We start from the raw sequence: 453,075 nt of genomic DNA, 5'->3' as shown, positions 1-453,075 counted from the left end.
ACGTGCCAGGCGCCAAGCTGTTGGTCGACCTGGTGGTGCTGGTTGCAGTGACCAGTTGCATGAACTCGGGCCTGTACACCGCGTCGCGCATGCTGTATTCGCTGGGCGCCCGTGGCCAGGCACTGAGCATGACCAAGCGTATCTCCGGCTCGGGCGTGCCGACCGTGGCGGTCATCTTCTCGACGCTGGCCGGTTTTGCCGGGTGCCTGGTCAACTATGTGTTCCCGGGTAAGGTGTTCGGCTTCTTGCTGTCCACCACCGGCGCCATCGCCTTGCTGGTGTACCTGGTGATTGCCGTGTCGCAGCTGCGCATGCGTGCGCGTGCGGACCGCGAAGGGCGCCCGCTGGAGCTGAAGATGTGGCTGTTCCCCTGGCTGACCTGGCTGGTGATCGGCACCATCGTCATGGTGCTGGGCTACATGCTGTTCAGCGATGCCTACCGCTATGAAACCCTGATGACCGCTGGGGTGACAGCATTCATCCTGCTGGTTTCGCTGACCCAACGGCGTGCCCAGGGGGTTGCCCAAGCCGCCTGATGTTTCTGCTTTAATGGGGGCGTTGCGCGCCCCCATTCCAACAAGCACAGGAAGCGTATGACTGACCACCCACTCTCCCTTCAGGCCCTTGCGGCGCCTGAAGGCACCTGCTACGGCTGCGGCTGCGCCCACCCCAGTGGGCTGCACCTGCAAAGCCACTGGGACACCGACGGCATCCACCTGGTATGCCGGCACGCACCCGACAGCACCTTTATCGGCTGGCCCGGCCTGGTTTACGGCGGCCTGCTGGCGATGCTGGTCGACTGCCATTCCAACTGGGCGGCCATGGCCTACCACTACCGCAACGAAGGCCGCGAGCCAGGCAGCCTGCCGCGTATCGATTGCGTGACTGGCACACTCAACCTGACTTACCTGAAACCTACCCCGATGGGTGTGGAGCTTTTGCTCAAAGCCCGAGTCGAAGGGGAGGTGGGGTGCAAAAGCCGGGTGATTTGCGAGGTCTGGGCCGAGGATGTGCTGACGGTGACGGCCGACTCGGTGTTTGTCCGTGTCGATACCGAAAAGCTCAAACTCAAGGCCCATGGCCAGGCTTGAGTTGCCGGCCCGGATGAGTGGTCGGTGATGGTCAGCGGCCGGGGATGTCTCTAGAGTGACAGGTTCATTCCCCAGGCAAGGTTGATCATGACCGATCTCAGTGCTTTCCCCATCACTCGCAAGTGGCCCGCCAAACACCCTGAACGCCTGCAGCTGTATTCGCTGCCGACGCCCAATGGCGTCAAGGTGTCGATCATGCTCGAAGAAATCGGCCTGGCCTACGAGGCGCACAAGGTCAGCTTCGATAACGATGACCAGTTGAGCCCCGAATTCATTTCGCTCAGCGCCAACAACAAGATCCCCGCCATCCTTGACCCGGACGGGCCTGGCGGCCAGCCATTGCCGCTGTTCGAATCCGGGGCGATCTTGCAGTACCTGGCGGAAAAAAGTGGACAACTGCTCAGCCAGGACCCTGCCCAGCGTTACCAGACGCTGCAGTGGCTGATGTTCCAGATGGGCGGCATCGGGCCGATGTTCGGCCAGGTCGGGTTCTTCCATTTCTTCGCTGGCAAGGAATATGAAGACAAGCGCCCGCGTGACCGCTACGTCAACGAGTCCAAGCGGCTGCTGGGTGTGCTGGATCGGCATTTGAAAGGTCGGGAGTGGATGGCTGACGAGTACAGCATCGCCGACATCGCCATCTTCCCTTGGGTGCGTAACCTGGTGGATCGCTACAACGCGCGTGAGTTGGTGGGCTTCGACCAGTTCAAGGAAGTGCAGCGGGTGCTGGCGAATTTCCTCGAACGGCCGGCGGTGCAACGCGGCCTGAAAATCCCGGGCTGATAACGCAGAACCCGTCACGTACACCGGTCCCTGCAGGAGCGGCACAAGGCCGCTCCTGCAAAGGGCGCAGTTCAGGTTTAGAAAATGTGGTTCAGCAGCCAGTACAGGCTGCCAGCCAACAGCATCGCCGCCGGCAAGGTCAGCACCCAGGCCATCAGCAAGTTGAACAGCGTGCGCTTCTGAATCCCCGACCCATTCGCCACCATGGTCCCCGCCACCCCCGAGCTCAGCACATGGGTGGTCGAAACCGGCAACCCGAACATGTCCGCTGCGCCAATGGTGCACATGGCAACCACCTCCGCCGAGGCACCTTGGGCATAGCTCAGGTGGGTCTTGCCGATCTTCTCGCCCACTGTCACCACGATGCGCCGCCAGCCAACCATCGTCCCCAGCCCCAGCGCGATGGCCACAGCCACCTTGACCCATAGCGGAATGTAGCGGGTGGCGTCGTCCAGTTGAGTCTTGAACAGTTGCACCTGGCTGCGGGTATCGGCATTGAATGCCACCAGGCGGTTTTTCTCGATCAGGCGGATGGCTTCGCTGGTCAGGTACATATCATTGCGCACATTGGCCATAGCCTCGGCAGGTATGCGCTTGAGCGAGCCGTAGCTTTTGACCTCTTCGCCGATCATCCCGGTCAACGCCGCCAGTGCCGGTACCAGTTCCGCGCTGGCCTTGGGCTCGCCAATGAACGCGGTCAGGGTCTGGCGCGGATCGGCCGGGGCCGCTTGTGGGGCGCTGCGCACCAGTGCCTGGCGGGTCACTTCGGCGACGGTGGAAAACTGCAAGGCCTGCTCATTGGGCATGGTTTTGTTCAGCGCATACGCCATTGGCAGGGTGCCGACCAGGATCAACATGATCAGGCCCATGCCTTTCTGGCCATCGTTGGAGCCGTGGGCGAAGGACACCCCGGTACACGTCAGGATCAGTACGCCACGAATCCACCAAGGCGGCGGTGTATGGCCTTGTGGCGCCTGATACAAAGCTTGACGCTTGACCAGTGCACGCAAGGCTAGCAACAACAGGGCGGCGCAGGCAAAGCCGATCAGGGGGGAGAACAGCAGGGCGTAACCCACCTTGCTGGCCTGGGCCCAGTCCACGCCGCTGGTGCCGTCACGCCCATGCATCAGCGCATTGGCCACCCCCACACCGATGATCGAGCCGATCAGGGTGTGCGAGGATGACGCCGGCAGCCCCAGCCACCAGGTGCCGAGGTTCCAGATGATCGCCGCCAACAGCAAGGCAAAAACCATCGCGAAGCCGGCCGAGGAGCCTACCTGTAGAATCAGTTCCACGGGCAGCAGGGCGATGATGCCGAATGCCACTGCGCCACTGGAAAGCAGCACGCCCAGAAAGTTGCACAGCCCGGACCATACCACAGCGACCGGTGCCGGCAGCGCATGGGTATAGATCACGGTGGCTACCGCGTTGGCGGTGTCGTGGAAGCCATTGACGAATTCGAAGCCCAGGGCAACCAGCAGTGCCAGGCCCAGCAGCAGAAACGGCGTGAACGTGGTGATGACCGTGCCGCTGGCGCTGACATCCTGTTTCAGGCTCCAGGCGGTGTAGGCGATACCCGCCAGCAGCAGGCCGAAGAACAACACGAGGGTGGCGCGCCCAGGCTTGTGGGCAAGTGGCGGGCGGGCGTCGCGTTGGGCCAGGTGCGGCTGGCTGGCCAGTAGCGGGGTTGCCATGATGGCTCCGGTTGGCATTGGGCAAGTTGCCGAAGGCCTTGAGCATAGAAACAATTCGCAACCCGGCCGTGACCTCGATCAATGAATTATCTAGGCTCAAGACGGACGGTAAATGCCGGAGACAGCCATGATCCGCTGCAAGCGTGTCTACGATGCGGTCGCGAGCGACGATGGCCAGCGAGTGCTGGTCGACCGCCTGTGGCCGCGCCACCTGCGCAAGGAAAACCTGCACGGGCAGTGGTTGCGCGAAGTGGCACCCTCCAATGAATTGCGCAAGGCGTTTCACCAGGGGGCGGTCGACTTTACCGGTTTTACCCAGCGCTACCAGGAAGAATTGGCTGCCCATCCAGAGCATTGGTACCCCCTGCTGGACCTGGCCGGAAAGGGGTTGCTAACCCTGCTTTATGCAGGCAAGGACACCGAGCACAATAACGCCCGGGTGCTGGCCGAATGGCTGGAAAGCGAACTGGACCGGCATGGGCCTGGCAGTTCACCCGTATGCTATGCCCAGTGAGTGATATTTGCTGCACCGGCCTCATCGCCGGCCCTGCCAATCTCCAGAGCCCATTGTGCGATGCCGCTACATTTGATTCCCGCCAACGACAGTCACCGTACGTTCGCCCGCGACCTCACGCGGCGCGCCATGCTGCGGTATTACCGTGAATTTGACCTGCTCTGGATCGAGGACGCGTTCGACCAGGCCTGGGGTTGGCGCGAGCAGTGGCTGATCAGCGAAGGCGACAGCCTGTTGGGTTTCTGCAGCCTCAGCCAGGACCGCCAGGCGCTGTTTATCCGCGAGTTGCACCTGTTGCCCGAACATCGCGGGCGCGGTGTCGGCAGCTGGGTATTGGAAGAGCTGGCGCTGTGGGCCGGGCAGCGGCGCCTGCCGTTGCTCAGGCTGATGGTGTTTCGCAGCAACCCGGCGCGCCTGTTGTACCAACGCCATGGCTTTGTCGAAATGGGTGAGGATGAGTGCTTTGTGCGCATGCAACGTACGATTGGCTAGTAGCGTAATGATGGCTTGTCGCGACCGAAGCGCAGCGGCATAGTGAGCCCAGGCGCTCACGGTCGCCCGTAGACGGGGCGGCAGAGGATGAGCGTGATCAGGGATAAGGAGAAGCCCACAATGAACGGGATTGGTCCGCGGCTGCGGGAAGAACGTGAGCGCTTGGGCATGACCCAGCGCGTGTTTGGCGATATCGGTGGGGTCGAACCCAATGCCCAGGGCAAGTACGAAAGTGGCGAGCGTACGCCGCGGGTCGATTACCTGGCAGCACTGGCGGCCAGGGGGGTGGATGCACTGTACGTGCTTAGTGGCATGCGCACGCCGGCCCCGCTAGAAGGGTTGAGTACGGATGAGTCAGGGCTGCTGGGCGCCTTCCGGCAATTGCCGATCGACGACCAGGCGGCCATCTGGCACCTGCTTGGCCGCTTGAGCAGCGATATCAAGCCCAGGCAAACGGTGAGGCCTGTCACTGTTGTGCGTCAGGCGTTTCTTACAGAAGCAATGCGTTAGACCCGCCTGGAAAAATTTTGTTAAGGTGGCGGGATCCAATCGCCCTGCTGACGAGGTGTGTGCTTGATTAGGGTCTTAGTGGTCGACGATCACGATCTGGTACGAACCGGTATTACCCGCATGCTGGCCGACATCGACGGCTTGCAGGTGGTGGGTGAGGGGGACTCGGGTGAATCCGCGCTCAAACTGGCCCGCGAGCTGAAGCCGGACGTGGTGCTGATGGACGTGAAAATGCCCGGCATCGGCGGCCTTGAGGCCACCCGCAAACTGCTGCGCAGCCACCCGGATATCAAGGTAGTGGCCGTGACCGTGTGCGAGGAAGACCCGTTCCCCACCCGCCTGTTGCAAGCCGGTGCCGCCGGCTACCTGACCAAGGGCGCAGGCCTTGACGAGATGGTTCAGGCCATCCGTCTGGCTTTTGCCGGCCAGCGCTACATCAGCCCGCAAATCGCCCAGCAGTTGGCGCTGAAACCTTTCCAGCCACAGGGCTCACCGTTCGATACACTGTCGGAGCGGGAAATCCAGATTGCCCTGATGATCGTTGGCTGCCAGAAAGTGCAGATCATCTCTGACAAGTTGTGCCTCTCGCCCAAGACCGTCAATACTTACCGTTATCGGATCTTTGAAAAACTCTCGGTCACCAGCGACGTCGAACTGACCTTGCTGGCCGTTCGCCACGGCATGGTCGACGCAAGCCTGTAGAACCTCATGTCCCAAGTGTTTGATGCCAGCGCATTCCTGGCCACCTGCAGTGGTCGCCCGGGCGTTTACCGGATGTTCGACGCCGAAGCCCGCCTGCTTTACGTGGGCAAAGCCAAGAACCTCAAGAAACGCCTGGCCAGCTATTTCCGCAAGACCGGCCTGGCGCCCAAGACCGCTGCGCTGGTCGCGCGCATCGCCCAGGTCGAAACCACCATCACCGCCAACGAAACCGAGGCGTTGCTGCTGGAGCAGAACCTGATCAAGGAATGGCGGCCGCCGTACAACATCCTGCTGCGCGACGACAAATCCTACCCCTACGTGTTCCTGTCCGACGGTGAGTTCCCGCGGCTGGGCATTCACCGTGGGGCGAAGAAGGCCAAGGGCCGCTACTTTGGCCCGTACCCCAGTGCTGGCGCCATCCGCGAAAGCCTAAGCTTGCTGCAAAAGGCTTTTTCGGTGCGCCAGTGTGAAGACAGTTACTACGCCAACCGCACCCGGCCGTGCCTGCAGTACCAGATCAAACGCTGCAAAGGGCCCTGCACCGACCTGGTCACCCCCGAAGAATACGCCGAGGATGTGCGCCACTCGGTGATGTTTCTGGAAGGCCGCAGCCAGCAACTGGGCAACGAGCTCAATGCCGAGATGGAGAAGGCCGCCATGGCCCTCGACTTCGAGAAGGCCGCTGAGTTGCGCGACCAGATCGCCTTGTTGCGCCGCGTGCAGGACCAGCAGTACATCGAAGGCGGCAGTGGCGACGTCGATGTCATCGCCGCTTTCGTCAACCCCGGTGGCGCCTGCGTGCACCTGATCAGCGTGCGCGGCGGCCGGGTGCTGGGCAGCAAGAACTTCTTCCCGCAGGTGGGCATCGAGGAGGAGGTGGCCGAGGTCATGGCCGCATTCCTTTCCCAGTACTACCTGGGCAACGCAGAACGGGAATTGCCCAGCGAGTTGATCGTCAACGTTGTTCACGAAGACTTCGATGCCATCACCGCAGCGCTGCACACGCTGCGTGGCCGCGAGCTGACCATCAGCCACCGGGTACGCGGCACGCGCGCCCGCTGGCAGCAGCTGGCAGTGACCAACGCCGAGCAGGCGCTGAACGCTCGCCTGGCCAACCGCCAGCACATGGCCGCACGTTTCGAGGCCTTGGCCGAAGTGCTGGGCCTGGACGAAGTACCGCAGCGGCTGGAATGCTACGACATCAGCCATTCCAGTGGTGAAGCCACCGTGGCCAGTTGCGTGGTGTTCGGCCCCGAAGGCGCGCTGAAGTCCGACTATCGCCGCTTCAACATCGAAGGCGTCACAGCCGGCGATGACTACGCCGCCATGCACCAGGCCCTGACCCGCCGTTACGGGCGTATCAAGGATGGTGAGGGCAAGCTGCCCGACGTGTTGCTGGTGGATGGCGGCAAGGGGCAGTTGAACATGGCCCGGGATGTGATGCAGGAATTGGGCTTCACCGACCTGACCCTGCTGGGTGTGGCCAAGGGCGTCACCCGCAAGGCCGGTTTCGAAACCCTGTACCTGAACGACGTGCACCACGAGTTCACCCTAAAGGGTGATTCGCCGGCCCTGCACCTGATCCAGCAGATCCGCGACGAAGCCCACCGTTTTGCCATTACCGGCCACCGCGCTCGCCGCGGCAAGGCCCGCCGGGTGTCGAGCCTGGAGGATGTGGCCGGGGTAGGGCCCAAGCGCCGGCGCGACCTGCTGAAACATTTCGGCGGCCTGCAGGAGCTCAACCGCGCCAGTATCGATGAAATCGCCAAAGCCCCCGGCATCAGTAAAAAGCTTGCCGAGTCGATTTATGCCAGCCTGCATAGCGAGTAGAATGCCGGGCTCAACTTGCAGCCAGTCGTACCGATGAATATTCCAAACCTGCTCACCGTTCTACGCGTCCTGCTCATTCCGTGCTTCATTCTGCTGTTCTATATGCCTTATCAGTGGAGCTACATGGCCGCCAGCAGCGTGTTTGCCGTTGCCGCCGCCACTGACTGGCTGGACGGCTACCTGGCGCGTCGCCTGCAGCAGAGCACGCCGTTCGGTGCCTTTCTGGACCCGGTGGCCGACAAGCTGATGGTGGCGGTGGCCCTGGTACTGCTGGTGCAGACCCACGCCAACTTCTGGCTGACCCTACCGGCGGCGGTCATCATCGGCCGCGAAATCGTGGTGTCGGCGCTGCGCGAGTGGATGGCTGAGCTGGGCGCGCGGGCGCACGTGGCGGTGTCCAACCTTGGCAAGTGGAAGACCGCCGCGCAGATGCTGGCGCTGGTGATCCTGCTGGGCAACCCGCCAGCGGTAACGTTCTGGGTGATCCTGGGCTACGGGCTGCTGCTGGTGGCGGCGGGGCTGACGCTGTGGTCGATGGTGCATTACCTGCTGGCCGCCTGGCCGCACCTGCGCGAAGGTTCTGAACAGAAATAAACTTTTTTTGAATCAAGGGGTTGACGCTGTTTTAGAAATCGCTAGAATGGCACCCATCACGACGCGGGAATAGCTCAGTTGGTAGAGCACGACCTTGCCAAGGTCGGGGTCGCGAGTTCGAGTCTCGTTTCCCGCTCCAAATAAAGATATACAGGTTTAATCAGAATCGGTATATCGTCGAAAAGGCCCTTAGGGGCCTTTTTTCGTTTCTACAGTCTTCACCGAAAATCAGCGTTATCCCGGCATTTCAAAGGCAGCAACTAGTCCAGAATTGAAATCGCCCAATTCGTTTCTGCGGGGAGAGCTGCTCATGAATCCTCACATTCGCTAAAAGCCGCGCCCCCGCATTCGTAAAATGCCCTTTGAGCCCGCCAGGCTGTGAGTCTGGCCTGAATCCATTCAACATGGAGCTCAATCTGCTGCCGTGGCTAGGATTTCGAGCTCGGTCGCCCCGGGATATGGCTAAGTATCGACTTGGAGAAGCCGCCATCGACACAAATATCCTGCCCGGTAACAAAGCCGGCTAGCGGGCTAACGAGAAACTCGATCACGTTCGCGATATCCATTGGCTCACCAATTCTCCCCAGCGGAATAATCCCTTCCCGTGCTCTCTTGATCTGTGGGTCTGCGTACATTTTTTCAGACATGGGTGTATGCGTCATACCTGGCGACACGACATTCACTCGGATGCCATCAGGTGCCCACTCCAGCGCCAGCGTTTGCGCCAACATGGTTAATGCTGCCTTGGTGGGGCTGTAGGCGCCAGAGCCGGCATGCGGAAGCTGGCCAGACATCGACGAGGTGAAGCACGCTGAGCCTCGGCTCTCGCGAAGGTGCGGGTAGGCCGCTTTGGCTAGCAGCCAGGCGCCGCGAAGATTCACGGCGAACATGTCGTCCCAATCCTTGATGGACAAGCTACAGATCGCGCCCGGGCTGGCGATGCCAGCATTCGCAACAAGCGCGTCAAGCCCCCCAAATTCGGCTGCTGCAGCTGCTACAAGTTGGTCAGGTACTGCAGGGTCGCCGAGATCACCCGACAGCGAGATCGCGATGCCACCCATCGACTCTATCGTTCGAACGACGTCGTCCTGCGTCGCGTTTGACGTCTGCCCGCACACGGCAATTTTCGGCTGCGAGCCCCGGGCAAGTGCAGCCTCCGCGATCCTCAGGCATGTAGAAGCACCGATGCCGCTACTACCGCCACTCACCAAAGCTCTCATTCAATTGCCCTCACACGTAGATTTTGTTTTAGGTGGAAGGCTCAAACTACAAAACTGGAAGGTACTTTGCAATCAAATTGACAATGGAATCCAGTTCCGTTATCGTTTTTTTCGTCATCAGGATGTCCTTGACAGCGCAGTGGCTGTCGCTCTCCAGGTGCATCCATCATCGCGTCTTCCTGCAGGCGATAGTGGTCACCCCACAAAATTCATAATATGAATGGCCCGTTTCACTTCGGTGAGTCCTCAACTGAAAGGATGTTTCGATATGATCATCAGCACGTTTTCTTATCTGTGGTCATCCACGGCAATCGATGCAATTGCGCAGTTGTCAGAGCATGGGCACCGCGTGTTCGAGGTGCCCGTAAGCTCGCCCCATTGCTGGCCGGTGGAAATGTCTATTGCAGAGCGTTCTGCTGCAAGCGTGCGTCTGCGTCAGTACGACGCAAAGATCAGGTCGCTCAATGCCGGCGGCTATGACGTCAACCTGGCCAGTCCCGCCGCCAATATGCGTCAGAAGAGCATCGATCACATCAAGGCAGTGATTGACCTGGCAGTCGCTTGGGATACCCAAGAGGTGGTGATATCCCCGGGTACCCGGCGCCCGATGATTTCTCCACCGCTTGAAAAGACTTATGACTGGATGTACGAGAGCCTGGCGGTTTTAACGCCGCTTGCGAAACAGGCGGGTGTTCGCTTGCTGCTGGAAAATACCCCGTATTGCTTCACGCCTACGATGGGGGAGCTGGCAGAGGTTGTTGCCACTATCAATGATGATGTCGTCAGGGTCGTATATGACATCGCCAACGCTGCTTACATAGGTGAGGATCCGGTAGCCAGTCTGCTGACCTATCGCAGCGCTATCGACTTTGTGCATGTGTCCGACACCGGCATGGATGTTTGGGGCCATGATCCAGTGGGCACCGGAGTCGTGGATTTCGTCGGACTGGGTGAGGCCGTTCAGGCGACCTGCGGTATTGAAAACTGCGTGCTCGAAATCATCCGCGAAGAAAACGCCTTGTACGAGCTGAACAAAGGTGTGCAGGATCTGCGGGAGAAGGGTTGGAACATTCCGTAATTGCGTTTCAATCGCTCGTCATCACAGTAGCCCTGAGGCCCGCAATGGGCCCAGGTCCAAGTCAGAGCGTCAGCGTGCAGGTAGCGGGCTTTCACCGTTGACCGAAGTCCACAGCGACCAGCACTCGCCAACCTTGATGGCGGACTGTTTCAGATGTTCGATATGAGCATTCAGGGTTTCCTCTCGCATGCGGGCGATAGGGCCGGCGATGCTGAGGGTTGCCACCGGGGCTGAGTTGGCCGGGCGTGTTTTATCGAATACAGGCACTGCCACAACGCACACACCCACTTCACCTTCTTCTCTGACTACAGCATGCCCCTCTTTGCGGATCAGGGCGATGTCATCGAAAATATCGCGTATCGAAACGCGAGCGTTGGGCCCTGCGTACTCTCGGCTTTTCTCGATATCCCAGGCGGCGAGAATGCGCATGGCGCGCTCATCAGGCATGGTGGAGAGCCATGCTTTACCAGCCGCGGTGGTATGGGGGATGATTTTTTCGTCCAGGGCGCGGCGGTATTGAAGGCCCCTGGTGTTATTCGTGGCCTGCAGCACCCAACTCAGATGATCCTCAGCAACTTCCGCCAGGCGAACATGCTCGCCGGTTTCGCTGGCGAGTTCGTCGAGCAAAGGTTGCATTATTCTGGCAAAGCCGGTTTCACTGATGTAGTTCACGCCCATGCTGGGAATTTTAAGCGTCAGGCAGTAGTGGTCCTGCTCGTCTTGGTAAACGTAGCCTCTTTCCCGCAGGGCGCTCAATATACGGTGAGCTGTGGCCATAGCCACTTGAGTCTGTTCACTGATGTCAGACAGGGCGAGGCCGCCTGGATGGGAAAGGAGCAGTTCCAAAGTATTGAAGTAGCGGCCTATATGTGACAATTTTCTAATCCTTAATTTCGTGCCAGCGTTTTAGACCTTGATGGGAACACCACCCAGGCGATCTGACTCATAGGCCGCCTCGATGATACGCATGACGCGGTGCATGGTGGCGAGCCCGGCACCTGCATAAGCAATATCACGGTCAGGCGCGAGTATGTCGATTACGAAGTTGTCGTAATACACGTCAGAGTTCAAGCTCATGTGCAGGTCACTTGCCTGCCCGGACGCGTCCACCAGCCGCATGCCATCTGCGGTGGAGCGTGCGTAGAACTGATCCGTTGACATTGAAAATGAATACTCCCGTTGCTCGGGCGTATTGGCGGGATAATTGTACCCCGTTTCGATAGTGCAGATGCACCCACTCTCGGTCACCAGGGTCATCAACGAGCCGATCTCTACGGCTGTCAGTAGCGGGTCGCGATACATCACGGCTGACACGCTTCGAATCGCCTCGCCGGAAATTTCCTGAACCAGATCGACGAAATGAGGGGCGAGATTGATCGTGCATCCGCCACCTGAGCGTTTCGGCTCAAGCATCCAGGAGCAACTGTTGGTCAGGTAGCGTCCAGGCGGGCCAGCGTTGAATCGAAACGCCAGGGTTCTCCACTTGGCATCACTCTGCCTGGCTTGCTGTTTCAGGCGGTTCAATAACTCGCTGTGCCTCCATATCAACGGCACCGCCACGAACAGGCCGCTGGCCTGTGTGCGTTGGTAAAGATCCAGCACTTCGTGTTGGGTTAGCCCGCAAGGCTTTTCCATCGCGAAGGGGACCTTTTGCTCAATCAATGCCTCGCCCATGGCATGCAGCTCATCGTGCGGGCCAAAGGCGAAGGCAAAATCAGCTTCCTCGTTTTCCAGCAGGGTTTCCCAGTGATCGTAAAGTTTTGCTCCGAAACGCTGGGCGAGAGCAGGCCCCCGCGACCCCGTTGCGTCGGATACCGCCGTGACCGTTACATCAGGCAGACGCTCCAGAGCATCAAGATAGAGCGGGGTGTGCCAGTGGCTGACTTCCAGGAGAACGACTTTCAAACATCCACCCTTTATTAATAAGTATGTTTGACAAACTTGGCGACGCTAACGGGGTTTCGGATCGGACCACCGACGAATAGCGCGCAAGCGACACTGCAGAGGTTGCCAGCAGGCTAGCATGACCCTGTTACGAACGGAAGTAAGTTACGTTCTATTGGGGTGCCAAACGCTGGCAAGGCATGGCGGCCAGCATCACGGAGGTGAGCGGGCCGAGAGCATGCGCATCGTGGAGGTTTTGATTGACGCAATGAAGAACCCTCGTGCTGGCTGCCGAGGGGAGGAGGGGTACTAAAGTCCCGTTGAGTAGCGACGCTCGATGTTTTTGAAGCCCAGAAAATCAAGTGCCAGCAAGGCCTGTCCTAAATGCATGGGCTCGCCATCAAGGGTTTTGCATCCGCGCGCTTGTGCCGTCAGTAACAACGCGGTTGGCTCGGATCGAGTGATGATGTCGACCACCACCATGGCGGGGGTTAAACGCTCTGCTTCTACTGGCATCGGATCATCGGGGTTCATGCCGAGAGGCGTCGCATTGATAACGATGTCATGACCTTCCGGGTCTGGTGGACCTGCATGCACATTGCACGAACCCTCTTTGCCAGCGCTTTGCGCCAGGTCAGCGGCGCGGTGCGGGTCCAGATCAGAAATGGTCAGTGAGTAGGCGCCAGCAGCGGCCACGGCAAAAGCGATAGCCCTTCCCGAGCCGCCGGCTCCGACCAGCAGGACAGATTTCCCAAGCACAGAAACACCCTGACGCTGCATCCCCAGTACGCAGCCGAGCCCGTCGAACACAGCGCCCTCCCAGCGACCGTCCTTATCGCAGCGAACCACATTTATTGCCCCTACCTGGCGCGCGGAGGGGTGAAGGATGTCCACGACTTCAAGCATGGTCTGCTTGTGCGGCATGGTGACCAGAAGCCCGTCTAGGTTGCGCAAAGCGCGCGCGCTTTTGACGAACTCGGCCAGGGCCTGCGTACCGACCTCCAATGGAATGCACACGGCGTCAGTCTGTGCTTCGGCGAATAGCCTGTTCAGCAGCATCGGCGACCTGGCGCTCTTGAGCGGGTCACCTATCAGTCCATAGATGCGTGTTTTGCCGGTGATGTGGGGATGCATGTGAACCTACTGTAGGTGGCGAGTGCACGCAATTGCCAGCTCGCGGGTTGGATGCTTGCTGGCGGCGCACACGTTCATCGCCTTGGGGCTCAACGTGCTGCGCAGGGCAATTGCGCAACACGTTGAGCGTGATGGGTCTGGTTGTCAGGTGTGCGTCACAGCAGTTGATTTTTCAGCGCTTGATTGGGGGCGCTACTGCTCGATCTGGGATTGGACTTTTCCTGCAGCAGTTCGTACTCCTCCTTCGACATCGGCACCGCGTTGGGGTCGCCAAGTTCGCTCAGACGAATACGGAACGTTTCGCGGGTCGTGAACGCCGCAATTGCGCAGATCGCACAGATACCAAACGTCAGGGCGCCAATTTTCAGCGGGATATTTTCGGTGCCAGGCGGCGCAACCGATACGAACAGCGCTGGCAGAAACGCTGTGCATGCCACGCCGATGTTTTGACCGATAGCCATACCGGTGACGCGTACCCGGGTGCGGAACAACTCTGGGAACATGCTTGGGAAAACACCATTGAAGCCTTGGTAGGCCACACCCCACATGAGAAGCGACAGGATCAGAGACAGCCAGAGATTGTGGATGCTGATGGCATAGAGGTACCCAAACGACAACAGGCCGCCGCAGAGCACGCCCACGATCACTGGGGGGCGACGCCCAATTCTGTCAGAGAGTCTACCGACGAATGGGATAAGTATCACCGCGCACAAATTGCCCAGGACAGGAATCCACATGAACAAGCCTGAGGGGAAGCCAATACCGTAAGCAGGCTGGACTGCATAGGTGGCGCCGAACACGGAGGCGAGGATTGCAAGGACTGCAGAGAGTGCCATGCAGACGACGCGCAACACATCCTTCCAGCTTTCGGTGAGCACTTCGACCACTGGCAATTTGCGAGGCTTGTACCCTGCTTGCGCCTCAGCGAAGACCGGGGCCTCATGGACTTCACGGCGGATGATCCAGCCGACCACAAGCACCACAGCGCTCAGCAGGAACGGAATTCGCCAGCCCCAGGACGCAAAAGCATCTGCGGGCATGAATTGGGCCAGTGGCAGGAACACCGCCGCCGCTAGCAGTTGCCCGGCTTGCACGCCTTGAAGGGTAAAGCTGGCGAAGTAACCACGGCGCCCGTCAGGTGCATGCTCCATGGTCATGGAGCTTGCACAAGACACCTCGCCGGCAACCGCGAACCCTTGGATCAGACGCAAGGTAATCAGTATCGCGGGAGCCCACACGCCGATCTGGTCGTAGGTCGGGAGCAAGCCAATGCACATGGTCGAAAAGCCCATCAAGAACATGCAGTAGACCAGGACTGTCTTGCGCCCATGGCGGTCACCCAGGTGCCCCAGCACCACCGCGCCTATAGGTCGTGCGATGTACCCAACCCCGAAGCTGGCAAGTGAAACGATGATGCCGACGGTGGGATTGTCCGTTGGAAAAAACAGCTGTGGGAAAAGCAAGGCTGCGGCAGTGGCATAAATGAAAAAGTCGTAGTACTCCAACGCCGAGCCGATCCAGCCGCTAGCGGCGGCCTTCCTCGACTGACGCTTGGAGTGTGGATCGCTCGGGATGCCATGGCTCATGAAGTGTCTCCGGTACCGTGATTTTGTTATTGTAACGTCGTTCCATTTGTAATGTTGTTCCGGAGCATTGCCTTTGTCAAGGCTGCTGGCAGGTCTCACGCCCCGGTCGTCGACCTGCAATAGGCTGGCAGCTCAAGCCCGGTTCGGTGTTGATGGCAGGCGTGCATTTGCGTTGACTTGACGAGGACACGGTGCTTACTATTGTAACTGTGTTCCAAATAGAACAGCGTGACATTTTGGTTGGCGCTGCTCATAACCAGCTGAGAAGAATTCCATGAGAGTCGTTAAAGGTGCTGTTGATCGCTGCCTTGAGGCTATCGAGCTGCTGGCTCGTGAGGCCCGCTGGATGCGAATGTCTGATATTGCAGGTGAACTGGGGATGGAAAAGGGGCCGGCCCACCGTGTGCTTGCGCAGTTGGTAGAACAAGGCTGGGCCGAGCAGGATGAGGCGACCTCCCAATACCGGCTGACACTCAAGCTGGCGCTTTTAGGGCAGCGTTACCTGAACGGCATCGGGCTGCCGGAGCTTGTGCAGCCGATTATCGAAAACGTAGCGTCTTTATCCCATGAGCTGGTACGCCTGACTGTCGTCTGCGAGGGCGGTTTGTCCTGGCTCGCCTCGGCTCAAGGCGCTGCACCTGGGTTGATGTACTCGCCAGCCATGGATCAGCCAATCAATCTGTACACCACTGCAAACGGCAAAGCCTGGCTTGCATCCATGCCTGACGAGCAAGCTGTCGAAATTGCTATCCGCGACGGTCTGGGCAAAGACCTGGGTGTAGGCAAAGGCCCTAAGGCTATCAATACCGTTGAACGCTTGCTTTCCGATTTGGCGGCGACCAGGTCACGGGGTTATGGCCTCGTTGTGGAAGAGGCTGAGGCCGGTGTGTGGGCTATCGCGGTGCCGGTGAAGATGATCCCGTCGGGAGTTGTGGTCGGGACCATGAGTATTGCCGGCCCGGTGTTACGGATGCATCCAGACCGCTATGACGAATTGCATGCACTGCTCGAGGATGCTGCGAACAAGCTCGGGACGGTATGGCCTCGGCAACCCAGCGTGCAGGGGTGAAGCTCATGGATCAGTGCAGTCAATCAGCTGATGCGCGTGAACCAACCCTTATGCAAGCCGCCGCGTACCTCGCGAAAGCACGCCAAACGGGTAATCGACTAGATGCTCTGCCCTGCAATGAGGCGTCACTGAGCCTGGAGCAAGGCTTCCAGATACAGCAGCATGTCGGTGTGCTGGCTGGGAAAAAAGTGGGCGGATGGAAATGCGCATTGCCCAAACCTGGCAAGTGGATAGTCGCGCCCATCTACACCGATAGCATCGTGAGTTGCGACCGATACCCCCTGGGCTTCGCAACTTCCACAGTGCGAATCGAACCCGAGCTTGCTTGCGTGTTGGGCGCCAGTCTTCCTGCCCGCGCGGCGCCGTACACGGCCGATGACATTGCGCGGGCCATCGGCCAGGTACACCTGGCACTCGAGGTAATCGACTGTCGGTACACCGATCCGCAGAAAGTCCCGTTCGAGCAGTTGCTGGCTGACGGGTTGTTCAACCATGGGTTAGTGCTGGGGCCACGTGCCATTTCGCTGAACGCGAACAATTTGCCCACTCACCTCGATGTAACCCTGAGTCATCCAGGTGTAGAGCCTGTGAGCATTGCCGGCACTCACCCGGATCAAGACCCCGTCTCACCGATTGTCTGGCTGGCAAATTTTCTCTCTGCACATGGCATCGATCTGCAAGCGGGTCAGGTCGTGATCACCGGGTCCTATGCAGGGCTGCTCGAAGTTCCCACCCACCAGCCGCTGGACATCCAGTTCGGCGAGGCAGGATCCCTGTCTGTCTTTTTTTCAACGCTTGAGGAGTAACGTATGCGCTTGGTTCGTTTCGGTTTGCCAGGACAAGAACTGCCTGGGATTTTGGATGCTCGAGGACAGGTCAGGGATCTTTCTGGCATCGTCGATGATATCGATGCCGCAGCGCTGGCACCGTCCAGTCTCGAAAAACTACGAGGCATCGACATTGAGCGCCTGCCACTGGTACCGGCCGGGACACGTTTGGGCCCGTGCGTGGGCAGCGTGCCGAACCTGATCTGTATCGGCCTCAATTATTCTGACCACGCCGCCGAAACCAACACGCCCATTCCGAGCCAACCTGTGGTGTTCAACAAGCACACCGGGGCCATCAGTGGTGCAAATGACCCTGTGATCCTGCCGGGTGATGCAAAGAAGCTCGACTGGGAGGTCGAACTGGCCATCGTGATTGGTTCACCTGCCTGGCACGTAGATGAAAGCAAGGCGCTGGATCATATCGCCGGTTACTGCCTGGCAAACGATGTCTCCGAGCGCGCCTATCAGCTTGAGTACGAAGGGCAATGGACAAAGGGCAAGAGCAGCTTTTCCTTCGCGCCACTTGGCCCTTGGCTGGTGACTCGTGATGAAATCGCCGACCCGCAGAACCTCGACCTCTGGCTGGAAGTGAACGGCAAGCGTTATCAGAACGGTAACACTCGGACGATGATTTTCAGCGTGGCTCACATCGTGTCCTACCTCAGTCGTTTCATGCCCCTGCTGCCGGGTGACGTCATCATCACCGGCACACCGCCCGGCGTAGGCCTGGGCCAGAAGCCGCATGTGTTTCTCAAGGCCGGGGACGTCATGCGTGTAGGTGGAACGGGGTTGGGCGAGCAGTGCCAGACTGTAGTTCCCTATGTTTCGGAGATGGGCGCAGCCTGGGTTGACGGTCGCTACCCTAACGTTGATTGACCCCGGAGTAAAAGATATGAGTTTTGCAGGAACAGGCGTAGTCGCAATTTGGCATGATCTTTTGCCCGAGGCGCGGGATGAGTTCTACGAGTGGCATAACCGTGAGCACATGCCAGAGCGCGCGGCGATCCCTGGTTTTCAGCGGGGACGGCGATACATCGCGCTCGATGCGGGGCCTCTCTATTTCAATCTGTACGAGGCCGATACCGTCGGGGTGTTAGGGGGGGCAGATTACCTGGCTCGCCTCAATGCGCCGACACCCTGGACACAGAAAGTCGTGCAGTCGTATCGCAATGTTGCTCGATCGATCTGTGACGTGCACTACACCGCCGGCGTAGGAAATGGCGCCTACCTGGTCACCCTGCGCTTCAATGTAACCGCCGAACGCCACGCAGACGTTCTCCAGGCGTTGCGTGATCAGGTGCTGCCTCCACTGGCCGATGCTCAGGGGATCACGGGGATCCACCTTTGCACCGCCGATGAGGCCGTCAGCAAGGTTGAGACTGCGGAGAAAAAGGCCCGATCGGAGGGTACTGAAATCCCATCCTGGATCATCATCATCGAAGGCTGTGCCGCAGACTATGTCGGGCATGCCAGAGCGCAACTGGTCGAGGCCGTTGGCAACGTGCTGGACGAACCTGAACCGCAACTTGCCACGACGCTTTATCAACTGGAATACACCCGCTGCAAGACCCCTTCCAGCGCCGGGTGATAATTGCCGAGCTGCACTAAGCAAACAACGTTCCGCGTTTTGCTCCTTTGGGTGCGCCGCGCGTGCAGATAAGCACGCTGCGGGCGCGCTCTTTTTCAGCCAGCGTCCCGGCGCTGCAGTGCGTGCGAAAAAAAAACGCTATTCAAGGGTGATGCGTCAAACGATAACAAGAATTAAAACCTCGTTGAATGAATGTTCGGCGTGAAGGGCTGCGTTTCAATTAACTATCTGTTGTGGAAAAATAAAAATGAAAATCCGCGCATCCGGCTCTATTTTCAGTCACGCAAACGTGTTTGTCGCCGTGCCGCTGCTGAGTACTGCAATCGGCGCGCAGGCAGTCGAAACCGGGTTTGTAGAGGATTCAACGGCAGGATTGAACCTGCGTAATTATTATATTAACCGCAACTATGTCAGCGACTCCGCGACTCAAAGTAAGGCCGAGGCGTGGAGCCAGGCGTTCATCTTGAACTACAAGTCCGGCTTCACCCAAGGCTTGGTAGGTTTTGGTCTGGACGCCATGGGTCTTTACGCTGTGAAACTGGACGGTGGCCGTGGCACGCCGGGGACCCAATTGCTGCCGATTCATGACGATGGCCAAGCGGCAGATGATTATGGGCGGCTGGCCATTGCAGGCAAAGTCAGGATCTCCGCTACGGAGCTCAAGGTCGGCGAATGGATGCCTACACTACCGATCTTGCGTTCCGATGACGGGCGTTCGTTGCCGCAGACGTTCAGAGGTGCGCAGGTCACTTCTCGAGAGATCGAAAATCTCACTTTGTATGGCGGCCAATTCCGAGCCAACAGCCCACGAAACGATGCCAGCATGGACGATATGTTCCTTGCCCAGAAGCCGGGCGTCTTTTCGGATCGGTTCAACTTTGTGGGTGGTGAGTACACGTTCAACGACAAGCGGACGTTGCTCGGTGGTTGGGGCGCTGAGTTGAAGGATATCTACCGCCAGCAGATGATCCAGATCACTCACAGCCAGCCCATTGGCACATGGACACTGGGTGCCAACGTCCAATGGTTCACGGGGAAGGATGACGGGCGATCATTGGCGGGTGGTCTCGACAACCGGACCTGGTCTGGATTGTTTTCCGCGATGCACGGTGCGAACACCTTTTACATAGGCCTGCAGAAGGTTTCCGGCCAGGACGGCTGGATGAAAGTCAACGGCACTTCAGGTGGCTCATTGGCCAACGACAGCTTCAGCTCCAGCTACGAAAATGCCAATGAGCGTTCCTGGCAGGTGCGCCACGATTATAATTTTGTGGCGTTGGGCGTTCCGGGTCTGGTGCTTATGAACCGCTATATCAAAGGTAGCGGTATTCATGTTGGGGGAGAGACTGGTGTCAAGGAGTGGGGGCGGGAGACCGAACTGGCCTATGTGTTCCAGGCTGGCGCGCTCAAAGACTTGAATATCAAATGGCGGAATTCGACGTTACGTCGGGGTTGGGGCACCCATACAAGCTTCAATGAAAACCGATTGGTCCTCAACTATCCGTTTTCGCTGTTTTGATGCGTAGGGATGGGCGGCAGTCTGTATCAGGCCACGCAGCGTCCAGCCCGTAGGCAGGTAGCCCTGAATTTTAGGTACAAAGACCGCGACGCGTTTCTCAGCGCCGTACCGAACGTGGCTTACCTGGGCATATCGCTTATCACGTCCGCAGGCATTTCGGAAAGTTCGGGTGCGCTCAACAGGTCCACTGCGGACAGCAGCGCATCGGGTTCGATGGGGCTTTCCAGGATCACGGTGTGTTGGGTGTGATTGTCGATCAGGCGCAGAGTCGGTGTGGCGTTCAATCCGTTCTGCGAGGCTTCCGTGTTTTGGCGGGCCGCGGTTTGAGCCACCGCTTCACCCGCCAGGCAGCGTTGCAGGCCTGGCGTCCCACCGGAAGAGGTGCTGACGGTGGCCAACCCCTGGCCGTTGCTTTGCGAGTGCAGGTAGACCCAGACACCTGCCCCCCACAGGCCCTCTGGGCCTTCGGGCTGGCCTACGCATTCGAGCAGCCGCGCTTCGCGACTGGATGCAGGCTCGTTTTGTGGCAACGGCAGATCGGGCCAGGCCAGGTTGACGTGATCGTTGGTGACGATCCAGCGCTGCAGTTGGGGCAGGTAGAACCGGCAATGGGGGCATTCAAGGTTGGTATAGAGCGTGACCGTAAAGCGTGCTTCGGGGTTGCCATAGATCCACGGTGGGCCGCTATCGGCAGCGGGGTGTAAGGGTAGCGGTAGCCACCAGCACAGAGCCAGACCCGCGACAGCGAGCCAACCGCAGGTCCATTTCAGGTTTTGCGCCGTTATCCGTTTGCGCATGGTGTCGCTCCTGACAGTTCCTGGTTAACCCGCTTTAAAGGCTCGTTGCCACGTGCACGGTCGATGTCATGAGCCGAGTTCGGTGATGCCGTGTCCCTGCATGAGGGTATGACGCGCGGTTTTTCCCCCCAGTTCCGTCATTGCCAACGGCAGGCACAGGCTGGCTCGCACGGCGCGAAACAGCAGGTCTATCGACTTGGACAGAATCCCACCCTCACAGGCTATTTCCCTCGGCCATTTAGCTATCCGACCGCCGAACGACCGGTTTCGGCCATATAAGCCAGTCTGGCTTCATCTCAAGGTACCGCCTAAAAAATATCAGATCTTTGCCTGATATTTTCGCCAGTAGTCAATTTGATGAAAGCGGATTCATATGATCAAGGGCAACGGGCTGGGTGAGTGTGATGAAGCCTATAGATAACGACGCCGGACCAAGGCTGCCAGATTTTGTCAGTACCAGAGTGAAGTCGTTTGTACAAGAGCGTTTGAATGCAGTGTGGGGCGGGCGCCATCTGTTGCCGCGTTGGTTCGGCTTTCGATGAATAGTAGTATTTCAGATGATCAAGCGGAACGTATTGTCAAAGGATGCATTGCTGCCATTAGAACAATCCGCGGCTGAACGCGCTATACAAGGTCGCCGCCGTGAAGACCGGAAAACCACTACCTGTCAAAATTGCCAGTTCTTCATAGGTCCAATTCTATGTATGTTGTTCCTTCACACGGAATGTCGCGTACAAGGAGTGGGACCTATGAACACACTTGTCAAATCACTCGCAGTCGCGGGCCTGATGCTTCACCTGCAGAGCCCAAGCGCTGCTCCAGTTGGTGTACCTGCTAAAGCTGTGCAGAATTACCTGGCCCCCTGTTTCACGGCCGGTAACGGTGTGAACTGTGAAGTTTCGGGTGTGGCGCGAGTCGGCGAAAATCTCATCCTTGCTAATGACAAGAAAATGCCTAGGCCTGGTGGTCCTGCAATTTTTACAATGGCACTTGATGATCATCGTATCGTCGGCACGCCCTCCTATCTAGAGGGAACGGTGCTGCTCAAGGCAGACAAGTTTGAAGGCCTTACAACCACGCTGGATGGGAAGTATGTCATCGCCATCACTGCGTTCAACAATCCTTCCAATGACGCCCTCAATACGTTGCTCTACTGGCCAGTGAGCGAACCAAAAAATGCTAAGGTCATCTCTGTATCAACGGGCACTCAGGTGACAAACTCGCAATCTTTGCGGGCGAAAATTAACGAAGCCGTAGGCTCGTCTTATTATCAGATTGAGGCGATTTCTACTTCGCCTGGCGACCGTTTGCTGATAGGTATTCGTAAGCATGGTAAAGAGAGCAAACAAGCAAAATTCTCGTTTTTATTGCTGTCAATTTCTTGCTCCATCAATGAGCAGGGCGTTCAGCTTGGCGACCAATTTGAGATTGTTTTGAGCCTGACGCCTGACGAACTGGTCGAAAAACTGGGTATGGAGGCAGGGGCGTATCCTGAGTTGGGGCTTTCTGGGCTCGAGTTTGACCGCTACAACCAAGACCGCCTTTACGCAGTTACCAGTTACGAGCGAGACGGTAAGGAGGTCGGCCAGAAAGAGATTGGCGGCTTCTTGTGGGTGTTGCCGTTTGAAGGCTCTAAGCTTGGTGAGCCTCAGCCTGTCAGGCTTGAAGAAGGGGCTGTGGTGGCCTTCAACCACAAGCCCGAGGGTGTGGAGGTACTTGACGACAGCCATGTGCTGATCGTGCATGACGACGACCGGGTAAGGGTGGAAGATCCCGAGACGCACAGCAGGCGTCAAGAGCACGAATTTGGCTACAGTGTCGTAACCTTCGGCGCAGAGTAAGTTGGAACCTAGGTGCTGATCGGTCTCATTCGGGTAGCCAGCGATCACCGGCCACGGAAATCATCGGGCTGATTTACACCAGCAGGCGGTAGTGAAGATCTATTTCTCCACTTTAAAGCCATGCAGTTGGACGGTTTCGGAGCTTGAAGCCGCTGGCGCTGGACTGACATTTTTACCAGTAGGCAGGCCTCGCCAAGCGATTTAGGGTCATGGTCAGCGAGGAGGCTGAGCTGCGCGAGTCACAAGAACAACCGTCGGGCACTTCCTCACAGCAACAGGGAAGTGGCAGAAATGAACGGACGAATGTTGTTAACGGCTTGGGCGGCGATCCTCCTGACCTGCGGCGCTGAAGCTTCCGACACGTTACGAATAGATGACCTCGCGCCTTATGGTCGTGGCGACACGGCCGGCTTTCAAAAATGGTGCGCGCAAGTGCGGGGTGTGAATCAGGCACCTCCAGCTGTGGTGGTCGATGGAGTTACTTTGCCCATATCGCGTGTCAAGCAGCAGCGGGATTCCCTGTGCTTCAACTTAGCTGAGGGGGTGAACAGTGGCCCGGTTTGGCTAAGTGCTGGCGGGTTTACGAGCAACGCGGTCTGGCTCAGCACAAGGCAAAGCTGGGTGCAATCTCCCAGCCAAGACCGTCTCGTGACTATCAATGACCGGGTGGTGACTGCTCTGGATTTGATCAGTTTGATCTTGCGTGAAAATACTAACGGCCTGCTGGAGACGCGAAGGATTGCGCTTCAGTACGACGTGGACATCGTTGGGGTGATACCGCCTTTGAATGTTGTTCAAGTGCGTCTGCGCGCTCGCACATTGGCAGCGCGTCACAGCATCGTGAGCAGCATGAAAAGCGACCCTGCCGTGCAGGGGATCGTAGTGGAGGATGACAACCCAGAGCGACCGGAAGATCCTGAACGAATCATCGAGCCGCCTGACCAGGCGGGGTGGATCGCCAACAAACTCGAGCAGGCAGTGGAGGCCTTCAAGCACAATGTTCGTGAGCAAGGGCGGAGTTTTCAGCCAACTAACGTGGTAGTCGGCGTGGTAGAGAAGGGTGTCAATTTTGAATCGACTGATTTCTCGGCGTTTGCAGCGCCGTGCAAAGGCGTCGGCACGTGCCTTTACGCCCGCCACAGTTCTGCGATAAACGGGCACGGCTCAGTGGTTGCCGGAATACTTGCGGCTCGCCTGTATCCGCGCGGCAATGTGGCTTTTCTAAGTCGGTTGGGTGCCGTGGGCGGGCGCTTCGACATCATTGTGGATCGCGGCGCAGCGTCAGGTGTTACGGCTCGCATCGCTGCTTCGGTGAACCTTGTTGAAGACGGTGCGCGGGTGCTCAATTGGAGCTGGGGGGTTCACCGGATAGGAACGCTCAACCTGAGGGGCGAACCTGTAGATATCAACGTCCGCACCGACGAGGCAATGGCCGGGTACGAATTGTTATTGAGGCGTTTCTTTGATTGGTTAGAACACCGGCATTCGAGCGTTGTGGTGGTCAATTCAGCGGGTAATAGCGCCTCCACTACCGATGATCATCTGCCTGCATCATTGTCATCAGCTCAGCTTGTAGTAGTGGGTGGGCATCAGCGAAGTCGCCAGGTTGTGGATGTGGCTGACCCTCGTTTCGCAGTGCCTCGTAGCAGTTCAAACGTTGGCCCTCGTATCGACATCAGTGCTGCCGCGTGTCCGAATCCCTCTCGATCGACTGCGGTGAGGGCCGGGCGGGGTGGAGGGTGTGGCACTTCGTATGCCGCAGCCCTGGTCACTGGCGTGGTCGCTGCGATGATTTCCATCAACCCTGATCTCACCCCACGACAAATCAAGCACTTGTTACGCGAGAGTGCATTGCCGATGATTGCCAGACCTGATCAGGCACGCCGCATTGGGCCGACGCGACCGATCAGAGCTGCCGCTTGCTCGAACAATGTTGCTTGCGCAGTTGAGCAGTTTGCACGGCTGGATATGCATCAAGCCTTGGCGCTTGCGGTCAAGACAAAGCGTCACCCGTCCATGGCTGAAGATGGTGGTGGTGAGTTACTTGAATAGCAGGAGTGGATGAGCACCAGCACGCGGGACGGCTGTTACATGTCGAGCCTCATCGAAACGCCGCTCATTGACACCTTCGCCCTTGTGGGGCCAGCGGGCGCTTCAACACGTTGTTCTGGCTATCCCAGTCCCAGGGAAACTGACTTTGACCTGACAGCTGCATCGCGTCCGGCGGCAAGGTGCAGTCGTTCGGTCAACCACATGACGCCGGCAGCTTTCTCATAAAGCTCTGTAATAGACATGCTGACGTGGGGGCGTAGCAGGGCCAGGCAGCTGCGGATAACCCCTTGATGCACAGGCTGTAACCACCCATGACAAAGGCCCAGTTCCCGAGCCTGCGACCACAGAGCCGGGCCCTTGGCGAATGTTTTGGGTTCCCATAACAATGGGATGTCCGAGCTTTGAAGATAAGGGGGTCGAAAATCCAATGCCGCCTGGACGATCCTGCGTCCGCCGGGTAAGAGGTTTTCTGAGTGGACCTCGTAGGGGGGGCTGGTGTATCTGAAGCTGTAGAAGGTAAATCCCAACCCTGCAGCGAGATGAGGGAGCTCCTTGAGCAATGCCGGTAACTCTCGCAATCGCTCCCAATCTTCTGTGGTCCTGTTGAGCATCTAACCTCCGTGTAGGAATACACGTAGCGGGACCTGCCACGTTCAACAAACTATAGGATTACAGTAAACCCCAGCTTGATAGTCAACTTTATCGTTGCGCCTGCTTGGCATAAATGAGCAAAATGTGTTGTCAGTCACTGCATATAGGGTAGGCAGTTCCCCGTCGAACACGCTGGACTACAGTGCCTGGCAATTAATTTTTTTCTTATCTACCCCCTCAGTCACCTTGCTTTGGTTTTACCTTGAGTGCGTCTCATCCTCGATCTCGATCGTGCTTATAAACACCAGCCGCGCTTCACGGCTGGGTCGTGCTTGCCAAGGTTCTGCCTTTTTCGTAAACCAAGCAGGTTGGCGCAATGCCAATGCTGCCCGGCACGAGTTTGAACTGACCTGTCATTTTTGCTAGTGGACACAAAGCGTCACGCGATTCAAAGTCATTGCTCGAGAGGCGCGTAAGCGAGCGAATGTTGATGAGTTAAAAAACGTCGTCAGGGCGTGCGCTGACCCGCAGAGGTAATGTGTGAACCTGATGTGCCTTCATCAGTAGCCTACCCCCTATGCGGATCTACGGAGGGATTCCATGAGGGTGTCCATCTATCAACCTATACTGCTGGCGCTGCTGATACTTGTACTGCCGGGTAATGTTTGGGCAGGGCTGCCCGAATCGTTGAAGGTCATGTCATTCAATGTGCGCACACCGGTCGACGCTGCGCCTGGTAAGCGGTGGGAAGACCGTCGGGCCGCGATGGTCACGATGATTCTGGATGTCCAGCCCGCTGTTATCGGTACTCAGGAGCTCGTGCAGGAGCAGGCTGATTATCTGGCAGCTCACCTTCCCGGCTACCGTTGGTTCGGGGAGGGGCGACGCGGCGGCGACGGCGATGAACATATGGGTGTGTTCTACGACAGCACGCAGATGACGGCGGAACAATGGGGTGACTTTTGGCTGTCGGACACGCCTGACGTTGCAGGGAGCGTCAGCTGGGGCAATCTCTTTCCTCGCATGGTCAGTTGGGCGTTATTCCGTCGGATCGAGGACGGCCGCCGTTTCTATTTCCTGAATACTCATCTGCCTTATCGCGCAGAGGATGAGACGGCGCGGGTCAAGGGGGCAGAGCTGATCGCCGCTCGCGTCGACAAATTACCCATTGGCGTGCCCGTGGTGCTAACAGGTGATTTCAATGCTGAACCCGGCAGTTCGGCTTACCTGGCGCTTTCCCGCGTATTGCAGGATACCCGTCCTGTAGTGAAAACCCCGCGGGGGCCAAGCAATACCTTCCATGGTTTCACCGGCAAGGCCACAGTGCGCGTGGACTGGGTGCTGGAGCGCGGCTTCCATGCGCGCAGCTTCGTTACCGACGATCGCCTCATCAACGGCGTGCTTCCCTCGGATCACTTCCCAGTGGTGGTTGAGCTGGAGTGGACCAGCCCGTAGTCGATTATTGCTGCACAAGCTCGCGTGTCGCTCAGGTTCGGCGCCGCACGGGTGTTGCCTTAGGCAGCCATCCCGGCAAAAAAGCGCGAGGCATTTTCATCGAGGGTCGCAATGTCGTAGCCACCCTCCTGGATCACCACGCAAGGCAGGCCCAGCGCCTTGATCCGCTGCCCCAGAAGGTAAAACCCTTCATGGCTGACGTGGACCTTGGATTGGGGGTCGTTTTCGTAGATATCAAAGCCCAGCGACAGCACCAGCACGTCGGGAGCGAAGGCGTGCAGCGCTGTTGCCGCCTGGTCCATGCAGGCTAAGAAATCCGCTTCGCTGGCGCCGTGTGCCATGGGCAGGTTCAGGTTGAAGCCTGCTCCTGCACCCGCTCCGGTCTCATCATCGAACCCGGCGACCACGGGGTAGAAGTTGGTCGGGTCGCCATGAATCGACACGTACAATACATCGTTGCGCTCGTAGAAAATTTCCTGGATGCCCTGGCCGTGGTGCATGTCGGTGTCGAGCATGGCCACTTTGTCGAACTTGCCACGCAGCACCTGGGCGGCGATTGCGGCATTGTTCAGATAGCAGAACCCACCCGCCGCTTCGGCGCGGGCATGGTGCCCTGGCGGCCGGCACAGCGCATAAGCGGCCTGGTCGCCTTCGATCACCGCATGTGCTGCGGCCACTGCGCTCTGCGCCGACCAGTAGGCGGCCTGCCAGGTGTGCTCGCCGATCGGGCAACTGCCATCGGCCAGGTAGCGGGCGGTCTTGCCGAGGATGCCGCGCAACGGGTTGCCTTCACGGATGTAGATGTTGGACATCACCTCATCGCCCCAGTCTTCCGGCACTTCATGCCACTGCTGGTAGGCGCTGCCCAGGTAGTCCAGATACGCCTGGCCATGCACCGCCGCCAGCGGCGCCAGGCCGTGGTCAGCGGGCTCGAACAGCGGGTAGCCTAGCTTATTGACCACTGCCAGCAGCGGTTCGATGCGTGCCGGCACTTCCTGTGGTTGGCGCATCTGCCCACGTGACAGATAGGAGCGGGGGTGGTGCAGGCGTTGAGCTGGATGGAAAAACGCTTTCATGGATCACCTCTTGGTAACGCGTGCGATCAATCGCCCAGTTCGGGGAGAACCCTCAGCACGGGTATGACAAAGGCACCTGGTGGTGCGTTGCCAGATATTGGGCCAGGTCCTATGCTAGGAAAAGCTTCTAATTCGAATACTCCAGTATAAGATCAACAAATAATGATGCCGACGACAACGCCCTTCACCAGGGACCCCGAAGCCAAGCGTTTCCTCAACGATCGCCTCGACTGGAACCTGTTGCGAACATTTCTGGTGATCGGCCAGGAGGGCAGTATCAGCCGCGCTGCGGCACGGCTGCACTTGAGCCAGCCGGCGGTAAGCCAGGCGCTGAGGCGTCTTGAGGAGCAGTTGGGCAGTGCCTTGGTGGTACGCCGCGGGCCACGCATCAACCTGTCGCAGGCGGGGGAGGAGGTAATGCAGATCGCTGCCGAGCTATACGGCACGGTCTCGCGGCTGGGGCCTGCGCTGGACCGCCCTGCCGAAACTGTGACGGGCAAGATCCGCCTGCTGAGCATCAGCCGTATCCAGTCCCGCGTGTATGATGAGTTTCTTGCACAATTCCACAGTGACTACCCCCAGGTGGAGGTGGAGATCGATGTGCTGCGTAGTTCGGATGTGGCCAGTGGCTTGTTGCAGAAGACCGCCTCGTTCGGCCTGAGCCTGTGCCGCACGCCCCAGCCCCGGCTTGAACAACGGGTGCTGTTAGAACAACGCTACGCGTTTTTCTGTGGCAAGCGCCATCGCTTGTTCGGTCGCAAGAACCTCACCCTGGCGGATCTGCAGGGCGAGAACTTTGTGAGCTTCACCAGTGACCAGATGGGCGGCAACCTGTCGCCGCTGACGGTGTTTCGTGATCAGCAGGGGTTTACCGGGCGTATTGTTGCATCGTCACCCAGCCTGGATGAAATTCTGCGGCTGGTGGGGGCCGGTTACGGCATCGGCTGCCTGCCGGAGCACATCGTCGCGGCGGATGTCCAGGCCAATGAGCTGTGGCGACTGCCGCCGTGGGACGGGGTGATCGATGTGAACGTGTACCTGCTGTGGAACCGGGAACAGAAGTTTACCCAAGCCGAGTCGATCTTTCTGGAGCGCTTCCAGCAGATGCTCATGACCACAGACCCGGCCGAGCGCTTTTGACCGACGTACGGGTGCGTAATCAGGCCCAGAGACCAAACACTACCAACGCCGCCACGCCAAGCCCGACCGCAATCGAGCACCCACCCAGCGACAGCGCCGCCCTGCCTTGCCGGTACCAGCCGTCATGGCCCAGTTGCCGTGCCGGGGCCAACAGGCTGCGCCAGCGCAGTTCGGTTTCGTGAAACGCTTGCAGGTTTGCCGTATCCGCATCCAGCCAGCGACGAAAGTCGATCCGTTCGCAAGCGGTCACCTGTGGGCTTTGCAAGCGCACATACCATTGCCCGGCAACACTCGACAGCACATCACGGCGTGAGCGCCCGGCCTGCAGCGCCTGGTCCATGTTTTGCTCGATGCTCGCCAGGGGCAAGTCGAGGCGGGCAGCGATGCTGGCGAAGTCCAGTTGGTCGAGGCGGTTGAGCAGGAACACTTGCTGCACACGCCGTGGCAGCCGCTTGAGCGCATGCAGCAAGGCGCGATCGGGATCGTGTTCGGTAACAGGCGTTGGGTGCTCAAGGGGCAGTAGCAGACGGGTCATGGACAGCTCCTTGCATGAAAGGGGGAGGGGTGGGGGCATCTTCCTTGATGCGGAACCAGCGTAGGCGAAACGAGATTGATTCTCAAGTGCTGATTCCGCAAAGTTTTGTAATGAGCGTTCACGCCCTGAAACACCTTTGCTATCATGCGCGCCATTACGATCTTCATTAGCCTGAAGAGCCAAAAAAAAGACCCGGCAAAAAGCCGGGTCAAAAACCGTGATTAGCCTGATGAGGAGATAATCTGAGAGCGACCTAAGCTCCAGGTTATCCAGCTGGTCTCGCGATCAGCTGAGTGCAATAATAATCGTTATCATTTGCCAGTCAAATGATTTTTATCCATTTCGGTAAAAAAGTTTTACCGATGCGCTTCCTTGTCCCGGCAATCGGGGCATTTGCCGTTCCAGGCCATCACGTTCTCTCCCTTTCTTTTTTACTTCAGAATTCCGGATCTGCGGCGCGATTGTGCTCCAGCAGGGCGCGGGCCATGTCCATCATGTGCATCAACGCGTAGGTCAGTTCGCGCTGGCTGCCATGCTGGTGGCTGGCAGTTTCCTGCGCGGTGGCGGCGGCGCAGCGCAGCAGGGCGATGGCATGTTCCTGGGCCTGGTCGCTCGTGACGCTCTCGTGCAGGGTCCAGATCTTGTTGTCCAGGGTAGGGCGCTGTGGCTTGGGATTGAGGTAGTAGTCGAGGGCGCGGCGGGCGGCTTCGCTGTCGAGATCTGTTTCGTCGTTTTTCGGTGGTTTCATCGCGATACCTTGTGATTTCCCTTTAAACACAATGGAATCAGAGGATAGGTCAATCTGTACTGATTATGATCAAATAAATAATTCAGATTGTGTATTGCTGCGGATAATACAGTCCGTATTGTTTCCGCTCATGGAAAACTGGAACGCATTTCTCAAGCGCTACAAGCGCGAACACAACCTCAGCCAGCTGAAGCTGGCCGAACGGCTGGGCATGACTCAGGGTGGCGTGGGTCATTGGCTACGTGGCACGCGGCGGCCGACGCTGGAAACCATAAACGAAAAGCTCGAGAAACTTGGCCTGGTGTTTCTGGAAGCACAAGTCATGGTGGTAGAGCGTGACATCTTGCGCGAAGCCCCTGGGCGCTATGCGGTCGAGCCCCCGGTATCAGCCCAAGCGCTGCTTTATGCAAGCTTCCGCTTCCCGGTTCTGACCTGGGCTGACTTGCAGGGGCCTTTGCCTGAAGCGGGCAAATGCCACGAACAGACGGATTACATGCCCGCAGGCAATGCGTTCTGGCTAGTGGTGGAAAACGACTCGATGAATGCAGCCAGTGGCAAGAGCGTGCCTGAGGGCATGCGAGTGCTGGTGGACACGGGCCTGCAGGCAGAGCCCGGCAGGTTGGTGATTGCGCGGCAGCCGGGGCGGCCTGCAGTGTTGCGGCAGTTGGTCGAGGAGGGTGGCGACAAGATGCTCAAACCGTTGAATACGCGCTATCCGACAATCCTGTGTGAAGAGGGCTGCGAGTTCCTGGGGGTGGTCGTGCGGGTGCATGGGGCCTTCTAGATAGCCGGCGCTGCTGCGCAGCCCATCGCCAAGCGGGGCTCCCACAAGTACGGTGCCGATCTCAAGCATTGCGCTGGCCCTGTGGGAGCGGGTTCACCCGCGAAGAATCCAACGCGGTTTATGGCACCGGCTTTGCCGGTGTTCGCGGGCATGCCCGCTCCCACAGTGATCGCGCAAACTTTCGCCGTCCGAGCTAGGCGGTGGACCCCGCTTACCTCACTCAGCCAGCTCGACCAGCACCGTCCCTTCGCTGACCATATCCCCTTCCTGGCAGAACAACGCCTTCACCGTCCCGCCATGCGGCGCACGAATGCTGTGTTCCATCTTCATGGCCTCCAGCACCACCAGTGCCGTACCGGCTTCAACTACCTGTCCCGGCTCGACGAGCACCCGCACGATGCTACCGTTCATGGGCGCACCCAGGCCGCCTTGATGGCCATGGCTGGCCTCGGCTTCGGCAATCGGGTCGAAGGCCTGAATGGCGTGCATCTCGCCATCCCAGTGCAGGTACAGCGTGCCGTCGCGGCGAATCGCCAAATGCTGGCGGCGCACACCTGCCTCATCGTGCACCAGTTGCTCGCCCACTAACTCCCAGGTGGACGTAGCGCTGCGTTCCAGTGCAACCGCCTGGTCCTGCCCGCCGCTCAACAGGTGCAGGCTGCTGCGTGCCGGCAGGCCCAGGCGCAGGCCGTTGTGCGCACCCCATGGCGAACTGCGGTCGTCATCGCGCTGATGCCCGGGCTGGCTTTGCAGCCAGGCTTCGGCTGCCGCCTCCCAGAAGCCCGCCGGCAGCGCACCTGGCGCTGGCAGCAGCACGTCCTGGTGGCGTGGAATGAATCCGGTGTCCAGCTCTGCCGCCGCAAACGCAGGGTGGGCCAAAATGCGGCGCAGGAAGGCAATGTTGGTCTTCAACCCGCCAATCGCAAACTCGTCTAGCATGGCCAGCAAGCGCAGGCGTGCCTGTTCGCGGTTTTCACCCCAGGCAATCAGCTTGCCCAGCATCGGGTCATAGAACGGCGACACCACGTCGCCTTCGCTGACCCCGCTGTCCACCCGCCGACCTTCGCCAGGCGCCGATTCCCGGTACAGCGCCAGTTTGCCGGTAGCCGGCAGGAACTCGTTGGCCGGGTCCTCGGCGTACAACCGCACTTCGATGGCATGGCCGATCAACGGCACCTGCTCCTGGGTGATCGGCAGGGGCTCGCCGCAGGCCACGCGGATCTGCCAGGCCACCAGGTCCAGGCCGGTAATGGCCTCGGTGACCGGGTGTTCCACCTGCAGGCGGGTGTTCATCTCCATGAAGAAGAACTCGCCACGGGCATCCAGCAGGAACTCCACGGTGCCGGCACCCACGTAACCGATCGCCTGAGCCGCACGCACCGCTGCTTCGCCCATGGCCCGGCGCAGTTCGGGAGACAGACCAGGGGCAGGGGCCTCTTCTACCACTTTCTGGTGGCGGCGCTGAATGGAGCAGTCGCGTTCGTTGAGGTACAGGCAGTTGCCGTGCTGGTCGGCAAACACCTGAATTTCCACATGGCGCGGCTTGAGCACGTATTTTTCCACCAGCATGCGCGCATCGCCGAACGATGACTGCGCTTCACGCTGGGCCGAGGCCAGGGCATCGGCCAGTTGGCTTTCTTCCTCAACCACTTTCATGCCCTTGCCGCCGCCGCCGGCGCTGGCCTTGAGCAGCACCGGGTAGCCGATGCGTTCGGCGGCGGCGCGGAAGGTGTCCAGGTCCTGGGCTTCGCCGTGGTAGCCCGGCACCAGCGGTACACCTGCGGCTTCCATCAGCGCTTTGGCCGCCGACTTGCTGCCCATGGCGTCGATGGCGCTGGCCGGTGGGCCGAGAAAGATCAGCCCGGCCTGTTCAATTGCCCGGGCGAAGCCTGCGTTCTCGGAAAGGAAACCATAGCCCGGGTGAATGGCCTGGGCACCGCTCGTCTTGGCAGCGGCCAGCAGCTTGTCGACCAGCAGGTAGCTTTCGGCGGCCTTGGTACCGCCCAGGTCAACGCGGATATCCGCTTCGCGGCTGTGCCGGGCGTCGCGGTCGGTTGCGCTGTGCACGGCGGCAGTGGTCAGGCCCATGGCCTTGGCGGTGCGCATGATGCGGCAGGCGATTTCGCCACGGTTGGCGACCAGCAGGGTGGTCAAAGCGGGGCGGCTCATGGGCGCGGTTCCTTCTTGTCATCGGTTTGCCAGGCGGGGCGGCGTTTTTCCAGGAAAGCGCGCAGGCCCTCCTGGCCTTCGGCGCTGACGCGGATGCGGGCAATGGTGTTTTCGCAGTAGCGACGCAGGGCTGGGCTGAGTTCGCCGTCGTCCACTTCGCGCAGCAAGTCCTTGGTGGCGCGCAAGGCTTGCGGGCTGTTCTGCAGCAGGTTGTTCACCCACGCTTCGACCTGGGCGTCCAGCTCACTGGCCGGATACACCTCGGCCAGCAGCCCCAGCTCGCGGGCCCGTACGCCACTGAAACGCTCGGCGGTAAGGGCGTAGCGGCGCGCGGCACGCTCGCCAATGGCCTTGACCACAAACGGGCTGATGACTGCCGGGGCCAAGCCGATGCGAACTTCCGACAGGCACAATTGGGCATCTTCGGCGCCGATGGCCATGTCGCAGCAGCTGATCAGGCCCAGCGCGCCGCCAAAGGCGGCACCTTGCACCACGGCAAGGGTAGGGGCCTTGAGGCGGTGCAGGGCGTACATCAGTTCGCCCAGTTCGTGGGCGTCATCCAGGTTGGTGTTGAAGTCCAGCTGCGCCGACTGCTGCATCCAGGCCAGGTCGGCACCGGCGCTGAAGTGCCGGCCACGGCCGCGCAGCAGCACAAAGCGCAGGCTTGCGTCTTCGGCCAGTCGGTCGATGGCGACGATCAGCTCGCGGATCATCTGCGCGTTGAAGGCGTTGTTCTTGTCCTCGCGGCTCAGCCACAGGGTGGCGAAGCCGCGTGGGTCGCGGGTTACTTCAAGGGTGCTGAAATCGCTCATGGGTCACATCCGGAAAATGCCGAAGCGGCTCTGTTCGATCGGAGCGTTCAGTGCGGCAGACAATGCCAGGCCGAGCACATCGCGCGTTTGTGCCGGGTCGATAACGCCGTCGTCCCACAGGCGGGCGCTGGAGTAGTAGGGGTGGCCCTGGTGCTCGTACTGGTCGAGGATCGGTTGCTTGAGCCTGGCTTCGTCTTCGGCACTGAAGGGCTGGCCGCTGCGCTCGCTTTGCTCGCGCTTGACCTGCGCCAGCACGCCAGCGGCCTGTTCGGCGCCCATCACGCCAATGCGCGCGTTGGGCCACATCCACAAAAAGCGCGGGTCATAGGCGCGGCCGCACATGCCGTAGTTACCGGCGCCAAAGCTGCCACCGATGATCACCGTGAACTTTGGCACCTGGGCGCAGGCCACGGCGGTGACCAGCTTGGCGCCGTGCTTGGCGATGCCGCCTTCTTCGTACTTCTTGCCTACCATGAAGCCGGTGATGTTCTGCAGGAACAGCAGCGGAATACCACGCTGGCAGGCCAGCTCGATGAAGTGCGCGCCTTTTTGCGCGGCTTCGGCAAAGAGGATGCCGTTGTTGGCCAGGATCGCCACCGGGTAGCCGTGCAGGTGGGCGAAGCCGCACACCAGGGTGGTGCCGAACAGTGCCTTGAACTCATCGAATACCGAGCCATCGACCAGCCGCGCGATCACCTCGCGCACGTCGAACGGTTGCTTGGCATCCGCCGGTACCACCCCATACAGCTCGTCGGCGGCGTACAGCGGCGCCACCGGTGCCAGGCGCTGCAGCTTGCCCAGCTTGTGCCAGTTGAGGTTGGCCACACTGCGCCGGGCGATGGCCAGGGCGTGCTCGTCGTTATCCGCATAGTGGTCGGCCACGCCGCTGGTGCGGCAATGTACATCGGCGCCACCCAGGTCTTCGGCGCTCACCACTTCACCAGTGGCGGCTTTTACCAGCGGCGGGCCGGCGAGGAAGATGGTTGCCTGCTGGCGTACCATGATCGCTTCGTCGGCCATGGCCGGTACGTAGGCGCCGCCAGCTGTGCACGAGCCCATCACCACGGCGATCTGGGGGATGCCCTGGGCGCTCATGTTGGCCTGGTTGAAGAAGATCCGCCCGAAATGCTCGCGGTCGGGGAACACTTCGTCCTGGCGCGGCAGGTTGGCGCCGCCCGAATCCACCAGGTAGATGCACGGCAGGCGGTTCTGCTGGGCGATGGTTTGCGCACGCAGGTGCTTCTTGACCGTCAGTGGGTAGTACGAACCGCCTTTGACCGTGGCGTCGTTGGCCACGATCATGCATTCCACGCCTTCGACGCGGCCGATGCCAGCGATCACGCCAGCGGCGGGCACGTCTTCGCCGTATACCTCATGGGCAGCCAGTTGGCCGATTTCGAGGAATGGCGAGCCCGGGTCCAGCAGCCGGTCGATGCGCTCGCGCGGCAGCAGCTTGCCCCGTGAGGTGTGCCGCTCCTGGGCTTTGGGCCCGCCGCCCTGGGCCACCTGGGCGAGCAGGCCACGCAGGGCCTGAACCTGTTCGAGCATGGCCGCGCTGTTGCCGGCGAATTCCGCCGAACGCGGGTTGATCTGGGTGTGCAAGGTAGCCATGTGCGCCCGTCCTTTATGCTCAGCGGGTTTCGTTGAACAGCTCGCGGCCAATCAGCATCCGGCGGATTTCGCTGGTGCCGGCACCGATTTCGTACAGCTTGGCATCGCGCAGCAGGCGGCCCGCCGGGAATTCATTGATATAGCCGTTGCCACCGAGAATCTGGATCGCCTCCAGGGCCATCTGCGTGGCGCGTTCGGCGGTGTACAAGATGACCCCGGCGGCGTCCTTGCGGGTGGTTTCGCCACGGTCGCAGGCTTGCGCAACGGCATACAGGTAGGCGCGGCTGGCGTTCAGTTGGGTGTACATGTCAGCGATCTTGCCCTGGATCAGCTGGAATTCGCCGATGCTCTGGCCGAACTGCTTGCGGTCGTGAATGTAGGGCACCACCAGGTCCATGCAGCTTTGCATGATGCCGGTCGGGCCACCGGACAGCACGACGCGCTCGTAATCCAGGCCGCTCATCAGCACGCGCACGCCGCCGTTGAGCTGGCCAAGGATGTTTTCTGCCGGCACGTGCACGTCATCGAAGAACAGTTCGCAGGTGTTGGACCCGCGCATGCCCAGCTTGTCGAATTTGTTGCTGCGGCTGAAACCTTTCCAGTCCCGTTCGACGATGAACGCGGTAATGCCGTGGGCGCCCTTGTCCAGGTCGGTCTTGGCGTAGATCACGTAGGTGTTGGCGTCGGGGCCGTTGGTGATCCAGGTCTTGCTGCCGTTGAGCACGTAGTGATCGCCGCGCTTTTCGGCGCGCAGCTTCATCGAGACCACGTCGGAGCCGGCGTTCGGCTCGCTCATGGCCAGCGCACCGATGTGCTCGCCGCTGATCAGCTTGGGCAGGTACTTGAGCTTCTGCTCATGGGTGCCGTTGCGGTTGATCTGGTTGACGCACAGGTTGGAGTGGGCGCCGTACGACAGTGCCACCGAGGCCGAGGCACGGCTGATTTCTTCCATCGACACTACATGGGCCAGGTAGCCCAGGCCGGCGCCGCCGTACTCTTCCGACACCGTGATGCCCAGCAGGCCCATGTCGCCAAACTTGCGCCACATATCGGCGGGGAACAGGTTGTCATGGTCGATTTGCGCAGCGCGTGGGGCCAGTTCGGCGGCGACGAAGGTGCGCACCTGGTCGCGGAGCATGTCGATGGTTTCGCCCAGGGCGAAGTTCAGGGAGGGGTAATGCATGCTGGGACACCTTCTTGTTCTTGAAATTGGGTTACATCGCGCTTATGGACTCACCGCCCGCTCCCACAAGGGTCGACGTCAAGCCATAGGTCAGATGTCGTTCATCACCTTTACGTTAACGTAAACCTGCCTGGTGTGACTGTCAATCTACTCATCACCTTTACGTAAACGTAAATCTGCGCCAGAGTATTCCCGCTTGCTTCAGTCGTGCCCAGAACAACCACAAGAAGGGACACCCATGAGTCAACCGAGCTATACCCGCGGTCGCCAGGACCAACCCTTGCTGACCCAGACCATCGGCCAGGCCTTCGATGCCACGGTGGCTCGCTGTGCCGATGGCGAGGCGCTGGTGTCGCGCCACCAGGGCTTGCGCTACAGCTGGCGGCAGTTGGCCGAACAGGTCGAAGTGCATGCCCGTGCGCTGATGGCCCTGGACGTGAACACCGGCGACCGTGTCGGCATCTGGTCGCCCAACTGCGCCCAGTGGTGCATTCTGCAGTTGGCCAGTGCCAAGGTCGGCGCCATCCTGGTCAATATCAACCCGGCCTATCGCGCGGGCGAACTGGACTATGTGTTGCGTCAGTCCGGCTGCCGCTGGCTGGTGTGCGCCGATGCCTTCAAGGCGTCTGATTATCACGCCATGGTCCAGGAGCTGGTGCCAGAATTGGCCAGTACCACGCCCGGTGAACTGGCCAGTCCGCGCCTGCCTGAGTTGCGCGGCGTGATCAGCCTGGCCGCCAACCCGCCTGCCGGCTTCCTGCCTTGGCACGCATTGGCCGAGCGGGCAGGGCAGACATCGACCGATGCCTGTACTGCCCGCCAGCAAAGCCTGCAATTCGACCAGCCGGTGAATATCCAGTACACCTCCGGCACCACCGGTGCGCCCAAGGGCGCCACGCTCAGCCACTACAACATCCTCAACAACGGCTTCATGGTCGGCGAGAGCCTGGGCCTGACGGCCTGCGATCGCATGGTAATCCCGGTGCCGCTTTACCACTGCTTCGGCATGGTCATGGCCAACCTCGGCTGCATCACCCACGGCAGCACCATGATCTACCCGAACGACGCCTTCGACGCCGAGCTCACCCTGCGCGCCGTGGCCGAGGAGCGTGCCAGCATCCTGTACGGCGTGCCGACCATGTTCATCGCGATGCTCGATCACCCCTCGCGTGCGCAGATGGACCTGTCAAGCCTGCGCAGCGGCATCATGGCCGGTGCCACCTGCCCGATCGAGGTGATGCGTAGGGTCATCGACCAGATGCACATGGCTGAAGTGCAGATCGCCTACGGCATGACCGAAACCAGCCCGGTGTCGCTGCAGACCGGCCCGGACGATGACCTGGAGCTGCGCGTGACCACCGTCGGCCGTACCCAGCCGCAGCTGGAAAACAAGCTGGTAGCCGCCGATGGCTGCATCGTCGCGCGCGGTGAGATCGGCGAGTTGTGCACCCGCGGCTACAGTGTGATGCTTGGTTACTGGGACAACCCCCAAGCCACGGCGGACGCCATCGACCCGGCCGGGTGGATGCACTCGGGCGACCTGGCGGTGATGGATGAGCACGGTTACGTGCGTATCGTCGGGCGCAACAAGGACATGATCATTCGCGGCGGCGAGAATATTTACCCGCGTGAGCTGGAGGAGTTCTTCTACACCCACCCGGCAGTGGCTGATGCGCAGGTGATCGGCATTCCGTGCAGCCGCTATGGCGAGGAGATTGTGGCCTGGATCAAGCTGCATCCCGGGCACCATGCCACGGTCGAGGAACTGCAGGGTTGGTGCAAGGGACGCATCGCACATTTCAAAGTGCCGCGGCATATCCGCTTTGTTGACGAATACCCGATGACGGTGACGGGCAAGGTGCAAAAATTCCGCATGCGGGAGATCAGCGTGGCGGAGATCTCGGCGCTATCTGCAGGTTGATGCGTTGGCTTGGCTGGCCTCTCGGCAGATTTACCCGCCCACAGACCAGCCAATGCTGCATAAAAACCTTGTCTATCCTTAAGCCTTCACCGGTGGCTCCTGGCTCGGCGGGTCACCCACCGTCGGCGGCATGGTTGGCTTGATCGGCAGCTCGTCCGGCTCTTTTTCCGGCACGGGCGGTGGCAAGCTGGGGTCGTCGATGTTGGGATCGGGGGTTTCCGGTGGAATGGGAATGTTCATGGCCTGACCTCGCGTGGGTGGAATGAAGAGGTGCTGCAGGCTCTGACCGCTGGCAGCTGCCGTTCGCTCAATTTTTTTGAACCCCACGCCTGTGCCCGGCTCTGAACCCTTACCGCCACCAGCCTGAGGGAGCAAGGTCGATGTCACGTAACGAGCCCTTTGAAAGCGTGCCCATGGCGAACGATCACCCCGAACAGGCCATCAGCCTGTCCCAGGCGCTGTTGGCGCCGCGTGTCGTGATCGAAGACACCCAACCGGTGCTCGACGCCGGCACCTTTGCCGCCAAGGCCATCAGCGGCCAGCCTGTGGCGGTCAGCACCAAGGTGTACAGCGACGGCCACGACCGCCTGGCCGTGATGCTCAACTGGCGTCAGGCCAACAGCCGCCGCGGGCATTGCGTGCCCATGCACTCGCCGGGCAACGACCTGTGGCTGGCAGAATTCACCCCCACCGAGCTTGGCCCACACCTGTTCAGCATCGAGGCCTGGGTCGACCCGTTCGCCACTTATAGCCACGATCTGGAGAAAAAGTACAACGCCGGCGTCGAGGTACAGCTCGAACTGGAAGAGGGCCGCTTGATGCTGGGCAAAGGCATCGAACTGTGCAGCGGCGCCGTGCGTGAGGAGCTCGAAGCGGTGCAGCAGCGCCTCGCGGAGCTGGATAGCGACGGGCAGGTGGCGCTGTTCCTGGCCCCTGATGTTGCACACCTGATGAGCGAAGCCGGGCACCGCAGCTACCTGGCCCGCAGCTGTGAATTCCCCATTGATGTCGACCGCCCGGCTGCGCAGTTCGCCAGTTGGTACGAGCTGTTCCCCCGCTCGATCACTGACGACCCACAGCGCCACGGCACCTTCAACGACGTGCACCAACGCCTGCCAATGATCCGTGACATGGGCTTCGACGTGCTGTACTTCCCGCCCATCCACCCCATCGGCATGCAGCACCGCAAGGGCCGCAACAACGCCCTCAAGGCCGAGCCCGGCGACCCAGGCAGCCCGTATGCGATTGGCAGTGCCGAAGGCGGCCATGACGCCATCCATCCGCAACTGGGCACCCGCGAAGACTTCCGTCGACTGGTGGCTGCCGCTGCCGAGCATGGCCTGGAAATCGCGCTGGATTTCGCCATTCAGTGCTCGCAGGACCACCCATGGCTCAAAGAGCACCCCGGCTGGTTCAGCTGGCGCCCCGACGGCACCATTCGCTACGCCGAGAACCCGCCGAAAAAGTACCAGGACATCGTCAACGTCGATTTCTACGCCCCGGACGCCGTCCCTTCGCTGTGGCTGGCGCTGCGCGACGTGGTGGTCGGCTGGGTAGAGGAGGGCGTGAAAACCTTCCGCGTCGACAACCCGCACACTAAACCACTGCCATTCTGGCAATGGCTGATTGCCAATGTGCGCAGCCAGCACCCCGACGTCATCTTCCTTGCCGAAGCGTTCACCCGGCCGGCGATGATGGCGCGCCTGGGCAAGGTTGGCTACGCGCAAAGCTATACCTACTTCACTTGGCGCAACCACAAGCAGGAACTGCGCGAGTATTTCGAGCAGCTAAACCAGCCGCCATGGAGCCAGTGCTACCGGCCGAACTTTTTCGTCAATACGCCGGATATCAACCCGTTCTTCCTGCACACTTCTGGTCGCGCCGGCTTCCTTATCCGCGCCGCGCTGGCAACCATGGGCTCGGGCCTGTGGGGCATGTACTCAGGCTTCGAACTGTGCGAAAGCGCGCCTTTGCCGGGCAAGGAGGAGTACCTGGATTCGGAGAAATACCAGATCCGCCCGCGCGATTTCACCCAGCCTGGCAACATCATTGCCGAGATCGCCCAGCTCAACCGTATTCGCCGGCAGAACCGCGCCTTGCAAACGCACCTGGGCGTGGCGTTTTTCAACTGCTGGAACGACAACATCCTGTATTTCGCCAAGCGTACGCCTGAGCGCGACAACTACATCCTGGTGGCTATCTGTCTCGACCCGCACAACGCCCAAGAGGCGCATTTCGAGCTGCCGCTTTGGGAGCTAGGCCTGGATGACGACGCCGACACCCAGGGCGAAGACCTGATGAACGGCCACCGCTGGACCTGGCATGGCAAGACCCAGTTCATGCGCATCGAACCCTGGCACCAGCCATTCGGGATCTGGCGCATCGAAAAAGCCCGTTAACAACGCTCAAACTGTGCCCCCTGTAGGAGCGGGTTTAGCCGCGAGCACCGGCGAAGCCGGTGCCATGCACCGCGGCGTCATCTTCGCGGGTAAACCCGCCACAGGGATCGAGCAAGCTCGGATGTCTGTGCATGCAATTGAAAGGAGTCACCCATGGCCAAGCGTTCACGCCCGGCAGCCTTCATCGATGACCCGCTGTGGTACAAGGACGCCGTCATCTACCAGTTGCACATCAAGTCGTTCTTCGACTCGAACAACGACGGCATCGGCGATTTTGCAGGCCTGATCAGCAAGCTGGACTACATCGCCGAGCTGGGCGTCAATACCCTGTGGCTGCTGCCGTTCTACCCTTCGCCGCGGCGTGACGACGGCTATGACATCGCCGGATACAAGGCCGTGCACCCCGACTACGGCAGCATGGCCGATGCCCGGCGCTTTATCAGCGAGGCACACAAGCGCGGCTTGCGGGTAATTACCGAACTGGTGATCAACCACACCAGCGATCAGCACCCCTGGTTCCAGCGTGCCCGCCACGCCAAGCGCGGTAGCAAGACGCGCGACTTCTACGTGTGGTCGGACGACGACCAGAAATACGACGGCACGCGGATCATCTTCCTCGACACCGAAAAGTCCAACTGGACCTGGGATCCGGTCGCCGGCCAGTATTTCTGGCACCGCTTCTACTCGCACCAGCCAGACCTCAACTTCGACAACCCGCTGGTGCTCAAGGCGGTGATCGGGGTGATGCGCTTCTGGCTGGACCTGGGTGTCGATGGCTTGCGCCTGGATGCCATCCCTTACCTGATCGAACGCGACGGCACCAACAACGAGAACCTCGCCGAAACCCACGCTGTGCTCAAGGCAATCCGCGCTGAAATCGACGCCAATTACCCCGACCGCATGTTGCTTGCCGAGGCCAACCAGTGGCCGGAAGATACCCGGCCTTACTTTGGCGAAGGTGATGGCGACGAGTGCCACATGGCCTTCCATTTTCCGCTGATGCCGCGCATGTACATGGCCCTGGCCATGGAAGACCGTTTCCCGATCACCGACATCCTGCGCCAGACGCCGGAGATCCCGGCCAACTGCCAATGGGCAATTTTTCTGCGCAACCACGATGAGCTGACCCTGGAAATGGTCACCGACCGAGAGCGCGACTACCTGTGGAACTACTACGCCGAAGACCGCCGCGCGCGCATCAACCTGGGCATTCGGCGGCGCCTGGCGCCGCTGCTGCAGCGTGACCGTCGGCGTATAGAGCTGCTCACCAGCCTGTTGCTGTCGATGCCGGGCACGCCAACCCTGTACTACGGTGACGAGCTGGGCATGGGCGACAACATCTACCTCGGTGACCGCGACGGCGTGCGTACGCCCATGCAGTGGTCGCCCGACCGCAACGGTGGTTTCTCCCGCGCCGACCCGCAGCGCCTGGTGCTGCCGCCGATCATGGACCCGCTGTACGGCTACCAGACGGTAAACGTCGAGGCCCAGAGCCATGACCCGCACTCGCTGCTGAACTGGACCCGGCGCATGCTGGCCGTGCGCAAGCAGCAGAAGGCCTTTGGCCGCGGCAGCCTGCGAACCCTTACCCCCAGCAATCGGCGCATTCTTGCGTACATCCGCGAGTACACCGATGCCGATGGCAACACCGAGGTCATCCTGTGCGTGGCCAACGTGTCCCGCGCCGCCCAGGCTGCCGAACTGGAATTGTCACAATACGCCGACAAAGTACCGGTGGAGATGCTCGGCGGCAGCGCCTTCCCGCCCATTGGGCAACTGCCGTTCCTGTTGACGCTGCCACCCTATGCCTTTTACTGGTTCCTGCTGGCCTCCCACGACCGCATGCCCAGTTGGCACATCCAGGCCACCGAGGGGTTACCCGAATTGACTACACTGGTATTGCGCAAGCGCATGGAAGAACTGCTGGAAGCACCCGCCCGCGAAACCCTGCAAACCACCATCCTGCCGCAATACCTGCCCAAGCGGCGCTGGTTCGCCGGCAAGGAAGGGCCCATCGACCAGGTGCGCCTGTGCTACGGCGTGCGCTTCGCTACCGCCACCACGCCCGTACTGCTCAGCGAAATCGAAGTGCTTGGCGGGGGGACGGCCAACCACTACCAGCTGCCGTTTGGCCTGCTGCCCGAAGACCAGATCAACACAGCGCTGCCGCAGCAGCTGGCCTTGTCGCGGGTGCGCCGTGCCCATCAGGTTGGCCTGATTACCGATGCCTTCGTGCTCGAACCGTTTATCCGCGCGGTGCTGCACGCCTGCCAGAATGGCCTGCGCCTGCCCTGTGGCAGCGGCGCGGGCGAACTGCGTTTCGAGTGCACCGACCTGCTGGCGGCCCTTGGGTTGAACGATGAAAGTGCAGTGCGCTACCTCAGCGCCGAGCAGTCCAACAGCTCGGTGGTGATCGGTGACAGCGTGGTGCTCAAGCTGATCCGCCGGGTCAACCCGGGCATTCACCCAGAACTGGAAATGAGTGCCTACCTGACCGCCGCCGGCTTTGCCAATATCTCGCCATTGCTTGCCTGGGTCAGCCGGGTGGACGAGCAGAATGCCCCCCACCTGCTGATGATCGCCCAGGGCTACCTGAGCAACCAGGGCGATGCCTGGGCCTGGACCCAGAACACCCTGGAGCGGGCCATCCGCGACCAGATGGCGCCGGCTGGCGGCGATGCCGAGGTACACACCGATGCGTTGGAGGAACTCACCGGCTTTGCCGCCTTGTTCGGCCAACGCCTGGGCGAGATGCACCTGTTGCTGGCCGCGCCGACCGACGATGAGGCCTTTCGCCCACGCCCCAGCGATGCTGACGACAGCCAGCGCTGGGGTGCGCAGATCAGCGCCGAACTGACCCACGCCCTCGACCTGTTGGCCCAGCACCGTGACGCTCTCGACAGCGACAGCCAGGCCCTGATCGACGACCTGCAGCAACAGCGCGATGGCCTGGCCCAGCACATCGCTAGCCTGGCGGACCAGGCTGAGGGCGGCCTGCTGATGCGGGTGCACGGCGACCTGCACCTGGGCCAGGTGCTGGTGGTGCAGGGTGACGCCTACCTCATCGATTTCGAGGGTGAACCGTCACGTCCACTGCAAGAGCGCCGGGCAAAACACAGCCCGTACAAGGATGTCAGCGGCGTGTTGCGTTCCTTCGACTATGCTGCTGCGATGATCCTGCGCAGCGCGTCTGCGGTCGACCTTTCCGGCCCAGCGCAGCAGGCGCGTCAGCGGGTCGCCCGGCAGTACCTGCACCAGTCGCGCCACGCCTTCGTCGAAGCCTACGGCCTGGCCACCGCCGCCATGCCCCATGCCTGGAAAATGGCCGACGGCGAGCGCGCGGCACTGGAATTGTTCTGCCTGGAAAAGGCCGCCTACGAGATCACATATGAAGCCGAAAACCGTCCGACCTGGCTGGCCGTGCCTTTGCATGGCCTGCATGGACTGATCAGTACCTGGGGAGAGTCATAGATGAATGCAACCACGCGTGAAAACGGCGGCCTTCGGCAACGGGACCTGGATGCCCTGGCCCGCGCCGAACACGCCGATCCTTTTGCAGTACTCGGCCCCCATGGCGATGGCAAGGGCGGTGTGTTTATCCGCGCCTTCCTGCCAAATGCCCTGAATGCACGGGTGCTGGCGCGCGATGATGGGCGCGTGCTGGCTGAAATGGTGCAAGGTGCAGTTCCGGGATTGTTCACGGCGCACCTGGATGATGCGCAGGCCTATCTGCTGCACATCGGCTGGGCCGGCGGCGAGCAAATCACCGAAGACCCTTACAGCTTTGGCCCGCAATTGGGCGACATGGACTTGCACCTGTTCGCCGAGGGCAACCACCGCGACTTGTCCGGGCGCTTTGGTGCCCAGCCGATCCAGGTCGATGGCATCGATGGCGTGTGTTTCTCGGTGTGGGCGCCGAATGCCCGGCGGGTATCGGTGGTGGGTGATTTCAACAACTGGGACGGCCGCCGCCACCCCATGCGCCTGCGCCACGGCGCGGGGGTGTGGGAGCTGTTCGTGCCGCGCCTGGGCGTGGGCGAAACCTACAAGTTCGAGGTGCTGGGCAAGGACGGGATACTGCCACTCAAAGCAGACCCGCTGGCCCGCGCTACCGAATTGCCGCCCAGCACCGCGTCCAAGGTGGCCGGTGAGCTCAGCCATGCGTGGCAGGACCACGACTGGATGGCACAACGCGCCCAGCGCCATGGTTACAATGCCCCCCTGTCGATTTACGAACTGCACCCGGGGTCATGGCGCTGCGAGCTGGACGAGGCAGGCGAAGTCGGGCGCTACTACAACTGGCGCGAGCTGGCCGAGCGGCTGGTGCCCTACGTGCAGGAGCTGGGCTTTACCCATATCGAGTTGCTACCGATCATGGAGCACCCGTTTGGCGGCTCGTGGGGCTATCAGCCACTGTCGATGTTCGCGCCCACCTCGCGCTACGGCAGTGCCGAGGACTTTGCCGCGTTCATCGATGCCTGCCACCAAGGCGGCATAGGCGTGCTCCTGGACTGGGTGCCGGCGCATTTCCCCACCGACGAACACGGCCTGGCCCGCTTCGACGGCACCGCGCTGTACGAATACGACAACCCCCTGGAGGGCTACCACCAGGACTGGAACACGTTGATCTACAACCTGGGCCGCAACGAAGTGCGCGGCTTCATGATGGCCTCGGCGCTGCACTGGTTGAAGCACTTCCACATTGACGGCCTGCGGGTCGATGCGGTGGCCTCGATGCTGTACCGCGACTACTCGCGCAAGGCTGGCGAATGGGTGCCTAACCGCTACGGCGGGCGCGAGAACCTGGAGGCTATCGACTTCATTCGCCACCTCAACGGCGTGGCTGCCGTCGAGGCCCCTGGTGCACTGATCATTGCCGAAGAATCCACCGCCTGGCCCGGCGTCAGTCAGCCGACCCAGCAGGGCGGCCTGGGCTTTGCCTACAAGTGGAACATGGGCTGGATGCACGACACCCTGCATTACATCCAGAACGACCCGGTGCATCGCGCCCACCACCACAACGAGATGAGTTTCGGGCTGATCTATGCCTATTCCGAGCATTTCATCCTGCCCATCTCCCATGACGAAGTGGTGCATGGCAAGCACTCGCTGATCGACAAGATGCCCGGCGACCGCTGGCAGAAATTTGCCAACTTGCGTGCCTACCTCACCTTCATGTGGGCGCACCCTGGCAAGAAGTTGCTGTTCATGGGTTGCGAGTTCGGCCAGTGGCGTGAGTGGGACCATGACAGCGAACTGGACTGGTACCTGTTGCAGTACCCCGAGCACCAAGGTGTGCAACGCCTGGTGGGCGACCTCAATCGCCTGTACCGTGAGGTGCCGGCGCTGCACGAGCAGGATTGCCAGCCGCAGGGCTTCCAGTGGCTGATCGGGGACGACGCGCAAAACAGCGTGTACGCCTGGCTGCGCTGGAGCAGCAGTGGCGAGCCGGTGCTGGTGGTGGCCAACTTCACCCCGGTGCCGCGTGAGGGCTACCGCATTGGCGTGCCGTTTGGCGAGCGCTGGCAGGAGCTGCTGAACAGCGATGCCGAGCTGTATGCAGGGTCCAACGTGGGCAACTTGGGGGCAGTGGCCAGTGAGGCAGTCGCCAGCCATGGGCAGCCGTTGTCGCTGGCCCTAAATTTGCCGCCGCTTGGCGTGTTGATAATGAAACCGGCCTGACGTTTTGCCTGCACTGGCCTCTTCGCGGGCATGCCCGCTCCCACAGGGATTGCACAATGTTCGTCCCTGTGCTGTCGCTGTGGGAGCGGGCGTGCCCGCGAAAGGGCCGGGCCTGGCTACCAGCGCATCCGCACCCCAAGGCTGCCAATCAGCCCGTTCAGGTCATTGTCATCCACATCACTGCTGTAATCGGCGCTGACAAACAGGGCCACAGAAGGCGTGACACGCGCCACCAGCCCCAAGCCCAGCTCTACCGTGGTCGAGTAGCGCGAGCTGGAGATCTTGTCGACCTGGTCCAGCTTCACTTCATCGGCATTGCTGAAGTCGTACCACACGTTCGTCCGCACATAGGGTTCGATGGGCATGCCGCGCACTTCGTAGCGCCCGGACAATTTTGCACCCACCCGGCCGCTCCAGCTCGGCTGGCTGTCGAAGGCTTGCAGGGTTTCTTCCTGCACCTGGTTGCCGGGGAAGAACTGCTGGTTGATCAACTGTGCCTGGGGTTCGATTACCCAGTTGCCACTCAGGCGGATCGGGTAGCCGCCTTCCACCGAAAAGGTCATCGCATGGCCGCTTTCGTCAAGGCGTTGGCCGTTTTCGCCCCGGCCCAGCACATCGATCCGCGAACCCATGGCCACGGCATCCAGGTGCCAGCCCTGTTCATGGGTCATGCTCCAGTACACGCCCAGGCTTTCCCCGCTCAGGTTCACCGCATTGCGCTGCTTGTCGCCCAGCAGTGGGCGTATGCCGTTGAAGCTGCTCTGCAGGTTGTTGTGCCCTACGAAAACCCCTGCGCGGTGCACATTGCCCGCTGCAGTTTCACGCACGAACAGGTCCGGGCCGATCACCAGTTGCTGGCTGGGTGCCTCCAGCTGGTCTGGGGGTTGTGTACTCATGCGGGCGTTGGTCGGGAAAAACTGCGCCCACTGGCTGGCGATCATGTCCGGCGCCGCCTGCCCGTGCCGCGCGCTCATCGTTTGCGAAAACGCATTCAGGGTACCGATACTCAAACCACTGGCGCTGGCCGGGTCTAGCGACAGCTGCGGCATCGCTGGCTGTTGCAGAAAACCGGGCGAGATGGGGTCACCCTGCAGTTCGTACGCGAAAGTTTCCACCGGGGTTGCCAGAAGCAGCGACGTGGAAACCGCGTAGAAAATGCTGTCGAAACGCACGGGGTTCGAGGTGCTTTTCATGGCGGATCTCCTTTGTTTTTGTGGTTTTACAGCCCAAGGACCTGGCCTGTTGTCACGAGCTGTACGGCAAAAACAGTGGGCGACCCAAACCAGCACGCCAGCCTTCTGAAGCGCGCACGAAGGCGCGAGCTAGAGGCCCGGCGCGAGATCTTTACTGCTAGATAATGTTCAGCTAAGGAGAGGACGCCGCTTGCGTCAAGAAAGCGTGAAAGATCTGTTCAGGTTGTGTAACTCACCTTAAGCACCTGATTTCCAGAGACAATCACCTGGGTATAGCGGGGTTCGCTATTTCCCCCTGCGTGGCTATGACGAATGATTGCTAGAGCCTGACCTGCACCGCCAATGGCAGGTGAGCAGCGCATTGCCGTGGTGGCCGTCGGGATACACCGCGTTGCGGCCGTAGTCAAAGTCGCTCCACGTGTTGGCGGCAAGGAATTCGTACTGCGAGGTCTGCGGCCAGCCGGGATAGCGCGCGGCGTGGCGGTCGTGGCTACCAACTACTTCCTGGAGGAAGACGATGTCGCCCTGGGTGCTGCGTACCGCCTCGCGCAGTTTCGGCAGAATGAAGCGCCGGTTGAAGGCGGTGAAGCCCTTGTGGGTTTTCACCGTCAGTACCCGCAGCCGCTTCACGGCCGGGGCCTGGTTGACGCTGGCGAAACCTGTGCTGCCGGCTTCGGGGTTCGCAATTCCTCCTCGATCGCAGGTGCCTGTGTGTTGCATCTACCGGCTCTATCGCCGGCAAGCCAGCTCCCACAGGTTGGTGCAGGCCTTCAGGCGGTGCAGAACGTGTGGGAGGTGGCTTGCTGGCGGTAGGACCACCCCGGGTTCACTCCTCCTCGTGCTGCAACACCATCAGCAGCATCGACCGCCCTTTGACCTCGAACGTGCTGTCGAACTGCAGATGTTGGCCCTTGCGCAACTCCGGCCGGTCGGTATCGATCAGGCAGCTCCAGTAATCGCCTTCGGGTACCGCTGGCAACTTGAATGGCACAACGTCATGGTGGGCATTGACGATCAATAGCACTGTGGCCTCGGACCCTGGCCGGGCGATGCCGCTGACCTGCGCGCGGCCGTCGATCAGCATGCCCAGGCAGCGCCCGTGCGGGTCTTCCCACTGCGCCACGCTCATTTCGTTGCCATCCGGTGCCAGCCAGGTCACGTCCTTGACCCCGATTGCTTCATTGTAATCACCCACCAGGAAGCGTGAGCGGCGCAGCACCGGGTAGGCCAGGCGCAGGCGGGTCAAGCGTTTGACGAAGGCCAGCAGCTCTTTGCCCTCCTGGTCCAGGTCCCAGTTCACCCAACCGATTTCGCTGTCCTGGCAGTAGGCGTTGTTGTTGCCATGCTGGGTGCGGCTGAACTCGTCGCCGGCGACGATCATCGGCGTGCCTTGGGCCAACAGCAGGGTGGCGAAGTAGTTGCGCATCTGGCGCATGCGCAGCGCATTGATGTCCGGATCGTCGGTTGGCCCTTCGGCACCGCAGTTCCATGACAGGTTGTTGTCAGTACCGTCCTGGTTGTTCTCGTCGTTGTCTTCGTTGTGCTTGTGGTTGTACGACACGAGGTCGCGCAGGGTGAAACCATCATGGGCGGTGATGAAGTTGACCGAGGAATACGGCCTGCGCCCGCGGTTGTTGAACATGTCGCCCGAGGCGGTCAAGCGTGCGGCGAAGTCGGCCAGCTGGCCCTCGTCACCTTTCCAGAAGGCGCGGGCGGTATCGCGGAAGCGGTCGTTCCACTCCGCCCAGCCCGGCGCGAAGTTGCCCACTTGATAGCCACCGGGGCCGCAGTCCCAGGGTTCGGCAATCAGCTTGACCTGGCTGAGCATCGGGTCCTGGCGGCAGGCGACGAGGAAGCCGTGGCGCTCGCTGTAGCCATCGTGGTAGCGGCCAAGGATGGTCGCCAGGTCGAAGCGGAAGCCGTCCACGTGCATCTCGCCGGCCCAGTAGCGCAGCGAGTCGGTGACCAGCTGCAGTACGCAGGGGTGGCTCAGGTCCAGGGTGTTGCCGGTGCCGGAATCGTTGATGTAGTAGCGTTTGTCATCCGGCATCAGGCGGTAGTACGAGGCGTTGTCGATGCCGCGCATGGACAGGGTCGGGCCGCGTTCGTTGCCTTCAGCGGTGTGGTTGTAGACCACGTCGAGGATCACCTCCAGCCCGGCGTCGTGCAGGTGCGCGACCATTTCCTTGAACTCGGCAATCTTGCCGCTGGCCAGGTAGCGCGGGTGCGGCGCAAAAAAAGCGATGCTGTTGTAGCCCCAGTAGTTGTTCAGCCCCTTGTCCAGCAGGTGCTGGTCGTTGACGAAGGCGTGAATGGGTAACAGCTCGATGCTGGAGACGCCCAGGTCTTTGATGTGCTTGAGCAGCTCGTCGTTGGCAAGGCCGGCAAAGGTGCCCCGCAGTTCTTCCGGTACTGCCGGGTGGCGCATGCTGATGCCGCGCGTGTGCGCTTCATAGATGATCGTACGTTCCCAAGGAACAGACACGCGCTGGTCACGGCCCCAGGTGAACGCCGGGTCGATCACCTTGCACTTGGGCACGAAGGGCGCACTGTCGCGCTCATCGAACGACAAGTCGCCGTCGGGGTGGCCAATGGTGTAGCCGAACAGTGCCTCGGACCACTCCAGGCTGCCGACCAGTTGCTTGGCATAGGGGTCGATCAGCAATTTGTTGGGGTTGAAACGGTGGCCGTTTTCCGGCTCGTAGGGACCGTATACACGGTAGCCATAAACCAGGCCAGGATGAGCGTCGGGCAGGTAGCCGTGGTAGATCTCATCGGTGTATTCGGGCAGCTCAATGCGCTCGAGCTCCTGCTCGCCGGTGGAGTCGAACAGGCACAGCTCGACTTTGGTTGCGTTGGCCGAGAAGAGCGCGAAGTTGACCCCAAGGCCATCCCAGGTGGCGCCGAGGGGGAAGGGCATGCCTTCGCGGATACGCGATGGTGCGACCGAGCGGGTTTTCTTAGGGGTGCGGGGGCTCATGACGATCCTCAAATGGCCGTGATAGAAGGGGAATTGTGCTGTCCTGCATTGGCCTCTTCGCGGGTAAACCCTCTCCCACAGGTTCATTACAGGTGCTCAACGCAGTGCAGAACCTGTGGGAGCGGGTTTACCCGCGAAGAGGCCGGGACAGGCTTAACCGGCAGTAGGCTTTTTCACCGCCCGAGGCTTTTTCGCCGCAGCGGGTTTGACGCCTGGCAGCGCAGCCGCCTTGGGCTCGGCAGGGGCCTTCGGCTCAGTGGCTGCCTTGGGCTTGGCCGGCGCGCGCTTGCGCGGTTGCGCCTTGGGGGCCAAAGCCTCGGCCTCGGCCAGCTTGCGGGCCATATCCCAGTGCCGTTCTTCCTCCCCTACAGGCTTACCTTCAGACTCCCAGATCTGATAGGCAAATTCGCGAATACGTTTTTCATCGACACTCATCATGACGCTCCTGATGCTCAAGATTGTTGTATCAACACGTTGACCGGGAACTCCGCGAGCACGGTGCTCAACATCAACTCCTTGGAAGAGCTGACCGCCGCGCCACGGAAAAGTCCCGTCGAGTTGGCAGGCGACAAGGCAAACGGCAGTACCACCCGGGTGTCGTCCCAGTTCTGTGCCGGGATCAACGGTGTAGCAGCGCCACCGAGCAAGCCGCTGGCCAGGCGCGGGGCGACGACGACGGCGTGTTCACCTTCACCCACGCGCGCAAAGGCAATCACCTTGTCCGCATGCCTGCCCTGTACGGTCAGTGGCAGGTAGGCGCCACGGCGAAACAGTTCGGCGTGGGCCTGGCGGCAGTCCAGCAGCCGTGCGATCAAGGCCTGCTTGATGCGGCCGTCGCGCCAGTGCGCCAGCAGCTCGGCTAGCGGCGTGGCGTCGTCTAGGGTGCGACGCCTCGAAGCGTAGTCCACGGGGCGGCGGTTGTCGGGGTCGACCAGGCTGAAGTCCCAGTATTCGTTACCCTGGTACAGGTCGGGCACACCGGGGGTAGTCATGCGCAGCAGGGCTTGGACCAAGCCATTGAGGGCGCCGGGGCAAGCCAGCAGTTGCGCGGCATCGGCCACGGATTTGCGCAGTTGCTGGTGTTCGCTGCCTAGCAGCAGGCTATCGATGTAGCGGGCACAGGCACTTTCGTAAGCCTCGTTCGGCGCGCTCCAGCTGCTGCGTAACTTGGCTTCGCGCAGTGCCTTCTGCTGCCACTGACGGATACGCTCGGCGTATTGGTGCAGGGCGGTTTCGTCGTGCAGGTCGAGCTCCAGCGGCCAACTGCCGAGCAGGGTTTGCAGCAGCATCAGCTCGTCGCCGGGGCTGGGTGCCAAGCCATCGTTCAGCTGCGCGCGCAGCGGTTCTGCCAGTTCACGCCAATGTTCCACTCGGCTGGCCAGCCACGGGGCGCGTTCGCTAAGCACGGCCAAGCGTGCGCGAGTGTCTTCGCCGCGCTTGTGATCATGGGTGGCGGTGGCCAGCAGGTTGTCGGGGAAGTCGCGCAGGCGCCGCTGGGCTTCGTTATGGAAGTGCATGGGCGGGGCGCTGAAGTGCTCGGCCTCGAAGCCTACGTCGTTGCGCGACAGCAGCCGGGCGCTGCGGTAGAAGGCAGTGTCTTCCACGGCTTTGGCCGCGCTCGGCGCGGTCAGCTGCTGGAAGCGCACGCAGGCGTGGCGCAGTTGCTTGCGGGCGCGGCCCGGTGGCAGCCGCTTCCAGGCTTGGCCCCCCAGCCATTGTTCAAGGTGGTCCAGTAGCGGCCAGTCGGCTTCGCCGAGGTCGTGCCGGGCGTTGGCCAGCGCCTGCTGGAAAAACCCTTCGTCTTCAGCGGGGCGCCCGCAGGCGTTGAAGTAGGTACGGTACACGGGGTAATGCGCTACCACTGCCTGCAAGGCCCGGCGAATGCCGCCCAAGGTCAGGTCGCGGGTCATCAGGTCGTTGCGCGCGACCTGCAGCAGCGCCTGGGCGACCGATTCGCAGTCACCGGCGAGGCTGGCATTGAGCACAAGGTAACGCGCCTGACGCACTTCTTCAGGGAAGTCGGGCCGTTCGGTGACGTTCGCCCATAGCTCGGTGAGTGGCGTTTCGCCGGCCGGGTCGTGCTGCAGCAGCGAGACCTGGTTCATGAATTCGTAGCCAGTGGTGCCGTCGGTGAGCCAGTCGCGGTGCAGGTGCTCGCCTGCACCGAGGATTTTTTCCACGTAGATCGGGAAGTGCTCCAACGCAGCCTGCAAAGGCCTTTGCGCCAACAGGCTATCGACCCGACGGCGCAGCTTGCGGCAATAGCCGCGCGGGTCGGCCAGGCCGTCGATATGGTCGATGCGCAGGCCATCCACCAGGCCGCGCTCGATCAGCTCGAACAGCTTGGCGTGGGTGGCCTCGAACACCACCGCGCGCTCCACGCGCAGGCCGCCCAGCTCGTTGATGTCGAAGAATCGCCGCCAGTTGATGTCATCGGCGGCGGTGCGCCAGCTGGCAAGGCGGTAGGTCTGGCGCTCCAGCAGCAGGTGCAAGCGTTTGAAGCCGGCCTCGCTGCGGCTGTCGAAGGCCACCAGGGCCGATTCAAGGTCAGCCCCTTCACGCACCAGGCGTGCCAGTTCGGTTTGTAGCGGGAGCGCTGCGGCCAGTGGGGTGGGTGACTCGTTCAACGCAGTGAAATGTTCGGCCAGGGCCTTGAGCGCAGGCTCCGGGCTGAGTGCGAGAATCCAGCCGTAATCGACTGGGCAGATCGGGAAACTATGCTCGTAATGGACCACGTGCAGCAGCCCCTGCTGCTGGTCGAACTGCAGTGGGATTTCGCCGTTCTTGAGTGCCACGCCATAGTCACTGCCAAGGAACGGCAACAACAGTTGCCCGGCCAGTAGCGGGTCGCTGGAGTGCCACTGGATATCGAAGAACTCGGCATACGGGCTACGCCGGCCCCAGGCCAGCAGGCTTTGCCACCAGGGGTTATCGGCACCGCCCACGGCCATGTGGTTGGATACGGTGTCGAGAATCAGCCCCATGCCATGCTGGCGCAGGGCCGCCACTAGCCGCTCCAGCGCCGCTTCGCCGCCCAGTTCGGGGTTGACGCAGGTCGGGTCGACCACATCGTAGCCGTGGCGGGAGCCGGCGCGGGCCTTGAGGATGGGCGAGGCATACAGGTGGCTGATACCCAGCTGGGCGAAGTACGGCACCAGCGGCACGGCGTGATCGAGGGTGAAATCACTGTGAAACTGTAGGCGCAGGGTCGCAGTCAGCGGCTTCATCGGTCACGCTCCCAGGCCTGTTCGCGGGCTTGGGCCAGCAGCTCCAGGCGCCGTGCGGCATCTTCGTCATCGAGCAGTTCTGCCACCGGTTGGGTGAAGCGCCGCCTCCAGTTAGGGTGCCCGGCTGTAGTGCCTGGCAGGTTCGGCTGCTCTTCGCAGCCCAACAGGTCTTCGAGCGGTACCAGCACCAGGGGCGCACGGGTGTGGCCAACGAAGCGGATGGCCGCGTCGATCACGGCGTCGTTGTCCTTCAGTTCGCCGTAGTTGGCCTCCAGGGTGCGGCGCAGGCCGTCGTGTTCTTTCTGGCGGTCTTGGCGCCAATGCAGTTCGGTGGCAGCGTCGATCAGTTGCAAGCGGTGGCTCCAGTCGATGTCGCGGTTTTCCAGCCAGCCGGCCAGCGGGGCCAGGTCGTGGGTGCCGGTTGTGGCAAGGGCGCTGTCTGGCCAGTCCAGAATGGGCTTGAACTGGCCTGGCTGGGTCTGTTCGAAGGGCAGCACGCGCATGCCCAACACTGCTTTTTCGGCAAGTGTTTCGCGCAGGCCGTCGGGCACGGTGCCCAGGTCTTCGCCAAGGATGACTGCCTGGTGGCGCACCGACTCCAGCGCCAGCAGGCGCAACAGGTCGTCCAGCGGGTAATTGAGGTAGGCGCCTTCGCTGGGCTTGGCCCCCTGCGGGATCAGCCACAGCCGGCGCAGGCCCATCACATGGTCGATGCGCAGGCCGCCGGCATGTGCCAGGTTCGCCCGCAGCATCTCGATAAAGGCGCGGTAGCCATTACGCTTGAGGCCCTCGGGCGAGAAGGCGCAGATGCCCCAATCCTGGCCGGCGCGGTTGAGGATGTCGGGCGGCGCACCCACGGTCAGGCCGGCCAGCAATTCATCCTGGCGGCTCCATGCCTGGCTGCCGGCACCGTCGGCACCCACCGCCAGGTCGGCGATCAAGCCCACAGCCATACCGTTGCCGCGGGCTGCCTCCTGAGCACGTTGCAGGCCGCGTTCGGTCAGCCATTGGCAAAAGGCATGGAACTCGACCTTGGCCGGGTAAGCATTGGCGAAGGCCGCCACTTCCGGGTGATAGGGGTCGTGCCAGGCCTTTGGCCAGTTGCGCCAGTCGGCGCCCAGGCCGTGCTCTACAGCCTGTGCCTGCAACACCTCGAAGCGGCAGTGGTGCTCCAGGGCCTGGCCACCGGCCTCGCGGAAGCTATCGAAATCCCTGCGCAGCGGATGGTCGCCATGGCTGAACCCGTGGTACAGCGCTTCAAGCAAGCGCAGGCGGGCACTGGCGGCGCGTGGCCAATCAACCAGTGGGCGTTGCTCCAGCTCTTCCAGTTGTTGCTCCAGCCCGCAGGCTTCAATGGCCATGCGCACCTCCCGCTCACCCAGCAGGGCTGCGGGGCTGGCATACAGGGTGTTGAGCAGCAGGCGGCTGGAGGGTGAGTAGGGGCTGTAGTGCTCTTGGTCGATGGCCGACAGTGCATGAATGGGGCTGATGGCCAAGGCATCGGCACCGCGCTCGGCGGCCAGGCGGGCCAGCTGCTCCAGCGCCAGGCAGTCGCCGTAACCGCCATCGCCGGGCCTGCGCAGGCTGTACAGCTGCACTGCCAGGCCCCAGCAGCGTGGGGGGGGCTGCACGTTGTCTGCAAGGCTGTAGCAGCGCGGCGGGGCCACGGCCACGGTGAAGCGGCGGCTGTCTATTTCCACTTGGTGGTAGCCAATGGGCAGGTCACCTGGCAGGCGTGCCTGCTCGTCCAGGCTGAGGGTAACCGAGGTTTGGTCTTCCAAGGTGCAGCGGGCGACGCTGGCAGCGCTGAAATAGCGTGACAGCGCCAATGGCTGGCCTTGGTCGGCGGTCAGCAAGGGCGGCAAGTGTTCGCTGTCTTCGGCGGCTTCTACCGCGCGCAGGCTGGCGGCAATGGCCGTGTCATCGCTGGCCGGGTGGCCAAGGCCTGCGAGTAGCTTGCACAGCACCTCGTCGCTGACGCGCTGGGGCCGGGCGTTGGCGTCGATCCAGTCGCGGCTTAACCCGACGCGGTTTGCCAAGCGGTGCAGGGCGGTTTCGCTCATGGGCGCTCCTGGTCAGGGGGAAGCAGGCTGACCACGCAACTGTACGGGGCCAGTTGGCTATCAGGGTGTTGGGTGTCGCTGGTGTCGAACAGCCGGGTGGCGGCAGCGGGCAGTTCGACGGCCTGCGCAGTTGCCGCCAGGTTCAGGTCGATGCGCAGGGTATTGCCATCGCCCAGCCGCCAGCGTGCGGTCAGCGCTTTGTCGCCATGCACCTCGGCCCCCAGTGAGCGGCTACCGGGCAGGTGCGGGATGACGTGGCGGCGGCGCAGGGCCAGCAGTTGCTGATAAAGGCCGTGCCAGCCGGCGACCACTTCCTTGTTTTGCGGGCGGGAAGACTCGAAGGTCTGTTCGGCGTTGGGGTCGGGAATGTGCTCTCGCTGCTCGGGGTCGGCGAACGCGGTGAAATGGGCGAACTCGCCACGGCGGCCTTCGCGCACAGCGTCTGCCAACGCGTCATGGAAGTCGGTAAAGAACAGGAACGGCCGGCAACTGCCCTCGTCGTCGCCCATGAACAGCAGCGGGATCATTGGCGCCAGCAGCAACAGGCCAGTGGCTGCGCGCAGGGCCGGTGGCGGGCACAGGCGGGTCAGGCGTTCGCCCAAGGCGCGGTTGCCGACCTGGTCATGGTTCTGCAAGAACAACACAAAAGCGCTGGGCGGCAGGTGCCCGCTGGGTTCGCCGCGTGGCGTGCCATGGCGGTTTGCCTGGCCCTGGAACACGAAGCCCTCGGCCAGGCAGCGCGCCAGCTGGTCGATGGGGCGTTGCTTGTAGTCGGCGTAGTAGCCTTCGGTTTCGCCGGTCAGCAGCACATGCAGGGCATTGTGGCCGTCGTCGTTCCATTGCGCATCGAAACCCTGTTCCAGCAGGGCGGCCTGGTTGTGCTCGTTTTCCAGCACCAGCCACACGTGCCGCCCCGGTTCTACGGCGGCGCGTACACGCTGGGCCAGCTCAATCAGGAAATCGGGCTGGTCGATGGCATGCACGGCATCCAGGCGCAGGCCGTCGCAGCGGTAGTCGCACAGCCACATGAGCGCGTTCTGGATGAAGTACTCGCGCACCTGCGGGCGGCGGAAGTCGATGGCCGCGCCCCAGGGTGTCTGCCGGTCTTCGCGGAAGAACGCGCTGGCGTACTGGTGCAGGTAATTGCCATCGGGGCCAAAGTGGTTGTACACCACATCCACCAGCACCATCAGCCCTTCGCCGTGGGCCTGATCGACCAGTGCGCATAACTGCTCGGGGCTGCCGTAGGTATTTTGAGGCGCGTAGGGCAGCACGCCGTCGTAGCCCCAGTTGCGCTCGCCTGGGAACTGCCCCAGCGGCATCAGCTCGACAGCACTGATGCCCACCTCGGCCAGGCGCTGCAGGTGCCGGGCAACCCCGGCGTAGCCGTCGAGCAAACCGACATGCAGTTCCTGAATCACCGCTTCGTGCCACGGCCGGCCTTGCCACGGGTGTTGCCAGGGGTAACCGGCCACATCCACCACCTGGCTTGGGCCTTGTACGCCTTGGGGCTGATAACGCGAAGCCGGGTCAGCCACCTGGAGTTCGCCGTCGATACGGTAATGATAAAGGTCGCCAGCCTTGCACGGGGCAACGCCGGTGAACCAGCCATCGTCATCGGCCAGCAGCGCCACGGGCGGCTGCTGCTCCAGTTCCACGCTCACGCTGCGCGCATCCGGCGCCCAGAGGGCGAAGCGCGCCGACGTGGCGTCCATTAAGTGTGCGCCATGCCTGTGCATCTTCTGACCCTCGCTCAGTAATGGCTCAGCTGTGCCTGCTTGACCAGGTCCTCGTAAAGGCGGGCGTAGGGCTCAACCGCCTGGCACCAGTTGAAGGGTTGGGTCATCGACAGGCAGCGCATGGCGTTCAGCAAGTCCTTCTTGCCGTACACATAGAAGGCGCGGCTGAGTGCCTCGCGGTAGCTCTCCACGGTCGACTCGTTGAACAGAAAGCCCGTGACGCCGCACTCGATGGTGTCGGCCAGGCCACCGGTATTGCGCGCCACCGGCAGCGAGCCGAAGCGTTGCGCGTACATCTGGCTGAGGCCACAAGGTTCATAGCGTGATGGCATCAGCAAGAAGTCGCTGCCGGCGAACATGCGCCGGGCGTCGGTCTCGTTGAAGCCAATACGCACGCCGATGCGGCCCGGGTGGCGCAGCGCCAGCTCGCGCATGGCCTGTTCTTCTTCCGGCTCGCCACGGCCGATGATCGCGATCTGCCCACCTTGTTCGACGATGTAGTCGGCCACACCCAAGGTCAGGTCCAGGCCTTTCTGATAGACCAGCCGTGACACCACGGCGAACAACGGGCCTTCGGATTCCTCCAGGCCGAACAGCTCGCGTACCTCATGAGTGTTGCGCGCCTTGCCTTCCCAGTCGTTGATGCTGAAGTTGTGTTGCAGGTGTTTGTCGGTGGCCGAGTCCCAGCTTTCGTCGATGCCGTTGGGGATGCCGCCAAGCAGGCCTTGCTGGGCTTTGCTGGCGAGAAAACCGTCCAGGCCGCAGCCGAATTCCGGCGTGGTGATTTCCCGGGCATAGGTGGCGCTGACGGTGGTGATGTGGCTGGAGTAAGCCAGGCCAGCCTTGAGGAACGACAGCTTGCCGTAGAACTCCATGCCTTCCTGCTGCATGGCGTGATCGGGAATCGCCAGCTCCGGGCTGCAACCTCGGCTGTACACACCCTGGTAGGCCAGGTTGTGGATGGTGAACAGGGTGGGCGTGTTCAGCCCGCGCCAATGCATGTAGGCCGGGGCCAGGCCCGCGGGCCAGTCATGCGCGTGCACCACTTCTGGCGTCCAGTGGATCTTGCCTTCGCCAGCTGCGATTTCGGCAGCAGCCAGGCCCAGGCGTGCGAAGCGGATGTGGTTGTCGGGCCAGTCGCGGCCATTGTTGGCACCATAGGGTGTGCCGTCGCGCTGGTACAGCTCGGGGCAGATCAGCACATAGATGACCAGGCCGTCGGCCATGTCCATACGCCCGATCTTGCACGGCGGCAGGGCCGCGTGGCCGCCTAGCTCACCCACGATGTGGATCGGGTTGTCACTTTCCATCACCTGCCGGTAGCCAGGGATCAGCACCCGCACATCGTGCAGGTGGGCCAGGGCGCGGGGCAGGGCGGAGGACACGTCGCCCAGGCCGCCGGTCTTCACCAGGTCTGCGATTTCCGAGGTCACGAACAGAATCTTGCGCATGTTCGGGTTGTGCTGGCGCTGGGCGCCGGGTGCCTTGCCTGTCGTGGCGAAATCCGGGGTGAGCGGCTCGCGGTTGTCCGGTTTGAATGAATCTACGTGAGGCTCGACAGCGGCACTGATCATACTTCTCTCCGTCCCTATGCTTGACCGGGTGCTGGCACCCGTGACGATATTGCGTGTTGGTTCTCTCTGTTTCTGAATTCTGCGTAGTGCGTTCCATGCCCCAGGTTCGTGCGCGCAGGCACAACGCGATCAGCACTCCGGCCGAAGGCGATTGGACTGGTTGGGATGGGTGGGCCGAGCCAGGGAATGTCCCTTGCGTTTGGCCTACTTAGTTCCTGACCTGCCGGCGTTTGCGAAAGTTCGACTTTTTTTCGTCGCTCTTCCGTTGAGCAAATGGCGGGCCGAAACCCGAGTGTAGGAGAGAAAAAGATAAAAAGGTGACCCATTGGTCACTATTGCCATGCGCGGAATAGACGCAAACGTTGGCGTATGTGACCGGATGTGAAAAGAGGTGGGCGAAGGCAGTGCGGGGTGTTTGGAGGATGCGCCAAATTGTGGCTAGGGTGGGGTAACGCACCATGATGGTGCTAGCAGCAAGTCACTTCTTCATCGTGGACAACCCGGTCATCATGGCATTGGATTCTCTACGCGCACTGAATCCCTTGGCTGGCATTTCTGACAGTTGTGTCATTCAGGGCTAGGGCACCACCATTGTGCCGGATCTCCCCTAGGACGAAGGTCATGGAAAAAATTGATCAGCTGACCTCAGTGCATAAGCACTCTTCAGGCATCCCTTATGCACCCTACGGATACTCTGTATGGCTCGACTCATCTCTGAGCTTCAACGCTCAACACAGGGACTTGCACTCAAAATTTTACCTGCTCGGTAACGGGTATCGGGGATATAAGCCCGAACTTATGCGGTTTAACTCACCCGATACGCTCAGTCCGTTCGGCAAAGGGGGGGCGAACGCATACGCCTACTGCGCTAACGACCCGGTGAATCGCCTGGACCCCTCAGGCCATTTCTTCAAATGGTTGAAACGGGGTGTAGCCAGCATTTTTGGCAACTCCGGCAGGTCGCCAGGACGCCGAACAGATTCAATCACCGCTATTACCCTAAGCGAACCCGGTTCAGTTAAGCGGAGTTCAGATCTCTCTTTTGGGGCGCCTTCGGGAGGTAGCGGTGCGAGTCACGTTCAAACAACGTTCGAGGAAATTCAGCGTCTTGAACGCGACATTATGGATGTGAGGGTTTTTTCGCCGCAAAATCCTCGTGAGGTCAATGCTCAGCTCGAAACCCTATCTGTTTTGCAGCATCGACTTGCTGATGCCCACAAGCGGATTAAACCGAGGGATCAGGTATGGCTAGCCTTGCATGTACGGGAAAGGATTCGTGAAACAAAAAATCACGGATTATCCGTCTCAGACTCAGCCAGCTGGCACAGCCATAGTGAGTTGCGATTGCGCATTACCAGAAGCCTGATTTGAAGAAATCGATCAGAGGCTTACAGCCTTTTCGCCATCACGTTGTTGCGCCAGCAGCAGGTTCAACTGGGCGACCTGTTGGCGCAACTGGTCACGTTCGTCTTTCAGTTTACGCAGCTCATCACGGCGCACGGAGACATAGAGGGTCTGGGTTGGGGTTGCAGGCATCAAGGTACCCATGAGCACACCTCGCGGTTTTGGCTGGTGACAAGTCAAAGCTTAGACGCTTCACGCGGGGCGCATTCTGAATTCTTTTGCAGTTGGTGGGAACTTTTTTGTTTATCGTGGTCTTGCCGTTCGTCGCTGAACCCTCGGGCGGCAGGCTGGACTAATCTGAAACGCTGGACTGTGTTGTCATCCATTTCGTAAGGGAGCATCGGCTCATGCAATTGGGAATCGTCGGGCTGGGCCGCATGGGCGGCAATATCGCAAGGCGCCTGATGCGCGCCGGCCACCGCACCGTGGTGCACGACCGCAACCGCGAGGCCATTACCGGGCTGGAGGGCGAGGGTGCCCAAGGCGCGCACGACCTTGGTGCGCTGGTACAAAAGCTGAAAGCCCCACGCGCAGTGTGGGTGATGCTGCCGGCCGGCGAGCCAACCGAGCAGACCATCGCGCAGTTGGCTGACCTGCTGGAACCGGGCGATGCGATCATCGACGGCGGCAATACCTTCTACAAGGACGACATGCGCCGTGCTGCCGAGCTGGCAAAACGCGGCCTGCATTACCTGGACGTCGGCACTTCTGGCGGCGTATGGGGCCTGGACCGTGGCTACTGCATGATGATCGGCGGCGAAAAGGACGTGTTCGAGCGCCTGGAGCCACTGTTCAAGGCGCTGGCCCCGGGCGTGGGTGACATCCCGCGTACTCATGGCCGCAGCGGCGAGCATCAGCGCGCCGAGCACGGCTATATCCACGCGGGCCCACCCGGCGCCGGGCACTACGTGAAAATGGTGCATAACGGTATCGAGTACGGCCTCATGCAGGCCTATGCCGAAGGCTTCGACCTGCTGCGCAGCAAAGGCGGCAACGAGCTGCCGCAAGACCAGCGCTTTGACCTGAACGTGGCCGAGATCGCCGAGGTGTGGCGGCGTGGCAGCGTGGTAACCTCATGGCTGCTCGACCTCACCGCCGATGCCTTGGTGGCCGACCCGCAGCTGTCGCAGTTCAGTGGCTCGGTATCCGACAGTGGCGAAGGCCGCTGGACCATCGATGCCGCCGTTGAGCAGGCGGTGCCGGTGCCGGTGCTGTCCAGCGCACTGTTTGCGCGCTTCCGCTCGCGCCAGCAGCAGGGCACGTATGGTGACAAGATCCTTTCGGCCATGCGCCTGGGCTTCGGTGGCCACGTCGAGAAGAAAGGCGAATGACCAAACAGACCATTCCAGCCGCACCTCCCTGTACCCTGTTCCTGTTTGGCGCCAATGGCGACCTGGTCAAGCGCCTGCTGATGCCGGCGCTGTACAACCTCAGCCGCGACGGTTTGCTGGACCGCAACTTGCGCATCGTTGGCGTGGACCACAACCCGGCCAGCGCCGAGGAATTTGCAGAGCGCCTGCATGCGTTCATGCTCGAGCGGGATAAAGGCGGCGAGGGCAGCGCCAAGTGCCTGGACGAAAAGCTCTGGGCACGCCTGGCCAAGCGCCTGGATTACCAGACGGGCGATTTCCTTGACCCGGCCACTTACCAGGCCCTCGCCAAGCGCATCGACAAAACCAGCCACGGCAATGCCATCTTCTACCTGGCCACCTCGCCGCGTTTCTTCCCCGAGGTGGCGCAGCGCCTGGGGCAGGCCGGCTTGCTCGACGAGTCTGGCGGCGGCTTTCGCCGCGTCGTGGTCGAGAAGCCATTCGGCACCGACCTGGCCAGCGCCGAGGCGCTCAACGCCTGCCTGTTGAAAGTGATGGGCGAACGGCAGATCTACCGTATCGACCATTACCTGGGCAAAGAGACGGTGCAGAACATTCTGGTCAGCCGCTTCTCCAACGGCCTGTTCGAATCCTTCTGGAACAACCACTACATCGACCACGTGCAGATCACCGCTGCGGAAACGGTCGGCGTCGAAACCCGTGGTGCGTTCTACGACAGCACCGGGGCCCTGCGCGACATGGTTCCCAACCACCTGTTCCAGTTGCTGGCGATGGTGGCCATGGAGCCGCCGGCTGCGTTCGGGGCTGACGCGGTGCGCGGCGAAAAGGCCAAGGTGGTCGGTGCTATTCGCCCATGGTCGGCGAAAATGGCCCTGAAGAACTCGGTACGCGGCCAGTACAGTGCCGGCAAGCAGGGGCGCAAGCCGCTGCCCGGTTATCGGCAGGAGCCCAATGTAGCGCCTGACAGCCAGACCGAAACCTACGTGGCGCTGAAGGTGATGATCGACAACTGGCGCTGGGCCGGCGTGCCGTTCTACTTGCGCACCGGCAAGCGCATGAGCGTGCGCGACACCGAAATTGCCATTTGCTTCAAGCCCGCGCCGTATGCGCAGTTCCGCGAGTCGGAGCTGGAGCGGCCCAAGCCCAACTACCTGAAAATCCAGATTCAGCCCAACGAAGGCATGTGGTTCGACCTGCAGGCCAAACGGCCAGGGCCGGAGCTGGTGATGGAGAATGTGGAGCTGGGCTTTGCCTATAAAGACTTCTTCAAGATGACCCCGGCGACCGGCTACGAGACGCTGATTTACGACTGCCTGACCGGTGACCAGACCCTGTTCCAGCGGGCTGACAACATCGAGAACGGCTGGCGAGCGGTGCAGCCGTTTCTCGATGCCTGGGCCCAGGATGGCGAGGTGCATCAGTACCCGGCCGGTGAAGACGGGCCTGACGCTGGCAATGAATTGCTGACCCGCGACAAGCGCGAGTGGCACCGCTTGGGCTGACCTGATCAAGCTGGGTTGCCTGTGCCGGCCGCTTCGCGGGGCAAGCCCGCTCCCACAGGGAACCCTACTGCACTTAAGCCGTGTGCAGTACCTGTGGGAGCGGGCTTGCCCCGCGAAGCGGCCGGCACAGGCAACAAACCGGTTCAACCGAAAGGAGACTCAATGCCTGCCCACATCGAAGACTATGCCCTGCTGGGCAATTGCCGCAGCGCCGCCCTGGTCAGCCGCGATGGCTCGCTCGACTGGCTCTGCCTGCCACGCTTCGACGCCCCCGCCGTGTTTGCGGCCCTGCTGGGCAACGAAGAAAACGGCCGCTGGCGCGTGGCCCCCTGCGACCCCGTCGAGCACAGCAGCCGCCAATACCTGGACGACACCCTCGTGCTGGAAACCACCTGGGTCACTGCCACCGGCCGTGCCCGGGTGCTCGACTTCATGCCGCTGGGCGACGTCAATTCGGTGGTGCGGATCGTCGAGGGTCTCAGTGGCGAAACCAATTTTGAAATGGACCTGGTCATGCGCTTCGACTACGGTCGCAGTGTGCCATGGGTGGAACGGCTCGCCCCACTGACCCTCAGCGCCGTTGCCGGCCCTGACCGGCTGATCCTGTGCAGCACCGTCCCCCCGCATGCACTCGACCACCATACCGTCGCGCGCTTTCGTGTTGGCACGGGCGAGCGCCAAATCTTCAGCCTGCGTCACCAACCCTCGCACCTGCCCGTGCAGCCCGACTGCGATATCGACCAGGCTTTTGCCCAAACCGTCGAGCAGTGGCAGGCCTTCGCCACCCGCTGCCCGCAGGTAGGGCCATACACCGCCCTGGTGCGCCGCTCGTTGCTCACCCTCAAGGCCATGACCTACGCCCCCACCGGCGGTATCGTCGCCGCCGTCACCACCTCGCTGCCCGAGCGTGTGGGTGGGGAGCGCAACTGGGACTACCGCTTCTGCTGGCTGCGCGATGCCACCATGACACTGCTGGCCTTCATGAACCTCGGCTACTTTGACGAAGCCCAGGCCTGGCGCGAATGGCTGCTGCGCTCGGTGGCCGGCAACCCTGAGCAGATGCAGATCATGTATGGCCTGGCCGGCGAGCGTGACCTGCAGGAATACACCTTGCCGTGGCTGGCCGGTTACGAGCATTCGCAACCCGTGCGGGTAGGCAATGCCGCGTCGCAGCAGATGCAGCTGGACATCTATGGCGAACTGGCCGATGCCATGTCCCAGGCGATCAAGGGCGGCTTGCCGCGCCATCCGCGCAGCGCCGCCATCTCCCGCCTGATCATGCCTTACGTCGAAGGCATCTGGCGCGAGCCGGACGAAGGCATCTGGGAAGTGCGCGGCGGCCGGCAACAGTTCGTGCACTCCAAGGTGATGGCCTGGGTCGCCTTCGACCGTGCCGCAGGGTTGGCCGACACCACTGAAGAAGGCCGCGAGCGCGGGGACCATTACCGCCAGGTGGCTGACGACATTCACCGCGAAGTTTGCGAGAAAGGCCTGGACCCCAGTGGCCGGTTTTTTGTTCAGGCGTACGGCTCGTCCGAGATGGATGCCAGCCTGTTGCAGATCGCCCTGACTGGCTTCTTGCCCGCAGATGACCCACGCTTTTTGCGCACGCTGGAGCAGGTCGAACAGCGCCTGCTGAAGAACGGCCTGCTGATGCGCTACGACAGTGACAGCTGCAGCGACGGCCTGACGCCGGGGGAAGGCACCTTCCTGGTGTGCTCGTTCTGGCTGGCAGACGTTTATGTATTGTTGGGGCGCCAGGCTGAAGCCGAAGCGCTGTACCAGCACCTCACCGGCTTGAGCAACGACCTTGGCTTGCTGGCGGAACAGTACGACCCGGCCGGCCAGCGCATGCTCGGCAACTTCCCCCAGGCGTTCAGCCATATCGGCATCATCAACACCGCACTTAATCTTCATCGCGCACAGTGCCCGGTGCGGGACCGGGCGAGTTGCGGATAGACGTGCCTCTGATCGCAACCAATGGGTGACGCATCGTGCCATCGCCATCAGCCTGTAATCACACGGATGTTTCAGGCCGCCTGATATAAAAGTGTGAAACGACCGGAGTAGACTAGGCCAAACCCCCTACGGCACGGAGCACACATGGGCATTAGCGGTACTGACCGGCAGATCGACAACATCGAGTTCAATGTCAGCGACATCGCAAGCAGCAAAGCCTTCTATGGCAGCGTGTTCGGCTGGGCGTTCACCGACTATGGGCCTGCCTATACCGAGTTCAGTGACGGCCGGCTGACCGGTGGCTTCACCACCGGCGAGCCAGTACGCCCGGGCGGGCCATTGGTCATCCTGTACGCCGACGACCTCGATGCCACACAGCAGCGGGTCGAGGCCGCCGGGGCGACAATCAGCCGGGCGACCTTTGCCTTTCCGGGCGGGCGTCGCTTCCATTTCATCGACCCGGACGGCTATGAACTGGCGGTGTGGACGGCCCAAGCCTGATGGCCAACCACAAGATCGAAATCCGCCGACGCAATATCGAGAAAATTTTGCAGGCGGCGGAAAAGGTGTTCGCCGACAAAGGTTATGGCGCCACGTCCATGGGCGATATCGCCGAGCAGGCCGAATTGCCGCGCTCCAACTTGCATTATTACTTCAGCACCAAGGACGAGCTGTTCCGCGCGGTGCTGCAGGACCTGCTGGATGTGTGGAAGCAGGACGCACTGTGCTTCGAGAACTTCGACGACCCGCGTGTGGTGCTGACCAGCTACATCAGGGCCAAGATGGGCCATTCGCGCTCGCGGCCACTGGGCTCGAAGATCTGGGCCGAAGAGATGCTGCACGGGGCGCCTGTGCTTGGGGTGAACCTGGATGACAGCCTGGTGCCCTGGGCGAAATTGAAAGAAGCCAAGATCCGCCGTTGGGTGGAGGAGGGGCGTATTCTGCCGGTTGAACCGTCGGCATTGCTGTACATGATCTGGGCGTCCACCCAGCACTATGCCGACTTCGGTTACCAGGTGCAGTTGCTCAATGGCGGCGAGATGCTGTCGGACATGGCGTTCGAGAGTGCGGTGCAAACGGTGACCAGCGTGATCTTGCGGGGGATCGGGCTGGAGCCTTGAACCGAGACTCCAGCCTGACGCGGTCCATTGTAGGAGCGGCCTTGTGCCGCGATGGGGCGCGAAGCGGCCCCGGCAATTTCGGCGGCGAAGCTCAAACCCCAGGGCCGCTTCGCGCCCCATCGCGGCACAAGGCCGCTCCTACACCGATCGCGTTGCGGGTTCAGGCAGTGATCTACCTCAACTGGCCTCGCGGTAGGGGTTACGCGGGTCCTGTGTCCAGTTCAGGTACGGTTTGCCGGTATCCTGCGCCTGCATCTCGATGCAGTTTTCAACCGGGCAGGTGATCTGGCACAGGTTGCAGCCCACGCATTCCTCCTCGATCACGCTGTAGGCATGGGTGCCATCTGCCTTCAGCGTGCTGGCAATGGCCTGGTGTGAGGTGTCCTCACAGGCAATGTGGCAGCGCCCACAGCCAATGCAGGCGTCCTGGTCGATGTGCGCCACCGATTTGTAGTTGATGTCCAGGTACTTCCAGTCGGTGGTGTGCCCTACCGCCTGGCCACGGAACGCCTCGAGGGTGCGATGCCCATGCTGGTCCATCCAGCGCGCCAGGCCGTCCTTCATGTCCTCGACAATGCGAAAGCCATGCAGCATCGCTGCCGTGCACACCTGGACGGCGCCACTGCCCAGGGCCATGAACTCCGCCGCATCACGCCAGTTGCCGATGCCGCCAATGCCGCAGATCGGTAGGCCACGCGTCTGCGGGTCGCGGGCAATTTCTGCCACCATGTTCAGGGCAATCGGCTTTACGGCCGAGCCGCAGTAACCGCCATGGGTGCTTTGGTCGCCGACGATGGGGTGGGCCACCATACGGTCCAGGTCGACGCTGGTGATGGAGTTGATGGTGTTGATCAACGACACCGCATCGGCCCCGCCACGGTGGGCGGCGCGGGCCGACTGACGGATGTCGGTGATGTTGGGCGTAAGCTTCACGATCACCGGCAGCGAGCAGTAGGTCTTGCACCAGCGGGTGACCAGCTCCACATACTCAGGCACCTGGCCGACCGCCGCACCCATGCCGCGCTCCGGCATGCCGTGCGGGCAGCCGAAGTTCAGCTCGATGCCATCGGCACCGGTGGCCTCTACCAGCGGCAGGATGAACTTCCACGAGTCCTCGACGCACGGCACCATCAGCGACACGATCAATGCCCGGTCGGGCCAGTCCTTCTTTACCTGGGTGATTTCACGCAGGTTGATTTCCAGCGAACGGTCGGTAATCAGCTCGATGTTGTTGATGCCCTGCACCAGGCGGTTGGCGCCGTAGTGCGCCGAGTAGCGCGACGACACGTTGACCGCTGCCGGGTCCTCGCCCAGGGTTTTCCAGACTACGCCGCCCCAGCCAGCCTCAAAGGCGCGGACCACGTTGTAGGCCTTGTCGGTTGGCGGTGCGGAAGCCAGCCAGAAAGGGTTGGGTGCCTTGATGCCGGCAAATACGATAGACAAGTCGGCCATTTACGCTGCCTCCACGTTGAGCATGAGTTGGGCATGGATGGCTTCGGCGGCCAGCTTGCCGTGCTGCACAGCCTGGACAGTGAGGTCCTGGCCCAGGGCCGTGCAGTCGCCGCCGGCATATACGCCCGGCAAGCTGGTCTGCAGGGTGTGGTCAACGCGGATGCGCTCACCGTCCCGGGCCAGTTGTGCAGCCACCGGGTCGACGAGGCAGGCATCGTCGAAGCGCTGGCCGATGGCCTTGAAGATGGCATCGGCCTGCAGCTCGAAGGTTTCGCCAGTGTCGCGCAGTCGGCCGTCCGTTAGTTCGGTGCGGGCAAAGCGCATGCCGCGCACCTTGCTGGCGTCATCCAGCAGCACGGCGTCGGGGCGCGCCCAGGTGTGCAGGCGCACCTGGTTAGCCTTGGCGATGTCCTGCTCGTGGCCGGTGGCGCCCATGTCGGCGTGGCCACGGCGGTACACCAGGTTGACGTCGCGGGCGCCCAGGCGGCTCATCTGCACCGCCATGTCGATGGCCGTGTTGCCGGCGCCGATGACCAGGCAGCGGTCGGCCAGCGGCAGCTGGCTCAGGTCGTCTGCCTGGCGCAGTTCACGGATGTACTCGGTGGCGGCGAGCAGGCCGGGTGCTTCCTCGTCTGGCAGGCCTAGCTGGCGCACGGCATTCAGGCCGAGGCCGAGGAACACCGCATCGTACTGGTCGCGCAGTTCGCCCAGGCTGAGGTTGCCGCCCAGGCGCTGGCCATGGCGTATTTCGATGCCGCCAATGCCCAGCAGGAACTCCACTTCCCGCTGGGCGTAGTCGTCGACCAGCTTGTAGCGGGCAATGCCGTACTCGTTGAGGCCGCCCGCCTTGTCGCTGGCCTCGAACACCACCACGTCATGCCCGTGCATGGCCAGGCGATGGGCGCAGGACAACCCGGCAGGCCCGGCGCCGACCACGGCGATGCGCTTGCCGGTAGCCGGTGAGCGCGTGAACGGGTGCTCGGTGAAATGCGCGTTGTCCAAGGCGTAGCGCTGCAACTGCCCGATCAATACGGGTGCACATTCCTGCGCGTTGTTGCGCACGCAGGCCTGCTGGCAGAGGATTTCGGTGGGGCACACGCGGGCGCAGCTGCCACCCAGGATGTTGGCCGAAAGGATGCGCTCGGCGGCACCTTGCAGGTTTTCATCGCTGATGCGGTGGATGAACGACGGGATGTCGATGTCGCTTGGGCACGCATTGACGCAGGGGGCGTCATAGCAGTACAGGCAGCGCGCGCTTTCGACGGCGGCCTGGCGAGCGGTGAGGGGTGGGGCCAGGTCGCTGAAGCGCTCGGCCAGCTGGTCGGCGCCGGCCCGGGGGCGCGGCAAGTGGTTCAGGGCGTCGATCACGGTTGTAGCCTCTCTCTTTATTATATTTGGCTTGCCGGCGATGGGCTGCGCAGCAGCCCCAATGGCCTCAGCGCTGAACGGGCGTCGGGCGCTGCTGTTCGGCGCGTCGCCCCAGCACCTCGTACACGGACGGATACGCCGGCCGTTCCACATACCGCCCCGCCCCGGCCTCGGCGCGCAGGTCACCATCGGCCCAGAGCACCTTGCCCTGGCTGATGGTGTGGCTGGGGACCCCGCGCACGGTGCGGCCTTCAAAGATATTGAAGTCCACCCGCTGGTGGTGGGTCTGGGCCGATAGAGTGCGAGTGCCCTGCGGGTCCCACAGCACCAGGTCGGCGTCGGCACCCACGCGGATGGCGCCCTTGCGTGGGAAAAGGTTGAAGATTTTTGCCGTGTTGGTGGAGGTCAGCGCAACGAACTCATGCATCGACAGGCGCCCGCTGTTGACACCGGCATCCCACAGCACTGCCATGCGGTCTTCGATGCCGGCGGTGCCGTTGGGGATGCGACTGAAGTCGTCGCGGCCCATGGCTTTCTGTTCGGCGCAGAAACAGCAGTGGTCGGTGGCCGTGGTGTGCAGGTTGCCCGACTGCAAGCCACGCCACAGCGCCTCCTGGTGCTCGCGCGGGCGGAACGGCGGGCTCATCACGTAGCCAGCGGCTGTGGCCCAGTCCGGGTCACGGTAGACGCTGTCGTCCAGCAGCAGGTGGCCGGGCAAGACTTCGCCGTAAACCGGCTGGCCCTTGGCGCGTGCATAGGTGATTTCATCCAGTGCTTCACGGCTGGAAATGTGCACCACATACAGCGGCGTACCGATGGTTTCGGCAATACGGATGGCGCGGCTGGCCGCTTCACCTTCCACTTGTGAAGGGCGCGAAAGGGGGTGGGCCTCTGGTCCGGTCAGGCCCTGGGCAAGCAGTTTTTTCTGCAGGTGGTACACCAGTTCGCCGTTCTCGGCATGCACGGTGGGCACCGCACCCAGTTGCAGGCAGCGCTCGAAGCTGGCCACCAGGGTGTCGTCGGCGGCCATGATTGCATTCTTGTAAGCCATGAAGTGCTTGAAGCTGTTCACCCCATGCTTGGCTACCAGTTCGCCCATTTCTTCAGCCACCTGTTCGCTCCACCAGGTGATGGCAACGTGGAAGCCGTAGTCGCTGGCGCTCTTCTGCGCCCAGCCGCGCCAGGTGTGGAAGGCCTCCAGCAATGACTGCTGCGGGTTGGGGATGACGAAGTCGATGATCGACGTGGTGCCGCCGGCAAGGCCCGCTGCGGTGCCGCTGAAGAAATCCTCGCTGGCCACGGTGCCCATGAATGGCAACTGCATGTGGGTATGCGGGTCGATGCCGCCGGGCATCAGGTACTGGCCGCTGCCGTCGAGGATTTCACAGTCGGTGGGCGGTTCGAGGTTTGGCCCGATGGCACGGATCAGGCCATCGACACACAGGACATCGGCGGGGTAACTCTCTTCGTGGGTGACCACGGTGGCGCCACGGATCAACAGGGACATGCCGTTTTTCCTCGCAGGCTGACCGGTCTGGGCCGGTTCTTGGAATTGTCTCGGGTGCAGGGCAGGCAGGGCGGTTAATCCTGTCAGACCTGACAAGATTCGAGGCTAGATGCTGATTTGGGAATCTTCAAGAAAATTTTCCTATTATTTTTGTGGTTTTTAACTGTTTGAAATTTAACACTTAATTTTTATTGACCTGCTGACTTCGGGGGTTTCAGGGGTTATTGACTGACTTGACAAGATGGAATTCTGGTCAAGATTTCTAAGCACCAATACGCGTGTGTACTCCGGCCATCGAATTAGCCCGATGAGCAAACAACTACAAGAAAATCTGGAGAAGGGCCCATGCAACAGAGCAGATCGGAAGTGGTCGAGCAGGATGGCCTGTTTGAGCTGTCCGAGGGCAGTGATGTCCTCGACAGCCCGCGCTACAACCACGACATCGCGCCGACCAAGGTGCACCAGCGCACCTGGAACAAATGGCACATCACTGCCCTGTGGGTGGGCATGTCCATTTGCGTACCCACCTACACCCTGGGTGGCGTGCTCACCGCCTACTTCGGCCTGAGCGTTGGCGAAGCGCTGCTGGCGATCCTGCTGGCCAACGTGATCGTGCTGATCCCGCTTACCCTCAACGCCTTCCCAGGCACCAAGTACGGCATCCCGTTCCCGGTGCTGCTGCGTTCGTCGTTCGGCATCCTGGGCTCCAACGTACCGTGCCTGATCCGCGCCGTGGTTGCCTGTGGCTGGTTTGGCATCCAGACCTTGTTCGGCGGCTTGGCCATTCACCTGTTCTTGGGTTCGGTGTTCGATGGCTGGAAGGCCTTGGCCGGTACTGGCGAGGTGATCGGCTTCATGATCTTCTGGTGCCTGAACCTGTGGGTGGTGCTGCGCGGCGCCGAGTCGATCAAGTGGCTGGAAACGCTCTCGGCACCGCTGCTGGTGGCGGTGGGTGTCGGGCTGCTGTTCTGGGCCCTGCCGCACATGTCGATGACCGAGCTGCTGGCGCAACCGCCCAAGCGGCCGGAAGGGGCGAGCGTGGTCAGTTACTTCTGCGCCGGGCTTACGGCCATGGTCGGCTTCTGGGCCACCTTGTCGCTGAATATTCCCGACTTCAGCCGTTACGCACGTAGCCAGAAAGACCAGATTCTTGGGCAGATCTTCGGCCTGCCGCTGACCATGTTCCTGTTCGCTTCGCTGGGTGTGGTGCTGACCGCCGCGTCGGCGTCTCTGGTGGGCGAGACGGTGTCCGACCCGGTCAGCCTGATCGGCAAAATCCACAGCCCGTTCTGGGTGGCCCTGGCCATGGCGCTGATCGTGATTGCCACACTGTCGACCAATACGGCGGCGAACATCGTGTCGCCGACCAACGACTTCCAGAACATTGCCCCACGCCTGATCGGGCGCAGCCGTGCGGTATGGCTGACCGGCTTTATCGGCCTGGCGCTGATGGGCCATGAACTGCTTAAGAAACTGGGCCTGATTGTCTCGGACCTGAGCCTGGAGAGCGTGTACTCCAACTGGCTGCTCGGTTACTCCAGCCTGCTCGGGCCGATTGCCGGGATCATGGTGGTGGACTACTTCCTGGTCCGTCGGCAGCAGCTGGACCTGGCCGGGTTGTACCGCGATGACGTCTACCCGGCGTGGAACTGGGCCGGGTTTGCCGCCTTTGCCTTGCCCGTGGGGCTGACGTTACTGGCGATTGGCAACAGCAGTTTCAGCTGGTTCTACGACTACGGCTGGTTTACCGGCTCGCTGCTGGGCGGCGCGCTGTACTACGTTCTCGCCGGTTTGGCTGTGGGAGCGGGTTCACCCGCGAAGAGGCCCGCACCGACCACAAAAAAAGCCTGAAGGAGAAACCCGTGACCCCAGTCAAAGAGATGCTTGAAACCACCGCCCGGCACGTCGACAGCAACCGCCTGTGGCAATCGCTGATGGACCTGGCCCGCCTCGGTGCCACCGCCAAGGGCGGTGTCTGCCGCCTGGCCCTGACCGACCTCGACCGCCAGGCCCGCGACCTGTTCGTGCAGTGGTGCGAGGCGGCCGGGTGTGAGGTCAGTGTCGACGGCGTCGGCAACATCTTCGCCCGCCGCCCGGGGCGTAACCCCAAGCTGCCCCCGGTGATGACCGGCAGCCATATCGACACCCAGCCCACGGGCGGCAAGTTCGATGGCTGCTTCGGTGTGATGGCCGGGCTGGAGGTGATCCGTACGCTGAACGACCTGGGCGTGGAAACCGAAGCACCGCTGGAAGTGGTGGTGTGGACCAACGAAGAGGGCTCGCGCTTTGCACCGTGCATGATGGGTTCAGGCGTGTTCGCCGGCAAGTTCAGCCTGGCGGAAACCCTGGCCAAGCGCGATGCCCAGGGTATCAGCGTGGGTGAAGCCTTGAACGCCATCGGCTACGCCGGTACGCGCGCGGTGCTGGGCCATCCGGTTGGGGCTTATTTCGAAGCCCATATCGAACAGGGCCCGATCCTTGAGGACCAGGCCAAGACCATCGGCGTGGTGCTCGGAGCGCTGGGGCAGAAGTGGTTCGACCTGACCCTGCGCGGCGTCGAAGCCCACGCGGGCCCGACACCCATGCACCTGCGCAAGGACGCCCTGGTCGGCGCTGCCGCCGTGGTGGAGGCGGTCAACCATACCGCCCTCGGCCACCAGCCCCATGCCTGTGGCACTGTGGGTTGCCTGCAGGCGTATCCAGGCTCGCGTAACGTGATCCCGGGTGAGGTGCGCATGACCCTGGACTTCCGCCACCTGGAGGGCGAGCAACTGAGTGCGATGATCGCCGAGGTGCGCGGGGTGATCGAGGCAACCTGTACCAAGCATGGCTTGAGCCACGAACTGGTGCCTACGGCCGACTTCCCGGCATTGTACTTCGACAAAGGCTGTGTCGATGCCGTGCGCGCCTCGGCGCAGGCGCTGGGGTTGCCGCACATGGACATTGTCAGTGGCGCGGGGCATGACGCGATCTTCCTGGCCGAACTAGGGCCAGCGGGGATGATTTTCGTGCCCTGCGAAAACGGCATCAGCCACAACGAAATCGAGAACGCCACGCCCGATGACCTGGCGGCGGGCTGCGCAGTGTTGCTGCGGGCGATGCTGGCGGCGTCGGAGGCGATTGCCAGCGGGCGCTTGGCGGCCTAGCACCTCGGGCATCAGGCGACCGCGCTTTTTGTGGGAGCGGCCTTGTGTCGCGATCGGGCTGCGCAGCAGCCCCAGGGTTTGGAAGTAAACGCTGATATCGCTGGGGCTGCTGTGCAGCCCGATCGCGACACAAGGCCGCTCCTACAGGGACCGCGCTGCTGGTGCTGGTTGTGTGAGGCCTTCCACAAACGCCGCAATCTGCCGGTCACCACGCAGATGCACAACCGGCACCTGCGGGCCGATTGCCTGGCGGTTGGCTTCGATACCTAGCCGATAGCCCCGGTCGAACGTCCACACAAACTTCAGGAAGGTCAGAAACGCCCGGTCCAGCCGCTCGGTACACCCAGCCGGCAGGTCTGGCCGTGGCTTGTTCAGCACACTGCGCAGGATGACCCGCTTCAGGCATGTCAACCGTGGTGTATCCAGCCAGATAACCAGGTCGGCCCGTGGCAAGCGCAGGTCGAAGGTGCGGCGGCTGTAGTTGCCCTCGCATACCCACGCTTGCCCGCTAACCGCATCGCGTACCCGGCTGCGAAAGGTCTCGGCATCCGGCTCTACCCAGCCGGCCTCCCAGAACAACGTGTCAAGGTGTACCACCGACGCCCCCAGGCGGGCGCCGATCTGCCGGGCCAGGGTCGATTTGCCACTGCCGGCGTTGCCCAGAATCACGATGCGTTGCATGACCAAGTCCTTTTGGAAAAACCGGCCATGTTAATTCATCCGGTCAGCTCAAGACAGCCATCCCGGCCAAGGTGATAGCGCTGCAGGTCCTGCGCCAGGGTCAGGTGCCCGCTGTAGTGGACGAGGGCTTCGTCACGCACGTTGTCGATATTCGGGCTGCGCCTTGGGTCGCTCTGGTAGCGGGCGCTGAAATGCGTCAGCACCAGGTTGCGCACGCCCGCCGCTTCGGCAAAGCGCGCCACCGCCGCTGCAGTACTATGGCCGAAGGTGACCCCGGTGCGTTCGACCACGGCCTGGGTGAACGTGGCTTCGTGCACCAGCACATCCGCGCCTTGGGCAGCGTCGGCCAGCAGCTCGGGGGTATCGTTGTCGCCGCACACGATCACCCGCCGCGGTGGCCGGGAAGGGCGCAGGTAGTCGTTGCCATTCAGCAACTGCTCGCCATGCTGCACCGTCAAACCCCTGGCCAGCTCGCCCCACAGCGGGCCACGCGGTATGCCTTCGGCTTCCAGGCGGGGGATGTCCAGGCGCGGTTCGGGGTTGAGTTCGGTGAATATGAACCCGACGCTCGGAACGCGGTGTGACAGCTGAACGGTGGTTACCTGCAGAGTATCGTTGCGCCATTCGACCAGATCTTCCACGGCCAGCAGGCGCAGTTCGAACGGCAGGAAGGTATCGCTGGCGGCCAGGCCCTGGCGTACCCAGTCATGCAGCGCGGCGGGCAGGATCAGTTCCAGCGGCTGCGTACGCCCGCTCATGCCGGCACTGGCCAGCAGGCCGGGCAGGCCGAAGCAATGATCGCCGTGCACGTGGGTGATGAAAATGGCGCGCAGGTCGCGGATCGACAGCGGGGTGCGCAGCAGCTGGTGCTGGGTGCCTTCGCCGCAGTCGACCAGGTACCAGCCGCTGCCACTGGCTTCGATCACCGCCGTGGCGCTGACATTGCGTGCCTTGGTGGGCACCCCGGCGCAGGTGCCGAGGAACAGCAGGTCCATGTGCAACCTCCTTGATTCAGCCCAGCAGCGGTTTCAGGAAGCTGCGCTCGTAGCTGAGGATGAAGCGTTGCTCTGTAGCTGTGGCTACTGCAGCGATGCATTCCGGGTCGGTTTCAGCCTGTCTGCGGTACTGCTCGTAGGCCGCCAGGCTGGGGAAGCTGAACAGGCAGTACGCGATGTTGTTAGCGCCCTCAGCAGGCAGGAAGTAGCCGTGATGCTGGCCGCCCATGCGCGTGACGAGGCCTATCCACTGGCGTGAATAGGCCTCGAACGCAGGCAGCTGGTAAGGGTCGACGATGTATTTGACGTGGCAGGTGATCAATGTGCTCGCTCCTTCGAGGTATGACGGGCGCACACCTTAGCCGCATTGCGGCCTGCCGTCGACGGCCTGCTAGTCTCCCTGCCGCCAAATGAGCTTGCTGGTGTCATAACCTTGCTCCCGGGCGATGGTCAGCAGTTGCTCGCGCTGCTGGTCGGTGACCGCAGGCGTGCGTGAAAGCAGCCACAGGTACTCGCGGTTGGGGTGGCCCACCAGCGCCACCCGGTAATCCTTGTCGTGATACAGCACCCAGTACTCGCCCTTGGTCAGGCCCGGTGCCAGGCGGCTGAACCAGTTGTCGAAGCGCACCCACAGCTTGTCGGTGCTGCCCGGCTGCTGGGCCTCGGCGATGCCCTTGGCTTCGTTCCACTGGCCGTCCTTTTCCTTGCAGCGGTTGGTCACGTCGATCCGGCCATCCGGGCGCAGGCCATAGTGCGCCTCGGACTGCACGCAGTTGCGCTGGAAGAACATCGGCAGCCGGCCCAGTTCATACCAGGTGCCCTGGTAGCGTTGCAGGTCGACCTGCTGGGTGCGCGGCGGTGCCGGTTGATCGTTGCCGGCGCAGCCGAGCAGCGCCAGGGTCATGCAGGAAAGCAGCAGCGTAGTGCGCAGCGCCATGGTTGACCTCCTTGGAGCGGATAGGGGCTTCCTGTGTTTCGATGCCTGCGCGGGGCAAAAGTTGTATGGGATTACACCGTGTCGAATGAACCGGTCTGCACCTGGCCTGCGCGCACGTAGCGGCTGATGATCACGCCCTTGGGCGAGACTTGCGACTGCTGCAAGGTAAAGGCCGCTGCTGCTGCGTCATGACCGAACAGGCGTTTGCCTTGGCCGAGCAGCAGCGGGTGGATCAGCAGTTGCAGTTCATCTACCAGGTCTGCCGCCAGCAGTTGCTGCACCAGTTCGGCGCTGCCCTGGGTCAGCAGGTTGGCGCCGTCCCGTTGCTTGAGCGAGCGTACTGCAGCGGCGATGTCCGCGCCGAGGGCGTGGCTGTTGTGCCAGTCGAGGGTGGCAGGGGTGTGGGTGGCCACATGTTTGGGCACGCTGTTGAACAGGTTGGCGATGGAGAAGTCTTCGGCGTTGTCTTTGATGTTTGGCCAATAGCCGGCAAAAATGTCGTAGGTGCGCCGGCCCAACAGCAGCTCAAAGGGCTGGCTGAACAATGCCTGCATGGCCTGGCCAAACACTTCCTCGGCGTAGGGCACGATCCAGCCGCCGTAGGCGAAACCGCCGCTGGTGTCTTCCTGCGGGCCGCCGGGAGCTTGCATCACGCCGTCGAGGCTGATGAAGGCGGCTACGATGAGTTTGCGCATGGGGACTCTCCTGTTGGCAGCCCGGTGGCTGCTTTCATGGGTAGTCGAATGGCACCAGGCAGAATCGACACAGGTCTCGAAAGCGATGCAGTTCCTGTGTAGGAGCGGCCTTGTGTCGCGAACGGGCTGCGAAGCAGCCCCGGCAATTTGTGCATTTGCGCTGAAATCCCGGGGCTGCTTCGCAGCCCGTTCGCGACACAAGGCCGCCCCTACAAGAGACTGCATTAGCCGATCAGGTGGGGCCAGTGCAGGTTTACGTCACAGCCAGTAGGTCACCGCCCACCAACCCAGCCCACCCATCACCACGGTATAGGGCAAGGCCATCCACACCATCCGCCCATACGACAGCCGGATCAGCGGCGCAATCGCCGAGGTCAGCAGGAACAGGAACGCTGCCTGCCCATTCGGCGTTGCCACGCTGGGCAGGTTGGTGCCGGTGTTGATCGCCACCGCCAGCGTTTCGAAATGCTCGCGGCTCATGCTGCCATTGAGAAACGCCTGCTTCACTTCGGTTATGTAGATGGTGGCGACAAACACGTTGTCGCTGATTGCCGACAGTAAACCGTTGGCCAGGTAGAGCATGCCCGGTTGCTGCTCGGCCGGCAGTGTCAGCACCCAGCTGATCAATGGGCTGAACAGCTGCTGCTGGTGAATCACCGCGACCACGGCGAAGAACACCACCAGCAACGAGGTAAATGGCATGGCGTCCTGGAAGGCGCGGCCCAGGCGGTGCTCGTCGGTGATGCCGGTAAAGGCGGTGATCAGCACGATCACCATCAGGCCGATCAGGCCAACCTCGGCCACATGCAGCCCCAGGCAGACGATCAATATCAGCGCCGCAAACCCTTGCACCCACAGCGCGATGCGCTGGGCCTGGGTACGTGCCGCATCGTCTTCGGCCGCATAGGCGGCCAGCACCTGGCGCACCGGCTCGGGCATCACGGTGCCGTAGCCGAACAGGCGCAGTTTTTCCAGCAGCACACAGGTCAGCAGGCCGGCACCCAGCACTGGCAGCGACACAGGTGCCACCTTGAAGAAGAAGTCGGCGAAGTGCCAACCCATCTCGTGGCCGATCAGCAGGTTCTGTGGCTCGCCCACCAACGTGCACACGCCACCCAGGGCGGTACCCACTGCGCCGTGCATCAGCAGGCTACGCAGGAAGTCGCGGAACTGGTCGAGGTCTTGGCGGTGCAGGTGGGCGATCTGCTGGTCGCTGTCCAGCGCGCTTTCCTCGCGTGGGTTGGCGCCAGACGCGACGCGGTGGTACACGGCGTAGAAGCCGACCGCAGCGCTGATGATCACCGCCGTCACGGTCAGCGCATCGAGAAACGCCGACAGAAACGCCGACAGCACGCAGAACAGCAACGCCAGAATTGCCTTCGAGCGCACCCCGAGCAAAATGCGCGAGAACAGGAACAGCAGCAGCTCCTTCATGAAATGGATGCCGGCGACCATGAACATCAGCAGCAGGATCACCGGGAAGTTGTGTTGCAGTTCCTCATACAGCGCCTGTGGCGTGGTCATCTGCAACAGCAAGGCTTCGATCAGCAGCAGGCCGCCCGGCATCAGCGGGTAACACTTCAGCGCCATGCCCAAAGTGAAAATGAACTCGAGCACCAGCGCCCAGCCGGCTGCAACCGGGCCAACGGTAACCAGCAGCAGCGGGTTGAGCACCAGGAACAGGCAGATGACCACCTTGTACCAAAGCGGCGACTGGCCCAGAAAACCATGGGCGAGGGCGCCGGACAGGGAGCGTGGCATGAATATGTATCCTTATGATTCGGCGATGGCGCACGGTGCCGGATTGGCGCGTCTTAGGCAAGGCGTGGAGTCCCGTTTTTGGCACAAGTACGGCCATCGGGCTGGGTTACCATCCACGCCATGAATCCTTCACCCGCAGGAGTGCCGCCCGTGACCGAGTACAGTGCGTTCAAGGTTGAACTGACCGACAACATCGCCCACGTTCAGATCAATCGCCCGGAAAAGGTCAACGCGATGAACGCGGCCTTCTGGGAAGAGATCATCGCTATCTTCCAGTGGATCGACGACACCGATGCCGTGCGGGCGGTAGTGATCAGTGGTGCCGGCAAGCATTTTTCCGCAGGCATCGACCTCATGATGCTGGCCTCGCTGGCTGGGCAAATGGGCAAGGACGTGGGGCGCAATGCGCGCTTTCTGCGTAGCACCATCCAGCGCCTGCAAGCCTCGTTCACCGCCGTCGACAAATGCCGCAAACCCGTATTGGCGGCCGTGCAGGGTTACTGTATCGGCGGCGCCATCGACCTCATCTCGGCGTGCGACATGCGTTACTGCAGCAGCGACGCGCAGTTCTCGATCAAGGAAATCGACATGGGCATGGCCGCCGACGTCGGCACACTGCAACGTTTGCCACGTATCATTGGCGACGGCATCATGCGTGAGCTGGCCTTCACCGGGCGCAACGTTGCGGCCGACGAGGCCCTGCGCATCGGCTTGGTCAACCGGGTCTATGATGATCAGGCCGCACTGATGGACGGTGTCTTTGCCATCGCCCGCGAGATTGCTGCAAAATCACCGATCGCCGTGGCCGGCACCAAGGAAATGCTCAGCTACATGCGTGACCATCGCATTGACGATGGCCTGGACTACATCGCCACCTGGAACGCCGCGATGCTGCAGTCCGAAGACCTGCGCGTGGCCGTGGCGGCGCACATGAGCAAACAGAAACCGACGTTCGCCGACTGATCGGGCCGGGGGACGCGCAGTCAAGGAATCTCCCGACATGTCAGCACGCTGGACTACTGCAGTACTCGACCCGCAGATCACCGGGGGTGTGGCCGTGGCCCGCAGCCCGGAAGGGTTTCTGGTGGACGACAACGGCGCGCTGTTCCCCCGCGACTGGCTGAAGCGCCAGGACCTCGATGTGCTGTGCGAGCATGGCATCGGCCACTTTGACGGCCAGCCGGTATTTTTGCTGGAACTGCGCAGCGCCACCGATGTGCCCGGCTGCAGCTGGCGTGGGCTGCGTGCGTTCATGCTCGAAGGCGACTTCGACACCTACAAAGTACTGGGTTACGCCGCGCAGATCGGCACCTGGGCCCGCGAGCACCGTTTCTGCGGCAGCTGTGGCCAGGCGATGACACAAATTCACTGGGAGCGGGCGATGTACTGCCAGCCGTGCGACCTGCGCAGCTACCCGCGTATTTCGCCGAGCATGATCGTGCTGGTGACCCGTGGTGATGAAATCTTGCTGGCGCGCTCGCCGCGCTTCGTCACCGGTGTGTACAGCACCCTGGCGGGTTTTGCCGAGCCGGGTGAGTCGGCCGAAGACTGCCTGGTGCGCGAAGTGCGCGAGGAAGTGGCCGTGGACGTGCAGAATATCCAGTACGTCGGCAGCCAGTGCTGGCCGTTCCCGCATTCCATGATGCTGGGTTTCCATGCCGAATATGCCGGGGGCGAGATAGTCATGCAGCCGGACGAGATCGAGGATGCCCAGTGGTTCAGCGTCCACGACCTGCCGCCGCTGCCGGCCGGGCGGTCCATTGCCCGGTACCTGATCGATCTGTATGTGGCCAGGCGTTTAGGCTTGCCCGAACCAGTGCTGCCACGCTAGGCGCACAGTCAGTGCCAGCACCACGGTGATGAACACCGGGCGGATGAATTTGCTGCCGCCGCTGATCGCCGTGCGTGCGCCGAAGAAGGCGCCCACCATGACCGACAGGCCCATGCACAGGCCGACGATGTAATCCACCTGCCCGGAAATGACGAACACCGTCAGCGCCGCGATGTTGCTGACGAAGTTCATGCTGCGCGCCACCCCGCTGGCGCGGACCAGGTCGATGGGGTACAGCAGCAGGGTGCTGACCGTCCAGAACGCTCCGGTGCCTGGCCCTGCGACGCCGTCGTAGAAGCCCAGGGTGAAGCCTTGCGGTACCTGCCACTTCTTCTTGATGGGTGCATCGGCATCCAGCGGGGCCTTGGGTGTGCCGCCGAACAGCAGGTAGATGCCACAGGCGAAGACGATTACCGGCAGCATCTTGTTCAGCCATTCGGCTGGCATGTAGTGGGCGATGACCGCGCCGAGCAACGCCCCGGTCAAGGTGGCGAACAACGCCGGGCGCCACTGCGCCGGGTGGAACAGTTTGCGCTTGTAGTAGGTGAAACCTGCGGTGGCCGAACCGAAGGTGGAACTGAGTTTGTTGGTGCCCAGCACCAGGTGCGGTGGCATGCCGGCGGTGAGCAGGGCCGGGGTGGTGAGCAGGCCCCCGCCACCGGCGATGGCATCGATGAAACCGGCGACGAAGGCGACCAGGGCCAGAATCAGCAGGGTTAAGGGTTCTACGGTGAGTTCGAAGGGCATGGGGGTCTTGGCAGGCAGGGAGGCAAGGTGCGGCAAAAGGCCGCGCTAGAAGGGTGACATGGTAATCCTGGGAGGGGTGTGTTGCCAGTGGCGGCCTCTTCGCGGGTAAACCCGCTCCCACAGGTTCAGCGTCGAACCTGTGGAAGCGCTGTACCTGTGGGAGCGGGTTTACCCGCGAAAGGGCCGTTACAGGTGATCACATCAGCTACGGATAAACGCCAGCAAATCCGCATTGATCACATCGGCATGGGTAGTCGGCATGCCATGCGGGTAACCTTCGTAGGTTTTCAACGTGCCATTGGGCAGCAGCTTCGCCGAAAGCACCCCAGAGTTTTCATACGGCACGATCTGGTCATCGTCCCCATGCATCACCAGTACCGGCTGGTTTATGCCTTTGAGGTCTTCGGTGAAATCGGTCTGGGAAAACGCCACGATGCCATCGTAATGGGCCTTGGCGCTGCCGATCATGCCCTGGCGCCACCAGTTGGCGATGATGCCCTCGCTGGCTTCGACACCGGGGCGGTTGTAGCCGTAGAACGGCCCGGCCGGTACATCCCGGTAAAACTGCGCACGGTTGTTGGCGACCTGGGCCTGGAAGTCATCGAACACCGACTTGGGCAGGCCGCCAGGGTTGTCGGGCGTTTGCACCATCAGTGGCGGCACGGCGGCGATCAGCACCGCTTTGGCCACCTTGTCCTGAGGGTAGCGGGCCATGTAACGCACCACCTCGCCACCGCCGGTGGAGTGGCCGACATGCACGGCGCCCTGGACACCCAGGTGGGCAACCACGGCTGCCACATCATCGGCGTAGTGGTCCATGTCGTGGCCGTCCCATACCTGGCTGGAACGGCCATGACCACGCCGGTCATGGGCTACAACGCGGTAGCCCTGGGCGAGAAAGAACAGCATCTGGGCATCCCAGTCATCTGCGCTCAGCGGCCAGCCGTGGTGGAAGTGAATGACCGGGGCGTCGCGTGGGCCCCAGTCCTTGTAGAAAATCTGCACGCCGTCCTTCGTGGTTACATGGCTCATGATCGTGTCTCCTGTCTGCAGGAACCGAAGGGAGCTATTGAGAATAGGAGAGATTCCGGCGCAGCAAGCGCCGGTCGTCTTCAGACAGTGTCGCGCAGTCTGTACCAGGCTTTGGCGGCGGCTTCCAGCGGTGCTGCGAGCAGGTCCCCGCCGGGGAACCGGCCATTGTCGATGCCTTGGTACAACGCCAACAGGTCGTCGTCACCGAGGATGGCATCGCTGACCGCCCGCGCCGCGGCCAGGGTAGGCAGTATGCCGTGGCCGGAGAAACCCTGCAGCCAATAGCGCTGGTCTTCGCGGCCGACGTCAGGGGTGCGCCGGGTGCTGCAATCGATATGGCCGCCCCAGGCATAGTCAATGGCTACCCCGGCCAGTTGCGGGAACACCCGCTCCAGGTAAGGGCGCGTGGCGCTGGCGACGTCCTTGGGAATGCCGCCCAGGTAAGTGCAGCCGCCACCGAACAGCAGGCGGTGGTCCGGGGTGAGGCGCAAGTAGTCGGGTACGAACTGGTTGTCGATCACGCAGCTGTTGCGCGGCAGCAGTGAGCGGGCGACGTCGGCGTCCAGTGGTGCGGTGGCGACCTGGTAGGAACCGACTGGCAACAGGCGCCGCGACAGGCCGGGGTCGAGGCGGTCGATGTAGGCGTTGCAGGCCAGCACCAACACCTGGCAGCGCACTTCGCCGTTGTCTGTGCGGGCAACATAGCCGTTGCCGGCTTTTTGATAACTGAGTACCCGGCTTTGTTCGTAGATGTGCCCACCACCCGCTTCGAGGGTGCTGGCCAGACCTTGGGCCAGCTTCAGCGGGTTGAGGTGGGCGCCTTTAGCGTCGTAGAGCGCAGCCTGGTAACGCGGGCTGTCGATCCATTGCGGCAGCTCGTCGCGGCTGATCAGGCGCAGGGCGTCGTAGCCCCATTTGCTTTCGGCATCGTGCAGGGCTTCTTCAAGCATTTTCACCCGGCGCGGCAGCACGGCGGTCCACAGGCTGCCCAGCCTGTAGTCGATATCGAAACCATGGCGCTGGGGCAGCTCGCGCAGTTCGTCGGCGGCCCAGCACATGCTCGCCCACAGGCGCTGGGTACGTTCCAGGCCCAGGGCTTTTTCCAGTGGCGGCATGTCGCAGGACCAGCCCAGCAGCGCCTGGCCGCCATTGCGCCCGGAGGCAGCCCAGGCCACGCGGCTGGCCTCCAGCAATGTGACGCGCTTGCCGGCCTGGGTCAGGCGCAGGGCGGTATGCAGGCCACTGAAGCCGGCGCCGATGATCAGCACATCAGTGTCGTGGAGGCCTTGCAGGGTAGGGCGCAGCGGAATGTTGGCGGGGTAGGTCTGGGCGTAGTAGCTGGCGACGTGCTGGGCGGATTGTTTGAACATGCAGAAGCCTCGTGAAAATTATTGTGATTATTTTCATGAAAACTTAGCAGGGAAATTTCATAGCGCCAATGTGTCAGGCAGCGTTTAGTCGTTTGCCTGTTATTAATGTGCTGCCTGAGCAGGCCCTATCGCCGGCAAGCCAGTGCAGAAGTTTCAGGTTGTCGCTTTTTTCCGGGGCTGGCGCGGCTTGCCCGCTGCCGACTTGCTTCCGGCCGCTTTGCTTTTTCCACTGCCACCGCGACGCTTCTTCTTCCAGGGCGGTGCTGCCCCGGCTGCCGGCCCGCTGATGGTCATGCGCATGCCGCTGCAACGTTCCACCAGTTTGCCCATCCACGCCGACTGCCGGGCCACGAATTCTTCCAGGCTCATCTCGCCGCTTTGCACCATGTCCAGCGCCTGCTCCCAGATCGCCGTGGTGCCAGGGTCGGCGATGGCGCGGGGTACGGCATCAATCAGGCTGAAGGCCGCGGGTGTGGCCGCGAGCGCCTTGCCGTTCTTCACCAGGTAGCCGCGGTCGAGCAGGCCCTGGATGATGCTGGCGCGGGTGGCCTCGGTGCCGATGCCGGTGGTTTCCTTGAGCTTCTGCTTAAGGCGTGGGTCGTCCACCAGCTTGGCCACGTTTTTCATGGCCTTGATCAGGTCGCCTTCAGTGAACGGCTTGGGCGGCTGGGTCCACAGGTCTTTCAGTTGCAGGCCTTGCACGGTGCAGTCCTGGCCTTCGCGCAGCACGGGCAGCACCTGGGCCGGCGGTGCTTCGCGGCCTTTTGCCGGGGTCAGCGCCTCGGGCAGGGCGCGGCGCCAACCCGGTTCGACGATCTGCTTGCCCACTGCGCGCAAGGCATGGCCGGCACAGTCGAAGTCGGCCTGGGTGCGGTCGTACTCATGATTGGGCAGGAACTGCGCCAGGTAGCGGGCGCGGATAAGCGTGTACACCGCCTTGTGCTTGGCCGGCAGGCGTGAGGGATCGCTGGCGGCGGCGGTGGGGATGATGCCGTGGTGGGCGCTGACCTTGGCGTCGTTCCATGCCCGCGAGCGGCGTTGGGGCTCCAGGTAGGGCTGTAGCGGCGTCAGGCTGGCATCGGCCCGTTGCAGGGCAGCCAGGATGGCGGGGGCCTCGGCGTGCTGGCTTTGTGGCAGGTAGCCGCAATCGCTGCGCGGGTAGGTGATCAGCTTGTGGGTCTCGTACAGGGCCTGAGCGATGTCGAGGGTTTCCTGGGCGCCCAGGCCGAACTTTTTCGAGCACAGCTCCTGCAAGGTGCCGAGGTCGAAGGGCAGGGGCGCGGCTTCACGCATGCGCTCGGTGGTCACCTTGACGGCCCGGGCCGTACCGGCATTACCGATGGCGGTGGCAGCCTGTTGCGCCAAACCCTGGTTCAGGCAGCGGCCCTGATCGTCGCAGGCATCTTCGGGTGCACGCCATTGGGCGTTGAAACGTTGGCCTGCGTGTTCAAGCTGTACGTCGATGGCCCAGAACGGCACCGGCACGAAGTCGGCAATGCTGCGGTCGCGGTCGACCACCAGGCGCAAGGTGGGTGTTTGCACCCGCCCCACCGGCAGCACGCCCTGGTAGCCGGATTGGCGGCCAAGCAGGGTGAACAGCCGGCTCATGTTCATGCCGATGAGCCAGTCGGCGCGGGAGCGGCCCAGCGCCGAGTGGTACAGGTTGAACGTTTCGTGGCCTGGCAGCAGGCGCGCCAGGGCCTTGCGGATGGAGGTGTCATCCAGCGCCGACAGCCAAAGGCGCTGCACCGGGCCGCGGTAGCGGCAATGCTCGACCAGCTCGCGGGCGATCATTTCGCCTTCGCGGTCGGCATCGGTGGCAATTATCAGCTCCCGGGCTTCGCCGAGCAGGCGCTTCACCGCCTTGAACTGGCTGGCGGTTTTGGGCTTGACCAGCATCTTCCACGTGTCCGGGATGATCGGCAGGTCTGCCAGGTTCCAGCGCTTGTAGCGTTCGTCGTAGCTGTCGGGCGGGGCGGTTTCCAGCAGATGGCCGATGCACCAGGTTACGCAGACATCGGTACCTTGCCAGCAGCCGTCGCCCTTGCGAGTGGCGCCAAGCACTTTGGCGATGTCTTTTGCCTGTGAGGGTTTTTCGCAGAGGAACAGGCGCATGGCCGGGAACGCTTCATCGGGGGTGATGGGTACTAGGATGCGCAAGCGGGGGCGCGGAGGCAAGTTTTATCTGGATGGATGTACAGGTTTTTGTGAGGGGAAGTATCTTGAGCCTGTTCCGGCCCTTTCCCGGTTGAACCCGCTGCCACAAGGGCCCCCACAATTTGCAGATGTATGGGGCCCCTGTGGGCTGGTCATGGATCAGGCGTGCGAGTCGCGCACCATGTCCACGTGCGGGATGCCGGCTTCGAGGAATTCCTCGCTGACCACGCGAAAGCCCAGCCGCTCGTAGAACGGGGTGGCGTGCACCTGGGCGCTGAGCGTCTGCTGCTTCAGGTCGCGGTTCTGTGCTTCGACGATGACCGCATTGACCAACGCATCGCCAACCTTCAGGCCCCGCCAGTCCTTGAGCACGGAGATGCGACCGATGGTGCCGTCAGCCAGCAGGCGCGCGGTACCAATCGGATAGTCGCCTTCCTGGGCCAGGAAGTGGACGGCGTCCTGATCTTCCGAATCGAACTCCAGCTCTGGTGGAATGTGCTGCTCGGCGACGAACACCGCTTCACGGATACGGCGGATGTCGGCGTTGTCTTTGTGCCAGTCGGCAAGGCGAACGCTGATCTTATTCATTGGCGAATCCCAGGCTTCCTTGTTTGACCAGCTGCTGTACAAGCATAAGGCCATCTTCATCCTGCAGCCACTCGGCGAGGTTGTCGACATGCAGGGCATCGGCCGCGCACACCAGCTTCAGCAGCTCGCGCAGTTTGCCTGGCAGTGGGCAGCTACGGCCGCTGGCGAACAGCAGCAAGTCGTCTTCGAACTCTGACCAGGCCATGCGGGCGCTCGGGTTGCGGATCAGGATGGCGCCTTGCTCGAGGGCGTCGACCAGCTCCTGCTCGCTCAGCTCTTCGCCAACGATCTGTTCGGGGTAACGCGGCTCGGTCATGAACTGGCCGAACCAGGTCAGCAGCAGGTCCTTGTCACCCATGTGCTTGTCGAGCAGGGCCTTGAGGCGGTCGAGGGCGTCGTGCTGGATCTGGTGTGGGTCGCTGACCGGCTGGGCGTCGGCGTCACTGTAGCGTTCTTCGTCCGGCAGGAACTGGCCCAGGAAATCGGTGAAGTGGGTCAGTACTTCGGCGGCGCTTGGCGCGCGGAAGCCGACCGAGTAGGTCAGGCAGTCGTCCACGGCTACACCGTAGTGGGCCAGGCGTGGCGGCAGGTAGAGCATGTCACCTGGTTCCAGGGTCCATTCGCCGCTCTGCTCGAAGTCGGCAAGGATACGCAGGTCGGCGTGCTCCAGCAGGGGGCTGTCGCTGCTGCACATCTGGCCGATCTTCCAGTTGCGCTGGCCGTGGCCCTGCAGCAGGAACACGTCGTAATTGTCGAAGTGCGGGCCAACGCTGCCACCGGGGGCGGCGAAGCTGATCATCACATCGTCGATACGCCAGCTGGGCAGGAAGCGGAAGTTTTCCAGCAGTTCGGCCACTTCCGGGACGAACTGGTCCACGGCCTGTACCAGCAGGGTCCAGTCCTTTTCCGGCAGCTCGGCGAAGGTGTCTTCGTTGAACGGACCGCGGCGCAGCTCCCACGGGTGTGCACCGTGTTCAAGCACGATACGCGACTCGACTTCCTCTTCCAGGGCCAGGCCAGCCAGTTCGTCGGGGTCGATCGGGCTGATGAAGTCCGGGAAGGCCTGGCGCACCAGCAGGGGCTTCTTCTGCCAGTAGTCGCGCATGAATTCGCGGGCCGAGATGCCGCCGAGCAGCTGCAGTGGAGTATCAGGATTCATGTTCAACCTATTGAAAAAACGTAGTTTTCGTCCGGGAATAAAAACGCCCGGCCAGGCCGGGCGTTGTATGCGACGGTCAGCTTAGATGCGTTTGGCCTGGGCTGCCGCGTTACCGATGTAGGTAGCGGGGGTCAGCTGCTTGAGCTCGGCCTTGGCTTCGGCTGGCATGTCGAGGCCGTCGATGAAGGTGAGCAGCGCGTCCGGGGTGATGCCCTTGCCACGGGTCAGCTCTTTGAGCTTCTCGTAGGGGTTTTCGATGTTGAAGCGGCGCATCACGGTCTGGATCGGCTCGGCCAGCACTTCCCAGCAGGCGTCCAGGTCGGCGGCGATGCGGGCTTCGTTGACTTCCAGCTTGCCGATGCCTTTCAGGCTGGCTTCGTAGGCAATGACGCTGTGGGCAAAGCCCACGCCCAGGTTGCGCAGCACGGTGGAGTCGGTCAGGTCGCGCTGCCAGCGCGAGATCGGCAGCTTGCTGGCCAGGTGCTGGAACAACGCATTGGCGATACCCAGGTTGCCTTCGGAGTTTTCGAAGTCGATCGGGTTGACCTTGTGCGGCATGGTCGAGGAGCCGATTTCGCCGGCAACGGTCTTCTGCTTGAAGTAGCCCAGCGAGATGTAGCCCCACACATCACGGTCGAAGTCGATCAGGATGGTGTTGAAGCGGGCGATGGCGTCGAACAGCTCGGCGATGTAGTCGTGCGGCTCGATCTGGGTGGTGTACGGGTTGAACTGCAGGCCCAGCTCGTCTTCGATGAAGGCGCGGGCGTTCTCTTCCCAGTCGATCTGCGAGTAGGCCGACAGGTGGGCGTTGTAGTTGCCCACTGCGCCGTTGATCTTGCCCAGCAGTGGTACGGCAGCGACCTGGGCGATCTGGCGCTCCAGGCGATACACGACGTTGGCCAGCTCTTTACCCAGGGTAGTCGGCGAAGCCGGCTGGCCGTGGGTGCGCGACAGCATAGGCACGGCGGCGTGTGTGTGGGCCAGGGTGCGGATGGCGTCGGCGATCTGGCGCATCAGTGGCAGCAGCACGTCGTCACGGCCGGCGCGCAGCATCAGCGCGTGGGACAGGTTGTTGATGTCTTCGCTGGTGCAGGCGAAGTGGATGAACTCGCTGACCTTGGCCAGCTCAGGCAGCTTGGCAGCCTGCTCCTTGAGGAGGTATTCGATCGCCTTGACGTCGTGGTTGGTGGTGCGCTCGATTTCCTTGACGCGCTCGGCGTGCTCAAGTTTGAAATCGGTGGCCAGGTTGTCCAGCAGGGCATTGGCTTCGGCGGTGAACGCCGGCACTTCGCCGATCTGCGGGTGGGCGGCCAGGCGCTGCAGCCAGCGCACTTCGACCAGGGCGCGGAAACGGATCAGGCCGAATTCGCTGAAAATGGGGCGCAAGGCCTGGGTTTTGCCGGCATAACGGCCGTCTACAGGGGAAACCGCAGTGAGCGAAGAGAGCTGCATGGGGTGTTCTCGGACAGTCAGGCTTTTGGAGGGCGCATATCATACATGAAAAATGCGCCGAGGTCGGGTGGCTGACCAAAGGTCGGGCCTATTTGATGCTGGTGGCAAACCCTGTGGGAGCGGGCTTGCCCGCGAACACCGGCGAAGCCGGTGCCATCCACCGAGTCGCCTGCTTCGCGGGCAAGCCCGCTCCCACAAGGATCAGCGCAGCCCCTCAGCTGGCGCTGCGCATCATGTCGTACAGTTCGTTCAGCAGCTTGCGCCGGCTGAACACCAGCTGCCAGCGGTGACCGCCCAGCTGGCGCCACAGGCGTGCGGCGCGGATACCGGCCAGCAGCAGGGCGCGGATTTTCGAGGCGTTGCTGGCCTGCTGCAGGAAGCGCATGTCGCCATGCACCTGAATACGCTGGCGCAGGGTGCTCAGGGTGTCCTGGTACAAGGCTCCACTGGAAGCAATGACGTTTTCGTGAACCAGGCCAAAATGGTCAGCCTGGGACTGGATTTGTGGCAGGCGGTTGCCAATGGTGTCGAGCAGGTCGCCACGTTTGTTCAGCTGGCGCTCCAGGCCCAGCATCGACAGGGCATAGCGCAGTGGCTCGCGCTGCAGGCTGCTGGGGTCGCGCTCCAGGGCACCGGCCAGCGCACGGTAGCCGTCACGCAGGTTCAGGTCGTCACCGCCGAACACCTCCAGGGTGTTCTTGGGGTCGCGGACCAGCAGGCTGCCGAGCATGCAGCCGATGTTGGCCTCACTGGCCTGGCCGGTGCGGGCGATGCGGTCTACCAATACGGCGGCCTGAAACACACCGCCCAATGCAATCAGCTGCTCCTGCAGGTTGCTCATGCGCGCGGGCTCCAGGGCTCGGCGGCTTCGATCACGCCGCCGCCCAGGCATACTTCACCGTCATAGAACACTACCGACTGGCCTGGGGTAACGGCGCGTTGCGGTTCGTCGAACACAGCGCGGTAGCCGCTGGCCGTAAGCGCCAGGGTGCACTGCTGGTCGCTCTGGCGGTAGCGGACCTTGGCGGTGAGCTGGCGCGGGCTGCTGAGGTCGATGGGGTTGACCCAGAAGATGTCCGAGGCGAGCAGGGCGCGGGAGAACAGCCAAGGGTGTTCGTTACCCTGGCCGACCACCAGCACGTTGCGGGCCAGGTCCTTGTGCAGCACGTACCACGGCTCGTCACCGGCATCCTTCAGGCCGCCGATGCCAAGGCCCTGGCGCTGGCCGATGGTGTGGTACATCAGGCCATGGTGGCGGCCGATCACTTCACCTTCGGTGGTTTCGATGTTGCCCGGCTGGGCTGGCAGGTACTGCTTGAGGAAGTCGCTGAAGCGGCGCTCGCCAATGAAGCAGATGCCGGTGGAATCTTTTTTCTTGGCGGTGGCCAGGCCGTGTTTCTCGGCGATGGCGCGCACTGCCGGTTTTTCCAGCTCACCGACCGGGAACAGGGTGCGGGCAATTTCCTTGCCGCCGACGGCGTGCAGGAAGTAGCTCTGGTCCTTGTTCGGGTCCAGGCCCTTGAGCAGTTCGGTGAGCGCGCCAGTGTCACGACGGCGCACGTAGTGGCCGGTGGCGATCAGGTCGGCACCCAGTGACAGGGCGTAGTCGAGGAACGCCTTGAACTTGATTTCGCGGTTGCAGAGGATGTCCGGGTTGGGCGTGCGGCCGGCCTTGTATTCTTCAAGGAAGTGCTCGAACACGTTGTCCCAGTATTCGGCGGCGAAGTTGGCGGTGTGCAGCTTGATGCCGATGCGGTCGCAGACGGCCTGGGCGTCGGCCAGGTCTTCACGGGCGGTGCAGTATTCGGTGCCGTCGTCTTCTTCCCAGTTCTTCATGAACAGCCCTTCCACCTGGTAGCCCTGCTCGATGAGCAGAAGGGCGGAGACGGAAGAGTCCACGCCGCCGGACATGCCGACGATGACGCGGGTCTTGGCGGGGTCTTTGAGTGCTGGGCTGGTCATGGTTACCGGTGTGTATCAAGGGAAAAACGTCGATTCTATCAAACCCGTGGCGACGCGTCAGTCGCGTAGCAGGGTAAGGCTGTGCAAGGGGCCTTTGAGGTAGTCGTCAAGGCAACGTGGCACCAGCTCGCTGCGCCAGCGGGCCGGGTCGGCCAGCAGCTCGTCGCGGGTCAGCCACACGGCGCGGACGATGTCGCTGTCCAGCGCCAGGTCGGCGTGATGGCACACCGGGCGGGCAGCAAAGCAGATGCGCTGGTAGGTCACGCCGTTGCTGGGGGCAGTGTAGAGATAGATACCGACCACGCCGGTGAGCTCGACTTCCCAGGCGGTTTCTTCCAGGGTTTCGCGCAGCGCGGCCTGGGGCAAGGTTTCGTTGGGCTCCAGGTGGCCGGCGGGCTGATTGAAGACGTGCAGGCCGGCTTTGAATTCTTCGACGAAGAGGAACTTGCCCTCGTGCTCGACGATGGTGGCGACGGTGATGTGGGGTTGCCAGGTCATGAGCATTTCCTATGGTTGGCACGGGCCCTGTAGGAGCGGCCTTGTGCCGCGAAAGGGCTGCGAAGCGGCCCCAGGTAATCAGCTTCGCAGCAAAAAACGCCGGGGCCGCTTCGCGGCCCTTTCGCGGCACAAGGCCGCTCCTACAGGGGCCGTGCAAGCTCTTTCAGAAAGCAAAAACCCCGGTGCGTGGCCGGGGTTTTTGCTGTTACTTCAAGCGAACCTTACAGGGCAGCAATGGCGCTGTTCAGGGTCTGGCTTGGGCGCATCACCTTGGCGGTCAGCTCGGCATCCGGGGCATAGTAGCCACCGATATCGGCCGGCTTGCCCTGAACGGCGTTGAGCTCGGCGACGATGGTCGCTTCGTTCTCGGCCAGGGTTTTTGCCAGCGGTGCGAAGCGCGCTTGCAGCGCAGCGTCGTCGGTTTGAGCGGCCAGGGCTTCAGCCCAGTACAGGGTCAGGTAGAAGTGGCTGCCGCGGTTGTCGATACCGCCAACTTTGCGCGAAGGCGACTTGTTGGTGTCGAGGAACTTGCCGGTGGCCTGGTCCAGGGTGCTGGCCAGAACCTTGGCGCGCGGGTTGTCGTAGGTGTTGCCCAGGTGCTCCAGGGAAGCGGCCAGGGCCAGGAATTCACCCAGCGAGTCCCAACGCAGGAAGTTCTCTTCAACCAGCTGCTGCACGTGCTTGGGCGCCGAACCGCCGGCGCCGGTCTCGAACAGGCCACCACCGTTCATCAGCGGCACGATCGACAGCATCTTGGCGCTGGTGCCCAGTTCCATGATCGGGAACAGGTCGGTCAGGTAGTCGCGCAGCACGTTGCCGGTCACCGAAATGGTGTCCTTGCCTTCGCGGATGCGGGCCAGGGAGAACTTGATGGCGTCGACCGGAGCCAGAACACGGATGTCCAGGCCAGTGGTGTCGTGATCCTTCAGGTACTGCTGCACCTTTTCGATCATCACGCCGTCGTGGGCGCGGGCCGGGTCCAGCCAGAACACCGCAGGGGTGTTGCTCAGGCGGGCACGGTTGACGGCCAGCTTGACCCAGTCCTGGATCGGCGCGTCTTTGGTCTGGCACATACGGAAGATGTCACCGGCTTCGACGTTCTGCTCCAGCACAACGTTGCCTTTGCCATCGACCACGCGCACGACGCCGTCGGCCTTGATCTGGAAGGTCTTGTCGTGGGAACCGTACTCTTCGGCTTTTTGCGCCATCAGGCCAACGTTCGGCACGCTGCCCATGGTGGTCGGGTCGAAGGCGCCGTGCTGCTTGCAGTCTTCGATGGTGGCCTGGTAGATACCGGCGTAGCAACGGTCCGGGATCACGGCCTTGGCGTCTTGCAGTTCACCGGCGGTGTTCCACATCTTGCCCGAGTCACGGATCATGGCCGGCATCGAGGCGTCGACGATCACGTCGCTCGGCACGTGCAGGTTGGTGATGCCTTTGTCGGAGTTGACCATGGCCAGGGCCGGGCGCTGGGCGTACAGGGCCTGGATGTCAGCCTCGATCTCGGCCTGCTTGTCGGCTGGCAGGTCCTTGATGCGGGCGTACAGGTCGCCGATACCGTTGTTGGCGTTGAAGCCTACTTCGGCCAGGGCTGCGGCGTGCTTGGTCAGCACGTCGTTGTAGAACTCTTCGACGATGACGCCGAACATGATCGGGTCGGAAACCTTCATCATGGTGGCTTTCAGGTGCACCGACAGCAGCACGCCGGCGGCCTTGGCATCGGCGATCTGCTCGGCGATGAAGGCTTTCAGGGCCTTGCGGCTCATGGTGGCGCAGTCGATGATTTCGGCGGCCTTGACGGCGGTTTTTTCTTTCAGGACGGTGGTGGTGCCGTCTTTGCCGACCAGCTCGATGCGCAGGCTGTCGTCAGCTTCGATCAGTGCGGCTTTTTCGCTGCCATAGAAGTCGCCCTGGGTCATGTGGGCAACGTGCGACTTGGAGTCGGCGGCCCAGGCGCCCATCTTGTGCGGGTGCTTGCGGGCGTAGTTCTTCACCGACAGCGGCGCGCGGCGGTCGGAGTTGCCTTCGCGCAGCACCGGGTTCACGGCGGAGCCCTTGATGCGGTCGTAGCGGGCACGGGACTCTTTCTCGTCCGCGGTGGCCGGCTCGTCGGCGTAGTCAGGGATGTTGAAGCCCTTGCCTTGCAGTTCCTTGATCGCGGCCTTGAGCTGCGGTACCGAGGCGCTGATGTTTGGCAGCTTGATGATGTTGGCTTCAGGGGTGGTAGCCAGCTGGCCCAGTTCCGCCAGGTGATCGCCTACTTGCTTCTCTGCGCCCAGTTGCTCCGGGAAGGCGGCAAGGATACGGCCGGCCAGGGAGATGTCGCGAGTTTCGACGGCGATGTCAGCCGAAGCGGTGAAGGCTTCGACGATCGGCAGCAGCGAGTAGGTGGCGAGGGCGGGGGCTTCGTCGGTGAAGGTATAGATGATCTTGGAACGGGTGGGCATGCGGGTTAACTCTCTGTGTGCTGAGCGTGCTCGAGTCTCGTGGTGCGCAGGGTAGGCGCATCGCCCTGGCAGCGCCATGAGCGGAAAGTCGAGAGGCTGCGAGCGGTGATGGTGGATGCATCAGTCGAGCGTCAATGCTGAGCTGCGGTAACAACCCAGGCTTTTCGGCCATTCATGGCCAAGGGCGGTCCGCATTTTCCTGGGATTCGCCCCGATGACCCTACGGTCGCGGCGGAGTATACCAAACCATTCGGGCTAATCAGCAAGGCCAAGTGATATCGGCCCATTTATAAGACCAAAGACGTAGCGGCAATGTGGCGGGTTGTCGCATGCCTTGCAGGTCGGCAGATGTGGTTTAGGCTCAGTGGATCGCACGATGTCCAATCACACCCGACAGCGGAGTAGTGCAAGCATGGGATACCAGAAAATCAAGGTTCCGACCGACGGCACCAAGATCACCGTCAATGCAGACCATTCGCTCAACGTTCCTGACAACCCCATCATTCCTTATATCGAAGGCGACGGGATTGGCGTCGATGTCTCGCCGGTAATGATCAAAGTAGTGGATGCGGCGGTGCAGAAGGCCTACGGCGGCAAGCGCAAGATCGCCTGGATGGAGGTGTATGCTGGCGAAAAAGCCACCCAGGTTTACGACCAGGACACCTGGTTGCCGCAGGAAACCCTCGATGCCGTACGTGATTACGTGGTGTCGATCAAGGGCCCGCTGACCACCCCGGTAGGGGGTGGCATCCGCTCGCTCAACGTGGCCCTGCGCCAGCAACTGGACCTGTACGTGTGCCTGCGCCCGGTGCTGTGGTTCCAGGGCGTGCCGAGCCCGGTGAAGAAGCCCGGTGATGTCGACATGGTGATCTTCCGCGAGAACTCCGAGGACATCTATGCCGGTATCGAGTGGAAGGCCGGTTCGCCTGAGGCGAACAAGGTGATCAAGTTCCTCAAGGAGGAAATGGGCGTCACCAAGATCCGCTTCGACCAGGACTGCGGCATCGGCGTCAAGCCGGTATCCCGCGAGGGCACCAAGCGCCTGGTGCGCAAGGCCCTGCAGTACGTGGTGGACAACGACCGCGAATCGCTGACCCTGGTGCACAAGGGCAACATCATGAAGTTCACCGAGGGGGCCTTCAAGGACTGGGGCTACGAGGTGGCCAGGGACGAGTTTGGTGCCGAATTGCTCGATGGCGGCCCTTGGATGAAGTTCAAGAACCCCAAGACCGGCCGCGAGGTCATCGTCAAGGACGCCATCGCCGACGCCATGCTGCAGCAGATCCTGCTGCGCCCGGCCGAGTACGACGTGATCGCCACCCTCAACCTCAACGGTGACTACCTGTCCGACGCCCTGGCGGCGGAAGTGGGCGGTATCGGCATCGCGCCGGGGGCCAACCTGTCCGACACCGTGGCCATGTTCGAGGCTACCCACGGCACCGCGCCCAAGTATGCCGGGCAGGACAAGGTGAACCCTGGCTCGGTGATTCTCTCGGCAGAGATGATGCTGCGGCACATGGGCTGGGCCGAGGCGGCCGACCTGATCATCAAAGGCACCAACGGTGCGATCGGTGCCAAGACCGTGACCTACGACTTTGAGCGCCTGATGGACGGCGCCACGCTGGTGAGCAGTTCAGGCTTTGGCGATGAAATGATCAAGCATATGTAGGCAATGCAAAACCGGCCGCTTCCAGGTAAAGAAGCGGCCGGTTGTTTCGTATACCGGCACAGCGCAGGCAGTCAGGCTTTGGCAGTTTCGCTCTGCGGCTCGCCCAGGGTTCTGGCACCCTCTGCCGCGGCCACCGCAGCGTCTTTGATGTCGACGGCGTGCAGCCCTTTGGGGCCCTGTACGATGTCGAACACTACGCACTGGCCTGCCTTGAGGGTCTTGTATCCGTCCATTCGGATGGCCGAATAATGGGCGAACAGGTCATCGGATTTACCTTCTTCATTGATGAACCCATAGCCCTTGGCATTGTTGAACCACTTGACTTTACCGCTTGCCATCCCTATGTCCCTCTGCAAAGGACTCCATCACTGGAGTATCATCCACTTCATCCGCATACGAACCTTGCGAAAAATCTGGTTGACTGCGCGGATCTTTATCGACCACGGTGGGTTCTTATTGGTTGTAACACCGTTTTGCCGATAGTCAAGGTCGCCCGGCGCCTGCGCTGGATGCGGCCTGTGCCGTCAACCCACAACCTTAACCTGACGCTCATGATGAAATTCTTTCCATGCATGCACCTAGTGAGATTCGACTAACATTCAATCAGGATCGCCCGCAATCGAATGAGGACGACGGCTCGGGTCTTGCAGTCCAGGAAGCCAAGCCGATCCTGCAGGCGCCACCGATGTACAAGGTGGTTTTGTTCAACGATGACTACACGCCAATGGATTTCGTCGTCGAAGTGCTCGAGACGTTCTTCAGTCTGAACCGCGAGCTGGCGACCAAGATCATGCTGACCGTCCATACAGAAGGGCGGGCAGTGTGCGGATTGTTTACCCGTGACATCGCCGAAACAAAGGCTATGCAGGTCAACCAATACGCCAGGGAAAGCCAGCATCCGCTACTCTGTGAAATCGAGAAGGACGGTTAATCGCCGACCACTTGGGTATGAGGTGAAGCTATGTTAAACCGCGAGCTCGAAGTCACCCTCAATCTTGCCTTCAAGGAGGCCCGTTCGAAACGTCATGAGTTCATGACCGTCGAACATCTGCTGCTGGCTCTCCTTGACAATGAGGCTGCCGCGACCGTTCTGCGCGCCTGTGGCGCCAATCTCGACAAGCTCAAGCACGATCTGCAAGAGTTCATCGATTCCACCACCCCGTTGATCCCTGTCAACGATGAAGACCGTGAAACCCAGCCGACCCTGGGCTTCCAGCGGGTGCTGCAGCGTGCCGTGTTCCACGTGCAAAGCTCTGGCAAGCGTGAAGTGACCGGCGCCAACGTGCTGGTGGCGATCTTCAGCGAACAGGAAAGCCAGGCCGTATTCCTGCTCAAGCAACAGAGCGTGGCCCGCATCGACGTCGTGAACTACATCGCCCATGGCATCTCCAAGGTGCCTGGCCATGGTTCGCACGCTGACAGCGATCAGGAAATGCAGGACGAAGAGGGCGGCGAAACGTCCTCGTCGAGCAACCCGCTGGACGCTTATGCCAGCAACCTGAACGAGCTGGCCCGTGCCGGCCGTATCGACCCGCTGGTAGGTCGCGAGCAGGAAGTTGAGCGCGTGGCGCAAATCCTTGCCCGCCGGCGCAAGAACAACCCGCTGCTGGTGGGTGAGGCGGGCGTGGGCAAAACCGCCATCGCCGAAGGCCTGGCCAAGCGCATTGTCGATGGCCAGGTGCCCGACCTGCTGGCGCAGAGCGTGGTGTACTCCCTCGACCTTGGCGCACTGCTGGCCGGTACCAAGTACCGCGGTGACTTCGAGAAACGCTTCAAGGCGCTGCTCGGCGAGCTGCGCAAGCGCCCGCAGGCGATCCTGTTCATCGACGAAATCCACACCATCATCGGTGCCGGTGCGGCGTCGGGCGGGGTGATGGATGCCTCCAACCTGCTCAAACCGTTGCTGTCGTCGGGTGAGATCCGTTGCATTGGCTCCACCACCTTCCAGGAGTTTCGCGGCATCTTCGAGAAGGATCGTGCCTTGGCACGGCGCTTCCAGAAGGTGGATGTCAGCGAGCCGTCGGTCGAAGACACCGTGGGCATTCTGCGCGGCCTTAAAGGGCGCTTCGAGAGCCACCACAACATCGAGTACAGCGACGAAGCCCTGCGCGCCGCCGCCGAACTGGCCTCGCGCTACATCAATGACCGGCACATGCCGGACAAGGCCATCGACGTGATCGACGAAGCGGGTGCCTACCAGCGCCTGCAGCCGGAAGCCAACCGCGTCAAACGCATCGACGTGCCGCAGGTCGAGGACATCGTTGCGAAGATTGCGCGCATTCCGCCGAAGCATGTCAGCAGTTCCGACAAAGAGCTGCTGCGTAATCTCGAGCGTGACCTGAAACTGACCGTGTTTGGCCAGGACCAGGCGATCGATTCGCTGTCGACTGCCATCAAGCTGTCCCGTGCCGGCCTCAAGGCGCCAGACAAGCCTGTCGGTTCGTTCCTGTTCGCCGGCCCAACCGGCGTCGGCAAGACCGAAGCGGCGCGGCAGCTGGCCAAGGCGCTGGGTGTGGAGCTGGTGCGTTTCGACATGTCCGAGTACATGGAGCGCCACACGGTGTCCCGCCTGATCGGTGCGCCTCCTGGTTACGTTGGCTTTGACCAGGGTGGCTTGTTGACCGAGGCGATCACCAAGCAACCGCACTGCGTCTTGCTGCTCGATGAAATCGAGAAGGCCCACCCGGAAGTCTTCAACCTGCTGCTGCAGGTGATGGACCACGGTACCCTGACCGACAACAACGGGCGCAAGGCCGACTTCCGTAACGTGATTTTGATCATGACCACCAACGCTGGCGCGGAAACCGCGGCACGGGCCTCGATCGGCTTCACCCATCAGGACCATGCGTCCGATGCCATGGAAGTCATCCGCAAGAGCTTCACGCCAGAGTTCCGCAACCGCCTGGACACCATCATCCAGTTCGGCCGCCTGAGCCACGAGACGATCAAGAGCATCGTCGACAAGTTCCTTATCGAACTGCAGGCGCAGCTGGAAGACAAGCGTGTGCTGCTGGAAGTCAGTGATGACGCCCGCGGCTGGCTGGCGGCGTCGGGCTACGATGTGCAGATGGGCGCGCGGCCGATGGCGCGGCTGATCCAGGACAAGATCAAACGGCCGTTGGCCGAGGAGATCCTGTTTGGCGAACTGGCCGAGCATGGCGGTGTGGTGCACATCGACCTGCGCGATGGCGAACTGGTGTTCGACTTCGAGACCACGGCTGAGGTTGCCTGACAAGCGAGGCCCTGTGGGAGCGGGCTTGCCCCGCGAACACCGGCGAAGCCGGTGCCATGCGCCGCGGGGCCTGCTTCGCGGGGCAAGCCCGCTCCCACAGAGAGGGTTGCAACCGTACAATTTCACAGGCACAAAAAAGCCCGGCACATGGCCGGGCTTTTTCATGGCTGGAGCTTAGCGCGCACGGTAGGTGATGCGGCCCTTGCTCAGGTCGTAGGGCGTCAGCTCGACGCGGACCTTGTCGCCAGTGAGAATACGGATGTAGTTTTTGCGCATCTTTCCGGAGATGTGCGCGGTTACGACGTGCCCGTTTTCCAACTCCACGCGGAACATGGTGTTGGGCAGGGTGTCGACGACAGTACCTTCCATTTCGAAGCTGTCTTCTTTCGACATGCAGTTGAGCCCTCGGATCCAGTGTTAGCCCGACGCATATCCGCACCGGGCAAAAAAGTGGCGCCGATTATGCCGGAAATCTGCGTGTCAAGCCAATGCTTTCAGTTAAGGGTGACCCAGCGCTGGTTTATCAGCAGCTCGATAGGCCGATACTGCGTCTTGTAGTTCATTTTCTTGCAGTTCTTGATCCAGTAGCCCAGGTAAACCGCCTCCAGGTCCTGGCGCACGGCTTCGGTGATCTGCCAGAGGATGGCGAAGCGGCCAAGGCTGCGTCGCTCCTCGTCCGGCTCGTAGAAGGTGTACACCGCCGACAGGCCGTTGGGCAGCAGGTCGCACACGGCCACCGCCATCAACCGGCCTTCCAGGCGGAACTCGTAGAACCAGCAGAACGGCAGGTCGCGTACCAGAAAGGTGGAAAACTGATCACGGCTGGGCGGGTACATGTCACCGTCGGCGTGGCGCGTTTCGATATAGCGCCGGTACAGCTCGAAGTACTCCTCCTTGAACGTGGGGCGCGCCGCGCTCACGGTCAGGTCGGCATTGCGCTTGAGAATGCGCCGTTGCTGGCGGTTGGGAATAAAGCGCGCCGCCGGGATGCGCGCCGGCACGCAGGCGTTGCAGTTCTGGCAGTGGGGGCGGTACAGGTGGTCGCCACTGCGCCGAAAGCCCATTTCCGACAGGTCGGCGTACACCTTTACGTCCATCGGCTGGCTGGGGTCGAGGAACAGTGTGGTCGCCTGCTCGTCAGGCAGGTAGCTGCAGGAGTGGGGCTGAGTGGCATAAAACTTCAACCGCGCCAACTCTGTCATGATCAACCCCTTCGGTGAGACTTTGTTTTAAGTGTAAGCCAGCTATGGCAACTCGCCTAGGCAACCCACGTTGCGCTGTTGGGCTGGTCGAGGTGGCGTGCCAGGTAGCCGGCGAACTCGGCGCGGCTGATGGCATGGGCGCCCAGGCTGTGCAGGTGGTTGGTGGGCATCTGGCAGTCGATCAGCACGAAGCCGGCTTCGCGCAGGTGGTTGACCAGGGTCACGAAGCCAACCTTGGAGGCGTTGTCGGCGCGGCTGAACATCGATTCGCCGAAGAACAGCTGGCCCATGGCCAGGCCGTACAGGCCGCCGACCAGCTCGCCGTCCTGGCGTACCTCCACCGAATGCGCGATGCCACGGCGGTACAGTTCGCAGTAGGCGTTGCGCATGGTGTCGGTGATCCAGGTGCCGTCGGCGTAGTCGCGTGGTGCGGCGCAGGCAGCGATGACGGCGGTAAAGTCGGTGTCGAAGCTGACCTGGTAGCGGCCTTGGCGTATCAGCTTGGCCAGCGAGCGGGAAACGTGCAGTTGGTCGGGCAGCAGCACCGTGCGCGGATCGGGTGACCACCACAGGATCGGCTGGCCGTCCTGGTACCACGGGAAGCAGCCATGGCGGTAGGCCTGCACCAGGCGCTCGGGGCTCAGGTCGCCGCCAGCGGCCAACAGGCCGTTGGGGTCGTGCAGGGCCTTTTCCAGGGGTGGGAAGGTCAGCGAGTCGCGGGTCAGCCAGGTGAGCATGGTCTATCGTGCGGTGGGGGAGGGGAGAGGGCAGCATGGCGCGGGTGAAAAGCAGGGTCAATCTCTTTGGCTGCTTCGCGGGCACGCCCGCTCCCACAGAAACCCCACGGTCTTCAGGCTTGCGCAGGCCTGTGGGAGCGGGCGAGCCCGCGAAGAGGCCGGCACAGGCCAGGAAATCAGGCAATTTCCTGCACATTTATCAAGCCGCAGGCACCATCCGCTATATTTGCGGTCACACCTGTGCAAAAACACAGCATAAGCCTTTGTCACAAAAGAAAATGCATGCTCAAATTGCAGCCATGTGAAAGTCGCCCCCGGGCAAACCCCCATGCGGCGTGCCGCCATGGCGGCTGGCGGGCAGTAATGTTAAAAGTAGTGGTTCATTGGCCGCACAGCCGGCCGATCACTATTGGACGCGCACCACGCGCAGGAATAGACGCGTTTTGAAGAAATCCACCGCAACCCCAGCTCCTTTGCCTGTGCCCCTGTGGCGGCAGCAGCTGCATTATCGCCTCAAGGAAGGTGCGTTGATCGCGATCGGCGCCTTGTGCCTGTACCTGTGGATGGCGCTGCTGACCTACGACACTTCCGACCCGGGCTTCAGCCACACCAGCAACGTCGAGCAGGTGCAGAACGCCGCCGGGCGCGCCGGCGCCTACTTCGCCGACATCCTGTTCATGGTGCTGGGTTACTTTGCCTACATCTTCCCGCTGTTGCTGGGGGTCAAGACCTGGCAGATCTTCCGTGAGCGCCATCAGCCCTGGGACTGGAGCGGCTGGCTGTTCTCCTGGCGGCTGATCGGCCTGGTGTTCCTGGTGCTATCCGGCGCAGCGCTGGCACATATCCACTTCCATCCGCCGGCGAGCATGCCGTTTTCCGCGGGCGGCGCGCTGGGCGAAAGCCTGGGCGAGCTGGCGCGCAACCTGCTGAACGTGCAGGGCAGCACGCTGATGTTCATAGCCCTGTTCCTGTTCGGCCTGACCGTGTTCACCGATTTGTCGTGGTTCAAGGTGATGGACCTGACCGGCAAGATCACCCTTGACCTGTTCGAGTTGGTGCAGGGTGCCGCCAACCGCTGGTGGGAAGCGCGTAATGAGCGTAAACGCCTGGAGGCCCAGCTGCGTGAGGACGAGCCGGTGTTCAAGGCGCCGCCGATGGCCGCCGACAAGCGCGAGCCTGCCAAGCCGGCGTTGCGCGAGCGTCTTTTCAAGCGCGAAGAAGCGCCTGCTCAACCTGCCGCGCCACGCGAACCGACCTTGGCCCGTGAGCCCGTTGTGCCGCGCGAGCCGGTTGTACCGCGTGAAACCGTGCTGCCCCGCGAGCAGCCTGCAGCCCCGACGATCGTGCCTCCGGCAGCGGCCAGGGCGCCGGAGCCGATCAAGCGGGTGATGAAGGAGAAGCAGGCGCCGCTGTTCGTCGACAGCGCCGTCGAAGGCACCCTGCCGTCGATTTCCATCCTCGACCCGGCCGAGCAGAAAAAGATCGAGTACTCGCCAGAGTCCCTGGCCAGTGTCGGCCAGTTGCTGGAAATCAAACTCAAGGAATTCGGCGTTGAAGTCTCGGTGGACTCGATCCACCCAGGCCCGGTGATTACCCGTTACGAAATCCAGCCGGCCGCTGGCGTGAAGGTCAGCCGTATCGCCAACCTGGCCAAGGACCTGGCGCGCTCGCTGGCCGTGACCAGCGTGCGGGTGGTCGAGGTCATCCCTGGCAAGACCACCGTGGGTATCGAGATCCCCAACGAAAACCGGCAGATGGTGCGGTTCTCCGAAGTGCTGGCCACGCCGCAGTTCGAGGAGCAGAAGTCCCCGGTCACCCTGGCCCTGGGCCACGACATCGGCGGCAAGCCGGTGATCACCGACCTGGCCAAGATGCCACACCTGCTGGTGGCCGGTACCACCGGCTCCGGTAAGTCGGTGGGTGTGAACGCGATGATCCTGTCGATCCTGTTCAAATCCGGCCCGGAAGACGCGCGGTTGATCATGATCGACCCGAAAATGCTCGAACTGTCGATCTACGAAGGCATCCCGCATTTGCTGTGCCCAGTGGTCACCGACATGAAGGATGCTGCCAACGCCCTGCGCTGGAGCGTGGCCGAGATGGAGCGCCGCTACAAGCTGATGGCGGCCATGGGCGTGCGTAACCTTGGCGGCTTCAACCGCAAGATCAAGGATGCTCAGGAGGCCGGCGAGATCATCCATGACCCGCTGTACCGCCGCGAGAGCATGGACGACGAGCCGCCTGCGCTGAAAACTCTGCCGACCATCGTGGTGGTGGTCGACGAATTCGCCGACATGATGATGATCGTCGGCAAGAAGGTCGAAGAGCTGATCGCCCGTATCGCCCAGAAGGCGCGGGCGGCCGGTATCCACCTGATTCTTGCCACCCAGCGCCCGTCGGTGGACGTGATCACCGGCCTGATCAAGGCCAACATCCCGACCCGCATGGCGTTCCAGGTATCGAGCAAGATCGACTCGCGCACCATCATCGACCAAGGTGGTGCCGAGCAGCTGCTGGGCCACGGTGACATGCTGTACATGCCGCCGGGTACCAGCCTGCCGATCCGGGTGCACGGTGCGTTCGTCTCCGACGACGAAGTGCACCGCGTGGTGGAAGCGTGGAAGCTGCGCGGCGCGCCGGACTACAACGACGACATCCTCAACGGCGTGGAAGAGGCCGGCAGCGGCTTCGAAGGCGGCGGTGGCGGTGGGGATGGCGAAGATTCGGAAAGCGACGCCCTGTATGATGAGGCCGTGCAGTTCGTGCTGGAAAGCCGCCGTGCGTCGATCTCGGCCGTGCAGCGCAAGCTGAAGATCGGCTACAACCGCGCCGCCCGCATGATCGAAGCCATGGAAATGGCTGGCGTGGTCACCCCGATGAACAGCAACGGCTCGCGGGAAGTGATTGCCCCGGGCGGCCCGCGCGACTGATGAACACCTTGCCGGGCGCCAACGGTGGCGCCCGGTCTTTTCAATGCTCAATGAGGATTACCATGCGCGCGATTCGCATGCTGTTGGTTTCTGCCCTTGCTCTGGGCAGCGTTTCGGCTTTTGCCGGTGAGCAAGATGTACAACGCCTGACCCAGCTGCTGGAAAAGTCGCAGACCATCGAGGCCAATTTCTCTCAATTGACCTTGGGTGCCGACGGCGCCAGCCTGCAGGAAACCGCTGGCCAGATGACAGTCAAGCGCCCGGGCCTGTTCTACTGGCACACCGATGCGCCGCAGGAGCAGGTGGTGGTGTCTGATGGCAAGATGGTTACCCTGTGGGACCCGGACCTGGAACAGGCCACCATCAAGAAGCTCGACGTGCGCCTAAACCAGACCCCGGCACTGCTGCTGTCCGGTGACGTGTCGAAGATCAGCCAGAGCTTCGATATCACCTCCAAGGAGCAGGGCGAAGTCATGGACTTCACCCTCAAGCCGAAGACCAAGGACACCCTGTTCGACTCGCTGCGCGTGTCGTTCCGCAAAGGCCTGATCAATGACATGCAGTTGGTCGACAGCGTCGGCCAACGCACCAACATCCTGTTCAATGGCGTCAAGGCCAACCAGGCGGTGCCGGACAGCAGGTTCAAGTTCGACATCCCCAAAGGTGCGGACGTGATCAAGGAGTAAGCGGAGCTCGTCATGGACCTGTTTCGAAGCGAACCCGTCGCCCAGCCCCTGGCTGCTCGCCTGCGCCCGTCCAACCTGGACGAGTACGTGGGCCAGGAGCACCTGCTGGCGCGCGGCAAACCGCTGCGTGAGGCGCTGGAGCAGGGGGCGCTGCACTCGATGATCTTCTGGGGGCCGCCTGGGGTGGGCAAGACCACTCTGGCGCGGCTGCTGGCGCAGTTCTGCGATGCGCACTTCGAAACCGTGTCGGCGGTGCTGGCCGGGGTGAAAGAGATTCGCCAGGCGGTCGAGGTGGCCAAGCAGCAGGCTGGGCAGTATGGCCGGCGCACCATCCTGTTCGTTGACGAGGTGCACCGCTTCAACAAGTCGCAGCAGGACGCCTTTTTGCCCTACGTCGAAGACGGCACCCTGCTGTTCATCGGCGCTACCACCGAAAACCCGTCGTTCGAGCTGAACAACGCGCTGTTGTCGCGGGCGCGGGTGTATGTGCTCAAGAGCCTGGACGAGGCGGCCCTGCGCAAGCTGGTCAACCGTGCGCTGACCGAAGAGCGTGGCCTGGGCAAGCGCAACCTGCAGGTGGGCGACGAGGCCTTCAAGATGCTCATGGCCGCTGCCGACGGGGATGGCCGGCGCATGCTCAACTTCCTCGAGAACGCCTCGGACCTGGCGGAAGACGGCAGCGAGATCGACGTCGAGATGCTGCAGAGCCTGCTGGGTGACAGCCGCCGCCGCTTCGACAAGGGCGGCGAGGCGTTCTACGACCAGATTTCCGCGCTGCACAAGTCGGTGCGCGGCTCCAACCCCGATGGCGCCCTGTACTGGTTTGCCCGCATGCTCGACGGCGGCTGCGACCCGCTGTACATAGCCCGCCGTGTGGTGCGCATGGCCAGCGAGGACATCGGCAACGCCGACCCGCGCGCGCTCAGCCTGTGCCTGGCAGCCTGGGACGTGCAGGAGCGCCTGGGCAGCCCCGAGGGCGAACTGGCGGTGGCACAGGCCATCACGTACCTGGCCTGTGCGCCGAAAAGCAACGCGGTATACATGGGCTTCAAGACTGCCCTGCGTGAAGCGGCCGAGCATGGCTCGCTGGAGGTGCCGTTGCACCTGCGCAACGCCCCGACCAAGCTGATGAAGCAACTGGGTTATGGCGACGAGTATCGCTATGCCCACGATGAACCTGATGCCTACGCCGCCGGTGAGGATTACTTCCCCGATGCGCTGGAGCCGCGCCAGTACTACCAGCCGGTGCCCCGTGGCCTGGAGCTGAAGATTGGCGAGAAGCTGCGCCACCTGGCCGACCTGGACCGTAACAGCCCCCGCCAGCGGAGAAAACCGTGATTGCACTCATTGCCGCGGTCAGCGCGGGCGGTGTTGCCGGCACCCTGTTGCGCTTCGCTACCGCCAACTGGGTAGCGGCCCACTGGCCACGGCACTTTTATGCCGGTACGCTGGCGGTCAACCTGGTTGGCTGCCTGCTGATCGGCTTGCTCTATGGCTTGTTCTTGCACAAGCCGCTGGCGCCGGTCGAATTACGCGCCGGCCTGATTGTCGGCTTCCTCGGTGGCCTGACGACCTTTTCCTCTTTCTCGCTCGATACCGTGCGCCTGATGGAAAGCGGGCAAGTGCCCCTTGCCTTGGGCTATACCAGTATCAGCGTGGTGGGCGGGCTGCTCGCAACCTGGGCCGGCCTGTCCCTGACCCGATTCTGAACCAACACCTACCTATAACGAGAGAACGATATGCTCGATTCCAAACTGTTACGCGGCCAACTTCAGGAAGTGGCGCAACGCCTGGCCTCCCGTGGCTTCAGCCTGGATGTCGCGCGCATCGAATCACTGGAAGAGCGCCGCAAGGCGGTGCAGACCCGCACCGAGCAATTGCAGGCCGAGCGTAACGCCCGTTCCAAGTCCATCGGCCAGGCCAAGGCCAAGGGCGAAGACATCGCGCCACTGATGGCCGACGTCGAGCGCATGGCCAACGAACTGGCTGCCGGCAAGACCGAGCTGGACGGCATTCAGGCCGAACTGGACGGTATCCTGCTGACCATCCCCAACCTGCCGGATGCCAGCGTACCGGTCGGTGCCAGCGAAGACGACAACGTCGAAGTGCGCCGTTGGGGTACGCCGACCGCCTTTGACTTCGAAATCAAGGACCACGTCGCCCTCGGCGAAGTCAGCGGGGGCCTGGACTTCGAGGCCGCAGCCAAGCTGTCTGGTGCCCGTTTTGCTGTACTGCGCGGCCCGATCGCCCGCCTGCACCGCGCCCTGGCGCAGTTCATGATCAACCTGCACACCGGCGAGCACGGCTACGAGGAGCACTACACCCCGTATCTGGTGCAGGCGCCTGCCTTGCAGGGCACTGGCCAGCTGCCAAAATTCGAGGAAGACCTGTTCAAGATCACCCGCGAAGGTGAAGCTGACTTCTACCTGATCCCGACTGCTGAAGTGTCCCTGACCAACCTGGTTGCCGGTGAAATCCTCGACGCCAAGCAGCTGCCGCTGAAACTGGTTGCCCACACCCCGTGCTTCCGCAGTGAAGCCGGTGCTTCCGGCCGTGACACCCGCGGCATGATCCGTCAGCACCAGTTCGACAAAGTCGAGATGGTGCAGGTGGTAGAGCCGGCCAAGTCGATGGAAGCCCTGGAAGGCCTGACCGCCAACGCCGAGCGCGTGCTGCAGCTGCTGGAGCTGCCGTACCGCGTGCTGGCCTTGTGCACCGGTGACATGGGCTTTGGTGCAGTGAAAACCTACGACCTGGAAGTGTGGGTGCCGAGCCAGGACAAGTACCGCGAAATCAGCTCGTGCTCCAACTGTGGCGACTTCCAGGCGCGCCGCATGCAGGCCCGCTGGCGCAACCCGGAAACCGGCAAGCCAGAGCTGGTGCACACCCTCAACGGCTCCGGCCTGGCCGTAGGCCGTACCCTGGTTGCCGTGCTGGAAAACTACCAGCAGGCCGACGGTTCCATCCGTGTACCGGACGTGCTCAAGCCGTACATGGGCGGCGTCGAGGTCATCCGCTAAATGGATTACCTGCCACTGTTCCACAAGCTGCAGGGCGGCCGCGTGCTGGTCGTCGGCGGTGGGGAGATCGCCTTGCGCAAGGCGCGCCTGCTGGCGGATGCCGGTAGCGTGCTGCGCGTGGTAGCGCCGGACGTCGACGGCCAGTTGGCCGCGTTGGCCCGCGAAGGTGGCGGTGAGGTGCTGGTGCGTGGCTATCAGGCAGCCGACCTGGTCGGTTGCCGGCTGGTGATCGCGGCTACCGACGACCCTGGGCTGAACGCTCAGGTGTCGGCCGATGCCCAGGCCCTCAGCCTGCCGGTCAACGTGGTGGATGCGCCGGCCCTGTGCACGGTGATCTTCCCGGCGATCGTCGACCGCTCACCGCTGGTGATTGCGGTATCCAGTGGCGGTGACGCCCCGGTCCTGGCGCGTCTGATTCGCGCCAAGCTGGAGGCGTGGATCCCCGCAGCCTATGGTGAGCTGGCCGGGCTGGCTGCGCGTTTCCGGCACAAGGTGAAAGCCTTGTACCCGGACGTCAACCAGCGTCGCGGCTTCTGGGAGACGGTGTTCCAGGGGCCGATTGCCGAGCGCCAGCTGGCCGGGCAGGGCGCTGAAGCCGAGCGCTTGTTGCAGGCGATGGTAGAAGGCGCGCCACTGCAGCAGGGCGGTGAGGTGTACCTGGTAGGGGCGGGCCCGGGTGATCCGGACCTGCTCACCTTCCGCGCTTTGCGCCTGATGCAGCAGGCCGACGTGGTGCTGTACGACCGCCTGGTGGCGCCTGCCATTATCGAGATGTGCCGGCGTGATGCCGAGCGGATCTACGTGGGCAAGCGCCGTGCTGACCACTCCGTGCCCCAGGACCAGATCAACCGCCTGCTGGTCGACCTGGCCCAGCAGGGCAAGCGCGTGTTGCGCCTGAAGGGTGGTGATCCGTTCATCTTCGGTCGGGGTGGCGAAGAGATCGAAGAGCTTGCCGAGCATGGCATTCCGTTCCAGGTGGTGCCGGGCATTACCGCGGCCAGTGGCTGCTCCGCGTATGGCGGGATTCCGCTGACTCACCGCGACTACGCCCAGTCGGTGCGCTTCGTCACCGGGCACCTGAAGGATGGCACCAGCAACCTGCCGTGGAATGACCTGGTGGCGCCGTCCCAGACCCTTGTGTTCTACATGGGATTGGTTGGTTTGCCGACCATCTGCGCCGAGCTGATTCGCCATGGGCGGGCGGCAAGTACCCCGGCGGCGTTGGTGCAGCAGGGGACTACGCGTAACCAGCGAGTGTTTACCGGTACCTTGGCGGACTTGCCAGACTTGGTGGCCCGGCATGAAGTGCATGCGCCGACCCTGGTGATTGTGGGGGAAGTGGTGCAGTTGCGTGACAAGCTGGCCTGGTTCGAAGGTTCGCAAAACAGCTGACATTGTTGGGGCCGCTTTGCGGCCCATTCGCAGCACAAGGCTGCTCCCACAGGGATCGCGTGAAGCCCGACGTGATTCCTGTAGGTGCAGCCTTGTGCTGCGAATGGGCTGCAAAGCAGCCCCGGCTATCTCAAGCCTGCCAGATCCCTTTCCCTACCAACTTCTCCCGATCATGCGGCAAGCCAAAGTCCTGCAAAGGCCCTTTAGGCACGATCCCGGTCGGGTTGATGGTCTTGTGGCTCATGTAATAGTGCTTCTGGATATGCTCCATATCCACCGTGCCCGCCACCCCTGGCCACTGGTACAGCTCACGCAGCCAGTTTGACAGGTTGTGGTAGTCGCTGAGGCGGCGCAGGTTGCACTTGAAGTGCCCGTGGTACACCGCGTCGAAGCGCACCAGCGTGGTAAACAGGCGTACATCGGCCTCGGTCAGGTACTCACCGGCCAGGTAACGGTTGCGGCTCAGCACGTCCTCCAGAGAATCCAGCTCGTTGAACACGTCGTCGAACGCAGCCTCGTAGGCGTCCTGCGTGGTGGCAAAGCCTGCGCGGTATACGCCGTTGTTCACCGCTGGGTAGATGCGCTCGTTCAGTGCTTCGATGGTCGGGCGCAGTGCCTCGGGGTAGAGGTCCAGGGTATTGCCGGTCAATTCGTTGAACGCGCTGTTGAAGATGCGGATGATCTCCGACGATTCATTGTTGACGATGCGTTTCTCTTTCTTGTCCCACAGTACCGGCACAGTCACGCGGCCGGTGTAGTGTGGGTCATCCTGGGTATAGCGCTGGTGCAGGTACTGCAGGCCATCGAGGTGGTCACCGCTGGAGCCTTGCTGCTGGTCAAAGGTCCAGCCATGGTCTTGCATCAGCCAGCTGACCACCGACACATCGATCAATGGCTCAAGGCCTTTGAGGGCGCGCAAGATCAGGGTGCGGTGGGCCCATGGGCAGGCCAGCGAGACGTACAGGTGGTAACGGCCGGCCTCGGGGGCGGGCAGCTGATTGCGGCGCTGGGCGTTTTCGCGTTTGAACGTGCCGTCCTTGCCGTTTTCATACCACTGGTCGTGCCAGCGGCCGTCGATCAAAAGGCCCATGGTGAGCTCCTGAAACAAAGTTGTTTGTCGTTGGAGCCCAGTCTAGGCCAAATCGTTCGAACAAATAGCGCAAAGATCGGGGTGCTATTATCGGCTAAATCGATCTATTGCGCGTATCCCAATAGCCTTGCGCTGTCGCGAACGCCTGCTCGCGGTCTTGCCCCAGGCCACGCAGGGCCAGGGCCATGGTCGCGATCAGGGCTTTTTCGCCATAACTGTCTTCCACTTCACCGCGCCAGAACGCCAGCAAGTGCTCGGCCTGCAGGCTGGCCGGTTTGACATGGCGGCGCTCGCTCAGCGCTGGCCATTCTTCGTCCCATGCTTCGCCCGCCGTCGTCCCGTAGAGGTGGCTGATGACATCGGGGTTGACTTCGATCTCACCGCCATCGCCCTTGATCACCACGGCATGGTCGCCCAGCAGGCGGCTGGCCTCACGGTGCACGGCCTGGTAACCCGGGTGGAAGATGCTTTGCAGGCCACAGCGTGCGCCCAGCGGGTTGAGCACCCGGGCCAGTGAGTGGATGGGCGAGCGCAGGCCCAAGGTGTTGCGCAGGTCGATCATGCGCTGCAACTGCGGCGCCCAGTCGTGCAGCGGGAAAAACGCCAGGTGATGCTGGTCCAGTGTATTGCCCACAGCAGCCCAGTCGCGGCACAGCGGGATCTGCAACAGGTCGAGCAGTTGCTCTGTATACATCCGCCCGGCGGTATGCGCGCCACCGCCGTGCATCAGGATGCGCACGCCATTGCCGGCCAGGCACTTGGCCGCCAGCAGGTACCAGGGCAGGTGGCGCTTCTTGCCGGCGTAAGTGGGCCAGTCCAGGTCCACCGCAATGCTCGGCGCCTGCAGGTGGGCGCGCAGGGCCTCGGTGAAGCCGGCCAGCTCTTCGGCGCTTTCTTCCTTGTGGCGCAGCAGCATGAGGAAGGCGCCCAGCTGGGTGTCCTCGACCTTGCCTTCCAGCAGCAGGGTCATGGCCGCGCGGGCCTCTTCACGGGTCAGGCCGCGCGCGCCGCGCTTGCCTTTGCCGAGAATGCGCACGAATTCGGCGAACGGGTGCTCGGCAGGGGTTTCAAGCGTGAGCGGGCGAACTTCTTTCAAGAGGGGCTGGGTCATATGCAGTTGGTCGGCTTGGGCAGGCCCGCCAGCTTGGCGGCAAGTTTGGCGGGGGTGCCATTGAACAGGCGGTTCAGGTGAGGGCTGTTGCCCTTTTCCGGGCCCAGCTTCAGGGCCGTGTACTTGATCAGTGGGCGCGTGGCCGGGGACAGCTGGTATTCCTGGTAGAACTGGCGCAGCAGTTCGAGGATTTCCCAATGGTCCGCCGTCAACGGGATACCCTCGCGCTCGGCCAAAGCCTCGGCGGCGGCGCGGGACCAGTCTTGCAGGTCGACCAGAAAGCCGTCCTTGTCCAGGGCGATCGCTTGATCGCCAACGTTGAGCGTACTCATAGCCAGCTGTTGACCTTGTCGTAATGCAGCGACAGTTCGACGAACCCGGCGTAGTCCACGGCTTTGGCCAAGTCGTTGCCGACCGCGCGAGCTTGCACATCCTCATCCAGGGCGAACAGGCGCCGGGCCAGGCTGGCAGCTTGCAGTTGGCGATGCGGCTCGCTGCCGCTGCGCAGGGCATACACCGCATCGCCGCACAGCAGCAACGCGTCGTCGGTGCCGAGCAGGCGCAGGCAGCTGGCCAAGCGCTCGTCGCCAAACGGGGAGTGGGCAATTACATGCAGGGTTGTCATCAGAGCGTTACCACCTGGTCGAAACGGGCGATCAGCGCGGCCAGTGCCGCGTCGTCGAGCACTTGCACCGGCAGTGCCAGGGCATCGGCTGCCAGGCCGCGGCGGTTGAGGCTGTGGCTGCAGGCAAACAGTTCTTCGACACCGAACATTGGCAGTGCCTGCAGGTTGGCGGCCAGGTTCTTCTGTTGCACAGCGGTAGGTTGCTGCGCCGGGGCGAGCTGGAACACGCCGTCGTCCAGGAACAGCATGCCCAGCGGCAGGTCGAACGCGCCGCCGGCCAGGGCAATGTCCAGTGCTTCGCGGGCTGATGGGCCGTTCCACGGGGCCTGACGGCTGATGATCAACAAGGATTTGGCCATTTCAGTCGCCTCCGAAGCAGACAAGGCGGTCGGCAACCTGCGCCGCTTCATGCAGCTGGCCAAGCCCCGACAGTTCCCACGGTTTGGGCAGGTTCACGGCCGGGCGCTGGTAACGGTTGGCTTCAGCCTCGTCGAGCACGCCACGGCGCAGGGCCGCGGCGATACACACCACCGCGTCCAGCTGGTGGGTCTGGATAAAGGTACGCCATTGGCCTGCCACGTCCAGTTCGTCCTGGGGCGCGACCACGTTGGCCGAGGCACTGTGCACCCCGTCCTGATAGAAAAACAGCCGGGCAATCTCATGCCCGCCGGCCAGTACCGCCTCGGCGTAGCGCAAGGCACGCCGCGAGGAGGGCGCATGGGCCGGGGAGAACACCGCGATAGCGAATTTCATGGCTAACTCATGCAAAGGAATGCTGCCATGATAAAGCAAAAAAGCCCGCGCCCGCTTGTGCAAGCGGCGCGGGCTTTCTATGTATCCGTGTGTCCTACGCGACCCCTGTAGGAGCGGCCTTGTGTCGCGATGGGCTGCAAATCAGCCTCATGGCCCTGTCAGAAGGACACAAGACTCAACCCTGCTCCTTGCTCTCCGGCAAGAACCAGTTCAGCACCAGCGCACAGATCCCCCCGGTAGCCACACCCGACTCCAGCACATTGCGAATCGCCGCCGGCATATGCGCCAGGAACTCCGGCACCTGCGCCACGCCCAGGCCCAGCGCCAACGACACGGCAATGATCAGCAGTGCACGACGGTCCAGCCGGGTGCTGGCCAGAATGTTGATACCCGAAGCCGCAACCGCCCCGAACATCACCATGGCCGCACCACCCAGCACCGGCTCCGGCACCGCCTGGATCACCCCGGCAACGCTTGGGAACAGCCCCAGCAGCACCAGCATCACGGCAATCCACATGCCGATGTGGCGGCTGGCAATACCGGTCAGCTGAATCACCCCGTTGTTCTGGGCAAAGATCGAGCTGGGGAAGGTGTTGAACACACCGGCCAGCAGCGAGTTGGCACCGTTGACCAGCACGCCACCTTTGATCCGCTGCATCCACACCGGCCCTTCGACCGGCTGGCGCGACACCTTGCTGGTGGCGGTAACGTCACCGATGGCTTCCAGCGAAGTCACCAGGTAAATCACCAGCATCGGAATGAACAGCGCCCACGAGAAGCCCAGGCCAAAGTGCAGCGGGGTCGGCACCTGGAACAGCGCGGCTTCATGCATGCCGGTGAAGTCCAGGCGGCCCATGTAGCCGGCCAGCGCGTAACCGACCGCCAGGGCGATGACGATGGCGCAACTGCGCATCCACACTACGGGTACGCGGTTGAGGATCACGATGATCGCCAGCACCACGCCCGACAGCAGCAGGTTATCGCCATTGGCAAAGGTGCCATTGGCCATGGCGCCAAAGCCACCGCCCATGCTGATCAGGCCGACCTTGATCAAGGTCAGGCCGATCATCAGCACCACGATACCGGTCACCAGCGGGGTGATCAGGCGTTTGACGAACGGCAGGATGCGCGACACGCCCATCTCCACGAACGAGCCCGCAATCACCACGCCGAAGATGGCTGCCATCACACCTTCTACCGGCGTGCCTTGCTTGACCATCAGCGCGCCGCCCGCAATCAGTGGGCCAACGAAGTTGAAGCTGGTGCCCTGCACGATCAGCAGCCCGGCGCCGAACGGGCCAAAGCGCTTGCACTGGACGAAGGTGGCGATACCCGAGATCACCAGCGACATGGAAACGATCAGGTTGGTATCACGCGCAGAAACGCCCAGCGCCTGGCAGATCAGCAGGCCAGGGGTGACGATCGGCACGATGATCGCCAGCAGGTGCTGCAGGGCAGCCAGCAGGCCGATCAGCAGCCGTGGCTTGTCCTCCAGGCCAAGCACCAGTTCATTGGCAGGCGCCGCTGCGCCTGGGCTGTGTTCTTGTGAGCTCATTGCTGAAAGCCGCCCCGGAAGAAAAAAGGAGCGCATTCTACGGGGTGATGAGCGATTGCGGTAGAGAAAAGCACGATGTCTGCATGATCGGCGAGCATCTGCCTGATTATCTGACTTTTTAGTCAGCAATTGCGGTTGGCAGGGTTTTGATTTGAGGGGCAGGTGTCCTCCCTGAGTTATAGGGAGGGGCAGAAATCGAGCGCCGCCCGCGCGGCGCTCGATTTATCAGGCGCTGAACCTCTATCGACGTACACCCCGGACCCCAGTCCCCTTTCGAAAACCCACAAAAAAGCCCGCCGAAGCGGGCTTTCTCACACAGCAATCAATCAGTCATCACGACCCATGATGCCAAACAGCTGCAGCAGGCTGACAAACAGGTTGTAGATCGACACATACAAGCTGATGGTCGCCATGATGTAGTTACGCTCGCCGCCATGAATGATCGCGCTGGTCTGGAACAGGATGCAGACCGACGAGAACAGCACGAAGCCAGCGCTGATCGCCAGTTGCAGGCCGCTGATCTGGAAGAAGAAGCTGGCAACGACAGCACCCAGCAACACGAAGAAGCCTGCGGTGATGAAACCGCTGAGGAAGCTCATGTCCTTGCGGGTGATCAGCACATAGGCCGACAGACCACCAAACACCAGCGCAGTCATGGCAAACGCAGAGCTCACCACTTCAGCGCCACCGGCCATGCCCAGGTAACGGTTCAGGATAGGGCCGAGGATGAAGCCCATGAAACCGGTGAGGGCGAAGGTAGACACCAGGCCCCAGGCTGAATCACGCAGCTTGTTGGTCAGGAAGAACAGCCCGTAGAAGCCGATCAGCACCACGAACACGTTCGGGTAGCCGACGCGCATCTGCTGGGCAACGAATGCCATGACACCGCTGAAGGCGAGGGTAAGCGCCAGCAGGCTGTACGTGTTGCGCAGGACCTTGCTGATCTCCTGCTGCTCGACCTGCTGGCCGTGGTGGACGGCGTAATCCTGTTCGCGCATGGCGACACTCCTTGGTAAAACCTGTGGTTTCAGACGTTCAGATGCTAGGAGTCTAACAGAGCTCCTGCAACCCGCGACACAGAGAGTTTGACAGCGTGTTTCATTACGGTATTATGGCGGCCGCAAAACGAGCTGGAAGCGTGGCCGAGTGGTTTAAGGCAACGGTCTTGAAAACCGTCGATGGGCAACTATCCTAGAGTTCGAATCTCTACGCTTCCGCCATATTCAAAGCCCTGATTATTCAGGGCTTTTTGCGTTTTTGGGGCCTGTAAAACGGGCTTCTGGAGCGGGTCCATTCAAAGGAGTGAGTGAATGCCCAGTGTGCCTTTTGCACGTCTGGTTGCAGCGCTTGGCGTTGCCGTGAGCCTTACAGCCATTGCCGAAGACAGGGTGCCTGAACCCAACGAAGCGAATTGCTCGGGTGAAACCTATGAGCAAATCCTGGCGAGCCTCTCCAGGGAGTGGGACCGCAATGAGTTCATCGCCAACTGCAAGAGCTTCCACGCTGCCAAAAAGATGACCAAGTGGAAGTTCGAAAAGAGCCCACCTGACAGCTTCTGAGCCCAGCCAAAGCCCCGGCAGAGATGCTGGGGCTTTTTGGACTGGGTTGGAGCAGTAGGTGCTTAACGAGCCAACGTGAGAGGCTTTTTGTACCCCGCCTGGCTGGCCAGGCAAGTCAGCGCATCATGCCCAGCTCGGCATCATCCATCAGTGCCTTGGCCAGCGCACTCAGATAATGAGCAGCCCAGATCATCATCGGTTTCTCATCCATCAACCCGATAATCGTCAGCTCCCGCACGTACCCCATCAACTCCGAAGATTGCTCCCGGGCGCTTTTGCAGGGAATTCCGGCTTCGATGCGAAACAGTGGGTGTGTCTGGTTTTCACCTTGGTAGAACGTGGTCTTGCCTACTGTGGTTTGTTCGGTCGATTCGTCTGTAGTCATGGGTCCATCTCCCTGATCGGCTCAGTGCTGCATTCGCAGCTCGTTCGGCACCTGTACCTGAATCAATGCGGACTCAAGTAACGAGCGCAGGGACTCAAGTTCATGGGTCGTCGCCATCATCAGTACCGCTGCAGGTGACTTGGGCTGCATCAGCATCGCTTGTTGCGAAATGGCTAGCGCGCAGACGGCATATTCCGCAGCTTGGATGAGGGTGTCTTCGAGGGAGTGGAGGGTGTGGGGTGGGTCGGGGACCATCTTTAACATTCCTATATCTCCAGATAGGCTGCGCCGATCCCGCTGTCAAACAGGTTAGGTGGCAGCTGTGCGTGGGTTGACAGACCGGCGGATATAGGAAGTTCCGGCGCACGCAAGCGTGCCCCACGCGCAGCCGCCATTGAGGGCGCCGCAGAACCTATATACCGTTACGGCCTGTCAAAGCCGTGTCGCTGATGAGCGGCGACCGGCCCAGACTAGAGCCCCAACAGGGCACCCGCAACGGAAAATAGGCGGCAACAGTATCTTTGGGAAATGCCCTACAAGAAAGCGAAAAATTCTGATTTTTCGACACAGATAGACATCATCTTGGGTGGGGATAGCAAGGAATCGTGCATTGTCCTATGGGAGCGCGGCCAAGGCTGTGATAATGGCGGCAATGACAAGGGCCATACCATGCTGACCATCTCCAATAACGTGCATCTGCCGGATGCCGAAATCGAACTGACCTACATCCGCGCGCAAGGCGCGGGTGGGCAGAATGTCAACAAGGTGTCCAGCGCCGTGCATCTGCGCTTCGACATCCCGGCCTCATCGTTGCCTGAGTATTACAAGGAGCGGCTGCTGGCGCTGCGTGACAGTCGCATCACCGGCGACGGTGTATTGATCTTCAAGGCCCAACAATACCGCACCCAGGAGCAGAACCGTGCTGACGCACTGGCGCGTCTTGGCGAGTTGATCATCGCTGCCGGCAAGACCGAAAAGAAACGCCGCCCCACCAAACCGACCCTCGGCTCGAAGACCCGCCGGCTTGAAGGGAAAGCCAGGCGGAGCACTGTCAAGGCGGGTCGGGGCAAGGTGGATTTCTAGGGCGGTGTCGGACCGTCGCTGGCAAGTCTGGGCTCTGCGATGCCAGCGTGGCTAGTCCGGCTGCAAAGCGGCCCCCGGGTTTTGGCGTAACATCAACTATTGCTGGGGCTGCTTTGCAGCCCCTTCGCGGCACAAGGCCGCTCCTACAAAGGTCCGCGTAAGCCAATACGCAAGATCACTTGATCAGCGGCACACCGCTCAGCTTCTGCAACTCGTCAAAGTCGATATCTGCACAAATCTCGACCACTTTCAGCCCTTCAGGCGTCACTTCCAGTACGGCCAGGTCGGTGTAGATGCGGCTGACGCACGCAATGCCGGTCAGCGGGTAGGTGCATTCGGGCACCAGCTTGCTTTCGCCGGTCTTGGTCAGGTGGTCCATCATCACGAACACCTGGCGGGCGCCGGTGGCCAGGTCCATCGCGCCGCCTACGGCCGGGATCGAACCTTCGGCGCCGGTGTGCCAGTTGGCCAGGTCGCCCTTGACCGACACCTGGAAGGCGCCCAGTACGGCGATGTCCAGGTGGCCGCCACGCATCATCGAGAACGAGTCGGCATGGTGGAAGAAGGCACCACCGGTCAGCAGAGTCACGTGCTGCTTGCCGGCGTTGATCAGGTCATCGTCTTCCTCGCCCGGCGCAGGGCTTGGGCCCATGCCCAGCAGGCCGTTCTCGCTGTGCAGGAAGACTTCCTTGTCGCCCAGGTAGTTGGCCACCAGGGTGGGGGCGCCGATACCCAGGTTTACGTACGCGCCTTCCTGGATGTCTGCGGCCACGCGCTGGGCCATCTCGGTGCGGGAGAGCTTTTTGGTGATGGTCATGGCAGGCCTCAGACAGCGTTGGCAATCGAAGAAGCGGCAGCACCGGAAACGGCAACCACGCGCTGGACGAAGATACCCGGGGTGATGATGTGTTCCGGGTCCAGTTCACCGAGTTCGACAACCTGGTCGACCTGGGCGATGGCGGTCTTGGCAGCCATGGCCATGATCGGGCCGAAGTTACGGGCGGCCTTGCGGTAGGTCAGGTTGCCCCAACGGTCACCCTTGTGCGCCTTGATCAGCGCAAAGTCGGCGTGCAGCGGCATTTCCAGCACGTACATGCGGCCGTCGATTTCACGGGTTTCCTTGCCTTCGGCCAGCAGGGTGCCGTAGCCGGTCGGCGAGAAAAACGCACCAATGCCCGAACCTGCTGCGCGGATGCGCTCGGCCAGGTTACCTTGTGGTACGACTTCCAGTTCGATCTTGCCGGCCCGGTACAGTTCGTCGAACACGTAGGAGTCGGACTGGCGCGGGAACGAGCAGACCACCTTGCGCACGCTGCCCGCCATGAGCAGGGCGGCCAGGCCGATCTCGCCGTTACCGGCGTTGTTGCTGATAATGGTCAGGTCGCGGGCACCGGTTGCGATCAGGCCATCGATCAGCTCGGACGGCATGCCGGCTGTGCCGAAGCCACCGACCATGATGGTCGAACCGTCGGTGATCCCTTCCACCGCGCTGGCGATGGACTCGTACGTTTTGTTGATCAAGGCGAGCTCCTGGTTGTTCCTGGAGTAGGGTTGTCGGGCTGGCCGGCGCGTTGAAGCGATCAGGCCTGTCAGCGCTTGAAATGGGTTGCTGACTTTCGCTATAGCGTGCCGCAAGATAGGGCAACAGTAGAGGGGGTTTAGCGGAATTTGTGCGATTATCGAACTGTTGTGCGATGTGCGAGCAGTTCTGGTGGCTATTTGTCACATTTCGGACAAGGGCCCGATTTCAGCGGGTTTGCGCCTCGTTGGTGCATGCAGGGCCTGGCATAACCTTTCTTGCACAAGTGCTGTGCATTCAATGACTTGAATTCCCCATTTATCACCGCTCCCGCCGTTGGCGTGCGAATTGCTATCAGATTGCCATCCGATGTCGCGTATGGTGAAGATAATGTCGCTTTCCAGTGGTTCGATGGCGTTGTCATCGAGTGAGAAGGGCTGGTTGCCCTGGTTCGGTAAAACCGGAAAGCTCAGCATGGGCTGGGCATGTCGCCTGAACCGGGCGAGCTACCCGCAGATCGAACAAACCTTCGAAGCCATTGCCCAGACCCGCATGCGTTTGTTGCATGACTGGGCGAACGAGCACTGGGAGCATTTGGCTGAACTTGCAGAACAACTCGCGCAAGGGTTCGCTCAACCCGATAGCACGCTGCTGCGGGACAAACTGGCGCAGGCCGAAGACTTTTCCGAGTTGTTTGTCGTCGATGCTGCGGGCAGCATCATCACCTCGACCTGGCCACAACGTGGTACGCCACGTATCGAGCAGACTGCAGCGCTGGCCCAAGGGCTGAAGGCGCCCTTTCTGCATGGCCCTTACAGCGACCCGCTGACCCTGCGCATCGGCCCGTCGTCGTCACGCTTCCACGACGAAGTGACGCTGATGTTCTACCAGCCGGTGAAGGCTGGCGGTAAAGTCCTTGGCTGCCTGTGCGGTCGGGTACCCAACGATGTTCTGGGTGACCTGATCCAGCGCGAGGCCGGGCATATTTTCGCCGAGTCGGGCGACAACTACCTGTTCATGGCGCAGTCGCGCTTCGACCCGGCGATCCAGCCCGGCACGGCCCTGTCGCGCTCGCGCTTCGAGGACGGCACCTTCACCCACGGCGAAAACCTCAAAAGTGGAGTGCACACGCCTTGGTCCACCGTACAGGTCCAGCGCCATACCGAACTGGAACTGCGCTTCACCGACCCCTCCACGCGCGAACTGCACCCTGGGGTAAGGGAAACCATCAGGCGTGGTGCCAACCTGTTCGTGACCTACCCGGGTTACTCGGATTACCGCCACGTACCAGTGGTCGGCAAGGGCGTAACGTTCCAGTTGCCGGGCTCGCCTGACCGCTGGGGCATGATGTGCGAAGCCGACCTGGAGGAGGTCTACCGCCGCCGCTCGCTGAGTCATGGGTTGATGAAACCCTATGTGGCGACCATGGCCGGGTTGTTCGGCTGCAACTACCTGGTGCAGCACTATGCCGGCCTGGCGCAAGGGCTGAACGATGTTGTTCTGGGCTTGAGCATGCTCGGCGCCACGCTGTTGTTCGGCGTATTTGGGCCCAAGCGCCTGGCTGCCAGGCTTAATGGCATGAGCGGCGTGCTGCGTACCATCGCCGAGGGTGAAGGCAACCTGCGTCAGCGCCTGGACACCAGCACCCTGGGCAATGACGAGAGCGGCGATATGGCGCGCTGGATCAACAGTTTCATCGACCGCCTGGACGCGGTGGTGGGCCAGGTGGTCAAGGCCAGCCGCACGGTCGGCAGTACCAACCAGATGATGCTCGGGCGCAGCCAGGCGGCCAGCGTGAGCTCCGCCGATGTGGCTGATGCGGTGCATCAGATGATGATCATCATGGAGGAGCAGCTTGGCGAACTGCAGCAGGCGTCGGTCAGCGCCGAACAGATGAAGCAGGCCATGGATGAGGTGGTCAGCCGTGCCCGCGAGCAGTTTCTGGCGGTGCAGGCAGGCACCCAGTCCATTCGCGATGTGGTGGCGCGCTCGTCATCCAGCGTGCAGCGGCTTGACAGCCGCATGGTCGAGATCGACAACATCACCGGGCTGATCAGCGACATCACCAACCAGACCAACCTGCTGGCGCTCAATGCCGCCATCGAGGCGGCGCGCGCCGGCGAGCATGGTCGTGGTTTTGCGGTGGTGGCCGACGAGGTGCGCAGCCTGGCCGCGCGAACCGCGCGCGCGGCCGAAGACATTCGCCACATGGTCGAGAGCCTACAGGGCGAAACCCGCCAGGCCGTCAGTTTCATGGAGCAGGGCGTACAGGACGTGGACAACAGCCTGCGCCTTGCCGAAGACGCTTCGTCCGAGAACGTCCAACTGCACCAGGCCGTGGAAAGCATGTTCGCCATCATCCAGCAGCTCAACCGGCGAAGCGTGGAATATGGCAAGACCATCGAGCAGGTCAACCAGTCCTCCAGCGAGATGCAGCAGACCGCGGTGGTGCTGCAGAGCAGCGCGCAGAAGGTGCGGGTGGATGCTGGCAAGCTGCAGAAACTGGTGGGGCAGTTCGAGGTCAGTGGCGAGGGGAAGGGGGCCGCTGCAGCTTGAGCACAAGATCGGGTGCGCGAAACGGTTCGTGCATGCGTACAAGGCATGCCGTGCCCTCGGGCAATGCATCATGCACTCCAGCTTCAGGCATCATGTACCCAGCCCCATCCAGAAAGCTGAACCCGTCAAATGCCAGACTCCATCAAACCCAACCGCGCCATCTATGACCTGGACATGCTCCGCACCGTGGTCATGGTGGCCGACTGCGGCAGTTTCACCACCGCTGCCGCGCGCCTGCACTCCACCCAGTCCACGGTCAGCCAGAAGGTGCGCCGGCTGGAGGAAATGGTCGGCCAGCAGCTGCTCGACCGCAGCAACCGCGAGGTGCACCCGACCGATGCGGGGGAAACCCTGCTGGGGTATGCGCGGCACCTGCTGGCGGTGAGCAGCCAGTTGACCGAAGCCATGTCGGGCGGGGTGACGGTGACCGTGCGCATCGGCCTGCCGGACGATTTTGTCGCGGGCAAGACGATGCAGGCGCTGGCGGCGTTCAACCGCCGCAACCCGACGGTAAAACTGGAAATTACCGGAGGGCTTAGCCGGGACTTGATGAGCACCTATGACCGTGGCGAGCTGGACCTGGTGCTGATCAAGCAGCGGCGCCACAGCCGTGAGGCCAATGCGTGCCAGCCGGAGCGCATCGAATGGATCGACAGTGCGCAGTACCCGTGTTTTGCCCAGGACCCGATTCCGCTGGTGACCTTTCCGCCACGCGGGTTGTACCGGGATGACATGATCGGTGCCGTCGAGGCAATGGGGCGCAGTTGGCGGATCGCTTTTACCAGTTCGAGCCTGGCGGGGATTCAGGAGGCGGTGGCTAACGGGTTAGGGGTTAGCCTCTTGCCGTCGCGGGTAGTGACGGGTGGGCATCGAGTGCTCGGGGCGGAGCAGGGGTTCAAGCCTATCAAGGTGTTCGAGGCGGCGATTTTTCATCGGCCTACCGCAGACCCTATGGTCGTGGCGCTGGCTGAAATCCTGATCGGGATCTTGCGGGCTGAGGCGGAGTAAGAATGCGCCTTCGCTCAGAGTGCAAAGTCTGAAACCGAGTCGCGTACTTTGTGGGAGCAACTGTCTTGCTCAAATCTGAAAGCTTTCGCGATCACTGTGGGAGCGGGCATGCCCGCGAACACGGGCGAAGCCCGTGCCATCCACCGCGCCGCCTGCTTCGCGGGCTTGCCCGCTCCCACAAGGGGGCGCGCAGGGCTTAAAATCTGTGCTCTGCCAGGGGTTTTAACGGTGGATTTCCGTGGCGAACTGCGCAGCCTTCAACTGCAACTGTGCAGGCCTGCCCCAGAACGCGCCGTGGCGCACGATCATCCGTTCATGAATGGCCGCTGCCACCGCCGCAGCAGCATTCGGTGCCCTGAACAGAACGAAGCTGGCCTCGTTACCAACCTTCAACCCATAGTCCTGCTTGCCCATCACCCCGGCACTGGCTTCGGTCGCCATTTCCAGCGCAACCCGCAGCTCCTCATCGGTATTGAAGCCCGAGCGGTAGCTGACCAGCATGGCCCTTTGCAGCATGTCGCCATTGCCGTAGGGCCACCAGGCGTCCTGGATGTTGTCGTTGCCGGTAAATACCCGCACGCCGCCGTCACGCAGGCGCAGTACGGGTGGAAACGCATGTTCGCCGGGGGCGTTGGTCATGATGGAGATGCCTGCGCCGGCCAGCACTTCGGCCGTGCGGTCGACAACAGCATCGGATACGTCGCCCAGGCCATAGGCGTGGCTGACCGCCACCAGGCCTTGCATGCCCAGTGCCTGGGTGCGCGCAGCGATGCGTTGGAGCTGAGCGATGCAGATGTCGCCGGGTTCGTGCAGGTGGATATCAACCTTCACGCCATGACGCTCGGCGATACCGAACACGATGTCCAGTTGGGCGTCGGCGTCGCCATCCAGTGTGGTGGGGTCGATGCCGCCGACCACCTGCACGCCTTCGCGGATGGCCGCTTCCATCACTTCAGCCGTACCGGGGCAGGTCACCACACCGGCCTGAGGGAAGGCCACCAGCTCGATGTCGAGCAGGTCTTTCCACTTGTCCCGGGCTTGGAGCATGGCGTGCAGGTTGGTCAGGCCGGTGGTGGCGTCTACGTCCACGTGGCAGCGCATCGCCAGGGTGCCGAACGAGGCAGCTTGGCACATCAGTGCATCGGCGCGCTCGACGATGGGTGGGGCACTGGCCAGTTCGCGTTTTTCCACGGCCAGGCGCTCGCGCAGGCTGGCCACGGGTTGGTGCGGTCGCCAGCGGTCGCCGACAAAGCTCTTGTCCAGGTGAATGTGGCCATCGACAAAGCCTGGCAGCACCAGCAGGCCTTCGAGGTCGATGGTTTCACGGGCTGGGGTGCTGGCGCGTTGCGGGCCGATGTGGGTGATGCGGCCGTTGGTTACGGCAATGTGCAGGGGTTTGCCATCGGCATCGATAGCGTTGATGAACTCACGGTCGTTCATGATCGGGCCTTTTTTACGGAGGCTTGGGTGACGTACCACGGTAGGGGGGATGCGGGCCTGTCTCCAATTAATTATCAGGATCGGGTGCAGTGCATTTCTGGATGCAGGCAGGGATGCTGACCTGTATTAAAAAGCCCACTGACGTGGATGCCGATAATTAACTTTCAAAGCCCGCAATGTCGGCCCACGATTGCCACCGAGACCCGCCTCGCCGCCAGCTACGGCGCCTTTCGGGCAGGTCGCCACACACAATAAAAACAAATGCCGTGTCGGGGTCCCCATGACGCAAGATGCCAAGCTGCTGCGTGCCGCGCTGATTTTCATCGCCTGTACTTCCTTCATCGTCTGTGGCGTACAACCCATCTTCATGGGTTTGGTCACAGAGCAGCTGAGCCTGTCACTCGATCAGCAGGGCTGGGTGGTGTCGGTCGAGATGATCGGCATGACCCTGGGCACCTTGCTTTGCCCGGTGCTGATGAAGCGCCATGGCGGGCGCAGCCTGTGCCTGTTCGTTGGCGCGCTGTGCGTGGCATTGAGCATCGCGACCGCCTTTGCCACCACCAACACCGTGCTGCTGATCGTGCGCCTGGCGGCCGGCACCTGTGCGGGGCTGGTGTATGCCTATGCGGTGTCCACGCTGGGCCGCTTGCCCAACCAGGACCGTTCGTTCGGGTTGATGCTGTTGCTGCAAACGCCCGAGTACTCGTTGTTTTCCGCAGGGTTGCCGCTGCTGGCCGCGCAGAGTGGCACGGTGACCGCCTTGTGCGCGTTCGGCCTGTGGTACTTGCTCATCTGCGGCGCCAGCCTGGTGCTACCGCGTCGCCCGGCGGCGTTGCTGGCCAGTGGCGAAGCCTCACCTGCCCAGAGTGGTTCGGCGCGCACGGGGCGCACTGCGCTGGTGGGCATGCTGTTCATGCAGATCGCCATCTACTGCGTATGGGGCTTCATCGACCAGTTGGCGCGAGACCAGGGCATCAGCGGCGTCGATATCGGCTGGGCATTCGGCCTGTCGGCCCTGGGTGGTTTGCCCGGGGCGGGGCTGCCTAGCCTGCTGGGGGCGCGGGTCAATCGCCAGTTGATGATCGCCGTAGGGCTGGTGGCGGTGTTCATTTCCATCGCCATGCTTACGGGGCATACCCGCACGCCAATGCAGCTGTTCGTTGCGTTGTTGCTGATCAACTTTGGTTGGGTGCTGTCGTTGTCGTACTACATGGCGCTGATTACCACCAACGACCCGACTGGCAAGCTCACACCGCTGGTCAGCATCACGTTGATGGGGGCGGCAGCGGTGACGCCGGCGCTGATCGCCATGCTGGTGGAGGGCTCCAACCAGCAGCTGATTTTCCTGTTGGGTACCGGGGCGTTGGCGATTGCCTTTGCGGTCACTTGCCTTGGGGCAGGTCGCAGGGGGATGTCCAGCAAGGCTGCTTACTGAGCATACCCCTGGTGGCAGCCAATACCGACCCAGGCTTCAGCCCCCGGCAATCGGCTCCGGCAAGCCCTTTACGCCGGGGTTGAGCGCGAACACGCCGCCGGCCAGGGGCTGGTCGCTCAGGTCGATGCCTTGTGGGCGAATCGACGTCACGAACAGCGTATCCAGCTGCGGGCCGCCGAATGCGCACATGGTCGGTTTCTTTACCGGTAGCGGCAGGGCGCGATCCAGCTTCCCTTCGGGGGTAAAGCGCAGTACCTGACCGGCATCGATCGCGCAAATCCAGTAGCAACCCTCGGCATCTACCGCAGCCCCGTCCGGTCGGCCGGGGTGCTGGTTCATGTCGACGAATATTCGGCGGTTGTGCGGTGTGCCGCTGTCGATGTCGTAGTCGAAGGCCCAGATCAGCTGAACGCTGGGGTGCGAGTCGGAGACATACAGTGTTTTGCCGTCCGGGCTGAACGCCATGCCGTTGGGCACGATCAGCTCGTCCAGTCGTGCTTGCATTGGCTTTACCGTTGCGTCCGCCGTTGCGTCATATCGGTAAAGCGCACCCACCGGCTCGGCGCCCATGTTTGTTTGCATCGTACCGGCCCAAAAGCGCCCCTGGCGGTCACAACGTCCGTCATTGAAACGCATGCCGGGCCTCGCGTGTTCGACGCTGGTGCGCTTGTCGACAACCAGGCGACCGTCAGCCTGGGGGGTGAGGTGAAAGATCCCGCTCTCCATGGCCCCAAGCCAGTGGCCTTGCTGGCTACGGACGATGCAGCCGAGCATTTCGTCTGCGGCCCAGTGATGTGTCTGGCCGTCTGGTTGCCAGCGGTGCAGGCGGCCTGCCGGTATATCTACCCAGTACAAGGCATTTTCCTGCGGGTGCCAGACCGGGCTTTCGCCTGTGGCATTGCGTGCATCGGTAATCAGTTCGGCTGTCATGGAAGAATTACGCGCTCCATCAGGGTTTAGTCGTCAAAAGGGCCGGCAGCGGTGAAGGCGCCACCTTGCAGGTGGGCCGTCGGGTCATCTGTAGCGGGCTTTGGCTGCTGCTCCAGGGCCGGGCGGAAGCGCTCGGCACTGTCCTTCGGATTGAAGTCCAGGTGTGCGGCGTGGCGGTTGCTCCACCAGAGGTCGCGGTTGGCTGAGACACCGTACACCACGGTATGGCCGACGTTTTCGGCGAGCAATGCGCGATCTACCAGATGCGCCAGGTCGCCGTAGCTCAGCCAGGTGGACAGCATGCGCACATTGCGTGGTTCGGGGAATGAAGAGCCGATGCGCAGGCTGACGGTTTCGATGCCGTAGCGGTGGAAGTAGAACGTGGCCAGGTCTTCGCCGTAGGCCTTCGACAACCCGTAGTAGCAGTCTGGTCGGCGCGGCGAATGCGCATCTACCTGTTCGCCTTGAGGGTAAAAGCCGGTGACATGGTTCGAGCTGGCGAACACCACGCGCTTGATGCCGTGCTTTCGGGCGGCCTCATAGATGTGGAAGGTGCCGACGATGTTGGCTTGCAGAATCTCTTCGAAGGCACGCTCGGTGGAGATGCCGCCCAGGTGCACGATGGCGTCCACATCCTCGGCCAGGGCCAATACGCCGGCCTTGTCGGCCAGGTCGCAGTTGATGACTTGCTCATGCTCGCCCGCAGCCGCTGCCATGGGGCTGATGTCTGATACGCGCACGAGGTTGGCGTGTGCTTGCAGTGCTTGGCGAAGCACTTGCCCGAGCCCGCCGGCGGCGCCGGTGAGCAGCAGGCGGTTGAAGGGTTTGCGGTTGGTCGTGGTCATTGTCGGATGCCTTTTGCTGAAACTGCATGAGGGTGCCGTGGTGCAACGACACCGGCATGGTCGGGCGGTTGCCCTTACAGGAAGTTGTACTGGATACCCAGGCGCCAACGGGCCTGGCGATCGTCCGTGTAGCTGTTGACCTTGATGTCACCCACTTCCATGAATGGCGCCCACTGTTTGTTGAGCTTGTACTTGATGATCAGGTTCTGCTCGTAGTCCTGCTTCTTGTTGTCGTAACGGATGTAGTCGGTGGTGAAGTGGATGTACTGGTATTCGAATGCCCACGGGCCGCTGGGGGTGTAGCCGAGCCAGCCTTCAAGGCGGGTGGTGTTCTGGTTGTCCTTGGCGCGGTCCGCTTTGCTGTGGTCGACCTGATCCCGGTCGAGGCTGCGTGCGTCGTGGCGTACGCGGGTGGCGACGTACCAGGTGTCGCTGAGCTTGTAGTTGTACTTCAAGCCGAACTTGTAGGTGGTTGCGTCCTTGGAACTGTCCATCTGGAAGGCGGGGGTCCAGGTCGACCGGGGGCTCATCTTGTAGTTGTAGTCCACGGTGAACTCATGGCCGTTGTTGACCATGTTGTCGTAGGCGACGTCTTCGCGGTCGCCGGCAGTTTTGTATTTGATTTCTGCGGCAAACCCCAGGCCGCTGTCCTTGCGGTAGCTCAGCTTTATCCGGTCGGAGTGAATGCTGTCGTCTTCGGTGTACCCATGCCGGTAGTTGATGCTGGCGGAGTCCGCGCAGGCGTAGAACGACAAGCCGAGGGTACTGGCGGCGATAAGGCGGCGAAGTGTGTTGTTCATGCGATCTCTTTTTTTGTTTTTGTTGAGGACGTGATGAGGCGTGTGATCGGGATGAGGTGGGTGGGGCGCTCCGTGATTTTTCAAATAAGTTATCGTACGACCAGGGGGCTGTCTACGAAATATTGAAATGTTGTCTGATCACCTTGATCGAAGGCTCTAAATCAGTAGTTATGGCTTTTTTTGTGCTTTGTGATGGGAATCACATGATGGGGTTTAGCAGGCTATTCACGACTATTTCGTCGGTTTGAAGTGGTGCTTTTCAAATGTTGTATGATGACGTAGGATTGCCCCCAGAGCGTGACTCACCCGCCACAAATCCAATAAGAAGGCTCAGACGTCCATGATCATTACTGCTGTAAACGTCCAGGTGTTTTCCTACCCCACGCGCCGCGCTGTAGACAGCGCCGGCCATGCCCATCCGGGCGACGTGACCCAGGCCAAGATGGCCTTGCTGCGAATCAAGACTGAGTGCGGCAACGAAGGCTTCGCCTTCGGCGCTCCCGAGCTGATCCGCCCGTACGTGCTGGATGGCTTCGTGCGCAAGGTGCTGGTCGGCGCCAATGCCTTCGACCGCGAAAAAATCTGGCACGACCTGGCGCACTGGCAACGCGGCAGCGCAAGCCAGCTCACCGACCGCGCCCTGGCACTGGTCGAACAGGCCCTGTGGGACTGGGCCGGGCGCAAGCTCAAGGTGCCGGTGCACAAGCTCATCGGTGGCTACCGCGACAAGGTCCCGGCTTACGGTTCGACCATGTGCGGTGACGAGCTGCCGGGCGGCCTGTCGACCCCTGAAGAATACGGCCGCTTCGCCGAGACCCTGGTCAAGCGCGGCTACAAGGCGATCAAGCTGCACACCTGGATGCCGCCGGTGTCGTTCGCCCCGAGCGTGAGCATGGACATCAAGGCCTGCGCCGCCGTACGTGAAGCGGTCGGCCCCGACATCGCGCTGATGATCGACGGCTATCACTGGTACAGCCGCACCGAAGCGCTGACCGTCGGCCGTGCGCTGGAGAAGCTGAATTTCGCCTGGTTCGAAGAGCCGATGATGGAAGACTCGGCCGAGTCCTACGCGTGGCTGGCCGCCCAGTTGGACATCCCCGTGCTGGGCCCGGAAAGCCTCGGTGGCAAACACCTGAGCCGCGCCAGTTGGGTCAAGAACGATGTCTGTGACATCCTGCGCGCCGGCGTTGCCGGGGTCGGCGGTATCGCCCCGTGCCTGAAGGTCGCGCACATGGCCGAAGCGTTTGGCATGGATTGCGAGATCCACGGCAACGGCGCGGCCAACCTGGCGGTGGTCGGCGCGATCAAGAACTGCACCTGGTACGAGCGCGGCCTGCTGCACCCGTTCCTCAACTATGACGAAGTACCGGCCTACCTCAAGCGCCTGGTCGACCCGATGGATGAAGACGGCTTCGTGCACCTCTCCGACCTGCCTGGCCTGGGGGAGGAGATCGACTTCGACTACGTCGAGACCAACACGCTGCAGAGCTTCTGATTCGTGCATGGCGGCACGCCTTGGTGCGTGCCGCCCGAGAGTCCAATAACTATAAAAAGGCTATCTCACATGAGCGTTCTCCCCAAATTCTGGGCGGGGGTCCTGGCCGCATCGCTGGCGATGACGTCGGTACCTGCCGCTTTCGCCAAGACCCCCGCCGACCAGTTGATCGTCGGCATGAGCATGATCAACCTGCTGTCGCTCGACCCGGCCGCCGCCACCGGCCTGGATGTCTCAGAGGTCAATGCCAACCTCTACGACATGCTGCTGGTGCAGGACGTCAAGCAGCCGGACCAGCTGGTACCGGCTCTGGCGCAAAGCTGGCAGGTTAGCGACGACCGCAAGACCCTGACCTTCACGCTGCGCCCCGGCGTGACCTTCCAGTCGGGCAACCCGCTGACTGCCGAAGACGTCGCCTGGTCGTTGCAGCGCGTGCTCAAGCTCAATCTGGCCCTGGCCTCGACATGGAAGGCTTACGGCTTCACCGCCGGCAACGCCGCCCAGTACCTGCGCGCCGCCGACGAGCACACCTTTGTCCTCGAGCTGCCGCGGCCAACCGACCCGATGTTGGTGCTCAACACCCTGGCGACCTCGCCCAGTGCCTTCATCCTCGACCGCAAAGTGGTTCAGCAACACCAGAAGGGCGACGACATGGGCGGCGCCTGGCTGACTACACACGCCGCCGGAAGCGGCCCGTTCATCCTCAATGACTGGCGCGCCAACGATGTGATCCTGATGAGCCGCTACGACGGTTACTGGGGTGGCCCGGCCAAGCTCAAGCGCATCGTCATGCGCAACATGACCGAGTCGCAGTCGCTGCGCCTGATGGTCGAGCGCGGTGACCTGGACCTGGCCAAGGGCATGTCCGCACCCGACATCGAAGCCCTGGAGAAGTCCGACAAGGTGCGCACCCAGACCGTGCAGCGCGGGACCCTCTACTACGTTGCCCTGAGCGTCAAGAACAAGCCCTACGATGACGCCCGTGTGCGCCGCGCGGTGCGTTCGCTGATCGACTATCAAGGCATCAACCAGACCGTCATGCCGCACTACGGCCAGCTCAACCAGCGCCCATTGCCGCTCGGCCTGCCGGCACGGCTGGACGATCCGGGCTACACCCTGAACGTCGCCGAGGCGAAAAAACTGCTGACTGAAGCCGGTTACCCGAATGGATTCAAAACCACCATCCGCGTGCTCACTGAGCCGCCATTCATCAACATCGCCTCCAGCCTGCAGGCGACCCTGGCTCAGGCCGGCATCCAGGCGACCATCGTCACCGGCACCGGCAACCAGATCTACGGCGCCATGCGCGAACGCAGCTTCGACATCCTGGTCGGCCGCGGCGGTGGCGGGGCCGAGCGTCATCCGCATTCGAGCCTGCGGACCCTGGTGTACAACCCGGACAACCGCGACGAAGCCAAGCTGAGCAACTTCCAGGGCTGGCGCACGTCGTTCTACAGCCCCGAATTGAACGCGCTGATCGAGCAGGCCGAAGTCGAGCCTGACAAGACCAGGCAACTGGCCCAGTACCAGCAGATCCAGAAGACCCTGGACGCGCAGGTCGGGGCGATCCTGCCGGTGTCGCAGATGACCGACACCGTGGTGGTCTACCACGATGTTCAGGATTACCAGACCCACAGTGCGGCCACCACCCGCTACAAAGACGTCTACAAGTCGCGATGAGCGGGAGCGGGGCGTGCGCGCCCCGAACGCCTCGGTGTTGGCTGAACGCATTTTCAGGAGCCTGTTATGTTAGTTTCGACTGCCTCTGTGCTGGGCACGCGCGTGTCTGGCACTGCCCGCCGGGCCAGCACGGTCCTGGTGACCCTGCTCGGTCTGTTGGCGCTGACCTTCTTCATTGGCCGGGTGATGCCGCTGGACCCGGTGCTGGCCGTGGTCGGTCCGGACGCCGACAGCTCCACCTACGACCAGGTGTACCGGGCGATGGGCCTGGACCAGCCGATCTGGGTGCAGTTCGGGCTGTACCTCAGCGACCTGCTCCACGGTGATTTCGGCAACGCCCTGCTGACCGGCCACCCGGTGCTGGACGACATCAAGCGGGTGTTCCCGGCGACCATCGAGTTGGCCACCCTGGCAATCCTCTTCGGCATCGTCATCGGCTTGCCACTGGGCGTGGTCGCGGCCAGTAACCAGGGCCGCCTTGGCGACCATGTGGCACGGGTGATCACCCTGTTCGGTTACTCCACGCCGATCTTCTGGGTCGGCATGATGGGGCTGCTGGTGTTCTACGCCTGGCTCGGCTGGGCCGGCGGGGCAGGGCGCATCGACCTCGCCTACGACGGCATGGTGCCGGACATCACCGGCCTGCTGCTGATCGACACGGCCCTGGCCGGCGACTGGGAAGCCTTCACCAGCGCGCTGCGGCACATCGTCCTGCCGGGGCTGATCCTGGGCCTCAACTCGGTCGCCTACATCAGCCGCATGACCCGCAGCTTCATGCTCGAACAGCTGTCCCAGGAATACATCATCACCGCCCGGGTCAAGGGCCTGTCGCGCCGCCAGGTGGTCTGGGGCCATGCGTTTCGCAACATCCTCGTGCAGCTGCTGACGGTGGTCGCTTTGGCCTACGGCTCGCTGCTCGAAGGCGCGGTACTGATCGAAACGGTGTTTGCCTGGCCCGGTTTTGGTCAGTACCTGACCAGCAGCCTGATGCTCGGTGACATGAACGCGGTGATGGGCTGTGTGCTGGTGATCGGGCTGATCTTCGTCGCCCTGAACCTGATCAGCGACGCCCTGTACAAGGTGTTCGACCCAAGGACCCGTTAAGCCCCGCGCGGCCAGCGCGAACACAGTGCATGACTATAAAAACAAGGACAGCCACATGAAAACTGTACTTCCGATCCTGCGCCTGAGCCTGCTGGGTGCGATGCTGGCACTGGGGCCGATGGCCGCCGTGCAGGCCAAGACCCCCGCCGACCAGTTGATCGTCGGCATGAGCATGGTCAACCTGTTTTCCATCGACCCGGCCAACGCCCCGGGCCTGGATGCCTCCGGGGTCAACGCCAACCTGTATGACACGCTGGTCAAGCGCGACCAGGGCAACCCGGAAAAACACCTGCCACAGTTGGCCGAACGCTGGGAGATCAGCGAAGACGGCAAGCAGGTCACCTTCCACCTGCGCAGCGACGTCAAGTTCCATTCCGGCAACCCGCTCACCGCCGAAGACGTGGCCTGGTCGCTGTACCGCGTGATGAAACTCAACTTCGGCCTGGCCACCACCTGGAAGGCCTACGGCTACAGCGTCGACAACATTCAGGGGCTGATCCGCGCCACTGACCCGCACACCCTGGTGGTCGAGCTGCCACAGCCCGCCGACCCGCTGCTGCTGATCGACTCGCTGGCAATCTCGCCCAGCGCGGTCATCGTCGACCGCCAGGAAGCCTTGAAGCACGAGAAGGACGGCGACCTGGGCGCCGCCTGGCTAGTCACCAACGAGGCCGGCAGCGGCCCGTTCACCCTGACCAAGTGGAGCGCCAACGACGCCTTGGTGATGACCCGCTTCGACGGCTACTGGGCGGGCCCTGCAAAAATGAAGCGGGTGCTGGTGCGGCACATGACCGAGTCGCAATCACTCAGGCTGATGCTCGAGCGCGGTGACCTCGACCTGGTCTACGGCATGGCCGCGCCAGACATCAAGGCCATCGAGCGCTCGCCCAAGCTGCAGGTGCAACCGCTGCAGCGCGGCACCATGTACTACGTGGCGATGAGCATGAAGCAGCCCGAATTCGCCAACCAGAAAGTCCGCGAAGCAGTGCGCAACCTGATCGACTACAAAGGCATCGACGAGCAAGTCATGCCGCACTACGGCATGCTCAACCAGCAGCCGATGCAGCTTGGCCTCGACGCCCGCCTGCCGGACCCAGGCTACAAGATGGATGTCGCCAAGGCCAAGGCGTTGCTGGCCGAAGCCGGCTACCCGCAAGGCTTCACCACCACCATCCGGACCTTGTCCGAGCCGCCGTTCATCGACATCGCCGCGCGCATGCAGTCGACGCTCGCCGAAGGCGGGATCAAGGCCAGCATCGTCACCGGCACCGGCAACCAGGTGTATGGCGCGATGCGCGCGCGCAACTTCGAGATGATCGTCGCGCGCGGTGCCGAGCGCTACCCGCACCCGTACTTCAGCCTGCGCACCTTTGTCTACAACCCGGACAACAGCGACAGTGCGGGCCTGCCCAACTTCCAGGGCTGGCGCGCGTCGTTCTTCGATCAACAGCTCAATGCGCTGATCGACCAGGCGGGCGTCGAGCGTGACGCTGCCAAGCGCGTGAGCCTTTACCACCAGGCCCAGCAGCGCTACGACCAGCAGGTCGGGCCGATCATGATGCTCTCGCAGATGACCGACACCGCGGTGAGCGCGGTGGACGTCAAGGGCTTTACCGGCGATGACGCCGAGGCGACCCGTTACCTGGGCGTCTACAAGCAACGCTGAACCTGTCCGGGGGCGCCAGCGGGCGCTCCGGGCGGCCATGATTTCACACCGAGAACATGCCGATGATTGTCAACATGTCTTCTACCCAAGCAAGCGCCAAGCCGCAGGCCGACACCACGCCGGCTTCCAGCCTCGACGCCTTTTACAAAAGCAGCCTGCGGGTGCTGCGCCACCTGTTGCGCAACCCCATGACCCTGGCCGGGCTGCTGGTGGCCGTGCTGCTGATCGTGGTCGCCACCTTTGCCCCGTGGATCGCCACCCATGACCCGGTGGTGCAGAACCTCGCCAATGCCCTGCAGGCCCCCGGTGCCGCGCACTGGTTCGGCACCGACGAATACGGCCGCGACATCTTCAGCCGGTTGGTCTACGGCTCACGCATCACCCTCTACATCATTACCCTGGTGACCGTTATCGTCGGACCGATCGGGCTGTTCATCGGCACTGTGTCGGGCTACTACGGCGGCATCGTCGACACGGTGTTCATGCGCATCACCGACATCTTCATCTCGTTCCCCAGCCTGGTCCTGGCACTGGCGTTCATCGCTGCTCTTGGCCCTGGCCTGGAGCATGCCGTGGTCGCTATCGCGCTGACCTCCTGGCCACCGATCGCACGGCTGGCAAGGGCTGAAACCCTGTCGCTGCGCAAGGCCGACTTCGTTGTCGCGGTCGAGCTGCAGGGCGCCTCGTCGACGCGCATCATCCTGCGTCACATTGTGCCGATGTGCCTGTCGTCGGTGATCATCCGCCTGACCATGAACATGGCCGGGATCATCCTCACCGCCGCGGCGCTGGGCTTCCTCGGCCTTGGCGCACAGGCGCCGCTGCCGGAGTGGGGCGCGATGATCTCCACCGGTCGACGCTACATGCTCGAATGTTGGTGGCTGGTGGCGGTACCGGGTGCGGCGATCATGCTGGTGAGCCTGGCGTTCAACCTGCTGGGCGATGGCCTGCGGGACATTCTCGACCCGCGTAGCGAGTAACTGGAGGCTTTATGTCGTCGCTCAAACTCAACGTCGAAGCGCTCAACGTACGCTTCGTCAACGGCAAGAAAGAAATGCACGCGGTGCGCGATGTGTCGTTCACCCTTGGCCGGGAAAAACTGGCCATCGTCGGCGAGTCCGGCTCGGGCAAGTCGACGGTCGGGCGCAGCTTGCTCAAGCTGCACCCCGGCAGCACGCAGATCACCGCCAAGGCCCTGCAGTTCGGCGATGTCGACCTGCTCAGCGCCAGCGAAAAGGCCATGCAGAAGATCCGTGGCCAGCGCATCTCGATGATCATGCAAGACCCCAAGTACTCGCTCAACCCGGTGGTCAAGGTTGGCGACCAGATCGCCGAGGCGTACCTGGCGCACCACAAGGCCAGCCGCAGCGAGGCACGCGAGCGGGTCATGCTGATGCTGGAAAAGGTCCATATCCGCGACCCGAAACGCGTCTACAACCTGTACCCGCATGAAGTCAGCGGCGGCATGGGCCAGCGCATCATGATCGCCATGATGGTCATCACCAACCCGGAGGTGATCATCGCCGACGAGCCGACCTCGGCACTCGACGTGTCGGTGCGCCAGCAGGTGCTCAACGTGCTCGAAGCGCTGGTGGTCGAGCAGCAGATGGGGCTGATCTTCGTCAGCCACGACCTCAACCTGGTGCGCAACTACTGTGACCGGGTGTTGGTGATGTACGCCGGGCGGGTGGTCGAGTCGCTCGCCGCGTGCGACCTGCAATATGCCGAACACCCGTATACCCGTGGCCTGCTGGCGGCCTTGCCGAGCATGGACAACCGCCGCCCGCGCTTGCCGGTGCTGCAACGCGACCCGCTCTGGCTCACCTGCTGAGGTAACTGACATGTCCATGATCCAAGCACAATCGCTGAACCTGAGCTTCGGCGTTGGCGCCACCCTCAACCAGGTGCTGCACGACGTCGACCTGACCGTCGAGGACGGCGAGTCGTTCGGCCTGGTCGGCGAGTCGGGCTCCGGCAAGACCACCGTGCTGCGCTGCCTGGCCGGCCAGTACCGGCACTGGAGCGGGGCGCTGAGCATTGCTGGCGGTGCGTTGCAGCACAAGCTGCCCAAGGAGCATTTTCGCAAGGTGCAGATGGTCTTCCAGGACCCCTACGGCTCGTTGCACCCGCGGCACACCATCGACACAGCCTTGCGCGAGCCGCTGACCATTCACGGCATGGCTGATCGCGACGACCGGATCAACGACATCCTGGTCAAGGTCGGCCTCAATGACAGCTTCCGCTACCGCTATCCGCACCAGTTGTCGGGCGGGCAGCGCCAGCGTGTGGCGATTGCCCGCGCGCTGATCCTCGAGCCGCGTGTGTTACTGCTGGATGAGCCGACCTCGGCGCTGGATGTCTCGGTGCAGGCGGAAATCCTCAACCTGCTGGCAGATCTGCGCCAGCGCGAGAAGCTCACCTACCTGATGGTGACCCACGACCTGGGGGTGGTCAGCCACCTGTGCGACAAGGTCGCGGTGATGCAGCAAGGGCGCATCGTCGAGCGCCTCGACAGCCAAGCGTTGAGCCAGGACCTCGCCCGTCATGACTACACCCGCATGCTGGTCCAGGCCAGCCGCGACTTCAGCGCCGAATCGCCGCGCGCCGCCTCAGCCTGAACCCCTCCCAAGCCTTGCGCCTGAGCCTGCGGGGCAGGGCGCACAGGGCTGCCGATCAAGGAATCCACCATGCCTCATTGCATTATCGATTGCCCGGCCAGCTTGGCTGAGCGGGTTGGCGAGCAGACGCTGCTGGCCGCCGTGCACGACGCCATCGATGCCAGCGGGCTGTTCAAGCCCGGCGACATCAAGGCGCGGCTGAACACCTTCAGCCATTACCGCTGCGGCGCCGGGCAGGATGATTTCGTGCATGTTGCACTGTACCTGTTCGCCGGGCGCAGCGCCGAGCAGCGGCGCAGCCTCGCCTCGGCGGGGGTGGCGGCGCTGGTCGGCCTGCTGCCCGAGGTCGAGGCGCTATCAATGGATGTGAGGGAAATGACCCGGGAGACCTTCGTCAACCGCAGCCAGTACCTCGAGCAAGCCGCGTTGACGGCCTGAGCCACGCGGTTCGGCCGCTCAAGCGTGGCGTTATCAATGGCAAAAACAAGGAAGATAAAAACCATGCCGTATGCACACCCTGCTGTCGCTGCACGCAAACACCCACTGGCGCGTGCACTGCTGAGTGCCCTGGCCATGGGCTGCAGCCTGCCGCTCTTGGCGCTGGACGCGCCCGCCAAACTCCTGGTGCCGACGCTGGCCTACGATGAGCAACAGATCATCCTGGTCTGGGAGAAGCCGGCCGACCACGCCGAGATCGTCGATTACCATGTCTATGCCAATGGCAAGCTGCTCGGTGGCAGCAACGCCAACAATGACCAGGTCTCACCGGCCAAGCCTTACATCGACCACTTCTACCAGCAGGACACGCAGAACTTCCATCACCGCATCGCCATTCACAGCTTCACCGCCCAGGGGCTTGCGCCCGATACCGAGTATCGCTTCACCGTGCGCTCGGTCGATAGCAAAGGCAAGGAGTCTGCTGATAGCCCCGTAGTTGTGCAGCGAACCACGGCCGTACCGGCACTGTTCAATGTGCAGCGCTACGGTGCCAAGGGCGATGGCAAGGCGCTCGACACGGCCGCCATCCAGCGTGCCATCGACGCTTGCAGCAAGGACTGCAAGGTGCTGCTGCCTGCCGGCACGTACAGGAGCGGGGCGCTCTACCTCAAGAGCAACATGACCCTGGAAATCGCCGAGGGCGCTACCCTGCTGGGCTCCGAGCGTGCCGAGGACTACCCGCGCGAAGGCTATATCCAGTACCCGTATTCCACCACCGTGCGCCCGGCCTCGCTGATCAACGCGTTGCCGCGCGACCCGCAGGCGCATCAGGCCTTCGAGAACATCCGCATCGTTGGCAAGGGCACGATCGACGGCAATGGCTGGAAGCGTAACCCGGATGTGCTCGACGAGCGCGGGCGAGCCTTGCCCTTCTACCTGCCCAGCGACAACACCCGCTACATGCACGACGGCGTGCTGGCCAAGGCGCAAGTAGAGCGGGCGGTTGCCGAGGGCATGAATGTCAAGGACGCGTACGGCCAGATGCGCTCGTCGCTGATTACCCTGCGCAATGTGGAAAACGTGTTCTATGGAGGCTTCACGGTGGTCAACCCGGCCTATCACGGCATCATGAACCTGGAAACGCAGAATGTGGTGCTGGCCAACACCACGCACCGTACCTACGACGCCAACAACGGCGACGGTATCGAGTTTGCCAACAGCCGCGGCGCGCTGGTGTTCAACAACTTCTTCGACACCGGTGACGACTGCGTCAACTTCGCCGCTGGCACTGGTGCGGGTGCGGTCCACCAAAAGCCGCAGGAAGATGCCTGGATCTTCAACAACTATTTCCGCAAAGGCCATGGAATGATCGTGGCGGGCAGCCACACCGGCGCCTGGATCCAGAACATCCTGGCCGAAGACAACGTTTCGGACGGCACAGATACCGGCTTGCGCATGAAAAGCACCAACTTCATGGGCGGTGGCGCACGCCACGTGACCTTCCGTGATTCAGCCATTCGCAATACCGCAAAACAGGCCTTCATCTTCACCCTGGATTACAACGACCCGAATGCCAAGCTCGACTACAAGCGCTCGACGGTGGCGGGGCAGTTTCGTGACATCACGGTCAGCGATGTGAGCGTGGAAAACGCCAGCACCGCTGCCATCGAGGTGAAGGGCGATAGCAGCCATGACGCCTGGCATCAGGGGCTGGTGTTCGAGCGTGTACGTTTCAGCGGGCCGGCCCCGGTCAAGATCGATGGCCTGAAAGATTCGCGCTTCGTCGGGCTTCGCTTCACCCACACCGGGGGCGCCAACCCTTGGCAGGTACAGGGCAGCCAAGGGCTGGCCTTCACGGATGTGGAGCCTGCGCCTTAGCTTTCAGGCCTCGCTGTAAAAAGCCTGTAGCCGTTGCGCCTCACGCAGGCGCGTACGGCTGTTGCTCAGGTGCAGGTACATGGCAGCGCGCGCCGCATCGACCTGGCGGCTGGCGATGGCATCGTAGATCTGCTGATGTTCGGCGTTGATACCGGCCAGGTAGGTGCTGCGGTTGCTCTGGCCGGTGTAGGCAGAGTTCATGCGCGTGCGGGGGATCATCTTGGTGCCCAGATGCTTCATGATATCGATCAGGTACTGGTTGCCTGCGGCCTTGGCAATTTTCAGGTGGAACTGGAAATCAGCGTTGGTGGTGCTGCCGGATTTTTCCGGGCCCTGCATCAAGGCTTCAAGTGCTTGATGCAGTTCTTCCAGCGCTTGCGGCGTGGCCCGTTCGGCGGCCATGCCGGCGGCTTGCACTTCAAGGCTCAGGCGGTATTCCAGCAGATCGAGCACATCGGACAGCAGGCTGATGGTTGCCGGCCCCACGTTGAAGCTCTCCGGTGCCGGCATGTCCAGCACGAAGGTGCCCACACCGTGGCGGGTCTCGACCAGGCCCGCTGCCTGCATGCGTGATAAAGCCTCGCGTATCACCGAGCGGCTGACACCTTCGGTTGCGATTAGCGTGGCTTCGGTGGGCAGCTTGTCGCCACGCTTGAGTGTGCCTTCGCGCATGCGCTCGGCGAAGCGTTCGACCAGCGCTTCGGCCAGGCGGCGGGGCGGTTGAGAGGGGCTGGCGGTGTGGTCTGGCATTGCTGTGCTCGCGTCTGAACAGCGGCCAGTATAGTGCGTTTTGGCACCAGGCTGCGGGTATACTCCGGGGTCTTCCGCTTATCAAGGGTTCACACAATGGCATCCGCCACCCCGGAAAAACGCCTGAATCTCGCCCAGCAACTGGTGCATGACCTGTCGCAGCAGATTCGCTCGGGTGAATTGCCAGCGGGTAGCAAATTGCCCACCGAAGAAGCTGTGACCAAAGCGCGAGGTGTAAGCCGTACCGTGGTGCGTGAAGCCATTTCTCGGTTGCAGGCCGAAGGCCTGGTCGAAACCCGTCGTGGTATCGGTACCTTCGTTGTAGACGCCATCCCGGCAGGTGACTTCCAGAGTACCAGCCCTGGAATGGGCGATGCTTACAACGAGGTGGCGATCATCGAGCTGCGGCTTTGCCTGGAGGTCGAGGCGGCTGCCATTGCGGCCCAGCGTGCTACCGCAGGGCAACTGGCTGCCATGCGGGCGGCGCTGGATGAGGCTGTTGATACGCAGTCAGCGCCCTGCATGCGAACCGACTTCGAGTTTCACCTGCGCATAGCCCAATGCACGGGCAACAGTTTTTTCATCGACACCATGACCCACCTTGGGCATACCTTGTTGGCGGTGGCGCAGCAGGCCATGCCGGCGTGCGATGCCCAGCAGCGGGCACTGGAGGCGCTGGAGCGCGAGCAAGTGCATGCCGCGGTCGCCCGCAAGGATGCCGGTGCTGCCCGTGCTGCCATGCGGCTGCACCTGGTCAACTGCCTGACACGCGCCCAGCGAAGCATCACCCAAGAAGAACGGGGTGCCGAGCCGTAGGTGGCAGCACGGTGCACAGCCACACCGTATCCCCGGCCCTGGCCCGTTGTCGTGCCCTGTCGCATGTTCAGCTCCCCCGCGTTTATCGTGTCAGCCCAGCCGAAAAAGCCGCGCAATGGCCCAACGTCTGTGGCAGTGTTGGGTATCTGGCCAGCCCCCTCAGGGATCGACATGCAAACTCGCAAAACCGGTGTTCGCGCCCAACAGGCCGACCGCACCCGGGACAACATTCTCAAGGCTGCGGTGAAGGTCTTCAGCAAGGAAGGCTTCACCGGTGGGCGCATCGAGCAGATCTCCACACTGGCCAAGTCCAACGACCGGATGATCTATTACTACTTCGGCAGCAAGGAAAAGCTGTTCATCAGCGTGCTGGAGCACATCTATGCCAGCTTCAACCAGGCCGAAGCCAAGCTGCGCATCGACCTCGGCGACCCGGAACAGGCCCTGCGTGAGCTGGTGGCGTTCATCTGGGACTACTACGTGCGGCACCCCGAATTCGTCACCATTCTCGCCACCGAAAACCTGCATCAGGGTCAGCACGCGCGCAAGTCGCAGAACCTCAAGGCGCTGTCCGGCGAAGCGGTGGGCGTGCTGCGGCCGATCATTGAAGCAGGCCAGGCCAAGGGCCTGTTCCGCGACGACATCGACATCACCCACGCCTACCTGATGATTGCCTCGCTCTGCTATTTCTATAATTCCAACCGCCATACCCTCAGCTCGTTTCTGGCCGTGGACCTGGCCGACAAACAGGCCAAGGCCGACTGGCTGGTGTTTATCAGCGACCTTGCCCTGCGCGGCCTGCGCCGCTGACGCTCAGTGGCTGCCGGGGTTGGCGCGCACCTGCGCGGCCTTGGCCGCCAGCCCTTGCCAGGCCGGCTTGTCGGCAGCGAAGCGCTGGCGCAGGTAAGCTGCCAGGTCGGCGACCTGGCGGTCCGACAGGCTGTCCTTGAAGCCGGGCATGTAGCCCAGGTCACGGGTGGCCGGGGTGGCAATGCCGTGCAGCACCACGCGCAGCAGGTTGTCCGGCAGAGCGCTGTGGACGTTGCTGTTGACCGCCATCGAGGGGCTGACGCCAAACAGCTTCGGCCCCAGCCCATCGCTGTGGCAGGCCATGCACGCGCCTTTGAATACCCGCTCGCCGTTGCTCAGCGACACCTGCGTGTCCACCTGGGGCGCGGCCTTGGTGGCCACTGCCTGCGGCTCGCCGTCGAGTGAGCCGAGGTAGTGGGCAATGGCACGCACGTCACGCTTTGGCAGGGTGGCCAGTTCGCTGACCACCGGGCCCATGGGGCCGGCCGCCACACCGTGCTTTTCGGAGAAGCCGGTGCTCAGGTAGCTGAACAGCTCGTCTTCGCTCCACGGCGTGGATGATTTGCCCAGCGCATTCAGGGCCGGGGCTTCCCAGCCATCGACCATGCCGCCGGCCAGGTAGCTGCTGCCGCCTTTTTCCGCCCCCATCAGGTTGCGCGGCGAGTGGCAGGCTGTGCAGTGGCCCAGGCCGTCGACCAGGTAGGCGCCGCGGTTCCACTGCGCACTGCGCTGCGGGTCGGGCTGGTATTCGCCGCGTTGCAGAAACAGCGCATTCCAGCCGGCCATGAGCGGCCGCTGGTTGAACGGGAAGCGCATCTGGTTGGCGGGTGCTTCCTGGCGTACCGGGGTCTGCGACATCAGGTAGGCATACAGCGCCTGCATGTCGGCATCGTTGATGTTGCGAAACGAGGTGTAGGGAAAGGCCGGGTACAGGTGCCGACCGTCGCGGCTGATACCTTCGCGCATGGCCCGCTCGAAGGCGCCGAACGACCAGCGGCCGATGCCGGTTTGCGGGTCGGGCGTGATGTTGGTGCTGTACAGGGTGCCGAACGGCGTTTCCATCGCCAGCCCACCTGCATTGACGTTGCCACCGTTGACCGTATGGCACACGGCGCAGTCACCGGCCGCGGCCACCTGGCGCCCGCGCTCGAGCATCGCGGCGCTCCAGCTGCCAGCGCCTGGCGGGGTTACCGGGGCGATTTCGGCGCGCCAGGGCAAGGCGGTGGCGAGCACACCCAATGCAGCGCCGAATACCCCGGCCAGCGAGCCGAACCACCACTTTGAACGTTTGGGCGTGGGCTGCGCTGGTGCATCAGGGCCCTGACGTTGGCCATCGAGGGCGGCACGCACCCGTTCTGCCGTGATCGGCAGCTCGCGAAAGCGAATGCCGGTGGCGTCAAAAATGGCGTTGGCGATGGCCGCCGCGCTGGGTACCGAGGCCGACTCGCCACTGCCCATTGGCGGCTCGTGCTGACGGGGCAGCATCATCACGTCGATGGCCGGCAGTTCGGGGAAGGTCAGGATCGGGTAGCCGCCCCATTCCTTGCTGGCCACCGTCGACGCTTCGAAGCTGACCTGTTCCTTGAGCACCCGGCTGGTGGACTGGATGACGTTGCCGTGGATCTGATGCCGCACGCCTTCAGGGTTGACCATCATCCCGGCATCGTGGCCGATCACCACGCGGGTGACGGCCACTTCACCGGTGCGCCGGTCCACTGCGACATCGGCCACCCATGCCGCCCAGGCCGCGCCAAACCCTGGGAACTTGCTATGGATATAGCGCGCGTAGGCAAAGCCCCTGCCGCGCAGCACGTCACCTTCGGCCTGCGCCTGCATGGGGCGGGTATGCGGCTGCCATTCGGCGCGTTCGGCGGTGGCCTTGACCAGGTCGATGGCGCGCGGGTCGGACAGGTGCCTGAGGCGGTATTCGACCGGGTCGACGCCAGCGGCAAAGGCCAGCTCATCGATGTACGACTCGTGGGCGAAGCTGTTGGGCATGGCCGACACGCCACGCATCCACGAGGCACGTACCAGTGGCGTCATGTCGTTTATGGTGACGCGCATGTGTTCGTAGTCATAAGGCGGGATCGAGGTGCGGTCGCCCATTTCGAACAGGGCCGGCACCGGCTCCACGGCGCCGGTCAGCAGCAGGGCCAGGGTGGGGGCGCCATTGGACGGGTAGCTGGTCTGGAAGTCATAGGCGGCCACGCTGCCATCGGCGTTCAGGCCGCCGTCGATTTCCATCAACTGCGCAGTGCCCTTTGGCTCCCACACGTGCTCCTGCTCGCGGGTCAGCTGCACCCGCACCGGGCGCTGTACCGCCCGCGACAGCAGCACCGCATCGGCGCACACGTCATCGGCGCAGTTGCGACCATAGCAACCGGCGGCCTCCATGCGAATGATCTCGATGCGGGCTTCGTCGCACGCCAGCAGCCAGGCCAGGTCGGCGCGCAGCAGGTGCGGGTTCTGCGTGCCGGACCACACGCGGATCGGCCCGTCGGTGAAATCGGCCAGCGCGCACGACGGGCCGATCGATGCGTGCAACTGGTACGGCCATAGGTAGCTGCGGCTCAGGCGCTGGCTGGCATTGGCGAGGCCACCGTCAACATCGCCCTGGTCCAGCACGGTACGTTGTACGCGCGGGTTGTCGCGGATGGCCTGGGCGACATCGCTGAGGTCGGGCAGCTTGCCTGTGAATGGCTTCCAGCTGATTTTCAGCGCCTGGGCTGCGCGGATCGCTTGCTCTTCGCGCTCGGCCACCACGCCGACAAAGTCGCGGATGACGACCACGGCCACCACGCCGGGCAAATGGGCGATGGACGATTCATCCACCGCCAGCAGGCTGTTGCCGACAAAGTCGCCACTGTCGTGGCCGGCGTAGGGCGGGCGGATCACCCGGCCGTGAAGCATGCCGGGCAGGCGCATGTCATGCACATAGGTCAGCTCGCCGGTGGCCTTGCCGGGGATGTCTACCCGTGCGGTGCTACGCCCGACCAGGTGGTAGTCCTCGATGGCTTTTAGCGGGGCATCGTCGGCAATGGGCAACTGGTGGTTTTCGCCTTGCACCAGTTCGGCAAAGCTCAGGGTGCTGCCGTTGCTGGCAACGACTGCGCCGTTTTCAATGCGCAGCGCTTCGGCCGCGCAGCCAAGCCGTTGCGCGGCCTGTTGCAACAGAAAGCGCCGCGCCGTGGCGGCCGCCTTGCGCAGTGGCACGGCAGAAATCTGCAGGGTGGCGCTGGCAATGGTCGCGCCCTGGTTGGGGGCCCGCTCGGTGTCGCCCAGCACCATGTGCACCTGGTCCATGCGCAGGTCCAGCTCCTCGGCGACGATTTGCGCCAGCGAGGTACGGATGCCAGTGCCCAGGTCGACGTGGCCGTTGAAGGCGTAGACCATGCCGTCGTCGCTGACAGCGATAAACAACGCCAGCTCGCGCGCCTTGACCACAGGGGTAACACCCTTGGCCACGGGGCCCGAGGGAGGGGTGATCTGGTCGACGATCAGCAACACACCCGTCTTGGCCAGCAACTGGTCGCGGCTGGGCACCTGTTGTGAGTGGTTCATGCTTTCCTCCGGGTGTCGGCGGCGCGGCGCACGGCGCGCAGGATTTCGACGTGGGTGCCGCAGCGGCACAGGTTGCCGGACAGTTCGTTGCGAATCTGTTCGTCGCTGGGGGCGGGAATGCGGTCGAGCAGGGCCTTGGCGGTCATGATCATGCCGTTCATGCAGTAGCCACACTGGGCGGCCTGTTCGTCGATAAACGCCTGTTGCACCGGGTGTGGGGCGGCCTTGCTGCCCAGCCCTTCGAGGGTGGTGATATCGCGGCCCGCAGCACCGGCCAGGGGGATGACGCACGAGCGCGCGGCCACGCCGTCGATGATCACCGTGCACGCCCCGCATTCACCCAGGCCGCAGCCATATTTGGGCCCATTCAGGCACAGGTCGTTGCGCAGGATCAGCAGCAGCGGGGTGTCGGGCATGGCGCTGACTTCGACAGGCTGGCCGTTGATCCGCAGGGAGATGGTTGTTTGCATTGTTGGCTCATCTCTGGAGGTTGCTTGCGCTACCAAAGGACTCACATGGCGCGAGATTTTCGGTAAGTACTCACTACATGAAATGAGTGAGCAAGAAGCAGGCCAGAGAGGAATTTGCAGAGCGCTGTGATGGGGGGTATGGCGGAAGATCATCGGCGCCTGGGAAATCGAGCGCCGCGCGGGTGGCGCTCGATCTCGAAGGTCGCGTATCTGTGACGGCAAGCGCGGCAGTTACAACCAATTTCAGCCCAGGTTCTCGTCGCTGTCGATCATCTTGCGCAGCAGGTACAAAATGGCCACGCGTTCGCCGGCATTCAGGCTGCCCATGCTCAATTCGCTGATCTGCCGGGCGCAGGGGATCATTGCGTCGAGCAAGGCCGCGCCGCTGTCGGTGAGTTCGACAATGACCTTGCGCCGGTCGCCCGGGTCTGGCGACAGCTGCACCAGTTCGCGGGTTTTCAGGCGCTCGACGATGCCGCGGATGGTGGCCTGGTCCACTGCGGTGGCCTTGATCAGTTCGGCCTGGGAGCTGGGGCCGTGGTCACGCAGGGCGCACAGGGTGACGAACTGGATCGAGGTAAGCTGCGGGTCGCAGGCCTGCTGCTGGAAGATTGCCGTGTGCCGTTGGTAGGCCTTGCGGAGCAAATGGCCGACCTGTTCGGTGACGTCATAGGGGGTGGTGTCGAGCGGGGGGCTGCTGGGTGTGGTTTTCTTTGGCATAGGATGGCTTGGGCTGGTGGAAAGGTGCTGGCCGGCCGCCAATAGCGGAGCGCCCGGCCAGTATAACCACTATCGTGCCCGCGACTCCTCTGGTGCGACCACGTCGCCGGCCAGCACCACGGCCTTGTCATCCAGATAGATATCGCAGTTGCGCAGCGGGATATCCAGGTGGCATGGGGTCTTGCGCTTGCCGCCGACCTCGGTATTGGGGCCGGTGGAGAACAGGAAGTTGCCGTAGAACGCACGGGCGTCCATGCACATGCCGTCGTTGCGGTCGTGCAGGCCCATGGCCGTCCACTGCGCGCGCGGCTGCAGGCCCCAGCCGATGTGTGAGATGCCGTATACCTCGGGGTCGTTGAAGTACCTCATGTATTCGCGCAGGTATTCGGCCTCGAAGCCGCCGTGGATACCGGTGATAAAGCCTTTTTCGATCTCCAGGGTGATGCGCTCGCGGCAGTAGTTCTTGAATGGCAGGATGATGTCGCCCACGTCCAGCACCAGCGTGCCCTCGGCGCTGTCCTCGTTGGGCCAGGTGAACAGGAAGCCGCTGGGCCAGTGATCCCAGCGTCCCGGTTCGTCAGCATAGCCGTACTCGGTCACGGCCGGGTACTGGCCGAGCGGGGCGTGAAAGTCGCTGCCAGCCTTGGACCGCACATGCATGCTACGGGCCTGCTTTAGCAGGGTTTCGGCGGCCAGCACCCGGTGTTTGTCGGCTTCGGTTGGCAGCATGCGTGCCAGCACCTCGGGTGGCTCTACGGCCAGCAGGATGCGCGTGCCAGTCTTGAGGATCTGCTCCTGCTCGGGCGAGTGCAGCAGCATCATGGTGTCGACGACCAGGTCGGCCGCTTCCAGCGCCCGCTGCGCCGCCAGGTTGCCGGTCAGCGCGGTATCGCCACAGTAGGCCGTCATGTCGTTGCCCATGGCGGTGGGGTGGTTGAACGCTGGCAACTCTACGGCATACACCTTGGCCTTCAAGCGCTGGGCGGCTTCCATGGCGGCGTTGACCGTGCGCGGGTCTGAGTAGTGGCTCTTGAGCACGGCCACGCTCTGCGTTTCATCCACACGAGACAGCTTCAGTACGTGCTCGAACATCTGGGTCAGTTGTGCATTGCTCACCGGCATCGGGGTTCTCCTGGGTGACGTTGACAGGGGTGCACCATGGCAGTGCCAGGTGCGTCATCTCGGTGCAAAACAACAGTGTATACACCCTACTTTTGCAGATGTAAGCGCATCCGGTCAGCAAGCGCAAGTTATCTGTCACAACGTTACCTATCCACACAGTGCTCAATATTTTCGGTAACAAGGCGCCGAATGTACTTTCGCCTGGCTGTTTTAAAAATATTTTCACAGGCCTCTTTCCAAAAGTGATTTGTAGCGTATACGCTCTAAATCGTCAGGCGGTCGAACCGCTGGCCACACATCAGAACAAGAGGAGACATACCCATGCGGGGTAGGCAGAAAATCGCAATCGTCGGTGCAGGTCTGGGTGGGGCAGCCGCCGCCACGTTGCTGCAGCAGGCCGGGTTCGATGTCGAAGTGTTCGAGCAGGCGCCGGCGTTCACCCGCCTTGGGGCAGGCATTCATATCGGCCCTAATGTGATGAAGATCTTCCGCCGCATGGGGCTGGAGCAGAAGCTGGAGCTGATGGGCTCACACCCGGACTTCTGGTTCAGCCGCGATGGCAACAGCGGTGATTACCTGGCGCGTATCCCGCTGGGCGAGTTTGCCCGGCGCGAGTACGGCGCTGCCTATATCACCATCCACCGTGGCGACCTGCATGCCCTGCAGATCGAGGCAATCAAGCCGGGCACCGTGCACTTCGGCAAGCGCCTGGAAACGATTGTCGACGAAGGCGACCAGGTACGCCTGACCTTTGCTGACGGTACCCACACCGTGGCCGACATCGTCATTGGGGCCGACGGCATTCACTCGAAGATCCGTGAAGAGCTGCTGGGGGCTGAAGCGCCGATCTACAGCGGCTGGGTGGCGCACCGGGCGCTGATCCGTGGCGTGAACCTGGCGCAACATGCCGATGTGTTCGAGCCTTGCGTCAAATGGTGGTCCGAGGACCGCCACATGATGGTCTATTACACCACCGGCAAACGCGACGAGTACTACTTCGTCACCGGTGTGCCACATGAGGCGTGGGACTTCCAGGGTGCGTTCGTCGACAGCAGCCAGGAAGAAATGCGCGCGGCCTTCGAAGGCTACCACCCAACCGTGCAGAAGCTGATCGACGCTACCGAGTCGATTACCAAGTGGCCGCTGCGCAACCGCAACCCGTTGCCGTTGTGGAGCCGTGGCCGCCTGGTGTTGCTGGGCGATGCCTGCCACCCGATGAAGCCACACATGGCCCAGGGGGCGTGCATGGCCATCGAGGACGCGGCCATGCTGACTCGCTGCCTGCAAGAGACCGGGCTGTCCGACCACCGCACGGCGTTTGCGCTTTATGAGGCCAACCGCAAGGAGCGGGCATCGCAGGTGCAGGCAGTGTCGAACGCCAACACCTTCCTCTACAGCCAGGAAGACCCGGCCTGGGTCTACGGTTACGACCTGTACGGGCAGGCGCTGAAAAGCGGGGAGGCAGCATGAGCACCTTCGTCGCTGGCGGTAACGTCAGCGCCAATGGCATCCGCCAGCACTACCTGCGCTATGGCGGCAAGGGCCACGCGTTGATCCTGGTGCCGGGCATCACCAGCCCGGCGATTACCTGGGGCTTCGTCGCCCAGCGCCTTGGGTTGTACTTCGACACCTACGTGCTGGATGTGCGCGGGCGCGGCTTGTCTTCAAGCGGCCCCGAACTGGACTACGGCACCGACGCCTGTGCTGCGGACATTCCGGCTTTTGCCGCAGCGCTGGGCCTGGACAGTTACCACCTGGTCGGGCACTCGATGGGCGCGCGCTTTGCCATTCGCGCGGCGGCCCAGGGAGCACCGGGGCTGCAGCGGCTGGTGCTGGTAGACCCGCCAGTGTCCGGGCCGGGCCGGCGTGCCTACCCGAGCAAGCTGCCGTGGTATGTGGATTCGATCCGCCAGGCCACTGTGGGCATGAGCGGCGACGACATGCGCACCTTCTGCGCTACCTGGAGCGACGAGCAGCTGGCGCTGCGCGCCGAATGGCTGCACACCTGTTACGAGCCAGCGATCGTGCGGGCCTTCGATGATTTCCACGACGTGGATATCCACCAGTACTTGCCCGCAGTGCGCCAGCCGGCATTGCTGATGGTGGCCGGGCGGGGCGGGGTGATCGAGCCCCGTGACATCGCCGAAATTCGCGAGCTCAAGCCGGATATCCAGGTCGCGCACGTGGACAACGCCGGCCACATGATCCCCTGGGATGACCTGGACGGTTTCTTTGCCGCCTTTAGCGACTTCCTCGACCAACCCCTCGTCTGACGGAGCACGAGACATGACCAAGCTATACCGCATCGGCCAGATCGTGCCGAGCTCGAACACCACGATGGAAACCGAAATCCCGGCGATGCTCAATGCCCGCCAGGCGATCCGACCCGAGCGCTTCACCTTCCATTCCAGCCGCATGCGCATGAAGCAGGTGAAGAAGGAAGAGCTGGCCGCCATGGACGCCGAGTCCGACCGCTGCGCCGTGGAGCTGTCCGACGCCAAGGTCGATGTGCTGGGCTACGCGTGCCTGGTGGCGATCATGGCCATGGGCCTGGGCTATCACCGCCAATCGGAAAAGCGCTTGCGGCAGGCTACCGCCGACAATGACGCACTGGCACCGGTGATCACCAGCGCCGGGGCGCTGGTGGAGGCCTTGCATGTGATGAAGGCCAAGCGCATTGCCATCGTCGCGCCGTACATGAAGCCGTTGACCGAGCTGGTGGTGAACTATATCCGCGAGGAAGGCTTCGAGGTGCAGGACTGGCGCGCGCTGGAAATCCCCGACAACCTCGCCGTGGCCCGCCACGACCCGGCCAACCTGCCAGGCATCGTCGCCGGCATGAACCTTGAGGGCGTCGATGTGGTGGTGCTCTCGGCCTGCGTGCAGATGCAATCGCTGCCGGCCGTGGCCAAGGTTGAGGCGCAAACCGGCAAGCCGGTGGTGACCGCTGCCATCGCCACCACCTACGCCATGCTCAAGGCGCTGGACCTGGAGCCGGTCGTGCCGGGCGCCGGTGCCCTGCTGTCGGGCGCCTACTGAAATTGGGGACGGACATGAGCGACGCACAAAGCGCACGTGACAACTACCAGGGCGTGTGGGGCCAGCGCATCGGCTTTGGCCGCAAGCCGGCCCTGCTGATGATCGACTTCATGCAGGGCTACACCACCCCCGGCGCACCGCTGTACGCCCCGGGCGTGGTCGCGGCGGTCGAGCAGGCCGCCGGCCTGCTGGCGCTGGCCCGCGACTGCGGTACCCTGGTGGTGCATACCAACATCCGCTACCAGCCGCCGCATTTTGCTGACGGCGGCGTGTGGGTGCGCAAGGCGCCGGTGATGAAGGACATGGTCGAAGGCAACCCGCTGGCGGCGTTCTGCGAGGCCGTTGCGCCACAGGCAGGGGAGGTGGTGCTGAGCAAGCAGTACGCCAGTGCCTTCTTCGCCACCAGCCTGGCCCCGCTGCTGCATGCTCAAGGCGTGGATACCGTGGTGCTGGCCGGCTGCTCGACCAGCGGCTGCATCCGCGCAAGTGCGGTGGATGCCATGCAGCACGGGTTTCGAACCATCGTGGTGCGCGAGTGCGTCGGTGATCGCCACAACGACCCGCATGAAGCCAACCTGTTCGATATCGACAGCAAGTACGGCGATGTCGTCACCCGGCAGGACGCCATGCAGCAACTCAGGCACCTGGCCGGCTGAGTGCCGGGCAGCCCTTACCCATAACAATCAAGGAACGGTGCGGGAAGCCCGTCCATGACCGCCTGCTGTCCGGGCGGTCGCCCCGCAGGAGCACTCGGGGTCTTCAGGCGCTGCCCAGGCACGCCGCGTATAGTGCGCGGGGTGCCCGGCGCGTCGAACACTGCTGGCCTTAAAACAACCACAAAGTCGCCCGCCAGGAGACAGGAAATGCCAATTGCGAATGCAACCACGGTCCACAGTGACATCGACCATGGCACGAAAGCGCTGTACAGCAAGATCACCTGGAGGCTCATCCCCTTCCTGTGCTTCTGCTACCTCGCAGCTTATCTGGACCGCATCAATGTCGGCTTCGCCAAGCTGCAGATGCTCGAAGACCTGCAGTTCAGCACAGCGGCCTATGGCCTGGGTGCCGGGCTGTTCTTCGTCGGCTATATCATTTTCGAAGTGCCGAGCAACCTGATCCTGCAGCGCGTTGGCGCCAAGCTGTGGATCGCCCGCATCATGATCACCTGGGGCCTGCTGTCGGCGTGCACCATGTTCGTCAGCACCACCACGCAGTTCTACATCCTGCGTTTCCTGCTCGGCGCGGCTGAGGCCGGCTTCCTGCCGGGCGTGCTGTTCTACCTGACCATGTGGTACCCCACCTACCGGCGCGGGCGCATCATTGCCCTGTTCATGATCGGGCTGCCATTGTCGAGCGTGATCGGCGGGCCGATTTCTGGCTGGATCATGGGCAATTTCGACCAGGTGCATGGCCTGCACGGCTGGCAGTGGCTGTTTTTGCTGGAGGCGATCCCCAGCGTGCTGCTGGGCATCCTCACATTCTGGGCATTGCCCAACCACTTCCAGCAGGCCAAGTGGCTGTCGGCTGAAGACAAGGCCCAACTGGCGGCAGACCTGGCCGCCGACGATGCCGAGGGCAAGGACAGCAAGCACAGCTTCCGTGACGGCTTTTTCAACCTGAAGGTATGGATGCTGGGGGGCATCGACTTTTCGATTTTGCTCAGTGCCTACGCCATGGGGTTCTGGATGCCGACCTTCATCCGCGATGCGGGCGTCAGCGACACCTTCCACATCGGCTTGCTCACGGCCATTCCGAGCCTGGCCGCCCTGGCCGGCATGCTGATGATCGGGGCCAGCTCCGACCGCCACCGTGAGCGCCGTTGGCACATCATCGTGCCGTTCATCATTGGTGCAATTGCCATGGCCAGCAGCACCTTGTTCAGCCAGAACCTGGTGATGACTGTGGTGCTGTTCGCCATTGCCTCGGCAGCGATCATCGGCGCGGTGCCGGTGTTCTTCAGCCTGCCGGCCACCTTCCTTAAAGGTACTGCAGCCGCCACCGGCTTTGCCCTGGCCTGTTCGGTCGCCAACATCGCAGGCCTGGTGAGCAACTCACTGATGGGCGTGGTCACCGACCTTACCGGGACCTCGCACGCTGCCCTGTGGGTATTTGCCGGGTGCCTGATCCTCAGCTGCTTCCTGGTCATCGCCTTGCCGGCGAAGCTGGTCAACCGCTAGCGGCCCAGCGTTTCAAGCAACGGCAGGGCAGGCGGGCCGGGCGCCCGCCTGCCGACCCCCCTCTCGCTGCAACCCCACGTGGGTGGCCATACATGGCCGCCGCGCCGGGTTGCTGTTGCCCGAATCCAGGAGTAGCCCCATGCAAGGTTTCACTGCACCGCGTTTTTCTTCGTCTGCGCGTCTGGCCGGCGGTTGTATTGCCGCCGCATTGTGTGCAGAGGCCTCGGCAGAAGAGGCCGGTTTTATCGAAGGTGCTCGCGCCACGCTGCAGGCGCGCAATTATTTCTTCAGCCGCGACTATGCCGATATCAAGGGTGCCAGCACCCAGTCGCGTACTCAGGAATGGGCGCAGGGTTTCATCCTCAATGCCAGTTCCGGTTATACCCAGGGCACCGTTGGCATCGGTGTGGATGTTATCGGCCTGCTCGGTTTCAAGCTCGACAGCAGCCCGGCGCATGCCAGGTCCGGGTTGCTGCCCAGCCTGGACAGCGGCAAGTCGGCGGACGAATACAGCCGGCTTGGGGCGGCGATCAAGTTCAAGGTGTCGCAAACCGAGCTGAAAGTGGGCGAGTTGATGCCCAACCTGCCTGTGCTGCTGTTCAGCGACTTGCGTCTGCTGCCGCCCACCTACCAGGGCGCGATGCTGGAGTCGCGCGAGTTTGCCGGGTTGACACTGAGTGCCGGCCAGTTCCGCTCCACCAGCCTGCGCGACTCCTCCAACAGCCAGAAGATGTACGCGCTGGTCAACGACCCGATCAACCCGGCGCGGCTGGCGCGTTTTACCAGTGATCGCTTCAACTACGTTGGCGCCGACTATGCCTTCAACGATAACCGCACCAGCGTTGGCCTGTGGCAGGCGCAGTTGGAGGATGTCTACCAGCAGCGGTTTTATAGCTTCAAGCACGCCGAGCCGGTCGGGGACTGGACGCTGGGGGTGAACGCCGGCTACTTCGATGCCCGCGAGGACGGGCGCAAGATCGCCGGCGATTATGACAACCATGCGTTGTTCAGCCTGTTCTCGGCCAAGACCGGCGGGCATACCTTTTACGCGGGCTACCAGCAGATCGGCGGCGAGGACGGTTTTATCCAGGTGGGAGCCAACACCAACCCGATGGGTAATACGCTGCCGACTTATGAGTTTTCCGCGCCGGGCGAACGCTCGTGGCAGGTGCGGCATGATTACAACTTTGTCGCCTTGGGGCTTCCGGGCCTGACGTCCACCCTGCGTTATGTGAAGGGGCGGGATGTAGACACCGGGCTGGGCTATGAAGGGCGTGACCGCGAGCGCGATCTGGACTTGGCCTACGTGGTACAGAGTGGGCCGCTGGCCGGCCTTGGGGTACGGGTGCGCAACGTGATGGCGCGCTCCAATTACCGGACCGACATCGACGAGAACCGGTTGATCCTCAGTTACACAGTCAAACTGTTCTGAAGTGATTGCCCGAGCTGCGCGCTTTTGCAGGAGCCGCGTTGTATCGCGACAGGGCTGCTCCTGCAAGGCTGGGCATACTTTGTGGGAGCAGCAGCGGTCACTGCAAGGTCACGGGCCTCAAGCTATCCGGCAACTGCCTGATAGCCGCCTCAATCCGTGCAATAGAGCCAGCGAGGCGGTCCGCTTCCTGGTCTTTGCCCTCACTTCTCAGGCGGTCACACTCAAGACGCAGGTCGAGCAATTTTTTCTGTAGCTTCAGGGCCGAAGTGTTGAACGGGTCCATGCTTTTCTCACGCTGTAGGCTTCCGTGCCGTTGTAGGAAAAATAGACCGTAGCAGCTCGGATTTGCTGGAGAAACTGATGTTTCATACAGGTGATTCCCAGTGCCGCGATTCTTCCTACAGCGCAGAGTAAACAATCCTACAAACTACGTTTCAATTCATGTGCTCCCGATTGCGCTCAACTTCCCGCCCCAGCTGGGTGCATTCACCCTTCGAGGGGCAGGCCACCCGGCGTGGTTGCAATCGGGGCCTTTAGTCCTTTTTGAAATCTCATGTAGCAATTGTCGCCCTGCAGGTCAGTGACCATCGGCGCAAAAGCTTCAGCAACTGACCTGATAAGCGCTGCCCGCCCCGGACGTTGAAAGTTTAAGCAATAAGCACCATGAAGAATCTGCACAGCCCATCTGATCCGCTTTTTTTCCACAAACCTGAATCTGTAACCGTATCAGCCCAAGCCTGACAATAAGCCCATTCCCGCATCAAAACTGTAGAGGTTCCAATGGGCAAGCTGGCGCTGTTCCTGGGTGGTTTTCTGCTGCTGACCATTCTGATTGGTATTCTTGGCACCATTCCGCCAAGCTGACTGCAACTGCGTTTTCCCCCCGCGGCCCGTCTATTTCAAGTGGCGGGCCCAATCCCTGACCAATTGGCCAGTATTCTCCCTTCCTGCACTGCTGGACCAGCGGTAGGTGCAAGTCATTCTCAAGTGCAAAAGCCTCGTGTAGTCTCCCGCCGCCGCTCATTCGGGCCGGTCATTTTGCCTTGGAGTCGATACATCAATGGAATACAAGAAAGGCACTTCAGCCGTGCTGGAGTGGCGTAGCCGTTTTCTTGCTGAAGGTACACTTGATGAGCAGGTCTATGACCAGGCACTGCGCGATGCCTTGCTGTTGGAGCAGGCTGGAGTGATCAGTACGTCGGAGTGGATCGAGCTGGTCAAGCTGGCAAACACCGCGTTGCTGGTTGTGCGATAAGTCGTTCTTTGCGTTGGGAAATCTGTCCACAAAAAACGTGGGTAGGTCTGTGGATAAAGTGCTGAAAGCCAAGCCCGCTGCGGTCTCTGTTAAATTGAGCAGAAATTGAACAGTCATTTCAGGGGGCTGTTTCAGCAGGCGAGGCCGGCGCGGCGCAACGCCGTCAGCAAGTCGCGCACCCGCGCTGGCAGCTCGCCGGCAGGGTACACGGCATGCATTTGCGGGTCCTGGCCGCTGCTGGAAGTCAGGCGGTAGTGCGGGCACACGCGCACCAGCCGTCCGGCCCTGACCTGCGCTTCGCCAACCCAGGCAGCCAGGCGGGCGATGCCTGCGCCGGCCAGGGTGCTGTGGTACACCGCGTCACCTGAGTCCAGGCGCAACCTGGGCCTTGGGCGCAGGCTGGTGATCTGGCCGTCGCGGTAAAAATGCCAGGCCTTGAGGATGCGCGGGGCGGTGTGCAGGATCAATGCATGCCCTTCGAGGTCTTCCGGTTGCTGTGGCGTGCCGGCCACGGCCAGGTACGCCGGGCTGGCATACAGGTGGCGCTGGTAGGCCCACAGCGGGTAGCCGATCAGCTCGCTTGATTGCGGGAAGGCCCCACGCACCACGAAATCGAACTTGCCTTGCAGCGGGTCGAGGGTTTCGTCGCAGTACGTTATGTCCAGGGTCACCCCGGGGTGGCAGCGGGAGAACTCGGCAAGCACCTGTGGCAATACATGTTCACCCAGCAGTTGCGGTACGGCAAAGCGTATCCAGCCTTGGGCGCTGCCGCTGAGCGCGGCCAACGCGTCGGCAGCATCACGTTGCACATCCAGCAAACGTTCGGCATGGGGCAACAGGCGCTCGCCGGCTTCGGTGAGGGTTACGGCGTTGGCGTTGCGGTTGAGCAGCTTGCTGGCGGCGTTGTCTTCCAGGGTTTGTACCGCGCGGGTTACCGCACTGGGCGAGCGCCCCAGTGCACGTGCGGCGGCCACGAAGCTGCGCTTGTGGGCCACGCTGACGAACGCCTGGATTTCCCGCAACATGTCCAATGCCATTGCCTGCTCCTTGTTGCAGTTTTTGCAATATGGCATTTCAACACATGCGCGGCACTTTGATTAGCCTTGCAGGCGTCTTCACTGCCTGGAACCGCGTCATGATGGATATTGCTGTGCTTTCTGTGTTCGCCTTTGCCGCTGGGCTGATCGACGCCGCAGTGGGGGGCGGGGGGCTGATCCAGATCCCGGCCTTGTTCAACGTGCTGCCTACCGCGCAACCAGCGGCCTTGCTCGGCACCAACAAGCTGGCGTCGGTCTGTGGGACGGCCTTCGCGGCGCGCTCGTTCATTCGCAAGGTGACGCTGGACTGGGGGCTTATCGTGCCAGCGGCGCTCAGCGCCTTTGTCATGTCGTTCGCTGGGGCTGCCACGGTGTCACTGGTACCGCCCAGTGTGATGCGCCCGGCAGTGCTGGTGCTGATCGTGCTGATGGCCATCTATACCTTCTGCAAGAAGGATTTCGGCACCCTGCACAAGCCCGCGCAGATCGGCCGCAAGGAGCAATGCCTGGCGGTGCTGATCGGCGGTGCGATCGGCTTTTACGATGGCCTGTTCGGTCCAGGCACCGGCAGCTTCCTGATCTTTCTGTTCATCCGCTTCTTTGCGTTGGACTTCCTGCACGCTTCGGCCTCGGCCAAGGTGGTGAACATTGCCACCAACCTGGCGGCGCTGGTGTTCTTCGTGCCCTCGGGCAACGTGCTGTATGCCATTGCCCTGCCCATGGCTGCGTGCAATGTGCTGGGGGCTCTTACCGGCACCTGGCTGGCGGTACGCAAGGGCGCAGGCTTTGTGCGCGGGCTGTTCCTGATACTGCTGTGCGTGTTGATCGCCAAGCTATCGTGGGACTTGCTGGTTGCGTGACTCAGCCTCCTGGCGCTGTGCTTCGGCCTGCTCGACGCGGTTGCGGCCATGGGCCTTGGCCCGGTACAGCGCCTGGTCGGCACTTGCCAGCAACGCGTCCAGGCTGGGGGCCGGGATATTGGCGTCGCAGCCGGCCAGGCCGATACTCACGGTGATCTGCAGGCGCTGGTCGGCCTGCACCACGTGCAGGTCCTGTATGGCACGGCGCAGGCGTTCGGCGGTGAACTTGGCACGTTCAGGCGCAAGCCCCGGGAGGATGACGACGAACTCCTCGCCGCCCAGCCGCGCGAGCAGTTCATCGTTGTGCAACTGGTCCTGCAGGGTGCTGGCAAACTGGCGCAGCACCTGGTCACCGACCCCGTGGCCATGGGCATCGTTGATCGACTTGAAGTGGTCGATATCCAGCATCATCAGGGTTAGCGGCAGCGCCTGGGCATGCTGCTGGCGGCTGTCCAGCAATGCGTTGGCGCGGCGGGTGAAGGCACTGCGGGTGAGCACGCCGGTAAGGTGGTCGATGGTGGCCTGATGCGCCAGGCGCGCCATCAGGCTGCGGTTGGCCTGGCTGACACAGGCCACCACCAGCGGGCCGAGTACCAGCATCGCAATGCCCAGGCGCGCCGACATCAGCGTGGTCACACCGGGCTCGCTTTGCGGCACGCTGAAGTGCATGAGGTTTTGCGCCACCGCCACAATCAAGGTACTGCCAGCGGTAAGTGTCAGCAGCGAAACCATGAACGGCGAGTAGGTCCACGCACACCACAGCAAGGCGGCAATCGGGAAGGCAATGGCACCGGGGCCGCCAAAGGCAATGCTGACCGCCAGCGAGGCCAGCAGCATCAGCAGGGGCGCCAGGCGGATGGCTTGGGCGCCACCCCGCACCAAAGCCCGCGCCGAGGGTGCTGTAAGCAGCACCGGCAGTACCAGCACGCTGGTCGAAAACTGTTCGCTGAACCAGGCGAGCCAGGTGGCACGCAGGGATTGCTCGAACCACGGTGCGGCCATGACCGCTGCCATGCTGGCCGCCACCATGGCGGCGGCGGCACAGGCGGCAAACACGCTGAGTACGCCGTGCGGGGTGCGCATGCGCCGGTGCAGCCGCGGCAAACGCGATAGCAACTGCCAGAGGGTAACCACCACGCCAAGATTGCACAGGTTGAACCACAGGGCCGGCACCCAGGCACTGCCACACAGCAGGTCGGCACCGACCATGGCCAGCCAGACCAGGCTGAAGCCGGTCAGCGTGGCCTGGCGCGGGTAGCGCAGCAGCACGCCGGCCAACACAGCATTCACTGGCCAGAACAGCGACAGCGATTCGATCGGGCGTGCCAGGATACCGCCCAGGGTGAGGGCAAAGGTCAGGCAAAACAGAACGACATAAGGCAACAAGCGCGATTGGGCTGGAAAAACCATGAACTCGACCGGCAAGCGGAAACGAAATCCAGGACAACGCCTTGAAGCACCTGGGGCAATAGCCCGCAGTGTGTTTCGTCAGGCCACTTGATGTCAATCTGCCGCGATCGGTCGAGATAATGTCAAATTGCCTTTAGTCTATAGCGCTTTTCTCATAGCCCGAAGAACCACGGCACCATCACGACGGTGACCAACATCACCAGCACGGTGAAGGGCACGCCAATTTTGACGAAATCAGCGAAGCGGTATTGCCCCGGGCCCAGCACCAGTGTGTTGACCGGGGATGACACCGGTGTCATGAACGCCGCCGATGCGGCCAGCGCCACGGTCATGGCAAACGGGTAGGGCGACATGCCCAGCTGCGCTGCGGTGCTGACAGCCACGGGTGCCATCAGTACCGCAGTGGCCGTGTTGGAAATGAACAGGCCGATCACCGCTGTAACGGCGAACAGGCAGGCAAGAATGGCACTGGGGCCGGCACCACCCAGTACGCTTACCAGCCCACCCACCGCCAAATCGATGCCACCGGTTTTCTGCAGTGCCTGGGCGAATGGCAGCATGCCGACGATCAGCACCAGGCTTTGCCAATGAATGGCTTTATAAGCGCTGTTCATGTCGATACAGCGGCCGGCCCCCATCAGCAGGCAACCGATCAGCGCCGCGATGACATTGGGCACGGCACCGCTGACCATCAGCCCGACCATTACCGCCAGGCTAAGCAATGCCTGCGGCGCGCGGGTGCGGGCTGGCGCGACCTGATCGATCTCGGCGGGCAGGCTCAATACCAGAAAGTCTTTGGGCTGGCTTTGCAACTGGCGTACCGCCTTCCACGGGCCGACCACCAGCAGGGTATCGCCAAGGCGCAGTTTTTCGTCTACCAGTTGCTCTTCGATTGCCGCCTGTTCGCGGCGCAGGCCGACCACGTTGAGGCCGAAGCGGGTGCGGAAGGCCAGTTCGAGAACGCTCTTGCCGATCAACTGCGAGCCCGGCGGCAGCGAGACCTCGGCCATGCCCAGCTCCTGGGACTGGTCGATGAAATAGGCCGCCTTGAAGTGCAGGGGCTCCAGTTGCATGGTCTGGCACAGGCTGCGCAGGTTGTCGCGGTTGGCGAACAGGTCGAGCAGCAGCACATCGCCCTGGTGCAGTACGGTGTTGGAGTCGGCGCCGATCACCCGTGTGGTGAACTTGTGCTGGCGCTCGATGCCGATCACGTTGGCGCCGTGCCGGGTGCGCAACTCCAGCTCGCCGAGGGTATGGCCGATCAGCGGTGAATCAGGGCGTATGCGCAGGCGCCGTTCACGGCCGTTGAGCTTGTAGTCCAGCACCAGGTCCAGCAGTGTCCGGCGGGTTTCCACGCGGCCGTCCTTGCGCACTTCGCCGTTCAGCCAGTGCCGGGTCAGCAGCATGTAGCCGATCCCCAGCACCAGCACCACCAGGCCGAAAGGGGTAAAGCTGAAGAAACTGAAGCCCGCTTCGCCATTGCGCACCAGCTCGCTGTGCACCACCACGTTGGGCGGTGTGGCCACCAGGCTGAGCATGCCACTGATCAGCCCGGCAAATGCCAGTGGCATCATCAGACGGCTGGGCGACAGCTGCAGGCGCGCGGCAATGCTCAGCACTACCGGGATGAAAATGGCCACCACACCGGTGGAGCTCATCATCGACCCCAGCCCGGCCACGGCCACCATCAGCAGCACCAGCAGACGTGTTTCGCTATTGCCGGCCCGCTCGCTCATCCATTCGCCGATGCGGTAGGCAATGCCGGTGCGCACCAGGCCTTCGCCGATCACGAACAGGGCGGCGATCAGTACCACGTTGGGGTCGCTGAAGCCGGCCAGGGCCTGCTCAACGGTGAGGATGCCGAGTAGGGGCAGGGCGAGGATCACCATCAGCGCGACCACGTCCATGCGTGGGCGATTGATGATGAACAGGGTAACGACGATGGCCAGCAGGCCGAGGACCCAGAGCAGATCTTGGTTCATGGGGAGGGGGTGTTCCTTCACACGGGGCACGATAGACAGTAGCAGCCAGTGTGCCAGTTCGTGATGAAGGGGGTGTTGATGTGCTGCAACAAAAAGGGCCGCTATACGGCCCTTGAGTCAGGTAATCAGTGACGGTGACGGCGGTGCTTTTTGTTGCCGCGGTTGTCGTCACCCAGGTGGTTGCCGAGGGCCCCACCGGCTGCGCCGCCCAGGCCAGCACCGACCGTGGAGCCGGTCTTGCCGCCCACCGCGCCGCCTAGCAGCGAGCCGCCAGCCGAGCCCAGGCCACCGCCGATGGCGGCTTCGGTACGATTGCCCTTGCGTGCACCTACCGCGCTGCCGGCTGCGCCGCCCACGCCAGCACCGATGGCCGCGCCGGCCTTGCCGCCGAGTTGTTGACCAACAACGTTACCCAGCACACCACCCAGGCCACCGCCAATGGCGGCAGTACCGTCGCCGGCGAAAGCGCCCTGGCACAGCAGCAGGCCGAGGGCTAGGGAAGGCAGAGTCAGACGCATGATACGAACCTCAAAGGAATCATCAGGTTAAGGTGCCGCGCAACGGGCGGCAGGTCAGGGGTGCAAAGACGCTTCAGCGGTAGTCGCGGTCACCGCGGTACTGACGATTGTCATCGTCATCGCGGTCATGCCGATGGTGGTGGCGATGGCCACGGTCGCGGTCACGCCAGCCATCGTCGTCATCATGGTAGCGATGGCTGTGACAGCCTGCGGTCAGCAGGACTGCAGCAATCAGCGAAAGGCTTGCAAGGCGGGTCATCACGATATAGGTCCTTGATCCGCAAAGGTTTACGGGGCACTTGCTGAGACTGGGAATGATCCATTTGGTTTCCCGGGCAGGCAAAAATTTGTCGCGCCAGTGATGGGCGGCGTGCTTGCAGGCTGTTGTTCTGTCCCATTCGGTCATGGTCGAGTGCGCCATGGCCCTCTAGACTGTGGGGTAAGCCGCAGCGAAGACGGCAATCTGCCACTCGGTGAATCACGATGATCGCCCACACCCCCACGTTGTTTGCCGCCGTTGCCTTGGTCGCAACCATTCTGGCTTTCTGCCTGTTGCTGGTGGGGCGTAGCAACCGCCGTGACAACCTGCTGCTAACGGGTTGCGGGCTGCTGGTGCATGCCCTGGCTTATGTCTGCTACACCGTCTATGCCCAGGCCCCGCTGTGGGTCAGCTATGGTCTGGGCAACAGCTTGCTGTCGCTGGCCCTGGCGTTCTACACCGCCAGCTTGTTCCGGGTGCGTGAGCAGGTGGTGCCCTGGCGTGTCATCTTCGTCATTCCTGCCTGCATGCTGGGGGGGCTGGTGCTGCTGCTCGATACGCTGGAGCCGCGCATGCTGCTGGCGACGCTGGTATTGATGCTGCAGTGCTCGATGATCCTTTACTGGGCGTGGCGCCATGCCGAACGGCCGGGCAGGGCCCACCTGCTGCTGCAGATCGGTGCGCTGATCAGCCTGGTCGGCCTGGGTATGCGTGTGGTGGCGGTGGCCAATGGCACGGCAGTGGAAATGCGTTATGACACCAGCAACCTCAAGCAGAGCATTTCCGTGGCAATCGGCACGGCGACGGTAATGATGTATTCGATCGGGCTGGTGCTGATGGCCAAGGAGCGTAGCGAGTCCCGCTTGCAGCACCTGGCCCTGCACGATGTGCTGACCGGCACATTCAACCGCAGGGCGATCCTGGACCGGTTTGCGGTGGAACTGGACCGTGCTCGCCAGCAACAGGCCAGCCTGGCCGTGGCAATGATCGACATCGACCATTTCAAACGCATCAACGACCTGTATGGGCACCTGGCTGGCGACGAAGTGCTGTGCCATTGCGTGCGCCAGTTGCAGCAGCGGCTGCGTCAGGGTGACAGCCTGGGCCGTTATGGTGGTGAGGAATTCCTGCTGTTGTTGCCGGGCACTGACCGCAGCGGGGCGATGGCTGCGCTGCAAGGCCTGCGCGAGGCTATTGCGCGCAGCCCGGCCCGTTTTGCCGATGACCAGATCGAACTGCGCTTCAGCGTGGGCCTGTGGTGTGGCGTACCAGGTCCCAAAGATAGCACCGCCAACCTGCTGGCCCAGGCGGATGCCGCGCTGTACCAGGCCAAGGCCGCCGGGCGCAACACGGTGCACATGGCGGCATTGATCCAGGCGGGTTGAATCAGGACGCCGGCTGGATCGCCAGTACTACACCGTTGGTGATCTGCACCAGCACGTAGTGCTCGCCCATGCGTACCCAATGGCTTTCTTTCTCGGGGGCGGGCAGGCCTTTGGCTTTCCAGTCCTTGATGGCCTGCTCGTCACGTTTGTACTGGTCCGGTGCCTTGTCGCCCACTTCAAGCGTGCGGTTGTGGGTTTCCGGGGCGGTGATGCTTTCTTCGCTGGAGGGCGCGGCGCTGACGGCCAGGGGCAGGCAGGGCAGGGCGGCAAGTAGCAGATAGTGAAGCTTCATGTGGTGCTCCTTATGGCGGCGTACCTTATCTGCGACAGCGGCATGTGCGTGACAATTCACTCGCAATGCCCGCGAGTGCTAGAGTCGCATCTTTTTCGATACCCTGAGGATGGAACATGCGTGCGATTTTGCCGATGGCCGCGGCGCTGATGCTGGTCGGTTGTGCTTCTGCGACCATGGAGACGGCCCGCGGCGGCAAGCCGACTGCGCAGCTCGATTCAAGCAAGGCGCCGGAGCTGGTGGCGCAGTGTATCCAGTTCAGCTGGCAGGAAGAGAAGGTGTTCGGCGATGATGCCAGTGGCTACCTGCAACCGCGCAAGCAGGGCGGGTTCACCGTGTATACCCGTGAGGCAGAGGCGTTTGTGGATGTCTATCCACAGGCAGGCGGGGCTCGGGTGGATTACTACGCACAGAAAAACGACGGCGTGGCGCTGCAGCGCCGGGCAGCGGCGGCGACCTGTTTGTAAAGGCCGCAGCCTGTATTGGCTTCATCGCCGGCCTGTAGGGGCGGCCAGTGCAGTCCAGTTATTGCTCAGTGGGTGCTTTGCGGGCTTTACAATTTTTAGCAAGGCAGTGGTGTCTTAGAGGGGCAGGTGGCGGCTAGCATGAACCGTTACCACTCAAGGAAGGCACCATGGACCGTTCACTGCAACTCAACCGCAGCAGTTGGGACGAACGCGCCCCGCTGCACGCTGCCTCGAAGGACTACGAAGTCGAGACTCTCGTCCAGCGCCCTGGGCACCTGTCCGAAACCGTGCGCTTCGATTTGCCTTTGCTCGGCGACATCAATGGGCTGAGGACCGTCCACCTGCAGTGCCACATTGGCACCGACACCCTATCGCTGGCGCGCCTTGGCGCCAAGGTCTGCGGCCTGGACTATTCCGCGGCTTCGCTGGCCGAGGCACGGGTACTGGCCGAGCGTTGTGCGGTGGCCATCGAGTATGTCGAGTCTGACGTCTATGCCGCCGACACGGTACTGCCGGCAGGCACGTTCGACCTGGTCTACACCGGTATCGGCGCGCTGTGCTGGTTACCCCGCATCGAGCCGTGGGCGCGTGCGGTCGCGGCGCTGCTGAAACCGGGCGGGCGGTTATTCCTGCGCGATGGGCACCCGATGCTGATGGCCGTCAATGAAGACCACCAGGACCGCCTGCAGCTCGAATACCCGTACTTCGAGCACGAAGCCCCGACGGTGTGGCACAACGACCAGACCTATGTCGAGACTGAAGAGCGCCTTGCCCACACTGAAACCCACGAATGGAACCACGGCTTGGGTGAAGTGGTTACTGCCTTGCTGGCGCATGGGCTGCAACTGACGGTGCTGGTCGAGCACCAGAGCATCCCTTGGGAGGCCCTACCGGGGCAGATGGTCAAGGGCAGCGATGGCGAGTATCGCTTGCGCGAGCAGCCTGCACGCCTGCCCCTGAGCTACAGCTTGGTGGCGGTCAAGGCCTGATCAGGAAAGGAACCCGCCGTCGACGTTGAGTGCCGTGCCAGTGGTGTAGCTGGACGCATCGCTGGCCAGGTACAACACCGCGCCGGCCATTTCCTTGGGGTCGGCTACGCGCTTGAGTGGGATCTGCTGCAGTGCGGCGTTCAGGATGGCATCGTTTTTCACCAGTGCAGAGGCAAACTTGGTGTCGGTCAGGCCCGGCAGCAGGGCGTTGCAGCGAATGCCGAACTGGGCGCACTCCTTGGCGAAGACCTTGGTCATGTTGATGACTGCCGCCTTGGTCACCGAATAGATGCCCTGGAAGTGGCCGGGGGACACACCGTTGATGGATGCCACGTTGATGATGCTGCCACCGCCATGCTCGCGCATCAGCTTGCCGGCTTCTACCGACATGAAGAAGTAACCGCGGATGTTCACGTCCACGGTCTTCTGGAAGGCATGCGGATCGGTGTCCAGCACGTTGCAGAACTGCGGGTTGGTGGCGGCGTTGTTGACCAGGATGTCCAGGCGCCCGAATTGTTCGCGGATGCCGGCGAACACCTGCTGGATCTGTTCCAGCTCTCCAATGTGGCAGGCCACCGCCGTCGCCTTGCCACCTGCCGCGATGATCGCCTCGGCCACCTGCTGGCAACCGTCGAGCTTGCGGCTGGAAACGATCACATGTGCACCTTGCTGGGCCAACAGGTGGGCGATGGCTTCGCCAATGCCGCGGCTGGCGCCGGAAACGAAGGCAATCTTGCCGTCGAGGTCGAACAGGTGGGTCTTGGACATGCTGTTTTCCTTGTTATCCGTCGTCGTGGGCGTTGCTCAGAGGCTGGACCTGGCAATGACCTGCAAGGTCATCTGCTCGAGCAAGCGGTTCATGTGGATGAACTGGGCGAAACGCTTGTCCTGGGTCTGGCCGTGGTAGTAGCGGTAGTAGATCTGCTGGACGATGCCGGCCAGGCGGAACAGGCCATAGCAATAGTAGTAATCGAAGTTGTCCAGCGTGATGCCTGCGCGTGCCGCGTAGTAATCCACGAACTGGCGGCGGGTGAGCATGCCCGGCGCGTTGCTCGGCTGGCGGCGCATCAGTTGCACCGGCGCCGGGTCGTCGGCTTCGATCCAGTAGGCCAGGCTGTTGCCCAGGTCCATCAGCGGGTCGCCCAGGGTGGCCATTTCCCAGTCCAGCACACCGATGATGCGCATAGGGTTGTCGGCGTCGAGGATCACGTTGTCGAAGCGGTAATCGTTGTGCACGATGGCGGGCTTCGGGTGGTCGGCAGGCATTTTTTCGTGCAACCAGGTGGTCACCTTTTCCCAGCGCGGGGCATCCGGGGTCAGGGCTTTCTTGTAGCGGCTGGTCCAGCCCTCGATCTGGCGCTGTACATAGCCTTCCGGCTTGCCCAGGTCGGCCAGGCCACAGGCGTTGTAGTCCACCTGGTGCAACTCGACCAGGCGGTCGATAAAGCTTTTGCACAGGGCCTCGGTGCGGCTGGCGTCAAGGTTCAGCCCGGCAGGGATGTCCGAGCGCAGGATGATGCCCTTGACCCGTTCCATGACGTAGAACTCACCGCCAATCAGGCTGCTGTCGGTGCAGTGCACATACGCCTTGGGGCAGAAGGGGAAGCCGCTGTTCAACTGGTTGAGTATGCGGAACTCGCGGCCCATGTCGTGGGCCGACTTGGCCTTTTGCCCGAATGGCGGGCGGCGCAGCACAAAGTCCCGGCCCGGGTAGCTGACCAGGTAGGTGAGGTTGGAGGCCCCTCCTGGAAACTGGCTGATGCGCGGCAGGCCGTCCAGGTCGGGGATGTTGGCCTTGAGGTAAGGGTCGATGACGGCCGCGTCGAGTTCTTCGCCGGGGCGTACCTGGGTGGACTGGTCGGTGAGCGTCATGCGTTTTCCTTATTTTCGATCCCAAGGACTATTGGCTAATCTAATGGCCTGCCGGCGCTGGAACAAGCGTGCCAGGTGCCATATAGGTGAGGGTGTTGCTGGTTGATCAACTGCCCTTATGTCAACGACCAACGTGCCAGCGCAGGCTTTGGGGCAGGCAAAAAAAAACCGAAGCCGCCAAGGCTTCGGTCTTTCGATCATCCGGTGTACCCAGCCCTCAGGACGGGAACAGCTCGCTGAGCTTCATCGACAGCATCATGTCGCCTTCAACGCGCAGCTTGCCGCCCATGAAGGCCTGCATGCCATCGGTTTCACCGCTGACGATGCCCTTCAGGGTTTCGCTGTCCATCACCAGTGTGCAGTTGGCGTCCGGGTTTTCGCCTTCCTGCAGGTCGCAGGTGCCGTCTTTGACGATCAGCGCGTATTGCTTGCCTTCGTCGGTGATGTTGAAGCCGAACACCAGGTCCAGGCCGGCGGCAGCGGATGGGTTGAACTTCTCTTGCATCTTTTTGACGGCATCAGCTACGGAGGTCATGGCGCATTCCTTATAGAGTTATTTACACGTCCCCGCAGGGACACAACAAGCCGGGCTCATCGATAGGTGACAAGCTCCGGTACCTTCAACAGCTGCACATGGGCCTGGCTGTTGAAGGAGGCCAGTGCCACGTCGCGGCCGCGGAACTTCAGCTGGCTGAGCGACGTGTTGATGATTTGCCAGTTCAGCGCGAACGCCTGGCTGGGGGTAATACGGGTAACCAGGTGCAGCAGGGCGGCAATGGTGCCGCCCGAAGTGAAGATGGCGACATTGTCACCGCTGCCGGCGGTATCGAGCACGCGCTCCAGGCCACCTTGTACACGACGAGTGAAAGCCTGCCAGCTTTCCAGGCCATCGTCCGCCTGTTCGCCCGCGTGCCAGCGCTGCACCATCAATGCGAACAGGCGCTGGAATTCGCTGCGATGCTGCGCAGCATTGCGCAGTACATGCAGGGCATCGGGCTCTTCTGGCAGCAGCCCAGGCAACAGGGCGCGGATGACGCCATCGGCATCGAACTCATTGAACGCCGCGTCGGTCTCAACAGCCGGCACCGGGCAGCCGCTGGCATGCAAGGCCTGCAGGGCCAGGCGCGCGGTATCCTGCTGGCGGCGCAGGTCGCCTGCCACGCAACGGTCCAGCCGTACACCCAACTGGGCCAGGTGCTCACCCAGCGCGTGGCTCTGGCGCACGCCCACGGGCGAGAGGACGTCGTAGTCATCAGCACCGAAAGAGGCTTGGCCATGTCGGATCAGGTAGAGGTTGCCCACGAAAGGTTCCGGCCTGTTTGGAGGTTGCTGCGAGGTTAGGATGCAGCACACGGGCTGTCAACGAAAAAACATACAAGCGTTTGAAAAGGTTGTTTGAAAGGTGTTGCCAGCGTTTACACCGGCTGGCAGCACCTTTGGCGCAGCGGTATGCTTGCAACAGTTAACGCGCCGCCTTGGCGCAGGTATTTAAGGAGTCAACGTGGAGTTTCTTGCCGAATACGCAAGCTTTCTCGCCAAAACCGCCACCCTGGTCATCGCCATCCTCGTGGTGCTGTCGGCTATCGCCGGGTTGCGCAGCAAGGGGCGGCGCAAACCGGGTGGGCAACTGCAGGTCACCCGCCTGAACGAATTCTACAAGGACCTGCGCGAGCGCCTGGAGTCCGGCCTGCTCGACAAGGCTCAGCTCAAGGCTTTGCGCAAGCAGCAGGCCAAGGCGGAAAAACAGCAGAAGAAAGGCAAGGCCGAGGAAAAGGGCCGGGTTTTCGTGCTGGACTTCGATGGCGATATCAAAGCCTCTGCCACCGAAAGCCTGCGCAACGAAATCACCGCGCTGCTAACCCTCGCCACCCCGCGTGACGAAGTGGTGCTACGCCTGGAAAGCGGTGGTGGCCTGGTACACAGCTACGGCTTGGCGGCGTCGCAACTGGCGCGCATTCGTCAAGCGGGCATACCGCTGACCGTATGCATCGACAAAGTGGCCGCCAGCGGTGGTTACATGATGGCCTGTATCGGGGAGAAAATCATCAGTGCGCCATTTGCCGTACTGGGTTCGATCGGGGTGGTGGCGCAGCTGCCCAACGTCAACCGCCTGCTGAAAAAACACGATATCGACTTCGAAGTGCTGACCGCCGGCGAGTACAAGCGCACCCTGACCGTGTTTGGCGAGAACACTGACAAGGGCCGGGAGAAGTTCCAGGAAGACCTGGACGTTACCCACCAGTTGTTCAAGGACTTTGTTGCCCGCTATCGCCCGCAACTGCACATTGACGAAGTGGCCACAGGCGAAGTCTGGCTGGGCGTGGCAGCACTCAACCGCCAGCTGGTGGACGAACTGCAGACCAGCGACGAGTACCTCAGCGCCCGCGCGCGCAACGCCAACCTGTTCCACCTGCACTATGCCGAACGCAAGAGCCTGCAAGAGCGAATCGGCATGGCGGCGAGTGGTGCGGTGGAGAACACAGTGGTGGGCTTGTGGAGTAAACTCGGCCGCCTGCGCTAACACCTTGAACCCGTTGAAATTTTTTTTCGTTCAGGGGGTTGCAAGGTTAAAAGAATGAAGACATAATGGCGCCCATCGAAACGCAGCAAACTTTGAAAAAGGTTCAGCGTTTCAAGGAGATAGCAAAGCGCAAGCAGCTAGATCCGACCTTTGAGGCCGAGTAGCAAAGTGGTTATGCTCCGGATTGCAAATCCGTCTACGCCGGTTCGATTCCGACCTCGGCCTCCACCATTCGAAAGCCCCGCAGATTAACGTCTGCGGGGTTTTTATTTGCGCCTAAAAAAGCCGCACCGTTTCCGGATCCTGTGCCCGCTGCGCTGCGCGGTGATTGATCCGGGACTGACCCCCCCCGCTGAACATCTCCATCAATCCCGCGAGCGCGTCGAAAGGCTCGACCTCTGAGATCCGCGCGACCTTGGCGCTGTTCATCCAGTGCCCGCGCTTAATCCAGATGCCGCAATTCTGGATCGTCCCGGAGCGTCGTCGATGACTTGGCCAGCCCCAGTGATCGCCTTATAAATCTGTAAACACGCCTGCGGCATCCGCAACCGGAACCCTGGCAATACCGATTTCAGATCGCGTTGGCATGAAATCCTGAACCATAAGAGCGGTGCTGCTGCTGGAGGGGGCAGCGGAAAAAAATGAGCTTTTGTTCGCGGTCGGTGGTCAAGCTAGTTGGATAGGCCTAATTACAAATGAAGGGGTCTGCCAGTCCTAGTTACATCAACCACCCACCGGCGATGACGGAGAGCTATATGCGAATGAGGGGCCACGTGTACTGGGCTTGGGCTGAACCGGCGTTGCACCACCAAAGTCATGAAGAAACACTGAGTGACGGCACTCGCATTGACGTTCAGGTGAGGCGTTGCCGACCTGGCGGGACGCAGATTTTCTTGGGGGTTTATGCTTGGTCAGGGATGGCGTTGTACGAAGAGGCATTCAACTCTCGGCCTGGCGAGTCGATGACCAGGGCGCTGGCATGGGGCGTGGGCCTGGCTCGCCGCGTGGCGATTGAAGGGGTGGCAATGGGCGCCATCACCGGTTCAACCGAAAAGCAGTTGTAAAAAAATGTAACGCAGAGCTTCTGCAGTGGATTCGGTGGAACAGCTGTGTATGCTGTCCCGCCAGTCAAGAATTTGAGCTCAAGGTCCTTTCCATGCGCAATCGCGGCAAAGTCTACTGGGAGTGGGCCAATCCTGAGATGTATTTTCGGAACTACGATGAGCGCCTGACCTGCGGCACTTTAATCAACATCCAGGCGCGGCTCTCGCCTGAAAACGCTACTCAACTTTTCTTGGGTATCTATGGAGAAAAAGGCGTGCTCTTGCTTGAAGAGCTTCACCCAAACTGCTGTGGCCAAAAACCGTCTGTAGCGATTGCTTGGGCGATCGAGCGTGCTCACGGCTGGGTCGCACAGGCGTTTCCGGCGCCAAAAGCACCAGGGCCTGAACCCCTTCCCCGCAGAGGTTCGCGTCTTCACAGATAACGATGCCGGGAAAACGGAACGCTCCTCAGATCGCATCAGTCGTATCTCTATCAGACGCGCATCGAGGCGCCCAGTTGGAGAAAGTGATGAGCCTTCAGTCCACCAGTCATGACCTTTACGTGCATTCCTATCTCGGTTACCAGGCATCGATTTACGTGCTGTGGGAGTCGAGCGTTGAATTTCCAACCGGGATGTTGGTTGAAGTAGGGAAACCAGGTGCAACGGCGCGAACCCTGCGTGTGAGCCGCCCATTCTCCTCTTCGACAGAAGCCATTCTCGAAGGGAAGGTTATGGCGGAACAGTACGTGGAAAGTCAGAAAAGTTGAGTTTGGCCTGGCAGGCGCGTTCGCCGAGGTCGGTGATCGGGTGGCGCAGCGCGGTACATGCTGCACAACCCGGCTGTCCCCCAGCTAGCTGCGCCTGCGTCGCGCAGGCCCTGAGCGATTACAGCCCCGAGATCACTATCAGTTCGACGGCCCAGGCTGTTCCTATGGCTGACTCATCTGTGGGCTGAAGCTTGGTATCACCATATTGCCGAGCTTGTATTGCTGATAGCTGGTGTAGGGCAGAACAAGCGTATCAGCCACGCCCGACGCAGCCATATCTACCAGAATTTGATAGGGGTCTGAATGTACTCCCGTTCTTTCAGGTCCAGTCAAGTTGCAAAACTGGTAGGCGACCCCGCTATACATCCGGGGGATAGCGGGGCAATAAGAATTCCATTCAGCCAGGTCGCCCATGGCCTTTGATTCACTGGAAACGGTGCGTACCGTCCCACAACCGCCAAGCATCATGAGCAGCGCCAATCCCGTCCACAGCTGTTTCATCAGACCATCTCCTTGGTGATGGCCGGATAATAGCGCATTAATGAATGCCCCCGCGTCGTGCGGGTTTGGCCAAGACTCGCGGTAGCGATTGCCCCCTGCTTCACCGAATCGCACAGCTCACTCTGCAGGGGGCACAGGCTTGCGCCAGACAACCTTGGTGACGCCTAGAGCTTGTATTGAATGGTGTAGGACGCATCGGTTCTGGGCTCTATCAGAATAGGTATGCCGAAGAGCTTCCCTTGGCAATCACTGACAATACCGCGATACACCGCCCCCTGCCGGAGCTGGGCCCACAAGCCTTCGTCATGTATCGCGATACGCAATACATGATTGTTCGGGTCTTCTCTAACCTGAGCAACATGGTAATCCAGGTCGCATCCGAACTCAGCACTGGTAAATTCTGGATCGTAGCCGATCAGCACTCCGTGCCTTTTCAGATCGTCACGGATACGCTCAATCACGTCGTCTGCTTCTTGTTTTAGCATGATCGTTCTCTCGCGGTGTTTCACCTTGTCAAAACTCTAGCTGACCCTGATGGTTTTCGCTGTCTATTGCCGCAATCAACGATTCCCCCTCATTCCTGACATTGCCCACCGCCTTGCCTACCGGATACCAACGAAAATCCTCAGCCGGCCTGCAACCCGCTGTAACAATCGCTGCCGCGCGCGCCGGAGATGTTGCCGGGTCCAGCCATTCTTTGGCGGTCTCCGGTTTGAGTACCAAAGGCTTTCTGTCATGTATGTCGATGAGCCCCTGGTCCGCCGCTGCGGTTATGATGACAAAGCCATCGCTCTCATTGGGCTCCATGCCCTGGTGCACTTCAGCGAGCGCTGCGAAGTAGAGCGGCCCTCCATCAGCGCTTGTGATGTAGTAAGGCTGCTTGCGCTTCGGGTCCGCGGGGTCGGCTACCCACTCGAACCATCCGTTTGCCGGCGCCAGCGCTCTGCCACCTGGCCACAGGCCTTTGAAAAATTTCCCCGTTACCACCGTTTTCGCCCGAGCATTGATCGGGTCGGGCCTTTTTCCCTTTGCCCAGAATGGCGACCATCCCCACTTGACCCGATCCACGCTGAGCGCGCCTTCTATCTGACGTATCACCTCCACCCGGGTCGACGGCGCCACGTTGTAGCGACTGATGGACGCGTGGTCGTAGCCATTGATTACCACCAGATCCAGCGATAGCTGGCGCAGGTAGTGGTCCATCGACTCGTACATCGAATACCGTCCGCACATTTTCCACCTCTCGCCCGTCAGAAATTTCGCTGGCCAGGATTGACCGTGCACCTGATGCCAGATTTACTGTATATACATACAGTCTGTACTGGGCCTTTCATCATGACCATCACGTTATTGGGTGCGCCAGCCGGCGGCACCGAACCACTACCGCTCTATTCATTCCACGTTCCGGCCGGCTTCCCGTCGCCTGCTGCAGACCATCTGGAAGGCCATATTTCCCTCGATGAGTTATTCGACCTCCGTGCACCCCATGTGTATCTGGTGAAAGTGGAGGGGGACAGCATGCAAGGGGCGGGGATCTATTCAGGTGACATCGTCATCGTAGACCGCGGCCGTGAAGCCGGGCACGGCGATGTGGTGATTGCCGCCGTCAATAGTGAACCGGTCTGCAAGCGCCTTTACCGTCGCGACGGCGTGGTGATCCTGAAGTCAGAAAACCCCGCCTATCCGCCACGCTATGTCATGGAAGGCGACGAGCTCGTCATCTGGGGCGTGGTTCGATACAGCGTTCGCGATCATGCGCAGTGACCCGGTATTTGCACTGATCGATTGCAACTCGTTTTACGCGAGCTGCGAGCGGGTATTTCGGCCGGATCTGACCAAGACCCCTATCGTGGTGCTGAGCAACAACGATGGCTGCGTGATCGCCAGGTCATACGACGCCAAGCCATACGTGAAGATGGGTGAACCGTACTTCCAGGCGAGGGACAAGCTGCGTCGGCACGGCATCATGGCCTTCAGCAGTAATTACGCGCTGTACGGCGACATGAGCGAGCGTGTCATGTCCCTGATCGAATCGATGGTGCCTGACACTGAGGTCTACAGCATCGATGAATGCTTCGCCGATCTGTCGGGTATTCAGGAAAACCTGACCCAGTTCGGACGCAAGCTGCGGGCCAGGATCTTCCAGTGCACCAGTATCCCCGTGGGGGTCGGCATCGCTGGCACAAAGACGCTCGCCAAGCTGGCCAATCATACGGCGAAGCGCCTGCATGCGCAGACGGGCGGGGTGGTCGACATTACCGATCCGTTCAAGCGCGATTGGGTGCTGCGCAACACCGAAGTGAAGGAGGTGTGGGGCATTGGCCGGCGAATGACCGCCCACCTCGAGGCAATGGGCATTCATACGGCGATGGACCTGGCCAAGGCTGACGCCCGCACGCTTCGGCAGAAATTCAGTGTGATCGTGGAGAAGACTGCCCGCGAGCTGGCGGGCACGCCGTGCCTGGAGCTGGACGAGGCCGAACCCCCTAAACAGGAAATCTGCTGTAGCCGGATGTTCGGCAAGCGGCTGACAGAGCTTGCGCCCATCCAGCAGGCAGTGGCCACTTACGTTGGCCGAGCAGCGGAGAAGCTCCGGGTTCAGGGCTCAGTGTGCAAGCGCATGCGTGTGAGCATTCGCACCGGCATGTTCAACCCGGATGAGGCGCACCACGCACAAGGCGCGCTGGTGGAGCTGCCATACCCAACCTGCGACACGCTGCTGATGACCCGACTGGCTACCGACGCGGTCGGGCAGGTCTTCAGGCCAGGGTTTCGCTACAGCAAGGCAGAGGTGCTGCTGATGGACCTGCGGCAACCAGATGAATTTTCAGGGGACTTGTTTGCGCCCAGGCAATCGGTGGCATGTCACCGATTGATGCAGATGATGGATGACATCAACCAGCGCTGGGGGCGAGGGACAATGCGAGCCGCCAGCGTGCCGGCAACACCGGACTGGGGCATGAGGAGAGAGATGATGAGCCAATCCTATACCACGCGGATTGATCAGCTGTGGACGGTCAAATGTTGAACCTGTCATCGGCTTGGCCCCGTCTGCTTCCCCTTCCATAGGCGTGTGGTGTACAGAAGAGGGGGACCGGCGGAGGAGTCTCGCTCCAGGCCGCCGGCCATAAAGGTCATTGCTCTACGATGCAGATCCAGCGGTGGTTGTATCTGTAAGGCGCTCTGGTAAATGCAACCTCTGATACCAGGTTCATGCCGTGCTGCTTAAGCGCCTCGGTCAGTTGAGCGAGTGTCTCTGCGTGGATAGTCATTGCTGTCACCTCGTCAGATTTACTGCGTTCATTATTCTTGACCGAACAGGCAGCTACCGAATTCATTTTTTTGAGTGACGGTTTCGAGCCTTTACGCGCAGCCAGTGACCATGTCATGCGCAAGCGCTATCGCTTTCTGTGTATTGGGTTACATCGGTGGGGTAAGGGCGACGAGCCGCGAAAAGCAGTGAACTTCTGAGAGGGGTAATCGCTCTGAGGTTGGCCGTTACGTTAGATGCGTGGCGCCCCCCCTCTCTCAACGCTTATCTGCGGAATGACTGACATGTTTTCGGAAGACTTTTACGGCGTGTTTCTGGTAGCTGAGGCCGTGCTGGCATTCACTGTGCTGGCCGTTGCTTTTCACTGGAATCGAAGCGCATAACCCCTCAAGGATGGCGTTCTGCGTGCCCTCTCCCAGGCACTTATCTTGAACCTCTGCTCTGAAACGCTGGTCTTCAGCATGAGAGGCATCCTTCTTCGGCTTCCTCATCAAAGATTGAAATGTTCTGAAGCTAGGGTTGTACCGAAGCCAATTCCATTATTGACGGAGTCAGGAAATGGATTATTCCAGCATGGTTGAATCGTTGGACAAAATGCTGAAAGACGCGGCTGGCGCGCAGTCCGGGTTGCAGGGGGCAGGTGCCGGTTGTCATCGATGGAGTCGCTGCCATTCGTCCGCGACTTCGCCCATCGTCGACGGTGCCCCGGTTTTGATCCATGCCATAAAGGAGCGGTCGAACCGGAATGACGGGCCGCACTCACTGAGCAGAAACTGACGCACTTTGTGCGTGTTGCGGTAATGCTTGTCTAGCGCGGTGGTGCGGGTAATCGGCCCGGCGTGCCAGTCGACGCTCATGGTCTGCTCCTTGACTGCGAAAAGGCACAAAGCCCGTAGACCAAAAATCTACAGGCCTTGTCGGCGTGTGAAAATAGTCAGTCTTCGAACTGGATCACCATGCGGCCTTTGATCTTGCCCTCCAGCATCTCGTCAAAGATCTGGTTGATATCTTCGATCGGTCGCAGCGTCACCTTGGGCACGACTTTGCCTTCTGCGGCAAACTGGAAGGCTTCCTGCAGGTCCTGGCGTGTACCGACCAATGAGCCCACTACTTCAATCCCATCCAGCACCAGGCGGGGAATGTTCAGGTCCATGGACTCCGACGGAAGCCCGACAGCAACCAGTCGCCCGCCAGCGCGCAAGGCATCGACGGCCGAGTTGAATGCGCCTTTGGCGACGGCAGTCACTACGGCAGCGTGGGCGCCACCGGTCTTGGCCTGGATAACCTTCGCGGCGTCTTCGTTGAGCGGGTTGACCACCAAATCTGCGCCCATTTCGCTGGCGAAGCGCAGTTGCTGTTCATTGACGTCGATGGCGATCACTTTCGCGTTGAAGACGTTCTTGGCGTATTGCAGGGCCAGGTTGCCCAGCCCGCCGAGGCCGTAGATGGCGATCCACTGGCCGGGGCGGATGTTGGAGATTTTCACCGCCTTGTAGGTCGTGACGCCAGCGCAGGTAATGCTGCTGGCGGCAGCGGAATCGAGGCCGTCGGGTACTTTGACCGAGTAATCGGCGTTGACGATGCAGGCCTCTGCCATGCCGCCGTCCACGGTGTACCCGGAGTTCTTCACCTCGCGGCACAGGGTTTCGTTGCCGCTGTTGCAGTACTCGCAATGCCCGCAACCCTGATAGAACCAGGCAACACTGGCACGGTCGCCCGGTTTGAGCGAGGTAACCCCCGGCCCGACTGCCTGGACCACGCCGATACCTTCATGGCCCAGCACGACGCCGGTCTTGTCACCGAAGTCGCCATTCTTTACGTGCAGGTCGGTGTGGCACACACCGCAGCATTGCATCTTCAGCAGCGCTTCGCCGTGTTCGAGGGGGCGCAGGGCTTTCTCTACTATGTCCACGCGACGGCCTGGTGCAACGACAGCAGCTTTCATAAGAGCCTCCGTGTCTATCTGAGTGAGCTTGGGTTATCGCCGGGTTAGCATAGCCCTTGGCGGGCCGGGCAAAACTGCTACAGGTCATGCGCGGCTGGATTAGCAGGTGTAGCAGCGGCCCTGCGTATGCTTCATGAACACGTCGCAAAAAGAAAAGCCCGCGGCAATGATGCGGCGGGCTTCAAGAACGTACGGAGCAGGGTCAGTGTGCCGGTCTGGTTGTGAGTATTTCGTGAAGCTCAGGTCATGAGGCTGTCATGTTCCCTGGGCCATAAAAAAGCCCGCCATGAAAGGCGGGCAAAAGACGTTTGAAGGGAGAGCCTGCAGGCTGCACCCGGCCGGTTAACCCAGGATTAAGCGGAACACATTGACCTTGGCACCTGATCAGCCTATACAGGCCTGCCATCACCCCAGGAGCCAGCATGCACGACCAAGACGACCTGCACGAACCCGAGCATGATCACTTGCTTGACCATGAATTTCTCTACGAAGACATGGAGCCCGAGGCGGATGCCCAAGGCGCCGAGGATGAAGTGGAAGAAGATGAGGAAACGCTGGATGACCTTGATGATGAAGAGCGTGATCACCCAGCCTGGTTCGATGACTGCGAAGACGACTGACTCAGCGCCCGTCCACCGAGAAACGCCCAGGGCCGCTCACTGCCAGCAACAGCAAGCCACCCATGATGGCAAGGTTTTTCAGGAACTGGGTCATGTTGGCGCTGCGTTCGGGGTCGACCATGTTCCAGAACGGGTGGCCCAGCAGTGCCGTACCCAGCACGAACAGTGCGAATAGAAATGCCAGCGGGCGGGTGTAAAAGCCCAGGATGAGCAGGATGCCGACGACGAACTCCATGAGCACGGCAATCGCTGCCGCCAGCATGGGGGCAGGGGCGCCGAGCGACGTCATGTAGCCAACCGTGCCATCAAAGCCGGTCAGCTTGGCCCAGCCAGACAAGACAAACAAAATCATCAGCAGTACGCGGGCAATCAGGATAATGATGTCGCGTTGGCCATCGAGCAGCGAGTAGCGCATGGCGGCGTTCCAGTGGAAGAGGACACGCTCCACTTTAGCAGCTGCGCCAAGGATTGCTGGCAGGCAGCAAAAAGGCGCCGCAAGGGCGCCTTTTCGAGGAAGTTTGGTGCGAGTGGCGGGACTCGAACCCGCAAGGCTCACGCCGACAGATTTTAAGTCTGCTGTGTATACCAATTCCACCACACTCGCACGCTTGAAAGGGTCGTGACGACCAGCCCACTTCTAGGCAGAAGGGCTTTGCAATCAAGCGCGCTTTATAACCCATTGTTATATTTGAGTCAACTGCAGCACCTATGATCAACAGAAGGGTTGGACCACCGGGCAATTGACACCTTGGTGTCATTACGCCACTGTTGCCGCCTTTATTGGATCCAAGAGTATGCCGCGATGACTCGGTCTGACCCTTGCACGCAAGTGGCGCGCCCACGGCTGTTCTGGCGGCTGCTATTTGCCCAGGTGATGGTGTTGGGCGCGTTTCTGTTCCTCAGCCTGATAAGCCTGGGTGGCTACCTGTTGATGCTCGGTTTCGATGCTGAGCACCCACAGCCGCAGCGGTGGATGGCTTTGGTGGGCGGAGGGGTTATCATGCTGGTTGGCCTGTGGCTGTTGAGGGTGGCGATGCCACGGCGCATCAGCCCCGTGCTGGTCGAGCCTGAACGCTGACCATCGCTAGCCGCTGGCGGGCACCCTCGGCTAACGTTTATGTCCCTTGCGCTGTGCCAGTGGAGTCTTCATGGTTTCAGCTGACTGCCTCGACAACCCCGTCATGCCTGAACACCGCTATGAGCGGCTGGTTCAGTCTGTGGTGGATTACGCCATCTACATGCTGAATACGTCTGGCCATGTGGTGTCGTGGAATGCCGGGGCGCAACGGATCAAAGGCTACCGCGCCGATGAAGTGATCGGCCAGCATTTCTCGCTGTTTTTCACCCCCCAGGACTGCGCCGACGGCCGCCCTGAGCGCTTGCTGCGCCAGGCGCTGGAGGAAGGAGTGGCGCAGGATGAGGGCTGGCGCGTGCGCAAGGATGGCACACAGTTCTGGGCCCTGGCGGCGCTGGATGTGATCCGCGATGACCAAGGGCAGATCATCGGCCTGGCCAAGGTCACGCGGGACATCACCGACCGCCGCGAGTCGGCGATGCAACTGGATGCAGTGCGCGCCCAGTTGTTCCAGGCGCAGAAGCTGGAAGCTCTCGGCCAGTTGACCGGGGGGCTGGCGCATGATTTCAACAACATGCTCACCATCATCATCAGTTCCGCGCGACTGGCGCTCGCCAGCAAAGACCCGGCGCGCATCGAGCGCATGTTGCAGCACATTCTCGTCGCCGGGCAGCGGGGCACTGAACTGACCCAGCAGCTGCTCAGCTTTGCTCGCCACCGTCAGCTCGATGTAGCGCGTGTCGCACCGGCAGACCTGGTCGCTGCTACCCGCGGCCTGTTGGAGCACGCACTGCCCAGCTCGATAGAGCTACAGGTGCAGTTGGAAGCGGACTTGCCGTTGATTGAAGTGGATGCCGGGCAGTTGCAGATGGTGCTGCTGAACCTGCTGTTCAACGCCCGCGATGCTATCGCAGAGGAGGGCCGGATAGGTCTGACAGTCGATGTGGTTGAGCTGGCTGGCGAGGTGGGAGGGCTGCACGGCAGCTTTGTGCGCTTCGTGGTGGAAGACAGTGGTGGAGGGATTGCACCAGAAATTCTGCCGCGCATCTTCGAGCCATTCTTCACGACCAAGGCGTTCGGCAAGGGTACTGGCCTGGGCCTTAGCCAGGTATATGGCTTTGCCAGGCAGAGCGGTGGCGCCATCCACGTCGACAGTGAGCCCGGCCATGGAACTTTCATGCAGCTTTACTTGCCAACGTATCAGGACAAGACCAACAGCCCACTCGACAGGTAAGCATCATGGCGCAGGCACTCAGGCGGTTGGTGACAGGTATCGAAGGGCTCGATGCGCTGCTCAAGGGGGGGCTGGTAGCCGGAGCCTCCTACATCATTCAAGGCCCGCCGGGTGCCGGCAAGACTATCCTGGCCAATCAGCTGGCCTACGGGCACGTGCGCTCGGGTGGCCGCGTGCTGGTCGCCACCTTGTTGAGCGAGTCGCATGAGCGGCTGTTCCAGTACCTGTCCACCCTGGACTTTTTTGACCCGACGCTAGTTGGCGATCAGATACAGTTTGTCAGTGCCTTCGATACCCTTGAGCAGGAAGGTCTGGATGCTGTGGTGCGGCTGCTGCGCCAGGAAATCGCCCGGCAGCAGGCCAGCCTGCTGATTGTCGACGGTGTGCTCAATGCCCGGGTGCGTGCCGAAACCACGCTGGACACCAAGAAATTCGTCTCCGAGCTGCAGGGCCATGCGGCCTTTGCCGGCTGCACCGTCCTGCTGCTCACCAGTGCGCGGCTGGACGAGGGCAGCCCGGAGCACACCATGGTCGACGGGGTAATCGAGTTGGGTGAGCAACTGGTGGGCAGCCGCGCCGTGCGCCATATCCAGTTGCGCAAGACCCGCGGCAGTGCGGCGTTGTCGGGGCGCCATGAATGCCTTATCAATGAAAGCGGCATGCAGGTCTATCCGCGCCTGGAAGCGTTGTTCAGCCACCCGAGCCAGATGGGCAGCGCCACCCCGGCGCGCATCAGCAGTGGTGTGTCATCCCTGGATGAGATGCTCGAAGGCGGCCTGGCGATGGGTTCGGTCAGCCTGTTGATCGGGCCCTCTGGTATTGGCAAGACATCATTGGGGCTGGCCTTTCTTGGCGCCAGCACCGTGCAGGCGCCGGGGCTGCATTTCGGCTTTTATGAAACGCCCGAACGCCTGCGCAACAAGGCTGCGTCGCTGGGTTATGACTTTGCAGCGATGGAGCAGGACGGTAGCCTGCAGTTGTGTTGGCAGCCGACTACCGAGGGCCTGCTAGACCAGATCGGCGCGCGCCTGCTCGAACGTGTCGAGGCGCAGGGCAGCAAGCGCGTGCTGATTGACAGCCTTGGGGCATTCAGTCGCCTGGCCGTCGATCCGGCGCGGCTCAATGGGTTTTTCCGCGCCATCGCCGGCGAGCTGCGTGCGCGTGATGTGAGCGTGATGTTGACTTGGGAAATGCGCGACATCTTCGGCGCGGAAATCAGCGCTCCGGCCCCGGACCTGTCGAGCATTGTCGACAACCTGATGCTGATGCGCTTCGTCGAGCTGGATTCTCAACTACGGCGCATGCTGTCGATCCTCAAGGTGCGTGACAGTCACCATGACCCGGCCTTGCACGAACTGTTGATCGGGCCGCAGGGCATTAGCTTGCGCAAGGCGTTCGAAGGCGCCAGTGGTGTGCTCTCGGGAACGCCCGTGCCGCAGGGGAGCGGGTGACGGAGCAAACCGATGAACACCATCCTGATCGTCGATGACGAATACCTGATTGCCGATATCCTTGGTTTTGCCCTGGAGGACGAAGGCTATCTGGTAGAAAAGGCGAGCAACGGCTGCAAGGCACTGGAGGCCTTGAAGGAAAAGCGTGTTGAGCTGGTGATCACCGACTACATGATGCCGCTGCTCAATGGTGAGGAGCTGGTTCGTGCCATGCGCCAAGACCCATTGCTGTGCGAATTGCCGGTCATTCTGATGAGCGGCGCACAGGCCAGCCAAGGATGCCCGGCCCTGTTCGCCGCCATATTCGACAAGCCTTTCGACATGGACGAGATGATCGCCAAGGTGCGCCAGTTGTTGGGCACCTGAGCCTGGCGATCAAGCGCAGCCATGTTCCCTGGGGGCTCAGTGTGAGTCTTCGTGTTTCTCCGGGGCCGGGCTGCCAGCCTGAATACGCTTGAAGATCTCTTCGCGATGGACCTGAACATCTTTCGGTGCATCGATACCGATCCTCACCTGCATCCCTTTGACGCCCAGAATGGTGACTTTGATGTCATCGTTGATGACGATGCTTTCGCCAACCTTACGGGTGAGTATCAGCATGTAGTTCTCCTTGGTAATGTAAGAGTCCGCCGGCCTATTTGCCGCAGCGGTGGGAGCTTGTCCCTCTTCCTTCTCATTAAAGACGCTTTCGGCGGATAAGAATTCCCAGACAGACAAATTCTGTTGCGTGTCTTCACTTGCAGGGGCCGGTGCAAACCGTCAACGGTTTGTCGGCCAAGGTGCTCGATGGCAAGGATAGGGGGCTTGGACGCTAATGGGAAATTTCTTCGCATCATGGGCTAGATAGACAGGCTTAATGGTCATCCTGTTCCTCAAGCGCCTGAAGAAACAGCAATAATGCCACTTCTTCGGGGTCCAGGCCTTTGCGTACACGGTTTTTTGGCAAACTGGCCAAACGCCCCAGTGCATAGTGCTCCAGTACTGCCGGGTGGATATAGCAGCGCCTGCAGACTGCCGGCGTATTACCCAAGCGCGTTGCGACCTGGCGGACTATCGCCGCGACCTGGCGTTTGGCTTCGCTTTCCGGCTCCCAGGCCAGCGGTTTAAGTAAGTCCAGCGCCAAGCTGCTGCCGGCCCAGGTGCGGTAATCCTTGGCGGTAAAGTCCGCGCCGGTCAGTTGCTGCAGAAACTGGTTCACCTCACCCGAGCCTACGCTGTGGCGCTGGCCGTCTTCATCCAGGTACTGGAACAGCGCTTGCCCAGGTAACTCCATGCAGCGTTTGAGCAGGCTGGCCAGGCGCCGGTCGTTGAGGGTGACATTGTGTTCGACGCCGCGCTTGCCGCGAAACTGGAAGCGGATGGTGCCGCCTTTCACTTGTACGTGGCGGTTGCGCAGGGTGGTCAGGCCGTACGACTGGTTATCGCGCAGGTAGCGCTGGTTGCCGATGCGGATCAGGGTGTGGTCCAGCAGGCTCACCACCAGCGCCATGACTTTTTCCCGGTCCAGCCCTGGGCGAGCCAAGTGGGCCTCCAGTTGCGCGCGCAGCTTGGGCAGCGCTTTGGCGAAGGCCAGCATGCGCCCGTACTTGTGCTGGTCGCGCAGTTCGCGCCACTGCGCGTGATAACGGTACTGCTTGCGGCCACGGGCATCACGGCCGGTTGCCTGCAGGTGGCCCTGCGGGTCGGTGCAGATCCACACATCGGTATAGGCCGGGGGGATTACCAGGGCGGCGATGCGCGCAAGGGTTTCGCTGTCGCGTACCCGTTGGCCATCCGGATCCAGGTAAATGAAACGGTCACGCCAGCGTCGCCGGGTCAGGCCCGGCTGGCTGTCGTCAACGTAATGCAGCGTGCGCGGCAGGGGGCAGTCGAGCATAGGGTGCGGGCCTTGATCGGGTCACTGATCAATGGACAACACCTGAGCGCAGGATGCTCAGCCTAAAAGGGCCACCGACTTGATCTGGGCGAACAGTACCTGGCCCGGGTGCAAGCCGAGCTGGTCTGCCGAGAAGCGGGTGATGCGCGCAAGCAGGGCATTGCCACCGGCATCCAGGCTGACCAGCACATGCGCCGGGTTGTCCGCCGGGCGGCTATCACGCACACGCACTGGCAGGCGGTTGAGGATGCTTGACGTACTGTCTGCCGCCAGTGCCAGGCTTACGTCCCGGGCCTGCACCTTGACCCGCAGCGTACTGCCCATCGTATGCGCCGGGTGGGCGATGCGCAGCAGCGGCCCGCTACTGCCGGGCAGGCGCAAGTCGAGCAGGTCGTAGTGCGGATCGTGCCCCACCACCATGCCCTCGAACACCACGCCAGCATCGTCGCCCTGGGCCAGCGACAGGTCCAGGCGGGCCAGGGTTTCGCCGATCGGGCCGCTGGCGACCGCCCTGCCTTGTTCAAGCAAGACCAGATGGTCGGCCAGTCGCGCCACTTCATCCTGGGCATGGCTGACGTACACCAACGGGATGTCCAGTTCGTCGTGCAGGCGCTCCAGGTAGGGCAGGATCTCGCGCTTGCGAGGCCCGTCCAGCGCCGCCAGCGGTTCATCCATCAACAACAGCCGTGGGCTGCTGAGCAAGGCGCGGGCAATGCCCACCCGCTGCGCCTCGCCGCCAGACAAGGTTGCCGGGCGGCGCTCCAGCAAGTGGCCGATACCCAATAGCTGGCAAGCCTGGTCGAGGCTGACCTTGCGTTCAGCAGCCGCTACCCGGCGCCAGCCGAATTCCAGGTTACCGCGTACCGACAGGTGCGGGAACAGGCTGGCCTCCTGGAACACGTAGCCCACCGGGCGCAGGTGCGGCGCCTGGAAGTAGCCGCGGGCGCTGTCTTCCCAGACTTCGCCATTAACCTCGATGTAGGCACTGGCGGCCCGTTCCAGGCCGGCCAGGCAGCGAAGGCAGCTGGTCTTGCCGGAGCCCGAGTGGCCGAACAGCGCGCTGATGCCGCGCCCGGGCAGGTGCAGGTCAACGTCCAGGGTGAAGTCGTCGCGCGCCAGGTTCAGGCGCGCCACTATCGATGCGGTCATGTCAGCTCCAGCCAGCTTTGCCGCGGCGTCCGGCGTACAGCAAGAGCAGCACCAGGAAAGAGAACACCAGCATGGCACCGGCCAGCCAGTGGGCTTGCGAATACTCCATGGCCTCGACGTGATCGAAGATTTGCACCGACACCACTCGGGTCTTGTCGGGAATGTTGCCGCCGATCATCAGCACCACGCCAAATTCGCCCACGGTATGGGCGAAGCCGAGGATGCTGGCCGTGACGAAGCCGGGGCGGGCGAGCGGCAGCACCACATGAACGAAGGTGTCCCATGGGCTGGCGCGCAGGGTAGCGGCGACTTCCAGCGGTCGCTGGCCGATGGCGCCAAAGGCATTCTGCAGCGGTTGCACGACGAACGGCATGGAGTACACCGTCGAACCGATCACCAAGCCTGTGAAGCTGAACACCACGCTGCCCAGGCCCAGTGCCTGGGTAGCCTGGCCTAGCCAGCCGTGTGGCCCCAGGGCGATCAGCAGGTAAAAGCCGATCACCGTCGGAGGCAGTACCAGCGGCAGTGCCACTACCGCACCCACCGGGCCGCGTAGCCATGAGCGCGTGCGCGCCAGCCACCAGGCGATGGGGGTGCCGATGACCAGCAGGATCAGCGTGGTCAGGCTGGCCAGCTTGACGGTCAGCCAGATGGCACCCAGGTCACTGGCGTCCAGGGGCATCAGCGTTCATAGCCGTAGGACTTGATCACCGCTGCGGCTTTCGGACCTTTCAGGTAGTCGACCAGCGCCTTGGCGGCAGCATTGTCCTTGCCTTTGTTAAGGATCACGGCGTCCTGGCGGATCGGGTCGTGCAGGTTGGCCGGTACGATCCAGGCCGAGCCGTTGGTTACCTTGCCGTCCTTGTAGATCTGCGACAGCGCAACGAAGCCCAGCTCGGCATTGCCGGTGGAGACGAACTGGAAGGCCTGGGTGATGTTCTGGCCTTCGACAATCTTGCCCTTGGTGGCTTCGGTGAGCTCCAGCTTGTCCAGCACCTGGGTGGCGGCCAGGCCGTAAGGTGCCGCTTTCGGGTTGGCGATGGACAGGTGTTTGTAGTCGTTCTTCTTCAGCACGTCACCCTTGGCGTCTACGTAGCCTTCTTTCGCCGACCACAGGGCCAGGGTGCCGATGGCGTAGGTGAAGCGCGACCCGGGGACAATTTCCTTTTCTTCTTCAAGCTTCTTCGGGGTGCTGTCGTCAGCGGCGAGGAACACTTCGAACGGTGCGCCGTTCTTGATCTGTGCGTAGAACTGCCCAGTGGCGCCGTAGGCCGCGACCAGTTTGTGGCCAGTGTCTTTTTCGAAGTCCTTGGCGATGGCCTGGATGGGGGCAGTGAAGTTGGCTGCGACCGCGACCTGGACTTCGTCGGCCCAGGCAGTGTTGAAGGCGAACAGGGTGGCCAGGGCGGTGGCGGCCAGGTGGGAGGGGCGGATACGCATCAAGACAGCTCCTTGGGGTTATCGTTATGTCCTGAACTATATAGCGATAGGCCATTTGCCGGGAAGGGGCTGGGTGATGCATTTGCAGGCTCGGCCTCTTCGCAGCACAAGGCTGCTCCTACAGGCGCCGCACCTTTTTAGGAGCAGCCTTGTGCTGCGAAGAGGCCGAGCCTGTATATGAAGATGCCTAACGATTAACCAAGGCCAGTGCCTTTTCGGCAATCTCCCGGGTCAGCTCCCCCGCAGGCATGTGCCTACCCAACCTCAGAGCCTGCCCTGCCCAGAGGTTGCTGAAGTCACTGTTACCCTGCGGATCGGTGATCGCCCGCAAAGGCATCAGTGCCCCACCCGCCAGCGGGAAGCGCGGTGCCAGGTCGCTCATCGGCCCTAGCTCGCGCATGATGCGGTTGTTGATGCCACGCGCCGGTCGGCCGGTAAACAGGTTGGTCAACGCCGTGTCGCTGGCGGGCGCGCTGTCCAGCGCCTGGCGGTGCGCCGGCGAAACCTTGGCCTCGGGGCAGAACAGGTAAGCCGTGCCGATCTGCACTGCCGAAGCGCCCAAGGCCAGTGCCGCCACCAGGCCGCGGTGGTCACCGATACCGCCTGCGGCAATCACCGGCACGCTGACCGCGTCCACCACCTGCGGCACCAGGGCAAAGGTGCCGATCTGGCTGGTAATGTCGTTGCTGAGGAACATGCCCCGATGGCCACCGGCTTCATAACCCATGGCGATGATCGCGTCACAGCCATTGCGTTCCAGCCAGACTGCTTCTTCCACCGTCGTCGCGCTGGACAGGACCTTGGCACCACTGGCCTTCACCCGATGCAGCAGGTCAGCCTGGGGCAGGCCGAAGTGGAAGCTCACCACCTCCGGGCGCAGTTGCTCGATCAGCTGGCAGCTTTGTTCGTCGAACGGCGCACGGTTGGACACTGGCGTGGGGGCCGTGAAATCGGCACCCGTTTCGCTGTAATAAGGCTCAAGCGCCTGCTTCCAGCGTGCATCACGCTCGGCATCGGGCGCTGGCGGCTGATGGCAGAAGAAGTTCAGGTTCAGCGGGCGGCCCGGGCAAGCCTTTCGAAAGGCTGCGATCTCGCCACGCACCTGTTCGCCTGTGAGCATGGCGCAGGGCAGGGCGCCAAGCCCCCCGGCGTCGGCCACGGCAATGGCCATGGCCGAACCGCTGGCACCGGCCATGGGCGCCTGCAGAATGGGCAACTCGATGCCCAGCAGATCGAGGATACGACGGTCGGGCCAGTTGCTCATGCAGTTCTCCTTGGCGCGCAGCCTTACAGTGCCTTGCTCACCTGAATGTCGCTGATCTTGTCGGCGTCGTCGCCGTGGATCTTGCGCAGGGCATCGAGGGCCTGCTCCTGCGAGGCGTCGGGCATGACGGCGAAATCCCAGCGGCGCTCGCCGTCGAGCTTGTATTTGATGACGTATTTGATGTTCTGGGTCATGGCAGTCTTATCTGAGTTTCGACGAAGAGCGACGGATGATCTTGATCTTGTGGCTCAAGGTTGGCTTGCGGGTCACCGAGATCGGGCGGGTGGTCACGGTGTCGATGGTGATGTTCCAGAAACCGGTGCTGGGTACCGTAATTTTGGCCGGGAAGTCGACAAACTGACCGCCGTGGTAGGTGTGACGGCCGCCGTTCTTGAAGCTGCGGAAGTTGGCGTCGTTCATCAGGCGGATATTGCAGCGCTGGGAGCATTCGATGACGACGATGTCGTCCTCGTTGAGGTGCTCGCGCTGGTGGACGAATTTCATGTGATGCTCCGCAAGGGTTGGATCTGTAAAGGCAAAAGATACCACGATGTGTCGCTACACTGGCGCGCTCGATGGTCAGGCCCCGCTAAATCTGCCAATGCAGGGAGCAAAACGGCCTGGTTGTGGTCGAACTGGATTCTTGAAGGCTGAGGTGCTCTAAATGAAGTGGATGGTGGCGGTGGTGTCTTTGGCTCTGGGCGGTTGTGTGAGTGTTTCGGAACTGGAGCAATCCCACGAGACGCTGGATGTGATTTCCGGCAAGACCCCGCGTGAATATGCCGACTGCATCAAGCTAAAGCTGGCTGATACGCGCGATCCGTTGGTAGAGGAGCCACGTGGCGACGGCCTGCGCCTGATCGTGCCGCAGAAAATCAGCTCCGGGGCAGGCCCTGCGGCGCTGGTGGACATCGACAAGCGTGGCGGCGGCAGCAGCATCAAGCTGCATGAGCGGCTGAACAACTTCCCCCTGCGCCTGGGCGATGTGCGCACGGCGGCCACCCAGTGCATCTCCGGACATTGATCTGAGGCAACGGACCTTCCTGTCTTTGCTTATATGTTTTAAGCCTAAACATATAACAAAAGAAAAGGAGATTCGTGATGACACCGTTCAGACGCGCCCTGGTCGGCGGCATGCTGGTCCTGGCCTGGCCCATGGCACATGCCGTGGAGGGCCAGAAAATCTTCACCCAGGGTGGGGCCAACCCCGCCGCCATGGCGTGCCTCGGGTGCCATGGCCCGGACGGCAAAGGTATCGCCGCTGCCGGCTTTCCACGTCTGGCCGGGTTACCGGCCGGTTACCTCAGCAAGCAATTGCACGATTGGCGCAGCGGCAGCCGCAAGCAGCCGGTGATGGAGCCATTGGCCAAGGCCTTGACCGAGGATGAAATCGAGGCAGTGAGTGCCTATCTGGCCAGCCTGCCGGCCGACCCCGCCAGCAAGTTGTGGCGCCAGCAAATCGCCGTTGACCCTACCACCCGAATGGCCCTTTACGGCGACTGGAGTCGTCAGATCCCGGGGTGTGTGCAGTGCCATGGTCCTGGCGGCGGTGGCGTTGGCGAACACTTTCCGCCTTTGGCCGGCCAGCCTGCCAGTTACCTGGTGGCCCAGCTCAATGCCTGGCGTGACGGCAGCCGCAGCAATGACCCCAACCAGCTGATGGTTGGCGTGGCCAAGGCCATGACCGATGAGGAGATCAAGGCTGTTGCCGAGTTCTTCGCCCGCGCCGTCAGCCAGGAGGTCAAGCCATGAAACCGATGATTCCAACGCTGTTGCTGTTGGCCATGGGCAGCGCCCAGGCGGCCGTGCCGATCGCCATGGAAGATCAGTCGCAGTTGAACGTGCCTGGCCTGCAGGCTGCGCCGCAGTTCGTGCCGCCCGCTGAAAACGCGTTGCCCGACAACGCCTTTGGCAAGATGGTGCGCGAGGGCCATGCCCTGTTCGTCGATACACGCCGGCTGATGCCCGAGGCCGTGGGCAACGGCATGAACTGCAGTAACTGCCACCTCGACCAGGGGCGGCTGGCGCATTCGGCGCCGATGTGGGGCGCTTATCCGATGTACCCCGCATACCGCAAGAAAAACGACAAGGTGAATACCTATGCCGAGCGGATCCAGGGGTGCTTCCAGTTCAGCATGAATGGCAAGCCACCTGCCGCTGACAGTCCGCAAATGACGGCATTGGCGACCTATGCCTACTGGCTTTCGACCAAGGCGCCAACGGGGGTGGAAATTGCCGGGCGGGGTTACCCGGAAGTGCCGCAGCCCCAGGGCGGCTATGACTTCAAACGTGGCCAGCAGGTGTACCGCGAGCAATGCGCGATCTGCCATGGCGACAACGGTGAAGGGCAGAAGGTGGCCGGTGAGTACGTGATGCCGCCGTTGTGGGGCAAGGAGTCCTACAACTGGGGCGCCGGTATGCACCGTATCAACACAGCGGCGTCGTTCATCAAGTCCAACATGCCGCTGGGCAAGCCGGGCAGCCTCAGCGATCAGCAGGCCTGGGACGTGGCGGCGTGGATCAACCGCCACGAACGGCCGCAGGACCCGCGGTTGGTCGAGGGCTCCATCGAGAAGACCCGGGTGAAGTTCCATGCCAATGACGGCGTGAACCTGTATGGTCAGAAGGTAGATGGGGTGCTGATCGGGCAGGGCACCGGTAGCTGATGCAGCGCCTGTGCCGGCCTCTTCGCGGGTGAACCCGCTCCCACAGAATCTGTGCAGAGCTCAGGCCTGATGCGGTACCTGTGGGAGCGGGTTTATCCGCGAAAGGGCCGGTACAGGCACCCTTGTTTTGCTGTCATCCGCCCGTCATGTATGACGTTATTATTTACGATCCCCCGGAACTATCTACACTGGGTTATCTCTATGATGGCATCGGTCGCTATCGGGGGGCATTGTAAGGTGAGTGCCGCCTGATTAGACTGCGGCGAATTCCACAGGCCTAGCCTTTGTTAAGGACGTATATGATCAAAAAATGCTTGTTCCCGGCGGCCGGCTACGGCACTCGCTTCCTGCCCGCAACCAAAGCCATGCCCAAGGAAATGTTGCCGGTGGTCAACAAGCCACTGATCCAGTATGGCGTTGAAGAAGCATTGGATGCTGGTCTGAACGAAATCTCCATCGTGACCGGCCGCGGCAAGCGCGCCCTGGAAGACCACTTCGACATCAGCTACGAGCTGGAAAACCAGATCAAGGGCACCGACAAGGAAAAATACCTGGTGGGTATCCGTCGCCTGCTCGACGAGTGCTCGTTCTCCTACACCCGTCAGACCGAAATGAAAGGCCTGGGCCACGCGATCCTCACCGGCCGCCCGCTGATTGGCGACGAGCCGTTTGCAGTGGTTCTGGCGGACGACCTGTGCGTCAACCTTGACGGTGACGGTGTGCTGGCGCAGATGGTCAAGCTGTTCAAGCAATACCGCTGCTCGATCGTCGCGATCCAGGAAGTCGATCCGCAGGAAACCAACAAGTATGGCGTCATTGCCGGCGAGGAAATCCGTGACGGTATCTTCCGTGTGGACTCGATGGTCGAGAAGCCCAAGCCTGAAGATGCGCCATCGAACCTGGCCATCATCGGCCGCTACATCCTGACCCCGGATATCTTCGAGAAGATCGAGCAGACCGAGCCGGGCAAGGGTGGCGAGATCCAGATCACCGACGCGCTGATGAAGCAAGCGGCAGAAGGTAACGTGATCGCCTACAAGTTCAAGGGCAAGCGTTTCGACTGCGGTGGTGCCGAAGGCTACATCGAGGCGACCAACTTCTGCTTCGAGAACTTCTACAAGGCTGGCAAGGCTTACTGATAAGCCCCGCAGGTCATAGAGAGCCACCCTTCAGGGTGGCTTTTTTGTTTGCAGTGGCCAACGGCGTTATGCTGTGCGCCTGCCTAGGAGAGTGAATACATGGCCTACGATTTTGATCTGTTCGTGATTGGTGCCGGGTCCGGCGGTGTGCGCGCAGCGCGCTTTGCGGCGAGCTTCGGCGCAAAAGTGGCAGTGGCCGAAAGCCGCTACCTGGGTGGCACCTGCGTCAACGTCGGCTGCGTGCCAAAAAAACTGCTGGTGTACGGCGCGCATGTCGCGGACGAACTGGAGCAGGCCGCGGGTTACGGCTGGACCCTGGAAGAAGGGCATTTCGACTGGGGCACCCTGATTGCCAACAAGAACCGCGAGATCGAGCGCCTCAACGGCATCTACCGCAACCTGCTGGTCAACAGCGGCGTCACCCTGCTGCAGGGCCATGCACGCCTGACCGGTGCCAATGAAGTGGAGGTGGAAGGCCAGCGCTACACCGCCGAGCACATCCTTATCGCTACCGGTGGCTGGCCGCAGATCCCGGACATACCGGGCAAGGAACTGGCGATCACCTCCAACGAAGCGTTCTACCTCAAGGCGCTGCCAAGGCGGGTGCTGGTGGTCGGCGGTGGCTACATTGCCGTCGAGTTCGCCGGTATCTTCCAGGGCCTGGGGGCCGACACCACGCTGCTGTACCGTGGCGACCTGTTCCTGCGCGGCTTCGATGGCTCGGTGCGCACGCACCTGAAGGAAGAACTGGAAAAGCGTGGCCTCGATCTGCAATTCAATGCCGACATCCAGCGTATCGACAAGCTTGAAGATGGCAGCCTCAAGGCCACCCTGAAGGACGGCCGCGAGCTAGTTGCAGACTGTGTTTTCTACGCTACAGGCCGGCGCCCGATGCTGGACAACCTGGGCCTGGAAAACACCGGTGTCGAGCTGGATGCGCGTGGTTACATTCGTGTCGACGAGCAGTACCAGACGACTGCGCCTTCGATCCTGGCCATTGGCGATGTGATCGGCCGTGTGCAGCTTACCCCGGTGGCCCTGGCCGAAGGCATGGCCGTGGCGCGGCGCCTGTTCAAGCCGGAGCAGTACCGCCCGGTGGACTACCAGAACATCCCGACGGCGGTGTTCAGCCAGCCGCCTATCGGTACGGTTGGCCTGACCGAGGAGCAGGCGCTGGAGGCCGGGCACAAGGTGCAGGTGTTCGAAAGCCGTTTCCGCGCCATGAAGCTGACCCTGACCGACATTCAGGAAAAGACCCTGATGAAGTTGGTGGTGGATGCCGAGACTGACAAGGTGCTGGGTTGCCACATGGTTGGCCCTGACGCTGGCGAAATCATCCAGGGCCTGGGCATTGCCCTGAAGGCCGGTGCGACCAAGCAGCAATTCGACGAAACCATCGGCGTGCACCCGACGGCGGCCGAAGAGTTCGTGACCATGCGTACAGTCACTCGTTAATGGCACTGGCCTCATCGCCGGCAAGCCAGCTCCCACAGGTATTGCAAGTCCATGGGCCTGCGCGGTACCTGTGGGAGCTGGCTTGCCGGCGATGGGGCCAATGGATGCAGCGCAATCCTTTGCTCAGCCCATTCCCTTCTATTAATTAACCCCGGTTATAGCCAAAACCAATCACAAGCATGAGCTTTGCCAATGAGCCTTCAGCGGGATGATTAGTTAGGATTCTATCCATCAACTGATTCCAACCCCATGAAGGAGCGTCTCTCATGCCAATCATCAACAGCCAAGTCAAACCGTTCAACGCCACCGCCTACCACAAGGGCGAGTTCGTCCAGGTCAGCGAAGCCGACCTGAAAGGCAAGTGGTCTGTCGTGTTCTTCTACCCGGCTGACTTCACCTTCGTCTGCCCGACCGAGCTGGGTGACCTTGCCGACAACTACGCCGAGTTCCAGAAACTGGGTGTGGAAATCTACGGCGTGTCCACCGACACCCACTTCACCCACAAAGCCTGGCACGACACCTCGGACACCATCGGCAAGATCCAATACCCGCTGATCGGTGACCCGACCCACGTCATTTCGCGCAACTTCGACGTGCTGATCGAAGAAGCCGGCCTGGCGGATCGCGGTACCTTCGTGATCAACCCGGAAGGCCAGATCAAGATCGTCGAACTGAACGACGGTGGTGTAGGCCGCGATGCTGCCGAACTGCTGCGTAAAGTGAAGGCTGCCCAGTACGTTGCCGCCCACCCAGGCGAAGTGTGCCCGGCCAAGTGGAAAGAAGGCGAAGCCACTCTGGCGCCATCGCTGGACCTGGTAGGCAAGATCTAAGGTCATGCCCATAACGCGGGCGGTAAGCAGCCGCCAAAGCTGAAATACCTACCGCCCCGTCAAACGCCCGGGCGACATCGCCTGGGCGTTTTTGTATCCGAGTTTTGAAAAAAAGGAATCGCCCGTATGTTGGACGCCACGCTTAAATCGCAACTGAAAACCTACCTGGAGCGGGTCACCCAGCCGATCGAGATCGTAGCCTCCCTCGACGACGGCGCGAAGTCCCGCGAATTGCACGACCTGCTGGTGGAAATTGCCGGTTTGTCGAACCTCATTACCTTCAGCGCGGACGGTACAGATGCCCGTCGCCCGTCGTTCTCACTGAACCGCCCGGGTAGCGATATCAGCCTGCGCTTCGCCGGTATACCCATGGGCCACGAATTCACCTCGCTGGTGCTGGCGCTGCTGCAAGTGGGCGGTCACCCGTCCAAGGCCAGTGCCGAAGTGATCGAGCAGATCCAGGCGCTGGAAGGCGAGTTCACCTTCGAAACCTACTTCTCGCTGTCGTGCCAGAACTGCCCGGACGTGGTTCAGGCACTTAACCTGATGGCGGTGCTCAACCCCAATGTGCGCCACGTGGCCATTGATGGTGCGCTGTTCCAGGATGAAGTGGAAGCGCGCAAGATCATGGCGGTGCCCAGCGTGTACCTGAACGGCGAAGTGTTCGGCCAGGGCCGCATGGGGCTGGAAGAAATCCTAGGCAAGATCGACACCAATGCCGGCGCTCGCCAGGCCGAAAAGATCAACGCCAAGGATGCCTTTGACGTGCTGGTGGTCGGGGGTGGCCCAGCCGGGGCTGCAGCGGCCATCTACGCCGCACGCAAAGGCATCCGCACCGGTATCGCCGCCGAGCGTTTCGGTGGCCAGGTGCTCGATACGCTGGCCATCGAGAACTTCATCTCGGTGCAGGAAACCGAAGGGCCGAAGCTTGCCACTGCACTGGAAGAACACGTCAAGCAATACGATGTGGACATCATGAACCTGCAGCGCGGCGAGGCGCTGATTCCGGCCACCGATGGCGGCCTGCATGAAGTACGCCTGGCCGGTGGCGCCTCGCTCAAGGCCAAGACCGTGATCCTGGCCACGGGCGCCCGCTGGCGCGAAATGAACGTGCCGGGCGAGCAGGAATACCGCGGTCGCGGCGTGGCCTACTGCCCGCACTGTGACGGCCCGCTGTTCAAAGGCAAGCGCGTGGCGGTGATTGGCGGCGGTAACTCAGGCGTGGAAGCGGCCATCGACCTGGCCGGTATCGTTGCCCAGGTGACGCTGATCGAGTTCGACAGCCAGCTGCGTGCCGATGCGGTGTTGCAACGCAAGCTGCACAGCCTGCCGAACGTGAAAGTGATCACCAGCGCGCTGACCACCGAAGTACTGGGCAATGGTGAGAAGGTGACCGGCCTGCGCTACAAGGACCGCACGACCGATCAGCAGCACGAGGTGGCGCTGGAAGGCATCTTCGTGCAGATCGGCCTGCTGCCGAATACCGATTGGCTTAAAGGCACCGTCGAGCTGTCGCCGCGCGGCGAGATCATCGTCGATGCCAAGGGCCAGACCAGCATCCCGGGTGTGTTTGCCGCAGGTGACGTGACCACCGTGCCGTACAAGCAGATCGTGATTGCAGTGGGTGAAGGGGCCAAGGCTTCGCTGGCAGCCTTCGACCACCTGATTCGTACTTCGGCACCGGCATAAGCCTGCGCTGGCCCTATCGCCGGCAAGCCAGCTCCCACAGGTGATCACAGCACTCGAAACTGTGGTGCACCTGGGGGAGCTGGTTTGCCGGCGGTAGGGCCTTCGAAGGCTGAGGGTGTCTATGATTAGTGCAGATCCCCTCAGGAATCACGCCTATGACCCTGATCAGCCGCGAACCCTGGTGGCTAGTACCCCCAAAGCCCGGCCAGCAAGAACAGGACCTGCACTGGGGCTACCTGGAAATCTACGCCGACGGCCGCGCCGTGTTTGTCGACCAGCGCCCCAGTGACCGGGAGCTGGCCGAACGCAAGAGCTGCCGCAACTTCCCCGAACGCGAGCCGTGACGGCTTAGCCTTCCAGCTCGGCCAGCCGCGCTTCCAGCGCCGCGATGCGGGCCTCGAGTGCTTCGATGCGGTCTTCCGAAACGCTGCCGCCACTGCTGCGCGCGCCACCTTCCTGTTGACGTGCAGCGAGGATCGTCTCGATCTCTGCCGGGTCGCCCAACGCATGGGTGTAGCGGTCTTCACGCTGGCCGGCCTGGCGTGGCAGGTGCAAGGCCAGGCCGCGCGAGATCAGGCGCTCCAGCTGGTGCTGGATCTGCTCGGTGTCGTCAAAGTCGTGCAGGCGGTTGCTGCGGGTGAGCAGTTCGTTGAGGGTTTGCGGGCCGCGCAGGAACATCAGGCCCATCAAAATCAGCTGTGCCGGCACCAGCTCCAGGGCCTTGTCCACCCGTTGTTCCCAGCGGTCGGCACGGCTGCCCATCTGCAGGCGGGTCATCCCTTGCCCTTCGAGTGCGCGAAGGGCCTGCCCAACCTGGCCCTGGGTAAGGTTCATCACCGGCTCGCGGCTGGTCTTCTGGTTGCAGGCCAGGACCAGGGCATTAAGGGTCAGCGGGTAGCTTTCCGGGCTGGTGGCCTGCTTCTCGATCAGCGAACCGAGAATACGGATCTCAACGCTGCTGAAGCGGCCTTCATCGGCGGTTTCTTGTTCTGACATGGCCCTGTCTCAATTGCTGGGGAAAGGCCACTAGCCTAGGTAATGCGCCTGGCTTAAGCAATCACTGGCATCATCGCTAGCAGGCGCAGGCTTGCCTTCGATGGGCCGCAAAGCGGCCCTTTGGTCTGCTCAGGCGCTACGCCCCTCTTCGGCTTGGCACGCCGCCGCTGTGAACAGCACATCGGTCGACGAATTCAGCGCTGTCTCGGCCGAATCCTGCAGCACGCCGATAATGAAGCCCACCGCCACTACCTGCATGGCAATTTCGCTGGGGATGCCAAACAGGCTGCACGCCAGTGGAATCAGCAGCAGCGAGCCCCCGGCCACACCCGAGGCGCCACAGGCGCACACCGCCGCCACCACGCTGAGCAGCACGGCCGTTGGTAGGTCCACCGGGATACCCAGGGTATGCACCGCGGCCAGGGTCAGTACGGTAATGGTGATTGCCGCACCGGCCATGTTGATGGTTGCGCCCAACGGGATCGACACCGAGTAGGTGTCTTCATGCAGGCCAAGGCGCTCTGACAGTGCCAGGTTGACCGGGATGTTGGCCGCCGAGCTGCGAGTGAAGAACGCGGTAATGCCGCTTTCGCGCAGGCACAGCAGGGTCAACGGGTAGGGGTTGCGGCGGATTTTCCAGAACACGATCAGCGGGTTCATCACCAGCGCCACGAACAGCATGCAGCCGATCAGCACAGCCAGCAAGTGCAGGTAGCCGAGCAGGGCCTGCAGGCCCGACTGGGCGAGGGTGGAGCTGACCAGGCCAAAGATGCCCAGCGGGGCGAAGCGAATAACCACGCGCACGATAAGGGTCACGCCATTGGACAGGTCTTCGACCACGGTGCGGGTGGTTTCACCCGCATGGCGCAGGGCCACGCCCAGGCCGATAGCCCAGGTCAGCACGCCGATGAAGTTGGCGTTGAGCAGGGCATTGATCGGGTTGTCGACCGCGCTCAGCAGCAAGTTCTGCATCACCTCGGAGATGCCACCCGGGGCGCTCAACGTTGCCTCACCGCTGCTCAGCACCAGGTCGGAGGGGAACAGCATGCTGGCGACCACGGCTACGACCGCTGCGGCGAAGGTACCTAGCAGGTACAGCCAGAGGATCGGCCGGATATGGGTTTCCTGGCCGTGACGGTGGTTGGCGATCGAGGCCATGACCAGGATGAACACCAACACGGGCGCCACGGCCTTGAGGGCGCTGACGAACACCTTGCCCAGGAAGGCCAGGTCGCGGGCGATGGCAGGCGCGAGCAGGGCAACGGCGATGCCCGCGAGCAGGCCGATGACGATCTGTGTCACCAGGCTGGTGCGGTTGAGGAGGCGGAAGACAGGGGTCATGTGCAGCGGCATCTCGGAATCTGGAAAGGGCGAGACTTTACCATAGACCACGTGTACGGCTGTTCTGGCGTCTTCGCCGTGTACCGAGACGTGTGCAGTACCGGTGGAAGCGGTTTCACGGACAAAGACGCCACCACGATCACCAATGAAACAATTCCCGCCGCGCCCCCTCGGTAATCGCGACAATCCCCGGGTGCTTGACCTTGCGCTCTACCGAAATGGCATAGAACGATTCGTGCACGGCCTCGGTCTGGCCGATCAGCGCCACACCATATTGGCGGCACACCTCGTCGGCGATCACGCTGGGGGCGACGAAAATGCCGCTGCCCGACTGGCCGAACGCCTGCATCAGGGCACTGTCATCGAACTCGCCCACGATGCGGGGCTGCAGCTGTTGCTCGCCCAGCCACCGCAGCAAACGGCTGCGCACCACGGTTTCCTGCCCGGGCACCAGCAGCGGAGCATCCTGCAGGCAGGCGGGGAAGGGGCCGTTCAGGCGTTGTGCCAGTGCCGGCGTGGCGAAAAAGCTCAGCCCGCACTCGCCCAGCTTCTGGCTGTAGCCCTTGATGTCCAGATTGCTGGGCATGGGGCTGTCGGAAATCACCAGGTCCAGGCGCTGGATGGCCAGGTCTGCCAGCAACCGCTCAAGTTTGTCTTCGCGGCAGTTGATGCGCAGCACCTCATCCAGCTCCATGGTCGGTGCCAGCAGGCGGTAGACGATGGATTTGGGCACCACATCGGCCACCCCCACACGGAACAGGATCTGCTCCTGCGGGCCGGCGCGCAGCATGGCCTCCAGTTCGCCGCCAATCTGGAACATCTGTTCTGCGTACACCAGCGCCTGGCGGCCGGTCTCGGTCAGCTCCAGTTGGCGGCCGACGCGCTGGAACAGTTCCAGGCCGTAGGTTTGCTCGAACAGGCTGATTTGCCCGCTGATGGTCTGTGGTGTGAGGTTCAGCTGTTCGCTGGCGCGGGTGATGCTGCCCGTCTTGGCCACGGCCCAGAAGTAATGCAGCTGGCGATAGTTGAGCACCGTCGGTCGTCCCGATTCGTAAAACCCGAAGTATATGCCATGAAAATACGAATTTTCCTGAACTGTCGGCATCTCTAGAATGCACCGCATCAGGCGCCATGCGCCGCCGGGATATTTCAAGCGAGGACACCATGCTGCAATTCAAATCCATCGGTACCCCATTGGTGCTGGCGTTGGCCCTGTTCACCCTGGCAGGCTGCGACCAAGCCGAGAAATCCGCCCAGCAGATGCTCGACCAGGCTGCGCAGTCGGCCAAGCAGGCCATTGACGACACCAACAAGGCCGCCCAGCAGGCGTTGAACGAGGCTATCGGCGGCGAGGCGCAACAGCCTGAAGATGCCGACAAGAAAAAAGACACCCAGGAAATCTGACCCTAAACCGCCGCTGCAGGATTTGAACAATGGAATACTTGCTGGAACTCGCCGCTAGCCCTACTGCCTGGGTTGCCCTGGCTACATTGGTGGCCATGGAAGTTGTGCTGGGCATCGACAACCTGATCTTCATCTCCATCCTGACCAATAAACTGCCGGTGGAGTACCGCTCCAAGGCACGGCGGATCGGGATCAGCATGGCCTTGGTCATGCGCCTGGCCTTGCTCAGCACGGTGGCCTGGATCGTACAGCTCACCGACCCTGTGGTCGAAGTGTTCGGTAACGCCTTCTCGTGGAAGGACATGATCCTGATTGCCGGTGGCCTGTTCCTGCTGTGGAAGGCGACCAAGGAAATTCACGAAAGCGTTGACCCGCACGGTGCCAAGGAAGAAGCCAAGGTCGGTTCGACTGTAACCCTGGGCTTTGCTGCGGCAATCTTCCAGATCCTGCTGCTGGACATCGTCTTCTCGGTCGACAGCATCATCACCGCTGTGGGCATGACCGAGCACTTGCCGATCATGATCATTGCCGTGATCACGGCAGTCATCGTGATGATGGTAGCCGCTGACCCGCTGGCCAACTTCATCAATGACAACCCGACCGTGGTCATGCTGGCCTTGGGCTTCCTGATCATGATCGGCATGACACTGATCGCCGAAGGCTTTGGCGCTCATGTGCCGAAGGGGTATGTGTATGCGGCCATGGCGTTCTCGACCGCGATCGAGATCCTCAACATTCTGGCTCGCCGGGCGCGCTTGAAGCGTGAGGCTGCTGAAGGTTGATGAAAAAAAGACGGGGCGCATTGCGCCCCGTTCGCGGGTTCTGAAATCTTAGTGCACCCCGGCTGGCCGTCGTGGCCGTCGCACAGGTTGCGGCTTGGCAGGTACCAGCGGTGGCCGGTGGTGGTGGGAATGGCGCCGCACGATACGCAGCACACCCCACAGCATGGCGGCTGCAACGCTCAGCCACATGCCCACCAGCATGAGGATTGCCATAGTCAGGCTCATCTGTGCCTCCCTCTCCAAGGGCAGCGCTCGGTCAGCCAGCGCTTGCCTTCCAGACACTGCTTTAGTCTAGCCCTTCGCCTGTGACGTTCCATCGAACAAAGGTCTATCCCTGAGTCCGATTCGCTCCAAGCCGCTGTCGGACTATACCCGCGCCGCTGTCGGACCTATGATCGGTGCCAGAGCCGGGCGCTGCCTGCCTGGCGTTGGAACAAGCGAGTGTCCATGCAGCAACATTCCGTCAAAACTGCCCCCCGGCGGCTGCTGGCCGTCTGTCTGATGGCAGCCACCCTGGCTGGCTGTGCCAGCGCACCGCCCGCCAATCTCAAAGGCCTGGCGCAGCGGGTCGAGATCAGCAGCGTGCCGTTCTACCGTGGCAACGCCAACCACAGCGGTGCCATGGCGCTGGCAGCGGTGCTGTCGCAACAGGGCGCGCCGATTACGCCTGGTTTGCTGGACAAGCCGCTGAACCTGCCCCAAGGCGCAGATGCGCTGGACACGGCTATCCCTCGCGTGGCACGGGACTACGGCATGGTGGTATACCCACTGGACAAGCAACTGGACGCGCTATTGACCCAGGTGGCGGCGGGCAACCCGGTGCTGCTGCGTTACGAAGAGGGTTCGGCCTGGTGGGGTGAGCCACGTTATGCGGTGCTGATCGGCTATGACCGCTACAAGCAGCGTGTGCTGCTGCGCTCGGGCATGCACCGGCGGCAGGTGATGGCGTTTGATGACTTTGCCTCGGCGTGGGCAAAGCAGGGGAGTTGGGCGGTGCTGGTGCAGCCACCGCGGCAACTGCCGGCCCAGGTGGATCGCCAGCGCTGGTTGCAGGCTGCGGATGAGCTGGCACGGGCGGGGCAGGAAATTGCGGCGAAGCAGGCCATCAGCAGCCTGAACAAATAGCGGTGCCAGCTCCCACAGGTAGCGCACTGGGTTCGACGCCTGTGCGGTACCTGTGGGAGCTGGCTTGCCGGCGATAGCGCCAGGCCGGCTTACATCAGAAGCCCAGGCGATCGCGCAGGCTGTAGTACCAGGCGCCAATGGCGCTGAACGGCACGCGCAGCATCTGGCCACCCGGGAACGGGTAGTGCGGCAGGCCGGCGAAGGCGTCGAAACGCTCAGCCTGGCCGCGCAAGGCCTCGGCCAGCACTTTGCCCGCCAGGTGGGTGTAGGTCACGCCGTGGCCCGAGCAACCCTGCGAGTAATAGATGTTGTCGCCGATCCGGCCAACCTGGGGCAGGCGCGACAGGGTCAGCAGGAAGTTGCCGGTCCAGGCGTAGTCGATCTTCACGTTTTTCAGCTGCGGGAAGGCCTTGAGCATTTTCGGACGGATGATCGCCTCGATGTTGGCCGGGTCACGTGCGCCGTACACCACGCCACCGCCGAAGATCAGGCGCTTGTCGCTGGTCAGGCGGTAGTAGTCGAGCAGGTAGTTGCAGTCCTCGACGCAGTAATCCTGCGGCAGCAGGGTGCGCGCCAGTTCTTCGCCCAGGGGTTCGGTGGTGATCACCTGGGTACCGCATGGCATGGACTTGGCGGCCAGTTCCGGCACCAGGTTGCCCAGGTAGGCGTTGCCGGCGACGATGATGAACTTGGCGCGCACTTTGCCTTGCGGGGTGTGCACCACTGGGTTGGCACCGCGCTCGATACGCACGGCCGGGGTTTGCTCATAGATGATGCCCCCCAGCGACTCGACCGCAGCTGCTTCGCCCAAGGCCAGGTTCAGCGGGTGGATATGGCCGCCGCTCATGTCGAGCATGCCACCGATATAGCTGTCGCACGCAACCACTTCACGGATGCGCTTCTGGTCCATCAGCTCGAGCTGGTTGTGGCCGAAGCGTTCCCACAGGCGCTTTTGCGACTCCAGGTGGCCCATCTGCTTGCTGGTGAGGGCGGCGAACACGCCACCGTCTTTCAGGTCGCACTGGATGTTGTATTTGGCCACGCGCTCACGAATGATGCGCCCGCCTTCGAAGGCCATGTGGCCCAGCAGTTGTGCCTGCTTGGGGCCGACGGTGCGTTCGATGACGTCAATGTCGCGGCTGTAGCTGTTGACGATCTGGCCGCCGTTGCGGCCCGATGCGCCGAAACCGACCTTGGCCGCTTCGACGATGCTCACCTTGAAGCCGTTCTCCAGCAGGAACAGGGCGCTGGACAGGCCGGTGTAGCCGGCACCGATGATGCACACATCGGTTTCCACCTCACCCTGCAGCGCCGGACGTGGCGGCACCGGGTTGGCCGAGGCGGCGTAGTAGGACTGGGGGTAGGGGGTGTTAGCCATGCTGCAGGAACCTCGTGTTTTATATTTTTAACGAATGTACCGATGCTATCAATAATAATAAACACCCGCTAGTCGTCTGGTGAAAATCCTTTACGGGGGACCCGCCAGCAGCCTTTATATAAAGGGGTTAAGATTCAGTAGGTTAGCGCAAAAAAAAGTGTTGACAGGGTTTTTGGAATGCGTAGAATGCGCACCACACGACAGGCACATAGCTCAGTTGGTTAGAGCACCACCTTGACATGGTGGGGGTCGTTGGTTCGAGTCCAATTGTGCCTACCAAATCGAAGAAGGGGTGATCCGAAAGGGTCACCCCTTTTTTCATTAGCCATTGCTGTGGGTACCGCAAACTGCGGTAAGGGCACCCAGTGCTCACATTCGAAAGTTTTTGATTTTTCTCAAAAAAAAGCTTTACAGGTACGCATCGGATCACTAATATGCGCACCACACGACAGGCACATAGCTCAGTTGGTTAGAGCACCACCTTGACATGGTGGGGGTCGTTGGTTCGAGTCCAATTGTGCCTACCAAATCCCAAAAAGGGCGATCAGAGATGATCGCCCTTTTTGCATTCTGCCGCTAGAACGCCTTTGGCAGCCACAGCGCCAGTTGTGGGAAGGCAATCAGCAAACCGATCAGCGCGAGCAAAGCCAGGCAGAACGGCAGGGCGCCGTACACCACGTCCATGAAGTTGCCGCGACCACGGATGCTCTGCACCACGAAAAGGTTCATGCCGAACGGCGGGGTGATCTGGCCCATCTCGCACAGCACGATCAGCACCACCCCGAACCACAGCGGGTCAAAGCCCAGGTTGACGACGATTGGCACGATCAGCGGCGCCGTGGTGATGAGCATCGCCAAGGTGTCCATGAAACAGCCGAGCACGATATAGAACACGATGATCGCCAGCAGCGCGGTCGTGGGTGGCAGGTTCAGGTCGGTGACGAAGCTGACCAGGGTGGCGGTCAGCCCGATGGACGCCAGCACGAAGTTGAGGAAGAACGCCGACAAGGTGATGAAGATGATCATGCCGGTGGTGCGCAACGTGGCTTCGAAGGCCTGGCCCAGGCTTTGCCAGGTGAAAGCCCGACGCCACAGGCCCAAGCCCAAGGCGCTGAGTACCCCAAGTGCCGCCGACTCGCTGGCCGTTGCAAAGCCGCTGTAGATCGAGCCGATCACCAGAACGAAGATGGCCAGTGGCGGCAGCAGGTCGGGGATGCAGGCCAGGCGTTCTGCCCAGCGGGTGTGTTCTATGCGCCCACCCAATGGTGGGCGCACCAGGCAGGCCAGCACGATCAGTGCGACGAACAACAGGCTGAGGATGATGCTGGGGATGGTCGCGGCCAGGTATAGCTTGGGCACCGACACGTTGGCAATCAGGGCGAACAGGATCATGTTGATCGATGGCGGAATCAGGATACCCAGCGTGCCGCCAGCGGCGATGGAGCCAAGGAACAGCGGTGCGTTGTAACCTTTGCGTTCCTGCTCTGCGATGGCCAGGGTGGAAATGGTAGCGGCGGTTGCCACGCTGGAGCCGCTGGTGGTGGCAAACAGCGCGCTGGCGCCGATGTTGGCGTTCATCAGCCCGCCCGGCAGCCAGGATAGCCATTTCTCGACCGCCTGGTACATGCGCCCGGCCACTCCCGAACACACCAGCAGTTCACCCATTAGTACGTAGAGGGGGATGGCCACCAGCAGGAACTCGGCGCTGATGTTCCAGGCGATTTCGCCCATGGCATTGCTCAGCGGCAGGGTCGAGAACAACTGCGACAGCGACATCCCCAGCAAGCCGACACTGACGGCCGCGGCCACGCTCAGCGCCAACAGGGTCAGCAGCAGCAACAAGGTGATGCTCAGCATGGCGGGTGCTCCTGGGGAGGGGTGGCGGCGGGGTGTAGCGCTTGCTCGATTTCCTGCTCGACCGTGTTGATACCGATCAGTGCACTGACTGCCCCCCAGCGCCCGCGCAATAAATGCCCCAGGCTCACCAGCGCCAGGTTGAGGAGGGTCAGGGCGAAGAACAGGTAGCCGGCAAACCAGAGGGATTGCGGTATCCATTGCGGTACTTGCAAGGGGGTGTTGGGCACTGAACGGTATTCGATGGAGTCCCACAATACATGCCAGGCGTGAAAGACCAAGGTGCTGGCCAGCGCGGCCATGCAAGCCAGGGCGAACAGGTCGAGCGCCACCCGTGGTTTCAAGCCAAGGCGAGCGTAGAGGATGTCGACGCGGATGTGCGAACGCTTGAGCAAAGTGACCGGTAACGCCCAGGCGCTGGTGACTGCCAGAACATAGCCGGCAATTTCATCAGCGCCGCCCATGGAGATGCCCACGGTCTTGCGCAAGATCAGGTCGATGCCAATCAGCAGGGCGCAGCCGAGCAGGGCAAAGCCACCCACCCAGGTGCTGGCCTTGGCGATGGCGGTGATGGCCGCCAGGCTGGAACGGGCCGTCTTCATCTCTGTATGCTCCGAGGGAAAGGGTTTATGGGGCCAGGCGCATGCCGATGGCGCGGCCTGCGCTGGCATTCCATTGTTCGACACAACTGGGGCCACAACGCCTGCCCCAGTCGTTGGCGATTTCCAGCGCCATTTGGCGCACGCGCTGCTGTTCTTGCGCGTCGGGTGCCGACGCACTCATGTGCGCCAGTTGGTGGATCTGGCAGTCAGGGCTGCCGACATTGCATGCCTTGGCGTAACGGTTTTCCCTGGCCGTCTCCTGCCAAAGGGCATCTTCCAGCACCTTCGACTGCGCCTGCAGCAGTTGCTGCACCTCAGGCGGCAACTGTTGCCAGCGCTTGAGGCCGATACCATAGAAGCCGACCGACCAGTCCACCGGCAGGTCGTACAGGTACCCGGCCACGTCGTACCATTTGGCCGCGTTACCCGAGCCGATACCGGTAATGGCGCAGTCGATGACGCCGGTCTGCATGGCGGTCACCACTTCGGCAAAGGGCAGGGTGACCGGCGCAGCGCCAATCGCTTTGACCAGCTCGGCCATGTTGCGCCCGCGGGTGCGGATTTTTCGGCCTTTGAGGTCGGCCAGCGATTGCACGGGCGCGCGGCAGAAAAACACCTGCGCAGTGTACGGCACGGTGGCCAGCAGCTTTATGCCATGGCGCTCGGCCATACGCTGTTCCAGCACCGGCTTGTAGGCGTCGGCGATGCGGCGGGCCCTGCCGATGTCGGCGGCCATGCCCGGCAGGTCGATGCCTTCGAAGGTAGCATCGTCACCGGCGACGAATGCGAACACGCCCATGCCAATGTCAACCGCGCCAAAGCGCATCAGGCGAATGATTTCCGGGCCCTTGAGGCCGCTCTCCGACAGCCCCAGCAGCTGGGCGGTGACCTTGCCGTGGGAGGCGCTGGGCAAGGAGCCGTTCCAGAACGGCTGTTCAACGGCGCGGAACGTGTAGTTGTGGCTACCACCACCGATCACGTTGAAACGGATTTGCGGGTAGTCCTGCGCCTGGGCGGCCGGGCTGCCCATCAGCACGCCAAGCGCCAGCGGTATGAGCAGGGAGATGAGCTTCACGGTAGGCCTCTTGTTGTTGTTCGGGGGCTACTTCGGGTGCGGTGTGGCGCTATCCGCGAGGGCGGGTCGCTGCGTCGATGGTCGACCGCGACCCGACGATGTCGGGAAACTTCTCGCCCTTGGCCAGCCGTGCGAGGGTGTGCTTTTCGTTGTGCTGGAAGTCGATTGCCCGTTGCGCCAGTTCTACCACCTTGCCTGGGCGCAGGAACACGATGCCGTTCTCGTCTGCCACCACGGCGTCGCCCGGGTACACGATGACCCCGCCGCACTGGATGGCAGTGCAGAACTCGCCTTCGTGGCTGATCACTCGCGTGGTGATGGCACTGGCACCGCGCGACCATACCGGCACGCCGTGCTCGCGCAATTCGCCAAGGTCGGTGACATAGCCGTCGACAATGATCCCGGCTACCCCGGCCTGCTTGGCGGCGTAGGCCATGGCCCCACCCAGCGCGGCGGTGATGCGCTCGCCGCAGCGGTCCACGATCAGGAAATCGCCGGGGCGTGCGCAGCCCATGGCGTAGTGCAGGATGCCACCGTCATTGCCGGGCATGCGTACGGTTACGGCAGTGCCCACCGCCCGTACATTCTGCAAGTGTGCCTTGATGTCTGGGTGGGGTATGCCGTGGGTAATGAAATGACCGATAGTTGCCGGTTCGGCATTGATCAGTATTTCAAGTTCGTGGGCGTTAACCGGGGTAGGTAGAGCTTCGATGATATACATAGGGAGTTGTTGTTATGCCGGATGCTTTTTCGAAGGGTTTCGGTCATCCTAACAAGCGCCCTGAACGGTCGATAATAAAAATCCGTAAGCAGTAGCCGGAGCAGTTTTTATCATGCGTATCACGCTGATGCAGATCGAGGCATTCTACTGGACCGCTCGCCTGGGCGGTGTGCACGCGGCCTCACGGCATCTTCACCTGACGCAACCTGCGGTGTCGGCGCGCATCAAGGAAATGGAGTCGTTGCTCAGCGTCAAGCTGTTCGACCGCAGCAAGCAGCGCATGAGCCTCACCGCCGACGGCCACACGGCGCTGCGCCATGCCGAACTGGTACTGAACAACAGCACGCAGCTGGAGCAGTTCGCGGCCCAGCAGAAGCAACACCGGCGCCTGCGCCTGGGGGCAGACGAGTGCTCGGCCATGGTCGGGCTGACTGCGGTGATAAGCGAAATCAAGGCGCACTTCCCGGAAATCACCCTGGAAATCACCATCGATGTGGGCGCCGCGCTCAACCGCAAACTGAACGATCACGAACTGGACATCGCCCTGCTGACCAACCCGGCCACACGCGAGGATGTGACCGATGTGTTCCTTGGCTGGATGACGTTTCAGTGGGTGGCGGCGCGGCACCTGGAGATTGCCGACGGGCCGTTTCTGCCGCAGCAGGCGCGGCAGTATTCGATCGTTACCCACAGCGCGCCGTCGACACTGTATTCGGTGGTGGACCGCTGGTTGCAGGAAAGCGGCTCGGCGAGCCACGCTTTTCATTCCAGCAACTCGCTGGCGTTTATTGCCAAGATGGTATCAGCGGGGCATGCCATTGGCATATTGCCGGTGCCACTGATTCGCGACATGTTGGCGGTGGACATGCTGAAGACATTACCGTGCGACCCGGCGATTCCTGCGGCAAAGTTCTGCCTTTCCTATTTGACTGAACGGCCAGACATGCAACTGGGTGAACTGGTATCGATCATTCGGGCGACACTGGTAAAGCAGAACTTTCTGGTAGATTGATTAGTCCCGAGCCCGCAGGCACCGTAGCAGCCCGAAAACTGCGCGGTGCCTGCAGGCGCCGGTTGTGTGGCGTGTCAGCCGGTCAGGTGAGCGCCTGTTTTACTGCAGCGATATGTTGCCCGGCCTGGTTGAGCCATGACAGATCACTGCCCATCAGCAGCATGTCGCTGCCCATGTCCAGCAAACGCCCGGCGGTGACCCGGTCGGCCGGAAAGCACGGCACCATCACCTTGATCGAGCGGGCGTGGCATTTTTCGATCAGCACCTGCAGGCGTTGCCGCACCTCGGGGTTGCCCAGGCGGTAGTCGACCGGTAGCCCGCGTGAAAGTGAGTAGTCCGCCGGCCCGAAGTGCACTGCATCAATCCCTTCCACATCGAGAATCTCATCGATGTTGTCAAAAAACTCATAGCTTTCGGCCATGGGCACGATCACGCTGCGGTCGTTTTCTGCCTGCGTATAGCGCGCCCAGTCGAAACCTGGCCCGGCGAACCCGGCCGAGCGCACCGAGCTGTCGCCACCGCGCCGTCCCAAGGGCGGGAACTTGCTGTAATGGATGATCTGGCGCATCTGCGCGGCGTTGTGCACTTGCGGCACGATCACCCCGGCAGCGCCCATTTCCAGGGCCTTGCGTATATCCCACTCCAGCGTGCCCCGCACCCGTACCAGGCTGGGGATTGCAGCGCTGCTGGCGGCCAGCAGCAGTTTTTCCATGTCGCGGTCCACGCCCAGCGCGGTGTGCTCGGCGTCAATGAAGACGAAGTCCAGGCCCCAGTTGCCGGCCACCTCGATGGCCATGCAGGCGGTGCTGTAGATGTTCATGCCGAACGTGGTACCGCGCGCCATGCGGACCTTCAGCAAGGTGTGTGTAGTGCTTTGGTTCATGTTCGAGGCCGCCTTGGGTCAGATGCGGTAGGTTTCAGGCAGCCGGTCGCGGAACGGGTGCACTTCGAATATGCCCGGGTCACGGATCAGCGATTTGTTGCGGGCCTTGGCCAGGTCGATCTCGGCGGTGTACACGCCGTCTTCCAGGCCGGCGCGCACCAGGGTCTTGCCGGACGGTTCGATGATATGGCTGGTGCCGATGAACTGCATGCCCTCGTCCATGTCGTTGCGGTTGGGAGCAACGAAGTACACCATGTTTTCAGCGGCGCGCACGGTGCTGAAAATGTCCGGCAGCATGCGTGCCTGTTCTGGCCAGGCAGCAGGCAGTACGACGATGTCGGCACCTTCCAGGGCCAGGGTGCGTACCACTTCGGGGAAGCGGATTTCGTAGCAGATGGCCAGGCCGATGCGGCCGATGTCGGTATCGAACACAGGTGTTGCCCAATCGCTGGGGCGGTCGGTGAAGCGGTCGCCGATCATGAATGGCAAGTGGCGCTTGCGGTGCAGGCCGATGATGCCTTGCGCGCCGATCAGCGCGGCGGTGTTGTACACCGAGCTGGCGTGCCGCTCGTAGAAGCCGACCACGATCAGGATGCCGGTCTGCGCCGATACCTCCAGCAGCGGCGCCAGGGCGTCGAGGCTGATGGCGCCGCGCTCGAGGTCTTCACGGCTGTCGAACGCGCCGCCGGTGAGCAGGCATTCGGCAAAGGCGATCAGCCGCGAGCCTTCTGCAGCGGTCTGGCGTGCCAGCGTGGCAACCTTGTCGACGGTCAGGGCCGGGTTGCCGGCCACCGGGTGAATCTGGGCTACGGAGATTTTCATGCTGTTCCTTGATGGCAGTTGAAAGGCGCCGCAATGCGCGGCGCGAGGGCGTCACTGTGGCTGGTAGCCCATGGCCTGGTAGACCTTGCTGACCAGTTGGGGATTGATCTGTGCGGCGTACTTGTCGACCACGGGGCGAATCTTGGCCTGGATGCGCGCCACCTCGTCGGGCGGCAGTTGGTTGACTTGCATGCCCGCGCCCTGCAGGTCGGCGATGGCCTTGCTGTCCGCCTCCCGGGAGATGCGCCGTTGTTCCAGCCGCACTTCCTGGGCAACCTCGGTCAGCAGTTGCTGCTCATCCTTGTTGAGGCTGTCCCAGAACGTCTTGCCGATCAGCACAATCTGTGGGTTGTAGTTGTGCCGGGTCAGGCTCAGGTACTTCTGCACCTCGTTGAAGCGTGAGGCGAGGATCAGCGCCGCCGGGTTTTCCTGGCCGTCCACGGTGCCGGTCTCCAGTGCCGTGTGCACCTCGGTGAAAGGCAGCGGCGTCGGGTTGGCACCGAGTGCCGCCCACACGTCCAGGAACAGCGGCGATTGCTGGGCGCGAATCTTCAGCCCGGCAATGTCTTCAAGCTTTTGCACCGGCCGCACATTGTTGGTCAGGTTGCGCTCGCCCAGCTCCCAGAACGCCAGGCCTACCAGATTTTTCGCTGGCAACTGGTCGGTGAGCATCTTGCCTACCTCGCCGTCGAGCATGGCATCGACCTTGGCGGTGTCGGTGTACAGGAACGGGAAGTCGAGGATGCCGAAGTCGGTGATGTGGTTAAGCATCAGCCCGGCGTTCCAGGTCATCATTTCCACCACGCCACCCTGCAAGGAAGACAGCACCTGTACGTCGCCGCCCAGGACACCGTTGGGGAAGGTGCGCACCTTGATCTTGCCTTCGCTGCGCTCCTGAACCTTCTTGGCGAACAGTTCCATGCCGATGGCCGGTGGCGTGCCTTTGGGGCTGGTGGCGGCGAACTTGATGACGCGGGCGTTGTAGTCGGCGGCCATGCTCAAGCTGCTGGACAGCAACAGGGCGGCGATGAGGGCGAGTTTCTTCATGGACAGTACCTTTATTGTTATAGGGGGGATCAATGCCCGAACCACTGGGCGGGAACGGTGACCAGTTCGGGGAAGATGACCAGCAGGAACAGCACGATGATTTCCGCGATCAGGAAGGGGAACGTGCCTTTGAGCAGTGCCTCGTAACGCATGCGACCGATGCCGCAGACCACGTTGAGCACCGTGCCCACCGGCGGGGTGATCAGGCCGATCGAGCAATTGATCATGAACAGCACCCCGAAATAGATTGGGTCGATGTTCGCAGCGGTCACCACCGGTACCAGGATTGGTGCGAGCAGCAAAATGGTGGGGGTGAGGTCCATGACCATGGAAATCACCAGGATCAGCAGCATCAGCACTACGATCAGCAGCCGCGGGTTGTCCATCACTGGCTGGATCAGGTCGATGATTTGCCCGGGGATGTCGGCGATGGTAATCATCCAGGCCGGGATCGAAGCGGCAGCTACCAGGAACATCACGGCAGCGGTGGTCTTGCCGGCGCGCAGCAGCAGTTGGTTGAGCGACTTGAGGCTGAGCTCGCGGTAGATCAGCGACGACACCAGCAGGGCATAGACACTGGCCACCGCACCGGCCTCGGTCGGGGTGACCACGCCAAAACGCAGGCCGACGACGATGATCACCGGCAGCATCAGCGCCCAGAAGCTGTCCACCAGGGCCTTGAGGCGCTCCTTGCCGCTGGCCTTGGGGCTCAGTTGCACATCGTTGTTACGCCGCGACATCAGCCACCAGGCCACCACCAGTGCGGCGGCGATCATAAGCCCCGGGGCGATGCCGGCGAGGAACAGCTTGGTGATCGACAGCCCCGAAGCCACGCCAAGCACAACGAAACCGATGCTGGGTGGAATGATTGAACCCAGCACCGACACCGATGCGATCAGGCCCCCGGAGCGGTTACGGTTGTAGCCGGCGATGACCATCATCGGCAGCAACAGGGCGGTCAGCGAGGCGGCGTCGGCCAAGGCCGAACCGGACAGGCTCGACAGCAGCACGCCGGCAAAAATGGTGACGTAGCCAAGCCCGCCGCGCAGATGGCCGACCAGGGTGATGGCCAGCTTGATGATGCGCTTGGACAAGCCGCCGCTGTTCATTACCTCGCCAGCGATGATGAACAGCGGAATTGCCAGCAGCGGGAAGCTGCCGGCCGAGTTGATGATGTTCTGCGCGATGATCTGGCCATCGAACAGGCCCAGCAGCCACATCAACGCCACGCCGCAAAGGATCAGGGCATAGGCGATGGGGGCGCCGATCAGGATGGCGGCCATCAGCACGCCGACGAAAACAGACAGGGCCATTATTCGACTGCTCCATCTTTGAGCGAAGTTTCGGTCTGGGCGGGCGCCGGGAGGGTGCCCGTCAGGTTCCTGACCAGCTGGGTGCAGATCAGCAGCGCGCTGAGGATGCAGAACACCAGGCCCGCGCCGTAGAACAGCGCCATGGAAATACCCGTGGAGGGAGCACCGACATGCAGGTTGATCAGGGTCTGCTTCCAGCTGCCGTCGAGAAACAGCCAGGTCACATACAGCATCAGCAGTTGTGTCAGTGCCAGCAGCCAGCGGGCCACGCCAGGCGAGACGCGGCGGGTGACGATGTCGACGCCGATGTGGCCGTGTTCGTGCAGCATCAGCTGCGCGCCAGCAAACACCAGCCATACAAACGCCAGGCGGGAAATCTCTTCGCTGAAGAACAACCCTGAGTTGAAGCCATAGCGCAGCACGACGTTGGTGAAGATCAGGCAGGTGATGCCGACCAGACAACCTACCACCAGCGTCTTGAGGATGATGAAGTAACCATCGACCAGGGTTTTCATGGCGCCTCCTGAGGCAGAGCTGCCCAGGAAGCGCCAAAAGCGCCCGGTGCGATCATGCGGACGCGAGCATCCACCTGTATGTATGAGCGGGACATGGGTTCACCTTTATTATTATTCGACATACGTCGTCGTATGACTGCCCCGATTCTTCTACGAAACGCCCGGCTTGCGCTGCCTCAAGTTTTTTATCAGCGGGATAAGAAATGGCGATCAGCGCAGACGCCGCGGGTGGTTGTCCTATGACTTGGTTGCAAGGTGTAACGTATGGTCGCGGTTCTTGCGCATGGCCCTCGTGCTAGAATCCGCCCCTTCGAATCTGGAGGTACACGCGTGCGCAAACTGGCTGTGGTAATGGCAGTGCTTGCCCTGGCGGGCTGTGAAAACGAGGTCGAAGGCGTGCACAAGCAGGTGGCCGAACACCTGCATAACCCCAAAACCGCCAAGTTCGGCAACGTGCGGATCGACACACAGGGCACCATCTGCGGCCAGGTTCGCGGCAAGGACGATGCCGGGCAGTACGAAGCCTACCGCAGCTATGTGGCGATCAAGCGTGACGGCCAGTACGACATCATCGTCGACGACACCGGCAACAACCTGCGCATCCGCGAGGTGTGCGGCGGCGCCGATCTGCAGCGCCGTGCCGATGCACTGGCTGGCCAGCCGGCACCCGAGGGCTGGGACGTGGAAGTGATCCAGGGTGCCAACATGGGCGCGCTGAGCGACATGACCGCGCGGCTCATCGAGAAGGGTATCCCGTCTTCGGTGGAATACCGCAACGGCAAGCCGGTGGTGCTGATGGGGCCGTTCCCAACCCGTGAAGAAGCTCAAGCGCGCAAGGACGAAGTGATGGCCAAGCTGGGCACCGATTCGGTGGTCATCCAGCATGGCGCAACCCGCTAGAACTGCAGCAGTGGGTGGGAGCCCGGAGACTTCGCGGCAGTTGTGGGAGCGGGCATGCCCGCTCCCACAACTGTTGCCGTCATAAGGCCCCGCCAACTGGGTGTGTGCAGCTTTGTGAGGCGTGTGTTAGACATTGTTCACACAAGTTTGGCTATGCTTGGGTGGAAGATGCCGAACGGGGGAGGGGCCTCATGTCTACACTGGAGCGGGCCATTGCCGTGGCCGCCAGGGCGCATGAAGGGCAATACGACAAGGGCGGGGTGGCGTATATTCTCCACCCGCTACGCGTGATGATGCGGGTGTCCACACCCGAGCAACGTATTGTCGCAGTCCTTCACGATGTGATCGAGGACACCCCGCTGACCGTGTCCGACCTGGCCCGCGAGGGTTTTACCCTGAAAATCCTTGCCGCCTTGCTGGCACTCAGTCGCCGTGAGGGCGAGCCGTACCAGGATTTCGTGGTACGCCTGGGCGATGACCCGTTGGCGCGAACCGTCAAGCTGGCCGACCTGGCCGATAACAGTGACCTTTCACGCATTCCTTGCCCTGGCCCCGCCGACCTGGCGCGGCTGGCCCGTTACCGGGAAGCCAGCGCCTATCTCCAGGCACTGGCCTGAGGCTCAACCGCACGCCTTGAGGTTGACTGGCCCGACAAACTCGTTTCCCCGCCCCATCACGCAGGCGACCTGTTGGTTGCGTTGCTGCTCCCAAACCTGCGGCGGGTAGGTCTTGTTCCAGGCCTCGAACAACTGGCGGTCCTGTTTGGACAGGCGCAGGTTGTACTGCTTGCTCATGTAGAAGTAGGTGCGGGCGATCATGCCGCGAATCGACGGGCGCGGCATCACCTTCCTGGCTTTGAAGTCGACCTGGGTCAGGCAGCTACCGTACTGGCCGCGTTGTTCCGGCAACCAGCCGAAACTGAAGTTGCTGCGGTCGCCGTTGACCTCACCGATGCTGGGCACCAGGTTGTGCAGGTCGGCTTCGGCGCGTTTGTACACTTCGTCATGCTGCGCGCACTGCTTGCGACCGCCGCTCTGCCAGCATTGGCGCTGATGGCCAATTTGCCAGGCAGGCACGATGTGTTCCCACTCGATGCGCGACGCGCGCTGGGCATTCTTGCGTGGGGCATAGCCGCAGGACGCCAGGTCGACCTTGTTGCCCTTGTATTTGCACCCGCAATAAAACTCGGTCGATTGCGGGGCATAGAGCTTCCAGGCGACCTTCTTGGCCTCCTGGAAGGTGCGTGGGGCATCGGCTTGAACAAGCGGCGTGGTCAGTAACAGGCAGGCTGCCGCGAAAAGCGAAACTCTCATGCGCGGTCAGTCTTCCTTCGGCACAGTCCAGAAAATCTGCACACCGCCATCGTCGCGGTGGGCGAGGGTCACGTTGTCGTTTTCTGCGATCTCCTCCAGCAAGCTTTCCCAGTCTTCCGGGCTTTCCTGTTCCAGGCGGAAGATCAGCGCCGCACGGCTGCGCTGGGCGGTGGGGCTGTTGATGATCTTCTGGATGCGTACACCCAGCTGTTCATAGCTGCTCGGAGTGGCGGAGGCGGTGCTGGACACAGGAAATTCCTTATTTTTGCTGTATGTGCATACAGTATTTCAGCGTAAGTAAATTCGCAACAGCTTGTCAGGAAAAAAACCACCGTTCGCGCTGGCGCTGCCGGTCTGGTGTAATACCGGCAATTTCCGGAAGCTGCGCATGTATCGATTTCTTTCTCGTTTTCCTTCATCTACAAGTCTGGTCCTGCTGTTTGCAGGTGGCATGAGCGTTAATGGCAGTGCCAAGGCCAGTTCACCCGATGTCGTCGTCATGGCACCGCTGGTGGTGACCGGTGCCTATGCCCCCACCAGCACATTCGACCTGCCGTTTTCGGTGGATACCGTTGACCTGTCCCACGGCACCGATGGCCAACTTGGCGTCAACCTGTCAGAAGTGCTGAGCAAAGTCCCTGGGCTGGTGGTGCAGAACCGTCAGAACTATGCGCAAGACCTGCAGATTTCGTCGCGGGGCTACGGTGCACGCTCGGCCTTCGGCGTGCGTGGCATCAAGCTGCTAAGCGACGGCATACCGGCCAGCACGCCCGACGGGCAAGGGCAGGCCGCCACGCTGAACCTGGATGTGGCCGACCGTATTGAAGTGCTGCGCGGCCCGGCAGCGACACTGTATGGCAGCAACGCCGGTGGTGTGATCCAGATGTTTACCCGGGACGGGCAGGGGCCTGCGCGTGTGGGTGCCGAAACCACCTTCGGCAGCGACGGCTTCAACAAGAATCACCTGTCGGCAGAGGGCGGGAACGACACCGCAGGGTTCGTGCTGGATGCCTCCCGCCTGGATACCGATGGCTATCGCGACCACAGTGCCGCACGCCGTGACCAGACCTTCGCCAAGGTCAACTTCAAGCCCGACGACGACTCGCGCATGGCGCTGATCTACAGCAGCCTGGAGCAGAACAACACGCAGGACCCGCTGGGGCAGACCTGGGATGCCTACAAGCATGACCCACGTTCCACGGCAGCAGTGGCCGAAACCTACAACACCCGCAAAAGCATCGACCACCAGCAACTGGGCATGAACTACGAACGCTACTTTGGCGATGCCACGCTGCAGTTCAACCTGTACGCGGGGCGACGCAGCGTGGTGCAGTATTTGTCCATCCCCAAATCGGTGGCCTCCAACAGCCAGCGTGGCGGCGGGGTCGTTGACTTCGACCGCGAGTTCCACGGCGGCACCCTGCGCTGGATACAGCCGGTTGCGAATGTGCCCGGCAACCTAACCTTCACGGTCGGCGCCGATTACGACCAGAGCAAGGACGACCGACGCGGTTATCAGAATTTCAGCGGTGACCAACTGGGCCTTAAAGGTGAGTTGCGCCGCGACGAGAAAGACACCGCTACCAGCCTGGACCCTTACCTTCAGGCGCATTGGGAAATCGGCAACTGGACCAGTGAGCTGGGGCTGCGCTACAGCACCATGGAAATGCGTGTCGACGACCACTACTTGGCCAACGGTGACTCCAGCGGCTCGAAGAAGTATCAGCAGGCCACGCCATCGCTGTCGGTGATGTACGCGTTCACGCCTGATCTGCGCGGTTACGTGAGCGTCGGCAAAGGCTTCGAAACCCCCACGCAGGCCGAAATGGCCTATGCGCCGGGTGTGCTCGAAAGCTTCAACTTCGGCCTCAAGCCCGCCACCAGCATGCAGTACGAATTGGGTGTGAAGTACCGGCTTGGCGAGCGCACGCGCCTGAATGCAGCGGTGTACGAGATTCATACCGATGACGAAATCGTCGTCGCCAGCGCTACGGATGGTCGAACCAGCTATCGCAATGCGGGGCGTACTGTACGACGCGGCTTTGAGGCGAGCCTGCAAAGTGACTTGAGCCAGCAGTGGCAGACCACCTTGGTGTATACCCGCACTGATGCCCGCTATGCCGACGACATCAGCCAGACCATCCAAAGTGGCAACCGCCTGCCAGGTGTGCCGCTGGACAACCTGTATGGCGAGCTGGTCTGGAAGCCAGTGTCGTCCATCAGCATGGGGGTTGAAGGGCAGTACCGCAGTAAGGTGTATGTGGACGACAGCAACAACGCCAAGGCCGCACCTGCGTATGCGGTATTCAACTGGCGGACCCGGTTCGAGCAACATGTGGGGCCTTGGACGTTCCACCAGCTGGTGCGGCTGGACAACCTGTTTGACCGGCAGTATGTAGGCTCGGTCATTGTCGGCGACGGCAACGGGCGTTACTACGAGGCAGCGCCCGGGCGGTCGTGGTATGCGGGGGCGGGGTTGGAGTACCGGTTCAGGTAGCTGGCAACATCCTGACGAAGCATGCAGTGCGGTGAATGGCGGGGTGAACCCGATCTCATGGAATAAACGCTAACTCGGTGCCTTAGCAGGGGGGCTGTGGGAGCGGGCTTGCCCGACGCAAGGCCGCTCCCACAGTGGGCGCGAGGTACTCAGTATTCCCAGAAGATCCGCTGCAGCTCTTTGCTGTCCTGGGTCTTGGTCATGGCGACCATCGCCAGAATACGAGCCTTCTGCGGGTTCAGGTCGTGGGCTACTACCCAGTCGTTCTTGTCATCCGGCTGTTCGGCATTGCGCAGCACAAAGCCACCCTGGTTGACGTGCGACGAACGGATGATCTGCACGCCGTTCTTGCGCAGCTCCTGCAACGCCGGCACCACCCGCGACGACACCGAACCGTTGCCGGTACCGGCGTGGATCAGCGCCTTGGCACCGTTCTGCGCCAGTGCCTTGTAAGCGGTGTCGGTCACGTTGCCATAGCCATAGGCAATGTCCACCTGTGGCAGGCTGCTGATCTGCTTGATGTCGAACTCGGAATTGACCGTGTGGCGCTTGGCTGGCAGGCGGAACCAGTAGGACTTGCCTTCTACCACCATGCCCATTGGGCCCCAGGCGCTCTTGAAGGCTTCGGTCTTGATGTTGACCGACTTGCTCACGTCACGCCCAGACTGGATCTCGTCGTTCATGGTCACCAGCACGCCCTTGCCGCGCGACTGCTTGTCGCCGGCCACGGCCACGGCGTTGTACAGGTTGAGCATGCCGTCGGCAGACATGGCGGTGCCCGGGCGCATCGAGCCGACCACCACGATTGGCTTGTCGGTCTTTTCCACCAGGTTGAGGAAGAAGGCGGTTTCTTCGAGGGTGTCGGTGCCGTGGGTAATGACGATACCGTCGACGTCTTTGCTCTCGGCCAGTTCGGCAACCCGCTTGCCAAGCTTGAGCAAGTCCTCGTTGGTGATGCTTTCAGAGGCGATCTGCATCACCTGCTCGCCGCGTACGTTGGCGATGTCGGCCAGTTCCGGCACGCCGGCAATCAGCTTGTCGATGCCCAGCTTGGCAGCCTGGTAGGTGGCGCTGTTGGCCGCGCTGGCGCCGGCGCCGGCAATGGTGCCGCCCGTGGCGAGGATGACGACGTTGGCCAGTTTCTGCTGTGTTTCGGCTTCTTTGGCAGAGGCGGTGGCTGGCAGGATCAGCAGCAGGGCGAGTGCGCTGGGGGCGAAGGTTTTGAGTGCGGCGTTCATCATTATTGTTCTCTCTTCCTAATGAGATTGTTGTTATTTCGCACAGAGCGGTAGGCATATTTCGTACCAAGCCATCGTGCGCCCCTTGTAGGAGCGGCCTTGCGTCGCGATGGGCTGCGTAGCAGCCCCGACAATGTGGGGTGTTGCACCTAAAACGGAGCGGCTACGCGACCCTTTCGCGACACAAGGACGTTCCTGCAAGAGACAATGCTCCATTCGTAATTCCGAACAAGCATAGGAAAGGCTGTTCGGTTTTCCGGAAAAAACTGCATAATCGGCTCCAGCAGCATCTGCTTCCGACAGCCAAACGGATTTGACAAACGCCGGTCTTGTTTCCATAGTTAGCCAACGCAAACGTTTGCGATCCGATAAAAAAACAAGATTCGGAGTCATCGTCCATGAAACTGCCGTTCCCCGGTCGTCTGCTGGCCCTCGCTGTCGTTTCCTCCCTTTCACTCGCACTTCCCCTGGCTGCCGCTCACGCCGAAGACAAACCCAAAGTCGCTCTGGTGATGAAGTCACTGGCCAACGAATTTTTCCGCACCATGGAAGACGGCGCCAAGGACTACCAAAAAAGTCACGCCGACGAATTTGAGCTGATTGCCAACGGCATCAAGAACGAGACCGACACCGGCGAGCAGATTCGCATTGTCGAACAAATGGTCAATGCCGGCGCCAAGGCGCTGGTGATTGCCCCGGCTGATTCCAAGGCGCTGGTGTCGGCGGTGAAGAAGGCCATGGACCAGGGTGTGGTGGTGATCAACATCGACAACCGCCTGGACCCTGATCTGCTCAAGAACAAAGGCATCAGCGTGCCGTTCGTGGGCCCCGACAACCGCAAAGGCGCGCGCCTGGTCGGCGACTACCTGGCCAGCCAGAAGCTCAAGGCAGGCGACCAGGTGGGCATCATCGAAGGGGTCCCGACCACCACCAACGCCCAGCAGCGCACCGCCGGTTTCAAGGACGCCATGGACGCCGCAAAGATGAAAATCGTCTCGGTACAAAGCGGCAATTGGGAAATCGACAAAGGCAATGCCGTCGCCGCCTCCATGCTTAACGAATACCCCGACCTGAAAGCGTTGCTGGCCGGCAACGACAGTATGGCCCTGGGCGCCGTATCGGCCGTGCGCGCCGCCGGCAAGGCCGGCCAGGTGCAAGTGGTGGGCTACGACAACATCAACGCCATCAAGCCGATGCTTGCCGATGGTCGCGTGCTGGCCACCCTCGACCAGGCCGCCAGCCAGCAGGCGGTGTACGGCATCCAGGCTGCGCTGAAAATGGTCAAGGGCGAGAAACCGGATGTGGATGCCGACAACGTCATCCAGACCCCGGTCCAACTCATCACCAAGAAGCCCTGATGCTGCCAGGAGACACGGCCATGCCTGCATCGGCCAATGAAGTGGTGCTCGCCGCCAACGGCCTGGGCAAGACGTACGCCCAGCCGGTGCTGGGCGAAGTCAGCCTGAACCTGCGGGCTGGCGAAGTACTGGCCCTGACTGGCGAGAACGGCGCGGGCAAGAGTACGCTTTCCAAGCTCATCAGCGGCCTGGAGGCGCCCACCACCGGGCACATGACCTACCGCGGCCAGGCATACGCGCCCGGCAGCCGCAGCGAGGCCGAGCGCCTTGGCGTGCGTATGGTCATGCAGGAGTTGAACCTGCTGCCCACGCTGACCGTGGCGGAAAACCTGTTTCTCGACAACCTGCCCAGCCGCTTTGGCTGGATCAGCCAAAAGCGCCTGCGCCAGCTGGCCACGGCCGCCATGGCCCAGGTCGGGCTTGACGCCATCAACCCGGACACCCCGGTCGGCGAACTGGGCATAGGCCATCAGCAGATGGTCGAAATTGCCCGCAACCTGATCGGTGACTGCCATGTGCTGATCTTCGATGAACCTACCGCCATGCTCACCGCGCGCGAGGTGGAGTTGCTGTTCACCCAGATCGAGCGCCTGCGCGCGCGGGGCGTGGCCATCGTGTATATCTCGCATCGCCTCGAAGAGTTGCAGCGCGTGGCCCAACGCATCGTTGTGCTGCGCGATGGCAAGCTGGTGTGCGACGAGCCGATCCAACGCTACAGCAGCACCGAGCTGGTCAACCTGATGGTCGGTCGCGAGCTGGGCGAGCATATCGACCTGGGCCGCCGGCAGATCGGTGCACCGCTGCTCAAGGTCGACAAGCTCAGCCGTGCGGACAAGGTGCGCGAAGTGTCATTCGAGGTGAGGGCAGGGGAGATCTTCGGCATATCCGGCCTGATCGGCGCCGGCCGTACCGAGCTGTTGCGCCTGATTTACGGTGCCGATCGCGCCGACAGCGGCTGCATCGCGCTGGGCCTGCCGCCGCAGCCGGTAAGTATCGACTCGCCCAAAGCCGCGGTGCGCGCTGGTATCGCGCTGATCACCGAAGACCGCAAAGGCGAGGGCCTGCTGCTGACGCAGTCGATCAGCGCCAACATCGCCCTGGGCAACCTGGGTGCGGTATCGCGGGCCGGCGTGCTCGACGGCGAGGCGGAACAGGCTTTGGCCGAACGCCAGATCCAGGCCATGCGCATTCGCAGTGCCGGCGCGCAACAAGTGGTGGGCGAGCTGTCTGGCGGCAATCAGCAGAAAGTGGTGATTGGCCGCTGGCTGGAACGCGACTGCCAGGTGCTGCTGTTCGACGAGCCCACCCGTGGCATCGATGTGGGTGCCAAATTCGATATCTATGGCCTGTTGGCCGAGCTGGCGCGCCAGGGTAAGGCCCTGGTGGTGGTGTCCAGCGACCTGCGCGAGCTGATGTTGATCTGCGACCGCATCGCGGTGCTGTCCGCCGGCCGCCTGATCGACACCTTCGAACGTGACCATTGGAGCCAGGATCAGCTGCTTGCGGCCGCCTTTGCCGGCTATCAGAAACGTGACGGAATGCTGCACGGTGCAGCCCCCAGGATGGACGCATGAAAACCACCCCGCTCGATAGCCAAGGCGCCGCCCCTGTGCGCCGCAGTGGCACGTACTTTGGCCTGGGCACCTACCTGGGCCTGGCCGCCGCCTTGCTGGCCATGATTGTGCTGTTTTCGTTTCTTAGCAGCCACTTCTGGTCGTACAACACCTTCAGTACCCTGGCCAACCAGATCCCCGACCTGATGGTGCTGGCCGTGGGCATGACCTTCGTGCTGATCATCGGTGGCATTGACCTGTCGGTGGGCTCGGTGCTGGCGTTGGCGGCTTCTGCAGTGAGTGTGGCAATCCTCGGCTGGGGCTGGGGCGTGCTGCCCTCGGCGCTGCTGGGCATGGCCGTGGCCGCGCTGGCCGGCAGCATCACCGGCGGCGTTACCGTGGCCTGGCGCATCCCGTCGTTCATCGTCTCGCTCGGGGTGCTGGAAATGGCCCGCGGCCTGGCCTACCAGTTCACCGACTCGCGCACCGCCTACATCGGCGATGCCTATGCCTGGTTCTCCAACCCGGTTGCCTTTGGTATTTCGCCAGCGTTCATCATCGCCTTGCTGGTGATTGTGCTGGCGCACCTGGTGCTGACCCGCACGGTGTTCGGCCGTTACCTGATCGGCATTGGGACCAACGAAGAAGCCGTACGCCTGGCAGGCATCGACCCACGCCCGTACAAAGTGCTGGTATTCGCCCTGATGGGGCTGCTGGCAGGCCTGGCCGCGCTGTTCCAGATATCGCGCCTGGAAGCAGCCGACCCCAACGCCGGCTCCGGCCTGGAGCTGCAGGTGATCGCCGCCGTGGTGATTGGCGGTACCAGCCTGATGGGTGGGCGCGGCTCGGTCATCAGCACCTTCTTTGGCGTACTGATCATTTCCGTGCTGGCCGCCGGGCTGGCGCAGATTGGCGCCAGCGAGCCGACCAAACGCATCATTACCGGGGCGGTCATCGTCATCGCCGTGGTACTCGACACTTACCGCAGCCGGCGTGCAGGCCGGCGGAACTGACTATATGGCAACCATCAAAGACGTCGCGGCATTGGCGGGCATTTCCTACACCACCGTGTCCCATGTATTGAACAAGACCCGGCCGGTCAGCGAACACGTGCGGCAGAAGGTTGAAGCCGCCATTATCGAGCTGGACTACGTGCCCAGCGCGGTGGCGCGTTCACTCAAGGCGCGCAGCACAGCCACCATCGGCCTGCTGGTGCCCAACAGCGTCAACCCGTACTTCGCCGAGCTGGCACGGGGCATTGAAGATGCCTGCGAACGCAACGGCTACTGTGTGATTTTGTGCAACTCCGACGATAACCCACAGAAGCAGCGCAGTTACCTGCGCGTGCTGCTGGAAAAGCGCATCGATGGCCTGGTGGTGGCCTCGGTGGGCCAGGACAGCGACCTGCTGCAAAGCCTGGCCTGCGTGCGCACGCCCATGGTGATCGTCGACCGTGAGCTGGAAGGCGTGGATGCCGACCTGGTGCGCATCGACCACGAGCACGGCGCCTACCTGGCTACCCAGCATCTGCTAGAGCTTGGCCACCGCGACGTCGCCTATATTGGCGGCCCCGCCGAAACCGGGGTTACCCAGCTGCGCCTGAACGGCTTCCGCCGTGCCATGGCCGAAGCCGGCGTGCCGGTACTGGGCAGCCGTGTGCTGCACTGCGACTTCACCAGCCCGGGTGGGCATGCGGCAGCGGCGCAGGTACTGGAGGGCAAACGGCCCACGGCGATTTTTGCCGGCAACGACATGATCGGGTTTGGCGTGCTGCGTGCGGCAGCCGAACGCAATATCAGCGTGCCGGGCGAGCTGTCGGTGATCGGTTTCGACGACATCGAGCTCAGCCGCTATGTGTACCCGCCGCTGACCACGGTAGGCCAGTCGATTCGCGAGCTGGGCGAGAGCGCCGCCTCTTTGTTGCTGTCGCGTATTGGCACACCGCGCCAAGGTGCGGCGGAGCAACGCATCGTTGCGCCGCGCATCGTACTGCGTGAGTCCACCGGGCCGCGCCCGGACCTGTTCAACGATTACCGCTAACGCTAAGGAAATGTCATGAATGCCAAGGTTGTGGTGGTCGGCAGCCTCAATATGGACCTGGTGGCTCGCGCCCAGCGCCTGCCCCGGGCCGGCGAAACACTCCCCGGCGATAGCTTTTTCACCGTGCCGGGCGGCAAGGGCGCCAACCAGGCCGTGGCGGTGGCACGGCTGGGCGGTAGCGTGGCAATGATCGGCAATGTGGGTGACGATGACTATGGCCGGCAACTGCATCGGGCCCTTTATGTCGAGGGCATCGACTGCCAGGGCGTCAGCACGTGCCCAGGGGTATCCAGCGGTGTGGCACTGATTACCGTGGATGCTGCCAGCCAGAACTGCATTGTCATCATTCCTGGCGGCAACGGCCTGCTGACGCCGCACTCGGTACAGCGCTTCGATGCGCTGCTGCAGGCAGCCGAGGTGGTCATCTGCCAACTGGAAGTGCCGGCCGACACCGTGGCCTGGACCCTGGCCAGGGCCCGTGAACTGGGCAAGCAGGTGATCCTGAACCCGGCGCCGGCCACCGGGCCCTTGCCGGCGGGCTGGTTTGCCTGCATCGATTACCTCACACCTAACGAAAGCGAGGCCGAAGCCCTGACCGGCGTGGCTGTTACGGACCAGGACAGTGCGCGGCGTGCTGGCGAGCGCTTGCTGCAACTGGGGGCGGGTAAAGTGATCATCACCCTGGGCGCGCAAGGGGCCTTGCTGGTGACTGCCCAAGGTCATCAGCACTACCCGGCGCCGGTGGTGCAGCCGCTGGACACCACCGCTGCTGGTGATACTTTCATCGGTGGCTTTGCTGCCGGGCTGGTGCGGGGGCTGGAGGAGGGCGAAGCCATTGCCTTTGGCCAGCGTGCCGCAGCCTTGTCGGTTACCCGTGCTGGCGCCCAGCCGTCGATCCCTTACCTGGCGGAGCTGACACCATGAAGAAAACCCCCTTGCTGAACGTTGCCCTGTCGCGGGTCATTGCCGGCATGGGGCATGGCGATATCCTGGTGATCGGCGATGCCGGGCTGCCGGTGCCACCAGGCGTGGAACTGATCGACCTGGCCATCACGCCCGGTCTGCCGGATTTCGCCAGCGTGTTGCGGGCGGTGTTGAGCGAGCTGCAGGTAGAGCGGCATGTGCTGGCTGAAGAAATGCAGAAAGTGGTGCCGCCAGCGCTGATCGAAATCGAGCGGCTGAAGGGCAAGCTGGGCAAGCGCGAATGGCTGAGCCATGAGGATTTCAAGGTGTTGTCGCGCAGTGCCCGTGCAGTGGTGCGTACCGGTGAGTGCCAGCCCTACAGCAACATCGCCCTCATCTCCGGCGTCACTTTCTGAACGCGGGGGCTTTGCCCTCGATCGTCGGCAAGCCAGCTCCTACAGGGATGTCGCGCTGTACCTGTGGGAGCTGGCTTGCCGGCGATCGGGCCGCAGCGCGGCCCCGCAACCCTCTACCCAGGCAACAGGAGTGCCCCTATGCTCAAGCCCTTGCTACAAGGACTCGGCTTCATGGCCACAGCCACCACCCTTCAGGCCGCCCCCATCGACCTGATCATCGACACCGACCCTGGCGCCGACGACGTGGTCGCGCTGTTTCTGGCCATGGCCTCGCCCGACGAGCTCAATATCCGCGCCATCACCACCGTGGCAGGCAACGTGCGCCTGGATAAAACCTCGCGAAATGCCCGCCTGGCCCGCGAATGGGCGGGTCGCGAAGACATCCCCGTGTACGCCGGCGCCGGCCGCCCACTGGTGCGCGCGCCGATATACGCCGCCGATGTTCATGGTGAAGAAGGCCTTACCGGGGTACAGGTGCACGAGCCCAAAGCGCCTCTGGCCCAAGGCAATGCCGTGCAATACCTGATCGACACCCTCGGCACAGCCAAACCGCACAGCATCACCGTGGCCATGCTCGGCCCGCAGACCAACCTGGCCTTGGCGCTGATCCAGCGCCCGGACATCGTCAAGGCCATCAAGGAGGTGGTGGTCATGGGCGGTGCCCATTTCAACGGAGGCAACATCACCCCTGTGGCGGAATTCAACCTCTATGCCGACCCGCATGCCGCCGAAGTGGTGCTGGCCAGCGGTGTGCAGCTCACCTACCTGCCGCTGGACGTCACTCACAAGCTGCTGACCAGCGACGCACGCCTGAAACAACTGGCAACCGTGAACAACCAGGCCAGCAAGCGCGTGGTGGATATCCTGAATGCCTACATCACCCACGACATGGACCTATACGGCATGCCCGGCGGCCCGGTGCACGACGCCAGTGTCATTGCCTACCTGCTAAAGCCCGAGCTGTTCAGTGGCCGGCGTATCCACATGAGCATCGACAGCCGCGAAGGCCCGACTTTCGGCCAGACGGTTGCCGACTGGTACGGCGTGCTCAAGCAGCCGGCGAATGTGTTGTGGGTGGAGCAGGGCGATGCTCAGGGGCTGTTTGACCTGCTCAGCGCCCGTCTGGCGCGATTGGAATAGCCGCGTGCGGCGCGTAGCGCTCGAACACCTGGTCGATGAAGCTGCGGGCCGCCTCGGCACCGTTGTCGCGTACCAACAGGTCGATGGCGATCAACAGCAATTCTTCCGGTGTGCCAGGGCTGTACGCGCTCTGGCCCTCCGCCCATTTGACCTTGATGTCGGCATCGATGCTGTGGGTACTCATGAAAAGCTCTCGCTGGGGCCCGGGACGAAGGGGTGAACACCTGACCCTGGTGTTCGATGGAGGCGGGATGCGCTCCACTTCTTGCAGTAAATCATGGCTTTGCGCCAGTGACTGTGCGCGCTAAGCATATGGCAAACGCAGTGGGTTGTGCAAAATCCGGTCACGATTGCTTTTCGCCTCGCTGCCAGAGTTCAGGCAGACTTGACCGGTTTTGCAACGAATACCCAGCGGAGCTGTCGGAACAGACAGTTCCCGGACCTATTTAGGAGGCTTCATGTTCCGTACCCGTGCTTACCTGGCAACCCTGGCGGTGGCTGCTGTCCTGGCTGGTTGCAGCACTGGTGGCAACGCCGATGGTGGTGCTGTGCCAGCTTCGCCTGTAGCCAATGACGGCCGCTGCGATGCCAGTGGCGCCGATTTTGCCATTGGCAAGCCTGCCAGCGCCGAGCTGCTGGAGCAGGCACGCAAGGCCAGTGGCTCGCAGATGGCACGCATTCTCAAGCCGCACGACGTGGTAACCCTGGAGTACCGCTCCGAACGCCTGAACCTGAACGTGGACGAGCAGGGCAAGGTAACCCGCGTCAACTGCGGTTGATGCAGCTCCAAAGGCCCATGCGGTCCCTGTAGGAGCGGCCTTGCCGGGGCGCCGGACCGGCCGGAAAGGGCCGCAAAGCGGCCCCAGGTTTTTAGCTTCACCGCCTGAAGCAAAGAGCAGCGTGTGCCGCCTGGTCAGCGCCCATAAAAAAACCCGCCACAAGGGCGGGTTTTTTCACAGCTTCCGAATTACTCCGGACGAACCTGAGCAGCCTGCATGCCCTTCTGACCGCGCTCGGCGACGAAGGAAACAGTCTGACCTTCTTTCAGGCTCTTGAAGCCGTCGGATTCGATGGCTTTGAAGTGAACGAACAGGTCGTCGCCGCCGCCTTGTGGGGTGATGAAGCCGAAGCCTTTCTCATCATTGAACCATTTGACGGTGCCGGTTTGGCGATTGGACATGGGATGAATCTCCAGAAACTTGAAATTTTTCGAAGTGCCTAGACGCCTGAGCTGTCTGGCACAGAGGACATCATAGTCTAATTCTGCAGAACTAGCGCCTTTTACCTTCACCAGATGTTGATCTAACGCAAAATAGTTACCGGCGGTCACCGGCTTTAAGGGTTCAGCGCTTCGGTGCGCAGGCCTGTTGCACCACAGTCTGGGCCTTCTGCATCAGCTTGGCGTCAACGCCATCGTTGCTGTCAAGGTCGGCAATCTCGGCGTCGGTGAAATTCTTTTTGATGGCTCGTGCGCCGCAGTCGCAGTGTTTTTTCGCGGTGGCAGCGTCAACGCCCTGGCTGCCGGCCACTTGCGTGCACTGGGCGGTGTAGGCGGCCTCCTTCCCGGCAGGGAAGTTGCCAGCGTTTGCTGTCACGGGCAGCAGCAGGGCGCCGGCGGCCGCCAGGGCCAGAAGAGACGGAACTCGCATAACCAGTTACTCCTTGGGTCAAGGTCTCATCAAGAGTAGGTTGCTTCCCAAAGTCTGAGCCGTATTTTTCCGCGATAGTTCACCGCTGCGGTGCAATTTCCAAATATTTCTGCCTGGGGCGCAACCCGCGTGCTAGCATGCCCGGCTTGTAGTCGCGCTGTGCCGGCTGCAGCTATCTTTTTTCTTTCCAGTCACTCTGGTTCGTCCCTTGCAAGCCGAAAGGCTTCTGCCACTGTGAGGCAGGCTTCCTTGTGAAGGAAGGCAGGCCGGATCTTGTACTGGCTCATCCCAACCCACGTGACCTTTGGTAGGGGTCACCACTAGGAGAGGAGGCGCCATGCCCATTATTACTCTTCCCGATGGCAGTCAACGTTCGTTTGACCACGCCGTATCCGTCGCCGACGTAGCCGCATCCATCGGTGCCGGCCTGGCCAAGGCCACGGTCGCCGGCAAGGTCGATGGCAAACTGGTCGACGCGTGCGACCTGATCAGCCACGACGCCACCCTGCAGATCATCACCCCTAAAGATGAAGAGGGACTGGAGATCATCCGTCACTCGTGCGCCCACTTGGTCGGCCACGCCGTGAAGCAGCTGTACCCGACCGCCAAGATGGTCATCGGCCCGGTTATCGATGAAGGCTTCTATTACGACATCGCCTACGAGCGCCCCTTCACCCCTGAAGACATGGCTGCCATCGAAAAGCGCATGATGGAGCTGATCGAGAAAGACTACGACGTGGTCAAGAAAGTGACCCCGCGCGCCGAAGTCATCGATGTGTTCAAGGCCCGTGGCGAAGACTACAAGCTGCGCCTGGTCGAGGACATGCCGGATGAGCAGGCCATGGGCCTGTATTATCACGAAGAATATGTCGACATGTGCCGTGGCCCGCACGTGCCGAACACCCGCTTCCTCAAGGCATTCAAGCTGACCAAGCTGTCCGGTGCCTACTGGCGCGGTGATGCCAAGAACGAGCAGCTGCAGCGCGTGTACGGCACCGCCTGGGCCGACAAAAAGCAGCTGGCTGCCTACGTTCAGCGCATCGAAGAAGCCGAAAAACGCGACCATCGCAAGATCGGCAAGCAGCTCGACTTGTTCCACCTGCAGGAAGAAGCCCCGGGCATGGTGTTCTGGCATGCCAACGGCTGGACTGTATACCAGGTGCTTGAGCAGTACATGCGCCAGGTTCAGCGCGCCAACGGCTACCTGGAAATCAAGACCCCGCAGGTTGTTGACCGTATTCTCTGGGAGCGTTCCGGGCATTGGTCCAACTACGCCGAGAACATGTTCACCACGTCGTCGGAAAGCCGTGACTACGCGGTAAAACCGATGAACTGCCCGTGCCACGTGCAGGTGTTCAACCAGGGCCTGAAAAGCTACCGCGACCTGCCGCTGCGCCTGGCCGAGTTTGGTGCCTGCCACCGTAACGAGCCGTCCGGCGCCCTGCACGGCATCATGCGCGTGCGTGGCTTCGTGCAGGACGACGCGCACATCTTCTGCACCGAAGACCAGGTGAAGAAAGAAGCCGCCGACTTCATCAAGCTGACCCTGGACGTGTACAAAGACTTCGGCTTCAGCGATATCGCCATGAAGTTGTCCACCCGTCCGGCCAAGCGTGTCGGTTCTGAAGAGCTGTGGGACCGTGCCGAATCGGCACTGGCCGACGCCCTGAACGAATCGGGCCTGGAGTGGGAATACCAGCCAGGCGAGGGCGCTTTCTATGGCCCGAAAATCGAGTTTACCCTGCGCGACTGCCTCGGCCGTAACTGGCAGTGTGGTACCCTGCAGTACGACCCGAACCTGCCAGAGCGTCTGGATGCCAGCTATATCGCCGAAGATAACAGCCGTGTTCGCCCGGTCATGCTGCACCGCGCCATCCTCGGTTCGTTCGAGCGCTTTATCGGCATGCTGATCGAGCACTACGCTGGCGTGTTCCCGGCGTGGCTGGCACCGACCCAGGCGGTGATCATGAATATCACCGACAAACAGGCCGATTTCGCCCTCGAGGTTGAGAAATCTCTGAACGGTAGCGGTTTCCGTGCCAAGTCGGACTTGAGAAATGAGAAGATCGGCTTTAAAATCCGCGAGCATACTTTGCTCAAGGTCCCGTACCTTTTGGTTATAGGGGATCGCGAAGTCGAAACGCAGACCGTTGCAGTGCGTACTCGCGAAGGCGCAGACCTGGGCTCCATGCCCGTCGCCCAATTCGCTGAGCTTCTGACACAAGCGGTTTCCCGGCGTGGTCGCCAAGAATCGGAGTAATGACTATTAAGCGTGAAATGAGAAACGATAAGCGTGCTGTACCGAAGGCCCCGATCAACGAGAATATCTCGGCCCGCGAGGTTCGGTTAATTGGCGCAGACGGCGAGCAGGTTGGCATCGTCTCGATTGATGAAGCGCTGCGTATCGCTGATGAAGCGAAGCTGGACCTGGTAGAAATCTCTGCAGACGCGGTACCGCCCGTCTGCAAGGTCATGGACTACGGCAAGCACCTCTTCGAGAAGAAGAAGCAGGCCAACGAAGCCAAGAAAAACCAGAAGCAGATCCAGATCAAAGAAATCAAGTTTCGTCCAGGGACGGAGGATGGGGATTACCAGGTAAAACTACGCAACCTGGTACGTTTCCTTACCGATGGGGACAAGGCCAAGATCTCTCTGAGATTCCGTGGTCGTGAGATGGCCCACCAGGAGCTGGGCATGGAGCTGTTGAAGCGGGTTGAAAATGACCTGCTTGAATACGGCACCGTTGAGCAGCATCCGAAGATGGAAGGACGCCAGCTTATGATGGTCATCGCCCCCAAGAAAAAGAAGTAATCTCCCGGGCACGGCAGGCCTGATGATTATGTGTAATTTTATCGAATGCGGAGTTCCAACATGCCAAAAATGAAAACCAAAAGCGGTGCTGCGAAGCGCTTCCTGAAGACAGCTTCGGGCTTCAAGCACAAGCACGCTTTCAAGAGCCACATCCTGACCAAAATGTCGACCAAGCGTAAGCGTCAACTGCGCGGTGCCAGCTTGCTGCACCCGTCTGACGTGGCAAAAGTCGAGCGCATGCTGCGCGTTCGTTAATTCTGGTTAAGATAGAGGAAGTTACTCATGGCTCGTGTTAAGCGTGGCGTCATCGCTCGTAAGCGTCACAAGAAAATTCTGAAACTGGCTAAAGGTTACTACGGTGCACGCTCGCGCGTATTCCGCGTAGCCAAGCAAGCGGTCATCAAGGCAGGCCAATACGCCTACCGCGACCGTCGCCAGAAGAAGCGTCAGTTCCGCGCACTGTGGATCGCTCGTATCAACGCCGGTGCCCGCAATAACGGTCTGTCCTACAGCCGTCTGATTGCTGGCCTGAAAAAGGCTTCGATCGAAATCGACCGTAAGGTTCTGGCCGATCTGGCAGTGAACGAAAAAGCGGCGTTTGCTGCGATTGTCGAGAAAGCTAAAGCCGTTCTGGCTTAAGTACCCGCGACAATCACCCGGCGGCGCTAGCGCCGTCGGGCATTGAACGTCATCGATAGGGGAAGAGCCTTCAAAGCTCTTCCCCTATTTTCGTATCTGGAGTCTGTACATGGAAAACCTGGATGCGCTGGTCTCCCAAGCCCTAGAGGCCGTGGAGCGCGCTGAAGACATCAATGCCCTGGAACAGATCCGGGTTAATTATCTCGGCAAGAAGGGCGAACTGACCCAGGTGATGAAGACCCTGGGCAACCTGCCAGCCGAAGAGCGGCCGAAAGTCGGCGCGCTGATCAACGACGCCAAAGAGCGCGTCACCGTTGTGCTCAATGCCCGCAAGGCTGCCTTTGAAGAAGCCGAGCTCAGCGCTCGCCTGGCTGCCGAATGCATTGACGTCACCCTGCCAGGCCGCGGCCAGGCCACCGGTGGCCTGCACCCGATCACCCGTACACTCGAGCGCATCGAGCAGTTCTTCACCCACATCGGCTACGGCATTGCCGAAGGCCCAGAGGTCGAAGACGACTACCACAACTTCGAAGCGCTCAACATCCCTGGCCACCACCCGGCGCGGGCGATGCACGATACCTTCTACTTCAATGCCAACATGCTGCTGCGCACCCACACCTCGCCGGTGCAGGTGCGGACCATGGAGTCGACCCAGCCGCCCATCCGCATTGTGTGCCCGGGCCGCGTATACCGCTGTGACTCGGATATCACCCACTCGCCGATGTTCCACCAGGTCGAAGGCCTGCTGATCGATCGCGATATCAACTTCGCCGACCTCAAGGGCACTATCGAAGAATTCCTGCGGGTGTTCTTCGAAAAAGAACTGGCGGTGCGTTTCCGCCCGTCGTTCTTCCCCTTCACCGAGCCGTCCGCCGAAGTCGACATCCAGTGCGTGATGTGTTCCGGCAACGGCTGCCGCGTGTGCAAGCAAACCGGCTGGCTGGAAGTGATGGGCTGCGGCATGGTGCACCCGAGCGTGCTGCGCATGTCCGGCATCGACCCTGAAGAGTTCCAGGGCTTCGCCTTCGGCATGGGCGCCGAGCGCCTGGCCATGCTGCGCTATGGCGTCAACGATTTGCGTCTGTTCTTCGACAACGACCTGCGGTTCCTTGCCCAATTCCGCTAGGCCCAATCGACGCACATTCTAGGAGAACAGCATGAAATTCAGTGAACAGTGGCTGCGCGGTTGGGTAAACCCGCAAGTCTCCCGTGACGAACTGGTCGCCCGCCTGTCCATGGCCGGCCTCGAAGTCGACAGCGTTACCCCCGCTGCCGGCCAGTTCAGCGGCATTGTCGTGGGCGAAATCCTCGCCACCGAACAACACCCGGACGCCGACAAGCTGCGCGTGTGCCAGGTGAGCAACGGCCAGGAAACTTTCCAGGTCGTGTGCGGCGCCCCTAACGCCCGCCCAGGCATCAAGGTGCCGTTCGCCATGATCGGCGCCGAGCTGTCTGGCGACTTCAAGATCAAGAAGGCCAAGCTGCGCGGCGTCGAGTCCTTCGGCATGCTGTGCTCGGCGGCCGAGCTGGAAATCAGCGAAGAGAACGACGGCCTGCTGGAGTTGGCGGCTGATGCCCCGGTTGGCGAAAACATTCGCACCTACCTGAGCTTGGACGACGCCAGCATCGAGATCGGCCTGACGCCCAACCGCGGTGACTGCCTGTCCATCGCCGGCCTGGCCCGCGACGTCAGCGCGTTGTACGACACCCCGGTCACCCGCCCGGTGGTGCCTGCCGTAGCGCCTGCCCACGACGAAGTGCGCCCGGTCGAAGTCAGCGCCCCGGCTGCCTGCCCACGCTACCTGGGCCGCGTTATCCGTAACGTCGACCTGAGCAAGCCGACCCCACTGTGGATGGTCGAACGCCTGCGCCGCAGCGACGTGCGCAGCATCGACGCTGCCGTCGACATCACCAACTACGTGATGCTCGAACTCGGCCAGCCGATGCACGCCTTCGACCTGGCAGAAATCAACGGCGGCATCCGCGTCCGCATGGCCGAAGAGGGCGAAAAACTCGTCCTGCTCGACGGCCAGGAAGTTGCCCTGCGCGCAGACACCCTGGTAATCGCCGACCACACCCGCGCCCTGGCCATCGCCGGCGTCATGGGTGGCGAGCACAGCGGTGTGAACACCGAAAAAACCCGCGACCTGTTCCTGGAAAGTGCCTTCTTCGAGCCGATTTCCGTTGCCGGTAAAGCCCGTTCCTACGGCCTGCACACCGATGCCTCGCACCGCTACGAGCGCGGCGTCGACTCGCAGCTGGCCCGCGAAGCTATCGAGCGCGCCACCCAGCTGCTGCTGGACATCGTTGGCGGCGAAGCCGGCCCGGTCGTTGAAGCTGTCAGCGAGCAACACCTGCCAAAAGTGGCCCCCGTCACCCTGCGCGCCGAACGCATCACCCAGATGCTCGGCATGGAAATGGACCCAGCCCAGGTCGAGCAACTGCTCAACGCTCTGGAGCTGACCACCACCAAGAGTGGCGGCTCTGAAGGTGTAGCGCAGTGGACCGTCAACGTCCCGAGCCACCGCTTCGACATCAGCCTGGAAGTGGACCTGATCGAAGAGCTGGCCCGCCTGTACGGCTACAACAACCTGCCGGTTCGCTACCCGCAAGCCCGCCTGGCGCCAAAAGGCAAGCCGGAAACCCGCGGTGACCTGCCGACCCTGCGCCGCCTGCTGGTTGCCCGCGGCTACCAGGAAGCCATCACCTACAGTTTCATCGACCCGAAACTGTTCGAACTGTTCAGCCCGGGCGTAGAGCCGCTGTTGCTGGCCAACCCCATTTCCAGCGACATGGCCGCCATGCGCGCCTCGCTGTGGCCGGGCCTGGTCAAGGCACTGCAGCACAACCTGAACCGCCAGCAAGACCGCGTGCGCCTGTTCGAAAGCGGCCTGCGCTTCGTCGGCCAACTGGGTGACCTGCAACAGCAGCCAATGATTGCCGGCGTAATCACCGGCAGCCGCCTGCCAGAAGGCTGGGCCAACGGCCGCGACGGCGTCGACTTCTTCGACGTAAAAGCCGACGTCGAAGCCCTGCTGGGCTACTCCGGCGCCCTGAGCGACTTCACCTTCAGCGCCGCCAAACACCCAGCCCTGCACCCAGGCCAGACCGCCGCCATCGAGCGCGACGGCAAACTGGTCGGCTACCTTGGCGCCATCCACCCAGAGCTGGCCAAAGCCCTGGGCCTGGATCGCCCGGTGTTCCTGTTCGAGCTGGTGCTGGGCGACGTGGTCGAAGGCCGCCTGCCGAAATTCAGCGAGCTGTCCAAGTTCCCGGAAACCCGTCGCGACCTGGCTTTGATTGCAGGACGTGATGTAGCTTCTAGCGCGGTGCTTGAATTAATTCGTGACAATGCAGGCGAATGGCTCACAGACCTCAGGCTGTTTGATGTCTACCAAGGTAAAGGCATTGATCCTGATAGAAAAAGCCTTGCCGTTGGCTTGACCTGGCAGCATCCATCGCGCACTCTTAACGACGATGAGGTGAACACTACCCTGCAAAATATCCTCACCTCGCTCGAACAAAGGTTGAACACCACGTTAAGGAAATAACGGCATGGGTGCTCTGACGAAAGCTGAGATGGCCGAAAGGCTGTACGAGGAGCTGGGGCTTAACAAGCGTGAGGCCAAGGAGCTGGTCGAGCTGTTTTTCGAAGAAATTCGGCACGCACTTGAAGAGAACGAGCAGGTGAAGCTGTCCGGTTTCGGCAACTTCGACCTTCGCGACAAACGCCAGCGGCCGGGCCGCAACCCTAAAACAGGGGAAGAGATCCCGATCACTGCACGGCGCGTCGTCACCTTTCGTCCAGGGCAGAAGTTGAAGGCCCGGGTTGAGGCCTATGCTGGAACCAAGCCATAACGACGAACTGCCCCCCATACCGGGCAAACGCTACTTCACCATTGGTGAAGTCAGCGAGCTGTGTGCTGTAAAGCCACACGTGCTGCGGTACTGGGAGCAGGAGTTCGATCAGCTTAACCCTGTGAAGCGGCGGGGGAATCGGCGGTATTATCAGCGGCAGGATGTGCTGATGATCCGCCAGATTCGTGCGCTGCTTTATGACCAAGGGTTCACCATTGGCGGGGCGCGGTTACGGCTCTCCAGTGATGAGGCTAAGGATGAATCCAGCCAGTACAAGCAGCTGATTCGGCAGATGATTGTTGAGTTGGAGGATGTGTTGGTGGTTTTGAAGAAGTGAGATCTTTCGCATAGGTGGAATTTTTTTAAGAAAAAGCTTCCACTTATCAGATGGTTAGGGTACATTCTTCAACGTCCTCAGCAACATTGAGGACATGCTTCAAAGCCCAGTCGGGGCGTAGCGCAGCCCGGTAGCGCACTTGCATGGGGTGCAAGGGGTCGAGTGTTCGAATCACTCCGTCCCGACCATTATTGAAACGAAAAAGCCCAGTCGGTGACGACCGGGCTTTTTCGCGTGTCCGTGCTTAATGCGGAATGTGAAACATTGTATCTATGAACGCTGCAGAGGTGATCTTTTGGATGGATCGCCACAAATAATTAGCTTGACCCGTTAGCAGGCGGGTGGCACTAGACGAGCTGGCTCGCAGCACCAGGGATTTTCCCGGGAGCATCCCGTGGTCGCGGAGGAGCCGTACTGCATTTGAGCTATCATTTCGGCCTTATTGCAGGCACCGGGCACCATACGTTCGCAAGGGAAGTTAGAAAGCGTGTAGGAACACGCTCAGGGCCCTTCTGATGGTGTGGGCTGAGCGTCCGCGATGGGCCCAAAAGCCTTAGTTCACAGGCCGTGATGCCTTGCTGGCTTGATTTCGCGTAGGAAAAAGCTGAGAGTGGCGGAGAAAATTGCCGCAAGGACGCACAGTTAGTGACTCAGCTTTCCCTTCTGAAAAGCCCCGCCGCTGTACAGGCTGCAATGGATGAGTTTTCGCGTTTGGGGCGTGTGGCGTTTCTCAAGCGATACGGCTTTGATAAGTCTAGGGACTACATGGTCCGCAACCCTCGAACTGGCGAGCCATGTGATTCCAAGGCGATTGTGGGTGTTGCCTTTGGAAAGCAGTTTCCTACTCAAGGCGTGCTCGGGGCGGATGATTTCTCAGGCGGTGAAATGACCGTAGTTCCGCTGCTTCGGAGCTTGGGTTTTGAGGTTACACGAACCGGGCAGGATTGGACGGAGGATGAAGTCCACGCCACAGTCGTGGACTATTTTGAAATGTTGCGCTTGGAAGCTGATGGCGTGGGCTTCAACAAGTCCGGCCACAACGAGGTCTTGCGCAAGCAGCTCAGGGGGCGAAGCAAAGCTTCTGTAGAGCTCAAACATCAAAACATTAGCGCCATTCTCGCAGGCATGGGCCTGCCTTTCATTCAGGGCTACAAACCGCGTGGCAACAGCCAATTATTGTTGCGCAAGGCTGTCCAGGATTATGTGCTTCGACATTCCACAGATGTGGGCAAGATCGTTGACGCATTGGAGGAGGTAAAAACTCCGGCACAGAAAACTTACTCCGCTGTGCTAATCGAGTCTCCGGTCATGGAGGAGAGGCAAAAACTCGTTGTGCCTACCCATCCACGACAACGCCTACCGCGCAAGCTTGACCACGCCGCTCGGGATGAAGCGAATCGTAAATTGGGCCGATTGGGGGAGGATTGGGTAATTGGTTACGAGCAGCATCGCCTGACTGAAATTGGTCATCCAGAGTTGTTCCAGAGGCTGGAGTGGATCTCGGAAACTCAAGGTGATGGCGCCGGCTACGACATTCTCTCGTTCGAAAGCCCTGCTCTCCATCGCTATATCGAGGTGAAGGCGACGAATGGAGGGATCGCATCCTCATTCATCGTTAGCCACAATGAGCTGGAGTTCTCTGTGGAAGCAGGGGTCCAGTTTTATCTTTATCGGGTTTTCCAGCTTAGCGGTGAGCCAAAGCTCTTCATTCTGCGCGGTGACTTGTCGAACCAGCTCTACCTAAAACCGTTGGACTTCAGGGCGAGCTTCCGCGAGCACTTCCGCTAGTAAAGCAAATTTTTTAATTTATGTGCTTAGCGTCAGTTGGCTTTAGAGCATGCCTGCGTTGGAAATCATGGAGGAGCAATGTCAGTGTCGATTGATCACACCCTCAAGGTTTTAGAAGTATTAAGCCGCTGTGAACCACGTAAAGTCCGTCGCACCGATGTAGAGGCTAGATCTCAGTTAATCGCAAATGGGTGCCTAAGTTTTTCGTTTATTTTTTTACTCGCAAACGTATTGTTCGTATTTTTTTACAATGTTAAGCCTCCATCCGTGGCAGCCAAAATATTTGTAGTTGTGATGTTTCTACTCACTACGATTCTGGCTCTGGCTGCTTTAATAATTCCAATGATCGCCTCATTAGTATTGCTGCGGAAATGGAAAGCGCTAGCCCTTAACAGCTTGTGTGAGGATGTGCGCCATGAGCATAAGCTGGCTGGTCAATTGGAGTTTTATGGACTTCCTGTACTGAAGGACGCACGATTTTGGTTGGAAAGGCGAGTCAGCCGAATAAATGCTACTTCAGGAAGATTTTTTGGTGAGAAAACAGCAGTCGTTGGTCTGCTGGCGACCTCATACTCGTTTGTCGGCGAATTTGGTGGTTTGAACTGGGTTGGGCAGACACTCTCAGCAGGCTTCGCGCTGGATAATCTTGGTAATACCCTGCTGCTTTGGGTTGGGGCTTTTTTGTTTGGTTTTTCAATAGGGGCGATCTTGTTGGGATGTCTTGCGGCCCGTTATCGCTACCAAATCGAAATTCTTGATGTGGCTTTGAAGGATGCTAGTAAAGAAAGCCCAGAACTGGATGTTTGTTTGGAACATTCGAAAGTGGGTGAGTAATATTCCTGATAGATAACAGGGCCGCAGCGCGGCCCTCTTGCGACGCAAGGCTGCTTCCACATAGAGAAAATCTACTGTGAATTGTCAGCGGTCCTTCATCATCCCCAGCTCCGCATCATCCATCAGCGCTTTGGCCAAAGCGCAAAGGTAGTGGGAGGCCCAAATCAGCTGTGGCTTGTCTTCCATCAAGCCATCCAAGGTCATATCCCTTGCGTAGCCCATTAGCTCTGATGCCTGTTCCCGCGCGCTCTGGCAAGGGATACCGGCTTCGATGCGAAACAGCGGGTGGGTCTGGTTTTCACCCTGATAGAAGGTGGTTTTGCCGACGGTGAATTTGGTTTCTTCTGTGGACATTGGTCAATCTCCCCGAAATCTCTAGTGCCTGGGTTGGCCTCTCGCCGGCAAGCCAGCTCCTACAAGTGCTGCATAGGCTTCACGATCTGCGACATGGCTCAGATCCATGTGGAGGCTCGGCTTGCAGGCGTTTGGGTGCCTGGGCAACACATCAATTAGGCTTCAGTGCGAAGTCCCAGGCTCAGTGGGCATCTGCACTTGGACTATTGCGGACTCCAGTAAAGCCCGCAGCGTCTCCAGTTCATGCATCGAGGTCATCATCAAAATCGATGCTGGCGACTTGGGCTGTAGCAGCATTGCCTGGTGCACGACAGTCGCAGCGCAAAGCGCGTAGTCCGAGGCTTCGATGAGGGTATCTTCGAGGCAGAGAGTCTTGTGGGGTGGATCTGGAACGATCTTGAGCATGGTGAAACTCCAACGTCGGAAAGTGGAGCTACCTCAACCTCGCTGTCAAACAAGATGGTGGCAGCTGTACGCGGGTTGACAGACCGAGACGTTGGCACTCGGCGCACCAGAAGGTGCCCACACGTACAGCCGCCATGAAAGCGAGCACATGAGGACAACGTCAGCGGTCTGTCAAAACCGGTCGCTGAATTGGCAGCGACAGGTCGAGACTAGGGCTGACTATTTCCATGTGCAACGAAAAACAGGCGCGAGGAGTATCTTTGGGAAATGGCCTACAAGGAAGGGGTTATTTCTGATTTTTCGACCCGCTGCCGTTCCTCAAGACGTCGACAGGAAACAGGCGGGCAAAAGAAAGCCCGCCGAGGCGGGCTAAGTACTATCACGTAGGGATAGCTTGATACTGCCCAAGCCACTGTGAAAATGGGGTGAAAGAAAAGTCCCCAGAATGTGATCAGCCAGCGACGTTAGCGGGGCCTTGCGCCCTTTACAGCTGGGCTTTGTGCCGCTGGTAGCGCTGAAAACGGGTAACAGCGATCTGGACGGCAGCTGCCACGAGGCACAGCAGGCCGATTTTCCAGCTGCCCTCCAGGCCGTAATGCTCGGCGATTTTTCCAGTGAGTAGGACGCTAACGAAGATGGCGAAAGGCAGGATCAATTTGTTCATCGGGTCTTCCAGCAGGCTGCAAATGGCTTGGGTGAGGATGCGGTCACCCAGCGGAAATGCCGCGATCTTAGCAAATCTGCTACCGGCTTTGTGGTCACATCCCCAGCGGCTGCAAGGTCTGCTGTCTGTAGCGCGATAATAGCAAAGGGGCAGCATGGACTTCCGCCGTTCGGCGCTCGAAACTGATCCACTCTCATCTCGACCAGGGCAGGTCATGAATAACCTGAAACGGACCACCTCTCTCATCCTACTGCTGGCAGTGGCTTCGTTAACCGCTTGCGTCCCTTGGAAACGCGAGCGTGCCGCCTACGCGGACCTCTGCGAATCCCAGTTCCAGTTCAAGGTGCCAGGGCCGCAGGGTGAGACCACGCTTTACCTGGAAACCTACCTCTACGACCACGCCGCCCTATGGGGCGAAAAGCCCTACAAGCAAGCCCTGTACGTGCAGTACCCGGGCGAGAAGTACTCGCGGCAGGAATTTTATGTGCAAATGGTCGCCTACAACAAAGACCGTCAGCGCCCGTCGACTGATTCCAAGCGTGGCGAGCCCCCGATACCGGTGTTGTACGACAGCCGCCAGGCTTACATCACCTTCGAAGACGGTTCGCGCCTGAATGCACGGCCCGAGGTGTACGTGGGCGTTAACGAGACCTACGACTTTCCGTTGGTAAATGAGAAGACCGCCCGGCGATCGCCGTACGACATCAACAGCGATGAAGTGCATCGGATGATTCCCAGGATGACCAACAACAAGCGCTATGGCTCGGCGTATGTGATCTTCCAGACGGACAAGTTTGATGCGGATTCCAAATGGACGATTCATCTGGGGGCACTGGATGTGCAGGGCCGCAAGGTGGAGATTCCGCCGTTGAGGCTCTGTTATCACCCAGTGAAGAAATGGATCGGGATCGAGCCGTTGATGAGGCCTTGAGTGCACTTTCGAAGTGGGCCGGGGTGGGGCAGGGCTTGATGTTGGTCAGTTATGGCCAATGGGGCCGCTTTGCGGCCCATCGCAGGCAAGCCAGCTCCTACAGGTGCGGTGCATGGCTTGCTTTTGGGGCTTGAGGCTTGGGCAGCCGTGGTCAGTCAACCCACCGCCACAGGGGCTCGTCCAGCAAACCCACCCCTCGCAACTGCGTTTGCCCGTGGTGCTTCTCAAGCTCCAGCACATTGCACCCGTCGCACGCGGTCAATGCGTCGATCAGCGGCTTGCTGTGCGACACCACCCACACCTGGCTACGTTGCGAAGCGCGGATGATTAGGCGGGCAAGCGCAGGGAGCAGGTCGGCATGCAGGCTGGTTTCCGGTTCGTTCAGCACCATCAGTGACGGCGGGCGTGGTGTCAGCAGCGCCGCCATTAGCAACAGGTACCTCAAGGTGCCATCCGACAATTCAGCACCCCCTAACGGGCGCAGCAGCCCATGCTGGTGTAACCGGACGCTGAACAGCCCGCCCGGCGGTGCATCGATCGCCAGGCGGCTGCCGGGAAACGCGTCGTCCAGCGCCGCTACCAGGTCTTCGACATCACCTATCTCGATAATGGTCTGCAGCGCCGAAGCGAGGTTGCGGCCGTCGTGATGCAACACTGGCGACCGGGTACCCAGCTGTGGCTGTCGGCAAGGCGCGTCGCGGTCGATGCGAAAGTGGTCGTAGAACCGCCAGCTGTTGATGAACGCGCGCAGCTCACCAATCTCTGGCGCCTGGCGGGGCCGGCCGACGATGTTGAAGAAGCTTTCGCCGCTGTCGGCATGCTGATCGAGCACCGCCCAGCTGCGGCCCTCGCGGGCGCGCACCAGGGCGTTCTTGCGCTCGACCAGCAATGAAGCGGGCCGGTAGGCGCCAGCGCCCCAGATGGCCTCGCACTTTATCTCAGGGTCGAGCATGAACGCGGTTGGATACGGCAGGGGAATCGGCAGGCCGAGGGAGATGGCAAAACCGAAATGCTCGGTGGCAAAGCCCAGGCGCAGGCGCCTGGCTTCGCTCGGGTGCTGGCCTTGGATGGGCACTTCGCCGCGCCTCATCCGTGCGCTGGTTTCCGGGCCAGCCCACCAGGTCGAATCCAGCCCGCCTTCACGGGCCAGGGCTTCGATCACGCCGCCCTGGGCGGTTTCGGCCAGCAGGCGCAGGGCTTTGTACAGGTTGGATTTGCCGCTGCCGTTGGCACCGGTCACCAGGTTGAGTTGGCCTAACGGCAACACAAGGTGGTTGATCGAGCGGTAGTTGCCGATGGCGAGGGTGGTGAGCATGCGGTGCGTCCCAGCTTGACTGAGTGAGCGATTGTGGCCGAACTGCACCTGGCTTACTACCGCTCAACACGGCTGCGGGGGAGGGGCATGCACCCATCAAAAGCCGTTCCGCTTGGCTGCCGTCACCGAAAGTTGTCACGGCCATTGCGAAATTCCTGGTTTCGGCTAACTTGTACAAAAACCTGTACAAGCATGAGAGGTTGTACATGTCTTGCAAGTGGCCCTTCACGCTGTACTTTGACGGCGCCTGCCCATTGTGCGCTCGGGAGATAGCCTTTCTGCGCAGGCAATCGACCGGGGCAAAGCTCATCCTGGTGGACATCAGTGATGACGATTTCGATCCGTCAGCATTGGGCTTGACGGTTGAGCAACTGAGGTCGTGCCTGCATGGAAGGTTCGCGAGCGGGCACTGGGTTACAGGCTTGGACGCCACCTTGTGGAGTTGGCGTGCTGCCGATGTGGGCATGTGGGTCGCGCCACTGGCCTGGCGTCCGCTACGTCCCCTGTTTTCGGTGCTTTACAGACTGTTCTGCCGTTTGAGGCCACACTTGGCCTGGCTACCACATCCCGCTGGCGGGCACCGCTGTAGCGGTGAGGAGTCCAAATGTCACATTCGTTAGCCGAGCACTATCATGAAATCCTGGTCGGTATTGGTGAAAACCCCCAGCGCGAAGGGCTCCTGGACACACCCCAGCGTGCGGCTAAAGCGATGCAGTACCTGTGCAACGGGTATGCGCAGAATCTTCACGAGGTCGTGAACGGTGCTTTGTTCGAGAGTGAAAACGATGAAATGATTGTGGTGCGGGACATCGAACTCTACTCCTTGTGCGAACACCACCTGTTGCCATTCATTGGCAAGGCGCATGTCGCGTACCTGCCAACAGGGCGCGTGTTAGGGCTTTCCAAGGTTGCACGCGTGGTGGACATGTTCGCCCGTCGTTTACAGATACAGGAAAACCTCACGCGGCAAATTGCGTATGCCGTGCAGGAAGTCACGGATGCCGCAGGGGTAGCGGTCGTGATCGAAGCCAAGCATATGTGCATGATGATGCGCGGTGTAGAGAAGCAGAACTCGGTGATGATGACATCCGTGATGTTAGGTGAATTTCGCGACGCCCCGTCGACGCGGCACGAATTCCTTAACCTCATTGGACGACACAATTGACACCCGGTCCTGAACCGCTGCGAAGGGGCGCCCAGATGAATACCGATGCTACTGCTTTATCTCCAAGCCGCTTCGCTGTCCTGGGGTACGGCGGTCTGCTGCCGTTTATTGGTTTGACGTTGCTCATCTTTTTTGGGGCTGAATATCGAGCGTTTTTCTCGATGATGCTGGTGGGCTATGGCGCGGTGATATTGAGCTTCGTCGGTGCCCTGCACTGGGGGTTCGCCATGACGCTGCAGGGGTTGCCCGCGAAGCAGCGTCAAGAGCGACTGGTGTGGAGTGTCATACCGGCCCTGATCGGTTGGGTTGGCACGTTGCTGCCTGTGCCATTGGGGTGTCTGGTGTTGACCTTTGGTTTTATCGGCCATCTTTGGCAGGACCGCAAACTGGCGCAAGCGGTGCCTGGGTGGTATCTGCCGATGCGCGTGCAGCTCACTGCTGTAGCGAGCCTCTGTTTGCTGGTCAGTGGACTTGCGGTATCCCTTCATTTTTGAAACCCCAAGCCACCCTTGATGAGTCACTTCTCCGGCCCACCCCAAATATCTGTCCCGATGCACACAACCCCGTCAAATAACAAACGCGCCGTTCTCACCAACCCGCACCCTCTGATCACGCCATGTTCCAGGCTGATTTCCACCGTAAATTCCCCACTCGGATGCTCCACCGCCAAACGCTGACGATCACCGCCTGGCGTGCGGGCAAGGCCCTGTGCAACCGACCCTTCAATCAAGCAGGCCGTAGCGACACTCACCGCACCAAACACCCCGATGGACGCATGGCAACGGTGCGGGATGAACGAGCGCGTATTGACCGTGCCGCCGTTGCGCGGTGCCGACAGCAGGCACATTTTCGGCACATTACGCTGGCTCACATCACCCAGGCTCATGCGTGGGCCCAGTTGCAGGCGGATAGCCTCCAGGCGTGTTTTCAGGGCGCTGTCGGCCTCCAGCGTTTCGCAAGGCTCGTAGCCCGTCACGCCAAGGTCTTCGGCACGCAGCAGCACTACCGGCATGCCGTTGTCGATGCAGGTGACTTCCAGGCCATCGACACGGTCGCGGCTGTTGCCGGTGGGCAGCAGGGCTCCGCAGCTGGCGCCGGCCACGTCGGCAAACGTCACCACCAGCGCCGCCGCCCGGCCCGGCACCCCATCAATGTGGGTATCGCCGGCGTACTCCACTTGGCCATCGGTGGTCGGCACCTGGGCGATGGCGATCTGCCCGGTGTTTTCCATGAAGATGCGCACCGGTGTGCTCGCGCCGCTGGCGGTCACCAGGCCGCGCTCGAGGGCGAACGGCCCTACGCCGGCCAGGATGTTGCCGCAGTTCTGCCCATAGTCCACCCGTGCCTCGTCCACCACCACCTGAGCGAACAGGTAGTCGACGTCGGCGTCATCGCGCTGCGAGGCGCGGATGATGGCGACTTTGCTGGTGAGCGAGTCGGCGCCGCCGATGCCGTCAATCTGCCGGGCATCGGGCGAGCCCATCACCGCCAGCAGCACCCGGTCACGCAGCGGGCCAGGGGCGGGTAGATCGTCATACAGAAAATAGGCGCCCTTGGAGGTGCCGCCGCGCATCAGCAGGCAGGGGATGCGGGTCTGGCCCATGTTCAGCCTTCCAGGTCTGTGAGGTGGTCGACATAATGCAAACCCTTCGCCGCCAGGCGCGGTCGCATCTCATAAATATCCAGGCCAAGCTCGCCGGCGGCCAGGCGCTGGCGTTTGCGTTCTTCCAGGTCGGCGCGCTGGGTGGCGGCATCGATTACCGCCTGGGCTTCGCCATGGCGCACCACCACGACACCGTCGTCATCGGCCACCACGATGTCACCGGCCTTTACCAGCTGCCCGGCACACAGCAGTGGCAGGTTCACCGAGCCCAGCACTTCCTTCACGGTGCCCTGGGCGTTGATGGCGCGGGACCACACGGCAAAGCCCATGTCGCGCAGTGTCTGGCTGTCGCGCACGCCCGCATCGATCACCAGGCCGCGCACGCCGCGGGCCTGGAGCGAGGTCGCCAGCAGGTCGCCGAAATAGCCATCGCTGCACGGCGAACTGGGCGCCACCACCAGCACGTCGCCCGGGCGGCACTGCTCCACGGCAACATGGAACATCCAGTTGTCGCCAGGGGCCACCAGCACGGTTACCGCGCTGCCGGCCACGGTCACACCCTGCTGGATGGGGCGCACGGCAGTGTTGAGCAGCCCCTTGCGACCTTGGGCCTCATGCACCGTGGCGACACCCAGCCGGCCCAGGGCATCAATCATGTGTGGCTCAACGCGCGGGATATTACGCACCACGATGCCGGTCTTGCCGATCAGCCCGCTCATGCCAGGTTCTCCGTCACACGCGGGAACACGCTCTGCAGGCCTTCGGCGTAGACGATGTTGCGTGCACTGGCGATGCCCACGTTGCGCTTGGCCTGCACGCCGCGCTGCAGGGCCACGCGGGTGTAGTACTCCCAGAGGTGTTCCTGGCCGGCCATGCACTGGATGGCGGCATACTTTTTGTCCCACACCGCGGTGATGTCCAGGAAGGTGTCCGGGCGCCATTCGCACTGTTCGGGCTGGTGCGGCTCAAAGGCGTACACCGGCGGTGCGCCCACGATCTTCTCGCCCGGCCTGTAGCCTTCAGCCTGCGCGATAATGCGGGCTTCCTGGGCCAGGTGCATGGCCAGCGGGTGGTCGTAGTTGTAGGGGTCTTTAAGGGAGTGGCTGAGCACGAACTCCGGTTGGACACGGCGATACACATCGGCCAGGCGGAACAGGGTGTCCTTGTCGGCGCGCATCGGGTAGTCGCCGATGTCAAAGAACTCCACGCTGGCACCGAGGATTTCGGCCGCCGCCATGGCCTCTTCACGGCGGGCGTGCTTGACCTTGGCTTCGGTCATTTCACCCTTGCGCCACAGCTTGGCAGACTCACCACGCTCACCGAAAGACAGGCAAACCACGTGCATGGCATAGCCTTGCTCGGCGTGCAGCGCAATGGCGCCACCGGCACGCCAGACAAAGTCGGCCGAATGTGCGCTGACCACCAGGGCGGATGTTTGTGGGGTATTCATTGCTTGTTGGCTCCTGCAGTGGGGGTTGGCGCAGGATGTCATTGGCCTGTGCAGGGCACTAATGCATTCATTTGCAACGGCTATGCGTTTTATTTATTGCCGGGCAAGCGGGGTAGAGGCATAGTCGCCGCAGTCACGAGCCGAGCGCCGGGGAACCTTCATGATCGACGTCGAACTGCCCAACCTGATGCAAGTACGCGCGTTCATCCGGGTAGCCGAGCTGGGCAGCGTGTCGCGGGCGACGGAGGTGTTGTTCCGTGCTCAGTCCGTGGTCACCCGCGCCATTGCCGAGTTGGAGGCGCGCTTTGCCGTGCCCCTGTTCGAGCGCCATGCCAATGGCATGCGCCTGACCGACTACGGCGAGTGCCTGCTGCCGCGTGCACAGCGGGTGTTGGCTGAACTGGACGGCGTGCCGAGTTTGCTGGGCACCGCGCAGGGCGAGCCCCTCTACCTGTTTCAGGCGCGGCGCCTGCAGGTGTTCGTGAAACTGTGTGAAACACGGCACATGCAAACCGTGGCGCGGCACTTCGGCCTTAGCCAGCCGGCCGTCAGTGCTGCTTTGAAGGTGCTCGAAGGCGGGTGCGGGCAGCCCTTGTTCGTGCGTACGTCGCGCGGCCTGCAGCCCACTGTGGCCAGCCGGGACATTCTGTTCCCCATACGCCGGGCGCTGAACGAGTTGCGCCTGTTGGACAGTGACCTCAGCGCGATGCAAGGCACCCTGCGTGGGGTGGTGCACGTGGGCGCGTTACCATTGGGCCGCTCGCGCATTCTGCCGGATGCCATTTTACGCTTCACTGCCCAGCATCCCCAGGTTCGGGTGGTGACCAACGAAAGCCCGTTCGACCTGCTGGCAACCGAGCTGCGGGTAGGGGATGTGGATTTTGTGCTGGGCGCCTTGCGGCCTTACGACTATGCCAGCGACCTGGTGGGCGAGCCGCTCATCAACGAGGAAATGGTGCTGCTGGCGCGTCGGGGGCACCCGCTGTTGCACACCCACCTGACGCTCCAGGGCGTGCACCAGGCGCGCTGGGTGTTGCCGCGGGCCGGCTCGCCTGCGCGCCAGCTGCTGGACAACTGCTTTGCCGCCGCCGGCCTGGCAGCGCCGTGGCCGGTGGTGGAAAGCGCTGATCTGGCGGTTATCCGTGGCCTGTTGGTGCGTTCGGACATGCTGGCAGCGGTGTCTGCGCACCAGCTGGCCTACGAGATTGCCAGCGGCGAACTGCAACGCCTGCCGCTGGCCCTGCCCGGTACCGCCCGCGCCATCGGCCTGATTCAGCGCAGCGGCTGCCTGCAATCGCCGGCGGCGGTTGCGCTAATGGCTTGTATCCGCCAGGTCATCACTGAGCAGGCGTAAGCCCAGGAGGGTGCCTTGTAGCAGGCTCAGCGGGCTGCATCGGTCAGTTGGGCGCTTTGCCGGCCACCGAGTAGCGAACCTGCTGGTTACGGGTTTTCATGAAGTCTTCGATGCTCTGCCCGCGCATGGCGGCGTAAATATCCAGGTTGGACACACCCAGCACGGCACCCAGCTTCTCCAGCACGAAGAAGATCACCCCGTAGTGGATCAGCCCACGCCAGTCGCGGCGGCGCAGCAAGTCGCTTTCTTCTTCGCTCAGGCCTGCCTCGCTGTACAGCGCTTCGGGCTCGCTGAGGAAGCGCTGGCGCCAGTGCGGCTCGATCATGCGATGCAAGAACTTGTTCAGGCGGTAGCCTTTGGCACTGCGCTCCAGGGTGTAGGGATAGGTGCCTTCAAGCTGCTGCGCCCCAGCCAGCTGATGCTGCATGTGCTGGCGGTGGCGTTCGTTGACCGGCGCCGGCAGCGCCTGGTCGCGGTTTTCCAGCAGCAGGGTGGCGATGCCGGTCATCGACGGCAGGTAGTAGCTTTGGTGCTTGCGCTCAACATTGGCAGACAACGCGCCGCGCATGATCAGCCAGGTGATCACCTCGGCGCCTTCCATGCCCCCGAGCGTGGCGTACTCGGCCAGCGTCATCTCGGTAAGGCGCTGCGGGTCATTTACCAGCAGGTCAAGGAACTGCGCGTCCCACTCCGGGTTGTTGAAGCCGCAACGCTCGCCATGCACCTGGTGCGACACCCCGCCGGTGGCGACGATCGCCACCTTGAGGTCCTCGGGGTAGCTCTCGATGGCGCGGCGCAGCGCCTGGCCCAGTTTGTAGCAGCGGCGCGCCGTGGGGATCGGCAGTTGGAGTACGCCGACCTGCAGCGGCACGATCTGTACGGGCCAGCTTTCATCACAGGGCAGTAGCGCCGACATGGGCGAGAAGAAGCCGTGGTCCAGCGGCTTGTCGCGGAAAAAGCTCATGTCGAACTCATCGGCCATCAGGCTCTGGCCGATGTGCCGTGATAGCGCCGCATGGCCGCCTACTGGCGGCAGGTCCCGTGGGTTGCCCCCTTCATCGGCCACGCCGTATTGCTCGTCTACACCCAGGGTGAAGGCACTGTAATGATCAAAGAAGAACGAGGTGACGTGGTCGTTGAAGATGTAGAAGAGTACGTCCGGCTGGCGCTGCTGCAACCACGTGCGAATCGGCTCGAAGCTTTCGAAGATCGGCGCCCAGGCGGCTTCTTCCTGTTTGTCGTGGTCGACTGCGAAGCCGATGGTTGGGGTGTGGGAGACGGCCAGGCCACCAATGATACGAGCCATGTGAAGGTCCTCTTTTACAGGTTACGGCGCGGTTACTGCGGGTGTCGCGCGCAGCCGGGCGTGGCCGTTGGCCAGGATCGCCAGGGCGGCGGCGAATGCCGGCAGGCCGAGGAGGGTGAACAGCAGCGGCAGGCCCAGCCCCAGGCTGAGCACGGCACCACCGATGAGGGAGCCGAAAATGGCCCCGAAGCGCCCGATACCGAGCATCCAGCTTACACCTGTGGCGCGGAACTCGGTCGGGTAGTAGCCAGGGGCGAAGGCGTTAAGGCCGGTCTGCGCGCCGCTCATGCAGAACCCGGCAGCCGCCACGCCCACCACCAGCAGGCTCGACTCCAGGCTCAGGGCGCCCAGTGAGACGATGCAAAGGCCGCCCAAGGCGTAGGCGATGGCGATGACGCGGTTGGGGTTGTGTCGGTCCATGATCCAGCCGACCACGATTGCACCCACTGCACCGCCGATCTGGAACAGGCCGGTGATGGTGGCGGCGCGCTCGATGGACAGCCCGCCATCACGCAGCAGGGTCGGCAACCAGCCCATGGTCAGGTAGATCACCAGCAGGCCCATGAAGTAGGTCAGCCACAGGGCCAGGGTGCCAAACCGGTAGCGCTCGCTGAACAGCTGCCGGGCCGGCGCCTTGTGCTGCGTGGTTGGCTCACTGACGGTAAAGCGGGTGCCGGCAGCGAAGCGGCCGCCGAGTTTGGCCAAGGCTGCCGCAATCTGGCTGGCCGGTGCCTGGCGTGCAGCAAGGAAGCGGGCGGACTCTGGCAGCAGCCACCACAGCAAGGGCAGCAAGGCCAGTGGCAGCAGGCCGCCGGCCAGCAGTACCGATTTCCAGCCGTGATGAGGGATCAGCCAGGCGGACAAAAAACCGCCCAGGCCCGAGCCCATGTTGAAGCCGGTGAACATGATGGTGATCATCAGCGAGCGGTTGCGTGTGGGCAGGTATTCGGCGAGCAGGGTAGTGCAGTTGGGCATGGCCGCACCCAGGGCAATGCCGGTCAGCAGCCGCAGCACGGCCAGCTCATACGGGTTGCGGGCGAAGGCGCAGGCCAGGCTCAACAGGCTGAAACCGCTGACCGCAACCAGCAGCACTTTCTTGCGGCCCAACCGGTCGGCGTACGGGCCGGCGGTCAGTGCGCCGATGGCAAGGCCGACCATGCCGGCACTCATCACCGGGCCAAAGGCGGCGCGGGACAGGCCCCAGTCCTGCATCAGCGAAGGCGCGATAAACCCCATGACGGCGACATCGAAGCCATCGAACAGCACGATCAGGAAGCACAGCGACAGGATCAGCCACTGGTAGGCAGCAAGGGGGCGGTTATCGATCCAGTCTTTGACATCGATAGGGGCATCGACAGGCGGCTTGGGCATGCGTGGTCACCTTTGTTCTTGTATTGGTGTGAATTGCGCCGGGTTGCGGTAGGGCTTCCAGAGCGCTACGGCCCAGCAGCAATCACCCCGCCGGACTACGGCGTGAGGGCGACTCTAATCCCATGGCCCAGCCAGCGCCTGCGGGATTTCTTTAATGAGATATCTAATTTTTTTATCGCGGGCGTCGTAGCGTTAAGGCGTACGTTAGCTTTATTGTCTGCATCTTTAGCCGCGTCCTAGCCTGTGAAGGTCTGGACAGGTTGGAAGTGAACTGGCGCGTAGCGGTGGCCTGGCAGTTGGCAGTACTCTTGAAGAACACACCACTTCTGCATGGTCCGAACAGATGACTCAACCACCGGATGGGCTGCCGATTTACCGAGTGCTGACTGGCCCCGATGACGCTTCCTTTTGCCATAGGGTCAGTGATGCCTTGAAGCTGGGGTATCAACTTCATGGCTCGCCTGCACTCACGTTCAATGGCAAAAATGTGATCGTGGCGCAGGCTGTTATCTGGCCTGAGGCACGGAATGGGGCCGGCGACTAACCACTCAGGGCCCGTTTCAACACGTCGTAGATTCTGGCATCACCCGATTGAGCAACGTTAAAGCGGAGAAAGTCACCCGCAGTCATGGACTGGCTAAAAGCATTTCCGGGCGCCAGCACTACCCCGTCATTCAGACAGGTTCTGGCCAGGGTTGCTGCATCCTTGCCTTGAGGCAGTTGGCACCAGACGTACAGGCCTGCCTTGGGAATTATCCAGGGTTTGATCCCAATGGCCTGAAGCCTCGCTACTGTCTTGTCCATTGCCTCGGCCAACCGAAGGCGCACACTCTCCATGTGTTTTCGGTAGCCGCTATCGGTAATAGCGTGATGGATGATGTCCGCGGCCAACCGTCCTCCTCCGAATGTAGTCGCAATCTTGAGGTCGACCAGGCTCTCGATCCATTCACCACGCGCAGCAATGTAGCCGCATCGAACCGAAGCGGAGATGGTCTTGGAAAAGCTGCCTATCTGGATGACACGAGAGAGGCCATCGAAGGCAGACAGCCGTGGCGCGGGATTGGTCTCGAAATCCCCGAAGATGTCGTCCTCGACAATCACGAGGCTAGAGGTATCGGCCAGTTTTAGCAGCCTGTGCGCGGTGACCGGCGACAGGGTGGCTCCGCTGGGGTTGTGGATGCCGGAATTTGTTATGTACAGCCGGGGCGCGTGCGCGAGCAGGGCGGCGCCGAACGCATCGATGTCCGGGCCCGTGGCTGTGTAGGGGACGCCAACAATCTTCACCCTGTGCGCTTTCAATAATGCGTGAAAGTTGAAATAGCAGGGGTCGTCCACCAGCACAGTGTCGCCCGGTTCCAGCAGAAAACGGCACACCAGGTCAATGGCGTGAGTGCCCGACTCCGTGAGCATGATCTGTTCCAGAGGGGCTTCGATCCCGGCGGCTGCCAGTCGTCGCGACAAGAATTGCCTGAGGGGCGGATGCCCAAGGGGGGAAGCGTACTCAGTCAACTTTGCAGTATCAGAGCGGGCAACCGTTCGAAGGGCTTTTCGCATGCCAGCTTCGTACATCCAGGAGGGAGGTAGCCACCCGCACCCTGGCTTCAATGCATCGCTGGAGGTTTCAAGGGCCTGGCGCGAGATCCACAGCGGGTCTACCTCCCGATCAAGCTTGGGGCCAAGGTCGGTCAGTGCCAATGGCGCCACTGGCCCGGCTACGTAAAAGCCTGAACCAGGGCGGGAGCTGAGTACACCCTGTGCCATCAATCGCTCATAGGCTTCAAGCACGGTGGATACCGATACCTGCATGGTCTGGGCCATGGCGCGGACCGAGGGGATTCTCGCACCTGGCGTGTAGGTGCGAGCGGCGATCCTGGACTGGATCTGACCCATGACAGTTTGAATACGCGTGCCGTTACGTTTCATCGCACCCTCAACTGTGCTGGATTAACATGCATAACAGTTCGGTTTAACTGTATTGGATTGTACGTGGCCCTGGTGAGCCTGTCAGTGATGTACTCAACCCTCGTTTATCGAGGGGTTACCGATGGAAAAATCAACAAGCGGGTGGATCAACGGCTTTATAGGCGTTGCAATCTTTGCGGGCTCGTTGCCGGCAACCCGTGTGGCAGTGGGGGCCTTCGAGCCCACGTTTCTGACCTGTGCCAGGGCAACCATTGCCGCCCTGTTGGGGGCGCTTTTTCTGCTCGTGCTTCGGCAGCCGAGACCTGAACGTGCAGATTTGTCGTCATTGGCTATAACAGCGCTCGGCGTTGTTATCGGTTTCCCGCTACTGACTGCACTGGCGCTGCAGCACGTCACCTCTGCTCATTCCATTGTTTTTGTCGGGCTCCTGCCGCTCTGCACGGCAGGGTTTGCCGTTTTACGGGGCGGTGAGCGACCTCGGCCAGGTTTCTGGTTGTTCTCGATCGCAGGTGCCGGGCTGGTCGTTGGCTACGCGTTGATGAATGGGGGAGAGGCGTCGGCGGTGGGCGATCTGCTGATGATGGCGGCGGTGGTTGTGTGTGGGTTGGGTTATGCGGAAGGGGCGCGGCTGTCGAGAACACTGGGGGGGTGGCAGGTGATCAGTTGGGCATTGATTGTGGCATTGCCATTCATGCTGCTGCTGACAATCGCCAATTTCCCAGCGCTAGATGCCTTCGCCAAGGTAAGCGCCCCAGCATGGTTCAGCTTCGGCTACGTTTCACTGTTCAGCATGCTGATCGGCTTTGTGTTCTGGTACCGAGGGCTCGTCCAGGGTGGCATTGCGGCAGTGGGCCAACTGCAACTCTTCCAGCCGTTCATGGGGCTTGGCCTGGCTGCATTGCTGCTGCATGAACACGTCAGCTGGATGATGCTTGTGGTGACGCTCGGCGCTGTCGTCTGTGTTGCCGGGGCCAAGAAATACGCCCGGTAGATGAAGCGTCTTCGTAATACCTCAGTACAAAGACCGTGATCATACCGTTTGATGCCCAGCTTGTGCAGGGTGTAGCCACAGTCTGCGCTCAGGCGCAGGGCATCGCGTTGGGCGCCGGTGCACAGGCCCAGGTGGTAGTAGTCGCTGTGGCCTTTGGCATCGCGGTCGTCGGCATGCGCTTGCCGAATGTGTGATCTAAGCCGCTCAGTCTTCGTCAAGCATGCGACCCCTTACCTACCTCTGAAGGGGATTGAGCCAGGGCCTTTCATGCAAACGCTGTTGAACGAGATTCTTGAAGAAGTACGCCACTTGATCGGCAAGGGCAAAGTGGCTGATTACATCCCTGCGCTGGCCGACGTACCGGCGCAGCAGTTGGGCATCGCGGTCTATAGCAACGATGGCAGCCATTACTGCGCAGGCGACGCAAGGGTGCCTTTTTCGGTCCAGAGTATTTCCAAGGTGTTCAGCCTGGTCCAGGCAATAGGCCACTCAGGTGAAGCCATTTGGGAGCGGCTTGGCCATGAGCCTTCAGGCCAGCCGTTCAACTCGCTGGTGCAGCTGGAGTTCGAGCGCGGGCGCCCGCGCAACCCGTTTATCAATGCGGGGGCGTTGGTGATCTGCGATATCAACCAGTCACGCTTCGCAGCACCCACGTTGTCGATGCGTGATTTTGTTCGACGGCTTTCGGGCAACCCTCACATTTCAATCGATGCCCGTGTCGCCGATTCGGAATATCAGTTCCGTGCGCGCAACGCTGCCATGGCTTACCTGATGCAGTCTTTTGGTAACTTCCATAACGAGGTCGAGCCGGTGCTGCGCAGTTACTTCAGTTACTGCGCGCTGCAAATGAACTGCCTGGACCTGGCCCGGGCATTCTGCTTCCTGGCCAACGACGGGTTCTGCAAGCACAGCGAAGAGCAAATCCTCACCCGGCGCCAGGCCCAGCAGGTGAACTCGATCATGGCCACCAGCGGGCTGTATGACGAAGCCGGTAATTTCGCCTATCGAGTGGGGTTGCCAGGCAAGAGTGGCGTGGGTGGCGGCATTGTGGCAATCGTGCCGGGGCAATTTACCGTATGCGTTTGGTCCCCCGGGTTGAATGCTGCGGGCAACTCCCTCGCGGGCATGGCGGCGCTGGAGTTGCTGAGTTCACGGATCGGGTGGTCGGTGTTTTGATTCGTGGGCAGGGCCTGCGGTAGGCGCTGAGTCGCCCTCACAAGGCGACTGTGCATTGAATGAAAGAATGTTTGAAAGAGGTCTTAACCGTTACAAATATAACGATTTAGGATGTGTTAACTTTGGCTGTAAGACATTTCTGAGTTGGATCGAGCTGCACTTTAGCTAGCATTGTTCGCTTAGTATTGACTCTTTTCGGGGAGTTGAGCATGCAAAGGGGGGCGGAAGAGTGCCTGATAGGGCAGATAGATTTGAAGATGGCTGAGCAGAGCTACACTGTCCCCGGTTTTTCCGAGGCTTACGCGACTCATCTTGAGGGGCGAGCTGGGGATCAAGTTTTTTATGGTAGGTTGCTCATATTCATTGGTTCTGTAGTTGCGGCGCTGGGTCTGGGTATCGCCATCTTCGGTCCTGAGGTTATTTATTATGACCGGTTCTCGGGCCTTACCCTGAGGCAACACATACAATTGAACCCTGGGCTCATTTCAATTGCTGGCGGATTGATGATTGCTTGGGGCGGGAAACAGCGTAATGAAGGCATTGTTCATCGTGAAGATTTTCTATTGTCCCATTACAAGTTTGTAGCGGGTAATGGGCGGGATGTCAGCAATCAAGTGAACGTTCGGCACTTGGGAGGTGATGATTTTAGCGTCTCCGTAGCCTTGTAGTCTGGCCGCGCACGTTCGGGCATTAACATTACGAATTTCGCGCCCGGTATAAGGACTATCGAGAGAGTGCTCCATTTTCTTCTGCAGGTTTGCTAGGCTGATATCTTTAGTCTCGCGCTGAAACAACGCAAATGGAAGTGCCATGACGATTGTTCATTCTGTAACAGCAAGTGATTGGCGAGCTTACAGGGAGTTACGTCTCAGGGCCCTGCAGTGATGGGCGTCGCTCTGCTGTTGGGCGTGGTGTTGAATTGCCTGGTGCCAGAAGACTTGTTCCAGGTGCTTGCCGCGGTAGTCACGTTCTCAATTGTCTGGGTCTGGTTGATGATCTTGCTATCGCAGGTGGCCATGCGGCGGGGCATGAGTAAGGAGGAGGCTGCGGCACTGGATTATCGGGTGCCGCTGTGGCCGGTAGGGCCAGCTTGCGCGATTGCGTTCATGGTGTTCATCTTTGGCGTGCTCGGTTGGTTCCCGGCCAGCCGCACCGCCATGTATGTCGGGGTTGGCTGGTTGGACATTCTGTCTTTGGGCTACTGGCTGTGGGGTGTACGTACACCGCGACCAGTGTCAGCCAGCGCAGGAGGCATTGAACTGAGCGCGTTCCGCATTGCGAGGGGACCCGCCCCTTCGCGGGTAAACCCGCTCCCACAGGGACCGCGCTGACTTTTGGATTTTGCTCAGGCTGCACTTGCAGGGGCGTCAAAATCTCCAAGTCATGTGCATTACCTGTGGGAGCGGGTTCACCCGCGAACACCGGCAAAGCCGGTGCCATCCAGCGCGCTGTCTCGTCCTGCAGGCATGATCTTGGCCGAATCGCCAGCACCGAGAGCGGTGGCTTTCAGGAGACCTCATCCGTTGCTGGCGCAGTGCGAGACTCAAGGTCGATTTCCGTTGGCCACTGGACTTTCGGGGCCAAGCAATGCATGTGGCTCAGGCCATCGTCATCGTTCCAGTCGCGGGGTGGGTGCACGAACTTGGGCAGGGCTTCAGGGCCTTGTTGCATGAAGAGCCGGGCGATGGCCCAGTACGCCTCGCCCTCATTCAGGGTATGAGTGAAGAAGACACGATCTATGACTTCGTCAGTCTCAGGATTACGGACTGACAGCATGACGTTTTCGATCAGGCCACCATGGCCAGGGGCGTAGATTCGGTAGACCTCGGCGGTGACGTCGTCCCAGTTGTAGGCGACGGGTTGGACACCCCAGCGCTTGCGGCTGAAGATGAAGACGCGGTCGAAGCGGTATTCGTAGATGTAGATTTTTCGACGCAGGCGATTGAAGCGAATGGGTTCGTCTCTGGGCAAGACAAGATCCTCCTTTATGTAAGGGATAAGGGCCCAAAGAGCTGCTGGTGGACCGAGCACTATCAATACATTAGTTAACCAGTCGCGCGTCCAGCCGTAGACAAATAAATCCCAGTATAATAAAAGTATTATTCCGGCGCAAAAGCACAAGCCAGGAATGCCGACGAGCGCTGAAAACCCTCGCAAACTTACTGTTTTTCTCGGCAGTTCTAGATATACGTCATTAAAGTAGTTGGGTGAGGGGTTTACAGTCTCTGCCCAATAGTGGCTGTCTGGTGCCTCTCCCGTTGGAGGCAGGTCATGGCTCCAACCTATCGCGCGCTCCCATAACACCTTGGGCTTAAATGTCATTCATTCATTCCTCGAGAACAAACTTCAATATAGGCGTCCGGCAAATTGCGGTCAGGCCAATACATAACCAGCAGGGTGGCGGCGCTTAAGCTGTGGCTCCCGATCGTAGGTGCTAGCGGCACAACTCCTGAAATTTCAAGCTGATAAACACCGCCATCTTCACTGGGATAAGGTCTTTGATATTCATCAGTGGAAAAATCACTCACATAGTCTGGATGTCGCGGGGGTGTAAACTTAGAAAAAGAGGATGACGGGGAAAGTGGCCTTATTGGGTGCGAAAAGTAATCACCCGAAGCAATACTTTCTCCGCCAACATAATCTGGAAACGCTCCATCACCGACACGATGTGCTATCAATTTCCAGCGATATGCGGATTTCGCTTTATTGAACTTGGGTAATGCAACGAGAAACTTGAGCTGTTGCACCGTGTTCAAGCTGACCAACCCTCCTATTCTTGGGAGTGTAGGATCCGTAGCCATACTTGACTCAAAATTTAGCCTTGCCTGCACACCCAACGTCGCAGCATTGAGCTCAGCGAATGCTATGTCTGAAAATTCCGGAGCATTCCAGTGTATGGAAGGTGTTTCATTAGCAAGCCCAAAATAGCAACGACGCGCCCAGCGTTCGAGAGCAGTTGATTCGTTGTTTTCTGCGCGCTTGCTAAACTCGTAGGCGACTAGCGTTAATGTGACTGCTAGCCCCAACGGTCCAAATACTAAAGGTCTGAAAACTGCAAACGCAAACGCCACTGTACCCAACCCGTACGCTGAAACTGCAATTCTATATTGCCGTGCAGCTGTACTATCGCCAGTGGCCAAAGTGCGTTGTCTTGCCAGAATCGCTTGTGCCGTGTCAAAGACCCCTGCGACTGTGCTCAGTACAGCACCGATTTTTATTATTGCCTGTCCAGTGACAGCAGCTCCCTTAGCCCATGGCCTATGTATGTTGCCGGCGCCGGACCTCGTTATGAGTCCGATCAACTCAATCTGCCCGCCCAATATCCCCAATAGCGAACCCTGCAACGCCAGTTTGGCCTCATAAGCCTTTGGCCCAATCTCTGCTTCCGCTTTTTCCTGATTTCTGGCGAGGCTGTCGGATTGCAAGTACAGCCCTCCAATCGCCAGCAGTACTTCCCAGCTTCCCGCCACACCCCGCAAGCCGCGAAACCCGGTTCGCACCAACTGCGCCGCCTGCTGCGAAGTAATACGCATGCCCTGCAACACCTTTCGCGCATTCGACTCGAGCGTCCCCGCCGCGACCGAGACCTCCACCAAGGTACGCTGCGCCAAGCTGCTTGCCTGAGCTACCTTCATGTTGGCTTCCTCAAACAACCGACCATGCACGTCCGCCGCGGTACCCTCGACCCACACCGAGACACTAATCATGGTGTTGGTAAACCGCGGGTCCAGCACGGCCAGGCTCATCAACCCGTGCTGGATGATCGGCCGCACCTTGTTCCAGGCCTTGGTCGAATGAATGTCGATATCAGCGATGTTGCGATGCATCCGGTCCCGTGCCTCGGCAATCGAGGCATTGGCCTTGTGCTGCAACTCGCGCAGGTGGGCACTCTGCAAGGCGTAGTACTCGCCCAGCTTCATCTTCACTTCCAGCTCGATGAGGTTCACGCCGTTGTAAAGGAACTGGGTTGCACTGTTCAGGTGCCGCACGGCGGTCTGGATGCCAGGTGGCAAATTGGGCGACAAAAGTTGGCTGGCAGCGTTGAGCGCGCCCTGGGTTTCGGCAATGGCCTGCTTCAAGGTATTGCGCATGCGCAAGCCGGCGTCGTCGCTCGCAATGATCTTGCTCAACATGCCGTAGAGCTTGTCGCTGTCATTCCAGTTGGTGACGTCGGAAAAGCTGGGAAGCAGCCCGGCCAACAACGCACGGTCACGCATCAACAACGCGCGATAGGGAGGGCTATCAGGATCCTGTAGCCATTTCTGCCAGAGCGTTTCGCTGGTGCCGGCAGCGGGACTCACATCGGACGCCACCGCCTCGGTAATACTGCCACCTAGGCATAAGGCCATGGTCTTGGCATACGCCACGCCAGACTCACGATGATCACCGTCGTAATCGTACTGCTCGGCCACCTTGAACATGGGCGTGTCGAACAGCGCGGCGTAAGCACGGGCGTCCTTATCGATGTAGCGCTGGAACTCGGCTTCCTGCTGGTCATACTCGGCCTGGAACGCCGCTCGCTTCGATTCGTGGTAGCGCTCTTCGAGACGCTCGTCACTTTCCAGCTGGGCTCGTTCTACCAATCGTTGACGCTCCACTGCCGGGTCGACGAACACCGGCGGCCCATCGCCGGTCATGGGTTCCAGCGACGGTACCTTCTGCGCTGCCCACTCTCGCTGCGTGGCACGAATGACTTGCAGGATCTGCGAGGTCTGCAACTGGTAGGCACGCATGGGGTCCTCACGTCAGAGCTGGCGTTTCACCACCCAGGTCAACCGCTGATGGTTGAATTCCTGAATCAGGCCAACGGTATCGTCGAGCACCACTGCCAGCACGCCGTTCTCCAGCGTGTGCCGGTTCATCGCGTTGACCAGGTATCCCTTCAAGGCAAACCTGCGCAGCTTGCGAGTGTGAAACCCATGCGCACTGTCAAACGGCGAGCACCCATGCTGGGCGTACTTGAACACATCCTTGTCGACCTGCAGGTTATCCGGCGTCATTGCAATGCCCAGTAATTCTGGGTTGTTACGCGCCTGGGTCAGGTCAATCCCCTCGAAGCGATGTGCAGGTGCCTGGCCCTTCTTGTAGGCATTCAGCACGCTGACCGGCCAGGCATCGCTGGAGAAGGCCAGCCAGGCTGTGCCATACCGGTCGGTATCGATGTTCAGGAAGGATGAAGGAATGTCGTGGTTTTCATTCACGCATTTTTCGGGCAGCGATGCGGGTAGGCCGTCAGACGGTTCGTAGGGGTTGAAGCGGCGCAGGTGGCCCTGTTCGCTGACTTCGTAGGCATGCCAGACCTGCTGGTCGAGCAGTACATACAGGTAACCCATGCGCAAAGTACGCAGGCCCATCTTCCCCGAGATATGTTGGCTACCTGCCACAGTCGTGATGCACTCCTGTCGGGTATCCGGTACCAGGGCGCGGCGCAGCGGCAGGATCGGCAGGCCCTGGCGTTCGCAAGACATGCACTGGTCGTGCGGCAGCCCGGCTTCGGCTGCCGCAATGGCGATACGTTGGCTGATTGTCAAAAACGACCTCGCATTGAAAGGACCGTGATGGTTCCTGAACACTAACGAGGAATCGCTTGCCGGAGGTTCCTAGGGCGTCTTAAAACCGTGTAGGAAACGTCTCTAAATCAACCATTGGACATTTTCCACTGACGGGCCCTCGAGTCAGGCGCAGGCGTGTAGGGGTGGGCGCGCCCGCAAACACCGGCAAAGCCGGTGCCTGCACGGCGTCACCTGCTTCGCGGGACAAGCCCGCTCCCACAACTCAGGTGCATGCAGCTTCGCCGGCTGATCAGATTGAACGTTTCAGCTCCCAGCACCGTCGGTACTTCCATGTCTTGCGCAAAAGAGGTTGTCCATGAAGTATCGTGCACTCGGTAACACCGGCCTGTTGGTCTCAGAATTGGTGGTTGGCACTGTCCCCTTCGGCGGGCGTGGCGCGTTCGAAAAAACGGGTAGCGTGGATGTCGACCAAGCGCGGCGTATGTTCGACATGGCCTTCGATGCCGGGGTTAACCTGGTGGATACCGCCGACCTGTACTCCCACGGCCTGGCAGAAGAAATCGTTGGCACTGCGCTGGGGCAGCGACGCCATTCCATCATCCTCGCCACCAAGGCCCGCAGCCCGATGGGCGACAACCCCAACGACAGCGGGGCGTCGCGTTATCACCTGATTCGCGCCTGCGAGGCCAGCCTCAAGCGCCTTGGTACCGACCATATCGACCTGTACCAGATCCACAACTGGGACGGTGTCACGCCGGTCGAGGAAACCTTGGCGGCCTTGGACCACCTGGTGCAAAGCGGCAAGATCCGTTACTTCGGCACCTCCAACTACACCGCCTGGCAAATGATGAAAACCCTCGGCTGCGCCCGCCTCAACGGCTGGCAGCAGCCGGTATCCCAGCAGATCTATTACACCCCTGAGGCCCGCGAGGCAGAGTACGAGTTGCTGCCGATGGCCATCGACCAGGGTTTCGCGACGCTGGTGTGGGGGCCGCTGGGGGAGGGTTTGCTGACTGGCAAGGTGCGGCGCGGGCAGCCGACCCCAGAGGGTACCCGCCAGGGTAATGATTGGCCGGAGCCTTACGTGCACGACCGCGAGCGGGCCTACGACATCATCGAGGCACTGATTGAAATCGCCCAGCGCCACGCGTGCTCACCGGCACGGGTGTGCTTGGCCTGGCTCAAAGACCGGCCTGGGATAACCAGCGTCATCACCGCAGGGCGTACCTTCGAGCAGTTGCACGACAACCTGCAGGCGGTGGAGCTGGTGCTCACGGCAGACGACCTGGAGCAGCTCGAGCAAGTAACGCGCATTGCACCGCAGTATCCGTACTGGCACCGCATTGCGGCAGGCATGGACCGCATCGATCCGGCGGAGGCGCCGTTCATCGAACTGCACCGCAAGACGATGAAGCTGCAGTAGCCATGATCGGCGTATGACGCGGCGGTGCGCTGAAGCGCCTGCTGCGTCATCATCGAGGCATTATGAATTAATTCCTGCCCGGTTGGTCAGGTAATGAGCCCCGTATCTGCTTTTGAGGTTCTCATGCACGCGTACACAGTTCGCTATCTGATCAACGGCCAATCGGCCACTCATACCTTCGAACTTAAGCAGCCCAAGCTCGCCCTGCACGAAGCGGCGCTTCACCTGATGGTGCTGCACTTTGGTGATGGCGAGAACAGCTTGGTCATGCCGCCCGCCGACGCCACCCCTCAGCAGGTTCTCGCGCAAGCTCAGGTACTGGGTTTATCGCAAATCCACCTGGCTTGACGGATACCGGTGCAACACGCCTGCAACCTGGCCAGCAAAAGCCGCGAGCCCGGCCTTTTGCACCACCGGTCGAACACAAGGCACTCTCGCCAGCCGATTGCTCTCTGAACAACAGGCGCACCCTTGCTGCGCTGCAACCAGGAGAACGCCCATGGCAATCGACCACAATGGCCCCGACTCGCCGTACCCGGGACCAACCGAAAATACCACCGACGCAGGCGCGGGCCATGGCTCGGGCCTTGAACAGGCTGAGTCCGAGCCTAAGCAAGGCGTCGGTGAGGCTTGGTCCGAGAATCGCCCCGTAGACTGGGACCCACCTCCCGGCAATCCCGGTTCAGACCAGGACGGGCAGCTTGACCGGGACAACGGCACCGCAAGAACCAACGATGAGCAGGCTGGTGCAGGTGACGCAGAGGTGCCATTACCCGCAGATGATGACGGCCCGATTGAAGAGGAAATGAAAGACGTGGAGGCCAATAACTCGGTGTCTGCCGAGCATCCTCAACCGCGTTGATGGCGTTTGCATTTCAGGGCCGATGCCAAATCAGTGCGGCGTCCTGGGTCTGCCAGCCTGGCTTCATCGGCCGCTTTTCCATCAGGTATGGCACCGGCTGCGCCGGTGTTCGCGGGGCAAGCCCGCTCCCACAGACAGGGTGCACAGCCCAGGATTTACGCGGTCCATGTAGGAGCGGCCTTGTGCCGCGATGGGCTGCGCAGCAGCCCCAAATGGCGCATCAACGCCGCCGCAACACAGTGGCGAGCCCAACGGTCAGCAGCACAGCACAAGCCATGGCCAGCCCGATGGTAACGCCAACGCCCCACGTTTCGAGCAGCCCCGCCAATACAAGATAAAATGCGATCACCCCAACCGCCCCGATCGCATTGCCCCGCACCATTGCTACCATCCCGGGGCGCCCCCCTTGCACATGGGCGAACACCACCAGCGGCCAGGCAATCACCGGTATCGGCGCGAGCATCCCGCTGGTCGCCGGGCCCAGCCAGCTGGCCAGGCTGGTGGTGATCATCAGCAGGGATGTGGCAGACACCATGCGTAGCGGGATTTCCCAGTACCGGTGCCTGGGGCGGGCCAAGGTATCTGGTTCTGGTTCACGGCCGCTGGCGCGTATCAGCACGCCGATCAGCACCAGTGCCACGGCAATCGACAGGTGAAGGTTGCCCCAGTGGGTAAACGCATAGGCGGCCATACCATAGAAAAGCAACGCCAGCAGGGCTGCCAAGGCAACGCCGAGCCTGCGCGTGGCCAACAGATAGAAAGTGTAGGTGGCCTGCACTGCCGCCAGGCCGCCCAGTGCACCGGTTATTGCACCCAAGGCGAAGGCATTGCCCTGTTCCAGGCACAGGAAAGTCATCACCAGTGCCGAGGTGATCGGCAGGCCGGATAGCAAGCCCCCCAGCAAACCGCCCCAGCGCCGCGAGGCGAGGGAGATGGCCCACATCAGCAGGGGCGTGACGATAAGTTTCAGGTAGAGCAGGGTCATTGCGGGTGTATCCAGGCTAAATGAAGGTGCGCCCGCCGTCGGCATTGGGTGGGGCGCGGATGCATCACCCGCGGCTGGCCTCCAGGGCCTGGGCCAGGTCGGCGATGATGTCGTCGCTGTGCTCGATGCCGATCGACAGGCGCACCATGTCGCGCGGCACGCCGGCTTTTTCCAGCTCCTCGTCGTTGAGCTGGCGGTGAGTGGTGGAGGCGGGGTGGCAAGCCAGTGACTTGGCGTCGCCGATGTTCACCAGGCGCACTACCAACTGCAGCGCATCGATGAAGCGCGCCCCGGCAACCTGGCCGCCCTTGATGCCAAACGACAGGATCGATGCTGGCTTGCCGCCCGTGTAGCGCTGGGCCAGTTCATGCTCGGGATGGTCGGGCAGCCCGGCGTACTTCACCCAGGCCACCTGGTCGTGGGCTTGCAGGTAATGGGCAACTTTCAGCGCGTTTTCAGTGTGGCGCTCCATGCGCAGGGCCAGAGTTTCCAGGCCTTGCAGGATCAGGAAGGCGTTGAACGGTGACAGCGCGGCGCCCGTGTTGCGCAGCGGCACCACACGGCATCGGCCAATGAAGGCGGCGGGGCCGAAAGCTTCGGTGTAGGTAACACCGTGGTAGGACGGGTCGGGGGTGTTGAGCAGGGCGAAACGCTCCTTGTTGTCGGCCCAGGGGAACGTGCCGGCGTCGATGACGATACCGCCGATGCTGGTACCGTGGCCGCCGATGTACTTGGTCAGCGAGTGCACGACGATGTCCGCGCCATGCTCGAACGGTCGGCACAGCACCGGGGTGGCCACGGTGTTGTCGACGATCAGTGGTACACCGTGGCGGTGGGCGGCCTCGGCCAGTGCGGCGATGTCGACGATATTGCCCGCGGGGTTGCCGATAGACTCGCAGAACACCGCCTTGGTGCGCGCGTCGATCAACGCCTCGAGGGCGGCGACGTCGTCATGAGCGGCGAAGCGGGTCTGGATGCCCATGCGCGGCAGGGTGTGGGCCAGCAGGTTATAGGTGCCGCCGTACAGCTTGGCCACCGAGACAATGTTGTCGCCGGCCTCGGCGACGGTCTGGATGGCGTAGGTGATGGCCGCCATGCCCGAGGCCACCGCCAGCGCGCCGACCCCGCCTTCGAGGGCGGCCATGCGCTGCTCGAGCACATCGTTGGTAGGGTTCATGATGCGCGAGTAGATGTTGCCTGCCACTTTCAGGTCGAACAGGTCCGCGCCGTGCTGGGTGTCGTCGAAGGCGAAGGAGGTGGTCTGGTAGATCGGTACGGCCACGGCCTTGGTGGTCGGGTCGGGGCTGAAGCCCGCGTGGAGGGCGAGTGTTTCCAGCTTCATGCAATCGTTCCTTGAGCGTGGGGTGGAAGCGTTCGAGCATGCGGCGGTGGAAGGGCGTGGGTCAAGGACGCTTTAGAGCGTCAGTCACTCCACCCGACTGTAAAGATATGCAAAGTTTCCCTGTGCCATCACCCTGCAGTTCTAGAATCCGCTCGCTGCCAGACTGCTACTGGCAGGCAGCAGATCTAACCCTGTGGAGCGTTCCAATGAAGTCGAAACATCTTTTCCGTGCAGCCCTGGTTGCAGTCCTGGTATCCAGCCTGTCGGGTTGCTGGATGTTCATGCCGCCAGGTGGTGGCGGGGGGCACGGTGGTGGTCATGGTGGCGGTGGCTTCGGCGGTCATCAGGGTGGTGGCCCTCGCTGAGCTGATCTCGCGATGGAACGCATTGCCTCGGCCGGGCTGCAACCGCTACCCGGCGCGAGCGCACTCACCACGCTATCCGCTCGCCATCCCACCCCCAAAAACTGCCACTCTCCGATGGCCCAAGCCGCCCCACCTGCTCCATCACGCACTGTGCCGCAAACGCCGGTTCAAACAGCTTCCCCTCCGGCACATTCCCTTGAAACGGCCGCGACAGCCCGGTATCGGTGGTGCCCGGATGCAGCGCCAGCACCGTGGCGTTCGGGTTCAGGCGTTTCAGTTCGATGCTTGCCGTGTGCAGCAGCTGGTTCAGCGCCGCTTTGCTCGCGCGATAGCTGTACCAGCCGCCCAGTCGGTTGTCACCGATCGAGCCTACCCTGGCCGACAGCGCCGCAAAGGTGGCGGGCTGGTTGCGCAGCAGCGGCAACAGATGCTTGAGCAGCAGGATCGGTGCGAATGCGTTGGTGGCGAAGCTGGCCTGCAGGCTGGAGAGGTCCAGTTGGGCCAGCGATTTCTCGGCTTTGCTGCCCTCCTGGTGGAGGATACCGAGTGTGCTGATAACCAGGTGAAGGTGTGGGCAGGCATGGCCCACCTCGGATGCAAGCGCAGCCAGCGCCAGCTCGTCGCGAGCATCGCAATTGAGCAGTACCAAGCGTTCGCCATGTGCCTGGGCAAGTGCAAGCAGCCCCTCAGCGGTGCGGGCGTGCCGCGACACAGCGCAGACGCGGCTTACATCATCGCGGGCCAGCATCGCCTTACACAATGCCAGGCCGATACCTCGGCTTGCACCGCATATCAGCACGCGAGCATTGTCAGATAATCCGGGGATCAGGCTCATGGGGTGCGCCTCGTCTTTCGAATGAATCTAGCCCACCGGCATGGTCTTTTGTTTTAAATATGCGTTCTAGTTTGGGTTTTCGGGGCTGCGCAGCAGCCCCAGTCTGCCAACGGTGCATATCAGAAGTTGTAAGTCAGCCGGGTGAAGTAGTAACCCCCGGTAAAACCATAAGGCGAATAGGCCCCATACCCCTTGGTCATGGTCTTGCTGCTGGGGTTCTGCCGCTCGGGGTAAACATCAAACAGGTTCTGCGCTCCCACCGCCAGGTTGAGGTCTTTGCTCAGCTGGTACCCCACGTCGATATCGGTGATCCAGCGCGCCTTGTATTCACGGTCGAGGCTGCGGTCAGTCGCCGAGTTCACTTCACGCCATGAACCATAGCGGGTCAGGGTCAGGTTGCTGGTCCAGCGGTCGCGCTGCCAGTTGGCGCCCAGAATCAACTTGGTGTGCGGCTGCACCTCGGTCAGGAAGTTGCGCGCCTGGCGGTCCATCAGGCTGTAGTCCGTGCCCTGGATATTGACGTTCTCCTTGTAGCTCAGGATCTGCGTCTGGTTCCAGTTGAAGGCGGCGGTCCATTTCAGTTGCCCCCAGTTGCCCAGGTTCTGGTCGAAATTGCCCACCAGGTCCAGGCCCTTGGTGCGGGTATTGGCGCCGTTGGTGAAATAGCGCCCGCCAGAGGTGGAATCGATACCGTTGTCCAGCAGCGTCTGGGTCACTTCGTCGCCCAGCAGGGTACCGGTGAGGGTGATGCGGTCGCGCACGTTGATCACGTAAGCATCTGCGGTGAACGACAGCTGCGGTGCAGGCTGGTAGGTCAGGCCCAGGCTGTAGTTGGTCGAGCGCTCGGGCTTGAGTGCGGTGGCGCCCAATGCCTTGGCTGCCGCCGAGTCCACAGGCAGTACGCCGTAGTTGATCGATTGGTACACGCCATTGACCACACCGTAGGTGGTCGAGCGGGCGCTGAACAGGCTGTTGGCCAGCGACGGTGCGCGAAAGCCGTTGCTGACCGTGGCGCGCACGGCCAGCGCGGGGGTGAAGTCATAGCGGGTGGTCAGTTTGCCGCTGCGGGTGGCGCCCACCCCGCGGTTGTAGTGTTCGTAGCGCAGCGCGCTGCCCAGGTACCACTGCGGCAGCGGGTTGAAGCCGACGTCGATGTAGCTGGCCACGCTGTTGCGGCTGGTGCTGGTGGCTTCTTCCGGTGAGATACCGTTGGTGACCTGTGCACCGGAGGCGGCGCAGTCCCCGGGCGCACGGCAGTAGCCGCCGTTGGCCCACGAGGCCCAGTCGCCATCGCGCACCTGGTAGGTGTCACGGCGGTGCTCCAGGCCCCAGGACAGGTCAAGCGGCTTGCCCAGGCCAATGTCGAAGCTGCGCTGCAGGTCCAGGTTGCTGGTCAGCTGTGTGGCGACCCAGGTGCCCGATTCGAAATGGTTGGGCGTGGCCTCGCCCAGCGAGGCGTTCTGGTTGTGCGTGGTGCCTTGCAGCGCCTCGTTGCGCCCGTAGGTGCTGGACAGGTCCCAGGCCCATTCCCCGACATTGCCCTTGGCGCCGAAGGCGCCCTGCACATCCTCTTCCTCGATGTACCAGGTGGGTGTGTAACCGCTGGGGTAACCGTTAGGCCCGGTGGTGATGGTGTTGGTGATGGTCGGCAGGCGGAAGTTCTGCCCCTGCTCGGCCTTGCGGTGTGAATAGGTGGTGAACGAATACAGGGCCAGGTCGTCGCTTAGCGGCAGCTCGGCGTTGTAGCCCAAGGTCAGCAGGTTGATCTTCGGTGTGCCGTAGCCGCCGTAGGTTGACTTGCCAGCCTTGTCGAAGGCTTCGGCATAGCTGTAGCCGTTAGCACTGGCCTTGTTGTCGTCGTTCTGGCTGCGCGCATCCAGGGCCAGCTGCACGATGCCGCTGTCGCCGATCTCGAAGCCCTTGTTCAAGCCTTGCTGCACGGTCTGCTTTTTGCCGTCGTAACCCTGGCCTGCGTTGGTCACCGAGGTGCCGGAAGCGTCGGCCTTGAGGATCACGTTGATCACCCCGGCGATGGCGTCGGAGCCGTACTGGGCAGCCGCGCCATCGCGCAGCACCTCGACGTGGTCGATGAGGCTGATGGGGATCAGGTCAAGGTCGGTGGGCGCAGCGCCCGCATGGATGCCGCTGATGTTCAGGGTGGCGCTGGTATGGCGGCGTTTGCCGTTCACCAGCACCAGCACCTGGGCCGCATTTAACCCGCGCAAGCTGGGCGCACGGGCCATGCCGCTGGCGTCCCAGCCGGTTTTCTCCGGCAGGGTGAAAGACGGCACGCTGGCACTGAGGGCTTCCATCAGGCCGGGTTTACCGGTTTGCTGCAGCTGCTTGGCGCTGATCACATCGATCGGCACAGGGCTTGTGGTGACCGTACGTTTTTCCGAGCCGCGGTTACCTGTGACGATCACGGTGCCCAGCTGTGCCGGGTCGTTGGCCTGTGCAGTGGTTTCGGCAAATGCAGCAGGCGTGGCCAGGCCGGTGGTGCCAAGGGCCATGGTCAGCAGTGCGGGTTGCAGGCGCGGGCTGGGCAGTTTCAGGGCGTGAAGCATGTTCGCTCTCCATGAGCGCTGTTGAACAGCGGGTGCACAGGGGCCGCCCGCCGGGTGGTCCCGGCAGGCAAGCAATAGGGGTGGGTTAGCGGCGTTTCAGGGCGCTTTTGCAGCGACCGCTTCGATTTCGACCAGGGCGCCCGGCAGGGGCAGGGCCACCACTTGCAAGGCGGTGCGGGTTGGCTTTCTCGGTTGCTCGGCAGTGGCGAAAAACTCGGTGTAGGCGGCTTGCAGCCCGGCAAAATCCAGCTTGCCCTCAGTGGCCGGGTCGCCTACCAGAAACACCCTCAGCTGTACTACGTCACCCAGGCCCAGACCCTGGCTTTGCAGCGCAGCCTGGATCTTGTTCAGCACTGAGCGGGTCTGGGTTTCGGTGTTGCCATAGGCGGCAATGGTCTGTGGTGGTGCCTTGGGGTCGGCAACGTCGGGCAAGGTGCCGCTGACGAAGGTCAGCGAGGTGCCGGCGGGTACGGTGACCAGTTGCGAAATGGGGAACTTCGAGCCTGGCGGGTCGACACGCTTGATGGTGTCGGCCTGGGCGGTCAGTGCGGACAGTGACATGAAGGCTCCAAGCAGCAGGGCAGTTGTGTTCATCAAAGGGCTTCCTTGTTCAGGCGGCGACGCCGCGTTGCTGTTGCAGGGCGTGCCGGGCGATCTGCCCGACCACATGGCGGGCCGAGTCCGCAGCACTGTTCTGCCAGATACCCACCCCGCCATGGGCCAGTGCATCGCTGGCCAGCCAGGTGCGGCCTTGGGGCTGGTTGAGGTGCGAATAACCGGGCTCGGCAAGCACGTCATGGACAATCCACGGGCTTTCGCTGAACGGTACCTTGGACCAGTTGACCGCCACCCCACGCTGCAACTTGCCGGCGTGGCCCGGGTGCAGCGACTCCACGGCCTGGCGCGACGCTGCCAGTTGCTGCTCTGTCGAGCGCGTGGCAAATGTGCGCGCCACTTCGCCGGTGTTGTAGGTGCCCACCAGGATGCCCTGGGCACTGTTCAGGTGATCGCTGGGGTACCACAGCAGCCGCGCTTCGTGGTTGATATAGGAGAGCCCGCCATAGATCTGGAACTCGCTTTCCCAAAACCGGGGTGCCTGCCAGGCCACCTTGTTGGCCAGGTCCGGCTTGGCCTGGGCGATGGCCGCCTGGGTGGTTTTGCCAAAGTTGTGGTCAACCCGGGCCAGCAGTGGCAGGGGGATGGTGACGATGGCGTAGTCGGCGGTTTCCACTTGGGACTTGCCGCTGCGCCGGTCACGCCAGGTAACCTGGCTACCGTTGTCTCCGGTGCGGATCGCCTGCACTTCGGCATGCAGTTGCACCTTGTCCTGCACCTTGGCGTACAGGGCCTTGGCAATCTGGTCCATGCCGCCGACCGGCTGGAACATGGTGGCGGAAAACTCCGGGATCTCGTCGAACACCAGCGGCAGCATCAGGTTAGGGTTGAGCAGTTGCTTGAGTGCCACTGGCTGGCGCTGGATCGGTGTCTGGTCGCCCGCCCCGGCGAAGCGGGTGTAGCCGGCGCGAACCGAGCCCTTGTAATGACGCTGCTCGTCGAGGTCACCGTATACCTTGAGAAAATCCAGCAAGGCCTTCTGATCGCCCGTGTCCAGCTCCTTGTCCAGCGCTTTGCCGCTGATGCTGCGCGACAGCAGTTCGCTGAGGTGTCCACGGGTGTCATTCACCGCCTGGCGCAGCAGTAACGGTGGCTGCGCAAGGTCCGGTTGGGCGAGGGCGTTGCGGCTGCTGTTGACCAGCACTTCCAGCGGCACGCCCAGCTCGCGGCAGTAGCCGAGGATGGTCAGGTGATGGCTGGGCAGGCGTGCGGGCCCTGCATTGAAATAGTGGCCGTTGTCGAACCGCACCTGCTGGCGGCTGCCGTCATTGTGCAGGACCTCGTCACCGTTGCGCAGCGTCCAGGCACGCCCGCCGATTCGCTCGCGGGCTTCCAGCACGCGCACGTCAAAACCGGCTTTGCCAAGTTCATAGGCTGCCACCAGGCCGCTGATGCCAGCCCCCACCACCAGCACGCGCTTGCCGTTGCCGGACGTGGTCGGCAGGCCCAGCGGCTGGAAGGTGCTGGCCGTGGCTGCTGCGGGCAACAGGCCCAGCGCGGACAGGCTGCCAAGCGCGGCGCCGTAGCTGCCAGCGGCCATCAGGTGGGCAATAAGGTCTCTACGGGTCAAGCCCATGGTGTGTTCTCCTTGCAAGTGGAAAGTGAGTCCGTTCAGCGCGGCGCTACAGCTCGTAGCGCACACTCAGCAGCACGGTGCGTGGGTCGTTGACCGAGTAGTAGGCGGTGCGGCTGGCGGCCGAGTAGGCGATGCTTTGCGGGTAGGCGCGGTCGAGCAGGTTCTTGACCGACAGGGTGGTGGTCCAGTGGCCGTCCGCGCTGGCATAGCTGGTGCTGGCATTCCAGAAGCCCTGGGCAGGTACTTCGTAGATGTCGGCGTTCAGCGGGTTGGCGTAGGAGCGGGTCTGGTACTGGTAGTCGGTGTTGGCCACCAGCTCACCCGGCAGGTTGACGGGCAGCGTCCAGTTCAGGCCAAGGCTGGCGTTCCATTGCGGTGCAAAGATCATTTCCTTGCCGTCGGCACTCACGCCTGGGCCACTGGCGTTCTGGAAGTCGTCGTACTGGCTTTTCAGGTAGCCCAGGTTGGCGGTCAGGCGCAGGTCGCGCGCCAGCAGCACGGTGTTTTCCAGTTCCACGCCGTAGGTGTGGGCACTGCCTACGTTGGTGCGCAGGTTGGCGCTGATGGCTGGGTCCCAGGCATTGGTCTGCAGGTCGTCGTAGTCGTTATAGAAGAAGGCGATGTTGCTGCGCAGGCGGCCATCGGCAAAGTCGCCCTTGAAGCCCACCTCATAGGTGGTGACGTTTTCCGGCTCAAAGCCCTGCTCGGCAGCGGCGCGGGTTGGCGCGCGGTTGTCGAAGCCGCCGGCCTTGAAGCCCCGGGCCACATAGCCGTACTGCACCAGGTTGTCGCTCCAGGCGTACTCCAGGCCGATCTTGGGGCTGAGTGATGCCCAGGAGTCGCTGGTTTCGGCAGCGAAGTTGGTGCCAGTAATTGCTCTGTCGGTGGTGATGGCGTAGTTGGTGTAATCGAAGTGCTTGTGCTCGTGGGTAAAGCGCAGGCCGGTGGTCAGCGACAGGCGTGGGGTGAGCTTGTAATTGCTCTGCCCGTACAACGCGTAGCTTTCGGTATCGGTGGTGCTGTATTGGCCGCTGGCGTTGACCCGGTTCTGCGCCACCGAAAAGGTCAGGCTGTCGCGCTCGGCGCGGAAGCGCTCCTTGTACAGGTACACGCCGAGGGTGTAGCTGAACCTGTCGTATTCGCCGTTGAGCTGGAATTCCTGGGTGGCGTAGCGCTGCTTGTAGGTGATCAGGTTGTTCTGGATCGGTGACGCGGTGCCGCTGTTGGCCTGGCCGGAGTTGTCGTAGTCCACCGGCTGGTCGAATTCCGACCAGGCCGTGACCGACTTGAAATTCAGGTGGTCATCGATGCTGTAGATCGCGCGCAGCACCGCGCTGCCCTGATCCAGCTGGTTCTTGGGGTCGAGGCTGCTGTAGGTCTTGAATTTGTCGAAATGGCCGTTGGCCGGGTTGAAGGGCGTATAGCTGGTGGTATCGCCACGGTCGAAGGTGCCGGCCAGGGTCAGTTGCACGTCCCAGGGCGAATCCTGCGGGGCCAGGCGCAGCTTGCCGCGGTAGGACTGGATGTCGATGTTGTTGACATCCTTGTCACGGGTGCGGTTGTACACGGTGCCGTCGCGGGTCAGGCGGATCGCTGAAAAGCTGCCGAACAGGGTGTTGTCCACCAATGGCCCGCTGACCAGCAGGCGCCCGTTCTGTGCATTGAAGTTGCCGGCACCCAGCTCGACGAAGGCGCGGGCCTGCTGGGTCGGGTCGCGGGTGATTACCCGTATCGCGCCGGCTGCACTGTTGCGCCCGTACAGGGTGCCTTGTGGGCCGCGCAGCACCTCAACGCGCTCCACGTCGTTGAAGTCCAGCATCGAAGAAATCGCCCGCGGGATGTACAGGTCGTCGGCGTAGACCGCAACAGCCGCTTCCTGGATTGGGTCGGTCTCGCCAATGCCGCGTATGCCGTAGGTTTGTGCGCTGTAGGAAATGGATTGGCGGTTAAGCGTCAGGTTGGGCACCCGGCCAGACAGGTCGCGGATGTTGTTGATCTGCGCGTCCTGCAGGGTGCGCTCGTCGAAGGCGCTGATCGCCAGCGGGGTTTTCTGCAGGTTTTCTTCCCGGTGCTCCGCCGTGACGGTGACGGTTGGCAGCTTGTCGCCAGGCTTTTCGACAGGCTCGGCGAAGGCTGTGGGCGTGAACAGGGCGAACGCAACGGCGGCGGACAGGTGATGGCGAACAGGGTAGGGCAAGGGCTTCATGCTGCAGCTTCCAGATAACCAGCATCGAATGGGATTTCGGATACCTGGATACCGGAGCCGGGTGAGGTGACCTGAGGCTGAAGGAGGTATTAGGTTCCTTTGCCTCCGCCAGTCAGGGGTCGGTCTGGTGAGAACATATCTCTATGAAAAACGCTTTTGAAATACTTTTTCAACCTAAGCTAATATTCTCAAAAATGATTAAATCAAATTTGTAAAATCGAAAAAATGCATTTTTTGTGATGCCTGGGCGGGTGTTCTCCTTACGCCTGGTAGATCTTCGTCAGCAACCGCAACAACTGCCCGCGTTCCTCATCATCCAGCGCCGAGGTCGCCTCGCGGTCGCTGTCATGGGCAATTTGCTTCAGTTCCTTCAACAGCGCTTCACCCGCTTTGCTCAGAAAAATCCCATAAGAGCGCTTGTCGGGCTTGCACCGCACGCGCACGGCCAGGGCTCGTTCCTCCAGCTTGTTCAGCAGGGGCACCACCTGCGGTGGCTCGATCGCCAGCGACCGCGCCAGGTCCGCCTGCATCAACCCAGGGTTCTGCTCGATCACCGCCAGCGCCGAGAACTGCGCCGGGCGCAGGTCGTGTGCCGAGAGCCGGCCAATAAGGTTCTGAAACAGCTTCAATTGGGCGCGGCGCAGGGCGTAACCGATCAAGTCTTCAAGCACTCCATCCGCAGCTGCAGCGGGCATGGAAGCGGTTTCGGTAGTGCGGGCAGACCTTGCCATGGGGGTACAGGCTCCTGGCTCATGGATAAGAAAGTTACCCAGTCTGCCTGCCTTGGCGTAATCCGGCTAGAGGAGTGTCTGGGAAATCACCGTCCAACAGGCAGTGCAGGAAAGATAATTTTCATAATAGTTAATTGACATAACTAATTAGCTCGCTTAGCTTGGTGTTCACCACCTCGAACAACAAGAGTGCAGAACCATGAGCAAATACGAAGGCCGCTGGGCTACCGTGAAGGTCGAACTGGAGTCGGGCATTGCCTGGGTCACCCTCAACCGCCCGGAAAAGCGCAATGCCATGAGCCCCACGCTGAACCGGGAAATGGTCGACGTGCTGGAAACCCTGGAGCAGGACAGCGACGCCGGGGTGCTGGTGCTGACTGGGGCAGGTGAGTCGTGGACCGCAGGCATGGACCTGAAGGAATACTTCCGTGAAGTGGACGCCGGCCCGGAAATCCTCCAGGAAAAAATCCGCCGCGAAGCCTCGCAATGGCAATGGAAGCTGTTGCGCATGTACGCCAAGCCGACTATCGCCATGGTCAACGGCTGGTGCTTTGGCGGCGGCTTCAGCCCGCTGGTGGCCTGCGACCTGGCCATCTGTGCCGACGAGGCCACCTTTGGCCTGTCGGAAATCAACTGGGGCATCCCGCCGGGCAACCTGGTCAGCAAAGCCATGGCCGATACCGTTGGCCACCGTCAGTCGCTGTACTACATCATGACCGGCAAGACGTTCGGCGGGCCTAAAGCCGCCGAGATGGGGCTGGTTAACGAAAGCGTGCCGCTGGCGCAATTGCGCGACGTCACCCGCGAACTGGCGCTCAACCTGCTGGAAAAGAACCCGGTGGTGCTGCGTGCGGCCAAGCACGGCTTCAAGCGCTGCCGCGAACTGACCTGGGAGCAGAACGAAGACTACCTGTACGCCAAGCTCGACCAGTCCCGCCTGCTGGACACCGAAGGCGGGCGCGAGCAGGGCATGAAGCAGTTCCTGGACGACAAGAGCATCAAGCCAGGCCTGCAGGCCTACAAGCGCTGAGTTCAAGCGGGCTGGGCCATTACCGGTCACAGCCTGCAGATATTCCCGACAAGTACAAAAAGAGGAATAAGCATGTTGCAGGTGCCTTTGCTGATCGGCGGGCGGGCGTGCCCCGCCAGTGACGGACGTACTTTCGAACGCTGCAATCCGGTCACCGGCGAAGGGGTGTCGCAAGCCGCCGCCGCCACGCTGGCCGATGCTGATGCGGCGGTAGCCGCTGCCAGTGCTGCGTTCCCGGCCTGGGCCGCCTTGGCGCCCGGCGAGCGCCGCAGCCGGTTGTTGGCCGGTGCAGACTTGCTGCAGGCGCGGGCAAACGAGTTCATCGCGCTGGCGGGTGAAACCGGGGCCATGGCCAACTGGTATGGCTTCAACGTGAAACTGGCCGCCAACATGCTGCGCGAAGCTGCAGCCATGACCACGCAGATAACCGGCGAAGTCATCCCATCGGATGTACCCGGCAGTTTCGCCATGGCCTTGCGCGCACCCTGTGGCGTGGTGCTGGGCATCGCGCCCTGGAACGCGCCGGTCATACTTGCCACCCGGGCCATCGCCATGCCGCTGGCGTGCGGCAACACGGTGGTGCTCAAGGCATCGGAGCTGAGCCCGGCAGTGCATCGGCTGATCGGCCAGGTGTTGCACGATGCAGGCCTGGGTGATGGCGTTGTCAACGTGATCAGCAATGCCCCGCAAGACGCCCCGGCCATCGTCGAACGGCTGATCGCCAACCCGGCCGTGCGCCGCGTGAATTTTACCGGTTCTACCCACGTCGGGCGCATTGTCGGTGAGCTGGCCGCTCGGCACCTCAAGCCAGCCTTGCTGGAGCTGGGCGGCAAAGCCCCGTTGCTGGTACTGGACGACGCCGACCTGGACGCCACAGTCGAAGCCGCGGCGTTTGGTGCCTACTTCAACCAAGGGCAGATCTGCATGTCCACGGAGCGGCTGGTGGTGGACAGTCGCATCGCCGATGCCTTCGTCGAGAAGCTGGCGGCGAAGGTGACCGGGCTGCGCGCCGGCGACCCGCAGGCCAGTACGTCAGTGCTCGGCTCACTGGTCAGCGGTGCGGCTGGTGAGCGCATCAAGGCCTTGATCGACGATGCCGTGGCCAAGGGCGCACGCTTGGTATGCGGCGGCCAGCTGCAGGGCAGCATCCTGCAGCCGACCCTGCTCGATCACGTCGACAACAGCATGCGCCTGTACCGCGAGGAGTCCTTCGGGCCGGTGGCGGTGGTGTTGCGCGGTGAGGGTGACGAGGCCCTGCTGAAGCTGGCCAACGACTCCGAGTTCGGCCTGTCGTCAGCCATCTTCAGCCGCGACACCAGCCGTGCGCTGGCCTTGGCCCAGCGGGTGGAGTCGGGCATTTGCCACATCAATGGCCCGACCGTGCACGACGAGGCGCAGATGCCGTTTGGCGGGGTCAAGTCGAGTGGCTACGGCAGCTTCGGCAGCCGCACGGCCATCGACCAGTTCACCCAGCTGCGCTGGGTCACCCTGCAGCATGGCCCGCGGCATTATCCCATCTGAGCAACACGCGATTGGCCGCCACCGGCAGCGCCGGGCGGCGGCAGGATGTACAACAAGAACAAGGAGCAACCTGCGTGAATACCGAAGCCCGCTTACGGTCGTCCGACCCTGGCCAATGCACGCCCTACCGGCAGGTGTCCATCGGGCACCCTCAGGTGCAGGTCAGTGAAGCCGACGGCATCCTGCGCATGCAGCCGGTCGAGCCGCTGGCGCCGCTGCCTGCGCGCTTGCTCGACCGGCTGCTGCACTGGGCGCAGATGCGCCCCGATACAGTTTTTATTGCCGCGCGTGAGCCTGACGGCGCCTGGCGCGAGATCACCTATGCGCAAATGCTCAGCCAGGTGCGCACCATCGCCACCCACCTGCTGGGCTTTGGCCTGAGCGCCGAGCGGCCGTTGGCGCTGTTTTCCGGCAATGACATCGAGCATCTGCAGATTGCGCTGGGCGCCATGTATGCCGGCATCCCGTATTGCCCGGTGTCGCCGGCCTATGCGCTGCTGTCGCAGGACTTTGCCAAGCTGCGGCATGTGTGCCAGGTGTTGACCCCCGGCCTGGTGTTCACCACCGATACTCAGCCGTTTTTGCGCGCCTTCGATGCCGTGCTTGATGCGTCGGTACCCGTGGTCAGCATGCGCGGCGAAGCGCCGGGGCGTGGGCACTTGAGCTTCGACAGCCTGCTGCAACCGTGCGACACCGCTGCTGGCGATGCAGCGTTTGCCGCCACCGGGCCCGACACCATCGCCAAGTTCCTCTTCACGTCGGGCTCCACCAAACTGCCCAAGGCAGTGATCACCACCCAGCGCATGCTCTGCGCCAATCAGCAGATGTTGCTGCAGACCTTTCCGGTGTTTGCTGAAGAGCCGCCGGTGCTGGTGGACTGGCTACCCTGGAACCACACCTTTGGCGGCAGCCACAACCTTGGCATCGTGCTGTACAACGGTGGCAGTTTTTACCTGGACGCGGGCAAACCCACCCCGCAAGGCTTCGGCGAAACCTTGCGCAACCTGCGCGAAATCTCGCCAACAGCCTACCTGACCGTACCCAAGGGCTGGGAAGAGCTGGCCAAGGCACTGGAACAGGACGCCCAGTTGCGTGACGTGTTCTTCGCCCGCATCAAGCTGTTCTTCTTCGCCGCCGCGGGCCTGTCGCAAAGCGTATGGGACCGCCTGGACCGCATCGCCGAGCAGCACTGTGGCGAGCGCATCCGCATGATGGCTGGCCTGGGCATGACCGAAGCGGCGCCGTCCTGCACCTTCACCACCGGGCCGTTATCGATGGCCGGTTATGTGGGGCTGCCGGCGCCGGGTTGCGAAGTGAAGCTGGTACCCCAGGCCGACAAGCTGGAGGCGCGCTTCCGTGGCCCGCACATCATGCCGGGGTACTGGCGTTCGCCGCAGCAAACCGCCGAAGCCTTTGACGAGGAGGGCTTCTACTGCTCTGGCGATGCGCTGAAACTGGCCGACCTGCAGCAGCCCGAGCAGGGGCTGATGTTCGATGGCCGTATCGCCGAGGACTTCAAGTTATCGTCCGGGGTATTCGTCAGTGTCGGCCCGCTGCGTAACCGAGCGGTACTGGAAGGCTCGCCCTATGTGCAGGACATCGTGGTAACCGCGCCGGACCGCGAGTGCCTGGGGTTGCTGGTGTTCCCGCGTTTGCCCGAGTGCCGGGCACTTGCTGGCCTGGCGGCCGATGCCAGTGATGCCGAGGTGCTGGGCTGCGAAACGCTACGCCACTGGTTTGCCGCGTGGCTGGCGCGCCTGAACCGTGACGCCCAGGGCAACGCCAGCCGCATCGAGTGGCTGGCGCTGCTCGAAGAGCCGCCGTCGATCGACGCGGGCGAAATCACCGACAAGGGTTCGATCAACCAGCGTGCGGTGCTGCAGCGGCGGGCCGTGCAGGTAGATGCGTTGTACCGCGGTGAAGGCCCGACCCAGCTGCACGCACAGGGTCGGTCATGAGCAGTGCCGGCCTGTGTACAGCGTTCGATGACGCAGCCATTGTGGGCATGGTGCGTACCCCCTGGGTAGACCTGGGCGGCGCACTGTCCGCTGTGTCGCCCATCGACCTGGGGATCAAGGCCGGGCGTGCGGTGCTGGCTCGGGCAGGTATTGCCCCGCAGGCGGTGGACAGCGTGCTCGCCGGCAGCATGGCCCAGGCCAGTTTCGATGCCTACTTCCTGCCGCGCCATGTGGGCTTGTACTGCGGCGTGCCTCAGGCCGTCCCGGCGCTGGCGGTGCAACGTATCTGCGGCACCGGCCTTGAACTGTTGCGCCAGGCCGGCGAGCAGCTGCGCAGTGGCGCCCAGCAGGTGCTGTGCGTGGGCGCCGAGTCGATGTCGCGCAACCCGGTTGCGGCCTACGAACATCGAAACGGTTTTCGGCTGGGTGCGCCGGTCGGCTTCAAGGACTTCCTCTGGGAAGCGCTGTACGACCCCGCTGCCGGGGTGGATATGATCGGTACTGCTGACAACCTGGCGCGTGAGTACGGCTTGCACCGTGAATGCGTGGATGCCTGGGCCTTGCGCAGCCACCAGCGCGCCTTGCGCGCCCAGCAGCAGGGCTGGTTCGATGAGGAGATCGTCGGTGTCACGGCTGAGGCATTCGATATTGAAGGCTGCTTGCCACGCGGGATCGAGCTGCCCCGTGGGGTAAGCGAAATCAGCCGGGACAGCCACCCACGCACGACGGATGCTGCAGCGTTGGCCCGGCTGCGTGCGGTGCACCGTGACGGCGTACAAACGGCGGGCAACAGTTGTGCAGTAGTCGATGGCGCTGCCGCAGCTGTGGTGGCGCGCTACTCAGCCTGTACCCGGCTGCCGTTGGCGCGCTTGCTGATGGCCACGGCGGTTGGTGTGTCGCCGCACACCATGGGCATCGGGCCTGCCCCAGCCATCGCGCTGCTGCTGGAACGCAGCGGCCTGCGCCTGGCGCAGATCGACCGTTTCGAAATCAACGAGGCCCAGGCTGCCCAGGTGCTGGCCGTGGCCCGGGCGCTGCAGCTCGATGTGGAAAAGCTCAACGTTCATGGTGGTGCCATCGCCCTGGGCCACCCTTTGGCCGCCACCGGCCTGCGGCTGGTGCACACCCTGGCTCGGCAACTGCGCCGGGACGGCCTGCGCTACGGGATCGCAGCCGCCTGCATCGGTGGCGGCCAAGGCATGGCGCTGCTGATCGAAAACCCCCAATTCACGGCTTGAACGCGAGGTAGCCCATGCCCTGGAAGGCGCCATTGGCGGACATGCAATTCGTGCTGCAACACTGGCTGCGGGCCGAGCAGGCCTGGCAGGCAATGCCTCCCTATGCAGATATCGATCTCGACCTGGCCACTCAGGTGCTGGAAGAGGCCGCCCGCTTCAGTGAACAGGTGCTGGCCCCGCTGAATGCACCGGGCGATCGCCAAGGCTGCCGCCTGGACGACGGTGATGTACGCACGCCGGAGGGTTTTGCGGCGGCCTATCGAGCCTATGTCGAGGGTGGTTGGCCGGCGCTGGCCTGTGCCCCGGAACTCGGCGGGCAAGGGCTGCCCCAGGTGCTGGATGCTGCCTTGCAGGAGATGCTGTTCGCCAGCAATCACGCCTGGGCCATGTACACCGGCATCGCCCATGGCGCCTACCTGTGCCTGAAAACCCATGCGTCTGACGAACTGCAGGCGCGCTATCTGCCGGGCATCGTCAGCGGCGAGACACTGCCGACCATGTGCCTGACCGAGCCTCAGGCCGGCAGTGACCTCGGCTTGCTACGTTGTCGCGCTGAACCCATGGGCGACGGCCGCTACGCCGTCACCGGCAACAAGTTGTTCATTTCTGGCGGCGACCACGACCTGACACACGACATCGTGCATCTGGTGCTGGCGCGGCTAACGGATGCGCCAGCGGGCAGCCGTGGTTTGTCGCTGCTGCTGGTGCCGAAATGGCTGGACGATGGCCAGCGCAATGCCGTGTACTGCGATGGCCTTGAGCACAAGCTGGGCATTCGCGGCAGCGCCACCTGCGCGCTGCGTTTCGAAGGGGCCAGCGGCTGGCTGGTGGGGCAGGCGCACGGTGGCCTGGCCGCCATGTTCGTGATGATGAACTCGGCCAGGCTGCATGTCGGCCTGCAGGGGCTGGCGCATGCCCAGGCGGCTTGGCAGTACGCCAGCGCGTACGCCTGGGAGCGCCGGCAGATGAATGCACCGGGGCAGGCCAAGGGCGCTGCCGACCCCATTCACCTGCACCCTGCCATGCGCCGCATCTTGCTGGAGCTGCGTGTGCGCACCGAAGGCATGCGGGCCCTGGGCTACTGGGCAGCGCACTGGCTGGATATTGCCGATGCATCAGCTGACCTCGCACAACGGGCGAAGGCCTCGAAGCTGGCAGCGCTGTTGACGCCCATCATCAAGGCCGTGTTCACCGACCTCGGTTTCAACCTGGCCAGCAAGGCGCTGCAGGTGTTCGGCGGCTATGGCTACACCTGCGAGTTCGCCATCGAGCAAACGCTGCGCGACAGCCGCATTGCGATGATCTACGAAGGCACCAATGAAGTGCAGGCCAACGATTTGCTGCTGCGAAAGGTGCTGGGGGATGGGGGCGAAGGCTTTGCGCTGCTGCTGGTCGAGCTGCGGCAGGAAACGGGTGCGGGCGAGGAGGGCGATGCGTTGCGCAGGGTTTGCGACACGCTGGAAATGGTGCTTGCCAAGGTGCAGCTCAGCGCAGCAGACGACCCCGAGTACCCGTACCGGGCTGCGGGCGACTTTCTGCAACTTTGCGGTACAGCCTTGCAGGCCTATGCCTGGGCCCGCACGTGCCGCTGCATCCAGGCGCTGCCTGTCGACGCGCCGCAGCGCCTGGAAAAGCAGGAAAGTGCCCGTTACTTCTTCGACTACCTGTTGCCCGATTTCGACCGGCAGGTGGCGGCCATCGACGCGGCCGCAGCACCTTCGCCGTTTATTCACCAACCGTTCTGAACCCTACGTGTGAGGTCGCCATGAACACCGGCTGCGGTTGCCGCGCCGAGGGCCGGTAGCGCATGCACCGGTCTGCCGAGCACAGGTGCGAACCGCCCTTGATCACGGCCACTTTCACCCCAGGTTCGGCGGGGTCGAAGCTTTGGTCCAGGGTGGGGCCTGGCGGGTCGAGGGCGGCGTCACGCTGTGGGTCGTGGCCAGGACGATAGCCCGTTCGGGTCAGTTCCCACACATTGCCCCCGGCATCGAACAGGCCAAAGCGGTTGGCCGGAAAGCAGCCCACCGGTGAAGTACCGGTGAAGCCGTCGGCTGCCGCGTTGTGATAAGGAAACTGGCCCTGCCAGGTATTGGCCATGATCCGGCCTTTGGGCAGTTCCGTTTTGCCCCAGCTGAAGTCGGCATCCTGCAAGCCTCCGCGCATGGCGTATTCCAGCTGGGCCTCGGTGGGTAGCGTGCGCCCGGCCCAGTGGGCATACGCCTGGGCATCTTCAAGCGCCACCTGCACCACCGGGTGGTTTTCCAGCCCCGCCAAGCTGCTGCCCGGGCCTTGCGGGTGACGCCAGCTCGCCCCAGGCATGAATTGCCAGCCAGGGCTGAGCACGTCCGGCCCTTGCTGGAATACCATCGCGCCAGGCACCCGCAGGTGCTCGGGCAGGGTGGGGTCGTCCTTGAAGCTGATGCCCCGCTCGGCATGGGTGAGGTAACCGGTAGCGGCTACGAAGCGTTCGAACTGGGCGTTGGTGACCGGATGCACATCGATCCAGAAATCCGCCACGCTAGCCGTATGGGGCGGGCCTTCTTCGTCGTAGAAGCGGTCCGAGCCAAAGCTGAACGTGCCGCCTGGCACGCGCACCAGGCCGTCACGCCAGGCGCCCTGGCGTGCTGCGGGCAGGCCACTGTAGCCGTTGCACAGCAGCACCGGCGCCGGGGCTTCTGGCCAGGCGCTGTAGCCCACGGCGAGCAGGCCGGCGGCGACCAGTGCGCAGCCGGCTACTCGGGCAATCATGGCTTGCTGGCCACGGTCGGGGTGGCCGGTTTGGCAGGGCTTGCGGGGTGGCCATCGGCGTCGATAGCGATATTGCTGCGCTGCGCATACGCTTTCCAGTCGCGCAGCATGCTGGCGACCTGCTCGGGGTGATCGGCAGCGATGTCGTGGTGCTCACCGGGGTCTTTGCCCAGGTCGTACAGGTGCCAGGCCGGCTTGCCATCGGTGGCATCCCACAGCAGTTTCATCGGGCCTTTGCGCAACGAGGCGCTGCCGTTGATTTCCCAGCCCAGGGCTTCGTCCTCGGCATGAATTCGCGCGTCCTGGCCCTGCAGGTAGGCCAACGCCGAGGTGCCTTGCGGCGGCACGATATCGCGTTCCCGGTATTTGATGCCGGGCATGGGCGCACCCGCCAGTTGCAGCAGGGTGGGCATGATGTCCCTGACGCTGGCCAGTTCTTCGCTGCGCCCGGGCTTGATCGTTGCCGGGTAATAGACAAAGGCGGGCACGCGGATGCCGCCCTGGTAGGTCGTCATCTTGTAGCGACGGCTGGGCAGGGCGCTGACCTGGGCCCAGGCCGGGCCGATCATCAGGAACGAGTCAGGTTTGCCGTAGTTGTCCAGGTTGTTGTCAAAATGCTGCTTGATCCAGTTCGGGTCGACGCGGGTAGCGTTTTCCGGCCCGTTGTCGGACATGAACAGGATCAGCGTGTTATCCAGCTCGCCGGCCTTGCGCAGGTGATCTACCAGCCGACCGACTTCGGCATCCAGTGCGGCGACCATGGCTGCGTACACCTCCATGGTGCGCGCTGACTGGCGTTGCTGCTCAACGGTCAGTGATGCCCAGCTCGGCACGCCCTCCAGTTGCGCTTGGCGCGGGAAGTCCGCCGGCACCAGCCCGGCTTTGCGCTGGCGCTCCAGGCGTTCGTGGGCAATGGCCTCGTAACCCTGATCGTAGCGGCCGCGGTACTGCGCCAGGTATTTGTCTGGCGCCTGCAAGGGCCAGTGTGGCGCGGTGTAGGCGGCGAAGGCGAAGAAGGGTTTTTGGCTGGCCTTGCCTTCGTCGATGGCGGAAATCAGGCGGTCAGTGAACCAGGTGCTTGAGTAGAAGTCGTCGGGCAGTTCGATGGGTTTGCCGTTGTGCTGGAACGTTGCGCTGTAGTTCGACTGCAAGTCCATGTTGGCTTGCTTGAAGTGCGCAGCGCCCCCTTCCAGCAGCACGTAGGCCTGGTCGAAACCACGATTTTGCGGCTGCTGAGCGGGCTGCATGCCCAGGTGCCATTTGCCAGATATGTAGGTGCGGTACCCGGCATCGTGCAGCAGTTCGGCCAAGGTGGCGACGTTGGCCCCGAGCACGCCTTCGTAGCCTGCGCGCACTTCGGAACCTGGGGGCAGCCGTTTGCGTGCTTCGGCCATCATGCCCAGCCCGGCAATGTGCGGGTCGTTGCCCGACATCAGCATTGCGCGGGTGGGGGAGCAACTGGGCGCGGCATGAAAGTCCAGCATCAGGCGGCCGTCGGCCAGTAGCTGGTCCAGATGCGGGGTCTGGATTTCGCTTCCAAGCGCAGACAAGTCGGAAAAGCCGAGGTCATCGGCAACAATAAGCAGAATGTTTGGTTGCTTAACGGTTGGCGCAGCCAGGCTTTGGCTTGCGCCAAGCATCAGCAGGCCGAGGGCAGCAAGGGGTTTGAGGCAGTTCATGTAGGTGCTCTTGTTGTTTTAATGAGTGTTTAGACGCGTATGACCGCGTAGCAGACAGCGCGCAAGGCCAATAGTAGCCATCAATGGCGCCATATCGCAGCACCTGCGTGCATAAGCGTTCGATCAGCGAACGCTCAATGCCGCCTGCCTCTTGCGGGCAGTCGATTGGCTATTGACGGCAAGATGATTAACAAAAATAATCGTTAACAGAGTTATCCAATTTTATAAAAACAAGTAAAGGGAAATTCTGATGACGAGGCCGTTGAACCGGGCGTTGGTGCCCGTTGTGCTGCTTTCGCTGTGCCAGTGCGTGCAAGCGGCCAGTCCGCTTGAAGACAGCCGGCCAGGCAGGCCTGGCGCCCCGCGCTGGGTCGAGGACTACCGTTTTCTGGATGACCCCGCCAAGGCCGGCGACCCGTTCGATGGGCTGCGCTACCATCGTTTGTCCGAGTCGGCCTGGCTGCAACTGGGGGCTGAGGCGCGTTATCGCGCCGACGTACTGAACAAGCCCTTCTTCGGCTTGCGTGGCCTGAACGACGATTCCTATTTGTTGCAGCGCTTGCAAGCGCATGCTGACCTGCACCTGTTTGATGACGCCCTGCGCACCTTCGTGCAGGTCGAGAACACCCGTGCATTCGGCAAAGACCTGTACTCACCTAACGACGAAGGTCGAAATGAAATCCGCCAGGCATTCATCGACTTCAATCACGATTTTGCTGCGGGGCGCTATACGACGCGGGTCGGGCGCCAGGAGATGGCCTTCGGCGACCAGGTGTTCGTCACCTACCGTGATGTGCCCAACCTGCGCTTGAGCTTTGATGGCGTGCGTGCCAGCCTCAACCTCAAGGACGGGCGCAAGCTCGATGCCTTTGCCGTCAGGCCGTTGAAAACAGGTGAGGACAGCTGGGACGATGGCAGTAACAACGCGGTGAAGTTTTACGGTCTGTACGGCACCCTGCCGCTGACGACCGTCTGGAACATGGATTTGTTCGCGTTCGGCCTGCAAACCGATGACCGCAGCCTGGCCGGCGAGGCTGGGGACGAACAGCGCTACACCTACGGCACGCGCCTGTTTGGCCGCTATCAGGCCTTGGACTGGAGCTGGAACCTGGCCGGGCAGGGCGGCCACCTGGGCGGCGCCTCGATCCGTGCCTGGGCAGTGTCGAGCGACAGTGGTTACACCTTCGACCACCCCTGGCAGCCGCGCCTGGGCATGCGTGCCGACGCCGCCAGCGGTGATAGCGACCCAGGCGACGGCAAGGTCGGCACCTTCGACCCGCTGTTCCCGCGAAACGGCGTTTACGGTGAGGCCAGCCTGACCACCTTGAGCAACGTGATCGTGGTCGGGCCCACGTTCGGCTTCTCGCCCTGGCGCACGGTGCGCTTCGAACAAGGCGTGCTCGAAGTCTGGAAGCAGCGCGAAGAGGATGGCGTGTACATGCCTGGCATGAGCATGCTGGCCAACACCCGCGGCACCGGCCGGCATGTGGGCACCATCTACCGCGCCAACACCCGATGGCTGGCGACGCCCAACCTCACGCTGGATCTCGACATGAAGTACTACGACGTAGGTTCCGCCATCAAGGAAGCCGGTGGCGAAGACTCGTCGTTCGTTTCCTTGCGTGCCACGTTCAGGCTTTGACTTCCCGACCCATAACAACAAAAGGGGCCATACATGAGTGATTCATCCTCATCTTCAAGCAAGCCGGTGCTTACCATCGGCCTGTGTTTTCTGGTGGCGCTGCTGGAAGGGCTGGACCTTCAGGCCACCGGGGTTGCTGCACCGCACATGGCCAAGGCATTCGCGCTGACGCCCGCCATGCTTGGCTGGGTATTCAGTGCCGGGCTGCTGGGGCTGTTGCCGGGGGCGTTCATTGGCGGCTGGCTGGCCGACCGCCTGGGCCGCAAGGCAATCCTGATCGTGGCGGTGCTGCTGTTCGGCGGCTTCTCGCTGGGTACCGCCCACGCTGATACATACACCTCGTTGCTGATCGCGCGCCTGATGACCGGGTTGGGATTGGGGGCAGCCTTGCCGATCCTGATTGCCCTGGCCAGCGAGGCCGCGCCGCAGCGCCTGCGCAGCACGGCGGTGAGCGTCACCTATTGCGGCGTGCCCTTGGGAGGGGCGATCGCGTCGGTCATCGGCATGGCCGGCCTGGGCGAGGACTGGAGGGCGGTGTTCTACGTGGGCGGTATCGCCCCCATTGCGATTGCCTTTGTGCTGATGGTGTGGCTGAAGGAGTCCCAGGCGTTCCGTGCCCAGCCTGCTGCCAGCACCGGCGGCAACGGCATGCTGGCCCAGCTGTTCGGCCCGGGGCAGGTAAGCCGTACCCTGTTGCTGTGGGTGGCGTGCTTTTTCACGCTAACCGTGCTGTACATGCTGCTCAACTGGTTGCCGTCGCTACTGATCGGGCAGGGCTACAGCCGTCCTCAGGCAGGTGCGGTGCAGATACTGTTCAACCTGGGGGGCGCTGCAGGCTCGTTCCTCACCGGGCGAATGATGGACCGAGGCTTGGCGGGGCGGGCCGTTTTCATTGCGTATGCTGGCATGCTCGCTTCGTTGGCAGGCCTTGGGTTGTCGACCAGCTTCGGCCTGATGCTGCTGGCAGGATTTACCGCAGGCTATTGCGCCATCGGTGGCCAGCTGGTGCTGTATGCACTTGCGCCGACGTTGTATTCGACCCACGTGCGTGCGACCGGCGTGGGGGCTTCGGTGGCTGTAGGGCGCCTGGGGTCGATGGCCGGGCCATTGGCTGCAGGGCAGATTTTGGCGGCCGGGGCCGGTGTAGGTGGTCTGCTGCTGGCAGCGTCACCTGGCCTTGTAGTAGCGGCATTGGCGGCGCGTGCGTTGCTGGGGCAGCGTAGCCGCCCGGCCGTCAATACCCCTGTCGAGGAAGTTGCTCGCTAGACAGGCTGGATGGCACCGGCAACGCCGGTGTCGTCCTGCTCCTGCACAGGCGTGTCGAGCGGGGAGCGCGTCGTTGAACGCTCCCTGTTCGCCACCCCGAACGGCACATGCACCATCGGCAAATCACCTGCCGGCGACTGCAGGTGACTGCGCTGGTCGTCAAAGAAGACATGCGGCTTGAGAATCGACAGCACCCTGGGTTTCTCCATCCCGCCGAGAAAGAAGCACTCATCCGGCGACACCCCCCAATCCTTCAACGTCGTCACCACCCGCTCATGTGAGGGCGCATTGCGCGCTGTCACAATGGCAATCCGCAAGATCCGCTTGTACGCCGGGTCCTCGGCCAGCTTGCGGTCCTCCAGCATGCGTATCAGCGACAGCTTGCGGTACAAGTCCGCCAACGGCCCGGGCGAATGTGGAATGCCCTTGTGCACGCGCTCGTGCTCTTGAAAATCGTCCAGGTTGTCGTTGCGCTTGTACACGCTTTCCGCCTCGTCGTCGGCAATCACACCATCGAAGTCGAAGGCCACCCGCAATTCAGTGTCGATCTCGTCATCGTAGATGCGCGTCGGCAGCACCCGCCCGGCCGGGTAGTTGGCATCGATGGCTTTCTGCACGTCTTCCTCGTTGGCACTGAGAAACAGCGAGGCATTGAATGCCGGGATGTACTCGTAGGGCGAGCGACCCGACATGAACGCTGCGCGGGTGATGTCCAGCTGATAGTGGTTGATCGATCGAAACACCCGCAGGCCGGTTTCCGGGGAGTTGCGCGAAAGCAGCACCACTTCTACCGGCAGTTGAGAGGGAAAGGCCTGGTTGATGCTCAGGAAGCGGCGGATGAACGGGAACGCCACACCTTTGGGGAATGGCTCGTCCAGGTTCTGCTGCTGGTGATGGCGGTACGCCTCAACCCCCTGGGTCTTGTAGATGTCGTCCGAGACGGTGAGGTCGAACAGCGCACTCGAGGCAACGCCAATGACCAGTTTCTGTTCGATGGGGTAGGGCATTGAGCAACTCCTGAACCTGTGCTGAAGGGAAGTGTACGCCTGCGCAGCGACGAAAGCCCCCAGGCCTGCGGTGCCCTCGTTACCTGATCAACTGCTCAATTCTCTTGTTGGCCGGTGGATTCGGTGATGCCAATTTGATAGCTTTCCGCCCTTTACCGCTGTATCCGGACAGAAATTGATGAACCAGCCATACGAACCCAAGCAACAGCTCGACGACCTGCCGGCGCTGGCCGAGGGCCATGCTTTCTGCAGGCAAGAGGTGGAGCGCCTTGAAAGTGTGCAGGCCCAGCATGCACTCGAACTGGCTGCGCTGCAGGCCAGTGGCGAGGCGCAGAACCGGAAACTGGTGGCAAGTACCCTGGCCCGCGTGCAGAAGGAAGGGGCGATTCGCAAGAGCCTTGAGCAGTACCAGGAGCAACTGGCCGCGAGCAACCTGGCACGGGACGCGTTGTCCACCACTGTGACTACGGCGTTGAAGCGGCTAGCGCTGGCCACCAGCACCCAGGCTCAGCGCGTTGACAGCGTCGAGGCGCGTCTGGCCAGCCTGGCTGAGCGCCAGCGTGAATGCGAGCTGCAATTGCAGCAGCTGGCCGGCCCTGGCTGGGCGGCGTACCTGGAGCGCAATGCTGTGCCATTGGTAGCGCTGGCGGTGGCCGTTTTTGCGCTGGGGCTGAACCTGTTCGGTTGAACGCAACTTGAAGGCACATGCCCAATGGGCGCGTGCAGTCCATACGTAATGACTGGGGCTGCTGTGCGGCCCATCGCGGGCATGCCCGCGCCCACAGGGCTCAGCGCCGAGCCGCCAGCACCTCGGGGTTGGCAACGTTCTTTGGCGTTCCTTCGAAAAACGCCAGCACATTGTCGAAGGCGTCGCCAAAGTACAGCTCGTAACCGTTCTTCTCCACATACCCCAGGTGCGGTGTACTGAGTACACGAGGGTGGCGCAGCAGCGGATGGGCGGGGTCGAGCACCGGCTCCTCTTCGAAAACATCCACTGCCGCGTAACCCGGCCGCCCGGCATCCAGTGCCTGCAGCAATGCCCCTGGGGCAATCAGTTCTGCGCGGCTGACGTTGACCAGCAGGGCATCGGGCTTCATGCTGGACAAATCGCGGAAGGTGACCCCGTGGCGCGACTGTGCCGACAGGCGCAGGTTCAGGCTGACAATGTCCGCTTCAGCAAAAAATGCCTCACGCGAGGCGGCTGCGCGGTGGCCATCAGCCTGGGCTGCGGCGCGGCTGCTGTCGCTGCCCCACACCAGCACGTGCATGTCGAATGCCTGTGCGTAGCGCGCCAGGCGCTGGCCGATCTTGCCGTAACCCCAAATGCCCAGCAGCTGGCCGGCCAGCGCCTGCCCCAGGTTGACCTGCCAATGGCCTTGGCGCAAGGCATCGATGGCCGGTACCAGCTGCCGACGGGCATTCAGGATAAGCGCCCAGGCAAGTTCCGCAGGCGCCACCGGCGAGCCACGCCCCTCGGTTACGGCTATGCCCCGCGCCGTGCACGCTGCCAGGTCCAGGTGGCTGGACACCTTGCCGGTCTGGCTGATCAGCTTGAGGTCAGGCAGGTGGTCGAGCAAGGCGGCGTCGATGCGGGTACGTTCGCGGGTGAGTACCAGTGCGTCGGCGTCGGCAAAGCGTGCTGCAAGTTGCTCTGGCGTGGCGGGTTGGCATTCATGAAGCACGCTGACAGCGTGCCCGCTCAGTTTGGCGAAGCAGTCGAGCGTGCGGATCACATCCTGGTAGTCGTCGGGAATGACAATGCGCATGGTGGTCTGGCCCTGGCCGTACAGTGAAGCGTCGAAGATAACCCAACTGTAGATATCAACGTCAGGTCAGACTGTGGTCGCAGCGCACCACGACCGGCTCATGCACCCTGTCGTGACACCAGGCCGCTCCCAACGCGTAGCCCGGAAGACGTTCTACAAGGGGGTGCGCAGGCCGCCCGACAAGTGCTCTATCAGAAAATCCACGAACACCCGGACCCGCGCCGGCATGGCCGGCCCGCCAACGAACACCGCATGGATCGGCTCGCGGTCGTCAGGGTTGTACGCCTCCAGCAATGGCACCAGCCGCCCGCTGGCCAAGTCATCGACCACCGTGAAGGTACCGATGCGTGCCACGCCGGCACCGAGCCTGGCCAGTTGCGCCAAGGCTTCGCCGCTGCTGCATTCGATATTCCCCGTCACCTTCAACGAGAACGCCTGCCCGTCGCGGCGGAACGGCCAGTCGGGCGCCGCGCGGCGGAAATTGAAGCGCAGGCAGTTGTGCCGGGCCAAGTCTTCAGGCTCAAGCGGGGTACCGCAGCGTTGCAGGTATTCGGGTGAGGCGACCACCACCTGGCCGGTTTCGCCAATGGCGCGGGCGCTCAACGAGCTGTCCGGCAGGTGCCCGAAGCGTAATGCCACGTCGGCCTGGCCACCGAGAATGTCGGCCACTTCGTCACTGAGGGTAAGATCAACCAGCACTTGCGGATAGCGGGCGCTGAAGGCCGCCAGCAGCGGCACTACGGTCAACCGGGCGTGGCCCAGTGCGGCGCTCACCCGCAAGCGCCCGCGCGGCACCCCCTGGTCGGTGATGGCTTCTTCCACTTCGAGCATGTCGGCCAGCACCCGCCGTGCACCGCGCAGGTACGCCTCACCCTCGGGAGTGAGGGTGATTGCCCGTGTGGTGCGCAGCAGCAGGCGGGTGCCCAGGCGCTGTTCGGTGCGGGCGAGGATACGGCTGACCGCAGAAGGCGTCAGGTTCAGTGCCCGCGCGGCAGCCGACAAGCTGCCTTCGTGCGCCACCCTGGCAAATATCTCCATCTCGCCGGATCTTCCACTGAAGTCCATTTGTGCCTCGTGCGCAAAGGTGGTTAGCAAAAAAGCAGTCTAGTGCGCTTTTGAAACAGATCGTAGCATTTGCGGCATAGATAAGGAGCTTGCCATGCGTATCAATCCACCTCTTGTCGCACTCGCCATCGGTGCCTTTGGCATCGGTGTCACCGAGTTCGCCCCCATGGGCATGTTGCCCAGTATCGCCACTGACCTTGGCGTTTCCATCCCTGCTGCCGGGCTGCTGGTCAGCGCCTATGCCATCGGCGTGCTGATCGGCGCACCGCTGATGACCCTGGCCACGGTGAAGATCCCGCGGCGTTATCTGCTGATCGGGCTGATGGCCATTTTCACACTGGGCAACCTGATGTCGGCCCTGGCCAGCGACTACGCCAGCCTGTTGGTGGCCCGCGTTGTCACCTCACTGAACCACGGTGCTTTCTTCGGCATCGGCTCGATTGTCGCAGCCAGCGTAGTACCACCCGAGAAGCGTGCCGGGGCGGTGGCGGCGATGTTCATGGGCTTGACCCTGGCCACCATCGGCGGCGTGCCGCTGGCGACCTGGTTCGGTGAAATGCTGGGCTGGCGCACAGCCTTCTGGGGTATCGCCGGGCTTGGCCTGGTGGCGATGACCACCCTCTGGTACGCGCTGCCCAATGTGCCGTCGCCCAAAGGCGAAGGGGCCATGGCTGAAATCCGTGTGCTGGGCCGCGGCCCGGTGCTGGCAGCTTTGCTGCTGACGGTGGTGGGTTCCAGTGCGATGTTTACGGTGTTCACCTACATTGCGCCGATCCTGCAGAGTGAGGCGGCCGCATCCACCACGTTCGTGACAGCCATGCTGGTGTTGTTCGGTGTTGGCCTGACCTTGGGCAATGTGTGGGGGGGCAAGGCGGCAGACCGCTCGATCGACCGTACCCTGATCCTGTCGTTGGCGTTGTTGATTGCCGTGCTGCTGGTGTTCCCGCTGGTGCTCGACTGGCCGCTGCCGACAGCCGTGGCGATTCTGCTCTGGGGCGCGGCCAGTTTTGCCTTGGTGCCGCCGTTGCAGATGCGCGTGATGGAGGCAGCCAAGGATGCGCCCAACCTGGCCTCGGCGGTGAACATCGGTGCGTTCAACCTGGGCAATGCGATTGGCGCCGCGCTGGGTGGCGCAGTGATCAACGCAGGGCTGGGCTACCCGGCGATTTCCCTGGCGGGCGCCGCGATGGCGGCACTGGGGTTGGTGATGGTGTTGCTGTTTGCCTGGCGTGGGCGGGTGGTGGCAGCGGGGGGGCAGGTTGCGGTGTAACAAACTGAGATCGCCGGGGGCGCTGTGCGCCCCTTTCGCGACACAAGGCCGCGCCTACAGGGAAAATGGGATCTCTTGTAGGCGCGGCCTTGTGTCGCGATGGGCTGCAAAGCAGCCCCAGAATCCAGCAGTGCCGTTGCCGCCACCACGGTGATGCCGTTTTCGGTCTGCTCGCCGAGGCTGGCAGTGCCGGTCACGTTGGTCGGGTCCAGTGCCACAGCACCCAATGGCAGCGGTTGGCCGGGATCAGGCGGTAACCGCCGTCCTGCGGCATGGCTCGCAGGCCGCAGGACCAGTAACTGCTGCAGGGCTTGCTGGCTGAAGCTGCCACGCAGCCCGGCGCTGTATTTGCCGGCCAGGTCACCCGGGGGTAAACGACTAGTGGTAATGACTCGCAGTATTACCCAATGCCCGGCAGTGAAACCCGTGTTGTACGTTTACGGTGTACCGTTACGGCCGTGCAGGTGATAGGCCGGGCGTTCGCTGAGGCGTTCGTAATAATCGCGCACCGCTGGCAGTTGCGGGTGTTCGAACGGCGTTTCGAACCAGCGGTTGACCGACAGGCCAATAGGGATATCGGCCAGGGTGAACTGGCTGCCGGCCACATACGCACCGGTGCTGGCCAGTTGGTGGTCGAGGATGTGCATGTAGCGAGACCAGTCCGCGCAACCGGCGGCAAGTGCTTGCGGGTCCTGGTGCGCGGGGGAGTGCCTGACCAGTGACATGAATGCGTAGCTCCACGAGCGGTTCAGGTCTGAGGCCTGCCAGTCGATCCACTGGTCGATCCTGGCCCGCGCCTGGGCATCGTCGGGGTAGAACGCGGTGGCACCATAGCGGTTGGCCAGGTAGCGGATGATGCTGTTGGATTCCCACAAGGTGAAGTCGCCATCCTGGATCACCGGGATCATGGCATTGGGGTTCAACGCCAGGAACTCGGCGCTGTCAGTGGCCTTGAAGCCAGAGCCCCAGTCTTCGCGCTCGAATGCAACCTCGAATTCAGCGCAGGCCCACAGCACTTTTCGCACATTGATGGAGGAGGCTCTGCCGAGTATCCGTAGCATGGTGTTCGTCCTGGGGTGGGGGAGGTTGATCGTCCGACACTGCCAGGTGGCGGTCAAGGGCTGATCGGTGGCGGAGGGCACACTTCATGGAGTGCTTGTAGTCCATTTCCGAAAGTGATTGTTACCACCCTGCTGGTCATTGTGGGGGGCAAAGCAGCGTCCTAGTCTGGGCATGCCCGCAACCGCCCGAGGAATGGACATGGACAACGACAACCCGAAAAGCAGCAAGCTCAATGTTGTGCGTGCAGCGAGCCGGTTTGGCAACGCCGATGCCGAACTGGTGCAGATGAAACCGCAGCTGCCGATGAGGACCGCACTGATGGAGGCATCTAGCATCATGGGCTGCATGACTGAAATCACTCGCAAGGCCATCGACAGGCCTGGCGACCGCAAGGTGATGATGCAGGCCACGGTTTACCTGGCGGGCATGGCCAAAGCACTGATCGATGGCCAGCTGCTGCAGATGCGTCAGGCGCGGGAAGGTGAACGCGAACGCTAGTCAAGCTTGCCTGGGGGGCCTTAACTTGGCACCCTTGGGCGGTTTGAATCGTCTGTATCACCACAAAAGGAAGTTCGCATTGAGCTGGGACAAGGTGGGGAAATTCCTCGTAGCCGTGCTTGCGGGCCTGATGGTCCTTTTGGCCGCCTACGTGTTGCTCAGGGGCAACCCGCGTCTGGAGGCGTCACTGACTTATGCCTACCTCACCTATCCCACCCAGTTCAGCGAGCGCATAAGCAAAGCCAGCGAGCAACTCAAGTATGAGCAGTTGCAGGGGCGCATCAACAGCATTGGCCAAGGCGAGCTAAGCCACGATCAGGTCGAGCGGTTGATAGAAATGGCCCAGGCACCCTATGCCCAGCTGTTCGCCAAGCCTTTCGAGGCCGGGCTGGTCGATCACCGTACTGGCTTGCTCATCGAACTACGCAACAGGGGGGATGCGCCAGTACGGGAGGTCAAGGTCCGTCTGCCAGCCAAGGGCCTGGTGCAGGTGCGTGATGCTGCCGGCAACGACACCCTGCTGGAAACCGCCACCGCGCAGGTGGACATCCCGGCCATCGAGCCGGGTGGCACGTGCAAGGTCTGGGTCTATTTCGATGCAGACTATTTGCAGATCCGCCAAGGCGGGGTCAGCATCAGCCACGCCGACGGCGTGGCCAATGTGCAGGTGTACCACGAAGTCATCGGTTTTCCGGCCATGGTGGCGCGCTACAGCCGCGAGTTGATGGTGTTGCTGAGCGTACTGGCGATCAGTGTGCTGGGCCTGGGTTACGCCTGCCTGGCACGGCGTAGACCGCGGTAAGCGCGTTACTCGAACATAAATACCTGATTGGGCGGGGCCCCTGTGGGAGCGGGCAAGCCCGCGAACACCGGCGCAGCCGGTGCCATGCAGCGCGTCGCACTCTTCGCGGGCGCGCCCGCTCCCACAGGATAAAGCGGCGTTTGCCGAAGCCTTGTTCCACGGGCGACAGCGCAGCATAACGGGCTGGTATGCGTGTTCTGCGATCAAGGGTCATTTGCTTGAAACTCAATACTCCCCCGTTGACGACCCTCTATAGTGCTCGGCATTACAAGACCCATGTCGAGCCTGCCTGATGATCCCTTCCCTGGATTCCATTTTTTCTCGCCTGCGCCTGCGCCAGTTGCGCCTGCTGATCGAGCTGGATCGCTGTGGTTCGCTGCACAAGGCTGCCGAAGCCATGGCCATTTCCCAGCCCGGGGCCACCAAGGCGTTGCGCGAGGTGGAGGAGGTGTTGGGTGTACCCTTGTTCCAGCGCCTGCCCAGCGGCCTGGTAGCCAACGACGTGGGCCGTTGCGTGGTGCGCTACGCGCGGCTGATCCACAGCGACCTGGGGCACTTGCGCGAAGAGGTGCTGGGCATCGTCCAAGGCCAGGGTGGGCGGCTGGCGGTGGGCAGCATCATGGGGGCCATGCCGACCCTAATCAGCGCCCTGGGGCGCTTGCGCCGCAAGCAGCCGCAGCTGGCAGTGGAAATTGCCGAGAATACCAGCGCCAACCTGCTCGCCCAGCTGGACGAGGGGCGCTTGGACCTGGCGATCTGCCGGCCGGGGCTGGGCCGCAACGCCACAGACTATGCCTTTGTCGAACTGGCCCAGGAGCCATTGGTAGTGGTCGCGCACCCGCAACACCCGCTTGCCGGGGCAGCGTCACTGCATATCAGCGACTTGAGCCATTACCGCTGGGTGGTCTACCCGGCGAACATGCCCATGCGCCAGGCGCTGGAGCGCGAGTTGAGCGAGGCAGGGGTGGAGGTGCCCCGTTATCCGCTGGAAACCTTTTCAACCTTCGCTACTTTCATGCTGCTGGAAGATGACCCGACGCTGGTGGCGGTCATTCCCAGTGCTGTGGCGACTTTTGCCGAGCAGCGCGGGTTACTGGTGTCGCTGGCGGTGCAGCTACGGGCCTTGAGCGAGCCGTTCGGCATCGTGCACCGTGTGGCGACGCCGCTAGCGCCAGCGGCGCGGTTGCTGGTAGAGGAATTGACGGCCGATTGAAACTTGTTGACGCCAGCCCTTCAGCCTGTTGCTGGCGGGGATAAATGCCGGTTATTGGTGGATCAGCTCTTTTCATTATCGGCGGCCTTGTCCTGTGCTCTAGATTACCCCCCTGAAACCCTACTGCATCAAGGACCAACACAATGGATCTAGGCATTACCGGCCGCTGGGCCATCGTCTGCGCGGCCAGCCAAGGCCTGGGCAAAGGCTGCGCCGAGGCGCTTGGCAAAGAAGGCGTGAACCTGGTCATCAATGCCCGCACCCAAGCCACCCTGGTGCAGACCGCCAGCGAGTTGCGTGCGGCCTGCCCGGGCATCGAGGTGCTTACCGTGGCCGGCGATGTTGCTGATGCCCAGGTGCGCCAGGCGCTGTTGGCGGCCTGCCCGCAGGTCGACATCCTGGTCAACAACGCCGGTGGCCCGCCACCGGGGGACTTCCGTGACTGGGGGCGTGACGACTGGCTGAAGGCGCTGGACGCCAACATGCTCACCCCCATCGAGCTGATCAAGGCAGTTGTCGACGGCATGGCCGAGCGGGGCTTCGGGCGGGTGGTGAATATCACCTCAGGCGCGGTGAAGGCGCCGATCGACATGCTTGGTCTGTCCAACGGCGCCCGCAGTGGCCTGACCGGTTTCATTGCCGGCCTGGCCCGGCAGCAGCGCCTGGCGGGCAGCAATGTGACACTGAACAACCTGCTGCCTGGGGCGTTCGACACCGCGCGCTTGCAAAAAACGTTGCAGGCGGCGGGTGGCGATGTGCAAGCCACTGCCCAGGCCAGGCGCAAGGCCATCCCGGCGGCGCGCTTTGGCGATGCCGGGGAGTTTGGCGCGTACTGTGCGTTCCTGTGCAGTGCGCATGCCGGCTATATCACCGGGCAAAACCTGCTGATCGATGGCGGGGCTTATCCGGGTACCTTCTGAAAGGAGCGGGGGCGCAGTGCCCCCACAACCAAGGGGGCCAGTCAAACTGGCAATGATCCGGTGAATACCGCATACTTGTCGGCAAACGCCGAAACAGGAGTATGCCATGCTTGCCGAAGTGCTTCGTGACAACGGTTACCACGAGTACCGGGCGCGCCTGCAGGCGCTGCTGGAAATACCCGAACTTGCCAGTGACTTCGAAATCCACACCCGGATCACCCACGGTTTTGCCGCTACCTGGCTGGTGAAGCTGACCGAGCGCGGTGTGTTCACGCCGGTGGAGCGGGACCAGATCATTCCCCTGCGCACCCTGAAAACCCGTATCGAGCGTGACCAGCCGCTGACCGTGGAAGAGAGTGATCGGCTGTTCCGTTCGGCCCACATCACCGCCATGGCCGAAGCCGTGTTTGGCGAGGCGGACAAGGCCAAGCGCTGGCTGTCCAAGCCCAAGGAACGTTTTTCGGGGCTGACGCCGATGCAGATGCTCACAACCCAGCAAGGCACCACTCAGGTCGAAGAGATGCTGCTGCAGATTGCCGAGGGTTTTGGCCTGTGATTTTGTGGCGTATCAGCGCCTATGCAGATTTGAGCGGCACTGGGGGGCTGCGTGTTAGCGGACGCTGGCACCAGGCGGGCCGGCCCGTGGTGTATGCCGCCACCAGCCCTTCCGGGGCGATGCTCGAGGTGCTTGTGCACCTGGAGATCGACCCCGAGGATTTTCCTACCACCATGCGCCTGATCCGTATCGAATTGCCTGACACGGTTTCACAGGCGCAGTTGCCCGCCTTGCAGCCCGGCTGGTCCGCTCAGCCTGAGTTGACCCGGGCGCTGGGCAATCGCTTTCTGGATGACTGCTCGGCTTTACTGCTGCCCGTGCCGAGCGCGATCATGCCCAGCACCATCAACTACCTGTTCAACCCACGGCACGCGCAGGCACAGCGTGCGAAAATCCAGGTCGAGGATTTTACCCCGGACAGCCGCTTGTTCTAGCGTGTGTTCACCACAGTGCAGCCGATGCCGTCGTCAGCACCCGGCCAAACACTGCGAGCGCCTGGTCCACTTGCGCCTCGGTCGTGAATCGGCCGATGCTCAAGCGCACACTGTTGCGCGCCTGACGCTCGTCCAGCCCCAGTGCCAGCAGCACATGGGAGGCGGCGTTACTCGCCGAGTTGCAGGCCGAAGTGGTCGACAAGGCCAGCTCGCTGGCCAGGGCCGCGCTGTTGAAGCCCTTGCTGTCGATGCACAGGTTCAGGGTGTGGGGGATGCGTTGGCTGGCGCTGCCGTTGAGGGTGACGCCGGGTAAAGCCAGCAGGCCCTCGCGCAGGCGCGTGGCCAGTTGCTCAAGGCGCTGGTGCTCGCTGTCACCTGGTTCGCCGGCCAAGGCAAAGGCGCTGCCCATGCCCGCGATCTGATGGGTTGCCAGGGTGCCGGAACGCAGGCCCTGCTCATGGCCGCCGCCGTGCATCTGCGCGCGCATCAGCGTACGGGCGCGTGGGCCGACATAGAGCGCGCCGATCCCTTTTGGCCCGTAAACCTTGTGCGCCGAAAATGACATCATGTCCACGGCCACCGCCTTCAGGTCGATGGCCAGCTTGCCTACGGCCTGTGCGGCGTCCACGTGCAGGAGGGCACCGTGGTCACGCACCTGTTGGCCGATGGCGGCAAAATCGGTAACCGTGCCCAGCTCGTTGTTGACCGCCATCAGCGACACCAGGCGGGTATCGGCGCGCAACGCTGCCTGCACGCTTGCAGGCTGGATCAGGCCGGCAGCATCCGGCGCCAGGCGGGTGACGGCCCAGCCTTGGCGTTCAAGTTCGGCCGCGGTGTCGAGCACGGCTTTGTGCTCTAGCTGACTGGTGATCAGGTGCCCGGGCTGGTCGATGCCTTGGGCAATGCCTTTGAGTGCCAGGTTGTTGGACTCGGTCGCGCCCGAGGTCCAGACCAGGTTGTCGGCTTGCGCGCCGACGCGCTCGGCCACCTGCTGGCGAGCGTGCTCCACGGCCTGTCGCGCGGCCTGGCCGTAGGCATGGCCACTGGACGCCGGGTTGCCGAAGTTGGCCTCGCTGCCAAGGCAGGCAAGCATGGTTTCGATGACCCGGTCGTCGACGGGGGTGGTGGCGGCGTAATCGAAATAAAGAGGGGCGCTAGGCATTCGGGCGGGTCCATATCTGTCGCCGTGAAATCGGCGATTGTTGGGATAAGCGTACCCGCGATGAAGAAGATAGTTTTCGCTTCCCGCCAATTTTTTCTGAATCTCTGTAATAAAAATTTCTCCCCTGCGAACTTTTTGGAGAATATTTTTCTACAGTCGAGCAGAGCTGAGGCGCCGCCGCTCGCAGGCGTCTTCAGGCAGGCTGTGGGGTCTTCTCTTCCTCGGCTACCACGCGTTCGCACAATTCGGTGATCTGCTCGCGCATCCAGCGGTTGGCCGGGTCCTGGTCGGTGCTTTCATGCCAGTACAGGTGCGTTTCCAGTGCCGGCACCTCCACTGGCAGTGGCTGGTAACGCAACTGATGGCGACGGGCGAAGCGCTCGGGGACGGTCATCGCCATGTCGGTCTGCTGCAACACCTGCGAGGCCATCAGGTAGTGCTGCGAACGCAGGGCGACCTTGCGTTGTACACCCATCTTGCCCAGCGCCAGGTCGACGTAACCCAGGCCGTTGCGGCGGCTGGAAATATGGATGTGGGTCATGCTCAGGTAGCTGTCGAGGGTCAGCTTGCTGTCAGCCAGCGGGTGGCCTTGGCGCAGGGCGCACACATAGCGGTCTTGCATCAGTTTGATGTGGCGCACCTGCGGGTCGGTGTTCAGGGGCGCGTCAATGGCGAAGTCCAGGCGGCCGGCGGCGAGCTCCTTGGTGGTCTCGCGGCGCTTGCACAGGAAGCTTTCGATCAGCACCGCAGGCGCCAGACGGCGCAGGCGCTGGAACAGCGGCGGCAGGATGACCGCTTCGGTCAGGTCGGTCATGCTGATGCGGAAGGTCTTGTTGGCCTGCTGCGGGTTGAAGATGCGGCTTTCCTGCACCGAGGTACGCAGCAGTGCCAAAGCGTTGCGCACCGGGCCGATGATGTTCTGCGCCATCGGCGTGGGCACCATGCCTTGTGCAGTGCGCACAAACAGCGGGTCGTTGAAGGTTTCGCGCAGCCGCGAAAGGGCATTGGACACCGCTGGCTGGGTAATGCCGACAATCTGCCCGGCGCGGGTCAGGTTGGCTTCGGTGTAGATCGCATCGAACACGATGAACAGGTTGAGGTCGACCTTGCTGAGGTTCATGGGCGCCGCTCTTTGTTGGAATTATTGGCCGATCATATATCGGTTATGAATGTTTATACACGCGGAAAATAGACTAGGTGGATGGGGCTGCGCTGCTCTAGGCTCTGCCCATGTACTCCGAACCGTGAAGGTAGCCCCGATGGATTTCGCCTATTCGCCCAAGGTCCAGGCACTGCGCGAGCGCGTTACTGCGTTCATGGACGCCTACGTGTACCCCGCCGAAGCCGTGTTCGAGCGCCAGGTTGCCGAGGGCGACCGCTGGCAGCCCACGGCAATCATGGAAGAACTCAAGGCCAAGGCCCGCGCCGAAGGGCTGTGGAACCTGTTCTTGCCCGAATCGGAATACGGCGCCGGCCTGAGCAACCTGGAATACGCCCCACTGGCGGAAATCATGGGCCGCTCGCTGCTCGGGCCAGAACCGTTCAACTGCTCGGCGCCGGACACCGGCAACATGGAAGTGCTGGTGCGTTATGGCAGCGAAGCGCAGAAACGCCAGTGGCTGGAGCCGCTGTTACGCGGCGAGATCCGCTCGGCGTTTGCCATGACTGAGCCGGACGTGGCCTCCTCGGACGCGACCAACATGGCCGCCACTGCCGTGCGTGACGGTGACGAATGGGTCATCAATGGCCGCAAGTGGTGGACCTCCGGCGCCTGCGACCCGCGCTGCAAGGTCATGATTTTCATGGGCCTGTCCGACCCTGAAGGGCCACGCCACCAGCAGCATTCGATGGTGCTGGTGCCCACCGATGCGCCGGGCGTGAAGATCGTCCGCCCGTTACCGGTGTTCGGCTATGACGATGCCCCTCATGGCCATGCCGAAGTGCTTTTCGAGAACGTGCGGGTGCCTTATGAAAACGTGCTGCTCGGTGAGGGGCGCGGCTTTGAGATTGCCCAAGGGCGCCTTGGCCCTGGCCGTATCCACCACTGCATGCGCTCGATCGGCATGGCCGAGCGTGCGCTGGAGCTGATGTGTAAACGTTCGGTGGAACGTACTGCATTTGGTCGGCCACTGGCACGGCTGGGCGGCAACGTCGACAAGATCGCCGACTCACGCATGGAAATCGACATGGCCCGGCTGCTGACGCTGAAAGCGGCATACATGATGGACACCGTGGGCAACAAGGTGGCCCGCAGCGAGATCGCGCAGATCAAGGTGGTGGCGCCGAACGTGGCGTTGAAGGTGATCGACCGGGCGATTCAGATTCACGGTGGGGCAGGGGTGAGTGGCGATTTCCCGCTGGCTTACATGTACGCCATGCAGCGCACCCTGCGCCTGGCCGACGGGCCGGATGAAGTGCACCGGGCGGCGATTGGCAAATATGAAATTGGCAAGTATGTGCCGGTGGAGCTGTTGCGTAGCGGGCGCTGAGTCAGCGGCCTGCACCGGCCTCTTCGCGGGTGAACCCGCTCCCATAGTGATCGCGCAAACTCCCGCAATGTGTAGGAAGTATCTGACCATGGGCGTCGGCAAGGACATGCTCGATCAAGGTTTGAAACAGGTCAGTCATACATTGACCAGTATCGAGCAGTTGCACCAGCGAGAGTTCCTGCGCCATGGCCACTTGAACAGCCCAGCGTTTTTCGCTGAACGGCGCCGACTTTTGCAGCAGCTAGATGGACAGTTGAAAACGGCATTTCTGAACAAGCAGTTGAACCTTGGGAACTATGAGCGCTTGAGGAGGAGCTTGAATATTTCGACCAAGAGTCTTGTGCATCATTGGTCCAAGGCCGGTGGTCCGGGGCAGATTCCGGGGTACGCGACGCATCTGGATAAGGTTGCCAAGCTTAGCAAGCATCTCTCCTGCGGTGGATACGCTGCGGTTGGGCTAGGAGGGACTTCGTCCTACTTGAAAGTACGTGAGGTATGTCAAGCTGGAGAAACCGAAGCTTGTAAAAAGGTCAGACTGACCGAGACAGGAGGTTTTGCTGTTGGAACCGCCGGAGCTATGCTTGGCTCCTCAGGAGCAGTCCTCGTATCCGGAACAGTATGTGCCGTTGTTACTATGGGCTCTGCAGGTCTGGCCGGGCCAGTGTGCGGCATAGTGCTGGTGGGTGCCAGCGGTATGGCTGGGGGAGTGCTGGGCGGCAAGCTCGGTGAGTCGGTAGGCGAGGTTATCTACGAGGCGACCAGTGATTGATATTACTGGCTGGCAACCACTTGCCAAATTGGTAATTCTACTAAGTCCTTTTGTTATCGGTATACCTGGGCTAGCTCTTAGTGTTGTCGCGACGTTGACGAAAGATTATGGCGTCGCCTGCTCGGCCATCACGAGCAATCCCTACTTCGAAAGCATTAAGCGTGTATGGGGTTCTGGATCATTTGAGTGGCGCTGGCTGACCCTTTGTACGGTAAGTGGACTAGTTGCATTTCCGTGGTTAGCGCTGCGTATGGGGCAACTGGATGCTGGCGAGTTGAATGCCTTTCCGCAGAAGCTGAAGCGTAAGTTGAAGGTTGCTGCGTGGCTAAGCATGACTGGATTCATCTGGATGGTAGTTGTATGGGCATTATTTAAAATCAAGTAGCCGTATCAGATCCGCATCTGCGGGTCTTCGTCTTTTGGGCTGACTGGACAATCGGCATTTGAAGACTGCTCAGGCGAATGATCCGCGATCGCCGGGTTCTCCCCCCGCGTCTTGACCAACGAAACCACCACCCCACCCAGCAACAACCCGAACGTCACCCCCAACGACAGCAGTGCCGGCACCTTGCCCACCATGCCGTGATAGAAAATCTTGCAACCAATAAAGATAAGCACCAGCGCCAACGCATACTTGAGGTATACAAACCGGTGCATCAACGCCGACAGCGCGAAGTACAACGATCGCAGCCCAAGAATGGCGAAGATGTTCGAGGTGTAGACAATGAATGGATCCTGGGTGATGGCGAAAATCGCGGGCACGCTGTCGACTGCAAACACCAGGTCGGCCAGTTCGATCAGCACCAGCGCCAGAAACAACGGGGTGGCGTAGCGCAGCGCCTTGCTGTGCCCGGGCGGGGTCTGGCGCACGAAGAAGTGCGAGCCGTGGATCTGGTCGGTGACCCGCATGTGCCTGCGCACGAACTTGAGTATCGGGTTGTTGGCCAGGTCAGGGTGGCTGTCTTCTTTCGAAAGCGCCATCTTCACCCCGGTAAACAACAGGAAAGCACCGAAGAGATACAGCACCCAGGCAAAGTTCTGCACCAGCGCGGCGCCTACACCAATCATGATCGCCCGCAGGAATACCACCCCCAGGATGCCCCAGAACAGCACGCGATGCTGGTAACGGCGGGGAATGGCGAAGTAGCTGAAAATCATCGCCATGACAAAGACATTGTCCATCGACAGCGATTGCTCGACCAGGAAACCGGTGTAGAACTCCAGCGCCGATTGCGCGCCCAGCTGGTACCAGACCCCGACGCCGAACAAGACGCCAACGCTGAAGTAGCCCGAGTACAGCAGCAGGCTTTCGCGCATTTCGATTTCCCGGTCGTGGCGGTGCAGCACGCCCAGGTCGAGCACCAGCAAACCGATGACGATGGCAATGAACACCAGCCACAACCAGGTGCTGGTACCGAGTACGGGGGTGGTGAGGAATGCTTGCAGAGCTGTCATGAGCCCCTCCTTGAATGTCGACGTTGCATGGCAACAGTGATCCGACATGGCGGCTTGGCAGCCGTCAGAGGGGCCCGGTATCACATGACTTTGAGCCTAGACCCGATTGCAGGAGATACCGAATGGGGAGCTGTTACATTTCTTTGCCAGGGCCCCTGCATCAATTCAGTACACCCACACCTCAACCCGCCGATTGCGCAGTCGCCCTTGCTCCAGCTCATTGCCGGCCACCGGCAGTTCATCGCCCATGCCCGTCACCTCCAGCAACTCCACGCCATCGCGCGCCAGCTCGCGGCGCACTGCCTGGGCCCGAAGGCGCGAGAGCAGGGCGGCGCGGCCAGGCGTTTCCTTGGGGTCGCCAAACCCTACCAGCACCGCTTTGCTCTGCAGCTTGCCAGCCTGGCGCAGGTACTCGGCCACCCGCTGCACATCACGCAGGGCCTTGTTATCGAGGCTGGCGCTGCCTTCCTGAAAGCGGAAGTTCACACTCAGCCGCTGCGCCTGTTGGGCCAAGGTACGGTAGCGCGGCGGCATGTCTGCCTGGGGCACGACTGGCTGGGCCTTGATCTGCTGCGAAACAAAGCCCTGCTGGGCGACGATGGCCTGGCCGGCCGGGCTCTGGGCAAAGTCGGCCAGGGCTCTGGCCTGTGGCTTGGGGTTGGCCGGCAGGTAGAAGTACAGGCGCCGTGACAGCGGGTAATCTTCGCTGGCCACCAGGGCGCGCTCCGGCAGCATGGCCGGTGCGTCGCCTTCGGCTACCGCCAGCACCTTGGCCCCGTGCACCGCAGCCAGGCTGCTGAAGCCGATGGCCTGGCGGTCGGTGGCCACCTGCGCGGCCAGTTCGTCACTGGACTCGTAACGCAGAGCCTTGGCTGACAGCTCGTTGTGCTGGGGCTCCAGCACCAGCGCCTTGAACGTCTCGAAGGTGCCGGAGCGGTCGTCGCGGGCGTACAGGTGAATGGCGCCGCCAGGAATGCCCAATTGCTCCCAGCGTTGGATCTGCCCAGAGAAAATCTGCGCCAGCTGCTGCGTGTTCAATTGTGGTAGCGGGTTGTCGGGGTGGACGATGACCGCGACACCGTCCAGGCCGATCACTTGTTCGGCGCTGGCAGTGCGCAGGTCGCCAAGGGCCCGTAGTAGGCGCACTTCACTGTCGTTGATCGGCCGCGAGGCAGCTGCCAGGTCGGCATCGCCACGGCCGAGGGCGACGAAGCCGGTGCTGGACCCATGAGCGGCGATGTCGATGCGTACGGTTTGCCCCTGTGCGTCGCGCGCGGTTATCACCAACTCGTTGGCGACCTTGCCCGGCTGCTGCTCGACGACTGTGGCCTGCTGCGCGCGCAGTTGCCCTTTTACCAGGGCAGGGAGCAGCGCTGCGCCGATGGTGTTGGAGCCTTGAACGCGCAGGTGTACAGGCTCGGCCAGGGTGGCCAGCGGTAGCAAAGTGAGCAGCAAGACAAACAGGCGGGGCATGCCGGGTGGCCTATGGCATAGAGATGGCCGGCAGATTACGACAGTGGCGTGATGATAATGTGACAGCCGCTAGGGGAGGGCCTTGCCCTCCCTGTGCGGCGAGTGATGGACTCAATGCGCCCCGGCAGATTTGCTCAGGTCACTCTCGGCCCACTCGGTATAGATGCACGCATCGGCTACCGCCCAACGCACCTTCACGCTGTCACCCGGCTGCATCGGCATGCCCGCAGCCGACAGTGCTTTCACCGTCAGCTCGGTGCCCCCTGCAGTCACCACATGGCAGGTCTGGCTTTCACCCAGGAACAGCACTTCGCCCACCTTGGCACTCACCTCGTTCCAGCCCGCCGGCAGTGGTTCGCGGGCGGCCTGTTCGACGGTCAGGGCCAGGGCTTTTTCCGGGCGCACCATGATCAGCGCATCCTGCGCAGCGGCCAGGCCTGGGGTCAGGCGGATGGCCACCGGCTGGCCTTCGAAGCTGCCTGCGCCGTTGCTGCTGGCTTTGATGCGCAAGAAGTTGGAGTTGCCCAGGAACGAGGCGACAAAGGCATTCGGCGGGTTTTGGTACAGGTCGTAACCGGTGCCCAGGCCGACGATCTTGCCATGGCTGAAGATGGCGATGCGCTGGGACAGGCGCATGGCTTCCTCTTGGTCATGGGTGACGTAGACGATGGTGATACCCAGCCGACGGTGCAACTGGCGCAGCTCGTCCTGCAGGTCTTCGCGCAGCTTCTTGTCCAGTGCGCCGAGCGGTTCGTCCATCAGCAGAATGCGTGGCTCGTACACCAGTGCCCGGGCAATCGCCACGCGCTGCTGTTGCCCGCCGGACATCTGCGACGGCTTGCGGTGGGCGAACTGCTCCAGCTGTACCAGCTTGAGCATGGCGTCGACCCGTTTTTGGGTCTCGCTGGTGCTGAGCTTGCGGATGGCCAGGGGGAACGCGATGTTGTCGCGCACGTTGAGGTGCGGGAACAGCGAGTAACGCTGGAACACCATGCCGATGTCACGTTTGTGCGGCGGTACATTCACCAGCGACTGGCCATCCACCAGGATCTCGCCACTGCTGGGTGTTTCGAAGCCGGCCAGCATCGACAGGGTCGTGGATTTGCCCGAGCCGCTGGACCCGAGGAAGGTCAGGAACTCGCCGTCCTGGATTTCCAGGTCAAGGTTGTCCACGGCGGTGAAGTCACCGTAGTGCTTGTTCAGGCCGCGCAGGCTGACCAGGGTCTTGCCTGGCGCGTTGTCTTTGATCACTGCACTCATTGTTGTTTTCTCCGCGCGCTCAGGCGTTTGTTTCGGTGCGCCGGCGCAAGGCGGCGGCAATGAACATGACAAGCAGCGACAGGCCGATCAGCAGGGTCGAGGCCACGGCGATGACCGGGCTGAGGTCCTGGCGCAGGGTGGTCCACATTTTTACCGGCAGGGTCTGCAGGTCGGGGCTGGCCATCATCACGCTCAGCACCACCTCATCCCACGACACCAGGAAGGCGAACAGGCCACCGGCGATCATCCCCGGGCGAATGGCCGGGAAGGTGACCTTGAAAATAGCCTGCAGGCGCGAGGCACCGCAGATCACCGCGGCATCTTCGATCGACTGGTCGAACAGCTTCAGCGAGTTGATGATCGAGATGATGGTGAAGGGCAGGGCGACGATCACGTGGCTGACCACGAAGGCGAACAGCGTGCCGGTGTAGCCGAGCTTGAGAAACAGTGCGTACACCGCCACGGCGATGATCACCAGCGGCACGATCATCGGCATGGTGAACAGCCCGTACAGCAGCTCGCGGCCCGGGAAGCGGCCACGCACCAGGGCGAATGCGCTGGGCAGGCCCAGCAGCACGGCGGCGACGGTGGTCAGCACGGCCACCTTGAGGCTGGCCAGCGCGGCGTCCATCCACTCCGGGTTGGAGAAGAACTGGCCGTACCACTTGAAGGTCCAGCCCGGGGGCGGAAATACCAGCCACTGGGACGAGCCGAACGACAGCAACACGATGAACACCACCGGTAGCAGCAGGAAGGCCGCGATGACCCCGGTGGTCAGGTACAGGCCCGTACGCAGCGGGCGGCCCATGGCATTGGGAGACAGGAGCATGGCGGTTTACCTCGCGTTGCCGACCGGGGATTCCGGCTGCAGCTTCAGGTACAGGTAGAAGAGCACCAGGGTGATCGCCACCAGCAATGCCGCAGCGGCGCTGGCCAAGCCCCAGTTGAGGAACGACTGCACCTGCTGGATGATGAATTCGGGCAGCATCATGTTCTGCGCCCCGCCCAGCAGCGCAGGGGTAACGTAGTAGCCCAGCGACATCACGAACACCATCAGCGCCCCGGAGAACAGCCCCGAACGGCACAGCGGCAGGAACACCTTCCAGAAGTTGGTCCACGGGCTGGCGCCGCAGATGGAACCGGCCTGCAGCACCATCGGGTCGATGGCGTGCATGGTGGCCTGCAGCGGCAGCACGATGAACGGGATCATGATGTAGCTCATGCCGATTACCACGCCCGTGAGGTTATGCACCATTTCCAGCGGGGTATCGATGATACCCATGGCCATCAACGCCTTGTTGATCACCCCCGAGCTTTGCAGCAACACCAGCCACGAGTAGGTGCGCGCCAGCAGGCTGGTCCACATCGACAGCAGCACGATGTTCAGCAGCCAGCGGCCCCAGCCCTTGGGCACCAGGGTGATCGCCCAAGCCAGTGGGAAGCCCAGCAGCACGCTGATCAGGGTGACTACGCCAGCTACCGAGAAGGTGTTGAACAGCACCCGTGCGTAGGCTGAGTTGGCAAACAGCTGCTCGTAGTTGCCCAGCCCCGGCGTTGGCTCCAGCACGCCACGCAGCAACAGGCCGACCAGCGGTGCGAAGAAGAACAAGCCAAGAAACAGCAGGGCCGGCAGTAGGTTGCGGCTGCCTTTCCAGCGTTGGCTCAGGCTGGTGCGGCGAGGGGCCGTCCCAGGGGCGCCGGTGCCCGTGGGGGCACCTTGCGCGTTATGCAGGGCGTTGATGGCGACTTTCATTTGACCAACCACTCATTCCAGCGGGCCGCGATGGCCTGACCGTTTTTAGCCCAGTAGGCGAAGTCGAGTGTGACCTGGTCCTGGGCGTAGGCAGTGGGCAGGTTTGGCGCAAGGTCTTTGTCCAGCTTGGCCACGCTGTCGACGTTCACCGGGGCGTAGGCGGTCTTGTTGGCGAACTCGGCCTGGCCTTCGGCGCTGCTGGCGTTGGCCAGGAACTTCATGGCCGCCTCCTTGTTCTTGGCACCTTTGGGGATGACCAGGAAATCGGCCATGACCAGATTCTGCTTCCAGCTCACGCCCACGGGAGCGCCGTCTTGCTGCAGGGCGTAGACACGGCCGTTCCAGAACTGCCCGAGGGAAGCTTCACCCGAAGCCAGCAGCTGCTGCGACTGGGCTCCACCGCCCCACCAGACGATGTCTTTCTTGATGGTGTCGAGCTTCTTGAAGGCGCGGTCCAGGTCCAACGGGTACAGCTTGTCCGGCGCTACGCCGTCGGCCAGCAGGGCCAGTTCAAGCACGCCGGGGCTGGGCCATTTGTACAGGGCGCGTTTGCCAGGGTAGGTCTTGGTGTCGAACAGTGCGGTCCAGTCCACCGGCTTGTTGGCACCGAGCTTGCCTTCGTTGTAGCCCAGTACGAAGGAGAAGAAGAACGAGCCGACGCCGTGGTCGGACACGAAGCGCGGGTCGATCTTGTCGCGCTTGATCTGGTTGAAGTCGAGGGGTTCGAGCAGGCCTTCGCTGGCGGCGCGCAGGGCAAAGTCGGCTTCGACATCCACCACGTCCCATTGCACGTTGCCGCTTTCGACCATGGCCTTGAGCTTGCCGTAGTCGGTGGGGCCGTCCTGCACGACCTTGATGTCGGTGGCTTTGGTGAAGGGTACGGCCCACGCTTCTTTCTGGGCGTCCTGGGTGGTCCCGCCCCAGCTGACGAAGTTGAGGCTGTCAGCGGCTTGGGCGGCTTGACATGCCAGGGTCAGCAGGCTGGCGGACAGCACTGCGGTTACACGTTTGCTCAACAGCATGGTTACGCCCTCGTTGCTTTTGTTATTCGAGGCGGGGCTTGTGGTGCGCCCGCCAACAGTGTTCGGGGAGCAGCTAAAACAAAGTGTCTGGGTGGCCGTTTTTAATTGTAGGTGCCGGCCTGCAGATTTAAGGTCTACGGGATATCATATTATGGTATTCCAAACTTTTGGCAAGGGGTATGAGGCGACCGGCCATCACCCTGCCCTCAGGTTTGGTTGCCGGGGCGTTGTGGGAGCGGCCTTGTGTCGCGAATGGGCCGCAAAGCGGCCCCAGGATTTCAGAGCTGACCGAAAGATTGCAGGGGCCGCTCTGCGGCCCATTCGCGACACAAGGCCGCTCCCACAAGGCCGGCGTCGCAGGGAGGGCGGAGGTCAGCCCGGCATTACGGGCTCGAACGCAATGCTCTGCACCACCTCCAGCTCATATCCCGCCAGGCCGGCGTACTTCAGCGGTGGCCCCAGGTGACGCAGCTTGCCCACGCCCAGGTCCTGCAGAATCTGCGCCCCGGTGCCCACTTCGGAGTACACCTTCGACTGCCCACGCTGATAAGGCCTTACCGGCTGGGTCAGCTGCGGTACACGCTCCAGCAGCGCCTGGGAGGATTCATGGTTGGCCAGGATCACCACCACGCCAGTACCTTCATCGGCCACCTTCTGCAGCGCTGCCCACAGCGTCCAATTGGGCGGGCCTGCGTATTCGGCACCGACCAGGTCGCGCAGCGGGTCGATCACGTGCACCCGCACCAGCGTCGGTTGCTCGCGACGGATGTCGCCCATGACCATGGCCATGTGCACACCGCCTTCAATGCGGTCCTCATAGGTGACCAGGCGGAAGGTGCCGTGCACGGTCGGCAGCTCGCGCTCGCCGATGCGCTTGATGGTCTGCTCGGTGCTCAGGCGGTAGTGAATGAGGTCGGCGATGGTGCCGATCTTGATGCCATGCCGGGCGGCAAACACTTCAAGGTCAGGGCGGCGGGCCATGGTGCCGTCGTCATTCAGCACTTCAACAATGACCGACGCCGGGCTGAAGCCAGCCAGGCGCGCCAGGTCGCAGCCGGCCTCGGTGTGGCCGGCGCGGGTCAGCACGCCGCCTTCGCGTGCGCGCAGGGGGAAAATGTGGCCGGGTTGTACCAGGTCTTCGGGGCGGGCGGTGGGGGCCATGGCCGCTGCCACGGTGCGCGCCCGGTCGGCGGCGGAAATGCCGGTGGTGACGCCGGTGGCCGCCTCGATCGACACGGTGAACGCCGTGCTAAAAGCGCTGCCGTTGGCCGGTACCATCTGCTCCAGGCCCAGGCGCTGGCAGTGTTCGTCGGTCAGGGTCAGGCAGATCAGGCCACGCGCTTCGCGGGCCATGAAGTTGATGGCCTGGGCGTCGCAACGCTCGGCAGCGATCAGCAGGTCGCCTTCGTTCTCTCGGTCCTCGTCATCCACCAGCAGGACCATCTTGCCTTGCCGGTAGTCCTCTAGAAGTTCCTCGATGGTGTTGAATGCCATGTTGCACGCTCACTGTGGTGGGGTGATTATTATGGTATACCATCATACACAAATATCGTCGTTTCAGGAGAGCAGCGCATGAAGGCCTATTGGATCGCCCACGTGGACGTAACCGACCCCGAGCAATACCAGCAGTACACCCAACGCGCTCCGGCAGCCTTCAAGGCATTCGGCGGCCGCTTCCTGGCACGTGGCGGGCGCAGTGAGGCGATGGAAGGGCGGCCAACCCCGCAGCGTAGCGTGGTGATCGAGTTTGATTCGTACGAGCAGGCCGTGGCGTGTTACCGGTCCGCGCTGTACCAGGAGGCGTGCAGCCATCGCCAGGGGGTGGCGAAGGCTGAAGTGATCATTGTCGAAGGGTTTGAACCCTGATGTTGGGCTGATGGCCCTTTCGCGGGTAAACCCGCTTGTGTCTTGGAGAAGGAATAGAATCTGAAGTGAGAGCGGTGAATGGCAAGCTGATAGCCCGAGGTGCCCAGAGCACGTGTGGGAGCAAAAGCTGCCATTCACCGTTCCACTTTGGCGAGAGCCCGAACAGTTGGATGAGGGCCGTAATCTCGAATCACAAGCGTGGGCCAAACGCCGAAAATCGTGCGGCGAACACGCTGCAGGCCTCACCGCGTATCAACCCACCAACGCACCCAGCTCAATCAAACCGCCATCGAATTCATCCATGGCATCCAGCATCGCTGCCCGCATGTACACCCGTGACGCCCGATCAAACAGCAACTGTAATGTTGGACGCTCATCGCTGCCCACATTCACCACAATCACATTGATGCGTGCCACCGAAGTCTGCGCCACCGCCCCGGCCGGAAACGCCTCGGCACGCAAGTCCACTGCGCACAACTTGGCCATCACCGCACTGCCAAGGGCTCCAGACAGCTGCAGCCAGGCATGGCTGTCCTGGCGCGGCAGCAAGTAGTTACGCTGGGCATCCTGCACCCACTCGGCCTCTGCGCCAGCCACCCGTGCGCCTTTGTCGGCCAGGCTGCCCAGCAGCAGGTACTCGGTCTGCGACAACCGCGCTACCCAGCCGCCGTCGTCCTGGCGCACGGCCTGGTTCGGCTGCGGCGGCAAACGGTAGCCGCGCTGCTGCAGGTAGGCGGCGGTGTCACCCCCGCGAAACCCGACCCGTGCCACATCGGTCAGGTCGGTCAACGCGCAGGTGTGCCGCCACTCGGCCCGCGGGCTGTGAGGGAGAAACGCTTCGGCTTGCAAACGGGTCATGGCTCAGAGCTCCTGGCGCTGGTTGTCGGGATCGTGGAACGGCAGTTGCACCACCTTGGCCTGCACCATCGCGCCGCCCTGCACGCGGATCGGGATGTGCATGCCTGGGGTGGCCTGGTGGGCACCGGCATAGGCCAGGCCGATGATCTGCCCTACGGTTTGCGAGTATTCGCAGGAAGTGACGTTGCCGCTGATGGCCGGCCCGTCCAGCACCAGGTGCCCCTCCAGTGGTTGCGGGCTGCCCTTCGGCAGGGTGAAACCGACCAGCTTGCGCTTGAGCGGCTGCGCCTCAAGGATTTCGATGGAGCGCTTGCCGACGAAGAACGGCTTCTTGCGGCCGATGGCCCATTGCATGTCGATCTCTGCCGGGTGGGTCATGCCGTCGGTATCCTGGCTGATGATCACATGGCCTTTTTCCAGGCGTAGCAGGCGCTGGGTCTCGACGCCGAAAGGGCGAATACCCAGGCCTGCACCGGCTTGCATCAGTTCGTCCCACAGGCGCTCGGCATGGCGCGCCGGCACATGCACTTCGTAGCCCAGCTCACCGACGAAGCCGACCCGCAGGATGCGTGCGGGGATGCCCGCTACATTGCCCAGGCGTACGCCGAGGTAGGGGAAGGCTTCGGCCGACAGGTCCACGTCAGCGCACACCTTGGCCAGCACCTGGCGTGACAGTGGCCCGGCCAGGTTTACCGCGGCCAGGGCGGCGGTGACGTTGGTGATGTCCACGTCCAGGCGCCACTGCGCGTTCCACTTCAGCATCTGTTGATAGATGCGGTCCACGCCGCTGGTGGTGGCGGTGACATAGAAGTGTTGCTCGCCCAGGCGTGCGCAGACGCCGTCGTCGATCACCACGCCCTGTTCGTTGGTCATCAGCGCGTAGCGGGTGCGGCCGACAGGCAGCTTGGCAAAGCCGAAGGTGTAGACGCGCTCCAGCAGTTCTGCGGCGTCTGGGCCGCGCACGTCCAGGCCGCCCAAGGTAGACACGTCGATCAGGCCGACTTTTTCGCGCACATGGCGGGCTTCTTCCTGCATGCAGCGCTCACGTTCCTCGGGCTTGCCGTAATAGGCCGGGCGTTGCCAGGTGCCGGCAGGCATCATTTTCGCCCCGGCTTGCAAGTGGCGGCGGTGCATTGGCGTTTGCCGGTAAGGGTCGAAGGCACGGCCGGCGACATGCGCCAGCTTTTCTGCCTGGAACGGTGGGCGGGCAGTAGTCACCCCGGTCTCGCTGATGCTGCGGCCGGTCGCCTGCGCTACCAGGCGTGCGGTGGGCAGCGCCGAGTGGCGGCCTTGGGACGGGCCCATGCCGACCGTGGAAAAGCGCTTGACCAACTGCACGTCGCGATAGCCGCTGCGGGTGGCGTTGACGATGTCGCGCACCTGCAGGTCTTCGTCGAAGTCGACGAAATCCTTGCCCTTGGGGTGCGCAAAGATTGGCCAGGGGAAATTGACCTTGGCTTCGGCGCTGAACACCGATTGTGGTGGCGCTTGCAGGCCCAGCGCTGCCACTGCATCGGCAGCCCCGCGCGTGGCATCGGCCAGCACGTTGGTCAGCGCGTGACGGCCGTTCACCGAGCCGGCGATGCCCAACCCGGCTGGCAGGTCGCTGATGGTGAACTCGTCGCGGTTGACGTCATAGGCCAACTTGCCACCGGCCTGGCACAGCAGTTGGTATATCGGCATGTAGCCCGCCGACATGCACAGCAGGTCGCAAGCCAGGCGCAGGCCATGAGGGCCGACCTTGCCCTGGCCGGTGATCGGGCGAATGTCCACGCCGTTGACATGACGCATACCCGCTTCGTGCAGTGCTTCGTACACCGTGCTGCCCAGGTACACGGGGATATCGCGGCGCTTCAGTTCGGCGGCCAGTGCGGCATCGGCCGGCGCAGCGCGCATATCGACCACTGCGGCCACGGCCACGCCTTGCTCCTGCAAGTCGAGGGCGGCCAGATAGCCGTCATCGTGGCCGGTGAGGATCACCGCGCGCTGGCCGGGCTTGACCGCATACAGCTTCATCAGCCGCTGGGCAGCGCTGGTCAGCATCACGCCCGGCAGGTCGTTATTGCGAAACACCACCGGCTGGTCGAACGAACCGGCTGCCACCAGGCAACGGCTGGCACGCACCTTGTACAAGCGTGTGTGCTGGATCACTGGCAAGTAGTTGTCGGTGAACCAGCCGTTGCAGGTGGCATCCAGCAGTACCTGGATGTTCGGGTGGACCTCGATGGCGGCCAACAGCGCCTGGCGCAGGCTGGCGGCGCGGGTGCCGGCGATGTCGAAGCGGGCGTAGGTGAGCGAGCCGCCCAGTACCGGCTGTTGTTCGATGAGCAGCACCTTGGCCCCGGCATTGGCCGCGTCCAGCGCGGCGCGCAGGCCGGCAGGGCCGCCGCCGATGACCGCCACATCCACGAACAGATAGGCTTTGTCGTAGTACTGCGGCTTGAAGCCAAGGTCGAGCACGCCCAGGCCGGCCTTTTTGCGAATCAGCGGTTCCCACACTTTCCACATGCCCTTGGGCTTGTAGAACGAGCGGTAGTAGAAGCCCACCGGCATGAAGCGTGAAAACTTGCCCAGACAGGCGTCGCGGTCATGCTCCAGGCTGCCGTTGAAGTTCTGCCCTGTGACCACCTGGCCCTCGCATGCGGCCTCCAGGTCGGCCAGCACGTTGGGTTCGTCAGGCAACTGCACCAGGGTGTTGGCATCCTGCCCGGCCATGCTCAGCGGGCCGCGTGGGCGATGGTATTTGAACGAACGCGACAGCAGCCAGCGGCCGTTACCGAGCAGGGCGCTGGCAATGGTGTCACCGGCAAAGCCCTGGCAGGCCTGGCCATCGAACTGGAAGCGCAGGGGCCGCTCGCGGTCGATCAGCAGGCCCATGGGCGCAGGGAGGCGGGTGTGGCTGTTCATCCGGCGATCTCCGGTGTGGCAACGGGGGTGAAATCGACACGGCGGTCGAACAGTGCTTTCGGGTCGAAGGTGCGCAGCACCTGGTCACTCACCGTGTGGCGCTCGGCCAGAAACCAGTAGCTGGAGGCGTTGTGCAGCCACCACTCGGTCACCACCCCGGCCAGGTTGTCGCTGTTGAACACGTAGTCTGCCCACTCGGCATCGCTGCAGCGGGCCGGGTCGGGCATGTGCTTGAATTCGCCGCCGTAGGTGAACTCGCTGATGTTGCGCGGGCCGTTCAAGGGGCAGGTCAGGATCTTCATTGTCGTTGCTCCTAGTGGCTGGCCGCAGTGGCGCCCATTTCGTTGACTTGCTGGAAGCGGCTGAAGCGCTCCAGGGCGAAGGGGGCGATCATTTCGGGCACTTTGCCGCCGCTGGCCACCAGCTCGGCCATGGTCTTGCCGCAAATTGGCGTGGCCTTGAAGCCCCAGGTGCCCCAGCCGGCGTCCAGGTAGTAGTTGTGCACCGGCGACAGGCCCATGATCGGGCTGTAGTCCGGGGTCATGTCGGTCATCCCGGCCCACTGGCGCATCAGCTTGGCGTTGGCCATGAACGGGAACATCTCGATGGCGTGGGCTAGCAGGCTTTCCTTGAGATCCAGTGTGGAGCGCGTGTTGTACAGCGGGTAGGGGTCGGAGCCGCCGCCAAAGACGATCTCGCCACGGCTGGTCTGCTGCACATAACAGTGCAGTGCCGACGAACTGACCAGCGGATCGAGGAACGGCTTGAACGGCTGCGTGACCATGGCCTGGAGCGGGTAGGTGTGAATCGGCGCACGTATGCCAGCCTTGGCCATCAGCAGCGAACTGGCGCCGGCCACGGCCTGGACCACGCAGCCGCACTGTACGGTGCCACGGTTGGTCTTGACCGCTTCGATGCGGCCATTGCGAATCAGCAGGTCCTGCACTTCGGTCAGCGGGTGGATTTCCACGCCACGCTTGGCTGCCTGCTTGGCGTAGCCCCAGGCGACTGCGTCATGGCGCGCGGTGGCGCCGTCGATGTGCCAAAGGCCCGCCAGCACCGGCAGGTGGCCGGGGTCGAGGTTAAGGCTGGGCACCAGTTCACGAATCTGCTGGCGGTCGATCATTTCGGTGCGCCCGCCGAAGTGCTTGTTGACTTCGGCCCGCTGGCGGAAGGCGCGCACGGTGGCATCGGTGTGCGCCAGGGTGAGCTGGCCGCGCTCGGAATACATGATGTTGAAGTCGAACTCGTTCGACAGGTTCTGGAACATGCGCACCGATTCTGCGTAAAAGCGCACACCTTCGCTGGTGAGGTAGTTGGAGCGGATAACCGCGGTGTTGCGTGCGGTATTGCCACCGCCCAGGTAGGCCTTTTCCAGCACGGCGACGTTGGTCACGCCATGGTACCTGGCGAGGTAGTAGGCGATGGCCAGGCCATGGCCGCCGGCGCCAATGATCACCACGTCATAGCGTGGCTTGAGTTCGCACGGTGGCGGCAGGTCGACCTCCACCGGGTAGTCGGCACTCAGGCCGTATTTCAGCAGGGCGAAAGGCATCAGGTGCGCTCCTGGTGGGCGGCCTGTTGTTGCAGGTCGAGGGCGAGCAGGGTGTTTTTCATCAGGTAGGCGATGGTCATCGGGCCGACGCCGCCGGGCACCGGAGTAATGCCGGCGACCTGGGGCAGGGCAGCGGCGAAGTCGACATCACCGACCAGGCGGCTGTGGCCGCCGTCATCGACGCGGTTGATGCCGACGTCGATCACCACCGCGCCGGGCTTGAGCCAGTCGGCACCGATCAGCCGTGGCTGGCCCACTGCCGCCACCAGGATGTCGGCCTGGCGGCAAAGCGCCGGCAGGTCGCGGCTGTGCGAGTGCACCACGGTCACCGTACAGTCGGCCTGCAGCAGCAGGGCAGCCATGGGTTTGCCGACAATGTTCGAGCGGCCGACCACCACCGCATGCTTGCCGCGCAGCTCGCCACAGGCGTCGCGCAGCAGGCGCATGCAAGCGCTGGGGGTGCACGGGGTGAGCACATCGCGGCCTTGGGCCAGGCCACCGACGTTCTCGCTGTGGAAGCCGTCCACGTCCTTGAACGGGCTGATGGCTTGCAATACACGGTGCTCGTCGATGTGCCCGGGCAACGGCAGTTGCACGAGGATGCCGTTTACCTCCGGGTCGCGGTTCAGGCGGTCGATCAAGGTCAGCAGGTGGGCCTGGGTGGTGTCGGCGTGCAGGCGATGTTCCAGCGAGCGGATGCCCACCTCTTCGGCGCGCAGCACTTTGTTGCGTACGTACACGTGGCTGGCGGCATCGGCGCCCACCAGCACCACGGCCAGGCCGGGTTGCACGCCGCCCTGGCGCAGTTCCAGCACCTGCTCGCGCACTTCGGCCAGCACCCGCGCGGCGGTGGCCTTGCCGTCGATCAGCTTGACGCTGGGAAGGGCGCTCATTTGAAGATCACCGTGCGGTCGTGGTTAAGGAACACCCGGTGTTCCAGGTGGTATTTCACGGCGCGGGAAAGGGCGATGGTCTCGGTGTCGCGGCCGATGGCCACCAGATCGTCCGGTGCGTAGGCGTGGTCCACGCGCTGCACTTCCTGCTCGATGATCGGGCCCTCGTCCAGGTCGCTGGTCACGTAGTGGGCGGTTGCGCCGATCAGTTTGACCCCGCGCTGATAGGCCTGGTGGTAAGGCTTGGCACCTTTGAAACCGGGCAGGAACGAGTGATGGATGTTGATCGCCCGCCCCGACAGCTGCCGGCACAGGTCATCGGAGAGGATTTGCATGTAGCGCGCCAGCACCACCAGTTCGGTGCCAGTGTCCTCGACGATGCGCAGCAGCGCGGCTTCCTGTTCGGCCTTGGTGTCTTTGGTCACCGGCAGGTAGACGAAGCGGATACCCTGGCGCTCGGCCATCGGGCGCAGGTCCAGGTGGTTGGAGACCACAGCGGTAATGTGCATGTCCAGCTCGCCCTTGGCGTGGCGGTACAGCAGGTCGGACAGGCAGTGGTCGAACTTGCTCACCATCAGCAGCACGCGCATCGGCCGGGCGCTACTGTGCAGGCTCCACTGCATGCCGAAGCGCTGGGCCAGGTCGGTAAAGCCAGCCTCCAGTTGCGGCGTATCACCACGGATACCGGTGTTGAAGCGAAACACCGCGCGCATGAAGAAGCGCCCATTGTCCTCGTCGTCGAACTGCGCCATCTCGCTGATGTAGCAACCGTGCTCGGCCAGGTAGGTGGTCACTGCGGCGACGATGCCGGACACGGCCGGGCAACTGACGCGCAGGATGAAGTGATCGGGAGCGGGGTGCATGTCGGGTAGGCCTCGTGATGGAGTGGGGCAGGTCGGGCACAAGGGCAAAAAAAGCTTCGCAAGGGGCAAAGTGGTGTTTCTTCGTGGGAATATAAATTTCCTTTTGGGGATTTATAGGCGAAATGAGGGGTGGGGGTCTAGCGGTTTGTGAAATTTTTTATCCTGACAGGAAAGTTTTTTTCGAGGCCTTTGCCGGGCTATGCTTGCTCCATGACACCACCCCCTCTGCGCCAACCTTGCCCTCCTGGTGCCTGCGACTGCGGCCGTGAACACTTGGTCGATCACCCGCAGGCGGCCCAGCGCATCCTCCTGCTGACCCGACAGGAAGAAAAGCGCCTGCTTGAACGCCTGGAAAACCTCAAGGACTTCGAGGACCTGCAACGCCTGCAGCAACGCCTGTACGAAAACCTCGGCATCCGCGTGCACATTGCCCCCGGCTACAACGAAGTGCGGACCATGCGCGGTATCGTCATTGAACTGGATGACCAGCCGGGTCTGTGCCGCAAGACCCGGCAGTCGATCCCGGCGGCAATTCGCCGCGGGCTGGAGCGCAACCCGCAGGTAGCCTTCCGTCTGCTCGATACCCACGACCTGCTGCGTGATGCCTGACCTTTGATTTCTGCACCGCTCCCACATGGGGCGCGCCAGTTGCTCTAATTTTTTCACCGCGTGCTACGTCTACTTGAAAGCCCCCTGCACCAGGCGTGCAGCGGCACTCATCATTCAAGGAGACAGGCAATGACTTCCGTTTTCGACCGCGACGATATCCAGTTCCAGGTAGTGGTCAACCACGAAGAGCAATACTCGATCTGGCCAGATTACAAAGCCATCCCCAACGGCTGGCGTGCCGTCGGCAAGAGCGGCTTGAAGAAGGAATGCCTGGCCTACATCGACGAGGTGTGGACCGACATGCGCCCGCTGAGCCTGCGTCAGAAAATGGCCGAAGCCGCCCAGTGACCGCGCTGAACCTGCTGTGCCTGCCGTACTCCGGGGCCAGCGCCATGGTCTACAACCGCTGGCGGCGCAAACTGCCCGCCTGGTTGCAAGTGCGCCCGGTGGAGCTGCCCGGGCGCGGCGCACGCATGGCCGAGCCGCTGCACACCGACATGCAAGTGCTGGCCCGGCAACTGGCCAGCGAGCAGCGCCTGGCGACGAGCGCCCCTTATGCGTTGCTCGGCCACAGCCTGGGTGCATTGCTGGCCTTCGAGCTGGCGCATGAGCTGCAGGCGCTGGGCTGCCCCGCGCCATTGGCCCTGTTTGCCTGCGGTACGGCGGCACCCTCCCGGCGCGAAGACTACGACGGCAAGAACTGGCGCGAGCCCAGGAGCGACGCCGAGCTGATCCGCGAGTTGCGTGAACTCCAGGGTACCCCTGAGGAAGTGCTGGCCAACGCCGAGTTGATGAGCCTGACCCTGCCTACCCTGCGCGCCGATTTTCTGCTTTGCGGCACTTACGCCTACCGCCAGCGGGCGGCGTTGCAGTGCCCGCTGCACGTGCTGGGCGGGGCGGATGACCGGGCCAGCGACGAGCAATTGCAGGCCTGGCGCCAGGAAACCCAAGCCGAGTTCTCGCTGCAGATGTTTCCCGGTGGCCACTTCTTCATCCATGAGCAGGAGGACCACGTGCTTGGCGCGCTCACGGCTTCACTGGAACCGCTTCGGCTTTCTGCCTGATTGACGTCACCGCTTGCCTGGGGGAGGCTAGGCCTTTTCCCAGGCAAGGGGCGGACAATGCTGATCGATCCACACAAGGCCACGCTGCTGGTCGTCGACATCCAGGAAAAACTCATCGACGCCATGAGCGACCCTGAGGGTACTCGGGCACGGGCACGCTGGTTGTTGGCGGCGACCGCCGAGCTGGAGCTTCCGACGGTGATTTCCGAACAGTATCCCAAGGGCCTGGGGCATACCTTGGCGCCACTGCTGGCCGCAGCACCGGCAGCCGAAGTGGTGGAGAAAAGCCATTTTTCCTGTGTGGCTGCCGGTTGCCTGCCAGCGAGCCTGATGGCGCGTGAGCAGGTGATCGTGTGTGGTATGGAAACCCATGTCTGCGTGCTACAGACGGTGCTTGGCCTGCTGGCCTTGGGCAAGCAAGTGTTCGTGGTCGAGGATGCCTGCGACAGCCGTACCGCTGCCAGCAAGGCGGCGGGCCTGGCGCGCATGCGTGAGGCCGGGGCGCAGGTGGTGACCCGCGAGATGGTGTTGTTCGAATTGATGGGCAGCGCCGGCCACCCGCTGTTTCGCCACATCAGCAAAACCTACCTGGTCGGTGAACAGCCCTGAACGGCCGGTTACTGGCTGCCGGGTTGATGGCGCTGGCGCTGCTGCAAGGCTGTGCCGGGCGCCGTGAAGAAGCGCCCGAGGCGGACCCGGCCAAAGTCCGCGCCCAGCTGTTGCGGTTGCTGCCTGCGCAGGCCAAGGACCGCGAAGGCTGGGCCAAGGACATCCAAGTGGCGTTCGAGGCCCAGCGTATTACGCCGAGCAAAAGCAATTTGTGCGCTGTATTGGCGGTGACCGAGCAGGAATCCACTTTCACTGCCGACCCGCAGGTGCCCAACCTGGGGCGTATCGCCCGCGAGGAAATCGACCGCCGTGCCGGGCGCTTGCATATCCCCAGGCTACTGGTTGACGGTGCGCTCAAGGCGCCCTCCGGTAACGGCCAGAGCTACCAGCAGCGTTTGCAGGCGGTGCGCAGCGAGAAGCAACTGAGCGAGCTTTACGACGAGGTCATCGCCCGTGTACCGCTGGGCAAGACCTTGCTGGACGGGCTGAACCCGGTGCGCACCGGCGGGCCGATGCAGGTCAGCATCGACTTCGCCGAAAAGCATGCGCAGGCGTATCCCTACAGCCATGACGGCACGATTCGCCAGGAGGTGTTCACGCGGCGCGGCGGCATGTACTTCGGCATCGCCCACCTGTTGGGCTACCCCGCCAGTTACGAACGCCAGCTCTACCGTTTTGCCGATTTCAACGCGGGCTGGTACGCCAGCCGCAACGCGGCGTTCCAGGCCGCATTGGGCAAGGCGACCGGCGTGCCGCTTGCCTTGGACGGCGACCTGATTGCACCGGGGGCGATCATGCCAGGTGCCACCGAGCAAGCCGCAAGAAAGCTGGGGGCGAAGCTGGGGCTGCGTAACCCGCAGATTCGCAGCCAGCTGGAAGAGGGCGACAGCCTGGCGTTCGAGGACAGCAAGTTGTACAGCGGGGTGTTTGCCCTGGCAGATGCCAAGGCCGGTAAACCTGTGCCGCGGGCGGTATTGCCGGGGATCGAACTGAAGAGCCCCAAGATCACCCGCAAGTTGACCACGGCGTGGTTTGCCGGGCGGGTGGACGAGCGCTATCAGCGGTGCATGAAGCGTTAACTTTTCAGCTGACGCGATCCATTGTGGGAGCGGCCTTGCGTCGCGAAAGGGCCGCATAGCGGCCCCAGGGTTTCTGCGTTGATACAAAAATTGCGGGGCTGCTGTGCAGCCCTTTCGCGACGCAAGGCCGCTCCCACATTGACCACATCGGCCTGCTCGATCAGCTTTCGCCCAATGCCCCAACCACCTGGTCGACACTGGTCTTGAGCCCTGCAAACGCATCGTCAGGGTCACTCTCCACCACCACCAGCTTCGCCCCGGCGGCCTTGATCGCTTCGGCTACTGCGGCCTCCGGCTGGCGGTGGTCCAGCACCAGTGCTACATCCTGCGCTTTGAGGTTCTCCTCCAGCGCCTTGAGCGCGGCAGCATCCCATTCGGTCGGCAGCGGTTGCTCCACCACATCCAGGTTCAATCCGCTGGCCAGGTAACCCAACCGCTCGGACAGGCTCACCACCGTCAGGTTGTCGACCTTGGCCAGGCGTGTCTGGCTGCTGGCAGAAAGCTCCAGCAGCTGGCGCTTGAGCCCCGCCAGGTTGCCCTGGATCTTCGCTTTGTCACCCGGGGCCAGGCGCTCCAGGTCATTGGCCACCACATCGGCCATACGCCCGAGGTTGGTCGGGTTGAGCCAAGGGTAGGCGCCATAGGCATCATCACCGGAGACTGCAATCCCTGGCAGCGCACCATCCACCGGCCGTGCGGCATCGATTTCGACGATGCGGATGTTGCTGCGCCGGGCCATCGGGTACAGCGGGTCGTCACGCCAGATCGAACGCACACCGATTACCGCGTCGGCCTGTTGTGCGACTTTTTCCAGGCTGGCGCCACCGCGCCCGCTGAAGTACGACGGCTGCCGGCTGGCCGGCAGGTTGGCCGGCGCCGCACGTTTTAGCTGTACCGCAGTGCCGTCGAGCAGGGCGCTGGCCAGGCTGTGGGTGACGGGCAGGGTGGTCAGCACTTGTGTGGCAAAAGACAGCGACGGCAGGCCGGCCAGGGCCAGCGCCAGGGTCAGGCGTTTCAGGTTCATGCCGGGTTTCCTTGCAGGCGAGGGACAAGGGCGCGGGCCAGGGCGGCCAGGGCAAAGCAGATGCCCGCGACCAGGATGATGGCGGCGCCTGACGGTACTGGCAGGTCGAACACGATCGGAAGCAGGATGCCAAACAGGGTGCTGACAGTGGCAATCACCACCGACAGGAAGAAAAAGCCCTTGAGCGACTGGCTGACAAGGCGAGCGGCGGCAGCGGGAATGACCAGCAGCGCGCCGACCAGGATGGCCCCGATCACCTTCACGGCGGCCACGGTCACCAAAGTCACCAGCACCACGAACAGGTAGTCCAGGGTTTTCACCGCTACCCCGCGCACAGCTGCCAGCTGTGGGTTGAAGCTGGCCAGCATGATGCGGTTGTACAGCGGCAGCGCCAAAGCCAGCACCAGGACCGCGACGATGCCCAACACCACCAGGTCCTGGCCGCTGACGGTCAGCACCGAGCCGAACAGCACGTTCTCGAGGATGTGCACGTTGATCTTGCCCGCCAGCATCAACAGCAGGCTGGCGCCCAGCGCCAGCGACACCGACAGGAACACGCCAATCAGGGTGTCCGGCGACAGCCCGGTACGGTTGCGCAGGAAATTGAGCAGGATGCCGAACAGCAGGCAGTAGCCGAACAGGCTGCCGTAAGGGCCGGTGTAGGGCTCGCCCAGCAGGATACCGATGGCCACCCCGGTCAGCGCGGCATGGCCCACTGCCTCGGAGAAGAAAGCGAAGCGCTTGACCACCACCAGGGTGCCCAGGCCGCCCAGCACCGGGCCGATCATCAGGCCGGCCAACAGGGCGTTGACCACGAAACCGTAGGCCAGCGCCTCGGGCAGGTAACCAGCGGTGGCCCAGTCCTGGACCAGTTGGCGAAATGCTTCAAAACTCATGGGGCAAGGCTCTCGCTACGCGGGTGAACAGAGAACAGGCCGAGCAGGCGCTCCGGGGTCAGGGCCTGGGCGGGGGGGGCGTCGAACAGCACCTTGCGGCTCAGGCCGGTTACCCGGTCAGCAAGGCGCAGCACCGCTTCCAGGTCGTGCTCGATCCACAGCACGGTGGTGCCCGCCTGGCGCCAGCCCTTGAGCAACTGCTCGAACACCTGGATACCGGCTTCATCGAGTGCCGACATGGGTTCGTCCAGCACCAGCAACTGCGGCTCGGGGATCAAGCCCTGGGCCAGCAGCACGCGCTGGCGCTCGCCCCCGGACAGCGCACCCATGCGCCGCTTGCGTTTGTCTAGCATGCCGACCTGCGCCAAGGCGGCGTCTATGGCCGGTTGCACCCGCCGCGACAGGCCGAGAAAGGCGGGGCGGCGCTGGCACATGGCGGCCATGAAGTCGTCCACGGTCATCGGCAGGCCGCGGTCGAACTCCAGGGCCTGCGGCACATAGCCGATCACCTCGCGTGCGCTTGGCCAATGCAGGGTCAACTGGCCCTGATGCGGCATCTGCCCGAGCAGGGTCTTGATCAGCGAGCTCTTGCCGCCGCCATTGGGGCCGACGATGGCATGCACGCTGCCGGCGGCCACAGTGAAAGCGACCTGTTCAAGGATGCGTGTGCGGCCTAGCGTCAGGTCGATGCCAGCGAACTCGATGCGTGGCCCGCAGGCCGTCACCAGGTTGGCGGCGGCGGTCATGCGCGGTTCTCCTGAATGGCGCGGACCACGGTGTCGAGGTTGCGCTTCATTTCCACTTCGTACTTGTCCTTGGTGTATTCGCCATAGGAGATGTGCGTCAGCGGGTACAGGCGCACACCAGATTCACGCTGGATGGTTTCGACATAGGCCGACGGGAAGTCCATTTCCGAGAAGATCACCTTCACGTCCAGGGCTTTGAGCTGGTCGATGGTCTTTTTCAACTGGGCCGGGCTGGGTTCGATGCCGTGGGCCGGTTCGACCACGGCGGTCACCTCCAGGCCGAAGTCGCGGACCAGGTAATCGTAGGCGGCGTGGATGGTGGCCACCCGGAAGGTGGCGCTGGGGGCCTCGGTGACCTTGGCCAGGGCATCGGCACGCAGGGCGCGCAGGCGCTTGGCGTAGGCGCGGGCGTTTTGCGTGTAGAGCTTGGCGTTGTCCGGGTCGAGCTTGCCCAGTTCACGGGCGATGTTGTTGACCTGGGCGATGGTGGTGCTGATCGACAGGAAGGTGTGTGGGTTGACCACCTTGCCGGCGCCGCGGGCGGCAATACCGGTGGCCGCCAGCAACGGAACGTTCTGGTTGGCCTCGATGGTATTGATGCCGGGCTTTTCGCTGGCGGCGATCATGCGGTCGGCGAAGTCGTCGTGGCCCACGCCGTTGAGCACCACCACGTCCAGGGTGCCGATGCGCCTGATGTCCTCGGCCCGTGGCTCGTAGGCGTGGGGGTTGAAGCCCGCTGGAATCAGCGGCACCACTTCGGCCTTGTCGCCGACGATGTTGGTCACGTAGCTGTAGTAGGGGTGCAGGGTGATGCCGATGCGCAGCGGCTTGCCGTTATCGGCCAGGGCCGTTGCCGGCAGGGCAAGCGCCAGGAGCAGGGCGAGGGCGGAGCGGAACATGGGGAAGTCCTTGGGTTCAGTGACGGTGTTCGCGGGTAACCCCGGCGTCGTAGTGGCTGACCACCTGCTGCCAGCCAGCGGCAATCAGTGCCGCCTGGCCGAGGTCGTCCGGGGGCGTGGCGGCGCTGTCGCGGCGCAGCCAGACATCGGCCTGGCCAGTACTCTCGGCCGGCAGGATCAGCAGCAGGCTGCCGGCGACTTCAGGGGCCTGGCTGCGGCCCAGGTAGGCGCCGGGCTCCAGCCATGACCAGTGGTGGCCGCCACGGCTCTGGCTGCCTGCGTCGACCACGAAGGGCGGCAGGCCTTCTTCGGCCAGGGCCTGCACGCTAGGCACGGCAGCGTTTTCTTCACGCAGCAGCTGGATCTCGTCGAAGGCCACCCGCAGGTCGGTGTACAGGCCTTGCTCGGCGGCGGTGAGGTCGCGACGGGCGTCGATCTGGTGGCTGGCGATGGTCTGTTCGTCTTCGCGCTCGCCACGCAGCACCACCACGCTGGCGGCGAGCAGCACGATCAGCAGGCTGATCAGCAGCACGTACAGGGTTTCGTGCCCGGCGCCGGCCGGGCGAATCACTTGGGCGCGGCTCATGGCTGGCCAATATCGGCGTAGTCGACTTCCACGACATGCCCTGGGCCGGCATCAAACAGCACGTAGAACTCGCCGTCCGGGCGCTTGAAGGTGAGTGTCGAGTCGTCGCCAAGCTTGCCGCCGACCAGCACCTGTTCGTCATAACCGATCACATCCAGGGTCACCCCGGGGGCACCGCTACCGTCCGAAAAACCGCCGGTGCACTTGACCTGGCCGCCGGCCGTTTCTTCGCATTCGCACATCGGGTTATGCGCCAGGGCGGGGCCGGCGGCCAGTACCAGCAAGGGCAGGGCGAGGGTTCGCATCAGCTGTTTCATTTCTTGCCTCCTTGTTTTTCGAGCCAGGCCACGGTGGCTGGCGATGCTTTGGCCAGGGGGACCGACGCCTGGTGCATGCTGCCGTCCCAGCCTTCCAGGGTGATCCAGATCTGTGCGTCAGGCTTGGTGCGGGGCGGGATGGGCAGGTTGGTGCCCATGCGATAAGGCGCACCAAAGAAGATCGTGCCGGCGGCACGCAGGCTGCGCGGTTTGCCAATGCGCAGGTAAACGGCCTTGACGTCATTGATGCAGGCCTTGCACAGCGCTGCGTTGAAGGATTTGAAATCGCCAGCGGGGCCGTCCGGGCGTGGTGCTTCGTCACGCAGTTCAGCCAAATCCAGGGTGTAGGGGCCTGCCTGGATACCGGTGATCACGTTGGCACCCAGCCCGGCGTCGCCACGGAACAGCTTTGCGTCGTTGAAATACTTGGGCATGAAGCCCAGCGGTACCAGGATCAGCAGGATGTTCAGGTGGAAACGCCACTTCAGCCACCACTGCTTCAGTGGGCTGGCGGGTACGGCCTGGGCGTGGCTCATGATTGGGTCTCCAGGGAGGTCTGGGCGCGTTCGGTACGGGGTGCGCGTTCGCTGCGCTTGAGGGCGGCGGCGGTGGCCTGCGCGGTGCGCTTGGTCCAGATCAGCAAACCGCTGAACACCATCAGGGTGAGTATCAGCCCGAAGAAGAACCAGATCAGCTTGATCGGCAGGCCGCCGAAGTCGCCGGTGTGCAAGGGGCGCATGGACTCGGTGACGAACTCCAGCGTGGAGCGGTCGCTGAGCAGGAACTGGCTGTCGACTTTGCGCGTGTAAGGATTGACTTCGGCGCTTTGGAACATCAGCGGATACCAGCCGCGCCCGCCCATTGAAACATGGCTGTAAGCGGTAGACGGCAACGAAACGAAGGTGATATCCAGGCCGGGAATGGCCAGGCCGGCGATGCGTGCCGCCTCATCGAGGTCAATGCGCGGGGCAGGGCTGCCATCTGGTGTTTGCGGCACTTCTTCGCGGGCGATCACCGGCACGATGGGCCGGCTGGAAATGGTGATGTGGTTGTCGAACAGGATTGCCTGGATCAGGAACCAGGTACCGGTGATGGAAATGACCGCGATGAACCAGATCGACCAGACGCCCGCCAGGCGATGCAGGTCGCCCCAGAAGATGCGCGAACCATGCCCCGTGCGTACCGGTTTGAAGAAGCCCTTCCAGAACTTCTTGTACACCACCAGCCCGGTTACCAGCGATGCCAGCATGGGCAAGCCAAGGATCGACACCAGGTACCAGCCCCAGCTGAAGCCGTTGGTGAACGGCACCAGCCACCAGCCGTGCAGGGCGCGGGTGAAGGCTTCGAAGTTGAAGTCGGGGGACTTGCCCTGGATGGCACCGGTGTACGGGTTGACGTACAGCGTCGGGCTGGTGCCGTCGGGGAAGGTGACATCGGCCGTGAGGGCAAAGTGTGAGCCGTCGGGCTGTATGAGCGAGTCCACGACCATGTCCGGTTCGGCTTTGTGCAGGGCGTCCAGCACTTGCTGGAAGCTAAGGCGCTCGGCGTCGGCATCGGGTTTGCTGGAGCGCACATCGGGGTTGGCGAGCCAGACGATTTCCTGGCTGACCACGGCGAGCATGCCGGTAAAGCAGACAATCAGCACAAAGAACCAGATCGGCAGGGCGAGCCAGCTATGGACCAGGAACCACAGCCTGGATTTGGATTTTTTCGGTGATTTGGCCATCAGACGGTCTTCTGCATTGGGTGGTCGAGCGTGTGCCCAACCAAAGAGGGCTGTACTGATAAGGACGAATGAGAATTGAAAACCTGCCGTTTTAAATGCAAGCAAATGTTTCTAAGCGCAAAGCCGGCCTGTGCGCGAGGCGTCAGGCCGGCTTTGAAGGCATGCAGCAGCGGGGTCAGGCGTGGGTCATGGCCACGGCCGGTTGCGGTTTGCCGTGCAACTGCGCCAGGTCCTGGTACAGCGCCCGGCCAATTTCCGCAGCGCGGGCGGGCAGCACCGAGAGCAGGGTGTCGCTCAGGCCGTGGCTGTTCTCGCAGAACCCTTGCAAGTAAACCGACGCCTGCAGGTCGGGGCTTGCCAGTACGCGGTAGTTGCGGTCAACACTGAAATCGTCCAGGTAACCGGCAAGCGGTGCCAGCAGGTCACGGTGCGAGCGGCGCTCGTAGCCGGTGGCGAGGATCACGGCGTCGTAGCGGTGGGTTTGCTGCTGGCCGGTGGCAAGGTCGCGCAGGGTCAGTTCCAGGCCGTCGCGGGTGGCCACCACGGCTTCGACCTGGCGGCGGCACAGCACGTTGTGACGGTGCTGGTGGGCGACCTTCTGCCGGTACAGGATGCCGTAGATGCGCTCGATCAGGTTAAGGTCGACCACCGAGTAGTTGGTGTTGTGGTATTCGCCCAGCAGTTTGCTGCGCTGGTCGGCCGGTTCGTTGTAGACCAGGTCGGTGTAGTCCGGTGAGAAGATTTCGTTGACGAACGGGCTGTCGTCGGCGGGTTTGAGGGCCGACCCACGCAGGATCATGTCGACCTTGACCGACGGGTAGCTGTCGTTCAGATCAATGAACGCCTCGGCGGCGCTTTGCCCCGACCCGATCACCGCGATGCGCATGGGTTTGCCGGCGGTGCACGGCAGCTTGTTGAGGCTGCTCAGGTATTGGGAGTGATGGAAAACCCGCGGGTCGTCCTTGAAGGCACTGAACTTTTCCGGGATTTTTGGTGTGCCGCCGCTGCCGACCACCACCGAGCGGGTGCGGCGGCTGTATTCGCGGCCTTGGGCGTCGCGCGAGACCAGGCGCAGGTGCTCGACCCGGCCGGCATTCACCTCTGGTTCGATGCGCAGCACTTCCTGGCCATATACCGCCTGGGTGGCGAAATGGTCGGCGGCCCAGCGCAGGTAGTCGTTGTACTCCAGGCGGCAGGGGTAGAAGGTGCCGAGGTTGATGAAGTCGGCCAGGCGCTGCTTCTGGTGCAGGTAGTTGACGAAGCTGTAGGGGCTGGTGGGGTTGCGCAACGACACCAGGTCCTTGAGGAACGAAATCTGCAGCTCGCTCTGGGTGGCAAGGGTTTCGCCGTGCCAGCGGTAGTCCTGCTGCTTGTCGATGAACAGCGCGTCGAGGGCATGGCCCTGGGACTCGGCGAGTTCTTCCAGGGCAATGGCCAAGGCCAGGTTGGAAGGGCCGAAGCCCACGCCGATCAGATCTTTGATGGTTTCCTGCTGTGAGGACTGGCTCATGGCTGCGATTCCCTGAATGGTCGAAATTGGACGCCCGCCGGCGCTCCGGCTCCTGCGCAAGTACATGTGTTGGAACGAGCCAGTCGCGGGGGAATTTAAGCGGGCTAAAGAACTGCCAGGGATGGCCGATAGGGTGGTTACGGCAAGGACCTATCTTTCAGCCAGGGAATCGAGATGAGCGCAATTACGGCTAGCAACCTCATGATCAATGGCGTTTCAGCGCAGACGCTGAGCGCCAACGCAGCCAACGAACGCGAACAGGCAAAGCAGGCCGGTGAGGCGCTGGGCCCCTTGAGCATCAGTAGCGACAGCATGAAAGTTTCAGCGGGTAGCCAGGCGCAACCTGCGGACAGTGAAGACAGTGGTGAGTCAGAGGCCGTATCCGAGCTGCGTCAGCTGATCAAGGATCTGCAGAAGCAACTGGTCGAGGAGCAGAAGCAGTTGGCTGCGCTGCAGAACAGCAAGATGGATGAAGCGGCCAAGGCCGCTGCGGTGGGCGCCAAGCAGGCAAGCATTGCCACTATCAACGGCCAGATCATGGCAGCCACGGCACAGCTGCTGGAGCTGTTGCAGCAAGAGGGTGGCAGCAGCTCGGGCGGGATGGTCAGCGCCACGGCCTGACTGCCTGGTGCAACGCCTGCAGGAGCGGCCTTGCGTCGCGATGGGCCGCTCCTGCACAGGTTCTGTGCAGCCCCAGGGGCATGCGGTTATTCGGCCGCTACACGCCCCTTGTTCTGCCGCTCGGTCTTGTACTGCATGGCCACTGCCGGTGCCGGCTTGGCGGCCCCGGTCTCCAGCCACTGACGCATGCGGCTGGCATCGGCAAAGTGGGTGTACTTGCCGAAGGCGTCGAGGATGACCATGGCCACCGGACGGTTATCCATGCGGGTCAGCAGCACCAGGCAGTGCCCTGCTTCGTTGGTGAAGCCGGTCTTGGTCAGCTTGATGTCCCAGTTGCTCTTGTTCACCAGGTGGTCGGTGTTACGGAAGCCCAGGGTGTAGTTGGGCTTGCGGAAGGCCACAGTCTTCTCACGCGTGGTCGACAGCTCGCTCAGCATCGGGTATTTGCGCGAGGCCATCAGCAGTTTGGCCAGGTCGCGTGCGGTGGACACGTTCTGCGTCGACAGGCCGGTCGGCTCAACGTAGCGGGTATGCGCCATGCCCAGGCTGTGGGCCTTGGCATTCATCGCCTTGATGAACGCCGGGTAGCCGCCGGGGTAGGCGTTGGCCAGGCTGTTGGCCGCACGGTTTTCCGACGACATGAGGGTGATCAGCAGGGTCTCGCGGCGATCGAGTTGGCTGCCCAGGCGTACGCGGGAATACACGCCTTTCATTTCCGGGTTGTTGGCAATGGTCATGGTGAGCATTTCATCCATGGGCAGCTTGGCATCCAGTACCACCATCGCCGTCATCAGCTTGGTGACCGAGGCGATCGGCACCACGCGGTCGGCGTGGCTCGAATACAACTCCTGGTTGGTATTCAGGTCGATCAGCAAGGCGCTGCCTGAAGCCAGATGCAACTTGGACGGATCTCGTTGGGCTTGGGCCGGGGGTTGTGCAGCAGCAGTCGACGGAAGGGTCGCGGTACCTGTGAGCAACAGCAGCAGGCTGAGGATGGACAGGGATTTTTTCACGTTGAGGCTCACTAAAAGTTGGTATGTCGTTGGCTGTGCAAGGGTTTTCCCCCTAAAACCGATGCATTCTGGAGTATGGCTGAATTGCTGTCGAATGCCTTATGACTAAAGGGCGCAAGGTGAACGAAATTTAATCCTGCGCCGATGCTGTACCCATTACGTTCTTTTCCAGTTTCGCCAGTTCCGCCCAATCGTTGGCAGAATTCAACCACTTAGCGTAGGTCGAGAGAAGCACCTGCACCGAGTGCCCAAGCTGCCCAGCAATAAACGCTGGATTCATCCCCGACATGAGGCACATCGTGGCATATGTGTGCCGGCAATTGTACTGAGGCCTGTGCCTGAGCCCCTTTGCCTCTAGCGCCTGGTTGAAGTGCCTGCCGCCGGTTTCGGGCACGGTGATGTGTGGTGATGAGCCAGAAGGCTGGAAGATGAATGGCGACTTCGTCGAGACGCCAATATCGCCGCTGTCGCCCGAGGCGAGGTAGCCACCCGCGCCGCCATTGTGCTCTCCGAGCTGCTCTCACGGGCTGATGAACGAGCGGGAGAGTTGGCGCAGGCTTATGACCGGGCACGCATAGCCGGTCATCAGTGCGAAGCGTCCTATGACGCACTCGGGCGAAAATAACCATCTGAGACTTCAGCCTCTCAAGATATTGAGAAATGCGACGTACCTGGCGATAATGGCGAATTAATCTCATACACTTGCAATGGACTGCGCGCGTGGAAAAATTCTACGGAATACAATATTTGAGAGGCATTGCAGCTGGGCTGGTTATCATCTACCATTCCATGGTGATGATTGCTGTAGCACCATACTTCGATAACCCGGTGGGTGATTTTGGTGTAGATATATTCTTTGTTATATCCGGGTTCGTAATGTGGGTAACCACAGAGGGTAAGAATAAAGGTATAAGAGAGTTTTGGGTTTCGCGGATATTGAGAGTGGCGCCGTTATACTGGGTGTTCACCTGTGTGCTTGTCGCTGCCGCGCTATTAATGCCAAGCTTGTTTTTCAACTCCCGCGCAGTCGATCCAGTATTCCTGCTTAAGTCACTGTTTTTCATTCCCGCCCTAAACCCAGATGTGGGTGATGTCACGCCTGTATACACCATTGGGTGGACCCTCACATATGAGATGTTCTTTTACGCGATATTCGGTCTCTCCTTAGCATTGCAAAACCTAAGAATGAGACTTCTGTTCTTGGCTGCAGTTATAGTTGCACTTGCTATTGTTGGGTCTGCTTTGGCTCCAGAAGGGCCATTGGGCAAAACCTACACAAGCCCGATCATCATTGAATTTCTGCTTGGCGTCTTGCTAGGGGTCACCAGGCAGCGCTGGGTGGGTATCGGTTTTTTGCCGACAAGTCTATTGGTTGGGGCTAGTAGTGTGGCGCTGGTATTAGCTGATTTCACCCTATTCACTCGGCCTTTAGTATATGGCGTCCCGGCGTTTTTCTTAGTCGCAGGATTTATCTCGATTGAGAAGTACATTCGGTCAAATATCAATAGGGTCGCTCTGTTGTTTGGGGAGGCATCTTATTCACTGTATTTGTCGCATCCAATTTCTCAACGAATCTGGTATGTGCTATTTGTAACGACGTTTGGGCAGATAACCAGCCTTGCGATGGCAGTCTGGTACGCGGTAGGCGCTGTGACTGCTGGGCTGCTAGGCGGAATTGTATGCTACCTTCTTGTAGAGAAATATCTGCTGACGCTGGCAAAAATTATTTCACGCTCGTCCCTTAAGGCCGGCACGGCTATTGAAGTGCAGCGCTAGCGTGATCACACCATTAGGCTGCTTGCTGGTTTTTTCTTTGAAGCAGCCTAATCTTGGCTCTGGAGGTTTCACGCTTGAATGGGGCTTCAACGTTGGTTACTGACCAAACCTTTCCATATCATTCCTGCTTGGAGCTTAGGCATGGATGAGCGGACTTTCATCGGGATGGTTGAGGCCGGCGAGCCGCTGATTCAGAAGGCGATCGACGCCATGCGCTGTTACCACCAGACGCAGGATCATGGCGCGCCTGCAGAGGAGATCGAGCACCTGCGCCTGCTGGCTGAGTCGCTCTTCCAGGCGGTCTCCGATTACAAGCTCCACGTCGTGGCCAAGGCCCGGGGCAAGGATCTGCCGCCGCTCCACTCAGCTGGCTTTATCAACTCAGCTCCCTGTTTGCGTACATTCCTCACGACTGAGCCCAACCGATACCACTCGAACACGTCGGATAGCCCCTCGTCCAAAGTTGAGGGTTATTTGCTCGGCATGTGTGTTCGATGTAGTCAGGTTAGGCACGCTCCAGCAAGACTGGGAAAAGTACGCCGGATGTCGACCATGCTGTTGGAAATATTGGCTGTAAAGACCCCACCCTACGGAGGGGTGGGGCTCTACCTTTACGATAAATACAGCTTTTTAGCTGAGGCGCGCAGTTCTGGTGAGGCGGATTTAAGATATTTCTCCAAATTGAGAGGTCGTTTTGCTTCGCGCTCTTTCTGAACCTGTTCAATAATGGCGTTGCGATATTCTTGTGGGATTCCGATCAACTTAAGAGATTGATCGATTTGGAGATTGCTTGGGATGTTGCTGTAGTCAAGCAGGGACGTCTGTGCGTAATAGGCAATAGCATTTGTTGCTATATCTGAGATGCCTGAGCTTTCGAAATTGTAGGTCCACAGGCAATAGTCAATGCGTACGGGAACGTATGTTTCTTCGATGCCTTTATCTGGATCTGCTGCATGTCCATCGAGTGCGATTAAATAGAGCTTTTTGTTGCTTGATGCACCTGATGAGTTACCAATTAATGTGTCTAGTGCAGTACCTATCAAGCCGGTTAAGGCATCGCGCCATTTAGCTTCCGGACTATGTAATAGACTGTCGACAGCATTCTTGATGCCTGCCGACGGTCCAGAAGATGACATTACATGAGTCCCCTCGTCCTGCATAATGTAGAGGCCTGGAGGGATCTGGGTGGGCGATCCAGACTTAGCGTCAGACTTAGATTTGGCAATGTCGTCTTCAACGAGTCGTTTTATTTCTGAAAGTTTTGTTTGAGCGAGTACATCTAACATCTGCAAAGAAGCTTTCACTTCTTTAGCTTTTTCGTCAGCGTGATTCTCTAAAGCCCTAATAGCGTTTTGAACAATTCCCATTGTTAGCTCCTTGCTTACGTTATCCCTGGGGAGAGCTCTTGAAAAAAAATCAAGAATCAAAATATCTAGCACAAAACTGGAAATCTGCCAGCTGCAGCCCGAAAGCACTTTCGAAAAATGTGGGCTAAGGGTCCTAACCTTGTGCTTGGAACGTAGCCGCCTGGTGACGAGAGGGGCTGGAAGGCCCGTAAATACGGGCCTCCGTAACTTTCTAGAACCCGCCAAAATCCAAAAAACACCTCTGGAGTATGGCTGAATTGCTGTCGAATGCCTTATGACTAAAGGGCGCAAGTTGAACGAAATTTAATCCTGCGCCGCGTGAAAGGCGTATCAGGATGCGATCAGATAGGCCGCCAGGCCCTTGGCAATTCGCCACGGCTTCCAGATTGAAAGGTGATCGAACAGTCGGCTGTAGTTGCCCGCCAGCCCTGCAACCGCAAGGTAGACAAACCACTTTCGCAGCACCCTGGAGAACTTTCTTTTGATGAGTCGCAACAATCGGCACACCTTGAACCATGGCCCTGTCGCAAAAACGAAAAAGCCCAACATGGTGTTGGGCCTCAGCGCCACTCCTCAACGCAGGAATGACAGGAGGGGGAAATTTACGGCACGGCCATATGATACCGCAAGCCTTTTAGAGCCCCTGTTTCATGGGCGGGGCTGCTCTCTAGCCTTCGGGAAGCGTAATGCCGCACACGAACTCACTCGAGCCAAGGCGATGTGAACCGTACTCCACAACATAACCAGCGCCGAGGCGCGCTGCCTCCACCTGGGCTGTCTTCTGGTCGGCATAGACGTCGACAAAATGCCATGGATGCTTGTCCCGAAGCACACCCCAGCCGAGCACCCAGCCCTCCTTGTCGGGGTCTGGAGGCAGGTTTTTCGCCAGGCTGCGTATAACCATCAATCTGCTCGCAATATGGGGAACTGCTCTGCGGGATTGCGTGACTCGGCGTTCATCAACCCGCACGCAGTCGCAGCCTCGGATTTGTTGATATAGCCGCGCTTGAGTCGTTGTTTCTCCTGGTTGTCATAGATATCGAAGCCGCCCGAAGCGGTCGCGGCGTAGAACCGGTTGCCGATGCGGAAGGATTCACCTTCCACTGGCACAGCAGGAACGATAACGAATCTTGGTTGCATGTTTCGCGCCTCCCCAGGCAGAGAGGTAATTATTAGTCTGAGAGCGGGCAGGCAACAATATGACTCATCGAGACTAATCACTGGCGTGGCGTGTCACGCGCGTCAACCATGCGCTTTTGGTCAGTTGGCATCCCGATGCAATCTGTGATGGGGCGGGGCATCGGGATGCTTTGCCGGCTAATGTCGCTCAGCGATGAATCAGCGAGAGTTCGCTGATGATGCAGACCGAGCCGTCGTCGGCCGGTGTTGCGTCGGTATAGTCAACCTGGTTGTAGATGCCGCCGTGGAACTCGAACAGCTGCGAAGACCAGGTGCTGTCGAGCTGTAGATCGCCGGACGTGCCGGATACCCCGTTGCATTTGGCTGTTACATTGACCACGCCTGCAGACGTGGTGTGGAGGCTCACGTCGAACCTGCCCCCCAGCGGCACACCTTTGAGTACTGTCGAGTTTACCGGGTCGGTCTGGTTGTAGGTCCGCCGAAACCCCAGGGTAATGTTGCCTTTGTTCCAGAACACCTTCACCGGCGGGCTGTCATCCCCGCGCACGTGCATCTGGGCGATCACCACCTTTTGCGCCGCGTTGACCTTGGTCAGCGTCATGGTCTGGCGATTCCAGTGGTCCTGGGCGCTTCCCAGTGTCCAGTCTTCTGTTTCTGTCCATTCGCAGCGGGTCCTGTGGGTACTTTTGCTCGAAGCGCCCTTGGTGGGGGCTGAAAGCTGGATTGACCCATCGCTGAGGACCTTCACCACACTCGGGAACCGGGCGATCGCTTCAGCACCGCTGAGTTCGAGTGCTACAGGGTTGCTTGGGGAGACCGCCACCGGGGTGGCGATGGTGAGATCGTTGATGTCTACGGTCATGGTAACTCCTGACGAAAAGGGCCTGAATGACGAAGCGTTCCAGCAGCTTTGCGGTGGCTGGCGCAACGAAATTAGCCTTGGGCTAAATTCAAGTCAATAGCCATTGGCTAAATAAATTTCGCTATAGGCAAAATTGCCTGGAGGCGAAATTTTCCGGTTGCAGGGGTTTACGGTGGATTTGGCGGTGAGATAAGCTTTCCCTGAATACTGTACAAACATACAGATATCAGGATGAGAATATGTTCAAGCACGTGAACGCAGCCCCCCGGCAGTGCCAGGGAATGACCGGAGTAGAGCGGCTTAGCCTGCGGGTGTCGTCGATGATCAACCACCCGCTGGCGCAGACGCAGCGCTGGGTGGTTGTGCACCGGCTGGATACCGACGGTGATGCGGAATGGGACGAGGTGATGGGCCTGCTGCTGGAGACGCCCGAGTTGAACCTTACCTTCAACGATGACCAGAGCGTGACGGTGCGCTGGGCGCGCACCAGCGTGCAAGCACGTGACGACTTCAGCGTCGAGCAGTACAACGAGGAGGTGATGGAGGAGGCGCCGCCATTTTGAGCCTCAGCAAACGCCCGCCTTAAGAGGCGGGCTTCGTTTTACACAAGGTGGGCATTCCACACCAGTAGGACCCTGGCCTGGATGTAGGTCTCTTCTCGGCGGATCATGCGGTCCTTGTGCCGCGAATTGTCGGAGATCATCTCGAAATGGTCCTCATCAGCAATCTGCAGTCGCTTGATGTAAATATGGTCGCCCCAGGAGAAAAAGTAGATGCCATCGCCGACGAACTCGCGGATGCTGACATCGACGATCAGCGGGTCGCGGTGCTTGATGGTCGGCTCCATCGACTGGCCCCAGCCCGTTACCATCTTCAGGTGATGGTGCTCCGTGAACGTCACACCCAGTTCGCGCAGATGGCTGGGGCTGACGCGGACGTCTGTGAACATCTCGGGGTAGTCGTGAGGGATCTGGCCACCGCCCATGGCAGCCCGCACATCGTAGTGAGCAATCCACACTTCGTCGCCGACCAAGCCAGGGCGAACACGGTCAGCCTTTAGCAGCGTGGCATTCTGCGGTTCTTCTGCAGCGGCCAGCAACCTTTGGCGGGTTTCTTCAGGGATGCCTCTGCCGCTTCTGGCAAGCATCTGCTTGACCAGGTCGGCTGCCGAAAGTTTACCGTCGCCGGCTTCGACCGAAGGCTGCCCAGGGTCGCCTGCCGACAGTGCGTCGAACCAACCCCGAGGCAAACCTTCGATGCCCTCGATTCGGCGGGCCACGTCATCGCCCAGGTTTTTCACGGTCTTGTCGGAAAGGATCTGGCTGAGGTGTGCAGGCGCCATCCCCCAGCGTTCTGCGCAGGATCCCTTTCTCTGGCTGCCGATGAGCTTGACCAGGTTGTGCTTGCGAATGTCGTAGATGTCCATAGGGCGAAGCATGCCAGTGTTTAGCTTGCTGCTAAATGTGCGCATAGCTAAATTTCTCTTGTGGCAAAGTTAGCTGTAGGCTAAATTAAATTCACCAGCAAGGGAAGCCAGCGAGACATTTTTCTCCGGGGCTCATGGCATCATCATCTGTAATGAGGTTCACATGGATCCGACCGACTTCGGCCCGGGCACAGTCACTTGGCTGAGCGGCACGGGCACTGTGTTACTGGGTGCAGGTCTGTGGCTGCGCAAGTGGTTATCCAGGGATGCAACCGAGCGTGCGATGGACAGTGCAGATATTGCAGTCATCCGCCGACTGACCGACCTGCTGGACATTGAGCGCGATGCCCGCAGAGAGGCAGAGGCCAAAGCCGACCAGTTCGCCAGGGAACGCAACGAGCTGGTGATAAGCGTCGGCCGGCTACAGGGCAAAGTCCTGGCACTGACCAGCCAGTTGGCTATGGCTACAAAAAACACTGGCCCGAAAAAATTGTAGGAGCGAGCTTGCTCGCGATGCGCCCCCCACACAGTAACGGCCAGGCGTTTCGGCAAAAAAAAGCCCGCCAGATCGGCGGGCCATAAAGGGCGTAGGGAGCAACGCACAACAAATTCGGGTCAGGCGACCAGGGTGCCTGGTTGCAACTGTTCAACCAGGGCCTGCGCCGCAGCAAGGGTCGGCATCGGGCCGCTTACGGCTTCGCCGTTGCGCACCAGGTACCAGCATGCCAGCCGGCCCTGTTCACGCAGTGAAGTGGGAACGGCGCTGCCGACAACGGACATGATCTGGATAGTGGCCATGTGGACCTCCTGTGAAACATGGCCCTACCATACGCAGCAGCCTGGGCACTTTGAAATCAACTTCCTCGATAGTGGTCATTAGTTCTATCAACCATTACCAGCGTGGCGGTCCGTAATACACCGGTGGCGGGCCGTAGTAGGTGCGGTAGCCCGGGGGCGGTGGTGCCGGTGCGTAGTACGGCTGGTAGTACACCGGTTGCGGCGGCGGTTGCACGTACACCGGCGGCGGCCCGTAATAGACCGGCTGGCGTTCAACGTACACAGTACGGTCACGCCCGCCATAAACCGTTGCCCCGACCACGGCGCCGACCACTGCCGCACCCAGGACCGGGCCCGGTCCATACCAGCCACCGCCGCCATGGCCACCGTGAGCAGCAGCGGGCCCGCTGATGGCCAAGGCACCGACCAGCAGGGCGATTCCGGGAATGTGACGGATCATGGAGCACCTCGCAGAGAAAGCCCACGTTCGGGGGGCCTTGATAATATGACTCCAGTCTCTGTCAGCTGAGCACAGGGGAACGGTAAAGGTTGTGTAAGGGACGACCAGTGGTCGCCTCTGTTACGCTGCACAAACGTTTCAGTTCTGACACAGGAGCAGGTTATGTCGACAACTCCCAGCAGGGATACCGTGCTGTGCATCTCCTTGGCCGGCCGCCCCGGCACCTTTGGCGTGCGTTTTCACAACCACCTGTACCAGCAGCTGGGCCTGGACTTTTACTACAAGGCCATGCGTACCGATGACCTGCCGGCGGCGGTGGCGGGTATCCGCGCCTTGGGTATCCGCGGCTGCGGCGTGTCCATGCCGTACAAGGAGGCCTGTATGGCGCTGGTCGATGAAATCGACCCGTCGGCGGCGGCCATCGAGTCGGTCAATACCTTGGTCAATACCGGTGGCCACCTGAAGGCCTACAACACCGATTACCTGGCCGTGCGCCAGTTGCTGGCGCAGCATCAGGTCGATCCGGGCACCGCCTTTGCCCTGCGTGGCAGTGGTGGCATGGCCAAGGCCGTGGCCAGTGCCCTGCGTGATGCAGGCTTTGCCGAAGGCATCATCGTTGCGCGCAACGAGCAGGCCGGTCGGCAACTGGCAGATGTGTGTGGTTATCGCTGGCTGGCTGAGTTGGGCGACATCTGCCCGCCGATGCTGGTGAACGTGACGCCGATCGGTATGGCTGGCGGGCCGGAGGCAGAGGTGCTGGCGTTTTCTGAGCATGCCATAGCGGCGGCCGAGCGGGTGTTCGATGTGGTGGCGATGCCGGCGCAGACGCCGTTGATTCGCCGGGCGCAGGCGTTGGGCAAGCCGGTGATTACCGGGCTGGAGGTCATTGCGCTGCAAGCGCTGGAGCAGTTTGTGCTGTACACGGGTATCAGGCCGACGCGGGCGCAGGTGGATGCCGCAGTGGCTTACGCCCGGGAGGGCTAGTTACTCCTGTGCTGGCCCCTTCGCGGCTAAAGCCGCTCCCACAGGTACAGCAAAGCATCTGAAATCTGTGGATTACCTGTGGGAGCGGCTTTAGCCGCGAAGGGGCCAGTACAAACCTTGGAAGGGTCAGAACACCTTGTGCCCGTCATCCAGCTGCTGGTCGACCAGTGCGCGGCCGTGGGCCAGCGACACATGCTGCGCGTTCTCCAGGTCGGAGAAAAACTTCATCGGCATCGACATGCGCTTGCTGGTGTGCCCGTCGGGCGCGGTAATCAGGCAGCCGGCGGCGTAGGGCAGGGGGGAGTCGGGGTGGGGCATCACGCTGGCGGTGATGGTGTGCTCGCGGTATTCACAGTGAAGAGATTGCATCGTCCTTACCTCGCTGTGGCATGTGAAGCCGTTACCTTCATATACCACAGCAAGGGGCCGGGAGTTCCCGGCCCGACGAGCGAACAGCGATGAATGCTTAGCCTTTGAGCTCGGTCGGCTGGATCACTTCTACCCAGTAACCGTCCGGGTCCTTGACGAAGGCCAGGTGGTTCATGCGCCCGTCCTGCAGGCGTTTCTGGAACGGCACATCCAGTGCTTCAAAGCGCGCACAGGCGGCGCGCACGTCCGGCACCGAAATGCAGATGTGGCCAAACCCGCGCGGGTCGGTATTGCCGTTGTGGTAGGCAAACTCAGCATCGTTTTCGGTGCCGTGGTTGTGGGTCAGCTCCAGTACGCCAGGGATCGACTTCATCCACTGGTGGCGTGCAGCGTCATCAGCGGGAATCTGCGCCGGGTCGACCAGGGCAAGGAAGTACAGGCTGAAGGCGGCTTCAGGGAAGTCACGCTTGTCCACCACGCGGAAACCCAGTACCCGGGTGTAGAAGTCCAGCGACTTCTCGATATCCTTGACGCGCAACATGGTGTGGTTGAAGACGAAGTGGGCGGTAGCGGCATCCGGTTGGGCGGTGACGCCAGGCAGGGTGTGCAGATCGTGCAGGCTCATGGGAACTCCTGAGACGGGGCCGGGCGCAGGGCACCGGCAAAACAGACAGGCTGGCCATGATACGGAAGTGCGCCGATTGCGCAAATGAAAGCGCCCTGCACGGTGCAGGGCGCTGGAATTAGAGGCCCGCATGTGCGGGCGCGTGGGGTCGCTAGTCCTTTAGCTGTCTCGATATTGAGCCAGCCCTTGTGAAAAAAGTGTGAAGTGTGCGTTGACGTTTCATCAGCGTACCCAACTTTCCACCGTGGCGCCCCCATACTGTTCTTTCCAGGCCTTGAGGCCGCGGTGGTTGCCGCCCTTGGTCTCGATCCGCTCGCCGGTGTGCGGGTTTTGATAAACCTTTACCACGCGTGGGCGGCGCTGTTGCTTGGGCGCTGGGCCGCTAGTCTTGGCTACCGCCTTGGGATCGAGGATGGCGATGATATCGCGCAGGCTCTTGTCATAGCTTTTCATCAGGCCGACTAGTTTCTGCTCGAATTCGATTTCGCGTTTGAGGCCGGCATCCTTTTTCAATGCCTCCAGTTGCGCCATCTGCTCCTGGAGCGCTTTTTCGGCAGCACGAAACTCTGCAAGTCTGGACACTGTAATCACTCCTGTACGTCGGTGGTGGCAGGGCGTGACGAACATTAAAACTACATAAAACGCCAGCCACGCAGGTGGGGTCTGCTGTTCGCTGATAGTGAGTGTAGACATTCATCGGGACTGGGTAAACAGCAAACTTTTGTAAGTAAGGCGGGAACTTTCCTAGTTTTGCGCGCGGTATTTCACGGTTTTTTTGCCGTTCCCCAGCGGTTCGTCTAGACCATGGTCCAATGGCGCGCGCCAGCGCCGTTGCGCGATCATTTCAGATGATGGCCGTTGATTGTTCGGCCTTGTCGCAGTGCCGTGGCCAGTTCGTGCCGCAGTGTGTATCCCGCCTTTGATTCTGGATGTGTCTTCGCATGTTTGCCCCTTTCCCCCTCGCCCCTGGGCGCCGTGTTGCCGGCCTGTTCCTCTTGTGTGCCGGCGTCAACGCCCAGGCCACCGGATTTCTTGAAGACAGCAGTGCCAAGGTCGAAGCACGCAATGTTTATTTCAACCGGGATTTTCGTGATGGCCAAAGCGGTTCCAGCCAAGGCGCTTCCAAGCGGGAAGAATGGGCGCAAGGTTTCATCCTTAATGTGCAGTCGGGTTATACCCAAGGGCCGGTCGGTTTTGGCGTAGATGCGCTGGGCATGTTCGGCTTCAAACTGGACTCGAGTCCGGCAGACAGTAACAGTGGCCTGCTGCCTTCTTCCGGTCATGACCCGCGGCACTCGGTTGACCAATATGCAAAGATGGGGCTGGCGGCCAAGGTCAAGGTGTCCAAGAGCGTGCTCAAATACGGCTCGATGATGCCTGATGTGCCATTGCTCAAATACAACGACGGCCGCTTGCTGCCCACCCTGTTCCATGGCGCCATGCTCACTTCTGAAGAAGTGCGCGACTTGAAGTTCACCCTGGCCCGCCTGGACAAATACACCGCGCGGGATTCCACTGACCGCCAGGACATCCGCGTGCACTGCAAGAACAAGCGCTATGCCTGCGATATCGAAGCTGACCACTTTGACCTGGCCGGTGTCGACTACCGCTTCAACGAGCGAATCAGCGCCCAGTACCAGGTGGCCAAGCTGGAAAATATTTACCGCCAGCACTTCCTCGGCCTGGTGGCCAGCCAGCCGTTGGCGTTGGGCAGCCTGTCGGCCGACCTGCGCCTGATCAAGAGTGATGACATTGGCAATGCCCGCGCCGGTGCAATCGACCATCGCGCCTTCAGCGGCATGCTCGGCTACAGCCTGGGTGGCCACAAGATCAGTGCCGGCTGGCAGCGGATGTATGGCGACAGCGCCATGCCGTACCTGGATGGCAGCAACCCGTATCTGGTCAACTATGCTCAGGTCAACGATTTCGCCGCCGCTCAGGAGCGTTCCTGGCAGGTGCGTTATGACTATGACTTCAAGGCGCTGGGTGTGCCCGGCCTGACCTTCTTCACCCGCTACATCAATGGCGACAATATCAAGGTGCCGGGCAGCAGGGCCGAAGGCAAGGAATGGGAACGCGACACCGAGTTCAAGTACCAGGTGCAAAGTGGCACTTTCAAGGATGTCAGCGTGCGCCTGCGTAATTCCACTTACCGTAGCAATTATGAAAAGTGGGCGCGTGACATGGATGAAACACGGGTGATTGTCAGCTACAACTTCTCGGTCTTCTAAGCGGGCGTTTTGCCAAATACCGGTAGCCGCCTGACAATGGCGGCTGGTTCCCGCAAAGGGCAAAGCAATGAAAGACCTGTTGTTGATCGGGATCGGTGCGGGTGACCCGCGCCAGGTCACTTATGAAGCAGTCGATGCACTGCGCCGCGCCTGCGTGTTTTTCGTGCTCGACAAGGGCAGCGACAAGGATGAGCTGGTACGCCTGCGCAAGGCCATTGTGCAGCGCTACCGCCCCGAGGGTGGCTATCGCCTGGTGCAGGTCGCCGACCCCCTGCGCGATGGCCAGGCAGATGACTACCTGGGTGCGGTGCAGGACTGGCACCGGCAGCGTGCTGCGCTGTATGCCCAACTGATCGAGCAGGAGATTGGCGACGGCGAAACCGGCGCCTTTCTGCTGTGGGGCGAGCCGACCCTTTACGACAGTACCCTGCGGATTCTCGATCTGGTCCGCGAGCGCGGCGTGGCGCTGCGCTTGCAGATCATTCCAGGCATCAGCAGTGTACAGGCGCTGGCGGCGCGTCATCAGGTGCCCCTCAACCGCATCGGCGAGCCGCTGACCGTGCTGCCAGGGCGGCGCCTGGCCGGGCATGGGCCTATCGACAACGTGGTGGTGATGCTCGACGGGCAGTGCGCGTTTGCTCAGCTCGATGATCCGGGGTTGGTGATCTACTGGGGCGCTTGCCTGGGTACCGAGGATGAAGTGCTGATTGCCGGGCCGTTGCAGGAGGTGAAGGCGCGGATACTGGAAGTGCGTGAACAGGAGAGGCGGCGTAAGGGGTGGATCATGGATACTTATTTGTTGCGCAGGGAGCTGTGAGTTGTGTGCCCTGTGCCGGCCTCTTCGCGGGTCAACCCGCTCCCACAGGACCGTCACAGCGTTCGAAACCCTGCGGTCTTTGTGCGAGTGGGCAAGCCCGCGAAGCAGGCGACACCGATTTCACGGGTGACCCAGAATGGCCACCACCTTGTCCCGCAACTGGTCGATGCTGAACGGCTTGCCGATCAGGTGCATGCCCTCGGGCACATTGATGCTGTCGGCATAACCACTGGCGAACAGCACGGGCAGCAGTGGCCGCAACTCGCGCGCTTTGCCTGCCAGCACATCGCCACGCATGTCCGGCAAACCCACATCGGTCATCATCAGTTCCAGCGGCTGGCTTGGGTTTGCGAGCACCTGCAGGGCGGCTTCGCCGTCTTCAGCCTCAATGACCGTGTAGCCCAACTCGTCGAGCACTTCGACCATCAGCATGCGTACGATGTCGTCGTCTTCGACTACAAGAAGATGCATGGTTCGGATCCTGTACAAATGAATGTCTTTTATCTGTGCGCCAAGTGACAACAGAAGTTCCCGAGGATACCGATCCCTGCAATCAGATGGAACGATTGGCGCACACCGCCTTCAAATACTGGCTAAATGCCCTGCCAGACCCGTCAAAGCTGGTTAGACTCGCTTATCAGGACGGCGCAGTGGCAGATAACAACAACGGTTGATCCGCCACTCTTTCCAATGGACTTTTTTTGCTCGGGCGTTTTCTCATGATTCAAGCAGCCTCGATAGACCAGCGAAGCTTTCGCAAGCTGTTGAGCCGCAACATCGGCCTCCCCCTGGGGGTGGGCCTGCTGGGGGCCGTAGCCTTCGTTGCGGTGATCAACTACCTGCTTTCGGCCATGCAGTGGGTCGAACACACCGATCGGGTCATCGGCAATGCCAACGAAGCGGTCAAACTGTCGATCGACATGGAAACCGGCATGCGCGGTTTCCTGATCACCGGTGACGAGCGTTTCCTTGACCCCTACGAGGTGGCCAAGCCACGTATTCTCGGCAGCCTGCAAAGCCTGCGGGGCATGGTGGAGGACAACCCGCAGCAGGTCGACCGTATCGACCGGTTGATTGCTTTGCAGCAGGCCTGGAACGACTTCGGCAACGAGATGATTAACCTGCGCCGTAGCCAGGGCGATTACCAGGCCTCGATCGGCAACGGCCGGGGCAAGCGCATCACCGATGAAATCCGCAAGGAATTCGATGGCCTGATCAGCACCGAACAGCAACTGCGCATGGCCCGTAACGAAAAGGTCAGCTCTGTCACTGTGACGGCGATCTCGGCCTTCGTGCTGTTCATCGTCGGCCTCAGCGCCTTGCTGGCTTACCTGGGTCGTCGAGACCTGGTGGCGCTGTCGACCAGCTATGATGAGAACCTTCAGGCCCAGCAACGCTCGGCTCAGCGCCTGGAGCAGCAGGCTTGGTTGCGCAACGGCCAGACCCAGCTGGCTCAGCAGGTGCTCGGGCAACTGACCTTGCCCATGCTTGGTGACAACATCCTGCGCTTCTTTGCTTCTTATCTGGGCAGTGTAGTGGGCGCCGTGTATGTGCGCGATGAGCATGGCCGCCTGGTCCGGGTGGCCTGTTATGGCCTGGGCGCCGAAGAGCAGGCGCGCGAGCAGATCAGGCTGGACCACGACGGCCTGTTGGCTCAGGCCGTGCGTGAAGGCCGCCTGTTGCGCCTGGACAACCTGCCGGAAGACTTCTATCGCCTCAGTTCCGGCCTGGGCAGCGGCTTGCCTCGCAGTGCGCTGCTGATGCCGGCCACCGAGGACGGTCAGATCAACGGGGTGATCGAGCTGGGCTTTCTGCGCCCCCTGCAGGAGCGCGATGAAGAGCTGCTGGAACGGGTCGGCGGCAATCTGGGCATGTCGATCGAGAGTGCCCGTTATCGTCAGCGGCTGCAGGAAGTGCTGGCCGAAACCCAGCAGCTGAACGAAGAGCTGCAGGTGCAGCAGGAAGAGCTCAAGACTGCCAACGAAGAGCTCGAAGAGCAGTCACGGGTGCTCAAGGAGTCCCAGGCCCACCTGGAGACCCAACAGGCTGAGCTTGAGCAGACCAACGAGCAGTTGTCGGAACGCACCGATGCGCTGGACCGCAAGAACGAAGAGCTGGGCCGGGCACAGCTGGAGCTGCAGGCCCGCGCCGACGACTTGCAGCGATCGAGCAAGTACAAGTCCGAATTCCTCGCCAACATGTCCCATGAGCTGCGCACGCCGCTCAACAGCTCGTTGATCCTGGCCAAACTGCTGGCAGAAAACGGTGAGGGCAACCTCAGCGACGAGCAAGTCAAGTTCGCCGAATCCATCTACTCGGCAGGCAACGACCTGCTCAACCTGATCAACGACATTCTCGACATTGCCAAGGTTGAGGCCGGCAAGCTTGAAGTGCGCCCCGAGACCACCCAGGTCGAGCGCCTGGCCGAAGGCTTGCGCGGCATGTTCCAGCCGCTTGCCGGCCACAAAGGCCTGGCCTTCGACGTCAAGCTCGAGCCGCAGGTGCCGGCCACGCTGTTCACGGATCGTCAGCGCCTGGAGCAGATCCTCAAGAATCTGCTGTCCAACGCCATCAAGTTCACTGAGCGTGGCCAGGTCAGCATGAACGTCAGCTACCAGCCTGGCAGCGGTATTGTGTTCGCCGTGCGTGACAGCGGTATCGGTATTGCTGCCGATCAGCACCAGGCGATCTTTGGCGCCTTCCACCAGGTCGATGGCACCAGCAACCGCCGCTATGGTGGCACTGGCCTGGGTCTGTCGATCTCCCGGGACCTGGCGCATCTGCTCGGTGGCCAGATCAATGTCGAGAGCAGCCCAGGCCAAGGCAGTGTGTTCAGCCTGATTTTGCCGGAACGCTATGCCGCCGATGCCGAAGACATCGAGCCGCAAAGCCTGCGCCCCGCCGTCGACGCGTTGCCGCCAGCACCGCAAGTGCCGGTGGCCGCTGCCGCCATGCGCCTGGTACCGACCTTTGCCGACGACCGCGAGCATGCCCCCTTCGATTCCCGTTGCATTCTGGTGATCGAAGACGAGCCAAACTTTGCCCGCATTCTGTTCGACCTTGCGCACGAACTGGGCTACAGCTGCCTGGTGGCCCATGGCGCCGACGAAGGCTTCGAGCTGGCGGCCCAATACATACCGGATGCGATCTTGCTGGACATGCGCCTGCCCGACCACTCGGGGCTGACCGTGCTGCAGCGGCTCAAGGAGCAGGCCGGCACCCGCCATATCCCGGTGCACATCATTTCGGTGGAAGACCGCGTCGAGGCAGCCATGCACATGGGGGCGGTGGGGTATGCGGTAAAACCCACCAGTCGTGAGGAGCTCAAGGAAGTCTTCGCGCGCCTGGAAGCCAAGCTGACGCAAAAGCTCAAGCATATCCTGCTGGTGGAGGACGACGACCTGCAGCGCGAGAGCATCGCCCGGCTGATTGGCGACGACGACGTCGAGATCACTGCCGTGGCCATGGCTCAGGATGCCTTGGCGCTGTTGCGCGAGAACATCTACGACTGCATGATCATCGACCTCAAGCTGCCGGACATGCTCGGCAACGAGCTGCTCAAGCGCATGACCGCCGAGGATATCCGTTCCTTCCCGCCGGTGATCGTGTACACCGGGCGCAACCTGACCCGCGAAGAAGAAGCCGATCTGCTCAAGTACTCGCGGTCGATCATCATCAAGGGCGCGCGTTCGCCGGAGCGCCTGCTCGATGAAGTGACGTTGTTCCTGCACAAGGTAGAATCGCAGCTGTCCAACGAACGCCAGCGCATGCTCAAGACCGCCCGCAGCCGCGACAAGGTGTTCGAGGGGCGCAAGGTGCTGCTGGTGGACGACGATGTGCGTAATATCTTTGCCCTGACCAGTGCCCTGGAGCACAAGGGTGCCATCGTCGAGATTGGCCGTAACGGCCGCGAGGCCATCGAGCGCCTGGAGCAGCATGATGACATCGACCTGGTGCTGATGGACGTGATGATGCCTGAAATGGACGGCTTCGAGGCCACCCGGTTGATCCGCCAGCAAGCGCGCTGGCGCAAACTGCCGATCATCGCCGTGACCGCCAAGGCCATGAAGGATGACCAGCAGCGTTGCCTGCAGGCCGGCGCCAATGATTACCTGGCCAAACCGATTGACCTGGACCGTTTGTTCTCGTTGATTCGTGTATGGCTGCCGCAACTGGAGCGAATTTGACTAGCGAACGTAACACCGACATCGAAATCCGCTTGCTGATCGAGGCCATCTATCTCAAGTACAGCTACGATTTCCGCAACTATTCCGGCGCCTCGATCAAGCGCCGGATCCTGCATGCGCTGCGCCAGTTTGATTGCCTCACGGTGTCGGCGCTGCAGGAGCGCGTGCTGCACGACCCCGGCATGTTCATGCAGTTGCTGCAGTACCTGACGATCCCCGTCAGCGAGATGTTCCGCGACCCTGACCACTTCCTTGCCGTGCGCAACGAAGTGGTGCCGCTGCTGCGTACCTGGCCTTCGATCAAGGTATGGATCGCGGGCTGCAGCACGGGGGAGGAGGTGTATTCCATGGCCATCCTGTTGCGTGAGGAAGGGCTGCTTGAGCGCACCATCATCTACGCCACCGACATCAACCCGCATTCGCTGGACAGGGCCAAGCAGGGGATCTACTCGATGCAGAGCATGCGCGAGTACGAAGAAAACTACCGGCTGGCCGGCGGCCGTCGTGACTTTAGCGAGTACTACACAGCGGCCTATGGCAACGCCATCATGGACAGCAGCCTGCGCGATAACGTGACCTTCGCCGACCACAGCCTGGCCACCGACAGCGTGTTCTCCGAGACCCAACTGGTGTCGTGCCGCAATGTGCTGATCTACTTCAACAAAGAGCTGCAGGACCGCGCCCTCGGGCTGTTCCATGAGTCGCTCTGCCATCGGGGTTTCCTGGTGCTGGGCAGCAAGGAGTCGGTGGATTTTTCGGCCTACAGCGATCGTTTCGAGCCGCTGGTCAAGCCCGAACGGATCTTCCGTAAATCATGAACGGCGTACGCGCAGTGGTGATCGGCGCCTCGGCGGGCGGTGTGGCGGCATTGTTCGAGGTGCTTGGCGCGTTGCCGCCAGCGTTCGCCATACCTGTGCTTTGCGTGCTGCACCTGCCGGACGACCGCCACAGCCAACTGGCCGAAGTGCTGCAGCGTCGCTTGCATCGCCCGGTATGCGAGGCCGCTGACAAGGCGCAGATCAGCAGCGGGCGGATCTACGTGGCGGGGCCGGGTTACCACCTGTCGGTGGAGCACGACCTCACGCTGTCGCTGAGCCAGGAAGACCCCGTGCATTTCTCCCGTCCAGCGATCGATTTCCTGTTCATCTCGGCGGCCGATGCCTATGGCGAGGGCCTGCTTGGCGTGCTGCTCACCGGTGCCAACGAAGACGGCGCCAGAGGGCTTTCCTATATCAAGAACAACGGGGGCCGCACGATCGTCCAGGACCCTCGCGACGCACAGGTCTCCCTGATGCCGGAGGCCGCCCTGGCCCTGCATCAGCCCGACCATATCCTTACTCTGAGTGGTATCGGGCAGCTGCTCGCGACCTTGGAATACAGCGCATGCTAAGCCACACCATCGCCAAACTGCTGATCGTCGACGACCTGCCGGAAAACCTTCTGGCGCTCGATGCCCTTATCCAGGGCGAAGACCGCGAAGTGCACCAGGCCCAGTCTGCCGAAGCTGCGTTGTCGTTGCTGCTTGAGCACGAGTTCGCGCTGGCCATCCTCGATGTGCAGATGCCGGGCATGAACGGTTTCGAACTCGCCGAGCTGATGCGCGGCACCGACAAGACCAAGAATATCCCGATCGTTTTCGTCAGCGCGGCGGGCCGCGAGATGAATTATGCCTTCAAAGGCTACGAGAGCGGGGCCGTGGACTTTCTGCACAAACCGCTCGACACCCTGGCAGTGAAAAGCAAAGTCTCGGTGTTTGTTGACCTGTTCCGCCAGCGCAAGGTGCTTGGCCGGCAATTGGAAGCCCTGGAGCACAGCCGCCAGGAGCAGGAACTGCTGCTCAGCCAGTTACAGGTGGCGCGAGGTGAGCTTGAGCATGCAGTGCGCATGCGTGACGACTTCATGTCGATCGTCTCACATGAGGTGCGCACACCGCTCAATGGCCTGATCCTGGAAACCCAGTTGCGCAAGATGCACCTGGCGCGGGGCAACCTGGAAGCCTTCAGCGCCGACAAGCTGCAAGCCATGGTCGAACGCGACGAGCGGCAGATCAACAGCCTGATCCGGTTGGTCGAGGACATGCTTGATGTGTCACGCATCCGCACCGGTAAATTGTCGCTACGCCCCAGGCTGTTCGATCTCGGTCAACTGGTGCGTGGGTTGGTGGAAAACTTCACCGCGCAAGCCATGGCGCTGGACACCCACATCGAACTGCAGCGCTGTGAAGCATTGAAGGGTGAGTGGGACGAATTCCGGATTGAACAAGTAGTGGCCAACCTGTTGTCCAATGCAATGCGTTACGGCGAGCGCAAGCCGGTGGAGGTACGGGTGTTCGAGCAAGCGGGGATGGCCTGGGTGCAGGTTCAGGATCACGGCATTGGGATAAGCGCGGCCAACCAGCAGCGCATTTTCCAGCAGTTCGAACGGGTCGCTGCCCTGCAAGCCAGCGGGGGCTTGGGGCTGGGGTTGTACATATCCGAGCAGATCGTGCAAGCGCATGGTGGACGGATACACGTTGAAAGCGAGGAAGGCAAGGGCGCCACATTCACCCTGCAATTGCCGCTGGCAACATTCAAAGAACAAAACGACCAGGCGCGGGCAACCTCTGCGTAAGCTTGGGGTCTGATGGCCAACTGTAAGAATTTCAAGGCGTTAACATGAGTGAAGATGCACAAGATGTGGTGTTGGTCGTCGAGGACGAACCGGCGATTCGCATGATTTTGCGCGATTACCTGGCGGGTGAGGGGTACCACGTGCTGGTTGCCGAAGATGGCGAGCAGGCGTTTGCGATCCTGGCCAGCAAACCGCACCTGGACCTGATGGTGACGGACTTCCGTTTGCCGGGTGGTATCTCCGGCGTGGAGATTGCCGAGCCCGCGGTGAAATTGCGACCAGACCTGAAGGTGATCTTCATCAGTGGCTACCCGGCCGAGATCCTCGAGTCTGGCAGCCCGATCACCCGCAAGGCACCGATCCTGGCCAAGCCGTTTGACCTGGATACCCTGCACGAGCAGATCCAGAGACTTTTGCGTTAAAGCGGGTGGCCCAAATCGTCGGCAAGCCAGCGCCCACAGGTACGCTACAGATCTCAAGGCCTGTGCAGTCCTTGTGGGCGCTGGCTTGCCGGCGATAGCGCCAGTACAGGCTATCGCAGGGTCCGCTCTATACCGCCTGCCAACATGCTCTCCATCAGCCCCAGCCCCTGTTCCTCGGGCAATGCCTTCAACATCCCTGGCAACTGGTTCAGCAGCGTCGCCACCACATGCGCCGTCGCCACCAAGGCTTGCCCCTGCAACGTTGCCTGTGGCGCGATCAACCTCAGCAACCCCGCCTCGTAACGTTTGCGCAACAAGGCCAGGCGCGCCTGCTGGTCATCGCTCAAACAGCACAAGTCGCGCTCCGCCAGCCGAAACTGCATCGGCCGCTCGGCATGCAATTGCCAGTGCGCTGCAATCAGGCAGCCCAGTGCCGAGGCCCCGCGCGCCATGGCTCGACGCCCCTGATCCAGAGTGGCCTGCAGTTCTTCGTACAACTCCTCGATCAAGTCGTACAACAGGTCCTGCTTGCTGGGAAAGTGATGGTACAGCGAGCCCGCAGTCAGCCCCACATGGGCCGCCAGTTCGCGCATGCTGACCTGGCCAAAGCCCTTTTCGGCAAACAGCGCCATGGCCCGGTCACGTCGCTCTTCAAAATTGGCACAGCGCATTGCGGCATTGACCGGAGGCATGGCGACTCGTCCTCAGTAGGTGAAGAAACCGCGACCGCTCTTGCGCCCCAGCCAGCCGGCCGCGACCATTTCCTTCAGCAGCGGGGCAGGGCGGTATTTGCTGTCGTTGAAGCCCTCATGGAAGGCTTCCATGATCGCCAGCAGGGTATCCAGGCCGATCAGGTCGGCCAGTGCCAGCGGGCCGATTGGCTGGTTGCAGCCCAGGCGCATGCCGGTGTCGATGTCCTCGGCACTGGCCAGGCCTTCCTGGCGCACGAAGATGGCCTCGTTGATCATTGGCACCAGAATGCGGTTGACCACAAAGCCTGGGCGGTTGCCCGCGGTGATCGGGGTCTTGCCGACCTTTTCGGTCACCACCAGCGCCTGGGCGTAGGTGCTGTCGCTGGTCTGCAGGCCGCGAATGATCTCCACCAGCGCCATCATTGGTACCGGGTTGAAGAAGTGCACACCAATGAAGCGCTCGGGGTGCTCGATGCTGGCGGCCAGCTGAGTCACCGACAGCGACGAAGTGTTGGTGGCGATGAGGCAGTCGGCAGCGACGTTGGCGGCCACTTGCTGCAGGATGCGCTGCTTGAGCTGCAGGCTTTCGGTGGCGGCCTCGATCACCAGCTGCGCGCCGCTGAGCTGGGCGTAGTCGGTGCTGGTGCGGATGCGCGTTTTCGCCGCCGCGGCCTTGTCCGCATCCAGGGTGCCTTTGCTGACCTGGCGTTCGAGGTTTTTGCTCAAGGTGGCCACGCCGCGCTCCAGCGCCGCGTCGGAAACATCCACCAGCAGCACCTGGTAGCCGGCGACGGCGCACACCTGGGCAATGCCGTTGCCCATGGTGCCGGCGCCGATCACGGCGATCTGTTCAATGCTCATGTGTCAGGCTCCCTCAGACGCGCTCGAAGACTACGGCGATGCCTTGGCCGCCACCGATGCACATGGTCGCCAGGGCGTAGCGGCCCTGGATGCGCTGCAGCTCATGGATGGCCTTGGTGGCGATGATCGCGCCAGTGGCACCCACCGGGTGGCCCAGGGAAATGCCCGAACCATTGGGGTTGACCTTCTCCGGGTCGAAGCCCAGTTCGCGGGCCACGGCGCAGGCTTGGGCGGCGAAGGCTTCGTTGGACTCGATCACGTCCAGGTCCTGTAGCTTCAGGCCGGTCTTTTCCAGCACCTTGCGGGTGGCCGGGATCGGGCCCAGGCCCATAAGTTCCGGCTCGACACCGGCGTGGGCATAGCCCACCAGACGCGCCAGCGGCTTCAGGCCCAGGCGACGCACGGCGTCACCGCTGGCCAGCACCAGGCCGGCCGCGCCATCGTTGATGCCGCTGGCGTTGCCGGCAGTCACGGTGCCGTCCTTCTTGAACACGGTCTTCATGCCGGCCAGTTGCTCGGCGGTGACGTCGCCCCGTACGTGCTCGTCCACGGCGAACTGTACGGTGCCTTTGCGGGTTTTCAGCTCCACCGGGACGATCTGGCTGTCGAAACGGCCTTCGGCGATGGCGCGGGCGGCGCGGCGCTGGCTGGTCAGGGCCAGCTCATCCTGCATCTCGCGGGTAATGCCGTGTTTGGCGGCGACGTTTTCTGCGGTGATGCCCATGTGGAAGTGTTCGAAGGGGTCCTGCAGCACGCCTACGGTGTAGTCGATGCCTTGCAGGTCGCCCATGCGCGCGCCCCAGCGTGCCTGCGGCAGCAGGTACGGGCCACGGCTCATGGATTCGGCACCGGCGGCCACGGCTACATCGGCATCGCCGAGCAGCAGGCACTGGGTGGCAGAGACGATGGCCTGCAGGCCCGAGCCGCACAGGCGGTTGACGTTGAAGGCAGGGGTTTCCTTGGGAATGCCGGCGTTCATTGCGGCAACCCGCGACAGGTAGGCATCGCGCGGTTCGGTGGGGATCACGGTGCCCATGACCACATGGCCAACCTGCTCGGCGGCCACGCCCGAGCGCTCGATGGCGGCGCGGGTAATGGTAGTGGCCAGGTCGGCCAGGGGCAGGTCCTTGAGCGAGCCTCCAAAACCACCGATGGCGGAACGCACGGCACTGACGACATAGATTTCTGGGCTGCTCATAGAGGCTCCGTAAGCTTAGGCATGGCGGGAGCGGGCCAGGCTCTGCGAGAATGGCCGGCGGTCCCGGAGTGGGATCGAGTCTAGGCAAAGGCTCTGTCGCAGCCTATGCCGGATCTGTTCAAACAACCTGGCACTTTTTGCCACTCAGCATAGACAGCGAAAACCACCATGCGCGATAGCGATTCGGTCGCCGTGTACTTTCTCAATGCCATGCTCCACGCCCTGCGCAATAGCCCGGCCGAGCGCGATGCACAGCTGCGCGCGGTGGGCATCGACCCCCAGCTGCTTGAGCAGTCACAGGCCCGCGTACCGGCCAAGGCCTTCGCCGAGCTGTGGCTGACACAGATACAGCGCCTGGACGACGAGTTCTTCCGCCTCGACAGCCATGGCATGCCGCTGGGCAGCTTCGCCCTGATTTGCCGGGGCCTGATCCTTGAGCCGAACCTGGAAAAGGCCTTGCGCCAGTGCATGGCTGGCTTCGGCCTGTTCCTGCGCGACCTGCGCGGCAGCCTGACCGTACGCGGTGGGCGCGCGCTGATCAGCGTGCAGTCGAGCATTGCCGACCCGTTGACCCAGGTGTACGCCGAGGAAACCTACCTGGTGCTGATGATCGGCATGTTGTGCTGGCTGGCCGGGCGGCGGATCGCCATCGACCGCACCGAGCTGGCCGTCTCGCGCCCGGCCCAGGAAGACGACCTGCTGTTGTGGGGGCCGGACCTGCGCCTGGGCAGCGGCCGTACCGAAGTGGAGTTCGACAGCGCCTACCTGCGTCTGCCAGTGGTGCAGGACCTGGCGACCCTGAAAACCTTTCTGCGCAGTGCACCGCAGGGGTTGGTGATCCGCTTTCGCAACCAGAACGGGCTGGTGGCGGAGGTGTACCGCCATTTGCGCGCCCGGCACTATGGGCAGTGGCCGACCTTGGCGGCGCTGGCGCAGCTGCAGGGGATCAGTGCCAGTACGTTCCGCCGGCAGCTGGAGCGGGAAGGGCGGTCGTACCAGCAGATCAAGGATGAGGTGCGCCGGGCGATGGCCTTCGAGCGGTTGCGCGAGGGGGTGTTGAGCATTGCCGAGATAGCCGAGCAGGCCGGGTTCCAGGAGCCGAGTGCGTTTCACCGGGCGTTCAAGAAGTGGACCGGGCAGAGCCCCGGCAGCTATAGGGCGCGGTTGGCCGGGCGTTAGTTGTTCCCTGTGCCGGCCCTGTCGCCGGCAAGCCAGCGCCCACAGATGCTCCGCAGGCCTCGAATATTGTGCGGGACATGTGGGCGCTGGCTTGCCGGCGATAGGGCCGGTACGGCGATCATTGAATGATCAGGCCGGCACCATGGCAAACCCGACCCCGAAGCGGTTCCAGGCGTTGATGGTGGCAATCGCCAGGGTCAGGTTGACCACCTCGGCCGGCTCGAAGTGTTCCTGCAGGGCTTCATATTGCCCCTGTGGCGCGCCCTGCTCAGGCAGGCGGGTAAGGCTTTCGACCCAGGCCAGCGCCGCACGTTCGCGCGGGGTGAAGTAGGCGGTTTCGCGCCACACGCTCAAGGTCTGCAAGCGTGCTTCGGTCTCACCTGCCTTGCGTGCATCGTTGGCGTGCAGGTTGACGCAGTAGGCGCAGCCGTTGACCTGCGAAGCCCGCAGACGTACCAGCTCCAACAGGGAACTCTCCAGGCCGCTCTTGGCCAGGGCCTGCTCCAGGCCGACCATGGCTTTGTAGGCTTCCGGGGCGTGCTTGGCCCATTCGATACGGTTGTGCATGGCTGTCTCCAAAGGGTGCTGGATGGGAATGGCACTACTGTAGCGCTGCCGATTGGCCTCCCCGATAGCCAATTGCGCACATAAGCGGGAGGCCAATCGCCCATTCAGGTGGCCACTGACAAGCATCCAATCTCTTCATTTCTGCCAGCCCTGCCAAGCCGGGATAATGCCTGGGTCCTGTTACCCGAGAACCGATGCGCAATGAGAGCTGCTTTGAACCTGTTGCTGGTGATCCTGCTGGCGCTGAACCTGCGGCCGATCCTGACCAGTATCGGCCCGTTACTCGAACCCATGCGCGCCAGCACCGGGCTGGGCTACCAGCAGGCTGCCTTGCTGACGGCGTTGCCGGTACTGTGCATGGGCCTGGTGCCGTTGCTGCAGCCATGGTTGCGACGCTGGATCAGCGAGCATGGCGGCATGCTCGGTGGCCTGGCTGCAATCGCCCTGGCCTGCCTGTGGCGCCTGCAACTGGACAGCGCCTGGGCGCTGATTGCCAGTGCCGTGGTCGCCGGTCTGGGGGTGGCGGTGGTGCAGGGCATGATGCCTGGCCTGGTCAACCGCTGGTTCCCCAGCCGCCTGGCGGGGGCGATGGGGCTGTACTCGGCAGCGTTGATGAGCGGTGGCGGCATGGCTGCCGTGCTTGGCCCCCATATCAGCGACCATTTCGGCCACTGGCAGGTCGGCCTGGGCCTTTGGGCGATCCCGGCGCTGTTGGCGCTGGTGGCATGGGCGGTATGGCGGCCACGGCAGGGGGCGCCAAAGCTGGCCGGCACTGCTGGCGGGCACTGGTTCGGCACGCGCCGGGCCTGGTTGCTGGCCCTGTATTTCGGCCTGATCAACGGCGGCTACACCAGCATGGTGGCGTGGCTGCCGGCGTACCATCTCGAGCACGGCGGCAGTGCTCAGGGCGGTGCAGACCTGGTGGGCCTGATGACGGTCTTCCAGGTGGCCGGTGCACTGGGGTTGCCGCTGTTGCTGCGGCGTTGGACTGACCGCCGTCCAGGCTTGTGGTTGGCTCTGGCGATCCAGCTGGCCGGTTTTCTCGGCCTGCTGCTGGCACCCACGCAGGCGGCGGGGCTGTGGGTCGCGATGATCGGTTTTGGCCTGGGCGCCTGCTTCAGCCAATGCCTGACCCTGACCCTGGAGCACTTGAAGACGCCCGCCGAGGCCGGCAGCCTGGCCGCTTTCGTGCAGGGCATCGGTTTCATCATCACCGGTACAGTGCCGTATATCACCGGCTGGCTGCGTGACGTGAGTGGTGACTTCCAGGCGTCGTGGACGCTGCTCACTGTGACCGTGATGGCCATGTTGCTGGTAACCCGCTGGTTCAGTCCGCGTGGCTATGCCGCAGCCATCGCGCGCCCCGCCGCGCCAGGCAAGGCTGCGCCGGTCAGCTGAGGCGTTGCAGGGTATCGCGCACCCGGTCCAGCGCCGGGTCAATGTCCAGCAGCTCGATGGCGCCGAAGCCCAGCAATAACCCCGGGCGTACCGGCGCTTCGCTGAAGAATGGCGCCAGCGAGTACAGGCCGACCTCTACCTTGCGCGCGAGGTTGGCCAGCAGTTCGACATCGACCCCGGGATTGGCCAGTGCACTGAGGTGGAAGCCGGCGCTGGCAGGGATGGCGCTGAGCCACGGCGACAGGTCGCCCCCCAGGCGCGCCAGGATGCGCTCGCGACGGGCGCTGTAGACCTCGTGGCAGCGGCGGATATGCTTGTTCAGGTGGCCTTCGCCCAAAAAACGCGCCAGCGCCCACTGCAGCAAAGTCGGGCTGTGCCAGTCGCTGAGGTGCTTGGCCACGCAAGCGGCCTGCAGTACGGCAGGCGGCAGTACGGCATAGCCCAGCCGCAGTTCTTGCAGCAAGGTCTTGGAAAAGGTCCCGACATAGGCCACCAGCCCATGCCGGTCCAGGCGCTGGAGTGCGTCCGAGGCTGGCCCGTGGTAGCGGAACTCGCAGTCGTAGTCGTCTTCGATGATCAGTGCACCCAGTTCCGCGGCCCTTGCCAGCAGGGCGTGTCGGCGTGGCTCGCTCATCGGCATACCCAGCGGGAACTGGTGCGAGGGCGTTACGTAGATCAGCCGGGTGCCATCGGCGATCTGCTCCACGCACAGGCCTTCATCATCCACCGGCACGGACTGCAGGCGTGCGCCAAGGGCCAGGAACAGTTGCCGTGCCGGCGGGTAGCCGGGGTCTTCCATGGCCACCTGACAGCCTGGCTCGACCAGTACCCGGGCGATCAGGTCCAGCGCTTGCTGGGCACCGTTGCACACCAGCAGATCGGCTGCGCTGCAGTGCACGCCGCGGGCGTAGGCGATGTGGTGGGCAATGGCCTCGCGCAGCTCTGGCAGGCCCTGGGCCTGGAACTGCCGCTCGGGGTGGCGCTGGCTGCGGCGCAGCGCGTAATTCAGGCAGCTGCGCCATTGGTCGAACGGGAACTGCGACTTGCTCGATGCACCGCCGACAAAGTCATAGCGCGAGGGCGTTTGCAGCTGGCGTTGAGCGAGCACGGTGGCGCGCTGCTGCCAGCGTTCAAGGGATGCAGCGCCGGCCAGGGGAATGCTGGCTGATTCATTGCTGCGCAGTGGTTGGCGCGGGGTGATGAACGTGCCGCGGCCGACCACGCCGCTGAGCAGGTTGTCGTAGGTCAGCCGTGAGTAAGCCTCGGCCACGGTCTTGCGCGATACGCCCAGTTGTGCTGCCAGCAGGCGGGTGGGTGGCAGTTGGGTGCCGGCGGCCAGGTGGCCGCTGTCGATACCGGCGCGCAATTGCTGGTAAAGCTGCTCGGCCAGGCCTTTGCGGCCCTCCAGGCGAATGTGCAGTTCCATGGGCGGGTCCGGAGCGGGGGAGTGCTCAGGATAGCGGATTGGACAGGAAGGCTCCCACAGGTATCGCGTGCCCCACAGGCTTGACGCGACCCCTATGAGAGCTGGCTTGCCGGCGATGGGCTGCAAAGCAGCCCCAAAAAGCTCAGAACCGGGCGGCGCTGACAGTGATGTAGCCTTTTTCCGCCAGCGCGATGCGTATTACTGTCTCATCCTCTGCCGCGTTGCGGTTGCGCCTGATGCGCACGCCTTCTACCGTCGAAGCCTTCATATACTCTGAAATGGCCCGCCCGTTCGCGTCGAAGAACACCTCGCTGGCCAGCAACTCGATGCGTTCGATCAATTGCCGGGAATGCTCATCGGTGGCGCAGAAGAACATGACCCCCGACAGGTGTGGGTCTTCATCGGGGTTACTCATGTCATGGGCCAGCATTTCGCGCAGGCTGCTGCGCAGTTCGGCGATGGGGCGGGCGTACAGGTGCATGCGGAGCCTCCTCTGGAGCGCAGCGTTGCTTGATCCAGCCCCGATCTTGTTTTCTGCGGGCGGCGGTAGCAAGTAAGACACTTCCGAGAGCCCTGTGGGAAATGTCTGAAGCTGCCGGAATACCACCCTTGACTGGCAGCAGGCGGGTGTCTGCGGCACAATTCGTCCCCACCCGATCGCGCCACAAGGCCGCTCCTGGAGTGACCGCGCAGCCTGGGCTAGCGTTGAACTTCCTGCTTGAAGCGCAACCGCCAGCCATGTAGCAACGGCTCGGTATAGCCGCTGGGCTGCTCGCGCCCTTTGAACACCAGGTCCCGCGCAGCTCGGAAGGCATACGATGTTTCGAAACCGGTGGCCATCGGCCGGTATGCCGGGTCCCCGGCATTCTGCTGGTCGACCACCTGGGCCATGCGTTGCAACGTCGCCTCGACCTGCTCGGCCCCGACTACCCCATGGTGCAGCCAGTTGGCAATGTGCTGCGCTGAAATGCGCAAGGTGGCGCGGTCCTCCATCAGGCCCACATCGTGAATGTCCGGCACCTTGGAGCAGCCGACCCCTTGCTCGACCCAGCGCGCCACGTAACCGAGGATGCCTTGGCAGTTGTTGTCCAGCTCAGCCTGGATATCAGCGGCGCTCCACGGCCGTTCGGGGCTGACCGGAATGCTCAGCAGGTCATGCAGCAATGCGCCACGCAGGGCCCCCAGGTCTACCTGTTCCAGCGTCTGCTGCACGGCAGCTACGTCTACCTGGTGGTAGTGCAGCGCATGCAGGGTGGCGGCAGTGGGCGACGGCACCCAGGCGGTGTTGGCACCGGCCTTTGGCTGGGCAACTTTCTGTTCCAGCATGGCCGCCATCAGGTCGGGCATGGCCCACATGCCCTTGCCGATCTGTGCCTTGCCGCGCAGGCCACAAGCCAGCCCGACCAGCACGTTGCTGCGTTCGTAGGCCTGGATCCAGGCGCTGCCTTTCATGTCGCCCTTGCGCAGCATGGCGCCGGCTTCCATGGCGCTGTGCATTTCGTCACCGGTGCGGTCGAGGAAGCCGGTATTGATGAACACCACCCGGGATGCCGCGCTGGCGATACAGGCCTTGAGGTTGACGCTGGTGCGCCGCTCCTCGTCCATGATGCCCATCTTCAGGGTCTGTGCCGGCAGGCCCAGCAGGGCTTCGACGCGGCCGAACAACTGGTCGGCGAAGGCCACTTCGGCCGGCCCGTGCATCTTCGGTTTGACGATGTACAGGCTGCCTTCGCGGGAATTGCCGCGGCGCTTGAGGTCGTGCAGACCGATCAGGCTGGTAATCACGCCATCGAGGATACCTTCGGGAATTTCACGGCCATCACGGTCGTGGATGGCCGGGTTGGTCATCAGGTGGCCGACGTTGCGGATGAACAGCAGCGAGCGGCCCGGTAGTGTCAGGGGGAGGCCGTCTATACCGTGGTAATGGCGGTCTGCAGCCAGGGTGCGGTTGAAGGTTTTGCTGCCTTTGCTCACCTGTTCGCTCAGGTCACCCTTCATCAGGCCGAGCCAGTTGCGGTAGACGTGGACTTTGTCGTCGGCATCCACGGCCGCTACCGAGTCTTCGCAGTCGATGATGGTGGTCAGTGCGGCTTCCAAGGCGATGTCCTTGACCCCGGCCAGGTCCTGCTGGCCGATCGCACTGGTCGGGTCGATCTGGATTTCGAAATGCAGCTGGTGGTGCTGCAACAGGATCGCCGTGGGTGTGTTCGGCTCTCCCTGGTAACCCCGCAGTTGTGCGCGATTGTGCAATACGGCCTGGCGGCCGTCGGCCAGGGTGACCCGTAGCGTGCCCTGGTCGATCACGTAGGCAGTGGCGTCGCTGTGTGAAGCGCCGTCGAGTGGGGCGCTAGCGTCGAGGAACTGCCGGCCATAGGCAATTACCTTGGCGCCGCGCGCCGGGTTGTAGCCTTGGCCGCGTTCGGCGCCAGCGGTTTCGGCGATGGCATCGGTGCCGTACAGCGCATCGTACAGCGAACCCCAGCGGGCGTTGGCGGCGTTGAGGGCGTAGCGGGCATTGCTCAGCGGCACGACCAGCTGCGGGCCGGCTTGCAAGGCGATTTCACGGTCAACGTTGGCGGTGCTGATCTGCACGTTTTCGGGAGCGTCGACCAGGTAGCCGATGCCTTGCAGAAAGTGCTGGTAGGCGGCCATGTCGCGGATCGGGCCAGGGTGTTGGCGGTGCCAGTTGTCCAGCTCGGTTTGCAGGCGCTGGCGTTCGGCGAGCAGGGCGCGGTTTTGCGGGGCGAGGTCGTGGACCAAGGTGCTGAAGCCTTGCCAGAAAGCGTTGGCTTCGATGCCGGTGCCGGGGAGGACTTCGTCTTCGATGAAGCGCTGGAGGGTGGGGGCGATCTGGAGTTCGTTTGGCATTGTCTGTTCGCTCGATGTTCTGTCTTCGGGAATTCAGTCACCTGTTCTGGCCTCTTCGCGGGCAAGCCCGCGAAGAAGCCAGCACAGGATCTACAGGGCTGCAGCTCCAGCCTTGGCCACCTGGGCATCCTGTTCGGACTTGACCCCGGACACACCAATGGCACCCACCACCTGGCCATCCACCCGCAGTGGCACGCCACCCTCCAGGCTGGTCAGCAGCGGTGCGGTGACGAATGCAGTGCGGCCCCCATTGACCATTTCCTCGTAATCCCGGGTTTCCTTGCGCCCCAGCGCGGAGGTGCGGGCTTTCTCCACGGCTATGTAGGCACTGGCCGGCGCACAGCCATCCAGGCGCTCCAGGGCCAAGGGGTGGCCACCGTCGTCGACCACGGCGATGGTCACGTTCCAATGCTGGGCCAGGGCTTCCTGGCGGGCGGCGGCCAGCACACGGGCGACGTCGGCCTGGCCGATCACGAACTTGCTATGCATGGGGGTTCTCCGGGTTCAAGGCGGCTTCGACGATTTCGATCCAGTGCCGTACCGGCGTGCGCCCGGCCCCAGCGAGGTGGGCCTGGCAGCCGATGTTGGCGGTAGCGATGACTTGCGGTTTGCCGCTTTCCAGTGCGTTGAGGCGGTTGTCACGCAGTTGCAGTGACAGCGCAGGCTGGGTCAGCGAATAGGTGCCAGCCGAGCCGCAACACAGGTGGCCGTCCGGTACCGAGGTCAGGGTAAAGCCCAGGCGCGTCAGCAGCGCCTCTACCGCACCCCCCAGTTTCAGGGCGTGTTGCAGCGTGCAGGGGCAGTGGAAGGCCAGGCGTTGCTCGGCGCACAGGCCCAGTTGCTCGACCGGCTCATCGCGCAGTACTTCTACCAGGTCGCGGGACAGGGCGCTGACCCTGGCCGCTTTGGCTGCGTAGCGGGTGTCGTGTTCCAGCAGGTGGCCATAGTCGCGCACGAACGCGCCGCAGCCGCTGGCGGTTTGCACGATGGCTTCGGCACCTGCTTCGATGGCCGGCCACCAGGCGTCGATATTGCGCCGCGCACGTTGCAGGCCTTGCTCCTGGGCATTGAGGTGGTAGTCCACCGCGCCACAGCAGCCGGCCTGGTGGATGGGTTGCACGCTAATCCCCAGGCGATCGAGCAGGCGCGTCGCAGCGGCATTGGTATTGGGTGACAAGGTCGGCTGCACGCAGCCTTCCAGCATCAGCACCTGGCGTGCGTGGCGTGGCGCGGGGCGCTCGCCGGGTGCCGTGATGTGCGCCGGCAGTTTGCGCTTGAGCGTGCCCGGCAACAGTGGGCGCAGGGCCTGGCCGCTGCGGGTCAGGGCCTTGAACAGCGCCGGGCGTGGCACTACCGCACGCAGGCCCTGGCGCAGCAGGCGCTGACCGAGCGAGCGTGGTACTTGTTGGTCGACGACGGCGCGACCGATGTCCAGCAGGTCGTGGTATCTGACCCCGGATGGGCAGGTGGTTTCGCAGTTGCGGCAACTCAGGCAGCGGTCCAGGTGCTGTTGGGTGCTGGCGGTGACCGGCTCGCCTTCGAGTACCTGCTTGATCAGGTAGATGCGCCCGCGCGGGCCGTCCAGTTCATCGCCCAGCAACTGGTAGGTAGGGCAGGTGGCGGTGCAAAACCCACAATGCACGCAGGAACGCAGGATGCTTTCGGCCTCGTCGGCGCGGGCCAGCCGGCGGCTTGTTTCGCTCAGGTTGGTTTGCATGGTCTGGCCTCACAGGTCCGGGTACAGGCGGCCAGGGTTGAACACCCCCTGGGGGTCGAGTTGCTGCTTGAGGGCACGGTGGTAACGCATCAGTGCGGCGGGCAGGGGTGGGCTGCTGGCTGCCCCGGGGGCGTAGCAGGTGGCGTGGCCGCCCACCTTGGCGACGTGGTCGCGAATCGCCTGCGCCGGTGCACTGGACTTCAGCCAGCGCTGGGCACCCCCCCAGTCGATCAACTGCTGGCCGGGCAGTTGCAGCTCGCCGGTGGCGTTGGGCAGCGACAAACGCCATAGCGGCGCAGGGTCACTGAAGAACGCCAGGCGCTGTTCGCGCAGGTCGCTCCAGAAACCGCTGTCGAGCATTTCGCCGCCCAGCCGCTGGCGGGCCGACTGCACCGAGCCTTCACCGCCTTCCAGGCGCAGGAACAGGGCGTCACCGTCATGGCAGGCCGCGCTGATCGGCAGCGGCTGCTGGCCCCATTCGGCCAGCTCGGCCAGTGCCTGGTGGCAGCCCATCGGCAGGCGCAGGCTCAGGCATTCGCGCGGCCGAGGCAGCACTTTCAAGGAAATTTCAGTCAACAGCCCCAGGCAACCGAAGCTACCCGCCATCAGCCGTGATACATCGTAACCGGCCACATTCTTCATCACCTCGCCACCAAAGCGCAGCAGCTTGCCGTGGCCGGTGATTACCCGCGTGCCGAGCACGTAGTCACGTACCGACCCGGCCCACGGCCGCCTGGGGCCGGACAGGCCCGCCGCGACCATGCCGCCCAGGGTGGCCTCGGGGCCCAGGTGCGGCGGTTCGCAGGGCAGCATCTGGCCGGCCTCGTGCAGGGCCGCTTCGATCTCGCGCAGCGGTGTGCCCGCACGGGCGGTGAGCACCAGTTCGGTGGGGTCGTAGCTGACGATGCCACGGTGGCTGCGGGTGTCGACAACTTCGCCGGCCACCGGGCTGCCGAGCATGGCCTTGCTGTTGCTGCCCTGGATACGTAGTGGCGTGCCGTGGTTCAAGGCCTGGGTGACCTGCTGTAGCAGGGCCTGGCTGATGTCGCGGTCCATGCTCATCAGAAACGCTCCAGGTCAGGGAAGGGCAGTTGCCCGTGGTGCACATGCATGGCGCCGAACTCGGCGCAGCGGTGCAGGGTGGGGATGTTCTTGCCGGGGTTCAGCAGGCCCTGCGGGTCGAAGGCGGCCTTGACCGCGTGGAACAGGGTGATTTCGTCGCTGTTGAACTGGGCGCACATCTGGTTGATTTTTTCGCGGCCTACGCCGTGCTCGCCGGTAATGCTGCCGCCCACCGCCACGCACAGTTCGAGGATCTTGCCGCCGATGGCTTCGGCCCGTTCCAGCTCCCCGGGCAGGTTGGCATCGAACAGGATCAGCGGGTGCATGTTGCCGTCGCCGGCGTGGAACACGTTGGCCACGCGCAGGCCGTATTCGCGGGACAGGTCACTGATGCCCTTGAGTACCCGCGGCAGTTCGCGGCGCGGGATGGTGCCGTCCATGCAGTAGTAGTCCGGGGAAATGCGCCCCACCGCCGGGAAGGCGTTCTTGCGCCCGGCCCAGAAGCGCACGCGTTCGGCCTCATCGCAGGCCAGCCGCACCTCGCGGGCGCCGGCTTGCGTCAGCACCGCGGCCACCCGTTCGCAGTCGTCGTGCACATCGGCCTCCACGCCGTCCAGTTCGCATAACAGGATGGCCGCCGCGTCCACCGGGTAGCCGGCGTGGATGAAGTCTTCGGCGGCGCGGATTGCCAGGTTGTCCATCATCTCCAGGCCGCCTGGAATGATGCCGGCGGCGATGATGTCAGCCACTGCCCGGCCAGCGTCCTCGACGCTGTCGAAACTGGCCAGCAGCACCCGTGCCACCTGAGGCTTGGGCAGCAGTTTCACGGTCACTTCGGTGACAATGCCGAGCATGCCTTCAGAGCCGGTGAACAGTGCCAGCAGGTCGAAGCCGGGGCTGTCCAGGGCATCGCTACCCAAGGTCAGGTGTTCACCTTCGACCGTGAGAATGTCCACCTTCAGCAGGTTATGCACGGTCAGGCCGTATTTGAGGCAGTGCACGCCACCTGCGTTCTCGGCGACGTTGCCACCAATGGAGCAGGCGATTTGCGAGGACGGGTCTGGCGCGTAGTACATACCATGAGGTGCGGCGGCCTGGGAGATGGCCAGGTTGCGTACGCCGGGTTGCACACGGGCGTAGCGGCCCTGTGGGTTGACCTCAAGGATGCGGTTGAAACGTGCCATCACCAGCAGGATCCCCTTGGCCAGCGGCAGGGCACCCCCCGACAGGCCGGTACCGGCGCCACGCGCTACCACCGGTACGCCGCGTTGGTGGCAGAGCTTGAGCAGCGTCTGCACCTGCTCCAGGCGCTCGGGCAGCACCACCAGCAGCGGCACCGTGCGATAGGCCGACAGCCCATCGCATTCGTAGGGTTTCAGGTCTTCTTCGCGGTGCAGGATATCGAGGTCCGGCAGGGCGCTGTGCAGTGCCTGCAGCAGGGCTGCCTGGTCCACGGCGGGTAGCGCGCCATCGACGCGTTCGTCGTACAGGATATTCATCGGCTCACTCGGCAACGGTTTTTGTTGTTGTTGGCAAAGCGGTCACGGTTGCAGCCTGCGCGTGCCAGCGCCTGGGGTCGAGCATGGCGGGCACTGGTCCTACCAGTTTTTCGCCGTGGTACTGGTTATTGATGGGTTTACCCGGCTAGATTTGGATAGATGGGCTAACTGGTCCTACCAGCAGGAGGGTGCACAATGGTTACTGACGGCAAAGCCAAGGTCGCCGACCAGGTGGCCGAGCGGGTCGAGCGGCTGATCGTCGACGGCGTGCTGAAGGTGGGCCAGGCCCTGCCATCGGAGCGGCGGCTGGTAGAGAAGCTGGGTTGTTCACGTTCGGCCCTGCGTGAAGGGCTACGCATTTTGCGCGGGCGCGGCATCATCGACACCGAGCAGGGGCGAGGCTCGTTCGTTGCTGACCTGACGGGGCAGGTGGGTGCCACCCCATTGATGCACCTGTTTAGTTCGCAGCCACGCACGCTGTTCGACTTGCTGGAGGTACGGGCTTTGCTGGAGGCCGAGTCGGCGCGGCTGGCAGCGTTGCGTGCCACCGAGGTCGACCGCTTGCTGATTCGCCGGCGTTATGAAGAAATGCTGGCTGCCCACGAGTCGGCCCAGGCGCTGGACGCCCGTGAGCATGCCCGCCGTGACCATGCCTTCCATCGGGCGATCAGCGAAGCGTCACATAACCCGGTGCTGGTGCATACCCTGCAATCGCTCAGTGATCTGACCTTGAGCACCGTGTTCGCTTCGGTCAACAACCTGTACTGCCGGCCGGCTCAGAAACGCCAGATTGATCGGCAGCATGCGCGGTTGTATCAGGCGGTGATGGAGCAATTGCCGGAGCAGGCGCAGCGGGCTGCGCGTGAGCATATCAACGGGATACGCGACAGTTTGCGGGAGATCGAGCAGGAAGAGCAGCGCCTGGTCAGGGCGACCATGCGCATGGATGGTTGGGGGTGATGCTGCCTGTGCCGGCTCTTTCGCTGGCTTGCCCGCGAAAGGGCCGGCACAGGATTGCCTCAATGATCGGCTATGCGGTCATCCTGAGAAAGAATAGCCCTGGCCAGTTCTTCATCATTGGCCTGTAGCCCTGGGTGGTCCTTGCGCGCCTGTTCCAGCGCCGACTCTACATAGGCGCCACGGATTGCACCGCCGCTGGCGACGAAGGCAGAAAGCTCGTCACGGGCCGGGATGATCCGTTTGTCGTCCTTGAAGGTCGAATACAGCGAAGCGGAAACACCGGCTGAGGTGGCGACGTCGCCCGCATCGACGCGGGCCAGGGCAGCACCGGCAGGCAGCAGGAGCAGCAGCGCAGGGGCGAGGAGTAGGTGGCGCATGTCGAGTTCTCCAATACGTGAAGCACAGGGAAATAAACCACTCAGTGTTTAAGAGGGCCAGGGGGGCGGGTAGTTCCCTTTGCAGGCTGGAGATTGTCGGGGCCGCCGCGCGGCCCCCGAGGCAGGGGCAGGCCAACTGGTTGGTGGTCTTCCCCCGGGGCAAAGCACACGAAAACGGCTGGTCCGTTTACCGGGGCTGATACGTTCGATCATCCCTTAGTGCCCGGCCCGCCCTGACCGCGTCAACAGCCCGTCTAGCACCACCTCGCATGCCGCGCCCCAGGTGGCGCTTACCGGCTGATGCATCAGCACCGCGAGGCCATCGGCAGTAAAGGTGCCCGGCGTGGCAATGGCCTCGCCCAAGGCCTTGAGCGTACACGCCGGCTGCTGCCCGGCACTGGCCACGCAGTCTTGCAGGTTGCCCAGCACCAGCGCACGCGCTTCGGTTGCGGGCAGGCCTTTGTCCATCAGCCACTGCTGCAGGTCGTGTAGCAAGAAGTAGAACCAGCCATTCATGCACGCCGCCACGGTGGCCAGCTCGAATTCCGGCTCGCCCTGCAGCACCACCAGTTTGCCCAGTGGCTCCAGGTACTGCGTAGTGAGCGCATCGGGTGGGCACACCACTACCGTGGACTGGTTGTACTGCGCCGCATACGACAGCATCGCACGCACACAGAGGGCACCAGGGAACGCGGTGGACAGTTGCGCAAGGTTGACCCCGGCGGCGAGCGAGACCAGGCGCTGGCCTGAGCGCAGCTGTACGTCATTTGCCAGTTCGGCGAGCGATTGCGGGCGCACGCCAAGGATCACAAGTTCTGCCTGGTCGACCACTGCCTGGTTGCTTGCCATCACCTGGCAACCATGCTCCTGGGCCAGCACGACTGCCCGTTGCGCATTGCGCGGTGACAACAGGATGGGGCCTTCGAAACCGCTGCGACGCAGGCCGATGACTGTTTTTTCGGTGAGCTCGCCCACCCCGAGAATGCCAAGGCTATGCATGGTGCCTCCTGATCAGCTTTGCAGGCCGGCGCGGCGCTGGCCCCGGTGCAGGTTGAGGTTGACGCCGGCGCTCAGCAGCGGCTCCGGCGGGTTGCGGTTGGGGCCTGCGGAGCCCAGAAGGACGTCGATCAGCGCGTCGCGTTCGCCGCTCACCCAGTCGGCCAGCAGGGTAACGGTAGCTGTGCCACGGGTGATGGCAAGGCCGTTGCAGCACAGCGCCGCATGCACGTTGGGAGCGAGGGTACCGAAGCGCGACAGGTGGTTGCGCGACAGGCCCATCGAGGCACCCACGTCTATTCAAACGCCATGCCAGACAGCATCGGGAAGCGCCGCTCGAACGAATCGCGATGCTGGCGTCCGGCACGGGCGATGTGGCGTGGGTTGGCGCCGAAACCGCCGCAACCGTTGTCGTGCGCGGGGGTAGAGGTGTTTCTGTACATGGTTTTTATCCGTGTTTTTTTGTCCACTATATGGCATTGGCGGTTGGGCGGGACTATGACGGGAGGGACGGGGAACGGGATGTTATGGCTGCAGGATTGCCTGCGGACGGATTGACCGCGCCGGGCCGAGCGTGATTTGCTCGGCGCTACGGCTTCTTCGCGGGTGAACCCGTGAATGACTCGACACGATCATTCAAAGGAAACTGAAGGTCCCACCATGCCCGACTACAAGCTGCATTGCTTCGCCGAATCCGGCAACGCCTACAAGGCTGCGCTGATGCTCGAACTCACGGGCCAGGACTGGCAGCCGGTGTTCGTCGACTTCTTCCATGGCCAGACCCGTGAGCAAACCTGGCGCGATGAGGTGAACGAGCAGGGCGAGGTGCCGGTGATGGAGCACGCTGGCAAGCGTTTCACCCAGTCTGCGCTGATTCTGGACTACCTCGCCGAACAGACCGGCCAGTTCGGGCCCCGTGACGATGACGAAAAGCGCGAGATCTGGCGCTGGATGCTGTTCGACAACCACAAGTTCACCAGCTATTACGCCGCGCTGCGCTTTCTGTTCTGCCTGAAGAATACCGGCGAAACGGACGTGACCCGGTTCCTGCGTGAGCGTGCCACGGCGGCTTACCGCATTGTCGACGCGCACCTGGCGAAGACGCCGTTCATGGTTGGCGGCCGGCTGACCATCGCCGACCTGTCGTTGGCGGGGTATGTATTCATGCCGGAAGACACTGGTATTCCATTGGCGGAGTTCACCCATATCGAGGCGTGGAAGGCGCGGCTCCAGGCGCTGCCAGGCTGGAAGCACCCGTATGAACTGATGCCGCGCACGGCATCCTGACCCATTCGCGGGCACGCCCGCTCCCACAGGTACTGCATAAGCTTCAAGCTTGCGCTGTCCCTGTGGGAGTGGCTTTAGCCGCGAAAGGGCCGGCTCAGGCATTACAAAACTCAGATCGACAACCGCACCACCCGGTTATCCAGCGCCTGCTGTACCTGCCCGCGCCGCTTGTTCACCACCAGCTCGCCAATCGCAATCAGTCGCGTGCGGGTGATGTTGCGCGATAACCCCAGCAATTGCGCGGTATGCACCTGATTGTAATGGCAGAACCGATAGGCCGAGCGCAGCAGGGCGTTTTCCACTTTCTCGTACAGGTCGCCCGACTGCTCCTCGTACAGCCGGCTGAATGCCCGCTGTAGCAGGTCCTCCACACCATTGCCTGCCCGCTTCTCTTCCTGTCGCTCGATGCGCAGGTTGGACAAACGCAGGTCCTGTGCCTGTATCGTACCGTCGCCACAGGTCAGCAAGCTGTGGTGAATCACGTTTTCCAGCTCGCGGATATTGCCCGGCCAACTGTATTCCACCAGCTTGGCCTGGGCCTTGGGGCTCAGTTCCACCGGTCCGTAGCCAAGCCGGTCGCTGTAAGTGCGGATGAAGTGCCGGGCCAGCGGCAGGATGTCACCCGGGCGGTCGCGCAACGGGTGCAACTGCAAGGTCACCACGTTCAGCCGGTAGTACAGGTCCTCACGGAAATGCCCGGCGTTGATGGCCTTTTCCAGCTGCACGTTGGTCGCAGCCAGTACCCGCACGTTGATCGGGATGCTCTTGCGCGACCCAAGCCGTACCACCTCGCGCTCCTGCAGCACGCGCAGCAGCTTGACCTGGATCGGCAGCGGCAAGTCGCCGATCTCGTCGAGGAACAGGGTGCCGCCGTTGGCCTCCTCGAACCAGCCGGCCTTGGCCGACAGGGCGCCGGTGAAGGCGCCTTTTTCATGGCCGAACAGTTCGGCTTCCACCAGCGATTCGGAGAATGCGCCGCAGTTGACCGCAACGAACGGCCCGTTGCGCCGGCCGCTGAGGTTGTGGATGTGGCGCGCGACCAGCTCCTTGCCCGTGCCGGTTTCGCCAATGATCAGGACGCTGGCCTCGCTGGGGGCGACCTGTTGCAAGTGAGCGAGCAGCGCCTGCGATCTGGGGTCTTCGAAGACCTGTGCGGTCGCCCTGATCGAGGTGGCCAGTGTCGGTGACGGGGGGAGGGTCAGCAGTTGCATGGGCAGTCCTCAGGAGTAGAAGGATGGGGCAGGACGTTTGTCGTTGAGGGCCCACTCGCCGAGTTCGTGGATGCGGTAGTCCACCGGGTCGTGCAGGGTTTGTGTGCGCAGGTTGCGCCAGTGCCGGTCGAAGCGCAGCGAGGCATGGGTGGCACGGGCACCGGTGACTTCGAACAGGCGGTTGCAGATGTCCAGGCCGTGGCGGCTGGCGGCGACCTTGGCGGTGCCGATGGCCAGCGCCAGGTCGCCGCGCTCCTCGGCGGTGAGGGCATGTTCCTTGGCCCAGGCGGCGTCCAGTTGGCGCGCGGCCCGTTCGATCAGCAGGCGCACGCTTTCCAGGCCGACCCAGAACTCGCCGTAATGACGCAGCACGTAAGGGTCTTCGGCACTGCTGGCGGCGCTGGAGCGGAACCACGGCCGGCTTTCCTTCAGCGTGTACTGACGGGCTTCGTCGAAGGCGCCCTCGGCAATGCCGAGGAACAGGTTGGCGAAGTGCAACTGGGCAATCAGCGGCCGCAGGGCGGCAAACGGCGTGCTCAGGGGGCCTGGGTCGAGCAGCAGTTCATTGTGCTCGACCCGCACACGTTCGAATGTGGCGCTGCCACTGTCGGTCTGGCGCTGGCCGATGTTGTTCCAGTCGCGGTGCAGGCTGATGCCGGTGCGGCCGCTGGGAATGGCGGCGATCAGCAGTTTGCCGCCGGCACGCTCGTCCACCGCCGAGGCGATGAGCATTTCTGAGTCGCTGGCGCCGGAGCAGAAGCTTTTCTTGCCAGAGAACTCGCACCAGCCGTCGAAGTGCTTGACCACCGTGCGCGTGTCCAGCGGGTTCAGGGCATTACCCCAGAACCACTGTTTGCGGGCGGTCTGTTCAAACCACGGCTGCCACTGGTCCGGGCGTGAGAACAGGCGAACGGTGGCCAGCATCAGGTGGTGAAAGCCGAATACATGGGCGATGGAGCTGTCGACCCGGGCGAATTCGCGCACCACCGCGAAGGTGTCGTGCCAGTTGGCGCCCTGGCCGCCGAAGGCCTGCGGGATCGCCAGCGACAGCAGGCCGCTGCCACGCAGCGCATCGCGCTCGGCTTTTGGCGTGCCGCCGCGCTCGTCGCGCTCGACGGCGGTCTGGGCAAACTGCCCGGCCAGTTCTCGGGCGATGGCCAACGCCGGGCGCAGGGGGGCATTTACAGGTGCATTCATGGCCGCTCCTCAGGCGCTTTTACGCAATGCGTGGTGGGCGCCGAACAGCGGCACGGCACGCTCGGCGGCCAGGCGGATGCGGGCGGCGAGGGCATCGCTGGACACCCGATAGTCGGCCAGTTCCGCCTGGCTGGCGAAAACGCCGATGGGTAGGGTCAGGGCCTGCAGGAAGCTGAACAGCGGGCGCAGCTGGTGGTCGAGCACCAGTGCATGGCGTTCGCTGCCACCGGTGGCAGCGAGCAGTACCGGGGTGTCGACCAGGGCGTCCTGGCCGATCAGGTCGAACAGGTGCTTGAAGTGGCCGGTGAAACTGCCACGGTACACGGGTGTGGTCACCACCAGCAGGTCGGCCTTTTCCACCAGGCGCAGCTGCTGCTCGACGGTTTCGGGCAGTTCGCTGCGCCACAGGGCACTGCCCAGCGGGCGGGCGATGTCGCCCAGTTCGATCAGGTGCGGCTTGATGTGCAGGTGTTCGGCCAGTTCGGCGAGGATTGCCTCGGTCAGGGCCAGGGTACGCGAAGGGCGGGAAGTACCGCCGGACAGGGCTACGACGTTCAGTGGGGTGCTCATGGGCAGGTCTCCGGTTCTGGTTGAGCGGGACTTTGCTTGAGCAATCGTCGTGCCGAATTAAAAAATCCATATAAATCAACAAGTCAGCAACTTTTCAAAGGCGAGCTGCTGTTGCCGGACGGGCGTTTCGTGTTGATCGGGTGTTGCGCTGCCAACAGTTGGCCAAGTGTTGGCGGCTGTGCAGTGGCGAGAGTTATAGAGGATTATTTTTCATTAAAAAAAGAATAAGAATTTATATTGTTATTCTATTTTATCGATGTACGGCTGTTTTGCCGGTACCGACGATGCCTTGCACGAAGGTCACCAGTTGCTCCTTGGCGGTCATTACAGTCCCCCATTGCGCCTGCCCGCACAGCAAGCCCAGCACTGCATGGGCAATCGACCGCGCGCGCGGAGTCGTCAGGCCGCACTCGGCGGCGACGATGTCGCTGAGTAGCCCGCTGTATTCAGCTTTCAACTGTTCAACTTGCAACAGTTGCTCCTCGTTCAGATTCATGGCCTCCCGCGTCAGCAACACCAGCTTGTCCGGGTTGGCTTGGCTGTAGGTCACAAAGGCCTGTACAAAACAGGGCAAGCGTTCACTGGTGGCTCGGGCGCCTTTGAGGCATTGTCGGGTTTCATACAGCAGGTCGGTCAGGCTCGACTCGATCAGCTCGAACAGCAGGCCCTGTTTGGTATCGATATGGTGATACAGCGAGCCGGCGCGCAGGCCCAGGTGACTGGCCAGGTCACGCAGGCCGATGGCCTGGTAGCCATGGCTGGCAAACAGCGCGGTGGCCGCCTCCAGCAAGCGGTCCCGGGCGTGTGGGGTAGGTACGGGCGAGAGGCTGGAAGCGGGCATGGCAGCACCTGTCGGCGAATTGATGTTTGACCAAATGTAAGACAACAGGCATCTTACGTAAAGACTCAATCGCGGAGGTGTTTTGTGGATAATCAAACGGTGGTGATCGTAGGTGGTGCCTCGGGTCTGGGCCTGGAAACAGCCCGGCTGATGGTCAAGCGTGGCGCTGGCAAAATCGGCCTGATCGACCGCAACGAGCAATTGTTGGTACAAGCTGCAGAAGAGCTGCGCGGGCAGGGTGTGGAGGTGGCAATCGCAGTCGGTGACATTGCCCGCAAGGACACCGCCCACGCAGCCTTCGCACAGATCGTTGAAGGCCTGGGACGGGTGCATTGCCTGGTCAACAGCGCGGCCATCTACCCGCGCCAGGACATCTTCGAGATCACCGACGAAGAGTGGGACCTGGAAAACGCCGTGAACATCAAGGGCACCTACCACATGATGGTCGCGGCGGTGCGCCACATGCAGCAGTACGTGGCAGCCCCGGCGGTGACCGGGCGCATCGTCAACGTCACCTCGGTGGATGCCTTCAAGGCCCACCCGCAAAACGCCCACTATGCGGCGACCAAGGCTGCGGTGGTAAGCCTGACCAAGTCGTTCGCCCAGGCCTGTGCCAAGGACCAGATCCTGGTCAACTCGGTGGCGCCGGCCGGTTTTGCCACCGAGCGCGCCAAGCAGTTGGGCTTCCTTGGCGAACTGGCCGCCGCCAACCCGCTGGGCCGCGCGGCGGAGCCGGCAGAAATCGCCGAGTGGATCGTGATGATGGGCAGTAGCCGCAACAGCTATGCCACGGGTGAAAACGTGATTGTCAGCGGGGGTTACATCTATGCCTGAAGTCGCATTCCCCGAGGGCTACCAGCGCGCGCTGGTGACCGGGGCTACCAGCGGTATCGGCAAGGCCATCGTGCTGGCGCTGCGTGACGCCGGCCTGCAGGTGATTGCCGTGGGGCGCAGCCCGCAGGCGCTGGCGGAGCTTGCTGGCGAGCCAGGTGTGACCACCTTGCAGGCGGATGTGCGCGACTACCGGTCGCTGGCTGCCGCGCTGGAAGGGCAGGCGGTGGATGTGCTGGTCAACAACGCGGGCATTCTGTCTACCCGTGCGGCGTTCCAGGACATCGACGAAGCCGAAATCGACAATATGCTCGACATCAACCTCAAGGCGCCGCTGCACCTGGCGCGCCAGGTGTTGCCGGGCATGGTCGGGCGGGGCAGGGGGCATCTGTTTTTCATCGGCTCCAGTGCCGGCCGCGCGCCGCACCCTGGTGCGGCGGTGTACGGGGCGTCCAAGGCCGGCGTCAGCCTGTTCTGCGATGCCTTGCGCTGTGATCTGCTGGGCAGCGGGGTGCGGGTGACCGAAATTGCCCCGGGCAGGGTGCAGACCCAGCTGTACAAGGCAGCGATGGGCATGCAGGCAGCGGGTAGCGAGCTGTATGACGGCTACGAGTCGATCCAGCCGGAAGACATCGCACAGCTGCTGCTGGCGGCGCTGAAGATGCCCCGGCAGGTGGATGTGTCGCGGCTGGAAGTGTTCCCCACGGCGCAGGCGGTGGGTGGCGGGCGGATGGTCAAGACTGCGGGTTGATCTAGCAGTTGTGTTGCCTGTGCCAGCCTCTTCGCGGCGGTTTGGCGCCTCGCTGAACCGCTCCGGCAGAAGCCGGCATAGGAAGGCGAGATTTGGGAAAATAGGTGCTTGACCACCTGTAAGACAACATATAACTTACATGAAGACCGTTTCAGCCGGTCGAGACAACTACAAAGCACTGCAGGGGATATGACGATGACTGCGACATCATGCCGGGTCGGCGTGGACATAGGCGGGACCTTCACCGATATCGCGCTGGACGTGAACGGCGTGCTGCATTCGACCAAGATCCTGACCGACTATGAGCTGCCCGAACGGGCCATCCTCACTGGCGTGCGCCAGGTGGTGGAGCAGGCAGGCCTGGCGCTGTCGGACATTGATCAGTTGATCCACGGTACCACCCTGGCCACCAACGCCCTGATCGAGCGCCGTGGCGCACGCACAGCCTTCATCACCACCGAAGGCTTCCGCGACACCTTGGAAATGCGCACCGAGAACCGCTTCGAGCAGTACGACATCAACATCGTCCTGCCGCCGCCGCTGATCGACCGCGAACACCGCTACACCCTGCGTGAACGCCTGAATGTCAAAGGCCAAGTGCTGATTGCCCCTGCGCAGGCCGAAATCGATGCCCTGGTCGAGCGCATCGCCGAAGGCAACTACCAGAGCGTCGCCATCGGCTTCATTCACAGCTACGTCAACGGCGCCCACGAGCGCCAGCTGCGCGATGCCCTGCAGGCGCGCCTGCCGCAGCTGTCGATTTCCATCTCCAGTGAAGTCTCGCCGCAGATGCGCGAGTTCGAGCGCTTCAATACCGTGTGCGCCAATGCCTACGTCAAGCCGCTGATCAAATCCTACCTGGACCGCCTGGTGGTCACCCTCAAGCAAGAGGGCGCCGATTGCCCGGTGTTCATGATTCACTCCGGCGGCGGCATCATCTCGGTGCAGAGCGCAGCAGAGTTTCCGGTGCGCCTGGTGGAGTCCGGCCCGGCCGGTGGTGCCATCTTTGCTGCCGACATCGCCCGCCGTTACCAGCTGGAGAACGTGCTGTCGTTCGACATGGGCGGCACCACGGCAAAAATCTGCCTGATCGAAGACCAGGTGCCGAAAACCGCGAAAACCTTCGAAGTTGCACGTACCTACCGCTTCAAGAAGGGCAGCGGCATGCCGATTTCCATCCCGGTGGTGGAAATGGTCGAGATCGGCGCGGGTGGTGGTTCCATCGCCAGCATCGACAGCATGCGCCAAATTCGCGTGGGCCCGCACAGCGCGGCGTCCGAGCCTGGCCCGGCCTGCTATGGCCGTGGCGGCCTGGAGCCGACCATCACCGACGCCAACCTGCTGCTTGGTCGCCTGGATGCCGACAACTTCGCCGGTGGCGCGCTACGCCTGTCCCGAGACAACGCCGCCAACGCCATGGCCCGGGAGATCGGCCAGCCGCTGGGCATGCAGGCCGACACAGCAGCGTTCGGCGTGTGCGAAGTGGTCGACGAGAATATGGCCAACGCCGGCCGTGTGCACGCGGTGGAAAGCGGCAAAGACATCGCCGACTACACCATGATCACCTTTGGTGGTGGAGGCCCGCTACACGCTGCGCGGCTGTGCGAAAAAATGGGCGTGGCGCGTTTCATCGTCCCGGCCGGTGCCGGGGTGGGCTCGGCCATTGGCTTCCTGCGTGCGCCGTTCGGCTATGAGGCCGTACGCAGCGCCTTCGTGCGCCTGTCCGAGTTCGAGGCCGCGCAAGTCAACGGCCTGATCGACGAGATGAAAGCCGAGTCGCTGGGCTTCCTGCGCCAGGGCATGCCGCAAGGCGAGCCGGAAATGGACTGCACCGCATTCATGCGCTATGTCGGCCAGGGCTGGGAAATCCCCGTCGCGCTGCCTTTCAAAGCCTTCAGCGCTGCCGACACGGTAGAGTTCAAGGCGCGCTTCGAAGAAGCCTACACCCGCTTCTTCGGCCGCCCCATCGAAGGACCGGACATCGAGATCGTCAGCTGGTCGGTCCGGGCCAGTTCGCCGCTGCCGCCGGTGGCACGCATCGAAGAAGTGGGCGCTGCCTACCGCGCCCACGAAGTCACGCGGCGCCAGGTGTTCGACGTGGCCGCTGGCGGTTTCGTCGAAGCCGGCATCTACCCACGCGAAGAGCTGCAGGTCGGTGCCCGTGTGGACGGCCCGGCGATCATCGTCGAGCGCGAAACTTCGACCTTCGTCACCTCCAACTTCACCGCCACGGTCCAGCCAGACGGCTGCCTGCTGGTCGTGCGCCGCTAACGCCTGATTCGGAAGCCAGAACCATGAGCGATACTTTGATCGACATTCAAATGCAGGTGATGTGGAACCGCCTGGTCTCGGTGGTCGAAGAGCAGGCGCTGACCCTGATCCGCACCGCGTTTTCCACCAGCGTACGTGAAGCCGGCGACCTGTCTGCGGGGGTGTTCGACCGTGCCGGCAACATGCTGGCCCAGGCAGTCACCGGTACCCCGGGCCACGTCAATACCATGGCCGAGGCGGTGGTGCACTTCATCAACGACATCGGCGAAGACAACATCTTCGAAGGCGATGTGTACGTGACCAACGACCCGTGGAAGGGTACCGGCCACCTGCACGACATCACCATCGTTTCGCCGTCGTTCTACAAAGGCAGGCTGATCGGCTACTTCGCCAGTACCGCCCACGTGGTGGACATCGGTGGCCGCGGTTTTGGCCCCGATGCCCGCGAGGTGTACGAGGAAGGGCTTTTCATCCCGATCATGAAGCTGTTCGAGCGCGGCAAGGTCAACCGCGACCTGATCAACATCCTGCGCAACAACGTGCGCGAGAACGACCGCGTAGTGGGCGACTTCTATGCGCTGTCGGCGTGCAACGAGACCGGTCACAAACGCCTGCTGGACATGCTCGAAGAGTTCAAGCTGGACGACCTGGAACACATCGGTGGCTTCATCCTGGAGCACAGCCGCCGCGCTACCCTTGAATGCTTCAAGTCGTTGCCCCACGGTACCTACACCAACAGCATGACCCTGGATGGCTACGACGTGCCGGTGACCCTGGTGGTGACCCTCACTGTTGGCTCCGACGGCATCAAGAGCGATTTCACCGGCACTTCGGGCATGAGCCAGTTCGGCATCAACGTGCCGCTGGGCTACGCCAAGGCCTATGCTTGCTATGGCCTCAAATGCATCGTCGCGCCGGAAATCCCGAACAACACTGCATCGTTGGCGCCGTTCGAGGTCACTGCGCCGGAAGGCTGCATCCTCAACGCCAAGCACCCGGCGCCGGTGTCGGTGCGCCATGTGCTGGGCCATTTCGTGCCCGACCTGGTGCTTGGCGCACTGCACAAGTGCCTGCCCGGCAAAGTGCCGGCCGAGGGCGCCAGTGCCTTGTGGAACCTGCACCTGAGCGTGCGCCCGCTGGAAAGCAACCCGACTGGCCGGAATGCCGAGATGCTGATGTTCAACAGTGGCGGCATGGGTGCCCGTTCGGCCATGGATGGCCTCAGTGCCACGGCGTTCCCCAGCGGCGTGCACACCATGCCGGTGGAAGCCACCGAGCATGCTGGCCCGGTGGTGGTGTGGCGCAAGGAGCTGCGTGAAGGCTCTGGTGGCGCCGGCCAGTTGCGCGGCGGCCTGGGCCAGGAGATCGAAGTGTCGGCGGCCGAGGGTTACAGCTTCCGCTTCAGTGCCATGTTCGACCGTATCCAGTACGCGGCACGCGGCCTGGAGGGTGGCAAAGCGGGCGCCGAAGGTTTTGTCGGCCTGGACGATGGCAGCCTGCTGCGCGGCAAGGGCCAGCAGTTCGTGCCTGCCGAGCGTCGCCTGGTGCTGCGCCTGCCCGGTGGTGGTGGCTACGGTGACCCGCGCCAGCGCGACCCCAGACAGGTTGAACGCGATGTGCGTGCGGGCTACATCAGCGCCGAACAGGCACGCAACGACTACGGCTTCGACGCCGCCCAGGAGCGCTAGAAAATGGACGTGCAAAGCAGCCGCGTGCGTGCGGTAAAAAGCTCGCCAAGCATGGCGGTGTCGGTACTGGCCAAGCAGATGCTGGCCCAGGGCGAACCGGTCATCAACCTGGCCCTTGGCGAGCCAGACTACAACGTGCCGGCTCACGTTATCGAGGCCGCGTACCAGGCAATGCGCGCGGGCAACAACCACTACACCGGGCCCAATGGCCTTGAAGTGTTGCGCCAGGCCATCGTCGACAAGTTTGCCCGGGAAAACGATCTGGTCTATGGCCTGGACGAAATCTGCGTGGGCAATGGTGCCAAGCAACTGTTGTTCAATGCCTTCCTCGCTACGCTCGAGTCGGGTGACGAGGTAATCACCCCGGCGCCGTACTGGGTGTCTTATACCGACATGGCCCTGCTCAATGGTGGCGTGCCAAAGGTCATCCCGTGCAGCGCGCAGCAGGGCTTCAAGCTCAAGCCCGAACAGCTGGAAGCTGCCATCACCCCACGCACCCGTTGGGTGATGCTCAACTCGCCGAACAACCCGAGCGGTGCGATTTTCACCCAAGAAGAGTTTGCTGCGTTGGGCAAGGTGCTGGAGCGGCACCCGAGCGTGCTGATCATCTCTGACGAGATCTACGAGCACATCGTGCTGGGCGATCAGCCGTTCGTGTCCTTCGTCACGGCTTGCCCGCAGTTGCGTGAGCGCACCTTGCTGATCAACGGTGTGTCCAAGGCCTATGCCATGACCGGCTACCGGCTTGGCTACGCCGCCGGGCCAAAAGACCTGGTGGTGGCGATGAACAAGACCCAATCGCAGACCACCACCTGCCCGTCGAGCATTTCGCAGCTGGCGGCCGTGGCGGCGCTGAACGGGCCGCAGAACTTCGTGCGCGAAGCCAACCGCGAGTACCAGGCGCGTGGCGCGCTGGTGGTACAGGGGTTGGCGCAGATCCCGGGCCTGCAATTGCAGATGCCACAGGGCGCGTTTTATGCCTTCCCTGACGTCAGTGCCTTCATTGGCAAGCGCACCCCCGATGGCCAGGTCATTTGTAACGATGCCGACCTTTCGGCCTACCTGCTGCGCGTTGGCAAGGTCGCGACCGTCCCGGGTTCGGCGTTTGGCCTTGAGCCCTACATTCGTCTGTCGTTCGCCACGTCGCGGCAGGAACTGGAACAAGCCCTGGGGCAGTTGCGCGATGCGTTCGCGGCGCTGTCCTGACCCCACCAAGCATTCGAGGTAAGACATGAGCAAGCCTTTCAAACGACTGCTGATCACCGGCGCCGCCGGACGCCTTGGCAGCGTGCTGCGCAAGCACCTGGCCGCCTTCGCCGACGAGCTGCGCCTGACCGACATCGCCGAGATGGGCCACGCTGCGCCGCATGAACAGCTGGTGCGTTGCGACCTGGCCAATTTCAACGATGTGCTGCCGCTGACTGAAGGCGTCGACGCCATCGTGCATGCGGGTGGCGTACCCGTGGAGGACACCTTCGACAAGATCCTCAACGGTAACATCGTTGGCACCTACAACATCTACGAAGCGGCACGGCGCAATGGCGTCAAGCGTGTGGTGTACACCAGCTCCAACCACGCCATCGGTTTCTACGACCGCACCGAAACCATCGACGCAACCGCCGCGCACCGCCCCGACAGCCTGTATGGCGTCAGCAAGTGCTTCGCCGAGGACCTGGGCCGCTATTACTGGGACAAGTTCGCCATCGAGTCGGTCAACCTGCGCATCGGCTCGTCGTTCCCTGAGCCACTGGACCGGCGGATGCTCGCTACCTGGCTGTCGTTCGACGACTTCGCCCAGCTCACCGAGCGCTCGCTGCTGGCGCCGCGGGTCGGGCACATGATCGTCTACGGCATGTCGGCCAACCGCGAAAGCCTGTGGGACAACCGCCTGGCTTCGTCCATCGGTTACGTGCCCAAGGACAGCGCCGACGACTACCGTGACAAGGTGCTGGCCGAGCACCCGCCACTGGATCCGAACGAACCGGCCGCGCGCTACCACGGCGGCAACTTCGCCGGCGCCGGGCACTTCGAAGACCCGAAATAATCGCCTCGTCTGCCACAGGGACAGCGCGGCCCATTGTGGGAGCGGGTTTACCCGCGAAGAGGCCGGTGCGGGTAAAAGAAGCCCGCGTGGCGAGTGTGAATCTTGTATATCGCAACATCAGAAGAGAGCTAATTCCATGGCTTCCACCGCTAAACAACAGAATTACGATGTGGTGATCGTCGGTGGCGCGGTCAACGGCAGCGCCACCGCCTACTTCCTGGCCAACAACCCGGACTTCAACGGTTCGGTACTGGTCATCGAGCGCGACTGGACCTACAACAAGTCGGCCACCGCGCTGTCGAGCAGCTCGATCCGCCAGCAGTTCTCCAACCCGATCAACATCGAAATTTCCAGATTCGGTGCCGAGTTCGTGCGCAGCTTCCCCGAAGTGATGGAGGTAGATGGCGATCGCCCGGACCTGGCCTTCCACGAGAACGGCTACCTGTTTCTGGGTGATGACAAAGGCTACGAAGTGCTGCGCCGCCTGCACGATACCCAGGTATCCCACGGCGCTGACGTGCACTTGCTCGACCCCGAGCAGCTGCAGCGCACATTCCCTTGGGTGAACATCGACAGCCTCGCCGGTGCCAGCTACGGGCGTAGCGGCGAAGGCTGGTTCGACAGCCTGGGCATGCTCAACGGCTTCCGCCGCAAGGCGCGCTCGATGGGCATCGAGTACATCGAGAACGAAGTGGTGAGTGTCCAGCGTGAAGGCGACCGGATTACCGGCGTGCAACTGGCCAGCGGAGAGCGCATCGGCTGCGGCCTGCTGGTCAACTGTGCCGGTACCCGCGGTACCAAGGTGGCGCACATGGCCGGCCTGGATATCCCGGTCGAGCCGCGCCGCCGCTCGCTGTTCGTGTTCGATTGCCGTACCCCGCTGGAAGGCACCGTGCCCCTGACCATCGACCCGACCGGGGTGTTCTTCCGCCCCGAAGGCAAGTTCTACCTGGGCGGTACCTACCCGAAAAACGACCCGGAAGTGGACTTCGAAGATTTCGATGTGCTGCACGAAGAGTTCGACGAAGAGGTGTGGCCGATCCTCGCTGAGCGGGTGCCGGCGTTCGAAGGCATCAAGGTGGTCAACTTCTGGGCCGGGCACTACGACTTCTGCGTGCTGGACCACAACGCCATCGTTGGCCCGCATAACGAGGTGAACAACTTCCTGTTCTGCAATGGCTTCAGCGGGCATGGGCTGCAGCAGGCACCGGCCATTGGTCGGGGGCTGTCCGAATTGATCACCTATGGCGGCTACCGCTCGCTCGACCTGAGCGCGCTGAGTTACCAGCGGGTGATCGACAACAAGCCGTTCCTGGAAGATTCGGTCATCTGACCGCAGCGCATGAGGGAGAACAACAATGAGCAACTCCGAAGTGAAGCGCAGTGGCGGCCAGGTACTGGTCGATGCCCTGCGGGTGAATGGTGTCGAGCGTGCGTTCTGCGTGCCAGGTGAAAGCTACCTGGCAGTGCTCGATGCGCTACACGATGTGCAGGATGAGATCGACCTGATCGTCTGCCGCCAGGAGGGCGGTGCTGCCTACATGGCCGAGGCCTACGGCAAGCTGACAGGCCAGCCAGGCATCTGCTTCGTCACCCGCGGCCCAGGTGCCACCAACGCCTCGGTGGGCGTGCACACCGCGTTCCAGGACTCCACGCCGATGCTGCTGTTCATCGGCCAGGTGGCCCGTGACCAGATCGAACGCGAAGCCTTCCAGGAAGTGGACTACCGGCGCATGTTCGGCCAGATGGCCAAGTGGGTGGTGCAGATCGACGATGCCGCGCGCATTCCCGAACTGGTCAACCAGGCTTTCCAGCGCGCCATCAGTGGCCGCCCTGGTCCGGTGGTAATCGCGCTGCCAGAAGACATGCTCACCGACCTGGTGCAGGTCGCCGATGCGCGCCCGGCCCAGCGTGTCGAGGCTGCTCCGGCGCCCCAGGCACTGGGCGAGTTGCAGGCGCTGCTGGCCAAGGCCCAGCGGCCACTGGTGATTGCCGGTGGCGGTGGCTGGAATGACCAGGCGGTGGCCGACCTGAAGCGCTTCGTGCAGGCGCAGAACGTGCCACTGGCGGCGTCGTTCCGCTGCCAGGACCTGTTCGACAACACCGACCCGCACTATGCCGGTGACCTGGGCCTGGCTGCCGGCCCGGTGTTGGTCGATGCGGTAAAGCAGTCTGACCTGTTGATTGTGGTGGGTGCCCGCCTGGGTGAGATGACCACGGGCGGATATGCGCTGGTCGACATTCCAACGCCAAAGCAGGCGCTGGTGCATGTACATGCCAGCGCCGAGGAGATCGGCCGCGTTTACCAGCCGACCCTGGGCATCAATGCCGGCCCCGGCAGCTTCCTGGCCCAGGCCGCTGCCTTGCAGGCGGTGCGTCCGGCGGAATTCGCCGACTGGGTCGCCAGCCTGAACAGCGGCTACCGCGGCAACTTCGAAACACCGCGCTCGCCGGGTGATGTGCAGATGAGCGAAGTGATCGCCTGGCTGAACAAGACCCTGCCGGCCGACAGCATCCTCACCTGTGGTGCCGGCAACTACACCGGCTGGGTGCACCGTGGCTACCAGCACCGTGTATTCCGCACGCTGCTCGGGCCTACCAACGGCTCGATGGGCTACGGCGTGCCGGCGGCAGTGGCGGCCAAGCTGACCTACCCGCAGCGCACGGTGGTGGCGTTTGCCGGTGACGGTTGTTTCCTGATGAATGGCCAGGAACTGGCCACTGCGGCGCACTACGACGCACGGGTGATCACCGTGGTGGTCAACAACGGCATGTACGGCACCATCCGCATGCACCAGGAGCGCACCTATCCTGGGCGGGTGTCCGGCACCGAACTGCACAACCCGGACTTTGCCGCCCTGGCGCGCGCCTATGGGCTGCACGGTGAAACCGTTACCCGTACCGAGGACTTCGCTGCCGCTTTCGAGCGTTGCCAAGTATCCGGCAAGCCGGCGCTGATCGAAGTGCAGGTCGACCCCGAAGCCCTGACCCCGCGCATGACCCTCAGCCAGATTCGCGACAAGGCCCTGCAAGCCAAGCGCTGATTCACCTCGGGTGGGGCGCGGTCCGGCCCCACCTTTTTTCATTATCCGAACGAGCCAATCGACATGAAACTTGCCGATCGTGATCTGCTGCGTGAAGTTTGCTATATCGATGGAAAATGGCTGGCGGCTGACAGCGGCCAGCGCATTGCCGTGACCAACCCGGCCACCGGCCAAGTGCTGGGCCACGTGCCGCGGATGGGGGCAGAAGAAACCCGCCGTGCCATCGCGGCTGCCGAGTGCGCCTTGCCAGCGTGGCGGGCGCTGACTGCCAAGGAGCGTGCCGCCCGGCTGCAGGCCTGGTTCCGCGAAATCCTCGCTCATCAGGAAGACCTGGCGCGCATCATGACCGCCGAGCAGGGCAAGCCCCTGGCCGAATCCCGTGGCGAGATTGCCTTTGCCGCCGCTTATGTGGAGTTCTATGCCGAGGAAGGCAAACGCATCTATGGCGATGTGATTCCTTCGCCGAACGCTGATCGGCGCTTGATCGTGACCAAGGAACCGATTGGTGTGTGTGCGGCGATTACACCTTGGAACTTCCCGGCGGCGATGATCACCCGCAAGGCGGCGCCGGCTTTGGCGGCGGGCTGCACGTTGGTGCTCAAGCCCGCTTCGCAAACCCCGTTCAGCGCGCTGGCACTGTGCGTGCTGGCCGAGCGTGCCGGTATCCCGGTGGGTGTGCTTAGCGTGGTGACCGGCGATTCGGCGGCCATTGGCGGCGAGCTGACGGCCAGCCCGGTGGTGCGCAAGTTGTCGTTCACCGGCTCGACCCCCATCGGCATCCAGTTGCTGCGGCAGTCGGCGGCAACGGTGAAGAAGGTGACCATGGAGCTGGGCGGCAACGCTCCGTTCATCGTGTTCGACGATGCCGACCTGGAAAAAGCGGTGGAAGGCGCGCTGATCGCCAAGTTCCGCAACAGCGGGCAGACCTGCGTGTGCGCCAACCGCTTCTATATCCAGGACGGCATCTACGAGCGCTTCGTGGCGCGCTTTGCCGAGCGCGTGGGTGAGCTGGTCGTCGGGCAGGGCGATGCACCAGGTACACAGGTCGGCCCGATGATCGACGGGCGTGCGGCCAATGGTGTCGAACGGCTGGTCGGCGAAGCTGTGGAGGCCGGTGCGCGGGTGGTGGCGGGAGGGCGTCGGCACGCCATGGGCGAGGCCTTCTTCGAGCCGACCTTGCTGGCGGATGTGACGCCGGACATGCGCGTGGCGCGCGAGGAAATTTTCGGGCCGGTGGCGCCGATCTTCCGCTTCTGCAGTGAGGAGGAAGTGATTGCCCAGGCCAACGACACCGAGTTCGGCCTGGCCTGCTACCTGTATGCCCGGGATGTCGGGCGCATCTGGCGGGTGACGGAAGCGCTGGAGTACGGCATGGTCGGGGTCAACGTCGGCGTGGTGGCGACTGAAGTGGCGCCGTTTGGCGGGGTGAAGGCCTCGGGGTTGGGCAGGGAGGGGTCACGCTACGGGATCGAGGATTACCTGGAACTCAAGTATGTGTGCCTTGGGCTTTAAGGCATTCCTGAGGCTCTGAGGTTGCCTGTACCGGCCTCTTTGCGGGCAAACCCGCTCCCACAGGTACTGCACAGCTCTCAAGATCTGCATGGCCCCTGTGGAAATTTCCCACAGGTACGGCGCATGATTTGAAGGCCGTGCGGTCACTGTGGGAGCGGGTTTACCCGCGAAGAGGCCGACACAGGGTTACGATCAGGCCTTGCTGTCGAGCAGCCGCTGGTAGCGCGACAGGCTTTCTTCCAGGTGCTTGCGCAGCGCCGTACGTGCGCTGGCCACATCGCCCATGCTGATCGCTGACAGGATTGCCCCGTGCTCGCGGGCAATTTTCTTGATGTGTGCCTGGCGGTTCTTGCCGGTTACTTGGCCATGTTTGAGGTTCAGGTCAAGGATGATGTCCGGCCCCAGCGCTTCCAGCAATTGCGTGAAATGCGGGTTGTTGGTGGCCCGTGCAATCGCCAGGTGGAATTCGAAGTCGGCCTTGGCTTCCTCTTCCTGCGTGGCACCGTCCAGCGAGTTGAAGCGGTCGAACGCCTCGGTGATCGCCGCCATGCTGGCCGGGCTGCGGCGCTCGGCGGCGCGGGCCACCGATTCCGCCTCGATCCCCAGGCGCAATTCAAGGATCTGCGCCGCAGCGCGTACGTCATCGACCACGCTGTCGATGGCAAAGCCGATGCGTTTCACATCCTGCTCGACCACGAATACGCCCACACCTTGACGGGCAACCAGGCGCCCGCCCAGGCGCAGCGAGGCCACCGCTTCGCGGATGACCGGGCGGCTGACGTTGAACTCTTTGCACAGCGCTTGTTCGGACGGCAGCTTGTCGCCCGGGCCGTAGGTGCCAGTGTCGATCCGGCTGGAAAGCTCCTGGATCACGATTTCCGCCAGATTGGCGCGACGCGTGCCTAACGACGCATTCATAGAAGGGTTGCTCCTGAAACTGATTGGCTCATCACGGTTGATTCTCCGGCAGGTTGCGCGCAGCCCTCATGCCCCTTGCGGCGGGATCCGTAGCCAACCAGCGGTGATGTTGTCGGCATATGTTATCAAACATCTTACTAGCTCGTCTGATGCCTCACTTCTTGACCACGCAGATCTCGTCGCCGGGAAAATTATTTTACCTGCTCGCGTAGCATACACCCATTGACAGTTGCCTGCTGACTGTTATCTTACAAGTGCGATGGCGTTCCGGCCATTTCGCATGCGGTAAGCGATGTCGAGGTTCGTCCAATCACTACTGGGAGCTGAGCATGAATAACAACAAGGGAGGGCGTACAGCCCTCGCGACCGCGGTAACATTGCTGATGGCCATGGGGACGGCAAACGCAGCAGACAGTGAAGTTGTCAGGATCGGCTTCGCCGGCCCCCTGACCGGCCCTTCGGCGCACCAGGGACAGGACGTCGAGCATGGCATTCAGATTGCCGTAGAAGAGGCCAACCAGCAGCAACTGAAAATCGGTGACAAGGTGGCCCAGTTCAAACTGGTCTCCGAGGACGATGTCGCCGACCCACGCACGGGCACGGCGGTGGCGCAACGCCTGGTGGACTCGAAAGTGGCGGTGGTGATCGGCCACTACAACTCCGGCACCAGCATCCCGGCTTCGAAGATCTACGCCGCCGCCGGCATCCCGCAGATCTCGCCCTCGGCCACCAACCCCACCTTGACCCAGCAGGGCATCCCTTCGGTGTTTCGCACGGTCAACGACGACGCCACCCTGGGCCGCTACGCCGGCAACTACCTGGTCAGCCAGCTCAAGGCCCAGCGCATCGCCATCTTCGATGACCGCACCGCCTATGGCCAAGGCCTGGCCGACGAGGTGACCAGGGCGGTCAAGGCGGCTGGCGGCAATGTGGTGGTGCGTGAGTACACCAACGACAAGTCCACCGATTTCAACGCCATCCTCACCACTGCCAAGGCGCAAAAGGCCGACGCGGTGTTCTTCGCGGCACTCGACTACCAGGCCGCACCCATGGCCAAGCAGATGAAAAACCTGGGCCTGAAGGCGCGCTTCATGAACATCGGCAACCTGCCCAATGACTCGTTCAAGCAGATGGCTGGCAGCGCCGCCGAAGGTACCTATGCCTGGAACTATGGCACGCCGCTGCTGGACATGCCCAAAGGGGCAGCCTTCGAACAGAAGCTCAAGGACAAGTTCGGCGTGGGTGTGGTGCAGTCGTCGCCCGCTGCGTATGACGCCACCTGGGCCGCGATCAACGCCATGGTCAAGGCCGGCTCCGACGACCCCAAAGTGTATCTGCCAGTGCTCAAGAGCCAGAGCTATGACGGCGTCACCGGCACCATCGCCTTCGATGACAAGGGCAACCTGAAGAACCCGGCTGCCACCGTGTTCCAGTTCGCCGAAGGTGGCTGGAAAACCTTGTCGGTCGAGCGCGACTGAGTTTCACCCCATAACAAGCGGGCGCACGCCTGCGACATAACAAGAAGACTTTTCCCACCTGCCAGGCCAGTCGGCGTGTGGCGCTGAGCCGCCGCGCGCCGACGACAACGCAGTTTCGAGGATTCAGCGCGTGGACGGTAATTTCGATATCTTGTTGCAACAGGTCTTTAACGGCCTGGTGCTGGGCAGCATCTATGCCCTGGTAGCCTTGGGCTACACCATGGTCTACGGCATCATCGGCCTGATCAACTTCGCCCACGGCGAGGTGGTGATGATCGGCGCCATGGTCACCATTTCGGTACTGACAATGCTCGCTGGCGCCGGCTTTGCCCCTGGCGTCATCACGTTGCTGCTGGCAATCATGGCTGCTGCGGTGGTGTGCATGCTGCTGGCCCAGGGCATGGAAAAGTACGCCTATCGGCCCTTGCGCAAAGCCCCGCGGCTGACCCCGCTGATCCTTGCCATCGGCATCTCCATCGCCTTGCAGAACCTGGCGATGATGATCTGGGGGCGCGGCTACAAGACCTTCCCTGAAGTGGTAGAGACGCGGCCCGTGGACGTGTTCGGCGCCACTGTCACCAACGTGCAGCTCTCGATCATGCTGGTTGCCGTGGTGATCATGCTTGGCTTGTGGCTATTGGTGGACAAGACTCGCCTGGGCAAAGCCATGCGCGCCACCGCGCAGAATCAGGAAGTGGCCGGGCTGATGGGCATCAACATCAATCGGGTGATCAGCGCCACCTTCCTGATTGGCGCCAGCCTGGGTGCCATCGCCGGGGTAATGCGCGCCATCAACTACGGCCAGGCCGATGCCTACATGGGCCTGCTGCTGGGCCTGAAAGCATTCTCCGCAGCGGTGCTTGGTGGTATCGGCAACCTGTTCGGGGCCATGGCCGGTGGCCTGTTGCTGGGGCTGATCGAATCGCTGGCGGCAGGCTACACCGGGCAGTTGACGGGCGGCTTCCTGGGGGCCAACTACCAGGACATCTTCGCCTTTGCGGTGCTGATCCTGGTGTTGCTGTTCCGGCCCAATGGGCTGCTTGGCGAACGCCAGGCTGACCGGGCGTGAGGAGGCAGTCATGAAAAACCTCAAGACCCAGTACCTGTTGTTGATTCTCGGCTTCATCGCCTTGCCGTTCCTGGTCGAGGCCATTCCCATGCTGGGCGCTACCTGGGTGCGCATTCTTGGCTTTGCCATGCTCTACGTGCTGCTGGCGTTGGGACTGAACATTGTCATCGGTTATGCCGGCCTGCTCGACATGGGCTACATCGGCTTCTACGCCATTGGTGCCTACCTGTATGCACTGCTGGCTTCGCCCCACCTGCAAATGGCCGGCCTGCTTGAGGCTGTGCTGGACTGGCCGGTGTGGGTGATCATCCCGTTGGCTGCCGTGGCTGCGGCCATTTGCGGGGTGCTGATCGGTGCGCCGGTACTCAAGTTGCGCGGCGATTACCTGGCCATCGTCACCCTGGGCTTCGGCGAGATCATTCGCATCTTCATGAACAACCTGGACCAGCCGGTGAACCTCACCAACGGTCCCCAGGGCATCAGCAACATTGCCCCGCTGCACGTCGACTTCGGGGCATGGGCGCACGCGCCAGGTGCCGGGGCAACGCCGGTGCTGTCGCTGCAGCAAAGCTGGAGCCTGTTCGGCCTGCCCGTGTCGCCGGTGATCAGCTACTACCTGTTCTTCCTGTTCGTCGTCATCCTCTGCATCGTGCTGTCCAAGCGCCTGGAAGTGTCGCGTATCGGCCGCGCCTGGATGGCCCTGCGCGAAGACGAAGTGGCGGCCGAGGCCATGGGCCTGAACAAGCGCAACCTCAAGCTGCTGGCCTTTGCCATGGGGGCGACCTTTGGCGGGGTGTCCGGTGTGCTGTTCTCCAGCTACCAGGGTTTCGTCAGCCCCGAATCGTTCACCCTGATGGAGTCGATCATGGTCCTGGCCATGGTGGTGCTCGGCGGCATGGGCTCGATCCGGGGCGTGGTGCTGGGGGCGCTGATCCTGTCGGTGATGCCCGAACTGTTCCGCGACCTGGTCAACTGGGTCCAGCCGTGGGTGATGGACAACGTCACCTTCATCAGTCGCGATATCCTGCGCAACGTGCTGGATGCCTCAACCCTGCGCATGCTGGTATTCGGCCTGGCGCTGATCCTGGTGATGCGTTTTCGCCCCGAAGGACTCTGGCCGTCCAGTCGCCGCCGTGCCGAACTGCACGATGACGACCCTGAAGCCGAGCCGGCGCCTGCGGTGCTCAGCACTGCAATCAATGGACCGGCCAGCGAAGCCTCCTTCGAACTCCCGATCAAACAGGCGGACAAGGCATGAGCGATTTCCTTCTCGAGCTGCATCAGGTGAGCAAGTTCTTCGGTGGCCTGCAGGCCCTGCATGGCATTGACCTGAGCATCCGTCGCGGCGAGATCCGCGGCCTGCTGGGCCCCAATGGCGCCGGCAAGACCACGCTGTTCAACGTGCTCACTGGGCTGTATCGGGCCGAGCAGGGCAGGGTGATGTTCGACGGCAAGCCACTGCGCATCAGCAAACCGCACAAGGTGGTGGAGGCAGGCATCTCCCGCACCTTCCAGAACATCCGCCTGTTCCACAACATGACCGCCCTGGAAAACGTGATGATCGGCCGCCACGTACGCACCCGCAGTGGTGTGTTCGGCGCAATTCTGCGTACCCCGGCCTGTGTGCGTGAAGAGCGGGAAATCCGCCAGGCCGCGCGTTACTGGCTGAACTACGTCGGCATCGGCCACTTGGCCGGTGAACTGGCCAAGAGCCTGTCCTACGGCGACCAGCGCCGCCTGGAAATCGCTCGGGCGCTGGCCACCGAGCCAAAGCTGATTGCGCTCGACGAACCGGCGGCGGGGATGAACGCTTCGGAAACCGAAGGCTTGCGCCAGCTGATGTGCAAGATGAAGGCGGATGGCAAGACAGTGTTGTTGATCGAGCACGACGTGAAGCTGGTGATGGGCCTTTGCGACCACATCACCGTACTGGAATTCGGCCGCAAGATCGCCGACGGCCTGCCGGCCGACGTGCGCAAGGATCCACGCGTGATCGAGGCCTACCTGGGTGCAGAGGCAGTGGCATGAAAAACATCCTGCAAGTGAGTGACCTGAAGGTCAGCTACGGGGCTATCCAGGCCATCAAGGGCATCGACCTGACGGTGGGCGAGGGTGAGATGGTGGCGCTGATCGGCGCCAATGGCGCCGGCAAGACCACCACCCTGAAAACCTTGGCCGGCTTGCTGAAGCCCAGCGCCGGCAGCATCACCTTCGATGGCAAGGCGCACGCGGCGATCAAGGGCCATGACCTGATCCGCGAGGGGCTGGCGCTGGTGCCGGAAGGGCGGGGCATTTTCCCCAAGCTGACGGTGCACGAAAACCTCGAGATGGGGGCCTTCAGTCGGCGCGACGGCAAGGACGCCATCGGTGCTGACATCGAACGCATGTACGGTATCTTTCCGCGTTTGAAAGAACGTGCCTTTCAGCTGGCCGGCACCATGTCGGGTGGCGAGCAGCAGATGCTGGCCATTTCACGGGCACTGATGGGGCGGCCCAAGCTATTGTTGCTGGACGAGCCCTCCATGGGGTTGGCGCCGATCATCGTGCAGAAGATTTTCGAAACCATCGTCGAAGTGGTCAAGGGCGGGGTAACGCTACTGCTGGTGGAGCAGAACGCCCGCCTGGCGCTGCAGACCTGTCAGCGCGCCTACGTGATCGATGGCGGCCGTATCAGCCTGGAAGGCTGTGCCAAGACCTTGTTGCATGACGACCAGGTGAAGAAGGCCTACCTGGGCGAATGATCCAATCACAATGACAAGAGGATTTGCCCTGGGGTTGAGTGTTTGTCTTGCTGGCCTCTTCGCGGGCACGCCCGCTCCCACAGGAATCTCACAGGCCTCAGGATCTGTGCAGTACTTGTGGGCGCGGGCGTGCCCGCGAAGAGGCTAGTAGGCCCATGGCCGATTTCCTCCCAGGCAGGTTCCCCGAGCCCAGCACCGCACCGCAGCCATTGGGCGCGAAGCAGCCCCGAATTCTCAGATGTGTGGCACGTTACGGCCACTTGCACCGCCCGCATACTCAGGCTTCAGGTGCCCTTGCTCATCCAGCAGGTAAGCATCCATCACCTCGCGCACCACCGGCCCCGCCACCCGGCCCCCAGCCTCACCGTTCTCGATCATCACCGCCACCACCACACTCGGGTGGTCGGCCGGTGCAAAGCCGACAAACAGGGCGTTGTCGCGGTGGCGCTCCAGGGTCTTGTTGCGGTTGTAACGCTCACCCTGCTTGATCGCCACCACCTGCGCGGTACCACTCTTGCCGGCGATCCGGTATTGCGCGCCTGCCGCAGCGGCGCGGGCAATACCGCGCGGGTCGTGCATGACCATCTGCATGCCCTGGCTGACCTGGTCCCAGGCATGCTTGTCGTGCAGCACGATGTTGGGCATCGGGTTGGGGTCCACCGGCGCATCGCCACCCACGGTCATGGCCAGGTGCGGGCGATGCCACACGCCCTTGCTCGCCAGCAGGCTGGTGGCCTGGGCCAGCTGCAGCGGGGTGACCTGCATGTAGCCTTGACCAATGCCAAGAATCAGCGTTTCGCCCGGGAACCAGGCCTGGCGCCGGGTGGCACGCTTCCACTGGGCCGACGGCATCAGCCCGGAGGCCTCTTCGAACATGTCCAGCGACACCTTCTGGCCCAGGCCGAATTCGGCCATGTAGTCATGCAGGCGGTCGATGCCCAGCTTGTGCGCCAGGTCGTAGAAATAGGTGTCGTTGGACCGCATGATGGCGGTGTACATGTCCACCCAGCCGTCGCCGCTGCGGTTCCAGTTGCGGTACTTGTGGTCATAGTTGGGCAGCTCGTAATAGCCCGGGTCGAACACCCGGCTGCCTGGGGTGATCACGCCGCTGTCGAGGCCGGCGATGGCCACTTCCGGTTTCACCGTCGAGCCTGGGGCATACAGGCCGCGCAGCACACGGTTGAACAGCGGTCGGTCGATGGAATCGCGCAGTTCGGCGTACTGCTTGAAGCTGATGCCCTTGACGAATAGGTTGGGGTCGAAGCTGGGGTTGCTGACCATTGCCAGCACGTCGCCATTGGCCGGGTCCAGTACCACCACCGAGCCACGGCGGTCGCCCAACGCCTTTTCTGCGGCCACCTGCAAGTGGGCGTCCAGGGTCAGGACGATGTCTTGTCCCGGGGTCGGGGCCTTGTGGTTGAGCACGCGCATCACCCGGCCCTGGGCGTTGGTCTCGACCTCCTCGTAGCCCACATGCCCGTGCAGCTGGCTTTCGTAGAAGTGTTCGATACCGGTCTTGCCGATTGACTGGGTGCCACGGTACTCGGTGCTGTCGAGAACCTTGGCCTCTTTCTCGTTGATGCGCCCCACATAACCCACCGAGTGGGCGAAATGTTCGGCCAAGGGGTATTCGCGGATGAACTGTGGCTCTACTTCCAGGCCCGGCAGGCGGAACTGGTTCACCGCCACCAGGGCGATCTGCTCTTCGCTCAGGCCCACCATCAGGGTTACCGGTTCGAACGGCTTGCGGCCACGGCGCAGGTCTTTGTCGAACTGCTTGCGGTCGTCTTCGGTCAGGCCTAGCACCTGGGTGAGGGTGTCGAGCACCTTGGCCGAGTCGCCGCCGGCCCGCTCGCGGGTCATGGTCAGGTCGAAGCTGGGTTTGTTGTCGGCCAGCACCACGCCGTTGCGGTCGTAGATCAGCCCGCGTTCGGGGGCGATGGGCAGCACGTGCACACGGTTGTTTTCCGACACGGCGGTCTGCTGGTCGTGCTGCAGCACCTGCAAGACATACAGCCGCCCCACCAGCACGGCGACCAGGCTGAAGACCAGGATGGCGCAGGCCAGGAGCCGGCGATTGACCAGGTGCTTTTCCTTTTCGTGGTCCTTGAGGGGGATGGGTTGTGGCATCAGTAGCTCTTGTCTGCAGGTATCGCGGTGGCTGTACGGGCGCGCGATCGGGCCGGGGATGCTACGCAACACCCACCGCGCCCTCAAGGCGAGTGGCGACTGACGGTGGGCGGTTAATGTCTGCCCACCCCGGAATCAGGGCGCTGGCGGGGAACATGAAGATTTGTTCATCGCTGCTGCCTCTTGAGCGCTCAGGCACGGATTTGGGCGTCTTTCATGGATCCACAAAATTGTAGCGTTCGATAAACGAACAAAATTTTTATCGAGCATTAAATCTGTAAATACTTGATTAATATAGATAAACACAATTTTGTTTGATGATTTTATCTTTTTCATGAACGGTTTAACTGGGGGGACTAAGCCTTGCTCATTGTTTGTGGATCCATTATCTGGTTGATTGAGCGCCTGACAGCGGCAGGAGCCCTCCTGCCGTATGCGATAACAATTACAAAAAGGGTCCAAGTCATGAATGGCTTCTCACGGCCACGGAACCGTCATGGTTCCTACCGCTTCGCCTGCGTCTGCACATCTGTCCTCTCACTTGTGGCCAACCCAGGCCGGCAGGTGACCCTATGAATGCCGATCTCAAGCAACGGCTGGACAACGACCCGATGGGCCGCTTTCAGTACCTGGCCATCGGTATTTGTATCGTCCTCAACATGATCGATGGCTTCGACGTCCTGGTGATGGCCTTCACCGCTGCCTCGGTGTCCGCCGAATGGGGCCTTAACGGGGCGCAGGTGGGGCTGCTGCTCAGTGCCGGCCTGTTCGGCATGGCGGCCGGTTCGTTGTTCATCGCGCCTTGGGCCGACCGCTTTGGCCGCCGCCCGCTGATCCTGCTGTGCCTGGCGCTTTCCGGTATTGGCATGTTGCTCTCGGCAATGAGCCAGAGCCCGTTGCAACTGGCGCTGCTGCGTGGCCTGACCGGGCTGGGCATTGGCGGCATCCTGGCCAGCAGCAATGTGATTGCCAGTGAGTACGCCAGCAAACGCTGGCGCGGCCTGGCGGTGAGCCTGCAGTCAACCGGCTACGCCCTGGGCGCGACGCTGGGCGGTTTGCTGGCGGTATGGCTGCTGGGGCATTGGGGTTGGCGCTCGGTGTTTTTGTTTGGCGGCATTGTCACCGTGCTGGTAATCCCGCTGGTGCTGTTGTGGCTGCCGGAGTCGCTGGATTTTCTGCTGGCGCGTCGACCGGCCAATGCGCTGGCACGGGTCAACCGCCTGGCCATGCGCCTTGGCCAGCCGGCGCTGGCACACCTGCCAACACCCGTAGCAAGGGAGCCGGGCGCCGCCCGCGGCTTCCGGCAACTGCTGGCGCCGTCCATGCGCCGCACCACGCTGGTGATCTGGTTACTGTTCTTCCTGGTCATGTTCGGGTTCTACTTCGTCATGAGCTGGACGCCGAAACTGCTGGTCGCCGCCGGCCTGTCGGCACAGCAGGGCATCACCGGCGGGGTGCTGTTGAGTGTCGGCGGCATCCTCGGCGCGGCGCTGATCGGTGGCCTGGCGTCGCGCTGGCCACTCACCCGCGTGCTGGCGCTGTTCATGCTGATCACGGCGGCGTTGCTGGTGCTATTTGTGGTCAATGGCGCGTCGGTCAGTGCAGCCTTGGCCTTGGGGCTGCTGATCGGGCTGTTCTCCAACGGCTGCGTAGCCGGCCTGTATGCCCTGTCGCCGGTGGTCTATGACGCCTCGGTGCGCGCTACCGGCGTGGGTTGGGGTATTGGCATCGGCCGCATGGGCGCCATCTTGTCGCCGACCGTGGCCGGCGTGTTGCTCGATGGCGGCTGGCAGCCGCTGCACCTGTACGGGGTGTTTGCCAGCGTATTCGTGCTTGCCGCGGGTTGCCTGCTGTTGCTGCGCCCAATGACCAAGCCGGCGCCTGCGCAGCCGGCAGATGCACTGAGCCACTGAGCGCAACCCGGCCTGGCCGGGTACCTGAATGCAGCGTGCTGCCCTGGGCCAAGTTGGCCTGGGGCGTTCGGCTGCGCCTATTGAAAGCGGAGAACAATAATAATGATGCACACAACCTGCACCCTGGCCCGTTCGGCTTCGGTGGTTTCGCTGGCGCTTGGTCTGGGTATGCCGGCTTGGGCCGAGGAGGGGGGCTTTTTTGAAGATGCCAAAGCCGGGCTGACACTGCGCAACTACTACTTCAACCGCGATTTCCGCGACCCAGGAGCGGCCAAGAGCAACGTCGAAGAATGGGCCCAGGGCTTCATCTTCAAGTTCAGCTCTGGCTACACCCCGGGGCTGATCGGTGTTGGCCTGGACGGCATCGCAATGTTCGGCATGAAGCTGGACAGTGGCCGCGGTACCAGCGGCTCCGAACTGCTGCCAGTGCACGATGACGGGCGTGCGGCCGACGAGTATGGCCGCGCCGGGCTGGCGGCCAAGCTGCGTATTTCATCGACCGAGCTGAAGGTGGGTGAGTTGCTGCCGGATATTCCGCTGCTGCGCTACGACGATGGCCGCCTGCTGCCGCAGACCTTCCGTGGCGCCATGCTCGACTCGCGGGAAATCGAAGGCCTGAGCCTGCAAGCCGGCCAGTACCGCGAGGTCAGCCTGCGCAACTCGTCCGATATGCAGGACCTTTCTGCCTGGGCCGCCCCCGGGGTTACCTCGGACGGCTTCAACTACGCCGGCACAGAATACCGCTTCAACCAGCAGCGTACGCTGATTGGCGCCTGGCATTCGCAGCTGGAGGATATCTACCAGCAAAGCTACTTCAACCTGCTGCATAGCCAGCGAGTGGGCGAGTGGACGCTGGGGGCCAACCTGGGTTACTTCATCGACCGGGATGACGGCCAGGCGCGCATTGGCGATATCAAGAGCCGCACTGGTTACGCTCTGCTGTCAGCTTCGCACAGTGGCCACACGCTGTACCTGGGGTTGCAGAAAGTCAGTGGCGACAGCCAGTGGATGTCGGTGTACGGCAGCAGCGGCCGCACCTTGGGTAACGACATGTTCAACGGCAACTTCAGTAACGCCGACGAGCGCTCGTGGCAAGTGCGCTACGACTACAACTTTGCCGCGCTGGGTGTGCCGGGACTGTTGGCCATGGTGCGTTACGGGCATGGCGAAAATGCCACCACGGCGGCAGGCAGCAATGGCAAGGAGTGGGAGCGTGATACCGAGGTGAACTACACGTTCCAGAGCGGAGCGTTGAAGAACCTCAACATCCGCCTGAACAACGCCACCAACCGGCGCAGCTTCAACAGCGATTTCGACCAGACGCGACTGATCGTCAGCTACCCGCTGACGCTTTAAGCGGCAATATGCCCAGTGAGCACGCTCCTTGTATCGCGCAGGGTTCAGGCTTATGCAGTACCTGTGGGGGCAACTGTCTTGCACCACACCTGAAAGCTGGCGCGAAAACTGCGGGGGCCACTGTGTTGCTCAATATCCGGAATCTAGCGCGGTATCTGTGGGAGCGGGCTTGTCCCGCGAACACCGGCAAAGCCGGTGCCAGGTACCGCGTTGCCTGCTTCGCGGGTGAACCCACACGCACACACCTGTCTCGAGCCTTGTGTGGTGCGCTCCGAACAGGCCTGCAGCATCCCCTCGGCTTGCGCTAAGATGCCCGCTCATGTCCCTGGAAGTAGCCTGGATGAGCAAACCCGGTCAAATGGTGCTGGTTGCGCTGCGCAAGATGATCGCCTCGGGCGAGCTGGCGGCCGGCGAGCGCTTGATGGAAGTCCCCACTGCCGAACTGTTCGGCGTCTCCCGCATGCCGGTGCGCATGGCGTTTCGTACCCTCGAGCAGGAAGGCCTGCTGGTGCGTTTTGGCGGCCGGGGTTTTCAGGTGCGCTCGGTCAGCGCCGATGACATCGCAGGTGCGGTGGAGGTCCGCGGCGTGCTGGAGGGGTTGGCCGCTCGCCAGGCTGCAGAGCGTGGCTTGTCGGCGCAAGCGCGCGCGGCGCTGCAACAGTGCCTGGTCGAGGGCGATCAGTTGTTCGACAAGGGCTTCGTCACCGAGGAGGACCTGCAGGCCTATCACGACCTGAACATGCGCTTTCACCAGGTGATCATCGAAGCCAGCCACAACCCGGCCATCGCCGATGCCCTGGCACGCAACGACCACCTGCCGTTCGCCTCCGTCACCGCACTGGCCGTGGACCGCCATGACCTGGCCCGCGAGTACCGGCGCTTCAACTTCGCCCATATGCAGCACCACGCGGTGTTCGACGCCCTGACCAACCGTCAGGGTGCCCGCGCCGAAGCGATCATGCGCGAGCACGCCAATGCCACTTTGCGCTACGCCGAGACCTTTGGCGGGGCAACGGCGGACGCGAGCATGAAAGTCATCCTGCCCTTGTCGTAAAACTGGTTCAGATATCCAGCACCAGCAGCGGCGACTTCGAGCGCGAGCAGCAGGGCGTGAACTGATCGTTCAGCGCCTGCTCCTCTTCGGTGAGGAACATGTCGCGATGGTCCGGCGTGCCTTGCAGCACCCGCGTCAGGCAGGTGCCGCAAATACCCTGCTCGCATGACATGGCGATCTCGATACCGTGCTGTTCCAGCACCTGCACCACGGTCTGGTCGGCTGGCACCTCGAACACTTGCCCCGTGCTGCTCACCTGCACCGAAAAACTACCGTCGTTGCTGGCATCCACGGGCGCTGCGGCAAAGTACTCGCGGTGCAGGTTGGCCTCCTGCCAGCCCAGCCCCTTGGCGCTGGCCAGCACATGCTGCATGAACCCGCCGGGCCCGCATACATACAGGTGCACATCGTCTTGCGGGTTGCCCAGCACCTGAGCGATATCCAGTGCGGTTTCCGGTTGCTCGTCAAAGTGCACGACCAGGCGATCAGCGAATGGCGCGTTGCGAATGCGCTCGACAAAGGCCGCACGCTCGCTGGAGCGGGCGCAGTAGTGCAGCTCGAACGGTTGGCCGCTGTGGGACAACTGCTCGGCCATGCACAGGATCGGGGTAATGCCGATGCCACCGGCAAACAAAAGGCTGCGCCGCGCACCCTCGGCCAGCGGGAACAGGTTGCGCGGCGCGCTGATGCGCAGCCGGGCGCCGGCCTGCACCTGCTCATGCAAGCTGCGTGAGCCGCCCCGCGAAGCCGGGTCGTTGAGGACGCCAATCAGATAACGGTGGCGTTCTTCGGGGTGGTTGCACAGCGAATACTGGCGCACGAGCCCATCAGGCAAATGCACGTCGATATGCGCGCCGGCGCTGAACGCCGGCAGCAGGCTGCCATCCGCCGCCGCCAACTCGAAACTGCAGATACCCTGCGCTTCATCGTTACGGGATACCACTACGGCATCGATCATGTCGGCTTCCTCAGGCAGGGGTGGCGCTGGTGGCGATCAGTTGCGGCTGCGGCGCACGTTCTTTGGCGATAATCCGCTCCAGCACCTTGCGCGACTGCACGCCGCCAGCATCGATGTTCAGCTTCAGCAGGTTGCGCTCGGGGTGGGCCAGCAGGTTCTGTTGCTGGCGCTCGAGCATCTCCAGGTCTTCGCTGAAAATCTTGCCCTGGCCCTCACGAATGTTGTCGGTCAGGGCCTGGTCGTGCGCGGCGAAGTTGCGCGCCATGCCCCAGAAGTACCAGATTGAGGTATCGGTTTCCGGGGTGATGAAATCGACCACGATGCTCGACGCCTTGTGCTGCGCTTCGGCGTGGTAGCCACCCTTGCCGGCATGGGCTACGCCCACTTCGATCAGCACATGGCTGGGCGGGGTGAAGCGGCAGATCTGCCAGCGATCCACCGGCACATCGTCGGCCAGGCCGTTGCCACGCAGGGCCATGCGCCAGAAGGGCGGGGCCATGATGTTTTCCATATGCCGGGCGGTGACCACCTCGTCTCCTGTGACGGTGGTGACTGGCGGGGCCTCGTCGATTTCCTTCTGGCCGATGCTGGAGGCATGCACATAGGTTTCGTGGGTGAGGTCCATCAGATTGTCGATCATCAGCCGGTAGTCGCAACCGATGTGGAACAGCCCGCCGCCGTAAGCCCACTCATCATTCACCGCCCATTCCAGATGCGGGATCAGCGCCGGGTCGGCCTGCGCCTGGTCGCCGGGCCAGACCCAGATAAAGCCGTAGCGCTCGACGGCCGCAAAGGTCTTGTTGCAAGGGAAGCCACGCACCCGCTGGCCCGGCATCGACACAGTCTTGCCGTCGCAGCCCATGACCAGGCCGTGGTAGCCGCACACCAGGTTGCCGTCCTCGACATAGCCCAGCGACAACGGCGCGCCGCGGTGGGGGCAGAAGTCCTCGACAGCGGCCACTTGGTTCTCCTTGGCGCGGTAGAACACGATCTTTTCGCCGCAGATCTGTCGACCCAGGGGCTTGGTGGCTATCTCGTCGGGGGTGCAGGCGACGTACCAGGTGTTTTTGGGGTACATGGAAGGCTCTCCAGGGTTTTGTTTTTATTTAATGGATCCATTAGAGCTCTGGTATGAGAAGCAGGTCAACACCCTATGCGTATATTTCGCTAGTCATGTGCGGTTATCGAACGATCAGTGGATCCATTAATGCCAGTCCCTTAGGGCACTCTCGGTAGCAGATGGGGCGGTTTCAGCGGCAGGTCTTGAAGGCAGGTGGACGTGTGCCTTGGCCATGAGCCAAGGGCTGACGCACCCTCTGTAGGAGCAGGCTTGCCCGCTAACACGGGCGACCCCCGTGTCATTTGGTTGCGAGTTATGTAGATGACACAAGTGATCTAAGCATTATTCGATATCTTGTAAGCTAAAGGATCTGCTTAAGACCAGATGATTCCTACGTGATAACTCTCGTCGCGCTTAGTTGCAATGCACGCCCTTGGCAGGGCCATCAAGCGGCTTATGAATAGAGTGCTCGCAAACATAATAGGTGTGAAAAAAGTGAAGCTCATTCAATACAACATGGGGTGTTGAAGTGGATGTGCTGATGGGTTTGGTGGCAGCCTTATGTTGGAAGGTTACGGTAGCGATCACTTCCCGCTCTATCGGCACGCAGCACGTCGGCGACAGGGAAAAACAGGCTGTGGCGACGTGTCTCACGAGAGGGCGGACGCTGCTCAAGGTCATCACCCTGCAAGGGGTACAACAACTCAAGCAGTTGGAAATAGTTGTACGGTTGGGCGCCCGTCAAAACAATGACGACAGTTTTTGCTCCAGGCCATTGATTTAATTTCAAGAAGTTAATTTTTATAAAGCCAGGAATAATCTTTAGGAAGTCTCCTTTTTGCTTGTTGGTGATTGTTCATTTTGACTGTTGGTTGCACCGATAAGCGTGGCGTCGCTAGCTATTTTGAGCTGTTGATTTATGCGCCAATTACTAAGACAACTGGTTATTCGCCCTGAAAAATTCAGACACGTGTTCGGCTGAAACTCCCCGAACCTGCTATTCCTGAAAGGACCCCCAAATCACCAAGGCCCGTCGATGCTCGCCATCGAACAGCTCCACAAATCATTCCTCACCCCCCAAGGCCCGCTCCCCGTTCTGCAGGGTGTGGACCTGCGCCTGGCACGCGGCAGCAGCCTGGCGCTGATGGGCGAGTCTGGCAGCGGCAAGAGCACGTTGCTGCACCTGATTGCCGGCCTGGACCGTGCCGACAGCGGCCGTATCCTGATCGATGACGTCCCGCTCGACGGCCGTTCGGAAGCGTCCCTGGCGCAGTGGAGACGGCAGGGGATTGGGCTGGTGTTCCAGCAATACAACCTGATCAGCAGCCTGGACGTGGCGGCGAACCTGGCCTTTCAGGCCAGGCTGGCGGGCAGGCATGACCCACAATGGGTGGCTTACCTGGCAGAGCAGTTGGGCTTGGCAGGTTTGCTGGCGCGCTACCCAGAGCAGTTGTCCGGTGGCCAGCAGCAACGGGTCGCCATCGGCCGCGCGCTGGCTGGGCGCCCGGCCTGGCTTTTGGCTGACGAACCCACCGGCAGCCTTGACGAAGCCAGCAGCGATGAGGTGCTGAGCCTGTTGCTGGAACTGGTCGCCGAGGCCGGCAGCGGTGTGTTGATGGTGACCCACAGCCCCCGGCTGGCGGCACGCTTGCAGCGGCGTTGCCATCTGCAGGCCGGCCGCGTTCAGCCAGAGTTGGGGTGATGAGGCTTTTGTCGCTGGCCCTGTTGGCGTTGTTCAGCCATTGGCGGCGCCATCGTGTGCAGTTTTTCAGCATCTTCACCGGGCTGTGGCTGGCCACGGCGCTGTGGACGGGCGTGCAGGCGCTGAACAGCCAGGCACGCAGCGATTACGCCCGGGCCAGTGCCGTGCTGGCCGGGCCGCTGCAGGCGCAGCTAGTGCCGCGCAACGGGGAGCGCTTCGACCAAGGGCTTTACGTGCAATTGCGCAAGCAGGGTTGGCCAGTAATGCCCGTGCTGGAAGGGCGCTTGCGTTTGCCTGGGGAGCCCGCGCGCAGCGTGCGCCTGCTGGGCATCGACCCTTTGAGCCTGCCGCCAGCCAGCAGCATTGCCGGTGTCCAGCCGCAAGCATTCGATGTGCAGGCGTTCATCGGCACGCCCGGGCAAGCGTGGGCCGGGCCAGACACCTTGCGGCAACTGGGCGCAGAGCGTGGGGCAGCGGTGCGCGACAGCGAAGGGCAACTGTTGCCACCCATGGTCCTGCAGCCTGCATTGGCGCCCGGCGTGATCGTGGTCGATATCGGCCATGCCCAGCGGTTGCTGCACGCGCCTGGGCAGTTGTCGCGATTGCTGGTGGCCGGCAAGCCAGGGCCGCTGCCTGCTGATATTGCGGTTTACCTCGAACTGCAACCGCAACAGGACGACGGCGGGTTGCAGCGGCTGACTGAGAGCTTTCACCTCAACCTGACTGCTCTCGGCCTGCTGGCGTTCGTCGTAGGCCTGTTTATCGCCCATGCCGCAATCGGTCTGGCGCTAGAACAGCGGCGTGGATTGATCCGCAATCTGCGCGCCTGTGGCGTCAGCTTGAACACCCTGCTGTGCGCCTTGATGCTGGAGCTGGGACTGTTCGCCGTCCTGGGCGGGCTGGCCGGCGTGGCCAGCGGGTATGTGCTGGCGGCGTGGTTATTGCCCGATGTGGCAGCCAGTTTGCGCGGCCTGTACGGCGCCCAGGTTGCCGGTTCCCTGAGCCTGCCCGCGTGGTGGTGGCTGGTGGGGGTGCTTGTGAGCGTACTGGGGGCATTGCTGGCAGGGCTGGGCAGCGTGTTGCGTGCTGCCCGGTTGCCATTACTGGCGTTGGCGCAGCCTCAGGCCTGGCGGCTGGCGCAGGGGCCATGGTTGAGGCGCCAGGCTTGCATAGCGTGCGTTCTGTTGCTGCTGGCCTTGGGCTGCGGCCTGCTGGGTAACCGCCTGGCCAGCGCGTTTGCCATGCTGGCTGGGTTGTTGCTGGCGGCGGCGCTGTTGTTGCCGGCCTTGCTCGACCGGGCTCTGGCCTTGCTGACGCCGTATTGCCGGCGACCTTTGGCACAATGGTTCGTCGCCGATAGCCGCCAGCAACTGCCGGCACTGAGTTTGGCGCTGATGGCACTGTTGCTCGCGTTGGCTGCCAGTGTCGGCGTGGGCAGCATGACCGAAGGCTTTCGCAAGACTTTTGTCGGCTGGCTGGACCTGCGCCTGTCTGCCGACCTGTACGTCAGCCCTCGGGATACCGCCCAGGGTCTGGAAATTGCGCAATGGCTAGGGCAGCAATCGGTAGCCAGTGTGGTGCTGCCCGGCTGGCGTGTAGAAACGCAGTTGCAGGGCTGGCCAGTACAGCTTCAGGGCATCGTCGATCACCCGGTCTACCTCAAGCGTTGGCCGTTGCTGCAGCAGCAGCCTCACGCCTGGGAAACGTTGGCCGGCGGGCATGCGGTGATGCTCAGCGAACAGCTGGCCAGGCGCCTGAAGCTGCAACTGGGCGATCGCCTGGCGCTGCCTTCAGAGGCCATGACGGTGGTGGGGATCTATGCCGATTACGGTAACCCCAAGGGGCACGTACTGGTCGATGCCAGCTGGTTGCGCAGGCAATGGCCGCAGGCAACGCTGACCGGGTTGAGCGTTGATCTGCCCGCTGAACAATTGCCCGTCATCAAGGCAGCGTTGCAGCAGCACTTCGCCTTGGACGACAGCCGCGTGGTGGAGCAGGCAAGCCTGAAACGCTGGTCCACCGAAGTGTTCAACCGCACCTTCGCCGCCACCGCCGCGCTCAACAGCCTCACGCTTGGCGTGGCCGGCGTGGCGCTGTTCATCAACTTGCTGACGTTGGGCCAGACGCGGCTGAGCCAGCTGGCCCCCCTGTGGGCACTGGGTGTGCAGCGCAGGCAACTGGTGTGGCTGAGCTTGGGACAGACCCTGATGCTGAGCAGTTTCACGGTACTGCTGGCAATCCCGTTGGGGGTGTTGCTGGCCTGGGGCCTGGTGGCGGTGGTCAACGTGCAGGCGTTCGGCTGGCGCCTGCCGCTTTACGTTTTCCCCGTGCAGTTGCTGCAACTGTCCGCGCTGGGTTTGTTCACCAGCCTGTTGGCCAGCGCCTGGCCGCTGTGGCAACTGGCGCGCCGCCAGCCCCGTGATTTGTTGAGGCCGTTTGCCGATGAAGCGTAACACCTTGCTGTTGCTATGCGGCCTGCTATGCGCTTGTGACCCGCCGGCGCCACAAAGCTATGCCGGGCTGGGGCAGCAGGCGGACGGTTTCAGCCAGGTGGCCCGCGCGCATCGCCTGGAATTCCCGCGTGACCATGGCGCACACGATGGCTTTCGCATCGAATGGTGGTACGTCACCGCCAACCTCAAGGACGCCCAGGGGCGTGACTGGGGCGCCCAGTGGACCCTGTTCCGCTCGGCCCTGCGCCCCGGCCCTGAAACCACCGACTGGAACAGCCCCAACCTGTGGATGGGGCACGCGGCCCTGACCGGGCCGGGTGGTCACCAGTCTGGCGAAACCCTGGCGCGTGGCGGTATCGGCCAGGCTGGTGTGCAGGCCCAGCCGTTCCGGGCGTGGATCAATGATTGGTCATTGCAGGGCAGGGGGGGTATCGAAAGCCTGCACATGGTTGCCGGTGGCGAAGGCTTTCGCTACGACTTGCGTTTGCGCAGTGATCGGCCCCTGGTGCTGCATGGCGATCAGGGTTACAGCGAGAAATCCGGCAAGGGGCAGGCCTCGTACTATTACAGCCAGCCGTTTTACCGGGTGCGCGGGGAAGTGGAACGTGAAGGCATGTGCATCGCGGTCACCGGCCAGGCCTGGCTCGACCGGGAGTGGAGCAGCCAGCCGCTGGCGGCCGGGCAAACGGGGTGGGACTGGTTTTCCCTGCACCTGGACAATGGTGCCAGGCTGATGGTGTTCCAGGTGCGTCAGGCTGAGGGCGATGCCTACCGCGCCGGCACGTGGGTTGGCCCGCACGGTGAAGTGGTCGCGCTGCTGGGCGCGCAGGTTCAGTTGCAGGCCTTGGCCTGGGCCGAGCAGAAGAATGGCAAGCAGGTACCGACGCACTGGCGGGTGCAGGTGCCGGCGCAGGGGGTGGATGTGCAGGTCGAGGCGGTGGAACCACGGGCCTGGATGGATACGCGGTTCCCTTACTGGGAAGGACCGGTGCGGTTGAGCGGGAGTGCGGGTGGGCGCGGGTATCTGGAGATGACAGGCTACTAGTGCAACACATTCCCGCGATCATGCACCCACCCTGTGGGAGCGGCCTTGTGTCGCGAAAGGGCCGCACAGCGGCCCCGGCAATTCTGCGGCGAGGCGCAAATCCCGGGGGCGCTGCGCACCCCTTTCGCGACGCAAGGCCGCTCCCACAAGGGACGCGTCATCGTTTCAGTCTTTGATCAGCCGCCGTAACACGGCGCGTGCTTCGTCGGTGCGCAAGCACTCGATGAACAACTGGCTTTCACGCGCCACCGTGGCCTCCAGCTCCGCCCGCTGGCTGTCCTTGATCAGCCGCTTGCTGATGCGCAATGCCGCCTGCGGGTAACTTTGCAGCTGCTGCGCCAGATTGCGCGCTGCGGCCAGGCACTGTTCGCCATCTTCATGCAGCTCATTGGCCAGCCCCCAGGCCACTGCCTGTTCGCCATCCAGCAACGCGTTACCCAGCAGCAGGCCGGCGGCGCGGGCCTGGCCAAGCAAGCGGGGCAGTAGCAGGCTGGAGCCAAACTCTGGGCACACTCCCAACGGTGCGAAAGGCATGCGCAACTTGGTCGAGCGGCTGACCAGCACCTGGTCGCAATGCAACAGCAAGGTGGCGCCGATGCCGATTGCTGCGCCGCTGACTGCCGCGATCAGCGGCTTGTCCAGGCCCATGACCACCCGCATCAGGCGGAACACCGGGCTGTCCAGGTCAGTGGGCGGGTTGTCGAGAAAGTCGCGCAGGTCGTTGCCAGCCGTGAAACAGTGCGGCCCTCCGGTGAGGATGATGACATCCACAGCAGGGTCTTCACCCGCCGCCAGCAACAAGTCGCCCAGTTGCTGGTACATGGCGGTGTTCAGGGCATTTAGCTTGTCGGGGCGGTTAAAGGCCAGGGTCAGCAGGCCTTGGTCCAGCTCGCGTGTGATCAGGTCGTTCATGGCAGCCGTTTTTGTTGTTGTGGGCGGGAGTGCCAAGGGTTTATCACGCAGTCCGGCTTGTTGTACAGTCGTTCAGCCCCGCACTGGAACCGAGAACTGCCGATGAGCCAGGAAGCCCGCTACCACCGTATGCTGCCGGAATTACGCAAGGCCAACCTGGTCGAAGCGACCTTGGTGTGCCTCAAGCGCCATGGTTTCCAGGGGGCTTCGATCCGCAAGATCTCGGCCGAGGCCGGTGTCTCGGTGGGACTGATCAGCCACCACTACGCCGGCAAGGATGAACTGGTGGCCGAAGCCTACCTGGCCGTCACCGGCCGGGTGATGGGGCTGCTGCGTGACGCCATGGCGCAGGCTGCGCCCAATGCCCGCGAGCGGTTGTCGGCGTTTTTCCGCGCCTCGTTCTGTGCAGAGTTGCTCGACCCGCAACTGCTCGACGCCTGGCTGGCCTTCTGGGGCGCGGTGAAGACAGCCGACGCGATCAACCAGGTGCATGACCATTCCTATGGCGAGTACCGCAAGGAACTGAGCCGGTTGCTGGCCGAGCTGGCCACGCAGGAGGGCTGGCAGGGCTTCGATGCCGATCTCGCGGCCATCAGCCTCAGTGCCCTGCTCGATGGCCTGTGGCTGGAGTCAGGGCTTAACCCCGGCACCTTCACCCCCGAGCAAGGCGTGATTATCTGCGAAGCTTGGGTCGATGGCCTGCAGGCCGGCGGCCGGCGGCGCTTCAGCCTGCCCGAGGGCTGTTGATCGTCTGTTCAGTAACGAGTACGCTGCTGGCGCGAGTGTGTAGAACAACACCAATAAAAAAGAGACAACACGCAATGACGCCTCGGGTATTGATCGTCGATGACGATCCGCTTATTCGTGACTTGCTGCAGGCCTATCTGTCCCAGGAAGGCTATGACGTGCACTGCGCCGATACGGCGGAAAAGGCCGAAGCCTGGCTCGGCAGCCAGGACGTCGACCTGGTGTTGCTGGATATCCGCCTGCCTGGCAAGGACGGCCTCACCCTGACCCGCGAACTGCGCGTGCGCTCGGAGGTGGGCATCATCCTCATTACCGGCCGTAACGACGACATCGACCGCATTGTCGGGCTGGAATGTGGTGCTGATGACTACGTGATCAAACCGCTCAACCCCCGTGAGCTGGTATCGCGCGCCAAAAACCTGATCCGCCGCGTGCGCCATGCCCGCGAAGCGCAACCGGCACCGGCCTGCGCGCAGTCGCTGAAGCAGTTTGCCGACTGGGCGCTGGACACCGACCGCCGTCGCCTGATCGATCCACGCGGGGGGCAAACCCTGCTCACCCACGGTGAGTTCCAGTTGCTCAGCGTGTTCCTGCGTAACAGCGGCCATACCCTGAGCCGCGACCAGTTGATGGACCAGATTCGCAACCGCGAGTGGGTGCCCAACGACCGCTCCATCGATGTGCTGGTCGGCCGCCTGCGGCGCAAGCTGCACGATGACCCGGCCGAGCCGCAACTGATCATCACCATTCACGGTACCGGCTACCTGTTCACTGCCAGCGTGGCCGCATGATCCACCGCGCCCGCCGTGCCTGGGGGATGGTGCTGGCGTTGCTCGCCGTGCCGGCCGGCGCAGCACAGACGGTGCGCTACTGCGATTACCCGGTGTACCCGCCGATGTCCTGGAGCGACGGCCACCAGGTGCGTGGCCTGGCGCCAACCGTGGTGCGCGAACTGTTCGCCCGCATGGGCTACCCAGTGCAGACCGTGGTGCTGGGCAACTGGAAGCGTTGCCTGATGGACGCCGCCGCCGGGCGTGTGGACGTGGTACTGGCCTACAACAGCGATCAGCGGGACCAGCGCATGCGCTTTTCCACGGAGCCGGTGGTACGCGAAGAAGTCGCGGTATTCTACAACCGCCTGCGGCCGGTCAGTTTCCAGCGCCTGGAAGACCTGGCCGGCTACCGTGGCGGCCTGTTGTACGGCGAAAGCTACGGCGCCGAATTCGACCGCTTCGTCGCCCGGCACCAGAACATCGAACGGGTGTCTTCCAGCCAGCAGAACTTTGGCAAGCTGATGCGCGGGCGCATCGACTACGTCATCCAGGAGCGGCGCACTGGCCAGCTGTTTATCGAGCACCTGCCCGGGGCGCAGGACATCCGCGTATTGCCCCGGGCACTGAGCGTGGACTACCTGCGCGTTGCCGTGTCCAGGCAATCACCCCTCAGCCAGCACATGGACGAAATCGACGCGCAGCTGCGGCGCATGAACCAGGCTGGCGAAATCGCGCGCTGGCTGGAGCAGAGCGAAGTCACCTACCGCGACATGATCAACCTGCCGGCAGATGCCCGATGATACGCCTGCACACCGATGGCCTGCTGCGCCGTCTGTTGCGGTTCATCCTGCTGTTCAGCCTGTGCTTCACCGTGCTGGCCAGTGGCGTGCAGCTGTACTTCGAATACCGCCGCGAAATGCGCGACATCGAGGCCCGCATGGCGTTGATCCGCGCCGGCTACCTGGCCAGCCTGGAACGCAGCCTGTGGGACCTGGACGAGGCGCAGCTGGACACACAACTGCGCGGCCTGGTGGATTTTTCCGACGTGGCCCGGGTGCGCCTGGTCAGCGACGATTTTCAACTGCTACGTGGGGAGGCTGAACCCAGAGGGCCGCTGCGCATCGAGCGCTTCCCCCTGGACTATCAGCCCCCCACCGGGCCGGCCAGGCACCTGGGCGAGCTGGAGGTCAGTATCGACCTGGGTGCGGTGCACCGTCGGCTGTACGCCACGGGCCTTGCCAGCCTGCTGTGGATGGGCGTGTTCCTGTGTGGCCTGGCGGTAGCGCTGTCGGGCCTGTTCTATCGCCTGGTTACCCGCCACCTGCAAGTGATGGCCGAGTTCGCCCGGCGTATTGGCGCCGGGCAGTGGCAGGAGCCGCTGCGGCTGGGGCGCCGCCGCTCGGCGCGGCCGGATGAAATTGACACCGTGGCCCATGCCCTGGACGACATGCGCCGCGCCATCCTCAGCGACATCGAGCGCCGCGAGCGCGACCGCCTGGCGTTGCAAGACAAGCGCGACGAACTGCAGGCCATGGTCGAACGACGTACAGCCAGCCTGGCCCGGGCCAAGGATGACGCTGAGGCCGCCAACCTGGCCAAGTCGCGCTTCCTGGCGACCATGAGCCACGAGCTGCGCACCCCGCTCAACGGCATTCTGGGCATGGCCGAGCTGCTACGCGGTGGCCGGCTGGAAGCAGCCGATCGTCAGCGCGTGGAGGCCCTGTACAAGGCCGGCGAGGGGCTGTTGGCGATTCTCAACGAAGTGCTGTATTTCGCCCGGCTAGAAGAAGGTGAGAGCCGCGCCGAACGGGTCGGCTTTTCGCTGCGCCAATTGTGCCAGGAGGTGCTGGCGCTGCTCGAACCCATGGCCGTGGACAACGGCGACACGCTGCACCTGGAGGTTGATGAGCAATTGGCCGTCTACCAGCACGGCGCCGAACAGTACCTGCGTCAGGTGCTCAGCAACCTGTTGGCCAATGCCATCAAATTCACCGAGCACGGCCAGGTGCGGCTCAAGGTGCAGGTGCTGGCCAGTGATGCGACCGCGCAGCGCCTGCGGCTGTCGGTCAGTGACAACGGCATCGGCATCGAGCCGGCCGTACAGGCGAAAATCTTCGACCGCTTTGTCCAGGCCAGCGAGGCTGTGGCCCGGCGCTACGGCGGCACGGGTCTGGGCCTGGCAATCTGCAAACACCTGGTGGAAAAGCTGGGAGGCTGTATTGGCCTGGACAGTGTGCAAGGGCAGGGCAGTTGCTTCTGGTTCGAACTCGACATCGCCCTTGGGCAGCCGGTTTCGCCCTTGGACCCCGCCCAGGGGGCCAGCGCCAGCCTGGATATCCTGGTGGTCGAGGACGTCGCGCTGAACCGGGACGTGGCCGGCGGTTTGCTGGTGCGTGATGGCCACCGGGTGAGCTTTGCCGAAGATGCCGGGCAGGCCCTGCAAGTGTGCACACAGCAGCGCTTCGACCTGATCCTGCTCGACGTTCACCTGCCCGGCATGAGCGGGGTGGAGCTGTGCCGGCAGCTTCGCGCCACCCCTGGGCCTAACCAACACAGCAGGATCGTGGCACTGACCGCGGGCGTTCAACCGGGGCAAGTGCCAGTTTACCTGGAGGCCGGCATGCAAGGTGTATTGGCCAAGCCACTGCGCCTGGCCAACCTGCGCCAGGCGCTGGTCGACGCAACGCCGACCGAAGAGGCCGGTAATGACGCGAACATGGACTGGTCGCTGCTGGCCACTCACCGCTCCCTGCTGGGCGCACAGAAGCTGCAGGGCCTGTTGAACGTGTTGCGCCAGTCCCTGGAGCAGCACGCCACGGCGTTGGCCGAGGCGCTGACGGCCCAGGACTTTACCGAAGTGCTGCACCTGGCCCATCGCCTCGCCGGCAGTTGCGACTCCCTGGGTTTTTCTGGCCTGGCTGCGCTGTTGCGACGCCTGGAGGATGCAGCCCGCCAGCATGACGGGCAGGCGCTGAACGCCCTCGCCGAGCCATTGGCAAACCAGCTCGGCCAGGCCCGCGACACGCTGGAACGGTTGATCCAGAGCTGACGTACAAAAAACTTACGACTTTTTACATCTTCGATCCGTTCGTACAACGGCACCTTACATCCGTTTCCAATAATCCATGGCAACCGTGTTGCACGCGGTCCATGAGGCTTATTGGAGACAAGAATAATGACATGCCGTAGCGCTCAGCCCCTCCTTTGTACCGCCCCCCGTACCTGCCGCAATGGCGAGGTGCGCCATGACTGACAACCACGAAAAAATCCAGCTCACCCGCGCCCTGAAAAGCCGGCACATTTTCATGCTGTCGCTGGGCGGGGTAATCGGCACCGGCCTGTTCATGGGCTCGGGCGTGACCATCAATCAGGGCGGGCCGGTGGGCGCGATCCTGGCGTATCTGGTGGCGGGCTTGCTGATGTATCTGGTGATGGTGTGCCTGGGCGAACTGTCGGTGCAGATGCCGGTGTCCGGTTCTTTTCAGGCCCACGCCACCAAGTTCATCGGCCCGGCCACCGGCTTCATGATTGGCTGGGTGTACTGGATGAGCTGGGCCACCACTGTGGGCCTGGAGTTCACCGCCGCCGGCATGCTGATGACCCGTTGGTTCCCCGAAGTGCCGATCTGGTACTGGCCGGCATTGTTCGTGGTGGTGCTGTTCGGCCTCAACGCCTTGGCCACTCGCGCGTTTGGCGAGGCCGAGTACTGGTTCTCGGGCATCAAGGTGGCGACCATCCTTGGCTTCATCATCATCGGCCTGCTGGTGATATTCGGCGCCATCCCGCTGAGCAGCGGGGCACCGGCGCCAATGCTGGACAACCTGGTGGGCGAGTCGCTGTTCCCCCACGGCCTGTCGGCGGTGTTCGCGGTGATGATGACCGTGGTCTATGCCTTCCAGGGCTGCGAAATCATGGGCGTGGCGGCCGGCGAGACCGAGCACCCGGAAAAAAGCATCCCGCGGGCGGTGCGCAACGTGGTGTTCCGCGTGCTGATTTTCTACGTGCTGGCGATTGCCGTGCTGTCGGCCATTGTGCCGTTCGAGCAGGCCGGCCTGATGGAAAGCCCGTTCGTGCAGGTATTCGACATGGTCGGCATCCCCTTTGCTGCCGACGTGATGAACTTCGTCATCCTTACCGCCATCCTGTCGGTGGGCAACTCTGGGCTGTATGCCTCTACGCGCATTCTCTGGGCGATGTCCAAGAGCGGCATGGCGCCGAAAAGCCTGGCACCGCTGAGCAAGCGCGGCGTACCGCTGCGGGCGCTGAGCATCACCCTGTGCTTTGCCCTGGTGTCGCTGATGACCAGTTTCATTGCCGCCGACACCCTGTTCATGGTGCTGATGGCGGTGAGCGGCATGTCTGGCACCGTGACCTGGATCGTGATCGCCCTCGCGCAGTACCGCTTCCGCAAGGCCTACCTGCGTGAAGGTGGGCAACTGCAGGACCTGAAGTACAAGGCGCCGCTGTACCCGCTGGTGCCGCTGCTGTGCATCACCCTGTGCAGCTCGCTGTTCGTGTTCCTGGCGCTGGATGAAACCCAGCGACCGTCGCTGTACTGGGGCTTTGGCTTCATTGCCCTGTGCTACGCGGCGTACTTCATCGTCAACCGCCGCCGGCAGGGCGCCTTCGAGCCCAGCGCGCCTGGCGTTTGATTCACGATTGCCGGGGCCGCTTTGCGGCCCATCGCGACACAAGGCCGCTCCCACAGGTACTACGCAGACTTGAACGCTGTGAAAGACCCTGTGGGAGCGGCCTTGTGTCGCGAAAGGGGCGCAAAGCGCCCCCGGCAATCCCACAGTTGTACAAAGTTGTAACAACCACCTCGGATTTAACCCTCACAAGTTTAAAAAAATCACTATTGAAACAATAGGTTAGGTTGTTTTCGAGTGATGTTACAGGCCATTTTTCCGCCAATTGCCGCCTTGTTGAACACTCGTTTAGTATCTCTCTCATCAAACCCTCCCAAAACCATCACAACAACACCGAGGCCCCCCATGACCACCCCGTCGTCGTCACTGTTGAGCAACGTCGAAGCCGGCGTTGCCTGGATCACCCTCAACCGCCCCGAGCAACGCAACGCGCTGGACATCCCCACCCTCAGGCAACTGCACGCCTTGCTCGACAGCCACAACAGCGACCCGGCGGTACGCGTGGTGGTGCTCACCGGCAGCGGTCGCAGCTTCTGCGCCGGCGCCGACCTGGCCGAGTGGGCTGCTGCCCAAGCCGCGGGCACCCTGGAAAGCTACGGCTGGACCGAAACCGCCCACGCCCTGATGTTGCGCCTGCACAGCCTCGACAAGCCCACCCTCGCCGCCATCAACGGCACCGCTGTGGGCGGTGGCATGGACCTGAGCCTGTGCTGCGACCTGCGTGTCGCCGCCGCTTCTGCGCGCTTCAAGGCCGGCTACACCAGCATGGGCTACAGCCCCGATGCCGGGGCCAGCTGGCACCTGCCACGGTTGATCGGCAGCGAGCAGGCCAAGCGCTTGTTGTTTCTCGATGAACTGTGGGGCGCCGAGCGCGCCCTGGCGGCCGGGCTGGTCAGCGAAGTCTGCGCCGACGAGCAACTGCCCGCCGTGGCTGCCGAGCTGGCCGGGCGCCTGGCCAATGGCCCAACGTTCGCCTACGCGCAGACCAAGCAGCTGATCCGCGATGGCGCCCGGCGCACCCTGGCCGAGCAGCTGGAAGCCGAGCGCCAGGCGGGCCTGCTGTGTGGCCGCAGCCAGGATGGCGCCGAGGCGCTGCAAGCCTCGGTAGAACGCCGCGCCCCCCGTTTTATCGGCCAGTAACCCGATACCGACCCTGATCAGGACCTTTGCAGATGAATTTCCAACTGACCCAAGAACAAGAAATGTTGGTGGAAGCGGTACGCAGCTTTGTTGCCAAGGAGTTGGCGCCCCATGAGGAAGCGGTGGACCGCGCCGATGCCGTGTCGCCAGAGCTGGCCGCACACATCCGTGGCAAGGCCATCGCCGCCGGGTTCTATGCCTTCAACATGCCCGAGGAAGTCGGCGGCGGTGGCCTGGACTACTTGTCCCAGGCGCTGATCGAACGTGAGCTGTCCAAGGTGTCCTGGGCGCTGCACGTGTTTGTCGCACGCCCGTCGAAAATCCTCATGGCCTGCAAGGACGAGCAGATCAACGACTACCTGCTGCCTTGCGTGCAGGGTGAAAAAACCGATTGCTTCGCCCTCACCGAACCGGGCGCCGGCTCCGATGCCAATGCCATCAAGACCCGCGCCGTGCGCCAGGGCGATGACTTTGTCATCAACGGCAGCAAACACTTCATCAGCCACGCCGGCCACGCCGATTTTGCCATTGTCTTCGCGGTCACCGACACCTACGAGCACAACGGGCGCAAGCGCAATGCGGTCACGGCGCTGCTGGTCGACCGCGGCACACCGGGCATGACCATCCGCCGCGGGCCCAAGTGCGTGAGCAACCGGGGCTACCACACCTACGAGCTGTTCTTCGACGACTGCCGGGTGCCGGCCAGCAAGGTACTGGGCGAAGTCGGCAAGGGCTGGGAAGTGGCCAACGCCTGGCTGACCGCTGGCCGGGTCATGGTCGCCGCCAACTGCGTGGGCCAGGCCCAGCGTGCCCTGGACCTGTCGCTGCAGTGGGCCGCCGACCGCAAGCAGTTCGGCCAGGCCATCGGTAGCTACCAGGGCGTGTCGTTCAAGCTGGCCGACATGGCCACGCAGATTCGCGCGGCCGAAATGCTCACCCTGCACACTGCCTGGAAGATGGACCAGGGCAGCATGACCGACGGTGAAGCCGGCATGGCCAAGCTGTTTGCCAGCGAAGTACTGGGCAAGGTGGCCGACGAAGCCGTGCAGATCTTCGGCGGCATGGGCCTGATGGACGAAGGGCCGGTCGAGCGCATCTGGCGCAACGCGCGTATCGAGCGTATCTGGGAGGGCACCTCGGAAATCCAGCGGCACATCATCGCCCGCGAACTGCTGCGCCCGCTGCTGCGCTGAGCGCCAGGAGAAGACCCCATGTCGCAATCGATTCGTGACAACCTCAAGCGCCTGCTGGCGCCCCGGCACCTGGCCTTCGTTGGCGGGCGCAGCATGGCGCGGGCGCTCAAGCGCTGCGCCGAAGGTGGCTTTGGCGGCGAGCTGTGGCTGATCAACCCTCAGCATGAAAGCCTCGAAGGCATCCCCTGCGTGGCACACGTGGCCGACTTGCCCTATGCCCCGGACGCAGTGTTCATCGCCACCAACCGTGAGCTGACCTTGCAGTGCGTTGCCGAGCTGGCCGCGCGTGGCGCCGGTGGTGCCATCTGCTATGCCTCCGGCTTTGCCGAAAGCGGCGAAGAGGGCCGCCAGTTGCAGCAGCGCCTGCTCGCTGCGGCCGGCAACATGGCCCTGCTCGGCCCCAACTGCTATGGCCTGCTCGATTACCTGCACGGTGCCGCGCTGTGGCCGGTGGCCCACGGCGGCAAGCCGGTGGAGAAGGGCGTGGCGATCCTCACCCAGAGCGGCAACTTCGCCTACAACCTGTCCATGAGCGACCGCTCGCTGCCGGTGGCCTACATGGCCTCGGTCGGCAACCAGGCGCAACTGGGGGTGGCCGAGTTGATGGACGTCTTGCTCGACGACCCACGGGTAACGGCCATCGGGCTGCACCTGGAAGGCGTGAAGAACGTGCCGGGTTTTGCACGCGCCGCTTACAAGGCATTGCAGCAGGGCACGCCGATCATTGCCCTGAAGACGGGTGTGTCGCAGATCGGCGCTGAATTGGCGCTCAGCCACACCAGCTCGTTGTCCGGCTCCGATGCTCTGTACGACAGCCTGTTCCAGCGCCTGGGCGTGATCCGCGTCAGCGGCCCGGTGAGCTTTGTCGAAACGCTCAAGGCCGCCGCTTGCGGGCGCTTGCCGGCAGAGGGCGAACTGATCGCGCTGGCCTGTTCAGGCGGCGATGCGGGCCTGATTGCCGATTATGCCGAACGCAACCATCTGCACCTGCCAAAGCTTGAACAAGGCCAAGTGACAGCACTGGCCGAAGTGCTGCCGGCCTATGCCAACCTGGTCAACCCACTGGATTTCACCACTGCCATCTGGGGCGATGAAGCTGCCCTGCAACGTATGCTCGACAGCACCCTGAGCGGGGCGGCCGATGCCGCCATGCTGGTGCTGGACTACCCGGCGGCCTTCACTGGCGAGCGCAAGGAGTGCGACTTGCTGCTGGCGCTTTACTGCGACGCGCTGGAGCGTCACGGCAAGATCGGTTTTGTCACCTCCGCCTTTCCGGAGCTGCTGCCTGCCAGTGCGCGTGAGCGCCTGCATGCCCGAGGCATCGCCGCCCTGCAGGGTGTGGAAGACGGCCTGGCGGCCTGGGGCCGCATCGTCGCTTACCAACGCAACCGTCAACGGTTGCTGGGGCAAGGCGAGGCTGGGCGGGTACCGCTGTGCCCACAAGCCGTCACGGGCGAAGGCCGTTTGCTGGACGAATGGCAAGCCAAGCAAGCCCTGCGCGCCTTCGGTTTGCCGGTGCCGGCAGGTGTGCTGAGTACGCCCGAGCGCGCTGTGGTGGATGCCGCCCGCGTAGGTTACCCGCTGGTACTGAAGGCGGTCAGCGCACAACTGCCGCACAAGACCGAAGCCGGTGCGGTGGCACTTAACCTGCGCGATGCCGCTGCCCTGGAGGCTGCACTGGTACAGATGCGCCAGCGTATCGCTGCCTATGCCCCACAGGTAGCGTTCGACCAGATACTGCTCGAACCCATGGCCGCGCCGCCACTGGCCGAGCTGATAGTGGGCATCAAACGTGAACACGACTTTGCCCTGGCGTTGGTAATCGGCGCCGGTGGCGTGCTGGTCGAACTGCTCAAGGACAGTGTCAGCCTGTTGCTGCCCACTACCGACAGCGCCATCCGCGCCGCGTTGCTGAGCCTGCACAGCGCCAGCCTGCTGCAAGGTTTCCGTGGCCGGCCGGCCGCCGACCTGGACGCCTTGGTCGCAGCCATCCGCGCGGTAGCCGACTATGCCTGCGAAAACGCCGGGCAACTGCTGGAACTGGATGTGAACCCACTGATGGTCGGTGCCCACGGCACCCTCGCGGTCGACGCGCTGATCCGCCTCGGCCAGGCGCAAGGAGAACGACATGAATGACCTTACCCTGACTGCCGGCCAGGCGCTGGTGCGCCTGTTGGCCAACTATGGCGTGCAGACCGTGTTCGGTATCCCGGGTGTGCACACCCTGGAGTTGTACCGCGGCCTGCCGGGCAGCGGTATCCGCCATGTGCTTACCCGCCACGAGCAGGGCGCCGGTTTCATGGCAGACGGCTATGCGCGGGTGAGCGGAAAGCCGGGCGTGTGCTTTGTCATCACCGGCCCGGGGGTGACCAACGCCGCCACCGCCATCGGCCAGGCCTATGCCGATTCCATTCCGATGCTGGTGATTTCCAGCGTCAACCATACCGCCAGCCTGGGCAAGGGCTGGGGCTGCCTGCACGAAACCCAGGACCAACGTGCCATGACCGCGCCGATCACCGCATTTTCGGCGGTGGCGTTGCGTGGCGACGACCTGCCCGAGCTGATTGCCCGTGCCTGGGCCGTCTTCGACAGTGAACGGCCGCGCCCGGTGCACATTTCGGTGCCGCTGGACGTGCTGGCCGCACCCGTCAGCCGTGACTGGAGCGATGAGGTGGCACACCGCCCCGAGCGTGGCCAGCCGTGCCGCGAAACCCTCGACCAGGCTGCCCTGAAGCTGGCAGCGGCCAAGCGGCCAATGATCATCGCCGGTGGCGGTGCGCTGCACGCGGCTGAACAGCTGGCGCAGTTGAGCACCCGGCTGGCCGCACCAGTATTCACCAGCGTGGCCGGCAAGGGCCTGCTGCCGCCGCAGGCGCCATTGAATGCGGGTTCCAGCCTGTGCGTGGAGCCTGGTTGGCAGTTGATCAGCCAAGCCGATGTGGTGCTGGCAGTGGGCACCGAAATGGCCGACACCGACTTCTGGCGCGAGCGCCTGCCAATCACTGGCGAGCTGCTGCGGGTGGACATCGACCCACGCAAGTTCAACGACTTCTACCCCTGTGCCATTGCCTTGCCGGGAGATGCCCGGCAAACCCTGGCCGGCTTGCTCGAACACCTGCCAGCACTCGACCGGGACCCGGCTCAGGCCAGCGAAGCGGTCAGCCAGTTGCGCCAGGCCATCCGCACCGGGCATGCACCGTTGCAGGCCACGCATCAGGCCATTCTGGACCGCATCGCCGCCGTGCTGCCCGATGAGGCGTTCATCAGCAGCGACATGACCCAACTGGCCTACACCGGCAACTACGCTTTCGCCAGCCGGGCGCCGCGCAGCTGGCTGCACCCCACTGGCTACGGCACCCTTGGCTACGGCCTGCCGGCCGGCATCGGCGGCATGCTTGCCACCGGCCACCGCCCGGGCCTGGTGCTGGTGGGCGACGGTGGTTTTCTTTATACCGCCCAGGAGCTCGCCACTGCCGTGGAGGAGCTCGACCGGCCTTTGGTGGTGCTGCTGTGGAACAACGACGCCCTCGGCCAGATCCGCGATGACATGCTCGGCCTGAACATCGAGCCGGTCGGCGTGCTGCCACGTAACCCGGACTTCATCGGCCTGGCCCGTGCCTTTGGTTGCGCGGTGCGCCAGCCACGTGATCTGGACACGCTGCAGGCCGACCTGGCCAGTGGTTTCGCCACCCCCGGCGTTACTTTCATCGAACTCAAACACACCTGCGTCTGTTAAGACGCGCACAACGACAAGAACAAGAGAAACCGACATGCCATTTCGCCGCACCCTGCTGGCCGCATCCCTGGCCCTGCTGATCACCGGTCAAGCCCCCCTGTATGCCGCACCTCCGCTGTCGATGGACAATGGCACCAACGCCCTGACCGTGCAGAACAGCAACGCCTGGGTCGAAGTCAGCGCCAGCGCCCTGCAACACAACATCCGCACCCTGCAGGCCGAGCTGGCTGGCAAGTCCAGGCTGTGCGCCGTGCTCAAGGCCGACGCCTATGGCCACGGTATCGGCCTGGTGATGCCGTCTATCATTGCCCAGGGCGTGCCCTGCGTGGCGGTGGCCAGCAACGAGGAGGCCCGCGTGGTCCGCGCCAGTGGCTTCACCGGGCAACTGGTGCGGGTACGCCTGGCCAGCCTCAGCGAGCTGGAAGATGCCTTGCAGTACGACATGGAAGAGCTGGTCGGCAGCGCCGAATTTGCCCGCCAGGTCGATGCCATCGCCGCACGCCACGGCAAGACCCTGCGCATACATATGGCGCTCAACTCCAGTGGCATGAGCCGCAACGGTGTGGAGATGGCGACCTGGTCCGGCCGTGGCGAAGCGCTGCAGATCACCGATCAGAAGCACCTCGAGCTGGTTGCGCTGATGACCCACTTCGCCGTCGAAGACAAGGACGATGTCCGCAAGGGCCTGGCGGCCTTCAACGAGCAGACCGATTGGTTGATCAAGCACGCGAAGCTCGACCGCAGCAAGCTCACCCTGCACGCCGCCAACTCGTTCGCTACCCTGGAGGTGCCGGAGGCGCGCCTGGACATGGTACGCACCGGCGGCGCGCTGTTCGGTGACACCGTGCCGGCGCGCACCGAGTACCAACGCGCCATGCAGTTCAAGTCGCACGTGGCGGCGGTGCACAGTTACCCGGCCGGCAACACCGTCGGCTACGACCGCACCTTCACCCTGGCCCGTGATTCGCGCCTGGCCAACATCACCGTCGGTTATTCCGATGGCTATCGCCGGGTGTTCACCAACAAGGGCCATGTGCTGATCAACGGCCACCGCATACCGGTGGTGGGCAAGGTGTCGATGAACACGCTGATGGTCGATGTCACCGACTTCCCGGACGTGAAGGGCGGCAACGAAGTGGTGCTGTTCGGCAAGCAGGCCGGGGGCGAAATCACCCAGGCCGAGATGGAAGAAATCAACGGCGCGCTGCTGGCCGACCTGTACACCGTGTGGGGCAGTTCCAACCCGAAGATCCTCGTCGACTGAAACCGCCAAAGAAGGGAGATTACCATGCGCTACGCCAAGCTCACCCAACGCATCGCCGGCGACGGGGCTGCGGCCTGGGACATCCACTACCGCGCCCTGGCGCTGCAGGCCGAAGGCAAGGACATCCTGCTGCTGTCGGTGGGTGACCCGGACTTCGACACCCCCGCGCCGATTGTCGAGGCGGCCATCGACAGCCTGCAGGCGGGTCACACCCATTACGCCGATGTACGCGGCAAGCTGGCCCTGCGCCAGGCCATTGCCAGGCGCCACCAGCAGCGTAGCGGCCAGGCCGTCGACGCCGACCAGGTGACGGTGCTGGCAGGGGCCCAGTGCGCGCTGTACTGCGTGGCCCAGTGCGTACTGGACCCAGGCGACGAGGTGCTTGTCGCCGAACCGATGTATGTGACCTATGAGGCGGTGTTCGGTGCCTGTGGTGCCAAGGTGGTGCCGGTGCCGGTCAAGCCGGAAAACGGCTTTCGGGTATGCCCGCAAGACGTGGCCGAGCGCATCACCCCGCGCACCCGCGCGCTGGCCTTGAACAGCCCGCACAACCCGTCGGGGGCAAGCCTGCCCCGTACTACCTGGGAAGCACTGGCCGAACTGTGCATCGCCCACGACCTGTGGCTGATCTCTGACGAGGTGTACAGCGAATTGCTGTACGAGGGCGAGCATGTCAGCCCTGCCAGCCTGCCGGGCATGGCCGAACGCACCGCCACCCTCAACAGCCTGTCGAAGTCCCATGCCATGACCGGCTGGCGGGTGGGCTGGGTAGTGGGTTCGGCCGAGCTGGCCGCCCACCTGGAAAACCTCGCCCTGTGCATGTTGTATGGCTCGCCCGATTTCATTCAGGACGCCGCTGTGGTGGCGCTGGAGCAGCCGTTGCCCGAGCTGGCCGCCATGCGCGAGGCCTACCGCCAGCGCCGTGACCTGGTGTGCGAACAGCTGGCCGGCTGCCCGGGCCTGAAGGCACTGAAGCCCGATGGTGGCATGTTCGTGATGGTTGATATCCGTGAGACCGGCGTAAGTGCCCAGGCCTTTGCCGACCGCCTGCTGGACCGCCAGGGCGTGTCGGTACTCGCCGGCGAAGCGTTCGGCCCCAGTGCTGCCGGGCATATCCGCCTGGGCCTGGTGCTGGGCGATGCGGCGCTGGTCGATGCCTGCCAGCGCATCGCCCGCTGTGCCGACGAGCTGAAACGGGAGTACGGCCATGCGTGAGTATGCGCGGCTGTACATCGACGGCGCCTGGCAGGTGCCGAGTGGGCAGGGTATGGCTGAGGTGATCGACCCGGCCACCGAGCAGGCCATTGGCCGGGTACCACTGGGTGGCGAGGCGGATGTCGAGCGGGCTGTGATGGCGGCGCGGCGGGCTTTCGCTGGCTGGTCGCGCACGCCGTCCAGTGTGCGTGCAGGGTACATCCAGGCGTTGGTGGCGCAGCTGAAAAGCCACGCGGCGGAAATGGCCGGGGCCATTACCGACGAACTGGGCATGCCGGTGCAGTGGTGCCAGGCGGTGCAGGTCGAAGGCCCGATTGTGGGGCTTGCGCAGTACGCCGAACTGGCCGGGTTGATGGATGAGGTGCGCGAAGTCGGCAATTCGATGGTGTACCGCGAGGCCGTTGGCGTGTGCGCTTTCATCAACCCATGGAATTACCCGCTGCACCAGATGATCGGCAAGCTGGCGCCGGCCTTGGCCGCCGGCTGCACGGTGGTGGTCAAGCCCAGCCAGGAAACGCCGTTGCACGCGTTTTTACTGGCCGAAATGATCGACGCCATCGGCCTGCCGGCCGGGGTGTTCAACCTGGTCAGCGGCCCGGGGGCAAAGGTGGGTGAGGCCCTGGCCCGGCACCCGCAGGTGGACATGGTGTCGTTCACCGGTTCAACCGATGCCGGTGTCCGGGTGGCACAAGCGGCCGCGCCGACGGTGAAGCGGGTGTGCCTGGAGCTGGGTGGCAAATCACCGTTTCTGATTACCGCCGATGCCGACCTGCACGCTGCGGTGCGCCATGGCGTGCAGGACGTGATGATCAACTCGGGGCAGACCTGCACGGCACTGACCCGTATGCTGCTGCCGGCCAGCCGCTACGCCGAGGCGCTGGAAATCGCCGAGGCCGAAACCCGCGCACTGGTCATGGGCGACCCGCGTGACCCGGCCAGTTTTCTCGGGCCGATGTGTTCGGCAGGCCAGCGGCGCACGGTGCTCGACTACATTCTCCAGGGCCAGGAGGAGGGCGCGCGCTTGTTGTGCGGTGGTGATCACGGCGGCTTCGAGCGCGGGTTCTACGTGGCGCCCACGTTGTTCGCCGACGTCGACAACCGCATGCGCATTGCCCAGGAAGAAATCTTCGGCCCGGTGCTGTGCCTGATCCCCTACGCCGACGAGGCCCAGGCGCTGGCGCTGGCCAATGACTCGCCGTTCGGCCTGTCCAGCGCGGTGTGGGCGGGCAGCCGCGAGCACGGCCTGGCGCTGGCGCGGCAGATTCGGGCCGGGCAGTGCTTCATCAACGGGGGCGGGTTCAACTACCGGGCGCCGTTTGGTGGCTACAAGCAGTCGGGCAACGGCCGCGAGTGGGGCGAAGAGGGCCTGGCGGAGTTCGTCGAGGTGAAAGCCGTACAGTGCTGAGCCACCGCTGCAAGACAACCTGTTTTGTGTAAGGAGAATGTTTGTGAATGTACTGATCGTCCACGCTCACCCCGAGCCGCAATCGTTCACCGCTGCCCTGCGCGACCAGGCCGTGGAAACCTTCCGCGCCCAGGGCCACCAGGTGCAGGTCAGCGACCTGTACGCCATGGGCTGGAACCCGGTGGCCAGCGCCGATGATTTCACCCAGCGTGAGAACCCTGATTATCTGGTGTATGCCCTGGAGCAGCGCCAGGGGGTCAAGCGCGGCGCTATTGCCAAGGATATCCAGCAGGAGCTGGACAAGTTGTTGTGGGCCGACTTGCTGGTGCTGAACTTCCCGATCTTCTGGTTCTCGGCACCTGCCATGCTCAAGGGCTGGATCGACCGGGTGCTGGTGTCGGGGGTGTGCTATGGCGGCAAGCGTTTCTACGACCAGGGCGGGTTGGCGGGCAAGAAGGCGCTGGTGACCGTGACCCTGGGCGGGCGCGAGCACATGTTTGGCGAAGGGGCGATTCATGGGCCGCTGGAAGACATGCTGCGGCCGATACTGCGGGGCACGCTGGCTTATGTGGGGCTTGAAGTGCTGCCGCCATTCGTGGCCTGGCATGTGCCGTATATCAGCGATGAGGCGCGCCAGGACTTTTTGCAGCAATACCGGCAGCGCCTGGAGCAGCTCTCGGACGACCAGCCATTGGTGTTCCCACGCCTGGCCCAGTTCGATGAGGCGTTGTACCCACTGATGTGATCGCCTGCACTGGCCTCATCGCCGGCAAGCCAGCTCCCACAGGGAAACCACAGTCCTGAGGCCTCGTGGTTTCCCTGTGGGAGCTGGCTTGCCGGCGATGAGGCCAGTTGCCTTGCTACAAGACTTACCTGCTCAAAAACGACCACCCACACATTCGGGGTATGTTGCCCCTCGGCAAATCCCTCGATAGTGAACCCATCGGCTCGATCCGGAGCACTCACACGATGGAGTTGCCATGCGCAAGGTACTGAAGGTGATTGGTGGTCTGCTGCTGGCGTCTGGTGCCAGTCTGGCCCAGGCGACAGATGTAGACAGCGCCAACACGCTACGGCTGTACAACTGGACCGACTACATCGGCGAAACCACCCTGGCCGACTTCGAGAAGGCCACCGGCATCAAGGTCATCTACGACACCTTCGACGGCTACGAAACGGTACAGACCAAACTGCTGACCGGCCGCTCCGGCTACGACCTGGTCATGCTCAACGCCTCGCTGGTCCCCCCGATGATCAGCGCCGGCGTGTTCCAGGCACTGGACAAGCAGCAACTGCCCAGCTGGCAAAACCTCGATCAGCAGGTGGTCAACAACCTGCAGGGTTACGACCCTGGCCTGAAGTACTCGGCGCCCTACACCTGGGGCAGCTCGGGGGTCACTTACAACGTCGACAAGATCACCGCGCGCATGCCCGATGCGCCGATCGGTTCGCTGGCCATGCTGTTCGACCCCAAGATCGTCTCGCGCTTCGCTGACTGCGGCGTGACCTTGATGGACGCGCCCACCGAGGTCATCCCGCTGGCCCTGCAGTACCTGGGCAAGGACCCGCGCAGCGCGTCGGCCGCCGACCTCAAGGCAGCCGAACAACTGCTGCTGGGCATCCGCCCCTACATTCGCAAGTTCGACTCGGTCAACTACCTCACCAGCCTGCCCAACGGCGATGTCTGCCTGGCGCTGACCTGGTCCGGTGACTACGCCACCGCCCAGGCCCGTGCGGTGGAGGCGAAGAAGGACATCAAGCTGTCGTTCTTCATCCCCCAGGAAGGTTCACTGATCTGGTTCGACAACCTGTACATCCCCAAGGATGCGCCGCACGCGGCCAACGCCCACCGCTTCATCGAGTTCCTGCTGCAGCCGCAGACCATGGCCAAGGTCACTGACTACATCCACTACGCCAACAGCAACGCCGCCGCCACCGCGCTGGTGCGTGACGATATCCGCCAGGACCCGGCCATCTACCCCGACGCACAAACCCGTGAGCGCCTGTTCGCGCAGAAAACCCAGAGCCCCAAGGACATGCGCGCCATCACCCGGGTCTGGAGCACGGTCAAGACCGGTTTCTGAACACTGCCTAACGTTTCCCGCCAAGGAGCTGCCCATGGCCACCCCAAGCAAAGCATTCGCTATCGCCCACGACCCGCTGGTGGAAGCCGACAAGGCCCACTACATGCACGGCTACCATGTGTTCGACGAGCACCGCGAGCAAGGCGCGCTGAACATCGTCGCGGGCGAGGGCGCCTACATTCGTGACAGCCACGGCAACCGTTTCCTCGATGCCGTCGGCGGCATGTGGTGCACCAACATCGGCCTGGGTCGCGAGGAAATGGCCCTGGCCATCGCCGACCAGGTGCGTCAGCTGGCGTATTCGAACCCGTTCTCCGACATGGCCAACGCTGTGGCCATCGAGCTGTGCCAGAAGCTTGCGCAGCTGGCACCGGGCGACCTGAACCACGTGTTCCTCACCACCGGCGGCTCGACTGCTGTCGACACCGCCTACCGGCTGATCCAGTACTACCAGAACTGCCGCGGCAAGCCACACAAGAAGCACATCATCGCCCGCTACAACGCCTACCACGGCTCTACTACCCTGACCATGTCGATTGGCAACAAGGCCGCCGACCGGGTGCCGGAGTTCGACTATCACCACGACCTGATCCACCACGTCTCCAACCCCAACCCGTACCGCGCCCCGCACGACATGGACGAGGCCGAGTTCCTCGACTTCCTGGTGGCCGAGTTCGAGGACAAGATCCTGTCGCTGGGCGCCGACAACGTGGCCGCGTTCTTTGCCGAACCGATCATGGGCTCGGGCGGGGTGATCATCCCGCCCAAGGGCTACTTCCAGCGCATGTGGCAACTGTGCCAGACCTACGACATCCTGTTCGTCGCCGACGAGGTGGTGACCTCGTTCGGGCGCCTGGGCACCTTCTTCGCCAGTGAAGAACTGTTTGGCGTCACCCCCGACATCATCACCACCGCCAAGGGCCTGACCTCGGCCTATCTGCCGCTGGGCGCGTGTATCTTCTCCGAGCGTATCTGGGAAGTGATTGCCGAGCCGGGCAAGGGCCGCTGCTTCACCCATGGCTTCACCTACAGCGGTCACCCGGTGTGCTGCACGGCGGCGCTGAAGAACATCGAGATTATCGAGCGCGAACAACTGCTCGATCACGTCAAGGACGTGGGTGGCTACTTGGAGCAGCGCCTGCAAAGCCTGCGCGAGTTGCCGCTGGTGGGTGATGTGCGTTGCATGAAGCTGATGGCCTGCGTCGAGTTTGTCGCCGACAAAGCCAGCAAGGCGCTGTTCGCGGATGAGGTAAACATCGGCGAGCGCATCCACAGCAAGGCCCAGGCCCGCGGCTTGCTGGTGCGTCCGATCATGCACCTGAACGTGATGTCGCCACCGCTGATCATCACTCATGCGCAGGTGGACGAGATTGTCGAAACCTTGCGCCAGTGCATCCTCGAAACCGGGCGTGAACTCACGGCGCTTGGCCTGTACCAAGGCCGATGAACCTGGCGCAAAGGGCTGTGCGCGGGCGTACCCGGCAGGCTAGACTGCCGGGCATGACCCAGGCCACTCCCGACACCCCGCTTACCCTGACAATGGGCGCGCTGCAGCAATGGCATGCGGCGCTGCAGCGTGCTTTGGCCAATAGCGAAACGCCCGAGGCGTTGGAGTATGTGGCCGCTGCCATTGGCCAGCTGGTGCAGGTGGAATCGATGATGATCAGCCTTGAGTGCCAGGGGCGCGCGCCGCAGCTGCTCTACCAGCAGGGCATTCCCGAGCTGCACCGCGCTGCGGTGCTGGAGCGTTATTTCAGTGCCGGCTACTTGCTCGACCCGTTCTGCCTCGCCGTGCAAAGCGGCCTGGCCGAAGGCTTTTACCACCTGCAGGAAATCGCCCCGGACAACTTCTTCGACAGCGACTATTACAAGGCCTATTACCTGGGCACCGGTTGCAGCGAAGACAGCTACTACATCGTCGATCTCAGCGCTGGGCGCAAGCTGTCGCTGAGCCTGTTCCAGGGTTGCAGCGGCACGCCTCTGAGTGCCGGGCAGGTCGACTTGCTGCGGGCGCTGGAGCCGATGGTGCGGGAACTGTTGGGGCGTTATGCCCGGCATAACCTGGAGCCCGGCGCAGCATCGGCCGAACACGGCAGCCTGCAGGCAGCGTTCGACAGCTTTGGTTGCCAGATGCTGACCGACCGTGAGCGGGAGGTGGCACACATGATCTTGCGCGGGCACTCGGTGAAGTCGACCGCGCTGGCGCTGGGCATCTCACCGGAGACGGTGCGCATGCACCGCAAGAACCTGTACCTGAAGCTGGAGATCAACTCGCAGTCCGAGTTGTTTGCACGGTTTATCGACTGGTTGCGCGGCGATCAGCTGAAAATCTAGAAGTTTTTGCGGTCCCTGTGGGAGCGGGCATGCCCGCTCCCGCAGGAATCGCGTCAGTTTTGAAATTTGGGGTAGTTCACGAAGCGGCCAGGCGGGCCTCCAGCGCGGCGATGTGCGCCTGTAGCCGCTCATGCTCCTGGCGCTCGGCGCTGATGTCTTCGAACACGCTGATCAGGTGTTCCGGTTCGCCGCTGTCCCGGCGCTGCAGTGAGGTGCGGGCGCGTACCCAGATGTACTCGCCATTCTTGCGGCGCACGCGTTTTTCCACTTCGTAACGCTCGGTTTCACCGGCCAGCATGCGTTGCAGCAACTGCAGGTTCTGCGCCAGATCGTCAGCGTGGGTGATCTGCTGGAAGGTCATGCCGTAAAGCTCTTCGGCGCGGTAGCCCAGCAACTCGCACAGGCTGTTGTTGACCCGCTGCCAGGTGCCGTCCGGGTCGATGTAGGCCAGGGCGCCCCAGGCCAGCTCGAAGATTGCCCGGAAGCGTTCCTCGCTCTGGCTTAGCGCCTGCTGGGCCACTTGGCGTTCGGTGTTGTCCATGCTGATGCCGACCATCTTCACCGACCGCCCGGCGCTGTCGCGTACCACCGTGGCGCGGGAAGAAATCCAGCGCACTTCACCGTCCGGGCGGGCAATGCGGAAGTCACATTCACAGCCACCGCCGTCTGCCACCGCGTCGGCGTACATCAGCTGCATGCGCTGCACGTCTTCGTCGGGCAGGTGCTTCCAGAAGTCTTCGTTGTGCCGCACCGGCCAGCCATAGACCTGCTCGACGTTGGGCGAGTAGGTGACTTCGTCGCTGATCAGGTTCCATTCCCAGGTGACGATGCGTGCGCCTTCCTGGGCGAGCTTCATGCGCGTTTCGCTTTCCATGATCTCGGCGGTCAGGCGCCGACGCACATCCGTCATCGGCAGCTCGACCACCTGCGGTTGCTGGATGTTCTGCAGTGCTTCGTCGCCATAGCGCAACCAGATCCAGTTGACCTTGAGAAAGTCGGCCAGCTTGCGCAGGTTGTCGTAGTCGATCTCGCCGCCGCGGGTCCACTTGTGCACGGCGGTGCGCGAGATGCCCAAGGCCGTGCCCACGGCTTGCAGGGTCAGCTTGTGATGCTCGAGCAGTTCCTTGAGGCGGAAGGCGAAGCTGTTTTCCAACATCGGCAGGGTGTCCTGATCTGGGCCAAGAGCCTGCCAGTATACCCAAGCTGTCAACTTTTGGTTGACGGGTCCTCACGCTGCCTCTTTTGGGGAGAACCTTGTGCTGCCTGCACTGGCCTCATCGCCGGCACAGGCAACATCAGCCGGGCGGTTGTTAAAGGTCCAGCACCAGCCGCGCCGTACGGGCGCGGGAAACGCACAGCATGATGCTCTGCTGCGCCGCTTTCTCTTCATCGCTCAGGTACTGGTCGTAATGCTCGGCTTCACCCTCGAGGATGGCCGTCTCGCACGTACCGCACACACCTTCGCGGCACAGGCACTCGACCTTGGCAGCCTTGGACTTCTCGATGGCTTGCAGAATGGTCATGCCTTCTTCCACCTGCAGTTCCACGCCCGATTGCGCCAGCACCACGGTAAAGGCACTGCCGGTGACCGGGGTGGCGGCAAACTGTTCCCAATGCACGCGCTGCTCGGCAATGCCGGCCTTGGCGGCGCAGGCGATGACCGCATCGATCAGCGGTTTTGGTCCGCACACGTACAGGTGCGCTTGCTCGTCCAGCCCCGCGCACAGGGCGGCCAGGTCAAGCTTGCGGTCGAGGCTGTCGATGTAGAACTGGGTGCGTGCAGCGTGCGGGCCGTTGGCCAACTGGTCCTGGAACGCGCCGTGCTCTGGCGCGCGGAAAGCATAGTGCAGCTCGTAGTCGGCGCTGCCGCCTTCCAGCTCATGCAGTTGCGCCAGGAACGGGGTAATGCCGATGCCGCCGGCAATCAGCACGTGCCGGCCGGCCGAAGGGTCCAGGGCGAAGAGGTTGTTGGGCGAGGAGATGGTCAGGCGGGTGCCGACTTCCACCTGTTGGTGCATGAACGCCGAGCCCCCCTTGGACTGTTCTTCCAGGCGCACGCCGATCTGGTAGCTGCGGGTGTCACGCGGGTCGCTCATCAACGAGTAGGCGTTACTGAACTGGTTGCCGTCAGCGCCTTGCATCTGCACGATGACGTGGCTGCCGCCGGTGAAGGCGGGCATCGCCGCGCCGTCTTCGCGGGCCAGGGTAAAGCGCTTGATCAGCGGTGTGGCGTGTTCCACGTCGGTCACGCGCACGCTGAACATTTCATAAGTGTTGGCCATGGTTCACCTCGACTGCCTGGGTGCGCGGCAGGCCCTGCCGCGCACCTTTACGTGCCAATAAACGTGGAGCGGTTGCCATCAATCGTCGAGGTGGGCCACGGCGATCAGGTTGTGGAAGTGGGCAATGCCGTGTTCGCTCATGCCACTGCGCTCGCGGTCGGCCATGATGCGGCCCTGGCCACGGTAGCCACGCGACTTCAGGCCCTTCTGCACGCTTTCGACCAGGCGCAGGTCTTCTGGGCGGAACACTTCGCGGTACCAGTCGATCAACTTCTGCTGCTCTTCGGTGATGTCCTTGTTCAGGAAGTAGATGTCGTAGTGCTGCAGGGTGGTTTCGGCATCGACCGGGAACTCATAGATCACGGTCATGAAGTTGGCCCCTGGCGGCACGTTGAACATGGTGCACGGCCAGGCCCAGAAGCCGGCGAACGACGGGTCTTTCACGCTTTCGTCGAACTTGAACGACTGCTCCGAAGGCTTGGCCAGGCCATATTGCAGGGTCCAGTTACCGTGCATGGTGTGGCTGTACTGGCCGACGTCGACCGAGTCGGAGAAGCCTGGATGCGCCGGGGCGCAGTGGTAGCATTCCAGGTAGTTGTCGACGATCGACTTCCAGTTGGCCGGGGTGTCACTGACGAAGCGCGCCGCCAGGTGCAGGTCGTCGATGACCGCGCAGGCTTCACGCATGCGTGCTTGCATGCCTGGCAGCTGGTCTTCGACGGAGCCGGCCTCCATGTCCATGTTGATGAAGATGAAGCCGGCGTATTCCTCGACGCGCAGCTGCACCAGGGTGGAGTTCTCTTTGTCGAAGTTGACCACGTTGTCGCAATTGCGGGCGTGGGCCAGTTCGCCGTCGAGCTTGAAGGTCCAGGCGTGGTACGGGCAGGTGATGACGTTTTTGGCCTTGCCGCTACCGCTGAGCAGCTGGTGGCCACGGTGCGGGCAGACGTTGTAGAACGCACGCAGCACGCTGTCACGGCCGCGTACGACGATGATGCTTTCGCCGATCACTTCGCGGGTGATGTAGGCATTGTTGTCTGCCACTTCGCTGCGGTGGCCCACGCAGATCCAGCTGCGGGCGAAGATGGCTTCTTTCTCGTGTTCGAACACAGCGGCCTTGGTGTAGAAATTGGCCGGGATGGTGAAGGCCTCGTCGGCGTTCGCACAGAAATCGGCGGGCAGGCGTTTGAAGTCGTTCATGACAGGTTTCTCACAAGCTCGGTTTATAGTTGTTGGTTAACGCGTACCTGCCGGTTAACAGGTCAGGCAAAAAAAATTGCAGACAGCAAGGGGGCTGCTAGGCAGCCCATCGCGGGCAAGCTCGCTCTTACAGGGTTAATCAGTGCACCGCAGCTGCACTGCGCGGGGCGTGTTCGGCAGGGGCTTCACCGGCCATCCGTGCTGCCTCTTCCTCGATGACGTGGGCCGGTACCTGGCCGTAGTCGGCGATCATCCACTTGAAAAAGCCATAGATCTTCACCAGCAGAATCACCATGAACGGGATTGCAGTGAGCACCACGGCGGTCTTCATGGTCGACAGCGAGGCCTTGGCGAACAGCATGGCCAGTGGCACCAGGGTCAGCACCACGCACCAGAACAGGCGGTGGGTGGGTGTCGGGTCGTCACCTTCACGCAGGTTGCGGGTGCTGGTGGCAGCCACCGCATAGGCCGCGGCATCCATGTGCGAGGCACAGAAGATGGCCATGATGAACAGGTACACACCGAGGAACACCTGGCCCCACGGCAAGGCCAGCAGCAGGTGCGTCACGGCCGATTCGCCGCCTTGTTCGGCGAGCATTTTCGGTACATCCACGGCGCCAGTGATGAACTGGTGCATGCTGTAGCTTTCCAGCGCGCCGAAGAAGAACCAGCAACCGAAACTGCCCCCCAGCAGCAGGGCCAGGACCACGTCCTTGATCTGCCGACCGCGCGAAACGCGGGTGACGAACATGGCCACACCCGGGGCGTACGACACCCACCACAGCCAGTAGAATACTGTCCAGTTGCGGGTGAAGGCGCCGTCGCCCGCCGGGTCGGTGAACAGGCTCATGTGCACGTAGTTCTGGATCATCAGGCCAATCGAGTTGGCGGTGTTGTTGAGGGTGAACTGGGTCGGGCCCACCAGCAGGACGACAGCGGCAAACACCAGCGCGCCGATGCACACCATCTTGCTCAGGCGCTGCAGGCCACCATCGATACCGATGTAAGAGCTGAGCGAGAACATCACTGCGACGCCACCGATCACCATCAATTGCACGGTGAAGGTATCCGGGGTGCCGGTCAGGTCATGCAGGCCGCGGGTCAGGGTCGAGGCGGTGAGGGCCAGCGACACAGTCAGTGCGCCCATCATGGTCAGCAGGAAGATCAGGTCGACGCTCCGGCCTACCGGCCCGGTGGCCTTGAAGCCCGTCACCGCTTCGATAACCGAAGCCAGGTTCAGGCCGCTCTTCTTGCGTACATGGAAGTGGTAGGCCATGGCCAGTGATGTCAGGGCGTAGATCGACCAGGCGCTGATGCCCCAGTGGAAGAACGAGTAGCCCACGCTGTACTCCAGTGCCTTGGGGGTGGCAGCAGCGATGTTCAGGCCCGGGGTCTGGTAATAGTAGGCCCATTCCATTACGCCCCAGTAGAGGGTCGACGAACCCATGCCGGCACAGATGAACATGAACACCCAGGTGGCGGTGGCATATTCAGGCTTGCCACTGCCCAGGCGGATGTTGCCGTACTTGCTGAAGGCCAGGTACAGCACGGCCAGGGTACTGCCAAACACCAGCACCTGCACGCTGGTACCGAAGGTGCGGGTGGACAGCTCGAACAACTGGTTGGCGGCGCTTTCAGCCTGGGCGGGGAAGGCTGCAAGGCCGATCACGGTGAGCAATACGGCGATCAGGCTCACGGTAATCAGGAACACATCAATCTTTTTATTCTTGTGCGACATCATCGTCTCCTGGACGTTGGCGTACTTGTTATACCCGGCAGGCATCCGGGGTGTTGCGGTACCACTCCTTCCTTGGGCGTTAACTACTGGTTAACCAATATCTAATGGTTAACAGATTTTGCATACAATCCACGTCGCTCGCAAGAGGCAAAGGGCCGATTGTCAGACACTTCTGACAATCGGCCCGGGTGTTATCAGGCTTCGATCAGCGCGGTGATGGCCTGGCCCACCTGCTGGGTAGACTGCTGGCCACCCATGTCGCGGGTCACGTCACCGGCGGCGATGACCTGCTCGATGGCTTTGAGGATGTCGTCGTGGGCGGCGCGGTAGCGTGGGTCGGCGCCTTCGTTGCCGAGGAAGTCGAGCATCAGTGCACCGGACCAGATCATCGCGATCGGGTTGGCGATGTTCTTGCCGTAGATGTCTGGCGCCGAGCCGTGCACCGGCTCGAACAGCGACGGGAATTTGCGTTCGGGGTTCAGGTTGGCCGAAGGCGCGATGCCGATGGTGCCGGCGCACGCCGGGCCCAGGTCGGACAGGATATCGCCGAACAGGTTCGAGGCCACGACCACGTCGAAGCGGTCCGGTTGCAGTACAAAGCGGGCGCAGAGGATATCAATGTGCTGCTTGTCCCAGCTGATTTCCGGATAATTGGCTGCCATCGCTGCGGTGCGCTCGTCCCAGTACGGCATGCTCACGGCCATGCCGTTGGACTTGGTGGCCGAGGTGACGTGCTTGCGCTCGCGGGTCTGGGCCACCTCGAAGGCGTACTTGAGAATGCGGTCGACGCCACGGCGGGTGAACACCGATTCCTGCAGCACAAACTCGTTTTCGGTGCCTTCGAACATGCGCCCGCCCAGCGACGAGTACTCGCCTTCGGTGTTTTCGCGGATAACCACGAAGTCGATATCGCCGGGTTCACGACCCGCCAGCGGGCAGGGTACGCCGGGGAACAGGCGCACCGGGCGAATGTTCACGTACTGGTCGAAGTCGCGGCGGAACTTGAGCAGCGAACCCCACAGCGAGATGTGGTCCGGCACTTTATCTGGCCAGCCCACGGCACCAAAGTACAGGGCGTCGAAACCTTTGAGCTGTTCGAACCAGTCATCCGGCATCATCTTGCCGTGGGCCAGGTAGTAGTCGCAGCTGGCCCACTCGAAGAACTCGAAGCTGATGTCCAGGCCGTGCTTGCGCGCGGCGGCCTCGACGACCCGAATACCTTCAGGCAGTACTTCGTTGCCGATGCCGTCGCCTGGGATTGCCGCGATTCTGAACGTCTTGCTCATGGGGTGCACTCGTTGTCTAGGGAACAGGTGCTGGTCATGCTATAAGGGCTTGAGCCGGAGATAATCTCGCCAATCATGGATTCTTGGAACACGATACGTGAATAATCTGCCCAACCTCGACGACCTCAACATCTTCCTGCAAGTGGCCAAGCGCGCCAGCTTTGCGGCCGTGGCCGATGAGCTGGGCATGTCGGCGGCGTATATCAGCAAACGCATCCGCATGCTCGAGCAAACACTGGAAGTGCGCTTGTTGCACCGCACCACGCGGCGGGTGACGGTGAGTGAGGAAGGCGAGCGGGTGTATCAGTGGGCTTTGCAGATATTCGATGCCGTACAGCGCATGGGTGATGACATCAGCGCCCAGCACCGCGAGCCGGCCGGGCAGTTGCGCATCGCCAGCAGCCTGGGGCTGGGGCGGCGCTTCGTGGCGCCGGCTTTGTCGGAGCTGGCCGAGCGCTACCCGCGGCTGGACATTCGCCTGGATGTGCACGATCGCCTGGTGGACCTGATCGCCGAAGGTGTCGACCTGGACATCCGCGTGGGCAACGCCATTGCCCCCAACCTGATCGCCAAGCCGCTGGCGCGTAACCGCCGGGTGCTCTGTGCTGCGCCGGCTTACCTGGCGCGGCGGGGTTCGCCCAAGGTGCTGGGCGACCTGGGCAGCCACGACTGCCTGGTGATCAAGGAACGTGACCACCCGTTTGGTGTGTGGCAACTGATGGGGCCGATGGGTGAAGAAAGCGTACGTGTGACGGGCGGCCTGTCGACCAACCATGGTGAAGTGGCGCACCAGTGGTGCCTGGATGGCCGAGGGATACTGCTGCGTTCATGGTGGGATGTGCATGACAGCCTGCAGGACGGGCGCCTGGTGCAGGTGCTGGAGGCCTATCACCAGCCGGCGGATATCTGGGCGGTATACACCTCGCCGCTGGCCAGCTCGGCCAAGGTGCGGGTGGCGGTGGACTTTTTCCGGCAGTACTTTGCCGAGCGCTACAGCTTGCCGGAGTAGGCCGAACCCAGATCATGTGCGCTCCGCTTTTGATTTTTTATGGGATCAACTGTCTTGCACCATCAATCAGGCTACCGCATCACCCTGCAGGAGCAGCACAAGGCTGCTCCTACAACAACCAAAAGCGCAGCGCGGTGGGTTTCAGGGCACGGGGATACGGGAAACCGCCTTCACTTCGCGCAGCGCCAGGCTTGACTGGATCGAGGCAATGCCTGGCTGACGGCGCAACACCTCTTCCACGAATCGCCCATAACTCTCCAGGTCATTTGCCAACACCGTCAGCACATAGTCAGCCTCGCCGGTTACCTTGTGGCAGGACAGCACCTGCGGCAGTTTCAATATCACCTGCTCGAACTCATCCGGTGCGTTGGCCGAATGGTTGCCAAAGCGCACCTGGGCAAACGCCATCACGTCGTAGCCCAGCTTCCTGCGGTCGAGGTTGGCCTGGTAATCCTTGATGATGCCCAGCTCTTCCAGCCGTTTGCGCCTGCGCCAGCAGGGCGTCACGGTCATCGACAAACGCTCGCCCAGCGCAGCGCTCGACAGGGTGCCGTCCTCCTGCAAAAGGCGCAGTAGCTCGCGGTCGGTGTCGTCCAAATGTTCGATAGCAAAGGCTTTGCTCATTGCCGGCCAATTCTGTGATTAATTTCCTCAAGCATCCGGTTTGGCTGAGCATAAAGCAAAGCATTTTCACGGTTCAGGCGCGAAAATTGGTTATCCGGTAACCCTTGAAAAAGGACATTCGTGTGCTGACAGTTTTTAGCAACAATCACCGCTTGCACCATGGCTCGGAACTCAAGGACGGCGCCATTACGCCATCGTTCGAAAACCCCCAGCGTGCCGACACCGTACTGGCCCGGGTGCGCAGCACGGGCCTTGGCGATGTCATTGCCGAACAGGCCTTCGACCGGGCCTGCTACGTGGCGGCGCACAGCGAGCGCTACGTAAGCTTCCTGGAAAACGCCTGGTCGGAATGGGCCGCCACCGGCAAAACCCACGATGCGCTGCCGCTGGTGTGGCCAGTGCGCGACCTGGCCATCGACCGTGAGCCCGGCTTCATCGACGGCAAGCTGGGCTTTTATGCCATGGACGCGGGGGCCCCGATCACCGCCGGCACCTGGGAGGCGGTGCGCAGCAGCGCCGATGTTGCCTTGACCGGCATGCAGCGCATCATCGACGGTGCCGACAGTGCCTTCGCCCTGTGCCGCCCACCGGGGCACCATGCGGCCCGGGAATACATGGGCGGCTATTGCTACCTGAACAACGCCGCCATCGCCGCCGAGCGCTGCCTGAGCCAGGGCGCCAGGCGCGTGGCTGTGCTGGATGTGGACTTCCACCACGGTAACGGCACACAGAACATCTTCTACGATCGCCCCGATGTGTTCTTTGCCTCCCTGCATGGCGACCCGCACGTGTCCTACCCGTATTTTTCCGGCTACGCCCATGAACAAGGCGCAGGCGCTGGCGAAGGTTTCAACGCCAACTACCCGATGGGCAAGGGCACCCGCTGGGCCCAGTACCAGCCGGCTTTGCAGGATGCACTCAAGCGCATTGTCGCGCACAAGCCGCAGTTTCTGGTTGTGTCGCTGGGGGTCGACACCTTCGAGGATGACCCGATCAGCCACTTCAAGCTTACCAGCGACGACTTCCTGCGCATGGGCGCCGAGATCGCCAGTGCCGGTATCCCGACCCTGTTCGTGATGGAGGGCGGTTACATGGTCGACGAAATCGGCATCAACGCAGTGAACACCTTGCAAGGTTTTGAAAGCGCGCGCTAACCCGCCTGAGAAGCCGTGACGAAGCCAGTAATGGGCGTCGCCACGGCACCGCGACATGTGACAGGCCAACAATAACAAGAGGTCGCCATGCAAGACATGCCCGCAAGCCTTGAGCAAAGCAAACCGGTAACGCCCGACCGTGACGGGCACCTGCAACGCACGCTGGAAAACCGCCACATCCAGCTGATTTCCATAGGGGGCGCCATTGGCACCGGCCTGTTCATGGGCTCGGGCAAGGTGATCGCGCTGTCCGGCACCTCGATCCTGTTGGTCTACGCCATCCTCGGGTTCTTCGTGTTCTTCGTCATGCGCGCCATGGGCGAGTTGCTGTTGTCCGACCTGCGCTTCAAGTCGTTCGCCGATATCGTTGCCCATTACCTGGGCTCGCGCGCCGGCTTTGTGCTGAGCTGGTCGTACTGGCTGAGCTGGAGCGTGGCGGTGGTGGGGGACGTGGTCGTGGTGGCCGGTTTTTTCCAGTACTGGTACCCCGATGCACCGGCCTGGCTACCCGCGTTCTTCACCCTGTTCGTGCTGCTGGGGCTGAACATGCTGGCGGTGAGGATTTTTGGCGAGGTAGAGTTCTGGTTCGGCATCATCAAGATCGTCGCCATCGTGCTGTTGATCATCACGGCAGCGGTCATGATCGCCACGTCCTATACCTCGCCCAATGGCGTGGTTGCCTCGCTGTCGCACGTGGTCGCGCCGGGTGCGGTGCTGCCCCATGGCATCAGCGGTTTCTTTGCCGGGTTCCAGATTGCCGTGTTTTCCTTTGCCGGTACCGAGCTGATCGGCACCACCGCAGCGGAAGCGAAGAACCCTCATCGCTCGCTGCCCAAGGCCATCAACACCATCCCCTTGCGCATTCTGCTGTTCTACATCCTGGCGCTGGTGTGCATCATCAGCGTGGTGTCGTGGGCCGAGGTGCCGGCCAACCGCAGCCCCTTCGTCGAACTGTTCCTGCTGGCCGGCTTTCCGGCGGCGGCCGGCATGATCAACTTTGTGGTATTGACCTCGGCTGCCTCTTCGGCCAACAGCGGTGTCTACTCGGGCTGCCGGATGCTGTTCGGGCTGGCCGAGCGGCGTAACGCGCCGGCCCTGTTCGCCAGGCTTTCGGCACTGAGCGTGCCGGTGTACAGCCTGGTGTTTTCCGGCGTGTGCATGCTGATCGGGTTGAGCCTGCTGTTCATCATCCCGGAGGTGATGACGGTGTTCACGCTGATTTCGACCGTGTCGGCAATCCTGGTGATCTTTACCTGGTCGATGATCCTTGCTGCGTACCTCGCCTATCGCAAACGCAACCCGGCTGCGCACAATGCTTCGGTGTTCAAGTTGCCGGGCGGGGTGCCGGTGGCGGTCACGACCCTGGGCTTTCTCGGCTTTGTGCTGGTGTTGCTGGCACTGCAGCCGGATACCCGCCTGGCATTGTGCGTGATGCCGTTGTGGTTCGTGTTCCTGTTGCTGGCCTACCGCCGCCGCGCTCAAGCGCATTCCTGAGCACAACACATACTCTGTGGGAGCGGGCATGCCCGCGAAGCAGGCGACGCGGTGGATGGCACGGGCTCTGCCCGTGATCGCGGGCGCGCCCGCTCCCACAGGGTGCAAGTTTTGTTCATAGTGCCTGTTGCTCGATCAACCCCAGGCACCGCTGCACGATCGGGCTCACATCACCCTTGCGCCGGCTCAGAATGATCGGGCTGACGGCGCTGCTATCGAGCAAGCCGACATATTCGATATCGGTGCGGTGTTGCTGTTGTACCGACGCCGGCACCAGCGTTACCCCCACGCCGACGGCCACCAGGCCGATGGCCGTCTGCAATTCGTTGGCCCACTGGCTGACGCGGATGCTCATGCCATGCTGGGCAAACAGCGCCAGCACGTGGTCGGCATAACTGGGCCGGGGGTTGGCCGGGTAGAGGATGAACGCCTCGCCAGCCAGCTGCGCCAGGCTGACCGGGCTGCCCGCCAGCGGGTGGCCCTTGGGCAGCACGGCCACCAGCGGGTCCTCCCGCAGAACCTCTTGGTGGATGGCCGCGTCGTCGATGCGAATGCGCCCGAAGGCGATGTCGATGCGCCCGCTCTTCAAGGCTTCCACCTGCTGCAGCGTGGTCATCTCGCTCAGGCCCAGTTCCAGCTCGCTGTCCTGGCGCAGCTCGCGGATCAGCTCTGGCAACACGTTGTACAGGGTCGAGGGGGCAAACCCGATGCCCAGCCACTGGCGCTGGCCCTGGCCAATGCGGCGGGTGTTGTCGCTGATGTTCTGCAGTTGCTGCAGCACGGTGCAGGTCTGTTCGTAAAAAAAACGACCGGCCTCGGTCAGCCGCAGCGGGCGTTCGCGCACGACCAGCAGGGTGCCGAGCTGGTCCTCCAGCTGGCTGATCTGCCGGCTCAAGGGGGGTTGGGCAATGTGCAGCAGCTCGGCGGCGCGGGTGAAGTTCAGGGTCTCGGCCAAGACTTTGAAGTAACGCAGGTGGCGCAGCTCCATCAGACCTCCAGGGTATGGTGGGAGATTCATTTGATATTGGACGGTCATCAGGGTCTCGCGCAATCCTTGAGCAATCAAGTAAATGCACCATTCGGGCCTGCAGCTGGCAGCCCGACCTGACGGGACCTGGCCACAATGACAAGCGCGCTGATTGAACGTATTGATGCAATTATCGTCGACCTGCCGACCATTCGCCCGCACAAGCTGGCAATGCACACCATGCAGCAGCAGACCTTGGTGGTATTGCGCGTGCGCTGCAGCGATGGCGTGGAAGGTATCGGCGAGGCCACCACCATCGGTGGCCTGGCCTATGGCTACGAAAGCCCCGAGGGCATCAAGGCCAACATCGACGCGCACCTGGCTCCGGCGCTGATTGGCCTGGCGGCAGACAACATCAATGCGGCCATGCTCAAGCTGGACAAGCTGGCCAAGGGCAACACTTTTGCCAAATCGGGTATTGAAAGCGCCTTGCTCGACGCCCAAGGCAAACGCCTGGGGCTGCCGGTGAGCGAGCTGCTGGGCGGCCGAGTGCGTGACAGCCTGGAAGTGGCCTGGACCCTGGCCAGCGGCGACACCGCCCGTGATATCGCCGAAGCGCAGCACATGCTGGAAATTCGCCGTCACCGGGTGTTCAAGCTGAAGATTGGCGCCAACCCGGTGGAGCAGGACATCAAGCACGTGGTGACGATAAAACGCGAACTGGGCGACAGTGCCAGCGTGCGGGTCGACGTCAACCAGTACTGGGACGAGTCCCAGGCCGTGCGTGCTTGCCAGGTGCTTGGCGACAACGGTATCGACCTGATCGAGCAACCGATCTCGCGCATCAACCGTGGCGGCCAGGTGCGCCTGAACCAGCGCAGCCCGGCCCCGATCATGGCCGATGAGTCGATCGAAAGCGTCGAGGACGCCTTCAGCCTGGCCGCCGACGGCGCGGCCAGCATCTTCGCCCTGAAAATCGCCAAGAACGGTGGCCCGCGAGCTGTGTTGCGCACTGCGCAAATCGCCGAGGCCGCCGGTATAGCGCTGTATGGCGGCACCATGCTCGAAGGCTCTATCGGCACCCTGGCCTCGGCCCATGCCTTCCTTACCCTGCGCCAACTGACCTGGGGCACCGAGCTGTTCGGCCCGCTGCTGCTGACCGAAGAAATCGTCAACGAGCCGCCGCAGTACCGCGACTTCCAACTGCACATCCCCCGCACCCCAGGCCTGGGCCTGACCCTGGACGAACAGCGCCTGGCGCGCTTCGCCCGTTGCTGATCAGCCAACAAGGAGATAATCATGCTGTTCCACGTGAAGATGACCGTGAAACTGCCGGTCGACATGGACCCGGCCAAGGCCACCCAGCTCAAGGCTGATGAAAAGGAACTGGCCCAGCGCCTGCAACGTGAAGGGACCTGGCGCCACTTGTGGCGCATTGCCGGGCACTACGCCAACTACAGCGTGTTCGACGTGCCCAGCGTCGAGGCGCTGCACGACACACTGATGCAGCTGCCGCTGTTCCCGTACATGGACATCGAGGTCGACGGCCTGTGCCGGCATCCCTCGTCGATTCACAGCGACGACCGCTGATCCGCACCTGTCTGCCTGACAAGAACAATATGAGGTACGCACGATGACCGTGAAAATTTCCCACACTGCCGACATTCAAGCCTTCTTCAACAAAGTGGCTGGCCTGGACCACGCCGATGGCAACCCGCGCTTCAAGCAGATCATCCTGCGTGTGCTGCAGGACACCGCGCGCCTGGTCGAAGACCTGGAAATCACCGAAGACGAGTTCTGGCACGCCATTGATTACCTCAACCGCCTGGGGGGCCGTAACGAGGCTGGCCTGCTGGCCGCAGGCCTGGGTATCGAGCACTTCCTCGACCTGCTGCAGGACGCCAAGGATGCTGAGGCCGGCCTGAGCGGTGGCACCCCGCGTACCATCGAAGGCCCGCTGTACGTCGCCGGGGCGCCGTTGGCACAAGGCGAAGCGCGCATGGACGACGGTACCGACCCCGGCGTGGTGATGTTCCTGCAGGGGCAGGTGTTCGATGCCGACGGCAAGCCGCTGGCCGGCGCCACCGTCGACCTGTGGCACGCCAACACCCAAGGTACCTATTCGTACTTCGACTCGACCCAGTCCGAGTACAACCTGCGCCGCCGCATCATTACCGACGCCGAGGGGCGCTACCGTGCGCGCTCCATCGTGCCGTCGGGTTATGGCTGCGACCCGCAGGGCCCGACCCAGGAGTGCCTTGACCTGCTCGGCCGTCATGGTCAGCGACCGGCGCACGTGCACTTCTTCATCTCGGCACCGGGGCACCGCCACCTGACCACGCAGATCAACTTCGAGGGTGACAAATACCTGTGGGACGACTTTGCCTACGCCACCCGCGACGGTTTGATCGGCGAGCTGCGGTTTGTCGAGGACGCTGCTGCGGCGCGTGATCGCGGCGTGCAAGGCGAGCGTTTTGCCGAGCTGGCGTTCGACTTCCACCTGCAGGGGACCACGGCGCCGGAGGCCGAGGCCCGCAGCCACCGGCCGCGTGCGTTGCAGGAAGGCTGAGACCTTTGGGGCTGCTGCGCAGCCCATTCGCGGCACAAGGCCGCTCCCACAGGGATCGCGCGCGACAGTGCCATCGTGCAATCCCTGTGGGAGCGGCCTTGCGCCGCGAATGGGGCGCGTAGCGCCCCCACAATGCTGACCATTTTTCGCTGTGTTTTTGCCTGGGCCTTTCCGTGCGGGGAGGGCCCGGGCTTTTTGCTGCCGGGGCCGGTGATCTAGAATCGATCTTTTGCCCGAGCCCCGCCCATGCTGCCCATCGCGCTGCTGCCAACCACCGCTGACCAGGCTCCGCTGGTCCGCAACCTCTACCAGTTCTATGCCTACGAGTCCTCCGACTGGGAGCAGGAAGACGTCGAAGTGGATGGTCGTTTCTACATCCACGACGAGCACCTGCAACGCTACTGGCAGGACGAGGGCTGGGGCGCGTACCTGGTGCTGGCGGACGGTTTCATCGCCGGTTTCGTGCTGGTGGAACGCAGTGAGCTGCCGGGCATTCACGCGCTTGAACTGGCTGACCTGTTCATCCTGAAAAAGTACCGCCGCCAGGGCATCGGCCAGGCGGTAGCGTTGCAGCTGCTGGGCGGCGAGGGCGACTGGTTGCTGCGGTGCTACGCACACGACGCACCGGCCGTGGCGTTCTGCAGCGCCGTACTGGCGAACCTGTCGCGCCCGGCACAGGCCATTACGCTGACGGATGAACCGGACCTGCTCAGTTTCCTGGTGAGCGGCGCCCGGCATTGAGGATTGGCCGGCCGTTGTGCGACGTTGAAGCGGAATAGCGACATTTTTGTGAGCTACTTCACAAAATCGTCATGGGCGGCATAATGCCATCAACGCCTCCCTAGACCTGGCAACCGCTTGCCGGGGTCCTTTTTCTTGCGCTTCGAAGGTTCAGGTAAAGTTCATGTCGCTAGCTGCAAACCCCGACATCATGTACCGGCTGTTGATTCAGAGCGTGGTGGATTACGCCATCTACCTGCTCACCCCCGAGGGTATCGTCGCCAACTGGAACCCCGGTGCCCAGCGCGCCAAGGGCTACCTTGCCGATGAAATCGTCGGCCAGCATTACTCGTTGTTCTACCCCGATGCCGAGCGTGCAGCCGGGCGGCCAGCGCTAAACCTTGAACAGGCGCGGCGCACGGGGCGTTTTGAAGAGACAGGCTCCCGCCTGCGCAAGGACGGCACGGCGTTCCACGCCCATGTAGTGATTGAAGCCGTGTACGACGATGCCGGGCAACTGGTGGGGTTCGCCAAGGTCACCCGCGACATTTCCGAACGCCGCCGCCAGGAACTGGAGCTGCTGCAGGCCAAGGAGCTGGCCGAGCAGTACAGCCAGGAAATGGCCAAGCTGTCGCAATTCCTGGACTCGGTCATTGCCAATATTCCCGCCAGCGTCATTGTCCAGGACCTGGAAAGCCAGCGCATCCTGTTGGCCAACCAGCAGGCCGAGCGCCTGTTCGGCGGCCCAGGGCGCAGCATGATCGGCCAACGGCCTGGCGAATGCCTGAGCCCGGCGGCCGCCGACTACCTTGAGCAGCAGCTGGCCCGTGGTGCCCGTAACACCAAAGGCCATGCTGCCGAGACCCGGGTCGAGACCGCCCGTGGTCCACGGACCCTGCGCAGCCGTACCTTGCTCAGCCAGCACTCCGAGGGCCAGGCGGATTACGTGCTGTTTGTCGCCGAAGATGCCACCGAGGAACTGGCGGCCCACGCACAGATTCACCACATGGCGCACCATGATGCGCTTACCGGGCTACCCAACCGCACCTTGTTCCACGAACGCCTGCGCCAGGCGCTGGTGCGTGGCAGCGAGAACGCCAAGCTGACCGCCGCCCTGTGCCTGGACCTGGACAACTTCAAGAACATCAATGACTCCCTTGGCCATGCCTTCGGCGACAAGCTGCTGCGCGAGCTGGGCAAACGCCTGCGCCGCGAGCTGCGCGAGCACGACACCCTGGCCCGGCTGGGTGGTGACGAGTTTGCCGTGGTACTGACCGGGCTCGATGGCCGCGATGCTGCGTGCAACACTGCGCAGCGGCTGATCAACGCGATCAGCCCGCCGTTCCGGATCGAAGGGCACCAGTTCTCCGTGGGGGTAAGTATCGGCATCGCCATCGCCCCGGATGACAATGATCAGGCCGAGCAGCTGCTGGGCTACGCCGACATGGCGTTGTACGAGGCCAAGCGCAACGGCCGCAATCGCTATGAATGCTTCGACGTGGAGCTTGACGTCGCTGCCCGCCAGCGCCGCCTGGTGGAAACCGACTTGCGCACAGCGCTGCACCTGGGCCAGTTGCAGCTGCATTACCAACCCGTGGTGGACCAGAAAACCAGTAGCGTGACCGGTTATGAGGCATTGCTGCGCTGGGAGCACCCGACCCGGGGCATGGTCATGCCCATGGACTTCATCCCTATCGCCGAGGAAACCGGGCTGATTCATGAACTGGGTATCCGGGCCTTGAACCTGGCCTGCCAGGAAGCGGCCAGCTGGGACAGTGAGCAGACGGTGTCGGTCAACCTGTCGCCGGTGCAGTTCAAAAATGCCAACCTGGTGCAGCTTGTCGCCTTGGCCCTGGCCGACTCGGGCCTGCCGGCGCAGCGCCTGGAGCTGGAAATAACCGAGTCGGTGTTGCTGGGTAACAGCGACGAAAACGTGCGCACCTTGCGCGCGCTGAAGGACTTGGGGGTATCGATTTCGCTGGACGATTTTGGAACCGGCTATTCATCGCTCGGCTACTTGCGCTCGTTCCCGTTCGACCGGATCAAGATCGACAAGTCGTTCGTGCATGACATGTGCGACAGCCGTGAAGCAATGTCGATCATCCGCGCCATTACCGACCTGTCCAACAGCCTGATGATCAAGACCACGGCCGAAGGGGTGGAGTCGCAAGAGCAGATGCGCCGGCTGGCGGCGGAGGGGTGCTCGCATTTCCAGGGCTACCTGTACGGGCGGCCGGCACCGGCGAGCGAGCGGTTGAAGCAGGTCATTACGCCAGGCTGACGGCTCACGCAGCCGATTGTGGGGGTAATTGGCTTGCTCAAATTTCAAGAGCTTGTGCAATCCTTGTGGGAGCGGCCATGCCCGCGCCCACAAGGTCCGTGTCGCGCTTACGAATTTCAGCTATTCCAGTCTGGCGCAAACGGCGGGCTTACCACGCGCTGGTCTTTCGGCAATTGGGCAATCGCCGTGCGGTCTTCGTCGTCCAGTTGCACGTTCAATGCAGCCAGGTTGGCCAACTGGTTCTCGCGGCTGCTGGCTTTGGGGATCGCCGCCACACCGTCCTGGTCCAGCAACCACTTCAGTGCCACCTGGCTGGGCAGCACGCCATGCTTGCGGGCAATCGCCTGGATCACTGGCTGCGCCGCCGCCTGGCCCCGGGCCAGCGGGGTGTAGGCGGTGAGCAACAGGTCATGGCGGCGGGCGTAGTCGAGCAGCGGTTGCTGGCCGAGCAGCACGTGGTATTCCACCTGAATCGCCGACAACGGCGCGCCCAGGGTTTCCACCACCTGGCGCAGCAGGCCCAGCGGGAAGTTGGCCACGCCAATATGCCGTGCCTTGCCCTCGTCACGCAGCGCAACCAGGGTGTCGATACTGCGCGCCAGGTCCCAATCCTTGCCGGGCCAGTGGATATGGAACAGGTCGACCTGCTCGGTGCCCAATGCGCGCAGGCTGTCTTCCAGCGACTGGCGCATGGCCTTGGGCTCCAGGCGGTCCCACCACACCTTGGTGGTGAGGTGGATCTGTTCGCGTGGTACGTCGCTGTCGCGCAGGGCCTGGCCAACGGCCGCTTCGTTTTCGTAGGCTGTGGCAGTGTCGATGTGCCGGTAACCCAGGTCCAGCGCCTGGTGCACGGCCTGGGTGCATTCGGTGCCGGTCATCGGCCAGGTGCCCAGGCCGATTGCAGGCAGGTCCAGACCGTTTCGGGTGGTGAGCCTTTGCATGTAAATTCCTTGTAGGGTGTGCAGGGTTCGCATTCGATGGTCGGCGATCAGCGAAGCGCGGGCCATGCGTTCGAGGCACAAACTGGTCGATCAGCGAACAGTATTTGCCGTCAGCGTGGGCAAGCGGCAATTGAACTTCCTTATCCTGCGGCATCTCTTCTAGAATTCGAGCTGTTGCATCCGCCGGGCCACGCCTGCGCGGCCTTCCCTGGGCGTGGCATGCCGCCGCGCCGTCATCGAGAGAGCCATGAGTTCCAGCACACCGCTGTCCGGCGTCAACCAACCCTTGCGGGGTATCGCACTGGTGGTGGGAGCGACGTTCCTGTTCGCCAGCCACGATGCCCTGTCCAAATTCCTCGGCGGCCTTTACCCGATCGTGATGGTGGTGTGGGCACGTTATGTGGTGCATACGCTGCTGATGGCCGGCATTTTTCTGCCCAAGTCTGGCCTCAACGTATTGCGCACCCGCCGGCCGGTATTGCAGACCTTGCGGGCCTTGAGCCTGCTGAGCACCAGCTTGCTGTTCACCAGCGGCCTTCAGTACCTGCCGCTGGCTGAGGCGACGGCGGTCAACTTCCTTGCCCCGGTGCTGGTCACCGCGTTGTCGGCGCCGCTGCTCAAAGAGCGGGTGACGGTGGGGCAGTGGGTGGCGGTAGTGCTGGGTTTCATCGGCGTGCTGGTGGTGGTGCACCCGGGTGGAGCGATGTTTACCCCGGCCATTCTGTACCCGTTCGGTTCGGCGTTGGGCTTCTGCTTCTATCAGCTGCTGACGCGCATTCTGGCTGCACATGACAGCCCGACTACGAGCAACTTCTATGCAGGGCTGTGCAATACCCTGGCAATGAGTGCACTGGTGCCGTTCTTCTGGGAGGTGCCGCGGTGGGACCATGCCCTGCTGATGCTGGCACTGGGCGGCTTTGGCATGACTGCGCACCTGCTGCTGACCCAGGCCTTCCGCCATGCGGCACCGGCGTTGCTGGCGCCGTTCAGCTACTGCCAGATCGTGTTTGCCGGTTTGCTTGGGCTTGTATTCTATAGCCAGGTGCCGGATACCTTGAGCCTGGTGGGGATTTCGGTGATCTGCCTCAGTGGGCTGGGGGCGGCGTGGATGCAGCGGCGCAAGTAAAACCTGTACCGCCTGTTCGGATTGATGCGCGGGTTTACCTGCGAAGAGGCCGGTACAAGCAAACCTGACAGAGCCAGCCTATCACCCTCTAACAGCCACTCTATTAGAACTCTGCCCAAGCTCGTCTAGTCTTTCCCGTGGCCCCGTGTAGACCTGATGAGGGGTAGCACGACCCCCCACGCTCGGCTGAAAGAACACCTGGCATAGACCGGAAATCTGGATAACCGACCCAAAGGTACCCGCAGATGTCGAACGAATCGAAATGCCCGTTCCATCAAACCGCAGGTGGCGGCACCACCAACCGTGACTGGTGGCCTGACCAGCTCAACCTTCGAATTCTTCACCAGCATTCGTCGAAGTCCAGCCCCGATCCGGACTTCGACTATGCCAAGGCGTTCAAAAGCCTCGACTTCCAGGCCCTGAAGAACGACCTGACTGCCCTGATGACCGACTCGCAGGACTGGTGGCCTGCCGACTTCGGCCACTATGGCCCGCTGTTCATCCGCATGGCCTGGCACAGCGCCGGCACCTACCGCATTGGCGATGGCCGCGGCGGCGCGGGCTCGGGGCAGCAACGTTTCGCCCCGCTCAACAGCTGGCCGGACAACGTCAGCCTGGACAAGGCCCGGCGGCTGCTGTGGCCGATCAAGCAGAAGTACGGCAACAAGATTTCCTGGGCCGACCTGATCGTGCTCACCGGCAACGTTGCTCTCGAATCCATGGGCTTCAAGACTTTCGGCTTCTCGGGCGGGCGCGCTGATGTATGGGAGCCGGACGAAGATGTGTACTGGGGTTCGGAAAAGGTCTGGCTGGGTGGCGATACCCGCTACGGCAAGGAACAGGTCAAGGCGCAGCCACCCGGGCAGGGTGACCTGGTGGCCGAGCCGGCCAAGCATGGTGAAGAGCAGAATCGCGACCTGTCGGCTGAGCGTAACCTGGAAAACCCGCTGGCCGCCGTACAGATGGGCCTGATCTACGTGAACCCGGAAGGCCCGGAAGGCAACCCAGACCCGGTGGCCTCTGGCCGGGACATCCGTGAAACCTTTGGCCGCATGGCCATGAACGATGAAGAAACTGTGGCGCTGATCGCCGGTGGCCACGCCTTCGGCAAGACCCACGGTGCCGGCCCCGCCGACAACGTCGGCCCCGAACCCGAAGCGGCAGGCCTGGAGTTGCAGGGCCTGGGTTGGCCCAACAAGTTTGGTTCAGGCAAAGGTGGGGATACCATCACCAGCGGCCTGGAAGTGACCTGGACCTCCACCCCGACCAAGTGGAGCAACGAGTACCTGAACAACCTCTTCAGCTTTGAGTGGGAGCTGACCAAAAGCCCGGCCGGCGCGCATCAGTGGCAGCCGAAAGAGGGCAAAGGCGCAGGCACAGTGCCAGATGCCCACGATCCAGGTAAAAAACATGCACCGTCCATGTTGACCTCTGACCTGGCGCTGCGCTTCGACCCCATCTACGAGCCGATCGCTCGCCGCTTCAAGGACAACCCTGACCAGCTGGCGGATGCCTTCGCCCGCGCCTGGTACAAGCTCATCCACCGCGACATGGGCCCACTGGCGCGCTACCTGGGCCCGGAAATGCCCAATGAAGAGCTGCTGTGGCAAGACCCGTTGCCCAAGGCCGATCCAGCCACGATCAGCGAGCAAGACATCGCAGACCTCAAAACCAGGATTCTGGCTTCGGGCTTGACTGTGGGTGAGCTGGTCTCCACCGCGTGGGCATCCGCGTCGACCTTCCGTGGCTCCGACAAGCGCGGGGGGGCCAATGGCGCACGTTTGCGCCTGGCGCCGCAGAAAGACTGGGCTGCCAACCAGGGTGTAGACAAGGTGCTGGCGGCGCTGGAGAAGATACAGGGCGAGTTCAATAGCGGCGGCAAAAAGGTCTCCCTGGCCGACCTGATCGTACTGGCCGGTACTGCAGCCGTTGAAAAAGCTGCCCGGGATGCTGGCTACAGTGGCAGCGTCGGGTTCCGCCCGGGCCGCGTCGATGCGTCCCAGGCGCAGACCGACGTCGAGTCGTTCGCCGTGCTGGAGCCGTTGGCCGATGGCTTCCGCAATTTCGCCAAGGCTCGCTACAGCGTCAAGGCCGAAAAGCTGTTGCTGGACAAGGCCCAGTTGCTGACCCTGACTGCGCCGGAACTGACCGTGCTGATCGGCGGCCTGCGGGTGCTGGGTGCCAACCATGGCGGCAGCCAGCAGGGCGTGTTCACCGACAAGCCCGGCACCTTGAGCAACGACTTCTTCCGCAACCTGCTGGACATGGGCGTGGAATGGAAGTCGACGTCGCCGGACGACGAAACCTTCGAAGGCCGCGACCGCAAGACCGGGCAGGTTAAATGGAACGCTAGCCGGGTTGACCTGGTGTTTGGTTCGCATGCCCAGCTGCGGGCGCTGAGCGAGGTGTATGGCAGCAGTGACGGGGGTGACAAGTTCGTTCGGGACTTTGTGGCCGCCTGGCAGAAGGTCATGGAGCTGGACCGTTTTGACCTGAAGTAAAGGTGTTATGGGGGGCGCAAAGCGCCCCCTTGGCCCTGGTGATCCCGCCAATTCCAGGTCGGATAGGTACAAAAGCGTCCTCGTCGGTTCTGTTGCAATGCTTCTCAGGCAGCCAGCCTGAACAGCGTGCTTACAACGACAAGGAACCCCGACCATGCAAATGCCAAAGACCCTCAAAATCCGCAATGGTGACAAGGTGCAGCCGACCTTTTCGGCGCAGGAGTATGCGGCTCGCCATGCGCGGCTGCGGGCCTACATGGCAGACCAGGACATTGAGGCGGCGATCTTCACCTCGTACCATAACGTCAATTACTACAGTGATTTCCTCTACTGCTCGTTTGGCCGTCCCTATGCGCTGGTAATCACCCAGGACAAGGTTGTCTCTATCAGCGCCAACATTGATGGCGGCCAGCCATGGCGGCGTACCGTCGGCACTGACAACATCGTCTACACCGACTGGCAACGCGACAACTACTTCGTTGCCATCCAGCAGGCGCTGCCGCTGGCCTCGCGTATTGGCGTCGAATACGACCACCTCAACCTGCAAAACCATGCCAAGCTGGCCGCCTGCTACCCCAAAGCCGAGCTGCTGGACATTGGCGCGCCTTGCATGCGTATGCGCATGATCAAATCGGCCGAGGAACAGGCGCTGATCCGCCATGGTGCACAGGTCGCGGACATTGGCGGCGCGGCAATTGTAGAGGCGCTGCGCGACCAGGTGCCTGAGTACGAGGTGGCGCTGCATGCCACCCAGGCAATGGTCCGCGAAATCGCCAAGCGCTTCCCCGATGCGGAGCTGATGGACACCTGGACCTGGTTCCAGTCCGGGCTCAACACCGATGGCGCACACAACCCAGTGACCAGCCGCCGCGTCGGCAAAGGTGAAATCCTGAGCCTCAACTGCTTCCCGATGATCGCCGGCTACTACACCGCGCTGGAGCGCACACTGTTCCTCGACCACTGCCCGGATGAATACCTGCGCCTGTGGCAGGCCAACGTGGAAGTGCACGAGGCGGGGTTGAAACTGGTACGCCCGGGCATGCGCTGCAGCGACATCGCCCGTGAACTGAACGAAATCTTCCTGCGCCATGACCTGCTGCAGTACCGCACCTTCGGTTATGGCCATTCGTTCGGCACCCTGAGCCACTACTACGGGCGCGAAGCGGGGCTGGAGCTGCGCGAAGACATCGACACAGTGCTGGAGCCTGGCATGGTGGTGTCGATCGAACCGATGATCATGCTGCCCGAAGGGCGACCGGGGGCGGGTGGGTATCGCGAGCATGACATCCTGATCGTCAACGACAAAGGCGCCGAGAACATCACCAAATTCCCGTATGGGCCGGAGCACAACATCATTCGCAAATAAACACCGAAGCTGGCCTCATCGCCGGCAAGCCAGCTCCCATAGCTACTGCATAGCACGCAATACCTGTGCAGTCCCTGTGGGAGCGGGCTTGCCGGCGATGAGGCCAGCCCGGACAACAAAAATATCACTGTATGACCACCAGACCCTGCCTCCAATTAAAAGAACCAGAGGGTACCCGTCATGTCCAGCACCACACTTGACCCATCCGCCGTCGCCGGCCCCACATACAACGCCGAACGCCAGGCCCTGCGCAAGGCCGCCCGGGCCAGTTTCATGGGCAACTTCGTCGAGTGGTTCGACTACGCCGCCTACGGCTACCTGGCCACCATCATCGCCGCCACCTTCTTCCCGCAAACCGACAAGACCACTGGCCTGCTGGCAACCTTCGCTGTGTTTGCCCTGTCGTTCCTGGTACGTCCGCTGGGCGGCATCGTCTGGGGGCACTTTGGCGACCGCCATGGTCGGCGCAACGCACTGTCGTGGTCGATCCTGATCATGTCGGTATCCACCTTCTGCATTGGCCTGTTGCCAGGTTATGCGCAGATCGGCTTGTGGGCGCCGGGCTTGTTGCTACTTATCCGCCTGGTGCAGGGCTTTTCCGCCTCCGGTGAGTACGCTGGTGCTGCGGCGTTTCTGGCTGAATACGCGCCGCCCGGCCGGCGTGGCCTGTACACCAGCATCGTGCCGGCCAGTACGGCGGCGGGGTTGCTGTTTGGTGCGGCGTTCGTGGCGGTGCTGCACGAACTGCTCAGCAGCCAGGCCCTGCACGAATGGGGCTGGCGCCTGCCGTTCCTGCTGGCGGCACCGTTCGGCCTTGTAGGGCGCTATATCCGCATGAGCCTGCAGGACACACCCAAGTTCCTGGAGATGGAACAGCGCCTGGAAAACAAGGCCGGCATGACGCCTATGCCGCTGCGCGAGCTGCTGGGCCAGCACCGCCGCAGCCTGGCCATCGGCATTGGTGTCACCTGCCTGAACGCGGTGGCGTTCTATTTGCTGCTCAGCTACATGCCGACTTATCTGTCCAGTGAAATGGGCATGAGCGAGCGGGATTCATTCATTGCTTCGACCGTGTCGCTGGCCACTTACATCGGCTTGATCTTCCTGATGGGGCGGCTGTCTGACCGGTTTGGCCGCAAGACCATGCTGGTGGTGGCTTCGCTGTTGTTCCTGGGGCTGACCGTACCGTTGTTCCGCCTGCTTGACGGTCAACCGCTGCTGGTCATCCTGGCGATCCAGATTTGCTTCGGGGCGATTCTGGCGATGAATGACGGGACGTTGCCGTGCCTGCTGGCCGAGATTTTCCCCACCCGGGTGCGTTTCAGCGGGTTTGCCCTGAGCTTCAATGTGGCCAACGCGCTGTTTGGCGGGACTGCGCCGTTCATTGCCACCTGGCTTATCCAGGTGACTGGCAGCAAGCTGGCGCCGGCGGGGTATTTGCTGGCGGCAGCACTGGTGGCGCTGGTTGCCATGCTTATGTGTCGGGAGACCGCACATTCCGCCCTGGAGGATTAACTACCCTGTACCGGCCTCTTCGCGGGCGCGCCCGCTCCCACAGGGACCCCACAGATTCGAATACTGTGGGGTCCCTGTAGGAGCGGGCGTGCCCGCGAAGAGGCCGGTAAAACCAGTACAAACCTTGAATTAATGCAGCGAAGCCTGCCGCCGCTCCCCCAGCGGCGACAAGCCAAAGAACCGGCTGTAGCTCTTGGAAAAGTGCGCCGGCGAGCTGAACCCGCAGGCCAGCGCCACCTCGCGCACCTGCACGTCACTGCGCAGCAGCAACTCCCGCGCCCGCGACAGCCGCAGCTCCAGGTAGTACTGGCTGGGCGTGCGCTGCAGGTATTTATGGAACAGCCGCTCCAGTTGGCGCACGGTGACCTCGTTGAGGCTGGCAAGCTCCTCGAGCCCCAATGGTTCCTCCAGGTTGGCCTCCATGATCGCCACCACCTGGCTCAGCTTGGGTTGGGCGCTGCCAAGCAGGGTGCGCAGCGGTACCCGCTGGCGATCACGCTCGCCCCGCACCCGGTCGCACAGCAATAACTCGGCCGCCTTGGCCGCAATGTCCTGACCCCCGGGCTCGCGCGCCACCAGTTGCAGCATCATGTCCATGGCTGCCACACCGCCCGAGCAGGTATAGCGGTCGCGGTCCAGTTCGAACAGCTGGCTGGAAATGACAATGCCGGGGAAGTGCGCCTGCAGTGTCGGCAGGTCTTCCCAATGGATGGTGCAGCGGTAGCCTTTGAGCAGTTCGGCCTTGGCCAACAGGTAGCTCCCGGTGCAGATACCACCCAATGGCAGGTGCTGGCGGGCCAGCTTGCGCAACCAGTCGATCAGCGGGCGGCTGCTACGGCCCCGGTCGATCGGGTTGGCCCCGACCACCAGCAGCGCATCCAGCTGGGGGGCGTTGGCGATGCCGTAGTCAGGCAGTACCCGCATGCCGTTGCTGGCGACCACTGGCGCCTCGTCTGCGGCAATCAGCACGCTGCGAAACAGTGGTTTGCGTGCGGCCAGGTTGGCCATGCGCAGGGTTTCCACCGCCGACGCCAGGCCGATGGTGGTGAAGTTGGGCAAAATCAGAAAGCCGAACGTCTTTACCGAACAACTCTTTACAATAGAGGGCGATAGGTTTGCAGAAGCGGGGTAGACCATTGCGCTGTTCCTGTGCAAGCTGAGGCATAGTTCGTCAGGGGCAGTGAGAAAATACAGCCTCGCGTGGTTCTTGTTGTTATAGGTCGTTGCCGGCTCGATCTTACACCCCGGGCGCAGCGGCCAGGAATGGCCCCGCCGGCTGGCAGGGCCGACAGTGATTGCACAGAGAAGGTGATCGTTCGTGAACCCCGAAACCATGCTGGCGGCATTGCCAGGCTACGCCATGTCGCCCGAGTCGATCCAGGTGCTGCCGGATGCCAAGGCATACCGCGCCTGCTTGCTCGAACGCATCCACGCCGCGACCCGGCGCATCGTCATCGTCGCCCTGTACCTGCAGGAAGACGAGGCAGGCCAGGAAGTGCTGGATGCGTTGTACCAGGTCAAGGCCGAGCGACCAGGCCTGGAAATCACCATTGTGGTCGACTGGTTTCGTGCCCGCCGTGGTCTGCTGGGGGGCGGGCGCCAGCCGGGTAACGCCGCCTGGTATCAGGCCCAACGCCAGTTGCGTGGGCTGGATATCGTGATTCATGGGGTGCCGGTGCAGACCCGCGAGCTGTTCGGCGTGTTGCACCTGAAGGGCAGCATCATCGACGACTGCGTGATCTACACCGGCGCCAGCCTGAACAACGTGTACCTGCACCGCTTCGACCGTTATCGCCTGGACCGCTACCACCTGTTCCAGTCCCCGGGGCTGGCCGATGCCATGGTCGACCTGGTGCGGCGCCTGCTGCACCACACCGCCACACCGCGCCTCGACTTGCCTGCGCCACCTGCCACCCGTAGCCTGCGCGGCGACATCCGGCGCTTGCGTGCGCGGTTGCGGCGCATGGCATACGAGGCACCGGCCAGCATGGCAGGGGAAGGGCTGCGGGTTATTCCGCTGTTGGGCGTGGGCCGTGGCAACCCGCTGAACCGGGCGCTGTGCGCCTTGTTGGCGGCGGCGCGCACGCAACTCATCATCAGTACGCCGTATTTCAACCCCCCGCGGGTGGTGATGCGCGAGCTTGACCATGCGCTGGAGCGTGGTGTGCAGGTTGAGCTGATTGTCGGCGATCGCACGGCCAATGACTTCTATATCGCCCCTGGCGAGCCGTTCAGCGCCAGTGGCGCCTTGCCTTATCTGTATGAAGACAACCTGCGTGCCTTCGCCCGGCGCCGCCATGCCGCCATTGCCAGCGGCCAGTTACAGGTACGCATCTGGAACGATCCTGGGCATACCTTTCATGCCAAGGGCGTGTGGGTCGACCAGCGCTATTCGTTGCTGACCGGCAACAACCTGAACCCGCGCGGGTTCAACCTGGACCTGGAGAACGGCCTGCTGATCGATGACCCGCACGGGCAATGGCTGACGCCGAGGGAAGCGGAGTTGAACGCGCTACGCCGGCATGCGCCGAAGATTGGTTCGGCAGAGGCGCTGGGCGTGAAGGCCGAGCATCCCAAGGAGGTCCGCAAATTTCTGCGGCGCTTGCGTTTCAGCCGTTTGGAACCGTTGATCAAGCGCGTGCTCTGAGGCACTGCGCCAGGCACTGCCGTGCTTTTTTGGGGGCAACGGGTGAGTTTGCTTTCAGGCATCAAGGGGGCGAGGGCACCGCGATTTCGGTGGTGCACGCGGTGCCTTGATGTCAATATGATGTTACCTGCGTGAGCCCTCCGTTGGGGGCTGGGCTATCATTTGCAGTCAACCGTACAAGGCCCCTCTGAAAAATCATCACGAGCGCATACAATCGGGCCCTTTCTTCGTTAACCAGATAGGCCAAAGCGTATATGGCGCTAGATCCACCCACGATGCTGACCATCTCGGTCGCCCTGGCAGCGGCGGCTGCCCTGTACCTGGCGATTGAGTGGCGCAGTGTCCGCGAAACCTCCTTGCTGTTCTGGAGCGCCGGCTTTGCCACGATTACTGTCGGTTGTGTTTTGGCCTTGTTGCGCGGGTCTGGGTTGTTGTTCATCGGCATCTGGTTCGCCAACGGTTTGCTGGTGGTGGCGCACGGGTTCTTCCTGACGGGCGTATTGCGTTTTACCCAGGACCGCTTGTCGCGGGGCTGGCTAATGATTGTGGTGGTCTGGTTCGCCTTGCTGTTGCTGCCTGTAGGGCCGCAGTGGTCGAAGGTGATGCTGATGGTCAACTCGTTGCTGGTGGCGTCGCTGACGCTCAAGGCCAGCTCCCTGCTGCGGCCCCATGGCAAGTCGCTGAGTGTGGGGGCAGTACAACTGCGCTATGTGTTGCTGATCCATGGGCTGTTCTATGTGGCCAAGGCGGGCATTGCCATCACGCCGGGGACGTTGATTGACCTGGCCACCTTTGGTGGCCTGATCATCCAGATCTCCTTGGTCGAGGGGGCGATGGCGATCATGCTGATTGCCTTGTCGATGACCGGCACCGTGCGCTATCGGCGCGAGGAGCGGATTGCCCGGCTGGCAGCCCGCGACCCGTTGACCGCGTTGTATAACCGGCGTGCGCTGGAGGTGCGGGCCGGGCATTTCTTCAAGGACGTGAGCCCGGCGCAGCCTGGGGCGTTGCTGCTGATCGACATCGACAACTTCAAGCTGGTCAACGACCTGCACGGGCATATTGCCGGGGACCGCTTGCTGGTTGCCTTGAGCGAGATGATTCGCACGGTGCTGCCGGAGCGGGCGCTGGCCGCGCGGTTGGGCGGCGATGAGTTCGTCATCTTGTTGAATGGGGCGAGTAGCGAGCAGGTAATGGAGCTGGGCGGGCTGTTGCGCGAGCAATTCCAGCAGTATGCCGGCAAGACCGTGCCCACGCCGCACGCGGTTACCTTGAGTATTGGCGTGAACCTGTTCGACCAGCCGCCGGCGAGCCTGGCGGCATTGATCGAGCAAGGGGATGTGGCCTTGTACCAGTCCAAGCGCAGTGGGCGCGACAGTATTCGGTTTGTGGAGCGTCCGATGGCTGACATTAATCACTAGGCTGCTTTTTGCTTTTTGCTTTTGCTTCTAAGCGCGCGACAGTTCAGGCAACGCAGATTGCGACTTCAGGAGGCCGAGCGCAGGGCTTGCGGAGGGAGGTGACGGGCATGGATGCCCGTCAAGCGCTGGGCCCCAGGATGGGGCCTGCAGCGCGGTCCTCCCGGGAGCAAGCCCGGAGCGAGGGGACCCCGGAGCGCAGCGTAGGGGCCGGATGATGGGAGCGCAGCGTTTTTTGGTTACTTTTTGTCGCGTTTGACAAAAAGTGACCCGCCGTAAGGGCGGAAAGGTGATTTGGCGCCACCTTTGAAAATGAATGTTGACTCATTGTTGATGCCCACACCTGAATGCGAACAGCGAACAGCGAACAGCGAACAGCGAACAGCGAACAGCGAACAGCGAACAGCGAACAGCGAACAGCGAACAGCGAACAGCGAACAGCGAACAGCGAACAGCGAACAGCGAACAGCGAACAGCGAAACAGTGCTGGTTTTTAGCTCGCGCATAGGCCATTTGCGATGGCGACACTAACTCACCTTTTCGCCC

The 453,075-nt window shown here is 62.3% G+C and carries 426 protein-coding genes, 7 tRNA genes and 6 pseudogenes (1 of these 439 only partly in view); 228 read left to right on the top strand and 211 right to left on the bottom strand.

The genetic code is table 11. The annotated features are described in order from the left end of the window. From CKW35_RS08275 to CKW35_RS08265, 3 genes are all read left to right on the top strand, one after another. Positions 1–536 carry the 3' end of an amino acid permease gene (locus CKW35_RS08275; RefSeq protein ID WP_016488206.1) on the top strand. The gene continues 847 nt to the left of window position 1, outside the view, so 536 of the gene's 1,383 nt are visible here — the last part of the coding sequence; the start codon falls outside the window, past its left edge; the stop codon is at positions 534–536. Positions 537–593: 57 nt separating this feature from the next. Beyond that, positions 594–1,091: a PaaI family thioesterase gene (locus CKW35_RS08270; protein WP_095115670.1), complete on the top strand. Its 498-nt coding sequence runs from the start codon at positions 594–596 to the stop codon at positions 1,089–1,091. A gap of 87 nt (positions 1,092–1,178) precedes the next feature. Next, positions 1,179–1,874: a glutathione S-transferase N-terminal domain-containing protein gene (locus CKW35_RS08265; protein WP_016488204.1), complete on the top strand. Its 696-nt coding sequence runs from the start codon at positions 1,179–1,181 to the stop codon at positions 1,872–1,874. A gap of 77 nt (positions 1,875–1,951) precedes the next feature. Here the strand turns inward: CKW35_RS08265 and CKW35_RS08260 are convergent, their stop codons facing one another. Then, on the bottom strand, positions 1,952–3,568 hold the full coding sequence (locus CKW35_RS08260) for an inorganic phosphate transporter (RefSeq protein WP_023047494.1): 1,617 nt from the start codon (positions 3,566–3,568) through the stop codon (positions 1,952–1,954). A gap of 127 nt (positions 3,569–3,695) precedes the next feature. Here CKW35_RS08260 and CKW35_RS08255 point away from each other — a divergent pair, with 127 nt between their 5' ends. The 7 genes from CKW35_RS08255 to CKW35_RS08225 all read left to right on the top strand — a co-directional run bounded on the left by CKW35_RS08255 (position 3,696) and on the right by CKW35_RS08225 (position 8,349). Continuing rightward, entirely contained in the window at positions 3,696–4,082 is a 387-nt protein-coding gene (locus CKW35_RS08255) for a DUF488 domain-containing protein (RefSeq protein ID WP_016488202.1), read from the top strand. Positions 4,083–4,142: 60 nt separating this feature from the next. Beyond that, positions 4,143–4,574: a GNAT family N-acetyltransferase gene (locus CKW35_RS08250; RefSeq protein ID WP_016488201.1), complete on the top strand. Its 432-nt coding sequence runs from the start codon at positions 4,143–4,145 to the stop codon at positions 4,572–4,574. Between the two features lie 120 nt (positions 4,575–4,694). Next, positions 4,695–5,084 carry a helix-turn-helix domain-containing protein gene (locus CKW35_RS08245; protein WP_016488200.1) on the top strand — a complete coding sequence of 130 codons (390 nt, stop codon included), beginning with the start codon at positions 4,695–4,697 and terminating at the stop codon, positions 5,082–5,084. Positions 5,085–5,147: 63 nt separating this feature from the next. Beyond that, positions 5,148–5,786: a UvrY/SirA/GacA family response regulator transcription factor gene (gene uvrY, locus CKW35_RS08240; protein ID WP_023047491.1), complete on the top strand. Its 639-nt coding sequence runs from the start codon at positions 5,148–5,150 to the stop codon at positions 5,784–5,786. Between the two features lie 6 nt (positions 5,787–5,792). Beyond that, entirely contained in the window at positions 5,793–7,616 is a 1,824-nt protein-coding gene (gene uvrC, locus CKW35_RS08235; RefSeq protein ID WP_016488198.1) for an excinuclease ABC subunit UvrC, read from the top strand. A gap of 33 nt (positions 7,617–7,649) precedes the next feature. Continuing rightward, complete coding sequence (gene pgsA, locus CKW35_RS08230) at positions 7,650–8,210, top strand: CDP-diacylglycerol--glycerol-3-phosphate 3-phosphatidyltransferase (protein WP_016488197.1); 561 nt, start codon at positions 7,650–7,652, stop codon at positions 8,208–8,210. Positions 8,211–8,273: 63 nt separating this feature from the next. After that, a tRNA-Gly gene (locus tag CKW35_RS08225) sits at positions 8,274–8,349 on the top strand. A gap of 289 nt (positions 8,350–8,638) precedes the next feature. On the opposite strand, the gene CKW35_RS08220 is transcribed toward CKW35_RS08225, so the two are convergent. Beyond that, entirely contained in the window at positions 8,639–9,430 is a 792-nt protein-coding gene (locus CKW35_RS08220) for an SDR family NAD(P)-dependent oxidoreductase (protein WP_095115668.1), read from the bottom strand. Between the two features lie 268 nt (positions 9,431–9,698). Here CKW35_RS08220 and CKW35_RS08215 point away from each other — a divergent pair, with 268 nt between their 5' ends. Beyond that, entirely contained in the window at positions 9,699–10,508 is an 810-nt protein-coding gene (locus tag CKW35_RS08215) for a sugar phosphate isomerase/epimerase (protein ID WP_095115666.1), read from the top strand. 69 nt (positions 10,509–10,577) lie between these two features. On the opposite strand, the gene CKW35_RS08210 is transcribed toward CKW35_RS08215, so the two are convergent. The 4 genes from CKW35_RS08210 to CKW35_RS08195 all read right to left on the bottom strand — a co-directional run bounded on the left by CKW35_RS08210 (position 10,578) and on the right by CKW35_RS08195 (position 15,112). Next, a complete protein-coding gene (locus CKW35_RS08210) occupies positions 10,578–11,384 on the bottom strand; it encodes an IclR family transcriptional regulator (RefSeq protein ID WP_082421987.1) in 807 nt (268 codons plus the stop codon). 30 nt (positions 11,385–11,414) lie between these two features. Continuing rightward, entirely contained in the window at positions 11,415–12,413 is a 999-nt protein-coding gene (locus CKW35_RS08205) for a Gfo/Idh/MocA family protein (protein ID WP_095115663.1), read from the bottom strand. A 288-nt stretch (positions 12,414–12,701) separates the two neighbouring features. Further along, entirely contained in the window at positions 12,702–13,526 is an 825-nt protein-coding gene (locus CKW35_RS08200; RefSeq protein ID WP_095115661.1) for a shikimate dehydrogenase, read from the bottom strand. A gap of 155 nt (positions 13,527–13,681) precedes the next feature. Further along, a complete protein-coding gene (locus CKW35_RS08195) occupies positions 13,682–15,112 on the bottom strand; it encodes an MFS transporter (protein WP_095115659.1) in 1,431 nt (476 codons plus the stop codon). Positions 15,113–15,386: 274 nt separating this feature from the next. On the opposite strand from CKW35_RS08195, the gene CKW35_RS08190 reads away from it, so the two are divergent. From CKW35_RS08190 to CKW35_RS08170, 5 genes are all read left to right on the top strand, one after another. Further along, a complete protein-coding gene (locus CKW35_RS08190) occupies positions 15,387–16,181 on the top strand; it encodes an IclR family transcriptional regulator (RefSeq protein ID WP_016488187.1) in 795 nt (264 codons plus the stop codon). 5 nt (positions 16,182–16,186) lie between these two features. Continuing rightward, positions 16,187–16,987, top strand: a complete 801-nt coding sequence (locus CKW35_RS08185; RefSeq protein WP_172455916.1) for a 2-keto-4-pentenoate hydratase — start codon at positions 16,187–16,189, stop codon at positions 16,985–16,987. A gap of 3 nt (positions 16,988–16,990) precedes the next feature. Next, positions 16,991–17,884: a fumarylacetoacetate hydrolase family protein gene (locus CKW35_RS08180; RefSeq protein ID WP_095115654.1), complete on the top strand. Its 894-nt coding sequence runs from the start codon at positions 16,991–16,993 to the stop codon at positions 17,882–17,884. 16 nt (positions 17,885–17,900) lie between these two features. After that, complete coding sequence (locus CKW35_RS08175; RefSeq protein ID WP_016488184.1) at positions 17,901–18,596, top strand: hypothetical protein; 696 nt, start codon at positions 17,901–17,903, stop codon at positions 18,594–18,596. 247 nt (positions 18,597–18,843) lie between these two features. Then, entirely contained in the window at positions 18,844–20,115 is a 1,272-nt protein-coding gene (locus CKW35_RS08170) for an OprD family porin (RefSeq protein ID WP_095115652.1), read from the top strand. Between the two features lie 119 nt (positions 20,116–20,234). Here CKW35_RS08170 and CKW35_RS08165 read toward each other — a convergent pair whose 3' ends face one another. Then, complete coding sequence (locus CKW35_RS08165) at positions 20,235–20,912, bottom strand: thioredoxin domain-containing protein (RefSeq protein ID WP_095115650.1); 678 nt, start codon at positions 20,910–20,912, stop codon at positions 20,235–20,237. Between the two features lie 749 nt (positions 20,913–21,661). Between CKW35_RS08165 and CKW35_RS08160 the strand changes: the two genes are divergently transcribed. The 3 genes from CKW35_RS08160 (at position 21,662) to CKW35_RS08145 (ending at position 26,851) form a co-directional block, all read left to right on the top strand. Further along, complete coding sequence (locus CKW35_RS08160; protein ID WP_095115648.1) at positions 21,662–22,753, top strand: hypothetical protein; 1,092 nt, start codon at positions 21,662–21,664, stop codon at positions 22,751–22,753. A gap of 291 nt (positions 22,754–23,044) precedes the next feature. Then, positions 23,045–24,805 (top strand): S8/S53 family peptidase, encoded by a 1,761-nt coding sequence (locus CKW35_RS08155; protein WP_256583379.1) that lies wholly within the window; start codon positions 23,045–23,047, stop codon positions 24,803–24,805. 1,191 nt (positions 24,806–25,996) lie between these two features. Further along, positions 25,997–26,851, top strand: a complete 855-nt coding sequence (locus CKW35_RS08145) for an endonuclease/exonuclease/phosphatase family protein (RefSeq protein ID WP_023047563.1) — start codon at positions 25,997–25,999, stop codon at positions 26,849–26,851. Between the two features lie 59 nt (positions 26,852–26,910). Here CKW35_RS08145 and CKW35_RS08140 read toward each other — a convergent pair whose 3' ends face one another. Further along, positions 26,911–27,927 carry a histone deacetylase family protein gene (locus CKW35_RS08140; RefSeq protein WP_016488177.1) on the bottom strand — a complete coding sequence of 339 codons (1,017 nt, stop codon included), beginning with the start codon at positions 27,925–27,927 and terminating at the stop codon, positions 26,911–26,913. A gap of 162 nt (positions 27,928–28,089) precedes the next feature. On the opposite strand from CKW35_RS08140, the gene CKW35_RS08135 reads away from it, so the two are divergent. Beyond that, the gene (locus CKW35_RS08135; protein ID WP_016488176.1) at positions 28,090–29,067 is read left to right on the top strand and encodes a LysR family transcriptional regulator; all 978 of its coding nucleotides are present in this window, start codon (positions 28,090–28,092) and stop codon (positions 29,065–29,067) included. Between the two features lie 19 nt (positions 29,068–29,086). On the opposite strand, the gene CKW35_RS08130 is transcribed toward CKW35_RS08135, so the two are convergent. Both CKW35_RS08130 and CKW35_RS08125 read right to left on the bottom strand, forming a co-directional pair. Continuing rightward, on the bottom strand, positions 29,087–29,602 hold the full coding sequence (locus CKW35_RS08130; protein WP_016488175.1) for a DUF4880 domain-containing protein: 516 nt from the start codon (positions 29,600–29,602) through the stop codon (positions 29,087–29,089). Between the two features lie 436 nt (positions 29,603–30,038). Next, positions 30,039–30,350 carry a DUF6124 family protein gene (locus CKW35_RS08125; protein WP_016488174.1) on the bottom strand — a complete coding sequence of 104 codons (312 nt, stop codon included), beginning with the start codon at positions 30,348–30,350 and terminating at the stop codon, positions 30,039–30,041. Between the two features lie 130 nt (positions 30,351–30,480). Here CKW35_RS08125 and CKW35_RS08120 point away from each other — a divergent pair, with 130 nt between their 5' ends. Beyond that, positions 30,481–31,134, top strand: a complete 654-nt coding sequence (locus CKW35_RS08120) for a LexA family transcriptional regulator (RefSeq protein ID WP_016488173.1) — start codon at positions 30,481–30,483, stop codon at positions 31,132–31,134. A 216-nt stretch (positions 31,135–31,350) separates the two neighbouring features. Here the strand turns inward: CKW35_RS08120 and CKW35_RS08110 are convergent, their stop codons facing one another. Genes CKW35_RS08110 through CKW35_RS08095 form a run of 4 tightly spaced genes read right to left on the bottom strand, consistent with a single transcriptional unit; the run spans position 31,351 to position 36,909 of the window. Then, complete coding sequence (locus CKW35_RS08110) at positions 31,351–33,303, bottom strand: acetyl/propionyl/methylcrotonyl-CoA carboxylase subunit alpha (RefSeq protein WP_095115641.1); 1,953 nt, start codon at positions 33,301–33,303, stop codon at positions 31,351–31,353. After that, complete coding sequence (locus tag CKW35_RS08105; protein ID WP_016488171.1) at positions 33,300–34,115, bottom strand: gamma-carboxygeranoyl-CoA hydratase; 816 nt, start codon at positions 34,113–34,115, stop codon at positions 33,300–33,302. Before CKW35_RS08105 ends, CKW35_RS08110 begins: the two co-directional genes overlap by 4 nt. A 3-nt stretch (positions 34,116–34,118) precedes the next feature. Beyond that, a complete protein-coding gene (locus tag CKW35_RS08100) occupies positions 34,119–35,726 on the bottom strand; it encodes a carboxyl transferase domain-containing protein (protein WP_016498805.1) in 1,608 nt (535 codons plus the stop codon). A gap of 19 nt (positions 35,727–35,745) precedes the next feature. Next, on the bottom strand, positions 35,746–36,909 hold the full coding sequence (locus tag CKW35_RS08095; RefSeq protein ID WP_095115639.1) for an isovaleryl-CoA dehydrogenase: 1,164 nt from the start codon (positions 36,907–36,909) through the stop codon (positions 35,746–35,748). A gap of 238 nt (positions 36,910–37,147) precedes the next feature. On the opposite strand from CKW35_RS08095, the gene CKW35_RS08090 reads away from it, so the two are divergent. Beyond that, complete coding sequence (locus tag CKW35_RS08090) at positions 37,148–38,830, top strand: AMP-binding protein (RefSeq protein ID WP_095115637.1); 1,683 nt, start codon at positions 37,148–37,150, stop codon at positions 38,828–38,830. Between the two features lie 78 nt (positions 38,831–38,908). Here CKW35_RS08090 and CKW35_RS28360 read toward each other — a convergent pair whose 3' ends face one another. Further along, entirely contained in the window at positions 38,909–39,070 is a 162-nt protein-coding gene (locus tag CKW35_RS28360) for a hypothetical protein (RefSeq protein WP_016488167.1), read from the bottom strand. Between the two features lie 140 nt (positions 39,071–39,210). Here CKW35_RS28360 and CKW35_RS08085 point away from each other — a divergent pair, with 140 nt between their 5' ends. The 3 genes from CKW35_RS08085 (at position 39,211) to glgB (ending at position 46,911) form a co-directional block, all read left to right on the top strand. After that, positions 39,211–41,229 carry an alpha-1,4-glucan--maltose-1-phosphate maltosyltransferase gene (locus CKW35_RS08085; protein ID WP_095115636.1) on the top strand — a complete coding sequence of 673 codons (2,019 nt, stop codon included), beginning with the start codon at positions 39,211–39,213 and terminating at the stop codon, positions 41,227–41,229. Positions 41,230–41,382: 153 nt separating this feature from the next. After that, complete coding sequence (gene treS, locus CKW35_RS08080; protein WP_095115634.1) at positions 41,383–44,700, top strand: maltose alpha-D-glucosyltransferase; 3,318 nt, start codon at positions 41,383–41,385, stop codon at positions 44,698–44,700. Continuing rightward, positions 44,701–46,911, top strand: a complete 2,211-nt coding sequence (gene glgB, locus CKW35_RS08075; protein ID WP_095115632.1) for a 1,4-alpha-glucan branching protein GlgB — start codon at positions 44,701–44,703, stop codon at positions 46,909–46,911. A 116-nt stretch (positions 46,912–47,027) separates the two neighbouring features. Here the strand turns inward: glgB and CKW35_RS08070 are convergent, their stop codons facing one another. The 8 genes and pseudogenes from CKW35_RS08070 to glgA all read right to left on the bottom strand — a co-directional run bounded on the left by CKW35_RS08070 (position 47,028) and on the right by glgA (position 59,687). Continuing rightward, positions 47,028–48,104 carry an autotransporter outer membrane beta-barrel domain-containing protein gene (locus CKW35_RS08070; protein WP_095115630.1) on the bottom strand — a complete coding sequence of 359 codons (1,077 nt, stop codon included), beginning with the start codon at positions 48,102–48,104 and terminating at the stop codon, positions 47,028–47,030. A gap of 348 nt (positions 48,105–48,452) precedes the next feature. Then, positions 48,453–48,824: pseudogene (locus CKW35_RS08065) on the bottom strand (hypothetical protein); the annotation flags it as partial. Positions 48,825–48,930: 106 nt separating this feature from the next. Then, positions 48,931–51,084 (bottom strand): glycogen debranching protein GlgX, encoded by a 2,154-nt coding sequence (gene glgX, locus CKW35_RS08060; RefSeq protein WP_016488161.1) that lies wholly within the window; start codon positions 51,082–51,084, stop codon positions 48,931–48,933. Between the two features lie 153 nt (positions 51,085–51,237). Continuing rightward, positions 51,238–51,522: a DUF2934 domain-containing protein gene (locus CKW35_RS08055; RefSeq protein WP_016488160.1), complete on the bottom strand. Its 285-nt coding sequence runs from the start codon at positions 51,520–51,522 to the stop codon at positions 51,238–51,240. Between the two features lie 14 nt (positions 51,523–51,536). After that, positions 51,537–54,311, bottom strand: coding sequence for a malto-oligosyltrehalose synthase (locus tag CKW35_RS08050; protein WP_060517025.1), 2,775 nt, complete (start codon positions 54,309–54,311; stop codon positions 51,537–51,539). Then, positions 54,308–56,374 (bottom strand): 4-alpha-glucanotransferase, encoded by a 2,067-nt coding sequence (gene malQ, locus CKW35_RS08045; RefSeq protein ID WP_070086565.1) that lies wholly within the window; start codon positions 56,372–56,374, stop codon positions 54,308–54,310. Before malQ ends, CKW35_RS08050 begins: the two co-directional genes overlap by 4 nt. After that, entirely contained in the window at positions 56,371–58,113 is a 1,743-nt protein-coding gene (gene treZ, locus CKW35_RS08040; RefSeq protein WP_016488157.1) for a malto-oligosyltrehalose trehalohydrolase, read from the bottom strand. The genes malQ and treZ overlap by 4 nt, the downstream gene beginning before the upstream one ends. Before the next feature lie 14 nt (positions 58,114–58,127). Beyond that, positions 58,128–59,687: a glycogen synthase GlgA gene (gene glgA / locus CKW35_RS08035; RefSeq protein WP_016488156.1), complete on the bottom strand. Its 1,560-nt coding sequence runs from the start codon at positions 59,685–59,687 to the stop codon at positions 58,128–58,130. A 621-nt stretch (positions 59,688–60,308) separates the two neighbouring features. Between glgA and CKW35_RS28545 the strand changes: the two genes are divergently transcribed. After that, on the top strand, positions 60,309–61,058 hold the full coding sequence (locus CKW35_RS28545) for an RHS repeat-associated core domain-containing protein (RefSeq protein WP_256583378.1): 750 nt from the start codon (positions 60,309–60,311) through the stop codon (positions 61,056–61,058). 9 nt (positions 61,059–61,067) lie between these two features. Here CKW35_RS28545 and CKW35_RS28355 read toward each other — a convergent pair whose 3' ends face one another. After that, positions 61,068–61,235: a DUF6026 family protein gene (locus CKW35_RS28355; RefSeq protein ID WP_016488155.1), complete on the bottom strand. Its 168-nt coding sequence runs from the start codon at positions 61,233–61,235 to the stop codon at positions 61,068–61,070. A 203-nt stretch (positions 61,236–61,438) separates the two neighbouring features. Between CKW35_RS28355 and gnd the strand changes: the two genes are divergently transcribed. The 5 genes from gnd to CKW35_RS08005 all read left to right on the top strand — a co-directional run bounded on the left by gnd (position 61,439) and on the right by CKW35_RS08005 (position 67,004). Continuing rightward, a complete protein-coding gene (gene gnd, locus CKW35_RS08025; RefSeq protein ID WP_016488154.1) occupies positions 61,439–62,422 on the top strand; it encodes a phosphogluconate dehydrogenase (NAD(+)-dependent, decarboxylating) in 984 nt (327 codons plus the stop codon). Beyond that, positions 62,419–63,924 (top strand): glucose-6-phosphate dehydrogenase, encoded by a 1,506-nt coding sequence (gene zwf / locus CKW35_RS08020; protein ID WP_095115628.1) that lies wholly within the window; start codon positions 62,419–62,421, stop codon positions 63,922–63,924. Before gnd ends, zwf begins: the two co-directional genes overlap by 4 nt. A 162-nt stretch (positions 63,925–64,086) precedes the next feature. Further along, the gene (locus CKW35_RS08015) at positions 64,087–65,883 is read left to right on the top strand and encodes a glycoside hydrolase family 15 protein (protein WP_016488152.1); all 1,797 of its coding nucleotides are present in this window, start codon (positions 64,087–64,089) and stop codon (positions 65,881–65,883) included. Positions 65,884–66,027: 144 nt separating this feature from the next. Then, positions 66,028–66,384, top strand: a complete 357-nt coding sequence (locus CKW35_RS08010; RefSeq protein WP_016488151.1) for a VOC family protein — start codon at positions 66,028–66,030, stop codon at positions 66,382–66,384. After that, positions 66,384–67,004 carry a TetR/AcrR family transcriptional regulator gene (locus CKW35_RS08005; RefSeq protein ID WP_024717560.1) on the top strand — a complete coding sequence of 207 codons (621 nt, stop codon included), beginning with the start codon at positions 66,384–66,386 and terminating at the stop codon, positions 67,002–67,004. Before CKW35_RS08010 ends, CKW35_RS08005 begins: the two co-directional genes overlap by 1 nt. 177 nt (positions 67,005–67,181) lie before the next feature. Here the strand turns inward: CKW35_RS08005 and preA are convergent, their stop codons facing one another. The 3 genes from preA to hydA all read right to left on the bottom strand — a co-directional run bounded on the left by preA (position 67,182) and on the right by hydA (position 71,331). Next, positions 67,182–68,456: an NAD-dependent dihydropyrimidine dehydrogenase subunit PreA gene (gene preA / locus CKW35_RS08000; protein WP_023047434.1), complete on the bottom strand. Its 1,275-nt coding sequence runs from the start codon at positions 68,454–68,456 to the stop codon at positions 67,182–67,184. Then, a complete protein-coding gene (locus CKW35_RS07995; RefSeq protein WP_095115625.1) occupies positions 68,457–69,824 on the bottom strand; it encodes an NAD(P)-dependent oxidoreductase in 1,368 nt (455 codons plus the stop codon). Positions 69,825–69,891: 67 nt separating this feature from the next. Continuing rightward, positions 69,892–71,331 (bottom strand): dihydropyrimidinase, encoded by a 1,440-nt coding sequence (hydA, locus tag CKW35_RS07990; protein WP_016488147.1) that lies wholly within the window; start codon positions 71,329–71,331, stop codon positions 69,892–69,894. Between the two features lie 345 nt (positions 71,332–71,676). On the opposite strand from hydA, the gene CKW35_RS07980 reads away from it, so the two are divergent. After that, complete coding sequence (locus tag CKW35_RS07980; protein ID WP_016488146.1) at positions 71,677–73,182, top strand: NCS1 family nucleobase:cation symporter-1; 1,506 nt, start codon at positions 71,677–71,679, stop codon at positions 73,180–73,182. A 29-nt stretch (positions 73,183–73,211) separates the two neighbouring features. Then, a complete protein-coding gene (locus tag CKW35_RS07975) occupies positions 73,212–74,477 on the top strand; it encodes a Zn-dependent hydrolase (protein ID WP_269803297.1) in 1,266 nt (421 codons plus the stop codon). Positions 74,478–74,618: 141 nt separating this feature from the next. Here the strand turns inward: CKW35_RS07975 and CKW35_RS07970 are convergent, their stop codons facing one another. The 6 genes from CKW35_RS07970 to nhaB form a co-directional block, all read right to left on the bottom strand. Then, on the bottom strand, positions 74,619–75,158 hold the full coding sequence (locus tag CKW35_RS07970) for an AAA family ATPase (RefSeq protein WP_095115623.1): 540 nt from the start codon (positions 75,156–75,158) through the stop codon (positions 74,619–74,621). Between the two features lie 35 nt (positions 75,159–75,193). Continuing rightward, positions 75,194–76,153, bottom strand: a complete 960-nt coding sequence (locus tag CKW35_RS07965) for an MBL fold metallo-hydrolase (RefSeq protein ID WP_016488143.1) — start codon at positions 76,151–76,153, stop codon at positions 75,194–75,196. Between the two features lie 16 nt (positions 76,154–76,169). Next, a complete protein-coding gene (locus CKW35_RS07960) occupies positions 76,170–76,475 on the bottom strand; it encodes an NIPSNAP family protein (protein WP_016488142.1) in 306 nt (101 codons plus the stop codon). A gap of 69 nt (positions 76,476–76,544) precedes the next feature. Then, the gene (locus CKW35_RS07955) at positions 76,545–77,090 is read right to left on the bottom strand and encodes a lipocalin family protein (protein ID WP_016488141.1); all 546 of its coding nucleotides are present in this window, start codon (positions 77,088–77,090) and stop codon (positions 76,545–76,547) included. A gap of 71 nt (positions 77,091–77,161) precedes the next feature. Continuing rightward, the gene (locus CKW35_RS07950) at positions 77,162–77,785 is read right to left on the bottom strand and encodes a dihydrofolate reductase family protein (RefSeq protein WP_016488140.1); all 624 of its coding nucleotides are present in this window, start codon (positions 77,783–77,785) and stop codon (positions 77,162–77,164) included. 258 nt (positions 77,786–78,043) lie between these two features. Then, positions 78,044–79,546 (bottom strand): sodium/proton antiporter NhaB, encoded by a 1,503-nt coding sequence (nhaB, locus tag CKW35_RS07945; RefSeq protein WP_060517036.1) that lies wholly within the window; start codon positions 79,544–79,546, stop codon positions 78,044–78,046. Between the two features lie 150 nt (positions 79,547–79,696). On the opposite strand from nhaB, the gene CKW35_RS07940 reads away from it, so the two are divergent. Continuing rightward, the gene (locus CKW35_RS07940; protein ID WP_095115622.1) at positions 79,697–80,509 is read left to right on the top strand and encodes a crotonase/enoyl-CoA hydratase family protein; all 813 of its coding nucleotides are present in this window, start codon (positions 79,697–79,699) and stop codon (positions 80,507–80,509) included. A 37-nt stretch (positions 80,510–80,546) separates the two neighbouring features. Next, positions 80,547–81,377, top strand: coding sequence for an NAD(+) diphosphatase (gene nudC / locus CKW35_RS07935; protein WP_016488137.1), 831 nt, complete (start codon positions 80,547–80,549; stop codon positions 81,375–81,377). Here the strand turns inward: nudC and CKW35_RS07930 are convergent. The 11 genes from CKW35_RS07930 to CKW35_RS07880 form a co-directional block, all read right to left on the bottom strand. Next, entirely contained in the window at positions 81,345–82,124 is a 780-nt protein-coding gene (locus CKW35_RS07930) for a TSUP family transporter (RefSeq protein ID WP_024717416.1), read from the bottom strand. The two genes, nudC and CKW35_RS07930, sit on opposite strands and share 33 nt — an antisense overlap. Positions 82,125–82,325: 201 nt before the next feature. Then, on the bottom strand, positions 82,326–83,156 hold the full coding sequence (locus tag CKW35_RS07925; RefSeq protein ID WP_016488135.1) for an alpha/beta fold hydrolase: 831 nt from the start codon (positions 83,154–83,156) through the stop codon (positions 82,326–82,328). 80 nt (positions 83,157–83,236) lie between these two features. Continuing rightward, positions 83,237–84,526, bottom strand: coding sequence for an FAD-binding oxidoreductase (locus CKW35_RS07920; RefSeq protein WP_095115620.1), 1,290 nt, complete (start codon positions 84,524–84,526; stop codon positions 83,237–83,239). Between the two features lie 153 nt (positions 84,527–84,679). Continuing rightward, positions 84,680–86,641 carry a DNA topoisomerase III gene (locus CKW35_RS07915; protein ID WP_060517159.1) on the bottom strand — a complete coding sequence of 654 codons (1,962 nt, stop codon included), beginning with the start codon at positions 86,639–86,641 and terminating at the stop codon, positions 84,680–84,682. Between the two features lie 201 nt (positions 86,642–86,842). After that, entirely contained in the window at positions 86,843–87,271 is a 429-nt protein-coding gene (locus CKW35_RS07910) for a GNAT family N-acetyltransferase (protein WP_016488132.1), read from the bottom strand. Beyond that, entirely contained in the window at positions 87,264–88,430 is a 1,167-nt protein-coding gene (locus CKW35_RS07905) for a cupin domain-containing protein (RefSeq protein WP_016488131.1), read from the bottom strand. The genes CKW35_RS07910 and CKW35_RS07905 overlap by 8 nt, the downstream gene beginning before the upstream one ends. Positions 88,431–88,511: 81 nt before the next feature. Then, positions 88,512–89,882: an adenylosuccinate lyase gene (purB, locus tag CKW35_RS07900; RefSeq protein ID WP_024717417.1), complete on the bottom strand. Its 1,371-nt coding sequence runs from the start codon at positions 89,880–89,882 to the stop codon at positions 88,512–88,514. 214 nt (positions 89,883–90,096) lie between these two features. Then, positions 90,097–90,723, bottom strand: a complete 627-nt coding sequence (gene hflD, locus CKW35_RS07895) for a high frequency lysogenization protein HflD (RefSeq protein ID WP_016488130.1) — start codon at positions 90,721–90,723, stop codon at positions 90,097–90,099. Then, the gene (mnmA, locus tag CKW35_RS07890; RefSeq protein ID WP_016488129.1) at positions 90,720–91,844 is read right to left on the bottom strand and encodes a tRNA 2-thiouridine(34) synthase MnmA; all 1,125 of its coding nucleotides are present in this window, start codon (positions 91,842–91,844) and stop codon (positions 90,720–90,722) included. Before mnmA ends, hflD begins: the two co-directional genes overlap by 4 nt. A 57-nt stretch (positions 91,845–91,901) precedes the next feature. Continuing rightward, positions 91,902–92,342, bottom strand: coding sequence for an NUDIX hydrolase (locus CKW35_RS07885; RefSeq protein WP_095115618.1), 441 nt, complete (start codon positions 92,340–92,342; stop codon positions 91,902–91,904). A 221-nt stretch (positions 92,343–92,563) separates the two neighbouring features. After that, entirely contained in the window at positions 92,564–94,789 is a 2,226-nt protein-coding gene (locus CKW35_RS07880; protein WP_095115616.1) for an NADP-dependent isocitrate dehydrogenase, read from the bottom strand. Between the two features lie 412 nt (positions 94,790–95,201). Between CKW35_RS07880 and icd the strand changes: the two genes are divergently transcribed. After that, the gene (icd, locus tag CKW35_RS07875; RefSeq protein WP_016488126.1) at positions 95,202–96,458 is read left to right on the top strand and encodes an NADP-dependent isocitrate dehydrogenase; all 1,257 of its coding nucleotides are present in this window, start codon (positions 95,202–95,204) and stop codon (positions 96,456–96,458) included. 71 nt (positions 96,459–96,529) lie between these two features. Here the strand turns inward: icd and cspD are convergent, their stop codons facing one another. After that, positions 96,530–96,796 carry a cold shock domain-containing protein CspD gene (gene cspD, locus CKW35_RS07870; protein ID WP_016488125.1) on the bottom strand — a complete coding sequence of 89 codons (267 nt, stop codon included), beginning with the start codon at positions 96,794–96,796 and terminating at the stop codon, positions 96,530–96,532. Positions 96,797–97,026: 230 nt separating this feature from the next. Here cspD and clpS point away from each other — a divergent pair, with 230 nt between their 5' ends. Beyond that, positions 97,027–97,389 (top strand): ATP-dependent Clp protease adapter ClpS, encoded by a 363-nt coding sequence (clpS, locus tag CKW35_RS07865; RefSeq protein ID WP_003251220.1) that lies wholly within the window; start codon positions 97,027–97,029, stop codon positions 97,387–97,389. Between the two features lie 30 nt (positions 97,390–97,419). Continuing rightward, a complete protein-coding gene (gene clpA, locus CKW35_RS07860) occupies positions 97,420–99,690 on the top strand; it encodes an ATP-dependent Clp protease ATP-binding subunit ClpA (protein ID WP_016488123.1) in 2,271 nt (756 codons plus the stop codon). 174 nt (positions 99,691–99,864) lie between these two features. On the opposite strand, the gene infA is transcribed toward clpA, so the two are convergent. From infA to aat, 3 genes are all read right to left on the bottom strand, one after another. Beyond that, the gene (gene infA / locus CKW35_RS07855; RefSeq protein ID WP_002553999.1) at positions 99,865–100,083 is read right to left on the bottom strand and encodes a translation initiation factor IF-1; all 219 of its coding nucleotides are present in this window, start codon (positions 100,081–100,083) and stop codon (positions 99,865–99,867) included. A gap of 101 nt (positions 100,084–100,184) precedes the next feature. Continuing rightward, the gene (locus tag CKW35_RS07850) at positions 100,185–100,892 is read right to left on the bottom strand and encodes an arginyltransferase (RefSeq protein WP_016488122.1); all 708 of its coding nucleotides are present in this window, start codon (positions 100,890–100,892) and stop codon (positions 100,185–100,187) included. A gap of 56 nt (positions 100,893–100,948) precedes the next feature. Beyond that, complete coding sequence (gene aat, locus CKW35_RS07845) at positions 100,949–101,629, bottom strand: leucyl/phenylalanyl-tRNA--protein transferase (RefSeq protein WP_095115614.1); 681 nt, start codon at positions 101,627–101,629, stop codon at positions 100,949–100,951. A 383-nt stretch (positions 101,630–102,012) separates the two neighbouring features. On the opposite strand from aat, the gene CKW35_RS07840 reads away from it, so the two are divergent. From CKW35_RS07840 to cysG, 6 genes are all read left to right on the top strand, one after another. Next, positions 102,013–104,559 carry a DNA translocase FtsK gene (locus CKW35_RS07840; protein ID WP_371262282.1) on the top strand — a complete coding sequence of 849 codons (2,547 nt, stop codon included), beginning with the start codon at positions 102,013–102,015 and terminating at the stop codon, positions 104,557–104,559. A gap of 62 nt (positions 104,560–104,621) precedes the next feature. Beyond that, positions 104,622–105,245: an outer membrane lipoprotein chaperone LolA gene (gene lolA, locus CKW35_RS07835; protein WP_016488119.1), complete on the top strand. Its 624-nt coding sequence runs from the start codon at positions 104,622–104,624 to the stop codon at positions 105,243–105,245. Positions 105,246–105,257: 12 nt separating this feature from the next. Next, positions 105,258–106,583, top strand: coding sequence for a replication-associated recombination protein A (locus CKW35_RS07830; protein ID WP_016488118.1), 1,326 nt, complete (start codon positions 105,258–105,260; stop codon positions 106,581–106,583). Continuing rightward, complete coding sequence (gene crcB / locus CKW35_RS07825; protein WP_016488117.1) at positions 106,580–106,954, top strand: fluoride efflux transporter CrcB; 375 nt, start codon at positions 106,580–106,582, stop codon at positions 106,952–106,954. The genes CKW35_RS07830 and crcB overlap by 4 nt, the downstream gene beginning before the upstream one ends. A gap of 30 nt (positions 106,955–106,984) precedes the next feature. Next, complete coding sequence (gene serS, locus CKW35_RS07820) at positions 106,985–108,265, top strand: serine--tRNA ligase (protein ID WP_016488116.1); 1,281 nt, start codon at positions 106,985–106,987, stop codon at positions 108,263–108,265. Next, positions 108,266–109,657, top strand: coding sequence for a siroheme synthase CysG (gene cysG, locus CKW35_RS07815; RefSeq protein ID WP_016488115.1), 1,392 nt, complete (start codon positions 108,266–108,268; stop codon positions 109,655–109,657). It begins immediately after the preceding gene. Between the two features lie 130 nt (positions 109,658–109,787). Here the strand turns inward: cysG and CKW35_RS07810 are convergent, their stop codons facing one another. The 8 genes from CKW35_RS07810 to CKW35_RS07775 form a co-directional block, all read right to left on the bottom strand. Next, positions 109,788–110,747, bottom strand: a complete 960-nt coding sequence (locus CKW35_RS07810; protein WP_095115612.1) for a glutathione S-transferase family protein — start codon at positions 110,745–110,747, stop codon at positions 109,788–109,790. 94 nt (positions 110,748–110,841) lie between these two features. Further along, the gene (locus CKW35_RS07805; protein WP_095115714.1) at positions 110,842–111,843 is read right to left on the bottom strand and encodes a glycosyl transferase family protein; all 1,002 of its coding nucleotides are present in this window, start codon (positions 111,841–111,843) and stop codon (positions 110,842–110,844) included. Between the two features lie 11 nt (positions 111,844–111,854). Beyond that, entirely contained in the window at positions 111,855–112,190 is a 336-nt protein-coding gene (locus CKW35_RS07800; RefSeq protein ID WP_016488112.1) for a TusE/DsrC/DsvC family sulfur relay protein, read from the bottom strand. Further along, on the bottom strand, positions 112,187–112,483 hold the full coding sequence (gene tusB / locus CKW35_RS07795) for a sulfurtransferase complex subunit TusB (RefSeq protein ID WP_095115610.1): 297 nt from the start codon (positions 112,481–112,483) through the stop codon (positions 112,187–112,189). The genes CKW35_RS07800 and tusB overlap by 4 nt, the downstream gene beginning before the upstream one ends. Next, positions 112,483–112,842 (bottom strand): sulfurtransferase complex subunit TusC, encoded by a 360-nt coding sequence (gene tusC, locus CKW35_RS07790; RefSeq protein WP_060517055.1) that lies wholly within the window; start codon positions 112,840–112,842, stop codon positions 112,483–112,485. Before tusC ends, tusB begins: the two co-directional genes overlap by 1 nt. Before the next feature lies 1 nt (position 112,843). Continuing rightward, positions 112,844–113,236 carry a sulfurtransferase complex subunit TusD gene (tusD, locus tag CKW35_RS07785; RefSeq protein ID WP_016488109.1) on the bottom strand — a complete coding sequence of 131 codons (393 nt, stop codon included), beginning with the start codon at positions 113,234–113,236 and terminating at the stop codon, positions 112,844–112,846. Positions 113,237–113,411: 175 nt separating this feature from the next. Further along, positions 113,412–114,791 (bottom strand): nucleobase:cation symporter-2 family protein, encoded by a 1,380-nt coding sequence (locus CKW35_RS07780; protein ID WP_095115608.1) that lies wholly within the window; start codon positions 114,789–114,791, stop codon positions 113,412–113,414. A 326-nt stretch (positions 114,792–115,117) separates the two neighbouring features. Then, positions 115,118–115,789: a Bax inhibitor-1/YccA family protein gene (locus CKW35_RS07775; RefSeq protein ID WP_003251184.1), complete on the bottom strand. Its 672-nt coding sequence runs from the start codon at positions 115,787–115,789 to the stop codon at positions 115,118–115,120. A 134-nt stretch (positions 115,790–115,923) separates the two neighbouring features. Between CKW35_RS07775 and CKW35_RS07770 the strand changes: the two genes are divergently transcribed. Further along, positions 115,924–116,011, top strand: a tRNA-Ser gene (locus CKW35_RS07770). Positions 116,012–116,101: 90 nt separating this feature from the next. Then, positions 116,102–116,350: an entry exclusion lipoprotein TrbK gene (gene trbK / locus CKW35_RS07765; RefSeq protein WP_023047267.1), complete on the top strand. Its 249-nt coding sequence runs from the start codon at positions 116,102–116,104 to the stop codon at positions 116,348–116,350. 115 nt (positions 116,351–116,465) lie between these two features. On the opposite strand, the gene CKW35_RS07760 is transcribed toward trbK, so the two are convergent. Next, complete coding sequence (locus tag CKW35_RS07760; protein WP_016488006.1) at positions 116,466–116,735, bottom strand: DUF3077 domain-containing protein; 270 nt, start codon at positions 116,733–116,735, stop codon at positions 116,466–116,468. A 21-nt stretch (positions 116,736–116,756) separates the two neighbouring features. After that, positions 116,757–116,999 carry a hypothetical protein gene (locus CKW35_RS07755; RefSeq protein ID WP_060517118.1) on the bottom strand — a complete coding sequence of 81 codons (243 nt, stop codon included), beginning with the start codon at positions 116,997–116,999 and terminating at the stop codon, positions 116,757–116,759. A 405-nt stretch (positions 117,000–117,404) separates the two neighbouring features. On the opposite strand from CKW35_RS07755, the gene arfB reads away from it, so the two are divergent. After that, positions 117,405–117,818, top strand: coding sequence for an alternative ribosome rescue aminoacyl-tRNA hydrolase ArfB (gene arfB / locus CKW35_RS07750; RefSeq protein WP_095115712.1), 414 nt, complete (start codon positions 117,405–117,407; stop codon positions 117,816–117,818). Positions 117,819–117,993: 175 nt separating this feature from the next. On the opposite strand, the gene CKW35_RS07745 is transcribed toward arfB, so the two are convergent. Both CKW35_RS07745 and CKW35_RS07740 read right to left on the bottom strand, forming a co-directional pair. After that, entirely contained in the window at positions 117,994–118,635 is a 642-nt protein-coding gene (locus CKW35_RS07745; RefSeq protein ID WP_003251131.1) for a 3-oxoacid CoA-transferase subunit B, read from the bottom strand. Between the two features lie 8 nt (positions 118,636–118,643). Then, positions 118,644–119,339, bottom strand: a complete 696-nt coding sequence (locus tag CKW35_RS07740) for a 3-oxoacid CoA-transferase subunit A (protein ID WP_016488002.1) — start codon at positions 119,337–119,339, stop codon at positions 118,644–118,646. A gap of 367 nt (positions 119,340–119,706) precedes the next feature. On the opposite strand from CKW35_RS07740, the gene CKW35_RS07735 reads away from it, so the two are divergent. Further along, positions 119,707–121,893 carry a methyl-accepting chemotaxis protein gene (locus CKW35_RS07735; protein WP_371855223.1) on the top strand — a complete coding sequence of 729 codons (2,187 nt, stop codon included), beginning with the start codon at positions 119,707–119,709 and terminating at the stop codon, positions 121,891–121,893. A gap of 129 nt (positions 121,894–122,022) precedes the next feature. Continuing rightward, on the top strand, positions 122,023–122,901 hold the full coding sequence (locus CKW35_RS07730; protein WP_060517124.1) for a LysR substrate-binding domain-containing protein: 879 nt from the start codon (positions 122,023–122,025) through the stop codon (positions 122,899–122,901). Between the two features lie 222 nt (positions 122,902–123,123). Here CKW35_RS07730 and CKW35_RS07720 read toward each other — a convergent pair whose 3' ends face one another. Then, complete coding sequence (locus CKW35_RS07720; protein WP_095115606.1) at positions 123,124–124,341, bottom strand: amidohydrolase family protein; 1,218 nt, start codon at positions 124,339–124,341, stop codon at positions 123,124–123,126. Between the two features lie 280 nt (positions 124,342–124,621). Between CKW35_RS07720 and CKW35_RS07715 the strand changes: the two genes are divergently transcribed. Then, the gene (locus tag CKW35_RS07715) at positions 124,622–125,776 is read left to right on the top strand and encodes an MFS transporter (protein WP_060517128.1); all 1,155 of its coding nucleotides are present in this window, start codon (positions 124,622–124,624) and stop codon (positions 125,774–125,776) included. 36 nt (positions 125,777–125,812) lie between these two features. Here CKW35_RS07715 and CKW35_RS07710 read toward each other — a convergent pair whose 3' ends face one another. The 3 genes from CKW35_RS07710 to CKW35_RS07700 form a co-directional block, all read right to left on the bottom strand. Then, a complete protein-coding gene (locus CKW35_RS07710) occupies positions 125,813–126,706 on the bottom strand; it encodes an SMP-30/gluconolactonase/LRE family protein (protein WP_095115603.1) in 894 nt (297 codons plus the stop codon). A gap of 26 nt (positions 126,707–126,732) precedes the next feature. Continuing rightward, positions 126,733–127,551, bottom strand: coding sequence for an NAD(P)-dependent oxidoreductase (locus tag CKW35_RS07705; protein ID WP_095115601.1), 819 nt, complete (start codon positions 127,549–127,551; stop codon positions 126,733–126,735). Between the two features lie 74 nt (positions 127,552–127,625). Beyond that, on the bottom strand, positions 127,626–128,351 hold the full coding sequence (locus tag CKW35_RS07700) for an oligogalacturonate-specific porin KdgM family protein (protein ID WP_095115599.1): 726 nt from the start codon (positions 128,349–128,351) through the stop codon (positions 127,626–127,628). Positions 128,352–128,691: 340 nt separating this feature from the next. Here CKW35_RS07700 and CKW35_RS07695 point away from each other — a divergent pair, with 340 nt between their 5' ends. The 9 genes from CKW35_RS07695 (at position 128,692) to CKW35_RS07655 (ending at position 139,230) form a co-directional block, all read left to right on the top strand. Continuing rightward, positions 128,692–129,846 (top strand): mandelate racemase family protein, encoded by a 1,155-nt coding sequence (locus CKW35_RS07695; protein ID WP_016487993.1) that lies wholly within the window; start codon positions 128,692–128,694, stop codon positions 129,844–129,846. A gap of 69 nt (positions 129,847–129,915) precedes the next feature. Continuing rightward, positions 129,916–131,526 (top strand): ABC transporter substrate-binding protein, encoded by a 1,611-nt coding sequence (locus CKW35_RS07690; RefSeq protein ID WP_019472022.1) that lies wholly within the window; start codon positions 129,916–129,918, stop codon positions 131,524–131,526. Positions 131,527–131,592: 66 nt separating this feature from the next. Continuing rightward, positions 131,593–132,630 carry an ABC transporter permease gene (locus CKW35_RS07685; protein ID WP_095115597.1) on the top strand — a complete coding sequence of 346 codons (1,038 nt, stop codon included), beginning with the start codon at positions 131,593–131,595 and terminating at the stop codon, positions 132,628–132,630. A gap of 55 nt (positions 132,631–132,685) precedes the next feature. Continuing rightward, positions 132,686–134,296, top strand: a complete 1,611-nt coding sequence (locus CKW35_RS07680; RefSeq protein ID WP_016487990.1) for an ABC transporter substrate-binding protein — start codon at positions 132,686–132,688, stop codon at positions 134,294–134,296. A 62-nt stretch (positions 134,297–134,358) separates the two neighbouring features. Then, entirely contained in the window at positions 134,359–135,276 is a 918-nt protein-coding gene (locus CKW35_RS07675; protein WP_371855222.1) for an ABC transporter permease, read from the top strand. A gap of 11 nt (positions 135,277–135,287) precedes the next feature. After that, entirely contained in the window at positions 135,288–136,127 is an 840-nt protein-coding gene (locus CKW35_RS07670; protein ID WP_031311759.1) for an ABC transporter ATP-binding protein, read from the top strand. Between the two features lie 10 nt (positions 136,128–136,137). After that, complete coding sequence (locus CKW35_RS07665; protein WP_028613317.1) at positions 136,138–136,914, top strand: ABC transporter ATP-binding protein; 777 nt, start codon at positions 136,138–136,140, stop codon at positions 136,912–136,914. 69 nt (positions 136,915–136,983) lie between these two features. Then, positions 136,984–137,352 carry a 5-carboxymethyl-2-hydroxymuconate Delta-isomerase gene (locus CKW35_RS07660; RefSeq protein ID WP_016487988.1) on the top strand — a complete coding sequence of 123 codons (369 nt, stop codon included), beginning with the start codon at positions 136,984–136,986 and terminating at the stop codon, positions 137,350–137,352. 63 nt (positions 137,353–137,415) lie between these two features. Next, a complete protein-coding gene (locus CKW35_RS07655) occupies positions 137,416–139,230 on the top strand; it encodes a glycosyl hydrolase family 28 protein (protein ID WP_095115595.1) in 1,815 nt (604 codons plus the stop codon). A 3-nt stretch (positions 139,231–139,233) separates the two neighbouring features. Here the strand turns inward: CKW35_RS07655 and CKW35_RS07650 are convergent, their stop codons facing one another. Continuing rightward, positions 139,234–139,980: a FadR/GntR family transcriptional regulator gene (locus CKW35_RS07650; protein WP_016487986.1), complete on the bottom strand. Its 747-nt coding sequence runs from the start codon at positions 139,978–139,980 to the stop codon at positions 139,234–139,236. Positions 139,981–140,076: 96 nt separating this feature from the next. On the opposite strand from CKW35_RS07650, the gene CKW35_RS07645 reads away from it, so the two are divergent. Next, a complete protein-coding gene (locus CKW35_RS07645) occupies positions 140,077–140,796 on the top strand; it encodes a FadR/GntR family transcriptional regulator (protein WP_095115593.1) in 720 nt (239 codons plus the stop codon). A 171-nt stretch (positions 140,797–140,967) separates the two neighbouring features. Beyond that, entirely contained in the window at positions 140,968–141,606 is a 639-nt protein-coding gene (locus CKW35_RS07640) for a TetR family transcriptional regulator (RefSeq protein ID WP_016487984.1), read from the top strand. A gap of 3 nt (positions 141,607–141,609) precedes the next feature. On the opposite strand, the gene CKW35_RS07635 is transcribed toward CKW35_RS07640, so the two are convergent. The 4 genes from CKW35_RS07635 to CKW35_RS07620 all read right to left on the bottom strand — a co-directional run bounded on the left by CKW35_RS07635 (position 141,610) and on the right by CKW35_RS07620 (position 147,479). Beyond that, entirely contained in the window at positions 141,610–145,167 is a 3,558-nt protein-coding gene (locus tag CKW35_RS07635; protein ID WP_095115591.1) for a molybdopterin cofactor-binding domain-containing protein, read from the bottom strand. After that, complete coding sequence (locus CKW35_RS07630) at positions 145,164–145,637, bottom strand: (2Fe-2S)-binding protein (RefSeq protein ID WP_016487982.1); 474 nt, start codon at positions 145,635–145,637, stop codon at positions 145,164–145,166. The genes CKW35_RS07635 and CKW35_RS07630 overlap by 4 nt, the downstream gene beginning before the upstream one ends. Before the next feature lie 243 nt (positions 145,638–145,880). Then, positions 145,881–146,357 (bottom strand): MarR family winged helix-turn-helix transcriptional regulator, encoded by a 477-nt coding sequence (locus CKW35_RS07625; protein ID WP_095115589.1) that lies wholly within the window; start codon positions 146,355–146,357, stop codon positions 145,881–145,883. Positions 146,358–146,426: 69 nt separating this feature from the next. After that, positions 146,427–147,479 (bottom strand): 2,5-dihydroxypyridine 5,6-dioxygenase, encoded by a 1,053-nt coding sequence (locus tag CKW35_RS07620; RefSeq protein WP_016487980.1) that lies wholly within the window; start codon positions 147,477–147,479, stop codon positions 146,427–146,429. A 321-nt stretch (positions 147,480–147,800) separates the two neighbouring features. On the opposite strand from CKW35_RS07620, the gene nicC reads away from it, so the two are divergent. From nicC to CKW35_RS07590, 6 genes are all read left to right on the top strand, one after another. Then, positions 147,801–148,949 (top strand): 6-hydroxynicotinate 3-monooxygenase, encoded by a 1,149-nt coding sequence (nicC, locus tag CKW35_RS07615; protein WP_016487979.1) that lies wholly within the window; start codon positions 147,801–147,803, stop codon positions 148,947–148,949. Further along, positions 148,946–149,752, top strand: a complete 807-nt coding sequence (nicD, locus tag CKW35_RS07610; protein ID WP_095115587.1) for an N-formylmaleamate deformylase — start codon at positions 148,946–148,948, stop codon at positions 149,750–149,752. The genes nicC and nicD overlap by 4 nt, the downstream gene beginning before the upstream one ends. A gap of 13 nt (positions 149,753–149,765) precedes the next feature. Further along, a complete protein-coding gene (locus CKW35_RS07605; RefSeq protein WP_016487977.1) occupies positions 149,766–150,518 on the top strand; it encodes a maleate isomerase in 753 nt (250 codons plus the stop codon). A gap of 14 nt (positions 150,519–150,532) precedes the next feature. Next, on the top strand, positions 150,533–151,174 hold the full coding sequence (locus CKW35_RS07600) for an N-carbamoylsarcosine amidohydrolase (RefSeq protein WP_016487976.1): 642 nt from the start codon (positions 150,533–150,535) through the stop codon (positions 151,172–151,174). A 207-nt stretch (positions 151,175–151,381) separates the two neighbouring features. After that, positions 151,382–152,695, top strand: coding sequence for an MFS transporter (locus CKW35_RS07595; protein WP_016487975.1), 1,314 nt, complete (start codon positions 151,382–151,384; stop codon positions 152,693–152,695). 139 nt (positions 152,696–152,834) lie between these two features. Then, the gene (locus tag CKW35_RS07590; RefSeq protein WP_016487974.1) at positions 152,835–154,127 is read left to right on the top strand and encodes an OprD family porin; all 1,293 of its coding nucleotides are present in this window, start codon (positions 152,835–152,837) and stop codon (positions 154,125–154,127) included. A 97-nt stretch (positions 154,128–154,224) separates the two neighbouring features. Here CKW35_RS07590 and CKW35_RS07585 read toward each other — a convergent pair whose 3' ends face one another. Then, positions 154,225–154,410 (bottom strand): hypothetical protein, encoded by a 186-nt coding sequence (locus tag CKW35_RS07585; RefSeq protein WP_095115585.1) that lies wholly within the window; start codon positions 154,408–154,410, stop codon positions 154,225–154,227. A gap of 777 nt (positions 154,411–155,187) precedes the next feature. Here CKW35_RS07585 and CKW35_RS07580 point away from each other — a divergent pair. Continuing rightward, on the top strand, positions 155,188–155,382 hold the full coding sequence (locus CKW35_RS07580; RefSeq protein ID WP_016487972.1) for a hypothetical protein: 195 nt from the start codon (positions 155,188–155,190) through the stop codon (positions 155,380–155,382). Positions 155,383–155,513: 131 nt separating this feature from the next. On the opposite strand, the gene CKW35_RS07575 is transcribed toward CKW35_RS07580, so the two are convergent. After that, complete coding sequence (locus CKW35_RS07575) at positions 155,514–156,419, bottom strand: LysR family transcriptional regulator (RefSeq protein WP_016487971.1); 906 nt, start codon at positions 156,417–156,419, stop codon at positions 155,514–155,516. Positions 156,420–156,517: 98 nt separating this feature from the next. Between CKW35_RS07575 and CKW35_RS07570 the strand changes: the two genes are divergently transcribed. Then, on the top strand, positions 156,518–157,279 hold the full coding sequence (locus CKW35_RS07570) for a TSUP family transporter (RefSeq protein ID WP_060517156.1): 762 nt from the start codon (positions 156,518–156,520) through the stop codon (positions 157,277–157,279). Here the strand turns inward: CKW35_RS07570 and CKW35_RS07565 are convergent. The 4 genes from CKW35_RS07565 to CKW35_RS07550 form a co-directional block, all read right to left on the bottom strand. Further along, on the bottom strand, positions 157,253–158,704 hold the full coding sequence (locus CKW35_RS07565) for a GGDEF domain-containing protein (RefSeq protein WP_095115583.1): 1,452 nt from the start codon (positions 158,702–158,704) through the stop codon (positions 157,253–157,255). The genes CKW35_RS07570 and CKW35_RS07565 overlap by 27 nt on opposite strands. 137 nt (positions 158,705–158,841) lie before the next feature. After that, positions 158,842–160,671: an SLC13 family permease gene (locus CKW35_RS07560; protein WP_016487968.1), complete on the bottom strand. Its 1,830-nt coding sequence runs from the start codon at positions 160,669–160,671 to the stop codon at positions 158,842–158,844. Between the two features lie 125 nt (positions 160,672–160,796). Then, positions 160,797–161,189: a glycine zipper domain-containing protein gene (locus tag CKW35_RS07555; protein ID WP_095115581.1), complete on the bottom strand. Its 393-nt coding sequence runs from the start codon at positions 161,187–161,189 to the stop codon at positions 160,797–160,799. Positions 161,190–161,262: 73 nt separating this feature from the next. Beyond that, entirely contained in the window at positions 161,263–161,448 is a 186-nt protein-coding gene (locus tag CKW35_RS07550) for a hypothetical protein (protein ID WP_016487966.1), read from the bottom strand. Between the two features lie 224 nt (positions 161,449–161,672). Between CKW35_RS07550 and CKW35_RS07545 the strand changes: the two genes are divergently transcribed. Beyond that, the gene (locus tag CKW35_RS07545) at positions 161,673–162,833 is read left to right on the top strand and encodes a GGDEF domain-containing protein (protein ID WP_016487965.1); all 1,161 of its coding nucleotides are present in this window, start codon (positions 161,673–161,675) and stop codon (positions 162,831–162,833) included. Position 162,834: 1 nt separating this feature from the next. On the opposite strand, the gene CKW35_RS07540 is transcribed toward CKW35_RS07545, so the two are convergent. Further along, positions 162,835–163,125, bottom strand: coding sequence for an RcnB family protein (locus tag CKW35_RS07540; RefSeq protein ID WP_016487964.1), 291 nt, complete (start codon positions 163,123–163,125; stop codon positions 162,835–162,837). A gap of 116 nt (positions 163,126–163,241) precedes the next feature. On the opposite strand from CKW35_RS07540, the gene CKW35_RS07535 reads away from it, so the two are divergent. Together CKW35_RS07535 and CKW35_RS07530 are read left to right on the top strand one after the other, a co-directional pair. After that, positions 163,242–163,592, top strand: a complete 351-nt coding sequence (locus CKW35_RS07535; protein ID WP_016487963.1) for a hypothetical protein — start codon at positions 163,242–163,244, stop codon at positions 163,590–163,592. 167 nt (positions 163,593–163,759) lie between these two features. Continuing rightward, complete coding sequence (locus CKW35_RS07530) at positions 163,760–164,581, top strand: bifunctional 2-polyprenyl-6-hydroxyphenol methylase/3-demethylubiquinol 3-O-methyltransferase UbiG (protein WP_095115579.1); 822 nt, start codon at positions 163,760–163,762, stop codon at positions 164,579–164,581. Here the strand turns inward: CKW35_RS07530 and CKW35_RS07525 are convergent, their stop codons facing one another. From CKW35_RS07525 to CKW35_RS07510, 4 genes are all read right to left on the bottom strand, one after another. Next, a complete protein-coding gene (locus tag CKW35_RS07525) occupies positions 164,582–165,349 on the bottom strand; it encodes an SDR family oxidoreductase (protein WP_016487961.1) in 768 nt (255 codons plus the stop codon). Positions 165,350–165,385: 36 nt separating this feature from the next. Next, on the bottom strand, positions 165,386–166,453 hold the full coding sequence (locus CKW35_RS07520; RefSeq protein WP_095115577.1) for a phosphotransferase family protein: 1,068 nt from the start codon (positions 166,451–166,453) through the stop codon (positions 165,386–165,388). A 217-nt stretch (positions 166,454–166,670) separates the two neighbouring features. Further along, a complete protein-coding gene (locus CKW35_RS07515) occupies positions 166,671–166,988 on the bottom strand; it encodes an SCP2 sterol-binding domain-containing protein (protein ID WP_016487959.1) in 318 nt (105 codons plus the stop codon). Between the two features lie 56 nt (positions 166,989–167,044). Further along, a complete protein-coding gene (locus tag CKW35_RS07510; protein ID WP_016487958.1) occupies positions 167,045–167,755 on the bottom strand; it encodes a histidine phosphatase family protein in 711 nt (236 codons plus the stop codon). A gap of 199 nt (positions 167,756–167,954) precedes the next feature. Between CKW35_RS07510 and sohB the strand changes: the two genes are divergently transcribed. From sohB to CKW35_RS07485, 5 genes are all read left to right on the top strand, one after another. Then, entirely contained in the window at positions 167,955–168,974 is a 1,020-nt protein-coding gene (gene sohB / locus CKW35_RS07505; RefSeq protein WP_016487957.1) for a protease SohB, read from the top strand. Between the two features lie 154 nt (positions 168,975–169,128). Continuing rightward, a tRNA-Cys gene (locus CKW35_RS07500) sits at positions 169,129–169,202 on the top strand. 527 nt (positions 169,203–169,729) lie between these two features. After that, positions 169,730–170,038, top strand: coding sequence for a hypothetical protein (locus CKW35_RS07495; protein WP_023047941.1), 309 nt, complete (start codon positions 169,730–169,732; stop codon positions 170,036–170,038). 92 nt (positions 170,039–170,130) lie between these two features. Continuing rightward, positions 170,131–170,460, top strand: coding sequence for a hypothetical protein (locus tag CKW35_RS07490; protein ID WP_082421997.1), 330 nt, complete (start codon positions 170,131–170,133; stop codon positions 170,458–170,460). A gap of 86 nt (positions 170,461–170,546) precedes the next feature. Then, positions 170,547–170,786, top strand: a complete 240-nt coding sequence (locus CKW35_RS07485) for a hypothetical protein (RefSeq protein WP_016487953.1) — start codon at positions 170,547–170,549, stop codon at positions 170,784–170,786. Positions 170,787–170,948: 162 nt separating this feature from the next. On the opposite strand, the gene CKW35_RS07480 is transcribed toward CKW35_RS07485, so the two are convergent. The 3 genes from CKW35_RS07480 to CKW35_RS07470 all read right to left on the bottom strand — a co-directional run bounded on the left by CKW35_RS07480 (position 170,949) and on the right by CKW35_RS07470 (position 172,520). Next, complete coding sequence (locus tag CKW35_RS07480) at positions 170,949–171,287, bottom strand: YceK/YidQ family lipoprotein (RefSeq protein WP_095115575.1); 339 nt, start codon at positions 171,285–171,287, stop codon at positions 170,949–170,951. Between the two features lie 164 nt (positions 171,288–171,451). Further along, on the bottom strand, positions 171,452–171,772 hold the full coding sequence (locus CKW35_RS07475) for a hypothetical protein (RefSeq protein WP_016487951.1): 321 nt from the start codon (positions 171,770–171,772) through the stop codon (positions 171,452–171,454). 28 nt (positions 171,773–171,800) lie between these two features. Further along, a complete protein-coding gene (locus CKW35_RS07470; RefSeq protein ID WP_095115573.1) occupies positions 171,801–172,520 on the bottom strand; it encodes an SOS response-associated peptidase family protein in 720 nt (239 codons plus the stop codon). 102 nt (positions 172,521–172,622) lie between these two features. Between CKW35_RS07470 and CKW35_RS07465 the strand changes: the two genes are divergently transcribed. Further along, positions 172,623–173,051 carry a LexA family transcriptional regulator gene (locus CKW35_RS07465; RefSeq protein ID WP_016487949.1) on the top strand — a complete coding sequence of 143 codons (429 nt, stop codon included), beginning with the start codon at positions 172,623–172,625 and terminating at the stop codon, positions 173,049–173,051. Continuing rightward, positions 173,041–174,315 (top strand): Y-family DNA polymerase, encoded by a 1,275-nt coding sequence (locus CKW35_RS07460; RefSeq protein WP_095115571.1) that lies wholly within the window; start codon positions 173,041–173,043, stop codon positions 174,313–174,315. Before CKW35_RS07465 ends, CKW35_RS07460 begins: the two co-directional genes overlap by 11 nt. A 106-nt stretch (positions 174,316–174,421) precedes the next feature. Here CKW35_RS07460 and CKW35_RS27790 read toward each other — a convergent pair whose 3' ends face one another. From CKW35_RS27790 to adhP, 3 genes are all read right to left on the bottom strand, one after another. Further along, complete coding sequence (locus CKW35_RS27790) at positions 174,422–174,676, bottom strand: hypothetical protein (protein WP_143499761.1); 255 nt, start codon at positions 174,674–174,676, stop codon at positions 174,422–174,424. A 532-nt stretch (positions 174,677–175,208) separates the two neighbouring features. After that, positions 175,209–175,415, bottom strand: coding sequence for a DUF6434 domain-containing protein (locus CKW35_RS07455; RefSeq protein WP_016487945.1), 207 nt, complete (start codon positions 175,413–175,415; stop codon positions 175,209–175,211). Between the two features lie 77 nt (positions 175,416–175,492). Further along, entirely contained in the window at positions 175,493–176,503 is a 1,011-nt protein-coding gene (adhP, locus tag CKW35_RS07450; protein ID WP_060517197.1) for an alcohol dehydrogenase AdhP, read from the bottom strand. A 422-nt stretch (positions 176,504–176,925) separates the two neighbouring features. On the opposite strand from adhP, the gene CKW35_RS07445 reads away from it, so the two are divergent. Then, positions 176,926–177,123, top strand: coding sequence for a hypothetical protein (locus CKW35_RS07445; RefSeq protein ID WP_016487943.1), 198 nt, complete (start codon positions 176,926–176,928; stop codon positions 177,121–177,123). A 1-nt stretch (position 177,124) separates the two neighbouring features. On the opposite strand, the gene CKW35_RS07440 is transcribed toward CKW35_RS07445, so the two are convergent. Together CKW35_RS07440 and CKW35_RS07435 are read right to left on the bottom strand one after the other, a co-directional pair. Beyond that, positions 177,125–177,538: a DoxX family protein gene (locus tag CKW35_RS07440; RefSeq protein ID WP_016487942.1), complete on the bottom strand. Its 414-nt coding sequence runs from the start codon at positions 177,536–177,538 to the stop codon at positions 177,125–177,127. A gap of 104 nt (positions 177,539–177,642) precedes the next feature. Beyond that, a tRNA-Leu gene (locus CKW35_RS07435) sits at positions 177,643–177,727 on the bottom strand. Between the two features lie 198 nt (positions 177,728–177,925). Here CKW35_RS07435 and CKW35_RS07430 point away from each other — a divergent pair. The 4 genes from CKW35_RS07430 to CKW35_RS07415 all read left to right on the top strand — a co-directional run bounded on the left by CKW35_RS07430 (position 177,926) and on the right by CKW35_RS07415 (position 181,249). Next, on the top strand, positions 177,926–178,201 hold the full coding sequence (locus CKW35_RS07430) for a hypothetical protein (protein WP_016487941.1): 276 nt from the start codon (positions 177,926–177,928) through the stop codon (positions 178,199–178,201). Positions 178,202–178,271: 70 nt separating this feature from the next. Next, positions 178,272–179,432 (top strand): nitrogen regulation protein NR(II), encoded by a 1,161-nt coding sequence (locus CKW35_RS07425; protein ID WP_060517199.1) that lies wholly within the window; start codon positions 178,272–178,274, stop codon positions 179,430–179,432. 5 nt (positions 179,433–179,437) lie between these two features. After that, positions 179,438–180,883, top strand: a complete 1,446-nt coding sequence (locus CKW35_RS07420) for an ATPase domain-containing protein (RefSeq protein WP_016487939.1) — start codon at positions 179,438–179,440, stop codon at positions 180,881–180,883. Between the two features lie 12 nt (positions 180,884–180,895). Further along, on the top strand, positions 180,896–181,249 hold the full coding sequence (locus tag CKW35_RS07415) for a response regulator (protein WP_016487938.1): 354 nt from the start codon (positions 180,896–180,898) through the stop codon (positions 181,247–181,249). A gap of 36 nt (positions 181,250–181,285) precedes the next feature. Here CKW35_RS07415 and csrA read toward each other — a convergent pair whose 3' ends face one another. The 8 genes from csrA to CKW35_RS07375 all read right to left on the bottom strand — a co-directional run bounded on the left by csrA (position 181,286) and on the right by CKW35_RS07375 (position 187,116). Next, positions 181,286–181,483, bottom strand: coding sequence for a carbon storage regulator CsrA (csrA, locus tag CKW35_RS07410; RefSeq protein WP_012051904.1), 198 nt, complete (start codon positions 181,481–181,483; stop codon positions 181,286–181,288). Between the two features lie 253 nt (positions 181,484–181,736). Further along, a complete protein-coding gene (locus CKW35_RS07405; protein WP_095115569.1) occupies positions 181,737–182,759 on the bottom strand; it encodes a DNA topoisomerase IB in 1,023 nt (340 codons plus the stop codon). 57 nt (positions 182,760–182,816) lie between these two features. Then, on the bottom strand, positions 182,817–183,908 hold the full coding sequence (gene modC, locus CKW35_RS07400) for a molybdenum ABC transporter ATP-binding protein (protein WP_016487936.1): 1,092 nt from the start codon (positions 183,906–183,908) through the stop codon (positions 182,817–182,819). A gap of 1 nt (position 183,909) precedes the next feature. Beyond that, on the bottom strand, positions 183,910–184,590 hold the full coding sequence (gene modB, locus CKW35_RS07395) for a molybdate ABC transporter permease subunit (RefSeq protein WP_016487935.1): 681 nt from the start codon (positions 184,588–184,590) through the stop codon (positions 183,910–183,912). Continuing rightward, complete coding sequence (gene modA, locus CKW35_RS07390) at positions 184,590–185,348, bottom strand: molybdate ABC transporter substrate-binding protein (RefSeq protein WP_016487934.1); 759 nt, start codon at positions 185,346–185,348, stop codon at positions 184,590–184,592. Before modA ends, modB begins: the two co-directional genes overlap by 1 nt. Positions 185,349–185,535: 187 nt before the next feature. Then, on the bottom strand, positions 185,536–186,612 hold the full coding sequence (locus CKW35_RS07385; RefSeq protein WP_016487933.1) for a nitronate monooxygenase family protein: 1,077 nt from the start codon (positions 186,610–186,612) through the stop codon (positions 185,536–185,538). Positions 186,613–186,635: 23 nt separating this feature from the next. Then, on the bottom strand, positions 186,636–186,806 hold the full coding sequence (locus tag CKW35_RS28350) for a hypothetical protein (RefSeq protein WP_095115567.1): 171 nt from the start codon (positions 186,804–186,806) through the stop codon (positions 186,636–186,638). 7 nt (positions 186,807–186,813) lie between these two features. After that, positions 186,814–187,116 (bottom strand): DUF1883 domain-containing protein, encoded by a 303-nt coding sequence (locus CKW35_RS07375; protein ID WP_016487931.1) that lies wholly within the window; start codon positions 187,114–187,116, stop codon positions 186,814–186,816. A gap of 160 nt (positions 187,117–187,276) precedes the next feature. Between CKW35_RS07375 and CKW35_RS07370 the strand changes: the two genes are divergently transcribed. From CKW35_RS07370 to CKW35_RS07335, 8 genes are all read left to right on the top strand, one after another. Continuing rightward, positions 187,277–187,636, top strand: coding sequence for a hypothetical protein (locus tag CKW35_RS07370; RefSeq protein ID WP_016487930.1), 360 nt, complete (start codon positions 187,277–187,279; stop codon positions 187,634–187,636). A gap of 77 nt (positions 187,637–187,713) precedes the next feature. Then, complete coding sequence (locus CKW35_RS07365) at positions 187,714–188,364, top strand: cytochrome c (protein ID WP_016487929.1); 651 nt, start codon at positions 187,714–187,716, stop codon at positions 188,362–188,364. Further along, on the top strand, positions 188,361–189,278 hold the full coding sequence (locus tag CKW35_RS07360) for a c-type cytochrome (protein ID WP_016487928.1): 918 nt from the start codon (positions 188,361–188,363) through the stop codon (positions 189,276–189,278). The genes CKW35_RS07365 and CKW35_RS07360 overlap by 4 nt, the downstream gene beginning before the upstream one ends. A gap of 299 nt (positions 189,279–189,577) precedes the next feature. Next, a complete protein-coding gene (gene galU, locus CKW35_RS07355; protein ID WP_016487927.1) occupies positions 189,578–190,417 on the top strand; it encodes a UTP--glucose-1-phosphate uridylyltransferase GalU in 840 nt (279 codons plus the stop codon). Positions 190,418–190,516: 99 nt separating this feature from the next. Then, positions 190,517–191,872 carry a glutathione-disulfide reductase gene (gene gorA / locus CKW35_RS07350; RefSeq protein WP_016487925.1) on the top strand — a complete coding sequence of 452 codons (1,356 nt, stop codon included), beginning with the start codon at positions 190,517–190,519 and terminating at the stop codon, positions 191,870–191,872. A gap of 266 nt (positions 191,873–192,138) precedes the next feature. Next, positions 192,139–192,702 (top strand): alkyl hydroperoxide reductase subunit C, encoded by a 564-nt coding sequence (gene ahpC, locus CKW35_RS07345; protein ID WP_004375926.1) that lies wholly within the window; start codon positions 192,139–192,141, stop codon positions 192,700–192,702. A 126-nt stretch (positions 192,703–192,828) separates the two neighbouring features. After that, positions 192,829–194,391, top strand: coding sequence for an alkyl hydroperoxide reductase subunit F (ahpF, locus tag CKW35_RS07340; RefSeq protein WP_060517207.1), 1,563 nt, complete (start codon positions 192,829–192,831; stop codon positions 194,389–194,391). Between the two features lie 155 nt (positions 194,392–194,546). Next, a complete protein-coding gene (locus tag CKW35_RS07335; RefSeq protein WP_016487923.1) occupies positions 194,547–194,735 on the top strand; it encodes a hypothetical protein in 189 nt (62 codons plus the stop codon). A 4-nt stretch (positions 194,736–194,739) separates the two neighbouring features. On the opposite strand, the gene CKW35_RS07330 is transcribed toward CKW35_RS07335, so the two are convergent. From CKW35_RS07330 to nhaR, 3 genes are all read right to left on the bottom strand, one after another. Then, entirely contained in the window at positions 194,740–195,387 is a 648-nt protein-coding gene (locus CKW35_RS07330; protein WP_060517209.1) for a YceH family protein, read from the bottom strand. A gap of 129 nt (positions 195,388–195,516) precedes the next feature. Then, positions 195,517–196,728 (bottom strand): serine/threonine transporter SstT, encoded by a 1,212-nt coding sequence (gene sstT, locus CKW35_RS07325; protein ID WP_031312121.1) that lies wholly within the window; start codon positions 196,726–196,728, stop codon positions 195,517–195,519. A gap of 139 nt (positions 196,729–196,867) precedes the next feature. Next, positions 196,868–197,761 carry a transcriptional activator NhaR gene (gene nhaR / locus CKW35_RS07320; RefSeq protein WP_060517211.1) on the bottom strand — a complete coding sequence of 298 codons (894 nt, stop codon included), beginning with the start codon at positions 197,759–197,761 and terminating at the stop codon, positions 196,868–196,870. A gap of 131 nt (positions 197,762–197,892) precedes the next feature. Between nhaR and CKW35_RS07315 the strand changes: the two genes are divergently transcribed. Together CKW35_RS07315 and CKW35_RS07310 are read left to right on the top strand one after the other, a co-directional pair. Continuing rightward, positions 197,893–198,132, top strand: a complete 240-nt coding sequence (locus CKW35_RS07315) for a hypothetical protein (RefSeq protein WP_024717747.1) — start codon at positions 197,893–197,895, stop codon at positions 198,130–198,132. A gap of 29 nt (positions 198,133–198,161) precedes the next feature. Continuing rightward, positions 198,162–198,914, top strand: coding sequence for a TerC family protein (locus CKW35_RS07310; RefSeq protein ID WP_016487918.1), 753 nt, complete (start codon positions 198,162–198,164; stop codon positions 198,912–198,914). Between the two features lie 48 nt (positions 198,915–198,962). Here CKW35_RS07310 and CKW35_RS28345 read toward each other — a convergent pair whose 3' ends face one another. After that, the gene (locus tag CKW35_RS28345) at positions 198,963–199,139 is read right to left on the bottom strand and encodes a hypothetical protein (RefSeq protein WP_016487917.1); all 177 of its coding nucleotides are present in this window, start codon (positions 199,137–199,139) and stop codon (positions 198,963–198,965) included. A gap of 222 nt (positions 199,140–199,361) precedes the next feature. Between CKW35_RS28345 and CKW35_RS07305 the strand changes: the two genes are divergently transcribed. Next, positions 199,362–200,039 carry a peptidase C39 family protein gene (locus CKW35_RS07305; protein ID WP_060517213.1) on the top strand — a complete coding sequence of 226 codons (678 nt, stop codon included), beginning with the start codon at positions 199,362–199,364 and terminating at the stop codon, positions 200,037–200,039. Between the two features lie 94 nt (positions 200,040–200,133). Here the strand turns inward: CKW35_RS07305 and CKW35_RS07300 are convergent, their stop codons facing one another. Further along, the gene (locus tag CKW35_RS07300) at positions 200,134–201,417 is read right to left on the bottom strand and encodes an FAD-binding oxidoreductase (protein ID WP_003250557.1); all 1,284 of its coding nucleotides are present in this window, start codon (positions 201,415–201,417) and stop codon (positions 200,134–200,136) included. A 202-nt stretch (positions 201,418–201,619) separates the two neighbouring features. Here CKW35_RS07300 and CKW35_RS07295 point away from each other — a divergent pair. Beyond that, positions 201,620–201,696: transfer RNA gene (locus tag CKW35_RS07295), tRNA-Val, on the top strand. Between the two features lie 171 nt (positions 201,697–201,867). Beyond that, positions 201,868–201,944: transfer RNA gene (locus CKW35_RS07290), tRNA-Val, on the top strand. Between the two features lie 49 nt (positions 201,945–201,993). On the opposite strand, the gene CKW35_RS07285 is transcribed toward CKW35_RS07290, so the two are convergent. Genes CKW35_RS07285 through CKW35_RS07270 form a run of 4 tightly spaced genes read right to left on the bottom strand, consistent with a single transcriptional unit; the run spans position 201,994 to position 205,669 of the window. Beyond that, on the bottom strand, positions 201,994–203,274 hold the full coding sequence (locus tag CKW35_RS07285) for a TRAP transporter large permease (RefSeq protein WP_016487911.1): 1,281 nt from the start codon (positions 203,272–203,274) through the stop codon (positions 201,994–201,996). Beyond that, complete coding sequence (locus tag CKW35_RS07280) at positions 203,268–203,873, bottom strand: TRAP transporter small permease subunit (protein ID WP_095115565.1); 606 nt, start codon at positions 203,871–203,873, stop codon at positions 203,268–203,270. The genes CKW35_RS07285 and CKW35_RS07280 overlap by 7 nt, the downstream gene beginning before the upstream one ends. 25 nt (positions 203,874–203,898) lie before the next feature. Further along, the gene (locus tag CKW35_RS07275) at positions 203,899–204,948 is read right to left on the bottom strand and encodes a TRAP transporter substrate-binding protein (RefSeq protein WP_016487909.1); all 1,050 of its coding nucleotides are present in this window, start codon (positions 204,946–204,948) and stop codon (positions 203,899–203,901) included. 49 nt (positions 204,949–204,997) lie between these two features. Beyond that, positions 204,998–205,669 (bottom strand): RraA family protein, encoded by a 672-nt coding sequence (locus tag CKW35_RS07270; protein WP_095115563.1) that lies wholly within the window; start codon positions 205,667–205,669, stop codon positions 204,998–205,000. A gap of 112 nt (positions 205,670–205,781) precedes the next feature. Between CKW35_RS07270 and CKW35_RS07265 the strand changes: the two genes are divergently transcribed. Beyond that, entirely contained in the window at positions 205,782–206,681 is a 900-nt protein-coding gene (locus tag CKW35_RS07265; RefSeq protein ID WP_016487907.1) for a LysR family transcriptional regulator, read from the top strand. An 82-nt stretch (positions 206,682–206,763) separates the two neighbouring features. Here CKW35_RS07265 and CKW35_RS07260 read toward each other — a convergent pair whose 3' ends face one another. The 5 genes from CKW35_RS07260 to CKW35_RS07240 are packed head-to-tail and all read right to left on the bottom strand — an operon-like array spanning position 206,764 to position 211,261. Continuing rightward, complete coding sequence (locus tag CKW35_RS07260; protein ID WP_095115561.1) at positions 206,764–207,564, bottom strand: HpcH/HpaI aldolase/citrate lyase family protein; 801 nt, start codon at positions 207,562–207,564, stop codon at positions 206,764–206,766. Between the two features lie 18 nt (positions 207,565–207,582). Then, positions 207,583–208,386: a carbon-nitrogen hydrolase family protein gene (locus CKW35_RS07255; RefSeq protein ID WP_016487905.1), complete on the bottom strand. Its 804-nt coding sequence runs from the start codon at positions 208,384–208,386 to the stop codon at positions 207,583–207,585. Between the two features lie 51 nt (positions 208,387–208,437). Further along, positions 208,438–209,433, bottom strand: a complete 996-nt coding sequence (locus CKW35_RS07250) for a TRAP transporter substrate-binding protein (protein WP_016487904.1) — start codon at positions 209,431–209,433, stop codon at positions 208,438–208,440. A gap of 29 nt (positions 209,434–209,462) precedes the next feature. After that, positions 209,463–210,746, bottom strand: coding sequence for a TRAP transporter large permease subunit (locus tag CKW35_RS07245; protein WP_016487903.1), 1,284 nt, complete (start codon positions 210,744–210,746; stop codon positions 209,463–209,465). Beyond that, positions 210,746–211,261 (bottom strand): TRAP transporter small permease, encoded by a 516-nt coding sequence (locus tag CKW35_RS07240; protein ID WP_016487902.1) that lies wholly within the window; start codon positions 211,259–211,261, stop codon positions 210,746–210,748. The genes CKW35_RS07245 and CKW35_RS07240 overlap by 1 nt, the downstream gene beginning before the upstream one ends. 330 nt (positions 211,262–211,591) lie before the next feature. Between CKW35_RS07240 and CKW35_RS07235 the strand changes: the two genes are divergently transcribed. Together CKW35_RS07235 and CKW35_RS07230 are read left to right on the top strand one after the other, a co-directional pair. Further along, on the top strand, positions 211,592–212,161 hold the full coding sequence (locus CKW35_RS07235) for an SPOR domain-containing protein (protein ID WP_016487901.1): 570 nt from the start codon (positions 211,592–211,594) through the stop codon (positions 212,159–212,161). A gap of 191 nt (positions 212,162–212,352) precedes the next feature. Next, positions 212,353–212,778, top strand: coding sequence for a GTP diphosphokinase (locus CKW35_RS07230; protein WP_016487900.1), 426 nt, complete (start codon positions 212,353–212,355; stop codon positions 212,776–212,778). 3 nt (positions 212,779–212,781) lie between these two features. Here the strand turns inward: CKW35_RS07230 and CKW35_RS07225 are convergent, their stop codons facing one another. Both CKW35_RS07225 and CKW35_RS07220 read right to left on the bottom strand, forming a co-directional pair. Then, the gene (locus CKW35_RS07225) at positions 212,782–213,474 is read right to left on the bottom strand and encodes an endonuclease (RefSeq protein WP_016487899.1); all 693 of its coding nucleotides are present in this window, start codon (positions 213,472–213,474) and stop codon (positions 212,782–212,784) included. 6 nt (positions 213,475–213,480) lie between these two features. Next, positions 213,481–213,723 carry a DUF1654 domain-containing protein gene (locus tag CKW35_RS07220; RefSeq protein WP_016487898.1) on the bottom strand — a complete coding sequence of 81 codons (243 nt, stop codon included), beginning with the start codon at positions 213,721–213,723 and terminating at the stop codon, positions 213,481–213,483. A 202-nt stretch (positions 213,724–213,925) separates the two neighbouring features. On the opposite strand from CKW35_RS07220, the gene CKW35_RS07215 reads away from it, so the two are divergent. Then, positions 213,926–215,971, top strand: coding sequence for a TonB-dependent receptor (locus CKW35_RS07215; RefSeq protein WP_023048702.1), 2,046 nt, complete (start codon positions 213,926–213,928; stop codon positions 215,969–215,971). Between the two features lie 149 nt (positions 215,972–216,120). On the opposite strand, the gene CKW35_RS07210 is transcribed toward CKW35_RS07215, so the two are convergent. Then, entirely contained in the window at positions 216,121–217,209 is a 1,089-nt protein-coding gene (locus CKW35_RS07210) for an asparaginase (RefSeq protein ID WP_095115710.1), read from the bottom strand. Between the two features lie 398 nt (positions 217,210–217,607). Here CKW35_RS07210 and CKW35_RS07205 point away from each other — a divergent pair, with 398 nt between their 5' ends. The 7 genes from CKW35_RS07205 (at position 217,608) to CKW35_RS07175 (ending at position 224,619) form a co-directional block, all read left to right on the top strand. Further along, a complete protein-coding gene (locus CKW35_RS07205) occupies positions 217,608–218,567 on the top strand; it encodes a sugar ABC transporter substrate-binding protein (protein ID WP_095115559.1) in 960 nt (319 codons plus the stop codon). 20 nt (positions 218,568–218,587) lie between these two features. After that, a complete protein-coding gene (locus tag CKW35_RS07200) occupies positions 218,588–220,141 on the top strand; it encodes a sugar ABC transporter ATP-binding protein (protein WP_095115557.1) in 1,554 nt (517 codons plus the stop codon). Continuing rightward, entirely contained in the window at positions 220,138–221,133 is a 996-nt protein-coding gene (locus CKW35_RS07195) for an ABC transporter permease (RefSeq protein WP_060517224.1), read from the top strand. The genes CKW35_RS07200 and CKW35_RS07195 overlap by 4 nt, the downstream gene beginning before the upstream one ends. Before the next feature lie 4 nt (positions 221,134–221,137). Continuing rightward, a complete protein-coding gene (locus tag CKW35_RS07190; protein WP_016487892.1) occupies positions 221,138–222,160 on the top strand; it encodes a LacI family DNA-binding transcriptional regulator in 1,023 nt (340 codons plus the stop codon). Between the two features lie 15 nt (positions 222,161–222,175). Then, positions 222,176–223,084, top strand: coding sequence for a ribokinase (gene rbsK, locus CKW35_RS07185; protein WP_095115555.1), 909 nt, complete (start codon positions 222,176–222,178; stop codon positions 223,082–223,084). Then, complete coding sequence (gene rbsD, locus CKW35_RS07180; protein WP_016487890.1) at positions 223,081–223,479, top strand: D-ribose pyranase; 399 nt, start codon at positions 223,081–223,083, stop codon at positions 223,477–223,479. Before rbsK ends, rbsD begins: the two co-directional genes overlap by 4 nt. 138 nt (positions 223,480–223,617) lie before the next feature. Then, the gene (locus tag CKW35_RS07175; protein WP_095115553.1) at positions 223,618–224,619 is read left to right on the top strand and encodes a nucleoside hydrolase; all 1,002 of its coding nucleotides are present in this window, start codon (positions 223,618–223,620) and stop codon (positions 224,617–224,619) included. Here CKW35_RS07175 and CKW35_RS07170 read toward each other — a convergent pair. Further along, complete coding sequence (locus tag CKW35_RS07170; RefSeq protein ID WP_016487888.1) at positions 224,591–224,803, bottom strand: hypothetical protein; 213 nt, start codon at positions 224,801–224,803, stop codon at positions 224,591–224,593. The genes CKW35_RS07175 and CKW35_RS07170 overlap by 29 nt on opposite strands. A gap of 274 nt (positions 224,804–225,077) precedes the next feature. Here CKW35_RS07170 and CKW35_RS07165 point away from each other — a divergent pair, with 274 nt between their 5' ends. Next, complete coding sequence (locus tag CKW35_RS07165) at positions 225,078–225,398, top strand: I78 family peptidase inhibitor (RefSeq protein ID WP_016487887.1); 321 nt, start codon at positions 225,078–225,080, stop codon at positions 225,396–225,398. Positions 225,399–225,586: 188 nt separating this feature from the next. On the opposite strand, the gene CKW35_RS07160 is transcribed toward CKW35_RS07165, so the two are convergent. Continuing rightward, positions 225,587–225,799, bottom strand: a complete 213-nt coding sequence (locus tag CKW35_RS07160) for a cold-shock protein (RefSeq protein WP_012273095.1) — start codon at positions 225,797–225,799, stop codon at positions 225,587–225,589. Positions 225,800–225,962: 163 nt separating this feature from the next. After that, positions 225,963–226,268 carry a hypothetical protein gene (locus CKW35_RS07155; RefSeq protein ID WP_095115551.1) on the bottom strand — a complete coding sequence of 102 codons (306 nt, stop codon included), beginning with the start codon at positions 226,266–226,268 and terminating at the stop codon, positions 225,963–225,965. Positions 226,269–226,605: 337 nt separating this feature from the next. Between CKW35_RS07155 and thrS the strand changes: the two genes are divergently transcribed. From thrS to CKW35_RS27785, 11 genes are all read left to right on the top strand, one after another. Continuing rightward, positions 226,606–228,528 (top strand): threonine--tRNA ligase, encoded by a 1,923-nt coding sequence (gene thrS / locus CKW35_RS07150; RefSeq protein WP_016487885.1) that lies wholly within the window; start codon positions 226,606–226,608, stop codon positions 228,526–228,528. Beyond that, positions 228,528–229,079: a translation initiation factor IF-3 gene (gene infC / locus CKW35_RS07145; RefSeq protein WP_016487884.1), complete on the top strand. Its 552-nt coding sequence runs from the start codon at positions 228,528–228,530 to the stop codon at positions 229,077–229,079. The genes thrS and infC overlap by 1 nt, the downstream gene beginning before the upstream one ends. A gap of 60 nt (positions 229,080–229,139) precedes the next feature. After that, a complete protein-coding gene (gene rpmI / locus CKW35_RS07140) occupies positions 229,140–229,334 on the top strand; it encodes a 50S ribosomal protein L35 (RefSeq protein WP_003250667.1) in 195 nt (64 codons plus the stop codon). 27 nt (positions 229,335–229,361) lie between these two features. Then, positions 229,362–229,718: a 50S ribosomal protein L20 gene (gene rplT, locus CKW35_RS07135; protein WP_009394046.1), complete on the top strand. Its 357-nt coding sequence runs from the start codon at positions 229,362–229,364 to the stop codon at positions 229,716–229,718. Positions 229,719–229,827: 109 nt separating this feature from the next. Next, a complete protein-coding gene (pheS, locus tag CKW35_RS07130; RefSeq protein WP_016487883.1) occupies positions 229,828–230,844 on the top strand; it encodes a phenylalanine--tRNA ligase subunit alpha in 1,017 nt (338 codons plus the stop codon). Between the two features lie 31 nt (positions 230,845–230,875). Next, positions 230,876–233,269, top strand: a complete 2,394-nt coding sequence (pheT, locus tag CKW35_RS07125) for a phenylalanine--tRNA ligase subunit beta (RefSeq protein ID WP_095115549.1) — start codon at positions 230,876–230,878, stop codon at positions 233,267–233,269. 4 nt (positions 233,270–233,273) lie between these two features. Further along, positions 233,274–233,576: an integration host factor subunit alpha gene (gene ihfA / locus CKW35_RS07120; RefSeq protein WP_003250679.1), complete on the top strand. Its 303-nt coding sequence runs from the start codon at positions 233,274–233,276 to the stop codon at positions 233,574–233,576. Then, a complete protein-coding gene (locus CKW35_RS07115; protein WP_003250681.1) occupies positions 233,557–233,913 on the top strand; it encodes a MerR family transcriptional regulator in 357 nt (118 codons plus the stop codon). Before ihfA ends, CKW35_RS07115 begins: the two co-directional genes overlap by 20 nt. 111 nt (positions 233,914–234,024) lie before the next feature. Continuing rightward, a tRNA-Pro gene (locus CKW35_RS07110) sits at positions 234,025–234,101 on the top strand. Positions 234,102–234,558: 457 nt separating this feature from the next. Next, positions 234,559–235,701 carry a DUF3883 domain-containing protein gene (locus CKW35_RS07105; RefSeq protein WP_177434961.1) on the top strand — a complete coding sequence of 381 codons (1,143 nt, stop codon included), beginning with the start codon at positions 234,559–234,561 and terminating at the stop codon, positions 235,699–235,701. 78 nt (positions 235,702–235,779) lie between these two features. Further along, entirely contained in the window at positions 235,780–236,535 is a 756-nt protein-coding gene (locus CKW35_RS27785) for a hypothetical protein (protein WP_143499759.1), read from the top strand. Between the two features lie 84 nt (positions 236,536–236,619). On the opposite strand, the gene CKW35_RS07100 is transcribed toward CKW35_RS27785, so the two are convergent. From CKW35_RS07100 to CKW35_RS28835, 3 genes are all read right to left on the bottom strand, one after another. Next, the gene (locus tag CKW35_RS07100; protein ID WP_095115547.1) at positions 236,620–236,889 is read right to left on the bottom strand and encodes a DUF3077 domain-containing protein; all 270 of its coding nucleotides are present in this window, start codon (positions 236,887–236,889) and stop codon (positions 236,620–236,622) included. 162 nt (positions 236,890–237,051) lie between these two features. Next, entirely contained in the window at positions 237,052–237,294 is a 243-nt protein-coding gene (locus CKW35_RS07095) for a hypothetical protein (RefSeq protein WP_059396186.1), read from the bottom strand. 484 nt (positions 237,295–237,778) lie between these two features. Then, on the bottom strand, positions 237,779–237,958 hold the full coding sequence (locus CKW35_RS28835) for a hypothetical protein (protein ID WP_016487733.1): 180 nt from the start codon (positions 237,956–237,958) through the stop codon (positions 237,779–237,781). Positions 237,959–238,172: 214 nt separating this feature from the next. On the opposite strand from CKW35_RS28835, the gene CKW35_RS07085 reads away from it, so the two are divergent. Further along, complete coding sequence (locus tag CKW35_RS07085) at positions 238,173–238,889, top strand: hypothetical protein (RefSeq protein ID WP_095115545.1); 717 nt, start codon at positions 238,173–238,175, stop codon at positions 238,887–238,889. Positions 238,890–239,040: 151 nt separating this feature from the next. Here the strand turns inward: CKW35_RS07085 and CKW35_RS07080 are convergent, their stop codons facing one another. Further along, the gene (locus CKW35_RS07080; RefSeq protein ID WP_095115543.1) at positions 239,041–240,204 is read right to left on the bottom strand and encodes an AAA family ATPase; all 1,164 of its coding nucleotides are present in this window, start codon (positions 240,202–240,204) and stop codon (positions 239,041–239,043) included. Between the two features lie 206 nt (positions 240,205–240,410). Between CKW35_RS07080 and CKW35_RS07075 the strand changes: the two genes are divergently transcribed. From CKW35_RS07075 to CKW35_RS07065, 3 genes are read left to right on the top strand one after another with little or no spacing between them, the layout of a single operon-like run. Beyond that, positions 240,411–240,824: a thiol-disulfide oxidoreductase DCC family protein gene (locus CKW35_RS07075; RefSeq protein ID WP_060517311.1), complete on the top strand. Its 414-nt coding sequence runs from the start codon at positions 240,411–240,413 to the stop codon at positions 240,822–240,824. Beyond that, positions 240,809–241,369 (top strand): GTP cyclohydrolase I FolE, encoded by a 561-nt coding sequence (folE, locus tag CKW35_RS07070; RefSeq protein ID WP_016487730.1) that lies wholly within the window; start codon positions 240,809–240,811, stop codon positions 241,367–241,369. The genes CKW35_RS07075 and folE overlap by 16 nt, the downstream gene beginning before the upstream one ends. A 35-nt stretch (positions 241,370–241,404) precedes the next feature. Beyond that, positions 241,405–241,863 (top strand): DUF3429 domain-containing protein, encoded by a 459-nt coding sequence (locus CKW35_RS07065; protein ID WP_095115542.1) that lies wholly within the window; start codon positions 241,405–241,407, stop codon positions 241,861–241,863. Positions 241,864–241,886: 23 nt separating this feature from the next. Here CKW35_RS07065 and CKW35_RS07060 read toward each other — a convergent pair whose 3' ends face one another. Genes CKW35_RS07060 through galB form a run of 3 tightly spaced genes read right to left on the bottom strand, consistent with a single transcriptional unit; the run spans position 241,887 to position 244,464 of the window. Next, entirely contained in the window at positions 241,887–242,972 is a 1,086-nt protein-coding gene (locus CKW35_RS07060; RefSeq protein WP_095115540.1) for a 4-oxalomesaconate tautomerase, read from the bottom strand. A gap of 2 nt (positions 242,973–242,974) precedes the next feature. Continuing rightward, positions 242,975–243,691 carry a 4-carboxy-4-hydroxy-2-oxoadipate aldolase/oxaloacetate decarboxylase gene (locus CKW35_RS07055; protein WP_095115538.1) on the bottom strand — a complete coding sequence of 239 codons (717 nt, stop codon included), beginning with the start codon at positions 243,689–243,691 and terminating at the stop codon, positions 242,975–242,977. Then, positions 243,688–244,464, bottom strand: coding sequence for a 4-oxalmesaconate hydratase (galB, locus tag CKW35_RS07050; RefSeq protein WP_143499757.1), 777 nt, complete (start codon positions 244,462–244,464; stop codon positions 243,688–243,690). The genes CKW35_RS07055 and galB overlap by 4 nt, the downstream gene beginning before the upstream one ends. Before the next feature lie 118 nt (positions 244,465–244,582). Between galB and CKW35_RS07045 the strand changes: the two genes are divergently transcribed. Further along, positions 244,583–245,776 (top strand): LysR family transcriptional regulator, encoded by a 1,194-nt coding sequence (locus CKW35_RS07045; RefSeq protein WP_060517240.1) that lies wholly within the window; start codon positions 244,583–244,585, stop codon positions 245,774–245,776. Positions 245,777–245,819: 43 nt separating this feature from the next. Here CKW35_RS07045 and CKW35_RS07040 read toward each other — a convergent pair whose 3' ends face one another. Together CKW35_RS07040 and CKW35_RS07035 are read right to left on the bottom strand one after the other, a co-directional pair. Continuing rightward, positions 245,820–247,082: a gallate dioxygenase gene (locus CKW35_RS07040; RefSeq protein ID WP_016487724.1), complete on the bottom strand. Its 1,263-nt coding sequence runs from the start codon at positions 247,080–247,082 to the stop codon at positions 245,820–245,822. A gap of 21 nt (positions 247,083–247,103) precedes the next feature. Then, entirely contained in the window at positions 247,104–248,453 is a 1,350-nt protein-coding gene (locus CKW35_RS07035) for an aromatic acid/H+ symport family MFS transporter (protein WP_095115534.1), read from the bottom strand. Positions 248,454–248,796: 343 nt separating this feature from the next. On the opposite strand from CKW35_RS07035, the gene CKW35_RS07030 reads away from it, so the two are divergent. After that, positions 248,797–248,997: a DUF1737 domain-containing protein gene (locus CKW35_RS07030; protein ID WP_016487722.1), complete on the top strand. Its 201-nt coding sequence runs from the start codon at positions 248,797–248,799 to the stop codon at positions 248,995–248,997. On the opposite strand, the gene CKW35_RS07025 is transcribed toward CKW35_RS07030, so the two are convergent. Next, the gene (locus CKW35_RS07025) at positions 248,994–250,376 is read right to left on the bottom strand and encodes a PLP-dependent aminotransferase family protein (RefSeq protein ID WP_016487721.1); all 1,383 of its coding nucleotides are present in this window, start codon (positions 250,374–250,376) and stop codon (positions 248,994–248,996) included. The genes CKW35_RS07030 and CKW35_RS07025 overlap by 4 nt on opposite strands. Before the next feature lie 121 nt (positions 250,377–250,497). On the opposite strand from CKW35_RS07025, the gene CKW35_RS07020 reads away from it, so the two are divergent. From CKW35_RS07020 to CKW35_RS07005, 5 genes are all read left to right on the top strand, one after another. Next, positions 250,498–251,367 carry a DMT family transporter gene (locus tag CKW35_RS07020; RefSeq protein WP_016487720.1) on the top strand — a complete coding sequence of 290 codons (870 nt, stop codon included), beginning with the start codon at positions 250,498–250,500 and terminating at the stop codon, positions 251,365–251,367. Positions 251,368–251,402: 35 nt separating this feature from the next. Continuing rightward, positions 251,403–251,561, top strand: a complete 159-nt coding sequence (locus CKW35_RS28260; RefSeq protein ID WP_016487719.1) for a hypothetical protein — start codon at positions 251,403–251,405, stop codon at positions 251,559–251,561. Between the two features lie 73 nt (positions 251,562–251,634). Then, a complete protein-coding gene (gene glsB / locus CKW35_RS07015) occupies positions 251,635–252,543 on the top strand; it encodes a glutaminase B (protein WP_016487718.1) in 909 nt (302 codons plus the stop codon). Positions 252,544–252,800: 257 nt separating this feature from the next. After that, on the top strand, positions 252,801–253,211 hold the full coding sequence (locus tag CKW35_RS07010) for a hypothetical protein (protein WP_256583376.1): 411 nt from the start codon (positions 252,801–252,803) through the stop codon (positions 253,209–253,211). Between the two features lie 216 nt (positions 253,212–253,427). Continuing rightward, on the top strand, positions 253,428–253,874 hold the full coding sequence (locus tag CKW35_RS07005) for a hypothetical protein (RefSeq protein WP_371855221.1): 447 nt from the start codon (positions 253,428–253,430) through the stop codon (positions 253,872–253,874). Between the two features lie 175 nt (positions 253,875–254,049). On the opposite strand, the gene CKW35_RS28830 is transcribed toward CKW35_RS07005, so the two are convergent. Both CKW35_RS28830 and CKW35_RS06995 read right to left on the bottom strand, forming a co-directional pair. Further along, on the bottom strand, positions 254,050–254,865 hold the full coding sequence (locus CKW35_RS28830; RefSeq protein ID WP_317985293.1) for a DUF6708 domain-containing protein: 816 nt from the start codon (positions 254,863–254,865) through the stop codon (positions 254,050–254,052). Then, positions 254,862–258,074, bottom strand: a pseudogene (locus tag CKW35_RS06995) (T6SS effector BTH_I2691 family protein). The gene CKW35_RS28830 and the pseudogene CKW35_RS06995 overlap by 4 nt, the downstream one beginning before the upstream one ends. A 337-nt stretch (positions 258,075–258,411) precedes the next feature. On the opposite strand from CKW35_RS06995, the gene CKW35_RS06990 reads away from it, so the two are divergent. The 3 genes from CKW35_RS06990 to CKW35_RS06980 all read left to right on the top strand — a co-directional run bounded on the left by CKW35_RS06990 (position 258,412) and on the right by CKW35_RS06980 (position 260,341). Next, positions 258,412–259,479, top strand: a complete 1,068-nt coding sequence (locus CKW35_RS06990; protein ID WP_060517251.1) for an aldo/keto reductase — start codon at positions 258,412–258,414, stop codon at positions 259,477–259,479. A gap of 123 nt (positions 259,480–259,602) precedes the next feature. Beyond that, the gene (locus CKW35_RS06985; protein ID WP_016487712.1) at positions 259,603–259,827 is read left to right on the top strand and encodes a hypothetical protein; all 225 of its coding nucleotides are present in this window, start codon (positions 259,603–259,605) and stop codon (positions 259,825–259,827) included. A gap of 151 nt (positions 259,828–259,978) precedes the next feature. Further along, complete coding sequence (locus CKW35_RS06980) at positions 259,979–260,341, top strand: hypothetical protein (RefSeq protein ID WP_023048181.1); 363 nt, start codon at positions 259,979–259,981, stop codon at positions 260,339–260,341. 220 nt (positions 260,342–260,561) lie between these two features. Here CKW35_RS06980 and CKW35_RS06975 read toward each other — a convergent pair whose 3' ends face one another. Continuing rightward, positions 260,562–261,326: a hypothetical protein gene (locus CKW35_RS06975; protein WP_095115530.1), complete on the bottom strand. Its 765-nt coding sequence runs from the start codon at positions 261,324–261,326 to the stop codon at positions 260,562–260,564. A 64-nt stretch (positions 261,327–261,390) separates the two neighbouring features. Further along, on the bottom strand, positions 261,391–262,668 hold the full coding sequence (locus tag CKW35_RS06970) for a bifunctional O-acetylhomoserine aminocarboxypropyltransferase/cysteine synthase (RefSeq protein ID WP_095115528.1): 1,278 nt from the start codon (positions 262,666–262,668) through the stop codon (positions 261,391–261,393). 206 nt (positions 262,669–262,874) lie between these two features. Here CKW35_RS06970 and CKW35_RS28340 point away from each other — a divergent pair, with 206 nt between their 5' ends. Next, positions 262,875–263,033, top strand: coding sequence for a hypothetical protein (locus tag CKW35_RS28340; protein WP_172901738.1), 159 nt, complete (start codon positions 262,875–262,877; stop codon positions 263,031–263,033). A gap of 64 nt (positions 263,034–263,097) precedes the next feature. Here CKW35_RS28340 and CKW35_RS06965 read toward each other — a convergent pair whose 3' ends face one another. The 6 genes from CKW35_RS06965 to CKW35_RS06940 all read right to left on the bottom strand — a co-directional run bounded on the left by CKW35_RS06965 (position 263,098) and on the right by CKW35_RS06940 (position 271,560). Beyond that, entirely contained in the window at positions 263,098–263,868 is a 771-nt protein-coding gene (locus CKW35_RS06965) for an SDR family NAD(P)-dependent oxidoreductase (protein WP_024717913.1), read from the bottom strand. A gap of 119 nt (positions 263,869–263,987) precedes the next feature. Further along, positions 263,988–266,432, bottom strand: coding sequence for a TonB-dependent siderophore receptor (locus CKW35_RS06960; RefSeq protein ID WP_016487707.1), 2,445 nt, complete (start codon positions 266,430–266,432; stop codon positions 263,988–263,990). Positions 266,433–266,528: 96 nt separating this feature from the next. After that, positions 266,529–267,026, bottom strand: a complete 498-nt coding sequence (locus CKW35_RS06955) for a RidA family protein (RefSeq protein WP_016487706.1) — start codon at positions 267,024–267,026, stop codon at positions 266,529–266,531. Positions 267,027–267,042: 16 nt separating this feature from the next. Then, on the bottom strand, positions 267,043–268,623 hold the full coding sequence (locus tag CKW35_RS06950) for an FAD-dependent oxidoreductase (RefSeq protein WP_016487705.1): 1,581 nt from the start codon (positions 268,621–268,623) through the stop codon (positions 267,043–267,045). Positions 268,624–268,669: 46 nt separating this feature from the next. After that, complete coding sequence (locus CKW35_RS06945) at positions 268,670–270,829, bottom strand: TonB-dependent receptor (protein WP_060517253.1); 2,160 nt, start codon at positions 270,827–270,829, stop codon at positions 268,670–268,672. Positions 270,830–271,089: 260 nt separating this feature from the next. Beyond that, positions 271,090–271,560, bottom strand: coding sequence for a MarR family winged helix-turn-helix transcriptional regulator (locus CKW35_RS06940; RefSeq protein WP_023049344.1), 471 nt, complete (start codon positions 271,558–271,560; stop codon positions 271,090–271,092). A gap of 199 nt (positions 271,561–271,759) precedes the next feature. On the opposite strand from CKW35_RS06940, the gene CKW35_RS06935 reads away from it, so the two are divergent. From CKW35_RS06935 to CKW35_RS06915, 5 genes are all read left to right on the top strand, one after another. After that, positions 271,760–272,590 (top strand): p-hydroxycinnamoyl CoA hydratase/lyase, encoded by an 831-nt coding sequence (locus tag CKW35_RS06935; RefSeq protein ID WP_016487703.1) that lies wholly within the window; start codon positions 271,760–271,762, stop codon positions 272,588–272,590. A 72-nt stretch (positions 272,591–272,662) separates the two neighbouring features. Beyond that, positions 272,663–274,111 carry an aldehyde dehydrogenase gene (locus tag CKW35_RS06930; protein ID WP_016487702.1) on the top strand — a complete coding sequence of 483 codons (1,449 nt, stop codon included), beginning with the start codon at positions 272,663–272,665 and terminating at the stop codon, positions 274,109–274,111. Positions 274,112–274,185: 74 nt separating this feature from the next. After that, entirely contained in the window at positions 274,186–276,069 is a 1,884-nt protein-coding gene (locus CKW35_RS06925) for a feruloyl-CoA synthase (protein WP_095115526.1), read from the top strand. Further along, positions 276,066–277,307, top strand: a complete 1,242-nt coding sequence (locus tag CKW35_RS06920; protein ID WP_070086379.1) for a thiolase family protein — start codon at positions 276,066–276,068, stop codon at positions 277,305–277,307. Before CKW35_RS06925 ends, CKW35_RS06920 begins: the two co-directional genes overlap by 4 nt. A gap of 14 nt (positions 277,308–277,321) precedes the next feature. Next, positions 277,322–279,052: an acyl-CoA dehydrogenase gene (locus tag CKW35_RS06915; RefSeq protein ID WP_095115524.1), complete on the top strand. Its 1,731-nt coding sequence runs from the start codon at positions 277,322–277,324 to the stop codon at positions 279,050–279,052. On the opposite strand, the gene CKW35_RS06910 is transcribed toward CKW35_RS06915, so the two are convergent. Both CKW35_RS06910 and CKW35_RS06905 read right to left on the bottom strand, forming a co-directional pair. After that, positions 279,033–280,058, bottom strand: coding sequence for a formylglycine-generating enzyme family protein (locus CKW35_RS06910; protein ID WP_095115522.1), 1,026 nt, complete (start codon positions 280,056–280,058; stop codon positions 279,033–279,035). The two genes, CKW35_RS06915 and CKW35_RS06910, sit on opposite strands and share 20 nt — an antisense overlap. Then, the gene (locus CKW35_RS06905) at positions 280,055–281,737 is read right to left on the bottom strand and encodes an arylsulfatase (RefSeq protein ID WP_095115520.1); all 1,683 of its coding nucleotides are present in this window, start codon (positions 281,735–281,737) and stop codon (positions 280,055–280,057) included. The genes CKW35_RS06910 and CKW35_RS06905 overlap by 4 nt, the downstream gene beginning before the upstream one ends. A gap of 250 nt (positions 281,738–281,987) precedes the next feature. On the opposite strand from CKW35_RS06905, the gene CKW35_RS06900 reads away from it, so the two are divergent. Both CKW35_RS06900 and mhpT read left to right on the top strand, forming a co-directional pair. Continuing rightward, a complete protein-coding gene (locus CKW35_RS06900) occupies positions 281,988–283,379 on the top strand; it encodes an alginate export family protein (protein ID WP_095115518.1) in 1,392 nt (463 codons plus the stop codon). 33 nt (positions 283,380–283,412) lie between these two features. After that, positions 283,413–284,645: a 3-(3-hydroxy-phenyl)propionate transporter MhpT gene (mhpT, locus tag CKW35_RS06895; RefSeq protein WP_024717911.1), complete on the top strand. Its 1,233-nt coding sequence runs from the start codon at positions 283,413–283,415 to the stop codon at positions 284,643–284,645. On the opposite strand, the gene CKW35_RS06890 is transcribed toward mhpT, so the two are convergent. Beyond that, complete coding sequence (locus CKW35_RS06890; RefSeq protein WP_095115516.1) at positions 284,642–285,652, bottom strand: 5'-nucleotidase; 1,011 nt, start codon at positions 285,650–285,652, stop codon at positions 284,642–284,644. The genes mhpT and CKW35_RS06890 overlap by 4 nt on opposite strands. Before the next feature lie 178 nt (positions 285,653–285,830). Between CKW35_RS06890 and CKW35_RS06885 the strand changes: the two genes are divergently transcribed. Then, the gene (locus tag CKW35_RS06885; RefSeq protein ID WP_095115514.1) at positions 285,831–286,340 is read left to right on the top strand and encodes a hypothetical protein; all 510 of its coding nucleotides are present in this window, start codon (positions 285,831–285,833) and stop codon (positions 286,338–286,340) included. A gap of 100 nt (positions 286,341–286,440) precedes the next feature. Here the strand turns inward: CKW35_RS06885 and CKW35_RS06880 are convergent, their stop codons facing one another. Continuing rightward, positions 286,441–287,418 carry a D-2-hydroxyacid dehydrogenase family protein gene (locus CKW35_RS06880; protein WP_016487692.1) on the bottom strand — a complete coding sequence of 326 codons (978 nt, stop codon included), beginning with the start codon at positions 287,416–287,418 and terminating at the stop codon, positions 286,441–286,443. Between the two features lie 153 nt (positions 287,419–287,571). Next, a complete protein-coding gene (locus tag CKW35_RS06875) occupies positions 287,572–288,483 on the bottom strand; it encodes a LysR family transcriptional regulator (RefSeq protein ID WP_095115512.1) in 912 nt (303 codons plus the stop codon). Between the two features lie 94 nt (positions 288,484–288,577). Here CKW35_RS06875 and CKW35_RS06870 point away from each other — a divergent pair, with 94 nt between their 5' ends. Beyond that, a complete protein-coding gene (locus tag CKW35_RS06870) occupies positions 288,578–289,753 on the top strand; it encodes an MFS transporter (protein WP_095115510.1) in 1,176 nt (391 codons plus the stop codon). 437 nt (positions 289,754–290,190) lie between these two features. On the opposite strand, the gene CKW35_RS06865 is transcribed toward CKW35_RS06870, so the two are convergent. Beyond that, complete coding sequence (locus tag CKW35_RS06865; protein WP_023047355.1) at positions 290,191–290,814, bottom strand: glutathione S-transferase family protein; 624 nt, start codon at positions 290,812–290,814, stop codon at positions 290,191–290,193. A 199-nt stretch (positions 290,815–291,013) separates the two neighbouring features. Between CKW35_RS06865 and CKW35_RS06860 the strand changes: the two genes are divergently transcribed. The 6 genes from CKW35_RS06860 (at position 291,014) to CKW35_RS06835 (ending at position 295,238) form a co-directional block, all read left to right on the top strand. Next, positions 291,014–291,313 (top strand): DUF3077 domain-containing protein, encoded by a 300-nt coding sequence (locus tag CKW35_RS06860; RefSeq protein ID WP_016487688.1) that lies wholly within the window; start codon positions 291,014–291,016, stop codon positions 291,311–291,313. 79 nt (positions 291,314–291,392) lie between these two features. Continuing rightward, entirely contained in the window at positions 291,393–292,115 is a 723-nt protein-coding gene (locus CKW35_RS06855; protein WP_023047356.1) for a hypothetical protein, read from the top strand. A gap of 292 nt (positions 292,116–292,407) precedes the next feature. Then, the gene (locus CKW35_RS06850) at positions 292,408–293,328 is read left to right on the top strand and encodes a LysR family transcriptional regulator (RefSeq protein ID WP_060517273.1); all 921 of its coding nucleotides are present in this window, start codon (positions 292,408–292,410) and stop codon (positions 293,326–293,328) included. Between the two features lie 143 nt (positions 293,329–293,471). Beyond that, positions 293,472–294,248 carry an SDR family oxidoreductase gene (locus CKW35_RS06845; RefSeq protein ID WP_095115508.1) on the top strand — a complete coding sequence of 259 codons (777 nt, stop codon included), beginning with the start codon at positions 293,472–293,474 and terminating at the stop codon, positions 294,246–294,248. Positions 294,249–294,354: 106 nt separating this feature from the next. Continuing rightward, on the top strand, positions 294,355–294,804 hold the full coding sequence (locus tag CKW35_RS06840; protein ID WP_016487684.1) for an antitoxin Xre/MbcA/ParS toxin-binding domain-containing protein: 450 nt from the start codon (positions 294,355–294,357) through the stop codon (positions 294,802–294,804). Beyond that, entirely contained in the window at positions 294,801–295,238 is a 438-nt protein-coding gene (locus CKW35_RS06835; protein ID WP_016487683.1) for an RES family NAD+ phosphorylase, read from the top strand. The genes CKW35_RS06840 and CKW35_RS06835 overlap by 4 nt, the downstream gene beginning before the upstream one ends. 7 nt (positions 295,239–295,245) lie before the next feature. Here CKW35_RS06835 and CKW35_RS06830 read toward each other — a convergent pair whose 3' ends face one another. Beyond that, positions 295,246–296,400, bottom strand: coding sequence for a cysteine desulfurase family protein (locus CKW35_RS06830; RefSeq protein WP_016487682.1), 1,155 nt, complete (start codon positions 296,398–296,400; stop codon positions 295,246–295,248). A gap of 193 nt (positions 296,401–296,593) precedes the next feature. Then, a complete protein-coding gene (locus CKW35_RS06825) occupies positions 296,594–297,520 on the bottom strand; it encodes a LysR family transcriptional regulator (protein WP_016487681.1) in 927 nt (308 codons plus the stop codon). 139 nt (positions 297,521–297,659) lie between these two features. Between CKW35_RS06825 and CKW35_RS06820 the strand changes: the two genes are divergently transcribed. The 3 genes and pseudogenes from CKW35_RS06820 (at position 297,660) to CKW35_RS06810 (ending at position 300,043) form a co-directional block, all read left to right on the top strand. Then, complete coding sequence (locus CKW35_RS06820; RefSeq protein ID WP_016487680.1) at positions 297,660–298,889, top strand: acyl-CoA dehydrogenase; 1,230 nt, start codon at positions 297,660–297,662, stop codon at positions 298,887–298,889. Positions 298,890–298,971: 82 nt separating this feature from the next. After that, positions 298,972–299,658 (top strand): annotated as a pseudogene (locus CKW35_RS06815) (hypothetical protein); the annotation flags it as partial. Further along, a complete protein-coding gene (locus CKW35_RS06810; RefSeq protein ID WP_031311787.1) occupies positions 299,651–300,043 on the top strand; it encodes a hypothetical protein in 393 nt (130 codons plus the stop codon). The pseudogene CKW35_RS06815 and the gene CKW35_RS06810, both read left to right, overlap by 8 nt. 5 nt (positions 300,044–300,048) lie before the next feature. Here the strand turns inward: CKW35_RS06810 and CKW35_RS06805 are convergent, their stop codons facing one another. The 7 genes from CKW35_RS06805 to ribBA all read right to left on the bottom strand — a co-directional run bounded on the left by CKW35_RS06805 (position 300,049) and on the right by ribBA (position 308,115). Further along, positions 300,049–301,113 carry a TerC family protein gene (locus CKW35_RS06805; protein WP_070086374.1) on the bottom strand — a complete coding sequence of 355 codons (1,065 nt, stop codon included), beginning with the start codon at positions 301,111–301,113 and terminating at the stop codon, positions 300,049–300,051. Between the two features lie 165 nt (positions 301,114–301,278). Continuing rightward, on the bottom strand, positions 301,279–302,586 hold the full coding sequence (locus tag CKW35_RS06800; protein ID WP_095115504.1) for a substrate-binding domain-containing protein: 1,308 nt from the start codon (positions 302,584–302,586) through the stop codon (positions 301,279–301,281). 111 nt (positions 302,587–302,697) lie between these two features. Then, positions 302,698–303,846: an ABC transporter ATP-binding protein gene (locus tag CKW35_RS06795; RefSeq protein ID WP_060517287.1), complete on the bottom strand. Its 1,149-nt coding sequence runs from the start codon at positions 303,844–303,846 to the stop codon at positions 302,698–302,700. A 19-nt stretch (positions 303,847–303,865) separates the two neighbouring features. Next, positions 303,866–304,675, bottom strand: a complete 810-nt coding sequence (locus CKW35_RS06790) for an ABC transporter permease (protein ID WP_016499074.1) — start codon at positions 304,673–304,675, stop codon at positions 303,866–303,868. A 6-nt stretch (positions 304,676–304,681) separates the two neighbouring features. Beyond that, complete coding sequence (locus tag CKW35_RS06785; protein WP_016487673.1) at positions 304,682–305,599, bottom strand: ABC transporter permease; 918 nt, start codon at positions 305,597–305,599, stop codon at positions 304,682–304,684. Next, entirely contained in the window at positions 305,596–306,621 is a 1,026-nt protein-coding gene (locus CKW35_RS06780; protein WP_016487672.1) for an ABC transporter substrate-binding protein, read from the bottom strand. Before CKW35_RS06780 ends, CKW35_RS06785 begins: the two co-directional genes overlap by 4 nt. 372 nt (positions 306,622–306,993) lie before the next feature. After that, the gene (gene ribBA, locus CKW35_RS06775) at positions 306,994–308,115 is read right to left on the bottom strand and encodes a bifunctional 3,4-dihydroxy-2-butanone-4-phosphate synthase/GTP cyclohydrolase II (RefSeq protein WP_016487671.1); all 1,122 of its coding nucleotides are present in this window, start codon (positions 308,113–308,115) and stop codon (positions 306,994–306,996) included. A gap of 78 nt (positions 308,116–308,193) precedes the next feature. Between ribBA and CKW35_RS06770 the strand changes: the two genes are divergently transcribed. Next, the gene (locus CKW35_RS06770; RefSeq protein ID WP_023049469.1) at positions 308,194–308,487 is read left to right on the top strand and encodes a DUF1330 domain-containing protein; all 294 of its coding nucleotides are present in this window, start codon (positions 308,194–308,196) and stop codon (positions 308,485–308,487) included. A gap of 252 nt (positions 308,488–308,739) precedes the next feature. Here the strand turns inward: CKW35_RS06770 and CKW35_RS06765 are convergent, their stop codons facing one another. From CKW35_RS06765 to purU, 6 genes are read right to left on the bottom strand one after another with little or no spacing between them, the layout of a single operon-like run. Continuing rightward, positions 308,740–309,345 carry a sarcosine oxidase gene (locus CKW35_RS06765; protein WP_095115502.1) on the bottom strand — a complete coding sequence of 202 codons (606 nt, stop codon included), beginning with the start codon at positions 309,343–309,345 and terminating at the stop codon, positions 308,740–308,742. Between the two features lie 3 nt (positions 309,346–309,348). Beyond that, the gene (locus tag CKW35_RS06760) at positions 309,349–312,252 is read right to left on the bottom strand and encodes a 2Fe-2S iron-sulfur cluster-binding protein (protein ID WP_095115500.1); all 2,904 of its coding nucleotides are present in this window, start codon (positions 312,250–312,252) and stop codon (positions 309,349–309,351) included. Beyond that, positions 312,249–312,554, bottom strand: a complete 306-nt coding sequence (locus CKW35_RS06755) for a sarcosine oxidase subunit delta (protein WP_016487667.1) — start codon at positions 312,552–312,554, stop codon at positions 312,249–312,251. Before CKW35_RS06755 ends, CKW35_RS06760 begins: the two co-directional genes overlap by 4 nt. Positions 312,555–312,565: 11 nt before the next feature. Continuing rightward, the gene (locus CKW35_RS06750; protein WP_016487666.1) at positions 312,566–313,807 is read right to left on the bottom strand and encodes an FAD-dependent oxidoreductase; all 1,242 of its coding nucleotides are present in this window, start codon (positions 313,805–313,807) and stop codon (positions 312,566–312,568) included. Then, positions 313,807–314,700, bottom strand: coding sequence for a bifunctional methylenetetrahydrofolate dehydrogenase/methenyltetrahydrofolate cyclohydrolase FolD (folD, locus tag CKW35_RS06745; RefSeq protein WP_095115498.1), 894 nt, complete (start codon positions 314,698–314,700; stop codon positions 313,807–313,809). The genes CKW35_RS06750 and folD overlap by 1 nt, the downstream gene beginning before the upstream one ends. Then, entirely contained in the window at positions 314,697–315,563 is an 867-nt protein-coding gene (gene purU / locus CKW35_RS06740) for a formyltetrahydrofolate deformylase (RefSeq protein ID WP_095115496.1), read from the bottom strand. The genes folD and purU overlap by 4 nt, the downstream gene beginning before the upstream one ends. A gap of 210 nt (positions 315,564–315,773) precedes the next feature. On the opposite strand from purU, the gene CKW35_RS06735 reads away from it, so the two are divergent. The 5 genes from CKW35_RS06735 to CKW35_RS06715 all read left to right on the top strand — a co-directional run bounded on the left by CKW35_RS06735 (position 315,774) and on the right by CKW35_RS06715 (position 318,924). Next, a complete protein-coding gene (locus CKW35_RS06735) occupies positions 315,774–316,172 on the top strand; it encodes a hypothetical protein (RefSeq protein WP_016487663.1) in 399 nt (132 codons plus the stop codon). 129 nt (positions 316,173–316,301) lie between these two features. After that, the gene (locus tag CKW35_RS06730) at positions 316,302–316,520 is read left to right on the top strand and encodes an MbtH family protein (protein ID WP_016487662.1); all 219 of its coding nucleotides are present in this window, start codon (positions 316,302–316,304) and stop codon (positions 316,518–316,520) included. Continuing rightward, positions 316,517–317,236, top strand: coding sequence for a thioesterase II family protein (locus tag CKW35_RS06725; protein WP_095115494.1), 720 nt, complete (start codon positions 316,517–316,519; stop codon positions 317,234–317,236). Before CKW35_RS06730 ends, CKW35_RS06725 begins: the two co-directional genes overlap by 4 nt. Positions 317,237–317,293: 57 nt before the next feature. Further along, positions 317,294–317,845: a hydrolase gene (locus CKW35_RS06720; protein ID WP_016487660.1), complete on the top strand. Its 552-nt coding sequence runs from the start codon at positions 317,294–317,296 to the stop codon at positions 317,843–317,845. 26 nt (positions 317,846–317,871) lie between these two features. Continuing rightward, on the top strand, positions 317,872–318,924 hold the full coding sequence (locus CKW35_RS06715; RefSeq protein WP_023048682.1) for a DUF1615 domain-containing protein: 1,053 nt from the start codon (positions 317,872–317,874) through the stop codon (positions 318,922–318,924). 160 nt (positions 318,925–319,084) lie between these two features. Here CKW35_RS06715 and CKW35_RS06710 read toward each other — a convergent pair whose 3' ends face one another. The 9 genes from CKW35_RS06710 to CKW35_RS06670 form a co-directional block, all read right to left on the bottom strand. Beyond that, positions 319,085–319,948 (bottom strand): metal ABC transporter solute-binding protein, Zn/Mn family, encoded by an 864-nt coding sequence (locus CKW35_RS06710; protein ID WP_023048683.1) that lies wholly within the window; start codon positions 319,946–319,948, stop codon positions 319,085–319,087. Further along, positions 319,945–320,844, bottom strand: coding sequence for a metal ABC transporter permease (locus CKW35_RS06705; RefSeq protein ID WP_016487657.1), 900 nt, complete (start codon positions 320,842–320,844; stop codon positions 319,945–319,947). Before CKW35_RS06705 ends, CKW35_RS06710 begins: the two co-directional genes overlap by 4 nt. Beyond that, positions 320,841–321,590: a metal ABC transporter ATP-binding protein gene (locus tag CKW35_RS06700; protein WP_016487656.1), complete on the bottom strand. Its 750-nt coding sequence runs from the start codon at positions 321,588–321,590 to the stop codon at positions 320,841–320,843. The genes CKW35_RS06705 and CKW35_RS06700 overlap by 4 nt, the downstream gene beginning before the upstream one ends. Beyond that, entirely contained in the window at positions 321,587–322,489 is a 903-nt protein-coding gene (locus CKW35_RS06695; protein ID WP_016487655.1) for a metal ABC transporter substrate-binding protein, read from the bottom strand. The genes CKW35_RS06700 and CKW35_RS06695 overlap by 4 nt, the downstream gene beginning before the upstream one ends. A gap of 16 nt (positions 322,490–322,505) precedes the next feature. After that, the gene (locus CKW35_RS06690) at positions 322,506–323,075 is read right to left on the bottom strand and encodes a DUF6162 family protein (RefSeq protein WP_095115492.1); all 570 of its coding nucleotides are present in this window, start codon (positions 323,073–323,075) and stop codon (positions 322,506–322,508) included. Next, a complete protein-coding gene (locus tag CKW35_RS06685; protein WP_016487653.1) occupies positions 323,072–323,392 on the bottom strand; it encodes a hypothetical protein in 321 nt (106 codons plus the stop codon). Before CKW35_RS06685 ends, CKW35_RS06690 begins: the two co-directional genes overlap by 4 nt. After that, positions 323,389–323,928 carry a hypothetical protein gene (locus CKW35_RS06680; RefSeq protein ID WP_016487652.1) on the bottom strand — a complete coding sequence of 180 codons (540 nt, stop codon included), beginning with the start codon at positions 323,926–323,928 and terminating at the stop codon, positions 323,389–323,391. The genes CKW35_RS06685 and CKW35_RS06680 overlap by 4 nt, the downstream gene beginning before the upstream one ends. Further along, on the bottom strand, positions 323,925–325,118 hold the full coding sequence (locus CKW35_RS06675; RefSeq protein WP_095115490.1) for a PepSY domain-containing protein: 1,194 nt from the start codon (positions 325,116–325,118) through the stop codon (positions 323,925–323,927). The genes CKW35_RS06680 and CKW35_RS06675 overlap by 4 nt, the downstream gene beginning before the upstream one ends. 175 nt (positions 325,119–325,293) lie before the next feature. After that, positions 325,294–326,628 (bottom strand): lysine N(6)-hydroxylase/L-ornithine N(5)-oxygenase family protein, encoded by a 1,335-nt coding sequence (locus tag CKW35_RS06670; protein WP_095115488.1) that lies wholly within the window; start codon positions 326,626–326,628, stop codon positions 325,294–325,296. Positions 326,629–326,802: 174 nt separating this feature from the next. Between CKW35_RS06670 and CKW35_RS06665 the strand changes: the two genes are divergently transcribed. Next, positions 326,803–327,249: a hypothetical protein gene (locus tag CKW35_RS06665; RefSeq protein ID WP_016487649.1), complete on the top strand. Its 447-nt coding sequence runs from the start codon at positions 326,803–326,805 to the stop codon at positions 327,247–327,249. A gap of 86 nt (positions 327,250–327,335) precedes the next feature. Here CKW35_RS06665 and pbpG read toward each other — a convergent pair whose 3' ends face one another. Beyond that, positions 327,336–328,262 (bottom strand): D-alanyl-D-alanine endopeptidase, encoded by a 927-nt coding sequence (gene pbpG, locus CKW35_RS06660; RefSeq protein ID WP_095115486.1) that lies wholly within the window; start codon positions 328,260–328,262, stop codon positions 327,336–327,338. Positions 328,263–328,722: 460 nt separating this feature from the next. Between pbpG and CKW35_RS06650 the strand changes: the two are divergent. From CKW35_RS06650 to CKW35_RS28525, 3 genes and pseudogenes are all read left to right on the top strand, one after another. After that, positions 328,723–328,887, top strand: a pseudogene (locus tag CKW35_RS06650) (DUF2514 family protein); the annotation flags it as partial. Positions 328,888–328,982: 95 nt separating this feature from the next. Then, complete coding sequence (locus tag CKW35_RS06645) at positions 328,983–330,038, top strand: acyltransferase (RefSeq protein WP_023048810.1); 1,056 nt, start codon at positions 328,983–328,985, stop codon at positions 330,036–330,038. 141 nt (positions 330,039–330,179) lie between these two features. Then, positions 330,180–330,401 (top strand): annotated as a pseudogene (locus tag CKW35_RS28525) (hypothetical protein); the annotation flags it as partial. 248 nt (positions 330,402–330,649) lie between these two features. Here the strand turns inward: CKW35_RS28525 and CKW35_RS27775 are convergent. The 5 genes from CKW35_RS27775 to CKW35_RS06620 all read right to left on the bottom strand — a co-directional run bounded on the left by CKW35_RS27775 (position 330,650) and on the right by CKW35_RS06620 (position 333,407). Beyond that, a complete protein-coding gene (locus CKW35_RS27775; RefSeq protein WP_143499755.1) occupies positions 330,650–331,405 on the bottom strand; it encodes a hypothetical protein in 756 nt (251 codons plus the stop codon). A gap of 330 nt (positions 331,406–331,735) precedes the next feature. Next, positions 331,736–331,903 carry a hypothetical protein gene (locus tag CKW35_RS28255; RefSeq protein WP_156343155.1) on the bottom strand — a complete coding sequence of 56 codons (168 nt, stop codon included), beginning with the start codon at positions 331,901–331,903 and terminating at the stop codon, positions 331,736–331,738. 169 nt (positions 331,904–332,072) lie between these two features. Then, positions 332,073–332,309 (bottom strand): hypothetical protein, encoded by a 237-nt coding sequence (locus CKW35_RS06630; RefSeq protein ID WP_016487643.1) that lies wholly within the window; start codon positions 332,307–332,309, stop codon positions 332,073–332,075. Continuing rightward, positions 332,309–332,545, bottom strand: coding sequence for a hypothetical protein (locus CKW35_RS06625; RefSeq protein WP_016487642.1), 237 nt, complete (start codon positions 332,543–332,545; stop codon positions 332,309–332,311). Before CKW35_RS06625 ends, CKW35_RS06630 begins: the two co-directional genes overlap by 1 nt. A 187-nt stretch (positions 332,546–332,732) precedes the next feature. Beyond that, positions 332,733–333,407: a polysaccharide lyase family 7 protein gene (locus tag CKW35_RS06620; RefSeq protein ID WP_023048808.1), complete on the bottom strand. Its 675-nt coding sequence runs from the start codon at positions 333,405–333,407 to the stop codon at positions 332,733–332,735. Positions 333,408–333,646: 239 nt separating this feature from the next. Here CKW35_RS06620 and CKW35_RS06615 point away from each other — a divergent pair, with 239 nt between their 5' ends. Continuing rightward, positions 333,647–333,970 (top strand): DUF1654 domain-containing protein, encoded by a 324-nt coding sequence (locus CKW35_RS06615; RefSeq protein ID WP_016487640.1) that lies wholly within the window; start codon positions 333,647–333,649, stop codon positions 333,968–333,970. A gap of 38 nt (positions 333,971–334,008) precedes the next feature. On the opposite strand, the gene CKW35_RS06610 is transcribed toward CKW35_RS06615, so the two are convergent. Further along, on the bottom strand, positions 334,009–334,833 hold the full coding sequence (locus CKW35_RS06610; protein ID WP_016487639.1) for a S24 family peptidase: 825 nt from the start codon (positions 334,831–334,833) through the stop codon (positions 334,009–334,011). Between the two features lie 163 nt (positions 334,834–334,996). Between CKW35_RS06610 and CKW35_RS06605 the strand changes: the two genes are divergently transcribed. Next, positions 334,997–335,329, top strand: coding sequence for a chemotaxis protein (locus CKW35_RS06605; RefSeq protein ID WP_023048806.1), 333 nt, complete (start codon positions 334,997–334,999; stop codon positions 335,327–335,329). Between the two features lie 119 nt (positions 335,330–335,448). On the opposite strand, the gene CKW35_RS06600 is transcribed toward CKW35_RS06605, so the two are convergent. Then, positions 335,449–335,631: a hypothetical protein gene (locus CKW35_RS06600; protein ID WP_016487637.1), complete on the bottom strand. Its 183-nt coding sequence runs from the start codon at positions 335,629–335,631 to the stop codon at positions 335,449–335,451. A 94-nt stretch (positions 335,632–335,725) separates the two neighbouring features. Continuing rightward, the gene (locus CKW35_RS06595) at positions 335,726–336,070 is read right to left on the bottom strand and encodes a hypothetical protein (protein ID WP_016487636.1); all 345 of its coding nucleotides are present in this window, start codon (positions 336,068–336,070) and stop codon (positions 335,726–335,728) included. A 162-nt stretch (positions 336,071–336,232) separates the two neighbouring features. On the opposite strand from CKW35_RS06595, the gene CKW35_RS06590 reads away from it, so the two are divergent. After that, on the top strand, positions 336,233–337,054 hold the full coding sequence (locus CKW35_RS06590) for a shikimate 5-dehydrogenase (RefSeq protein WP_016487635.1): 822 nt from the start codon (positions 336,233–336,235) through the stop codon (positions 337,052–337,054). Positions 337,055–337,180: 126 nt separating this feature from the next. Here the strand turns inward: CKW35_RS06590 and CKW35_RS06585 are convergent, their stop codons facing one another. The 3 genes from CKW35_RS06585 to CKW35_RS06575 all read right to left on the bottom strand — a co-directional run bounded on the left by CKW35_RS06585 (position 337,181) and on the right by CKW35_RS06575 (position 338,630). Then, complete coding sequence (locus CKW35_RS06585; protein ID WP_016487634.1) at positions 337,181–337,423, bottom strand: hypothetical protein; 243 nt, start codon at positions 337,421–337,423, stop codon at positions 337,181–337,183. A 97-nt stretch (positions 337,424–337,520) separates the two neighbouring features. Further along, positions 337,521–338,048 carry a lactoylglutathione lyase gene (gene gloA, locus CKW35_RS06580; RefSeq protein WP_023048589.1) on the bottom strand — a complete coding sequence of 176 codons (528 nt, stop codon included), beginning with the start codon at positions 338,046–338,048 and terminating at the stop codon, positions 337,521–337,523. Positions 338,049–338,270: 222 nt separating this feature from the next. After that, positions 338,271–338,630 carry a histone-like nucleoid-structuring protein, MvaT/MvaU family gene (locus tag CKW35_RS06575; RefSeq protein ID WP_016487632.1) on the bottom strand — a complete coding sequence of 120 codons (360 nt, stop codon included), beginning with the start codon at positions 338,628–338,630 and terminating at the stop codon, positions 338,271–338,273. A gap of 359 nt (positions 338,631–338,989) precedes the next feature. Here CKW35_RS06575 and CKW35_RS06570 point away from each other — a divergent pair, with 359 nt between their 5' ends. After that, complete coding sequence (locus CKW35_RS06570) at positions 338,990–340,279, top strand: OprD family porin (protein ID WP_016487631.1); 1,290 nt, start codon at positions 338,990–338,992, stop codon at positions 340,277–340,279. A 67-nt stretch (positions 340,280–340,346) separates the two neighbouring features. Then, on the top strand, positions 340,347–341,096 hold the full coding sequence (gene cobF, locus CKW35_RS06565) for a precorrin-6A synthase (deacetylating) (protein ID WP_016487630.1): 750 nt from the start codon (positions 340,347–340,349) through the stop codon (positions 341,094–341,096). A gap of 120 nt (positions 341,097–341,216) precedes the next feature. Here cobF and CKW35_RS06560 read toward each other — a convergent pair whose 3' ends face one another. Continuing rightward, positions 341,217–341,567, bottom strand: coding sequence for a response regulator (locus CKW35_RS06560; RefSeq protein ID WP_016487629.1), 351 nt, complete (start codon positions 341,565–341,567; stop codon positions 341,217–341,219). 248 nt (positions 341,568–341,815) lie between these two features. Between CKW35_RS06560 and CKW35_RS06555 the strand changes: the two genes are divergently transcribed. From CKW35_RS06555 to CKW35_RS06535, 5 genes are read left to right on the top strand one after another with little or no spacing between them, the layout of a single operon-like run. Then, the gene (locus CKW35_RS06555) at positions 341,816–345,283 is read left to right on the top strand and encodes a response regulator (RefSeq protein WP_016487628.1); all 3,468 of its coding nucleotides are present in this window, start codon (positions 341,816–341,818) and stop codon (positions 345,281–345,283) included. Continuing rightward, positions 345,280–346,101, top strand: coding sequence for a protein-glutamate O-methyltransferase CheR (locus CKW35_RS06550; RefSeq protein ID WP_016487627.1), 822 nt, complete (start codon positions 345,280–345,282; stop codon positions 346,099–346,101). Before CKW35_RS06555 ends, CKW35_RS06550 begins: the two co-directional genes overlap by 4 nt. After that, entirely contained in the window at positions 346,098–346,673 is a 576-nt protein-coding gene (locus CKW35_RS06545; protein ID WP_016487626.1) for a chemotaxis protein CheB, read from the top strand. Before CKW35_RS06550 ends, CKW35_RS06545 begins: the two co-directional genes overlap by 4 nt. After that, complete coding sequence (locus CKW35_RS06540) at positions 346,667–347,893, top strand: hybrid sensor histidine kinase/response regulator (protein ID WP_016487625.1); 1,227 nt, start codon at positions 346,667–346,669, stop codon at positions 347,891–347,893. The genes CKW35_RS06545 and CKW35_RS06540 overlap by 7 nt, the downstream gene beginning before the upstream one ends. A gap of 44 nt (positions 347,894–347,937) precedes the next feature. Beyond that, positions 347,938–348,315, top strand: a complete 378-nt coding sequence (locus tag CKW35_RS06535) for a response regulator (protein ID WP_016487624.1) — start codon at positions 347,938–347,940, stop codon at positions 348,313–348,315. 110 nt (positions 348,316–348,425) lie between these two features. On the opposite strand, the gene CKW35_RS06530 is transcribed toward CKW35_RS06535, so the two are convergent. The 3 genes from CKW35_RS06530 to CKW35_RS06520 are packed head-to-tail and all read right to left on the bottom strand — an operon-like array spanning position 348,426 to position 351,066. Beyond that, a complete protein-coding gene (locus CKW35_RS06530) occupies positions 348,426–349,007 on the bottom strand; it encodes a TetR/AcrR family transcriptional regulator (protein WP_016487623.1) in 582 nt (193 codons plus the stop codon). A gap of 12 nt (positions 349,008–349,019) precedes the next feature. After that, on the bottom strand, positions 349,020–349,868 hold the full coding sequence (locus CKW35_RS06525) for a 3-hydroxybutyryl-CoA dehydrogenase (protein WP_060517319.1): 849 nt from the start codon (positions 349,866–349,868) through the stop codon (positions 349,020–349,022). Positions 349,869–349,881: 13 nt separating this feature from the next. After that, entirely contained in the window at positions 349,882–351,066 is a 1,185-nt protein-coding gene (locus CKW35_RS06520; protein WP_016487621.1) for an acetyl-CoA C-acyltransferase family protein, read from the bottom strand. Between the two features lie 168 nt (positions 351,067–351,234). On the opposite strand from CKW35_RS06520, the gene CKW35_RS06515 reads away from it, so the two are divergent. After that, positions 351,235–352,245, top strand: coding sequence for an AraC family transcriptional regulator (locus tag CKW35_RS06515; protein WP_060517320.1), 1,011 nt, complete (start codon positions 351,235–351,237; stop codon positions 352,243–352,245). 129 nt (positions 352,246–352,374) lie between these two features. Here the strand turns inward: CKW35_RS06515 and CKW35_RS06510 are convergent, their stop codons facing one another. Further along, positions 352,375–352,812, bottom strand: a complete 438-nt coding sequence (locus CKW35_RS06510; protein WP_016487619.1) for a carboxymuconolactone decarboxylase family protein — start codon at positions 352,810–352,812, stop codon at positions 352,375–352,377. 201 nt (positions 352,813–353,013) lie between these two features. Between CKW35_RS06510 and CKW35_RS06505 the strand changes: the two genes are divergently transcribed. After that, a complete protein-coding gene (locus tag CKW35_RS06505; RefSeq protein WP_095115484.1) occupies positions 353,014–354,210 on the top strand; it encodes a cyanate transporter in 1,197 nt (398 codons plus the stop codon). Here the strand turns inward: CKW35_RS06505 and CKW35_RS06500 are convergent. The 7 genes from CKW35_RS06500 to glcD all read right to left on the bottom strand — a co-directional run bounded on the left by CKW35_RS06500 (position 354,203) and on the right by glcD (position 362,782). Further along, positions 354,203–355,636: a PLP-dependent aminotransferase family protein gene (locus tag CKW35_RS06500; RefSeq protein WP_023048416.1), complete on the bottom strand. Its 1,434-nt coding sequence runs from the start codon at positions 355,634–355,636 to the stop codon at positions 354,203–354,205. The genes CKW35_RS06505 and CKW35_RS06500 overlap by 8 nt on opposite strands. 142 nt (positions 355,637–355,778) lie before the next feature. Then, entirely contained in the window at positions 355,779–356,117 is a 339-nt protein-coding gene (locus CKW35_RS06495; RefSeq protein ID WP_016487616.1) for a hypothetical protein, read from the bottom strand. Between the two features lie 218 nt (positions 356,118–356,335). After that, positions 356,336–358,504, bottom strand: coding sequence for a malate synthase G (locus CKW35_RS06490; protein WP_095115482.1), 2,169 nt, complete (start codon positions 358,502–358,504; stop codon positions 356,336–356,338). Between the two features lie 90 nt (positions 358,505–358,594). Next, positions 358,595–358,993, bottom strand: coding sequence for a heme-binding protein (locus tag CKW35_RS06485; protein ID WP_016487614.1), 399 nt, complete (start codon positions 358,991–358,993; stop codon positions 358,595–358,597). Beyond that, the gene (gene glcF, locus CKW35_RS06480; protein WP_016487613.1) at positions 358,986–360,221 is read right to left on the bottom strand and encodes a glycolate oxidase subunit GlcF; all 1,236 of its coding nucleotides are present in this window, start codon (positions 360,219–360,221) and stop codon (positions 358,986–358,988) included. The genes CKW35_RS06485 and glcF overlap by 8 nt, the downstream gene beginning before the upstream one ends. 9 nt (positions 360,222–360,230) lie before the next feature. Beyond that, positions 360,231–361,283, bottom strand: a complete 1,053-nt coding sequence (gene glcE / locus CKW35_RS06475) for a glycolate oxidase subunit GlcE (RefSeq protein ID WP_016487612.1) — start codon at positions 361,281–361,283, stop codon at positions 360,231–360,233. Beyond that, entirely contained in the window at positions 361,283–362,782 is a 1,500-nt protein-coding gene (gene glcD, locus CKW35_RS06470; RefSeq protein ID WP_095115480.1) for a glycolate oxidase subunit GlcD, read from the bottom strand. Before glcD ends, glcE begins: the two co-directional genes overlap by 1 nt. 195 nt (positions 362,783–362,977) lie before the next feature. Between glcD and glcC the strand changes: the two genes are divergently transcribed. Continuing rightward, a complete protein-coding gene (gene glcC, locus CKW35_RS06465) occupies positions 362,978–363,742 on the top strand; it encodes a transcriptional regulator GlcC (protein ID WP_016487610.1) in 765 nt (254 codons plus the stop codon). Positions 363,743–363,801: 59 nt separating this feature from the next. On the opposite strand, the gene CKW35_RS06460 is transcribed toward glcC, so the two are convergent. The 3 genes and pseudogenes from CKW35_RS06460 to CKW35_RS06450 all read right to left on the bottom strand — a co-directional run. Beyond that, entirely contained in the window at positions 363,802–364,119 is a 318-nt protein-coding gene (locus tag CKW35_RS06460) for a DUF2388 domain-containing protein (protein WP_016487609.1), read from the bottom strand. Between the two features lie 216 nt (positions 364,120–364,335). Further along, positions 364,336–365,118, bottom strand: coding sequence for an NAD(P)-binding domain-containing protein (locus CKW35_RS06455; protein WP_095115479.1), 783 nt, complete (start codon positions 365,116–365,118; stop codon positions 364,336–364,338). 12 nt (positions 365,119–365,130) lie between these two features. Next, positions 365,131–365,468: pseudogene (locus CKW35_RS06450) on the bottom strand (FAD-dependent oxidoreductase); the annotation flags it as partial. 307 nt (positions 365,469–365,775) lie between these two features. On the opposite strand from CKW35_RS06450, the gene CKW35_RS06445 reads away from it, so the two are divergent. After that, positions 365,776–366,402: a glutathione S-transferase family protein gene (locus tag CKW35_RS06445; protein WP_016487605.1), complete on the top strand. Its 627-nt coding sequence runs from the start codon at positions 365,776–365,778 to the stop codon at positions 366,400–366,402. A 110-nt stretch (positions 366,403–366,512) separates the two neighbouring features. Here CKW35_RS06445 and sfnR read toward each other — a convergent pair whose 3' ends face one another. Genes sfnR through msuE form a run of 3 tightly spaced genes read right to left on the bottom strand, consistent with a single transcriptional unit; the run spans position 366,513 to position 369,380 of the window. Continuing rightward, on the bottom strand, positions 366,513–367,613 hold the full coding sequence (gene sfnR / locus CKW35_RS06440; RefSeq protein WP_095115477.1) for a sigma54-dependent transcriptional activator SfnR: 1,101 nt from the start codon (positions 367,611–367,613) through the stop codon (positions 366,513–366,515). 9 nt (positions 367,614–367,622) lie between these two features. Then, a complete protein-coding gene (locus CKW35_RS06435) occupies positions 367,623–368,810 on the bottom strand; it encodes an acyl-CoA dehydrogenase family protein (RefSeq protein ID WP_016487603.1) in 1,188 nt (395 codons plus the stop codon). A 9-nt stretch (positions 368,811–368,819) separates the two neighbouring features. Continuing rightward, positions 368,820–369,380 (bottom strand): FMN reductase, encoded by a 561-nt coding sequence (gene msuE, locus CKW35_RS06430; protein ID WP_016487602.1) that lies wholly within the window; start codon positions 369,378–369,380, stop codon positions 368,820–368,822. Between the two features lie 36 nt (positions 369,381–369,416). Between msuE and CKW35_RS27770 the strand changes: the two genes are divergently transcribed. Then, the gene (locus tag CKW35_RS27770; RefSeq protein ID WP_139138779.1) at positions 369,417–369,608 is read left to right on the top strand and encodes a hypothetical protein; all 192 of its coding nucleotides are present in this window, start codon (positions 369,417–369,419) and stop codon (positions 369,606–369,608) included. A 22-nt stretch (positions 369,609–369,630) separates the two neighbouring features. On the opposite strand, the gene CKW35_RS06425 is transcribed toward CKW35_RS27770, so the two are convergent. After that, positions 369,631–370,221: a TetR/AcrR family transcriptional regulator gene (locus CKW35_RS06425; RefSeq protein ID WP_095115475.1), complete on the bottom strand. Its 591-nt coding sequence runs from the start codon at positions 370,219–370,221 to the stop codon at positions 369,631–369,633. An 84-nt stretch (positions 370,222–370,305) separates the two neighbouring features. Between CKW35_RS06425 and CKW35_RS06420 the strand changes: the two genes are divergently transcribed. The 9 genes from CKW35_RS06420 to CKW35_RS06380 all read left to right on the top strand — a co-directional run bounded on the left by CKW35_RS06420 (position 370,306) and on the right by CKW35_RS06380 (position 382,362). Beyond that, positions 370,306–371,055: an SDR family NAD(P)-dependent oxidoreductase gene (locus CKW35_RS06420; RefSeq protein WP_016487600.1), complete on the top strand. Its 750-nt coding sequence runs from the start codon at positions 370,306–370,308 to the stop codon at positions 371,053–371,055. Then, positions 371,048–371,803 (top strand): SDR family oxidoreductase, encoded by a 756-nt coding sequence (locus tag CKW35_RS06415; protein ID WP_016487599.1) that lies wholly within the window; start codon positions 371,048–371,050, stop codon positions 371,801–371,803. Before CKW35_RS06420 ends, CKW35_RS06415 begins: the two co-directional genes overlap by 8 nt. A 195-nt stretch (positions 371,804–371,998) precedes the next feature. After that, the gene (locus CKW35_RS06410) at positions 371,999–374,074 is read left to right on the top strand and encodes a hydantoinase/oxoprolinase family protein (RefSeq protein ID WP_095115473.1); all 2,076 of its coding nucleotides are present in this window, start codon (positions 371,999–372,001) and stop codon (positions 374,072–374,074) included. 23 nt (positions 374,075–374,097) lie between these two features. Beyond that, positions 374,098–375,762, top strand: a complete 1,665-nt coding sequence (locus tag CKW35_RS06405) for a hydantoinase B/oxoprolinase family protein (protein WP_016487598.1) — start codon at positions 374,098–374,100, stop codon at positions 375,760–375,762. 3 nt (positions 375,763–375,765) lie between these two features. Next, positions 375,766–376,968, top strand: a complete 1,203-nt coding sequence (locus CKW35_RS06400; RefSeq protein WP_095115471.1) for a pyridoxal phosphate-dependent aminotransferase — start codon at positions 375,766–375,768, stop codon at positions 376,966–376,968. A gap of 25 nt (positions 376,969–376,993) precedes the next feature. After that, entirely contained in the window at positions 376,994–377,806 is an 813-nt protein-coding gene (locus tag CKW35_RS06395) for an NAD(P)-dependent oxidoreductase (RefSeq protein WP_016487596.1), read from the top strand. Positions 377,807–377,942: 136 nt separating this feature from the next. Then, positions 377,943–379,139: an FAD-binding oxidoreductase gene (locus CKW35_RS06390; protein ID WP_095115469.1), complete on the top strand. Its 1,197-nt coding sequence runs from the start codon at positions 377,943–377,945 to the stop codon at positions 379,137–379,139. Between the two features lie 25 nt (positions 379,140–379,164). Beyond that, positions 379,165–380,850 (top strand): thiamine pyrophosphate-binding protein, encoded by a 1,686-nt coding sequence (locus tag CKW35_RS06385; protein WP_016487594.1) that lies wholly within the window; start codon positions 379,165–379,167, stop codon positions 380,848–380,850. Between the two features lie 63 nt (positions 380,851–380,913). Then, on the top strand, positions 380,914–382,362 hold the full coding sequence (locus CKW35_RS06380; RefSeq protein ID WP_177434960.1) for an NAD-dependent succinate-semialdehyde dehydrogenase: 1,449 nt from the start codon (positions 380,914–380,916) through the stop codon (positions 382,360–382,362). Positions 382,363–382,554: 192 nt separating this feature from the next. On the opposite strand, the gene CKW35_RS06375 is transcribed toward CKW35_RS06380, so the two are convergent. Then, entirely contained in the window at positions 382,555–383,280 is a 726-nt protein-coding gene (locus tag CKW35_RS06375; RefSeq protein WP_016487592.1) for a FadR/GntR family transcriptional regulator, read from the bottom strand. 329 nt (positions 383,281–383,609) lie between these two features. Between CKW35_RS06375 and CKW35_RS06370 the strand changes: the two genes are divergently transcribed. From CKW35_RS06370 to CKW35_RS06350, 5 genes are all read left to right on the top strand, one after another. Beyond that, positions 383,610–384,758 carry a branched-chain amino acid ABC transporter substrate-binding protein gene (locus CKW35_RS06370; RefSeq protein ID WP_024717576.1) on the top strand — a complete coding sequence of 383 codons (1,149 nt, stop codon included), beginning with the start codon at positions 383,610–383,612 and terminating at the stop codon, positions 384,756–384,758. A 130-nt stretch (positions 384,759–384,888) separates the two neighbouring features. Continuing rightward, positions 384,889–385,827, top strand: coding sequence for a branched-chain amino acid ABC transporter permease (locus CKW35_RS06365; protein WP_095115465.1), 939 nt, complete (start codon positions 384,889–384,891; stop codon positions 385,825–385,827). Positions 385,828–385,837: 10 nt separating this feature from the next. Further along, entirely contained in the window at positions 385,838–387,085 is a 1,248-nt protein-coding gene (locus CKW35_RS06360) for a leucine/isoleucine/valine transporter permease subunit (RefSeq protein ID WP_023047821.1), read from the top strand. Beyond that, complete coding sequence (locus CKW35_RS06355; protein WP_016487588.1) at positions 387,082–387,855, top strand: ABC transporter ATP-binding protein; 774 nt, start codon at positions 387,082–387,084, stop codon at positions 387,853–387,855. Before CKW35_RS06360 ends, CKW35_RS06355 begins: the two co-directional genes overlap by 4 nt. Further along, on the top strand, positions 387,852–388,568 hold the full coding sequence (locus tag CKW35_RS06350) for an ABC transporter ATP-binding protein (protein ID WP_016487587.1): 717 nt from the start codon (positions 387,852–387,854) through the stop codon (positions 388,566–388,568). Before CKW35_RS06355 ends, CKW35_RS06350 begins: the two co-directional genes overlap by 4 nt. 234 nt (positions 388,569–388,802) lie before the next feature. Here the strand turns inward: CKW35_RS06350 and mrdA are convergent, their stop codons facing one another. Further along, the gene (gene mrdA / locus CKW35_RS06345; RefSeq protein ID WP_016487586.1) at positions 388,803–390,698 is read right to left on the bottom strand and encodes a penicillin-binding protein 2; all 1,896 of its coding nucleotides are present in this window, start codon (positions 390,696–390,698) and stop codon (positions 388,803–388,805) included. 572 nt (positions 390,699–391,270) lie between these two features. Between mrdA and CKW35_RS06340 the strand changes: the two genes are divergently transcribed. The 3 genes from CKW35_RS06340 to CKW35_RS06330 all read left to right on the top strand — a co-directional run bounded on the left by CKW35_RS06340 (position 391,271) and on the right by CKW35_RS06330 (position 395,021). Next, entirely contained in the window at positions 391,271–392,611 is a 1,341-nt protein-coding gene (locus CKW35_RS06340; protein ID WP_060517341.1) for an MFS transporter, read from the top strand. A gap of 102 nt (positions 392,612–392,713) precedes the next feature. Next, the gene (locus CKW35_RS06335) at positions 392,714–393,967 is read left to right on the top strand and encodes an OprD family porin (protein ID WP_023047819.1); all 1,254 of its coding nucleotides are present in this window, start codon (positions 392,714–392,716) and stop codon (positions 393,965–393,967) included. 340 nt (positions 393,968–394,307) lie between these two features. After that, positions 394,308–395,021, top strand: a complete 714-nt coding sequence (locus tag CKW35_RS06330; RefSeq protein ID WP_016487583.1) for a GntR family transcriptional regulator — start codon at positions 394,308–394,310, stop codon at positions 395,019–395,021. A 7-nt stretch (positions 395,022–395,028) separates the two neighbouring features. Here CKW35_RS06330 and CKW35_RS06325 read toward each other — a convergent pair whose 3' ends face one another. Together CKW35_RS06325 and CKW35_RS06320 are read right to left on the bottom strand one after the other, a co-directional pair. After that, on the bottom strand, positions 395,029–395,979 hold the full coding sequence (locus tag CKW35_RS06325; RefSeq protein WP_060517343.1) for a PDR/VanB family oxidoreductase: 951 nt from the start codon (positions 395,977–395,979) through the stop codon (positions 395,029–395,031). 10 nt (positions 395,980–395,989) lie between these two features. Continuing rightward, positions 395,990–397,057, bottom strand: coding sequence for an aromatic ring-hydroxylating dioxygenase subunit alpha (locus CKW35_RS06320; RefSeq protein ID WP_016487581.1), 1,068 nt, complete (start codon positions 397,055–397,057; stop codon positions 395,990–395,992). A gap of 1,018 nt (positions 397,058–398,075) precedes the next feature. Here CKW35_RS06320 and CKW35_RS06310 point away from each other — a divergent pair. Genes CKW35_RS06310 through CKW35_RS06300 form a run of 3 tightly spaced genes read left to right on the top strand, consistent with a single transcriptional unit; the run spans position 398,076 to position 402,239 of the window. Beyond that, the gene (locus tag CKW35_RS06310) at positions 398,076–398,741 is read left to right on the top strand and encodes an ABC transporter ATP-binding protein (protein ID WP_016487579.1); all 666 of its coding nucleotides are present in this window, start codon (positions 398,076–398,078) and stop codon (positions 398,739–398,741) included. Beyond that, the gene (locus tag CKW35_RS06305; protein WP_095115463.1) at positions 398,741–401,194 is read left to right on the top strand and encodes an ABC transporter permease; all 2,454 of its coding nucleotides are present in this window, start codon (positions 398,741–398,743) and stop codon (positions 401,192–401,194) included. The genes CKW35_RS06310 and CKW35_RS06305 overlap by 1 nt, the downstream gene beginning before the upstream one ends. After that, a complete protein-coding gene (locus CKW35_RS06300; RefSeq protein ID WP_016487577.1) occupies positions 401,184–402,239 on the top strand; it encodes a lipocalin-like domain-containing protein in 1,056 nt (351 codons plus the stop codon). Before CKW35_RS06305 ends, CKW35_RS06300 begins: the two co-directional genes overlap by 11 nt. Before the next feature lie 165 nt (positions 402,240–402,404). Here the strand turns inward: CKW35_RS06300 and CKW35_RS06295 are convergent, their stop codons facing one another. Next, on the bottom strand, positions 402,405–403,151 hold the full coding sequence (locus CKW35_RS06295; protein ID WP_095115461.1) for an enoyl-CoA hydratase-related protein: 747 nt from the start codon (positions 403,149–403,151) through the stop codon (positions 402,405–402,407). 102 nt (positions 403,152–403,253) lie between these two features. Here CKW35_RS06295 and CKW35_RS06290 point away from each other — a divergent pair, with 102 nt between their 5' ends. From CKW35_RS06290 to CKW35_RS06215, 16 genes are all read left to right on the top strand, one after another. Beyond that, a complete protein-coding gene (locus CKW35_RS06290) occupies positions 403,254–403,898 on the top strand; it encodes a TetR family transcriptional regulator C-terminal domain-containing protein (protein WP_016487575.1) in 645 nt (214 codons plus the stop codon). 74 nt (positions 403,899–403,972) lie between these two features. Next, the gene (locus CKW35_RS06285) at positions 403,973–404,689 is read left to right on the top strand and encodes a response regulator (RefSeq protein WP_016487574.1); all 717 of its coding nucleotides are present in this window, start codon (positions 403,973–403,975) and stop codon (positions 404,687–404,689) included. After that, a complete protein-coding gene (locus CKW35_RS06280) occupies positions 404,686–405,471 on the top strand; it encodes an ABC transporter substrate-binding protein (protein ID WP_016487573.1) in 786 nt (261 codons plus the stop codon). The genes CKW35_RS06285 and CKW35_RS06280 overlap by 4 nt, the downstream gene beginning before the upstream one ends. After that, positions 405,468–407,720 (top strand): ATP-binding protein, encoded by a 2,253-nt coding sequence (locus CKW35_RS06275; RefSeq protein WP_095115459.1) that lies wholly within the window; start codon positions 405,468–405,470, stop codon positions 407,718–407,720. The genes CKW35_RS06280 and CKW35_RS06275 overlap by 4 nt, the downstream gene beginning before the upstream one ends. A gap of 196 nt (positions 407,721–407,916) precedes the next feature. After that, positions 407,917–409,323, top strand: coding sequence for an amino acid permease (locus tag CKW35_RS06270; RefSeq protein ID WP_095115457.1), 1,407 nt, complete (start codon positions 407,917–407,919; stop codon positions 409,321–409,323). 342 nt (positions 409,324–409,665) lie between these two features. Further along, positions 409,666–410,460 (top strand): enoyl-CoA hydratase/isomerase family protein, encoded by a 795-nt coding sequence (locus CKW35_RS06265; RefSeq protein WP_016487570.1) that lies wholly within the window; start codon positions 409,666–409,668, stop codon positions 410,458–410,460. A 32-nt stretch (positions 410,461–410,492) separates the two neighbouring features. Beyond that, positions 410,493–411,653 carry an acyl-CoA dehydrogenase family protein gene (locus CKW35_RS06260; RefSeq protein WP_016487569.1) on the top strand — a complete coding sequence of 387 codons (1,161 nt, stop codon included), beginning with the start codon at positions 410,493–410,495 and terminating at the stop codon, positions 411,651–411,653. 18 nt (positions 411,654–411,671) lie between these two features. Further along, the gene (locus CKW35_RS06255) at positions 411,672–413,789 is read left to right on the top strand and encodes an acetate--CoA ligase family protein (RefSeq protein ID WP_095115453.1); all 2,118 of its coding nucleotides are present in this window, start codon (positions 411,672–411,674) and stop codon (positions 413,787–413,789) included. Then, on the top strand, positions 413,782–415,389 hold the full coding sequence (locus CKW35_RS06250; RefSeq protein ID WP_095115450.1) for a 5-guanidino-2-oxopentanoate decarboxylase: 1,608 nt from the start codon (positions 413,782–413,784) through the stop codon (positions 415,387–415,389). The genes CKW35_RS06255 and CKW35_RS06250 overlap by 8 nt, the downstream gene beginning before the upstream one ends. Positions 415,390–415,423: 34 nt before the next feature. Beyond that, positions 415,424–416,653 carry an alanine racemase gene (gene alr / locus CKW35_RS06245; RefSeq protein WP_060517362.1) on the top strand — a complete coding sequence of 410 codons (1,230 nt, stop codon included), beginning with the start codon at positions 415,424–415,426 and terminating at the stop codon, positions 416,651–416,653. 24 nt (positions 416,654–416,677) lie between these two features. Then, entirely contained in the window at positions 416,678–417,868 is a 1,191-nt protein-coding gene (locus CKW35_RS06240) for a pyridoxal phosphate-dependent aminotransferase (protein WP_095115448.1), read from the top strand. Further along, on the top strand, positions 417,861–419,273 hold the full coding sequence (locus CKW35_RS06235; RefSeq protein WP_095115444.1) for an aldehyde dehydrogenase family protein: 1,413 nt from the start codon (positions 417,861–417,863) through the stop codon (positions 419,271–419,273). Before CKW35_RS06240 ends, CKW35_RS06235 begins: the two co-directional genes overlap by 8 nt. A gap of 43 nt (positions 419,274–419,316) precedes the next feature. After that, positions 419,317–420,018, top strand: coding sequence for an NAD(P)H-dependent oxidoreductase (locus CKW35_RS06230; protein ID WP_095115704.1), 702 nt, complete (start codon positions 419,317–419,319; stop codon positions 420,016–420,018). A gap of 235 nt (positions 420,019–420,253) precedes the next feature. Next, entirely contained in the window at positions 420,254–421,357 is a 1,104-nt protein-coding gene (locus tag CKW35_RS06225) for a polyamine ABC transporter substrate-binding protein (RefSeq protein WP_095115441.1), read from the top strand. Between the two features lie 34 nt (positions 421,358–421,391). Beyond that, on the top strand, positions 421,392–422,804 hold the full coding sequence (locus CKW35_RS06220; protein ID WP_016487561.1) for an aminotransferase: 1,413 nt from the start codon (positions 421,392–421,394) through the stop codon (positions 422,802–422,804). Between the two features lie 53 nt (positions 422,805–422,857). After that, positions 422,858–423,691, top strand: a complete 834-nt coding sequence (locus CKW35_RS06215) for a helix-turn-helix transcriptional regulator (RefSeq protein WP_256583372.1) — start codon at positions 422,858–422,860, stop codon at positions 423,689–423,691. Between the two features lie 76 nt (positions 423,692–423,767). Here the strand turns inward: CKW35_RS06215 and CKW35_RS06210 are convergent, their stop codons facing one another. The 5 genes from CKW35_RS06210 to CKW35_RS06190 form a co-directional block, all read right to left on the bottom strand. Continuing rightward, positions 423,768–424,847, bottom strand: coding sequence for a helix-turn-helix transcriptional regulator (locus CKW35_RS06210; RefSeq protein WP_016487559.1), 1,080 nt, complete (start codon positions 424,845–424,847; stop codon positions 423,768–423,770). 154 nt (positions 424,848–425,001) lie between these two features. After that, the gene (locus tag CKW35_RS06205) at positions 425,002–425,973 is read right to left on the bottom strand and encodes a PDR/VanB family oxidoreductase (RefSeq protein ID WP_016487558.1); all 972 of its coding nucleotides are present in this window, start codon (positions 425,971–425,973) and stop codon (positions 425,002–425,004) included. A 78-nt stretch (positions 425,974–426,051) separates the two neighbouring features. Further along, on the bottom strand, positions 426,052–427,173 hold the full coding sequence (locus CKW35_RS06200) for an aromatic ring-hydroxylating dioxygenase subunit alpha (protein ID WP_016487557.1): 1,122 nt from the start codon (positions 427,171–427,173) through the stop codon (positions 426,052–426,054). 139 nt (positions 427,174–427,312) lie between these two features. After that, entirely contained in the window at positions 427,313–428,911 is a 1,599-nt protein-coding gene (locus CKW35_RS06195) for a BCCT family transporter (protein WP_095115702.1), read from the bottom strand. Between the two features lie 194 nt (positions 428,912–429,105). Beyond that, a complete protein-coding gene (locus tag CKW35_RS06190) occupies positions 429,106–430,197 on the bottom strand; it encodes a tartrate dehydrogenase (protein ID WP_016487555.1) in 1,092 nt (363 codons plus the stop codon). Between the two features lie 97 nt (positions 430,198–430,294). Between CKW35_RS06190 and CKW35_RS06185 the strand changes: the two genes are divergently transcribed. After that, complete coding sequence (locus CKW35_RS06185; RefSeq protein WP_016487554.1) at positions 430,295–431,206, top strand: LysR substrate-binding domain-containing protein; 912 nt, start codon at positions 430,295–430,297, stop codon at positions 431,204–431,206. 141 nt (positions 431,207–431,347) lie between these two features. Here CKW35_RS06185 and CKW35_RS06180 read toward each other — a convergent pair whose 3' ends face one another. After that, entirely contained in the window at positions 431,348–431,830 is a 483-nt protein-coding gene (locus CKW35_RS06180; protein ID WP_016487553.1) for an Lrp/AsnC family transcriptional regulator, read from the bottom strand. 122 nt (positions 431,831–431,952) lie between these two features. Between CKW35_RS06180 and CKW35_RS06175 the strand changes: the two genes are divergently transcribed. Both CKW35_RS06175 and CKW35_RS06170 read left to right on the top strand, forming a co-directional pair. After that, positions 431,953–432,984 carry a histone deacetylase family protein gene (locus CKW35_RS06175; RefSeq protein WP_023047754.1) on the top strand — a complete coding sequence of 344 codons (1,032 nt, stop codon included), beginning with the start codon at positions 431,953–431,955 and terminating at the stop codon, positions 432,982–432,984. A gap of 87 nt (positions 432,985–433,071) precedes the next feature. After that, entirely contained in the window at positions 433,072–434,478 is a 1,407-nt protein-coding gene (locus CKW35_RS06170; RefSeq protein WP_023047753.1) for an amino acid permease, read from the top strand. Between the two features lie 115 nt (positions 434,479–434,593). Here the strand turns inward: CKW35_RS06170 and catR are convergent, their stop codons facing one another. Then, positions 434,594–435,466 carry an HTH-type transcriptional regulator CatR gene (catR, locus tag CKW35_RS06165; RefSeq protein WP_016487551.1) on the bottom strand — a complete coding sequence of 291 codons (873 nt, stop codon included), beginning with the start codon at positions 435,464–435,466 and terminating at the stop codon, positions 434,594–434,596. Positions 435,467–435,601: 135 nt separating this feature from the next. Between catR and CKW35_RS06160 the strand changes: the two genes are divergently transcribed. The 5 genes from CKW35_RS06160 to CKW35_RS06140 all read left to right on the top strand — a co-directional run bounded on the left by CKW35_RS06160 (position 435,602) and on the right by CKW35_RS06140 (position 441,015). Continuing rightward, positions 435,602–436,723, top strand: a complete 1,122-nt coding sequence (locus tag CKW35_RS06160) for a muconate cycloisomerase family protein (RefSeq protein WP_023047752.1) — start codon at positions 435,602–435,604, stop codon at positions 436,721–436,723. Between the two features lie 21 nt (positions 436,724–436,744). Then, complete coding sequence (catC, locus tag CKW35_RS06155; RefSeq protein WP_016487549.1) at positions 436,745–437,035, top strand: muconolactone Delta-isomerase; 291 nt, start codon at positions 436,745–436,747, stop codon at positions 437,033–437,035. A 43-nt stretch (positions 437,036–437,078) separates the two neighbouring features. After that, complete coding sequence (catA, locus tag CKW35_RS06150) at positions 437,079–438,014, top strand: catechol 1,2-dioxygenase (RefSeq protein ID WP_016487548.1); 936 nt, start codon at positions 437,079–437,081, stop codon at positions 438,012–438,014. 246 nt (positions 438,015–438,260) lie between these two features. Further along, positions 438,261–438,755 carry a GNAT family N-acetyltransferase gene (locus tag CKW35_RS06145; RefSeq protein ID WP_016487547.1) on the top strand — a complete coding sequence of 165 codons (495 nt, stop codon included), beginning with the start codon at positions 438,261–438,263 and terminating at the stop codon, positions 438,753–438,755. 163 nt (positions 438,756–438,918) lie between these two features. Beyond that, positions 438,919–441,015 carry a bifunctional diguanylate cyclase/phosphodiesterase gene (locus tag CKW35_RS06140; protein WP_095115437.1) on the top strand — a complete coding sequence of 699 codons (2,097 nt, stop codon included), beginning with the start codon at positions 438,919–438,921 and terminating at the stop codon, positions 441,013–441,015. A 116-nt stretch (positions 441,016–441,131) separates the two neighbouring features. On the opposite strand, the gene CKW35_RS06135 is transcribed toward CKW35_RS06140, so the two are convergent. Then, positions 441,132–441,956, bottom strand: a complete 825-nt coding sequence (locus CKW35_RS06135; RefSeq protein WP_016487545.1) for an aldo/keto reductase — start codon at positions 441,954–441,956, stop codon at positions 441,132–441,134. A 247-nt stretch (positions 441,957–442,203) separates the two neighbouring features. Between CKW35_RS06135 and CKW35_RS06130 the strand changes: the two genes are divergently transcribed. The 4 genes from CKW35_RS06130 (at position 442,204) to CKW35_RS06115 (ending at position 448,464) form a co-directional block, all read left to right on the top strand. Further along, positions 442,204–443,082 (top strand): DMT family transporter, encoded by an 879-nt coding sequence (locus CKW35_RS06130; RefSeq protein WP_016487544.1) that lies wholly within the window; start codon positions 442,204–442,206, stop codon positions 443,080–443,082. A 245-nt stretch (positions 443,083–443,327) separates the two neighbouring features. After that, positions 443,328–445,583 carry a catalase/peroxidase HPI gene (katG, locus tag CKW35_RS06125; RefSeq protein ID WP_095115435.1) on the top strand — a complete coding sequence of 752 codons (2,256 nt, stop codon included), beginning with the start codon at positions 443,328–443,330 and terminating at the stop codon, positions 445,581–445,583. A 154-nt stretch (positions 445,584–445,737) separates the two neighbouring features. Further along, positions 445,738–446,949 (top strand): M24 family metallopeptidase, encoded by a 1,212-nt coding sequence (locus tag CKW35_RS06120; RefSeq protein ID WP_016487542.1) that lies wholly within the window; start codon positions 445,738–445,740, stop codon positions 446,947–446,949. Between the two features lie 180 nt (positions 446,950–447,129). After that, on the top strand, positions 447,130–448,464 hold the full coding sequence (locus tag CKW35_RS06115; protein WP_023047750.1) for an MFS transporter: 1,335 nt from the start codon (positions 447,130–447,132) through the stop codon (positions 448,462–448,464). 129 nt (positions 448,465–448,593) lie between these two features. Here CKW35_RS06115 and CKW35_RS06110 read toward each other — a convergent pair whose 3' ends face one another. Beyond that, positions 448,594–449,601, bottom strand: a complete 1,008-nt coding sequence (locus tag CKW35_RS06110) for a GlxA family transcriptional regulator (RefSeq protein ID WP_016487540.1) — start codon at positions 449,599–449,601, stop codon at positions 448,594–448,596. Positions 449,602–449,782: 181 nt separating this feature from the next. Here CKW35_RS06110 and pssA point away from each other — a divergent pair, with 181 nt between their 5' ends. After that, positions 449,783–451,111 (top strand): CDP-diacylglycerol--serine O-phosphatidyltransferase, encoded by a 1,329-nt coding sequence (gene pssA, locus CKW35_RS06105; RefSeq protein WP_016487539.1) that lies wholly within the window; start codon positions 449,783–449,785, stop codon positions 451,109–451,111. Positions 451,112–451,386: 275 nt separating this feature from the next. Continuing rightward, complete coding sequence (locus CKW35_RS06100) at positions 451,387–452,532, top strand: GGDEF domain-containing protein (RefSeq protein WP_031312520.1); 1,146 nt, start codon at positions 451,387–451,389, stop codon at positions 452,530–452,532. Positions 452,533–453,075: the final 543 nt, after the last annotated feature.

The organism is Pseudomonas sp. Irchel 3F3, from assembly GCF_900187545.1.
GTDB classification, from domain to species: Bacteria; Pseudomonadota; Gammaproteobacteria; order Pseudomonadales; family Pseudomonadaceae; genus Aquipseudomonas; species Aquipseudomonas fortuita.
This window is presented reverse-complemented; position numbering and strand designations above follow the sequence as displayed.

Bases quoted from the DNA above. Each gene is read 5' to 3' on its own strand.
- CKW35_RS08270 (WP_095115670.1), top strand. From the start codon at position 594: ATGACTGACCACCCACTCTCCCTTCAGGCCCTTGCGGCGCCTGAAGGC.
- CKW35_RS08265 (WP_016488204.1), top strand. From the start codon at position 1,179: ATGACCGATCTCAGTGCTTTCCCCATCACTCGCAAGTGGCCCGCCAAA.
- CKW35_RS08260 (WP_023047494.1), bottom strand. From the start codon at position 3,568: ATGGCAACCCCGCTACTGGCCAGCCAGCCGCACCTGGCCCAACGCGAC.
- CKW35_RS08255 (WP_016488202.1), top strand. From the start codon at position 3,696: ATGATCCGCTGCAAGCGTGTCTACGATGCGGTCGCGAGCGACGATGGC.
- CKW35_RS08250 (WP_016488201.1), top strand. From the start codon at position 4,143: ATGCCGCTACATTTGATTCCCGCCAACGACAGTCACCGTACGTTCGCC.
- CKW35_RS08245 (WP_016488200.1), top strand. From the start codon at position 4,695: ATGAACGGGATTGGTCCGCGGCTGCGGGAAGAACGTGAGCGCTTGGGC.
- uvrC (WP_016488198.1), top strand. From the start codon at position 5,793: ATGTCCCAAGTGTTTGATGCCAGCGCATTCCTGGCCACCTGCAGTGGT.
- pgsA (WP_016488197.1), top strand. From the start codon at position 7,650: ATGAATATTCCAAACCTGCTCACCGTTCTACGCGTCCTGCTCATTCCG.
- CKW35_RS08220 (WP_095115668.1), bottom strand. From the start codon at position 9,430: ATGAGAGCTTTGGTGAGTGGCGGTAGTAGCGGCATCGGTGCTTCTACA.
- CKW35_RS08215 (WP_095115666.1), top strand. From the start codon at position 9,699: ATGATCATCAGCACGTTTTCTTATCTGTGGTCATCCACGGCAATCGAT.
- CKW35_RS08200 (WP_095115661.1), bottom strand. From the start codon at position 13,526: ATGCATCCCCACATCACCGGCAAAACACGCATCTATGGACTGATAGGT.
- CKW35_RS08195 (WP_095115659.1), bottom strand. From the start codon at position 15,112: ATGAGCCATGGCATCCCGAGCGATCCACACTCCAAGCGTCAGTCGAGG.
- CKW35_RS08190 (WP_016488187.1), top strand. From the start codon at position 15,387: ATGAGAGTCGTTAAAGGTGCTGTTGATCGCTGCCTTGAGGCTATCGAG.
- CKW35_RS08185 (WP_172455916.1), top strand. From the start codon at position 16,187: ATGGATCAGTGCAGTCAATCAGCTGATGCGCGTGAACCAACCCTTATG.
- CKW35_RS08180 (WP_095115654.1), top strand. From the start codon at position 16,991: ATGCGCTTGGTTCGTTTCGGTTTGCCAGGACAAGAACTGCCTGGGATT.
- CKW35_RS08175 (WP_016488184.1), top strand. From the start codon at position 17,901: ATGAGTTTTGCAGGAACAGGCGTAGTCGCAATTTGGCATGATCTTTTG.
- CKW35_RS08170 (WP_095115652.1), top strand. From the start codon at position 18,844: ATGAAAATCCGCGCATCCGGCTCTATTTTCAGTCACGCAAACGTGTTT.
- CKW35_RS08165 (WP_095115650.1), bottom strand. From the start codon at position 20,912: ATGCGCAAACGGATAACGGCGCAAAACCTGAAATGGACCTGCGGTTGG.
- CKW35_RS08160 (WP_095115648.1), top strand. From the start codon at position 21,662: ATGAACACACTTGTCAAATCACTCGCAGTCGCGGGCCTGATGCTTCAC.
- CKW35_RS08155 (WP_256583379.1), top strand. From the start codon at position 23,045: ATGAACGGACGAATGTTGTTAACGGCTTGGGCGGCGATCCTCCTGACC.
- CKW35_RS08145 (WP_023047563.1), top strand. From the start codon at position 25,997: ATGAGGGTGTCCATCTATCAACCTATACTGCTGGCGCTGCTGATACTT.
- CKW35_RS08140 (WP_016488177.1), bottom strand. From the start codon at position 27,927: ATGAAAGCGTTTTTCCATCCAGCTCAACGCCTGCACCACCCCCGCTCC.
- CKW35_RS08135 (WP_016488176.1), top strand. From the start codon at position 28,090: ATGATGCCGACGACAACGCCCTTCACCAGGGACCCCGAAGCCAAGCGT.
- CKW35_RS08130 (WP_016488175.1), bottom strand. From the start codon at position 29,602: ATGACCCGTCTGCTACTGCCCCTTGAGCACCCAACGCCTGTTACCGAA.
- CKW35_RS08125 (WP_016488174.1), bottom strand. From the start codon at position 30,350: ATGAAACCACCGAAAAACGACGAAACAGATCTCGACAGCGAAGCCGCC.
- CKW35_RS08120 (WP_016488173.1), top strand. From the start codon at position 30,481: ATGGAAAACTGGAACGCATTTCTCAAGCGCTACAAGCGCGAACACAAC.
- CKW35_RS08110 (WP_095115641.1), bottom strand. From the start codon at position 33,303: ATGAGCCGCCCCGCTTTGACCACCCTGCTGGTCGCCAACCGTGGCGAA.
- CKW35_RS08105 (WP_016488171.1), bottom strand. From the start codon at position 34,115: ATGAGCGATTTCAGCACCCTTGAAGTAACCCGCGACCCACGCGGCTTC.
- CKW35_RS08100 (WP_016498805.1), bottom strand. From the start codon at position 35,726: ATGGCTACCTTGCACACCCAGATCAACCCGCGTTCGGCGGAATTCGCC.
- CKW35_RS08095 (WP_095115639.1), bottom strand. From the start codon at position 36,909: ATGCATTACCCCTCCCTGAACTTCGCCCTGGGCGAAACCATCGACATG.
- CKW35_RS08090 (WP_095115637.1), top strand. From the start codon at position 37,148: ATGAGTCAACCGAGCTATACCCGCGGTCGCCAGGACCAACCCTTGCTG.
- CKW35_RS28360 (WP_016488167.1), bottom strand. From the start codon at position 39,070: ATGAACATTCCCATTCCACCGGAAACCCCCGATCCCAACATCGACGAC.
- CKW35_RS08085 (WP_095115636.1), top strand. From the start codon at position 39,211: ATGTCACGTAACGAGCCCTTTGAAAGCGTGCCCATGGCGAACGATCAC.
- treS (WP_095115634.1), top strand. From the start codon at position 41,383: ATGGCCAAGCGTTCACGCCCGGCAGCCTTCATCGATGACCCGCTGTGG.
- glgB (WP_095115632.1), top strand. From the start codon at position 44,701: ATGAATGCAACCACGCGTGAAAACGGCGGCCTTCGGCAACGGGACCTG.
- CKW35_RS08070 (WP_095115630.1), bottom strand. From the start codon at position 48,104: ATGAAAAGCACCTCGAACCCCGTGCGTTTCGACAGCATTTTCTACGCG.
- glgX (WP_016488161.1), bottom strand. From the start codon at position 51,084: ATGAGCCCCCGCACCCCTAAGAAAACCCGCTCGGTCGCACCATCGCGT.
- CKW35_RS08055 (WP_016488160.1), bottom strand. From the start codon at position 51,522: ATGATGAGTGTCGATGAAAAACGTATTCGCGAATTTGCCTATCAGATC.
- CKW35_RS08050 (WP_060517025.1), bottom strand. From the start codon at position 54,311: ATGAAGCCGCTGACTGCGACCCTGCGCCTACAGTTTCACAGTGATTTC.
- malQ (WP_070086565.1), bottom strand. From the start codon at position 56,374: ATGAGCGAAACCGCCCTGCACCGCTTGGCAAACCGCGTCGGGTTAAGC.
- treZ (WP_016488157.1), bottom strand. From the start codon at position 58,113: ATGCACAGGCATGGCGCACACTTAATGGACGCCACGTCGGCGCGCTTC.
- glgA (WP_016488156.1), bottom strand. From the start codon at position 59,687: ATGATCAGTGCCGCTGTCGAGCCTCACGTAGATTCATTCAAACCGGAC.
- CKW35_RS28545 (WP_256583378.1), top strand. From the start codon at position 60,309: ATGGAAAAAATTGATCAGCTGACCTCAGTGCATAAGCACTCTTCAGGC.
- CKW35_RS28355 (WP_016488155.1), bottom strand. From the start codon at position 61,235: ATGGGTACCTTGATGCCTGCAACCCCAACCCAGACCCTCTATGTCTCC.
- gnd (WP_016488154.1), top strand. From the start codon at position 61,439: ATGCAATTGGGAATCGTCGGGCTGGGCCGCATGGGCGGCAATATCGCA.
- zwf (WP_095115628.1), top strand. From the start codon at position 62,419: ATGACCAAACAGACCATTCCAGCCGCACCTCCCTGTACCCTGTTCCTG.
- CKW35_RS08015 (WP_016488152.1), top strand. From the start codon at position 64,087: ATGCCTGCCCACATCGAAGACTATGCCCTGCTGGGCAATTGCCGCAGC.
- CKW35_RS08010 (WP_016488151.1), top strand. From the start codon at position 66,028: ATGGGCATTAGCGGTACTGACCGGCAGATCGACAACATCGAGTTCAAT.
- CKW35_RS08005 (WP_024717560.1), top strand. From the start codon at position 66,384: ATGGCCAACCACAAGATCGAAATCCGCCGACGCAATATCGAGAAAATT.
- preA (WP_023047434.1), bottom strand. From the start codon at position 68,456: ATGGCCGACTTGTCTATCGTATTTGCCGGCATCAAGGCACCCAACCCT.
- hydA (WP_016488147.1), bottom strand. From the start codon at position 71,331: ATGTCCCTGTTGATCCGTGGCGCCACCGTGGTCACCCACGAAGAGAGT.
- CKW35_RS07980 (WP_016488146.1), top strand. From the start codon at position 71,677: ATGCAACAGAGCAGATCGGAAGTGGTCGAGCAGGATGGCCTGTTTGAG.
- CKW35_RS07975 (WP_269803297.1), top strand. From the start codon at position 73,212: ATGCTTGAAACCACCGCCCGGCACGTCGACAGCAACCGCCTGTGGCAA.
- CKW35_RS07970 (WP_095115623.1), bottom strand. From the start codon at position 75,158: ATGCAACGCATCGTGATTCTGGGCAACGCCGGCAGTGGCAAATCGACC.
- CKW35_RS07965 (WP_016488143.1), bottom strand. From the start codon at position 76,153: ATGGACCTGCTGTTCCTCGGCACCTGCGCCGGGGTGCCCACCAAGGCA.
- CKW35_RS07955 (WP_016488141.1), bottom strand. From the start codon at position 77,090: ATGGCGCTGCGCACTACGCTGCTGCTTTCCTGCATGACCCTGGCGCTG.
- CKW35_RS07950 (WP_016488140.1), bottom strand. From the start codon at position 77,785: ATGCGCAAACTCATCGTAGCCGCCTTCATCAGCCTCGACGGCGTGATG.
- nhaB (WP_060517036.1), bottom strand. From the start codon at position 79,546: ATGCCACGCTCCCTGTCCGGCGCCCTCGCCCATGGTTTTCTGGGCCAG.
- nudC (WP_016488137.1), top strand. From the start codon at position 80,547: ATGTCAGCACGCTGGACTACTGCAGTACTCGACCCGCAGATCACCGGG.
- CKW35_RS07930 (WP_024717416.1), bottom strand. From the start codon at position 82,124: ATGCCCTTCGAACTCACCGTAGAACCCTTAACCCTGCTGATTCTGGCC.
- CKW35_RS07925 (WP_016488135.1), bottom strand. From the start codon at position 83,156: ATGAGCCATGTAACCACGAAGGACGGCGTGCAGATTTTCTACAAGGAC.
- CKW35_RS07920 (WP_095115620.1), bottom strand. From the start codon at position 84,526: ATGTTCAAACAATCCGCCCAGCACGTCGCCAGCTACTACGCCCAGACC.
- CKW35_RS07915 (WP_060517159.1), bottom strand. From the start codon at position 86,641: ATGCGCCTGTTCCTCTGCGAAAAACCCTCACAGGCAAAAGACATCGCC.
- CKW35_RS07910 (WP_016488132.1), bottom strand. From the start codon at position 87,271: ATGAATAAGATCAGCGTTCGCCTTGCCGACTGGCACAAAGACAACGCC.
- CKW35_RS07905 (WP_016488131.1), bottom strand. From the start codon at position 88,430: ATGAATCCTGATACTCCACTGCAGCTGCTCGGCGGCATCTCGGCCCGC.
- purB (WP_024717417.1), bottom strand. From the start codon at position 89,882: ATGCAGCTCTCTTCGCTCACTGCGGTTTCCCCTGTAGACGGCCGTTAT.
- hflD (WP_016488130.1), bottom strand. From the start codon at position 90,723: ATGAGCAACCTGCAGGAGCAGCTGATTGCATTGGGCGGTGTGTTTCAG.
- mnmA (WP_016488129.1), bottom strand. From the start codon at position 91,844: ATGACCAGCCCAGCACTCAAAGACCCCGCCAAGACCCGCGTCATCGTC.
- CKW35_RS07885 (WP_095115618.1), bottom strand. From the start codon at position 92,342: ATGACCTGGCAACCCCACATCACCGTCGCCACCATCGTCGAGCACGAG.
- CKW35_RS07880 (WP_095115616.1), bottom strand. From the start codon at position 94,789: ATGCCCACCCGTTCCAAGATCATCTATACCTTCACCGACGAAGCCCCC.
- icd (WP_016488126.1), top strand. From the start codon at position 95,202: ATGGGATACCAGAAAATCAAGGTTCCGACCGACGGCACCAAGATCACC.
- cspD (WP_016488125.1), bottom strand. From the start codon at position 96,796: ATGGCAAGCGGTAAAGTCAAGTGGTTCAACAATGCCAAGGGCTATGGG.
- clpS (WP_003251220.1), top strand. From the start codon at position 97,027: ATGCATGCACCTAGTGAGATTCGACTAACATTCAATCAGGATCGCCCG.
- clpA (WP_016488123.1), top strand. From the start codon at position 97,420: ATGTTAAACCGCGAGCTCGAAGTCACCCTCAATCTTGCCTTCAAGGAG.
- infA (WP_002553999.1), bottom strand. From the start codon at position 100,083: ATGTCGAAAGAAGACAGCTTCGAAATGGAAGGTACTGTCGTCGACACC.
- CKW35_RS07850 (WP_016488122.1), bottom strand. From the start codon at position 100,892: ATGACAGAGTTGGCGCGGTTGAAGTTTTATGCCACTCAGCCCCACTCC.
- aat (WP_095115614.1), bottom strand. From the start codon at position 101,629: ATGCTCACCTGGCTGACCCGCGACTCGCTGACCTTCCCACCCCTGGAA.
- lolA (WP_016488119.1), top strand. From the start codon at position 104,622: ATGCGCGCGATTCGCATGCTGTTGGTTTCTGCCCTTGCTCTGGGCAGC.
- CKW35_RS07830 (WP_016488118.1), top strand. From the start codon at position 105,258: ATGGACCTGTTTCGAAGCGAACCCGTCGCCCAGCCCCTGGCTGCTCGC.
- serS (WP_016488116.1), top strand. From the start codon at position 106,985: ATGCTCGATTCCAAACTGTTACGCGGCCAACTTCAGGAAGTGGCGCAA.
- cysG (WP_016488115.1), top strand. From the start codon at position 108,266: ATGGATTACCTGCCACTGTTCCACAAGCTGCAGGGCGGCCGCGTGCTG.
- CKW35_RS07810 (WP_095115612.1), bottom strand. From the start codon at position 110,747: ATGGGCCTTTTGATCGACGGCCGCTGGCACGACCAGTGGTATGAAAAC.
- CKW35_RS07800 (WP_016488112.1), bottom strand. From the start codon at position 112,190: ATGAGTACGCTCAACGTTGGCGATCAAGCGATCGCCCTGGACAAGGAC.
- tusB (WP_095115610.1), bottom strand. From the start codon at position 112,483: ATGACAACCCTGCATGTAATTGCCCACTCCCCGTTTGGCGACGAGCGC.
- tusC (WP_060517055.1), bottom strand. From the start codon at position 112,842: ATGGCCAAATCCTTGTTGATCATCAGCCGTCAGGCCCCGTGGAACGGC.
- tusD (WP_016488109.1), bottom strand. From the start codon at position 113,236: ATGAAATTCGCTATCGCGGTGTTCTCCCCGGCCCATGCGCCCTCCTCG.
- CKW35_RS07780 (WP_095115608.1), bottom strand. From the start codon at position 114,791: ATGAGCTCACAAGAACACAGCCCAGGCGCAGCGGCGCCTGCCAATGAA.
- CKW35_RS07775 (WP_003251184.1), bottom strand. From the start codon at position 115,789: ATGCGCGAACAGGATTACGCCGTCCACCACGGCCAGCAGGTCGAGCAG.
- trbK (WP_023047267.1), top strand. From the start codon at position 116,102: ATGCCCAGTGTGCCTTTTGCACGTCTGGTTGCAGCGCTTGGCGTTGCC.
- CKW35_RS07760 (WP_016488006.1), bottom strand. From the start codon at position 116,735: ATGACTACAGACGAATCGACCGAACAAACCACAGTAGGCAAGACCACG.
- CKW35_RS07755 (WP_060517118.1), bottom strand. From the start codon at position 116,999: ATGTTAAAGATGGTCCCCGACCCACCCCACACCCTCCACTCCCTCGAA.
- arfB (WP_095115712.1), top strand. From the start codon at position 117,405: ATGCTGACCATCTCCAATAACGTGCATCTGCCGGATGCCGAAATCGAA.
- CKW35_RS07745 (WP_003251131.1), bottom strand. From the start codon at position 118,635: ATGACCATCACCAAAAAGCTCTCCCGCACCGAGATGGCCCAGCGCGTG.
- CKW35_RS07735 (WP_371855223.1), top strand. From the start codon at position 119,707: ATGTCGCGTATGGTGAAGATAATGTCGCTTTCCAGTGGTTCGATGGCG.
- CKW35_RS07730 (WP_060517124.1), top strand. From the start codon at position 122,023: ATGCCAGACTCCATCAAACCCAACCGCGCCATCTATGACCTGGACATG.
- CKW35_RS07720 (WP_095115606.1), bottom strand. From the start codon at position 124,341: ATGAACGACCGTGAGTTCATCAACGCTATCGATGCCGATGGCAAACCC.
- CKW35_RS07715 (WP_060517128.1), top strand. From the start codon at position 124,622: ATGACGCAAGATGCCAAGCTGCTGCGTGCCGCGCTGATTTTCATCGCC.
- CKW35_RS07710 (WP_095115603.1), bottom strand. From the start codon at position 126,706: ATGACAGCCGAACTGATTACCGATGCACGCAATGCCACAGGCGAAAGC.
- CKW35_RS07705 (WP_095115601.1), bottom strand. From the start codon at position 127,551: ATGACCACGACCAACCGCAAACCCTTCAACCGCCTGCTGCTCACCGGC.
- CKW35_RS07700 (WP_095115599.1), bottom strand. From the start codon at position 128,351: ATGAACAACACACTTCGCCGCCTTATCGCCGCCAGTACCCTCGGCTTG.
- CKW35_RS07695 (WP_016487993.1), top strand. From the start codon at position 128,692: ATGATCATTACTGCTGTAAACGTCCAGGTGTTTTCCTACCCCACGCGC.
- CKW35_RS07690 (WP_019472022.1), top strand. From the start codon at position 129,916: ATGAGCGTTCTCCCCAAATTCTGGGCGGGGGTCCTGGCCGCATCGCTG.
- CKW35_RS07685 (WP_095115597.1), top strand. From the start codon at position 131,593: ATGTTAGTTTCGACTGCCTCTGTGCTGGGCACGCGCGTGTCTGGCACT.
- CKW35_RS07680 (WP_016487990.1), top strand. From the start codon at position 132,686: ATGAAAACTGTACTTCCGATCCTGCGCCTGAGCCTGCTGGGTGCGATG.
- CKW35_RS07675 (WP_371855222.1), top strand. From the start codon at position 134,359: ATGATTGTCAACATGTCTTCTACCCAAGCAAGCGCCAAGCCGCAGGCC.
- CKW35_RS07670 (WP_031311759.1), top strand. From the start codon at position 135,288: ATGTCGTCGCTCAAACTCAACGTCGAAGCGCTCAACGTACGCTTCGTC.
- CKW35_RS07665 (WP_028613317.1), top strand. From the start codon at position 136,138: ATGTCCATGATCCAAGCACAATCGCTGAACCTGAGCTTCGGCGTTGGC.
- CKW35_RS07660 (WP_016487988.1), top strand. From the start codon at position 136,984: ATGCCTCATTGCATTATCGATTGCCCGGCCAGCTTGGCTGAGCGGGTT.
- CKW35_RS07655 (WP_095115595.1), top strand. From the start codon at position 137,416: ATGCCGTATGCACACCCTGCTGTCGCTGCACGCAAACACCCACTGGCG.
- CKW35_RS07650 (WP_016487986.1), bottom strand. From the start codon at position 139,980: ATGCCAGACCACACCGCCAGCCCCTCTCAACCGCCCCGCCGCCTGGCC.
- CKW35_RS07645 (WP_095115593.1), top strand. From the start codon at position 140,077: ATGGCATCCGCCACCCCGGAAAAACGCCTGAATCTCGCCCAGCAACTG.
- CKW35_RS07640 (WP_016487984.1), top strand. From the start codon at position 140,968: ATGCAAACTCGCAAAACCGGTGTTCGCGCCCAACAGGCCGACCGCACC.
- CKW35_RS07635 (WP_095115591.1), bottom strand. From the start codon at position 145,167: ATGAACCACTCACAACAGGTGCCCAGCCGCGACCAGTTGCTGGCCAAG.
- CKW35_RS07630 (WP_016487982.1), bottom strand. From the start codon at position 145,637: ATGCAAACAACCATCTCCCTGCGGATCAACGGCCAGCCTGTCGAAGTC.
- CKW35_RS07625 (WP_095115589.1), bottom strand. From the start codon at position 146,357: ATGCCAAAGAAAACCACACCCAGCAGCCCCCCGCTCGACACCACCCCC.
- CKW35_RS07620 (WP_016487980.1), bottom strand. From the start codon at position 147,479: ATGCCGGTGAGCAATGCACAACTGACCCAGATGTTCGAGCACGTACTG.
- nicC (WP_016487979.1), top strand. From the start codon at position 147,801: ATGCGGGGTAGGCAGAAAATCGCAATCGTCGGTGCAGGTCTGGGTGGG.
- nicD (WP_095115587.1), top strand. From the start codon at position 148,946: ATGAGCACCTTCGTCGCTGGCGGTAACGTCAGCGCCAATGGCATCCGC.
- CKW35_RS07605 (WP_016487977.1), top strand. From the start codon at position 149,766: ATGACCAAGCTATACCGCATCGGCCAGATCGTGCCGAGCTCGAACACC.
- CKW35_RS07600 (WP_016487976.1), top strand. From the start codon at position 150,533: ATGAGCGACGCACAAAGCGCACGTGACAACTACCAGGGCGTGTGGGGC.
- CKW35_RS07595 (WP_016487975.1), top strand. From the start codon at position 151,382: ATGCCAATTGCGAATGCAACCACGGTCCACAGTGACATCGACCATGGC.
- CKW35_RS07590 (WP_016487974.1), top strand. From the start codon at position 152,835: ATGCAAGGTTTCACTGCACCGCGTTTTTCTTCGTCTGCGCGTCTGGCC.
- CKW35_RS07585 (WP_095115585.1), bottom strand. From the start codon at position 154,410: ATGGACCCGTTCAACACTTCGGCCCTGAAGCTACAGAAAAAATTGCTC.
- CKW35_RS07580 (WP_016487972.1), top strand. From the start codon at position 155,188: ATGGAATACAAGAAAGGCACTTCAGCCGTGCTGGAGTGGCGTAGCCGT.
- CKW35_RS07575 (WP_016487971.1), bottom strand. From the start codon at position 156,419: ATGGCATTGGACATGTTGCGGGAAATCCAGGCGTTCGTCAGCGTGGCC.
- CKW35_RS07570 (WP_060517156.1), top strand. From the start codon at position 156,518: ATGATGGATATTGCTGTGCTTTCTGTGTTCGCCTTTGCCGCTGGGCTG.
- CKW35_RS07560 (WP_016487968.1), bottom strand. From the start codon at position 160,671: ATGAACCAAGATCTGCTCTGGGTCCTCGGCCTGCTGGCCATCGTCGTT.
- CKW35_RS07555 (WP_095115581.1), bottom strand. From the start codon at position 161,189: ATGCGTCTGACTCTGCCTTCCCTAGCCCTCGGCCTGCTGCTGTGCCAG.
- CKW35_RS07550 (WP_016487966.1), bottom strand. From the start codon at position 161,448: ATGACCCGCCTTGCAAGCCTTTCGCTGATTGCTGCAGTCCTGCTGACC.
- CKW35_RS07545 (WP_016487965.1), top strand. From the start codon at position 161,673: ATGATCGCCCACACCCCCACGTTGTTTGCCGCCGTTGCCTTGGTCGCA.
- CKW35_RS07540 (WP_016487964.1), bottom strand. From the start codon at position 163,125: ATGAAGCTTCACTATCTGCTACTTGCCGCCCTGCCCTGCCTGCCCCTG.
- CKW35_RS07535 (WP_016487963.1), top strand. From the start codon at position 163,242: ATGCGTGCGATTTTGCCGATGGCCGCGGCGCTGATGCTGGTCGGTTGT.
- CKW35_RS07530 (WP_095115579.1), top strand. From the start codon at position 163,760: ATGGACCGTTCACTGCAACTCAACCGCAGCAGTTGGGACGAACGCGCC.
- CKW35_RS07525 (WP_016487961.1), bottom strand. From the start codon at position 165,349: ATGTCCAAGACCCACCTGTTCGACCTCGACGGCAAGATTGCCTTCGTT.
- CKW35_RS07520 (WP_095115577.1), bottom strand. From the start codon at position 166,453: ATGACGCTCACCGACCAGTCCACCCAGGTACGCCCCGGCGAAGAACTC.
- CKW35_RS07515 (WP_016487959.1), bottom strand. From the start codon at position 166,988: ATGACCTCCGTAGCTGATGCCGTCAAAAAGATGCAAGAGAAGTTCAAC.
- CKW35_RS07495 (WP_023047941.1), top strand. From the start codon at position 169,730: ATGCGAATGAGGGGCCACGTGTACTGGGCTTGGGCTGAACCGGCGTTG.
- CKW35_RS07490 (WP_082421997.1), top strand. From the start codon at position 170,131: ATGCGCAATCGCGGCAAAGTCTACTGGGAGTGGGCCAATCCTGAGATG.
- CKW35_RS07485 (WP_016487953.1), top strand. From the start codon at position 170,547: ATGAGCCTTCAGTCCACCAGTCATGACCTTTACGTGCATTCCTATCTC.
- CKW35_RS07480 (WP_095115575.1), bottom strand. From the start codon at position 171,287: ATGAAACAGCTGTGGACGGGATTGGCGCTGCTCATGATGCTTGGCGGT.
- CKW35_RS07475 (WP_016487951.1), bottom strand. From the start codon at position 171,772: ATGCTAAAACAAGAAGCAGACGACGTGATTGAGCGTATCCGTGACGAT.
- CKW35_RS07470 (WP_095115573.1), bottom strand. From the start codon at position 172,520: ATGTGCGGACGGTATTCGATGTACGAGTCGATGGACCACTACCTGCGC.
- CKW35_RS07465 (WP_016487949.1), top strand. From the start codon at position 172,623: ATGACCATCACGTTATTGGGTGCGCCAGCCGGCGGCACCGAACCACTA.
- CKW35_RS07460 (WP_095115571.1), top strand. From the start codon at position 173,041: ATGCGCAGTGACCCGGTATTTGCACTGATCGATTGCAACTCGTTTTAC.
- CKW35_RS27790 (WP_143499761.1), bottom strand. From the start codon at position 174,676: ATGACATGGTCACTGGCTGCGCGTAAAGGCTCGAAACCGTCACTCAAA.
- CKW35_RS07455 (WP_016487945.1), bottom strand. From the start codon at position 175,415: ATGAGCGTCGACTGGCACGCCGGGCCGATTACCCGCACCACCGCGCTA.
- adhP (WP_060517197.1), bottom strand. From the start codon at position 176,503: ATGAAAGCTGCTGTCGTTGCACCAGGCCGTCGCGTGGACATAGTAGAG.
- CKW35_RS07445 (WP_016487943.1), top strand. From the start codon at position 176,926: ATGCACGACCAAGACGACCTGCACGAACCCGAGCATGATCACTTGCTT.
- CKW35_RS07440 (WP_016487942.1), bottom strand. From the start codon at position 177,538: ATGCGCTACTCGCTGCTCGATGGCCAACGCGACATCATTATCCTGATT.
- CKW35_RS07430 (WP_016487941.1), top strand. From the start codon at position 177,926: ATGACTCGGTCTGACCCTTGCACGCAAGTGGCGCGCCCACGGCTGTTC.
- CKW35_RS07425 (WP_060517199.1), top strand. From the start codon at position 178,272: ATGGTTTCAGCTGACTGCCTCGACAACCCCGTCATGCCTGAACACCGC.
- CKW35_RS07420 (WP_016487939.1), top strand. From the start codon at position 179,438: ATGGCGCAGGCACTCAGGCGGTTGGTGACAGGTATCGAAGGGCTCGAT.
- CKW35_RS07415 (WP_016487938.1), top strand. From the start codon at position 180,896: ATGAACACCATCCTGATCGTCGATGACGAATACCTGATTGCCGATATC.
- csrA (WP_012051904.1), bottom strand. From the start codon at position 181,483: ATGCTGATACTCACCCGTAAGGTTGGCGAAAGCATCGTCATCAACGAT.
- CKW35_RS07405 (WP_095115569.1), bottom strand. From the start codon at position 182,759: ATGCTCGACTGCCCCCTGCCGCGCACGCTGCATTACGTTGACGACAGC.
- modC (WP_016487936.1), bottom strand. From the start codon at position 183,908: ATGACCGCATCGATAGTGGCGCGCCTGAACCTGGCGCGCGACGACTTC.
- modB (WP_016487935.1), bottom strand. From the start codon at position 184,590: ATGCCCCTGGACGCCAGTGACCTGGGTGCCATCTGGCTGACCGTCAAG.
- modA (WP_016487934.1), bottom strand. From the start codon at position 185,348: ATGCGTATCCGCCCCTCCCACCTGGCCGCCACCGCCCTGGCCACCCTG.
- CKW35_RS07385 (WP_016487933.1), bottom strand. From the start codon at position 186,612: ATGAGCAACTGGCCCGACCGTCGTATCCTCGATCTGCTGGGCATCGAG.
- CKW35_RS28350 (WP_095115567.1), bottom strand. From the start codon at position 186,806: ATGACCCAGAACATCAAATACGTCATCAAATACAAGCTCGACGGCGAG.
- CKW35_RS07375 (WP_016487931.1), bottom strand. From the start codon at position 187,116: ATGAAATTCGTCCACCAGCGCGAGCACCTCAACGAGGACGACATCGTC.
- CKW35_RS07370 (WP_016487930.1), top strand. From the start codon at position 187,277: ATGAAGTGGATGGTGGCGGTGGTGTCTTTGGCTCTGGGCGGTTGTGTG.
- CKW35_RS07365 (WP_016487929.1), top strand. From the start codon at position 187,714: ATGACACCGTTCAGACGCGCCCTGGTCGGCGGCATGCTGGTCCTGGCC.
- CKW35_RS07360 (WP_016487928.1), top strand. From the start codon at position 188,361: ATGAAACCGATGATTCCAACGCTGTTGCTGTTGGCCATGGGCAGCGCC.
- galU (WP_016487927.1), top strand. From the start codon at position 189,578: ATGATCAAAAAATGCTTGTTCCCGGCGGCCGGCTACGGCACTCGCTTC.
- gorA (WP_016487925.1), top strand. From the start codon at position 190,517: ATGGCCTACGATTTTGATCTGTTCGTGATTGGTGCCGGGTCCGGCGGT.
- ahpC (WP_004375926.1), top strand. From the start codon at position 192,139: ATGCCAATCATCAACAGCCAAGTCAAACCGTTCAACGCCACCGCCTAC.
- ahpF (WP_060517207.1), top strand. From the start codon at position 192,829: ATGTTGGACGCCACGCTTAAATCGCAACTGAAAACCTACCTGGAGCGG.
- CKW35_RS07335 (WP_016487923.1), top strand. From the start codon at position 194,547: ATGACCCTGATCAGCCGCGAACCCTGGTGGCTAGTACCCCCAAAGCCC.
- CKW35_RS07330 (WP_060517209.1), bottom strand. From the start codon at position 195,387: ATGTCAGAACAAGAAACCGCCGATGAAGGCCGCTTCAGCAGCGTTGAG.
- sstT (WP_031312121.1), bottom strand. From the start codon at position 196,728: ATGACCCCTGTCTTCCGCCTCCTCAACCGCACCAGCCTGGTGACACAG.
- CKW35_RS07315 (WP_024717747.1), top strand. From the start codon at position 197,893: ATGCTGCAATTCAAATCCATCGGTACCCCATTGGTGCTGGCGTTGGCC.
- CKW35_RS07310 (WP_016487918.1), top strand. From the start codon at position 198,162: ATGGAATACTTGCTGGAACTCGCCGCTAGCCCTACTGCCTGGGTTGCC.
- CKW35_RS28345 (WP_016487917.1), bottom strand. From the start codon at position 199,139: ATGAGCCTGACTATGGCAATCCTCATGCTGGTGGGCATGTGGCTGAGC.
- CKW35_RS07305 (WP_060517213.1), top strand. From the start codon at position 199,362: ATGCAGCAACATTCCGTCAAAACTGCCCCCCGGCGGCTGCTGGCCGTC.
- CKW35_RS07300 (WP_003250557.1), bottom strand. From the start codon at position 201,417: ATGGCTAACACCCCCTACCCCCAGTCCTACTACGCCGCCTCGGCCAAC.
- CKW35_RS07285 (WP_016487911.1), bottom strand. From the start codon at position 203,274: ATGCTGAGCATCACCTTGTTGCTGCTGCTGACCCTGTTGGCGCTGAGC.
- CKW35_RS07280 (WP_095115565.1), bottom strand. From the start codon at position 203,873: ATGAAGACGGCCCGTTCCAGCCTGGCGGCCATCACCGCCATCGCCAAG.
- CKW35_RS07270 (WP_095115563.1), bottom strand. From the start codon at position 205,669: ATGTATATCATCGAAGCTCTACCTACCCCGGTTAACGCCCACGAACTT.
- CKW35_RS07265 (WP_016487907.1), top strand. From the start codon at position 205,782: ATGCGTATCACGCTGATGCAGATCGAGGCATTCTACTGGACCGCTCGC.
- CKW35_RS07260 (WP_095115561.1), bottom strand. From the start codon at position 207,564: ATGAACCAAAGCACTACACACACCTTGCTGAAGGTCCGCATGGCGCGC.
- CKW35_RS07255 (WP_016487905.1), bottom strand. From the start codon at position 208,386: ATGAAAATCTCCGTAGCCCAGATTCACCCGGTGGCCGGCAACCCGGCC.
- CKW35_RS07250 (WP_016487904.1), bottom strand. From the start codon at position 209,433: ATGAAGAAACTCGCCCTCATCGCCGCCCTGTTGCTGTCCAGCAGCTTG.
- CKW35_RS07245 (WP_016487903.1), bottom strand. From the start codon at position 210,746: ATGGCCCTGTCTGTTTTCGTCGGCGTGCTGATGGCCGCCATCCTGATC.
- CKW35_RS07240 (WP_016487902.1), bottom strand. From the start codon at position 211,261: ATGAAAACCCTGGTCGATGGTTACTTCATCATCCTCAAGACGCTGGTG.
- CKW35_RS07230 (WP_016487900.1), top strand. From the start codon at position 212,353: ATGTCTACACTGGAGCGGGCCATTGCCGTGGCCGCCAGGGCGCATGAA.
- CKW35_RS07225 (WP_016487899.1), bottom strand. From the start codon at position 213,474: ATGAGAGTTTCGCTTTTCGCGGCAGCCTGCCTGTTACTGACCACGCCG.
- CKW35_RS07215 (WP_023048702.1), top strand. From the start codon at position 213,926: ATGAGCGTTAATGGCAGTGCCAAGGCCAGTTCACCCGATGTCGTCGTC.
- CKW35_RS07210 (WP_095115710.1), bottom strand. From the start codon at position 217,209: ATGAACGCCGCACTCAAAACCTTCGCCCCCAGCGCACTCGCCCTGCTG.
- CKW35_RS07205 (WP_095115559.1), top strand. From the start codon at position 217,608: ATGAAACTGCCGTTCCCCGGTCGTCTGCTGGCCCTCGCTGTCGTTTCC.
- CKW35_RS07200 (WP_095115557.1), top strand. From the start codon at position 218,588: ATGCCTGCATCGGCCAATGAAGTGGTGCTCGCCGCCAACGGCCTGGGC.
- CKW35_RS07195 (WP_060517224.1), top strand. From the start codon at position 220,138: ATGAAAACCACCCCGCTCGATAGCCAAGGCGCCGCCCCTGTGCGCCGC.
- CKW35_RS07190 (WP_016487892.1), top strand. From the start codon at position 221,138: ATGGCAACCATCAAAGACGTCGCGGCATTGGCGGGCATTTCCTACACC.
- rbsK (WP_095115555.1), top strand. From the start codon at position 222,176: ATGAATGCCAAGGTTGTGGTGGTCGGCAGCCTCAATATGGACCTGGTG.
- rbsD (WP_016487890.1), top strand. From the start codon at position 223,081: ATGAAGAAAACCCCCTTGCTGAACGTTGCCCTGTCGCGGGTCATTGCC.
- CKW35_RS07175 (WP_095115553.1), top strand. From the start codon at position 223,618: ATGCTCAAGCCCTTGCTACAAGGACTCGGCTTCATGGCCACAGCCACC.
- CKW35_RS07170 (WP_016487888.1), bottom strand. From the start codon at position 224,803: ATGAGTACCCACAGCATCGATGCCGACATCAAGGTCAAATGGGCGGAG.
- CKW35_RS07165 (WP_016487887.1), top strand. From the start codon at position 225,078: ATGTTCCGTACCCGTGCTTACCTGGCAACCCTGGCGGTGGCTGCTGTC.
- CKW35_RS07160 (WP_012273095.1), bottom strand. From the start codon at position 225,799: ATGTCCAATCGCCAAACCGGCACCGTCAAATGGTTCAATGATGAGAAA.
- CKW35_RS07155 (WP_095115551.1), bottom strand. From the start codon at position 226,268: ATGCGAGTTCCGTCTCTTCTGGCCCTGGCGGCCGCCGGCGCCCTGCTG.
- thrS (WP_016487885.1), top strand. From the start codon at position 226,606: ATGCCCATTATTACTCTTCCCGATGGCAGTCAACGTTCGTTTGACCAC.
- infC (WP_016487884.1), top strand. From the start codon at position 228,528: ATGACTATTAAGCGTGAAATGAGAAACGATAAGCGTGCTGTACCGAAG.
- rpmI (WP_003250667.1), top strand. From the start codon at position 229,140: ATGCCAAAAATGAAAACCAAAAGCGGTGCTGCGAAGCGCTTCCTGAAG.
- rplT (WP_009394046.1), top strand. From the start codon at position 229,362: ATGGCTCGTGTTAAGCGTGGCGTCATCGCTCGTAAGCGTCACAAGAAA.
- pheS (WP_016487883.1), top strand. From the start codon at position 229,828: ATGGAAAACCTGGATGCGCTGGTCTCCCAAGCCCTAGAGGCCGTGGAG.
- pheT (WP_095115549.1), top strand. From the start codon at position 230,876: ATGAAATTCAGTGAACAGTGGCTGCGCGGTTGGGTAAACCCGCAAGTC.
- ihfA (WP_003250679.1), top strand. From the start codon at position 233,274: ATGGGTGCTCTGACGAAAGCTGAGATGGCCGAAAGGCTGTACGAGGAG.
- CKW35_RS07115 (WP_003250681.1), top strand. From the start codon at position 233,557: ATGCTGGAACCAAGCCATAACGACGAACTGCCCCCCATACCGGGCAAA.
- CKW35_RS27785 (WP_143499759.1), top strand. From the start codon at position 235,780: ATGTCAGTGTCGATTGATCACACCCTCAAGGTTTTAGAAGTATTAAGC.
- CKW35_RS07100 (WP_095115547.1), bottom strand. From the start codon at position 236,889: ATGTCCACAGAAGAAACCAAATTCACCGTCGGCAAAACCACCTTCTAT.
- CKW35_RS07095 (WP_059396186.1), bottom strand. From the start codon at position 237,294: ATGCTCAAGATCGTTCCAGATCCACCCCACAAGACTCTCTGCCTCGAA.
- CKW35_RS28835 (WP_016487733.1), bottom strand. From the start codon at position 237,958: ATGAACAAATTGATCCTGCCTTTCGCCATCTTCGTTAGCGTCCTACTC.
- CKW35_RS07085 (WP_095115545.1), top strand. From the start codon at position 238,173: ATGAATAACCTGAAACGGACCACCTCTCTCATCCTACTGCTGGCAGTG.
- CKW35_RS07080 (WP_095115543.1), bottom strand. From the start codon at position 240,204: ATGCTCACCACCCTCGCCATCGGCAACTACCGCTCGATCAACCACCTT.
- CKW35_RS07075 (WP_060517311.1), top strand. From the start codon at position 240,411: ATGTCTTGCAAGTGGCCCTTCACGCTGTACTTTGACGGCGCCTGCCCA.
- folE (WP_016487730.1), top strand. From the start codon at position 240,809: ATGTCACATTCGTTAGCCGAGCACTATCATGAAATCCTGGTCGGTATT.
- CKW35_RS07065 (WP_095115542.1), top strand. From the start codon at position 241,405: ATGAATACCGATGCTACTGCTTTATCTCCAAGCCGCTTCGCTGTCCTG.
- CKW35_RS07060 (WP_095115540.1), bottom strand. From the start codon at position 242,972: ATGGGCCAGACCCGCATCCCCTGCCTGCTGATGCGCGGCGGCACCTCC.
- CKW35_RS07055 (WP_095115538.1), bottom strand. From the start codon at position 243,691: ATGAGCGGGCTGATCGGCAAGACCGGCATCGTGGTGCGTAATATCCCG.
- galB (WP_143499757.1), bottom strand. From the start codon at position 244,464: ATGACATCCTGCGCCAACCCCCACTGCAGGAGCCAACAAGCAATGAAT.
- CKW35_RS07045 (WP_060517240.1), top strand. From the start codon at position 244,583: ATGATCGACGTCGAACTGCCCAACCTGATGCAAGTACGCGCGTTCATC.
- CKW35_RS07040 (WP_016487724.1), bottom strand. From the start codon at position 247,082: ATGGCTCGTATCATTGGTGGCCTGGCCGTCTCCCACACCCCAACCATC.
- CKW35_RS07035 (WP_095115534.1), bottom strand. From the start codon at position 248,453: ATGCCCAAGCCGCCTGTCGATGCCCCTATCGATGTCAAAGACTGGATC.
- CKW35_RS07030 (WP_016487722.1), top strand. From the start codon at position 248,797: ATGACTCAACCACCGGATGGGCTGCCGATTTACCGAGTGCTGACTGGC.
- CKW35_RS07025 (WP_016487721.1), bottom strand. From the start codon at position 250,376: ATGAAACGTAACGGCACGCGTATTCAAACTGTCATGGGTCAGATCCAG.
- CKW35_RS07020 (WP_016487720.1), top strand. From the start codon at position 250,498: ATGGAAAAATCAACAAGCGGGTGGATCAACGGCTTTATAGGCGTTGCA.
- glsB (WP_016487718.1), top strand. From the start codon at position 251,635: ATGCAAACGCTGTTGAACGAGATTCTTGAAGAAGTACGCCACTTGATC.
- CKW35_RS07010 (WP_256583376.1), top strand. From the start codon at position 252,801: ATGGCTGAGCAGAGCTACACTGTCCCCGGTTTTTCCGAGGCTTACGCG.
- CKW35_RS07005 (WP_371855221.1), top strand. From the start codon at position 253,428: ATGGGCGTCGCTCTGCTGTTGGGCGTGGTGTTGAATTGCCTGGTGCCA.
- CKW35_RS28830 (WP_317985293.1), bottom strand. From the start codon at position 254,865: ATGACATTTAAGCCCAAGGTGTTATGGGAGCGCGCGATAGGTTGGAGC.
- CKW35_RS06990 (WP_060517251.1), top strand. From the start codon at position 258,412: ATGAAGTATCGTGCACTCGGTAACACCGGCCTGTTGGTCTCAGAATTG.
- CKW35_RS06985 (WP_016487712.1), top strand. From the start codon at position 259,603: ATGCACGCGTACACAGTTCGCTATCTGATCAACGGCCAATCGGCCACT.
- CKW35_RS06980 (WP_023048181.1), top strand. From the start codon at position 259,979: ATGGCAATCGACCACAATGGCCCCGACTCGCCGTACCCGGGACCAACC.
- CKW35_RS06975 (WP_095115530.1), bottom strand. From the start codon at position 261,326: ATGACCCTGCTCTACCTGAAACTTATCGTCACGCCCCTGCTGATGTGG.
- CKW35_RS06970 (WP_095115528.1), bottom strand. From the start codon at position 262,668: ATGAAGCTGGAAACACTCGCCCTCCACGCGGGCTTCAGCCCCGACCCG.
- CKW35_RS28340 (WP_172901738.1), top strand. From the start codon at position 262,875: ATGAAGTCGAAACATCTTTTCCGTGCAGCCCTGGTTGCAGTCCTGGTA.
- CKW35_RS06965 (WP_024717913.1), bottom strand. From the start codon at position 263,868: ATGAGCCTGATCCCCGGATTATCTGACAATGCTCGCGTGCTGATATGC.
- CKW35_RS06960 (WP_016487707.1), bottom strand. From the start codon at position 266,432: ATGCTTCACGCCCTGAAACTGCCCAGCCCGCGCCTGCAACCCGCACTG.
- CKW35_RS06955 (WP_016487706.1), bottom strand. From the start codon at position 267,026: ATGAACACAACTGCCCTGCTGCTTGGAGCCTTCATGTCACTGTCCGCA.
- CKW35_RS06950 (WP_016487705.1), bottom strand. From the start codon at position 268,623: ATGGGCTTGACCCGTAGAGACCTTATTGCCCACCTGATGGCCGCTGGC.
- CKW35_RS06945 (WP_060517253.1), bottom strand. From the start codon at position 270,829: ATGAAGCCCTTGCCCTACCCTGTTCGCCATCACCTGTCCGCCGCCGTT.
- CKW35_RS06940 (WP_023049344.1), bottom strand. From the start codon at position 271,560: ATGGCAAGGTCTGCCCGCACTACCGAAACCGCTTCCATGCCCGCTGCA.
- CKW35_RS06935 (WP_016487703.1), top strand. From the start codon at position 271,760: ATGAGCAAATACGAAGGCCGCTGGGCTACCGTGAAGGTCGAACTGGAG.
- CKW35_RS06930 (WP_016487702.1), top strand. From the start codon at position 272,663: ATGTTGCAGGTGCCTTTGCTGATCGGCGGGCGGGCGTGCCCCGCCAGT.
- CKW35_RS06920 (WP_070086379.1), top strand. From the start codon at position 276,066: ATGAGCAGTGCCGGCCTGTGTACAGCGTTCGATGACGCAGCCATTGTG.
- CKW35_RS06915 (WP_095115524.1), top strand. From the start codon at position 277,322: ATGCCCTGGAAGGCGCCATTGGCGGACATGCAATTCGTGCTGCAACAC.
- CKW35_RS06910 (WP_095115522.1), bottom strand. From the start codon at position 280,058: ATGATTGCCCGAGTAGCCGGCTGCGCACTGGTCGCCGCCGGCCTGCTC.
- CKW35_RS06905 (WP_095115520.1), bottom strand. From the start codon at position 281,737: ATGAACTGCCTCAAACCCCTTGCTGCCCTCGGCCTGCTGATGCTTGGC.
- CKW35_RS06900 (WP_095115518.1), top strand. From the start codon at position 281,988: ATGACGAGGCCGTTGAACCGGGCGTTGGTGCCCGTTGTGCTGCTTTCG.
- mhpT (WP_024717911.1), top strand. From the start codon at position 283,413: ATGAGTGATTCATCCTCATCTTCAAGCAAGCCGGTGCTTACCATCGGC.
- CKW35_RS06890 (WP_095115516.1), bottom strand. From the start codon at position 285,652: ATGCCCTACCCCATCGAACAGAAACTGGTCATTGGCGTTGCCTCGAGT.
- CKW35_RS06885 (WP_095115514.1), top strand. From the start codon at position 285,831: ATGAACCAGCCATACGAACCCAAGCAACAGCTCGACGACCTGCCGGCG.
- CKW35_RS06880 (WP_016487692.1), bottom strand. From the start codon at position 287,418: ATGCGCATTGTCATTCCCGACGACTACCAGGATGTGATCCGCACGCTC.
- CKW35_RS06875 (WP_095115512.1), bottom strand. From the start codon at position 288,483: ATGGACTTCAGTGGAAGATCCGGCGAGATGGAGATATTTGCCAGGGTG.
- CKW35_RS06870 (WP_095115510.1), top strand. From the start codon at position 288,578: ATGCGTATCAATCCACCTCTTGTCGCACTCGCCATCGGTGCCTTTGGC.
- CKW35_RS06865 (WP_023047355.1), bottom strand. From the start codon at position 290,814: ATGCTACGGATACTCGGCAGAGCCTCCTCCATCAATGTGCGAAAAGTG.
- CKW35_RS06860 (WP_016487688.1), top strand. From the start codon at position 291,014: ATGGACAACGACAACCCGAAAAGCAGCAAGCTCAATGTTGTGCGTGCA.
- CKW35_RS06850 (WP_060517273.1), top strand. From the start codon at position 292,408: ATGATCCCTTCCCTGGATTCCATTTTTTCTCGCCTGCGCCTGCGCCAG.
- CKW35_RS06845 (WP_095115508.1), top strand. From the start codon at position 293,472: ATGGATCTAGGCATTACCGGCCGCTGGGCCATCGTCTGCGCGGCCAGC.
- CKW35_RS06840 (WP_016487684.1), top strand. From the start codon at position 294,355: ATGCTTGCCGAAGTGCTTCGTGACAACGGTTACCACGAGTACCGGGCG.
- CKW35_RS06830 (WP_016487682.1), bottom strand. From the start codon at position 296,400: ATGCCTAGCGCCCCTCTTTATTTCGATTACGCCGCCACCACCCCCGTC.
- CKW35_RS06825 (WP_016487681.1), bottom strand. From the start codon at position 297,520: ATGAACCTCAGCAAGGTCGACCTCAACCTGTTCATCGTGTTCGATGCG.
- CKW35_RS06820 (WP_016487680.1), top strand. From the start codon at position 297,660: ATGGATTTCGCCTATTCGCCCAAGGTCCAGGCACTGCGCGAGCGCGTT.
- CKW35_RS06805 (WP_070086374.1), bottom strand. From the start codon at position 301,113: ATGACAGCTCTGCAAGCATTCCTCACCACCCCCGTACTCGGTACCAGC.
- CKW35_RS06800 (WP_095115504.1), bottom strand. From the start codon at position 302,586: ATGCCCCGCCTGTTTGTCTTGCTGCTCACTTTGCTACCGCTGGCCACC.
- CKW35_RS06795 (WP_060517287.1), bottom strand. From the start codon at position 303,846: ATGAGTGCAGTGATCAAAGACAACGCGCCAGGCAAGACCCTGGTCAGC.
- CKW35_RS06790 (WP_016499074.1), bottom strand. From the start codon at position 304,675: ATGCTCCTGTCTCCCAATGCCATGGGCCGCCCGCTGCGTACGGGCCTG.
- CKW35_RS06785 (WP_016487673.1), bottom strand. From the start codon at position 305,599: ATGAAAGTCGCCATCAACGCCCTGCATAACGCGCAAGGTGCCCCCACG.
- CKW35_RS06780 (WP_016487672.1), bottom strand. From the start codon at position 306,621: ATGCTGTTGAGCAAACGTGTAACCGCAGTGCTGTCCGCCAGCCTGCTG.
- ribBA (WP_016487671.1), bottom strand. From the start codon at position 308,115: ATGGCATTCAACACCATCGAGGAACTTCTAGAGGACTACCGGCAAGGC.
- CKW35_RS06770 (WP_023049469.1), top strand. From the start codon at position 308,194: ATGAAGGCCTATTGGATCGCCCACGTGGACGTAACCGACCCCGAGCAA.
- CKW35_RS06765 (WP_095115502.1), bottom strand. From the start codon at position 309,345: ATGACCCGTTTGCAAGCCGAAGCGTTTCTCCCTCACAGCCCGCGGGCC.
- CKW35_RS06760 (WP_095115500.1), bottom strand. From the start codon at position 312,252: ATGAACAGCCACACCCGCCTCCCTGCGCCCATGGGCCTGCTGATCGAC.
- CKW35_RS06755 (WP_016487667.1), bottom strand. From the start codon at position 312,554: ATGAAGATCCTGACCTGCCCCTTGAACGGCCCGCGCAACATCAGCGAG.
- CKW35_RS06750 (WP_016487666.1), bottom strand. From the start codon at position 313,807: ATGCCTTTCGCCCTGCTGAAATACGGCCTGAGTGCCGACTACCCGGTG.
- folD (WP_095115498.1), bottom strand. From the start codon at position 314,700: ATGAGCGCCCTTCCCAGCGTCAAGCTGATCGACGGCAAGGCCACCGCC.
- purU (WP_095115496.1), bottom strand. From the start codon at position 315,563: ATGCACCCCGCTCCCGATCACTTCATCCTGCGCGTCAGTTGCCCGGCC.
- CKW35_RS06735 (WP_016487663.1), top strand. From the start codon at position 315,774: ATGACACCACCCCCTCTGCGCCAACCTTGCCCTCCTGGTGCCTGCGAC.
- CKW35_RS06730 (WP_016487662.1), top strand. From the start codon at position 316,302: ATGACTTCCGTTTTCGACCGCGACGATATCCAGTTCCAGGTAGTGGTC.
- CKW35_RS06720 (WP_016487660.1), top strand. From the start codon at position 317,294: ATGCTGATCGATCCACACAAGGCCACGCTGCTGGTCGTCGACATCCAG.
- CKW35_RS06715 (WP_023048682.1), top strand. From the start codon at position 317,872: ATGGCGCTGGCGCTGCTGCAAGGCTGTGCCGGGCGCCGTGAAGAAGCG.
- CKW35_RS06710 (WP_023048683.1), bottom strand. From the start codon at position 319,948: ATGAACCTGAAACGCCTGACCCTGGCGCTGGCCCTGGCCGGCCTGCCG.
- CKW35_RS06705 (WP_016487657.1), bottom strand. From the start codon at position 320,844: ATGAGTTTTGAAGCATTTCGCCAACTGGTCCAGGACTGGGCCACCGCT.
- CKW35_RS06700 (WP_016487656.1), bottom strand. From the start codon at position 321,590: ATGACCGCCGCCGCCAACCTGGTGACGGCCTGCGGGCCACGCATCGAG.
- CKW35_RS06695 (WP_016487655.1), bottom strand. From the start codon at position 322,489: ATGTTCCGCTCCGCCCTCGCCCTGCTCCTGGCGCTTGCCCTGCCGGCA.
- CKW35_RS06690 (WP_095115492.1), bottom strand. From the start codon at position 323,075: ATGAGCCGCGCCCAAGTGATTCGCCCGGCCGGCGCCGGGCACGAAACC.
- CKW35_RS06685 (WP_016487653.1), bottom strand. From the start codon at position 323,392: ATGAAACAGCTGATGCGAACCCTCGCCCTGCCCTTGCTGGTACTGGCC.
- CKW35_RS06680 (WP_016487652.1), bottom strand. From the start codon at position 323,928: ATGAGCCACGCCCAGGCCGTACCCGCCAGCCCACTGAAGCAGTGGTGG.
- CKW35_RS06675 (WP_095115490.1), bottom strand. From the start codon at position 325,118: ATGGCCAAATCACCGAAAAAATCCAAATCCAGGCTGTGGTTCCTGGTC.
- CKW35_RS06670 (WP_095115488.1), bottom strand. From the start codon at position 326,628: ATGAGCCAGTCCTCACAGCAGGAAACCATCAAAGATCTGATCGGCGTG.
- CKW35_RS06665 (WP_016487649.1), top strand. From the start codon at position 326,803: ATGAGCGCAATTACGGCTAGCAACCTCATGATCAATGGCGTTTCAGCG.
- CKW35_RS27775 (WP_143499755.1), bottom strand. From the start codon at position 331,405: ATGGGAATTGTTCAAAACGCTATTAGGGCTTTAGAGAATCACGCTGAC.
- CKW35_RS06630 (WP_016487643.1), bottom strand. From the start codon at position 332,309: ATGGTTATACGCAGCCTGGCGAAAAACCTGCCTCCAGACCCCGACAAG.
- CKW35_RS06625 (WP_016487642.1), bottom strand. From the start codon at position 332,545: ATGCAACCAAGATTCGTTATCGTTCCTGCTGTGCCAGTGGAAGGTGAA.
- CKW35_RS06620 (WP_023048808.1), bottom strand. From the start codon at position 333,407: ATGACCGTAGACATCAACGATCTCACCATCGCCACCCCGGTGGCGGTC.
- CKW35_RS06615 (WP_016487640.1), top strand. From the start codon at position 333,647: ATGTTCAAGCACGTGAACGCAGCCCCCCGGCAGTGCCAGGGAATGACC.
- CKW35_RS06610 (WP_016487639.1), bottom strand. From the start codon at position 334,833: ATGGACATCTACGACATTCGCAAGCACAACCTGGTCAAGCTCATCGGC.
- CKW35_RS06605 (WP_023048806.1), top strand. From the start codon at position 334,997: ATGGATCCGACCGACTTCGGCCCGGGCACAGTCACTTGGCTGAGCGGC.
- CKW35_RS06600 (WP_016487637.1), bottom strand. From the start codon at position 335,631: ATGGCCACTATCCAGATCATGTCCGTTGTCGGCAGCGCCGTTCCCACT.
- CKW35_RS06595 (WP_016487636.1), bottom strand. From the start codon at position 336,070: ATGATCCGTCACATTCCCGGAATCGCCCTGCTGGTCGGTGCCTTGGCC.
- CKW35_RS06590 (WP_016487635.1), top strand. From the start codon at position 336,233: ATGTCGACAACTCCCAGCAGGGATACCGTGCTGTGCATCTCCTTGGCC.
- CKW35_RS06585 (WP_016487634.1), bottom strand. From the start codon at position 337,423: ATGCAATCTCTTCACTGTGAATACCGCGAGCACACCATCACCGCCAGC.
- gloA (WP_023048589.1), bottom strand. From the start codon at position 338,048: ATGAGCCTGCACGATCTGCACACCCTGCCTGGCGTCACCGCCCAACCG.
- CKW35_RS06570 (WP_016487631.1), top strand. From the start codon at position 338,990: ATGTTTGCCCCTTTCCCCCTCGCCCCTGGGCGCCGTGTTGCCGGCCTG.
- cobF (WP_016487630.1), top strand. From the start codon at position 340,347: ATGAAAGACCTGTTGTTGATCGGGATCGGTGCGGGTGACCCGCGCCAG.
- CKW35_RS06560 (WP_016487629.1), bottom strand. From the start codon at position 341,567: ATGCATCTTCTTGTAGTCGAAGACGACGACATCGTACGCATGCTGATG.
- CKW35_RS06555 (WP_016487628.1), top strand. From the start codon at position 341,816: ATGATTCAAGCAGCCTCGATAGACCAGCGAAGCTTTCGCAAGCTGTTG.
- CKW35_RS06545 (WP_016487626.1), top strand. From the start codon at position 346,098: ATGAACGGCGTACGCGCAGTGGTGATCGGCGCCTCGGCGGGCGGTGTG.
- CKW35_RS06540 (WP_016487625.1), top strand. From the start codon at position 346,667: ATGCTAAGCCACACCATCGCCAAACTGCTGATCGTCGACGACCTGCCG.
- CKW35_RS06535 (WP_016487624.1), top strand. From the start codon at position 347,938: ATGAGTGAAGATGCACAAGATGTGGTGTTGGTCGTCGAGGACGAACCG.
- CKW35_RS06530 (WP_016487623.1), bottom strand. From the start codon at position 349,007: ATGCCTCCGGTCAATGCCGCAATGCGCTGTGCCAATTTTGAAGAGCGA.
- CKW35_RS06525 (WP_060517319.1), bottom strand. From the start codon at position 349,868: ATGAGCATTGAACAGATCGCCGTGATCGGCGCCGGCACCATGGGCAAC.
- CKW35_RS06520 (WP_016487621.1), bottom strand. From the start codon at position 351,066: ATGAGCAGCCCAGAAATCTATGTCGTCAGTGCCGTGCGTTCCGCCATC.
- CKW35_RS06515 (WP_060517320.1), top strand. From the start codon at position 351,235: ATGCGCGATAGCGATTCGGTCGCCGTGTACTTTCTCAATGCCATGCTC.
- CKW35_RS06510 (WP_016487619.1), bottom strand. From the start codon at position 352,812: ATGCACAACCGTATCGAATGGGCCAAGCACGCCCCGGAAGCCTACAAA.
- CKW35_RS06505 (WP_095115484.1), top strand. From the start codon at position 353,014: ATGAGAGCTGCTTTGAACCTGTTGCTGGTGATCCTGCTGGCGCTGAAC.
- CKW35_RS06500 (WP_023048416.1), bottom strand. From the start codon at position 355,636: ATGGAACTGCACATTCGCCTGGAGGGCCGCAAAGGCCTGGCCGAGCAG.
- CKW35_RS06495 (WP_016487616.1), bottom strand. From the start codon at position 356,117: ATGCACCTGTACGCCCGCCCCATCGCCGAACTGCGCAGCAGCCTGCGC.
- CKW35_RS06490 (WP_095115482.1), bottom strand. From the start codon at position 358,504: ATGCCAAACGAACTCCAGATCGCCCCCACCCTCCAGCGCTTCATCGAA.
- CKW35_RS06485 (WP_016487614.1), bottom strand. From the start codon at position 358,993: ATGCATAGCAAGTTCGTGATCGGCCAGGCCGACGTCGCCCGTGTGCTG.
- glcF (WP_016487613.1), bottom strand. From the start codon at position 360,221: ATGCAAACCAACCTGAGCGAAACAAGCCGCCGGCTGGCCCGCGCCGAC.
- glcE (WP_016487612.1), bottom strand. From the start codon at position 361,283: ATGAGCATGGACCGCGACATCAGCCAGGCCCTGCTACAGCAGGTCACC.
- glcD (WP_095115480.1), bottom strand. From the start codon at position 362,782: ATGAATATCCTGTACGACGAACGCGTCGATGGCGCGCTACCCGCCGTG.
- glcC (WP_016487610.1), top strand. From the start codon at position 362,978: ATGGTTACTGACGGCAAAGCCAAGGTCGCCGACCAGGTGGCCGAGCGG.
- CKW35_RS06460 (WP_016487609.1), bottom strand. From the start codon at position 364,119: ATGCGCCACCTACTCCTCGCCCCTGCGCTGCTGCTCCTGCTGCCTGCC.
- CKW35_RS06455 (WP_095115479.1), bottom strand. From the start codon at position 365,118: ATGCATAGCCTTGGCATTCTCGGGGTGGGCGAGCTCACCGAAAAAACA.
- CKW35_RS06445 (WP_016487605.1), top strand. From the start codon at position 365,776: ATGCCCGACTACAAGCTGCATTGCTTCGCCGAATCCGGCAACGCCTAC.
- sfnR (WP_095115477.1), bottom strand. From the start codon at position 367,613: ATGCAACTGCTGACCCTCCCCCCGTCACCGACACTGGCCACCTCGATC.
- CKW35_RS06435 (WP_016487603.1), bottom strand. From the start codon at position 368,810: ATGAATGCACCTGTAAATGCCCCCCTGCGCCCGGCGTTGGCCATCGCC.
- msuE (WP_016487602.1), bottom strand. From the start codon at position 369,380: ATGAGCACCCCACTGAACGTCGTAGCCCTGTCCGGCGGTACTTCCCGC.
- CKW35_RS06425 (WP_095115475.1), bottom strand. From the start codon at position 370,221: ATGCCCGCTTCCAGCCTCTCGCCCGTACCTACCCCACACGCCCGGGAC.
- CKW35_RS06415 (WP_016487599.1), top strand. From the start codon at position 371,048: ATGCCTGAAGTCGCATTCCCCGAGGGCTACCAGCGCGCGCTGGTGACC.
- CKW35_RS06410 (WP_095115473.1), top strand. From the start codon at position 371,999: ATGACTGCGACATCATGCCGGGTCGGCGTGGACATAGGCGGGACCTTC.
- CKW35_RS06405 (WP_016487598.1), top strand. From the start codon at position 374,098: ATGAGCGATACTTTGATCGACATTCAAATGCAGGTGATGTGGAACCGC.
- CKW35_RS06400 (WP_095115471.1), top strand. From the start codon at position 375,766: ATGGACGTGCAAAGCAGCCGCGTGCGTGCGGTAAAAAGCTCGCCAAGC.
- CKW35_RS06395 (WP_016487596.1), top strand. From the start codon at position 376,994: ATGAGCAAGCCTTTCAAACGACTGCTGATCACCGGCGCCGCCGGACGC.
- CKW35_RS06390 (WP_095115469.1), top strand. From the start codon at position 377,943: ATGGCTTCCACCGCTAAACAACAGAATTACGATGTGGTGATCGTCGGT.
- CKW35_RS06385 (WP_016487594.1), top strand. From the start codon at position 379,165: ATGAGCAACTCCGAAGTGAAGCGCAGTGGCGGCCAGGTACTGGTCGAT.
- CKW35_RS06380 (WP_177434960.1), top strand. From the start codon at position 380,914: ATGAAACTTGCCGATCGTGATCTGCTGCGTGAAGTTTGCTATATCGAT.
- CKW35_RS06375 (WP_016487592.1), bottom strand. From the start codon at position 383,280: ATGAATGCGTCGTTAGGCACGCGTCGCGCCAATCTGGCGGAAATCGTG.
- CKW35_RS06370 (WP_024717576.1), top strand. From the start codon at position 383,610: ATGAATAACAACAAGGGAGGGCGTACAGCCCTCGCGACCGCGGTAACA.
- CKW35_RS06360 (WP_023047821.1), top strand. From the start codon at position 385,838: ATGAAAAACCTCAAGACCCAGTACCTGTTGTTGATTCTCGGCTTCATC.
- CKW35_RS06355 (WP_016487588.1), top strand. From the start codon at position 387,082: ATGAGCGATTTCCTTCTCGAGCTGCATCAGGTGAGCAAGTTCTTCGGT.
- CKW35_RS06350 (WP_016487587.1), top strand. From the start codon at position 387,852: ATGAAAAACATCCTGCAAGTGAGTGACCTGAAGGTCAGCTACGGGGCT.
- mrdA (WP_016487586.1), bottom strand. From the start codon at position 390,698: ATGCCACAACCCATCCCCCTCAAGGACCACGAAAAGGAAAAGCACCTG.
- CKW35_RS06340 (WP_060517341.1), top strand. From the start codon at position 391,271: ATGAATGCCGATCTCAAGCAACGGCTGGACAACGACCCGATGGGCCGC.
- CKW35_RS06335 (WP_023047819.1), top strand. From the start codon at position 392,714: ATGATGCACACAACCTGCACCCTGGCCCGTTCGGCTTCGGTGGTTTCG.
- CKW35_RS06330 (WP_016487583.1), top strand. From the start codon at position 394,308: ATGAGCAAACCCGGTCAAATGGTGCTGGTTGCGCTGCGCAAGATGATC.
- CKW35_RS06325 (WP_060517343.1), bottom strand. From the start codon at position 395,979: ATGATCGATGCCGTAGTGGTATCCCGTAACGATGAAGCGCAGGGTATC.
- CKW35_RS06320 (WP_016487581.1), bottom strand. From the start codon at position 397,057: ATGTACCCCAAAAACACCTGGTACGTCGCCTGCACCCCCGACGAGATA.
- CKW35_RS06310 (WP_016487579.1), top strand. From the start codon at position 398,076: ATGCTCGCCATCGAACAGCTCCACAAATCATTCCTCACCCCCCAAGGC.
- CKW35_RS06305 (WP_095115463.1), top strand. From the start codon at position 398,741: ATGAGGCTTTTGTCGCTGGCCCTGTTGGCGTTGTTCAGCCATTGGCGG.
- CKW35_RS06300 (WP_016487577.1), top strand. From the start codon at position 401,184: ATGAAGCGTAACACCTTGCTGTTGCTATGCGGCCTGCTATGCGCTTGT.
- CKW35_RS06295 (WP_095115461.1), bottom strand. From the start codon at position 403,151: ATGAACGACCTGATCACACGCGAGCTGGACCAAGGCCTGCTGACCCTG.
- CKW35_RS06290 (WP_016487575.1), top strand. From the start codon at position 403,254: ATGAGCCAGGAAGCCCGCTACCACCGTATGCTGCCGGAATTACGCAAG.
- CKW35_RS06285 (WP_016487574.1), top strand. From the start codon at position 403,973: ATGACGCCTCGGGTATTGATCGTCGATGACGATCCGCTTATTCGTGAC.
- CKW35_RS06280 (WP_016487573.1), top strand. From the start codon at position 404,686: ATGATCCACCGCGCCCGCCGTGCCTGGGGGATGGTGCTGGCGTTGCTC.
- CKW35_RS06275 (WP_095115459.1), top strand. From the start codon at position 405,468: ATGATACGCCTGCACACCGATGGCCTGCTGCGCCGTCTGTTGCGGTTC.
- CKW35_RS06270 (WP_095115457.1), top strand. From the start codon at position 407,917: ATGACTGACAACCACGAAAAAATCCAGCTCACCCGCGCCCTGAAAAGC.
- CKW35_RS06265 (WP_016487570.1), top strand. From the start codon at position 409,666: ATGACCACCCCGTCGTCGTCACTGTTGAGCAACGTCGAAGCCGGCGTT.
- CKW35_RS06260 (WP_016487569.1), top strand. From the start codon at position 410,493: ATGAATTTCCAACTGACCCAAGAACAAGAAATGTTGGTGGAAGCGGTA.
- CKW35_RS06255 (WP_095115453.1), top strand. From the start codon at position 411,672: ATGTCGCAATCGATTCGTGACAACCTCAAGCGCCTGCTGGCGCCCCGG.
- CKW35_RS06250 (WP_095115450.1), top strand. From the start codon at position 413,782: ATGAATGACCTTACCCTGACTGCCGGCCAGGCGCTGGTGCGCCTGTTG.
- alr (WP_060517362.1), top strand. From the start codon at position 415,424: ATGCCATTTCGCCGCACCCTGCTGGCCGCATCCCTGGCCCTGCTGATC.
- CKW35_RS06240 (WP_095115448.1), top strand. From the start codon at position 416,678: ATGCGCTACGCCAAGCTCACCCAACGCATCGCCGGCGACGGGGCTGCG.
- CKW35_RS06235 (WP_095115444.1), top strand. From the start codon at position 417,861: ATGCGTGAGTATGCGCGGCTGTACATCGACGGCGCCTGGCAGGTGCCG.
- CKW35_RS06225 (WP_095115441.1), top strand. From the start codon at position 420,254: ATGCGCAAGGTACTGAAGGTGATTGGTGGTCTGCTGCTGGCGTCTGGT.
- CKW35_RS06220 (WP_016487561.1), top strand. From the start codon at position 421,392: ATGGCCACCCCAAGCAAAGCATTCGCTATCGCCCACGACCCGCTGGTG.
- CKW35_RS06215 (WP_256583372.1), top strand. From the start codon at position 422,858: ATGACCCAGGCCACTCCCGACACCCCGCTTACCCTGACAATGGGCGCG.
- CKW35_RS06210 (WP_016487559.1), bottom strand. From the start codon at position 424,847: ATGTTGGAAAACAGCTTCGCCTTCCGCCTCAAGGAACTGCTCGAGCAT.
- CKW35_RS06205 (WP_016487558.1), bottom strand. From the start codon at position 425,973: ATGGCCAACACTTATGAAATGTTCAGCGTGCGCGTGACCGACGTGGAA.
- CKW35_RS06200 (WP_016487557.1), bottom strand. From the start codon at position 427,173: ATGAACGACTTCAAACGCCTGCCCGCCGATTTCTGTGCGAACGCCGAC.
- CKW35_RS06195 (WP_095115702.1), bottom strand. From the start codon at position 428,911: ATGTCGCACAAGAATAAAAAGATTGATGTGTTCCTGATTACCGTGAGC.
- CKW35_RS06190 (WP_016487555.1), bottom strand. From the start codon at position 430,197: ATGAGCAAGACGTTCAGAATCGCGGCAATCCCAGGCGACGGCATCGGC.
- CKW35_RS06180 (WP_016487553.1), bottom strand. From the start codon at position 431,830: ATGAGCAAAGCCTTTGCTATCGAACATTTGGACGACACCGACCGCGAG.
- CKW35_RS06170 (WP_023047753.1), top strand. From the start codon at position 433,072: ATGCAAGACATGCCCGCAAGCCTTGAGCAAAGCAAACCGGTAACGCCC.
- catR (WP_016487551.1), bottom strand. From the start codon at position 435,466: ATGGAGCTGCGCCACCTGCGTTACTTCAAAGTCTTGGCCGAGACCCTG.
- CKW35_RS06160 (WP_023047752.1), top strand. From the start codon at position 435,602: ATGACAAGCGCGCTGATTGAACGTATTGATGCAATTATCGTCGACCTG.
- catC (WP_016487549.1), top strand. From the start codon at position 436,745: ATGCTGTTCCACGTGAAGATGACCGTGAAACTGCCGGTCGACATGGAC.
- catA (WP_016487548.1), top strand. From the start codon at position 437,079: ATGACCGTGAAAATTTCCCACACTGCCGACATTCAAGCCTTCTTCAAC.
- CKW35_RS06145 (WP_016487547.1), top strand. From the start codon at position 438,261: ATGCTGCCCATCGCGCTGCTGCCAACCACCGCTGACCAGGCTCCGCTG.
- CKW35_RS06140 (WP_095115437.1), top strand. From the start codon at position 438,919: ATGTCGCTAGCTGCAAACCCCGACATCATGTACCGGCTGTTGATTCAG.
- CKW35_RS06135 (WP_016487545.1), bottom strand. From the start codon at position 441,956: ATGCAAAGGCTCACCACCCGAAACGGTCTGGACCTGCCTGCAATCGGC.
- CKW35_RS06130 (WP_016487544.1), top strand. From the start codon at position 442,204: ATGAGTTCCAGCACACCGCTGTCCGGCGTCAACCAACCCTTGCGGGGT.
- katG (WP_095115435.1), top strand. From the start codon at position 443,328: ATGTCGAACGAATCGAAATGCCCGTTCCATCAAACCGCAGGTGGCGGC.
- CKW35_RS06120 (WP_016487542.1), top strand. From the start codon at position 445,738: ATGCAAATGCCAAAGACCCTCAAAATCCGCAATGGTGACAAGGTGCAG.
- CKW35_RS06115 (WP_023047750.1), top strand. From the start codon at position 447,130: ATGTCCAGCACCACACTTGACCCATCCGCCGTCGCCGGCCCCACATAC.
- CKW35_RS06110 (WP_016487540.1), bottom strand. From the start codon at position 449,601: ATGGTCTACCCCGCTTCTGCAAACCTATCGCCCTCTATTGTAAAGAGT.
- CKW35_RS06100 (WP_031312520.1), top strand. From the start codon at position 451,387: ATGCTGACCATCTCGGTCGCCCTGGCAGCGGCGGCTGCCCTGTACCTG.